We start from the raw sequence: 461,373 nt of genomic DNA on the forward strand, positions 1-461,373 counted from the left end.
GAAGTTGTTCACCCTTATTGGATTGGGTGGGCAGCCAAGCCGTCCCTGGAAATAGCTCCCGCATTAGACCGTACCCTAAACCGACACAGGTGGACAGGTAGAGTATACCAAGGCGCTTGAGAGAACTATGCTGAAGGAACTCGGCAAATTGCTCCCGTAAGTTCGCGAGAAGGGAGCCTGGCTTTGCGCAAGCAATGTCCAGGGGCACAGACCAGGGGGTGGCGACTGTTTACTAAAAACACAGGGCTCTGCGAAGTCGCAAGACGACGTATAGGGTCTGACGCCTGCCCGGTGCCGGAAGGTTAAAAGGAGGAGTGCAAGCTCCGAATTGAAGCCCCGGTAAACGGCGGCCGTAACTATAACGGTCCTAAGGTAGCGAAATTCCTTGTCGGGTAAGTTCCGACCTGCACGAATGGCGTAACGACTTCCCCGCTGTCTCCAGCATAGGCTCAGCGAAATTGAATTCTCCGTGAAGATGCGGAGTTCCCGCGGTCAGACGGAAAGACCCCGTGCACCTTTACTACAGCTTCGCAGTGGCGTTAGCGATAATTTGTGTAGGATAGGCGGGAGACTTTGAAGCCATGGCGCCAGTCGTGGTGGAGTCATCCTTGAAATACCGCCCTGATTATTGTTGACGTCTAACCGCGGTCCATGAACCTGGATCCGGGACCCTGCGTGGTGGGTAGTTTGACTGGGGCGGTCGCCTCCCAAAGAGTAACGGAGGCGCGCGATGGTGGGCTCAGAGCGGTCGGAAATCGCTCGTTGAGTGCAATGGCATAAGCCCGCCTGACTGAGAGACTGACAGGTCGATCAGAGTCGAAAGACGGCCATAGTGATCCGGTGGTCCCGCATGGAAGGGCCATCGCTCAACGGATAAAAGGTACGCCGGGGATAACAGGCTGATGATGCCCAAGAGTCCATATCGACGGCATTGTTTGGCACCTCGATGTCGGCTCATCGCATCCTGGGGCTGGAGCAGGTCCCAAGGGTTTGGCTGTTCGCCAATTAAAGCGGTACGTGAGCTGGGTTTAGAACGTCGTGAGACAGTTCGGTCCCTATCTGCCGTGGGTGTTGAATACTTGAGAGGAGCTGTCCCTAGTACGAGAGGACCGGGATGGACGTATCTCTGGTGGACCTGTTGTCGCGCCAGCGGCATAGCAGGGTAGCTATATACGGAAGGGATAACCGCTGAATGCATCTAAGCGGGAAGCCCCCCTCAAAACCAGGTATTCCTTGAGAGTCGTGGAAGACTACCACGTTGATAGGCCAGGTGTGGAAGTGTGGCGACACATGAAGCTAACTGGTACTAATAGCTCGATTGGCTTGATCTCTGAGTTCATGCACGGCGAACGCCTCGTTCGCGTGTGTAAGAGCGTCGGAAATCTGGATGTCTCAATGATTTTGGATCAAACGCGCCGACCGGGTGGTTTTTGCGAGGGGACCCCACCCGTTCCCATTCCGAACACGGCCGTTAAGACCCTCTGCGCCGATGGTACTATGTCTTAAGGCATGGGAGAGTAGGTCGCTGCCCGGTCTGCCCGTTTGATCTGACCCTGATCTGAACTCAATGAAAAGAAAGCCCCGTCGGTTCGCCGCGGGGCTTTTTTTGTTGCGCGAGTCAATTAGGGTGCCGGCCGAGTTTCATTTTAGTTTGAGGTGTCCAGGCCCATGAAGAAGTCCAGCATTGTTATTGCATTTCTGCCTCTTTTATCTTTGGCCTGTGCTACGCCTGTCAGCAGATCCATCGAATTTACAAGCGAGTCAGATCTAGCGATGGTGATTTGGCCAGAGACATTGGTCTTCACAACGATCCATTTGCGCCGCCTGGACATGGAAAACGGTCGATCAGCAGAGGCGGCATTTTCTGTATATGACAATTCGGATTTACGCGCGCGTCTTGTTTCTAACCGTCTAGGAGCCAGTTTTGTTCAGCCGGGCTTCTATGCGGTTACTCATTTCGATCGGCGCGAATTTGAATCCTTGGATACAATGATGGTGCATCAATATTGTACGGAGCGCCTAACGGTAGCATTTGAATTGCGAGCCGGTGTGGTGAACATCATTGATCCAGAGGAATTTCTGATTGCGTTAGGTGTCGTCGGATTTGGGCATGAGTTGGCTCTTGTTGAGCCTGAATCGGTGCAAATTGCCCTCGAAGGATATCCGCAGGTAACGGCACCTCTTCGCGTCGTTGATACCGTGTCGACCGTTCAGTTTGACGCGGAATCCATAAATGAAAGCATATCGATATGCGTTGAAGAAGGGGCGCCATTTGTTTTGGACGGAGAGGCGGTTAGTCTTTCGGAAATCCACGATCAAACGTTTGTTCGGAAATAAATTGCCGGTTAGTCGGCGTAGGTTGTTTTATTCCGGCGTTTGTTGATTTGACGTCACTCTGCATCCCCACAAAAATGTTCCTTGCCGGGACCCGACTTTGGTCCTTTCTACTCGAAGCGGTTTAGGAATCGCGCATTTAATACCGGGTCGAACCTGTCGAGCGTTAGCCGTCCCGGACGAGAATGACATTGCGTCCCAGGTCACTTCTGACGCGATAGCCTTTTGAAATCGCAAGTGCGACGGGATCTGTCTCCGGCGAGGCCAGGATTTGCTCGACAATCAGACAAGCCGGCCATCGGCTTTCCGTCGCGGTCTCAAAAAAGGGCGCGAGGATCTGATGTTCAAAACCTTCAACGTCGATCTTCATGGCATCGATGGATTGGATGCCCTTCATTTCGACATAGTCCGCCAGCGTCAGCGCCTCGACCTTGATGGTCTCTCCGCCACTTCCAAGCCCGCTTTCACCGCGATTGTGCCGGTTGATATGAAATTCCAACGTCCCGCGCTTGTCTGAAAGCGCAATTTCGTCGAGTGCAACAGTGGCTTTGGGAGCCGAAGCCGCCGCATTAAACCGGAACCGCCGCGCCATTTCGGGCTGGGCTTCAATCGCAAAAAAGAACGTATCGTCAGGGGCTTGGACAGCAAGGTGCAGTGTGTAAGCGCCGCAATTGGCACCAACATCCACAAACACGAAGCCGGGCTTCAAGAGGGCGGAGAGATAGGCCAGTTCCACAGGATCAAACCGCCCGGGCGAGAGAAGTAAGCGCTTTTCCGAGAGGTTATCCTTCGGGTAAAGGCGCGCTTTGAAATCAAGCGTTTCCACATCCGCAAACTGGGGCGCGAAATATCCCGCGAGCCGTGACCATGTCTTGCTGTTGTGAACCCGGGATTGATCAAGGCAGTATTTGAACACCCCCTTGGGCGCAGCTTGTCCCCAATCTGAATCGATGTGCTCAGCCATGACAGATGCTTAGGCGAGCGCGCGCCTTCGGCCAAGCTGTCATATGCGTGTTACAGGGCTTGCAAGGCGGCGGGGCATGTCCTAGATACGCCGTCCCGCCAGCAATGGCGCGGTTCTTGACGCGGGGTGGAGCAGCCCGGTAGCTCGTCAGGCTCATAACCTGAAGGTCGTAGGTTCAAATCCTACCCCCGCACCCAAAAAGCCCGTCAGCTCTCTGAGTTGGCGGGTTTTTCGTTGAGGCTACACACCGGGTGGCTGGAAAATCCAGCCCATCGTTTCACCGCCATGAAACGGCACAATTTCGATCCCATCAGCGGTCATGATTTCAGGGACAGGTTGCGGCGAGCGCCTCAGTTGAGCCTCGCCTTCATTCTTCGGCAGTTGATAGAATTTCGGACCAAACTCCGAAGCAAATCCCTCGAGCCGGTCCAGCGCGCCCATCTCGTCAAACGTCTGCGCATAGCTTTCCAGCGCGTTCGGCGCGGAGAATATCCCAGCACACCCACACGCGCTTTCTTTATCACTTCGTTGATGCGGGGCAGAATCGGTTCCGAGAAAAAACTTCGGATTGCCAGATACCGCCGCCTTGCGAAGCGCCTCGCGGTGGAGGCGTCTTTTGGCAACCGGCAAGCAATAGGCATGCGGGCGCATGCCGCCCTTGAACATATCATTCCGGTCGATCCGCAAATGATGCGCGGTGATGGTTGCGGCAATCGTCTCAGGTCCGTTTTCGACGAACCGGACGGAGTCTTCCGTCGTAATATGCTCCAACACGACCCGAAGGCGTGGGAAGGCCTTCATGACCGGGGCCAGGACCTGATCGAGGAAGACGGCCTCCCGGTCGAAAATATCAATATCGGCGGACACCACTTCGCCATGCACCAGTAAGGGCATGTCGATTTCCTGCATTCGCTCCAGAACGCGCCATATATTTTTAACATCCGAGACGCCCGAGGCGGAATTCGTGGTCGCGTTGGCCGGATAGAGCTTGCAGGCCGTGAAAACGCCAGACTTGAACCCGCTTGCTATCTCTTCCGGATCTATCGTGTCTGTCAGATAGGCCGTCATCAGAGGTTCGAATTTGCGCCCTGCGGGTAGCGCCGCGAGGATGCGGTCGCGATACGCTGCGCCCATGGCCTCTGTTGTAATGGGCGGAACCAGGTTTGGCATCACTATCGCGCGGGCAAATTGACGGGCTGTATAGTCCGCACAGAAAGCCAGCATGTCGCCATCTCGAAGATGGACGTGCCAATCGTCCGGGGCGCGGATTGTAAGGGTTTCAGAAGTCCCGCCGCTCGGGGATGTCAGCGTATCGGTCACCAGAATGCCCGCCTCGGTTCGAATCCATTGTGAGCTAAACGCACTGCATCAGATTTGCAATGCGGCACTCGGTAATGCGAGGCGATTTGGACAAGAAAAAACCGGCCTCGAAATGATCGAGGCCGGTTTTGGCATTCATATGCGGTTCTGTGTTATTCAGCGACCGCGACGTTGACTTCGGTGTTGCGCGGCGCGGCAGCCCGGACATAAGGGGCCACATGGCCCTCATACTTGCCAAAGTTCTGGATGAACATGTCACACAGCCTGGACGCTTGGGAATCATAAGCAGACGCATCCGCCCAGGTTGAGCGCGGATCAAGAATGCTTGTCTCTACTCCCGGCACTTCGGTAGGGACCATGAAGCCGAAATTCGGGTCTTCCCGGAAAGTTGCAGAGTTCAAACTGCCGTCCAGCGCAGCATTCAATAGCGCGCGCGTCGCTTTGATGGGCATACGTTCGCCTTCGCCATAGGCACCGCCCGTCCAGCCTGTATTGACAAGCCAACAGTTGACGCTGTGCTCGGCGATAAGCTCACGCAACAGAGCGCCATATTCGGCCGGATGACGCGGCATGAAGGGCCCGCCAAAGCAGGCAGAAAAAGTCGCGGTCGGTTCGGTGACACCTTTTTCCGTGCCAGCCACCTTAGCGGTGTAACCAGAGAGGAAGTGGTACATGGCCTGAGCCGGCGTCAGCTTGGCGATCGGCGGCATGATACCGAAGGCATCACAGGTCAGCATGATCAGGTTATTGGGCTGGCCGCAGCGGCCTGTGTCGGAGGCATTCGGGATCGCATCAATGGGATAAGCGCCACGGCTGTTTTCCGCCAGCGTCGCATCATCCAGATCAAGTTCGCGTGTTGCCGGGTCCATCACGACGTTTTCCAGAACGGTGCCCCAGCGCTTGGTCGTTGCATATATTTCCGGTTCTGCCTTCGGATCCAGACGGATCATCTTGGCATAGCAACCCCCTTCGAAATTGAAGAGGCCGTTTTCCGACCAGCCATGTTCATCATCGCCGACCAGCGTGCGGCTGGCATCAGCGGAAAGAGTGGTTTTGCCGGTTCCTGACAGGCCAAAGAAAATGGCGGCATTGTCGCCATCCGTATTGACCGAGCAGTGCATCGGCATGATGCCTTTGGCGGGCAGAAGATAATTCAGAATGGTGAAGACGGATTTTTTCGTTTCACCTGCATAGGACGTGCCCCCGATCAGCACGATCTTTTCGGCAAAATTCACAGCAATCACGGTTTCGCTGCGACAGCCATGGCGAGCCGGGTCGGCTTTGAAGCTGGGCAGATTGATGATGGTGAATTCCGGATCAAAGCCTTCCAACTCGCTGGCGTCAGGCCGGCGGAGCAAATGACGGATAAACAGCGAATGCCAGGCGAATTCGGTGACAACGCGGACCGGAAGGCGATGATCGAGATCGGCACCGCCGAACAGGTCCTGAACGAACAATTCCTGCGCGGCCATATGGGATTTGAAATCTTCCCAGAGCACGTCGAAGTGTTCCTGTGTCATCGCCGCATTGGTTTCCCACCAGACGGTATTCTCGGTGGTTTCATCGCGCACCGTGAACTTGTCTCTTGCGGAGCGGCCGGTGTGTTGACCGGTCTTCACAACAAGCGCTCCGCCTTTTGCGATTTCGCCTTCGCCTCGGCGGACCGATTCCTGATACAAAACAGGCTCTGACCAATTATGAAATAACGGCCCCGTCTGGGAAATGCCGAGATAGGCCAGAATATCCGAAGTGCGGTCATTTGCCTGATTCAACATGAAATCCCCCGGAATGTTGAATGCCGCCGAAAACGGCTTGTCGTGTTCAAAATAGCAGGTTGGCGGGTCGGAGTTCTCCCTAAGCGACGACGCCGTCCGCATCAAGTGGTTTCTCCTCGTGCAAGAGCAGGGCCAGATAACGATTTATGTCTCTGGCAACGGGATATGCTCATTTTCGTCCGGCGGCAGAGTAAAATATGTGTTCTCGAACGCGGCATCGGCAGCGGCTCGCCAATCAGCTTTCGCTTTTTCGAGGCGATCTTTGCTCGAGGAAACAAAATTCCAGAAAATGTGACGCTCGCCTTCCAGATGGCCACCGCCGCACATAATCAAGCGGGCATCCCGGACGGTGCGAATTGCGATCGAGGCTTCATCATCCAGGATGATCATTTCGCCTTCGCCAAACAGCCGCCCATCGATCTCGATTTCTCCGCTGACAACATAAACCGCGCGTTCTTCGTGTTCATCTGTCAGCTTGAAGATGGCGCCTTCCTTCGTTTCCGCATGAAGATAGAAAATTGGCGAGAAAACTTTCACGGGCGCGGTTTCGCCATAGGCTGTTCCCAATATCAGCCGCATCCAAACGCCTTCGCGTTCGATCACGGGCAACTCATCCACCTTGTGATGGTGGAATGACGGTTCAATGTCTTCGATTTCAGTCGGCAAGGCGACCCAGGTCTGGATGCCGTGAAGTTTGTGACCCGCAGCCCGGGTTTCGGGGCCGGTCCGTTCGGAATGAACAATCCCGCGGCCGGCGGTCATCCAGTTTACATCACCGGGCTTGATCGTCTGATGGACGCCCAGCGTATCGCGATGGTCCATTTCGCCGTCGAACAGATAGGTGACGGTGGCGAGCCCGATATGAGGGTGCGGACGCACGTCTACGCCCTTACCAGGTGCAAACTCGGCCGGGCCCATGTGGTCGAAGAAGATGAAGGGGCCAACCAGCCGCCGCTTTGCCACTGGAATCAATCGCCTCACGGTAAATCCGCCCAGATCCTTTGCGCGCCCGCTAATCGTCATTTCAATCATGGATGCCTGCTCCCTCGCGCTTGGAAACATACCGCTATTTTTCTGGAATTGGCTATCTTTCAGTGCCCCCAATGCTTGAGGGGCCTTAATGTGCGCGTTAGCGTGAGGGACACGGTTATGGGGAGTCTTTAAATGAAATTGCCAATCGCAAGCCTGCTTACCCTGGCGCTTTCCACTGCAGCTTTCGCGCAGGATACGCCGGTTATCAGCGATGAGCAGGCTGAGATTGCCCGGCAGCTGATGGAGCAAGGCCTGACAGCAGATACGGGGTTGGAGGTTGTCCGGTCATTGACCACCGAGGTCGGCCCTCGCCTTGGAGGCTCACAGCAGGAGGCCAGAGCGCGCGATTGGGCAGTTCAGATGTTTGCTGAGCTGGGCTTTGAAAATGTCCGGATCGAGACATTCGATATGCCGTTCTGGGATCGCGGTGATATTTCGCTGGAAATTTCGGCCCCCTTTCCTCAACCCATGCTCGGCACGGCCTTAGGTGGGTCGGGTGGAACGCCTGAAGGCGGGATCGAGGCCGAGCTCGTTTTCTTCGACAGTTTCGATGCTTTGCAAGACTTTGAAGGTTCGCTTGAGGGGCGGCTCGTTTATGTGAATGACCGGATGGTGCGGGCCCAGACCGGCGCGGGCTATGGCCCGGCGAACCGGAAACGCCAACTGGCCTGGCTGGAAGCACAGGCGCGCGGTGCCGAAGGTGTGCTGATCCGTTCTGTCGGAACAAGTACCCACCGGTTTCCGCATACCGGCATGATGACAACCCCCAGCGAGAACACAGTTCAGGCCAATCGGCATTCGCAAACGGTTCTGGATTATCTGAATTCCGAACATCCGGATTTTCTTGAGACGCCGGTCCGCGCCGAGATCCCGGCTATCGCGATTTCTGCTCCGGATGCGGACCAGATCGAACGCATACATGAGGCCGGAGAGACTGTTCAAATCCGGCTTGATGTCGAGGCCGGCTGGCAGGGCACGGTCCAGTCCGGAAACGTCATAGCCGAAATTCCCGGCCGTGAATTGCCGGATGAGATCGTGCTGATTGGTGCCCATCTGGATAGCTGGGATGAAGCGACAGGCGCGCTGGATGATGGGGCAGGTGTTGGAATTGTAACCGGCGCTGCGCATTTGATTGCTTCTTTGCCACGCGCGCCGCGGCGCACCATTCAGATCGTATTATTTGGTGCTGAAGAGGTTGGCCTTCTTGGTGCCTTTGCCTACGCCCGAGATAATTCGGACCATGTCGGGAATATAGTGCTGGCATCGGAGTCCGATTTCGGCGCTGGACATGTCTGGTCATTGACGTCATGGGCCAGCGATGAAGGAACAGCTTTCCTGGACGAGACACAGGAGCTGATCGCGCCGCTGGGCATCATTCGGGGCAGCCGGGTCTCTCGTAGCGGCGGGCCGGACATAATTCCGTTGGCAGCGCGGGGCGTCCCTGTTTTTCGTTTGACGCAACATGGCAGCGATTATTTCGACTATCACCACACGCCTGACGATACGGTCGATAAGATCGACCCGGATGCCTTCGCCCAGAATGTTGCAGCCTGGGCCGCTGTTACGTGGCTGGCGGCGGAAACGCCCGTCGAATTCCGAACGCAGGATGAATGAGGCGAACACCGTCCAGACACTATTGGGCTTAGCAGCCCCTTAACGGCCCCAATTGGGGCCGTTCTGCCATCTACGCCGCGAAAAGGCCTTTCGCGTGCGGTTATTGCACCGCGATTCAAGACGACTTTACCCCTGCGAGGGATTTCCGGCGGGCCCGCCCGCTAATCGCGCTGGGGGCGATCATGGAAATCGCAATTGTCGCAGGGACTCGGCCTGAAATACTCAAAATGGCGCCGATATACCGGCCGTTGGCGCTTGCCGGTTTCTCGCCTGTCTGGATCGCAACAGGCCAGCATGGCGATCTCGCAACGCAAGCGCTCAATGCCGTTGGAATAGAAGCGGATATGCATCTCGAAGGCGGTTGGGATGCCCGGTCTCTCACAAACCTTTCTGCCGGATTGCTCGATCAGCTTGGAAGACGTTTTGAATATAACCGGCCAGACGCCGTCCTCGTTCAGGGTGATACGGCGAGCGCCTATGCGGGTGCCCTTGCTGCTCATCTTCACAGAATTCCGGTAGGTCATATCGAAGCCGGGTTGCGCAGCGGTGACCCCAACAATCCCTTCCCCGAAGAGAGCTTCCGGCGGCTGATCGCCCCGATCGCTGATTTTCATTTCGCGCCCACGCGACTGGCGCAGAAGAATCTCCGCCTCGACGGGGTGAAGCCCCGGCAGATCTGGATCACGGGCAATACCATCATCGATACAGTACTCGACATGGCCGGAAAGACCCGCCGGCCCGAAGTGCTGGACGCGCGTCAACCCGGCGAAAAACTGGTTCTTCTAACCACGCATCGCCGCGAGAATTGGGGCGAGGGGATTGAAGCTGTTTGCCGGGCCGCAAAAGCGCTCGCCGAACGGCATCCGGATATCCGGATCGTCTTTCCGGCCCATTCAAATCCGCGTGTTTGCCAGACCGTCGATCAGCATCTCGGCGATGTGGAGCGGATTCACGTTATCGCACCGCTTTCCTATCCGGAATTCATTGCGGTCCTGAAGGAAAGCTATCTCGTCCTTTCGGATTCCGGTGGTGTCCAGGAAGAAGCGCCCAGCTTTGATGTTCCCGTTCTGGTGTTGCGGGAAACAACCGAGCGCAAGGAAGCGATCGATGCCGGAGTTGCCAAACTGGTCGGAACCGATCCTGACCGCATCCTGTCCGCGGCGGAACAGCTACTGCTTGATCCCAAGGCCTATGATGAAATGGCGGGTCGAAATAACCCGTTCGGTGATGGCAAGGCCAGTGAACGCATTGCCGCAATTCTGCAAGACCAACTCGTCCCCGCCCACGACGTAAAGCAGGCCGGGTAATGGAGGCGGTTGATCCCCTCTTCGCCCAGGTGATGGCAGGTGAGGCCGGGCTTCTTGCCTGGATTGAGGCTGTGCTGGCGCAACTGTTTTCAGGCGAGGCGATCCAGCTTTACTGGACCGTTCTCAGCTGGCTGACCGTTTACGCCGCGCTGGCCATCTTTGTCTCATCGGCAGACGATACCTTTCTGGACATCTATTTCTGGGTGCTGACCGCCCAACGTGTCATCACGCGGCCTTTCCGGCGCGTCCCGTCCATGCGCCAGTTGCACCAAATGCCTCAGAAAAAGCTCGCCGTTATGGTGCCCGCCTGGCACGAGGCTGACGTGATCGGGCGCATGCTCGTGAACACGCTGAAAACCATGGATTATAAGAACTATGAGATTTTCGTGGGGGTCTATCCGAATGACCAGGAAACCATTGACGAGGTCCAACGCATCGTCAGGCAAAATGACGGGATCAACATCGCCTATGTCGGCCACAATGGTCCGACCTGTAAGGCGGATAATCTCAACTGGATGATTGCCGGTATTGTGCGCCGGGAAGAAGAGATTGGCCAACGCTTCGATGGCATCTTGATGCAGGATTCAGAGGACGTCATTCATCCGATGTCCTTCAAAGTCATCAACGCCTATCTCGACAAGGCCGACATGTTGCAATTGCCGGTGCTATCAATGCCGCGCAAATGGACCGCGCTGACCGCATGTCATTACATGGATGAATTCGCCGAATGGCATGGCAAGGATTTGATTGCCCGCTCCCACATGACAGATCTGGTGCCGTCCGCAGGCGTAGCCACGGCGTTTAGCCGCGAGGCAATTGAGCTTTTGCGCCGGGAACGCAATGAACAACCCTTCAATGTCGATTCATTGACCGAAGATTACGACATAGGCCACCGCTTTTATGAGGCGGGCCTCATATCCATGTTCGTGCGGTATTGGGCGCGCATGCCCTATGGCACGCGCAAAGCCTGGTTCGCCAATCGCGATGTCACGAAATACCGGCGCGAACTGGTCTCGACCCGGGAGTTTTTCCCGGATGTCGCTAAAATCTCTGTGCGTCAGAAGTCCAGGTGGATGCTGGGCATTTCCTATCTTGGCTGGAAGCAGCTGGGTTGGATCGGCCCGGCCTCGCATCGCTACTTTCTTTACCGGGACCGCAAGGCCATCTGGACCGCGCCGACTGGCATGCTGGCTTATGCCATATTGTTGCAGTGGGCGCTTTACTGGCTGATCGCGACGCTCTTTCCGCAAGCCGGTTCGCTGCCGCCCTTGATCGACCCGGAGAGCTGGGTCTGGGCGATCGTGCTGATCAATTTCGTTTTCCTGGTGAACCGCGTTGTGCACCGGTTGATTTTTACCGGGTGTGCGCATGGCCCGAAATACATGCTGCTCGCTCCGATCCGCATGGTCTGGGCCAACTGGATTGGTTATCTCGCCTCCATGCGCGCCGCCCGCCGCTATCTCTGGCACGTCATCAGTGGCAATCGGATCACCTGGGACAAAACCATGCATGCCTACCCCTCCATGGCCGAACTTGGTCAGGGGGAGGGCGGTCGGTTGGGCGAAGCGCTGATTTATTGGGGATCAATCGATGAAAGCCAGTTGCAGAGGGCGTTGTCGATCCAGGAAGAAGAATACCGACCGCTTGGACTGCTCCTCATGGATCTCGGAGAGATCACGGACGATCAACTGGCCGACGCGGTGGCCGAGCACAAAGGACTGGAACGGGTCGAACTGGATCCGCTGGCAACCAAACCTGACGTGATGAAAAAGTTTCCGCGCAACCTTGCGGCTAAATATGGCGCCTTCCCGATCGAAAAAGCTGGCCGCAATCTCAAACTGGCGGTCGGAGAACCGCTCAGCGAACAGCAGTTGCATAATCTGCGCACAAAGCTGGGTCGGGGTATAAAACTCGTCGTCGCGCCGATCAGTGATGTCAGTTTCGGTATTCGTTTCGCGTACCAGCCAACGCAACTGGAAACCGATATCCGCACAGCGCGTATCTTGCGCCGCCTTTCCCTTCTGGATGAAACCGAGACAGAAGTTGTCTGGCGAAGCTTGCGCAAGGATTGGACCCGGCTGGGCGATCATCTTGTCCGGCGTGGTGCCTTAACGCACGCCCAGCTGTTGACCCAACAAAAAGGCATCGATGCCGAGGATGAAGACGCTTTGGGCCAATCCCTGGTCCAGAAACGCCTGATCCATAAAAACGACCTTGCCGCCGCCCGAGCGGCCCAGCCAAGCCGTCCGCTTGGCTACCTGCAACGCGCCAAGACACTTGGATATCTCTCTGACGTCGATCTCGCAGAGATCCAGGAAAATCATGCTGAATTAATGAAGGAGGATGCCTGATGTCCCGATATTATGGAAAAGGCTGGATTGCCTCCTCAGCGAGCAAACCTCGCCTGCGAATTATATTGGCTTCAACGGCGTCGTTCAGCGCGATGACTTTCGCTGTCTCCGCTGGCGCTGACCAGACCGCCATTGATCTCGATCAGATGCGAGTTGATGCGCAAAATCTTGCACGGCAGAGCGGTTGTGTGGCCGCGCTTCCGGACCTTGAAACCGCTGCAGGCTACAGCCGCCGGGCGCTCGACTGGATCGCCGTGGGCGAATGCGCCGTCGCGGCGGGTAATAGCGAAGCGGCAGCTGAGGCCTTCTGGCAAGCGGTGATTTATCGTCAGCAGCTCGATGAAGGACAAAGGGCTTATGCGTTCCGCAGCCTGGGTTATCAGGCTGAAACTGCCAATCAGTTCTCCCGTGCGGCCATCGGATGGAATGAGACAGCCAGTTTAACAGGCGAAGCGGGAGATCTGCTTATGGCGGCGCGTGCGGCGCGCCTTGACGGCCGTCCTCAAGCGTCAGCCGCAAGACTGCAACATCTTGAGGCAGAAGCGCTTAGCGGTTCGTCATTGGCGCTCTATTATGAAGAGCGCGCGCTCTCCCTGGCAGACCTCCAACCCGCCGCGGCCGCCATGTATCTGGCTCAGGCAATAAATATCGAAGACCGGGCCTATCGTCGCTATCAGCGCGGGCTCTATCTTGAACGCGCCGGAGATCAACGCGCAGCTCTGGCAGAGTTCCAGGCTGCACTTCAGGCCGAACCGCAAAATACCGATATTCTCCTCTCAACGGCTTATGCAGCCCGCCGAGCGGGTGATGACGCGTTGGCGACGCGCCTGTTCGAGCGGGTAATCCAGCTTAATCCTGATCGCCCCGAACTTCGAGAAGAGCTAGGATATGCGCAGATTGCAGCTGATCAGGAAGAGGCCGCCGCGGAAACCTTCCGTATCGCCATTACAAATGTGACGCCTCACGAAAACGAGACGGCAGACGAGCATGAGGAGCGTCTCTACCGGCTCCGCCGTCAGGTCGAACAGCTGGAGGGCCGAACATATGGAGTCGTCTTTGCGTCTTATCGCGACGGAAGTGCTCCAACGGCGATAAGCCTGCCTGAAACAGGGCCCAATGAGACCCAGCTGGGTGGAGAGTTTGGTTGGCGGCCCGATGCGCTGAACACCGCAAATACAGGCCTGACTCTCTTTGGGCGAGGGTATGCGTCTGCCGACGCGGGAACAATCCAGCTAAATGAGGAAAGTCTTCAATTTGGCGCGGGCGCACGCTGGAAACCTTTTGCCAGCCATGACTTCTATCTGTCGGGAGAAAGATTGATCGCCGGTGGCGATCTGGCGCGAGACGCATGGCTTCTGCGCGCCAGTTATGGCTGGTCAGACGGGTTGGATTGGAACCCGGTACGTTCGAACTGGAACTACACGACTGTCTTTGCTGATCTCGCCTACATTCCCGACAATCCAGAATTTCTCTCGGCCTATGCCTCTGTCCGTCAGGGACGTCGCTTCCAGACTGGCGAGCGCTGGACTGTCACGCCTTATGTGACGGCAGTGGGTCAATGGTCGGATGATACATTCCAGACGCGAGAGCGGCTGGAGGTTGGCCCCGGCGTGGTCTTCACGCACTGGTTTGATGAAGACGCCACAACAGCCCCGCGCCAGCGGGTAGATTTCGAAATGGAATATCGCTTCGGCGTTGGTGATACGGACGATGAAGCCTTCATCGCGCGCGCGGTCTGGCACTTCTAGTGAGTTAAGGAAACGTGTTCAGGCAAGCGCCGATGCCGGGATAATCTGCCAGCTCACACCGATGCCAAGCTGATTGAAGACCTGGGTCCAGTAGGCGCGAAGCGCGCCGGATTGCTCCGTTTCCCAATTGGGCCGTTCGATCAGATGAATCTCCATCGTCACGCCCGCCAGCGCCAGATCATATTGGTCACGAATGGCTTGCACAGTTTCCGCAACGGGCGGCAAGCGGTCGGGCAGGGAGCCACGAGCCCGCCCGTATACCGTGAAGATGTCCGAGTTCTGCAACATATCGGAGACCAGAACGATCCGGCGGCCAGGCACGGTCTGGGCCATGGACGGGTCTTGTACCAACTCGGCCAGAGCTTCCAGGATCGGGCTTTGCGGGGCTTCTTTTGGAACAACCAGATCTGCCAGTGCGCTTTGCAGAGGGGCGTCGAACAGCGCTTCATAGCGCGCCTGTATGCGATCGGGATTCCGGTAAAGCGGATTGACCTGATCGCCGCTGCCCGGATTGCAGAGTGAAAACTCGTTGGTATCTGCCAGACGGCCGGTTTCATCCAGTTCGAAAAGTGACAGCCGTTCGCCGACGGCAAGGTTGTCGCGCTCGTTCAATATGATCCGCTCGATCGCGGCGGCTTGTTGCGGCGAGTAGATATCGGTCTTGTCAATAATAACGACGCGGTGCGGTGGGACGATTTCCGCAATGCAAAGCGTGTCAGGGTCGAACTCAGCCGGGCGGAGGGTGAGCGCGAAATAGCTCACCCCGGCAATAACGCCCGCCACAATAATCAAGTTGAATATGCCCAGTAGGTCGCGACCACTCATGATTCACCTCCCGACGGAAGCCGGATCAGCGAGGACGAGCCGATCCGAAGTCTTCCGCCATGTCCATTAGCAGCAATTGCGCTTCGGCAATCTGCTCTTCCGGTGCATTGCGGCCCCCCGCCGCTTTCTTGACCACACGGTTCAATTCACGTGCCGAGCGCTCTGCGCGGCGTTGCACCACGCCAAAGCCCGGAATGGCATCGTCAAACGTGCGGCCTTTGTAAGCAGCGATGATGGCAAAGGTCAGACCCAAAGTCAGCAGGAGATACGCATCCAGCGTCTGGAAGGAGAACGGGTTGGCGAACACCGACTGGATTGGCGCGATCAACTCGCCTGTGATCTCTGTTCCACCTAGCGCCAGCGAGGCAGCATGGATTTCAAGAAGGTCGCGGTAATGAGCGGCAGCAAGATTGAGGATCACAATGAAGGTGACAGCAATCGGCAAGCCCACAGCAGCAGCGATAAAAGACCAACGTTTCTGAGGGTTCGTGAGGTGCCGCAGGCATAGATAACCGATTACAAAGAAAGCCGAGATGACGTTCACAAAAGAGATTGTGATGGCCTGAAGCCAACCACCCAGAAGGCCCAGGTCAGAGCTGCTGGAGAAGAAGTAGGCGTTCGCCAGCCCTTCAAAAAGGATCAGGACTGCCAGAACCGAAAAGGTCAGAATGTGGGAATCGGGATAGATCGCGGAGCGCTCGATTGGTTTTCCGGCGCTGCCTTTGGTTTCCTTGCCGATCGGATCATCAAACGCCCAACCGGACGTCCGGCGGAAAGCCCGAAGGTTCTCGAAGTCGCGTCGTGCGCGGGATAACGCGAATTGCAGGTCAAAGTCCTGAATATGCGTGCCATTTGCGAAATGATCGCTGGCCAGTGAACGCGCGCCATGATCGCGTTCATTCTCCGGTTTGTAGAATTGGCGCGTCGCCGTTTCCTCGAGTCCGTTTGCAGCCATGATCTCCCCCTTTTCAAAGTTCTCAGACAGCCCACGCCGGGGTCGGCGCAAAGATGGGTTAACCATGAAATGTGGCAGATTGCGGCGGCAATGCGGGCACAATTGGGGTCTTTTGATGTGCAATCGGAACGCGCCGTTTATGTTGCGTTCATCAAGGAGCGCAGCATGACACTCTCAAGACGGGAAATTCTGAGCGGTTTAGCGGTTGGAGGCGCGAGCTTCGCGGCGCCAGCCGCCACGCAGGAGCGAATCACAGCGGAGGCTGTTCAGTGTTTATCCCCGATCCTCGGCGTCGATTACACGGATCAGGAAGTCGAACAAATGATGGTTGGGCTCGATGATTGGGCGGAAAGCATGGCCCGCTTGAGGGCGATGGACTACCCCAACACGCTGCAGCCCGCCAGCGTGTTCGACCCCCGCCAGCCGGGCGTCGAGTATGAAGCCGCTCCCACATCTGTGAGTATTCCACCCGATCCGCCGGGGCCGCTGCCGGGATCGGCCAGCGAGATCGCATTTTCGCCCGCGTGGAAACAGGTCGCCTGGCTCCGCTCTGGCGAGCTGACAGCGCGGCACCTTGCGGACCTGTATCTGGAGCGGATTGAGCACCATGGCGGTGAACTTGAGTGTTTCGTGACCGTGACTGCGGACGTTGCAAGGCAACAGGCAGATCGAGCGGATGCGGAATTGGCGTCCGGCATAGACCGCGGGCCTTTGCACGGGCTGCCTTATGCGATGAAAGACATCATCGATATCGCCGGTATTCCCAGCACCTGGGGTGCAACGCCGTACCAGGATCGCGTCGCTGAACGCACGGCGTTCGTTGCGCAAAAACTGGAAGCTGCAGGCGCGGTTCTCCTTGGTAAATCAACGACTGGAGCGATTGCATATAATGACCTCTGGTTCGATGGATTAACACGAAACCCCTGGAACCCCGGCGAAGGAAGTTCCGGCTCCAGTGCGGGGTCGGCATCGGCGGTAGCGGCCGGTCTGGCGAGTTTCGCCATCGGGACAGAGACATTGGGCTCCATTGTCTCACCCTCGCATCGCTGTGGCACGACCGGCCTTCGTCCGACTTTCGGGAGAGTGTCACGGTCCGGTGCGATGGCCCTTTGCTGGTCGCTCGACAAGATCGGACCCATCACACGGGATGTGGCTGATACGGCACTGGTATTGAGCGCGATCAATGGTCTGGACCCCACGGATGCTTCGTCGATTGAAGCAGGTTTCGGCGTGGATTGGGCCGCAAACCCTGCCCGTCTGCGTGTCGGCTTTTTGCCGGCTGCTTTCGAGAATGCAGCGCCACCGGATCATGCGGCCTTGGCGGCTGTTCGCGATTTGGGATGCGAAACGATTGAGCTGTCATTGCCTGATTTGCCTTACGGGGCATTGGGGGCGGTCGTTGAAACCGAAGCGGCGGCTGCTTTCGAGGACCTGACGCTGTCAAATCGGGATGATGAACTGCGCTGGCAGGAGACGCGGGCCTGGCCAAACACCTGGCGTCGCGCCCGCCTACGATCCGCGGTGGATTATATGAACGTCGACCGGTTTCGCAGGGACGTTTGCGCAATGATGCAAGGGGTTTTCGAGCAATGTGACGTTATTGTGGGACCCAACTTTGCGAGTTCCATGCTGTTGATTACCAATTTTACGGGCCATCCCAGCCTGATCCTGCGATCCGGCTTTACGGAGCGCGCCTTGAATCCGCTGACAGCGAGCGGCCTACCGCCAACGGATGCCACATACCGTATGCCTTATGGCACCAGCCTTTGGGCCCCCCTCTTTCGTGAGGACCGCCTGATTGCGCTGGGACGCGCGATCGAATCGCGGCTCGGTGTGGCAGCAGAAACGCCGCGGATGTTCTCATGATGGACGATCACATTTTTTATGATTGCGCGACGGCACCAAGCCCCCGCCGTGCTCGCATATTTATCGCCGAAAAGGGTCTGGAAGTGCCGACAATCCAGATCGATCTCAGATCCGGCGAGCAACTCGGTGAGGCTTTCCGGGCAGTTAATCCGCGGTGCACGGTGCCTGCGCTCAAATTGCCAGATGGGACAGTGCTCGGGGATAACGCTTCCATTGCGCGCTACCTTGAGGAAATTCGTCCAAAACCTGCCTTGATGGGCATCACGCCGGTAGAAAAAGCACGAATTGCCGAGTGGAACGCAATTGCTGAATTCGATGGTCTGCTGGCCATGGCTGAAACCGTCAGGAACTCGCTGAAGGGGATGAAGGGCCGGGCGCTGACAGGCCCAAAAAACTACGATCAGATTCCAGCTCTGGCCGAGCGCGGTCGAGCCCGCGTAGCACACTTTTTTGAAACCGCCGACCGGCGACTGAATGAAGCCCCCTATCTTGGTGGTGATCACTACTCGATTGCAGATATAACGGCATTTGTCGTGGTCGAATTCGCAGCTTGGGTAAAGCTTTCACCGGATGAGTCGCAATCTGCTCTCATCGAATGGCATCAGGCACTTGCGGCGCGGCCAAGCGCTAAAGTCTAGGGCGACTGATTGTGACTTGACTGCAACGATGGCTCGCAAAACGCCCTGAAAACAGGCCAATAATACCTATTGGCCTATGTCCACAGTGTTCTTGTCCTTTTTCCCAGCGCGGAAATAAGTCAGAACTGTCAAATGAAACGGCGAAAAAGCCGCACAAGCGTACCTGGCTTGGCCAGGGTCGGGAGGAAACAAATGAAAACCATCACCCGCGCAGCCTTGATGGCTGCGGTATCCGCAACTGCATTCACGGTCCCTGTATTCGCTCAGGAGCGTCAGACGGTGGACGTGATCACCGTGACCGCTCAGAAGCGCGAACAGGGCATTCAGGATGTTCCCGTCGCCGTGACCGCTTACACTGCGGAATTGCTTCAGAACTCTGGTGTTCGCGACATCAAGGACCTGGCCGTGATTGCGCCGGGTTTGAATGTGACATCGACCTCGAATGAATATTCGACAACGGCGCGCATACGCGGCGTTGGTACAGTGGGCGACAATCCGGGTCTGGAATCTTCCGTGGGCGTCGTGATTGACGGTGTGCCGCGTGCCCGTAACGGCGTCAGCTTCGGTGATCTGGGTGAGATCGAGCGGATCGAAGTGCTGCGCGGACCGCAAGGGACACTTTTCGGCGCCAACACCTCGGCGGGTATCATCAATGTTGTAACGGCGGGCCCCGAGTTCGAATTCGGTGCCAACCTCGAAGCAACTTACGTGACCGATGCCGCAGACGGTTATCGCCTTTCCGGCAGCGTTACCGGACCGCTGGTTGAAGATCAGGCTGCCTTCCGTCTGTACGCAGCAACGGCAGACCGCGACGGATATCAATCCGTTCAAACGCTGGGTGGCCCACGCACTTTGAACGAAGATAACGACCAGAATTTCTTCACGGTACGTGGCCAGCTTCTGTTCAACATTGGCAGTACCGGCGAATTGACCATCGCGGCAGACTATACAAATCGCGATGAAAACTGCTGTGGCGGACCCAGCATAGTTTCCGGGCCGACAGCGGCGGCTATCAATGCACTTGTGCCCGGTGGCCGGCCATTGCCGGGCTCGGAAGATCCGTTCAGCCGGGTCATTCAGTCAAATCGTGACACAACGCAGGAAATCGAAGACCGTGGTTTCCAGTTCGAATACGTCAATGAATTCGATGGCTTTGAACTGACGGCGATCGGGTCGATTCGGGACTATGAGCTGACAACCGGTCAGGATACGGACTTTACCGGGGCGGACATTGTGTATCGGGATCCGTCACTGAATTCGTTCGAATTCGGCAATTCGACTTTCGAAGTCCGCGCTCAAGGCAATCGCGGCAATCTTGACTGGATGGTCGGTGCTTACTTCTCCGATGAGGAGTTGGTTCGCCGTGATGCCATCCAATATGGCTCGCATTTCGAGGCTTATTTAAGTCTTCTTGGAATGACCAACGATCCGACGCTTGTGGTGACCCTTGCTAACGGCTTGGGCGGTGCTTTCATCCCTGGATACACGCCTCTAGCGCCCGGGCAGGGCTTCCCGGCCGGCAGTGCCAATTCCGGCGGTGACCGCTACGAACAAGATGGCCGCGCAATCGGCCTGTTTACGCACAACACCTATGCGATCGCCGAGAATACGGACCTCACCTTTGGACTGCGCTGGACGCAAACCGAAAAAGATGCGCGAGCCAATTTCTCGCCGTCCAATGCACCGGCATGTGATGTCTGGGAGACGGTCTTTGGTGAAGCCCTAGATTTCTCGACGGCACAAAACCAGGCCATTCTGGCGGGCTTCTCACAAGCCTCCAACCTGCCTGTCGCCTCCCTGATACAGTTCGGAACCTTCACCTGTCTGCCGTCGGCGCGGGATGTCTACTCCAACATCAATTTCAATCAGTCGCTTTCGGAAGATGAATTCACGGGCCTTGTTTCGCTGTCACATCGGTTCAACGATGACTTCCTGATGTATGGTACCTATTCACGTGGGTACAAAGCGGGTGGCTTCAACCTCGACCGCTTCACTCAGGCTGGCGCGACGGCGGTTAATTTTACCAATGTTCTGGCGGGCACATCGCCCTATCCGGCTCAGTTTGATCCGGAAATCGTCAATTCATTCGAGGTCGGCTTCAAAACCGAAGGCTTCAACGATTCTCTGTTGGCCAATCTGTATCTGTTCCGTTCGGACTTTGAATCCTTCCAGCTGAACACGTTCAACGGAATCGCCTTCTTCGTGACGTCACTGAACGAAGGGGCTATTTCCCAAGGTGCAGAATTCGAGCTGCTCTGGTTCCCGGAAGAAGCACCGGGTCTGACCATTCAAGGTGGCCTGACTTATGCGGACACGACCTACAACAGCTTCGCCCCGACAGGCACGGCGGATGTAGACCGGTTGTCAGGTCAGAACTTCTCCTTGGCCCCGGAATTCTATGCTTCGGGTTCCGTGAGCTATGTTCGTCCGCTTCAGAACGGGCTCCAGTTCCTGGCGCATTTGAATGGCCGCTACATGTCTGAGCAAAATACCGGTTCAGACCTGGATCCTGAAAAAATCCAGGAAGGTTATGCTGTGTTGAACGGCCGTCTTGGAATTGGCGCTGAAGATGAGAGCTGGTCAGTTGAGCTCTTCGCGAACAATTTGTTCGATGAAGATTATGTCCAGGTCGCGTTTGACGGACCGTTCCAACCCGGTTCGTTTAACGCCTTCCTTGGCCAGCCGCGTGTTGTCGGTTTGACACTGCGGGCTCGCCGCTAGGCCGTTAGAAAGCTTGAATTTGGGTCGGAGCCGCGCTCCGGCCCTTTTTCTTTTCAGTGGAATCATCCTTTTTGATGGTGGCCAACACTCCTATACTGGCTTACCAAAGTAGACTGTGATGACGCCCGAACGACGCACCCTTTTAATCGGCTTGGCCGTATTTCTGGTTTTCGCCTTTGCGATAACCAGCTGGAGTCCCGTGGCGCCTCGGCACCTCGAAGCTCGTCTGCAGGAGGCTGCAACAGAAGCGCTTTCCAGCCGGGAATACCGCTGGGCTCAGGTTAGTGTCGAAGGGCAAGTGGCCACGCTTGAAGGGCGTTGGCCCAGCGAAACCGCTCATGATGCAGCGCTCGCGACACTATGGTCTTCGGAATGGTCGGGTGGTCGGCTTGCAGGCGGGCTAACACGGATCATCGACAATACCGAGCCTCAGGAAGGCGAGGCCGCTAGCCGGATTGTCGCGATTATTGGCGAAGATGGACTTTCCATCACAGGGGTTGTGCCGGATGATGCGGCCAGAACAGAGCTGCTGGAATTTGCGGATCTCCTTTTCCCGGGTGATTTCGAAGCGCGATTGTCTGCGCGAAGTGACGCTGAAGGACGCGAAGGTTGGCTGGCGGCGGCGAGCCAATTGCTATCGGCTTTATCACGGCTTGAAGAAGGCGTGTTCGTTCTGGAAACTGAACAGGCGCTCCTTTACGGGCTGGCTGACAGCAACGCACGCGCCGAGACTGCAATGGCAACGCTTGCCGAAATCCCGCAGTCCTACCGCAACGCGGTTTTGATTTTCACGGGCGACCAACATGCGGGAGAAATTACTGACAATGCATGGTGTCAGGAGTTTCTGGAGGCCGCTGGCTTGATGGGGCGGATGCGTTTCAATCCTGGAAGCAGCGACTTGCAATCCACATCGAACGACAATCTTGTTCATATTTCCCGCGTTGCTAGAGCTTGCCCGGAAACAGAATTTACGGTGAGCATTCGTCCGGTCGTTTCCGGGAATGCGCCGGCCGAAACACTTGCTGAACAACGCGGTCAGGCGGTACGCGCGGCACTTGGCGAGAACGGGCTGGATCTTGAATCGATCGTAGTCCGCGTGGAACCTCAACAAGATCAACTCGTCCGCATCTTTCCCGGAATTGAAGGAGAAGGCTGAATGCTGTGGCTCATCTGGCAGATGTGGTTTTTCCTCGCCATCGCTTTTCTGATTGGTCTTGGCTTGGGGTGGCGCTTGTGGTCATCCTCTGGAGTGGCGGGCAAGGCACTTCAGGATGCGCGCGACGAGATCGGACGTCTGCAGCGCGAGAATGATAGCTTGACCAAAACAGCGGCTCGGCATCAGGCCGCTTTGGATGCGCAGGCCAAGGAAGAGACCGCAAAGCCAGAAGCGTCGGCCGCAAAGAAAAGCGCCGCCGAGAAAGCGTCCAAAGATGGAGCTTCCGCTTCAGCGGACGATTTGACGGCAATCAAGGGTGTCGGACCCAAGGCGGCAGCTGCGCTGGAAGAAGCTGGTATCACGACATTCGCTCAGATTGCGGCCTGGACGAGAAAAGACGTTTCAGATTGGGATGCGAAGCTCAATAGCCGGGGGCGGATTGAACGCGATGATTGGGTTGGCCAGGCTAAGGCAAAAAGCGGCTAGCTGTACTGCGCCAGAACGCCTCTCGCATCATAAGCATCGGGCTCATTCGAGCGTTGTCCCTGACGGATGAGAATTTCCAGCGAAAACGATTTATCGCCCGCGCCAGGGCTCAGGCTGATTCCAATGCCCACGCCTGATCCAGAATAGCCACGCGAACCCCAGGACCGGCCGACGCTGCCGCCGACACGGACCGGATTCCGGTCATCACCATCTCGCGAGCGGGCAACAACTATAAACCAGTCGCCGCCCTGTTCGAGTGTCAGCTCTGCCGCGCGGCGGAGGACCATGTCTTCCAATTCGCGATAATCAACGTCGGATCCGCCATCAAAACGAACCCGAAAGCGATCACTTTCGATTTGTTGCTCAGAATAGCCGCGGTTACTCTCGTGAGCGGGGGCGTAGACCGTCGGGCCGCCGGCACAGGCCATAAGGGCGCTACAGACCAGAATTATCGACGCTTTGCGCATGTGTCGCTCCCTGTTCACTTGCCGACAGAAAGGCGCTCCAGAAGTTTCAAAGCGCTATCGGCAATTACTGTTCCCGGTGGAAACACAGCCGCCGCGCCCATTTGTCGAAGCACGGGTTCATCGTCAGGCGGGATAACCCCCCCGACAATTACCAGCATGTCCTCGCGGCCAACATCACGCAAGGCATTTCGCAATTCCGGTAATAGGGTGAGGTGGCCGGCTGCGAGCGAAGACATGGCGGCGGCATCGACATTTTCTTCATTTGCCAGTTCGGCCGCCTCTTCGGGGGTCTGAAACAGCGGACCAATCACTACGTCCCAGCCCATGTCCGCAAAAGCAGAGGCCACAACCTTCTGGCCACGGTCATGCCCATCCTGGCCAAGTTTGGCGATCAGAATTTTTGGCTTCTTGCCGGTCCGCCTTTTGAATTGTTCTGCTGACGCGATCGCGGTCGCCACTTTTGCATCGGCGCCGGCTTCCTTCGCATAAACGCCGCGGATCACACGGATTTTCGCCTCGTGACGATTAAAGGCGCGCTCCATGGCACTTGAAATTTCACCCACAGTGGCTTTCGCCCGTGCCGCGTCGACAGACAATTCCAGCAGATTGCCGCTGCCTTCAGCTGCATTCGCCAGGGCGTTCAGCTTCGCCGTTGTCTCGGCGTCATCGCGTTCCGCGCGAAGGCGTTTCAGCTTTTCTTCCTGTTCTTTTCGGACTTGGTAATTGTCGACTTTCAGGACCGGCACGTCTTCATCTTCATCCAGGATGAACTTGTTCACACCGGTGATAGTTTGTTGTCCCGAGTCGATGCGCGCTTGTGTCCGGGCCGCAGCTTCTTCGATGCGGAGCTTGGGCGTGCCTTCCGCGATCGCTTTCGCCATGCCGCCCAGCGCATCCACTTCGGCAATATGGGCAAGGGCCCGGTCTGCGAGCTGCTGGGTCAGGCTCTCGACGTAGAAAGACCCACCCCAGGGATCTATGGCATCAATCAGGCGGCTTTCTTCTGCCAGCACCAATTGTGTATTGCGTGCAATCCGTGCCGAAAAATCGGTAGGTAATGCAAGGGCTTCGTCCAATGAATTGGTATGTAGAGATTGTGTGTGACCATCGATGGCGGCAATCGCTTCAAGCGTTGTGCGCCCGACATTGTTGAACACATCCTGCGCCGTCAGCGACCATCCAGAGGTCTGGCAATGCGTTCTGAGGCAGATTGATTTGTCGGACTTCGGAGCAAACCGGTCCTTGACCAATCCCGCCCACAAAAGCCGCGCAGCCCGTAATTTGGCTATTTCCATGAATACATTCATGCCAATGCCGAAAAAGAATGAGAGACGTGGCGCAAATTTGTCGACATCGAGCCCGGCAGCGATACCGGTTTTTATATATTCAAGCCCGTCGGCAATGGTGTAGGCCAACTCCAAGTCCGCTGGCGCCCCGGCTTCCTGCATGTGGTATCCGGAGATCGAGATGGAGTTGAAACGCGGCATCTTTTCAGCGGTATACGCAAAGATATCCGAAATAATCCGCATGGAAGGTTCAGGTGGGTAGATGTAGGTGTTCCGGACCATGAACTCCTTGAGAATATCGTTTTGTATCGTTCCGGTCAGTTGATCGGGCGACACGCCCTGTTCTTCTGCCGCGACGATATACAACGCCATGATTGGCAAGACCGCGCCATTCATGGTCATGGAAACGCTCATTTCATCCAGCGGAATTCCGTCAAATAATTCGCGCGCATCGTAAATGGAATCGATTGCAACGCCGGCCATGCCGACATCTCCACTGACGCGCGGATGATCACTGTCATATCCGCGGTGCGTGGCGAGGTCGAAAGCAACGGAAAGGCCTTTTTGGCCGGCTGCCAGGTTGCGCCGGTAAAAAGCATTGGAATCTTTGGCGGTGGAGAAACCGGCATATTGCCGGATCGTCCAGGGCCGTTGCAGGAACATGGTAGGATAAGGACCGCGGATGAAGGGAGCGGCGCCGGGGATCGTCTGGCGGCCAGCCGCAAGGCTGTCATCGCCGTCATAATCGCCTTTAACAGAGATGCCCTCCGGACTGGCCCAATCTACCTGGCCTGCGGTGTTGCAAGACCGTCCAGCACGTTGCCGATGGGCGAAGTTAATCCGGTTGGTCATGACCGCCCCCCATCAAGTGCTGCATCTTCCAATCGGATAGGCCCAAAATCAGCGTCGCTGCTTGGCGGTGGAGCGCCGGGCTCATAGCGCATTTCACGCAAATCAGCCGAGGCGTGCCGGTTCACACCAAACAGGGTGGCGTCTCCGCTTTTATACTTGGCCATCAGGGCTTGGGCCGAACTCGCAACTGCCGCAGAAAAGTGGCTGCGACCGATGGATTCGAATTGACCATTGTCTTCTTGTTCTTGAAAAATCGACCATGCGGCTTCCGCGAGTGAATGGCTCAGCTGTTCGTGCAAATAGCTGCCGGCGGCCGGATCTGAGACCTGCCCGAGACGAGATTCTTCCTGCAAAAGTATATGCAGGTTTCTCGAAAATCGCCTGGCCAGGCCATCTGGCCGCCCCAGCCACTGGGTTGGCGGAAGAATTGTGATGGTATCCGCGCCACCAGCGGCCGCCGCAAACGCAGCTGAGGTAAGACGGATCATATTTGTCCACGGGTCCTGCCGTGTGAGCATTCGCGCACTGGAAACAACGCGAATTTCTGGCATCACATCCGCATCATAAGCTGCGGCGATGGAAGCTATGACCTGACGCGCGGCGCGCAGCTTGCTGATCGACAGATGGATGTCAGCATCAGCGGAGAAAACGATTTCGACCTGTTGAACGGCCTGTTCCGGATTGATGCCGGACTCCACCATGCGTCCCAGACCGCAAGCAAATCCGGACGCTGCATAAGCCAGCTCCTGGGCTTCGGTGCCGCCCGCCTCATGGACACACCGTGCATCAACGCTTGCTATGGTGAAGGCGGCATAGTCTTTGGCAAGCTCAGCAAGGTCCGCATGGCGAGCGTCGATCCCCAAACCGGCAGATTTCGCCCCCTTGTCTGAAAGCATTTTTGCAAACCCGGCTGCGTCAAAATTGTGTCCAGGCTCGAGATGAATGGGCGCGATGTCGAGGTGAATATCTGCAAGAAGCAGTGTCCAATCTTCATCGGAGTTCAATCGGATTCCATGCTCACCGGTATCGTCAATCACGAGGCCTATTTGCGAGACGCCGCCCGTGAGATCTTGCAAGATTCGGTGGTTTGCTGCCTTTGCGTCAGGGTCGCTGAATGATTGGCGAATATTCCACGGCAGGTCGCCGTCGCGTCGCGCTGTAGGGAAGGGGGAAGGAGATCCGGTGTCAAAAAAAACTGGCCCTCGCGGAAGATCGTCGGCCGTTCTGCGCGCCAGTGTCTCGTCGAAGTCGGAGCCGCGCAGGGCTTTAAGCGCCAAATCCCTCCAGCTTTCGGCTAATGGTTCGGGGAAATCCGCCAATATGTCGTGGACAGTTTTGTTCATTGTCTCCAACCGATCACGCTGAATGCCTGTGAGCAAAAGTTCTGCGATGCTTACATCGACTATTTGCGTCATGGACAGGCGTGAAACAATCCTCGGCCTGTATATCATCCCGTAGATTTTGCGACCTCAATGGAGCGCAAAATGCCGACTGAAACCACTTCCCGTCTTCAACTTGACTATGTGATGCCCGCGCAGGCGCAAAAACATGTCACGGTAAATGAAACCTTCCGAAAGCTTGATGCGCTTGTGCAGGCCGCTGCAAAAAGCCGTGTAACGGCGGACCAACCTTTGACGCCGAGTGAAGGGGACGGCTATCTCCTGCCGGCTACTCCAGCCGGCGAGGACTGGTCACTCATGACCCAAAACAGCCTCGCGGTTTTCCGGGATGGCGAGTGGGTAGAAACGGTACCAGTCATCGGTATGAGGGTCTGGGTCGAAGACGCGCTCGCGCTTTTCGTTTTTGACGGGACGAATTGGCAGAAAACCACTTCCAATATCGATGAACTGCAAAATCTCGATCTGCTGGGTGTCGGCACATCGGCAGATCAGGCCAATCCATTTTCAGCCAAGCTCAATGCGGCGCTCTGGACCGCGCTGGAAGCCGGAAATGGCGGAAGCGGTGATCTTCGTTTTACGTTGAACAAAGAAAATCCGGACGATGTTCTGAGTTTGCTTTTTCAATCGGGATACGCCGCACGGGCCGAACTGGGCTTGATCGGGACTGACGCCTTTGTCCTGAAAACATCAACAGATGGAATTGCGTGGACCGAAACGCTTCACGCAACGCCGGATGTGGTGACGGTGGGGGCGGCGCAAGGGATCGAACTTTCCGCAATTAATGGGAAATGCCCCGGCGCGGTTCGCAATCTCGTGATCAATGGGGACTTCGCCATTGCGCAGCGCGGTTCGGAAATACTGAATCCCGCCGCGGGCGATTATTTGCTCGATCGTTGGAAGCTGGTTTCGCCCAGCGGGATGGATTGCGACGTCTCGCAGGAAAGTTTTAATGCGGGCCAGGCCGATGTTCCCGGTGAACCGGGACACTTCATGCAATGGCGATTGCAGGGCACAGCCGCAGGCAATCCCTGGATCGAGCATCGCGTAGAGAGCGTTCGGAGCCTGAGCGAAGGACAGGCGACCTTAAGTCTGTTTGCGAGGGCCTCGCGGACTGTGTCCATGACGTCGCGGGTTCGACGTGTGTTTGGAACGGGGGGCTCCGCTACCGAGGAATTGGAGCGGCAAACACTGGCGCTTTCCACCGATTGGCAGCGATTTGTGATGCCGATTACGGTTCCGTCGCTAGACGGAAAAACACTCGGGTCCGGACATCATATCTCGATCGAATTATACTTGGCCTCGGGTGAGACGAGTGTCGATATCGACCTGGCAGATGTTCAGCTGGAGCACGGCTCGATTGCCACGCCTTTCGACCGGCGGCCTGTCTCCCAAACGCTCCGGGCATGTCAGCGCTATTTCGCAAAAACCTATGCACACCAAACAGCGCCGGGAACAACCACAAATGCCGGAGCGCTGTTCACCGCCAGCAACGGGCCGTCAACCACGGCAATCTTCGATTGGCACCTTCCCCAGGATATGCGGACGGACCCCACGGTATCGTTTTACTCCCCTTCAACCGGGGCGAGCGCGATGGCGCATGTTGGCATCGTAGATATCGCGGTCTCGTCCCTTTCCGCGTCCCAAACACGTGTTTCAGCGCAGACGGCGTCCCATTCGGCCAATGAATTGGCGCGTCTTCACATTACGGCAGACGCCGAGCTTTAGAGGGCAATATGATGGAATTATTCGAGATGGGCACTTCGGCCATGTCAGGCGGTTTGCTTGGCATGCTGGGAACAGCTTTGGGCCGCGTCACGGGCTATTTCGAACAACGCGCCGATGATGCACAGGAAAGACAGCGTTGGGCCCACGAATTGCAACTGGAAGAGATGCGCAATCAGTCCGCAATGCAGATGGCAGACAGCGAAAATGACGCCGCACGGATTCAATCGCAATATGAGAATTTGCGGGAAAGCTTGCGCAATGACGCCTCGCTTGAGAGCGGCTATCGGTGGGTTTCGGCCGTTAGGGCCTTGGTGCGGCCAGTTCTGACACCTCTCTTGTGGGCATTATATCTGATTGTTTTCTTCACTGTGATGTCGGGAGCCGCCGACCGCTTTCTTGCAGAGCAGGTCGAGGGCGATTTCATCGCTTACTTCATCTCGAACATCGCTTTCACCGCAAGCGCAGCCACGCTTTGGTGGTTTGGTGATCGTGCGCGCCCGATGAACCAAAACCGTTAAGCGGCGGCCTTAGCCAATCGCTCCAACGCCTCGCGAACATAAGGAAACATGCTCTCGGTCATGGCATGACCATTGTTCGGTACCAGCGTGAGACGCGCATGCGGACAGGCATCGGCCAGTTGATGTGCAGTGCGTGGCGGGCAAACGACATCATAGCGGCTATTGATGATTTCCATCGCAATACCATCAAGTTTCCGCGCATCGTCTAGGAGCTGGTTTTCTCGCAAAAAACAGCGATGCGCGAAATAGTGAGCCTCGATTAGGGAATGGGTGGCAATGAAGGCCTTTCCACGTGCGGCCAGTCCCGTGCGAACCTCATCGGCGGACATGTCCAGCCATGAGATCCGATCTTCATACTCGGTCCAGCGGTAAAGCAATGAGCGACGCAATTCGGACAATGTGGCTTTGCCGGACTCTAGCCCGTCCATGGATCGCAAGCCGTCGGCGATTTCCGACTGCATGATCGCGACAGCTTCTTCGAAAAACGAATTGATCGCGCTTTTCTGCGGGCCCGCTTTACCGGCCAGAAAGTCTTTGAACGCATCCGGGAAGAGATTTGGCGCTCCGGGGCGGGTATGCCACCAGGCAAGTTCGTCATTTGACCCGAGAAACACCCCTTCAACCAGCAAGCCCGAAACAGAGGCAGGGTGCGCCTGGCTGTAGGCCAATGCCAGTGTCGAGCCCCAGGAGGGACCCATTACAATCCATTTTTCTACACCCATTGATATTCTCAGCGCCTCGATATCGCTGATCAGATGCTGGGTCGTGTTGTTTTTCAGCGAATAGAGCGGTGCCGACCGTCCGCAGCCGCGCTGATCGAACAGGACCAGATCAAACCGTTCCGGGTCGAAAAATCGGCGATACTTAGGTGTACAGCCAGAACCGGGGCCGCCATGGAGAAATACGGCTGGAACCCCGCCCTGTTTCCCGCAACGCTCCCAATACAGCCTGTGGCCGTCGCCGGTCTCCAAGTGTCCGGTTTGAAACGGTTTTTGCTCAGGAAAAAAACTCATCGCTGAAGCCTAGCAGGGGACATGAATTATTCGCCTTGAATTCGCAGGCCACCGTATCCGTATTGCTGGCAAGGTGAAAACGAAATGCCTTGACCGCATCGCTGCTAAAGCACACACCTTTGCGCATGTCCGACAAATCCAAACCGGGCCAGGCGGCCAAGAAAACTCCAGCTTCCGACAAGGAAGCACGATTGGCGGAGGCATTGCGAAAAAATTTGCGGCGGCGCAAAGCGGCAACGAATCCCAAATCAGGTGATTAGTTTTTCCGTGAATCGCGATTGCGTCCTGGCATCACCCTGACGGCTCACAAAGGTTGGAAATTCAAAGAGCGAATGGTGCCGCAGGGGAGAGTTGAACTCCCGACCTCATCATTACCAATGATGCGCTCTACCACTGAGCTACTGCGGCTTGTTGTCTTGGACGGCGGCGTATAACCCAAGCGGCGCACGACGCCAAGTCCGCTATCACGCTTCATGACAGACAGGCTCCAAGCGGCAATACTAATGGTGGTCAGACCACCGATGCTTCTCGTTCAACACAATCTGACTCAACGATTCGCGCACCGGTATAACAGTCGAAAAAAAGCCGCCAGACCGGTTTAGACTTTGACTCTCATAGCCTTTCCCTGAAAAGTGTTAACGACCGGGGGGCGTATTGAGGTCTGTAAAAACCATTTGTGCGGGAATTTTGCTGGTTCTTGCTATGGCAGGAAACGCCAGATCTCAATCTGATGAGACTCTGGCAGAGGCGTTGGCGCAATCAGATATCGTCCCGGTAATTGTAACCTTTGATATGCCGGCGCTGGCGCTTGACAGCGGGCTAGCAAATGATCCCGCCTTCGCAGTTGAAACGCGGCTAGCACAGCAACGCGCCATAATCGCCCGCACCACGGGTCTGGAGCGCGTGGCGGCCGGCCTTGATCGGATCGACACAAGCGGGTCACACTTGCGGCGCGAATTCCGGACAATTCCTGCAGTTTCCATGTTTCTGGACGCGCAACAGATCGCTGCGCTATCGGCGGATCCTTCGGTGGCCTCCATCGTCCTTGACCGGTTGAACGCACCGTCCACGGACGGCACCATTCCTTTGATCGGGGCTTCGACCCTGCACAGTTCCGGAATGACCGGATCGGGCACGGCCATCGCCATTCTCGACACGGGCGTCGATCATGAACACCCCATGTTTTCGGGGCGAATTTCGGAATCTGCCTGCTTTTCGACGACAATCGTTGCGGACCAGGTGGCCAGCTTCTGCCCGGGCGGCGTTGCCGTCGACACATCAACTGCCGATGCAGGAGATGATTGTCCCTATACCGGTGACACGGCAACTGCTGTTGACGGGTGTGGCCATGGCACGCATGTGGCGGGCACTGCGGCGGGATCCAGCTGGGTCGATCCGGGAACCGGTGATACGCTGATTGGTGTGGCGCCAGGCTCCGGCATCATTGCGGTTCAGGTCTTTTCCCAGTTCAACAGCTCCGCGACGTGCTCCGGATTTGGCGCATCAACGCCTTGCACGCTGTCATATAACTCGGATCAGGTGGCGGCGTTGGAATGGCTGTTTACCAACCGTGTCGCACTGGGCGTCAGCTCAATCAATATGAGCCTGGGTGGCGGGCAGTTTGCCAATCATTGCACCTCGGATTCGCGCGTGACGGTCATCACCAATCTGCGTAATGCCGGGGTCGCGACTGTCATCGCGTCGGGCAATAATGGCTATAATGATGCGGTCGGCGCGCCAGCCTGTATCGAGCCGGCGATCACAGTTGGCGCGACGACGGACGCTGATGTCGTCGCCAGTTTCTCGAATTCCTCTTATGTGGTCGATTTGTTGGCACCGGGTGTCGCGATCAATTCGGCCGAGCCAACGATTGATGATACGCCGCCTGGACGTGCCCGATCCATTCAGGGAACGTCCATGGCGACGCCGCACGTGGCAGGAGCCGTTGCCCTACTGGTGGCCGCCAATCCCAATGCGAGCCTTCTGGATATCGAAACGGCGCTAGAGCAGACCGGCGTTGCGGTAACCGAGTCACCCTCCGGCCTTGTCCGGCCCCGTATCCGGGTGGATCTGGCGCATACGCTTTTGCAGAACATTCCCATTCCGGCGAATGATAATTTTGCCAATGCAACAGCGCTGGCGGGCGGCAGCACGAGCGTGGCTGGCACGAACCGCTTTGCGACTTCGGAAGTCGGCGAGCCCACACATGCCGGGGTCAGCAATGCGCAATCGGTCTGGTGGACCTGGACCGCTCCGGCCAGCGGCTCGACGACGATTGACCTGTCTGGCAGCTCATTCGACACAGTCATTCACGTATACACCGGCAGTGCGGTCAATGCGCTGGCAAGCGTCGCGAGTGATGATGACGGCGGGGTCGGCCAGACCAGCTCGGTTACTTTCACAGCTACCGTCGGCACGACCTATCGCATAGCGGTCGCCGGTCTGGGGACCGAGAACGGTACAATCTCCCTCAATTTGAATCAGCAGTCAGAGGGGCGAACGCTGATTGTTTCGCGCGCCGGAGCCGGAAGTGGGTTGATTGCCAGCGATATTGCGGGCATCGCCTGTGGCGCGGATTGCCGGGAGGTCTATGATTCCGGCACAATGGTGATGTTGACCGCAACAGCAGATGCCGGATCACATTTCACTGGTTGGGCGGGCGCAAGTGCCGGGCCGTGTACTGGCAGTACCAGCACATCTTGTACGGTAACTATCTCGTTCGCAGCGGTGAATGAAATCATCGCCACTTTCTCGCCGTCGAACATGTACACCGTCAGCGCGATGGCTTCTGGCTTGGGGCAGGGCTATTTTGCTGACGGCGGCGGAACACCCATCTGCAATGGCGGGGCCTGCACCCAAAGCGTCGCCAATAATGGCAGCGTAACGATTGTCGCTACGCCTAACGCCGGGTCGACTTTTTCCAGCTGGACCAGCGGTGGTTGCCCGACGCCGGGCTCGGCGACCTGCACCATGACGGTGACCAGCGATCAGCTCCTGACCGCGCAATTTAATATCTCGGCGCCGCCGCCCGCCGTGGCAGCAGCCATTCTGCCATCGGCGCGAAGCCTGACGGCAGGGGGCGGCCCGGTAACGGCATTTGCAACTGTTTTGACAGATGGCAATCCTGCACAGAATTGCCGTTTTAATACGCAGGGCTTGGGGGAACTCCAATTTACGGCTCGTGAGCGCCGCCATGGGGGGGAACTGGGCCCGGAAATGGAACTGTTTGATATCGCGGCAAATGGCCGGATGGACTTATTGCTCGAAGTTGCCGCACCGCCCGGCGCTGAGCCGCGTGCGCTGGATGTATTCCTGGCCCTGACCTGCCTGGAGAGCCAATTGGCCGTCATTCCTAACGTCAACACGCTGCATTTGACGATCGATGAGGTGCCTGGCACCGACTTGCTGTCGATAGCGGCGACGCCGACGGGCGATGGTGTGTTGTGGATGGATAATGATCGCATGAGCGGCGCATTCAGCGTGGCCGCGATGGATCTGGCCGCGGGGCATTCGGATGTCTTCTCCATCAGTGTGGATGATGGCGGACAGAATGTGCCGCTGGGCATGTCGCTATGCGTGACGGATGCGGGCGGCGCCTGTCTGACGCCTCGTGCGTATCATCTATTTTATCCTGCCAATGGCAAAGCACCGTTCTTTGTAGCGGTATTCGTACGTGGCGAGCCGGGAACAGCGCTACTTTTTGACCCGGCTTTGGTTCGGTCTTTTGTTCGGTTTCATGACGAGGAGGGTGTGGTGCGGTCATTGACCAGTGTCGCGCTGGGCGTTCGCAACTAGTCGAACGAGGCGTAACGCTCTGACCGCGAAGCGCTAATGGAAGTATGACATACAAGAAAGCACTGCTGGCAAGCTCGGCTGCGATGGCGGCAATCGTTCTGGCGTCACCCTCTGTGGCGCAGGACCCAGCCGGGCGGGCGCCAATGGACGGCGCGCTGGAGTGGTATGTCAATCTGGCCGAACAACTGGCGGACGCTGCGATCGTCGTTTCGCGGGCCTCATCGGTTGATGCACCGGCGGGTGCCGGCGCTGGTTGTGTGGCGGGGACAGGCGCAAACACCTTGGAATGCGGCGCCGGATCAACAACGGGCGCATCTGCGACGGAATCGACTGCTGTCGGCGGCTTGGCCGACGCGAGTGGCAGCCAATCCGCCGCGTTTGGTTATGCGTCTGATGCTACCGGGCAATTCACAACCGCCATCGGGTCGTTTGCAGAGGCAACCGACAATAGTGCGACAGGGGTGGGTTATAGCGCGGGTGCAACCGGATCATTGTCAACCGCGGTCGGGGCTCAATCTGATGCATCGGGCACGCGCGCGACTTCTCTTGGGTATGACGCGAACGCCACAAATAGCGATGCGCTTGCCGTTGGAGATTTCACAGACGCGACGGGTCAGATATCTACAGCCGTCGGGTCTTCCGCCCAGGCGGTCAATGGCGGCGCAACGGCTCTTGGCGGAAACGCGTCGGTCACAGGCTTTGTTGGAACAGCCGTCGGCTACCTCACGAGTGTGACCGGCAGCAATGGGATAGCCGTTGGAAATGCTTCGGACGCAACGGGCGCGTACGCCATCGCGATAGGTGGGGATGGCACGGATGGTGATAGTGATGGCGCACAAGCCACGGCGCAGGACAGCACAGCGATTGGCGCCGATGCAGATGCGACTCAAACCTCCGCCACCGCGCTCGGCGGCAGCGCCCAGGCCACCGGAACGCAGACGTCCGCATTCGGCGCCTCTGCCAATGCCAGTGGAGCAAACGGACAAGCGATTGGCGCATCATCAGCGGCTAGTGGAAGCAACTCCACCGCAATGGGCTTCAGCGCGGATGCGACGGGAACGTCATCTATTGCGGCTGGGGCCTCTGCTCAGGCCACTGCCACGGATGCCATTGCCATAGGCGGTGATTCCGGAGATGGCGATGCGGATGGCGCTGAAGCGACCGCCACGCGCGCGGTCGCCATTGGCAGCGATGCCGTGGCGTCGGGCACCAGCAGCATGGCCTTCGGGTTCACTTCGGTTGCCAGTGGCCAGCGGGCCACGGCCATTGGCGAGTATGCCCAGGCCGGTTCCGATTATGGCATTGCAATTGGCTCTGACGGAGCAGATGGCGATACGGTGGGGGCGCTGGCCGGTCAGGCTGCGGTCGCGCTTGGCACGGATGCTGAAGCCACCGGCAACGTCTCGGTCGCGATTGGGGATGGCGCGATTGCTTCAGGTGTTTCTGCCCTGTCTTTCGGCGACAACTCGGTGGCTTCGGCCAATCGGTCGATTGCCATTGGCGGCGATGATTCCGATGGCGATGCGTTGGGAGCGCGCGCCACATCGCCCAATGCTATCGCGCTCGGAGCGGATAGTTATGCTCAATCCGAAGGCGGAATGGCGCTTGGACGTGCTGCACAATCGAGTGCGATTGTCTCGGTCGCAATCGGCGATGAAGCGAATGCCGCCGGTGTGGCGAGCGTTGCATTAGGCGATAACAGCAATGCCACTAGCAATCGCGCGATTGCAATCGGTGGGGATGATGCAGATGGCGACAGTCTTGGGGCTCAGGCCACCAATGCGGGCGCAATCGCTTTTGGGGCCGACACCTTAGCCAATCAAACCAATGCGGTTGCGATTGGCCTCGGTGCGTCTTCGACGGGCGCCAACTCAATTGCCTTCGGTGGATCCGCTGCTGCCTCTGCTGCTGATAGCGTCGCAGTTGGATCGTTGTCCTCAGCGTCTGGCTTTTCATCGACAGCTGTTGGTCGTGGTTCGAATGCGAGCATGGCCGGGGCATCGGCCTTCGGCGAGGCCGCCCAAGCAACCGGTGTAGACAGTATTGCTGTTGGTGAGGGCGCAGCGGCTCAACAAAGCAGTTCCGTCGCATTGGGGGCGGCGGCGCTTTCGTCCGGATCGGGATCCATTGCAATTGGTGGCGATGATGCCGATGGCGATACCGCAGGCGCACAGGCTATGGCAGCAGGCGCGATTGCTCTAGGTGCCGATACGACTGCTTCCGGGAACCATACAGTCGTCCTAGGTTTTCAAGCCTCGGCGAGCCTGGCGGACGGGATTGCCATTGGTCATGCCACAACCGCTTCCGGCAATGCCGGGATTGCCATCGGTGGCGATGGAAATGATGGCGATACCGATGGCGCAACGGCGTCCGGGTTTGGAGCCATCGGCATTGGTGCAGACGCAAATGCGGCGGGTAACTACTCTGTGATTGCCGGATATCAATCTGAGGCCACATCTGTCGATGGTATTGCGATTGGCCGCGAAAGTGAATCGTCCGGAAATGCGGGCATCGCAATCGGGGGTGATGCGGGCGATTCCGGTTCGGAAGGCGCTTCTGCCAGCGGCGCGCAATCGATAGCTATAGGGGCGGACTCAAGCGCGACCGCTACCAATGCCGTTGCAATCGGCCTGGGCGTCGCTTCCACCGGCGCAAGTGCAATCGCGCTTGGTCCAGATGCCGCCTCCAGCCAGACCGGCAATATCGCCATGGGGGCGACTTCCGTGGCAAGTGGGGTGAACTCGATTGCCATCGGCCGTGAGACGGACGCGACCGGCGAAGCGTCTGTTGCGGTGGGCGCTTTCTCTCAAGCGACTGCGGATCGGGCCTTGGCGCTGGGTGTAAACACCACCGCCTCAGCGGCTTCGGCGACGGCGTTTGGTGTCTTTGCCCAAGCAACGGGTACCAATACGGCCGCTATCGGGACCTTCGCAAATGCGGGCGCCGCGTCTGCGACGGCCATCGGGGCGTCGACCGTTGCTACCGGGGCTGATTCCACGGCGATCGGAGCGGTGGCCTCTGCGAACAATACGAATGCGACCGCCATCGGCCGGACGGCGCGGGCGAATGCGGTGAATGCCACGGCCGTGGGCCGCGGCGCGGATGCGCTGGCGATCAACGCCATCGGGATTGGCGTGAATGTTGATGCGACAGCGTCTAACTCGATCTCGATCGGCGTGAACTCGGATACGACCGGAACCGGCGCGGTTGCGATCGGCGCCTTCTCGCAAGCGACTGCGGCGGATGCGTTCGCGTTCGGTACAAACGCCACTGCCGGTTTCTCTGGTTCCATGGCGATAGGGGCCAACACGTCCACGACCTTCGCCAACCAGATCCTGCTGGGTCTTTCGTCCAGCTTCTACACCCTTCCAGGCCTGGCCAATGCGGCAAACATCGTTTCGTCGGGTTCTGTGTCGCACGTGGTCGGCGTGGATGGATCCGGAAACCTGAAATCCGTCGCGATCAGCGAATTCCAGCTGGTGGCGCCGGATCAGGGTCCGGGTGTGCCGGCTGGGGCATCCCATAACACCGGTGCGTCAGCCGAGGTTGCGGCTTTAAGAGCACAAGTCGCGTCGTTGGAAGCGCGCGATGCGGCACGTGAAGCGGAGATGGATGCCATGCGGGCGGAGTTTGCCGCGCTCCGGGCGGAATTGCAGGGCGACACGTCCACAGCCGGTCAGACGACGGAAGTGGCAGCGTCTGGTTATCGCGATGAAGAGGGCCAGGAGGGCCTTCCCGGAGGCCATGGTGATAGCGGCGGCGGTCATGAAGACTTCGGGGGCTCAGGCGGCGGATCTGGTGGAGATGCCAGCCTGCCGGGCGGTAATCGCGGCGATGATGTGGACACACACGGATGGCGCGGCGGAGGCTCGGCCTTTGGCGAGATCAATCCGAACTATGCCAATGCCACACCGATTGCGGCCAATGCTGCGGCGATTGCCCAGAACACGACGGACATTGCCGCGCTGCAGCTGGACTTTGCGCAGTTCCAGACCGACTTCTCGAACCTGCAGAATGTGGTCGTCACCAATGCCGGGGACATCAAGACCAATACCGATGGTGTCGCGCTGGCGCTGGCCATGGCGGGGGTCACGTCACTTGAAGCCGGGGAGAACTATTCCCTGTCAGCGAACTGGGGCTTCTTCAATGACAGCCATGCGCTGGCCTTCTCGGGCGCCGCACGTGTGAACGAGACCTTCTCGCTCAACGCCGGCATCGGCTTCGGCGCCGATACAGGCGAAGTCGGTGGCCGCGCAGGCGTCCGCTGGGGGTGGTAAGAATGGCCTCAAGAGGCCCAATCCGGCGGACCATCGCGCGTATTGCCCCTCGACGCCTGTGAAACCGCCTTGAAATGGCCATGTCCATTGCTTGTATGACGCTGCAAGCAGAGAAAGGCCGGTTATGGATTCGATCAGGATTAAAGGCGGCAATCGTTTAAGCGGTGTTGTGCCCATATCGGGTGCAAAGAACTCGGCCTTGAAGCTGATGGTCGCCACCATTCTGACTGATGAGCCGCTGATCTTGTCCCGCATGCCGGATCTCGCTGACACGCGTTTTCTGTCCAACTTGTTGTCGCATCTGGGGACCGATGTTGAGCGGTCGGGGAGTGTTGTGTCGCTGCAAACGGCGAATATCGAACGCGCAGAGGCCCCTTATGATCTTGTCCGGAAAATGCGGGCGAGCTTTAACGTGCTTGGCCCCTTGCTTGCCAGAAATGGCAAAGCACGAGTTTCACTGCCCGGCGGGTGTGCGATAGGCGCGCGGCCCGTCGATTTACATCTTAAAGCGCTGGAATTATTGGGCGCACAGATCGAGTTGACGGACGGTTATGTCGAAGCCCGGGCGGATAAGGGGTTGATAGGCAGCAAGATCAACTTTCCGTTCGTCTCGGTCGGCGCAACTGAACATGCCCTTTTGGCCGCTGTTTTGGCCACGGGCGAAACGGTGCTGGAGAATGCGGCGCGTGAACCTGAAATCGTGGATCTTGCAAATTGTTTGATCGCAATGGGTGCCAGAATAGAAGGTGCCGGCACGTCAACCATCCATATTGAAGGGATCGACCGTCTATTAGGCGCAGACTACGCTGTAGTGCCTGACCGGATTGAGACCGGAACCTATGCTTTGGCCGTGGCAACGGCGGGGGGTGAAGTTCTACTGAAGGATGCGATCTGGGAGCACAATGAGGTATTATGGGACCGGTTGCACATGGCGGGAGCGCAGGTCACAGATCAGGCCGAAGGCGTGCTCGTTACAGCTGATCAGGAACGATTGATAGCGACCGATATTGAAACGCGTCCCTATCCGGGTTTCCCAACCGATGAACAAGCCCAATTCATGGCCGCCATGACGGTTGCAGAAGGACGATCCGTGATCCGGGAAACGATTTTCGAGAATCGGTTCATGCACGCACCGGAATTGATGCGGATGGGCGCCAGGATCGATTTGAAAGGCAATGAAGCGGTGGTGACAGGCGTGGGGCAATTACGCGGTGCCCAGGTCATGGCAACAGATTTGCGTGCTTCTGTTTCTTTGGTCATAGCGGGACTGGTTGCCGCAGGTGAAACCATGATCGGACGCGTCTATCATCTGGACCGAGGTTTCGAGAATCTTGAGGCAAAGCTGGCCGCTTGTGGAGCGGACATCGAAAGGGTGAAGAGCTAGGACGCGATCGTGGTGAGACGCCCTCCCTTACGTCTATTGGCGCAGGCACCTGACGACCTGCCCGTGCTTTCCGCAGCTTTGCAGGACGCCGTCGCACAGCTGGGCGATTTTGCCTATGATTCGAAAGCCCGCCGGTTTACCGCCGTATTCAACCGATTCAGATGGGAAGACGGAAAACGGCTTCAGGGTTGGCGTACGCGTTCGGCCCTAGACATTTCCGGCGTGCTGGAGGTGAAATCAAAGCGGCTGAAACGCGGCGTGGAGAGTGCCGTTGTTTCCTTGCTTTCGCTCGATTTCGAAATGGGCGAGGCGCCGGGCGGAGCTTTGAAACTGGTCTTTTCAGGCGGCGGCGCATTGCGGCTTGATGTAGAGTGTATTGATCTGATACTGGCCGACATATCTGAGCCTTGGCCGGCAAAGTCCCGTCCAGAACACGAGACTGGTGAATGACCGAGTCAGAATATATCGCGGCAATTGATCTCGTTGGCTTGAAATCCGGAGACACAACTGCGGATCGTGAGCGACGGGTCGCAATATCTGATCTTCTTGAATCCAATCAGTTTTCGCCTAATGGCGAGGATTTGGGACCCTATAATGTTCAGCTTTCAATTGATGACGGACGATTGACGATTGATATCCGGACGCAAAAGAACGCCCCGGTCCACGCCTTTATGTTTTCGCTCGGGCCATTCCGGGGCATCTTCAAAGACTACTTTATGATTTGCGAGACGTATCATGAAGCGGTTCGGGATTCGTCACTTTCCCAGATCGAGGCGATCGATATGGGCCGCAGAGGCGTACACAATGAAGGCGCGGAACTGCTGCGCGAACGATTTGCCGGAAAGATCGATGTGGACTTTGAAACCGCGCGCCGGTTGTTTACCTTGATTGGCGCTTTGCATCACCGCGCTGCAGCGTGAATCAACTCAGATTCGGGCTCGACTTATGGCTATCTAAGCGACTATATACCGCGCCGCGTGGCAGGTATAATAAGATCATCTGCGTACAACCGCCAATATGAGGAGCTCATGGCGAAAGAAGAACTGTTGGAATTTCCCGGAGAGGTCACGGAATTGCTTCCAAATGCGACCTTCCGCGTGAAACTCGAAAACGACCACGAGATCATTGCCCACACTGCGGGCAAGATGCGCAAGAATCGCATTCGCGTTCTTGCGGGCGACAAGGTGCTTGTCGAGATGACGCCGTATGATCTGACCAAGGGCCGGATCACCTATCGTTTCAAATAGTCTGTATTGTCTGCTGCCAGCATGACTTCGTCGCAGCGTCTTGTGCTGGCCAGTGCTTCGCCGCGGCGTCTCGAGCTCCTGCGCCGTATTGGTATTGAGCCAGATGAAGTGAGACCCGCGGACATTGACGAAACAGAAATTCCCGGGGAAACGCCGCGACAAGTCGCCGAGCGATTGGCCCGATCAAAAGCAGCGGCAATCGATGCGCCGGATGCTATTGTGCTTGGGTCTGACACGGTTGTGGCGGTCGGGCGCCGAATTTTACCCAAAACAGAATCTGAAGCCGAGGCTAGGAGCTGCCTGACCTTGTTGTCGGGGCGCGGCCATCGCGTGTGGACCGGTGTGTCAGTCCTGGCGCCCGATGGACGGCACAGTTCCCGGGTTGTTGAGACACGGGTGCGGTTCAAACGGCTGTCAGATGATGAGATTTCCGCCTATCTGAGGTCTGGCGAATGGAAGGGCAAAGCGGGTGGTTATGGCATTCAGGGCATGGCCGAGGCCTTTGTCGAGCAGATCGTCGGGTCCTATTCAGGTGTCATGGGTTTGCCCCTGTTTGAAACGGCGAACTTGCTGCGCGGCCTTGGTTACCCCGTGTTGCGGCCATGAAACAGCTCATCGCCGTTGAAGACTGGGTTGGAGAAACCCGGGCCGCCATCATCGAAGACGGCCAGATAGTTGAGCTTCATGTTGAGCGGTGGAGCGAACTCGGCCAGCGGGCGTTTGCGGGGGAACGCTATCGTGGACGGGTCCGGAAAATCGACGGTGGGTTAAACGCGGCATTTGTGGATCTTGGCCGCGGCGAACCGGGCTTTCTACCTTTTGGTAAGTCAGGGCGGCCCGAAGGCCTGCACGAAGGCGCAGCCATTGGTGTGCGCGTTGTGCGTGAAGCCTTTGCAGAGAAAGGCCCGACCTTGGCGCGTCTTTCCGAGGCAGGCGAGGGCTCGACCCCCGCATTGCTGGATGAAGGCACCAATCTGGCAGAACGATTGCTCCATCGGTATCCGGATGCCGATGTCGTATGGGCGGATGAAGCGGGACTCGATATCGCGCCAGCGATTGAAACGGCGTTGTCAGCAGACATTGCGGTGCCTGGCGGGGGCCGATTGTCGATCGAGCCTACCCGCGCATTGACGGCGATTGATATTGACAGTGCCGGACGCAAAGTGAATGCGGGCCGCAAACTCGCGCTTGACCAGAATCTGGCCGCCATGCCGGAAATTGCCCGCCAGATCCGATTGCGCGGGATTGGCGGGAATATCGTCATCGACTGCCTGCATTTGCGGTCGCAGCCCGATCGTAGGGCTGTTGAGGGCTCCTTGAAGCGGGCTTTGAAGCGCGACCCCGCGCGGATTGATGTTCTGTCGATTTCCAGATTTGGTTTGCTGGAATTGGTCCGGCAGCGGACAGGCCGGTCACTCGCCGAGCTTCTTAACGCAGGTGAACGATCCATGAGCACGGAAACATTGGCCCTGGCGGCCCTACGTCGCTTGCAAATCGAGGCAACAAACCAACGTGCGTCAAAACTCAATTTGACAACAGGGAAGGCGGTCTACGAATGGCTGGACTTGGAATCGGTTAACTGGCGCGAGGCGATGACAGATCGCATAGGGCCAAGATATCAACTGTCCTTGAACGAGGCCGCGGATCGAGATTTCGTTGAGGTATCAAAGGTATGAGCGTAAAGACCGCCTGTCCTATCTGTAAGAAGCCAACCGAGAAAAAATGGCGGCCGTTTTGCTCAAAGCGGTGTGCAGATGCAGATCTGGGGCATTGGTTGGCGGATGACTATGCCATCCCCGGCGAACCGGCGGTTCAAGACACTCGAGAGCCGTCTGCAGAAGATTAGTCCCAAGGCGCAACAGGGCGTGGACAGGTTATAATCGCGCGCTTATAACCCCGCCTCTCCAACGGTTCTGATCTGTCAGAACAAACAGGCGCCCAGGTAGCTCAGTTGGTAGAGCAGCGGATTGAAAATCCGCGTGTCGGCAGTTCAATTCTGTCCCTGGGCACCATTACCCAACCAATACACCATCAGTCGCGGCAATGCGCCAGCGACATGATTTTGTAGGCCAGCTTGGCGGCGATGAAATTGGGGCCGTGAAAGCCCTCAATCGGGGCGAGCTCGTTCACATCCGCGCCAACGAATTTGCCGACCTTTGTGGCCGCTTCCAGCACGGGGATGACATCATCCCAGAACAGGCCGCCGGGCTCTGGCGTGCCGGTGGCTGGCATCAGGCTGGCATCCAGCCCATCCACATCAAATGTGACATAGATCGGGCGATCTTTCAGTGGCGCGATAATTTCATCGAGTGACCAGTTGCGCTTGTCTTTCGCCCAATGGATGTGCACCCGGTGGCGGTTGGCCTCAAGGAAGGGAATTTCTTCCTTCGAGATATTGCGAATACCGAGCGACACGACTTCCAGATCCGGCGCATCCAGACAGCGGCGGATGGCGGCGGCATGTGAATAATGCTCGCCCTCATACCCGTCGCGCAAATCCGCATGAGCATCAAAATGCAACAGGATGAGATCAGGATAGCGTTCAAGGAAGGGCCGGATCGCGCCAGGCGTGATGGAATGCTCGCCGCCAAGCACGATCGGGAAGGCACCTTCCTTCAGCGCTTCATCCGTTAGGCTGGCCAGCATGTCCAGCGCGGGTTCGACCTTTGCGGGGATGGATGGCTCGACGAGCGTTTCAACCCGGAAGGCCTCCACCGGCTCACGCCACAGCGTTTCATCAAACAGCTCGACCTCATGCGAGGCCGCAATCATCGCCGCCGGGCCTTTTGAGGTGCCGCCGCCGAAGGTGACACTGGCTTCCAGACCAAAAGGGATCACCCGCACCAGCGGCGCATCCGCCGGTGCGAGTTGTTCCTCAAGGCCCAGAAAGCCGTCCTCTAGTGAAAGACGATCCGTCATCTTACTTCGCGCCATATTTCGCGTCGTCAAACAGCTTGGCCCAGCGCTTGGGCTTGCGGGCTTTCCACGCTTCGCGATGGTAGGCGTCCGAGGCAATAAGCGGCATCACCGTGGTCGCTTCGGCATAGACCATTTGTTCCAGCACGGTGGAGACCTTGCCCCAGGAGCACGCTTCTTTAAGCGTGGAGGATGAGCACGCTCCATCTCGCACATCGGCGACGGTGATCTGCACGGCATATTTGTGCATTTCCACATCGTCATGGCCGAGGATTTCGGCACATACCACGGTGTCTTGCGCAAAGTTTTTCGGCACGCCGCCCCCAATCATCAACAGGCCGGTTGCGCCCGCTTCAATTTTGATATCGGTCAATTCGCGGAAGTCCGCGACGCTGTCGATAGACAGATAGGGCTGCTTGGCTTTGATGCGGTCGACCTGATGGCGGACCAGGCCAAAACCAGCGGAAGAATCCGAGAAGGCCGGACAGAAAATCGGCACATCGTGCTCGTAAGCCAGCTTGACGAGGCTGTTGTCTTTCTTGCCATTTTCGGTCAACCAGCGGCCCATTTCGCGAATAAACTCACGCGACGACATTGGGCGCGCAGGCAGGCTGTCGGCGATATCGCCAATCGTGTGGTCGACGCGCTGGAGGTCATCTTCATCGATATAGGTGTCGTAAATGCGGTCGATCCGCATTTCACGCAGCTGCTCGTCAGCATCCACTTCGCGCGCCTGATAGTGCTTGAAGCCCATGCCTTCAAAGAAGTCCATGTCGACAATGGAGGCCCCGGTGGAGACGATCACATCGACCATGCCGAGGCGCACCATTTCCGCATACGCATCCATGCAGCCACCCGCCGACGTCGAGCCGGCGAGGGTGAGGATCACCGTGCAATCAGTGTCTTCCAGCATAGAGTTATAAATGTCTGCGGCGCGCGCAATATCGCGCGAGGAAAACGACATGTGATCCATCGCGGCAATGATCGGCCGGGCATCAAAAGAGGTGATGTCAATATGTTCGACCGGGCGCGACAAAAGCGCCGCTTTGCGGTTGTTTTTCTGGTCCGTCATTTCGGGACTCCGTTATTCGAGGTTAGCGGCCAAATTGTCCAAGGCAGACGCTGAGCGCGTTGTCTTCCGCATAGGCCGTCATCATGGGCGCGTCGGTCACCTGAAACTCGTCATAATGACCAAAGCCGTTAAAGCGGGTTGCCATCGCCGCGCCATAAGCGCCGAGCATGCCAATCTCCACATAATCACCAGTGGCGATAGTAGAGGGCAGCGCAAACGGGCCGGGAATGTAATCATAATCATCACAGGTCGGGCCGAAGAACTCGAACGCGGCTGAACCATTCGGGCGGGCGGATGTCATCGCGCGAACCGGATAGGGCCAGCCGAGCGTTTTGGCATCATAGAGCGCGCCGTAAGCCCCATCATTGAGATAAAGGCGATTATCGCGCCGGGCCTCCACCCGCAACACCAGCGAGGACGCTTCCGCACATAGCGACCGGCCAGGCTCGCACCACAGCTCGGCATTTTCAGCCACCAGCATGCGCTCGAAACGCGCTTCTATGGCGGCGACATAGGTGCCCAAGGGCGGGGCGATCATGCCCGGATAAGGCGCAGGGAAGCCGCCACCGACATTGACAATGTCGACAATCACACCGGCTTTGACGATCACGCGCTCGGCCACATCCAGCGCATTCAGATAAGCCGCAGGCGACATGGCCTGGCTGCCGACATGAAAGCAAACACCCAGATTTTCCGCGACCTGACGGGCACGTGCCAACAGGGCCGGCGTTTCGGCTTCCGACGCGCCAAATTTCGACGATAGCGAGATTTTCGAGAACGAGCTGGAGACCGCGAGGCGAATGCAAAGCGTCAGATCATCCGCGCCATTCGTGGCAGCGACGATTTTTTCGAGCTCGTCAGTTGTATCCAGCGAGAAGGTTCGGATGCCGAGCTTGAAATAGGCTTCGGCAATGGCTTCCGGAGATTTGACCGGATGCATGAAACCCATCATTGCCTGTGGCGCCAGAGCCCGCACGCGGCGAGCTTCGTCGAGAGAGGCGACATCAAAACCCAGACCGGCGTCGCGGACGATTTTAATCATCCACGGCGAGGGGTTCGCTTTAACAGCGAAAAGGGGTTTTCCGGGAAACCGTTGAGCAAACCAGGTCGCCGCACGCTTGGCCGCTTCGGGGCGAAGACAAAAAGCCGGCTGAACAGGCCGGGCAGACTCGGTTACGTGGACCGCGCTTTGATAATGAGCCACCTCATGGGACCTCCAGTTAAAGGCCGCTTCCACTCTGTCGGCTCGCCGCCGGGGTCATGGGAAGAGACGCGTTCAACAAAAGACGCCAGCCCCACAAGGCATTCCTCGGACTTGGCGAGCGGTCAAATAGAGGCGGTTGTAGGGAATGTAAAGCGGTTTTCGAAAAAAAATGATGCGCCGGTTTCTAGCGTTCGCTACCGCGTGCCGCGAGGAGCAAAATAACCAACATCATGAAGGTAAAAATACCAGATATAACAAGCGTTTCTGCGGAAGCGCCGACAGCCTCCATTTGGCTGCTGGCAGCACCATCCATCCCATTGTCTTCGGAAGACAGGCTGCGCGTTGTCACGACCGGATCGGGCGGTCCGAATACCGCAACGCTGATCCGGTCCACCTGAAAACCGAACCAGTTGAAAACATTCATCGCAAAATCGGGCAGGGCACGCAGCCACTGGTCCACAGGAACTCCAAAGCGCTCCAACAGATCCAGCCCACCAGTCACAAATCCGAAAAGAGATCCCAGCGTGATTAAAAAGCGAAACATGTCAGACCTCCCTTTCGGCTTACTCGAACTTTGCCGGGTGAGTGTTCAACTAGCAAGCTGAACACCGGCTGACCTGGTTCTGCGGTGATTGTTCAAGGGGCGCCTAGCCCGCGGCATCATAGGCCCGCTTCACGATTGAGAAAATATCGTCGTCCACTTCATCAACAGCATGCAGCGCCACTACGTATTGGCACATTCCGCCCGGTTTCAGGGCTTTCATTAGCTTGTGTTCGGCGTCTTCCTTCAGGTTTATTCCCAGCTCGAACCGGTCTTTCGTCTTGGGGCCGAGCATGGCAAACTGCTTCTTGCGCCTCAGAGATAGGTAACCTTTCTTGGGCGCAATTTCGAAATCACCAAATTCGTCAATTCTCTTCATCAGCACATCGTGGATCGGACGCTGATGAGCTTTAGTACCGGTATAAATGTCATCCAAAGGATCGCTGGAAGCGGGCGGTGCCGGCTGGGCAGATTGGCGGGCGATATGAACCAGTGTATTTGCGTCACCATGCCCGAGCCCAAGGGTTTCTTTGACCCATTTGACCATTTCGCCATGTTTCGCCAGGCCCTGAGCCAGCACAAGCTTGCCTAATTCGTCCCGCGTTTTTCCGGTTTTGGTTTCGATGTTTGTCAGCTGGGTTTCCAGCGCTTTGTCCACGGCACTCATGATCATCTCCCTTATCCCGGCTTGAACCCTAACGCTGAAGGCTTGGAATCCCGAAACGATTTGTTCGGTATCGGTGTCTGTTGCATTGAATTGACCCTGTCGGGGAAACGCCCTCTATTTAGCTCGCGCGGGGCGGGCTGATGCTGTTCAATTCATTCGAATTTCTGTTTCTGTTTCTGCCTGCCACGCTGGCCGTCTATTATGTCTTACGCCGTTGGGTGGCCCACAACGCAGCCTTGGTGGCGCTGACGATTGCCTCCTTCATCTTTTACGCTTGGTGGGACATCCGCTATTTGCCGCTCTTGCTGGGCTCGATCATCGTCAATCATATCCTTGGATTGGTGATCGAACGGCGCGGCGCGCAGCCTTGGCTTGCTGTCGGGATAACACTCAATTTGGCCAGTATTGGCCTCTTCAAATATGCCGATTTTTTTATCGGGAATATCAATGCAGTAGCCGGCACGGAGATGCCGTTGCCAGGTTTCGCTCTGCCACTGGCGATTTCCTTTTTTACCTTCCAGCAAATCAGCTTCCTGGTGGATGTCGCGCGCCGGGAAACAAAACCCGCAGGCTGGCTAGGCCATGGTCTGTTCGTCTCTTTCTTTCCGCAACTGATTGCCGGGCCGATCGTCCGGCACAATCAGATTGCGCCGCAATATGAGGACAAGGATCGCAAGGACGATTGGGCCGAGAATATCGGTGTTGGCCTCTCAATTTTCACGATCGGCATTTCCAAGAAAGTGCTGCTCGCCGACAATTTTGAGCCTTACTCGTCTAGCGCCTTTGAAGCGGTTGCGCGAGGCGATGAGGTGGGCTTGTTGGAAGCCTGGACCGGTGCGCTGTGTTACGCCTTCCAGATCTTCTTTGATTTTTCTGGCTATTCCGACATGGCCATTGGTTTGGCGCGAATGTTCGGTTTTCGCTTGCCGATCAACTTCAATGCGCCTTACCGGGCACGTTCCATAATCGACTTCTGGCGCCGTTGGCACATCACCTTGTCGCAATTTCTGCGGGATTATCTCTACATACCGCTGGGTGGAAGCCGGCGGGGTGCGGCGCGAACCGGCATCAATCTCGCGATTGTCATGCTGCTGGGTGGTCTCTGGCACGGCGCGGCCTGGACCTTCGTCATTTGGGGGGCTCTGCACGGCTTGGCGCTGGCCTGGTGTAATTGGTTGAACCGGGTTCGCCCCAATGGGCTCTTACCATCTGCACCCTGGGTCTCGATCGTGTGTACCTTTCTGTTTGTCGTTGTGGCCTGGGTCTTCTTCCGCGCAACGTCCTTTGATGCGGCGTTTGAAATGCTGGAAGGCATGGCGGGCTTCAATGGGATTGGTCCCGGCGTAAATGATGAGCCCTTCATCGCGATTGCCATCGGATTGGCGATTGTCTGGGGATTGCCGGATACGGCCTCAATCTTCATCAAGTGGTTTGACGATATGACCTTGAAAACAGCAGGTCTGGTACCCCAGAAAGGCTTGCGGTTCACCTTGCGTCCCTGGATATCGGGAACGCTGGCCTTCCTGCTTTTCTTTTCGATCGTAAACGCCTGGAATACTGCGGAGTTTATCTATTACAACTTCTAAGTCCAAACCGAAGCTGACCCTGAAAGGGTTTGCCATCCGCCTGTTTGCCACCCTGGCGGCGTGGTTGCTCCTGTTTGGCGGATTTACGTTCGTGGTGGATCCCTATCACGTGTCCGAATGGAGCGAGATACCCGGCGTCAACGAACGCCGCACGCGCGCCCATGCAGACGGATATCGCGTCAGAGTCGGGCACGGATTGATCGAAACGCAGGCCTCGACCGTCGTCTTTGGCTCGTCGCGTTCACATGATGGCTTCCCGCATGAAAATCCCGACTGGCCGGGTGGATATGCGAATATGGCGATGGGCGGAACGAATGCGTTCGAACTGGCCAATGCTGCGGTTCTGGCGGCCGGCAATCCCAATATCGAATGCGCTGTTATCGGACTCGATCTGCGCGAGTTTGGCGATTACCCGCGCGCCGATGCGACCTACTGGATTACGCCCCTGGCGGGGGGCTCGCCGCTGCAGGCTCATATCCAGACCTCCTTATCTCTGGATGCCTTTGTGCGTGCCCTTCAAACAGTGATCGACAACGTCACGGGCGGGGCTGACGTGGACTGGGAAACCGCATATGCGCCCGAATTCTCGCGCGAGCGCTTCGATACCGAGCTGGAGAAGCGTTATCGCAGCTATCTCGGTTTTGTTTACGATCCCGAGCGCCCGGAATTCCTGTTCCGCGGCATTGATGCGCTACTCGCGAGGGGAGTTCAGGTCCGGGTGTTTATTCACCCAATTCATTCTCGCATCGAAGAGGCGCGCTGGCGCGCCGGGATTGATGTCGAGGATCTTCAGCTGCGCCGGGATCTGGCGCGTCTGGCCGCAGATCGCGATCCGCGCCCATCCCGCGCGCCTTGCTTTCCGGGGGAGGCGCTGGAGGTCTGGGACTTTGCTGGTTTTGCGCCCGTCGCGCAAAGTGGTCCGCCGTCGCATTCCGGCGATGTCTTGAACCCGTGGTATTTCGAGCCTTCGCATTACCGGCCGGATCTGGGTCTTGCTATTCTAGCGCGCCTGAGTGGCGAGGATCTCGATGCGCCGGTCGCGGCTGATCAGTTTGGCGTGCGGATTACCCCGGAAACGCTGGACGAACACTGGGCCAACATTACCGCCCGCCGAACGGAATGGCTCGCAAATGATGAATGGGCGCAGTGGGTCACCGCAGAATACGACCGCATGGAAGCGGATCCACCGCCTATTGAAGAGCGCCCGCACATCTTCCTCAATCGCGATGATTTCATCTCGCTTGAACGCCGCGTCTCCCGTATAGAGGCGCAATCCCAAGCATCCCTGAACGAAAGAGATCCGGAATGAAGGCTGTCATCTGCAAGGACTTTGCCCCCTACCAAAATCTGAGTGTTGAAGAGGTTGAGGACCCGAAGGCCGGCCCTGGTCAGGTTATCGTGGATATAAAGGCGGCTGGCGTGAACTTCCCGGATATCCTGCTCGTTGAAGGCAAGTATCAGATGAAGCCGCCGCTACCTTTTATTCCAGGCGGCGAAGTTGCTGGCGTCGTTGAAACCGTGGGTGAAGGCGTTGCCGGATTCAAACCCGGCGACCGCGTGGTGGCCGCAACCTTGTTGGACGGTTTCGCCGAAAAAGCCGCTGTAGCGGCATCTCAAGTGGCTCCCATCCCGGATGTGATGCCATTTGAGGAAGCCGCAGCTCTGATCACCACCTATGCGACGACCATTCATGCGCTCAAACAGCGCGCTGAATTGAAAGACGGAGAAACCCTCGTTGTGCTCGGCGCGGGCGGAGGCGTCGGGACAGCCGCCTGCCAGCTCGGCAAAGCCTATGGCGCGCGCGTGATTGCGTGCGCTCGCGGTGAAGAAAAACTGGCAACTGCCAAGCAGGCCGGCGCGGATGAGCTGGTCGATTATGACGCGGAGGATCTCAAAGCCCGCTTGAAAGAGCTGACCAGCGGCAAGGGTGCAGATGTCGTTTACGATGCGGTCGGCGGAGCGTATTCCGAGCCCGCGATGCGCGCGCTGGGCTGGGGCGGCCGCTTTTTGGTCATCGGATTTGCGGCCGGTGACATTCCCAAAATGCCGTTGAATCTGGCCCTGTTGAATAGCCGCGATATCCGCGGTGTTTTCTGGGGTGCCTGGGCGGGACAATTTCCCAAGGAAAACGGGGCCAACATGGCCGAACTGTTCGAGCTGTATGTCGCCGGCAAGATAAAACCCATGGTGTCCGCCAGCTATCCGCTCGAGGACGTCACTAAGGCGTTCGATGATCTCATGGCGCGCCGCGTTAAGGGGAAGGTCGTTCTGACGGCCTAGAAGCTCTCGTTTTTCAAGCGGTTGCGATAATGGAGGATCTCTCCCTTATCGCGCCGGATCTGATCTTCCAGCCCCCGGTCGATGCCGCTGGTGTGAAAGCGGGCCCATTCACTCGCATACATTTTCCGTTCGACCAGGGACGCCGGGTCTGCACAGACGTGAAAAATGTAGAAGTAGGGGATCACCAGAAACCAGATCGCGCCCGCAGCCGCCAGTGTTGCGGCTTCAGCGATTTCGTCATCGAGCACAAACGCTGTTGTTGTAAACCCGATGAAAAACAACACCAGAATGACAAATCCGCCCCATTTATAGAGGTCGGTATTGCGCCGCACCTGAAACAGAATATTCCGGATGCCATGTTCGTTCAGGAAAGAACGCCAGATCATCCAGTGATAACAAAGCATCCAGTCAACCGCTGAATTGATAACATCCTCTTCCTTCGTCTTTTCTTTCTCAGCATTGGCAGCCTCTTTCAAGGCATCAGCACGGATAGTGTTGATCCGGTTCAACCGCGTCTCGATATAGCCGTTGAAATTCTGAGCATTCCGGATCTGCTGGTTCTTGTAGCTCACATAATAAGAGAACATTGCAAACCCGAATCCGAGCACCGGCCCCGCCAGGCTGATCAGGATGGTTTGATCCTGAAAAATGGCGAGGCCCGCAAAACCTGTTGTGTCCAGCGCCAGATTCAGGAAGGCGGCAAAGAAAGGCGCAAAACCAAGGCCGAAAGCCAACGGCAACAGCCAGAGAAAATAGGTCGCCGTATTCTGATTAGTGGTGTGCCGCATCTTCGTGAGCGTCTGCACATAATAGCGGTCTTCTTCATCGATAAGGCGAAATTTTTCATCTACGTCATTCGATACCGTATCTTCTTCTGCGCTTTCAGCCGTTGCGATGGCGATGACCGATGCCGTTTCCTGATTTCCGTAGATTGACTCGATATATCCGCCCTCTGACTCCTCGTAGAAGACAGTGTTCTGTCCGAACAAATTTACTTCATGACCGAAAAAATTGCGGGCCTTTGCAGCGTAGGCGCTGGCGGCTTCCTGATCGACATCGGCGGCTCGAAGGGCCACGATTTGCGGTCGCAGGAAGCTTTTGAAAAAGACGGATTTCTCTACATCGCGGCTGGTCTCCGCTGCCTCACCGAAGGGCCGCCTATCCGGACTGTCGCTGGCTTTCACCGCGCCGGCTTGTGTGGCGCGCTTTCCTGCCGCGGCGATACCGCCTCTTGAACGGCCGAAAAAGCGCATAATTTGCCGGAACACGATCACTCTCCCTTTCTTGCATTCACCATAATGCGCTGATCCGGCGCAGATTGTAATCGGGATTCCCGTTACAGGAGTCCTGGCCCTGCACGGGGAGGAAGGAATCGCTTGCGGCTGCCGCCGCTTTGGCCAACTCTGCTTGTGGGAGGACAGTAATATGATCATCAGGATTTCCGGCGTTTGCGCGCTATTGCTTGCAGCGGCAACTTTCGCTGATGACGAGGCCCGCTGGGCCATCGTTGTCCATGGCGGGGCGGGCGTGATTGAACGCGACTCCATGACCGAAGAACGCGAGGCGGCCTATCGCGGTGCGCTCGATCAGGCGCTGGAGACCGGCGGCATGATCCTGACTGAAGGCGGTGAAGCGATGGACGCGGTCGAGGCGGTGATCCGGGCCATGGAAGATGATCCGCTGTTTAATGCCGGGCGCGGCGCGGTCTTTACGTCCGAAGGCACAAATGAGCTGGATGCGTCTATTATGGACGGCGCCACCTTGAACGCCGGTGCGGTGGCCGGGGTCACCGGAATTCGCCATCCGATCACGGCTGCTAGAGCCGTCATGGAAGAAAGCGGTCATGTCATGTTGACGGGGGGAGGTGCCGAGGCCTTTGCGCGCGAGCAGGACCTGGAATTCGTGGATCCGGCCTTCTTTTTCACCGAGCGCCGTTGGCAATCGATGGAACGCGCCGTGGGACGGTTGGGTCTGCCCCTGCCGCCGCGCCCGGAGGGTGCCCCTGAGCCCGAGGAAATTCAGGAGGGCCATCTCGACCTGCTGGAGCGGGAACATCGCTTCGGCACGGTCGGCGTTGTCGCGCTGGATCAGAACGGCAATATCGTTGCGGGCACGTCGACCGGTGGCACCACCGCCAAGCGCTGGGGCAGGGTAGGGGACAGCCCCGTGATCGGGGCGGGAACCTATGCCACGGACAATTGCGGCGTCTCCGCGACCGGGACCGGGGAGTATTTCATCCGGCTGAACGTCGCCGCCCGGATTTGCCATGAGATGGAGGTGATGGACCGGGGCGCCGAAGAACGCCCCTTCGCAGCGCAGGACGCCGCCGACATGGTGATTCAGGGCGCTCTGACGGACCTGGGCGGCGATGGAGGTGTGATCGTCTTGTCGATCAGCGGTGAGACAGCCTGGAGTTTCAATACGCCAGGCATGTATCGCGCTTCATGGGGGTCTGATCAGGAGCGCGTAATCGGCATTTATGGCGATGAAGAGTGATGCTCGCGCGATCAGGCTGGGCTGTGTCTATGCGCTAGCCGTTTTCGGGGTGGGCTTTGTATTAGGCGCGTTGCGGACGCTGCTGATTGCGCCACGAACGGGAGACTTGGCCGCCGTCCTGATCGAACTGCCAGTCATTCTGGGCGTATCCTGGCTCGTGTTCGGGCTGTTGGCCCGGAGCGAAACGCCCCTCTCAGTGGCAGCAAGAACGCATACCGGTCTCATCGCCTTCCTCGTGCTGATGGCACTGGAAATCGGGCTTTCTGCTTTCATAGCTGACGGCGGGGTGAGGGGCTTTTTCGGCAGCTGGCGCACCTTGCCGTTTGCCATTGGCATGGCCGGCCAGGCCGCCTTCGCGCTCATTCCGCTTGTCCATCCAGCCGCGCGAAATTGACCGCTAGCATTTAGTTTCATTTGTAACTAAATTGGTTGGGAAGCTTTCGTCAGGAGACCCATCATGGGCAATCGCAAATGGATTTATGCCTCCCGCGTTGAAGGCAACGCCTCCCGCCAGGCGCATGCGGATCTGCCGGAAGGCACGTTCGAGCGTGAGATGTCCAAGGAAGGTTTTTTCGGACCCGCGGCCTTCTTCCACCATCAAAATCCGCCCACAGGCTGGGTAAAGTTTGAAGGCCCGCTGCAACCGAGGGCGTTTGATCTGGCCCGGCTGAATGCGGCTGAACACTCGCCCTGGGCGTCACGCTCTGTCCTCCATAACAAGGCAACCGACATCCGCTTCTGGAAGCTGGCCCAGCCGATGACGTCTCTGGCGAGGAATGGCGACGGCGATCAGTTGCTGTTTATCCATGAGGGTGAGGCCAACCTCTTCTGTGACTTCGGCCATCTGGAAGTCCGGCGGGGCGATTATGTCTATCTGCCGCGCGGCACGATGTGGCGCTTGTCCCCGTCCGAGCCGCTTTCAATCCTGATGATTGAAGCGACGAATACGCATTACACGCTCCCCGATCGTGGACTTGCAGGCCCGCATGCTGTGTTCGATCCGGCCATTCTGGATGCGCCGAAAGTCGACGAGGTTTTCAGGACCCAACAGGCCGACGAAAATCATGAATGGGTGGTCGAGGTTAAAAAACGCGGCGTGGTCAGCCGCATTACCTATCCCTTCAATCCTCTGGATGCCGTGGGCTGGCATGGCGAACTCGCGCCGGTCCGTTTGAATGTGAAAGATATTCGTCCGCTATTAAGTGATCGCTATCACTTGCCGCCGAGTGCCCATACCACCTTCCTGTCGGACCGCTTTGTGGTTTGCACTTTTGCGCCGCGGCCGTTTGAAACAGATCCCGGCGCGCTGAAAGTGCCTTTTTTCCACAATAATGACGATTATGACGAAGTGCTATTTTATCATGCCGGCGATTTCTTCAGCCGGGACAATATCGATGCGGGTATGATGACCTTCCACCCGGCTGGCTTCACCCATGGACCGCATCCCAAAGCGCTGAAAAACATGCTGGTGCAGACCAAGAGGGCGACCAACGAATATGCGGTGATGATCGATACACGCGATCCGCTTGAAGTCGGTGATGACGTCGCCAGCGTTGAGAACCGCGACTATGTGAATTCCTGGAAGACGACAGAGTCGGCTGAATAGCCATATTGCGATCGGGGCTTTTTCGATAGATCGTTTCCCTTTGCTGATACGGGGAGACGGTACGTGCCCAAACGCTCCATGCCAGTTGATCTGTCCGACGGTTTCCTCCGGTTCCGGCAGGACTTTTTCCAACGCGAGCATGATCTCTACGAGGAGTTGGCAGATAAGGGCCAGCATCCGCATACGCTGGTGATCGCGTGTTCAGACAGCCGCGCGGACCCCGCGCAGGTTTTTGCCAGCCACCCCGGTGAAATCTTCGTTGTCCGGAATGTTGCCAATCTGGTGCCCGAATGCGAACCGGGGGGGCACAGCCAGGGCGTTTCCGCGGCCATCGAATACGCTGTCACGGCTCTGGAAGTGCCGAACATTCTGATCCTGGGGCACAAGCAGTGCGGAGGTGTCGCCGCGCGCGTGCAAGCCGAGCCTGACCCCAAGTCGCTGTTTCTCGCCCAATGGATAGAGCCCATTGCCGAAGCCATTGAGGACGCGAAAGCCGCCTTGGGCGCAGACGCGGATATGATGGCTCTGACGGATCAGACCGAGCTTTGCTCCATACAGCGCTCCATGCAGCGGCTGTTAACCTATCCGTTCATCGCGGAACGCGTGGAGGCGGGCACGTTGAAAATACATGGCGCGCGTTTCGGCATTTCCGATGGCGAGTTGGAGTGGCTCACGATCGAAGGCGATTTTGCACCGGTCGAACATCCGGACTGATACATGCCGGGCTTGCTGCGGGGCGGGTGGCTTGCTAACGCGAGCCAAGCGGCAGGGGGATGTCTGTCTTGGGGTTTTTAGATCTCGCGCTGAATAATCTGATTTCACCACCGATCCTGTTTTTTGCATTGGGTCTGGCGGCGGCGCTTGTGCGTTCGGACCTGAATGTGCCAGAGGCTGTGGCCAAGGCGCTGTCGATCTATCTGATTATGGCAATTGGCTTTAAGGGTGGAGTGGAAATGGCTACCGCCAGTCTCACAGAAGCCGCGCTGGCGATCGGGGCGGGCATATTGCTGTCCTTTGCCATCCCCTTCATCAGCTACGGTCTCTTGCGCACAACCAGCCGCACAGGCCGTATCGATGCAGCGGCGATTGCCGCTCACTACGGTTCCATCTCGATCGTTACGTTTATTGCCGCGACAGATGCCGGGCTCGCCATGGGGCTCGCCGCCGCCGGTTTCATGGTCGCCGTCGCAGCCGCGATGGAGGCACCAGCGATATTCTCGGGCCTGATGTTGGCGGGCAAGCAGGAAGGACAATCGCGGGGCGATCTCATCCGCGAGGTTGCAACCAATGGCTCGATCCTTCTTCTGGTCGGCGCCTTTCTGATCGGATGGGCGACGGGAACTGACGGGCAGGCGGTTGTCGCGCCGTTTTTCGACGAAATATTCCGCGGCGTGTTGTGCCTTTTCCTGCTGGATATGGGACTGGTGGCAGGCCGTGGCTTGCTGCGGCAAGCCGGGGAGTTACGGATTCCGGTGATCATTCACGGCCTGTATATGCCAATCATCGGAGCCGCCCTCGGTCTGGGAACGGCGGCGCTGTTGGGGCTTGATGCTGGTACCGGCGCTCTGTTGATGACCTTGTCGGCAAGTGCGTCCTACATCGCCGTGCCGGCTGCCATGCGCCTGGCCCTGCCGCAGGCCAAGCCGGCGATTTCGCTCACGCTTTCGCTTGGCGTAACCTTCCCGTTCAATTTAATTTTCGGCATTCCGCTGTATTATGCGGCTTCAACGGCTGTACTAGGGTGATCCATGGAAACGACCGCAAAGAAACGGCTCGAAATCGTCATTGAATCTCCCATGGTGGATCGGCTTTGCCGGGAACTCGATAAGCTAAAGGTCAAAGGCTACACGGTGATGCCCGCCGTCTCAGGACGAGGCCGGAATTCAAACTGGTCCCGCCGCGGCGAAATCAGCGATACACAACGCATGTATGTTCTGTTTGCCGTGCTGGACGAGAGCGATCTTTCGCCTGTTCTGGACAAGGTCTATGATCTGGTGTCGCACCAGATCGGCATTGTCACCATTTCAGACGTCAAAGTTATTCGGGCAGAACACTTCTAGCACCTGCGGGCTGACCCTTGCGCTGTGTGACGCGCACGTTAGACAAGCGCCCAACAGGTCCACCCCGGAGGTCTCTCATGAAACTTGCTTCGCTTCGTAATGGTCATCCAGACGGTCAGCTGGTCGTCGTTTCAAGAGATCTGACCCGTTATGCCGAGGCTGGGGACATAGCGCCGAACCTGCAAACCGCACTCGACAACTGGGCCGATGCGGAACCGAAACTGCAGGCGCTGTCAGACGCGGTCAATGACGGCTCAGCGAACACCGAAGCCTTTGATCCGGCCAAAGCGCTCTCGCCTCTGCCACGCAGCTATCAATGGGCGGATGGCTCTGCCTATGTGAACCATGTGGAGCTCGTTCGCAAAGCCCGCGGGGCGGAAATGCCGGAAACCTTCTGGACGGATCCGCTCATGTATCAAGGCGGCTCGGATGCCTTTCTGGCTCCTCAGGAAGACATCCCGCTGGCCGATGACAGCTGGGGCTGTGACTTTGAGGGCGAAGTTGCCGTGATCACCGGCAACGGCCCGATCGGGATTGGCGCAGATGCGGCGGCCGAGCAGATCCGCCTCCTTATGATTGTAAATGACGTGTCCTTACGCGGTTTGATCCCGGGCGAATTGGCGAAAGGGTTTGGCTTTTTCCAGTCCAAACCGCAAACGGCATTCTCTCCCGTTGCGGTCACGCCCGATGAACTTGGAGCCGCCTGGGATGGCCGGAAGCTTAGCCTGCCATTGGTCAGCCATCTGAATGGCGACAAATTTGGCGAGCCGGACTGTGGCACGGATATGACGTTCGATTTCGGCGAGCTGGTGGCGCATCTGGCCAAGACCCGGCCGCTAACTGCGGGTACGATTGTAGGTTCGGGTACGATCTCAAACAAGCTGGACGACGGCCCCGGTAAACCGGTCTCGGAGGGCGGTAAGGGGTATTCCTGTATTGCTGAAATCCGCATGATCGAAACAATTTATGACGGCGCCCCGAAAACACCTTTCATGACACCGGGTGATACCATACGTATTGAAATGTTTGACAAAAACGGCGACAGCATTTTCGGCGCGATTGATCAGAAAGTGGTGCGACATTCCGCCTAGTTCGGCTTGATGTCAGACATTTTCAGTCGGTAGCGTTCTCCGTCAAAAAGTTCAAACATTTCCCCGGTTTGAGGGTGTTTTACAGGGCCACCTTGCGCATCCGGAAGCAAGTTCTGCTCTGAGACATAAGCCGTGTAGAAGCTGTCCTCGTTTTCGGCCAGCACGTGATAGAAGGGCTGGTCCTTGCGCGGACGAATAGCCTCGGGGATGGCCTGCCACCACTCTTCGGTGTTAGCAAACTCCGGATCGACGTCGAAAATGACGCCGCGAAACGGAAACATGCGGTGGCGCACCACGTCTCCGATTCCAAATTGGGCGTCGCGTTCAACCGTCATGATCCTTCGTCCTTTTCCGCTCTTTTCGTACCTAGCCGGTTTTGCTTGATGCTGGCCATCTTCTCCGTATGCTGGAAAACGAAGGCAAAGATCAGGCCGAAACGCGGCAACCTCCCCTTGCGGGAAGAACTGCGCGAGACGGCTGGAGGTAGGAATAAAATGGCGCAGGACAAGCCTGCAGCCGGACAATCGCGATTCCCCGGCAAGAAAACGGGGAAACGAAGACGCGCGGGGCCGGGGCCGGCCTTTGCCGCGATTGATCTGGGCACCAATAATTGCCGAATGCTGGTGGCGCGCCGTGCCGGGCGCAGCTTTCGCATTATTGATGCTTTTTCCCGAATTGTGCGCCTCGGTGGCGGGCTGACCGAGACGGGCAAGCTCAATTCCGAAGCCATGGACCGCGTCGTTGAAGCCCTTGGCGTGTGCGCCGAAAAGATGGAACGGCGAGGCGTTGTGAAATATCGCGCCGTCGCGACGCAGGCCTGCCGGCTGGCAGAAAATGGCGACGAATTGATGTCCCGCATCAAGGCCAAGACCGATCTGGACTTCGACATCATCACGCCGGAAGAAGAAGCCCGGTTGGCCGTTTTGGGTTGCCTTGACCTGATGGACGAAAAATATGAAGTCGCGCTGGTTGTCGACATTGGCGGCGGCTCGACCGAGCTGTCCTGGGTGGATCTGGCACAATGGCGTGAACGCGGCGGATTTGAAAACGGGGGACGTCCGCCGGTCCGGACGTGGGCCAGCGCGCCGGTTGGTGTCGTGACGCTGTCGGAACGCATTCCAGAGGTCGAACACGGCGAAAACTGGTATTCGGAAATGAAGAAATTCGCCCATTCCGCCATCAAGACGCCGCGCGGCGCGCGCAAGCTGCGGCATGTTTTTGAGGCCGGAAAGGCCCACATGATTGGCACGTCGGGCACGATCACTTCGGTGGCGGGTGTGCATATGCAGCTGCCGCGATATGAGCGCTCCATTGTGGATGGCAGCTGGATGACAGCCGAGGAGGCGAGGGCCGCCTGCCAGGATCTGGCGTCGAAAGATATTGAGGGCCGCGCCGCCAATCCGGTGATCGGCCGGGACCGGGCCGATCTGGTGCTGGCGGGATGTGCCATTCTGGAAGTCGTCATGGATAAATGGCCGGTCGAGAATATCCGTGTCGGGGATAGAGGGTTGCGCGAAGGTTTGCTGCTCAACCTGATGCGCCGCCCGAAACGCCGCCGCAGAGGTGGCCGCCGGCCCGGCGGAAACAATGAGAAGGCCGCCGAATGAGCGACGAAGAAAACCCGCCCGAAGAACGCAGACGCCGCCGCCGGTCCGGCCCGGTCAAGAAGGGGGGCGATGCGCGTGCGGCCAAATCTCTGCACGAAAAGGTCAAATCCGCGCGCGGCCGCAAACTGTCCTCGACCCGCTGGCTCGAGCGGCAATTGAATGATCCTTATGTGCAGATGGCCCGACAGGAAGGCTATCGCTCCCGCGCCGCGTTCAAATTGCTGGAGTTGGATGAGCGCTTCAATCTGCTGAAGAAAGGCGACCGTGTGGTCGATCTGGGCGCGGCCCCCGGCGGCTGGGTTCAGGTTGCGCTGAAACGCGGGGCCTCGCATGTGGTGGGCGTGGATCTGCTCGAGATCGACCCGATCGAGAACGCCATTTTGATGCAGCTGGATTTCACGGAAGACGATGCGCCAGACAAGGTCAAAGAGGCGCTGGGCGGTCCGGCAGATGCGGTGCTGTCGGATCTGGCACCGTGGACAACCGGGCATAAGGCGACGGATCATTTGCGCATTGTGGCGCTGGTGGAACTGGCTGCCGACTTTGCGTTGGAGACATTGAAGCCCGGCGGCGTGTTTATCGCCAAAGTGTTTCAGGGCGGCACCGAAGATGATCTGTTGGCGAAATTGAAGCCGAAATTCAAAACCATCCGCCATGCCAAACCGCCCTCCAGCCGGTCTGACAGCGCAGAAACCTTTTTGATTGCAAAGGGTTTCAAGGGTTGATTCGCGTTTTACGGAAACGTGGATAACGTCTCCTACGATTGAGCTTTCATCTCCTACGACTACGACGACTACGATGGCCGCGAGCACCGGAAAAGCGGTCAGGGCGGAGATCAAAAGGTCTGTGGCCATGCCGGTATTCTAGGGGCGATGGAATGTGTGGGGATTGACTAACCTGGAATACGTCATCCCGGATGCCGTGAAGCGGCAGTCCGTGACACATGCCGCACTGTGGAGGTTCCAGCATGGGTTCCGGGCTCGCGCTTTCGGCCCGCCCCGGAATGACGCGGATAAAGATCAACTCCCCAATCGATCAATTGAGCCAAAACCCCTCGACCACTCTGCCGCGCAATCTTAAGGTCAGGGGCCGAGCGGGAGGGGAATCGCGCCATGGGGCTGGTCGCCACCTATTTTGACGAGATTTCAGAGGTCTATGCCAGTGGCGTGGCGCGAGAGCACGCCTATCGCCCGGCGTTGGAGCGCCTCTTCAATGCCCTGCATGACGAGGTTCAGGCCATCAATGAGCCGCGCCGCACCGAAGTCGGCGCGCCTGATTTCATTTTCTACGACAGGAATGGCGTGGCGGTCGGGGTCTGCGAAGCCAAGGACATCGATAAAGGGCTGGAAACGCTTAAGGATTATTCGATTGAGCAAAAGCAGCGCTATCTGAAGGGCTTCCCCAACCTCCTCTACACCAACTCGCTGGATTTCGAGTTCTATCGTGATGGCGCACTGATCCGGAAGATCAGCATTGGCGACATTCTGATGGGGCTTCAGCCCAAGCCTGAGGCCTTCGATGAATTAGAGGCCCAGCTGCGGGATTTTGTCACCGAAACCCCGCGCACGATCACGCATTCCAAGCAATTGGCCGAGTTCATGGCGGCCAAGGCGGCCATCATCAAGGATGTGATGGGCCGGGCGCTTGTCAAGGATCTGGAAGGCGAGGGCAGCGAGCTGACGGCGCAGTATGACGCCTTCAAGGAACATCTGATCCACGATATTTCGGTCGCCGATTTCGCCGACATTTACGCCGAAACCATCGCTTACGGCATGTTTGCCGCCCGTCTGCACGACCCGACGCTGGATACGTTCAGCCGCGAAGAAGCGTTGACGCTGCTGCCAAAATCGAACCCGTTTCTGCGCAGCCTGTTTGGCTATATCGCGGGTCAGGAGCTGGATGACCGCATTGCCTGGATCATTGATGATCTGGCCAAGATATTCCTGGCCACGAATTTGCGCGAGATCATGGCCGATTTCGGCAAGCTGACCGCCCAGAACGACCCCTTCCTGCATTTCTATGAAACCTTCCTGTCGGCCTATAACCCGAAAAAACGCAAGGCGAGGGGCGTCTGGTATACGCCTGAACCTGTGGTCAATTTCATCGTCCGCGCGGTCGATGAGGTTTTGCAAACAGAATTCGGCCTGGCCGACGGGCTGGCCGATACCTCAAAAATCCAGATTGAGGTTGAAACCGGCCAGACGGCGATGACGGCCAAGGGCAAGCTGCGAAAGGATGGAAAAAGCTCGACCACAACGCAGGAGGTTCACCGCGTTCAGATTCTGGACCCGGCCACGGGCACGGGCACCTTCCTGGCAGAAGTGATCAAGCTGATTGCCGGACGGGTGAAGGGCGTCGCACCCGGCATGTGGTCCAGCTATATAGAAAAAGAGCTGATCCCGCGCCTGCACGGGTTTGAATTGCTCATGGCGTCCTATGCCATGTGCCATCTGAAGATCGACATGATCCTGTCAGAGCTGGGCTATCGCCCGTCTGACGCCCCACCGCGCCTGTCGGTCTGGCTCACCAATTCCCTGGAAGAAGGCGAACCGGCGGATCAGACGCTGCCCTTTGCCCGCTGGCTGTCGAATGAAACCAAGGGCGCCAACGAGGTCAAACGCGACAAGCCCATCATGTGCGTGATTGGCAACCCGCCTTATAGTATTCAGTCAGGAAACCTGACCAAAGAACAGATTAAGCTGGTCGACAAATACAGATTCGTTGGAGGAGAAAAAATAAAAGAAAAAGGAATGCTACAATTCGAAAAGAATATAAACAATGACTATATAAAATTCATATCACTAGCAGAAAATTTCGTTTCAAAAAACGAGATTGGTGTACTCGGCTTCATTACCAGCCACGGGTTTCTAAAAAGCGCTTCGTTTCGTGGGCTAAGAAGCCATCTGCTGAATACGTTTGATCGTATCTGGATTTTGGATCTCCACGGAAATAGCGAGGTTCGCGAAGTTCCTCCCAAAAATGTTAGTGACGCTAATGTTTTTGATATTAAACAAGGTGTTGCGATAACGATTGCCTTCAAGGGCCGAGAACGGACCAAGTCGATTGGAAAGATTTACTACTCTGAAATTTGGGGCTCCCGTCAATACAAGTATGATCGCCTTGCTACCGCTGCTTTGACCAGTTTGGACTGGGTGGACTGCAAAGCGTCTGCTCAGAACTATACATTCCATCCTTCGGGCGAGGCATTCGAAGCATACCAAAAGGAGTACCCGAGCCTAGCGGAGATTATGCCGGTCTATTCATCTGGAGTAATTACAGCTCGCGATAAATTTAGCATTTCGGAGAGACGCGAAACACTTGTAGAACGCGCCAAACTTTTCGCGGAGAGTAAGAATCTTTCAGATTCGGAGTTGTGCGATGTCCTAGGAATTTCCCAGAAAAAAGGCTGGGACGTTTCAAAAGCGAGAGAGCGGCTCGCTAGCGAAAGCGACTATGGAAAGCTGATCCGTAACATAAGTTACCGTCCGTTCGATGACCGTAAAATACTATTCCATGACAGCGTTGTTTGGACGACAGCCAAAGTCACTATGAGCCATCTGGACAGGCCAGATAACATCGCTTTGATTTCTGCTCGAAGCGAGAAGTCTGGAACTTGCAGTCATTTCTTCGTATCCAGAAAACTAGTGGAAACGAAGTGCGGTGAGCGCACAACGCAAAGCGCCATATTTCCCTTGTATTTGTTTCCAGAAAATGAGGGGATGGACTTAAAGCGAACGAATTTTGATAAGAATTTTGAAGAGCGTGTAAAGGCTACCGCACTAGACGGACACAATACCGAACCTAATGAAGTCGATATCTTCGATTACATCTATGGCGTGTTGCACAGCCCGGACTATCGCGAGACTTTCAAAGAGTTTTTGAAGATCGATTTTCCGCGCGTGCCGTATCCCGCCTCTCCGGACGTCTTCTGGCATGTGGCAGAGAAGGGCGGGGAACTGCGCCGCCTGCACTTGATGGAAGACGCCGCCATTGGCGATACGCCTTACCCGTTTGAGGGCGAGGGCGATAACATCGTCGCCAAGCCGGTCTTCACGGAAACAAAAGACGGTGCAGGCCACGTCTGGATCAATGATGATCAGTGTTTTGTGGATATCCCGGCGCTGGCCTGGGACTTTTTCATTGGCGGCTATCAACCCGCGCAGAAATGGCTGAAAGACCGCAAGGGCCGGGCGCTCGAATTTGCCGATATCAAGCATTATCAAAAGATCATCAAAATCCTGACCGAAACCGACCGGATCATGAAAGAGATCAAATTACCGATTGAGGTGGATGCCAAGTGACCCGCGAAGACGCCATTGCCATTTTTGACCGGGTGATTGCGCAGATCCCGGAGATCGAGCGCAAGGGCAAGACCATGCCCTACACCTCGGACAATGGGCATATGTTCTCGCAGGTGAACAAGGACGGCGAGCTGGGCATTCGCTTGCCCTCTGACGCCGGGAAGGCCTTTATGGCCGAACATAACGCTGGGCCGTTCCTGTCCTATGGCGCGAAGATGAAAGACTATGTCTGTATCCCCGAACCGCTGATGAGCGATGAAGCCTTGCTGATCGACCTGATGAAACAGGGGCAGGCCTATGTCATGAGCCTGCCGGGGAAGTAGCGCTTTCGCCCTTTGCCTGAAGCCGAAGCAATATGTTTCGTCAGGATGACGTCGGCAAGAAACCCGCGCCTTCGGTCCGCCCCTGGAATGACGCGTGTTATTCGGTGAGTTCGAACCACAAATCCCGCCAGTCAGGGTTGGTGGCTTAAATCAGATTAATTTTCCACTGACGCCGCCATTTTTTGATAGATTTTTCTCGCATGATGGCATCAGCAATCATGTCATAGATTTCATACCAAACCAGGCGTTTGCATCCATACTTGGCCGCGAATTTACTGCCGCGACCTTCCCGGTGCGCCAGGATTCGCGCGCCGAGATTGTCGGTCACTCCACAATAGAGCGTGCCGCGCTTTTGACTGGCAACGATATATACAGCGATGGTTCCGTACCGGCTGACCATCTGATCAATCTAAAATAAGCATTATGTTTCGTCATCCCGGATGCCGTGGAGCGTCAGTCCGGGACCCATGCCGGACCGTCGACATTTCAGCAAGGGTTCCGGGCTCGCGCTATCAGCGCGCCCCGGAATGACGAGTCTCGCATTCGCCTTTCTACCGAGGTGCGCCCCCTTGACCCTTCGGTAAACACTGTTCACTTATAACTGGGTGAGCCGGAGGTTGGGCCATGCCCGATACACAGCACATTCCTGATGCACCGCCGCAGAGCGCGAGTGAGACCGGCGGCTTTCCGCCTGCTTATCCCATTCGCCCGCTGAAAGCCTGGCGCGAATTTATGGGTCTGGTACGCAATCGCGAAGATACGCGTCATGTGTTCGGCTTTTTCGAAGCCGTGAACGGCCGCTCTTATGAGCAATTCTACACCCGCTTTGCCGCCTCCGAATACGGCCAGTCTATCATTGCGGACCCAAAACAGATCGGCCGTATTCTGCTGGATCGCGAGACGCTGGAAAGTCACGGGCCGGGCACGTTTGCAGCCGCCTATCTGCATTATCTCGATACCGAAAACCTGCAGCCGGAAGGCGTTTACGAGGCCAATTGGGATCAGGCGCCCGAGCGCATGCGCAAGCTGCGCGATGAGTGGCCGAACCTTTACGCCATGACCTATATGATGAATCTCACGCATGATCTCTATCATGTGCTGACGGGGTATGGCCGCGATCCGCTGGGCGAGGCGCTCTTGCTTTTGTTCTCGGGCATTCAAACCGGTGGGCGTGGCCCGATCTGGCTGGGCCGCATGGCGGGATTGCGCATTCGTCAGGAAATCCCGTCCTGGCCGGTCGGCCGCATGATGGCGGAAGCCAAGAAGCTGGCGAAAGAGGCCGCTCATTTCCCCACGACAGATTTAACCGCACTGCTGCCGCTGCCGCTGGACGCGGCGCGCGCGCAGTTAAGCATCGGCACCCCTACGCTTTACAAAGAGATCATTGCCACATGGGATGGCGATATGCCCGTGGCGGTGAAGGGTTAACCCAACAGCCGTCATCCCGGAAAGGCGTCAGCCTAGTCCGGGACCCATTCCGTGTCGCTTGGGTTTCAGCATGGGTTCCGGGCTCACACTTTGTGCGCCCCGGAATGACGACATAGAGGTGCCCCGCATTGACGCGGAATAAACTTCCCCCCTTGCGCCCGGACTGATTCCGCCTTATTCCGCCCCCGCAAGCAGCAAGGAGGATCTCCCATGGAGATTCGCGAAGGATTGACCTTCGATGATGTGCTCTTGCAACCCGGCGCGTCTGACGTTTTGCCGGGGAATGCGGACACGCGCACCATCATCGCCGACAATGTGAATTTGAACATTCCCATCCTGTCGGCCGCGATGGATACCGTCACCGAAGCGCCGATGGCGATTGCCATGGCGCAGGCCGGCGGTCTGGGCGTCATTCACCGTAATCTGACGATCGAACAACAGGCCGAGGAAGTGCGCCGCGTCAAGCGCTTTGAAAGCGGCATGGTCGTCAATCCGGTCACGATTGGCCCGGAAGCGACGCTGGCGGATCTGAACGCGCTGATGGCGCATCACAAGGTCTCCGGCATTCCGGTGGTGGAAAATGGCGAGGGCGGACCGGGCCGGCTGATTGGCATCATCACCAATCGCGATGTCCGCTTTGCCGATGATCCCAATGAAAAAGTCGCCAATCTGATGACGCGCAACGTCGTCACGGTGCGCGAGGGCGCAGGCGAGGATGAAGCCCGCCGCTTGCTGCACAAGCACCGCATCGAGCGCCTGCTGGTCGTTGATGGCGATCATAATTGTATCGGCCTGATCACCGTCAAAGACATGGAAAAGGCACAGACCCACCCGCTGGCCTCGAAAGACCGGCATGGGCGTTTGCGCTGTGCGGCGGCCACCACGGTGGGCGATAGCGGATATGAGCGCGCCGAAGCCCTGATGGCGGCGGGTGTGGATGTTGTCGTGATTGATACCGCGCATGGCATGTCGGCCTCGGTGATTGACCAGGTCAAACGCGTCAAACGCGCCTCCAACGCGACGCGCCTGGTAGCCGGCAACGTGGCGACTTATGACGGCGCGAAAGCCTTGATTGATGCGGGTGCTGATTGCGTGAAAGTCGGCATCGGGCCGGGTTCGATCTGCACCACTCGCATCGTTGCCGGTGTTGGCGTGCCCCAGCTGACCGCGATCATGGACTGCGCCAAGGCCGCAGAAGGGTCCGATACGCGGATTATCGCCGATGGCGGCATCAAATATTCCGGTGATTTTGCCAAGGCACTCGCTGCCGGGGCGGACGCGGTGATGATGGGCTCGGCTCTGGCCGGAACCGAAGAAAGCCCGGGCGAGGTGTTCCTTTATAAAGGCCGGTCCTACAAATCCTATCGCGGCATGGGCTCGGTTGGCGCCATGGCGCGCGGCTCGGCAGACCGGTATTTCCAGTCGGATGTGGGCGATCAGATGAAGCTGGTGCCTGAAGGCGTGGAAGGTCAGGTGCCGTATAAAGGCCCGACCGGTCCGATCCTGCACCAGATGGTCGGCGGCCTGCGCGCGGCGATGGGCTATACGGGCGCAAAGACGCTGCAGGACTTCCGCGAGAAGTCGGAATTTGTGCGCATCACCAATGCGGGCCTGAAAGAAAGCCATACGCACGATGTGACGATCACCCGCGAAGCGCCGAACTATCCAACGCCCTCATGAGGTTAGGGGGCCGCATCGCCGCGGCAATCGAGATCCTCGATGCCATCGAAACCCAGCGTCGCCCGCTGAAGCTGGCGGTGAAGGAATGGGGCGCCGCCCACCGCTTTGCGGGCTCCGGCGATCGCGCCTTCATTTCCGGCCTGGTGATGGATGCGCTGCGGCGCAAGCAGTCCCTGGCGTGGGCGATGCAGGCCGACACCTCCCGTGCGCTGGCGCTGGGCGTGGTGGGGCGCATCTGGAAAATTTCTCCGGAAGAGATCACCCGCCAGTTTGCTGAAGATCGCCACGCGCCCGATGCTTTGACAGACGCGGAAATCGCGGGTTTTGCGCGCGATCTACATGAAGCACCGACCCATGTGCGCGGCGATTATCCCGAATGGCTGGACGAAAGCATGCTGCGCGTCTTTGGCGAACAAGCCGCGGTGGAAGGCGCCGCCATGGCGGACCGCGCGCCGGTGGACCTCCGCGTCAATACGCTCAAAGCCGAGCCGGAAAAAGCACTGTCCGCCGTGCAATCGAAAATCCCGCAGGCCGTGCCGGGTGCGCTCGCGAAATCCTGCATCCGCATTCCGCTGAAAGACGCCACCGGCAAGTCGCCGCCGGCTGATGCGATTCCCGCCTATGGCAAGGGCTGGGTCGAAGTGCAGGATGAGGGCAGCCAGCTGGCCGGGCTCGCCAGCGGGGTCAAACCGGGCGATCAGGTGCTGGATTATTGCGCCGGGGCGGGTGGCAAGACGCTGGAGCTGGCCGCGCTGGCGGGTAATACCGGGCAGGTCCATGCCTGGGATGTCGACTGGCGCAGGCTGAAGGCCATCTGGCCAAGATTGCAGCGGGCGGGCGTGCGCAATGTGCAGGTCCATGACGGGCCGGAAAGCGAGCTTGCCAGCCTGGAAGGCAAGATGGATGTGGTGTTTGTCGATGCGCCCTGTACCGGGTCCGGTACCTGGCGGCGCCGGCCGGATTCGAAATGGCGGGTCAGTGAAAACGCTTTGAATCAACGTCTGAACGAACAAGACGAAGCGCTTGATAACGCAGCAAAATATGTAAAGCCGGGCGGACGGCTGGTCTATGTGACCTGTTCCATCCTGCCGGAAGAAAATATGGATCGGGTTGAGGCCTTCCTGACTCAAGACTTTAAGTTCAAACAGATCAATTCACGTGACGCTTTAACCGCATCCGGAGGCCTGACCGGCACGGCCGCTGAAACACTTTTGGGCTGCGAATTGCCATCCGGTGCGCTCCAATTATCCCCTCACCGAAGCCAGACCGATGGCTTCTTTATCGCGGTGATGGAGCGGGAATAGCCCCACCCACCTGCACCTGAACCGCACCGTCATGTTGACGCCCGGCGGGGCTGCCGGGCTAGATGCGCGCCGCAATGACGAGGGCAAGGAGCAGACAGTGGGCGAGAAATTCGACAAGCACAAACGCGCAGGCGATGACGCGTTTCAAAAGGGCGATATGGCCGGGGCTGCAGCGGCCTACAAAAAAGCCAGCGAGATCGACCCGCGCGATGATGATGTGCTGGCCGCCTATGCCCGCGCTGCGGGCGGAGCGGGCAGTGTGGTTGCCGCCGCTGAGGCCGCCGACAAAGTGCTGGGCCGTAACCCAACCCATGTCAGCGCGCTGGATACCGCCACCTCTGCCGCTTTTGCCATGCAAAAATGGCCGGAAACCGCCGGCCTGGCCGAGCGCTGGATAGAGGCCGGCGGGTTTAATTTGCGCGCCGGGCAGATGCGCGCGCAGGCCTATATTGAACTCAACAGGCCTTTCCAGGCGCGCGATGCCTTTGCCGAAGTGGTGGCCGCGCAGCCCGATAACGCTGTGTTTCAGGCCATTTTGGCGCGCCTGCATCTCGGGGCGTTTGATTTTGATGCGGCAGAAAAAGCCATTGCAGCCGCTCACAAGCTGGGCGACCCCACGCCGGATTCGCTGTTTGCACAAGGACGGTTGAACCTCTTCCTCGGCAAGATGGAGGAGGCCGCTGAAAGCTTCCGCGGCGTCATCAAGGCCGCGCCCACCTATGCCCCGGCCTATGCCGAGCTAGCGACGGTGCTGGGCAAGGATCTCGATGATCCCACCGCCTATTTCATGGACGAGTTGGCCGAACAGGCCGAACAGCCGCTGGAACACCGCGCTTCCCTGCAGTTTGCCATGGGCAATGTGCTGCATGAACGCGGCCGGTCGCGCGCGGCCTGGGATCATTTCCTCAAAGGCAATTCAAACACGCGCAAAGCCCTTAAAGCCAAGAATATTGGTTATAATCGCGAGGCGGAAAAAGCCCTGGTAGACGCGCCTTTGTTCTGGGAATTGCCAGAGCCATTGGAACCCGTGAAGGGCGCGCAACCCATTTTTATTGTCGGCATGCCGCGTTCCGGCACCACGTTGGCAGAAAGCGTGCTGGCTGCGCATGACGAGGTGACGGGCGCCGGCGAACTGACCGCCATGCCGGAAATCCTGCGCGAATTTCTGGATTGGTCGGCGGCAAATGAAGACGCGCCACTTTCCGGCGTGCCGCGCCGGAAACTGATTTCCGCGCGCAAGGCCTATCGCGACGCTTTGCCGAAAGGCGCGAAATATGTGGTCGACAAACAGCCACTGAATTTCCGTGCCATCCCGCTGATCCGCACGCTCTTTCCAGAAGCGCCGATCGTGCATATGCGCCGCAATCCGGTGGATACCGGCTTTTCTATCTTCCGGCATGATTTCAATCAGGCGTGGGCCTTCGCCACGACACTGGAAAACATTGCAGATTTCTACGGCCTGTACGCACAGACCGCGCACAAGCATTTGCCGGAAGAAACCTTGTTTCAATACGAGGTCTTTGCCGAAAACTTCGAGACCGAAGCCAAGCGTCTGATCGCCCATTGCGGGCTGGACTGGCAGGATCAATGTTTGACGATCGAAAACTCGGAGCGCCCCGTGGCGACCTTCTCGACCACACAGGTGCGCGAAGGCGTGTCCGGCACCACCGGGGATGCGCTGGCGCAATATGATACCCTGCTGTCGCCTTTTGCCGGAGCGCTGAAGGCCGCCGGTGTGGATCCAAAAACCGGGGCGTATCTGGGATAGGGCCTTCACGGACTCGCCCGCGACCCGGTTTTGAGCGATGGTCTTGGCATGACCAGAAAACTCTCATACAGCGCGCTGGAAAAGCTGGGCCGGGTGCGGTTGTCGCCAAACTATTTCTTCCGGGATTTTCTGTATTCGGAAATCTCGAATTATCACGGCATTCCCAACATCCCGCACCACCCCGATGTGGCCGTCGAGGCGGCGACGAAATTCTGTGAGCAATTGCTGGAGCCACTAACGGCGGCCTTCGGAAAAATCTCCATCCGCTCGGCCTACCGCTCTCCGGAGGTCAATCAGTTCGGCAATGAAAACGGGCTGAATTGTGCGTCAAACCAAGCCAATTATGGCGCTCACATCTTCGATTACCCCCACCCGGAGACGGGTCTGGGCGCCACTTGCACGCTTGTCGTGAATTCCTGGGTTGAGGAATTCGAGAAAACCAAGAACTGGCCGGCCATGGCCTGGTTCATCCATGATCATCTGCCGTATTCGCACATGTGGTTCTATCCCCAGCTGGGCGCGTTTAATCTGACTTGGTCCGAGACGCCTCAACGCATCATCAAAAGCTATGTGACGCCAAAGGGCACGCTCACCAAGCCGGGCATGGATAATCACGACACCGATCATTCCACCGAATACGATACGCCCTATTTCCGCGCGGCAGGGGAGCGGTTGAAAGCGTATTTGGCTGTGCGATCTTAAAACGTCATCCCGGCGGAAGCCGGGACCCAGAGCGGCGCTGAAATCTGTAAATTCATGCGCGCAATCTGCGCAGCGTTGAAGTGTGCGGCTAGTTAGCTCAGGGCGATGAAATGGTTATGGTGCAACTGGGTCCTGCCTTCCGGCAGGATGACGCAAGTGGTGAAAACGTGACCCTCCAGACTCGCCTTCCAGACTGACTCGCGCTAATCGCTCGCCATGCCAGATACCCACGACCTCTCCAAGCACCATGAACGCGTTCTGATCGTCGATTTCGGCTCTCAGGTGACGCAATTGATCGCCCGGCGCCTGCGTGAGAGCGGGGTTTATTGCGAAGTCCACCCCTATAACCGGGCGGAAAAGGCTTTCATCGCGGACTACGGCCCGCAAGCGATCATCCTGTCAGGGTCGCCGCATTCCACCCACTGGGAGGACAGCCCGCGCGCCGATGGATTTGTGTTTGAACTGGGCGTGCCAGTGCTGGGCATTTGTTATGGCGAACAGACCATGGTGTCCCAACTGGGCGGCTCGGTGGAAGAAAGCGATGAGCGCGAATTTGGCCGCGCCGATATCCAGATCGTCTCGGAAAGCCCGTTGTTTGAGGGCTTTGGCGATGTGGGCCATGAAGAGCGCGTCTGGATGAGCCATGGCGACCGCGTTGCCAGCCTGCCACAGGGCTTTCACGTCATCGCCACCTCTGGCAATGCGCCTTTTGCGGCGATTGCCGATGAGGGCCGGCAGTTTTATGGCGTGCAATTCCACCCGGAAGTCGTGCACACGCCGCGCGGCGCGAAGCTGCTACGCAATTTCACGCACAATATTGCCGGTCTGCATGGTGATTGGACGATGGCCGCCTTCCGCGAGGAAGCCATGGCCAAAATCCGCGACCAGGTCGGCTCCGGCCGGGTCATCTGCGGGCTTTCCGGCGGGGTCGATAGCGCCGTGGCCGCCAAGCTGATCCATGATGCTATTGGCGATCAGCTGACCTGCGTGTTCGTCGATACCGGCCTGATGCGCCATCGCGAAGCCGAAGAAGTCGTCGGCCTGTTCCGCGATACGTTCAACATTCCGCTGGTCCATGCCGATGAGGAAGATCTGTTCCTCGGCGAGCTGGAGGGCGTCTCCGATCCGGAAGCCAAGCGAAAGACCATCGGGCGGCTGTTCATTGATGTGTTTGAAAAACACGCGCATGAGGCCGGCGGCGCGGACTTCCTGGCGCAGGGCACGCTTTATCCGGATGTGATTGAGAGCGTCTCTTTTGATGGTGGCCCGTCGGTGACCATCAAGTCCCACCACAATGTCGGCGGCCTGCCCGAGCGCATGAATATGAAGCTGGTCGAACCCTTGCGCGAGCTTTTCAAGGATGAGGTGAGGGCGCTGGGCCGTGAGCTGGGCCTGCCGGAGGCGTTTATTGGCCGTCATCCCTTCCCAGGGCCGGGTCTGGGCATTCGCATTCCCGGCGCGGTCTCGAAAGAAAAAGCCGACATTCTGCGCAAGGCCGACGCCATCTATATCGAGGAAATCCGGAAAGCCGGACTGTACGATACGATCTGGCAGGCTTTTGCCGTCTTGCTACCGGTTCAGACCGTCGGTGTGATGGGCGATGCCCGCACCTATGACCATGTACTGGCCCTGCGCGCGGTGACCTCCGTAGACGGCATGACGGCGGATTACTTCCCCTTTGATCATGATTTCCTGGGCCGAACGGCCACCCGCATCATCAATGAAGTCCGCGGCGTCAATCGCGTGGTCTATGACGTGACGTCCAAACCCCCCGGCACGATTGAGTGGGAGTAGGGGGTTTTCAACTAAAAAACAGCGAATTAGATCGGCAAGTTCTTTGAAGGTCATCTCGAATCTCGAAGACAATTTTGTTGTCGATTGAAGAATTTGTGACCCTTTTCAAAAGAACCTCATCGATAAACAAATAGACTGAACCATAGGCATCTACCGAAGCAGGAAGCCTTGATTGCAGCTTTTCTTCGGGGAAACCCATTCCCATCCAATTCAAATTAGATGGCAATCGCCGAAGCGTAATGGCAGACTTAATCCAATCAGACAGCCGAAACGGCTTTATTTTGACGAACAGCATCATGTCGCGGATTGTGATTTTGAATACTGAGTCATTAGTGACGATCAGGTAGACACCATATTGAGAGCGGTCGCGTTCTTTTTTGAAACCGTAAACGGCCTTCAATCGGATTCGCGGTCGCGAAGCTCGAATCTGCCAAACGAATACAATTGTTGAAAGAACTGCGGCATAACCGGCAATTGCGAGAGTTGCTGTATCCATAAATACAAGGATTGCGTGATTCCATGGTTCAAACGAAGCAAAGCCAGCTCTCCCGCCTCGACGCCCTGGAAATGCTTGCTGCGGAACAACAGCGCACGATCGACGAGCTGTCTGACGTGTTGACCCATCAACAAAAGGAAATCGAGCGCCTGAAAAAGCGGCTTGAAGCCTCTGATGATCGCATTGCCGAGCTTGAGGCCGGTCTGCCCACGCCGGTCCATGAAAAGCCGCCTCATTATTGACTCTAAACCCGGGACCCTCGGGCTGGGCCCGCGGGATGGATGCTCACCGTTCATCTGGCTGCAGGAGCCTTGATGGTACCATGGCATACAAGCATGAGCAGGCGTTCGCTAGGCCGATATGAAAATCCCTAATCTCGAGTTTCCGCAGGCGTGGTGGACGGGCAAAGGAAGCGAACTTCGTAATCCAAACACTGTGCGCCATCTTGCTCGGCGTTCCGGCAGATGAAACCACGCTCTAGAGTGCAGGTAACATTCTGTCCGGTTTCTGATGCTGGTTGTGTCGAAGCCACCGCCCGGCATTCCACGTCGATTGGTGCCGCACAAGTGTTTCCATCTGCAAGATGATCATCAAGTTTATCATAATCACCTGAACCGCCGGGTCTGTCTCGATTGAGCCAAGGGGTCCAAGTTGATCTTACAGGCTCTTCTGGTTCCGTTCGAGCGAGAACAGAAGCTATTTCTGCGGACGCTCCATTTGCCAGTACAGCTGCAATCTCTGCTGCGGTGAGGGCCTCTGGATCCGCTATTGCGAGTATCGATACTCTTTCGGCAGGCGCGGCATCTTCCAAAAGATCTTCCAGCGATATTTGGCGAACCGGAATACTGGTCCAGCCGTCCTCTGTGCACCTATGACCTCCGCCAATTACAGTGCCAACGGTGCACATGCTCCGGCCGCCATCTGCGTGGTTAATGTAGCATCTGGCGTTACTTTGCCCAATGGCGCTACCTATGTAGCCACGGGTGCAAGCAGCGCCGGCCGCTGTCGTCAAGAATGTTGAGAGAATGAGAAGAGAAAATAAACCTAAAACCAATCGCATTTGATTATTCCTTTATTGTCTCGCTACTCAAATTTACCAAACTCTCGCAATAAAATACAGGTTGCCAAAGCAATTCGTCTAGCGCTGATCGTGTATATTCCTGGCTAGCGAATGAGGCGCAAGATGCTGATCAATGCGTCTAACAACCCCGGATAGTGGGTGGGCTGGCAATAGCGACCATTGTATGAACGATTGTGATCAGAGCTGCGTTACCACCTCAGTCAATCCCGATCAGTAGCCCACCAGAGCGCGGCTGGGCGCAATGCTGCCCACGCCGGGCCGTGAAAAGCCACCGCATTATTGAGCAATAATTTCGTCATCCCGCCTGTCCCCGCGAAAGCGGGGAGCCAGCGTTAGCCTTGTCCGGGACCCATTCCGTAATGGTGAAGCTCCGGCATGGGTTCCGGGCACGCACTGCGTGCACCCCGGAATGACGCGTGTGGTACACAACCCAGCATCAGGCCTGTTTCTGGTCGTCATCCGGTGGGGGCTTATTCAGGATGGAAAGCCGCGCATTCCCTGCTAACCTGAGGGCGTGAAGGGACCAACATCATGATCCTGCGCCGGTTGACGCAACATGTCCGCGAGCAGAACTGGCTCGCGGTCGCGCTCGATTTTCTGATCGTGGTAATTGGCGTGTTCGTCGGTCTTCAGGTTTCAAACTGGAATGAGGCTCGTTCTCAACGACTACAAGCCGCGCAGTTTCTCGACGATATTGCCGCAGACCTGCGCGCTGACCGCGAGGAGATAGACAATACTCTGCGCGCAGCCGGCGTGCGGTTTTCGGCCTCGGCCATTGTTCTGGAGCGTTCGATCGATTGGCAATCGCCAGCGTTGATACCGTCCGTCGAGGGTGACCTCATTCCATTGGATGTGCCGTCTCACGACATTGACTGGACAGCGCAACGCGCCGTCTACAACGCGACTCGCTTCACAACTTTCGATGTGGAACGCCACACCTATGACGGGCTGGTTAGCAGCGGCAACATCCTGTTGTTATCCGATGACGCGCTGGCGGCCCGGCTTCGGGCGCATTATGCGCGCGTGGACGGTTTCAATGATGTCGAAGACCAGCATTATCGCCAGTCAGTTAATCAGGTTCGCGTTGAATTCATGAATGCGGGAATCGGCCGGCTCGATTCCATTGAATGGGAAGCTTTGACAGCCGCTGTGGGAGAGCGGCTGGAGCTTGCTGGCGCGCTGAAATGGGTAAATAGCGATGCCCTTCATCAGATACGCGCTCTTCAGCTTCTGCGGTCCGATACAGAGGCGTTGATTGCTGCTGTTGAAGGGGCCGCGCCATGATCCTGAGCCGTCTTTCCAATGCGCTGCGCCGTCAGGACTGGCTAACCATCTTGATCGAGTCCGTGCTGATTATCGCCGGGGTTTTGATCGCGCTGCAGGTCAATAACTGGAATGAGGCCAGAGCAAATGCGCAAGGCGCGGTCAGCGCGCTGACACGCCTGCAAGAAGAGGTCGAAGCCAATATCGCGATTATAGACGACTCGCTCGCAGAGCTGGAGGGTGAAGCGGAAGCCAGAGAGGGGACAGTTGCAGTGATCGGATCCTGCGACCCGTCCGCTGAAGCCGCTGAGCAGGTGGCGCAGGCCATCATGAATACGACCGGCGATATTGTGCCGGCGTTCCAAGAGCCCGCCGCCGAGGGGCTGGCGCGCCGGGAGGAATATCTTGACCTGATGTCGAACGGGTTTCGATCAGCTTTTTATGCCTACACAGCGGCTTTTTCCGACGAACAGGAGCAGCTTCAAGTCAATTTCGGTCTCATGTGGGATCATCATGTCATTTATCATCCGGCCATTCTGCTCCAACCCAATCCGGATCGACCTGGAGTATCCTCTCTGGTGATTGTCGGAGGCTTGCCGGCCGTCTGTGAAGACACTCAATTTGTGAATCGTTTTGTTCTGACGATTGCTTGGCACAATTCTACGGCGTCGCGCTTGCGCCGGTTCCGGGAGACAGCGGTGGATTTCCTTGCCGTTGTCGAGCAGGAAAAAGAGGCGCTGCCATGATCCTGCGCCGGATTGCCGATGCGCTTCGCCGTCAGGACTGGATAACGGTGCTGATCGAGTTTGTACTAGTTATCGCCGGTGTCCTGATCGCCTTGCAGGTCAATAACTGGAATGAAACGCGGGCGGCCCAGGCGCGGCTGGATCGCTATGTGGACGAGCTGCAACTGGACTTGGCGGCAGAGCGTGAAGAGATGATGCGCGTCCAGCAGATCGCAATCGAGCGGCACGCGGCCCTGTCCTATATCTTAGGTGAGGCGATTGATTGGGCCATGCCCGATGTCATTGAACGATTCGGCGAGGATTTGCAGATCGACCCGATCCCTGAATTCGAGGTGGAATTAGGTCAGGCTATTTTCAACGAAGTCCTGACGCTGGAAACCTTCGATGGCCAGCGCCATACCTTCGATGCGCTGACCAATACCGGTGAGTTTCAGCTGTTCAACCGCCGCCCGATCGCCCGGGATTTGCGCGCGCATTACGCGGATATCTCCTCCTTCCAGGATTTTGAATCCAATTATCTTCTGCCGCGTTATCTGGGCCTGTACGAGCAGCTTCATGAACACGGGATTGCGCGTTTCGATGAGGTCGACCCGGACGCTTTGATCGGCGTAGTCTTGGAGGACCCGGTGCTGGCCTCACGGCTGCGCGAATTCGCGATCCTGACGGATGTGCAATATCGTCGGCTCATCCCGCTGATTGAAGAGACCGAAGCGCTCGAAGCCCGGCTGGCAGTTCTCCAGTAGGCGTGTCTGCGCCACAGACGATAATCATCCGTACGGTGAATAAAAAGATTCTCCACCACTTCTGGTCGCGTTCGTGCTAGCCTGCTTGCGTTCAGCGGGAAGGGTCGAACCATGTCGTTTCAAGCCGGCAAGAGCTATTTCATTGCCCAGCCTTCAGTGCATATCCGGGCCACAGCCTCTGCAAAAGCAAAATCGCTAAATCATCTGATTTTCGGCGATTGGGTGCGGTGTCTGGAAAGCGAATCCGGGGGCTGGGTGAAAATTTACTCGCGGCGGAAATCCGGATTTGTCCGCGAAGACGAGCTGACGCAGAACCGCGCCCTGGAGGTCAATTTTCTCGATATCGGTCAGGGCGACAGCGCCCATATCGTGACGCCCGATGATCAGGTGATGATCATTGATGGCGGCATGACCAATAATCTCTACCGCTTTCTCGCCTGGCGCTATAATCTTCGCCAACGCGATGAAAACACAGCACCTTTCGATATTGATTATGTCGTCATCAGCCACCCGGACAAGGATCATTATTATGGCCTGCGGCACGTTTTCGCCGAACCGAAGCTGTCGATCAAAACCGTGCTCCACAACGGCATCTTCGAGAAAAAGGATGCGCCGGGCGAAAAAGCCGCAGACAAGGCCGCGGGCTTTGCCTGGTCCTCGGACCTGGGCCGGGCCTACCGGCCAAAGCGCGGCACGACCTACCTGCTGGACCTGGTCCGCACCACCACGGATATGCGCCGCGTCGTGGCACAACAGGCTGGGCTGAACAGCGCCAAAAATTACTTTCAGACCTTCGATGCGTTGCGGGACAACCCGTCGAACGCAGGCTGTACCTATCGGATGATCGATGCCAGCGACGGGTTTCTCGACGGGTTCGAAGACGGCAAGCCGCTATCTATAGAAATCCTGGGCCCGGTCACCGAAGAGGTAGAGATCGACGGCAAGACGCACACTGTTTTGCGCACGCTGGGCAAGGAAAGCGAGACCAAGAATGGGCATTCGGTCATTTTCCGGTTCAAGATTGGTGCTATCCGTATCTTGCTGGGCGGCGATCTGAACACCGCGTCCGAAGATTATCTCCTGCGCCATTATACCGGTATTCAGGAAGACGCGTCCGATCTCGACAAGGCGATTTACAAGCTGGAACGCAAGGGCAGTTCTGCGACGCCTGACGAGATCCGCGAGCTGGATGCGTCCCGTGCGGCGAGGGATCATATTGTTGCCGTCGCCCGAAGCCGGTTCGAGGTTGATGTTGCCAAGGCCTGCCATCATGGCAGCCATCATTTCTCCGAAACCTTCCTGAAAGCACTTAATGCCATCGCCACGGTGATTTCCAGCGGGGACGAGGAGAGTTATGGCCATCCGCGGCCCGATGCGCTGGGCGCTTTTGGCAAATGTGGACGGGGCCATCGCCCGTTGATTTTCTCGACCGAAATTGCGCGATCCACGCGGGAATTCACGCCGATCAAGGCCTATTTCGACAAGCTTCGGGACTATGAAGCGAAAATCGCTGCCGCTGAGGATGCCGCAGAGAAGAAGCGGCTGACCGAATGGATGGAGGGCGCAAAGGACAGCAATGTGGCGCGCTATGGCATGGTGACGCTGCGCACAGACGGCACGACGACCATTATCGCGACCAAGCTGGAAGTGCCAAACGGCGATACCAAATGGGATATCCATCAGCTGGAAATCAATGCGGATACCGGTCAGGTCGAATATCGCGACAAAACGAAAGAGCACTAGGCTTCAAGGAGTGGTGCCACGAAAAAGCCCTGCTAGTCTTGAGGCATGATCGACAAGCGTACCGCTCTTCTTGACAAGCTCTCTGATTATGTGCTCGCGCACGGCATTGGCGCGGCCAGCTTGCGGCCCATGGCCAAGGCGGCGGGCACGAGCGACCGCATGCTGCTCTATTATTTTCCGGACAAGGATGCGCTGATTGAAGCCGTGCTGACCCATATCGCCGGGCGGTTGATGGCGGTCTTTGGTGATCCGGCAGATCTCGAGAAACTGCCTTTGGAGCCCCTGACTGAAAAAATCTATTCCCAGATGATCAGCGAACCCGTCTGGCCCTATGCGCGGCTTTGGCTGGAAATGACCGCGCTGGCCGCCAGCGGCGATGAAAAACTCAAAGCCATCGGCGGCGCGATAGGGCGGGGCTTTCTGGAATGGGGCGCTGGCCAGCTCGATTGCGCTGAGGCTGACCGTGCAGGCGAGGCGGCCCGGCTGATGATCGGCGTGGAAGGCCGGCTGGTTTTAAAAAGCCTGGGCCTGGACGATGTGAACGCCGCCGCGCGCTAGGCCTTTTTGTTCATGGCATAGGCGAGGAACAGGCCCACGCCAGCCCCCCAGAGAATGGTTCCGCCCGCGCCAGCATGAAGCTCGACCGTGGCCCCATAAAGCTGCGGATACCAGGCCAGCGCCGCGCCATCACAGATCATGGCGGCTGCCGTGCCGACCGAAAATCCCATGGCCAGCGTTTGCCGCGTCAGGCCGGTGATCTTCTGAAACAGGATCACAAAGGGCAGGGTACCGGGAACAATCGCGGCATAAAGAATGATCCGCGCCATGCCGTCATATATGCCCATTGGCCCTAAAATGCGCAGCAGCATGGCGGCCACAAACCAGAGAATGACTCCCATCAATACGGAGAGCCAGAATTGGCGGCCGGAGAGGCCGAGATTGGCAGCGAGGTTCATGACAGGCTCCTGTAGCGATTGCTACAGAGCGGTTTATCAGAATGTAGCGTACGCTACAACAACCATTTTATCGACAGGGCGAGATTTCATCTGTATATTATATACGTATGTTGTATGGGGCTGTGAATGCCATCAGCGATTTCCCTTTCGTCCGCCCAACGCCGCCGGGTGAATCTGACGATCGACAGCGATGTCATGGCGGAAGCCAGGGCTTTGTCATTAAACACGTCTCAGGCGGCTGAGGCCGGGATTCGCGATGCGATCCGTCAGGCACGGGAACAGCAATGGCGTGATGAGAACCGGCAAGCGATCAAAGCTCACAATTCAAGGGTAGAAGAAGAAGGCGTGCTGCTGCCCCCTGATTGGGCGGAAGACTGACCAGCTATGGCCCGCTTTGACGTTTATCGGCTTGGCACCAGCAAGGTCCCGCTTGTTGTGGATGTTCAGGCAAATCTGCTTGATGATCTAGCCAGCCGGGTTGTCATCCCGCTGCGGCCGTCCGGTGACGCCGCGACCGAGGCCATTTCCCGCTTGACGCCGCAGATTGAAGTGGAAGGCGAGGCCTATGTGTTGATGACCGCCGATATCGCCGCTTTGCCGGTGATACGCCTCGGCGAGAAAGTCACGAACCTGGGCGAACGATCTGGCGATGAGATTTCTGCTGCCCTCGATTTTCTCTTTTCGGGCTTCTGACCGGTGCGTCGGCTTTATTCAAACACTGACCGTTCGACAACGCCCTCAACCTGAATTGGCCGGAAAATCCGGTAGACCAGGAGGCCCAGCACGGCCATGCCAGCCGAAAAGAAAGAGTTCAGCACAATAAAGATCGGGCTCATCACCAAAAGCGGCAGAATTGAAATGGCAGCCTCTGCCCCGGTCAGAGGTTCGCCGCCGGTTTCAAGCGGGGCGCCAAGCGCCACCAGCAAGGCCATCAAGAGCAAGAAAAACAGAAAAAAGCCGGCCGTGAAGACCGCCCAGCCGACAAACATGAGCTTGAACGCGCTGCGCAGCCTCAGCCGGCCATCCCGTGTGGTAATTTTCAACGCTAACCCTCCCCAGACCTTTTCAGAATTACTGACGCGAATGGCCGTGTTATGTAATAATCTGGGATTGAAGACAGGAATGTCGAGGAAAAGCGAAGATGACGCCGATTGCACCGTGCTTGTGGTTCAACAATCAGGCGGAAGAAGCCGCCCGCTATTACACAGAGTTGTTTCCCGATAGCCGCATTGACCGGATTGTCCGCGCGCCGGTGAACAATCCCGGTGCGGAGAAGGGCGCTGTCTCCGTCGTGGAATTTACCCTGAACGGACAGCCCTATCTTGCGCTGAATGGTGGCATGGATAATCCGTTCACCGAAGCGGTCTCGTTCACCATCGCTACAGAGACCCAGGAAGAAACCGACCAGATATGGGATCGGATCATCGCCGAGGGTGGCGCGGCCATTCAGTGCGGCTGGTGCAGGGACAGGTTCGGCTTGCGCTGGCAAATCTATCCGCGGCGCATGCTGGACTTATTATCGCACGAGGATCGTGAATTGGCAGCGCGGGCCATGCAGGCCATGATGACCATGGTGAAAATAGAGATTGCAGACGTCGAAAAAGCGGCTTCAGGCGGTTGAACCGCGATCTTCAGGGGAGAACAGCCATGTCATATGTGGATGGGTTTGTAATTGCCGTGCCGACGGCCAACAAGGCTGCGTATCAAAAAGTGGCTGAGGCGATGGCCCCCATGTTCAAGGATCATGGGGCGATCAGTGTGGTGGAGTGCTGGGGCGAGGATGTTCCGGAGGGAAAAGTGACCTCATTTCCAATGGCTGTAAAAGCCAAACCGGATGAAACCGTCGTGTTTTCCTGGATCGTCTGGCCAGACAAAGCCGCGCGTGAATCGGGCATGGTGGCGTTCATGAAAGATGAGCGCTTGAAAGACATGGATCCGGAAAACATGCCCTTTGATGGCAAGCGCATGATCATGGGCAGTTTTGACATGATCCTTCAGGCTTAACCGGCCAGGGCGCTTCTGACTTTCGGCATGATCCGGCGGCTGACCGGGATGTGCGCTGACGTGGACAGAGAAAGCTCGCCCACCCCGCTCGCTTCACGTGACAAGCGCACCACGAAGGCTGTGTTTACAATATGCGAGCGGTGGACGCGCAGGAAGGTTTCCGGCAAGCGGTTTTCAATCTCGTTCAACCGGGCGGTGTAGAGCGTCTGTCCGCCATTGGCGAAATGAATCTCGACATAATCGCCAGCTGCCGCGAGATGCACAATCTCCGCGGTATTCAGTTTTTCCATCTGTCCCGCGCGATTGAGCTGCAAGGTAACCGGTTCCGATTTCAACCGGGCTTGTTCCAGCGCCATTTCCAGACGTTCGGACCGCGCCATCTCCCGCCGGGCCTGCCGCCTTGCCCGCACGAGGCCGGCCGCAGAGTCAAAAAAGGCAAGGAACATCAGAATGCTGGCGAAATAATAGATGCTGATATCAATGAAGGCGTGGAGCGCCACGAAGGCGCTGATCATCAAGGCCGCAAATATGGCGAGGTAAAGCCGCGCTTTTTTTTGGCCTTTCCAGCTCCACCAGCAAAGTCCGGCCATGGCGGTACCGATGGGCAGAACCAGCGCCTGCATGGCCTTGGGGTCATAGCTGGGCGTGATCATGATCACGCCCAGCGTTATTATGGCGACAATCGCCGTCAGACCCCATCGAGTGGTCACGCGCCAGCCCGAAAACGCCTTCAGGACATAGGCCAGCACGAAACACCCGAAAGCGAGCCCGAGGCCGACAACCGCAAACAATCGCCAGGCGTGAAGCGGATAGGCATATCCAAACAGGCCCCGGCTGGTTTCAGCGATCAATTGAAACGAGATGAAGAGCGCCATCAGGGTCAGGATCAGGGCGCTTTCCCGGTCTTCGCTGCGAAAAGCCATGAAGCCGAAAATGAAAAAGCCGATCACATAGACCCCCAGATTGATGAGGGAGGGCCAATAGGCGCGCAGGATACGTTCGGTCGGTCCTGCAAATTCACCCAGCATCAGATAGTGAATCGGGTTGGCAAAGGAGACGGGCCCGTGATGGGAAGACAACAACATCACAACCGTATTGTCGCCTGGCTGTAGCCGATCCGGTGGAACAAACAGGACGGCATCCATCTGACCTGCGCGTTCTGCGCTGCGGTTGATGCCCGGGGCGCCATTGGCCCCGATGGATTGGCCATTGATCCAGACCTGTGTGGACATCGCGCCTGACACATAAAATCCCAGCGGCTGATCCTGTGGGATATCGGCTGGCGCCAGAGTCAGCCGTGTTTGCATCCAGATGAAGCGGCCTTGCGGGTCGACCTCCAGCAACGACATGGTCTCGCAGCGCTCTGCAGCAAAGTCCGGGGGCGTAATATCGGTGGATTCGGCCGGGCATACGCGTGCATCGTGCAGATCAACGCCGATAAAGGACTGGCTGTACGCAAGCGTTTCCGTTGAAAGGAACAGCAGGATGGCAATCAAGAACCTCATGGCGAGACTCATAGCGCCGTTTACCGGACGCGTCCTGCCGCTGACCGGAAATTCACAACCGCTCGCCGATTTCTGCGTCACATAGCGGCGTGACACACCTAACAGGATGGCCTCTTTTGCTTAATTGGAGGCTCGAATGAAAAATCTTCTCCCCCGCTTGGCCGCGCAGGCGGTATTTAGTCTGACCCTCACTTCTGTTGCGCTTGCCGACCCCTTGCCCGGCGAAACGGAAATTACTTTCACCCCGAACACGGGCGAAGCCGTGATCGCTTATGAGGGGCGCGTAAGCGTGCCGGAACACCGGGCTGACCGGCAAAGCCGCACGATCGAACTGGCCTATGTCCGGTTTCCCGCCACGGGAGAGGGCGAGGGGGCACCGATTGTCTATCTGGCCGGAGGGCCCGGTGGCTCGGGTATTTCAACCGCCCGCGGTAATCGCTTTCCGCTTTTCATGGCCATGCGGGAACATGGCGATGTCATCGCCTTTGATCAGCGGGGAACCGGCGCATCGACCGCCCTTCCACCCTGCCGGTCGTCTGTTGCGCTCGATCCGCGCCAGCGGTTTAGCGAGGCAGAGCTGACCGGGGCTTACCGGCAGGCGGCTGATGAATGCCGCGCCTATTGGGAAGGCGAGGGCATTGCTTTTGCCGGCTACACAACAGCAGAAAGCGTTGCAGACCTGAGCGCTCTGCGGGCCCATCTGGGCGCGGAGCAGATGACGTTATGGGGCATTTCCTATGGCAGCCATCTGGCGCTTGCCGCAATCGACGCCATCCCGTCCGAGCTGGACCGGGTGATGCTGGCCAGCGTTGAAGGGTTGAATCAAACTGTGAAACTGCCTGCGCAAACCGATGCTTTCTTTGACAGAGTTCAAGCCGCGCTTGAAACCCAGCCGGCCGTCGCAGCGGCCTATCCGGATCTTGCCGGTTTGATGCACCGCGTCCACGCCCGGCTCGAAGCTGAGCCTCTATTGCTGGAATGGGATGCCGGGGAAGGCCGAACAGGCGGGCTTCTGCTGGACCGGCTGGCGGCGCAGCGGCTTGCCGGCGCAATGATCTCGGATCCCTCGCGGCTGCCTGTTCTGCTGGCCATTTATGCAGAGCTGGATGCGGGCGGGTCGGTCATGACGACCGGTTTGGTCCGCCGCTTTGTCTCTGGCGACCCGAATATCAGCTTTCGCGCCATGCCGCTGGCTATGGATGTCGCTTCAGGGATCAGTCCGGACCGGCTAGCAAGCGTTATGGCGCAGGCCGAAACCAGCCTGCTTGGCCTGGGGTTGAATTTCCCCATGCCACAGCTCAACGCCCTGTGGGCGGATATGGATCTGGGCCCCGAATTTCGCGATGGACCCTTTGGGGATACGCCAGTCCTGACCCTGACCGGAACGCTGGATGGCCGTACCTATCCTGAAAGCCAGCAGGAAGCCGTTTCCGGGCTGACGAATGTCTCCCGCGTGACGATCGTCAATGCCGGCCACAATCTCTTCATGTCGACGCCTGAGGTCACCGAGATCATGCATCGCTTCATGCGGGGCGAGGCGGGCTTGCCGGAAGAAATCATCATCCCGCTGCCCGACTTCACCCGGAACCCGTTCCAGTAGCGGGCCAGGCTCCGGGTATGAAAAGGCCGGCCTTCGTGCCGGCCTTTTCTGTTCTGGCCGCAAAGGCAATACTGAGATAGGACTCTGGTTTCAGCGAGTTGGAGGGGCAAGCTGATTCAATTTCTCAGGATCGTTGGCGAGGGATCGGCCTGCCTGGCGTTCACATCACGTCGGGTTTTGCTGTTTCGCTGAAAAAAGTTTTCGTCGCCCGCCTCCAATCCGGATGCCGGCGGCCACTATGGGGTAACGGTCAATATCGGCCGGGTCGATTGGAGAGTTTGAAATGGATTTCGGGACCTTGTTCGCCAGCTACTGGTGGCTCTTGTTTCCGCTGGCCTTTTTTGTGGCCGCCGGGTGGAACAGCTTCATGCGCTATCAGCGGGTGAAGGCAAAGACGGACGTATTGAAAGCTTATGCGCAGTCGGGGAAGGAACCTCCGAAAGATCTGATTGCCGCGCTCGAGCGTGACGAAAAACGCAGTGATGACTGGACCGGTGATGACGAGGATGACTCCTCCCCCGGTGAAGGATCGACGGTCTTTCTCGTGGTTCTGTTCGGCGGGCTGAGTGCCGTATTTGCCTATGTCGGATATACGGGCTGGTTCGGCGGCGAACAGACCTCCATGTACTTTGTGTCCATGATATTGGGCGTATTGGCGGTCGCCTTCCTGTTTTCGGGCCTGTTTGGCGGCCGTAAGCGCCGATAGTCATGAGCCTTGCCAGCGATTCAGAGCTGGCAGGTGCCGCAAAGCGGGGTTCGGATCGTGCATTCGAACAGCTGGCCCGGCGTCACAGCGCAGCCCTGCGGACCTTTCTCCGCGGGGTTTGCCGCAACCAGGCTCTGGCAGACGACATAGCCCAGGACGCCTTGATCCGGGCCTGGCGAAGGCTGGATCAACTGCGCGACGAAAACGCTTTCAGGAGCTGGCTGTTCGGCATTGGCTGGCGGCTGGCATCCGAAGAGCGCCGCGCCTCCGGCCGGCGGGCAAAGCGCGAAGAGGATTGGGTCGAAACCCAGGCGCAGACGCTTGCCGAAGGCCTCAGTGCAGAAGAAAGCCTGGCGCTGGAAGCTGCCATGCAGACCCTGTCACCGGATCAGCGCGCTTGCATATCGCTTTGCCTGGCACAGGGATGGTCGCATGGCGAAGCTGCGGTAGTACTGGACATGCCGGTCGGAACGATCAAATCTCATATCAAGCGGGGCCGGGCAAAACTGCTGGCTGCGCTGGGAGGTGAAGATGAACGCTGAGGACAAGCTCAAGGCCTTTCTGAAGGCAGACGAAGCGCCAGCTGCCGATCCTGTTTTCATGGCGGAAATGACCCAGCGCATGGCGCGGTTCCGGATGCGGTCGCAACTGGCAGTGTTTGCGGCCCTGGCGATTGCCATTGGTGCTGTCGTTTACGGTCTCATGATGGCAGCAGGCCCGCTTGTGGGACAAACGCTGGGGCCGCTGCTGACAGATTTTGCCGGCACGCCGGGCCTTGCGCTTGCCGCCTTTACGGTCGCGGCGGGAATATATCTGCCACGCCTGTTAAGCCGCACACGGGGCTAGGGGCAATAGTTTAACGCTTCACACCACTCGTCATGGTCCGGCTTGACCGGACCATCTCGGAAAGCTTGGCTTACACCATGTCCAAGCGGTTCCCATGCATTGCGGTTTATATGATGTCGAGCCGACAGAATGGGCCCATATACACCGGGGTGACGGCAGATCTGATCCGGCGTGTTTATGAGCATCGGGGAAGACTAAGCTCCGGTTTCGTACAGAAGTATAACTGCCGGCGTCTGGTCTGGTATGAACCTCACGAGATGATGGCAGAATCAATTTATCGAGAGAAACGATTGAAACGATGGCTGCGTGCCTGGAAAGTGGCAATGATAGAAGCTGCAAACCCCGACTGGCGGGATTTAAGCGAAACACTTTGGCCTGATTAGAGATCATCCGGTCAAGCCGGATGATGACGAGGGGAACAGGTGTTGCATCATTCGTCAGGGTCCGGCCTGCTTGGCCTCGGGGAGCCAGGGATCGGACCATCGTGCAAATTGCCTCGCCAAATAAGGCGGACTCGCTCTATTCTTCGCAGACGCGATGGTGGGGAGGACTATGACGCTACTGATTGTCGGGCTGATCCTGTTTATCGGCATGCATTCGGCCCGTTTGATACCCGGCGCGCGCGGCGCTTTTATCAACGGTTTTGGCCCGGGTGGTTTCAAGGTAATCTACGCGCTGGTTTCGCTGATCGGCTTTGTCCTGATTATCTGGGGCAAAATCGCGGCCCACCCCTCGGAGATGCTTTATCAAGCCCCTGAGTGGAGCCGTATGGCAGCGCTGATCGCGATGCCGGTCGCCTTGATCCTGATTGCGTCAGCCTACACGCCCAGCCATATCCGCCGCTTTGTCCAGCACCCGATGTTGTTTGCGGTTGCGATCTGGTCGGGGGTACATCTCGCCGCCAATGGTGAGATCGCGGCTGTCATTCTGTTCGGGGCCTTTTTTGGCTGGTCTCTGCTTTTGCTGATCGCCTCTTTCTTGCGCGGGGATCATCCACCGGATCCGCCCAAAGGCTGGGGTGGCGATGTCGTTGCGATCGTCGCTGGCGCCCTGGCCGCTGCCCTGCTGGTCCGCTTTCATGTCAATCTGTTCGGAGTGGGTGTGATCTGATCGACTGTCTTGCATCCAAATTCGCCTGAACCCGCATCATAAGTCCGAGAGCGCCGTGGGGCGCGACTTGAGACACGGAAAGGAAATAAGATGGGACCCGAAATTCTTGCTCCCTTCACAGTTTTCGGATCGATCGTTTTGATCGTCTGGATTGTTTTTCACTTTGGATCGAAAAACCGGAGAGACGTTTTGGAAACGGTTCGAACCGCCGCCCAATCGGGCACCGAGTTAACGCCTGAAATCATCCGCGCGCTGGGAATGCCGCAGCGCAAAAAAGGCGGAGATAAACGCTGGGGGATTATTCTCCTGTCGATCGCCGCAGCCTTCATTGCGCTCGGCTTTTCGATCGGCGCCGTGGAAGGCGATATGGAAGTCGTCGGTATCATGGCCGGTGTCGCGTCCTTCCCTGGCTTTGTTGGGCTTGCATTGATCCTTATGGGTGTGCTGGTCCGCGATAATTCGGACGACTAGGTCAACGCCAGTCTAAAGGGAGAGACACGTGTCTCGAGGTGCGTCGGACGAGGAATTGATTGCCCTGGTAGTGGCCGCAAAAGACGGCTCTGCCTTTGGCGAACTCGTCCGGCGGCACCAGGGGGTTGTCCGGGGGCTGATGCAGCGTATGTGCGGTAATCATGCGCTTGCCGATGACCTCGCGCAGGAAGCCTTCATCAAAGCCTACAACAAGATCGAGAGCTTCACAGGCAAAGGGTCCTTCCGCGCCTGGCTCTGCCGGATCGCCTATAACGAGTTTCTGATGTCCGCGCGAAAGCGCAAAGCGACGGAGAAAGCCATGGAACGGTTCAAACCAGAGGTCGATGACGTGGAAGCCCCGCGCGACATGGGTTCCGTGGTGGATCTGGACCGCGGACTGAAAACGCTAAAGGAAGACGAGCGGGTTTGCGTCACCTTGTGCTATGCTGCGGGCATGTCGCATGCCGAAGCAGCGGAAGCCACCGGCATGCCGCTGGGAACGGTGAAATCGCACGTTAATCGGGGACGGGAAAAGCTGAAGACCTGGTTCGAGGCTGAGGAGGTAATGGCATCATGACCATGAATGATCCCTTCGACGACCGTCTGCGCGCCGCTTTCGCTGCGGCGGAACCGCAAGATGAAATCGATGCCGACGAATTTGTAAGGCGCGTGCAAGGCCGCATGGGACGACCCAATCGCCGGCGCGCCCTGGTGATTGGCGGAGCCGGATCCACTGGGTCGGCGGTCGCCGGAACCCAGCTTGAAGGTTTTTTTTCCAACCCGGAATTCTTGCCGACCGAAGGTATGATGGGTCAGGTTTTCGCTTACACGTCTCCGGAATTGCTGGCCGCAGGCGTTCTGGCGCTCATGATCGCCGGGTTCGCAATCGTGATCCCCAAAGCAATCTAGACGGCAGCACCGGCTTTCGCTGCGCTGCAACATCGGTTAGAGACGCCGCCATGTCGGCTCAATCTCAAAAGAATCGTCTGACCGTTCCGCAGGTTCGTGCCCGAAAGGGTGGCGAGCCTTTGGTGTGCCTGACCGCTTATGATGCGGCCATGGCACGCTTGCTGGATGCGCACTGCGATATCCTTCTGGTCGGTGACAGCCTGGGCATGGTCGTCCACGGTATGGATTCCACCATCGGCGTCACGCTCGATATGATGGTTCTGCACGGTCAGGCCGTCATGCGCGCTGCAAAGCAGGCCTTGGTGGTGATCGATTTGCCCTTCGGAACGTATGAAAAGTCACCGGAACAGGCATTCCAGAGTGCGTCCTGGGTGCTGTCGGCGACCGGCGCACAAGCCGTAAAGATCGAAAGTGGTGTGTATGCCGCCGAGACGATCCGCTTTCTGACGGACCGCGGCATCCCGGTGATGGGCCATGTCGGCTTGCGCCCTCAAGCGTCGCTCAGCGAAGGCGGCTTCAAGGCCAAAGGCCGCGATGACGCCGAGCGCCAGCGCGTGCTGGACGAGGCCAAAGCTGCCGACGAGGCCGGAGCATTCGCAATTGTGATTGAAGGCGTCGAAGAAGGTCTGGCGCGCGAAATTACCCAGGCCGTCAGCGCGCCGGCCATCGGGATTGGCGCCTCTGCGGCCTGTGACGGGCAGATTCTGGTCACCCAGGACATGTTGGGGCTCTTTGATTGGGCACCGAAATTCGTGCGCCGTTATGGCCAGATGTCGGCCATGATCGAGGACGCCGTCGGGCGCTATGCTGAGGACGTGAAATCGCGCGCCTTTCCGGGAGCAAACGAAACCTATTCTTTCAAGCAGAAGAACGGCTAAGCGCGGTTGCCGCTGGGCGGCGGCGCGGCTAGTGTCCCGCTCCAATTCAAACAAGCATTCAGGACGTTTTCCGTGGCTGATATTTTCCACGAAGTCGAAGAAGAACTTCGCAAGGACAAGTACAACGAATTGCTGCGCTCCTGGGGCCCCTGGGTCCTTGGTGCGGCAATCGCCATTGTCGCCGGGGCGGCCGGTTGGCAGGGCTGGCAGTATCTCGACCGTCAGCAGGCCTTTAGCGAGTCGGATCGTTATTTTGCCGCGCTTGATCTGGTAGAGGCCCAACGTCTTCAGGAAGCCGATCTGGCCTTGCAGCAACTCGCGGATGACGCGTCGAGCGGATATACGGGCCTGGCCCTCATGCAGCGGGGCGAGATTGCGCTTTCGCAAGGCGATACGGCCTCGGCGGGTTTTCACTTCGAACAGGCAGCTGATGCCTTCAATGTTAATACGCTGGGGGATCTCGCCCGGGTCAAAGCGGCCATGGCGCTATTTGAAGATCTCTCGATCGATGATCTGCAGAACCGCCTCGGGCCGGTCATGCAATCGGATCGCCCCTACCGCCTGCTGGCCATGGAAGTCATTGCCGCAAAGGCGTTTTCCATAGGTGATCTGGAGCGGGCACGGAGAGAGTTCGAGGCGATCTCCAATGATCTGGATGCGTTGGCTTTGCCGGTCGCCCAAAGGGCGCAGGCTGCGTTGAGCGTCATCACACGGCTGGAGCAGACAGGGCAGAGTGCCGCGGGCGATGCCGGCACGGAAATGCAGTTCGACCTCGGTGCGGCACTGGAGCAGGCAGAAGCCGAAACTCTGGAAGATGCCATTTCAACGCCGCAAATCCCCGGCGCGGAATTGTTGGACGCCCTGCCGGCAGGTGAAGGCGAGACGCAATCCGGTAGCAATTCTGACGACTCAGATGGTGACGGGCAGGAATAGATGATGACAGGACTAAAACTCACCCGGCTCGCCTGTCTGGCGGCAATTCTTGGACTGGCCGGATGTTCGACCGTGTCGGATACAGCCGAACGGCTAAATCCGTTTGATGGCGATGGCGGCGTCGATGAAGATGCGCCGGCGATTGATGACCGTGTCTCAATCCTCAGCTTTGAACAATCGCTTCAGGCTGACCCTGATGCCGCCGCCGAGCCGGTTATTTTGCCTACCGCCTATGTCAATTCGATCTGGTCGCAGCCGGACGGCTATCCCACGCACGCCATGCAGCACACGCAGGCCTCTGGCAATCTGGACGTGGTCTTCCGCCGCCGTTTCGGTCAGGGGTCAGATCGCTCCAGCCGGATCAATGCCCGTCCGATTTATGCCGATGGCCGCATTTATGTGATGGATGGGGAAAGCCGCATCTACGCACTTGATCCGGATTCCGGCCGTGAAATCTGGGAAGCCCGTGTCAGATCCGGTAACCGTCAGGACCGGATCGGTTTCGGGGGCGGGCTGGCCTATGACAATGGCCGCTTGTTTGTGCATACCGGGCGTCGTTTCATGGTCGCTCTGGATGCCACCAATGGGCAGGAGATCTGGCGGACGCCGTCCCTCACGCCTTTCCATACCGCGCCGACCGCCGTCAATAACACGGTATTTGTCGCAACCGACGACAACGAGCTCCATGCCATTGATCAGAACACCGGCGAAATTCTCTGGAACCACCAGGGCATTGCTGAACCCGCCCGCCTGATCACCGCCCCGAGTGTTGCTGTCATTGGTGAAACCGTGGTCGCCCCTTATGCCTCGGGCGAAATTACCGCATTGCGGATCCAGAACGGCAATCCGATCTGGAATGATGCACTGACACGTTCCGGTGGACTGACGCCCATTTCAGCGATCAATGATGTCGCCGGCAGCCCGGTTATCGTCGATGATGTCGTCTACGCGATGAGCCATTCTGGAATTCTGGCTGCGTTTGATCTCCGGACCGGCGAGCGTCTCTGGACCCAGCCTGCCGGCGGCCTTCACGCGCCCTGGGTGGCCGGTGATTTTCTGTTTCTTGTCACATCGGATGGCGAGCTAGTCTGTGTCGAACGCAGCGACGGTACAATCCGCTGGATCACGCAATTGCCGCTTTATCAGCGTGCACGCAGCCGCCGCGACAGGATCGCCTGGGCCGGCCCCGTTCTGGCAGGTGGGCGGCTCTTCCTGGCCAGCTCAACCGGAGAGGGGCTGATCGTTGATGCCCAAACCGGAAATATCCAGCGCGAAGTCAATCTTCGGGACCCGGTCTTCGTTGCCCCCATCATCGTCAATGAAACGATCTATGTCGTGACCGATGACGCGCGCCTGATCGCGCTGCGCTAACCGTCATGGCTGTCCCCACAATCGCGGTGGTGGGCCGCCCCAATGTCGGCAAATCAACGCTGTTCAACCGTCTGGCGGGCAAGCCGCTGGCGATTGTTGATGACCGCCCGGGCGTCACCCGCGACCGCCGCGAAGCGCGCGGACGTCTGGGCGATATTCCGCTGCGGATCATTGATACCGCCGGTTTCGACAATGCTGATGCCACCAAGCTGGGCACGGATATGCGCGCCCAGACCGACCAGGCGCTGAAGGAAGCCGATGTCTGCCTGTTTGTGATCGATGCCCGCGAAGGCATTACCGCGCTCGACGAAGCTTTTGCTGATGTGGTGCGTCGCTCGGGCCGTCCGGTCATCCTCATCGCCAACAAGGCCGAAGGCAAAGCCGGGATGGATGGTATCACCGAGAGCTATGCGCTCGGCTTTGGAGAGCCGGTGGCAATCTCGGCCGCGCATGGCGAAGGCATGGGCGATCTACACGCCAGACTGTCGGACGAGCTGGGCGATTATCAATCGCTCGAAGACGTTGATGCAGACGAGCCGCCGCTTCGGATCGCCGTGATTGGCCGTCCAAATGCCGGTAAATCCACCTTGATCAATGCGCTGATCGGCGAAGACCGGTTGATCACCGGGCCGGAAGCGGGGGTCACCCGCGATGCCATTGCTGTGGATTGGCTCTGGGATGGCCGCCGGGTGCGCCTGCACGATACGGCGGGCTTGCGTAAAAAGGGCAAGGTGAATGACCGGCTCGAGCGCATGAGCGCCGCCGATACGCTGCGCGCCATCAAATTCGCCGAGATCGTTCTGCTGCTCGTCGATGCCGAACATCCGTTTGAGAAACAGGATCTGACCCTGGCTGATCTCGTCATGCGCGAGGGCAGAGGGCTGATCATGGTTTTGGCCAAGTGGGACCTCGTCCCAAATCGCGATGCAGCTTTGAAAGAGCTTCAATACGAATTTGAACGCTTATTGCCGCAAGCCAAGGGCGCGTCGCTCATCCCGGTGTCTGCACTTAAAAACAAAGGGCTGGACAAGCTGATGCCCGCGGTCACCCGCCTGCATCGCGACTGGACGGCCAAGATCAAGACGCGTGATCTGAATGACTGGCTTCAGGAAATGATTGCGCGCCACCCGCCGCCTGCCGTGCAGGGCCGCCGCATCAAGCCGCGCTATCTGTCACAAACCAAATCACGCCCGCCGACCTTTGTTTTGATGTGTTCGCGCGCGGGCGATCTGCCGGAAAGCTATAAGCGTTATCTGGTCAACGGCATCCGCGAGGCGTTCGACATGCCCGGTGTGCCAATCCGCTTGATCGTGAAATCCGGCAAGAACCCTTACGCGAAGAAATAGGGTTTTTAGGCTTCGAGGCTGACAAGTGGCAGCTCCGAAGCCTGAAAAAGGCGGATCAGATCAAAAAGCGTCGTCAGGCTTGCGGAAGGAACAGAACCGTCAGCACCCGGCCATCGCTAAGCGCTGTTTGAAACCGCGTTTCGTCAGTTGGAGAGACCGCTATTCCGCTGTCCGTCGCGCGCGTGAGTTCACCGTTCTTGGCCTCCCAAAGGCTAAAGACAATCACGGTCTGGCCTTCGGCGCAGGCAGTAGTGGAACCGGCAATGCAGGGGCTTGCGGCAAAGGAATAGCGGATGCCGTCTCCAAGCGTATCACTGATCGCCGCATCGGCACCGTCTGCTTGGCCAAACTCGGCCTGGCCTTCGGAAACAATCTGACCCACACCATCGTCAACAACGACTTGATAAATCAGTCGCACATCAGCCGCTGCACTTGGCGCCAGCATCAGGCTCATTGATAAGGCCGCCGCGCAAGCAAATGCTCCAAGCGTGGCGCTGATCGGCTTTCGTATTATATGATCAAACATGGCAAACACCCTTTGTCTAAGGTTTCGGAACGCCACGAATACTTCCATCAAATGACGCAGAACCGCGCTGGCGGGCCGATTGGCCGACCGGCAAGCTTCCCAAAAGGCATGCTTGTCTTCTTCGCTGACCCGCACTTCGATTGAGACGGTCTTTTTCGGTTCACGCTGAGGAGGTTTGTTGTGTTTCATGGCACCGACCAATTGGGGTCCGACGCTTCGAAATGTAATCAATTTCGTGCCTGGAAAAAGAAATTTCGTGTCTGGACACGCCAATGCGTGGAGCCAGGAGGGGGCTCTTTCCGTTGTTTGAGCTGAAAATTCGGCGAAGAAAATAGACTGTCGCTACGTCTCGCTCGGGAAATCGACCCACTCGCCATGACGCGTGGAGTCTGATGACACCAGCGACAACACCATCGGCACCAGGTCTTCCGGTGGTGGCAGGGTGTCCGGGTTCTCGCCGGGAAAGGCTTTCTTGCGCATCGCGGTCCGCATTGGACCCGGATTGAGAAGATTAATCCGCAGAGCCTTCTTTTCATGCTCGGCGGCCCAGCTGGTGATCAACGCATCCAGCGCAGACTTACTGGCCGCATAGGGTGCCCAATAGGCCCGGCAGGATTTGGACGCGCCGGATGTCAGGAAGACGGCCCGGCCAGCCTCGGATTTCAGCAAGAGCGGCTCAAAGGCGCGGATCAGACGTGCTGGCGCGATGACGTTAACGGCCATCACCTCATTCCAGGTTTTGGCTGTGACCTGCGCGGCAGGCGTCAGTTCACCGAGAGATCCAGCGGCCGCGACCAGAATATCCAGCCGGCCCCATCGCTCAGCGACGATTTCTGCGAGTTTTTCAATGCCTTCCGGATTGGCTTGATCGAGCGGCACCAGCGTGCATTGTCCGCCCGCTTCGCGGATTTCATCATCCAGATCTTCCAGCCCGCCTTGCGTACGGGCGGTGGCGATAATGTGGGCACCTTCCCTGGCGAGACCCAACGCAATGGCGCGGCCAATACCCCGCGAAGCGCCGGTGACCAGCGCGATTTTATCCTGAAACATCAAATCACTCATGCATCGACCAGCAGGGAAAGCTGCCGGTCCTTGTCGGAAGCGGCCCGCTCATGATCGAGCAGCCGCGTGGCGTATTCGCCGGTGAAATAGTGATCGGCCAGCTGCGGGGCGTCCGCATTGCGATTTTCGCCCAGCACAGCCTGATAGAGCCCGTTGATAGACAAAAAGCCGAGACTGTCGGCCTTCAAGGCCTTGGCCATCGCGTTGGTATCCAGCGCGGACGCCATCAGCTCTTCCTTACTGGGCATATCAATGCCGTAAAAATCTGGATTGGTGATGGGCGGGCAGGCCGAGCGGAAATGCACCTCGGTCGCTCCGGCTTCGCGCATCATTTCCACGATCTTGCGCGAGGTCGTGCCGCGGACGATGGAATCATCCACCAACAGAACCCGCTTTCCCTTGATAACGGGCGGATTGGCGGAATGCTTGCGGCGCACGCCAAGGTCCCGCTTGGCCTGCGTCGGTTGGATAAACGTCCGGCCGACATAGTGACCGCGAATAATGCCCATCTCGTAAGGTACGCCTGCGGCCTGTGCATAACCCAACGCCGCCGGCACGCCGCTATCGGGCACCGGGATGACGACATCGACATCTGCCGGAGCGTCCAGATAAAGCTGCCGGCCCATGCGCTTGCGCGCGTCATAAACGCTGATGCCAGAAATCTCGGAATCGGGCCGGGCAAAATAGATGTATTCAAAAGCGCAAGGCCGGGCTTTTCGCGGTGGCGCGAACTGGTCGGACTTCATGCCGTTTTCATTGACGATAATGGCTTCACCCGGCTCGATATCGCGCACATAGGTCGCGCCAATGACATCCAACGCGCAGGTTTCAGAGGCCACAATTGTGGCACCATCCAGTTCACCCAACACCAGAGGACGGATACCAAACGGATCCCGTGCTGCGATCAGCCTGCCATTGACCATGGCGACCAGCGCAAACGCGCCTTCAATTTGCTTGAGTGCGGACAAGAAGCGTTTGGAGGCGCTCGAACGATCCGAGCGCGCAGCAATCTGCAGGATCACTTCCGTGTCGCTGGTGGACTGGAAAATGGACCCTGAGGCGACCAGCTCATTCCTGAGAGACCTCGCATTAGTGAGGTTACCATTATGCGCCACCGCAATTCCGCCGCCGCGCACATCCGCATAAAGCGGCTGGATATTCCGCGTAACCGTGCCGCCGGACGTGGAATAGCGCACATGGCCAATACCGGACGAGCCGGGCAGGCGATGATGCGTTTCGCCATCAGCAAAGTGCTCGCCGACCAGCCCCATATGCCGTTCGGCATAAACGCGATCGCCGTCATGGGTGACGATGCCACAGCTTTCCTGACCGCGATGCTGCAAGGCGTGCAGGCCCAGCGCAATCAGAAGCGCCGCATCCTGACCGCCGAACACACCAATGACGCCGCATTCCTCACGCAGATGATCAGACGCTGCATCATAGGCGAGCGGCGGGGCAGGAAATCTCATCCGTCATCTTCCTCGCTGGCATCACCGATCAGCTCGTCCAACCGGTTGCGGTCGCGGTCATCATAGGATTCTTCATCAGGACGCGTGGGCTCTTCTGCGGGCGATATAGGCGTCGTGCGCCCGATTTGCGAGTCCCCCGGTGCGAGCGCTTGAAGCAGGCGGGCCGAGGTGTTTACCAGCGGATAGAGCCGCGCATCTGTCACCTGTGGCGGCGGTTGGCCCTGATTGGCGAGGCTGGCGATGATCAGGAGGAATCCCAGCGCGAACAGGGCGCGGGCGATGCCGAAGAAAAAACCGAGCGCGCGATCGAGAAAGCCGACATCATCACCTTTCTTGACGTTCGCCCGCATGGGCGCGGTCAGAAAGCTGACCGCCATAAAGACAAGCGCGAAGACGATGCCAAGCGTGACCAGATTGGCAACCCAGCCAGCGGGAACAAAATCATCCGCCAAAGTCACAAAGATCGGCCGGCTCCAAAGCGCGGCAATGGCCGCGACGATGGCGGCCGTCATCGACAGGGCTTCGCTCACAAAACCGCGTACCAGCGCATGATAGGCGGACGCCCCGATAAAAAGGAGGATGGCACCATCTATCGGGGTGAGACCGCCCATCCTGTCAGTCCTCCTGTCGCCAGGCGCTGATTGTGGCGGCCAGATCGGCCACGGCACCGAGGCCACGCACGGTGACCGGCGGATGGCCTTCGGTCGCACTCAAGGGCGCAAGCGCTTGTTTAAAGCCCAGCTTGGCGGCTTCCTTCAGACGCGCGTCGCTGCGGCCCACACTGCGGATATCACCCGACAGGCTCATCTCGCCGAACATCACCGCGTCGGCCGGAAGAGGCGCGTTAAGCGCAGAAGAGAGTATTGCTGCTGCCACTGCCAAGTCCGCCGCCGGTTCCCCGATCTTCAGCCCGCCTGCGACGTTCAAATAAACGTCACGGCCGCCAAAGGAAAGCCCGCATCGCGCCTCGAGCACGGCGAGCACCATTGAGAGCCGTCCGGAATCCCAGCCGACGACGGTCCGTCGAGGCGTTCCCAACGGCGAAGCGGCGACAAGCGCCTGAATTTCGGTCAGGACCGGCCGCGTGCCTTCCATACCCGCAAAAACGGCAGCGCCTGGCGTCTGATCACCTCGATCATTGAGAAATAGCGCAGACGGATTTTCAACTTCCTGCAAGCCGGCATCGCCCATTTCGAACACGCCGATTTCATCGGTCGGGCCGAAGCGGTTTTTCACTGCGCGCAGGATGCGGAATTGATGGCTGCGCTCGCCTTCAAAATAGAGCACGGCATCCACCATATGCTCGACCACGCGCGGACCAGCGATTTGGCCATCCTTGGTGACGTGACCGACAAGGATGACGGCGCATCCAGATTTCTTGGCAAAGCGCACGAGTTCTTGCGCACAGGCCCGCACCTGAGCCACCGTGCCGGGTGCGGCAGCGAGTTGATCGGTCCACAGTGTCTGCACAGAATCAATCACCGCGATGTCCGGCTTCTCGGCTTTTAGTCCATCGAGAATGTTTTCCAGCGAGGTTTCTGCCGCCAAGGCCACCGGGCTTTCCGCCAGCCCCAAGCGCCGTGCCCGGCGGCGCACCTGATCAACGGCCTCTTCGCCAGAGACATAGACCGACTTGGTGCCACTTTGCGCGAGATGCGCAACAGCTTGCAGCAACAACGTGGATTTCCCGATGCCCGGATCGCCGCCGACCAGAAGGGCAGACCCGGGCACCAGCCCGCCGCCACAGACCCGGTCAAATTCGGCAATGCCACTATCCAGGCGCGCAATATCTCCGCCTTCGCCATCGAGGGTCACGAGTTCCAGCTTGCCGCGGCGTCCGGCCTTCTTCGGTTTGGCCTGTGTGCCGAGCGGGGCTGAGGCGATTTCTTCGACCAGCGTATTCCAGGAGCCGCAATCGGAACACTGGCCGGACCATTTGGCATGGACCGCTCCGCAGGACTGACAAACAAACTGGCTATCGCCGCGCGCCATCGCGAATCACTCGAACCACTCGGGTGACAGTTTCGGCACGAGGCGGGTCGGGTTCAAGGCGCTAATGCGCGATGCCCTCATAGCGATCATCCCGGGTGAGATCCATGAACTTGGTCCGCGCCGCATCAAAGGCGAGATCGACCGTGCCGATCGGACCATGACGCTGCTTGCCGATGATCACCTCAGCGCGCCGTTCGATCTGGCGGAACTCCTCTTCCCAGGCGAGGTATTCTGGCGTGCCTTCTTTCGGCTTTTCGCGCTCTTTGTAATAGCTCTCGCGATACACAAACATCACCACATCGGCGTCCTGCTCGATCGAGCCGGATTCCCGAAGATCGGAAAGCTGGGGTTTCTTGTCGTCGCGCTGTTCGACCTGACGCGACAACTGAGAGAGGGCAATGACGGGGACGGACAACTCCTTGGCCAGCGCTTTCAGGGCCTGCGTGACTTCAGAAACTTCCTGAACCCGGCCCTGGCTGGCTTTGGATTCAGACGCTGTGACCAGTTGAAGATAGTCCACCACGATGACATCCAGCCCGTGCAGGCGTTTCAGGCGGCGCGCGCGCGCGCAAAGCGCGCCGATGGACAGACCACCCGTGTCATCGATGTAAAGCGGCAGGCTCTGGATCTCGAGCACCGCATCGCGGATTTCTTCATACTGGGCCGGGTCAATATCACCGCGCCGGATCTGATAGCCGGGAATGCCGGTGTAATCCGCGATCAGACGGGTGGCGAGCTGTTCGGCGCTCATCTCCAAAGAGAAAAAGCCAACCACGCCGCCGGACTCGGTCTTCTTCGCGCCATCGGGCAGGGTGGAATACTGGTAAGCACGCGCCACCGAAAAGGCGATATTCGTTGCCAGAGCGGTTTTACCCATCGAGGGCCGGCCTGCCAGAATGATCAGGTCCGACGGGTGTAAACCGCCGAGTTTTTCATCCATTGCCCGTAAGCCCGAGGACATGCCGGACAGGCCGCCTTCGCGCTCGTAAGCAGCGGCCGCCATCTCGACGGATTCTGTCAGGGCATCCTTGAACGAAACAAAGCCACGTTGATTGCCGCCTGTCTCAGCCAGTTCGAAGAGTTTGCGCTCGGCGCTTTCGATCAACAGGCGGGCATGGGTTTCCGGTGTGGCTTCCGTGGCTTCATGAGACAGTTCCGCAGACACCCGGATCAACGCCCGGCGTAACGCCAGATCATAGATCAGTTGGGCGTATTCAACCGCTGCAACGGAGTCTGAAGCGCTTTCCAGCAAGAGAGCGAGATAGGCCGAACCGCCAATTTCCTGCAGCCCGCCATCGCGCTCGAAATCTGTTTTTAAAACAATGGCATCGGCCAGTGCGCCGCGTTGAATCCGGTCGGCTGCGGCCTGATAGATGCGGCCATGGACCGGATCATAGAAATGTTCCGCGCGCAGCCAGTCACTCACCCGGTGCAGGACTTCATTGTCATACAGCAAAGCCCCCAGAAACGCCTGTTCGGCCTCAACATTGTGGGGCGCGCTGTCAGTTCCGTTTTCATCAGGATGGGGAAGATCGTGGATGGCCATGCGAAGGTTCTTAACGAAGTCTTAAGTGGGCTCAAGCGCGCCTTTGGCCTTGACATTGATCTTTTCAGACTCGCCCACAGGAAATTGCCGGGCTGTGGATAACTTGAGTCGGGTTCGACCCAAAATTATCCAGAAAAAAGGCGGAGCCATAGCCCCGCCTTTGATCTGTGAACGGAAGAAAAAACGCTAAGCGTTTTTTGCTTCGTCCTCGTCGTCTGCCGCTTCGGCTTCCGCTTCAGCGTCTTCGACGATTTCAGCGTTCTCTTCGGCTGCCAGAAGATCTTCCGGCTCGGCACCGGCTTCAAACAGCTCGGCGGCCTGGGCTTCAGCAATGGCGCGATCTTCATCGGCCAGCGTCTGGATGACGTCTTCACCGGCGGCCTGACGCTCGGCTTCATCTTCGGTGCGCGCTACATTGATGGTCACCGTGATGGTGACTTCGGCGTGCAGCTTGATTTCCACTTCATGCAGACCCAGCGATTTGATCGGATCATTCAGAACGACCATGGAGCGGCCGATCTTGAGATCTTTCGATGTCACCGCTTCGGCGATGTCGCGCGTATTGACCGAACCGTAAAGCTGACCGGTTTCGCCCGCCTGACGGATCATGACGAAGGTTTCGCCATCAATACCTTCAGCGGACGAAGCCGCCGCATCGCGGCGTTCGGCGTTACGTTTTTCGAGAGCTTCACGCTGCGCTTCAAAGCGCTTGCGGTTGGCTTCGGTCGCGCGCAGCGCTTTTTCCTGCGGCAAAAGGAAGTTACGGGCAAAGCCGGGCTTTACCGTCACTTCTTCGCCCATGGCGCCCAGATTGTCGACGCGTTCAAGAAGAATGACTTGCATGGTTTTGTCTCCCTCTAGTCGACTGCGTAAGGCAGGATCGCCATCTGGCGCGAGCGCTTGATGGCGCGGGCCAGTTCACGTTGCTTCTTGGCCGAAACAGCGGTGATGCGGGCCGGGACAATCTTGCCCTTTTCCGACATGTAGCGCTGCAACAGCTTGGGATCCTTGTAATCGATCTTCGGCGCATGTTCGCCAGAGAACGGGCAAACTTTCCGGCGGCGCTGGAACGGGCGGCGGGCCGGAATATTCGAAATATTCAGATCAGACATGTTCGTCTCTCCTTCGGCCTAGCGGCGCTGCTCGCGGCGGCGGCGGTCGTCCTTTTTGGACAGGATGGCGGATTGCTCTTCGGTGTGCTCTTCCACGCGCACCGTCATATGGCGGATGATGTCATCCGACAGACGCTGACGGCGGTCGAGTTCGGACAGAACATCAGCTGGTGCATCAACGTCCAGAAGACCATAATGACCTTTGCGGTGTTTTTTCACGCGGTAAGCCAGATTGCGCAGACCCCAGTATTCGGTCTTGCCAACCTTGCCGCCTTTTTCCTCGATGAGGGTTTTGATCTCGTCCGTCAGCGTCTCGACCTGAGCCGGTGAGATGTCCGGACGCGCAATAAAGACATGCTCGTATAGAGCCATGTTCGTACTCCCTTCTCTCGCAGATGCGGCGCAGCGGGCCGAAGGGTCGGGCCCAAGCCGCGGTGGCTCCTTTTCCAATGCGCCCAACGCGCACGTTACATAGAGAAAAAGGACCGCATCCGTTTGAAGCGCGCGCTCTTACAGGAAAGGGCCGGGGGAGGCAAGTGGGGCAGGGTTAATCGCTGTCATCCGAGCGAGTGTGGATGATCCTTGCGATTTCGATCATATCTTCGTCGACTTGCCGGTAGACGATCCTGTGTTCCCCCGAGAGAAAACAACGACAGTCAATGCCTCTGAATTTTACGCTTGTTCCGATGCCCGGAAACCAGGCGAGCCGGTCACAGACCTCAATAATGTTGTCTATGTAATTCGCTGTTTGCTGAGCGCCCCATGTCTGGCGCGTATATTCTGCAATCGCGCGGACATCCTCGAGGGCCAGTTCGGAGAAGCGAAAGGCCTTCAATCTTCGGCAACCCGATTCACCAATTCATTCTTCAGCTGCAGCAATGCCGTGCGTCCATCAACAGTTCTGCCTGCATCCAACTGGTCAAAGCCCTCCTGAATTGCCGCGCTGATTTTCGGATCCTGGGCCCACTGGCTGAATTCGAATGCTTCGGCGGACATAGCGATAACTGCTCCGCGCCCATGCTTCTCGATCCGCACCGGCCCGCGTTGGGCGTCATCGAGCAATTGTCCGAACTTGTTTTTCGCTTCGGTGGCCGAATAGGTCTTCATCGCTTTTGTCCAATTTAGCTATTTTGGCTAATTTAGCTAAATGGTGCGGAGCGGGCAATTCAAATCGGGAAGTCTCAGTCTTCAGAGGTCTCCGCCTCCTCACACCAGCGGCCATCCCAATGCCAGGTGCCGCCCGCTTCGACGCATCGAATGGGTGGGTTCTGATACCAGGCCAGCGCCTGCACGGTGACGATGCCGACGATCATAATCAGCGCCACATAGAGCAGCTGGCGGGAAAGCGGCGGTCGTTTGCGCATGGGTGGGCCTTGGCGATGTTTGCGGGTCATCATGGACGTAGAACGCAGACACCAACTTGCCAGCCTTGGTACTCCCGGTCTATCGAGCGATCAGGATTGCGAGGGAGAGCCGCGTCATGGCGTTGGCATTTGTATTTCCGGGACAAGGCTCACAGGCCGTTGGCATGGGCACCGAACTGGCAGGCGCGTTTCCCGCGGCCAAAGCCGTTCTGGACGAAGTCGATGAGGCGCTGGGGCAAAAACTGTCTCATTTGATGGCAGATGGTCCGCTTGAGGATCTGACGCTCACCGAGAATGCCCAGCCCGCGATCATGGCGGCGTCTCTGGCGGTGATGCGGGTTCTGAAAGATCAATTCGGTATCGACGTGACCGCTGCGAAATTCGTGGCGGGACATTCACTGGGGGAATATTCCGCGCTGGCTGCCGCCGGGGCGCTATCTATCTCCAATGCTGCAAAACTTCTGAAACTCCGGGGGCAGGCCATGCAGGCTGCGGTCCCTGTGGGCAAGGGCGCGATGGCGGCCTTGATCGGTGCCGATATTGAGACGGCTCAGGCCGCTGCGAATGCAGGTGCCGCACACGGCGTTTGCCAGTTTGCGAATGATAATGCGCCGGGCCAGATCGTGATTTCAGGTGCGAAGGCTGCTGTGGATGCGGCCATCGAATTCGCCAAAGAACAGGGCGTGAAGCGCGCCATGCCATTGCCAGTTTCCGCGCCCTTCCATTGCTCGCTGATGCAGCCGGCGGCCGATGCCATGGCCGAGGCGCTATCTAACGCAACGATTAATGCCCCATCTGTGCCGGTGGTTGTGAATGTCCGCGCCCGCCCGGAAAGCGATCCATCCGCAATCCGGGATTTGCTGGTCGAACAGGTCACGGGCCGCGTCCGCTGGCGTGAAAGCGTGGAATGGATGGCCGGTGAGGGCGGGATCACCGAATTTGCTGAAGCCGGCGGAAAAGTCCTGACCGGCATGTTGCGCCGCACAGCCCCGGATGCCAGCGGCACCGCTCTTATTACCCCAGAAAATCTGAAAGCTTTCGCGGCTTCGCTGAAAGGATAAGACCCATGTTCTCACTGGAAGGAAAAACAGCCCTGGTGACCGGCGCGACCGGCGGCATTGGCGGACCGATTGCCCGGGCGCTACATGCACAAGGCGCCACCGTCACCATTTCCGGCACACGCCAGGAAAAGCTGGATGGGCTGAAAGCCGAGCTGGGGGATCGCGTTCACGCCATGGCCTGCAATCTGGGGGATGGCGAAGCGGTCGATGCGCTGCCGAAACAGGCCGCAGAAGCCATGGGTGGCCTCGATATTCTCATCGCCAATGCCGGCATCACCAAGGATGGTTTGTTGATGCGGATGAAGGATGACGATTGGGAACAGGTTCTGAAGATCAATCTGGAAAGTTATTTCCGCCTGTCCCGTGCAGCCCTGCGTGGCATGATGAAAACGCGCCATGGCCGCATCATCGGGATCACGTCGGTTGTCGGTGTGATGGGCAATCCGGGACAGGCCAATTACTGCGCCTCGAAAGCGGGCATGATCGGCTTTACAAAATCACTGGCGCAGGAAGTCGCCGCACGGGGCGTCACCGCCAATTGCGTCGCGCCCGGCTTCATTCAGTCACCGATGACAGATGCCCTCAATGACGATCAGCGCGCTGCGATCATGTCGAAAATACCGGCGAATGATCTGGGCTCGGGCGCTGATATTGCCAGCGCTGTGGTTTATCTGGCCAGCGATGAAGCCCGCTACGTCACCGGCCAGACCTTGCACGTCAATGGCGGCATGGCCATGATCTAGAAAAGGCAGGCAGCGCCACGCACGTCTGGTCATTCAGAAAAGACCGTGCTAGGTGCCGCTTTCCAAAACGACCGGGGACGGAAGAGCCTGTATTCGGCGCTTCACGGCAAGGCCAGCCCCGCTTAGGGTTTCGCTAAAGGATTGCAGAAGGGAATCGCTAATGTCTGACACTCTTGCACGTGTGAAAAAAATCGTTGTTGAGCATCTCGACGTCGAAGAAGACAAAGTCACCGAAAAGGCGTCGTTCATCGATGATCTCGGCGCCGACTCGCTCGATAATGTCGAGCTGGTGATGGCTTTCGAAGAAGAGTTCGACATCGAAATTCCGGACGATGCCGCCGAACATATTCAAACGGTGGGCGACGCTGTGAAATTCATCAGCGAGAAAGCCGGCTAAGCACCGATTATTATGCGCCGTGTTGTCGTTACCGGATTGGGTATCGTTTCGCCGCTGGGATGCGGAGCCGAACCCGTCTGGCAGCGCCTTGTTGCAGGTGCATCGGGCATAAAGCCCATCGAACATTTTGATGCCAGCGATCTGGGAAGCCGGATTGCTGGCATTGTTCCAAGAAAAGACGGCCGGGGCGGCGGTGCGGATGACCCGCATGCTTTTGATCCTGATGCTGTTATGTCGCCGCGCGAGCAAAAGCGCATCGACGAATTTATCCTCTACGGAATTGCGGCCGCCGATGAAGCGCTCGCCGATAGTGGCTGGTCCGCGCAAACCGAAGAGCAGGCAGAGCGCGCCGGTGTTCTGATTGGATCCGGTACGGGCGGTCTCAATACGATTTATGAGACTTCCCTCCTCCTGAAAGAGAAGGGACCGCGCCGCGTCTCGCCCTTTGTGATCCCCGGCATAATCATCAATCTGATTTCCGGTCAGGTGTCCATCCGCCACGGGCTGAAGGGCCCTAACCACGCCGTGGTCACGGCCTGTTCAACGGGGGCGCACGCGATCGGCGACGCCGCCCGCATGATCAAATATGGCGATGCCGACATGATGGTGGCCGGCGGTGCCGAAGCGGCCATCTGCCGGTTGGGCGTGGCCAGTTTTGTGGCGGCACGCGCCATGTCCACCGGGTTCAACGATGCGCCGGAAAAGGCCTCCCGTCCCTACGACAAGGACCGCGACGGGTTTGTCATGGGCGAGGGGGCCGGTGTTCTTGTCCTGGAAGAATATGAGAGCGCCAAGGCCCGCGGTGCGAAGATTTATGCCGAAGTTTCCGGCTATGGCCTGTCGGGCGATGCCTACCACATCACCGCACCTGCCGAAGATGGGAATGGCGGTTTCCGGTCCATGCAGGCGGCCTTGAAGGATGCACGCCTGACGCCAGCGGACATTGATTATGTCAATGCGCACGGCACCTCGACACCGCTGGGCGACGAGATTGAGCTTGGCGCCGTTGAACGCCTGTTCGGTGACCATGCCGACAAGATTGTGATGTCATCGACCAAGTCGTCGATCGGACACTTGCTGGGGGCTGCCGGGGCGCTAGAGGCGATCTTTTCCATTCTGGCAATCCGTGACGGCGTGTGTCCGCCGACCCTTAATCTGGATAACCCGTCTGTAGAGACACCGATCAATCTGGCGCCGCACACAGCAGTCGAAAAACCGGTCAAAGCCGCCCTGTCCAATTCCTTCGGGTTTGGCGGCACCAATGCCTCCGTCATTTTTCGCGCGGTCGACTGATGGCTGAGACGGACAAGCCTGAGAAAAAGAAAGGCGGATGGCTCGGCAGGCTGCTGATCACCCTGCTCTTCCTGATCATCGCCGGAGTTCTGGTGGTTGCCGCCACACTCTGGTTCTCATGGAATTGGTTACAGGATGAAGTGGCTCGCGACGGACCACATCGGGAGGAGGTCACGCTGGCCCTACCGCGTGGCAGCGGGCTGATTGCCATTGCCAATCAGCTCGAAAGCGAAGGCGTAGTGTCCAGTGGTGATGTCTTCCGGGCCTGGGTGACGATTGATGGTGGAGATCGCGATTTGCGCGCCGGTGAATACGCCATTCCGGCTGGCGCCAGCATGCTCGAGATCTACGAGCTATTGCGCGAAGGCGACACGATCCAGTATCTGGTGACCGCGCCTGAAGGACGGACCAGCGCCCAGATCGTCCGCATCCTAAATGCGAATGAGGTGCTGACCGGAGAGATTGCGGAAATCCCGCCAGAAGGCTCCCTGCTGCCGGAAACCTATAGCTTTCATCGCGGAGACAGCCGTCAGGACATTCTGGATCGGATGCGCGCAGATCAACAAGCCTTGCTAGATGAACTCTGGCCCAATCGGGCGGATGACCTCCCTTTCGAAACGCCGCAAGAGGCCATCATACTGGCATCCATTGTCGAAAAAGAGACCGGCGAGGCAGACGAGCGCCCCCTGGTTGCCGCGGTATTCGTCAACCGATTGCGCCGGGGCATGCGTCTGGAGAGCGATCCAACGATCATCTATGGCATCACGCAAGGTGAGCCGCTGGGGCGGGGCATTCGCCGGTCCGAGCTGGATAATGACCAGAACCCTTACAACACCTATTTCATTGACGGGCTGACGCCGACCCCGATTGCCAATCCTGGACGGGAGGCGATCGAATCTGTCCTCAATCCGCCAGAGTCCGGTTATCTCTTCTTTGTAGCGGATGGCACGGGCGGTCATGCCTTTGCAGAAACCTATCGTGAGCACCAACGCAATGTTGCAAACTGGCGGCGCATTGAGCGCGATCGGGGGCGCCGCTAATGGCTGCTTTATCGGGCATGACGGGCTTTGCACGCGTCGCGGGATCCTACGGACGATGGTCTTTCGTCTGGGAACTCAAAAGCGTCAACGGCAAGGGGCTTGAAGCTCGTTTCAGAACGCCGCCAGGATATGACGCTTTGGAACATGCCGCCCGTGACCGGGCAAAAGCCCAGCTTGCCAGAGGACACGTTCAGGCAGGGCTTCAGCTTGACCGGAGCGCGGCCGAAGAAAGCGTCTCCATTGATCATGACCGGCTGCAGGCCCTGATCGAAGCGGGGCAACCCTATATCGCCCGGGGGGATGTCGCCGCACCGCACTTTGATGGGCTATTGGCTATCAAAGGGGTGCTGACGGCCGAAGAAGATGTGTCGGAAGCCGAGGCCGAAGGATTGCAAAATGCGATCCTTCAGACGTTTGACACCGCCTTGAGCGAGTTGAAGCTGGCGCGCGAAGAGGAAGGCGCGGCGCTTCATGGCATTCTTTCAACGGTGCTGGATGAAATCGGCGAGCTGCAACAGCAAGCTGTGACGATTGCCGCGTCACGTCCCGATGCCATCATGGAGAAATTCCGCACCAAGCTGTCCGAGCTTCTCAAGGGTGAGCTGCCGGAAGACCGGTTGGCGCAGGAAGCGGCGATTCTGGCGGTGAAGGCGGATATCCGCGAAGAACTGGATCGTCTGACCGCGCATATTGAGAGCGCACGGGAGTTGCTGGCGCAGGGCTCGCCGGTGGGCCGCAAGCTCGACTTCCTGTCGCAGGAGTTCAATCGCGAGGTCAACACGCTATGCTCCAAGTCCGGCGATTCGGAGCTGACCCGCATCGGGTTGGCGATGAAGGCCGCCGTCGATCAATTCCGGGAGCAAGTTCAGAATGTCGAATAGACCGCCAGCGCCGGGCCACAGAGGTGGCCGCCGTGGAATGATGCTGGTGCTCTCTAGCCCTTCCGGGGCAGGAAAAACGACACTGTCCAAACGCCTGATCATGCATCATCCTGATGTGGTCCTGTCGGTCTCTGCCACGACCCGCGCCCCGCGGCCGAAAGAGGTGGATGGCGAGGATTATTTCTTCATCGACAAGGGGCACTTTGAAGCCCAGATCAAAGAAAACGGATTTTTCGAGCACGCTCGCGTTTTTGATCATTATTACGGCACGCCCAAAGGCCCGGTTGAAGAAGCGCTCAGCGATGGCCGTGACGTGATCTTCGATATTGATTGGCAAGGGGCACAACAACTGGCCGAGCAGGCTCCGAAAGACGTGGTTCGGGTCTTTATCTTGCCGCCCTCAATGCGATTGCTGGAAGACCGATTGCGCAAGCGCGGTCAGGACAGTGACGAGATCATCCAGGGCCGCATGGCGCGCTCGGAGGCGGAAATCTCACACTGGCAGGAATACGATTATTGCATCGTCAATGAAGACTTTTCCGGTGCGCTGGAAGAGCTTGAATTGATCCTGAAAGCCGAGCGTCTAAAGCGCACGCGCCGCCCCTGGCTGCACGGCTTTGTCGATGAACTGATGAAGGAGCGGAGCTAGCTCTTCGCGGCCCGCCAAGCCTCGGTTAACCGAAAAAATCCCTCCGGATCAATTGTTTCCGCCCGGGCGCCGGGGTCGATACCTGACGTTTCAAGCAGGCTTTCCGACGAAACACCCGCTTTTGCGGCCGCTGCGCCCAAGCTCTTCCGCAGGGTTTTACGACGCTGACCAAAGGCGCTTTCAGTGACGATCTCCAAGGCTTCCAGATCGGTAAAGCCCGGACCCTCCGGCAAGGGATCAAACACCACGACCGCGCTATCGACCTTGGGGGGCGGCGTGAACGCACGCGCCGGGGCCTTCAGCGCCAGTCGGGGTGCGGTAACCGCCGCTGAAAGGATGGCGAGCCGGCCATAAGCCTTGCTGCCGACCGGCGCGACGATGCGTTCAGCGACTTCCTTCTGGAACATCAAAACCATCCGGTCCCAATAGCGGGGTGAGGCTTTGAGCCATTTAATCAACAAGGGCGTGCCGACATTATAGGGCAGGTTCGACGCAATCACGCAGCGCGAGCCGCCCAATAAGGCGTCTTCATCAGCCTTCAGCGCATCGGCGAGTTCGATCTGGAAGGGCGATTCATAATGTTCAGCGGTCGCCTCCAGCGCTGGCACAAAGCGTTCATCCATCTCAATGGCAATGAGTTTTTGCGGGCCAAGCTCCAGCAGGGGCCGGGTCAGCCCGCCCGGGCCAGGACCAACTTCTATGATGGTTTTTCCCGACACACTCCCGCATAGACTCGCGATCTTGGCGGTCAGATTGAGATCAAGCAGGAAATGCTGGCCAAAGGATTTATCCGCCCGCAAGCCGTATTCCGCGATGATATCACGAAGGGGCGGGGCCGTGCTCATGCCGCGCGCCGGTCGGCCATCTCCGCGGCGAGCCGGATGGCAGCAATCAGACTATCCGCGCGGGCTTTGCCCTGGCCGGCAATATCAAAGCCGGTGCCGTGATCCGGCGAGGTCCGGATGACCGGCAGCCCCAGCGTCACATTCACACCGCTCCAGAAATCCAGTGCCTTGAACGGGATCAGCCCCTGATCATGGTAGAGGCATATGGCGGCGTCATAAGTGGCGCGGGCCTCGTCGTGGAACATGGCATCCGGCGGCAGCGGACCACTGATATCAATGCCTTCGCGGCGTAATTCCTCAGCGGCGGGCGAGATGATGGTGATCTCCTCGCGGCCCAGAGAACCACTTTCCCCGGCATGCGGGTTCAAGCCCGCTAGAGCTAATCGCGGATTGGAGATCCCGAAATCGCATTGCAGCGCATGATGAACCACGCGCGTCGTGTGAATGATGGCGTCAGCATCAAGCGCGTCTATGGCGTCCCGCAACCCGGTGTGAATGCTGACCAGCGCCACTCTGAGCTTGGCTCCCGCCAGCATCATGACAGGGCCACGCGGGCCGACATACGGCGTCTCACGGCTCAGCTCGGCGACATATTCAGTGTGTCCAGGGTGCGAAAACCCGGCAGAATACAGCACTGATTTCGAAATCGGATTGGTGACCAGACCCGCGGCCTCGCCGGTTCCGGCAAGCGCGACAGCCTGATCGATCGATGCGATCACGGCGTGCGCATTCGCAATGTCCGGCTGACCGGCCTTGACCTCCGCGGTCAATTCCAGTGGCAGAACCGGCAAGGTTTTGGCGAAAGCCTTCGCAGCCTGTTGGGGTGTGTCGATGGACCCGGCGGCTTCCCCGTAGAGAGCCGGATCGCCAATCACAAAAAACGCGGGGCCACCGTCTTTCAAGGCCTCCCACGCGGCCTGAGTGATTTCCGGACCGATACTGGCCGGATCTCCCATCGTCACAGCGATGGGGGCAGTCATTAGCGGATTTCGATCGTGGAATCGCGGCGTAAATCCCGCAGCCACCGGCGCGACAGCATCGATAATTGCTGGTTTCGAAGCTGGCTTTCGATCTGATCGCGGCTGGGCACGCCTGGCCCGCCAATTGACCGGTCACACACGAAATAGGCTTGACGCCCCGCAGCGGTTTCCAGCAGCGGTGTATGCTGTCCCGCATTCAGGCCGGAAATCGGTTCGGCAATCTGAGGCAACAGAGCATCAAGCGAGATCTGGCCAAGGCGCGACGAAAACGCGCCCTCGATATCATCGATTTGAGCGTCGATATCTCCGCAAGACCGCATCCGGCCAAGGGCGCGCTCCATTGCAGCAACCGACTCTTCGTTAACCCGGCTGGTCGGCAAGGAGATCTGGGTCAGATCATATTGAACCGTTGTGGTGCCTTCGCGCTGATCAATAAGCGCGATGATCATCAATCCACCTGGAACCCGCACGGGCCGTGACAACTGACCCGGCTCCAGCAGGCGTGCGACCTGAACGACTTCCGGCCGCATCTGTCCTTCCAGAAGCCAGCCAATCTCGCCGCCATTGGCCGCCGATGGGGCATCCGAAAACTGCTGGGCAACCGCCTGGAAAGGCGCGCCCTGGGTCAGCTGGGTCATTACGGCGAGCGCGCGTTGTTCTGCCTCGCTTTCGTCGGCTGTCACAGGAATCTCGATGAAAATCTCGGCCAACCGGTATTGCGGCTGGGACGCACTGGCTGCCACCCGTTCCAGCGTGCTTTCGATCTGCTGATTGGAGATCCGGATCAGCGAGTTGTAGCGGCCGCCGACAATGATCTGCCAGGCAATCTCCGCTTCAAGCTGACGCCGCAGCGTCATGATATCCACGCCATTCGTGGCGAGATCCTGAACGATCTGTTCGGGGTTCACATTGTTCTGGCTGGCGATGTTGGCGATCGCCCCGTCAATTTCGGCAGGATCAACCGCGACCTCAAACGTCGCCGCTTCCTGAATTTGCAAAGTCTCATCGATCAGCGACCGCAGCGCCTCCTGCTGAATGCGCACGAGGGTTTCCTGGGTCGGCTGAATACCTGACGACACGATGATCAGGCGCATACGATCGCGCACATCAACGGTCGTGATGGGATAGTCATTGACGAGCGCGGCAATGCCCTCAACCTGCTGAGCATGCGCACCAGCACTGCCAAAGGTCGTCATCGCCAGAGCGGCCAAAGCGGTCAAACAGCGTTTCATCATTCTGTCCGGCATTTCTTTGTTCGCGGTTGAAAATACTCATAGACCGGCGCGGTGCAACGCTTGCGCGCTGTAAAGCGCTGTTAGTCGGAGCCGATCCCGCCGAGCGTAAACAGTGTGACGCGGAACTGGATCGATTCTGAGGGGCCCAGAACCCCGACATTTAGATCCTCGCGCTGATACAGAAGTTCGAGATCCGTGCAAAAATCGCGATAGCGGAAACCGATTTGTTGCCGCCGGTTCACATCATTCTCCAGATCGCGCTGGAGATTGTAGACAAGGCTCCAACGATCCGTGATCCGGGTTTGCGTGGTAAGCTGGATTTCTTCGCTGGTTCCGGCGCGCGCAAGCGAGTCGTCAAAACCGAAATAGCGGATCTGACCATTGAAGCGTGAATTGCTGTAGGACGCGACCACATCCAGCCTGTTCAGAGTGCCATCATCGGAATCAATGCGGGTCCGGGCCATCAGGCCAAAAGCGCCCAGGTCGATCTCACCGGCAACAATGATGTCCGAATTTTCTTCAAACAGGCCACTGACCGGCGAGAAGGCGGCAGCGCCATCAAGCCGCTGGCTTTGACCGACGAACCCCCGGAACAGGTAGTCATCCCCCCAAAAGGTTGTTGACCGCACGCCATACGTGACCCGCGTTCCTTCTTCCCAGAGGTCATAACCCGTTGCCCGGTTGTGATCGAACAGCAAGGTTTCATCGAGTTCGGCTGTCAGACTGTCCTGATTGACAATCCGGCCCGCCTCGCTGGCGTCCGAAGCGATCACACCCTGGATCATCGGTTCAAGAATGGTATCCGCGCTGCCCGATGTGCTGATAAGCGGAAAACTGAACTCCGCACCGGCATAGCCAAGAAACCGGCCGAAACTTTCTTCCGTTGTCGGATCGGTTGGCAAGGCTCCCGGCACGTCATTGAAGTTATAGTAATCGGCACGCGCCGCCGCGAAGGGCTCGAACACAAGCCCTGCCGGCGCAATGAACTGAGCTTGCCAATCAGCGGACGCGGACGCACGCTGATAATCGACGCCATCCTCTCGTGTCAGGACGGTCGTGGAGGCCACGCTGCGGATTCGCCCAAAGTCCTCCGAGAGGGGGGTCGTCAATCGAAATTCGGCGACCGGTGCCATGACGGGTAGGCGCTCGTCCAGCTCAAACTCCCGCAGGCTTTGCACGCCGGCAGCAACGATTTCAGCATAGTAGGTGTCCGTGCGTCCGCGTGCATAAAGTTGGTTCATCAACCGGCGGGGCGCAGGCTGTAGAATGCCTGGATAGTCCTCATAAAGCTCCGAAATATCGTAGGTGCGGAGGTGGAAGTCATCAGAGGCCAGCTGGACGCCAAATCCCCACTCCCAGTTTTCGGAGATATCGAATTCGCCGCCGCCGAACACGTGCCAACGGTGTTCCGCGTCATTCAGCAGGTTTCCGTCGCTATCGATATCGCGTTCATTTGTATAGCTGGTTTCAAACGCCAGATCGCCGGACCAGAACCGGCGCCGGTATTCCAGCTCCAAGAGCGGGTTCGCATTCTGCATAATGCGCGGCGTAATGGTCAGGTCCTGATAGGGCGACATCGCCCAATAATAGGGCTGGCCATAAAATGCCCCCAGCCGCGAGGACAAGCCAAAGGTCGGAAAAAGGAAGCCGGATCTGCGTTCAGATGAGGGATCGGCATGCGCAAATGCCGGGGCATAGGCAACAGGAATCCCGAGCACTTCCAGGCGAACATCACGATAGTAAATCATGTCCGCATCGGCATCCTGGACGGCGCGTCCTGCTCGCAGCCGCCAGGTCGGTTCTTGTCCGTCAGCGCCCAGCCGGCAGGCTGTGTAATAGGCGTTGGTCAGTTCCAGCGAGCCATTGGCGCGGCGGACGGCAAAGGCAGCTGCAGCCCGGCCATTGTTTTCCAGTAGTGTCGAAAAGCCCACGGCCAGGCCTTCGCCGAGCGCATCATCTAACTCGATTTCATCGGCATATTGTGGCGGCGCGGTATCCGAAAAGATGGCCACATTTCCGCGCGCAATCACGCGGTTGGTGCCGGGCCGGTATTCGACTTCATCGGCTTCCACCGTGCGCCCGTTCTGACGCGCTACAACATTGCCCCGCGCAATATAGCTGCCGGTTTCGCGGTTCTCGATCAGCGTATCGGCTTCGATATAGACGGGCTCATCACCGTGCGGAGCAATGAAATTACCCGTATCATCCTGCATCGCCATGCAATTCGCAGCATGGCTCAGCCCCGGAGCGAGCGCGCTCAAACAAATCGCTGATAACAGCAAAGACCGCATATGAATCATCCTCCGGCACCGACGCGCATCAGCCTAACCATCTTCCGTCGAGGCAATATACGCAAGGGCAAGGAGTGTGGTTATCAGTGGCGCGGCCCATGCGGCGGCCATTGGCGTCAGCGTGCCATTTTCGCCAAGCGTATGCAGAACTTCCTGAACGAAATAGACCAGAAAACCCGCTGCTCCGCCGGTCAGGGCAAAAGCCGCAGCGCCGCCCAACCGGTAAAGCCGCAAGGTTGCCGCCGCTGCAATCAGGCTGGCTGCAATCAGTGTCACCGGAAGCGTCAGAAGGCCCTGCCAGCGCAGCTCAAAGCGTTCGGTCGCCAAACCGGAAGATCGCGCGGAATCGATCAATCCGGGCAGATCCCAAAAGGACACGCCACGCGGAGACCGGATTCGTTCGAACAGCGATTGGCGGTCGATGGTCGTTGGCAGGGAGACCGAACCGATTGACGTCGGCTCAACGCCGGGCACCAGTTCAATGGCGTTTTCCAGTTGCCAGAATCCGGCGGTGAGTTGGGCTCTATCAGCTGAGATTCTCCGATCCAGGATCGGGCGCCCCGACGCTTCAACCAGGTAGTAATGGAAAACCGGGCGGAGCAATTCGCGGGCATTTTCCTCCAGCTGACCGGCCGAGATCACGGTGTAGCCGTCCACTGTGGTTTCCCGGAGCCAGAGCGGTTGTTCAACCGGCCGGTCGGATTCGATTTGGGTCAGCCGGTCGCGCTGGGCCTCGAACTGCGCATTCAAGGTCGAGCCAAGCGGGTTCAGAAGCGTCGCCGCAAGGATGCCGGCTGCCAATGAAACCAGAACTGCCGGCGTAATGATCCGCCAGGCCGAATAGCCAGAGGCCCGCATCACCACGAGTTCGCTTCGGCGGTTTAAACGGAAGAGCGCGAACAAGACACCAAACAGAAAGATGAAGGGCAGGGTTTCTTCCAGCAACAAGGGCGTGCGCATCAGGGTAAGCAGGAGCAAATCCATGGCCGAGACTTCCACGCGGGTCCCGATGGCTCGCGATTGCTCCACGAAATCGACCAGCACGATAATCGTCGCGATAATCCCGGCCGCGACCGCGATGCCGAACAGGACTTGCCGGGCGAGATAGCGGGAAAGACGATTGGGGACAGCTCTCATGCAGCCGCATCCTGTGTTTGACCCAACCTTAGCCTCGGAAGCCGCCGCCATCCCCAGATCACGCCAGCCGCGCCAATGATCGTCAGGATCGGAAGCGCATATTGAACAATATTCCAGCCTGTATCGTCCGCGGCCGCGGACTGAACAGCAAATCCACTCAGGCGGATCGCCAGGGCGATGGCAACGGCGGCGACGACGCGCCGCGAATTGCCCAACCGCGAGTGCGCACCGGCCATGTAGGCAGCCGCGGCAATCATGGCGAGCGCGATATTATAGAGCGGGGCTGACAAACGGTAATGCGCCTCAGCGAGCAAGCGTTCGACCCCGCGGGCACGCGCCAGCGCTTGCGCGTCCGGAAAGAAAAGCTCGTGCAGGAACAGGTCCGATTCCTTCAAGAAGAAAATGAGTTGAGGGTCCACAAAATCGCCGAGATCGAACTCATACCGGTCAAAGGTCAGAAAATTGAGCGATCCGGTTTCGTCCACTTGCTGGATATTCCCGTCAATCATCACCATTGAGGGGCGTTCAATCCCACGCACAATCACGCCTTCCCGAGCCGCATAGGTCGATACCTCATCGGGATCCCGCGCATCATGGATGAAAATATCGCTCATCCGGCCCTGGCCATCAGAGGTGCGGGCGTACAGCGTGACGCCGGTTGCCAGATTGGAAAACTCGCCCGGCCGGACCAGGCTGGCGGCGACATCTGTTCGAAGTTCGAAAACGCTGCGCCGCATTTCCTGATAGGCGAGTGGCTGAACAAACAAGTTCACCACCAGGTTCAGCAATGCGGCGAGTGCGGCCAGTCGAAGGACCGGTGACAGCACGCCCCAGCGCGACAGGCCAGAGGCCGAGGCAACCGTTGCCTCTGAATCGGAATAAAGCCGGGAAAGGCCGGCGAGCACCGCGATAAACAACGCGAAGGGCGATAGAAGCGCGATAAGTTGCGGCAGGGCCAGCAAGGTCACTTTGATGAAGGTGACTGCCGTTTCGCGATAATTGGAGATGAATTCAATGTTCGAGAGCGATTGAGTCAGCAACGCCAACGCCGCAAAAGCGGTCGCTGCGGTGACAAAGGGCACCAGCAATTGCCGGAACATGTATCGCTGAACGAGATTCATATGACCTGCAGACTCATGCGGTTTCAGCCTTCTATAACACGCCGGGATCGGATACCACGTCGGCAACACAGCAATTCGCCCCCGTTTTCGGGTTGAATGCAGACGAAGGGAAAAAGCATGGAAATCAGGATCAGTGACGCGCCGGAAAAGGGATCGGTAGCGGTTGCAGCTTTTGAAAAAGGCGAGCTATCGGACGCGGGCAAGTCGATCGACAAGGCTGCAGGCGGTGCGCTTTCCAAAGCGATCGAAGCGGGCCGCTTCAAAGGCGGAGCCGGCGAAACGCTGGTCATTGCCGCGCCGGCCGGTGTCGAGGGCGATCGGGTTGTGATTTTCGGTGTGGGCAAGAAAAGCCCGGACGGGAATGCGCTGGAGCAAGCAGGCGCGGGCCTGGTGAAAGCACTGCTGACGTCTGGCGAAAAAGCGCTTCACGCGCATCTTGAAGGTATTGCCGATGCCCAGGGTGCATCGCGTTTTGGCCTTGGCGCGTGCCTGGCCGCTTACCGCTTCGACAAATACCGCACCAAGCTTTCCGACGATAAGAAGCCTTCGCTGGAAACCGTGTCGATCTCGACAGACGACAACAAGGCAGCGGAAAAAGCCTGGTCGCATGGTCAGGCGGTGGCCGATGGCGTCTACATCGCCCGTGATCTGGTGAATGAAGCGCCCAACTATCTGCGTCCGCCGCAATATGCCGATGCCGTTCAGAACATTTCGGAATTCGGCGTGAAGGTTGAAATCCTCGGCGAAGAAGACATGCGCAATCTGGGCATGCATTCATTGCTGGGCGTTGGGCAGGGCTCGACCGCTGAAAGCAAGATTGCGATCATGAAGTGGGAAGGCGGCAAAGACGGCGAAGCGCCGCTATGCTTTGTAGGCAAGGGCGTCACATTTGATACCGGGGGTATCTCGCTCAAGCCGGGTCTCGGCATGGACGAGATGAAGGGCGATATGGGCGGGTCTGCTGCCGTGGTCGGCCTGATGGCGACGCTGGCCAAGCGTAAAGCCAAGGTCAACGCTGTGGGTCTGGTTGGTCTTGTCGAGAACATGCCCGACGGCGACGCGCAGCGTCCCGGCGATATCGTCTATTCGATGTCCGGTCAGACGATCGAAATCCTCAACACGGACGCGGAAGGCCGCCTCGTTCTGGCGGATGTGCTCTGGTACGCCCAGCAGCGGTTCGATCCGAAATTCATGATTGACCTGGCAACGCTGACCGGCGCGATCCTGATCTCTCTCGGTCACGAACATGCCGGTATTTTCTCCAACAATGACGAGCTGTCGGATAATCTGACCAAGGCGGGTCTTGCGACAGACGAAAAAGTTTGGCGTCTGCCGATCGGGCCGGAATATGACCGCCAGATCGACAGCCCCGTCGCCGATATGAAGAATATCGGGGAAGGGCGCTTTGCCGGCTCGATTACGGCCGCTCAATTCCTGCAGCGCTTTGTCAACGATAAGCCCTGGGTGCATATCGACATTGCCGGCACCGGCATGTGGTCGGGCTCGAAAGACCCGCGTTTGCCCACATTCGGCACGGGCTACGGCGTGCGTCTGCTCGATCGCTTTGTCGCCGATAATTACGAAAAGTAGGTCAGAATGCCCGGCGAGGTGTGGTTCTATCATCTCGAGCGGACCACGCTCGCCGAGGCTCTGCCAGAGCTCCTTGAAAAAACAATGGAAAAGGGGTGGCGCGCCCTTGTTCGCGCCGGCTCCGAATCCCGCCTGAAAGAACTGGACGACCAGCTCTGGACGGCCAAGGATGATAATTTCCTGGCCCATGGCCGTTCTGATGCGCCCGATCCCGACCGGCAACCCATCCTGCTTTCGCTGACTGAGGAAAACGCCAATGGCGCGCAAATCCTGTTCGCACTGGATGGGGTGGCGCCGGAAAACCCGGATGCGTTCGAGCGCTGCTGCGTAATGTTTGACGCCGGGGATGAGTCGGCGGTTACCGCGTCGCGGGAGTTATGGAAGAAAGCCAAGGCCGATGGTCATTCTATCGCGTACTGGCAACAATCGGTTGAAGGCCGCTGGGAGAAAAAAGCCTGAAACACTAGGCGCCCGGCAAAGACCCGCGTTTTTGTGATATTCAACCGGCGTTCAGCTGGTTAAGTGAATGATTGCGGTTGCAGTAAGCTGAGTAAAAAGGATCGGGACCGGAAAATGAAACAGCTTTTTATTGTGTGTTCAGTCATTGCTATCGCCGCGTGCTCGGCGACGGGCGGATCCACGGGTGCCGAATCAAGCAACCCGGAGCCGGTTCGGACACCGGATGGGGTTGATGGCGCAGATTGCAGCGAACCGTCGATCAAGGCCTTTGAAGGGCTCCACATATCGGACGTGAATCTTGATGCCCTGCCGGATCGATACCGGATAATTCGGCCCGGCATGTCCGTGACCATGGATTATGTCGAGGAGCGGGGGAATCTTGAACTCGACGTGAATGACGTGGTTGTGCGCGGCTATTGCGGCTAATCCAATTTACTTTTTGAGATTTTGATATCCTCCCTTGTTTACGGGGGAGGCGTCAGCGAAGCTGACGGAGGGGGCTGGTGCGGCGTTCGCCCCCCTCGGCCTTTCTGGCCACTCCCCCCCGCAATCAAGGGGAGACATCACTTAGAATTAATCCGCCTGCGCATATTCCAGCCGCTCAAGCGCTTCCAGCCACTTCATTTCCGCCGCATCGATCAGCTCTTCAGCCTTGGCCCGCTTGATCTGAAGATCGGTCGCGGTCTGCGGATCTTTCTCATAAAGCCCCGGCGTGGCCAGTCCCTTATCGATCGTCGCCAACACACCGCGCAGGCGTTCCGCTTCCTTTTCCCACTTTGCCGCTTCCCGCTGCAACGGTTTGATGTCTTCACGGCGCTGGGCGGCATCGCGCCGGCGTTCGGACTTCTCATCAGTTGGAGTTCGATTGCGCCCGCGCTGGTCCTTGGGCGTTTTGCCGGTCACAAAGAGGCGGTAATCCTCCATATCCCCTTCATAGGGCTCGATCCCGCCGTCTGAGCACAGCCACAGCCGGTCCGCACAGCTTTCCACCAGATGCCGGTCGTGCGCGATCAGGATGACGGCACCTTCATAGGCGTTGATTGCATCAATCAGGGCCGCCCGGCTGTCCATATCCAGGTGGTTGGTGGGTTCGTCGAGAATCAGGAGGTGAGGGCCTTCAAACACGATCAGATTGAGCAGTAAGCGCGCTTTTTCGCCGCCAGAAAGCTGTTTGGCCGGCGTTTCCTGCAAATGGATGGGTAGGCCAAAACGAGCCAGCCTCGCCCGGCGCTGGGCCTCTGTGGCCTCGTCCATGCGTTCAACCACATGATCATAAGCGGACATATTCGGCGGCAGTACATCCATCTGATGCTGCGCAAAGAAGGCCGTCTGGATTTTCTTGTGCCGCCGGAAATGTCCGCCCATCGGATCCAGCCGCCCTGCGAGCAGTTTTGCGAAAGTCGATTTGCCCGACCCATTCTTGCCCAACAGCGCAATCCGGTCATCGGGATCAATGATCAGGTTGAGATCGCGCAGAACGGTTTTCTCGCCATAGCCCAGGGCGGCGTTTTCAATCCGCATCAAGGGCGGCGCCATCGCCTTTTGCGGGGCCGGAAATTCAAAGGGTGAAACCGGATCATCAACAATGGTGGCTACCGGCTGCATCTTTTCCAGCCGCTTGACCCGGCTTTGGGCTTGTTTGGCCTTGCTGGCCTTGGCCTTGAAGCGGTCGACAAAGCTTTGCAGATGGCGGCGTTCTTCGTCCTGCTTGGCCTTCAATTTCATCTGAAGGCGTTGTTTTTCCGCCAATTGCCGCTCGAAATTATCGTATCCGCCTTCAAAGATCGCAATCTTCTTCGTCCGCAAATGCGCAATCTTGTCCATCGCATTCAAGAGATCGCGGTCGTGGCTGATGATCAGGGCCGCGCCCGGAAAGCTCTTCAGAAAGCTTTCCAGCCAGATCGCGCCTTCCAGGTCGAGATAGTTGGTCGGTTCATCCAGCAGGAGCAGGTCGGGCCGCGCAAACAGGGTTGCCGCCAGCGCCACCCGCATCCGCCAGCCCCCGGAAAATTCTGAACAAGGGCGGCGCTGTTCCTCACCGGTAAAGCCAAGGCCGGAGAGGATGGAGCCGGCCCGCGCTTCTGCCCAATGGGCTTCGATGTCGGCCAGCCGCGTCTGGATGTCGGCAATGCGGTGCGGGTCGGTCGCGGTTTCTGCTTCTTCGAGCAAGGCGGCGCGCTCGGTATCAGCCGCCAGCACGACATCCATCAGGCTTTCCGGTCCGCCGGGTACTTCCTGCTCGACTGAGCCCACCCGCGCGCCTTTTTGCACGCGGGCTTCGCCGGTCTCGGCATTGAACTCACCCTTGATGATACGAAACAGCGTCGACTTGCCGGAGCCATTGCGCCCCACCAGACCCATCCGGGTCTTTGATGGCAGATAGAAAGTCGCCTGATCGATCAGAAGACGGCCTTCCATCCGGCAGGTGAGGTCATTGACGTGCAACATGGCAGCTGCGGCTAGCACGGCTTCACAGCGGGGGAAAGCGCGTCTATAAGCCCGCGCGACTCTTTAAACCCTCCCCCTAACACCCGGAGTTTTCACATGGCTGTCCAGCGCACCTTCTCCATCATCAAACCCGATGCCACCGCCCGCAATCTGACCGGCAAGATCAACGCCATGATCGAAGGCGCAGGCCTTCGCATCATCGCGCAAAAGCGTATCCGCATGACCAAGGATCAGGCCGAAGGCTTTTACGGCGTTCACCGCGAGCGTCCCTTTTTCAATGATCTGGTCAGCTTCATGATTTCTGGCCCGGTCGTGGTTCAGGTACTCGAAGGCGAAAACGCCATCGCAAAGTACCGCGAAGTCATGGGCGCGACGAACCCGGAACAGGCCGATGCTGGCACGATCCGCAAGGAGTTTGCCGAATCCATCGAAGCCAACTCGGTTCACGGTTCTGACGCACCTGAAACCGCCGCCGAAGAAATCCCGTTCTTCTTCTCCGACGATGAGATTGTTGGGTAATTATCTGGTGTCCTCCCCAGTTAACGGGGGAGGTGGCAACGAAGCTGACGGAGGGGGCTAGCCCCCCTCGGCCTTTCAGGCCACTCCCTGCGCGAGCAGGGGGAGACATCTTGCTCCCATTTCTGTGCCGTCCCACCCCCCTCCCAAATCACCCGCCAGGGTGGCCTCGTGGGTGGCTTGGAAAGGAAAAAGTGGTTGAAACCCGCCAACGCCGCAGCCTTGAGCCGCGTTCCATGCGAGCACCGGCGCTAGCGCGGACGCTGTATCACTAGTGCCGCGCCGGAGCGGAGCGGGAACAACTCAATAAAAGCCCGGCGCTCATGCCGGGCTTTTTTCATTGTGTTCCAGAGATTTATCGATAAGACCGCGCGATGTCTGACTTGCATGATTTGATCCAGCGGCTTCCCAAGGCCGAGCTTCACCTCCATCTCGAAGGCGCGCTTGAGCCCGAGATGATCTTTCATCTCGCACAGCGCAATCAGGTCGCGATCCCTTATGAAAGTGCAGACGATATTCGCGCAGCGTATCAGTTTACGCGGTTGCAGGACTTTCTGGATCTCTATCAGGTGGGCCTGCAAGTGCTGCTCACCGAACAAGATTTTCATGACCTGACCTGGGACTATCTTCAGCGGGCGCATGCCGACAATGTCCGCCATGTCGAGATTTTTATAGATCCGCTCAGCCATGTGTCGCGCGGTGTTTCATTCGACGTGCATATGGAGGGCGTGCTGAGCGCACTTCGTAAGGGCCAGGCCGAGCTCGGCATCAGCTGGTGCCTCATCCTGTGTTATCTGCGCCACCTCAGCGAGGAGGAGGCTTTCGCTTCGCTGGAGCACGCCAGGCCCTGGCTCGATGACATTGCTGCCGTTGGTTTAGCCGCAGCAGAAATTGGCCATCCGCCGTCCAAATTCCAGCGCGTTTTTGAGGCCTCCGCGGCGCTAGGACTGAAACGCGTTGCGCATGCGGGTGAGGAGGGGCCCGCGGAGTATGTCCGCGAGGCGATGGACCTTCTGAAAGTGGACCGGATCGATCATGGCAACCGGGCCCTGGAAGACGAAGATCTGACCGCCCGGCTGGTTGAGGAACAGATCCCGCTTACGGTATGCCCGCTATCGAACCTTCGCTTGTGTGTTGTGAAAGATCTGAAAGATCATCCGATCAAGCGCATGCTGGATCTGGGCTTGAAGGCCAATCTCAATACGGATGATCCCGGATATTTCGGGGGTCATATGAATGATAATTTCATCCAGACGGCCGAAGCGGTGGGTCTGAACGCAGATCACATCGTCACGCTGGTTCGCAATAGTTTTGAGTCCAGCTTCTTATCCAAAGCCGATATCACCAAGCATCTGGCGGAGATTGAATCAATTTCTCAGGTAAGTGCCTTAACAAGCTAAAAACACAAAGTTATTCGTCGCGAGCGGGTTTCTGACGCAGAGCCTTTTTCTGACCGTTTTGTGCCTTGGCCTGTTTCATCTTGCGGATAGAAGACAGGGAGGGTCGGCTTTTTTTGCGCGGCTTGGGCTTGTGTGTCGCGCGTTCAACTAACGCCTTTAACCGTTCCCGCGCGGCGATGCGGTTGCGATCCTGAGACCGGGATTCACTCGCCTCGATAATCAGCACGCCGTCCTTCGACAATCGCCGTCCCGCAAGCTGCTTCAAACGGTGTTTCACATCTTCCGGAAGCGCTTTCGTAGCGGTCACATCAAAGCGTAACTGCACCGCCGTCTCGTTCTTGTTGACGTGCTGACCCCCGGGGCCGGAAGCGCGGATAAAGCGCTCTTCCAGCTCGCTTTCATCAATGAAGATCGTGTCGGTGACTTGCATTACAGGGCTCGTCCGGTATCGAATTTTGGCCGCAATTGCGGGTAACGCTGCTTATGACGGCAGAAGCGCTGCGGAGGAAGATATGGATTATTCCCGGCATTACAGCGGACGGAAGTTTCAGGACAAGCTGAAAAACATCAGCGGGGTTGGCGTATTAGTCGAGCAAGCGGGCATGCTCTATGGCCTGTTGCGCGATCCGGAAACACCGCGCTGGGTAAAAGCGACTTGCCTCGGGGCGCTAGGCTATCTGATCCTGCCCACCGATGCGGTTGCCGATGTGATCCCGGTGGCCGGATATCTCGATGATGCCGGGATGATTACCGCGGCCATCGCTTCCTTGGGTACCCAGTGGCAACAAAAGCAGGACCGCGAGACAACCGCTTAGGCGCTCATCAGCTTGCGCAAACATGCGGGATAAAGGGCGTGCTCCTCCGCCCGCACCCGCGCCTCCAGCGTTTCGGCTGTATCGCCCGGCAGGATCGGCAGACATGACTGGCCGATAATCTCTCCGGCATCCATTTCCGGCACGACGTAATGGACGGTGCAGCCGGCCTCGGCATCGCCGGCGTCCAATGCACGTTGATGGGTATTCAGGCCCGAATATTTCGGCAGAAGCGAGGGGTGAATATTGATCAGTCTGCCGGCCCATTTTTCGACAAAACCGGGCGTGAGGAGCCGCATGAAGCCAGCCAGGCAGATGATGTCAGGCTGAACATCGGACAAGGCCTTGTCCAGCGCGGCATCGAACGCCCCGCGACTGTCAAATTCGGTATGATCAATGACCACATTCAGCAGGCCTTCATCCCTGGCATAATCCAGACCTGCAGCGTTTGGACGGTTGGAGAGGATCAGCACCGGCCCTGCTGGGAAATCGTCCGCCTTCATGGCTTCGCACAGCGCGCGCATGTTCGAGCCACGTCCGGAAATCAGGATCGCGACGCGTTTGCTCACTTGGCGGTCAGTTCCCCGCAGATGAAAGCGTCTTCGCCTGCATCATTCAGCGCCACTGTAATGGCCTCAGCATCTTCAGCCGCCACCGCGAGCAACATACCAATGCCGCCATTAAAGGCGCGGCGCATTTCGTGTTCGTCGATGCCGCCCGTGTCGGCTAACCAGTCAAACACGGCTGGGCGCGTCCAGGCGCTATTATCCAGCTCAAACCCCAGATGATTCGGCAGCATGCGGGGCGGATTCTCGATCAGACCCCCGCCAGTGATATGGGCGAGGCCCTTGATCAGGCCTTCCTTGATCAGGGGCACACAGGATTTGATGTAGAGCTTTGTCGGCGTCAGCAGGGATTCGCCCACCGTCTGCCCCGGCGCAAAAGGCGCTTCATCCGGCCATTTCAGGCCGGAAATCCCGACAACCTTTCGGATCAGGGAATACCCGTTCGAATGCGGACCCGACGACGCCAGGCCGATCAACACATCGCCTGCCTGCATGGTATCCGTTCGGGGGAGGAGCGTGCCGCGTTCCGCCGCGCCAACAACAAATCCGGCCAGGTCAAAATCCTCGCCAGCATACATGCCCGGCATTTCTGCCGTTTCTCCGCCGATCAGCGCACAGCCGGACTGACGGCAGCCCTCGGCGATGCCGGAGATGATCGCCTCACCACGGGCCGGGTCGAGTTTTCCAGTTGCAAAATAATCCAGGAAAAACAGCGGCTCAGCGCCCTGTGCCAACACATCATTGGCGCACATTGCGACCAGGTCGATCCCGATCTTATCGAACAGGCCGGTCTCAATAGCAATGCGTAGCTTGGTGCCGACACCATCCGTGCCGGAAACAAGAATGGGATCTTTATATCCCGCCGCGTTCAGATCAAACGCGCCACCGAAGCCGCCAAGCGCGACTTCTGCACCGGGACGGGCGGTGGATTTGGCCAAGGGCTTGATCCGGTCAATCAGCGCATCGCCGGCGTCAATATCCACCCCGGCATCGGCATAGGTCAGACTATTGCTGCGATCATTGCTCATGGTGGCGGTCCGGATTCGCGAAAAGGAGCCCTCTTGTCCCCAAAACACAGTCCAAGCGCAAGCCACGGGCTTCACCGCTTGGCGCATCGGGGTATAAGAGAGACGAAGCACCGCTAAAGGGGATCGCGCCATGACGCGCCAGCTTTTTGCTATTTTCACCGCAATCTTTGTCTGGTTCGCACCGGCGCAGGCGGACACGCCTTACACGGTCGTCGGCGTTCCGATCGATGCGACGGCGTCGAACGCTCTGGAAGCCCAGTCGCTGGCCATGCAACAAGGCCAGGTGGCTGCGGTGAGGGCGCTGGTTAATCGCCTGACCCTGCCGGAAGACCGCTCACTCATTCCTGAAATCACCAATGAAGACGCCGCCCAACTGATCGGCGGCCTTCAGGTTCGCAATGAACAACGCAGCGCGACCCGTTATCTCGGCGAACTGACCGTGGCCTTTGATCCAGGTGCTGTGCGCCGTTGGTTAAACGGGCTCGGCGTGCCTTTTGTGGAAGGGCAGGCGCGCGAAATTCTGGTTCTGCCTGTGCTCCAGACGCAGAGCGGATACTGGCTCTGGAATTCAACCAATTCCGCCACGGGTGAAGCGGTCGAACAGCCCTGGCTCACCGAATGGCGGATGGGGGGCTATCAGCACGCCCTGTCACCGGTGCGGGCACCAGATGGTGATGCAGGCCGGGTCCTTATTGACGGCAACTCGGCCGCCCGGATGAATGAAGATCAGTTGCGTTCCATCGCGCAAGCTTATGGCGTGTCGCGGATCGCTGTGATGATCGCCCAGCAAGGTGCCGCAGGGGTGCGGGTCGATGGCCGTTTGTTTTCCTTTGATGGAGCCGGGCAGGCGACCAGTCAGCAAATTCCGACCATTGCCACTCAAAGCTTTCGCGGAGCCGCCCGGCGCTTTGTCGGAGATCTGGAAGCCGCCTGGAAAGCCGAGGCCATTGTCCGTGGTGGCGGGGCCCAGTCTTTGAATGTCACTGTGCTCTTTAACTCTTTGGCCGAATGGCAGCGGTTGGAACGGGCCTTGACCGGCACCTCGCTCATTGTCACGGCCCAGCTGGACGCGCTTGCCCCGACGGGTGCCATGATGACGCTGGAATACAGAGGCGATTTCAATCAGCTGCAACGCGAGCTGGATGCACGCGGCGCACGGCTGGCAGAGGATTCCCGTTTCGGACTGGTCGTCCGTTCACGATAGGAAGAGGCCTGCATGACAGAGCAGCTCGCGCTCGGCCTGCCGCCGCGGGAAGATTATAGCGCGGCAAGCTTCGTCGACGGCGAAGCCAATGCAGCTGCGCGCTGGGCGATCGGCGGTTGGCGAGCTTGGCCGGGCCGGACGCTGGTCATATTCGGGCCCGCAGGTTCAGGTAAAACCCATCTGGCAGCGATGTGGGCCCAGGAAGCCGAGGCCATCCGGCTGGCCGGGGCCGAACTGGCAGACCGGTTGGAGGCAGTTCCTGAAGATGTCCCGCTGGTTGTTGAGGATGCGGACCGGTTTGCTGACCGCGCAGCTTTGTTTCATCTCCTCAACCGGGCGCAACAGGGCAAAATGCCAGCCCTGCTTTTGACCGCTCGGGATGCGCCGGCACGCTGGAATTCAAATGTTCAGGATTTAAAGTCCCGGCTGCTGGCGCTCGCCACAGCCGAGCTTCAGGAGCCGGATGATCAGCTCCTTTCCCGGCTATTAAAGAAACTCTTTGCGGATCGGCAATCGCCCCTGGTTGAGGGTCTGATTGAGTATTTGTTGCCGCGGATGGATCGATCCGTCGAGGGTGCGCGCCGACTGGTGGAAGCGCTGGACCGGGAAGCCCTCGCGCGGAAGACACCGATTAACCGGGGCGTCGCCCGTCGTGTGCTGGACGAACAGGGCACAATTGACGAGGATTAGGGCGGAAAAGTTGTTCAACGCCGGAAATTCGAGGGAATTGGCAAACATGGATGGCCATTTGGCAGATATCGCAATGTCGCCTGAGCGGTTTTTGAACCGCGAGCTGTCCTGGTTACAATTCAACACGCGCGTCCTGGAAGAAGCGGCCAACCGCGACCACCCCGTGCTGGAACGTCTGCGTTTTCTGTCGATTTCGGCCAGCAATCTCGATGAATTCTACATGGTCCGCGTGGCCGGGTTGCGGGCGCAGGTTCGAAACGGCGTCACAACACCATCGATTGATGGTCTGACGCCATCAGAGCAGCTCCACAGGATCAATCAGTTCGCGGGCGAATTGATGGATGAACAGCAAATTCGCTGGCGTCAGCTGAACCGCGAAATGGCGCGCGGGGGTATTAAACTTCTGACCGAAGAAGATATTCCCAAGCGGGACAAGGACTGGCTGGCCGAAGATTTTCTCTTACACATTCTGCCTGTCATCACGCCGCTGGCGATTGATCCGGCCCATCCATTTCCGTTCATTCCGAATCTGGGCTTCTCGCTCGCGCTGAAACTGCGGCGTCAACGCGATGGCAAGGTGATGACCGCGCTGGTCCCAATGCCCAATGGCGTGAAGCGTTTCATTCAGTTGCCAGATCGCACGCGGACCAAGGAAGGCCGGCCCGTAAAACGCTATGTGGCCCTGGAAACAGTCCTGTACCTCTTCCTCGACAAGCTGTTTCCCGGCCATGAGCTGTTAGGAAAAGGCGCGTTCCGGATCGTGCGGGACAGCGATATCGAGATCGAAGAAGAAGCCGAGGATCTGGTGCGGGAGTTCGAGCAACTCCTCAAAGAACGCCGCCGGGGACAGCTTGTCCGGCTCAAAGTCGAAGCCGGTATGCCGGAGGACATCAAATCCTTCATCGCCCGGCAGTTGAAGGCCGAACCGGTCGATATCATCGAGGTCGACGGCATTCTGGGTATGGCCCAGCTCTCCCAACTGATCCCTGATGACCGGACCGATCAGGTGTTTGAGCCGTATGAACCGCGCTTTCCCGAACGCATTCGCGATCATGGCGGGGATTGTTTTGCGGCCATACGCGCGAAAGATATTCTGGTTCATCATCCCTATGAGAGTTTCGATGTGGTCGTGCAGTTCCTGCGTCAGGCGGCGGCTGATCCGGACGTCGTCGCGATCAAACAAACCCTTTACCGGACTTCCAAAAACTCGCCGATCGTTGCAGCATTGGTGGAAGCGGCCGAAAGCGGGAAAAACGTCACCGCTCTGGTCGAGCTCAAGGCCCGTTTTGACGAGGAAGCCAACCTCAAATGGGCGCGGGATCTTGAACGCGCAGGCGTGCAGGTCGTCTATGGGTTTATCGAGTACAAGACCCACGCCAAGGTCAGCCTCGTGGTTCGGCGTGAGACCGGCGGTCTGCAAACCTATGCCCACTTTGGCACCGGCAATTACCACCCGATCACAGCGCGAATCTACACCGATTTGTCGCTGTTCACGGCTGATCCGGCTTTTGGCCGCGATGCGGGGCGGATATTCAATTTTGTGACCGGTTATGCGCAGCCGGAGAACATGGAACGGCTGCATATTTCGCCTATTGGCCTGAAAGATTTTCTTATCCGGAAGATCGATCAGGAAATCGCGAATGCACAGGCCGGTAAACCCGCGGGTATCTGGGCCAAGCTGAATTCCCTGACCCATCCTGAAGTGATTGATGCGCTTTACCGCGCCAGCCAGGCTGGCGTGAAATGCGAGCTGGTCATTCGCGGCATTTGCTGTCTCAGGCCGGGCGTTGAAGGCCTGTCAGAAAACATTCGAGTGAAATCCATTGTTGGGCGCTTCCTCGAGCATTCCCGCATCATCTGTTTTGCCAATGGTGGGGATATGCCGAGTGCGTCCGCACAGGTCTACATTTCATCGGCTGACTGGATGCCGCGAAATCTGGACCGCCGCGTCGAAACGCTGTGTCCGATCCAAAACCCGACCGTGCATCGCCAGATCCTGAACCAGATCATGGTTGCCAATCTCAATGACGATGAACAGAGCTGGTATATGAGCCCGAGCGGAGAATATGAGCGCGTTGATGTCAGCGATCTGAAAAAACCGTTCAGCGCGCACGAGTATTTCATGACCAATCCCAGCCTGTCGGGCCGGGGGCAGGCCTTGAAACATGACCAGCCGCAAACCCTTCCTTATGGCGGGCCACGTCTTTGACGAAAGCCATCAATATTCTCGACAGTGAGAACGCGGTCGAACGCGATATTGCCGTTATAGATATCGGTTCCAACTCCGTCCGGCTGGTTCATTTCCGGCTGGAAGGCCGGGCGCTTTGGCCGGTATTTAACGAGAAGACGTCTGCAGGTCTGGGGCGGGGCGTTGGGGAAACCGGCATGCTTCACCCGGACGGGGTCGAGCAGGCGATGCGAACCCTTCGGAGGTTTGCCAGTTTGCTGGATGCAAAAGGCGTTTCCGAACGCACCGTATTCGCCACTGCAGCGGTACGCGAAGCGAAAGACGGCAAGGCCTTTCTAAAACGTCTGAAAAAGGAAACCGGCTTTAAAGGCAAGGTGCTGTCCGGCGAAGAAGAAGCACGTCTGGCGGCGCTCGGCGTGCTTGCGGGTGCCCCTAATGCCATGGGGGCCGCGGCGGATCTGGGCGGATCGAGTCTGGAGTTGATACCCGTTGCCCGTGGCGAGCCGGGTGAGGGGATCACGCTGCCGCTGGGGGCGCTGGCGGCCCCGGATGATCTGATGTCAGACCGGAAAGCCGCACGCAAATGGATTGATGAGCGCCTGGAACCGGCCAGACCTGTTCTAAAAAATTGTGGCGATACGCTGTATGCCGTCGGGGGATCCTGGCGCGCCCTGGCGCATCTGGCGATTGCTGAGGCCAATTATCCGTTGCGGGTTATTCACCAGTTTCAATTGAGCCGGCAGGCGGCCAAGCAAATCGCGGATTTTGCCGCCCGAGTGAGCGCGGCCTCACTGTCCGGCACGCCAGGAATATCATCTCGCCGGGCAGCGCAATTGCCCTATGCGGGCCTGTTGCTGAAACGGCTGATGAAATACGGAAAGTTTCACCGTGTCGCATTTTCCGCGTTCGGCGTTCGCGAAGGCGCGGTTTTCGACCACATGCCTGAAGGCGTTCGCGCGGTGGATCCGCTGCTGGCGGGAGCAGAGGCAGTCGCGCGTCCAGCGGCCCCGAATCCAGGATTTGGCCGGGCGATGACCGCCTGGCTGGAGCCGGTGTTTACCGAACGGGATTCCGCTTTTGGTCATCGCAGCGCACTTGTCCGCGCCGCCGCGGCGCGCCTGTGCGATGTGAGTGCGCGACATCACCCGGATCATCGCGCGGCGCTGGCCCAGGAGCTGGCTCTGTTTGCGCCTTTTGCCGGCGTCGCTCATGCCGAGCGTGCCTATATGGGGCTGGCGCTCTGGCATCGTTATGACGGCAAACGATTGCCTGCTGACGCGCGTGTTTTCTTCCATCTGCTGGATGAAGAAACCCGCCAGATGGCGATGGCCTACGGGCTTGGATTGCGATTTGGTGCCGCGCTGTCCGGTCGGTCCGAAGCGATTTTGAGCCGATTCAGCCTGTCGGTTTCGGGCGAGGATCTATTGTTGAGCGCACCAGAGGCCGATGTTGATCTGGTCGTTGAACGTGCGCGTTACCGGTTTGAACAAATGGCAGAGGCGCTGGACCTGAACCCGGTGCTCAAGCCGCTCTAGAGGCTTTTCGCGGTCACCCGGCCATTTTCGAGGGATAGACCCACCTTGCCCTGTTTCAAAAGCAGGGCTCGTTCGCCGAAGAGCTCACGGCGCCATCCCCGTAGCGCAGCGACATCAGCCGTGTCGCTTGTTGCGATAGCTTCCAGATCCGGAACCGTAGCAATCAGACGGGAAGCAACCCCTTCCTGCTCGGCGACGAGTTTTAGCAACACTTTCAAGAGCTCAACTGTGGCGCTCGCGCCCTCTGGCCGGCGTGGTGGCGGCGGAATATCTGGCGCATGAGCCTTTGGATCTGCAAGTGCCGGAGCCAGACGCGCGATCAGCCGTTCAGCAGGCTTTGAACGCTCAAATCCGCGCGGCAATGCGCGCATGCCTTTGAGTTCATCCACTTGTTGCGGTGCCGCATGCGCGATCTCATACAGGCCCTCGTCTTTCACAACGCGCTGGCGCGGCAGATCACGGGTTTGGGCTTCTTCTTCACGCCAGGCTGCGGCGGCTTTTAGCGCGGCCAGCCATTTTGGGCTGTTCTTGCGGATTTTCAGGCGCTGCCAGGCATTTTCGGGATGTTGTTCATAGGTCGCGGGATCGGTGAGGATATCCATCTCTTCGGCGACCCAACCCATCCGGCCAGCCGTTTCGAGGCGCTCGCGCAATGTTGGATATAGATCGCGCAAATGCGTGACATCCGCCAGCGCATATCCCGATTGAGCGGGCGTTAGCGGCCGGCGCGACCAATCGGTAAAGCGAGAGCCCTTGTCGATACTGCGGTCCAGCACGGCTTTGACCAGCTTGTCATAGGCAATTGAATCGCCCAGCCCGATGGCCATGGCCGCGACCTGGCTGTCAAAAATCGGGGCAGGGATCAGCCCGCCGGCCATGTGAAAGAAAATCTCCAGATCCTGACGGGGCGCATGAAAGACTTTCATGACCCGATCGTCGGCCATCAAATCCCAGAAGGGCTCAAGATCGAGACCATCCGCCAAAGGATCAATCAGGACTTCCGTTTCGCCGCCCGCTGCCTGAATCAGGCAGAGTTGAGGCCAGAACGTGCTTTCGCGGATAAACTCGGTATCGACCGCGATAAAATCCTGCTGACGCAGGGCATCGCACGCGGCCTCAAGGCCGGACGTTGAATTAATCCATTCCATCGACGTCCGGACTTAATGGGCTTTGCCTAGCTTGGCGAGGGGGTTTGATCAGCCCCTTCGCGTTGAATGCGGCGATGCCAGTAAAAGGTGTAGGCCGCAATAGCTGCGCTAATGATCGCCACGACCAAAAAGGCCGCAGGAATTGGCAGTGCCAGCGCCAGAACAGCCGCAAGCATGAAATTTCCAATCGTCGCGGCTCCTGCATTCAGGATGGAGCCCACAGACAACAATCGGCCACGTAATTCCTGTGGAGAACGACGCTGCGCCATGGCTTGTAAGGGCACCACGAAAAGGCCCGCCGAAACGGCTGACATCACAAGATCAACGAGAATGCGGATGTTTCCCGGTTCGGCGAGAAAAGCATTGATGCCCATCAGCTCTGTGTCCTCGGGCAGGACAGGGCGGTTCATAGTCGACAACGCCAGATCGACCGGAAAGATTACCAGGCCAATGGCGCCGATGACACTGAAAATCAGCGCATTTCCACGCCCGCTGAGCGTCCCGCATAAAATTGCGCCGAGTGCGCCACCAATTGTGAAAGAGGCGTTGAAAAGCGACAAGACCGTCTGATCACCGCCGAGCACGCTGGAGGTAAAGGTCGGCATCACTGAGAAGATAATGGCGGCACCCAACAGCCAGAACCAGGCGACGCCGAGCAATGGCCGCAGGACACGCGGATGTTCACCCGCAAAGCGCAACACGCGAAAGGTTTCCATCACCACATTCCAGCTCATCTTCATGTCGGGCTTGGCAGCCGGCAGCAGGGGAAGCTGGCGGATGGAAATCCAGCCAATGATGGCCATGATCACGAGGACACCGCCCACAATCATTCCGCCTTGGTGCGAGCCTGCCAGCAGGGTGCCAACCACAATGCCGAGCAAAATCGACATGTTGAGGGCACCCGACAGGATCGCATTACCCGGCACCAGTTCATGATCATCAAGCAGGTTTGGCAGGGCGGCGTTCTTGGTGGGTGCAAAGAAGGCCGACTGCATACCCATGAAGAAGAGCGTGACCACAAGTAAGGGCCCCGATTGCAGGAAAAAGCCAATAGCCGCGAGCGACATCAGCCAAATCTCGGCAAACTTGGTGAAGCGCAAAATTCGGGTCCGGTCGAACTTGTCCGCCGCCCGTCCCGCAATCGCGGAAAAAAGGAACATGGCTATGGTAAAGGCAGACGCCGCCACGGGGTTCATCAGCTCTTCGCCGCGGCCAAAAAGCGTCAGCGTTGAATAGGTGGCAAGAGAGATCAGCGAGAACCGGAAGAGGTTGTCGTTGAACGCTCCGAAGGATTGCGCGGCCAGCATGGGCCAAAAACGGCGCTGACCAATAAGCGATGCGGCTATCTTGGCACTCATGACAGCGCCTCCTTTTCCAGCCGGCGCGTATGCGCCTCGACAGTGGTTTCCAGCGTGGCCATGAAGCTGGCCCCGTCAAGCTTGGGCGAAATTGGATCGAGAAACTCGATCACGGCGGTGCCGGGGTTTTTCTCCCATTTCTGTTGCGGCCAGAAGCAGCCGAGATTGGTCGCAACGGGCACAACGGACCGGTCCAGCTGTGTGGCCAGGCGGTAGACGCCCTTCCGATAGGGTTTGCCGGTGCCGACCTCGGTGAGGTGACCTTCCGGATAAATCAGGATGGGTCGCGGCTCGCTTTGGGCGCGATCAATGCCTTCGCTGAGGGATTCCAGGGCTTTGCGGCCGCCCTGATTGTTCACAACGATGGCACCAACGCGCTTCAGGACCCATCCAATCAACGGGAATTTCAGCATATGATCGCCAACAACGAAATTCACATTCCCGGTCTTGGCGACCAGTACGATGCCATCCCCCCAGGATTGGTGTTTGGCAGCAATGATGACCGCCTGGTTTTTCGGCCGCTTGCCGCGCACCTCGACCTTGATGCCGCAGATGACGCGCATCATCAGGACCACAAAGCGGCAGTAAGACCGCACGCCATGCATTAGAAAGAACTTGCCGGGGATCAGGGCCAGAAGGGCGCAGATCACGCCGTAAATCCCCGAGACTGTCCAATACAAAACGTTGAAAATGGTGGCACGCATGGCCGTTATCCCTTGCATTTGAGCACGGCAAGCACGCCGGCCGTAAAGGTATCGATGAGGCCGGTGAGCGGTGTCTTGATCCGGCCGTAAAGGCGGTATTCCGCCGCTTGCAGCACAACGCCCATCGCCATGGCAGATTTCAGTTCGGCATCATCCGTTGGGACATCGCCGGCCGCCATGGCTTTGGAGAGGCGGGCAGCCAGAACATCGGAGGGATCTGCGCCGGCATCGCCCGCCCGTGCCAGAACGGTGTTCCGCGCCACGAGGTGATAAGCGAAGGCCGCCGGATCGCGCTCGGCCAGTTCACAATAGGCTGTGACGATGGCCCGGACGGTCGTCTCCAGATTTGCATCGGGAGCCACATTTGCCTTCAGCATCGCGACCAGATCGGCATGGATGGCCTGAAACAAGGTGTGGGCCAGCGACTCTTTGCTTTCGAAATGGCGGTACATCGCCCCATCGGAGATGTCGCACGCCTTGGCAATTTCCTTGATCGAGACACCATCCACGCCCTGCGCTGCGAACAGCTTCAATGCGGCCCGTTCTATCCGGGCCTTCGTCGAGCCCGGCTTGCCGGTAATGCCTTGTTCCGCAGGTCCGCGTTCCAGCAAGTCCATATCTAGAAAGGTGTCCATTCGCGCCTCCATTGGCGTAAGTGAGCGATCATTCACATGCTGTATAGCGAGGTGCCGAATGGAACGCAAGTGAATAATTACTTACATCGCAGGAATCGGGTGGCCGCATGTCCTGTTCGGAGCGAAAACAGTGGAGAAAGTTGCACTGTGTGTGGCAGAAGGGAAATGGATTACAACGATGTTTCAGATACATGCTTTGCCGGGCAAGGCTTTCTCCCATCTCTCAACGCTCTCGCCGCCCGAGCTGGAACAGCGCGGCATTCAAAAGCAGATCGTGGACGTGATGCCGGGATATCCCTGCCGGGTCAGCCTGGTCGATGCCGCCATCGGGGAAACGGTGTTTCTTCTGAATTACATCCATCAAGCGGCCGCAACGCCTTATCGCGCCAGTCATGCGATATATATTCGCGAGGGTGCCCGGCAGGCGAGCCCTAGGCCGGGCGAGGTGCCGGATGTGCTCTCCAGCCGTCTGATTTCCATTCGCGGATTTGATGAGCACCATATGATGATCGAGGCAAATGTCGCGGAAGGCATAAAGCTGGGAGGTTTGCTGGAAGCCATATTCAAGCGGCCCGAAATTGCCTATGTGCATCTTCACAATGCAAAACCGGGATGTTTCGCAGCCAGCGTGACGCGCGCCAGCTAGCGGCGAGGGAAATTTGCTTCAAAGACAGCGCCTTTGCCGGGATCACCCTTTGCGCTAATTGAGCCGCCATGAAGACGCACAATCCGTTCGCTCAGAGCAAGCCCCAAACCCGTGCCGGGAATGGCTTCCTTGGCATGGAGCCGTCCAAAAATGGCAAAAATCTTCCGGGCAAATTTCTGTTCAAATCCGAGGCCGTTATCCGCTACAACTAGCACGTCGAATTCGTCATCGCGGCGCGTCGATATGTTGACTTCGAGCGGCCGGTCCGGGTGACGGTATTTGATGCTATTACCGATCAAATTCAGCAATAGCCGGTGCAATAGGCCCGGATCCGCGCGGAGAAAGGTCTCACTTCGAACCTCCAGTAAGGCGTCGACGCCGTCCAGAGCGGTCGAGTGATCCTGCCAGACCAGCTGAGCGGCTTCGGCCACATCGACATTTTCAACCTGCACGGCTTCGGCGCCCGCAGATGTGTACTCTAGAAGGTCAGAGATCTGGCGTTGCATACGTTGCGCGGCATCTTCAAGAAAGCCCAGATAAAGCGAAGCCTTCTCCGACAAGCCCTCACCGAGCTCTTTTTCAAGAAGGACGGAAAAACTGGAAATCTTGCGGAGCGCTCTTGCAGGTCGTGTGAGGCGATAGACGCAAACTGGCTGAGCTCGCGGTTCGCTTCGGCGAGATTGGTCTGTGCGGTTTTTTGTTCGTGGATATCCTGGACGGAGCCGACCATACGCACCGCCTGTCCATCCTCGTTCCAGCCGGCCTGACCCGTCACCAGAAACCAGCGATAGCCTTTGGTTTTATGCCGCAACCGGTATTCCAGCCGATATGGGGTTTTCCTTTCCATATGCCGCAAGAGCGCATGAAAGGTTGGCTCCACATCGGCAGGGTGCAGCAAGTCCTGAAATCCGGGAATGTCAGCTTTGATTTCATTCCGTTTGTAACCAATCAGGGTGTAGAACTGGTCGGACCAGTAAAGCTCATCGCCATCAATCGACGTCCAGTCCCAGATACCGACTGACGCGCCAAGTGCAGCGAGTCTGAACCGTTCTTCACTGTTTTTAAGGGCGTCTGCATCACGCTTTTCGTCGGTGACATCGCGGAACACGCCATAAATGTCGGTCGGCTCACCGTTTGAATTTTTGCGGACTTCCCCGCGCGCGAAAACGAAACGTGTTTGACCATCCGGCTGGACGATACGCGCCCCGTAATACTCGAAGGGTTCACCGCTCTGCGCCGCGTCATTTACCGCTTTTTCCACCATGGCCCGGTCGTCCGGATGATAGAAATTTATGGCATCTTCGACCCGCGGTTTCTCGCTTTGTGGCGGCAGCCCGTGAATCTCATAAACCCTGTCTGACCAGAAAAGCTGATCCGCATTAATATCAACGCGCCAAAAGCCCAGATGACCATGCTGTTCGGCCAGGCTCATCAGTTGTTTATGGGTCAGGCCAGTTTCGGGCATGCCGTCAGTGTCGCCCGATTCGATTTCCGCGACGCGGAGTGAATTTATCAGGACTTGTGAGTCTGGCCGGGATCAGGCCGCAATACCAATTGTCATTGCCGTAACGCGGCGGACTGCAGCCATCAGACGCTCGAATGCTGCTTGATTGTCAGGTTTGACAATTGCGCAGCTGACAAAACGATAGCCCCGCGTTTCGGCCACACAATCCGGTGCGCCTGACAGAACGACCGTTGGTACTTGCTGACTTGCGTCGAGCTCCTTCATGCGATCCAGCAGCCAAAGGCCATCACCATTGGCCATATTCAGATCGAGAAGGACACAGCCGGTGCGAGGGGCGTCGCCATACGGGCCTTTGCGCTTGATAAACTGCAAGGCGTCCTGTCCTCCAGTGACCCGGACTAAATCGATGGACGACGACATCTCGCGAAAAGCGCGCTGCGTCAGGAAAGCATCGCCATCGTCATCCTCGACATGCAAAAGCGTGACTTTGCGTTCAATATCAACAAGTCTGGACATGAAAACTCTCAATTAGCTTGAATTGATTGACGAATCTAAGGAGGGTTTTGACTGGGAGGCACCATGCCTACAGCTGAGAAACTAGCATCAAAGCCTTTAACAATTCTTCACATCGAAGATGATCACGGCGATGCGTTGCTCGTCCGGAAAGCCCTCACAAACAGTTGTGTCGAAATCGGGCAATTGACCCATGTCGACCGTATAGGAGAGGCGCTGAGATTCCTTCGGGAGAACCGGGTCGATTTGATCCTTCTGGACGTAAATTTGCCGGACGCGGCAGTTCTGCGGTTTGATGTCGTAGCGATACGGCGATGCACATCCGCGCCGATCATTTTTGTGACGGGACTGGCGGCTGATGCCATCGACGACACGCTCCGGAAAAGCGGTAACTTCCGCTACATCTGCAAGAATGAGATTTCGCCCATAGCCTTTGATGACGCAATAGGTTCGGTTTTTACCCTATCGTCTGTCGGAATGCCGGACGAAATCCCGGCGGCAAATGACAGCTTTAAATTTTTATTGAATGCTATGCGGGATGCAGTCGTTGTACTGGACTCAGCCGGTGAGATATATTGGGCGAATGATGCTGGCGAAAGTCTCGTAGCAGAAAACCCGAATTTTGATTGGACGAACGTTTTCCAGCACGGGCGCTCGATGGTGTCGCGGCTCGATCTGCCGTTTCAACAAAATGGGTTGGAATTGATACACGAGGCGCGCCTCTCAGAGGTATCTCACCCGTCCTTGAACGGTGACCTCTTCGTCGTCGTCCTGCGGCACAGGCTTCAAACCGCCAGCTAGGCGGCCTTTGGGAAATTCGCGGTGAAAACCGCACCTTCGCCAGGTGTTGCCGCGGCAGTAATTTCGCCCTCATGAAGCTGCATCACGCGTTCGCATAGAGCCAATCCAAGGCCCGTCCCCGGGTACTCTTCCTTGCGATGCAGACGGCTGAAAATTTTGAATATTTCAGTGGCATGCCGGGTGTCAAAACCAATGCCGTTATCCGAAACGCTGAGACGATCCTCACCATTCTGAGAAACAACGCCAACTGTGACAATAAGCGGACGGTCAGCCGATCGGTACTTTATCGAATTCCCGATCAGATTGAAAAGCAGTCGGTGAACCAGCTGCTCGTCGGCAAAGATTTCGGCACCCTCCTGAATGACGAGTTGGGCATCCAGCCCTGAAAGCGTTTCCGAATGATCATCCCACACCCGCTGGGCAACGGCCTCGACATCAACGCCCTGTCTTGAAACGGCCGCGCGCCCGGCTCGGGAGTATTCAAGCAGATCTTTGATCTGTTGTTGCATCCGCTCGGAAGCATCCATCAGGAAACGCAAATAAATTTGACCACTTCCGTCGAGTTCGTCGGCGTATTCACTTTCCAGCAGGGCCGAGAATTGGTTGATCTTGCGCAGCGGCTCCTGGAGGTCATGTGAAGCGATATAAGCGAACCGTTCAAGTTCGCGGTTGGACTCCACCAGCTTTGCGGATGTGAGTTTCTGGTCGTGAACATCCTGGATCGAGCCGACCATTCGGAGCGGATTTCCCTCAGCATCAAATGACGCCTGTCCGGTCCCCAGAAACCAGCGATATCCGTCGGTCTTGTGTTTGAGCCGGTACTCGACCTGAAACGGCTCCCTCTTTGTTAGATGCGCATCAACCGCGGCAAACGTCGCTTTGGTATCCTCGGGGTGCAGCAGATCAGAAAATGCAGTCAGGCTTGCTGGCAGCTCGTCACGTGTATAGCCAATCAATTGATAGAAAATATCTGACCAGATTTCTTCGTCGCCGTTTGTGTCGATCCAGTCCCAAATTCCGACGGATGCGCCGCTTGCGGCCAGCTGAAACCGTCCATCGCTCTCGCGCAAGGCTTCTTCAGCGTTTTTAAGCGCCGTGATATCCGTCGAAACCACCAGAATTTGATCCAGTGTTTCGCCATTGCTGCTAAGAGGAATTTTGTCGGTATAGACCCAGCCGGCGTCTTTCCCCTCCGGCATATAGCGCTCAACAGTGCCGGTTATCGGAGATCCATTCTCGATGACTTCCAGATCATCTTCATGATATTTTTTGGCCATTTCGCCAAACAAATCATACGTATCAGCGCCTTCGAAATCCTCCACAGCGCCGCCCATTGATTCGGCGGCCCGCTTGTTAAGGCGTAAAATCCTGTTCTGATCATCCTTGAGCCAGATCATCGAGGGAACAGAATCGAAGATGGTCCGGCTTTCCGACTCCGATCTGCGAAGTTCTGTGATGTCTTCCGACCATCCTACCATCCGGATCGGTTTGCCGTCAGAATCAAATTCCGCCTGCGCGCGAGAACGAAGCCAGATCGTTCCTCGATCCCGTGCGGTTGCACGATGTTCAGCCAGATAGGGCTGGCCTTGCTGCAAATGGGTATCCAGGCGCTTACGCACGAGGCGCTGATCTTCTTCCGGCATTCCAGACATGAATTCATCCAGCGAAAGCGTAATTTCCTGTGCCGGCAAGCCCATGAGTTCGGCCAGTTTGATCGAGACGAGAACGCGATCATTCACAAGATCCCATTCCCAAATGCCGACGCCGGAATTGACCAGCAAATCCAACCGTGACTTGGCCATCTGCGCGGCCTCGGCTTTCTCGATTTCTTCGGTTACGTCCCGGAATATTCCCGCGATCCGGATAGGCTGCCCGTTACCGCCAAGTGAAACCTCGCCTCTTGAAAAAATGCGGCGGCACGAGCCATCCGGTCTCTGAATTCGAGCACCATAAAATTGAAAGGGCGTGCCGTTTTCAGCAGCCGCGTCAACGGCCTGCTGGACCATTGCCACATCGTCAGGGTGGTAAAAATTGATGGCATCGGCTAACGCTGGCGCGCCTTGTTCTGGCGGGACGCCGTGAATGTCGAACACCTCTTGCGACCAGAAGACAGACTCATTTTCCAGATCGACCTGCCAATAGCCAACTTTGCCATAGGCTTCGGTTAGGCGGAGGATTCGCGCATGTTCATCCTGGCTTTCATCCATGTGCGTGACGGTGAACATTTTTCACCGTTTTGAGCCAGAAGGATTTTATGTGATCCATCGTAGAACGAAACTCGCTTAAATTACCGGGTTTCTGGACAAACGCATTCGCCCGGTTTTCGTAGGCACGTACAATATCGCGACGGGCTGCGGATGTTGTGAAAATTACAATCGGGGTCGAATTGTGCCTGGGCATCTTCCGGATTTCTTCGAGCGCCGCGTGACCATCAATGCCCGGCATGTTCAGATCCAGAAGTATTAAATCCGGCGGCTCGGACTCATTTTTCAGGATAGCGATCGCATCACCACCATCGTAGGCACGCAGAATTTCGAGATGGTTGTCATTGCTATGCAGGCAGGTCTCCATGACCATGACATCGCCATCATCATCGTCAACTATCAGGACTTTCATCACGTGCTCCCAAGTGTGCCGGGCTATCGATCATTTTGATTCGCGAAAAGCCTACTCTGGTTTGGAAAATGCGCCTAACAGATCAGGCGTAAACCGGCGGTAAAAACACCCGTATTCTTGACAATCAGCCCTAGTCTCCGCCATGTCCCGCCGACTTGCTTCAAAGCGCTTTTCACAACGGATTTCCGCCATGCATGCCTATCGCACTCACACCTGTGGTCAGCTCCGCGCCAGCGATGTTGACTCAACAGCCCGCATCTCGGGCTGGATCCACCGCAAGCGCGATCATGGTGGTTTGCTTTTTGTGGATTTGCGTGATCACTATGGCTTGACCCAATGCGTGCTGGAGCCGGAAAGTCCGCACTTTAATGCCCTGGAGCGCGCGCGGGTTGAAAGCGTGATCACGATCACGGGCAAGGTTGTTGGCCGGTCAGAAGAAACGGTGAACCCGAACCTTCCAACCGGTGAGATCGAACTGCGTGTTGAAGACCTGATTGTTCAGTCTGCAGCAGAAGAATTGCCCATGCCGGTGTTTGGCGAGCCGGAATGGTCTGAAGAAGTGCGGTTAAAGCACCGCTTCCTCGATCTGCGCCGTGAGACGCTGCACGCCAACATCATGCGCCGCGTCGAGGTGGTCCGTGCCATGCGCGACAAAATGTCGGCAGCCGGATTCTTCGAGTTTGCCACGCCTATTCTGACGGCATCTTCGCCGGAAGGCGCGCGCGATTTTCTCGTGCCGTCGCGTTTGCATCCGGGCCAGTTTTACGCCCTGCCGCAGGCCCCCCAGCAATACAAACAGCTGATCATGGTCTCCGGCTTCGACCGCTATTTCCAGATTGCGCCTTGCTTCCGGGATGAAGATCCGCGCGCTGACCGCCTGCCGGGTGAGTTCTATCAGCTGGACGTGGAAATGAGCTTCGTGGAAGAAGAAGACGTCTTCACCACCATGGAGCCCGTCATCCGCGAGGTCTTTGCTGACTTTGCGGAAGGCAAGCGGGTCACCGATTCCTTCCCGCGTATCCCGTATGACGAGGCGTTGGCTAAATACGGCACCGACAAGCCAGATCTTCGCAATCCGATCGAAATGCAGGATGTCACCGAGCACTTTGCGGGTTCCGGCTTCAAAATTTTTGCGGGCATGATCGAAAAGAACCCGAAAGTCCGCGTCTGGGCGATCCCGGCTCCGACCGGTGGATCGCGAGCTTTTTGTGACCGGATGAACTCCTGGGCACAAAAAGAAGGTCAGCCGGGCCTCGGCTATATCTTCTTCCGCGACGGTGAGGGGGCAGGGCCGATTGCCAAGAATATTGGCGAAGACCGGACCGCTTCTGTGCGGGCTCAACTCGATCTGGCCGATGGCGACGCCGTCTTCTTTGTGGCCGGTGTGCCGGGCGAGTTCGCGGCGTTTGCGGGCAAGGCGCGTGACCGTGTCGGCTCTGAATTGAACCTGATCGATGAAGACCAGTATGCCCTGGCCTGGATTGTCGATTTTCCCATGTATGAATGGGATGAAGACAACAAGAAGATCGATTTCTCACACAACCCCTTCTCCATGCCGCAAGGCGGTATGGCCGCCCTCGAAGCCGCCGAGAAAGCCGGTGACGAGGCGCTGCTGGCCCTGAAGGCCCAGCAATATGATCTGGTCTGTAACGGCTTTGAGATTGCGTCCGGTTCGATCCGGAACCATGAACCGGAGACCATGATCAAGGCCTTCGGCATCACGGGCTTGGGACCGGACGTGGTGAAGGAACGGTTTGGTGCGCTCTATCGGGCATTCCAATATGGCGCGCCGCCGCACGGCGGTATGGCAGCCGGCGTTGACCGCATCGTCATGTTGTTGGTTGGGGCGAAAAACCTTCGCGAAGTCAGCCTCTTCCCGATGAACCAGCAAGCCGCAGATCTGTTGATGAATTCACCCGCGCCCGCCGATGCGGCACAACTTCGGGATCTCAGCCTGCGAGTGGTTGTGCCGGACGCGAAAAAGACCTGATCAGGGACCGTCGGGCGGGCCGGGCACTGCGGCCTCGTCCGGCGCTTTGGGTTCCAGCTCTTCTGCCTGCTCGGGGCTGAGCGGAATATCGACTACCCATTCATAGCGGCCATTAAGCCGGTAGCGATGACCATCTACGACAATGGATGGCATATTGGCATTGGTGCCGGGGCCATTCCGGCTGTCGCGATAAATCAAACGCTCGCCAGAATGCCGGATCAGGCGAAGGACTGTTTCGTTGTTTTCAATCGTTTCAACCAGCAGAGCTTCGCGTTCGCGGAGCTCTGCTTCCATTTGCTCCGAGCGCTCAATACCAACTGCGATTTCCGCTTCCAGCTCGCGGCGAATTTCTTCGTCCAGATTCTCTGCAACTGCCTGAGCCTCCGCAACCGCTTCGCGCGTTGCGGCCAGTGCGCCGCGCATGGCTTCATATTCGGCAACGGCACGCGCTTGTTCTGCACGAATGACATCCAGCCTCAGATCTTCGGCCCGACCGGGAACGGCGGTTATATTGCGTTCGATACCATCGGCGGTAATCGTAAATCGCCAGCCCGGCGAGGGCCGTGGCCGCGGGCGGGTTTCCTGACGGGCGCTACGTTCGCTGCAATCCATCAGGTCGAAACCTTCCGGCAATTGGCTCTCCGCCGTGCGGCAGGCCCCATACAGCATGTCGGGGGACAGGCCGATCGGATCAATCAAAATGATATTGGCCAGTTTGGCCCCTTGCAGCATGGCGCCCGTGAAATCGCCGCCTTCAATTTGTGCGCCGGTCAGGTCGGCCCCGCGAAGATCAACCTCAACGAAGCTGATATTGTGGCCGGTTACACCGCGCAGCACGGCTCTGGGCATTCGCGTGCGAGTAAAATCAGCCTGATCAAGGCGGGCCCCGTCGAACCGCGCATGGAAAAGCCGGCTGCCCGTAAAGTTGGCGCCGGTGAGATCAGCCGACATGAAATTGGCCAGCACCAGAAGCGCGCCATCGATCTCCGCTCCTGCTAACTCCGATCCATCAAACCGCAGACGCTCGCCATGGGCGTGGCTCAAAATAACATCGTGGAGCGAAGACTCCTGGAACAGCACTCCCGACAATCTGGCATGGCTGAAGTCAGTGTCGTTCAAATCGCTGCCAATAAAGCGCGACTCGACAACTGTGGACCGATTGAGGTTGGTGCTATTCAGGCTGGCATCGATAAAAACCGCGCCCATGATCTCTGCGCCATACAGGTTTTCGCGCGCCAGATCACAGCTATGGCAATGACCGGAAATGGTGATTGTCCGATGCGGATGTTGATCGCCAGCCTGGGCCGCACCAGGCCAAAGCACCAGCATGGCAACAAGAATATGGAATATCGTCGGTTTCACGGCGGCAGGATTACCCGTTTTCGCCAATCGTTTCAGCTTAAATCGCTGTAACCGGCCGGTATTCCGCGCCTAACAGACCGGGATGCGCAAGCCATAGGGCAGGCGTGTCTGGCTATCGCCACAGGCCGCATCCAGTTGCCGTTGCGTCAAGCCCCGGACGCGCTCCATCTCGGCTCCGGATAGAATGGCGCCGGACAGGTTCGCTCCACTGAAATCAGCACTGCCAAAATACGCACCTACCAGGTTGGCATTCTGAAGATTGCTTTGCACGAAGCTGGCGCCGGTGAAGCGACCGCCAAACAGGTTGGCCGTTGACAGATCTGCGCCGCCGAAATTCGCGCCATTCATCGTTGCAAGGCTCAGATTGGCCTGGCGTAGCCGCGACCCCGAGAGATTGACCCGTGGCATGTCGCGATAGGACAGATCGGCCTGGAACAGGTTGCAGCCCGAACAGGACGCGCCGGACTGAACCCTGGATATCGAGCCGGAATTCTGGGCCGCAGCGCTGGCTGTCAGGCTCGCAAGCAAGGCAAAAATCAGGGCAGGGCGTTTCATTTCGGTTCGCTCCATCAAACTTCCCCTACCGGTTGCAAGCGCGGGGCCGTTTTCTTCTGGCAAGCTTATAGCGGATTTCATTGAGTTATTTCTTAATCCGTGCCATCTGCGGGTGAGGGGGATGCATGACCAGTTTCTTTTATGAACTCCGGCGCCGGAAAGTCTTCCGCGTTGTCGCAGGCTACCTCGCCATCGCGTGGCTGGGCTTTGAAGTCGTGGCGGGCGTCGAAGAAGCCGCCGGTCTGCCCGCCTGGTCCGACAGTGTAGCCCTGATTGTGCTGGTCATGATGTTTCCGGCCGTCGTGTTCGCAGCCTGGGCGTTCGAGATTACGCCAGCGGGTATCAAAGCGACCCCAAGCGCGGACGAGGAAAACTCGGAATTCCGGCGGCCGCCGCGCCTGATTGATTATCTGGTGATCGGCGCCATCCTAGTATTCGCCAGCCTTATCGCCTGGCAGCAGATTAATCGGACAATCACGACCGGCGTGGCGCCGCTACAGGCCTCAAACGAGGTGAACATTGTTACGCCCGGTGAGGCCGAACAGGAAGCCTCCCGCCAGGCGGCACAGACGAACGCAATCGCCAACGCCCCGGAGCTTTCGGTTGCCGTTTTGCCCTTCCTGATGATGAGTGCGGAAGAAAACGATGTCTATTTTGCCGATGGGCTGACAGAGGAAATCCTGAACTCTCTTGCGATGGTGCCGGACCTTCTCGTGACGTCACGAACCTCTGCGTTTCAGTTTAGAGGACAGGACCTTCCGCCGATCCCTGAAATCGCAGCCAGCCTGGGCGTAGCGCATATCCTTGAAGGCTCCGTCCGGCGCTCCGGGGATCAGGTGCGGATCACGGCACAGCTCATTCGGGCCGAAGATGATTCCCATCTCTGGTCGCAGACCTATGACCGGTCCCTCGAGAATGTTTTTGAAATCCAGGAAGATATCGCCAGCAATGTCGCAAGAGTGCTGGAGGTCGTGCTGAGCGAGGAAAACCGTCGCCAGATGGCCAATTCGGGAACGCGGGACATTGAAGCGTTCATCGCCTTCCAGCAGGCGATGGAGTTATGGCATCGCGGCCATACCGATGAAGGCGACGCCATTCTCGAGCTGGCCGATCCGATTTTCGCACAAGCCATTGGCGAAGCGCCGGATTATTCAGAAGCCTATTTGATGCGCAGCGACTGGTATGCCCACCAATTGACCAACCCCGAAAACGCAGAAAATACCGAGCTTCTGGAGATTGCGCGCACCGCACAGGCGGACCTTCTAGCGGATGCGCTTGAGACTGCAGACACTCCGGCCCGCAGAGCCGTGGTCCAGGCCAACCAGATCATGTTCTCCGACGATTGGACGAATGCCAGGGCCGTGATGCGCGATGCGCTGACCAATGACGAGTGTGCCAATGACAACTGGCTTCAGGATTTTCTTTTGCTCTATGAAGAGCTCGACATGCGGCGCGATTATCTTGAGCGTCTCGTAGCCTGCGACCCATTGAATTCAACAATCCAATCCTACTTCGGCAGCATTCTGCTTATCCGCGGGGAATATGAGGAGGCGCTGGCATATTCAGAAGAATTGCGCCGCCGGGACATGACCTTCGAGTATGAAACGCTGCGATATAATGCCTTGCTGGGGCTTCGCCGGCTTGAAGAAGCTGAAGCAATGATCCAGCCCGAATGGGGGTTGGAGCAAATTCAGATGGCAGCCATGCGCGGCGACGAGGCGGCGGCACGGGAATTCATTGAGCCCTATATTTCCGAGGATATTGATTGGTTCAACCTGATGCTTCGGGCCTGGCTGGGTGACCGGGAGGAAGCCAACCGGCTCGCAACCGCAATCGATGCGCGGCCCTATGGCTTTATCGAGCTGATGTCGATTTTCCCCGCGTGCATGTGTGGTGCGCCGTTTGATCTGGAAGCGGTGCCCAATTTCACATCACGACTGGATCAGGCGGTTCTGCCCTGGCCGCCACCCGGAGATCTGGGCTATCCGTTGATGCAAGCTGACGTGCCTGAGGCAGTGACTGAAAACTAGCCTTGGGCTTCTTCCTGCCGCCAGCCACAGGCCTGACATTCCAGAGTGCCGTCCTGAAGGCGGGCCACCGTGAAATGGCCGCATTCGCTACAGGGATCACCGTCATAGATTTCAGGTGCCGGGCTTTCGAGCCCGTCCAATTCATCGGCTTCGCGCGCTTCTGACTTTGCCTTGCGCATATCTGCCGTCAGCATGACGACATTGTCCGGCAGTTGCCCCCGCGAGAAGCCTTTGGAAATATAGCGGGAAGCGTCTTCCTGGAGAATTTTTTCCTGCTCGACGCCGCGCCCGATCCCGCCGCTGGTGTCCGGTTCAACTTCCGCCAAATCGGTCCGCCCGAGATAGGAAACCGCCAGCTCGCGGAACAGATAATCAAGGATTGAGGTGGCATGACGGATCGAGTCATTGCCTGTCACATCGCCCGCTGGTTCAAAACGGGTGTAGACGAACGCATCAACGAATTCTTCGAGAGGCACGCCGTATTGCAGGGCAATCGAGATCGCAATCGCGAAATTATTCATCAATGAGCGGAAGGCCGCGCCTTCCTTGTGCATGTCGAGGAATATCTCGCCCAGCTCGCCATTATCAAACTCACCGGTGTGAAGATAAATCTTGTGACCACCGACCGTGGCTTTCTGGATATAGCCCTTGCGCCGATCCGGCATTTTGCGCCGGGCGATCGGTTTCTCAATAATTTTCTCGACTAATTTTTCGACGATCCGTTCCTCGCCCGGTTCGAGGTCCTCATGGATATCGTCCAGCAAAGCTGTAAGTCCGCTGCCATTCCGTTCGATACGGACATCCGACAGGGCCGCTTTGCCTGCCTGCCGCATTAAACGCGCGACCTGATCGGGACCGGCATCTGCCGGCAGCGCCAGCACGGCGGGAGCCGGACCTGACAACCGGTCCTCGAGCGTTCCGGAGAGACTGATGACAGCCTCCGGCGACGGCCCTGCAAAGGCTGTCATAGCGCCCTTGTCGGCCATGCCGAGGCCAAGTGTCTTCAGTCCCGCAATGACGCAAGGCCGCATTTCGCGCCCGTTCGCTGTTTGCACAAGCACGTCATTGATCGGCGCAATTCCAAGCGAATCCGCCTCCATCAAGCGAGCGATAATGCTTTCCGGTTCAAGCGCCGCAACGACGATCCGATCCCCTGCGGCTTCCATTGCAGTCTTGGCGATGTTCGACGCCAGTGATCGGGCTTCATCGCTGTCATAAGCGATCGCTTTGTGGGCAAAGAGCGCAGCAAAGCCGGTCAGTGAAATTGTGCCCGCAGGTTCGGATTTCCTGACCCGGCTGGTCATGGCGTCTTTCCAGCGAGAAATAACCTCGCCAAGCGCGCCTAAATCACCATCGAAAGCCGGCAGATTGATATGGACCACCGGTTCCGGGCAGGCTCGTGCGGCGGAAAACCGTAAATCGGGTGCGCCAAAGCTCCAGATCGAACGGGAAACCCCCTGCCACCAATCGCGGGCAGCGGTTTGGCTGCCGTCCTTGAACGTCCACATTGCATCTGCCGCTTCAGCATTAAGAAGCGTATCGTCGATGCTGAGCGCGGGCACCTCCGGGAGCTGTGGAGGCGAAACACCCAATTCCGGTTCGTCAAACTCTCCCTGTTGCGCCAGAGCCAGCGCATGCTCGATCGCGTCATCTGGCGCTCCATCGCGCCGCGCCGCCTGAAGCGCTTTTCTAAGCGCGGGATTGTGCTCCGGGTTCAGGCAATCTTCGACCTCGCCGGCACATTGTGCCACGGCATCGCCAATCGCCTTCAGCCGATCCTGCAGAACGCGGGCACCAACATCATTGATGGCCGCCTGAAGCCGCGTCTGATTGAGATCGGCCGCCAGCGTGCGCGCCTCAGCGCCGTCGGAGTCAATCACAGGAATTGCGTGCTTGTCGCGCGATGGCGCCGGTGTGACCCCGTAAAACAGGTCCACGCCGCCCTCCTGCCAGATCCAGGCGGCCGGGACGACCCGGCGGGCGAGCAGATCGCCTGATAACGCATCGAGCTGATCCGCATTTTTCGTTTTCCGGGAAAAATGCAAGGCGACGCGCCGGATGATTTTCTCGGCATCGCGTTCCGGCTGGCGTTCGTCTCCGGCCGCGATATGAGGACGGAACTCAGCTGGCCCCCGGCTTCCGGGCTTGGGCCGGGTTTCGACAGGCCGGGGTGTGTTGCACAAGTCTGCGAGGGCCGCCGCCGCGCTTGCTGACCAACCTTCGGGTGCTCGAATGGAATCGCCTGACCCACCGTCGGGGTCAGCGATCTCGAATGTTGCATATACCGGGGGTGAGGGTCTGGCCATGCGCGCTCCACCGAAAAAGAATCACTTCCGTGATCGCAAATCATACGCGGGTGACAACAACTGCCCAATGCGCGCCAAGCCCTCTGGACCGATGGCATGTGGAAAGGCATATTCCGCCGCGAGTCTGATCCTTTGGGAGCGCGCCCATGCTTGGCCTGATTGGGAAATTCTTCGCCTGGTGGAATGACGCCACCCCCGGCACGTATCTGACCCTCGCCATGAAGGGCGCAAAGCAGGTGGGCGAAGACGAATTCGGCAACAAATATTTTGAAGAGAAAAAGGCGACCGGCTCCGATGGCCGCGTACGCCGCTATGTGGTCTATAATGGCTATGCGGACGCCAGCCGCGTTCCGATGAGTTGGCATGGTTGGTTGCACCATACCTATGAAGACCCGCCCCAGGACAATGAAGCCTCCCATGCCTGGGAAAAAGGGCATGAGCCCAATCTCACCGGCACGCTGCACGCCTACAAGCCATCGGGCTCGCTATCGCGGGGCGGTGAGCGCCAGGCCAATAGCGGCGATTATGAAAGCTGGTCGCCTGAAGGGTGAGCGTGCTCGACGCTGCGCTTCGAACACGGCAACATGAAGTCATGAAACTGATTCAACGTCTTTGCCTGTTTTTTTGTCTGGCCGGGCTGGGTGCTCCCGCCCTGGCACAGGATGAGCTGACCAGCCTGCCTGGTAATGTTCTGGTGATGCGCGGGCTCGACAAGGTGACCGCACGGACCGAGGACTTCGAGATACGCATTGGCGAGGAACACGCCTTTGGTTCGCTCACCATACTGCCGCGCTATTGCCGCCGCCGCCCGCCGGAAGAAACCCCGGAAACTTTTGTCTTCGTGGAGATATTCGAGCGCCGGCTCGAAGATGGCAGCATGGTGGAAGAGGGCGGTGAACGCATTTTTTCCGGCTGGATGATGGCCTCAAACCCGGCGCTCAATCCGCTTGAGCACCCGGTCTATGATGTTTGGCCAATTGACTGCAGGGCATAAGCCCCGCTTGCATTTTCCGGCATTCTGAAAAAATCAGCATCGGTCTTCAAAGCCGCGTCCAAGCGCTGTCGATAGATCTCTGCGGAAATTTCTTCGGTCCCGAACTGACGCAAATGCCCGGTCATGAATTGCGCATCCAGCAGGGTGTAGCCCCCCGCTTTCAGTCGTGCCACCAGATGCACCAACGCGACTTTTGACGCATCCGTTGCGCGCGAGAACATGCTTTCGCCAAAGAACGCCCCGCCAAGCGCGACGCCATACAGGCCACCGACAAGCTGTTCGTCTTTCCAGCATTCCACACTGTGGACAAAGCCTTGATGGTGCAGGTCGGTATAGAGCCATTTGATGGGACGGTTGATCCAGGTGTTGTCGCGATCAGGGGCCGGTTCTGCGCAGATATCTAGCACTACGTCGAAATCGCGATTGATGGTGATTTGAAACTTGTCCTGACGGACGGTGCGTCTCAGGCGTTTGGGGATGTGAAAACGGCCCAGCGGGATGTTCGCGCGCTCAGGTGGATCGACGAGGAAAATCCGTGGATCATCGGCCGAGTCCGCCATCGGGAACACGCCCTGGCGATAGCAATCGAGCAGATCGGCCGGCCCAAAGCCCGGCACGGCTAATCTTTCTGGCGTTCGGCCAGCCAGCTTTCTAGCCAGCGGATATGATAATCGCCGGAGCGAAAGTCTTCTTCCTCTAGCAAGGCCAGGTGCAGCGGGATCGTCGTCTTGATACCGCCCACCACCATCTCTTCCAGGGAGCGTTTCAGGCGCAAAAGCGTCTCTTCACGCGTCTTTCCGGAAACGATCAGCTTGCCGATCAGGCTGTCGTAATAAGGCGGGATCGAATACCCGGAATAAAGCCCGCTATCCAGCCGCACGCCGAGACCGCCGGGCGCATGAAATTCCGTGACCTTGCCGGGTGAGGGCGCGAAGGTTTGCGGGTCTTCCGCATTGATGCGGCACTCAATCGCCCAGCCTTCAAACTCGATGTCTTTCTGGCTGTAGCCCAGCTTTTCACCCGCCGCGATGCGAATCTGTTCGCGTACCAGATCGAGCCCTGTGATGGCTTCGGTGACGGGGTGTTCCACCTGCAGGCGGGTATTCATCTCGATGAAGTAGAACTCGCCATTCTCGTAGAGATATTCAACCGTCCCGGCGCCGCGATAGCCAATGGCGGCGACCGCCTGACGGGTGATTTCACCAATACGTTCGCGCTCGTCAGGCGTCAGCGCGGGCGAGGGGGCTTCTTCCAGCACTTTCTGGTGCCGTCGCTGCAAAGAACAATCGCGCTCGCCCAGATGCACCACATTGCCATGCGTATCGGCCAGCACCTGGATTTCGATATGGCGTGGCTGCCCGAGATATTTTTCCAGATAGACCGCGCCATCGCCAAAAGCGGCTTCCGCTTCGCGCGAGGCGGTCTCAACCGCTTCGCGGAAGTCAGCTGCCGTTTCAGCGACCTTCATGCCGCGGCCACCCCCGCCAGAGGCTGCCTTCACCAGAACGGGATAGCCAATTTCATCGGCGATCTTCTTGGCGTCTTCGATGTCAGAAATTCCACCATCCGAGCCCGGAACCACCGGAATTCCGGCATCTTTCACGGCCTGTTTGGCGGTGATTTTATCGCCCATCAGGCGAATGTGTTCGGCCGTCGGGCCGATAAAGACCAGATCGTGCGCTTCGACGATCTCGGCAAAACGCGCATTTTCCGACAGGAAGCCGTAACCAGGGTGAACGGCCTGAGCGCCGGTGATTTCGCACGCCGCGATGATCTGCGGAATTTTCAGATAGGATTGATTGGCCGGATTGGGGCCTACGCACACGCTCTCATCGGCAAGCTTCACATGCATGGCGTCGCGGTCGGCTTCGGAATGAATGGCGACCGTTTTGATGCCCATTTCCCGGCAGGCACGGTGCACCCGAAGGGCAATTTCGCCGCGATTGGCGATGAGGATTTTTTCAAACATCGCGTTTCGCCGATCAGTCGATCACAAACAGGGGTTCGCCAAACTCGACCGGCTGGCTGTCATCCACCAGCATGGCCTTCAGCGTACCGGATTTCGGCGCTGTGATCGGGTTAAAAGTCTTCATCGCCTCGATCAAAAGCACGGTATCGCCTTCCTTCACGGCATCGCCAATGTTGAAGAAGACGTCGGCATCCGGATTGGGACGCAAATAGACCGTCCCAACCATGGGCGAGGGGACACCGTCTACCGGTGCGTCGGCGCCGGAAGCTGCGGTCGGCGCTGCGGGTGCGGCAGCAGGCGCAGGCGCGGCGGCCGGGGCTGCGGCAACCGGAGCTGCCGCCTGTTGGACAACGGTGGCCTGAACCGTGCGGGCAACGCGCAAGCGCAACTCGCCGCGTTCGACTTCGACCTCGGTAAGATCGGTATCATTCAGGATCTCGGCGAGTTCCCGCACCAGTTTCGGATCGAATGCACCGGCCTTGGTGCCGGATTTGGATGACGTGGCCATACGTGTTTTGCCCCTGTCCTCGGATTTGCGCGTGTTCTAGATCAGCTTTGCTGCAATTTCTATGGCTTCCGCATATCCGGACGCACCGCGCCCGGCGATCGTGTGTGTTGCAACCAGCCCGACATAGGACTGATGGCGGAAGGCCTCGCGCTCCTTCGGGTTGCTGATATGCACTTCTATGATGGGTATGGAAACCGTCTTTAAAGCGTCATGTAAAGCGATGGATGTATGCGTGTAAGCCGCCGGATTGATGATGAGAGCGGCAAAACCGTCGCGCGCGTCCTGGATCCAGTCTACCAGGTCGCCTTCATGATTTGATTGGCGGAAGTCGATTTCCAGCGCATGTTTTGCTGCCGTTTCCGCGCATAATTCCTCGATATCGTCCAGAGTTCCGGAACCATAAATCTCCGGCTCTCGAATGCCGAGCAGGTTCAGATTGGGTCCGTTGAGAATCATCAACCTGGCTGTCATGCCTGCGCCTTGCCTCTTGACGTGAAGGCAAGCTTCTACGACCTCCAGAAGAGGAAACGCAACCCGGTGGAGCGGCGAAACGTGAAGCTCATCATCAATGGCGAAGAACAGGTGTTTGAAGACGGGCTGACCATTTCCGGCCTGGTTGAAGCGCTGAAGCTGCATCCCAAAAAGGTCGCCGTGGAACGCAATCTGGAAGTCGTGCCCAAATCACTGCATCCAGAAACAATGCTCGCCGAGGGCGACAGGATCGAAATCGTCCAGTTCGTGGGCGGAGGATAGGGTTTATGGAAGACACACCGCTCATCGTCGCCGGCCGCGAGCTGAAATCCCGCCTCATCATCGGCACGGGCAAGTATGAGAGCTATGAGCAGAATGCCCGCGCTTTGGAAGCATCAGGCGCTGAGATGATTACGGTGGCGGTACGGAGGGTAAATCTCACCGATCCGGACCAGCCCTTGCTGGTCGATTATATCGATCCAGAGAAATTCATCTTCCTGCCCAATACCGCGGGCTGTTTTACCGGTGAGGATGCTGTCCGCACGCTGCGTCTGGCGCGCGAAGCCGGGGGTTGGGATCTGGTGAAGCTGGAAGTCCTGTCAGACCCCAAACACCTCTATCCCGATATGGAAGAAACCCTCCGGGCCGCCGACATGCTCATCAAGGATGGCTTTCAAGTCATGGTGTATTGCTCGGATGATCCGGTCTACGCCAGGAAATTGGAAGAGGTGGGCTGTTGCGCCATCATGCCGCTTGGCGCACCAATCGGCTCGGGCCTGGGTATCCAGAATCCGGTGAATATCCGCCTCATCATTGAAGAAGCCAAAGTTCCTGTCATCGTCGATGCCGGTGTCGGCACGGCGTCAGATGCGGCTGTGGCGATGGAGTTGGGCTGTGATGGTGTGTTGATGAATACCGCCATTGCTGAGGCCAAAGACCCCATCCGCATGGCCAACGCCATGAAGCACGCCGTCATCGCCGGGCGTGACGCCTATCTTGCGGGCCGGATGCCGAAAAAGCGCTATGCCGACCCGTCCAGCCCGCTAAGCGGGTTGATTTGACGTCATGGTAGCTTCATCCATTTTGAAGGCCTGCCAGGTCTTCCCGGATGCCACGAAGTTGCAAAGGTCCCTGATTGTTATGCGGGGACGGTGCTGTTTTCTATAGTTTGGGAATAGGTCGGATTCGTTCGGGAAGTGCGCTTTAAAGTCGAAGCCCTCAAAGTTTACGGGGAGCGCTTCGCTGATGTCACTAAAAAGCTCCCAAGCATCCAGACCAAAGATGCCAAGATCATGAAAAATCGCTGAATCCAGCCCGACGGGCTTGGTGCTGTACTTTTCCACGATGGCGATGATCAGGGCTGCGCTCATGGCGAAACTCTAGCCAGTTTTAGCGGGCTAGAGAATGTCTAGCTCTACTCGCCCGACCCCGCTTCGGCGCGCTGCACAGCCGACAACTCATTCGCCAGGATCTGATCCAGCGCATTCCGGTTCGCGCCGGAGACTGGCTGTCCGTTGATGATGAAGAAGGGCGTGCCATCAGCCCCGACCGCGCGGGCCAGGGCGTAGGTTTGTTCCAGGTAGACCTCGATTTCGGGATCTTCCATGTCGGCCTGCATCTGTTCGATATCGACACCGGCCAGGCGTGCAAAATTCTCGATCCGGCCCGACGGAAGCGGCCCGCTGGACTGAACCATGGCGGTGTGGAACCGCCAGTAGATTTCATCGCCCTGACGCAAGGCCGCCATGGCCGCGCGTGCCGCTTCACGCGATTCCGGACCCAGGATCGGGTATTCCTTGAAGACGATCCGGATCTGATCGCCATAGGTTTCGCGCGCCTCATTCACCCATTGCGACGCAATCCGGCAATAGCCGCACTTATAGTCCATGAATTCAACGATCACGATCGGGGCATCGTCCGGGCCGAAAGAGGGATCGCGTTCATCCGAATAGATCAAGTCGGCGTTCGCGCGGATGGCCCCCATCATTGCTTCAATCTCGCGCTGCTGGGCGCGCCGCTGGAGCTCGATCAGGGCTTCTTCGATCAATTCGGGGTTCTCGAGGATATAATCGCCAATCATGCCGCGAATTTCTTCGCGCTGCGCGTCACTGAACGTGCTGTCCTGCGCGATGGCCGAACTGGTGCCCAGCAAGAATAGCCCTGCAGCTGCAGAAAGAAACGCTTTCATTCAACTTCCCCGGTCTGTGTTGCCCGCTCCATTTAGCGGCACCACGCCCACATGCCAATGACGATGCTGTGAGTGGTTCTAGCGGCGGCGCTCGCGCGGCGCTTGATCTGCCATAATCGCTTGCGAAATCGATAGCAGCTCTCCGGCCCGGAATCGTTCCACCGAACCGGGCTCCAATTGCGGCAGGGCTCGCGCGGCAAATTGCATTGCGCGTTCGGTGTTGCCAACGGAAAAAGCCTGTTCAGCGACGGCCAGCTGGGCACGCGCTGTATCGCCATTGCGTTCATGTACGATGGATAGCTGATACCAGGCGAAAGCGTTTTCCGGTTCCATGTCCAGAGCGACGCGCAAATGCTGAGCCGCTTCTTCCTGATAGGACAGATCTTCTGTTGCGATCATCGACATGGCGAGATTGATCCGAAGCAATGGCGCCTGCGGCATCAAGGTGACGGATTGCTGATGATGCTGGATCGATTCCTGGGCCATCCCGCTTTCAAACAGCATTTGCCCGTAAAGCTCATGGAAGAACGGGTTGTCCGGTTCTTCGGCAATTAACGATTCAATCTCGCCGCGGGCTTCATCCATCTGCGCTTCACGAAAATAGGCCACCGCACGCGCATAGCGGGCAGGGAGGCTTTGATCGCTTTCCGGGTACTCATAAAACACATGTCCGGGCGGGGCCAGAAACCCGTAAATTTTTGCCTGCGCCCGGATCAGCCGGTCTGAATCTTCTTCAGAAGCGGGCTGTCCGAAATAGGGCGAGTTCAAAACAGTTTCACGCAACGCCGTGACCCGTTCGGAACTGAGCGGGTGGGTCCGGAAATAGGGAAAACGCCTCGCCGGGCTGAAGGTTTCCTGATAGCGGAAGCGTTCAAAGAAATTCAGCAGGCCTTCCGGATTGGTACCCGTTGCCTCCAGATATCGAAGCGCCGCCTGATCCGCCGCTGATTCCTGGGTCCGTGTGTGGGTAAAGAACTGAAGTGCGCCAAATTGCTGGCTTGAGGCCATCAGCGCGGCCCCGGCCTGACCTTCGCCCGCCAGTGCCGCAATAATACCCAGCCCCAGCGTGGCAAACACCGGGATCGAGGCCTGATTGATGGCTTCGCCGGTTCGGGCCAGATGAGCCCCGGAAATATGACCGACCTCGTGTGCCAAAACCCCCTGGATCTGCAAGGGCGTATCTGATTGCAGGATCGTGCCGGTATGCATGTAGATGTTCTGACCATTGGTCACGAACGCATTGATCGACGGATCAGCAATAATATGAAGGCCCACATCGCTGGGCTGGAGGCCAGCCGCGACGAGGAAGGGATCAGTATATTCGCGCAGCATAATCTCGATTTCGGTATCCCGAATCAGAGACTGGGCGTGCGCGGACAAAACACTTGTCAGCGAGACAGATAAGCCAAAAACAACAGCGAGCAGGGCACGCATACAATATTCCTTCGATCAGCCCCCGCCGAACACTTAAGATTAGCACAAGCAACGTTCGGACCAAGGTCTTTCCGTTGCACAAAAATGTCAGCCCTTAGCCGCCAAACAATTTTGAGCCTTTCTGCCACCAGCCGGTGCGCTTCGGCTTGTCACTTTCATCGGGGGCTTCGGATGCGCTTTCTGGCAAAGCAGCAGCGGAATCAGAGGAAGTGTCTGCCCCATCTTTATCGGCTGTTTTCGCCGTTTCGGCTTTCTTCCGCCGGGTTCGCTTCGGCTTTTCTTCCGCCTCTTCAGAAGCGGTTTCTGCATTGGCCTCATTGGCTTCGCTTTCCGGAGCAGAATCTGCCGGTTTCTTTCGCGTGCGTCTGCGGCGGGGTTTGTCTTCAACTGTTTCAGCCGCCGTTTCAGAGCTGTCCGCATCCGCTTTTTTGCGGCGGGTCCGGCGTTTCGGTTTGGCCTCTTGTTCTGCAGCCTCAGTGGATTCGGACGTCTCGGCCGCTTGTTCTGCGGCAGGCTCTGCCTCGGCTTTCTTGCGGCGTGACCGGCGCTTCGGTTTTTCAGCGTCGGGCTCCGCGTCAGATTTAGCTTCGGCCTCCGGATCAATCACCGCCATAGCAGCGGGTTCGGCGTCCTCGGCACTGGCTTCCGCCGTCTCGGCTGGGTTTTCAGCATTCTCGGCACTATCAGGACGATTGCGGCGGCGTCCCCGTCCCCCTCGCCGGCCGCGGCGGCGCCGTTTGCGCGGCGCGCCGTCTTCGCTTTCCTCGTCGGTTGAGGCCTCGGCATCTGTGTCTTCGCTGGCTTCGGAAACGTCTGCCTCCGTATTGGCATCTTCATCCTTTCGACGGCGGCGACGCCGGCGCCGGCGATTTCCTGAGCCCTGTTCGGCTGGCTCATCGGTCTGTTGCACCGGAGCCATTTCAACCGGTTCTGCGGCTTCTTCGCCGCCGGATTTCCCGGTCAGTATCTCCACTTTGAAGTCTGGCGGGATCAAATCCGGATCCGCAGAAATCATGATCCGCATGTCATAGCGCTGCTCGATCGACAGCACGTGTTCGCGCTTTTCGTTGAGCAGATAAAGCGCCACATCCGTTGGCACATTGATCCGGATTCGCCGGGCGCGATTACGGGCACCTTCTTCTTCCATCGCCCGCAAGGCCACGAGTGAGCTGGAAGAAGATGTCCTTACATAGCCTTTGCCGCCACAATGCGGGCAGACCTTGGTGGAACCCTCGAGGATCGAAGTGCGCCGGCGCTGACGCGACAACTCCATCAAGCCGAACTGTGAAATCCGGCCCATTTGCAAGCGCGCGCGGTCTTTCTTCAGTGCATCCTTCATCCGCTTTTCAACGGCGCGGACATTGCGATTGTCTTCCATGTCGATGAAATCAATCACGACCAGTCCGGCCAGATCGCGCAGACGCATCTGGCGCGCGGCTTCATCGGCCGCTTCCAGATTCGTTTTCAGCGCCGTGTCCTCGATATTCCGCTCCCGGGTGGAGCGCCCGGAGTTTACATCGATGGCAACCAGCGCTTCGGTCTGGTGAATCACAAGATAGCCGCCGGATTTAAGCTGCGTCTGTTCGTTATAGGCAGCTTCCAGCTGATCCTCGACATGATGCCGGACGAACAGCGGCATCGGTTCCTTGTATTGTTGAACCTTGGACGCGTGAGAGGGCATCAGGAGCTTCATAAAGCCCTTGGCCTCCTTGTATCCGGCGTCACCTTCAACAAGGACAATCTCGACATCGCGGTCATACATGTCACGGATCGCCCGGCGCACCAGATCGCCTTCCTCATAGACGAGGGAAGGGGCTATGGATTCCAGCGTTTTATCGCGAATGTCTTCCCAGACGCGGCGCAGATAATCATGGTCGCGGCGGATTTCGGCCTTGGTACGCGTGGCACCCGCGGTCCGGACGATCAAGCCCATTCCGGTCGGCAATTCCAGACCGGAAACGATTTCTTTCAGGCGCTTCCGGTCTTTGCCGTTGGATATCTTGCGCGAAATGCCGCCACCGCGCGGCGTGTTTGGCATCAGAACGCAATAACGGCCCGCCAGTGACAGATAGGTCGTCAGCGCCGCGCCCTTATTTCCGCGTTCTTCCTTGGCGACCTGTACCAGAAGGATCTGCCGGCGCTTGATAACTTCCTGAATCTTGTACTTGCGGAAAAACTGACGGCGTTTGCGGGCAACGGCCTCAACTTCGGCGTCGGTATCATCTTCGCCGTTCTCGCCGTCTTCGTCGCCTTCAGCTTCTTCGGCTTCGGCGAGGGCTTGTTCGACGGCTTTCTCTTCCTCGGCCTGGAGTTCGAGGCGATCCTCATGCGGGATCTGATAATAGTCGGGGTGGATTTCGTTGAAGGCCAGAAAGCCATGGCGATTGCCGCCATAGTCGACAAAGGCGGCCTGCAATGAGGGCTCAACCCGTGTAACTTTCGCCAGATAGATATTTCCGCGGATTGGTTTCTTTGCCGCGGATTCGAAATCAAATTCCTCGACGCGGTTGCCTTCGACCATGGCGACGCGAGTCTCTTCCGAGTGACTCGCATCGATCAACATTTTCTTTGACATTCAAATACGCTCCTGCGCGCGATCCAGATGGTCGCGCGGGCGCGGCGCAGCGGTCCGTCCCGATGTATGAGGTTGTCTGGGAGTGGAAAATCGGCGCGACGCGCATGTTAAACTTTCCTGATGCAGGTGCCCGGAAATCCAGACTCCTGCTTGCGGTTCGGGCCACAGGTTGGGTTGCCAGCCTGTGGAATGAAGTGCGTTTGGCTTGTCAGCCTCTGCGAGTTCCGGTTTCCAGCATGAGCTGGCGGCGGCGCACGCGCCTAGCCTTCCGGAACATTGCGCAACATGCCTCAGCTCGCCGGTTTTGCAAAGCGCTTGTTCAGCAAAGGATATTTCTTTCCAACGTCAACCAAACGTCAATGAGAGCCATGTATACGTACAAAAAAGCCGTGCAACGAATCACGGCGTTTGCAATGGTGTGGTTATGGGCAAAATGTTTCGGATCTGGTTCGCGGTTCTCGCGCTAACATTGGGTACAGCTGTATCAGCCAGCGCGGCAGCGTCGGATATTCAGCAGGTTCGTTTCGGCGGCACCGATGACGAAACACGCGTCGTGGTCGAGCTTTCGGCGGAAATGGAATTTCGTGCCTTCACGGTGTCCGATCCCTCCATGCGCCTGGTTCTCGATCTGCCGCGTGCATCCTGGTCCGTGGCCGGGCTGGAAACCGGTGAGGGGCTTGGTTTTGGTCTGGTTGATGATTTCCGCTTCTTTGACCGTTCCGAAGAAGCCTCGCGGCTGGTGTTCGAGCTGGATCATCCCGCCGTCATCGTGAGCCAATTTGCTATTCCCGCGAATGACGACAATCCGCATCACCGCTTGGTGATTGATTTGCGGCAGGTTGAAAACACGGAGTTCGAGGCGGAGTCGGGCTTTCCCGAACCCAATGATCTGAGCCAGCTGATCGCCGAGCGCCGCGAAGCAACCTTTGTGGCGCCGCAGCGCGAACGCCGCGTCATTGTCATTGATGCAGGTCATGGCGGGCGTGATCCAGGGGCAGTTGCCAATGGCGTTCATGAGGAAGTCGTCAATCTGGCCGCCGCTCTGGACTTGCGCGAACGCCTAATGGCGACGGGACGCTATGAGGTCGTGATGACTCGCGAGAACGATACATTTCTGACCCTCGAGCAACGTGTGGATGTCGCGCGTAATGCCGATGCCGACCTGTTTATTTCGCTGCACGCCGACAGTGGTGGATCCAACACCAGCGTACGTGGCGCGGCTGTCTATACCCTGTCGGATAGCGGGGCCGGTCGGGCTCAGCGCCGCGCGGCGAACTCGAATGACTGGTCACATGTCAGTGCAAGCTCTGAACAGCCGGTGGTCCGCAATATTCTCTTGTCGCTGTCATTGCGTGAGAAGCGGAACCGGTCGGCGGTATTTGCCGAAATGGTCCTTGATTCCATGGGCGATGTCGGGCCGGTTTTGTCCAACGGTCATCGCCAGCGCGGATTTTATGTCCTGCTCGACTCTCGGGTGCCCGCCGTGCTTGTCGAAATGGGGTTCCTGACCAATCGCCAGGACGCAGCCAATCTGGCTTCGCCGGCTTATCGGGGCCGGTTGATGCAGGCCGTCGCCAATTCGGTGGATGCTTATTTTGATCGGGATGACGTCGAAGACGCCGACATTATCCACTCGGCGGAACTCACGCCAATTCCCTGATACAACTGGCGCGATAATGCGCTTTCGAATACAGGCAGTTTTCGCCATAATACAGCCATCTGCAGAGTCATGATTCCAGCCGAAGGAAAGCGGCTGTTGGGAGCGGCATGAAACTTTTTACCTGGCGAAACTTTTTCCGGATGGTTGTCTGGGGCGGTGGTGCAGCTGTGGCGGTTGCCTTGATCGGAGGCATAGCGGCGCTGGTTTATCTGGCGCGCCTGTCCCAGGACCTGCCCAGTATTGAACAGTTGGCGGAGTATGAGCCGCCGGTTACCAGCCGCGTCCATGCGGGAGATGGCCGCTTAATCGCGGAGTTTGCGCGCGAGCGCCGTGTCTTTGTACCGATTGACCGGATCCCACCTGACCTGACAAATGCCTTTCTGGCAGCCGAAGACGCACACTTTTACGAGCATGGCGGGCTGGACTTCCTCGGGATTGTTCGCGCCACGATAAATAACGTCGGTAATGTTTTGCGCGATGACCGTTTGGAGGGGGCTTCAACGATCACACAGCAGGTCGCGAAAAACTTCTTGCTGTCTTCGGAACAACGGATTGAACGCAAACTGCGTGAGATGCTGTTAGCCAGGCGGATCGAGCGCGCTTTCGAGAAAAACGATATTCTCGAGCTTTATCTGAACGAGATATATTTTGGCCGCCGTTCATATGGCGTTGCGGCGGCCGCCATGAACTATTTTGGCAAATCCCTGGACGAGCTGTCGCTCTCCGAAAGTGCTTTTCTTGCCGCGGTTGTGAACGGTCCGGCCCGTTTTCATCCGATCCGTCACCCGGAACGCACGCTGGATCGGCGCAACTGGGTGCTCTCGCGCATGGCAGCTGAAGGGTTCATCACCCAGGAAGAAGCAGAAGCTGCAGCGCAGGACCCGCTTCGCGTGATCGAACGATTTCGGGGGGAAGAATATCTGGCGGCCGAATACTTCGTTGAAGAGGCGCGCCGCGAATTGTTTAACACCTACGGCGAAGACCAGCTTTACAATGGCGGTCTTTCTATCCGGACAACGCTGGATACAAATCTGCAGCTGGCGGCACGGCATGCCCTGCGGCAGGGCTTGGAAGCCTATGATCGGCGCCATGGTTATCGCGGTCCGCTGGGTGAAATTGAAGCAGGAGAGGGCTGGGACGAACGTCTGGCGGCGTTCGAGTCTGTGCCGGACGATATCAATCCTGATTGGACTACCGCCGTGGTTCTGGAAACCAGTTCCGCCAGTGTCCGGATTGGATACCTGATTTATCCGCCAGATGACGGCGACGAAATCATTGACGTTCAACAGCAGGATGAAGCCGAAGAAGAGGTTGGCCCCGAGATTCATGAGGGCAGCATCGCCATGTCCGAGATGGAATGGGCGCGCCAGTCTCTGGAAGACGGCCTGCTGGGCCCGACTGTTCAATCACCTTCAGATGTCCTGTCTGTAGGCGATGTGATCCTTGTAGAAGAGGTGCAGAACGAAGACGGAGAGCCGGACGGCTTCACATTGCGACAGGTGCCAGCCGTAAACGGCGCGCTGCTGGCGCTCGATCCGCACACGGGCCGCGTACTTGCAATGGCGGGCGGATATTCGTTTCAGCAGAGCCAGTTTAACCGGGCGACCCAAGCGCGCCGGCAACCTGGATCGTCCTTCAAACCCTTTGTCTACGCCGCAGCGTTGGATAATGGGTACACACCGGTTTCCATGATTCTGGACGCGCCTTTCGTGGCGTCTGGTGGACCGGATTTGCGGTTCTACCGGCCCCAGAACTATTCCGAACGCTTCTACGGCATGTCCACGCTCCGTTTGGGCCTTGAGCTGTCCCGGAACGTCATGACGGTGCGTCTGGCTCAGGAAATGGGCATGCAGCCGGTGTCCGAATATGGCGAACGCTTTGGCATCTACGATGATCTCGACCCGGTGCTGGCGATGTCGCTGGGTGCCGGGGAAACCACGCTATGGCGATTGGTGGCCGCCTATGGTGCGCTTGTGAATGGCGGGGCGAGGATCGAGCCGACCATCATCGATCGTGTCCAGGATCGGCATGGCGCAACCATATTTGTCCATGATCCCCGTGCCAGCGAGGCATTTGATGTCGACGAGTGGTCGCCTGATCTGGAAGAACCGGACGTCGGCTCGCTGGGTGAGGAGGTTGTCAGCCCTGTAACGGCCTATCAAATCACGCATATTCTCGAAGGGGCCGTCCAGCGCGGCACCGGTACCGCTCTGAGATCTTTGCAACGCCCATTGGCGGGCAAGACTGGCACAACGAATGATTTCCGGGATGCCTGGTTTGTTGGCTTCGGCCCTGACATTATTGTGGGAGCCTATGTTGGCTTCGATACGCCCCAGCAGATGGGGCAAGGGGAAGCGGGCGGCGTTGTCGCCGCGCCTATTGTACGGGACTTCCTGTCAGTGGCCTTGGAAAACTATCCTGTCGCACCCTTCCGGGTTCCGGAGGGGGTCAGCCTCGTGCCGATCGATGCCCGTACCGGAGATCCGTCCGTTCTGGGACGTCCAGGCACCATTCTCGAAGCCTTCCAGCCGGGCACCGAGCCCAGCCGGTCCGGGAATAGTGGTGAATCCGGCCTCAGCTTCACCGGTGGCTCTATAACCGATGGTGACGCGGATGACGACGGCGGCGATGAAGAAGGCCTCGGCGGTATCTACTGATCTTCATGTGAGTGCAGTGAGTGCGGCTTGATGGCGGCGCGCGCTATGCTATCCATTGAAAAGACCAAGGAAAATGACCATGCGTGCTGATGTTCAGAGTCTGGCAGACGAAATCGAGCGGTCGGTAGGACTGCTGAGGAGGCGTCTTTGACTGGGCAACCGCCGAAAAACGATTTGATGAACTGACAGCGCGGGCAGAAGATCCGGCATTCTGGGACGATCCGCAAAAAGCCCAATCATTGATGCGAGAACGTAACCGGCTGGAATCGGCCATGAAGGCCATTCGAGAGCTGGAAACAGACCTTGCCGATAACGCAGAGCTGGTCGAGCTGGCCGAGGCTGACGGTGATGAAGATCTGATGTCCGAGGCGATTGCGGCGCTGGAACGGGCCCGCGACCGGGCAAGCCGTGCCGAACTGGAAGCGCTTCTCTCTGGCGAGGCGGACGGAAATGACAGTTATCTGGAAATTCATCCGGGCGCGGGCGGCACGGAGGCGACGGATTGGGCCGCCATGCTTCAGCGCATGTATTCGCGATGGGCAAATGCGCATGGCTATAAAGTCGAACTGATCGAGGAACAGGCAGGGGATGAAGCTGGCATCAAGTCAGCGACGCTTTTGATTAAGGGCGAGAACGCCTATGGCTGGTTGAAAACCGAAGCCGGGGTGCACCGCCTTGTCCGGATATCACCATTTGACTCCAGCGCCAGGCGGCACACGAGTTTTGCCAGTGTTTGGGCCTACCCGCTCGTCGATGACACAATCGAGATCGACATTCCCGAAAAGGATGTCCGCGTCGACACCTATCGTGCCTCGGGTGCAGGCGGCCAGCATGTCAACAAGACGGATAGTGCGATCCGCCTGACCTACACGCCGGAAGGCGAGAGCGAACCCATTGTGGTTCAATGCCAGAATGACCGGTCCCAGCATAAAAACCGGGCAACGGCCTGGAATATGTTGCGGGCACGCGTTTATGAGCTGGAATTGCAGAAGCGCGAAGCTGCGGCTCAGGCCCAGGCAGAGTCAAAAACTGAGATCGGTTGGGGACGGCAGATCCGCTCTTATGTTCTGCAGCCCTATCAGATGGTCAAGGATTTACGCACCAATGTTGAGACGTCGAACACCCAGGGCGTGCTCGATGGTGATCTGGATGCGTTCATGGCTGCAGCACTCGCAGCCCAGCTCGGGGATAGCGAAAACGAAAACGCCGCCGACGATTAGCCAGCGGCGCTTCGTGTTGACATCGTCAATAAGCTAGCTTGAGCCGGACGCTTTCGGCAAATCAAGCGAAGAAGAGCTGGACGATGAGCTGGTCGCTTTCGGCGGTGCAGAGCTCGAGCTGCTGGAGGATGAGGACGTCGAAGAGGACGGCTTGGATCCGGACGTGTCATTGCTGGCTTTTTTACCGGCGTCGGCAACAGGATCGGACGAGTGGCGGCAATGGCCGTCGAAGAAAGCACCACTTTCCATCGAAAGGGCGGAATGCACAATGTCGCCTTCGATGCGCGCTGTTGAGGCCAGCTGAACCTGACGGGCTTTGATCGATCCTTTTACCCGACCACGCACGATCACATTCTCTGCGACGACCTCGCCTTCAACCGAGGCCTCTTCGCCGATTGTAAGCGAGCCGGCGCGGACATCACCATTGACGGAACCATCAAGCTGAACTTCGCCTTCTGAATTCAGAGAGCCGGAAAGCGCCATATCAGCGCTGATAATGGAGGGGGCTTTGTTGGATTTCATAGCGGACGACCTTTTAGCGGAGGGCTGGCCAGCGCTTTCGGCGCTGGAACTAGGGGAGTCTTTGGGTTTGTTGAACATATTGTCCGGCTCTCAAGAAGCGTTCGGGATCAAGGGTTTGCCGATCATTCCAGACTTCATAGTGCAGATGCATGGCTGTGCTTCGGCCTGTTGAGCCCATGCGGCCAATTTCTTGACCAACCAGCACATCATCACCGCGTCTGACGTCAATCGCGCTGAGGTGAGCATAGCGGGTCATGAACCCGTAGCCATGATCAATCTCTACAGTGCGACCATAACCCGAACGCCATCCGGCGTAAACGACGCGGCCTGGACCCGCGGCGAGGATCGGCGCCCGCCAGGTCGCTGAGACAAAATCCTGCCCCGAATGAAAAGCCGGCCGTCCGGTGAACGGATCAATTCGCGGTCCAAAATCACTGGTTTCGCGATACTCGCCATCAACCGGCACAGCCAGCGGCAAGGCCATTACTGCGGCTTCGATTTCCCGCGCTTCAATCAAGCGCGTAGCAATCCGCGCGACCCGAGAAGAAAAAGCGTCTTGCATATCCAGTTCGGTGCCGAATGCCGTGCTGGCGATAGAAAATAGCGGTCCGCCGCTTTCTTCGCTTTCGCGATTGCGGGCCAGAACATCCTCAACACTCAAACCAGTCAGCCTCAAAACGGCACGAAGGTTTTCCAGCCGGGCTTCTGCCGCATCTTCGGCTTCCGACAGAACTGCATCCTGCTGATTAATGAGCGCATTGACGCGATCTTCCGGCTCCACCACATCCAGATTTGCCAGCGAAACTTCGTCCCGGGCGCGCCGCGGCGTTGGGTCAGCGGGCGCAGCTGCCATCAACAGGCGGCCACCTTCCAGGGCTGGCGAAGGATCATATTCATCACCGTCGATATCCTCGACGAGCTGGATCAGCTGGCTCAGAGTCTGGTGGCGGGATTGGAACTCAGTCGCAGTCGAGCGGAACTCCTCGACTTGGGATTCAAACATGGCTTGCGTTGCGGCTTCATTCGCCATTGCTTCGCTCACCATGCGGGAGCTTTCAACGCGGATGCGTTCCATTTCGGCATATTGCTGAGACATACGAAAGCCGTGGAACGCTACGGAAACGGTCGTAAAGCAAAGCCAGCCGGTCAGCACAACGGCGCCTGCCAACACACCGACCTGCAGCTGCGTACCAAGCTCAAAATACCGAACCTGACCCTCGCTGCGATGGTAGATCTGCCGGCTGGGAAACCATTGCTCGGCAATATCCCAAGCCTTTTGAAAGACGCCTGAAATCATTCTGTGATCCGCACCCGCTCGTATCGCCGCCCGCGATGCCGGGCATAGGACACGAAACAACTCCACTTATCAACATTTCGTTATGCAATCCGCAGGCCAGATATCACGCGTAAATTCAGGTAGAAAGCCCTTTTGCTGCATCGAGAACTTCGGCGGCGTGGCCCTTCACCTTCACCTTTGGCCATATTTTTTGAATTACCCCAGCCGAATCAATCAGAAAGGTTGCGCGCTGGATGCCCATATATTTCCGGCCATACATGTTTTTTTCTACCCAAACGCCATAAGCCTCGGTGACATTTCCATCAAGGTCTGCGCCGAGAACGACCTTCAAATCGTTTTTGGTCTTGAAATTGTCGTGCTTCTTCACGCTATCGCGCGAGACGCCGACGACGACGGTATTGGCCGCGTCGAAGTCGTTGATCAGGCCGGAAAAGTCGATGGCCTCTGTTGTGCATCCCGGCGTGGAATCTTTTGGATAGAAATACAGGACCACATTTTTACCGGTCAGCTCGCCCAGGCTGATGGACCCATCCCCATCCGTTGGCATGTCGAATGCCGGTGCTTTCTGGCCCTCTGCAAGATTGGTCATGGCTATGCTCCCTGTTGCGATCACGTGCATTGCGTTGTGCGGTGTTTTACAAGCTTTGTATCGGCAATCAGCCCCGCCAGCTGCATGCGAGTTTTCTGAATGATCAAGCGCTCTGTCAGCGTTTTAGTGATTTACGCGCTCGAAGCGATTGCGGTTTTATTTGCTTTGCTTCTGTTTGCCGGAGTGGGGCTGCTCTGGCGTTTGTCGCAAGGACCGATGGAACTCGATTTTCTGCTCGCTGATGCCCAGGCTGAGCTTGCCGAAGCATTTGGCGGAGATTTGGTTTCTTTAGGCCGCCTAGAAGCACGATTTGATACAGAATCCGGGTTGCTTGTGATCTCGGCGCAAGACCTGACGGTCGCAGAGGCCGGCGGCGAAGTGATTACCCGCGCGCCCTTGCTGGAAGCAGGCTTTGGCCTCGATGCGCTCCTTGTGGCGGACCTTGCCCCGTCCCGCGTTGCCGTTGAGGGCGGGTCGGTCTCCATCGTCAGGCGTGAGGATGGTGCAGTCGGTGCCGGATTGGGCACGCCGGAAAGAGTCGCGCGGACGGCGCGTCAACCGGGAAGCCAGCGTGATGCGGATGCTATACTCGAACTCCTCCGCAACCCTGATGACAATGCGCTTCTTGGGCGGTTGACCAGCGTTTCGATCCGTTCGGCATCTATCCGGGTTATTGATGATGTGAATCAGCTCGAATGGTATGTCGACCGGGCAAACTTGCTATTGGAACGCAACGAAGCCCGGCTCGAGGCAGAGTTGTCCGGTAGATTCGTTACAACAGCGGGCTACTCACCTGTTGCCGTGAGGTTGGAAGCCGGCGCTGCCCTGAACGACTTTCTTCTTGAAGCGCGCACCGACAATCTCTCACCGCGCGCACTCGCCCCACGGGCCGGTCCGTTTGCTTCACTCGGTGAAATCGACGCGCCAATTTCGCTCGAATTGTTTGCCAACGCATCGCGCGCTGATGGAATCCGCGGAGCCAACCTGAATCTCGAGGTCGGTGAAGGCCGAATTGGGCGTGGAGAAACCGCTCAGTCGCTCCGCCAACTCACGGCCCGGCTCGAATATGAACCCCTGGACGGAGCGATCCGGATTCAAGACGCAAGAATTGACTCCCAAATGCTCACAACCGCTATTTCGGGACGCCTATTCAATCTGCGTGGATTTGACGACGCGTTTCCCAGAGAATGGGATTACGAACTTCAGATTGGCGCAGGCCGGCTTGATCTTGGAGGTGTCTTCGAAGCCCCGCCCGAATGGGATGCAATCGAGCTGTCCGGCGGCATGAATGCGTCTGAAATAGAGATCGGGTTCAATCGCCTCAGCGCCGAAATTGGTCCCATCACCGCAATCCTTGAAGGATCGGCGCGCTTGCGGCAGGTCGAGGGCGGTCAGTGGCTGCCCGATGTCCGTTTGACTGGGCCGGTAGAGGGCGATGTCTCGCCCCAAATGGTGTTGTTGTTCTGGCCGGTTGAGCTTGCCGATGGGGCGAGAGACTGGATCGAAGGCGCTGTCATTTCAGGGCGCTTGTTCGATGCCTACCTTGATCTCGACCTGAATGCGGAAGCGTTGGTTGCCAAACGGTTGGCAAACGAGCGCATGACGCTGACATTCTCGTTCGAGGACGCCGCTTTCAGGTACATTTCCACGATGACACCCGTCACGGGCGGACAGGGGCAGGGCACGCTGTTTGGCAATTCCTTCGAATTAACGATGGACGAGGGCTATATTGGCGACACCCCTGTCACCGATGGTTATGTCAATATTCCCCGCCTGAACCCGCGAGGCGCCCTTGCGACCTTTGGCGGATCGGCAACCGCCCAGGCCGAAGCCGTTCTCAGCCTGATTGATGAACCGCCTCTCAACCTGGTGTCTGACTATGGGCTCGATCCGGCAAGCATATCAGGCCAAGGCGACATCACTTTTGAAATCCAGCGTCCGATGCGGACCCAGGTCGCAGTAGAGGATGTCGGCTTCGACATTCGTGCCGACTTTTCTGACGTCACCATGGATACCGGCATTCAATCTCTGATGTTGACGGAAGGCAGCGTTCTTCTCACCGCGCAGCCAGACCTGCTCGAAGCGACCGGAACCGCACAACTGGCCGGCGCGCCGACCCGCATTCGCTGGATAGAGAGATTTGGATTGGGAGAGGGCGTTGCCTCGACAGAGCTGGATCTTCAAGCCCGGCTGACGCCGACAGCCTTTGATCAATTGGGCGTACCCATTCGGAGATTTGTCGACGGTCCAGTGGATATTGAGGTGTCGACGCTGGGTGAAGCTTTCGATTTTCAGGAAGTGAACCTGACGGCAGACTTGGAGGCGGCGCGCGTTGAATGGCCTGGAAGTGCCTTCGTCAAACCGGCGGACGAAGCTGCGGTGGCAACAGCAAGTCTTCGTTTCGAGCCGGAAGGTCCGATCCATTTCGACGCGTTTTCGCTCAACTCCCGCTCGGCCGCCGCGGATGCGAGCGCCGTGTTTGCGCGCGATGGACGCCTGCTATCTGCCGAGCTGTCACGCGTATTTGTTGAAAATTACGTTGAAGCCGCGCTGATTGCGGAACGCCCTTCGGGCCCTGATGGACCGCTCGCATTCGCCATAAATGGTGCATATTTCAACGCGTCCGAATTGCTGCCGGAGTTGACGGATTTTTCCGGGGCCGGCGGGGCACCGCCGCCTCTGGGTCTGACCGTCTTGTTTGAAGAGGTCGAGGTTGCCGGAGGCCGCCGGTATAGCGATCTCGCACTCGAATGGATTTCAGATGACGCGGTTGGGGAACAGCTGACGGTTCGTCTGGAAACTGCGGAGGGACCTTTCTCACTGGACCTCTCGGCCTTGCCTGGAGAGCGACGTCAGATCGAAGTTGTCGCGCCTGATTTTGGCGAATTGCTTCGCGTGCTTGATCTTTATCAAAATGTTGAAGGCGGTGTTCTTCGTATGTCCGGCTCCACGCCCGCAGCGGGAGAAACCGGCCGGTCGGACTATCGTCTTGAAGCGGATGATTTTACCCTGATCAGGATGCCGGTGCTGGCGCGTATCCTTGCAGCCGGCTCGTTGCCGGGTCTCGCAGCCCTGTTGAGCGAAGAAGGCGGCATCGCCTTTGATGTCTTGCGTTCAGACATCGTCGTTGAAGACGGGAGTATCAACATCTCCGAAGCCCGCGCCACCGGAGCGTCACTTGGCGTGACGACGGAGGGCCGCATCAACATGGATGACAGGCGCCTTGCTCTGGATGGGGTGCTCGCGCCGTCTTACGGCTTGAACTCCTTTGTTGGAAATCTGCCGCTTGTTGGAGAAGCTTTGGTGTCGCGCCCCGGCGAAGGCGTGTTCGGGATCACCTTCTCAGCAGAAGGTCCGTTCAGCGAGCCAACGGTGACGGCCAATCCGCTTTCCGTGCTTGCACCTGGCGTGCTGCGACGGATTTTCGAAGGCACAGCGGCAGATCGTGAGCGCGCGCGACAGGACAGCGAGCATTCCGAAAACGCCGCACCGTCAAACCCGGATTCAACCGATGACGAAGACGGCTAAGCGGGATTGGCCAGCGCGTGGCGCTTTTTGCCTGCTGAAATCTTGATCGCGCCGTCTTCCAGATCCGCCTCAGTAAGGGTGGCCTGCGGGTCATGGATGACTTGCCCGTTCACGCGCACGCCACCCCCCTTGATCAGACGTTTCGCTTCGCCATTTGAGTCTGCAAAGCCGGAACCCGTCAACAAGGCCAGAACCGGTAAACCGGCTGAAAGATCTGCTTTGGAAACCGCGAACGTCGGCAAAGCGCCTCCAGTGCCACCGGATTCAAACGTCGCCTTGGCCGTGGTCTCGGCTTCTTTCGCCGCCTCCTCGCCATGTAGCATGGCGGTGGCCTCATTCGCCAGGCGCACTTTAACCGCGTTCAACTCAGCGCCTTCGGCGGTCTCTAGTTGTTCGATTTCAGCTAGCGGAATATCGGTGAAAAGGCGCAGGAATTTGCCGACATCAGCATCTTCTGTATTGCGCCAGAATTGCCAGTAATCATAAGCGCTTAGCCGGTCTTCATTTAGCCAGACCGCGCCATTTGCCGTCTTGCCCATTTTTGCGCCCGAAGCGGTGGTGATCAGCGGTGTTGTAAACCCAAAGACCGGTTTTTGATCAATCCGCCGGCAAAGCTCGACACCATTGATGATGTTGCCCCACTGGTCGCTGCCCCCCAGTTGCAGTGTGCAGTCATAGCGACGCGCGAGTTCGAGGAAGTCGACCGCCTGGAGCAGCATGTAATTAAACTCGAGGAAGGTCAGCGGCTGCTCGCGTTCCAGACGCAGCTTCACAGACTCAAAGGTCATCATCCGGTTGATGGTGAAATGAGGACCATAGGTCCGCAAAAATTCCAGATAGCCGAACTCCGACAGCCATTCGTCATTATTGACGACAATGGCGTCCGTCGGACCATCGCCAATGGTGACGAGTTTCGAAAACGGCTTGAGAATGCCGTCGAGATTGGACTGGATTTTTTCATCTGTCATCATCTGGCGCGACTGATCCTTGCCGGACGGGTCACCGACCTTGGTCGTGCCACCCCCGATCAGGATGATCGGCTTGTGTCCGGCTTGTTGCAGCCGCCGCAGCATCATGATCTGCACCAGAGAGCCGACATGGAGCGAATCCGCCGTAATATCGAAGCCGATATAGCCGGTCACGGACTTTTCTGCCGCAGAGGCATCCAGACCTTCAAGGTCTGTTGCCTGGTTGAGATAGCCACGGGAGACCAGTGTGGCGATGAGATCGGACTTGTATTCAGTCATGACTTTGGCCTGATAAGGTTTGGGCCGCGTCTTTTAGCGGCGCTTTCGCCGGGCCGGAAGGGGGCAGCATGTATCGCGTGATAGGATTGATGAGCGGTACGTCACTGGATGGCGTTGATGCCGCCTTGATCGAAACGGATGGCGAGCATGAAACCCGGTTTGATGGGGGATACGAGCGGGGCTATTCATCTGAAGAACGCGCGGTCCTGCAGCGCGCGGTCGATGCGGCGCTCAACTGGCAGTTTGCGGGCCCACGTCCGGTCGAATTCGCTGTCGCCGAATCTGTTCTTACCGATGCCCACGCGCAAGCCGTCCATGACCTTCTTGCATTGGCCGGGCTGAGTGCTGTGGATGTCGATCTGATCGGGTTTCACGGACAGACTGTGCTGCATCGCGCCCCGACCACAGACCGTATTGGTGCCACCTGCCAGATTGGCGATGGCGCTACGCTGGCGAAAGCAACGGGCATCAATGTTGTTTCGGATCTGCGAGGGGCAGATGTGGCCGCAGGCGGCCATGGCGCGCCGCTGGCGACGCTCTATCACGAGGCGCTTTTTCGCCGCGATCGGCTTGGAGGACCGGTCGTGGTTCTCAATCTGGGGGGTGTTGCGAACGTATCCTGGCTGGGAGAGGGCGCACCACGCGCTTTTGATACCGGACCTGCCAGCGGGCTATTGGATGCCTGGTGCGAGCAGACAGCCGGACAGTCTTTTGACAAGGATGGTGCACTTGCTCGATCCGGCAAGGTGAATGCCGGTGTTTTGGACAAGCTGATGGGCCATCCCTTCTTTTCGTTGAAGCCGCCCAAATCTCTCGATCGCTGGGATTTTTCGCTGGACCCGGTGCAAGGGCTCTTGCCGGAAGATGGCGCAGCGACACTCACCGCCTTCACGGCACAAACGGTCGCCGAGGCGATTCAGTCAATGGGAACGCCCAAACGTATCCTGACCACCGGCGGCGGGCGGAAAAACCCGGCCATGCTGGAAGCGATCTCTGACCGCTTACGGCTTCCCGTCGAGCCGGTTGAGGCCGTCGGTTGGGACGGCGATTTGATGGAGGCGCAAGCCTTCGCCTGGCTGGCGGTACGATCCCTGAAAGGCTTGCCGCTCAGCCTGCCCACGACGACGGGTGTGCCCGAGCCAATGAGCGGCGGAACGCTCGCAGAAGCGGTCTAGCTAGCGGCGCGGCCGCTGATTCTTGCGTTCCTCGATCACAATCGGCAGGCGGCGGTCGAGATAGGTCTCGATCCGCTTTTCCAGTTCTTCAAGATGATTCGAGAACATGTGACCGGCTCCCGGCACTTCCTCGCGTTCAATCTCTATCCCCTTCTGGACACGGACCTTGCTCATCATCCGTTCCATATCGTCATACGGCACGATCTTGTCTTCGGTGCCATGCAGGATGATTCCCGACGCCGGGCAGGGGGCCAGAAAGTTGAAATCATACATGTTGGTGGGCGGCGCAACCGAGATAAAACCGGCGACTTCCGGCCGGCGCATCAAGAGCTGCATCCCGACCCAGGCCCCGAAGGAATGTCCAGCGACCCAGGAGAATGGTGCGTTATTATTGTAGGCCTGAACCCAATCCAGCGCTGTTGCGGCATCCGAGAGCTCGCCCAGACCCTGATCATAGCTGCCTTGGCTGCGGCCAACGCCGCGGAAGTTGAAGCGGAGGGTCGCAAAACCGCGCTTGCGGAAAATGTCATACATCATCAGCGATGTGTGATTTTCCATATTCCCACCGCCCAGCGGGTGGGCATGGCAGATCAATGCAATTGGCGCATTGTCGGCTTCACCCGGCGCATAGCGGCCTTCGAGGCGGCCTTCAGGACCCGGAATAATGACGTCAGGCATGGCGTTTTCGCCCCTTCAATCCTAAATCTGACCTGTCGGCTGGGTTATCCAGCTGCGACAAACCGTCCATTCTGTGTTTTCAGGCGAGAAAAACTTGACTAAAACACTCGGAAATCTAGGTCCCGCGGTGTTGCCATTAATCCGCCCTCGTAAAGGTTGGCGCGTCATAGCACAGCCTGCCTTGAAAATGCGAGTGTAAAGGGGAGTGAAGACATGAAGTTAAGCACCAAAGGCCGTTATGCCGTTATGGCCATGGCCGATCTCGCGCGCCGTTCTGTTAAAGGGCCGGTGACCCTGGCCGACATTGCGTCACGCCAATCGATTTCGCTGTCCTATCTGGAACAGCTGTTTGCGGCCCTTCGAAAGGGTGGCCTGGTTTCCTCTGTCCGCGGTCCGGGCGGTGGCTATTCCCTGGCGCGCCCGGCTGAAGATATACGCGTATACGACATCATGCTGTCAGTCGATGAAGCGCTGGACATCACCCGTTGCGAAAATGAAGCAAAAGGGTGCATGGACGACGGACGCCGGTGTATTACTCATGATCTATGGGATGAACTGAGCCGCCATATCCACCTGTTTCTTGGTTCGATCACGCTTGAAGATGTGATCGCGGGCCGGGTCATGGGCGCTGCGCGGGGAGCAAATGACCGCGCAGTGGAGGCATTGGCAGCCGAATAGGCAGGGATTTTTCAGAGGTCAATGACGGTCTATCTGGATCACAACGCAACCACTCCGGTGCGCCCGGAGGCGCGCGAGGCTCTGCTACAGGCCATGGATCGCGGCGGCAATGCGTCCGCCGTGCATGGCGTGGGACGTGGTGCACGCGCCATCCTGGAGCAGGCACGCCTCTCGATAGCCAGATCTGTTTGCGCCCAGCCAAATGACATCATTTTTACGGCGGGCGGCACCGAGGCAGACAATCTGGCGATTGAAGGGGCTGTGCGGGGCGGCGGCATAACCTGCATAATTCATTCGGTCAGCGAGCACGAAGCCGTCGCGCGTTACGCCGAAGTGACAGGATTGCCCGTCGAGCAATGGCGGATCGGGCCTTGCGGGCAAGTGGATCTTGATTGGCTGAAAACGCGTTTGGCGCAATTAGGCTCAGATGAACGGCCCTTGGTTTGTCTGCACGCTGCGAACAATGAGACGGGTGTCATTCAGCCTTTTGTTGAGGCCGGGCAACTGGTCCGTGAAGCTGGTGGCTTGTTCCATATTGATGCCGTTCAGGCGCTTGGAAAGATGCCGTTCGATTTTGCAGCCTCCGGGGCGCACTATGCGGCTGTGTCGGCTCACAAGGTCGGCGGTCCGCAAGGAATTGGCGCTCTGATCCTCGCCTGCGATGCGCCGTTTGATGTGCCCAAAAAGGGCGGCGGTCAGGAACGGGGCCGGCGGTCGGGTACGGAAAATGTACCGGGCGCTTACGCTTTTGCGAAAGCGCTGGAGGCTGCTTTGGCCGATACCGGCAAGTGGGAGCAGCTGGCGGCCTGGCGGGATGAGATTGAATCAAAACTTCTGGAAATTGATTCAAGCATCTGTTTCCTGGGGAAAAACTCACCCCGGACACCCAACACAACCGCGATCTGCACAGCCGGCTGGGAAGGCGGCATGCAGGTCATTGCGCTGGACCTGTCTGGCATTTGTGTGAGTGCCGGGTCGGCCTGTTCGTCTGGCAAAGCCGGCGTGTCCAAAACCTGGGCCTCCATGATGTGCGAGCACTCGGCCAATTGCACCATCCGGGTCAGCCTGGGATGGAGCACAACCCAAGAAGATGTCGACGCCTTCATTGCGGCGTGGGCGAAAGAGTATGCGCGGGTCAAGCCGCGCCTGAAGGAAATCGCTTAAGCGATAGATTTGTATGCCAGCTGTCAAAGAAACCATCGAAGACGTCAAACGTCTCGAAGCCGATAAGTACAAGTATGGCTTCACCACGGATATCGAGCAGGCGCTTGCGCCAAAAGGCCTGTCTGAAGATACGATCCGCTTCATCTCGGCCAAGAAGGACGAGCCGGAATGGATGCTGGAATGGCGTCTGGAGGCGTATAAGCGCTGGCTGGAAATGGAAGAGCCCGAATGGGCCAAGGTCGATTATCCCAAGATCGATTATCAGGACATTTATTATTACGCCGAGCCAGCATCGGGCGCGAAATATGAGTCCATCGACGATGTTCCGCCGGAGATCCTCGCGGATTTTGAAAAGCTGGGTATTCCCCTGCGGGAACAGGAAGTCCTGCTGGGCGTAAAGGGCGCGGCCGAAACCGCGGCCGAAGCCCGTGAAGCGCCGAAAGTCGCTGTGGATGCGGTCTTCGACAGTGTCTCGGTGGCGACGACCTTCAAGGACGAGTTGTCCAAGGCTGGCGTGATCTTCATGTCGATCTCTGAAGCCATTCGCGAGCACCCGGACCTGGTGAAGAAGTATCTCGCCTCGGTCGTACCGACGTCGGACAATTTCTTTGCCACGCTGAACTGCGCGGTCTTCTCAGACGGCACCTTCGTTTACGTGCCCAAGGGCGTGCGCTGTCCGATGGAGCTGTCGACCTATTTTCGCATGAATGCGGAAAACACTGGCCAGTTTGAACGCACGCTGATTATCGCGGATGAGGGCGCTTATGTGTCCTATCTGGAAGGCTGCACCGCGCCGATGCGCGATGAAAACCAGCTGCATGCCGCTGTTGTAGAGCTGGTCGCGCTGGATGATGCGGAAATTAAATATTCCACGGTTCAGAACTGGTGGCCGGGCGACGAAAACGGCAAGGGCGGTGTCTATAACTTCGTAACCAGCGAGCTGATTGCCGGGGTGCGAACTCCAAAGTTTCCTGGACGCAGGTTGAGACCGGCTCTGCCATCACCTGGAAATACCCGTCCTGTATCTTACGCGGTGAAAATTCGGTGGGTGAGTTCTACTCCGTTGCCGTCACCAATGGCGCGCAACAGGCCGATACCGGCACCAAAATGATCCATCTCGGCAAGAATACGCGCTCAAGGATCATTTCGAAGGGGATTTCGGCTGGCCGGTCGGACAACACCTATCGCGGCCTGGTCTCGATCCATGGCAAAGCCGAAGGCTCACGCAATTTTACTCAATGCGACTCGCTTTTGATCGGCGATCAGTGCGGCGCCCACACCGTGCCCTACATCGAATGCAAGACGCCCAAGGCCCAGCTGGAACACGAAGCAACGACGACCAAGCTCGCCGAGGATCAGCTCTTCTATGCGCGTCAGCGTGGACTGGATGAAGAGACCGCCACCGCTCTGCTGGTGAACGGTTTTGTCCGTGAAGTCCTGCAGGAACTTCCGATGGAATTTGCCGTAGAAGCCCAGCAACTCCTGAAAGTCTCACTTGAGGGGAGTGTGGGGTGATGGAGCTCGCACATCTTTTTCCTCCCCCGCGTGCGGGGGAGGTGGCAGCGGAGCTGACGGAGGGGGCTGGCGCAGCGTTCGCCCCCCTCGGCCTTTCAGGCCACTCCCCCCGCAAGCAGGGGGAGACAAAAGGGTGCGCGCCATGATCCGCAGCTTGCTTGCCATACCTGCCGGCTTCCTGCTTTCAGGCTGTCTGATTGTCGCCGATCGGGCGGAGATCGAGATGGATCGCGCGCCGCAGGGCATGGAGATCTATCGCGTAGAAGGATTGCCGGACTGGGCCCCGTTCAGCTCAGCCGTGCGCGCGGGCGAAATGCTCTATGTCTCGGGTCATCTGGGCCGCTATCCCGGCACGACAGATATTGTGCCCGGCGGAGCAGGGCCGGAAACCACGCAGACCATGGCCAATATCGAAGCCTCGCTGGCGCTGGCCGGGGCGACGCTGGACGATCTGGTGTCCTGCACGGTCTATCTCACCGACATGGCGGATTACCAGGCCATGAATGAAGCATATGCCGAAGCCTTGAATGGCCATCAACCTGCTCGCGTCACCGCCGGTATTCAGGAATTGGCATTGGGCGCACGGGTTGAAATTGCCTGCGTCGCCTATGCGCCGGAGATGAGCGAATGAACCGGCCGATCCGCAATATCGCTGATGTCGACGATTATTATCCCATCAAGCATGGAGAGAAGTTCGAGGCGCAGATGGGCCGCATGGGGCCGTTGGTTGGTCTGAAACAGCTGGGCTGTTCCTACATGATTGTACCGCCGGGCAAGTGCGCTTTCCCGCATCACAATCATCATGTCATCGAGGAAGCCATCCTGATCCTTGAAGGCGAAGGTGACTACCGGTTTGGCGACAAGACCTATCCGGTGAAATCCGGCGATCTTTTGGGCGCGCCCGCAGGTGGCCGCGATGTGGCCCATCAGCTGACCAATACCGGTGAGAGCGATTTGCGATACGTCACTTTCTCGACCATGCAGGGCGCAGATATTGTCGAGTATCCGGATTCCAACAAGGTCGGCGCCGTCACGTTTGACGAAAACGGCGCCACCTTCCGTCACCGCGCTTTTGCGCAGGAAATTGATTACTACGAAGGCGAATAAACAGCATGCTTGAAATCAAGAACCTCCACGCCACTGTGGGTGAAGACGCGCCGAAACCCATTCTGAAAGGGCTGGATCTGACGGTCCCCAAGGGAGAGGTGCACGCCATTATGGGCCCGAACGGCTCAGGAAAATCGACGTTGTCCTACGTGCTGACGGGCCGGGATGGCTATGAAGTCACCGATGGCAGCATCCATTATGAGGGCGAGGACATTGCCGAGCTGGAACCCGAAGAGCGCGCTGCCAAAGGCTTGTACCTCTCTTTCCAATACCCCGTGGAAATTCCCGGCGTGCCGACGCTGACCTTCCTGAAGGAAGCGCTGAATGCCCAGCGTATCGCGCGCGGTGAGGAGGAGCTGCCAGCACCGGAATTACTCAAGAAAGTTCGGGAAAAAGCAAAACTTTTAAATGTTTCTCCTGATATGTTAAAGCGGCCTTTGAATGTGGGGTTTTCTGGAGGTGAGAAGAAACGCCTCGAAATCCTGCAGGCCGCCGTGCTGGAACCGCGCTTTCTGATTCTCGATGAAACCGACAGCGGACTGGATATTGATGCGCTGAAAGTTGTGTCCGATGGCGTTAACGCGTTGCGCTCACCTGAGCGCGGCATGCTGGTCATCACGCACTATCAGCGCCTGCTCGACCACATCACGCCGGATACGGTTCACGTGATGAGCGATGGCAAAATCGTCGCCAGCGGGGGCCCGGAACTCGCCAAGGAGCTCGAGGCCGAAGGCTACGACAAATATGTGCGGGCGGCCTGATGGGAGCGATGTTCAAACCCAATAGCGGCGAATCTCTGCTGATCAGCCTGCTGGAAGGCAAGACCGGCTGGCGCAAGGATTTGCGCGGCCAATTGCTGGCGAATGGTTTGCCCAACAAACGCAGCGAGGCCTGGAAGTGGAGTGATTTGCGGGCCGCAGCGCGCAATGTGACGCGTGAGCACAGCGTTCAGCTGCAATCCGATGTGCGGCCGCAATGGGCTGAAATTGACTTCAAGCTCGATGATACGTTTTCGCCGGGCGCTCTGGCGCATGGTATTGCAACGCAAACCGCGATCTACCGCTTCCATCTCGGCGGCGTTCATAACCTTGATCTGGGTTCGGGCGCTGGCTTGTCAGCGGCTTCAATTATTGTCTCTGTCGCGTCCAATGTGAAATGCACGGTCCTCGAACGATATCGCAGTGCAGAGGAGGCGTTTGCGATCAGCGCCGTCGATTATCAGCTCGACCCGGGTGCCGAGGTAAACCGCATCGTATTGACGGATGATGTCACCGATACGGCCTGGTTGTTGTCGTCATCAATCAGCCTGTCTCCGGACTCAACCTTCAGCCAGACCAGTCTTACCTTCGGCAGCCGTTTTTTCCGGCAGGAAACCCGCGTGTCGCATCCAGGTCAGGGGGCATCGGCGACGCTGAATGCAGCATATCTGGCCGGGCCCGAACGCCATGCCGATTTTTCGACGATTGTGAAGATGACCGGCCCTGGTGGAAAACTGCGGCAGCTTACAAAAGGCATCGCCCATGGCGGCGGCCGGGGCGTTTTCCAGGGTAAGATCCACGTAGAGCAGGCGGCTCAGCAGACCGATGCGGAAATGACCCATAAGGGCATATTGATCGATGAACGCTCTGAAATCGATGCAAAGCCTGAATTGGAAATCTACGCGGACGATGTTGTGTGCAGCCACGGCAATGCCATTGGCACGCTTGATGAAATGGCGATGTTTTACATGCGTCAGCGCGGCCTGCCCGAGGCCGATGCACGGCGCCTGCTGCTCGAAAGTTTCCTGGACGAAACGCTCGATGCGGTCGCACATGAGAAAACGAAAGACACGCTGCAAAGCCGGATTTCCAACCGGTTGAAAGGCTTGTTATGACCGCGATGACCCCTGTGAAAACGCTGGATATCAACGCCGTCAGGACTGAATTCCCGATCCTGCAGCGCGAGATTAACGGCAATCCACTTGTTTATCTGGACAATGCCGCGTCTGCGCAAAAGCCGGAGGCGGTGATTGAGGCGGTCGCGAATGTTTACCGCTCGTCCTATGCCAATGTGCATCGCGGTCTGCATACGCTGGCCAATGAGGCCACTGAAGCCTTTGAAGGCGCGCGGGAGAAGATCGCCAGCTTCCTCGGCGCGGAACGCGCCGATCAGATCGTTTTGACGCGCGGCGCGACCGAGGCGATCAACCTCGTCGCCAACAGTTTTGGTCAATCGCTGAAACCGGGAGATGAAATTGTCATCAGCCAGATGGAGCACCATTCCAACATCGTGCCCTGGCAATTGGCTGCCCAGCGTGCCGGCGCTGTCGTGAAATGGTGCCCGGTCACAGAAACCGGCGAGCTGGACTATGACGCGCTGATGGCCCTGATGTCCGAGCGGACCAGGATGGTCGCTCTGGTTCACATGTCCAACGTATTGGGCACCGTCAATCAGGCTGAGCGTATCGTACGACTGGCGCATGATAATGGCGCTGCAGTTCTGCTGGATGGCTCGCAATCTGCGGTTCACTTGCCGGTTAATGTCACCGAGCTGGGCTGTGATTTCTTCGTCTTCACCGGTCACAAGCTTTATGGGCCTTCAGGTGCGGGCGCGCTTTACGCGGCGGGTGACTGGCTAGATCGTCTGGTGCCCTGGCAGGGTGGAGGTGAAATGATCGCCGATGTTTACGAGGATCACTCTACCTGGGCGGATGTTCCGCACAAATTTGAAGCCGGAACGCCTGCGATTGCGGATGTGATCGGTTTGGGTGCGGCGATTGACTGGGTGTCGCATTTCGATCGGGCCGAAGTGATGGCGCATGAGCGTGCGCTTCTGGATCGGGCCATGCAAGGCATGGCCGATGTCGATGGGGTGAAGCTGATCGGCACGGCTCAGGACAAGGGCGCAATCCTGTCCTTCGCGGTGGAGGGTGCACACGCCCATGACCTGGCGCAATTGCTGGATAAATATGGCGTGGCTGTTCGGGCCGGGCATCACTGCGCGCAACCGCTGATGCGACGCTTCAACGTGGATTCTACCCTGCGTGCCAGCTTTGCGATCTATAATACGGCCGAAGAAGTTGATGCCTTCCTTGAGGCATTGAACAAAGCCAAAAGCTTTCTCATTTAAGAGTGTAGAATGACCGATACCGCACGCGACATGATTGACCTCACTTCGGCTGCTCCGGCGGAAACGCCGGACGCGTCTGCGGTGGAAACGCCGTCATCGGCCTCCAATATTCCCGCTGACGAGCTGGAGCGTATCACCCAGGATGTTGTCGCGGCTATGAAAACGGTTTTCGATCCGGAGATTCCGGTCGATATTTACGAGCTTGGTTTGATCTACAAGGTCGATCTGGACGATGACCGCACACTCAAGATTCAGATGACGCTGACCGCGCCGGGCTGTCCGGTGGCGGGTGAAATGCCGATGTGGGTGCATGATGCTGCCGCACAGGTCGAGGGCGTCGAGAAGGTGAAGGTCGATTTGACGTTCGAACCGCCCTGGACGCCGGACCGGATGACAGACGAAGCGCGCTTGTCGCTCAACATGCTATAAGGGCTTTTCCATGAGCAAACAGGCACTCACCATTTCCGATTCGGCCGCTGACCGCGTGAAGGACATTATGGCGTCGCGCGGAGCTGGCTATTTGCGCGTCGGCGTTAAAAAGGGCGGCTGTGCGGGTATGGAATACGTCATGGAATACGTGGCCGAGCCCGAGCCGATGGACGAGGTTGTGGAAGACAAGGGCGTAACGATTGTGGTGGATGCCACCTCGCTCCTGTTTTTGCTGGGGTCCGAGATCGACTGGGACGTTACGCCGATCTCGTCCAAATTCGTCTTCCGTAATCCAAATGAAACGGATGCATGCGGTTGTGGCGAAAGCGTCACTCTGGTCCCTGTCCAGCCATCCTAGGTGGCTGAAACACTGCTAAAAGCAGGTCGCGAAACCGCGATATGCCGGTAGATTCCCGGGACGATATTCAAGGGACTGTCAGGTGCAATTGCTTAAAACGGATACTTCACCTTATGCCCGGAAATGCCGGGTGCTCATCCGTGAGCAGGGGCTGACGCAGCGGATCGAGGAAATCGACGCCATGCCGCTGGATAACCCGGCGGCGTTGCTGAAAATCAACCCGCTTGGCAAGGTTCCGGCCCTGATCCGGGATGATGCCGCGCCGCTTTTTAATAGCCCGCTGATCTGTGAATACATCGACAGCCTCGACTCAGAGCGCTGGATTCCCGCGTCCGGCACATCCCGTTGGCGCGTGCTTCGTTTTCAGGCAATTGCGGATGGGATGCTTGATCTGACGGTTGGACGCCGAATTGAAACCACACGTCCGGAAGACAAGCGATTTGATTTCTGGATTGAACGTCAGGAAGCGGGAATTGCACGCTCGCTCGACCTGTTGGAAAGCGAAGCCGAAAAATTCGCGGGTGCATTCGATCTCGGGGCCATGGCGATCGCTGTTGCGCTCGGCTATCTCGATTTCCGTTATCCGGAAAGTGAGTGGCGTAAGGGCCGCGATCGCCTGACAGCGTTTTATGACAAGTGGGCGGAGCGGCCATCCTTCCGCGATACTCAGCCGCCCGCCGAATCCTGAACCGTATCTGCCCGCTTTCGCGCGCGTCGCGTGAGCCACATCATCACTGGCCCAATCAGGAAGTAGGTTGCACCGCCTACCGGGGACCAGCGATCGGGCAATGAAAGCGCGATGATCGCCGCCAGACTTGAAATGATGATTGCGCTAATGCCCTGATCAACTTCCAGCCGCGTCAGAATGCGCTCGGCCTCGGTCAGTTCCAAATCGTCCGCGCGTTTCAATGCATGGGCATAAAGTAGCGCAAAAATACCAAAAACGGCGGCATAGCCGACGGAATAGATTGTGATGAAGATATCCACGCGATCCAACGGCATCACCGCCATAATCTGCGGTCCACTTTCAAAATAGCCGGTGAAGAAGTTCACCATGAAAAGCGCCAGGTATTTCAGCGGATAGGCAAAGATCATGATCAAGAAGAGTACGATCGAGTTCAAGAACACGGTCGGGCCGTCATCCAGTCCGTAGCGTCGGTGAAAGGCGTGGTGTTTGGACCAGATCAGCAGAATAAGGGCGAAACAGAAAGCAACGGCGATGGCCTCTCGCCACAGCGCGACCAGAGCATCAAAATTGGTTGGCACCGATGACGCGACGATCAATGTTAGCGACAGCGCGAAGACGATGTCCGACAAGTTTTCCAGGCGCGTGACATCACGTCCGCGCCAGGTAAAGTGTTTTTCGGAAGATATGGATTTGGTCACGAAAAAGCCCCGGTTAAACCGGGGCTTAATCTACGCATCAATTTGTAAGACTTCTAGGCAGCAGCCCTTCCGGCATTGGCGCTGTCGGTTGTGACCCGGTTACGCCCGCCTTTCTTTGATTTGTAAAGATTGGCATCGGCCCGCTCGATCAATTCCTCAACGGCTTCACCATTGCGATAGAGCGAGACGCCCAGCGAGATGGTGATGTTGCCAAGATCTTCGCTCGTTGACTTACGCAATAGTCGCTTGCTTTCAACTGTACTCCGGATTTTCTCGGCGATTGCATTGGCTTCCGGAAGCCCGGTTTTGGGCAGAACGATAGCAAATTCTTCCCCGCCATATCGCGCAACAGTGTGATGATCTTTCGCGTTGCGTGTCATACAGCCAGCCACAAAGCGAATAATCTGGTCGCCGGTTTGATGGCCCCAGGTATCATTGAATCGTTTGAAGTGATCGATGTCGCAAATGATGAGGCACATCTCGTCATCATTTGTTTCTGCCGACCTGCGGCCCTTACGCAGCATTTCGTCGAATCGTTTGCGGTTCGCAATGCCCGTCAACGCGTCAGTCATGGCTTCTTCGCGAACGCGCTCCAGGTTCGAACGAAGTTTCACGACTTCGCTGGATGTTTCCTGAAGTTTGTTTTCCAGCTCTTTTGACCGTTGCTGCATCCGGGTTGTTGCAGCGACGAGGGATTGGATAACGCCGCGCACCTCATTGGGATCTGCATCATCGCCCATCGCCGTTTCTGCGCCCGCCAGTTGTTCGCCATATTCCGCCGTATGCTGTTCGGCGGCTTTCAACGTTTCCCGGACCTGCTGCAATTCCTTGTTCATGGCGCCAGAGCTGGCCATGACAATTTCCTGGATGCGCGCGATCGCGAAGTGCTCTTCATACAGCTTGTCGCAGAACGCCTGGTCCAGGGGTTCGTTCTTCTCAAGGCGGCTTGAAACCGCTTCGCAAAGCTCAGGAACCGAATCTGCAGCGAAACTGGAGAAAACAGCGTAGTTTTCAGCCGTCGGCGCAATATCATAGCGCTCCATCGTTTCAAGCGCTTCTTTTGCAATGGTGCGGCCTTCTGGCCCTTGCATGCGTCCGTTCACAGCGAACCCCTTCAGTCTGTAAAACTGTTGCCTGCTGCATCGATCAACACAGCACCCTCGATTCGCAATGTGCGTTACAAAAACAAAGGACCGGTAAACAACGCGCCTGAGCGGTTTACCTGATGTCGAAAAACGCAGGCACTTCGTTGCCAAAGCCAAGAACCCGGTCGTTCGACGATTTCTCGTCTGGCTTCTTTTTCGCCGGCCGCTTGGATGCGGGTGATTTTTGTTTTTGAGCCGGCTTGGGCGCACTGTCGGCCTTCGGCTTTGACTGTTTTGACGCCGGCTTTGCGGCGGACTGCGATGGCTTGGCGAAGTCAGCCGGCTCTATGGCGTTGCCAATCATTTTTTCGACGGCGGCGAGATTTTTTTCGTCTCCTGGCGCCGCGATGGTAACGGCTTCGCCCGACATGCCGGCGCGCCCGGTTCGGCCGATCCGGTGGACATAATCATCGGCGTTGTGCGGGACGTCATAGTTGAAAACATGGCTGACAGCAGGAATGTCCAGGCCGCGCGCAGCCACATCGCTGGCCACCAAAAATCGCAACTCGCCAGACTTGAAGGCCTCAAGCGTCGCCATTCGCGTGGACTGATCCAGATCGCCATGGATAGGCGATGCCGAAAAACCATGCTTCTTCAGAGACCGCGCAACAATATCCACGTCGCGTTTGCGGTTGCAGAAAATTATGCCGTTCTTCACTCCATCGCGGTCGATGGCGAGGCGCAACATGTCCCGCTTTACTTTGGGTGTTTTGTCATTAGTCCGCGCCAGAAGCTGCGTAATGGTAGACGCGGTGGTCGCCGGTTTTGACACCTCGACACGTTCCGGTGCGTGCATGAACTGATCCACCAGCGACTGGATTTCCGGTGGCATGGTGGCCGAGAAAAACAGGGTTTGACGCCGCGCAGGAAGGGTTTTGAGAATCCGCTCAATATCCGGGATGAAGCCCATGTCCAGCATGCGGTCGGCCTCATCGATCACCAGAACCTGGACACCATTCAAGAGCACCTTGCCGCGCTCGAATTGGTCGAGCAGGCGCCCCGGGGTAGCGATAACGACATCGGCACCCTTGTTCAGAATGTCTTCTTGCGGTCCGAAGGCAACGCCGCCAATCAACAGGACTTTGGTAAGCTTGGTCGTGGCGGCGTAATTATCAAAATTATCGGCGATCTGGGCGGCCAGTTCACGGGTCGGCGAGAGTATGAGCGATCGCGGCATCCGTGCCTTGGCGCGGCCTTTCGACAGTTTCTCGATCAATGGCAGCGTAAAGGAAGCGGTCTTTCCGGTTCCCGTCTGAGCAATGCCGAGCACGTCTTTACCCGCGAGAGCAGGGGGAATTGCCCCAGCCTGGATGGGCGTAGGTTCTTTATATCCGACCGCATCCAGCGCATCGAGGAGTTTTTGACCGAGACCGAGCTCTGCGAAGGTTGGCATGCGTTGGCTATCTTCCGCCCTGATAGATTGACGGCCGCGTCTTCATGAAAAACGCGACCGCCCATAAAGTTGGCGGCACCATACGAACGCCGCCCAATGTGTCAATCAGGACAGGCCTCTAGCGCCGATATCCAAACCGTGTTGTGTCATCCATGTCAGCATAGCGTTCTGCGAGCCGCGTTTGCCGTGTGCTCAGCTCGGTTTGCTGCCCATCGATAATCACATGCACCGGCGCCGACATAACTTCCAGAGGGTCACCATCCCAGACGACGACGTCAGCCACATAGCCCGCGCCCAGGACGCCGAACTGATCGTCAACGCCATAGATTTGCGCGGGCACCAAGGTAATCGATCGGAAGGCCTCGTCCCACGGGACCCCATTGGTTACGGCATTGCCGGCATGTTGAGGCAATAGTCTAGCGTTGAAATAACCATCAGCCGTTTGGGTGGTGTAGGCTACGGCAACTCCGGCCGCATTCAGACGCGCCGCTGATTCCAGCGTTGAGCCCAACGCATCAAAGGAGAATGGCAGGTTGGCAATTGGATCCATCAGAACAGGGATACCGGCGTCGGCCAGTTCATCGGCGACCATCCACGCTTCAGCGCCGCCATAAATTACCAATTGCAGCGGAGAATTCTCCTCAGCGAACCGGATGGCGCGCCGAATATCAACGGCCCGGTTGACCTGCATGATCATCGGGACACGTCCTCGGACAACGTCGACGAGCGCACCGGCATCATACCGATTCAACACATCTCCATTTCCGGCGGCATAACGGCCCGGATAGGCGCGGGCATCCCCAAAAGCGGCTTCAAGATAGGCCCAGGCTGCGGATCGCGACCCTCCGGCATTCCCGGCGCCTGACTGGCTGAGATCTGCATAGACGAAGCTCTGTGTTTCAAAGAGCGAATCCATCTCACCGCTGGCATTGGCCAATGCGCCCCGGCCGCCGAAAATTGTTTCACCTGTTGCCGGGACGACAGCGAAACGCGTGATGCCTTCAAGCCGGCTGGTTTCAATATACCCGCCATTGGGGTTGAAGCTGTCTTCAACATCAAGCGCGACAGAAAACGGGCTGTCATCGGCCGACGCATCATTAGCCGAATCTTCCAGAGCGATCTCGATCAGGCCAAGTTGGGTGAAGGGGGCAAAAATCCCAGGCGTAATCCAACCGCCATCTGCGTCGATGGTCGGAAGCCCGTCCGGCACCTCGATATTCGCGCCCACAGAGACAATCAACCCGTCGCGGATGAGAACGCCCCCATTTTCGATTTGACCCTGATCAGAATTCGTAATCACGCGGCCATTGAGAATGGCCAGGTCCTGTGCAGCCGCAGCGCTTGTCAGCGCAGCCGTTGCGGCAATGAGCGAAATGAGCGTTTTCATTAGTCGTCTCCTTCGCCAATTTGGCCGATGTCAAAATCGCTTACCGGTTGCACATCATTGGCCCGATCGAACATCAACGCCCCGTCGATATAAACGTGATCCGCTTGGGCGTAGGTCGAAAACGGATGCGCTGACCAGATCACAATGTCGGCGCGCTTGCCGGCCTCGAGGGAGCCGGTTTGATCGAAAATGCCAAGTCCGCGCGCCGGGTTCGCCGTAAACCATGAAACAGCATCACCATCGCTGATTTCCAGCCCCATGCGGCGTCCATCCGCGAGCGCCTTCGCCACTTCCTGATTTAGCCGCTGGATTCCCAGGGGATCATCCGAATGGATCATCGCGCAGGCCCCGTTTGCATGGGTAAGCGCCAGATTTTCGCGGACCGTGTCGTAGGCCTCTATTTTGAAGCCACCCCAATCCGCCCAGACAGCGGCGCAAATGTCGGCCTCGGCCAGCAAATCGGGAATTTTGTAGGCCTCAACCGCGTGGTGGAATGTTGTGACCTGGTAATCAAACTCGGCCATCAGATCGATGACTTGCGCCATCTGGTCGGCCCGATAGCAGTGCATTTGAACGAGGATATCACCTTCAAGAACACCCATCATGGTATCAAGCTCGAGGTCTTGCGTGGGCGCTGCATTGTTATCCGGATCGTCCCAGTGATCATGCCAGCTATCGCGGTATTCCGATGCCCGAATCCAGTGCGCCCGGTAGCCGGCCATATTCCCCATATCCGTCGCAGGAGAGGTCCCGCGATTGCCATAGACCCGGGCCGGGTTTTCTCCACACGCCATTTTTAGCGAGTACGGCGCATCCGGAAACTTCATGCCCTGAACCGTTCGGGAGGCCACGTTCCGCAGGGTGATGCCACGGCCGCCAAACAGATTGCCAGAGCCCGGCAGGATATGAAGCGTGGTCACACCGCCTGCCAGCGCACGGGCAAAGCCGGGATCTTGCGGCCAGACCGAGTGCTCGGCCCATACCTCGGCGGTGTTGGGTTGGGTCAGTTCATTGCCATCAGAGTGAGCTTCGAGGGCCGGAGTGGGGTAGTCGCCCAGATGTGAGTGGATATCGATGACGCCAGGCGTGACATAACGTCCGGACGCATCAACGATCGTGGCACCTTCCGGCGCTTCCAGTCCCTGTCCGACCGCCGTGATGCGGCCATTCTCGACCAACACGTCACCATTTTCGATTTCGCCGCCGACGCCATCAAACACCGTGGCGCCTGTGATCAGAATGGGACCGCTAGGCTGCGGCGAATAGGTCGAGGGATACGGGTCAAGATTGATTCGAACGACGTCAGTATCGCCACTCTGCGTTTCGTCGGTGCTGCTGTCAGACTGTTCCGCAGCACAGGCCGCTAGCAAACCTGCTGTCAGTACGGCTGGCCAACTTTGCCAATGAATTTTCATTTATTCCTGCCCCCAGGTCACAAACCCGTAAAATTACTGGGTTTATTGAAACCTGACTTGCGGCCCGCGTCAAACGTCCAGCGCCGAATTCGCAAATTGCGGGGCGTGATCCTGGATATACTGAAAACGCAGCTCTGCTTTTTTGCCCATCAGGGTTTCGACCAGAGCCTCGAAAGCCGGGCGTCCGGAGGCATCGAATGTGACCCGCGCCAGCTGCCGTAAAGCGGGGTTCATGGTGGTCGACTTCAGTTGCGCCGGGGTCATTTCGCCAAGACCCTTGAAGCGCCCGACATCGACTTTGCTGCCGGCCTTGAATTCGGATTTCAGCAGCTCCTCGCGATGATCATCATCACGGGCATAGACGGTTTTCGAGCCCTGGGTGAGGCGATACAGCGGTGGTTGCGCCAGATACAGCCGTCCGGCTTCGATCAGGCGCGGCATGGCGGTGTAAAAAAAGGTGATTAGAAGTGCGGCTATGTGCGCGCCGTCTACATCGGCATCGGTCATGATAATGATCCGCTCATATCGCAGATCATCCGGATTGAATTTGGATCCGGTTTGAACGCCCAGCGCGAGCAAAAGATCACTGATTTCCTGGTTGGCGGCCATCTTGTCGGCTGTCGCCGACGCCACGTTCAGAATTTTCCCGCGAAGGGGGAGAATGGCCTGGGTTTCACGATTGCGGGCCTGTTTGGCGGAGCCACCGGCCGAATCACCCTCCACAATAAAAAGTTCGGTATCATCCGAGCCGGAGCGAGAACAATCTGCCAGCTTGCCCGGAAGGCGTAGTTTTCTGGAGGCGGTCTGGCGTTTGACCTGCTTCTCCTTGCGCCGGCGCATCCGGTCTTCGGCCCGCTCGATCACCCATTGTAAGAGGATGTCCGCTTCCTTCGGTGAGCCCGCCAGCCAGTGATCAAACCGGTCCCGGACAGACGCCTCAACGATTTTGGTCGCTTCCGGCGTGGCGAGGCGATCCTTGGTCTGACCTTGAAATTCCGGGTCGTGAATGAAAACGGAAACAAGCGCGCCGGCCCCTCCCATCACATCCTCGGGGGTGACAAGGCCGCCTTTTTTAACGCCAGCCAGTTCGGCATAAGCCCGAAGCCCTTTGGTTAGCGCATTGCGCAAACCCTGTTCGTGAGATCCGCCTTGGGGCGTTGGAACCGTGTTGCAGTAGGACTGGATAAAACCATCTGCATCCCCGAAACCAACAAGCGACCAGGAAACGGCCCATTCAACGGCACCGTGGCCTTCTTCCTTTTCAATCCGGCCAGAGAACTGAGCCTGTGTCACCTGGCTTTTGGTGCCGATGATTTCGGCAAGCCGATCCGACAGCCCGCCGGGGAAGTTCAGCACGGTTTCAGCCGGCGTATCGCCGCCTTCTACAAGCGCGGGATCGCATGACCAGCGGATCGCGACGCCGCGGCGCAAAAACGCTTTCGAGCGCGCCATCGCAAACAGGCGGGCCGGTTTTAATTGCGCCCGGCCTTGAAAGATTTCCGCATCGGGCTTGAATTTGACGCTGGTGCCGCGGCGGTTCGGCGCAGCGCCGACCTTTTCAATGGGGCCGAGCGCATGGCCTCGTTCGAAAACTTGCCGCCAGAGCGTTTTTTCCCGGGCAACTTCCACTTCTAACCGGTCGGAAAGCGCATTGACGACGGCAGCGCCGACACCGTGCAAACCACCAGCAGTCTTGTAAGATTTGTCGGAAAACTTGCCGCCTGCGTGCAGCGTCGTGAAGACCACTTCGAGGGCCGATTTATCCCTGAATTTGGGATGAGGACCGACCGGTATGCCGCGTCCATTGTCTGTCACCGTCACGGCCCCATCGACATCCATATGAACGTCGATGCGATCGGCATGGCCTGCCACGACCTCGTCCATGGAATTGTCCAGCACTTCAGCAAACAGGTGATGGAGTGCGCGCTCGTCAGTGCCGCCAATATACATACCGGGGCGGCGCCGGACGGCCTCCAGCCCTTCCAGTACCTCGATAGAATCAGCGTCATACCCCTCTGATGAAGCCTTTGGCTTCGGGGCTGGATCAGAGTCCGGCTTGGGCGCAGGCGAAGGGGCTGCAGCTTGGGAAAACAGATCGTCTTGTTCAGGTTTGGCGCTCATGGGTTCGATATTGCCCGAGTCGCTTCAGGTTGGGGAGATTTAGAACACTCCGAGGAAACGCCGGTTCAGCCGTCTGCGGCATTGTGAAATCTGACTGTTGTAGCGGGCTGCATCATCGGCAACCTGACCTGCCGCTCTGCTCAGCCAGCTGATGCCGCGATGGGTGCCATTATTATATCCCGTGTGTCCCTGGTGATAGGCAAAGTATTGGTTGCGCGCATCATTGATGGGAATGCCGGAAAGCCTTGTACTCATATGCCCGTACCAGCCCACAAAATCGACCGCATCGGCAAAGTCATCCCGGTCGGCAAAGCGGCGTCCGGTTTCCTCTCTGTACCAGTCCCAGGTGGAATCGAGCGCTTGGGCATAGCCATAGGCTGATGAGGGACGCCGGCCCGGAATGATACCGAAAAGACGTTGCCGGGCAGGGCGGGCATTCGCATCGAACGAAGATTCCCGCTTTAAAATCGCCAGCTGCAGTCCTGGCGACATGCCCCAACGATCTTCCGTGCGCTGCAAAGCCCGCCACCAGGACCGGTTATCTTCCAGTATCAGGCAGGCATCATGGGTTTGTGACGGGGGCGCGTGGCCGCAACCCGCCAAAACGGCCAGTCCCAAGCAAAGAAAAAGGGCACGCAATAAATGCATGCCCTTTTTAAGCCAGATGCCGGTTAACTGGGCGTTTCCCTAGAAAACGAGACGCAAAACCAGACGGGCTGTGTGACGCACAAATCCATCGCGCAGATCGGCATCATAATCAAACGAGAAGGTGGAGTATTCCGAGCCCGCCTGAATACCGAAACCTGCAATGAGGCCGCTGCCCGGCAAGTCTTCCGAGCGGAACGAGAATTCATTGTTATAGCCAGCAAATCGCGCATTGGTAATCGCCGCTTCGCTGGAGAAATCATTGCGATAGCCCAGACGCAGTTGTGGCGACCACCAGCTGATGCGCGAGCCGAACATACCGCCGACCGTAAAGCTGGCGGTTGACGAGAAGGTCGAGGTTTCGCGGTCATCCACGATCAGATCGATGCCGGCCCCGCCACCGGTTTCAGAATAGGCGCTTTCAAACAGGCGCAGATAGTCGACCGAAACCGCCGGGCGCATATACCAGTTGCCGACCTCAAAATCCCGGGTGAAGCGCGCAGAACCCGCATAGTGGTAGCCGGTCCAGTCAGCCGTTGCCGTCTGGTCAAAGGCACCGATCAGAACCCGGCGCTCCGTTTCAAAACTGTCGACACCGGCACCGGCATAGAATTCGCCGGAAATAGCGCCGCCGAAATCAACGCCGCCATAGACGCCAAGCTGACCGGTCAGAGCCGTCATGGGCTCATCGACACCATTCGACTCCTCGATATCGCTGGCTGCACCAACAAGATTCAAGCCCACGGCGTAGAAGGGACCAAATGGCCGGTCAATACCGGCGGCAACGCCCACACCCTGTCCCCGATATCCCGGGCCGAAGGCAGATTGCTCGCGATCCGCGAAATAGCCGAATTCCTGAATCCAGATGCCGGCAGTCTGATCGGGGCTGCGGCGCGCGGCATCCAGACGGCTCGAAAGGGCACCGATCGCGCTGTCATTGCTGGCCACAGCAAACTGGATTGCGCTTGCCGCGTATTCGGGCAGCAGCTGGTCGTAGGCTTCGAAGAAGTCTGCTGCGCTGCTGAGCGACGCAAAGGCCGCACCGAGTTCTTCGCGGTCCGTCCAGGCCGTAAAAGCCGCTTCATAGGCGGCGGCCCGGTTCTCGTGCATTCCCAGCTCATCAGAGGACTTGCGGCGCAAGGTGAGAACAAGCTGATTTGCATCATTGGGGTCGCGGTCAATGCGGGTGTTGTACAGGTAAGGCGCGCTCGTATCCTGCAATGAGTCAATTGCGGCATTGATCACCAGATTATTCGCCGCAAGGACGATGAACTCTGCCCCTTCACCAATGAGATTATCCAGCGACGCGGTGATCGTCGTACCGTCATTGATCGTGACGGTTTCGCTCGCATTGATGAACTGCGTGCCCTGGGCAGACGATCCGAGATCAAAAATCAGCCGGGAACCGTCATTGAAGATGGCCTCACGCAATTGAAGCGTTTCGGTATTCTGAAGCTCGATCTGACCCTGATTGACGGTGATCGAAAGATCGCCATCGCTATCATTCAACGATCCGATCACAGCAGCGCCATTATCCAGCGTCAGCGTGTCAGCTCCGGCGCCGAAATAGATGTCGCCATCGATAAACCCGGCCTGAAGGTCCACAGTGTCATTGCCGGATCCAAGGCGGATATCACCACGAACCGCCGGATCAGTAATGGCGGACCCTTCCGGTGAAGCCAGCTGTTGGAAAGTCACGTCAATCGTCGAGCTGGACACATCAATGGCTGTCCGGGCGGCCGAATTTGCCGGCGTACCGCCATCAAGGCTGCTGGCAGAATCAGTCGGGAACACGGTGGAGTTTCCGCCGACAGTTGCGAGGATAGCGCCTGTGTTCTGAATCAGCCCCAGCGTATTGGATTGATCAACAATCCCCGTCGCACTCGCGGCACCCTGCGAAATCACGCTCAGCGTGTTCGAGTTCCGGAGAATCGGCACATTGGCACCCTCAAGAATAACGATGCCCAGCGTGTTCGAATTCTGGCCGAAGGTTGTCGAACGGATAATGCCTGAGTTTTCGAAGACCGGCATGCTTGCGCCCCGGCCAATCTGGAAGGCAGTCGCTTCGCCTTCTTCGGAGATTGCCAAAACGGTTCCGGAATTCAACAGCCCGCCTTCCAGGGTGGTCGTGTAAAGCGTGTTTCCGACCATGCGGCCTTCAATCAGCACAGCTGTTGCCGTGAAGCCGTCAAATATTCCATTGGCTTCGATCAGGCCCTCATTGACGAAACCGTAGTTAAGCGAGAAATCCTCGCTATTCTCATCGTTGGGGTCGCCGGGGATCGAAATGAGGCCCAGGACAATATTGCTGGCATTATCTTCGGTCGGCGCGATCCAGAGCGCAGGCATAGCCGATCGTTGATTGATCCGCGAAACCGCACCGCCTGTGAAACCAGATCCAGCCAGATAAAGGCCGCGGCCTAGGCTACCGCCAATATAAAGCACAGCAGAGGAGGACAGCGTGTCGTCTTCGTCGAGAACAAATTCACCGTCTTCGTCCGGATTGGACACATACCGATATCCGGTTCCCGAGAGAGTCGCGCTGGACAGGAAGATCCCTGCGATATCACTGCGGATACGAACGGCGGACGAGTTTTCACCGGTGGCTGATATCAGGCCGCCATTCAGACGGATGTCGCCGGTCAGGCCGCCTGCGATATCAATGCCGTAGGAATTTGCACCAAAGACATTGATGGCACCCTCATTAATAATGCTGCCATCCACAAGCGAGAGCGTCCGGATGCCGGCGGAATTGTTTCCGTTGACATCAATGACGCCGATTTCACCATTGGTGATTGTTCCTGTGAACGTGCCCTGATCATCGACCAGGATGCCGACCCGGTTCTCGCCAGTAGTGCCCGCGCCATCCGGATCGCCGTCGCCATCGGTATCCGTGGCAAACGTCGTGCCTGATAAGCTGATGCGGCCATTATTGATGACATTGGAAGTCGTCCCCCCATTGATCAGGAGGGCTGTAACATTATCGCCGCCGGTTGTGTCTTCGATGGTGCCATTATTGGTGAAGTCGCTGTCGCTATCTATCGTGACAGCCGGGCCGCCACCCTCGGATTCGCTGGAGATCGTGACTCGACCGTTTGATCCGATGATCAGATTGTCCGGTTGACCGCTATTTGCGGTGGACGTCCGCAACGCCGTTGTCCGCGCTTCATCGACAGTGGTGTCGGCAAAGGTGGCAGGCGTGATGACAGCGGCGCAAAGGGCGGTCGAGATCAATAGACGTTGACGCATGACGACTCTCGGACTTGAGGACACGGGGTCAAAAAAAGCACAGTGGCGTGAAGGTTTAGCCGAGCAAATCCGGCGCGTCGACCTTGCATCGCTGCTGAGCAATGAAAACGGCCGGAGCATGGGGTTGCTCCGGCCGTCTCCAAAAGCAGAAAAGCTTGTTTAGGCTTTGTAATACATGTCGAATTCAACTGGATGCGGATGCATCTCGAAGCGCTCGACCTCTTCCAGTTTAAGATCAAGATAGGCATCGATCTGATCATCATCCATGACATTTCCTTTTTTCAGGAAGTCACGGTCAGAATCGAGTGCCTCGATGGCTTCGCGCAGCGAGCGGCAAACTGTCGGGATATCCTGCAATTCCTCTGCCGGCAGGTCATAAAGATCCTTATCCATCGCATCGCCGGGATGGATCTTGTTCTCAATGCCATCAAGTCCCGCCATCAGCAGAGCGGCGAAGGTCAGATAGGGGTTGCCAGCCGGATCCGGGAAGCGCGTTTCAATCCGCTTGCCCTTTGGCGATGGCGTGTAGGGAATACGGATCGATGCCGAACGGTTGCGTGCTGAATAGGCCAGCAGAACCGGGGCTTCATAGCCGGGCACCAAGCGCTTGTAGGAATTGGTGGTTGAGTTTGCGAACGCGTTGATCGCCCGCGCATGTTTGATGATGCCGCCAATATAATGCAGGCAGCTTTCGGATAGATCCGCATACTTGTCACCCGCAAATAGCGGGTTGCCATCTTTCCAGATCGACTGGTGCACGTGCATACCCGTACCGTTATCCTTGTGGATCGGCTTGGGCATGAAGGTTGCCGTGCGGCCATAGGCGTGCGCCACATTGTGGACGATATATTTGTAGAGCTGGAGGTTGTCTGCCATCCGCGTGAGCGTATTGAATTTCATGCCAAGCTCATGCTGTGAAGGCGCCACTTCATGGTGGTGCTTTTCAGGCTCAAGGCCCAGCTCGGTCATGACCGCCAGCATTTCCGAACGCATGTCCTGTCCGGAATCAATTGGCGGAACCGGGAAGTACCCGCCTTTTGGACCCGGGCGATGACCCATATTGCCGCCTTCGATCTGGCGGCCTGAATTATAGGGGCCTTCCTCTGAATCCACGGCATAGCCCGTGTTTTGCTGATCGGTGGACCAGCGCACATCGTCAAAAACGAAGAACTCGGCCTCGGGCCCCATATAAATGGTGTCGCCTGTACCGGACGACTTCAGATAAGCTTCAGCCTTCTTGGCCGTTGTCCGCGGGTCGCGGTTGTAGGCGTTGCCGGTTCCGGGCTCAAGGATGTCACAGAACAGCGCCAGGGTCTTGTTCTGGTAAAACGGATCAACTTCAGCAACATCGGTATCCGGCATCATCGTCATGTCGGATTCATTGATGGCTTTCCAGCCATTGATCGAAGAGCCGTCAAACATGACGCCGTCTTCAAAAAAGTCCTCATCCACCATCGAGACGTCAAAGGTGACGTGTTGCATTTTACCGCGCGGATCGGTGAAACGCAGATCAACAAACTCGATGTCTTCGTCTTTGATTTTCTTCAGAATGTCGCTGGACATTGCAATTGGGCTCCATTTTGGGGCTAGGGGTGGTGAGGTGAGTTCGGAAACTTAAAGGGCAGTCTCATCGGCTTCGCCGGTCCGGATGCGGATAGCTTGATCAATCGGGGAAACAAAGATTTTGCCATCGCCGATCCGTCCGGTTCGGGCGGCATTCTGGATAGCTTCTACAATCGCGTCGACGCGCTGTTCGGGGGCAACAATCTCGAGTTTGACCTTGGGCAGAAAGTCAATGACATATTCCGCGCCGCGATAAAGCTCGGAATGGCCTTTCTGGCGGCCGAAGCCCTTGGCCTCAGTGATCGTCATGCCTTGCACGCCGATTTCCTGCAGCGCGTCGCGCACATCATCGAGCTTGAACGGTTTGATGATGGCTTCAATCTTTTTCATGGCCCCCCACTCGTGTTTGACGAGTTATAGCAACACAGGCGAGAGTCCAGCCCGCCAACGTATTACGCACATGCAGCATAAACGGGTTTTTGAAAAAAATGCATCCCCCTTCTTCAAAAATTCTCTCCGTGGACGATCATCGCGCCGCCGACGCGTTTGCGGTGGCGCATGGCATCAGTGGGCTAACCCTTATGGAAAAGGCGGGGGCGGCGGTTGCGCAGGCCACCTCCGCGCGTTGGTCGCCTCGCAAGACGCTGGTGCTTTGTGGTCCTGGCAACAATGGCGGCGATGGTTTTGTTGCAGCGCGTCATCTTGCCGATTCGGGATGGCCGGTGGATGTCGCCAGTTTAATTCCAGATAAGGCCTATTCCGGCGATGCCGCACAGATGCTGAGCCAATGGAATGGCCTGAGGCTGTCCTTCGATGAGATAAGGGTGGATCTCTACGAGCTGGTCATCGATGCGGTGTTTGGCGCCGGGCTATCACGGCCGATTTCGCAAGACATAGCCAAAATCGCGCAGAAGCTGCGACTTGGAGGCATCCCGCTCGTATCCGTCGATCTGCCATCAGGAATACATGGAGATCGCGGTGCCATTGCCGGGACAAAGTTCAGCCAGTTGCTCGGTAACTTTGCGGCCGACCTGACGGTAACCTTTCATCAGCCGAAACCCGCGCACCTGCTCGAGCCATCGGCGAGCCTGTGCGGAGAGATTGTAGTTGCCGATATTGGCATACCGGCAGGTTGGGACGAGGAAATAGAACCGGTGGCAGAAATCAACTCGCCGGAGATCTGGCTGGCTTCACCGGTAAGTTCAGCTGCAGACACCCACAAACATCAAAAAGGCCGCCTTTGCGTGGTCTCTGGCGCTCCAAGCCAGACCGGCGCCGCGCGTCTAGCTTCGATAGCCGGACTGCGGTCAGGGGCCGGGCTTGTCACCCTGTTCAGTCCGCCTGCGGCGATGCAGGTCAATGCCCTGCACTCAACCGCGGTAATGCTTCAACGGTTTGAGGATGTAGAGAGCTTTCTGGAAGCACTCGATGCGCGCCGCGCCAGCGCGGTTGTAATTGGCCCGGCCAACGGCGTCGGCGAAGCAACAAAGACACGTGTGATCGCGGCTGCATCGCGGCCTGCATCTCTCGTGCTGGATGCTGACGCACTCACGAGTTTTGAAGACGATGCTGATCACCTGTTCAAGCATTTGCGGACGAATGATGTGCTGACGCCTCATGAGGGCGAGTTCGCGCGCCTGTTTCCGGAATTGGCCGATGGCCGTTTCAACAAGATCGATCAGGTGCGCAGTGCCGCCGAGCGGGCCGGCTGCACGGTTCTCCTGAAAGGCGCTGATACCGTCATCGCTCACCCGGAACGCGGCGTGCGCGTGAATGTGCATGCCTCGCCAGCCCTGGCAACGGCGGGCTCTGGAGATGTGTTGGCCGGAATGATCGGGGGCTTCCTGGCGCAAGGGCATATCGGCTTTGAAGCAGCCTGCATGGCGGCCTGGATACACGGAGAGGCCGGACTTCGTCTGGGCGCAGGGCTGATCGCCGAAGACTTGCCGGACGCCATTCCCGGCATTCTTCAGGGTCTTATTCGGGAACAACGCAGAAAAGCCGCACGAAAGGCTTTGATCCACGGCAGCAAACACCCATAACAGGTCGACATACCAAATCGGAGCGAACATGGCTGACGACAAGACGCGCCCGGACCTTTCGGAGTTCGACCGTGAGGCGCTCGCCTTTCACCAGCGGCCAACACCTGGAAAGCTGGCGCTGCAACCTACCAAACCGATGGCGACCCAGCGCGATCTTTCGCTGGCCTATTCGCCGGGCGTAGCGGTTCCCGTGAAGGCCATCGCGGCGAATCCGGATGCGGCTTACGATTATACGTCGAAAGGCAATATGGTCGCGGTTGTCTCCAATGGCACGGCCATTCTGGGCCTGGGCAATCTGGGAGCCGCGGCGTCAAAACCGGTGATGGAGGGCAAGGCGGTCTTGTTCAAACGCTTTGCCGATATCGATGCTTTCGATATCGAGGTAAACTATACCGATCCAGATCAGTTCGTTGACTGCGTGGCGGGCTTTGGCGACAGTTTCGGCGGTATCAATCTCGAAGATATCCGCAGTCCGGAATGCTTTGAAATAGAGCGGCGCCTGCGCGAGAAGCTCGATATTCCGGTTTTTCATGATGACCAGCACGGCACGGCCATTATTGCCGCCGCTGGTCTGATAAATGCGTGCGAAATCGCCGGCAAGAAGCTCAAGGACCTGAATGTCGTGCTGGTCGGGGCAGGGGCGGCGGGGCTCTCTGTCATTGAGCTTCTTCAGTCCATGGGTGTGAACAAGGAGAGATGTATCGTCGTCGACATTGACGGCGTGGTCTATGAAGGCCGGGAGGGCCTGCATCCGCGTCTTGCCGATCAAGCGGTGAAAACAAAACTGCGTACGTTGGAAGACGTGGTGAAGGGGGCCGATTGCCTGATTGGCCTTTCGGCTGCCGGGGCGATATCGCGGGAAATGGTCAAGTCCATGGCCAAGGATCCGATCATTTTCGCCATGGCCAATCCTGAACCGGAAATCCGCCCGGACGTCGTCCGCGAGGTCCGCTCCGATGCCATTATCGCGACCGGCCGGTCTGATTTTCCCAATCAGGTCAATAATGTCCTCGGCTTTCCTTATATTTTCCGGGGTGCGCTGGATGTGCGCGCGCGTACCATCAATGAGGAAATGAAGATCGCCTGCGCACACGCATTGGCGGCGCTGGCCCGCGAGGACGTCCCGGATGAAGTGGCAGCGGCCTACAAAAAGGCGCGCATGCAATTCGGGCCGGATCACATCATCCCAACACCATTCGATCCGCGGCTCATTACACATATTCCACCCAGCGTGGCGAAAGCCGCCGTTGAAACCGGCGTGGCAAGGATTGAGCCGAGAGCCGACGAAGCCTACCGGCATTCGCTCGCCCAGCGCGCTGATCCAACTGCGGACTTGCAGCAACGCATTACCGTGGCGATCCGCTCCGAGCCCAAGCGCATTGTTTTTGCCGAAGGGGAGGCACCGGGCGTGATCCGGGCTGCCTATGCCTTTAAAAAACAGGGTTTGGGTCACCCGATACTTGTCGCAAGGGAACCCATCGCTCAGTCGAATATGCGCGAGCTGGGTATTCCCGAAGACGCGCTTGAAATCTGCAATGCACGTCTGTCAGATTATAATTATGACTACGCGCAGTTGCTTTATAAGCGGTTGCAAAGAAAGGGTTATCTGAAACGCGATACGCAAAGGCTGGTGAACACAAATCGCAATGTGTTCTCTGCCTGTATGGTCAAGATGGGCCAGGCTGATGGCATGGTCTCAGGGGTCACCCGGCACACCAAGACTGTAATGGATGATATCCGGCTGGTGCTTGATCCGGTCGAGAACGGCCGGATTGTGGGCCTCAATGCGGCGATATCCAGAGGTCGCACACTGTTGATTGGAGATGTGCTCGAAACCGAGTTTCCGACCTCCGACGAGCTCGCCGAAATCGCGATTGAAATGGCCGCAACGGCACGCCGATTTGGTTTGACGCCGCGAGTTGCCTTTTTGTCCTATTCCTCCTTTGGCAACCCGCCCGGGGAACGGACCGAAAAAATGTCCGGCGCGGTGCGCATTCTCGATAAGATGAACGTCGATTTTGAATATGAAGGTGAGATGGCGGCCGACATCGCGCTCGACCCGGATCATCGCGAGCTCTATCCGTTCTCGCGCCTTTCCGAGCCCGCAAATGTTCTGGTGATGCCGGCCGTCCATTCGGCCTCGATCGCAACTCGCTTGTTAAAAGCGGCTGGTGCGGCAACGGTGATCGGACCCATTACCGTGGGATTGGAATCCTCGGTCCAGATCGCGCGCTTGGGAGCGAAAGTCTCCGACATCGTTAATCTGGCCGGTCTGGCCGCTTATGATCCATCCAGATCCGCGCTCTGATCAATAAGCGTCCTCATCACTTCGTGACGTGCAATCATCATCGAACGCCCCTATATCCGGCGGGGATAAAGAGGGGAAATTCATGGCAGGACGCGCCACCCGCGACATGACCGAAGGGCCGGTCTTCGGTCATATCTCACGCATGATGATCCCGATGAGTTTTGGCATTCTGGCCATGATGCTCACCGGAGTGGTCGATACCTATTGGGTCGGCACGCTCGGCACCAGCCAGCAGGCCGCCGTACAGCTTTCGTTCCCTGTCACCATGCTGGTGATGAGTATTTCCATTGGTCTGGGCGCAGGAGCGGTTTCGGTTGTGTCCCGGGCGGCTGGCGAAAAGGATGATTCCATTATTCGCCGGACAGCGACCGATGCTCTGACCCTTTCCATTCTTGCCGTTGGTTTTGTGTCCATTCTGGGCGTTCTGTTTGTCGAACCCATGTTCCGGCTGATCGGCGCTTCCGACACCATGATGCCGCACGTTGTGGACTATATGACGGTCTGGTTCGGCGGCATTGTGTTGATCGTGGGTCCGATGGTGGCCAGTAATATTTTGCGGGCCCTGGGCAATGCTGTTCTGCCTTCGATGATGATGATCGCGGCTGCCTTCATCAACATGATCCTTGACCCGTTTTTTATCCTCGAAGACGTGTTCGGCCTTCCAGGCCTTGGCTGGGGCGTATCCGGCGCGGCTCTGGCCACTGTTGTGGCAAATGCTGCAACCTTCTTGATGATAGGCAGCTATCTGGTTTTCCGCGAAAAACTGATTGATTTTTCCTGGCCGGGTTTTGAAGAACTCCTCCATAACTGGGGAGAGATAGCGCGCGTAGGGCTTCCCGCCGCCGCGTCAAACACCTTCAATCCGTTTGCCTTGACGATCGTTATGGGCGCGCTCGGCATGGCGCAATTCGGGGACGCTGCAGTCGGCGGGGTTGGCGTGGCCGCCCGGCTGGAAGCGTTTGCCATCGTGCCGCTCTTTGCCTTGTCGGCGTCTATCGGACCGGTCACAGGCCAGAATGGTGGGGCTGGAATATCATCCAGAGTTCGGGAAGCCTTTGCCAAGAGCTTTCTCTTCTGTCTGATCTGGTCGTTGGCAATGGCGGTCATCATCCTGCTGGCCGCTCCCTGGCTGGCGCCGGCCTTCCTGCCCAGCGAGATGGGACAGGAGGTCGCCCGGACCTACTGGATGTTCGTGACTCTGACGATCGCGGGTTACGGAGTCACCATGGCCGCCAGCGCCGGGTTCAACGGGCTCGGCCGGCCAAGCTACGGTGTCTTCATTACATCCAGCCGCGCCGCCATGATGGCCGTTTTCGCGGTGATTGGCGGGATTGTCGCGGACGCACCGATCGGTGTGATTATCGGCATCGCGCTGGCGAATATTCTCTCTGGTGCCGGAACAGCGGGATATGTCTTGTTCCGTGCCCCGATGGAGGCCCGCAAACGCCGCCAGCGCAAACAGGCAGCCCCCGCCCAGGAGGCGGCGCCTGCTACCGACGTGTCAGAATAACAGCGAGTTCCGGTTTTCCATTCAAAGACGGGTGCGGGTAGGGCGTCAGCTCGCCGTCTGGCCAGTCCCACCGCGCTTCTGGAAACAGTTGCCGCATTGCCGGGATGGAACAGCCATAGGGCGGACCCCCGCGATCGTCCTTTTGCATGAAGAGCGCGAACAAGCGCCCGCCGGGCTTTAGCCAGCCGAAGACAGCCCGCTCATATTCTTCGCGCAGCCGGGGAGGAATGGCGCATAGAAACGTCTGCTCATACACCCCATCGAGCGGATTTTCCGGCCGCCAGAGCAGAATATCGGCATGGATCAGTTTTGCGCTCAGGCCTTTCTGAAAGAGTTTGTTACGCTGCCAGTCAAGAGCGGTCCTGGAGAGGTCCGCGCCGATGGCGTCATCGGCGATCCTGGCAAATGCCGCCAGTTCCGGTGCCCGGCCACAACCCGGCACAATGACGGCGCCCAGACCATCAAACACGCCGCGTTCCCGCCAGTCCAGAAAAGCCGGGTGAAGGCCGTCACGTTCCCAAGGCGTGGTGTTGTCTCTGAAGCGTTGTTCCCAATCCATCGGCGAACGATCGGCCTCTGTGTTGGACATGTTGCGTTTCCCTTGCCCGATTGCCTCTCAGCTAGCCCGCGCTAGGCTGGCAGCTCAACAGAAAGCCGCAGGGGGCAGCATGGACCGGGACGTGTATCGCGAGCAATTATATCAGGCGCAGGTCAATCTCGTTGACCTTCAGCGCTTTGTGATCGCCAACGAAAAACGGGTGCTGGTCATCTTTGAAGGCCGTGATGCGTCCGGCAAGGATGGCACGATCAAGCGGATCATTGAACATCAAAGTCCACGGGAAACGCGCACGGTTGCGCTCGGCAAGCCGTCCGACCGCGATCGCGCGTCCTGGTATTTTCAACGCTGGATTCCGTACTTTCCCGCCGAGGGCGAAATCGTGCTGTTCAACCGCTCATGGTACAACCGCGCCGGCGTTGAAAAGGTGATGGGGTTCTGCACGGACACCCAGTACGAGCATTTCCTCGGCGATGTCGGCCCGTTCGAGCGAATCCTTACTGATGATGGGTTGATCCTGCTCAAATACTATCTGGATGTCTCAAAGAGCGAACAGGCGGAAAGGCTGGAAGACCGCCGGCAGAATCCACTAAAAACTTGGAAGATCAGCCCGATTGATGCGGTGGCGTTGGAAAAATGGAATGATTACTCGGCGGCTAGAAACCGAATGTTGGGCACCACCGGGCATCACGTGCCCTGGCGCGTCGTCAAGTCAGACAATAAGCGCGCCCTGCGACTCGCTGTGATCCATGATATTCTTCGGTCGATTGATTGCGGCGGTTACACGCATCCGGTTCCGGATCGGGATACAAACATCCTCCGCTATTGGCCGGGCGAGGAAGCCGACTCCGATTTCCTGGCGTCGTAGGCAAAAGACAATTGCGCTAACCGGTCGCTTGCCTTTATGAAGCGCGCCACCGGACATCGTGCGGATGTGGCGGAACTGGTAGACGCGCTGGATTTAGGTTCCAGTGCCGCAAGGCGTGGAGGTTCGAGTCCTCTCATCCGCACCATTCCAAACCAGTTTGCTTCGCAAAATTTTCGATCCGGTGGATCGAAAATCGGTTTGGAATGCCCCGGTAGGGGACTGAACGCCGCCCGCCAGAGGCCGGAAATTTGGTCCATTGTACCAAATTTGATCGGTGAATATAGCTCTTTCGTTGTTTCCGTTGCGCGCGGCCCATTTGCCAAGCAAGAACGCGACTGCTGTGGGCCGTACTCACATGAAACGCGCTCAAGGCTGGGGCGCTGGCGGATCTCATCCGCGATGGAATGAACGCAAGCTTTGGCTCGGCAAGCGATGCAATTTTTCGCGCATTGGCTATCGCGCCGCAGTCATGATGAAGGCTCGTCAGATACCGATTGCGTGCGAGAAGCGCACACTCGGCGGACGTTGCTTTCTCGATATCAACTCCAATATCAAGAAATCCAACTATTCAATATAAAATAATATAAGTAAATAATATTTACCAAATAATCGATTTACATGACGCATTAATTATTGTATAAATGTGTTATTATGAATAAACATTATGTATCCATCATGCTGTCGATTGGGTTGATTGGATGTGCATTTGGCCAGCAACCAACGAATTTTTCAGCGCACCCAGCTCGAAATGATCCGAACGCGGCAATTGTTCTCGATGGTGTGGAAGTGAATGGACGCATACGGGCGAACGGCCTGATCGGGATTGTAAGCGTTCCAGGAACGATTTCCTTCCATGAGAGGGAATTCATCTGGACGGCGCGCGACACCATTGATCGGGGTATGTACACAGCGTGGCCGGTTGGCGACACAATTCATTTTCAGGCAAATTACTTGATTGAGAATGGTGAGCAGATCCGCTGGACCGGCGTCTATCAAGAGGGTCAGCTATCCGGTGTTTCCGCGGTGTGGACGCGGATCGAGGGGGACGTCATTCATGACCTTCTGCTGCCCAGCCAAGTTACACTGACATTTACGCCGGATGAAAATTCGGAGGCACGGCAATAATTGCTCTCAGCGATCGGTCCAAAGTCTGACGGGTGTGTCAGCGCTGTTGGAAAGTTGATAATGACGTCAGTTTTTTTTGAATGTCATTTCGTCTCAGTTCAAACGCCTGGGTTGTGAGGAATTGAAAAAATCTCAGAGATTTCACGAAGGCAAGCAGCTGGCTTCCACCAGCGTGAACGGTTTTATTACTTGCTTCGCGCGAGTTGGCTGCGTCCACAGAGCGTCTCAGCCGGCCATTAGCCCATAACTCATGCTTATCCATATGACACCAGCAATCGTGGTGGCGATTTGGATTGTGACGTTCAGCAACACAGCAATTCCCGCGAGTGCGATGGCACGAATGATCCGGCTCAAAAGGGACGGCGCTAACCGGCTTCTGAAGACCGTAATTGCATCAATCAAAAACGCCAGAATTCCGATCAGCACACCAAATTGATTCACTTGACCGCTTGGCACCAACGCAAAAGCCGGAAGCAGAAAAACCATCAAGGAAGCGCCTGGAATCATCATCGCGAATCCGTAACGGACGCGAAGGCCAAAACTGGTTTCGCGCCCCCAGAACGCAAACAGCGGAAAAATCGAAAGAAAGACCAGGAATTGCACAATCGGGACGGCCGCAAACGTCCAATGAGCTGTGGCTCGACCGACCTCCTCATAGGTGACGCCTGCTGGCAAGGCCGCTCCGGAATCGCGAAACCCCTGCGCGAAAGCTTCAACAAGCGGCGTGCCCGTCCCAATCCAGAGGAATTGTAAAAGTGAGGCGATTGCGACAAGCGAAAGCCAAAGCCGAACTGACGGCGTGTAACGGCCATTCCAGTCGTCATCCGATGCCGCGCCGAAATAATCCTGCGGCGACACCCAAAGCACACAGATGGATTTGAGTCCCCGGATGTTGAGGCTGAACAAGTCCCCGGCAATATCATCAAACCCGATATTTTTTTTCATATTCGTCCCAAGTTTCATCTATGCCGATGCTGAAATAATTCAGACAATGCCATTCGGCGTAATCGTTATGCACCGCTTGAAACTGCATTGCGGGAGTTGGCTGATGGGCAGCGCTGACTGTGTTCGTTTAGGGGGGCGGGCGAGTTCAGATTAGAAACAACCCTTATTCCTGGCTCGCCGACCGCAAAATCTTCTCCATCGCCTTGCCTCTGGCGAGCTCGTCGATGAGTTTATCTAGATAGCGGATCTCCCGCATCGTCTTTTCCTTGACCTTCTCGACACGCACGCCGCACACCACGCCTTTGATCTGGGTCCGATCCGGATTCATTTTGGGCGCGGTCGCGAAGAAGGTTTCAAAATCTCGCTTGTCATCCAGCGCGACCGAAAGGGCCGTTGCGTCATATCCGGTCAGCCAGTCAATGATCTGATCGACTTCGGCCTTGGAGCGCCCCTTTTTCTCGGCCTTTTTGACATAGTGCGGATATACGCTGGCAAAACTCATGCGATAGACGCGCTCGTTAGACATTGAAATTAGCTTTCGTTGTCTTGCTCGTCATAGCGCCTGGAAAAATCGGTCTCTTCGCCCCGAGCCAGCATCTTGGCTTGATCCACCCAGAACTCGCGTTCAATCCGATCGCGGAAATTCAAACGCTCGCGGAAGTCATCGACATCGGCTTGTGTCCAGGCCGCAATCTGCTCGAACCGGGTAACACCGGCGGCGTTCAGTTTTCCTTCAATCACCGGTCCGATTCCGCTAATGCGCTTGAGGTCATCCGGCGGCAGTTCTTCCGGCGATGCTGCCACAAACCCGGCCGCCGGTGCGCTGGATTGCAACTCTTGCACCTGGGACCGAAGCTGGAGCCGGTTTGCCTTACACTCGTCGAGCTCGCCTTCCAGCACGGCTATCCGCGATTGCAGTGCATGGTCCTGCTCGCCCTCACCGGACCCTTTGCGATTAAACCACCAGCCGATCAAAAGGCCGATCAGGAAGGCGATGAGAAGAAGAATCGCAATTTCTACAATTAGATAGGTCATTGTGCGTCTCCCCCAAGACCTGAAATGGTTATCTCGACCCGCCGGTTGGCGGCTTGACCTTCAGCAGTTTCATTCGAGGCAATCGCTCGATCAAATCCATATCCACGCGCAATCATCCGCGAGCGTGAAATTCCGTCGGCAACCATGTAGTCGACGACTGATTGCGCCCGGCCAAGGCTAAGCTGCCGATTGGCTTCGGCTGTGCCGATATTATCAGTGTGACCCGCAACGGTCAGAATGGCACGCGGGCACGAATTGGCTATTTCTGCCAATCGATCGAGCAAGGCATGACTGGCCGGATCAATCTCCACAGAATCGAAGGCAAACTGGATCGATTGTTCTTGCAGCGCTGCATTGAAGGCATTCTGGCAATTGGCAAATCGATCCAGAATGGATTGATCAGTTATATCGGCGAGCGCAAATCCTTGAATACCGTCCTCAACTTCGCTCGGCAAAGTCATGCGGTCATGGGCTCGCCTGACACCCCAGACGGCATCAACGATCTCCAGCGCGCGATCCCGCAACTCTGTATTCGGCGCAAGGCCATGCACATAGGCGTCACGACCGTCCATCTCAATCGACGCAAAGCCCAACGCGTTATCGGTCAGCGCGTCCCGCGACCACTCACCAAGCTCATTTTCAATGGGCTGCGCTTTAATCAGATTACCAGCGACAACAATCAAGGCTGCGAGTATTGCCAGAAGTACATAACGCATGTCCCAGTCCCCCAACCGGCCTAGTTACGTTAACTTCCATTAACGAAAGGCGGGATGAAGCGTTGTGTCAAGCGGTTATTGGGCCAGATGCGAATAGTTCATTAGAAGTCAATCAACGCATACTGCAATCTGTCCCGCCTGTGCCCGTTGCATAGGGAGGGGGGCCGTGACATAACCCGCGCCTTCGCACGCGCGGGGTCGCATGCTCCAGCGCGAAGATCACTCATATCAGGACTGACCCAATGCAAGTCACAGAAAAAGCCAATGAAGGCTTGAGCCGCACCTTTGAAGTCGTGATCCCGTCCAGGGATCTGCAGGCTCGCCTCGACGCCAAGATCAACGAAATCCGCCCCCAGGTGCGCTTGAAGGGCTTCCGCCCCGGAAAAGTGCCGGCCGCGCACATCAAGAAGGTGTTTGGCGAAAGCATTCTTGGCGATCTTCTGAATGACGAGTTGTTGCCGCAAACCATCGACTCGACCCTGAAAGAACGGTCGATAGAGCCGGCGTCTCAGCCGCAAGTCGATGTGAAGTCCGACCCGAAAGAACTGATCGGCGGTTCGGATTTTACGTTCGAAATTTCGCTCGACATCATGCCGGACTTTGAGGCCCCCGATCCTAAAAAGCTGACCGTTCAGCGCCCCGTTGCGGAAGTCGAAGACGCCCAGATTGATGAAGCGCTGGCCGAGCTTGCAAGCGAAAGCAAGGCCTACAAGGAAAAATCCGCAAAAACGGCTAAGGCAGCAGAAGGCGATGCAGTCACAATCGACTTCGTTGGAAAACTTGATGGCGACGCGTTTGAAGGCGGTTCTGCGGAAGACGCCCGCGTGGTCATCGGCGATGGCGCGTTTATCCCTGGTTTTGAAGAGCAGCTGATCGGCGCGAAAAAAGGCGAAGAGCGCGAGCTGAAGGTGACCTTCCCGGAGGACTATCAGGCTAAACATCTCGCCGGAAAAGAAGCGGTTTTCGAAACCACGATAAAGCTGATCGAGGCGCCTGCGGAGTCCAAAATCGATGATGATCTGGCCAAACGGCTGGGTCTTGAATCGCTCGATTCACTCAAGGACGCGCTGAAGCAGCGCTTTGAACGTGAACACGCTGGCCAGTCCCGCATGCGGGCCAAACGGTCGCTGCTGGATTCCCTCGATACCAATAAAGACTTCGACTTGCCGCCCAGCATGGTCGATCAGGAATTCAACAATATCTGGGCTCAGGTCAGCCAGGCCATTGAAGCCGACCAACTCGATGATGAGGACAAGGAAAAGTCTGAAGACGAGTTGAAGGCTGAGTATAAAGACATTGCAGAGCGCCGCGTGCGCCTTGGCCTGGTACTCGCCAAGATCGGTCAGGGCTCGAATGTTGAGGTTACGCAGGAGGAAATTTCCCGCGCGATCAATCAGGAAGCGCAACGCTTCCCCGGTCAGGAACAACAAGTCGTCGAGTTCTACTCAAAGAACCCGAATGCCGTTGCTCAGGTCCGTGCCCCGATTTACGAAGAGAAGGTCGTCGACTACGTCCTCGAGCTTGCCAAGGTCGAAGATGTGACAGTGAGCCGTGACGCTCTGTTCTCGGATGAGGATGACATTCTGACGGGAAAAAAACCGGCCAAGAAAAAAGCACCGGCAAAGAAAGCCGCCGCCAAAAAGCCGGCTGCGAAAAAAGCTCCGGCGAATAAAGCCGCTGCGAAAAAGCCAGCCGCCAAGAAGGCTCCGGCGAAGAAAGCGGCCGCCAAGAAAAAATAGCTCAGCTGAGCCATTGCTGACATCAGCCAGACGCCCCGCCTTGCGCGGGGCGTTTTGCGTCGCGATATTTGAAAACAGAGAGCAAAGACGAATCGGTCCAGCGTCCTGCCGGATCGCAAATGCCTGGAGCGCGTGATGAGAGATCCTGAAGACGTAATGATGAACCTTGTCCCGATGGTGGTGGAGCAATCCAGCCGCGGAGAACGCGCTTACGATATTTTTTCCCGGCTTTTGAAGGAACGCATCATCTTCGTGACCGGTCCGGTTGAAGACGGCATGGCCAGCCTGATCGTGGCGCAGCTGCTGTTTCTGGAATCGGAAAATCCGAAAAAAGAAATTGCGATGTACATCAACTCGCCGGGCGGCGTGGTGACGTCCGGCATGGCGATCTATGACACGATGCAATACATCCGCAGCCCTGTAGCCACCGCGTGCATTGGCATGGCGGCCTCCATGGGCTCGCTATTGTTGACGGCGGGCCATCCGGACATGCGTTCAGCCACGCCAAATGCGCGGATCATGGTTCATCAGCCCTCAGGCGGTTTCCGGGGGCAGGCTTCGGATATCGAGCGTCATGCCGAAGACATCATCAAGACAAAGCGTCGCCTGAATGAGGTTTACGTCAAACACACCGGTCGGACTTATGATGAGGTCGAGGCCAAGCTGGATCGGGACACCTTCATGTCCTCTGACGAGGCCAAGGAGTGGGGTTTGATCGACCATGTATATGCCTCACGCGAAGAGCAAACCGGCGGTGATAGCTGATAAAATCAGCGTTTCGGCCTTGCTCAAACCGCTTGGCATGTGGTCGAATTGGGTGTGTGATTACGTTTCGCTAAGGTTCGGCCCCGATCTTGCGTGGGTGGAATCGTAAGCGCGACACACTGGGTAGCGTGCCGTATGAGGGCGGATTGAGAGCATGAGCAAGTCATCGAATAACGGCGGCGAGGCGAAAAATACGCTCTACTGTTCGTTTTGCGGCAAGAGCCAGCACGAAGTTCGTAAGCTGATCGCAGGGCCGACAGTGTTCATCTGCGATGAATGCGTCGAGCTTTGCATGGATATTATTCGCGAGGAGAACAAGACCTCGCTGGTGAAATCCAAAGAGGGCGTTCCGACGCCGACCGAAATCTACAAGGTTTTGAATGACTATGTGATTGGTCAGGATCAAGCCAAGCGCGTGCTCGCTGTGGCGGTCCACAATCATTACAAGCGTCTCAACCATGCAACGCAGAATCAGGACGTCGAACTCGCCAAATCCAACATCCTTCTAATCGGCCCGACCGGCTGCGGTAAAACGCTGTTGGCCCAGACGCTGGCGCGCATCATCGATGTGCCGTTTACGATGGCCGATGCCACCACTCTGACCGAAGCGGGTTATGTCGGTGAGGACGTTGAAAACATCGTCCTGAAACTTCTGCAATCGGCCGACTATAATGTGGAGCGCGCCCAGCGCGGCATCGTCTATATCGACGAGATCGACAAGATTTCCCGCAAGTCCGATAACCCGTCCATCACCCGTGACGTGTCAGGTGAGGGCGTGCAGCAGGCCTTGCTGAAAATTATGGAAGGCACCGTCGCCTCTGTGCCGCCGCAAGGTGGCCGCAAGCATCCGCAGCAGGAGTTCCTGCAAGTCGACACCACGAACATCCTGTTCATTGTCGGTGGCGCGTTTGCTGGCCTGGAGAAAGTCATTTCCCAACGCGGGAAGGGCTCGTCTATCGGCTTTGGCGCCGATGTGAAAGAGGCCGATGATCGCCGCACAGGTGATATTCTCCGCGAGGTGGAGCCGGATGATCTGCAGCGCTTTGGTCTGATCCCGGAATTTATTGGCCGCTTGCCGGTCATTGCGACCCTTGAAGACCTCGACGAAGACGCGCTGATCCAGATCCTGACACAGCCGAAAAACGCGCTGGTCAAGCAGTATCAACGCCTGTTCGAGATGGAAGGCGCCAGCCTGACCTTCACCGAGGATGCGCTCAACGAGATCGCCAAAAAAGCGATCACCCGGAAAACCGGGGCCCGTGGTCTGCGCTCCATTATGGAGGGCATCCTGCTCGAAACCATGTTCGATCTGCCGGGCATGGAGGGCGTAGATGAAGTCGTCGTCAATGGCGACGTTGTTGAAGGCGATGGTAAGCCGCTCTTCATCTATGCCGAGAAGGCTGAGGAAGAGGCCGAAGATAAACGGCCCACCGCGTCCTGACGCGGATGACACGCGGCTGGTTGAAATGCCAGCCCGCATCGACCATCTGAAGGTGGAAGCTGGGAAAGCTGTGCAAGACGCCGCATGGGTGCGCTTGCAGCGCTGCGAATCGGATCAGCATGATCGGAACGCAGCGCGCGTGTTCGAGGATAAAATATGACCGAAACCAAGATTCTTCCGCTCCTGCCCCTTCGCGACATTGTGGTCTTCCCCCACATGATCGTGCCGCTTTTTGTCGGCCGCGATAAATCCGTGGCAGCGCTGGAAGAAGTCATGCGCGCGGACAAGCAGATTTTGCTCGCCACGCAGAAAAACGCTGGAGACGACGAGCCGAGCGTAGAAAACATCCACCAGACAGGTGTGATTGCCTCTGTGCTTCAGCTTTTGAAGCTGCCCGACGGTACCGTGAAAGTCCTTGTCGAGGGCGGGACACGCATTCAGATCGACCGCTATCTTGAAAACGCCTCTTATTTTGAGGCGGAAGCTGTATTGCTCGACGATGAGGTGGGTGATCTGTCCGAAATGGAAGCGCTGATGCGCGCGGCCTCCGAAAAATTTGATGATTACGTCAAGCTCAACAAAAAGGTGCCGCCGGACGCCTTGAGTACCATCAAGGAGGTAGCGGAGCCGTCCAAGTTGGCGGACGCCATCGCCGCTCACCTGGCTGTCAAGATCAATGAAAAACAATCTCTGCTGGAACAGCTGAGCGTGGCCCGCCGGCTGGAGCAGGTGATGGGTCTGATGGAGGGCGAAATTTCCGTCCTTCAGGTGGAGAAGAAAATCCGCAGCCGCGTGAAGCGCCAGATGGAAAAGACGCAGCGCGAATATTACCTCAACGAGCAAATGAAGGCGATCCAGCGCGAGTTGGGCGAGCAAGACGATAGCCGTGAGGAACTTGCGGAAATCGAAGAGAAAATCGAAAAGGCCAAACTCTCCAAAGAGGCTCGCGAGAAAGCGGAACAGGAATTTCGCAAGCTCAAGCAGATGAGCCCGATGTCGGCGGAGGCAACAGTCGTCCGCAACTATCTCGATTGGATGACGTCTTTGCCGTGGGGCAAGCGCAAGCGGCTAAAGAAAGATCTGATCGAAGCCGAGAAGACATTGGATGCCGATCACTACGGGCTGGAGAAAGTCAAGGAACGCATCCTGGAGCATCTGGCGGTGCAAGTACGCGCCAAAAAGCTGAAAGGGCCGATCCTGTGTCTGGTCGGACCGCCCGGCGTAGGTAAGACCTCACTGGGTAAGTCCATCGCCAAAGCGACGGGGCGAGAATTTGTGCGCATGTCACTTGGCGGCGTGCGCGATGAAGCGGAAATCCGCGGTCACCGCCGGACTTATATTGGCTCAATGCCGGGGCGGATCATCCAGGCTTTGAAAAAGAAAAAATCGACCAATCCGCTTTTCCTGCTTGATGAGATCGACAAGCTGGGCGCGGACTATCGCGGCGATCCGTCAGCCGCACTCCTGGAGGTACTGGATCCGGAACAGAACTCCACCTTCGCGGATCACTATCTGGAAGTGGACTATGATCTGTCCGACATCATGTTCGTGACCACGGCCAACTCGCTGAACATGCCGCAACCCCTTCTGGATCGGATGGAGATCATCCGTATTGCCGGCTACACCGAAGATGAAAAGGTCGAGATCGCTCAGCGTCACCTGCTGCCCAAACAGGTGAAGAACCATGCGCTCAAAAAGGACGAGTTCGAGGTCAAGGAAGAAGCGATCCGCGATCTCATTCGCTATTACTCACGCGAAGCCGGTGTCCGCAATTTGGAACGCGAACTCGCCAATTTGGCCCGAAAGTCTGTGCGTCAGATCGAAAGCGGGAAGGCCAAGTCGGTGACCATCTCGTCTGACAATCTCGGCGAGTTCGCCGGGGTCAGAAAACACCGCTTTGGTGAAACGGATGCCGAGGACAAGATCGGTGTGGTTACAGGCCTGGCCTGGACGGAAGTCGGCGGTGATCTTCTGACCATCGAAGCTGTAAAGATGTCCGGCAGGGGCAAGATGACCGTCACGGGTAATCTGCGCGATGTAATGAAAGAATCGATCTCGGCGGCAAATTCCTTCGTCCAGGCGAGGGCGCCCAAGTTGGGTGTGAAGCCGACCGTTTTCCGGGCAACGGACATTCACGTCCACGTGCCGGAAGGGGCCACGCCGAAGGATGGGCCGTCTGCCGGTATCGGCATGATGACGGCTATCGTTTCGGTGCTGAACCAGATCCCGGTGCGCAAGGACATCGCCATGACAGGCGAGATCACGCTTCGCGGCCGCGTCCTTCCGATTGGCGGCTTGAAAGAAAAGCTGCTGGCGGCGCTCCGTGGTGGGGTGAAAACCGTGCTGATCCCGATCGATAATGAAAAAGACCTCGCGGAAATCCCTGACAATGTGAAGGAGGGGCTGGAAATCATCCCTGTTTCTACCGTCGAGGAAGTTCTCGAGCACGCCCTTGTCGAGCAGATCGAGCCGGCAGAGTGGACGGAAGCTGACGAGGCCGCGCTTGCCGCCTTGTCGACCACACCGCCGTCCGGTTCCGGTGGGAGCCAAGTGGCGCATTAGCGGCCGCTTCAAAACAGGTTCTACAGCTAAGGGCGGTCCTTTTAGGGCCGCCCTTTCACGTTTCATATAGGTTGATTTCGGGTGTGCCAATTCGCGCATTGCGCGATCAGTTTATACGTGTATTTGCTTTAGTATTAACTAGAAGGGGAAGGCAGACATGCGACATCGTCTAGCGATACTGATTTTGGCGGGAGTTGGGCTTTCGCTTCTATCGTTTTCGAGCGTTTCGGCGCAAACGCAAGCGGAAGCTGAAGCAGAGCCGACTGATATTCTGATCCTCTACACAGCGGGTATGGAGGCAGAATACGGTGTCGGGCTGAGAGATCGCGTCGATGATTTTGTTCGTTATGCCAATGGTTCATTTATTGCCGCAGGACGATCAGGTGGTGTCCGGCTTGTTGGGCTACGTTACATCAACTACTCGGACACCGAGGCAAATCTAAGCGATTCATCTGGCAACCCACTTTCCGATGACTTTCTCGACAACACCAACCCCTTTATTCCACCCCAAAGTCAGAACTATTCAGGTGCCGTCGAGTTCTTGAGAACGGATGCCTATGTTAGACAACTTAGGGACGGTACCAGCGCAGACCTGGTTGCTATTTTTCGACCTTATGTCTTTGAGCACGGAAGCTGTGGAATAGTGATCGATATTCCGGCGGCCCGGTCAACGCCACCGTCCACCGGTGATGGGGCAACGGAAATTCAAGCATTCAGGTCGGGTTTTGTTTTTCAAAGTGCCCGTGAAGCCTTGGCCCATATGGCCGTGAGTGTTGACGAGCCAGGAGGGGCATGTCGGGGTGATTGGACCTTGGCGCATGAAATGGGGCACTTGTTCAGCCTCCGCCATGCGGGAACAGGCGGGTTTGCCTCTGTAAGTTATGCACGCGGATACCGCTTTGAAACCACGAGCCCGCCGGGTGCCTACAACACCATTATGATCTTCGGGTCTGATATTGACGGACGTGAGGTGTTCTCTGACCCGACGCGAATGTGTGAGGCAACATCCGGCATATCGCAGCCCTGCGGTATCGCGCAGAACCTTCCGGCGGAAGCCGGCTTTGATGCCGCGCGGGCTCTGCGTGAAAACCTGACGCTGACAACTTACTATCGTGACTTTGTGCCAGGCACCCAAATTAGAGCTGCGGCTCTTCCCAATGCTCGTGCCATCACTTTGGATCAAGGGGCGGTCGTCACGTATTCCGCCAACATGATCAACCCCTCAAGCACCACCGCGATGTCTTGTGGTGTCGAATTGCCGGGTGCGGAATCCAGTTTCAGTTTTCAGAGGCTTGAGGACCCGGACGGTGACGGTATCTACTCACTCGCTGGAACTCCAAATACCGAATTCAATCTTGGTCCTGGTGCCACCCAGAACTTGCATCTGGCATATTATCCGCAAAGCAATAATCTTGACGGCCAGTTGCTTGGGTTTGAATTCTATTGTGACGATCGACGTTCAGCGCGATCCAGCGCCGGGGTGAATGCGGCCTTTTTAACAACCAGTCCGGCTTCTCAACCTATTCCAGACATCATTTCGACTGCGTCAACGCCGACGACTCCGCCAGTGCCAGATGATGGAATACTCGAAGTGCCGCAAGGAAGTTGGGCGGCCTTCGCGGGCTCTGCGCAGAATATTGGCGCTGCCAGTGGTAACCTGGTCGTGTCGCCCGTGTCGCCTGATGAGTTGCTTGGTAATGGAAACGATCTTGCCGGTGCCGAGTTAGAGATTTGCCGCACGAATCCCTCAACCGGGATATGCATGACAACGCGCGGTGCAAACTTCAGCGTCGCGGCTTCTGTCACCACGTTTACTTACACCGTCTGGGTAAGGGGGGCGAACGCCGCTGGAAATTCCATCGATTTGAAACTGGCGCCGGCCGATAATCGCGTGTTTATCGAGTTTGAAGGGCAATCAAACGGATTGCTGCTCGGTGCAACAAGTGTTGCGGTTTGTACAACGAATAACAGTAACTGTATTCCTGACTAACGCGTCCGACCTTGCCGCCGCCCCGTCGTGTTGGGGGCGGCGTTTTGCATTCTGGCTGCATGCTGGCGTTTTCATTTATGCTGCGCCTGCTAACGCTTGGGCCGAAAGCAGGAGAACAGCATGGCGCAGGATGCTCTTAACAAGCTACGCCAGGAAATCGACGGCACAGATCGCGACATATTGCGGCTTTGTGCCCAGCGCGCCTCGCTTGGTGTGCAAATTGCGCGCGCCAAGGCAGAATTGGGCGAGGCCGTCCGCGACCCCGCCCGGGAACGGGACGTGCTTCGAAAGGCGGTCGCGGATGGCGAGGTTCTTGGACTGGACCCGGCGGCAGTGGAAAAACTCTATCAAACGCTGATTGAGCTTTCACTGAGTGGCCAACGCGCGGAGCTGGATGCGCGGGCAAGCGAGATCGAAGGCGAGGCGCGGGTCGCGTATCTTGGCGGACCGGGCACATACTCGCATTTTGCGGTGCAAGCCCACTATGCCGGACGGCACGCTGCGACGGCGCCTGTTGTGCGCCGGGATTTCCCGTCAATTGTAAAAGCGGTGGAAGAGGGGGAGGCCGATTACGCCTTCCTGCCCATCGAAAACACGACGACCGGCAGCATCAACGAGGTCTATGATCTCTTGCTGGATACGCCGCTGAAGATTGCCGGCGAGCATCATTATCGCGTGCGCCACTGTGTGGTCGGAAAGGGGACGTCGCTTAGTGGTGTTTCCACGATCTACGGCCATCCCCAAGCGCTGGCCCAATGCCGCCGTTTCCTGTCGGGGCTGGAGGGGATAACTCAACGCTTTGCCAGCTCCTCGACGCGGGCCCTGGAACACGCGATGGAGGAGGGCGGCCAGTCGGCGGCCATTGCCGGTGCAGATGCGGCCCGCCTGTTTGGTCTCAACGTCATCGAAGGCCAGGCCAGCGATGCAGGCGAAAACTACACCCGTTTTGTCTCGCTCGCGAAAGACCCGAAACCACCGGCGCCCGGCTTGCCTTGCAAAACCACCATTGTTTTCCAGACCGCACACACGCCCGGTGCTCTAGTGGATGGGCTGGCCGCCTTTCGCGATGAGGGGATCAATCTTGCGCGGCTGGAAAGCCGCCCGGTTCCGGGCGTTCCCTGGGAAGAAATGTTCATTCTCGACATTGAGGCCAACCTGCAGACGCCGCAGTGTCAACGCGCGATGGCGGCGCTGGAAAAGTGCGCGTCGAGCCTTCGCATCCTGGGCTGTTACGGGGCCGATCGGCTGGCACCGTCATCGGTACTTCACGAACGGGAATAAAGCCGCTATCTAGCGCACTGGAAGGGCGGTTAGCTCAGCTGGGAGAGCATCTCGTTTACACCGAGAGGGTCGGGGGTTCGAACCCCTCACCGCCCACCATTCACCGGCGCTCGCCAAAGGCGGGAAATTTGATCCGGTGGATCAAATTTGGTCGGTGAATATAGCTTTTCATTGTTTCCGTTGCGCGCGGCCCTGGTGGCAAGCGCGAACATTGTTGCATTGGGCCGTGCTCACATGAAACGCGCTCAAGGCTGCGACCTTGTGGGGTCTTTGCGCAAAAACCTTTGTCCCTGCCAAGCATCTGCAGAACACGGAGAAACCCGCTTGACCCGCTTCGCGGGCTTGCGTAAACGTCGCGGCCTCCCGCAAGGGAAGGAATGGCCCAAGCGGGTGTAGCTCAGTTGGTTAGAGCGCCGGCCTGTCACGCCGGAGGCCGCGGGTTCGAGTCCCGTCACTCGCGCCATTTCCTTGTTCGAAACAAGCCGTCCGTCAGGGCGGCTTTTTCATTTCCGGGTCTAACAATTGGCCTTCGTGCATCCTATCTGCCCGGCAACAGAAGGATTCCCGAATGACGAACGCAAGAACCGCCCTCGTAACCGGCGCCAATCGCGGCATTGGGTTTGAAATCGCGCGCGGCTTGAAGGCCAAAGGCTTGACTGTTTTGGTTGCCGCGCGCCGTTTATCCGATGCGGAAGCAGCCGCTGCAGAGATCGGCGCAAACGCGATCCAGCTCGATGTCAGCGATACTCAGAGCATTGAATCTGCGCTGAAACAGACCGGTCCGATTGATGTGCTTGTGAACAATGCTGGTGTGCTATCGCATGATCCGGTCCTGGAAAATCCGGCCGCCTTTGATGACGCTATCGCGGTGATGCTGAAGGGCCCATATGAGCTGATCCGGCGCGTGGCTCCTGGCATGGTGACGCGCGGCTATGGCCGGATCGTCAATGTTTCCTCCCAATGGGGTTCGTTCGCTTCCGGATTGAATGGGCCGGGTCCTTACGGGTTGGCCAAGGCGGCATTAAATGGACTGACGGTATCTGTTGCCCGCGACATGCCAGATAGTGTCAAGGTCAATTCCATGTGTCCCGGCTGGGTCCGCACCCGCATGGGCGGTTCGGCGGCGTCCAAATCTCCCGAGGAAGGAGCAGACACGGCCATCTGGCTTGCAACCCTTCCGGAGAACGGGCCAACGGGCGGCTTCTTTCAGGACCGCCGCGCGATTGCGTGGTAGGGCAATAAGCGCTTTTCCTCGCGGCATATCCCTAATTCCTCTAGGCTTTCCGGGTTCGGACTGATTCCGCGCCAGGAGGCGTAAATGAAAGCGATGGGAGAAGCGCTAAAATGGCTGCTCAGCCAGTGGAAATGGGGTGTTTTCCTCATTCTGCTGGGCATTCTCATCGCGATCGTCACCGGCCGGTTTGCGGCCGTTGAGGCGATACTCGATCAGGACAGTTTCGCCTTCACGCTCGGCGGCAGCCGGATTAGCGCTTATGATGTCGCGACCGGCATCATCGCCTTGGCGACCGTGTTCTGGATTGTCGGCATCATTGCCGGGTATTTTGATCGGCGCTTGCGCAAGATGGAGAAGATCCGTTCCAGCACGCGCACGCTGATCTCGAATGTCATCCGGATCGTCCTTTACATCCTGGCCTTCCTGATCGGGTTGGAAATCGCCGGGGTCGATTTGACGGCGCTCACGATTTTCAGTGGCGCGCTTGGCATCGGGCTGGGATTTGGACTTCAAAAGATTGCCTCAAACTTTGTCAGCGGGCTGATATTGCTCGCAGAGAATTCGATCGAAGAGGGCGATTTAATCGAGCTCTCGGATGGCACGGCAGGCTTCGTCCGGAAATCGAGCGCGCGATATATTCTGCTGGAGACGTTCGATGGTCGCGAAATTCTGGTGCCCAATGAAGACATGATCACCGGGCGTGTGGTGAACTGGACGCTGTCCAACAATAAGGGGCGTATAAAAATTGACGTCGGCGTTGCCTATGGCAGCGATCTTCACAAGGCCAAAGAATTGATGCTGGAAGCTGCCAGCAATCATCCGATGGCTATTGCGGACCCGAAACCGATGTGCGTCCTCACGACATTCGGTGAGAGCTCGATTGATTTCATGTTGTTGTTCTGGGTCGACGACGTCACGGCGGGCCGGTTGGAGCCGCAGAGTGAGGTGATGTTTGCTATCGATGATGCCTTCCGGGAAAACGGTATTACCATCCCGTTCCCGCAGCGCGATGTGCACATGATCCAGGTGCCGTCCGGCGATGAGCAATAAAATGAGCCTATTGCCCATCTACGCCTTCGATATTGATACAGAAGGGAGTGCCGCGGCGGTTGAAGACATCAATGCCCCCATTCCTGACAGCGCGGCCTATCGCTGGCTGCATTTTGACTTGAATTCCACAGGTTTGCGCGACTGGATTGAACAGCGCGTTGACGCCGTAACCGCAACGTCATTGACGCGTCAGGACACAAGACCGTCGCTTAGCCCGATGGACAATGGCAGCATCATCATTCTGCGCGGCGTGAATCTGAACCCGGAAAGCGATCCGGAAGACATGGTCTCGGTTCGGCTCTGGGTTAGCGAACGTCTGATCATTTCAACGCGGCTTCGCAAATTGATGGCCATCACCGCTATCCGCGAACAGATCGAATCTGGACACCCACCCCGGTCGCCCGGAGAATTCATTACGCGTCTGGCGAACGGGCTTACCGAGCGCATGGACCCGGTCGTTGCCGAGCTCAGCGATCGCATCGATGCGCTGGAAGAAGAAAGTGTGGATCGTGCGGCAGGTCTACGAAGCGCCCTGGCGGATATCCGCCGCACAGTGATCGCTTTGCGCCGCTATGTCGCGCCGCAACGTGATGTACTCTACCGGCTCGCCAGCGACGGGTTCGGCCTGTTTGACCGCAAAATTCAGCTGCGGCTTCGGGAGACCTCCGAACAGGTGACCCGTTTGGTGGAGGAGCTCGATGCGGTCCGGGAACGCTGTGGCATCCTGAATGATCAGCTGGTCGATAAGCGCGCCGAAGAAATGAACACCAATATGATGGTGTTGTCGGTCGTTGCCGCGATCTTCCTGCCGCTTGGTTTCCTGACCGGACTTTTGGGGATCAATGTAGGCGGCATGCCGGGGGCCAACTTCGCCTGGGCCTTCTATATCGTCTGCGCGTTATGTGTTGCGATTGGCTTGGGGCTGACGTGGTATTTTCGCGCCAAGAAGTGGTTCTAGGGCAGCATCACGGTGTCGTGACGCGCAGGCCGGTTCAATCTTCACATTGAGCGCCTATATGCGCCTCAACACCGCAAAGTGCGGGGCTGAAAGATAAGGGGCTGAAGATGGCCGATAACTATACACCGCCGAAGGTCTGGAAGTGGGAAAAGGGCAATGGCGGTAAATTCGCCAACATTAATCGCCCGATCTCCGGCGCCACGCATAACAAGGAATTGCCGGTCGGTGAGAACCCGCTGCAGCTTTATTCGCTGGCGACTCCCAACGGCGTGAAAGTGACCATCATGCTCGAGGAGCTTTTGGAGAAAGGCATTTCTGATGCCGAATACGACGCCTGGCTGATTGATATCAGCGAAGGCGATCAGTTTTCTTCTGGTTTTGTTGAGATCAATCCCAATTCCAAAATCCCGGCCCTTGCGGATCACTCGGTAAAACCCGTTCGCCGCGTATTCGAATCCGGTTCCATTCTGGTTTATCTCGCTGAAAAGTTCGGCGCTTTCCTGCCCAACGATACCGACAAACGCACAGAAGTCTTCAACTGGTTGTTCTGGCAAATGGGGTCTGCGCCCATTCTCGGGGGTGGCTTTGGTCATTTCTACGCTTATGCGCCGGTAAAATTCCAATACCCGATTGATCGCTATTCCATGGAAGTGAAACGCCAGCTCGATGTTCTTGACAAAACCCTGGCCACACGCCGTTTTATCGCAGGTGAGGAGTACACGATTGCGGATATGGCGATCCAGCCCTGGTATGGCGCGCTGGCGAAGGGCCTGCTTTATGAGGCTGGCGAGTTCCTGTCAGTTGACGACTACAAAAATGTGATCCGCTGGACCGATGAGATCTCTGCACGACCCGCGGTCAAGCGCGGCCGCATGGTCAACCGGTCCTGGGGTGAATTGTCGTCCCAGCTTCGCAACCGCCACAGCGCGGCAGATTTTGAAACCCGCACCCAGGACAAGCTGGACGCCGCCAAATAAGCCCTTGCAAGGCTCGCAAACATGCTAACCTCCCGTCAGTCACTCTGGCGGGAGGTTTTTCATGTGGCGATGGATGCTGGCGTTTTTTATGGCCGTCTTGATCTCCGCTTGCTCGCAAAGTCAGGAAACCGACAGCATGCCGGCTGATCCAGAACTCATCATCCTGGCGGCTCCTCAATACGGCGATCCCTACTACGCCGAGGTTTATGACGACATCATCGCGTTCCAGAGTGAGTTTGGCCGCCGGATTATCTCCGCAGGTGATGACGTCATCATTCTCAGCGATGAAGCGGGAGCAGTCGCATTCGCCGATGCCTTGGGCTCGGCACATGTAGCGATCTATCCCGTTGAAGATATCTGGGCACGCGACTTTGGAACCTCGAATGCGGCCAACCCGGTATTTTTCAGGTACACCGCTGCAGGGCAGGGTGGCGGCGTTCGCGGACAGCTGGACGCCGATGCTGTTCAGGACGGGCTGTGGTCCCTGGTTGAAGCGGCAGGCTTGCCGCTGGCCGAAACCGATCTTCTGAACGATGGCGGTAATTTTGTGGACGATTATGCCGGCGCCGTCGTCATCAGCCGGAAATTTCTGCGAGATAATGGTCTGACCGAAACCGAGGCGCGGGAGGCCATCGGGGCGATCACAGGCGCAGCGGGTATCGCCTTCATTGAAGCTGATGAGCAAGGCGGGTTGGAGCACGCCGATGGCGTTGTGTCCTTCATTGGCCCCAATACGGTGATCATCAATTCCTATCCGGAGGATCCGGATTACGCAGCAGCGCTTCGCGCTGATCTGCAGGCGGGTTTGCCGGACGTGGTCATCCATGAAGTGCCAACGCCCTATGATCCCAGCGATATCTATGATGAGCGCTTCGGTTCTGCTTGCGGGCTCTATACGAACGCCTTGGTCACTCCGCACCGGATCTATTTGCCGCAATTCGGAATTCAGGAAGATCAAATCGTTCTTGAACAGGTAAGTAGGCTGACCGACCGGGAGGTTGTTCCCGTACAATCGTCCGGCGTTTGTTACATGGGCGGAGGTGTGCGTTGTATGTCGTGGCAAATGCGCGGCGAAAATGCCGAACGAATAGCTGGCTACCTCCGCCGGGAACATGGCTTTGCCGAGGATTAGTTGCGAACTATTCGCAACTAATGATTTTTCAAACACTTACGGGGCCATTTGACGCAGAAAATGCCGCCATTTCGCCTTGCGGGCAAAACCGGCTCATTCTAGCTTCCGCCGCAACCGTGCAGGGGTTAATCACACGGCCCGATTTCGCTACTCTGCGAGGGCTGATTCCAGCACAAGAGTTGATCGGGGCATCGCATCATGAATGAGCTTCTGCTCGAATACCTTCCCATCCTGATCTTTTTCGGCATTGCCGCAGCCATGGGTATCGGATTTATCCTCGCAGCCCACATACTGGCGCCCGCGAAGCCGGATCCGGAAAAAGTCTCGACATATGAGTGCGGCTTTGAGGCATTTGATGATGCGCGGATGAAGTTCGACATCCGCTTTTATCTGGTCGCCATCCTGTTCATCATTTTTGATCTGGAGGTGGCGTTCCTCTTTCCCTGGGCGGTGACGCTCGGCGAGACCGGTCTGTTCGCCTTCTGGTCGATGATGGTCTTCCTCGGGGTTTTGACCATCGGCTTCATTTACGAGTGGAAAAAAGGCGCCCTGGAGTGGGAGTAGATCATGGCTGACAATACGATAATTCCCGCCGGGTCTGCTGGCCGCGCCGCGACCCCGAATTACGACCCGAAAAAACACGATCCCTTCTTTGATGGCGTGTCTGACGCGCTGGCCGACAAGGGCTTTATCGTCGCTGCGTCAGACGATTTGATTACCTGGGCGCGTACCGGATCGCTGATGTGGATGACCTTTGGTCTGGCCTGCTGTGCTGTGGAAATGATGCAAGCGTCTATGCCTCGCTACGACGTTGAACGGTTTGGATTTGCGCCGCGCGCCTCGCCGCGCCAGTCGGATGTGATGATCGTCGCCGGCACGCTCACCAATAAAATGGCCCCGGCGCTCCGCAAAGTTTACGACCAGATGCCCGAGCCGCGCTATGTGATCTCGATGGGGTCGTGCGCCAATGGCGGCGGATATTACCACTATTCCTATGCGGTGGTGCGCGGCTGCGACCGCATTGTGCCGGTGGATGTCTACGTTCCCGGATGCCCGCCGACCGCCGAAGCGCTGGTTTACGGCATTCTCCAGCTGCAAAAGAAAATCCGCCGGGAAGGATCGATCGAGCGATGAGCCAGCGATTAAACGAACTCGGTGCGCATATTGAAGCGCGGCTGGAGTCTGCCGTGCGCAGCTGGGAAGTCGCGCATGGTGAGCTGGCGCTGACGGTTCATCGCGATCAGATCGAAGAAGTGATCCGCACCTTGCGCGATGACCGAACCTGCCGCTTTACGACGCTGATTGATATTTGCGGCGTTGACTATCCGGGCCGGTCAGAGCGCTTCGAGGTGGTCTATCACTTGCTGTCCATGCATTTGAACCACCGTATCCGGGTAAAGCTGTCAACCGACGAAGAGACGCCCGTCGCGTCTATTTCCGAGCTTTTCCCGGTTGCCAACTGGTTCGAGCGCGAAGCCTTCGACATGTATGGCATTGCGTTTGAAAATCATCCGGATCTGCGCCGTATTCTGACGGATTACGGTTTTTCCGGATATCCGCTGCGCAAGGACTTCCCGCTGACAGGGTATTCCGAAGTCCGTTGGGACGAGGAAGAAAAGCGTGTCGTCTACGAGCCGGTGGAGCTGGTTCAGGAATATAGAGACTTTGACTTCCTCTCTCCCTGGGAGGGCGCGAAATACGTCCTGCCGGGCGATGAAAAGTCGGAGGGCAAGTCATGAGCGCGATCAAGCCCGAAGATCTTGAACAGCTGGACGACCGCAAATTCACCATCAATTTCGGCCCACAGCACCCGGCGGCGCACGGCGTGTTGCGCCTTGTGTTGGAACTGGATGGCGAGGTGGTCGAACGCGTCGATCCACATATCGGCCTGCTGCACCGCGGCACTGAAAAGCTGCTCGAGCATAAAACCTACCTTCAAGGCATCGGGTATTTTGATCGTCTCGATTACGTCGCGCCGATGAACCAGGAGCACGCCTTCTGCCTGGCGGCCGAGCGCCTGGCGTGCATTCCGGTGCCCAAGCGCGGCTCTTACGTCCGTGTGCTCTATTGCGAGATCGGCCGCATCCTGTCGCACCTTTTGAACGTCACCACACAGGCGCTGGACGTGGGCGCGCTGACCCCGCCGCTCTGGGGCTTTGAAGAACGCGAAAAGCTGATGGTGTTCTATGAGCGGGCTTCAGGCTCGCGCATGCATGCTCATTATTTCCGTCCGGGCGGCGTGCATCAGGACCTGCCGCCAGAGCTTATCGAGGACATTGGCGAATGGTGCGAAAGCTTCCCCAAAGCGCTCGACGAAATTGACCAGCTTTTGACCGAAAATCGCATCTTCAAGCAGCGCAATGTCGATATCGGCGTGGTGTCCAGGGAAGAGGCGCTGGAATGGGGCTTTTCCGGCGTCATGGTGCGGGGCTCGGGCATGGCCTGGGATCTGCGCCGCGCGCAGCCCTATGAAGTCTATGACGAATTGGAATTTGATATTCCGATCGGCAAGAATGGCGATTGCTGGGACCGTTACCTCATCCGTATCGAGGAGATGAAAGAGTCGGTCAAAATCATGAAGCAGTGCGTGGAATGGTTATCGCGTGCTGAAAATGCAGGCGAAGTCCTCCCGACCGATACCAAGTTCGCGCCGCCGCGGCGCGGTGAGATGAAGCAATCGATGGAAGCGCTGATCCATCACTTCAAGCTTTATACCGAAGGCGTGCACGTGCCGGCAGGCGAGGTCTATGCCGCCGTTGAAGCGCCCAAGGGCGAGTTTGGTGTTTATCTGGTCGCTGATGGCACCAACAAGCCGTATCGCGTGAAAATCCGCGCGCCGGGCTTTGCCCATCTGGCGGCGATGGATCACATCAATCGCGGCCACATGCTGGCCGATGTGTCGGCCATTCTTGGTTCGCTCGATATTGTGTTTGGAGAAATCGACCGGTGATCGAGCTTCTCGCAGCCTTGACCCTGTTCGCCGCGCAAGACGGCGATGATGCCAATCCGCGGGATATGGCGGAGCGCACAGTGGCGGCTGCGATCGACGCACATAATGCGCATGATCTTGAAGGTTTTCTCGCCACCATGGCGGAAGATGTCGTCTTTCTGTCTCTGGATGGCGATGTGCTGGTTGAAGGCCGTGCGGCCGTTGCCGACATCTGGGGACGAAGGTTCGAAGAGCGCCCGAATCTGGTCGCGGAAATCCTGCATCGGACTGTCATCGGCAATCGCGTGATTGATGACGAATTGCTGTGCCTCAACGGGTTGGACCAGCCCTGCGTCCAGCTTGTCGCGATCTATACGGTCGATGACAGCCTTATCCAGACCATGCATGTGATTCAGACGGGTGGCGGAAACTGATGCGCGCGCGTTTCGTCATACCCATGGCCGCGCTTGTGCTGGCAAGTTGCTCGCAGCTCGATACCGGGCCGTTACACACCCAGATTCAGGAAACGGCGGGCGCGATCCCGTATGCTTCGGTTGGGGTAATCCGGTGTTCGGGCGATGATGCGCAGGTCCTTTGCATGGGCTGCACGGTGTCCGCCTATGAGCCGGGCGATCTCGAAAATCGCGTCTTCGCTGAGGTGCAGGAGTATAACTTCCGCGCCGAGGGTGAGGGCGGCGCGCTTGATTTAACGTCATATGGCGGCATGCATGGGCGCGAGCGGCTCCAGCACGATGGCACCCTGTCATCGGTTCGTGCGGCGATTGAAGCCGGCACGCAATGGTGCGAGGCACAGGGTGCCCGCGACTGGTATGTCGTCTCGGACAATTTGATCGAAGCGAGCTACGTCGATCCCGAAGGGGAGTCGAACTGATGTTAGCCGCCGCTGCAATCGCTGAACAGGTCAACAGCCCGGCCATGGCCGCAGAGCGTCAGCTGGCGGCGTATAATGCGCGTGATCTGGATGCGTTCGCGGCGTGCTTTGCCGAGGATGTCGAGGTTTACGACCATCCAGGTGTGCTGACGCTGCAAGGTCGGGATGCGTTCCGGGCGCGCTATGTCGAGCGTTTCAAGTCCGAAGGCCTTCATGCGATTGCGGTGCATCGTGCCGTGATCGGCGCGCGCGTCATTGATCACGAGCGTGTCTGGCTGGAAGGTCCGGGCAAAAGCGATCCGATTGATCTTGTGGTGATATATACCGTGCGCGAAGGTCTGATTTCGCGCGTTGATTTTATCAAAGAGGAGCCGAGCTCATGAGCGCTCGCAAACTCTCATTGGAACAGCCAGAAAGCTTTTCGTTTTCAAAAGAAAGTGAAAAAGAGATAAAGTTCTGGTTGAACAAGTATCCGGACGTCAAAAAGGCGTCCGCCGTGATCCCGATGCTGTGGATTGCGCAAAAGCAGGATGGCTGGGTGTCCGAACCGGCCATGCGGGCGATCGCGGATCGTCTGGGCATGCCGAAAATCCGGGTGATGGAGGTGGCCACCTTCTACACCATGTTCAATCTGGAACCCGCCGGTGAGCACCTGATTCAGGTCTGCGGCACCACGCCGTGTTGGCTGCGCGGGGCAGACGACATCAAGAAAGCCTGCCTCGACAAGATTGGTCCCAAGGGGACGGTCTCGGCGGACGGTAAATTCTCCTGGATGGAAGTGGAATGCCTGGGCGCTTGCGCGAATGCGCCCATGGTCCAGATTTCCAACGCCACGTCGGATCATTATTTCGAAGACCTAACCGGCGAAAGCATGGCCGCCATTCTCGATGACCTGGCCACTGGCAAATCGCCCAAGCCGGGCTCGCAAACGGGGCGCTCCTGTTCAGAAGCTGAAGGCGGGTCCATCGCTCTGACCGACAAGTCGCTCTATGACGGCTCGTTGGCCAAGCCAATCAAACTGCCGAATGCGGCGAATGATACGGGTAAGAAGCCAGTCCCGGCCAAAACAACCAAGCCGACGCCAGCGAAAGCCGTCAAAGCGGCGGCCCCTGCCGAGGGCAAAGCCCCGAAATTGCTCAAGAAAGCCGAAGGTAAGCCGGATGATCTTAAACAGATCAGCGGCGTAGGTCCGAAGCTGGAAGGCTTGCTGCATGAGCTGGGCGTGTTTCACTTTCATCAGATCGCCAGCTGGACCGCGGACGAGATCGCCTGGGTCGATGATCGTTTGAAGTTCAAGGGCCGGATCGAACGTGATGGCTGGATTGAACAAGCCAAGAAACTGGGAGGAGCGGCCTGATGGTAAAGCTGCTCGAAGATAAGGACCGTATCTTCCTCAATCTGTTTGGGCGCGAGGATCCGGGTCTGGGCGCGGCGAGAAAACGCGGCGCGTGGAATGCCACAAAAGACATGATCGACATGGGCCAGGACTGGGTCATTGATCAGGTTAAAGCCTCCGGCCTGCGCGGCCGGGGCGGAGCGGGTTTCCCGACCGGTCTGAAATGGTCCTTCATGCCCAAGGAAGTCGGCGCACGGCCGCATTATCTGGTTGTAAATGCCGATGAATCCGAGCCGGGCACCTGTAAGGACCGCGAGATCATGCGCAATGATCCGCACCTACTTATTGAAGGCTGCCTGGTGGCGTCTTTCGCGATGCGTGCGCATGCCTGTTACATCTATATTCGCGGCGAATATGTGGATGAACGCCTGGCGCTCGAAAAAGCCATCAAGGAGGCCTATGAGGCCAAGCTGATCGGCGAGAACAACGTGCATGGCTGGGACTTTGATTGCTACGTCCACCATGGCGCAGGCGCTTATATCTGCGGCGAGGAAACCGCGCTTCTGGAAAGCCTGGAAGGCAAGAAGGGGCAACCACGGCTAAAACCGCCATTTCCGGCCAATGCCGGGCTCTATGGCTGCCCGACCACGGTAAACAATGTGGAGTCGATCGCCGTGGCGCCGACCATTATCCGCCGTGGCGCGGAATGGTTCGCCAGCTTTGGCCGCGAGCGCAACACCGGCACGAAAGTTTTCTCGATTTCTGGCCATGTGAACAAGCCGTGCAATATCGAAGAGACCATGTCGATCCCACTGAAAACACTGATCGAAACTCACGCGGGCGGTGTTCGTGGGGGTTGGGAGAACCTGAAAGCGGTGATCCCGGGCGGCTCTTCCGTTCCGTGTATTCCCGCCTCGACATGTGACGACGTGTTGATGGATTTTGACGCGCTGGTGGCGGAAAAGTCCGGCCTCGGCACCGCGGCTGTGATCGTAATGGACAAGTCCACCGACATCATCAAGGCGATCGCCCGCATTTCCTATTTCTACAAGCATGAAAGCTGCGGCCAGTGTACCCCGTGCCGCGAGGGTACGGGCTGGATGTGGCGCGTGCTGGAGCGCATGGCGCGCGGCGAAAGCTCGACCGATGAGATCGACAAGCTGCTCGATGTCGCCGGCCAGGTGGAAGGTCATACGATCTGCGCGCTTGGTGATGCCGCCGCATGGCCGGTTCAAGGCCTGATCCGTCATTTCCGTCCGGAAATCGAAGAGCGCATCAACGCTTACCGTTCAGGCAAACCGATCGCCGTTTCGGCGATGGCCGCGGAGTAGGGGGCGGTTATGGGGTCATCATTTGAAGGCATCTTCATCGTTGTGTTGGTGCTCTACGCCGCGACCATCGTGTTTCCCTGCTGGCGGATAATTTCGCGGACCGGATTGCCGGGTGCGCTAGGTCTGCTGGCGCTTATACCGCTGGTAAACCTAATATTGCTTTGGGTCCTCGCCTTTATCGACTGGCCCGCTCTGAAGAAAACCGGTACAGCAAATGTCTGATAATCTCCGCACCATCATCATCGACGGCGAGGAAATCGACGTCCCGGCGCATTACACGCTGCTGCAGGCAGCCGAAACGGCGGGCAAGGAAATCCCGCGTTTCTGCTATCACGAGCGCCTGTCGGTCGCTGGCAATTGCCGCATGTGCCTGGTCGAACTCGTTGGCGCGCCCAAACCGGCAGCGTCTTGCGCCATGCAGGTAAGCGACATGCGCGGCGGACCGAATGGTGAACCGCCCGCGATGAACACCGCTTCACCCATGGTGAAGAAGGCGCGCGAAGGAGTAATGGAGTTTCTTCTGATAAATCACCCGCTCGATTGCCCGATCTGTGATCAGGGCGGCGAGTGTGATTTGCAGGATCAGGCCATGGCCTATGGCCGTTCCGGCACGCGCTATGAAGAAAACAAGCGCGCCGTAGAAGACAAGGAAATGGGGCCGCTGGTCAAAACCATCATGACCCGCTGCATCCAGTGTACGCGCTGTGTGCGTTTCGTCACTGAAGTCGGCGGATCACCGGAAATCGGCATGCTCAATCGCGGTGAAGATGCCGAAATCACCACCTATCTGGAAAGCAATATCCAGTCCGAATTATCCGGCAATGTCATTGACTTGTGCCCGGTTGGCGCGCTGACCTCAAAGCCCTATGCCTTCAATGCCCGCCCATGGGAGCTGAAGAAGACCGAAACCATCGATGTGATGGACGCGATGGGCGCGTGGATTCGCGTCGACAGCCGCGGTCCGGGCGTTTTGCGGATCATGCCGCGCGTCAATGACGAGCTGAACGAGGAATGGATTTCCGACAAGACGCGCTTTGTCTGGGATGGTCTCTCCCGCCAGCGTCTGGATAAGCCCTATGCCAAGAAAAACGGCAAACTGTCCGCCGTCTCCTGGGATGAAGCGCTTGGCCTTGCGGCTGAGAAGCTCTCCGGCGATGCGTCGAAGATTGGCGTTATCTCTGGCGACCTCAATTCCATTGAAGAACTGAAAGCCGCCAAGGATCTGTTTGATGCGCTTGGCGTGACGTCGCTCGATAGCCGTCAGGCCGGCGAAAAGCTGGGCGACGGCCCTCGTGAAAGCTGGCTCTTCAATTCCACGATTGCCGGCATTGATGAAGCCGATGCGATCCTTTTGATCGGGTCTGATCCACGTCTGGAATCACCCGTGTTGAATGCCCGCATCCGCCGGGCCTGGCTGGAGCGGGATGTTCAGGTTGGCTCTATCGGTCAGATCGGCGATCTGACCTATCCTGTGGAGCAGGTCGGTAGCGGACCTGCTGACCTCGCCGGACTGGCGGGCAAGCGTGGTGGTTTCGCGAAAGCTCTCAAAGACGCCGAAAATCCGATGATTATTGTCGGCATGGGCGCTTTGGCTCGCGAAGACGGCGCTCAAGTGCTGCGCGCAGCGGGCGAACTCGCGGCCAAGGTGGGCGCGGTCAAGGACGGCTGGAACGGCTTTAACGTGCTTCACACAGCGGCCTCCCGCGTCGGAGCACTCGACCTTGGCTTTGTGCCGGGTGAGGGCGGCAAGACCGCTGGCGAGATGCAAGCCGGCAGCATGGACACGGTTGTCCTGTTGGGTGCCGACGAAATCGAAGCCGATTATGGCGATGCCATTGTCATTTACGTTGGCCACCATGGGGATCGCGGCGCGCATCGCGCGGATTTGATCCTGCCGGGGGCGGCCTATACAGAAAAACGGGGCATGTGGGCCAATATGGAAGGCCGGGTGCAGATCAATAATCGCGCGATCTTCCCGAAAGGTGATGCCAAAGAAGATTGGGCGATTTTCCGCGCCTTGTCCGAGCGCCTCAGCAACACCTTGCCATATAACTCTCTTGAAGAGCTGCGCGAGAAGCTGATTGCAGATCATCCGGTGTTTGGCGGCATTGATCACGCGCCGGGTCACGCCTCTTCTGCTGAATTTGATGTGGCATCCATCGGCGAAGCGGGCGATATGGGCGCCGAACCTTTCAAGTCGGTGATCACTGACTTTTATCTGACGAACGCAATCGCACGGGCCTCGAATACCATGGCGGAGTGTTCAGCACTGAAATCAGCGCCACAGGCGCAGGCGGCGGAGTAGGGCATATGGCCAGATCGCTCCCCCTAGCAATCGGATTAGGCGTCGCGGTTGGCGCGGGCCTCGGCACAGCATTTGGCGCGATGATTGGTGCGCTAATCGGCGATGTTCCGATGGGCGTCGTCTTCGGACCATCGATCGGTGCCGGTCTGGGTGTTGTCGCCGGAATTATATGGGCGTCGAGCCGGGAATCCGAAGCGGGGGATGACATCTAATGGGTCATTTCATCGAACAATTCGGCGTTTGGGGCGGGCTAGGAATGGCTCTGCTGCAAATCCTCGCCTTCATGGTCGTGCTGCTTCTGTCGCTGGCCTTCTTGTTGTTGATGGACCGGAAGGTCTGGGCCGCGGTGCAGATGCGCAAAGGCCCCAACGTGGTGGGCGCGTTTGGCTTGCTGCAATCCTTTGCCGACTTCCTGAAATTCGTCTTGAAGGAAATTGTCGTGCCCGCGGGTGCGGATCGGACGCTCTTCATCCTCGCGCCGCTGATTACCTTCGTGCTGGCTTTCGTGGCCTGGGCCGTTGTGCCTGTGGCACCCGGCTGGGTGATCGCCGACTTGAATGTCGGCATCATGTATATCTTCGCGGTTTCTTCGCTTGGCGTTTACGGGATCATTATCGGCGGTTGGGCGTCCAACTCGAAATATCCCTTCCTGGGCGCGCTACGCTCTGCGGCTCAGATGGTGTCCTATGAAGTCTCCATCGGTTTCATCATCGTCACCGTGCTGTTGCTGGCCGGATCGATGAACCTCACCACGATCGTGGAACAACAGGCCGGCGGGTTCTGGAACTGGAATGTTCTGGCGTTCCATACACTGCCCGTGCCGCTCTTCCTGGTCATGATCCCGATGCTGGTGGTGTTCTTCATTTCCGCTCTTGCTGAAACCAACCGGCCGCCCTTTGACCTGCCGGAGGCCGAATCTGAACTCGTCGCGGGTTATCAGGTGGAGTATTCCTCCACGCCCTACCTGCTCTTCATGATCGGCGAATACCTCTCCATCGTGTTGATGTGTGCGCTCACGACCATCCTCTTCCTGGGCGGATGGCATGCGCCGTTCCCATTCCTCGATTTCCTGCCGCCCTTCTTCTGGTTTGCGGCCAAGATCGTTCTTTGCTTCTTCATGTTCGCCATGGTGAAGGCGCTGGTGCCACGTTATCGCTATGACCAGCTGATGCGGCTGGGCTGGAAAATCTTCCTGCCGACCTCGCTCGCTGCCGTTGTGCTTGTCAGCGCGTATGTCGCCTATTCGGGAGCTGCCTCATGAGCCGGATTGCCCAAACCGTTCGCGGCGCGCTGTTGATGGATTTCTGGGGCGCTTTTGTGCTCGGGATGAAGTACTTCTTCCGGCCCAAGGCGACCGTGAATTATCCGTTTGAAAAAGGCCCGCTGAGCCCGCGTTTCCGCGGCCAGCACGCACTGCGCCGTTACGCCAATGGCGAGGAGCGCTGCATTGCCTGCAAGCTGTGCGAAGCCATTTGCCCGGCGCAAGCCATCACGATTGAGGCGGAACCACGCGAAGACGGTTCACGCCGCACCACGCGCTATGACATCGACATGGTCAAATGCATCTATTGCGGCTTCTGCGAAGAAGCCTGCCCGGTGGATGCGATTGTCGAGGGACCGAATTTCGAGTTCGCAGCGGAAACCCGCGAAGAGCTCTATTATGACAAGGAAAAACTGCTCGCGAATGGCGATCGCTGGGAACGCGAAATCGCGCGCAATCTGGAACTGGATGCGCCCTACCGCTAGGGCGAAAGAGAGAATGGGACGGGGCGGCGAATGCTGCAGGTAATCACCTTCTATGTGCTGGCGACGGTCACAGTACTGTCCGGCTTTTTCGTCGTCTCGGCGAGAGATCCGGTACGGTCCGTTCTGTGGCTGATCCTCGCTTTCTTCTCATCTGCAGGGCTCTTCATTCTGCTAGGCGCGGAATTCCTCGCAATGTTGTTGGTCGTTGTTTATGTCGGCGCGGTCGCGGTTCTTTTCCTGTTCGTCGTGATGATGCTGGATGTGAACTACGCCCGTCTGCGCGAAGGCTTTCTGAACTACTGGCCGCTCGGCGCAATGGTGGCCGTCATCCTCGTTGCGGAGCTCATTTTGGTCGGTAGCGCGTGGACGGAAGCAAACGTGGTTGCACCGCAAAGCGCCAGCACGACGCCGGAAGACCTATCGAATGTCGAAGCACTCGGCATGCTGCTTTATGATGATTATGCCTACCTGTTCCAGGCGTCCGGCCTGATCCTGCTGGTTGCGATGATCGGAGCGATTGTTCTGACCTTGCAGCACAAACCACATGTGAAACGCCAGAATATTGCCGAACAGGTCGGCCGCGACCGCAAGACAGCGGTTGCAATGAAGGATGTCAAATCCGGAGAGGGGCTCGGCGACTAATGGAAATCGGACTCCCACATTATCTCACTGTCGCCGGTATACTCTTCACCACCGGCGTTTTCGGCATTTTCGTGAACCGGAAAAACGTCATCATTCTACTGATGTCGGTGGAGCTCATTCTGCTGGCTGTAAATATCAACCTGATCGCGTTTTCGTCCTATCTGGGCGACCTGGCCGGTCAGGTGTTTGCCATGTTCGTTTTGACCGTCGCCGCTGCTGAGGCCGCGATCGGTTTTGCCATTCTTACCGTCTTCTTCCGCAACCGGGGTGATATCTCGGTTGAAGGCGTCAACCTGATGAAGGGCTAGCGCCGATGGCTCCGCTAATCATCGTCTTTGGCCCGCTCGTCGGGTGCCTGATCGCCGGATTGTTCCAGCGCTTTATCGGGGACCGCGCGGCGCAGTTGATCACCACCGGACTATTGATCCTGTCGGCTGTCCTGTCTGCGTGGGTGTTTTACGACGTTATCTTCCAGGATAATGCGCGCACGATTCAGCTTGCGACATGGATGAGCATTGGCTCTTTCGAGGCCAATTGGGCAATCCGCCTGGATCCATTGTCGGCGGTGATGCTGGTCGTGGTGACCAGCGTCTCTTCGCTCGTGCACGTCTATTCCTGGGGCTATATGAGCCACGATCCGCATAAAGCGCGGTTCTTCTCCTATCTGTCGCTGTTTACCTTCGCCATGTTGATGCTGGTGACGGCAGACGACTTCCTTCAGCTCTTCTTTGGCTGGGAAGGCGTGGGGCTGGCCTCCTATCTGCTGATCGGGTTCTGGTACAAGAAAAAGTCCGCAAACAACGCCGCCATTAAAGCGTTCGTCGTCAATCGCGTTGGCGATTTCGGCTTCGCACTTGGCATCATGGCGGTGTTCGCAATCTTCGGATCGATCAGCTTTGACAGCGTCTTCAATGATGTTGAAGGCATGGCCGATACGACCTGGAACTTCCTCGGTCTGAATATCAACGCGATCGAGCTGGTGGCGTTCCTGTTGTTCATTGGTGCCATGGGCAAATCCGCGCAATTCTTCCTGCACACCTGGTTGCCGGATGCGATGGAAGGGCCAACACCCGTTTCGGCGCTTATCCATGCGGCGACCATGGTGACGGCTGGCGTGTTTCTGGTTTGCCGGGCATTCCCGATCTACGAAGCCGCCCCGATGGCGTCTGCGTTTATTACGGTGATCGGGGCTACAACTGCCTTGTTTGCCGCCACTGTCGGACTGGCGCAAAACGACATCAAACGCGTCATCGCTTATTCGACGTGCTCGCAGCTGGGCTACATGTTCTTCGCGGCGGGCCTTGGGCTCTATTCCGCAGCGATGTTCCACCTCTTCACGCACGCCTTCTTCAAGGCGTTGCTCTTCCTGGGTGCCGGCTCGGTGATCCACGGCCTCAGTGATGAGCAGGACATGCGCAAGATGGGCGGCACCTATAAAGCGCTGCCTTTCACCTGGATTTTGATGATCATCGGCACACTCGCCCTGACAGGGGTTGGAATACCGCTGCTCGGATGGGGCTTTGCCGGCTTCTTCTCGAAAGACATGATCATCGAGGAAGCCTTCATGATGGGAGAAGAGGGCGTGCCATTCGGCATGATGGCCTTCTGGATCGGCGTCTTTGCGGCCGGCCTGACCAGCTTCTATTCTTGGCGCCTCATCTTTATGACCTTCCATGGCAAATATCGCGGCGAGAAATCCGTCCTCGACCATGCGCATGATAGCCCGCGTGTCATGATGATCCCGCTGATCCTGCTTGCCGTTGGTGCGGTGTTTGCCGGAGCGGCCTTCCGCGACAATTTCGTCGCCAAGCATGCTTTCACCTTCTGGGAGGAAAGCTTGCCCGCCGGCCCCTATGCCGAAGGGAATTACCCCGAATATCGTGAGGCGTGGCTGAACGGAACAGAAGTCGGGTATGGTTATGGCGCAGACGAGTCCTCTTACACCGAAGACAGCGGCGAATCTCACAGCGAAGATGCTGATGGCATGTCAAGCGCTGCACATGGCGACGAGGAACATCATGAGGGCCATCACCCGCCCATCTGGGTCTTGTTCGCACCGATAACGGTCTCGATGATCGGGCTTTTCCTGGCTTGGGTGTTCTACATCCGCTTTGAAGGATTTGGCGCACGATTGGCGGCGCGCGATGGACCGCTACACCGCTTCTTGTTGAACAAGTGGTATTTCGACGAAATCTACCAGTTTATCTTTGTGCGCGGGGCTGCTGGCTTGGGCGATTTGTTTTGGAAGATCGGTGATCGCCGGATCATCGATGGATTTGGGCCTAACGGATTTGCGGCTTCTGCGATGGCAGCCGCCCGCAGATTGTCCAAAGCCCAGTCCGGATATCTCTACCATTATGCCTTTGTCATGCTGATCGGTGTGGTAGCCCTGACGATCTGGGCCATGACCGGGACGGGAGGCGAATAAGATGATCCTCTCCGCCGTTACGTTCGCGCCGCTGATCGGTGCCCTGGTCATTACGCTCTTCAAAATGTTCGCACGTGGCGAAGACAGCGCCTTCATCGAAAAAAATGCCCGCAATGTCGCGCTACTGACGACGCTGGTTACGTTTGCGCTTTCTGTCGTGATGCTGCTCCGGTTCGATCCCTCGAACCCGGATTTCCAGATGGTCGAACATGTGCCGTGGTTCTCCGAATTCGGCATGGGCTATCGAATGGGAGTCGATGGCCTGTCCGTCCTGTTCGTCATGTTGACGACCTTCCTGATGCCGATTGCCATTCTGGCCAGCTGGAAGATCGAAAAGCGCGTCGCCGACTACATGATCGCCTTCCTGATATTGGAAACGCTGATGATCGGCGTGTTCTGTGCGCTGGATATGGTTCTCTTCTACATCTTTTTCGAAGGTGGCCTGATCCCGATGTTCCTGATCATCGGCGTCTGGGGCGGGGCGAACCGCGTCTATGCGGCGTTCAAATTCTTCCTTTACACGCTGCTCGGCTCGGTGCTGATGCTGGTCGCGATGGTGTTCATGTTCCTGCAGGCGGGAACGACCGATATCACCGTGCTGCTGCAGCACGATTTCGCGATTGATATCCAGACCTGGCTCTGGCTCGCCTTCTTTGCCTCTTTTGCGGTAAAGATGCCGATGTGGCCGGTCCATACCTGGTTGCCCGATGCGCACGTGGAGGCGCCCACGGCAGGCTCGGTCATTCTGGCGGGCGTGCTCTTGAAGATGGGCGGCTATGGCTTCCTGCGCTTCTCGCTTCCCATGTTCCCGAATGCGAGTGATCTCTTTGCGCCGCTGGTATTTGCGCTGTCGGTGATTGCGATCATCTACACTTCGCTGGTGGCCTTCCGGCAGACGGATATCAAAAAGCTGATCGCCTATTCCTCGGTGGCGCATATGGGCCTTGTCACGATGGGGCTCTTTGCGATGACCGAGCTGGGCGTGCAGGGCGCGATCTATCAGATGATCTCGCACGGCGTAATTTCGGGTGCGCTCTTCTTGGCTGTGGGTGTGATCTATGACCGCATGCACACACGGGAAATCGCTTTTTATGGCGGGCTGGTGCATCGCATGCCGGTCTACGCGGCGATCCTGGCGCTCTTCACCATGGCGAATGTCGGCTTGCCGGGCACGTCCGGCTTTGTCGGTGAGATCATGGCGATGATTGGCACCTTCCAGGTCTCCACCTGGGCGGCTGCCGGTGCAGCCGTGGGGGTAATCCTGTCAGCGGTTTATATGCTCAACGCCTATAAGGCGCTTGTACTGGGCGATATGACCAATCCCAAGCTGGAGCAGATCAACGACATGAATGCCCGTGAATGGGTGATCTTCATGCCGCTGATCATCGCCACTCTGGTGCTGGGCATTTTCTCGACATTGATCACGGATGTGACCGCAGCCTCGGTCGATCAGTTGATCTCGAACTATCAGGCAGCAATAGCTGCCGCAGCGGAGTAGGGCGGCCCTCATGGATTTTGCAACGCTGCAGTCTGAATATCTGCTCTATACACCGGAAGTCTTGCTGGCGTTAGGCGCAATGGCTCTGTTGATGCTGGGCGTCTTTATCAAGGATCCGAACCGGGCGACCGGACTGGTAGCGCCTCTGACCGCGGGCTTGCTGATTGCTGCGGCTTTGGTGGCCGTGTTCGTCGTTCCGGAAGAAGGTGGGCAGGCTTTTGCCGGCTCCTTCATCTTTGATCCACTCGCCCTGTTCTCGAAAGTGGCGATCTTCGGTGCGGCAGCCATCGCTCTCATGTTCGCCGTGCCGTATTTGAAGTCCGAACGTATGGCGAAGTTCGAGTACTTCGTGCTGATCGCTCTGGCGGCGCTTGGCATGTCGATGATGGTCTCGGCCAATGATCTGATCGCCATGTATATGGGCATCGAGCTGCAGTCGCTGGCACTTTACGTGCTGGCTGCTTTCAATCGAGACAGCCAACGGGCATCTGAAGCAGGTCTGAAATATTTCATGCTCGGTGCCCTGTCTTCGGGGCTGCTGCTCTATGGCGCTTCGTTGGTTTATGGCTTTACCGGCTCCACGGGCTTCAACGAAATCGCTGTCGTGGCGGCTTCGGGTGAAACCAATATCGGCCTCCTCTTCGGGCTGGTCTTTGTGATCTGCGGCCTGGCTTTCAAGGTTTCCGCCGCCCCGTTCCACATGTGGACGCCTGATGTTTATGAGGGCTCGCCGACACCCGTGACGGCCTTCTTTGCCATGGCACCAAAATTTGCCGCCATCGTGTTGCTGGCCAGGGTGCTGTATGAGCCGTTCGGTGCCATGACCGAGCAATGGCAGCAGGTGATCTCCGTGATTGCCGTTCTGTCCATGGCGGTCGGCGCCTTCGGTGCTTTGACGCAAAATAATATCAAGCGCCTGATGGCCTATTCCTCGATCGGCAATATGGGCTATGCCCTCGTGGCTATCGCGGCGGGTACGCAAACCGGTCTGTGGGCGCTTCTGGCCTTTATGATCCTCTATGTGATCGGTCAGGTCGCAGCCTTTGGTGTCATCCTTTCCATGCGGACGAATGAAGGCATGGTGGAACAGGTCGATGATCTGGCGGGGCTTGCCCAATCGCGACCGGGTCTGGCCTGGACAATGACTGGGGCGATGTTCTCAATCGGCGGTCTTCCCTTCCTCGTCGGTTTCTTTGGAAAGCTTTTTATTCTCTATGCGGCCCTGGAAGCCGGATTAGTCATCCTGCCGGTCTTGCTGGTGTTGTTCTCGGTTGTCGCGGCTGCCTATTACCTTCGCATCGTCAAGGTGATGTGGTTCTCCGAACCGCTCACCGCATTTGTCGGCCCTCCGGCCACAACAGGTGTCATCACGAATGTAGCCGGTATCGCAACGGCGCTATTGGTCATCCTGGCACCCGTTCTCTTCCTGCTCGCGCGAAACGCTGGCCTTGGGCTGTTCTAGATGCTGTCAGGTGGCGTCCGCGTTGAATGGCTGGACGAGATCGATTCCACAAATGAAGAGGGTCGCCGCCGGTTCAAGGCAGGCGAGACAGGTCCGCTCTGGATCGCTGCGCGGCGGCAGACGGCAGGGCGTGGGCGACGGGGACGCAACTGGGCAGATTTAACCGGCAATCTTTATTGCTCGGGCCTTTACTCGCTGAAATGCAGCGCAGGTGAGGCGGCGCAGCTTTCCTTTGCCGCAGCACTTTCTGCAGCCGAGGTCTGCAAAACGGCACTGCCGGGGCGCTCGGTCAAGGTGAAATGGCCGAATGACGTTCATATCGAGGGTCAGAAGGCGTGCGGGCTATTGCTGGAGTCCGGTGATGCGCCTGGGAAAGTCATTCAACTGGTTGTCGGTATTGGCATCAATGTCGCCGCTGCGCCCCACATCCCGGATTATCCAGCTGTCAGCCTGAAAGAGCTCGGATCGTCGATAACCGCTGATGAGGCGCTGAACTCCCTGATTGAGCGGTTCGAGCACTGGCGAGGCGTGTGGGCGCGCGACGGGTTTCCGCCCATTCGCGAGGCGTGGCTGGCACAAGCGCGCGGTGTGGGTCAGCGCTGTATTGTGCGCCTCGATAATCAAACACTCGAAGGCGTGTTCACGGATCTTGCTGATGATGGCTCGCTGAAACTCGCCATGGCTGATGGCAGGACGCGGCCTATTTCAGCGGGTGACGTATTTTTTCCCGAGGCGATAGGCTAGACCGCTCCTCATGTTTCTAGCGATTGATTGCGGCAACACGAATACGCTTTTCGCCATCCATGATGGCGAGAAATGGTGCGCCCAATGGCGCACCGCCACGCACTCCACCCGCACGGCTGATGAACACGCCGTCTGGCTGGGTCAGATCATGAGCATGCATGGGCTGTCTTTTGCCGACATCTCCGCCTGCGTGATCTCCACTGTGGTGCCGCAAGCCTTGTTCAATCTACGCAATCTCTCCCGGCGCTATCTCAATGCGGAGCCGATGATTATTGGTGAGCCGGAGGTAAAGCTCGGCGTCGATGTTCGCCTGGCGCGTCCGCAGGACGCCGGCGCCGACCGCTTGGTCAACGCGCTCGGGGCCAAGTCGAAATATGATGGGGCCTTGCTGATCATCGATTCCGGAACGGCCACCACTTTCGATGTCGTTTCCGCCGATGGCGCCTTTGTCGGCGGAATCATCGCACCGGGTATCAATCTTTCCATGCGGGCCTTGCACGATGCGGCCGCGCGGCTGCCGCGTATCGAAATCCGTCAGCCGGAAAAAGTGGTGGGTACTGACACGGTCTCAGCCATGCAGTCGGGCGTGTTCTGGGGTTATGTAGAATTGATTGATGGCCTCGTTCGGCGCACGAAAGCTGAACACGAAGAGCCTTTGACCGTCATCGCAACAGGCGGAGTCGCCTCGCTGTTTGAAGGCGCGTCCGAGACCATCGACCATTTCGATTCTGACATCACCATTCACGGGCTTTACGAGGTCTGGCGCCTCAATGGCGGCGGAGCGGCCTGATGGTGGAAGAAAGCGGGCTTTATTTCCTGCCACTTGGCGGGTCCGGCGAGATCGGCATGAATCTCAACCTCTATGGCTATGGCCCGGAGGAAAAGCGCAAATGGATCATGGTCGATTGCGGCGTCACGTTCGGGGATCTATCGACGCCCGGCATTGACGTCATCCTGCCCGATCCGGATTATATCGAAGAACGCGCGCACGATCTGCTCGCCATCATCCTGACACATGCGCACGAAGATCATATGGGCGCGGTGGCGCATCTCTGGGAGCGTTTCCGCTGTCCGATCTATGCGACGCCCTTTACCGCCTGGCTGATGGTAGATCGATTGCGGGAGAAGGGCCTGGAGAATGAGGCTATCGTCAATGTTCTGCCAATCGACGGACAGCTGTCGCTCGGCCCGTTTGATATTTCACTGGTGACGCTGACGCACTCCATTCCTGAGCCGAATGGCCTGGCTATCCGCACACCAGAAGGGCTGATCCTCCACACCGGGGATTGGAAAATCGACCCGGAACCGCTCATTGGCCAATCCACCGACGTAAACGCTCTGACCAGCCTGGCCGATGAAGGCGTGCTGGCCATGATTTGCGACAGCACCAATGTCTTCACGGAAGGCGAGTCCGGCTCTGAGGCTGGCGTTCGCGAAAACCTGATCAAGCTGGTCGGAGAGCTGACCGGCCGCGTCGCGATTGCCTCTTTCGCCTCCAATGTTGCGCGCATGGAAAGTGCCATTGTCGCGGCAGAAGCGAATGGGCGCCGTGTCTGCCTCGTGGGCCGCTCGATGCACCGCATGGCAGGGGCGGCAAAGTCTGTCGGCCTGTTGGCCGGTACCAAACCCTTCATTGATGAAGATGATGCCGCGCACTTCCCACCGGACAAGATTTTGTATCTTTGCACAGGCAGTCAGGGAGAGCCACGCGCGGCGCTCTCGCGGATTGCCCGTGGCGATCACCGCGTCATCAATCTGACAAGCGGCGATACGGTCATTTTCTCCAGCCGAGTTATTCCCGGCAATGAGGCAGGTATTTTCGAGCTTCAGAACATGCTCACCGAGCGCGGCGTGGACATCATCACCGAGCGCGACCGGCATATTCATGTGTCCGGCCATCCGTGCCGGGACGAGTTGAAGCAGATGTATGCTTGGGTGCGTCCGCAGATCTCTATCCCGGTGCATGGCGAGCGCCGCCATCTGATCGAGCACGCAGAATTCGCGCGTTCCTTACAGGTGCCGCAGGCCCTGGCACCACGAAATGGAGATCTGATCCGCATTTCCAAGGACGGCGCAAGCGTCGTCGATGAAGTCAAATCTGGCCGGCTCTATGTCGATGGCCGCGTCGTCGCAGAGGCGGAATCCGCAGCTATGCGCGAGCGCCGTTCCATGGCCTATGCCGGACATGTCACGGTCGCCATGGTGATCGACGGGCAGGGAAGTTTGATTTCCGGTCCGGATGTTCGCGCGCTCGGCCTGCCGGAAAACGAAAAGCTGACAGAAAGCGATTGGCTGGATTCCATCGCCGAGGCCGCAGAAGAGTCCTTCGACCGGTTAAAGCGCCGCGCACGTTGCGATGAGGCCGAGGTTGAAGAATCGGCTCGCCGCGCAGTTCGCCGATTATTGAACCAGATGTGGGGCAAGAAGCCTCAGGTCGATGTTATGGTGCTCACCGCGTAAGGAGAGAAACATGTCTGTTGGACGCCTGAACCATATCGGGATTGCGACGCCGGATATTGCCGCCACGCGTGATGTTTATGCGGCGCTTTACGGGCTGGAAAACGCGACCGAGATCAAGGATTTCCCCAAGCTGGGCGTGAAGGTCTGCTTCATCCGTACGGGTAATACCGAACTCGAACTGCTTCAGCCTCTCGGCCCGGAAAGCCCGGTCAACAAATTCCTGGAGAAGAATCCGAAGGGTGGCCAGCACCATCTCTGTTTCGAGGTTCCGGACATTATCGCGGCGCGTGATGATATGCGTGAGAAAGGCGCCACTGTTCTGGGCACGGGAGAGCCCTATATCGGCGCTCACAACGTGCCGGTGATCTTCATTCACCCGAAGAATACCGATGGCGTTTTGATTGAACTGATGCAGGAGCCGGATCACTAAATGCCCAAATTTCTTGGTTTTCTGCCGCCCGTGGCGGTCGCGATCCTCTGGATTTTGCAATTCTTCATTCCCGGCGAAGGAATGAATGTGTTTTCCGGCATGGTGGTCTTCCTGATCACCTGGTGGATTACGCTGTTCACGGTGCTGCCCATCGGAATACAGGGCCAGGCCGAGAGCGGTGAAATGGTACAGGGCACCGAATCCGGCGCGCCGGTTTCGATCAATCTCAAACAGAAAGCCTGGACCACCACGATTGTCGCCTCGATCATCTGGCTGGTCTTGTTTGTCTTGCTCGAATTTCAACTGGTCACGCTCAACGATATTCCCTTCCTTCCCGGTGAAAACTCCTGGGACGCTTGAGCGGCTTGCAGGCAAAGGCGAGCAGGTTTATGCGTCAAGACATCCACAAGACCGACGCGGACCAAATTTCATGCGCCTTTCCCGCTATTTTCTTCCCGTCCTGAAGGAAACACCTTCAGACGCCCAGATCGTCTCTCATCGCCTGATGCTGCGCGCTGGTATGATCCGTCAGGAAGCGGCCGGGATTTATGCCTGGCTACCGCTTGGCCATCGCGTTTTGCGCAAGATCGAACAGATCGTCCGCGAGGAACAGGACCGGGCAGGGGCAGCAGAAATGCTGATGCCGACGCTTCAGCCAGCCGATCTGTGGCGGGAAAGCGGGCGCTATGACGATTACGGGCAAGAGATGCTGCGCATTGTCGACCGGCATGAGCGCGATCTGCTTTATGGCCCCACCAACGAGGAAATGATCACCGAGATCTTTCGGGCGTCTTGCCGGTCCTATAAAGACCTGCCCAAGCTGCTTTATCATATCCAGTGGAAGTTCCGGGATGAAATCCGCCCGCGTTTCGGCGTCATGCGGGGTCGCGAATTTCTGATGAAAGATGCGTATTCCTTTGATCTCGACGAGGCGGCCGCCCGCAAAGCCTATAACCGCATGTTCGTGGCTTATCTGAACACCTTCTCGCGTATGGGCCTGAAAGCCGTTCCGATGCGCGCCGATACCGGCCCGATTGGCGGGGACCTCAGCCATGAATTCATCATTCTGGCCGAGACGGGCGAAAGCCAGGTCTTCTGCCATGCCGATCTGGTAGAGATGGGCGCGCCGGGCCTGGACGTTGACTTCGACGGCGATCTTCAACCGCTCGTCGATCAACGCACCGCGCTTTATGCGGCCACCGATGAAATGCACGAAGAAGACCGTTTCAATTCCGAAGTGCCGGAGAACAAGCGCTTGTCGGCGCGCGGCATCGAGGTGGGCCATATCTTCTATTTCGGGACCAAGTACTCCGAGCCGATGAAAGCCGTGGTGACTCACCCGGACGGACAGGAGCGCGCGGTTCACATGGGCAGCTATGGCGTTGGCGTATCGCGCCTGATGGGTGGCATCATAGAGGCCAGTCATGACGAAAACGGCATTATCTGGCCGGAAAGCGTTGCGCCTTTTGGCGTAGGCATCATCAATATGCGCGCTGGCGATGTGGCGACGGATGCCGCCTGCCAGACCGCCTATGAGGGATTGGGGAAAGCCGGGAAAGAGCCGCTGCTGGACGACACCAACGAACGGGCGGGGGCAAAGTTTGCCACGATGGATCTTATCGGCCTGCCTTACCAATTGGTCATTGGCCCGCGGGGGCTGAAAGAAGGCAAGATCGAGCTGAAAGTCCGCCGGACTGGCGAAAAGCATGAGCTCTCGCTGGAAGATGCGGTCAACCGGCTTTCAGAAGGGGCTTTCTCTGATGCCTGAGAACATCAACACCCATGCCGCAAAGCCCTTTGCGCCCTTTGAGTTCGTTATTGCCATGCGATATCTGCGCGCCCGCCGGAAGGATGGCGGCATTGCTCTGATCGCGATTATTTCCTTCCTCGGAATTACGCTTGGCGTTGCGGCATTGATTGTTGTGCTCTCCATCATGAATGGGTTCCGGTATGAGTTGTTAAACCAGCTTCTTGGGGCCCAAAGCCATGTCTACGTGGATGTCCGTGGACTGACCGAGCCGGAAATCGAGGATATCCAGAACGATCTCATCCGCATTCCCGGTGTACTGAATGCCGGACCGCGCTACGAAGGCCAGGCGCTCTTTACCGCCAACGGTCAGACGGTCGGCGCTCAGGTCGTCGGCGTTCTGCCGCGCGATCTTGCCAATATTGAGCGGATTACCGCCCCGGTGCGCGGAGACGCCCGATACGGGTTAATTGAAGGGTCTTTTGAGAGCTTTGGCGAGGGTGAGAATGGCGGCGACAATATTCTGATCGGCCGTGCTCTGGCGCAGCGTCTCGGCGTAGACCCCGGCGATCAAATCACGGTGCTCGCGCCAACAGGGTCAACCGGTCCGTTCGGCACTGTGCCGCGACGGAAAGCCTATACGGTTGGCGGGGTCTTCACGGTCGGCGTGCATCAATTCGATCAGATCGTGACCTTCATGCCGTTGGAACAGGCGCTTCTGTTTTTCTCTCAGGACGGCCCGATGACGATCGAGGCCCGCGTGGAAAGTCCGGTCGAAATTGGCCCGGTCATCGCTCAAGCCCGTGCAGTCCTTCCTTCCGGCGTGATTCTCTTCGACTGGCGCGATCAGAGCCTTGCAATCTACCAAGCTTTGCAGGTCGAACGGTTCGCTATGCGGTTAATCCTGTCTGTGGTCATTTTGATTGCCGCGCTGAACATCATTACCGGACTCGTGATGCTGGTGAAAAACAAGGGCCGTGACATCGCTATTCTGCGAACCATGGGGGCCACGCGCGGCTCGATCATGCGGGTTTTCTTGTTGATCGGGCTTATGATTGGCGGCGTTGGCGCCATGGGAGGAGCCGCACTTGGCTTTCTATTCGTTTTGAATATTGAAGGTCTGCAGGGGCTTATTGAGGCGGTCACCGGGGTCGATCCGTTCAATGCAGAGGTTTACTTTTTGACCCGTCTTCCGGCCCGGATTGATCCGGGTGAGGTGAGTTTCGCCATTCTGTTCGGCCTGTTCTCGGCTTTCCTGGCCGCATTGCCGCCCGCCTGGCGGGCTGCGCAGCTCGATCCGGTTGAGGCGTTGCGGTATGAGTAAGCCCTGGTTGAGCCTTCGAAATGTCGTGCGGACCTATGAGTCCGGCGGCGAGGATTTGCGTGTTTTGCGGGGGGTCGATCTCGACCTGGCGCCAGGCGAGATTGTCGGCCTGATCGGCCCATCCGGATCGGGCAAATCGACCCTGCTGCATGTGGCTGGCCTGCTCGAGCCCCCCGATGACGGCACCGTTACGATTGACGGGAAGGAAGCGACCGGCATTTCGGACAACAAGCTGACTGAGCTCCGCCGGAATTACATCGGTTTCGTTTATCAATTCCATCATCTATTGCCGGAATTTGATGCGCTGGAGAATGTCGTGCTGCCCATGCTGATCCACGGAGATCTGCGTGCAAAAGCGATACCCAAAGCTCAGAAGCTTCTTTCCACGATGGGGCTTCGGGACCGGCTGTCGCATCGACCGGCCGAACTTTCAGGTGGCGAGCAGCAGAGGGTCGCGATTGCGCGGGCCTTTGCGAACAAGCCTGAAATCATTCTCGCTGACGAGCCCACAGGCAATCTTGATCCCAAGACCTCCGACGCCGTATTCGAAAGCTTCCGCAACGCGGCAAAAGAGGAGGGGACCGCCCTTCTGGTCGCGACACATAATATTGCCCTCGCCGAGCGTATGGACCGGGTCGTATCGCTTGTTGATGGCAAGCTTGTTCCTTTCCAACGTACTGAATAATCACAGCGTTCCGTCGTTAACGAAAAACTTCTTGGCAACCGGAACAAAACGTGAAAGAACATAACCAGAACGAATGTAGTGACGACGGAGCTGGTTATGAAAAGACTTCTTGCTGATGCGACTTCTGCGGCGGCTATTCTGGGCTTTGGCTGGATGATTTTGATGTGGACATCTATCCTCCTCGCCTGACCTTCTGGAACCGGCTCTGCTAGAACTGAGTCGTTTGATGGAGGGTGGCAATCATGCGCGAGGCAGAAGGGGCGAGACCAGGGTTTGTACACCTGAGGAACCGGTCACCCTATTCACTCCTCGAAGGTGCCATCCCGATCAAGAAAATGGCAGAGCTTGCCGCCGCCGACGGCATGCCGGCCATTGCCATCACAGACACCAATAATCTGTTCGGCGCACTCGAATTTTCAGAACAGCTCTCCGGGGCGGGCATTCAGCCCATTACTGGCTGCACCCTGTCGATCCGCCTGACCGACCCCCGCCCCGGAGATGCTGCCCAACCTGACGGGACGATCGCTCTGATCGCTTCCAATGAGGCGGGCTATAACAACCTCATGAAGTTGACCAGTGCCGCCTTCCTGGAGGTCGGGGCAACTGAACTACCGCATGTCACAGCCGCAAAACTGTTCGAGCATTCCGACGGTCTGATTGTGCTCACGGGCGGGCCGGACAGCGTGCTCAATCGCTGGATCATCGCTGAAAGAAAAGGCGATGCCGCCAGCTGGTTGGATCAATTGCATCATCACTTTGGTGACCGCCTCTATATCGAGCTGCAACGCCATGGCCGTCGGGAAGAGCTGATTGCCGAGACCTGGTTGGTGGATCAGGCCTACGAAAAGGGTCTGCCACTGGTCGCCACCAATGAATGCTATTTTCCCGACCGCGAGATGCATGCGGCTCATGATGCGCTGCTCTGTATTGCTGAAAGCGAATATCTGACCGTTGACGACCGGCGCCGGGTAACGCCGGATCATTTCTTCGCTTCGACGGAGGAGATGATCGCGCGGTTTTCCGATCTGCCTGAGGCGATCGAAAACACAATCGAGATTGCCCGCCGCTGTTCTCACCGTCCGAAGACACATGACCCGATACTGCCAAGCTTCCCGACGGAAGGTGGGCGCGATGAGCTGGCCGAACTGCGCGCACAGTCCGAGGACGGGTTGAATGAACGGCTCAAGGCCAATGAGGCGGCCGTTGACGAGAAAGAATACTGGGACCGGCTGGAGATTGAGCTGGAGATTATCGGCAAGATGGGGTTTCCGGGTTACTTCCTCATCGTGGCGGACTTCATCAAATGGGCAAAAGCACAGGACATACCGGTCGGGCCGGGCCGGGGATCCGGCGCGGGGTCGGTCGTTGCCTGGGCCTTGACCATCACCGATCTGGATCCGCTTCGCTTCGGGCTGCTTTTCGAACGCTTCCTGAACCCGGAACGCATCTCGATGCCGGATTTCGACGTCGACTTCTGTCAGGAGCGCCGGGGTGAGGTGATCCGCTATGTGCAAGAGCACTATGGCAAGGATCATGTTGCCCAGATCATCACATTCGGAACCCTTCAGGCCCGCGCCGTGGTGCGTGATGTGGGCCGCGTTTTGCAATTGCCCCTCGGCCTGGTGGACAAGATTGCCAAGCTGGTGCCGGCTAATCCGGCCAACCCGGTGACGCTGGCTCAGGCCATCGAGATCGAACCGCGGCTGCGTGCCTTCGGCGAAGAAGAACCAGGCGTGGATCGGCTGCTTGAAATCGCGTTGAAGCTGGAAGGCTTGTACCGCAACGCATCAACCCATGCCGCGGGCGTGGTCATTGGTGACAGGCCGCTTGATGAATTGGTGCCACTCTATCGCGACCCGCGGTCGGATATTCCGGCGACGCAATTCAATATGAAATGGGTCGAGCCGGCTGGATTGGTGAAGTTCGACTTCCTTGGCTTGAAAACCTTGACCGTTATCGCCCGTGCACTCGGCTATATCGAGGAGGCAGGCGGGGAGGTTCCGGATCTTGAGAATGCCAGTTTCGATGATCCGAAAGTCTATGAGCTTTTATCCACCGGTGCCGGGATTGGCGTGTTTCAGATGGAATCGTCTGGCATGCGCGATACGCTGGCCAAGATGAAGCCGGACAAGATCGAGGATTTGATCGCTCTGATCTCGCTGTATCGGCCCGGTCCGATGAAGAATATCGATGTGTATGTCGACCGGAAATTCGGCCGGGCGGAGGTCGATTATCTCCATCTGGATTTGAAAACCGTTCTGGATGAGACCTATGGGGTCATCATCTATCAGGAACAGGTGATGCAGATCGCCCAGATCCTCTCCGGCTATTCGCTTGGTGAGGCGGACATTTTGCGCCGCGCCATGGGTAAGAAGAAAAAAGAGGAGATGGCGCAACAAAAAGTGCGCTTTCTCGAAGGGGCAGAAAAGCGCGGCGTCACCAAGGGCAAGGCTGAATACATCTTCGAACTGGTCAATGAATTTGCCGGCTATGGTTTCAACAAGTCTCACGCCGCAGCCTATGCGGCCATCGCCTATCGGACCGGATATCTGAAAGCCAACCACCCGGTAGAATTTATGGCGGCTCTGATGAGCCTCGACCGGAATAATGTCGACAAGCTGGCCGTCTTCTTCCAAGAGGCGCGCCGCATGGAAACGCCTGTTTTGCCGCCGGACATTAATCAGTCCGAGGCTGATTTCTCGGTAAAGAATGGGGCTGTCGTTTATGCACTTGGTGCAATACGGAATGTCAGTCTCTCGGCCATGGAAGCCCTGGTTGACGAACGCAACGCCAATGGCCCGTTCAATGACCTGTTTGACTTTGCCGAGCGCGTTGACCCGCGTCTTTTGAATAGAAGGACGCTCGAAAATCTGGCGCGCGCCGGCGCTTTCGACAGTGTGGAACCGGACCGGTCGCGGGCCTTCGCGGCGGCAGAAACGCTGTGTGCAATGGCCGCGAAGGCACATGAAGAACGCGAAACCGCTCAGGTCAGCCTGTTTGGCGATGCCGCGCCCGATGCCGGGGGGCTGGCCCGGCCGCGCTTGCCGGATGTCCCCGCATGGACGGCAACGCAGAGGCTGGATGAAGAGCTGAATGCCATCGGTTTTTACCTGTCCGGACACCCGCTCGATGATCTCTCCGACATGCTGGCGCGCCGCGGGGTTGTCTTCGTCGCGGATGCGCCGGACCGTGTCGCCGATGGCGCCAGCGCGATCCGGATGGCGGGCGTGGTGCGGCGGCGACAGGAACGAGTATCCCAGCGGTCGGGCGAACGCTTTGCCTGGGTTACCCTGTCAGATCCGTCTGGAGAATTCGAGGTTCTGGTCAGCCCGGACATGCTCAAAACCTCTCGTGATGCGTTAGAGGTCGGCGCTTCGGTCATGGTGGGGGCACGAATCGACGACAAGGAAGAACAGCTTCGATATTTTGCCGACAGTATTGAAGCGTTGGATGAAGCTCCTGCAGCCGATGGCTTGCGAATTCGTCTGGTACCGGAGGCAATGGAAAGCGTGAAGACCCGCCTTGCGCGGGCCGCAGAAAGCGGCAAGGGCGAAGGGGTAGTTCACCTGATCCTCGCGGTGAATGAGGGCGGTGAGGCGGAGCTACGCCTGCCGGGCCGCATACCGACTGGACCACCGGTTCAGGCCGCCCTTCGCGGGGTAAAGGGTGTCGAGAGCGTCGAGCTGATCTAGCTGGAGCACTCTGTCCTTTCAGGCTTGCGCCCGAAGCCAATCAATCCTATATGCGCGCCCATCACGCACACGGAACTTCGGTACGCCTCGAGTTGGGGTGGCATCGCTCCGGTGTGTCGATCGGGTGGTCCGGTCGTCACTCCGTTCCGTGGAGGCCAACCGGAAAAGGATAAGACCTATGGCTCTGCCTGAATTCTCCATGCGCCAATTGCTGGAAGCTGGCGCACACTTTGGACACCAGACCCACCGCTGGAATCCCAAGATGAAACCGTTCATCTTCGGGGATCGCGCGAATATTCATATTATTGACCTGTCGCAAACGGTTCCGCTTCTGCATCAGGCGCTGGTTCAGGTCCGCGATGTTGCCGCCAAGGGTGGCCGTATTCTGTTTGTCGGCACCAAACGTCAAGCGTCCGACATTATTGCCGTGAATGCAAAGCGTTGCGCGCAATACTTCATGAACAATCGCTGGCTGGGTGGCACGCTCACCAACTGGTCCACCATTTCCAATTCGATCGCGCGTCTGCGTGAGCTGGAAGACCTTCTGGGTGACGATCAGGCCTCAGCCGGTTTTACCAAGAAAGAATTGCTCAACCTGACTCGTGAGCGCGAAAAACTGGAATTGTCGCTCGGCGGCATCAAGGAAATGGGCGGAACGCCGGACCTGATGTTTGTGATCGACACCAACAAGGAAGCGATCGCCATTCAGGAAGCCAAGAAGCTTGGCATTCCGGTGATCGGCATTGTCGACACCAATTGCGACCCCGACCCGATCGATTTCCCGATCCCGGCCAATGATGACGCTGCTCGCGCCATTTCGCTGTACTGCGAATTGATCGCTGACGCTGCGCTGGACGGTATGGCGCAAGGTCAGGCCGATCTGGGTGTGGATCTGGGAGCTGCCGTTGAACCGGCTGCCGATCCGGCTCTGGCTGCAGCAGAGGAATCTGCCGCGCCTGAAGCCGCCGAGGCGCAAGCGCCCGCAGAAGCAACTGCCGCGGAAACGTCAGACGACTCCGCTAGCAAGAAAACCGAAGAGAAAGCGGACGGCTAATTCCGCCGTCCAGATCAAAGATCAACAGGAGTAGAACCGATGGCTGGAATTACAGCGGCCCTCGTCAAAGAGCTGCGCGACATGACGGGCGCAGGCATGATGGACGCCAAAAAAGCGCTGACCGAAACCGGTGGTGACATGGACGCAGCCGTGGATTGGCTGCGGACAAAAGGCTTGTCGAAGGCGGCCAAGAAATCTGATCGGGTTGCCGCAGAAGGTCTGGTGTCGATCGCCGTGAATGGCGGCACCGGTGTGGCAGTCGAGGTCAATTCCGAAACGGACTTCGTGGCTAAGAATGGCGACTTTCAGGCTATGGTGAAAGACATCACCGGCGCGGCTTTTGGCGCAGACGATGTTGAGGCCCTGAAGTCTGCCGATGTAAATGGCAAGCCGGTGGCAGACCTGATCACCGACAAGATTGCCACGATTGGCGAAAACATGTCGGTGCGCCGTATGGCGAAAATCGAGGGCGACACCGTTGCTGCCTACACCCATAACGCCGTAACCGGCGGCATGGGCAAGATTGGCGTTCTGGTTGCCTTGAAGGGCGACAATGAAGAGTTCGGCCGCCAGGTCGCTATGCACATTGCGGCGATCAACCCGGCCTCGTTGTCGGAAGCCGATCTGGACCCGGCGATTGTCGAGAAAGAAAAGACGGTTCTCACCGAGCAGGCGCGTGAAAGCGGCAAGCCGGAAAATATCATTGAGAACATGATCAAGGGCCGGATGAAGAAATTCTTCGCCGAAGTGACGTTGCTCAACCAGTCCTTCGTGATCAATCCCGACCTGACCGTGGGTGCGGCCGCAAAAGAAGCGGGCGTGGACATCGCCGGATTTATCCGGATGGAGGTTGGCGAGGGCGTCGAGAAGAAGTCGGAAGACTTCGCCGCCGAAGTCGCGGCAACCGCCAAGGGCGGATAACACCAAATCAAGCGCCGGAGCTTATCGCTCCGGCGCTTTTATTTTAGGCTACAGCCAGAGTGATTCTGCCGGATACAACGCTATGAGCGATAAGACGATGTACAAGCGCGTCCTTTTGAAAATTTCCGGTGAAGCCCTGATGGGCGAGCAACAATACGGTATCGACCTGAATGTCGCTGAACGTGTCGCCAGCGAAGTCAAATCAGCGGTCGAGTCCGGCGTAGAGGTTTGCCTGGTCATTGGCGGTGGAAATATTTTCCGTGGGCTTTCGGTCGCCGCCAAGGGTATGGATCGCGCCGCAGCCGATTATATGGGCATGCTGGCCACGGTGATGAACGCGCTCGCCATGCAAAACTCATTGGAAAAAGTCGGTGTTCAGACCCGGGTTCAATCCGCCATCCCCATGATGTCGATTGCCGAACCGTATATTCGCCGGCGGGCGATCCGGCATATGGAAAAGGGGCGCGTTGTTATCTTCGCGGCCGGGACGGGAAACCCGTTCTTCACCACCGATACCGCCGCGGCGCTGCGGGCTGCGGAAATGGGCTGTGAAGCCTTGTTCAAGGGCACGCAGGTGGATGGGGTCTATTCCGACGATCCGCGCAAGGACCCTGACGCCAGCCGGTATGAGCAGCTGGACTATCTCGAAGTTCTATCGCGTGACCTGAAGGTAATGGACGCTGCAGCGGTAACATTGATGCGTGAGAACGCCGTGCCTATCGTGGTGTTCAATATTCACAAGCCGGGCGAGTTCGCGCGGGTTCTGGCAGGTGAGGGTACCTGCACAACCATCGGCGAACCGAAATCGGCCTGACAGAAGGGATATCCCATGAGCGCGAGAATTGATCTCAAAGACCTCAAGCGGCGGATGGATGGCGCGCTGGATGCGCTTCACAAGGATTTCGGAAGCTTGCGGACCGGGCGTGCTTCGGCCAGCCTGCTGGATGCCATTGATGTCGAGGCCTACGGCTCGCCAACTCCGATCAATCAGGTGGGAACCGTTTCTGTACCTGAGCCTCGCATGATTTCTGTTCAGGTCTGGGACAAAGCCCTCGTGACGGCAGTCGATAAAGCCATCCGCAATTCCCCGCTTGGTGTGAACCCGGTTGTGGAGGGCACACTGCTGCGGATCCCGATACCGCCGTTGAATGAAGAACGCCGCGCCGAACTTGCCAAGGCGGCCAGCAGCTATGCGGAACAGGCCCGCGTGGCCATCCGGAACATCCGCCGTGATGGGATGGACACCGTCAAACAGATGGAAAAAGACGGCGAGATCAGTGAAGACGATGAGAAGAGCCAGTCTGACCAGGTTCAGTCGCTGACCGATGAATACGTCGGAAAGGTAGACACGGCGCTGAAAACCAAGCAGGACGAGATCATGCAGGTCTAGCCATTAAGGCTAGGGAGGATTCCATGACGCCCGGCGAAAATACTGACCGACCGGTCCAGCATGTCGCCATCATCATGGATGGAAACGGTCGTTGGGCTCAACAACGCGGCCGTCCACGTGCCTTCGGGCACTCTCAAGGGGTCGAGGCGGTTCGGGAAGCTGTCCGCGCGGCTGGCGAGCTTGAAATCAAATATCTCACGCTTTTTGGTTTCTCGACCGAAAACTGGCGCCGACCCCCGCATGAGGTTGATGCCCTCTTTGATTTGATGAAACGATTTGTGGATGCAGATCTCGAAAAGCTCCATGAAGAGGGCGTCAAGATACGGATTGCCGGACGCCGTGAAGGGCTGGACCGGGACCTGGTCGGGATTATCGAGCGCGCCGAGCGCCGCACAGCCGGAAACTCCTCCCGGTGCCTGACAATCGCTTTTAACTATGGCGGCCGCGATGAGATCGTGCGAGCGGCACGTCGACTGGCGAGAGAAATCGCAGAGGGACAACTCGACCCTGAAAGCGTGGACGAGGAGACCTTTGCCGGCTTTCTCGACACGGCCGAAATTCCTGATCCCGATCTGGTGATCCGCACAAGTGGCGAGCACCGCACGAGCAATTTTCTGATCTGGCAGGCGGCTTATGCCGAGCTGGTCTTTCTGGACGTGCTCTGGCCAGATTTTTCCGCGCGTCATTTTGCATCAGCGCTTGATCAATATGCCGCCCGAAAACGCCGGTTTGGAGGCGTGAATGCCGCCTGATTCAGGTGGCGTAAGGCAGCGCGATCCGGCACTGGCGACGCGACTGCTATCTGCCGCCATCCTGATTCCAGTATCGCTATTTCTCTTGTGGAATGGGGGGCTGCCATTCACGGCCTATTGTGCCGCCTTCGCAGCGGCAATGGCGTGGGAATGGATGCGGATGGCGGATCGTGATGCGCCAACGCGAAGCTATGCAATCGCATCAGCCGCAGCCTCAGGTGCGGTCCTGTTTGCCGCGGATGGAGAGTTCTTCTGGATGTTGGCTTGGCCGTTGGCGGGGGCCGCGGGTGTTATATTTGCAGGCAATCTGGAAATTGCCCGGCGTTGGCGCGGGGCTTTTGGGATTGTTTATGTCGCCCTGGCGGTGTCTGCGCTGGCTTCAATCCGGGCTCTGAACGGGTTCAATGCCGCCGTGTTCATCTTGCTGATCGTATGGGCTGCCGACAGCGCCGCTTATTTTGCAGGCACATGGCTCCGTGGTCCGAAATTATGGCCAAGTGTCAGTCCGAACAAAACCTGGACGGGATTGATCGCTGGCCTGGCGGGCGGAAGTGCAGCCGCCTGGGGATTCTCGCAATGGCAAGACCTGCCAGTTGGCGGCACCATATTGATGGGATTGATCCTGTCACTGGCGGCGATCGGCGGGGATTTGGCGATGTCGGGCTTCAAGCGCATGTTCGGCGTGAAAGACACCGGAGAGATCATCCCGGGTCATGGCGGTGTTCTGGACCGGGTTGATGCCCTGATGGCCGCTTGCTTGATGGCGCTCGGCCTTTCAACGCTCAATGTGCTGCAGGGCCCGCTATGAGCCGCCGCGTTTCAATACTGGGGTGCACAGGGTCGGTTGGAAAATCGACGCTCGATCTGATGGAGCGTGCTGACCCGGGGACTTATGAGTTCGTGGCACTTACAGCGCATTCGAGTGTTCAAGAACTCGCCGGGATGGCCCTGCAATATCGTCCCGAAGTGGCGGTGATTGCAGATGCTGACCGGTATGAAGAGCTTGCCCGTCTATTGAAGGGAAGCGGCGTCGAGGCGGCAGCGGGCCCCTCAGCGCTCGTCGAAGCGGCCAGCCGGCCGGTCGAATGGACGATGGCCGCGATTGTTGGCGCAGCCGGGCTGGAACCTACGGCTGCCGCGCTTCAGCAAGGTTCCATCGTTGCGATCGCAAACAAGGAGTGCCTGGTTTGCGCCGGTGATTACTTCATGCGGCTGGCGAAGGAGCGGGGCGCACGGGTGCTACCTGTCGATAGTGAGCACAATGCGATTTTTCAGTCTATCTACCCGGGTCATGACGACCATATCCGCCGGATCATCCTGACCGCTTCGGGTGGACCGTTTCGTGACTGGCCGCGGGAAAAGATGGCCACTGTTTCACGCGAGGATGCTCTGGCGCACCCGGTCTGGAGCATGGGTGCCAAGATATCGATCGATTCCGCGACCCTCATGAACAAGGGGTTGGAAGTCATCGAAGCCTGCCGTCTATTCGGTCTGGCGCCGGATCGTGTTGATGTCGTCGTTCATCGCCAGTCGGTGATCCACGGGCTGGTCGAGTACATTGATGGCAGCGTGCTGGCCCAACTCGGAAGCCCGGATATGCGAATTCCGATCGCGTCCACCTTGTCGTGGCCCGAGCGCATGGAAACTCCTGCAGAGCCGCTTGATCTGGCGGCAATAGGACAACTGGATTTCGAGCCACCGGATGAAAACCGGTTTCCAGCCTTGCGGATCGCGAGGGAAGCGCTGATTGCGGGTGAGGGGGCGACGGCGGCCCTGAACGCAGCCAATGAAATAGCAGTCGCCGCTTTTCTTGATGAAAAGATAGCCTTTCTTGACATTCCCCGGCTTGTTTCTGAGTGTCTTGAGGCTCTGGACAAGCAGCAATCACTGCCAAGCCGTTTTTCTGGCATGGAAGCTGCGTTAGCAGTAGACCAAAGCGCGCGCCGTTTAACGTCGCGGCTGGTCAACGGCAGTTAAAAACACACGAGGCCTTCCTTGATTGATTTTCTGACCTCTGGCGTCGTTACAATTGCGGCCTTCATTGCGGTCATATCGCTTGTCGTGGTGATCCATGAGCTGGGCCACTATTATGCGGGGCGGATATTCGGTATTCATGCAGAAGCGTTTTCACTCGGCTTCGGTCCCACCCTGTTTGCCGTCAAAGACCGGCGCGGCACGATCTGGCGCATCGCCGCCTTCCCGCTAGGCGGCTATGTGAAGTTCATGGGCGATGCGGGAGCTGCCAGCGAGCCGGATCAGGCCAAGCTCGCTGAAATGCGCGCCAAGCTCGGTCCCGATGCTGAAAAATGTTATCATTTCAAACCGGTCTGGCAGCGCGCCATCGTGGTTATCGCAGGCCCGCTAGCGAATTTTATTTTGGCGATTGTTATTTTCGCAGGGATCGCGGCCGGTTTCGGCGAGCGGGGACTTTCGCCGATTGTTGGCGAGGTCAGGGACAATTCTCCAGCCCAAGCGGCCGGTTTTGAGCCCGGCGACCGGATCCTTGCTGTGGGCGGCAGCGAGATAACCCGTTTCACCGATATCCGGATGGAATTGATGTGGCGTCCTGGTGATACCGTGACATTTGATGTGGAGCGGGATGGGCAGGCGATTCAGCTCAGAGCCGCGCCGGAATTGCAGCGGCTGCCCGATGGCTTCGGTGGATATCGGGATGTCGCCGTTGTTGGTTTCACCAGTTCCAACGAAATCTTTGAGCGCCGGTTCGGTCCAATCGAATCACTCGGCATAGGTGTCGCGCGCACTTTCGGCATTGTTGAAACCACAGCCCAATATGTCTGGCGGATTATTACCGGACGGGCCCCGCCAAACCTGTTGAATGGTCCCGTTGGTATTGTGACCGTGTCGGGTCAAGTGGCGAATGGGACAATCGACGCTGCCCCGTCAGCTGGCGCTGCATTGGGTGGCCTCGCATTAAATCTCATTCAGCTTGCGGGTTTTTTCAGTATTGGACTGGGATTAGTGAACCTGCTGCCAATTCCCATACTCGACGGCGGTCATCTCGTGTATTACGCCTACGAAGCGGTTGCCGGGAGACCGCTCAGCGAGAAAGCGCAAGCAATTGGCTTCAGAGTCGGGCTTGCCTTGGTGCTGGGTTTGATGCTTGTAGCAACCTGGAATGATTTGGTTTACCTCGGCGGGTTGGGTTCCTGACCCGCTAGCAAGAACGGCGGCCCGTATGTCGAGTTTTCAGCGCGTCCTGACCGCGGCATTTTTTTGCGTCATCAGTTTCACGCTGGCCTTGAGTGCCGCGCCAGTGGCGCATGCTCAGGACGGCAGTGTCGCAACTGACCCACCGCCCTTTGTGCCCGTGCGTCAGATTCTGGTGGAAGGCAATCAACGGGTCGAGGCTGACACCGTTATTTCCTACTTGATCATTCAACCCGGTGCGCCAGCTGATTCCCGATCGATCAACCTGTCGATCCAGACCTTGGTCGCGACCGGTTTGTTTTCTGATGTTCGCATCGAGAACCGCGGTGATGTCGTGGTCGTCTATGTGCAGGAAAACCCGATTATCAATCGCGTACTGCTTGAAGGTAATCGCTCCGTTGATGACGATTCCATCAATGAGGAGATCCAGGCCCAGCCGCGCGCGATTTTCACGCGGGCCCGTGTTCAGGCTGACGTACAGCGGATTATCGAGGTCTACCGCCGGTCCGGGCGCTTTGCAGCGCAGGTTACACCCCGCATTGTGGAGCTGCCGCAAAACCGCGTTGACCTGATCTTCGAGATCTCCGAAGGGCCGGTAACCGGTGTCCGGCGGGTGAACTTTCAAGGCAATGAGAGCTTTTCTGACCGGCAATTGCGCCGGGAACTTGTGACAGTGGAATCGCGCTGGTGGCGCTTTTTCTCGACCAATGACAATTACGATCCGGACCGTCTTGAGTTCGACCGGGAGCTGTTGCGTCAATTCTATCAGAACCGTGGCTATGCCGATTTCCGGGTGGTCTCTGCGGTCGCAGAACTGACGCCGGATCAGGAAGATTTCTATATCACATTCACCCTTGATGAAGGGGATATCTATTCCTTCGGCGAAATCACAATTCAGACGGACTTGCCGGATGTCGAGCCGGATTCGCTTGTCTCATTCTTGTCGGTCCGGACGGGCGAACTGTTCCAGGGCGAGTTGATCGAGGATTCGGTCGATACTTTGAACTTTGCCGTGGGCGCAGCTGGTTATGCCTTTGTGAATATTACGCCGCGCATCGATCGCAATCGCGACAACCGCACGGTTGATGTCGAGTTCGAGATCGAAGAAGGCCCGCGGGTTTACATCGAGCGGATCGATATTGTCGGCAATACAAGAACACTCGACAGCGTGATCCGCCGCGAATTGGAACTGGTCGAAGGTGATGCCTTTAACCGCTCTTTGATCGAGCGCTCTCAGGCGCGGGTACGCCGGCTTGGATTCTTTGAAGAAGTCGAAATCACCGAAGTTCAGGGTTCCACACCGGACCGGGCCAGATTGCAGGTGGCCGTGACCGAGCAGCCCACTGGCGAGTTGGCCTTTGGTGCCGGCTTTTCATCCCAGGATGCCTTTCTGATTGATTTGTCGGTCTCGGAACGCAACTTGCGTGGCCGGGGACAATTCCTCCGGTTCCGCGTCGCGGCAAGTTCACGCCGGGAGCAGATCGATATCCGGTTTACAGAGCCGCGCTTCCTCGATCGCAATCTGGCAGCCGGTATTGACCTTTTCTCGGTGCGTTCGGACTTCATCACCGAAGCGAGTTTTGAAACCCAGTCCACCGGGTTCAGCTTGCGGGCCGGATTTCCGACTACGCGTTCGACCAATCTGGGGCTTCAATACACGCTCCGGAATGACGACGTTCTGACATTCGCCGGGGCCAACCAGGCGCTGCGGAATCAGGCAGGTGAGCGCCTGACATCGGTGTTGTCTTATACCCTGCGGTGGGATCGTGTTGATAACCCGATTGAACCGTCTCGCGGTTTCCGCGCAGAAGTCAGCCAGTCGTTTGCCGGCATTGGCGGTGACGTCCGCTTCGTCAGCACCGAAGTGACCGCGGCTGTCTACCGTCCCTTGTTCTGGAATTTTGTCGGCAGCCTGTCGGCTAACAGCGGCTTCATCATGGGCTGGGGCGGCGATTCAATCCGGATCAATGATCGCTTCTTCCGCGGTGGCAACTCCTTCCGTGGCTTCGAAATTGCGGGTATAGGTCCGCGTGTTGTCGTACGCGATCCTGTGACAGGCGAGTTGCGCGGCGGTGACGCTCTGGGTGGGCGTTTCTACGCCATCGGTACCGCCGAAATGACTTTCCCGCTGCCTTTGCCCGAGCAATACGGTGTTCGCGGCAGCTTCTTCACGGAATTTGGAACGCTTGGCCTGCTTGATGACGAAGATACGCTCGATGAAGTCGTAGGCGCAGCGTTCACAGCCGATGACATGTCCTTGCGTGTCTCGGCAGGTCTCAGCATTTTCTGGGACTCACCCTTCGGGCCGGTCCGGTTTGACCTGGCCGAGGCATTGGTCAATGAAACTTACGACCGTGCCGAATTCTTCCGCTTCAGTACACGAACAGGATTCTAATCATGAAACCTTCCTCCCTTAACCCGATTGCGATGATCGCAGCGGCGTTTGCGCTCGTCAGCGTCACCGCGCCTGCCTATTCGCAAGTCACAGTCGTGATCAACGAAGAGCGAATTCTTGTTGAGAGCGCAGTGGGTCAGCATATTGCCGGCCGCATTCAAACCATCTCAGAAGAAATCCAGGCTGAACTGATCGCATTGCGCGCGCCGATCGACGCAGAAGCCGAGCGTCTAAATGCCGAAACCGCCGGTCTGACGCAGGAAGCCATCCAGCAACGCCCGGACCTGATGCAGCGCATCCAAACGGTGAGTCAGCAGGCTCAGCAATTTGAAGCCACGCGTCAGCGCTATGCCAACGAGCTGGTCGCAACCGAACGCGCGGCCATGCGCCCGGTTCTGGAATCCTTGCAAACTGTTTTGCAGCAGGTTGTTGAAGCCCGTCAGGCCGACATTGTGATCGATCGCAGCGCGCTGGTCTATTCAAGCCAGGCGGTCGATGCCAGCCAGGACGTGATTGACCGTTTGAATGCCGTGCTTCCGACCGTGCCTGTCAACCGGGTCCGCTTGCCGGCGGACGGTGCAGCTGGCCAGCCTGCTCAGCAATAAGTTCAAGAAAGGAAGCGACCGTGGCAGATCCGCGCTTTTACGAGCCTGCCCGACCGCTTTCAATTTCACAGCTGGAAAAGTTATCGGGCGCCAGCTTTGAGGGGTTGGCGCCCGATGGCCTTTCGGTTTCCGGTGTGGCTCCAATTGAGGCCATGGCGGCCGGATTTCTCAGCTATGCTGAAAAAGGCGCCGAGACACCGGTAAACGGGGCTGTGGTTCTAACAGTCCAGAAACATGCCGCCAGCCTTCGGGATGCCGGTTGCATTGTCGGTATTTCGGATAATCCGCGTGCGGCGTTTGCCCGTTCCGCAGGCCATATCTTTGTTGGCAAGGAACTGGTTCAGGGCGAAGCGGAAATCCATGAAACAGCCCGGGTCTTTCCCGGGGCTTTCATTTCTGCCGGTGCCAGGATTGGCGCCGAATGCATTATCGAGCCAAATGCGGTTATTGGACCGGGCGTTGAAATCGGCGAGGGGGCCATCATCCGCGCGAATGCCGTTGTGACGTTTGCCGTGATCGGTGGAGGCTCCATTATCGGCTCGAGCAGCGTTGTCGGAAAAACCGGTTTCGCGGTTGTTCTGGGGATCGAAGACAAGCTGCGCGTCCCGCATTTCGGCAGGGCCATCATCGGGAAAGACGTTTCAATCGGCGCAAGCTGTTCCGTCGATCGGGGTTTGTTCGGTGACACCTTGATCGGCGATAACGTCCAGATCGATAATTTCTGTCAGATCGCGCATAACGTCAAAATCGGCAAGGGAACCGTTATGGCCGCCTATGCGGGCATCTCAGGCAGTACGACGATTGGCGAAAACTGCCTGTTTGCAGGCCGGTGCGCCACCACCGACAATATTACAATTGGCAATAATGTTGTGATGTTGGCGGATGCCGCAGCGATGTATGATATCCCGGATGGGGAACGTTGGGGTGGCAGCCCGGCCATGCCGGCGCGCAATTATCTGAAACAGCTGACTCAGCTGCGGAAAATGTCAGGCATCAAGGGCGCTCAAGGGAAAAAAGCGCGGAGATAGATATGAATGATCAAAGCGCCGGTATCCGAATTGAAATTGATGAAATCCTTGCCCGATTGCCGCATCGCTACCCTTTTTTGCTGATAGACCGCGCGGAAGATTATATCGCCGGTGAGTCAATCGTCGGAATCAAGAATGTAACCGTGAATGAGCCGTTTTTTCCGGGCCATTTCCCCGGAAATCCGGTCATGCCGGGGGTCTTGATTGTTGAAGCCGTCGCTCAAGCGGGCGCAGTGCTGATGTCAAAAACACTCGATGCAGACATCAACAAGACGTCGATCTATTTCATGGGCGTCGACAAAGTGCGCTTTCGTCGCCCTGTCAAACCGGGTGATACGCTGCGCATGCCGGTGAAGGTGACGCATATGCGCGGCGATCTCTTCAAATTTTCTGGCGCAGCGACCGCCAATGGACAACGCGTCACCGAGTTCGACTTTTCCGCCAAGGGCGTCACCCTGCCATGAGCCAGCGCATTCATCCCACGGCGATAGTTGAGGACAGCGTCAAGCTGGGCGCTGATGTTGAAATCGGTCCGTTCTGCATCGTCGAGGGCGATGTCGAACTGGGCGATGGCGTCCGGCTAATGTCGCATGTCACGGTCGCCGGCAAGACCACCATAGGCGAGCAGACCGTGGTGTATCCGTATGCTTCGCTTGGACATCCGCCGCAGGATTTGAAATTCAAAGGCGAAGAAACCCGCCTGATCATCGGAAAAAGAAATACGATCCGCGAATATGCCACCATGCATCCGGGCACCGGAGTGGGCCGGGCTGAAACCGTCGTTGGCGATGACGGCTTCTTTATGATCGGCACGCATGTCGCCCATGATTGTATTGTTGGAAATGGGGTTGTTTTGTCGAACCATGCGGTGCTCGGCGGGTATACGGTTGTCGAGGATCAGGTCATCCTTGGCGGATATACGGGGGTCGTTCAGTTCACACGGATTGGCCGGCAATCCTTTATCAACGCGATGTCACTCCTGACCAAGGATGTGATTCCCTATGGCGCGGCGGGTGGCAATCATGCCCACCTAGAAGGGCTGAACCTTGTGGGTTTGCGCCGGCGGGGACATTCCCGGGCCGCGATCAAGGAGCTTCGCACCGCTTACCGGTTGTTGTTTGCTGAAGAAGGTTCATTCAGTGAACGCCTTGAGGACGTAGCCGGGCTGTACGCCGAAAATCCGGCTGTTATGGAAATTGTCGGCTTTATCCGGGCCGAGCCCAGCCGATCAATTTGTATGCCGCATGACTGATGGATCACCGGACAGTTGGAGTAAACTCGCCATAATTGCCGGCGGCGGCGAGATCCCGCTTTTGATCGCCGAAGGCGAACGCTCTGCTGGCCGCCCGCCCTTCATTGTCGAGGTGGATGGGTTTGCAGATCAGAATTTTTCCCACTTCGAACGGGCGCGTTTTCCTGTCACTAAAGTTGGCGGAATGCAAAAAGCCATGATGCAGGCGGGATGCGATGCGGTTTGCTTCATTGGCCGGATAACCCGTCCTGATTTTTCAAGCTTGATCGGGTTAGACGGTGCGGCGATGGCCTTGTTGCCCAAAGTCGCGCAAGCCGCGCGCTATGGCGATGATGCGCTGATGCGGGTGATTGTCGACTCATTTGAAGCCAAGGGACTGCGCGCAATCGGTGCAGATGTTGTGATGTCCAGCCTGGTTCCGTCGCCGGGCGTGCTGGGCGTGGTGCAGCCTGGCGAGAAAGATCAGGCCGACATCCGTAAAGCGCTGAAGATTGCGCGGGCCATGGGGGAGTATGATATCGGCCAGGGAGCTGTTGTCGCGAACGGTCTTGTGCTGGCAGTTGAGGCGCAAGAAGGCACAGATGCCATGTTGGCCCGTGTCGCCGGTCTTCCCGAAGATATTCGTGGCACGCCTCAATCGCGAAGCGGCGTCCTCGCAAAGACGCCCAAGCCACAGCAGGAGCGGCGAATCGATATGCCAACGATCGGAACAATCACCATAGACGGTGCCGAGCGAGCGGGCTTGGCTGGAATCGCCGTGCGGGCAGGCAACGCACTGATCCCTCGCATGACAGAGACGATTGCCGCGGCAGATGCCGCCGGCCTCTTCGTTTATGCGGCTGAGGCTGATGAGTGAGCCTCTCAGAATTTTTATTGTCGCCGTCGAGCCCTCAGGCGATGCGCTCGGCGCTGATCTGATCGCGTCTCTTCGTGCTCTGCCCGCATACACTGTTGAAATTGCCGGGGTCGGTGGCGAACGCATGGCGGCTCTGGGTGTTCAGAGCGCAATCGACATATCGGATCTCGCAATTCTGGGACTTCTCGACGGGTTGAAGTCTTACGGCACGATTCTGAAGCGGGTGAATGAAACTGTCGACGCGGCGTTGGAATTCGGCGCGGACAGTGTGGTTCTGATCGATTCCTGGGGCTTTATGATTCGCGTCGCCCAGCGGCTTCAAAAGCGCGCGAATCCACCCGTACTGATCAAATATGTGGGGCCGCAGATATGGGCGGCTCGGCCAAGGCGGGCGGAAGTGCTCGCCCATTCGGTTGATCATCTGCTAACGATCCATGCCTTTGATCAGCCCATGTTTGAAGCGGCGGGTTTACCCACGACTTTTGTTGGCAATCCAGCTCTTGAAAGACCGGTAACCGGGGATGGAAAAGCGTTCCGGGCCCGTCATGGAATTTCAGACGAGGCGCGTGTAATTGGCGTTCTATTCGGGAGCCGGCCCAGTGAACTGCGCCGCATGGGCCCGGACCTTCGCGCCGCAATCAGACGCCTTAATCAACAAATGCCCGAAGCGGTGTTTGTTTCGCCGATGGCTCCGGTCATTGCAAAAGAGGTCAGACATCAGATCGAAATCGAGGAAGGCCTCCCGCCTGTGATCCTGATCGAGGAAGCCGAAAAGCGCGATGCAAACTCGGCGATGGATGCGGCTCTGGCGGTATCGGGGACGGCCACAACAGAATTGGCTTTGGCAGGAATTCCAACCGTTGCATGCTATCGGCTGGGCGCTTTGAGTTATTGGATTTATCGGCATTTTTTGTTCAAGGCTGACCATATCAGCCTGGTGAATATCGCGGCGAACGCGCGGCTGATACCAGAATTCGTTCAAACGGAAGCCACAGCCGAAAACCTGGCCTCCGCAGTCATGGAGCTGCTTGAAGAAGTAAATTCAGGCAATAGCCGGGGCCCGCGCCTGCGCGAAGCGGCTCTATCAATGAAAGGCGAGGGCCGTGCCAGCGACCGGGCGGCGCACGCGGTGGCCGGATTGACCGCCGCGCGCTAGAGCCAAACCCGTCAGCGTTTGCTCATTGAAATATAATCGCGCTCTGTTGTCCCGGCGAACAATTGGCGCGGACGGCCAATTTTCTGAACCGGGTCTTCCAGCATTTCGGTCCATTGAGCGATCCAGCCAACGGTCCGGGCTAGCGCAAAGAGCACCGTGAACATGGACGTCGGGAAGCCCATGGCTCTCAGTGTAATGCCGGAATAGAAATCGATGTTCGGGTAAAGCTTCTTCTCGACAAAGTATTCGTCTTCCAGTGCGATTCTCTCGAGCTCCATGGCAACCTGCAAAAGCGGCTCGTCTCTCACACCGAGGACATCCAGCACCTCATGGCAGGTCTCGCGCATCACCGTCGCGCGGGGATCGTAATTCTTGTAGACGCGATGTCCGAAACCCATAAGCCTGAATGGATCCTCGCGGTCCTTGGCGCGGGCAATGTATTCCGGAATCCGGTCTACGCTTCCTATTTCCTCCAGCATATTCAGCGCCGCCTCGTTTGCACCGCCATGGGCCGGGCCCCAGAGGCTGGCTATGCCTGAAGCAATACACGCAAACGGGTTGGCACCGGACGATCCCGCAAGGCGGACAGTCGAAGTGGAGGCGTTTTGCTCGTGGTCGGCATGAAGGATGAAAATCTTGTCCATCGCTTTTGCCAACGTCTTGTTCAGCTCGTAATCTTCAGCGGGTACCGCAAAGCACATGCGCAAGAAATTGCTGGCAAAATCGAGTTCATTACGAGGGCTGACGAAGGGTTGTCCGATGGAATATTTGTAGGCTCTTGCAGCGATCGTCGGCATTTTCGCGATCATGCGGTGGCTGGCAACGACCCTTGCATTCGGATCGGCAATGTCCGTCGAGTCGTGATAGAAAGCGGACAAAGCGCCCACAGCGCCTACCATGATGGCCATCGGGTGTGCATCGCGGCGGAAACCCCGGAAAAACTGGTCGAATTGATCATGCAACATGGTGTGGCGGCGGATCGTCATATCAAACGATTCCAATTCCTCCGCATTCGGAAGCTCTCCGCTTAACAACAGGTAGCAGACTTCAATGAAGCTGGATTTCTGGGCGAGTTGATCGATCGGATAGCCGCGATAGAGCAGGGTGCCTTTGTCGCCGTCGATATAGGTGATGTGACTTTCGCACGATCCGGTCGACGTGAAGCCCGGGTCATAGGTGAAGACGCCCGCCTGTTTGTAAAGCGTCCGGATATCAATCACATCCGGCCCCATTGTCCCTTTCAGCACGGGTAATTCATAGGTCTGACCATTCAGATTCAGCGTGGCAATACCATTGGGTTGAGCTTTCGTATCCATCATGACGGTTCCTGTTCGTACGGTCTAAGTGTTCTGTGCTTTGTTAATCTGTGTGTCGATACGCTTCATTGCTTCATCGCGGCCAAGCCACGCCAGCACCAGTGCGATGTCCGGGGCCGGAGCGCCGCCTGTTAAGGCGGCCCGCAACGGGGCGCCGATTTTGCCAAAGCCAATTTTTTCTTTCTCGACGAATGAATTCAGGGCCTCATGCAGGGAGGCATCATTCCAATCAGCAAGGGATTTCAGGGCTTGCTGGAATCGGCCGAGGATTTCGGGTGCTTCACCTTTCAGGGGTTTGGCGGCTTTGCCCTCAAGCGTAATGGGGGTCGGACGATAAAGGAAATAGGCTTGGTCTGCGAGTTCGACGAGGGTTGAAGCGCGTGTTTTCAATACGTCCATTGCTAGAGCCAGTCGCTCCGAAAGCGTCGCCTCGGAGAGATTGTCGCCCTCATACCTGGCTTCGCAAAATGGCAGGACAAGATCGATCAAACGACCATTGCCAGCCAGCTTCATATGGTGCGCATTGATGTGCGCCAGCTTGTCGAGATCCAGGCGAGCGGGTGATTTATTCAAACCCGCCAGGCTGAAGACCGCGATAGCGGCTTCATCATCAAAAAATTCCTCATCCCCATGCGACCAGCCAAGACGTAGAAGATAGTTTCGCAGGCCTTCGGGTAAATATCCCATCTCGCGATAGGCCTCAGCGCCCAGAGCGCCATGGCGTTTGGACAGTTTTTTACCGTCGGCGCCATGTATCAGCGGAATATGGGCGAACACCGGACGCTCCCATCCCAGAGCATCATAGATTTGCGCTTGCCGGCCGCCATTCACCAGATGATCGTCACCGCGCACGATATGGGTCACGCCCATATCATGATCATCCACCACAACCGCGAGATTATAGGTGGGGCTTCCGTCTGATCGCAGCAGCACCAGATCGTCAAAATCCTTGGCTTTCCAGCGGACCTCGCCCTGAACGGCGTCAGCAATAACGGAGTCGATATCGCTGGCTTTGAAGCGCACGGTAAAAGCCGCACCCTTAGGGGCATCATCGGGATCACGGTCACGCCAGGGGCTGCGCAACGCCCGGCCATCGGCAAAGGCTTTTTTACGTTCGGCCTCGGTTTCTTCGGCCGACATGTAGCAGCGGAAAGCCCCGCCGGACTGGAGCATTTGATCCACAACGGCGCGGTGCCTTGCCGCATTCGCAAACTGTGAAACAGGTTCTCCGTCCCAATCCAGTCCGAGCCAGCTCAATCCATCGAGTATGGCTTGCGTCGCCGCGTCCGTCGAACGCGCGCGATCAGTATCCTCAATCCTGAGTAAAAATTTCCCGCTGGCGTTGCGGGCCAATAACCAGTTGAATAGCGCTGTACGCGCGCCGCCAATATGCAGGAAGCCCGTTGGCGAGGGCGCGAAGCGTGTAACGATTTGACCGGGGCTGTCTTGCACTCGCGGAACCATGTTGCACTGCAATAGGAAACCGCGTGGTAACATGCCGGGCAGGGGGATGAAATAGCCGATTGCGCCTGATCAGCCAAAACTGGGACATCCCGGAGCAGTGGGCCGGAATAAAGCCACTGCTGAGGGCGCAATTGAACCTGGACATCACCAGGCCGGTCAGAGCCGCCCTATGGGCACCGGTCGCTTTTGGAGCCGGGGCGTTGGTCTATTTCAGCTTACCCCAGGAACCGGCGCCGATACTTTCCTGGCTTTGTTTCTTGCTTGGATGCGGGCTTTCGGCGATCGCCTTGCTCTGGCTCAGGCCACGCCCTGTCTTGTGGTCGGTTCTGGTTCTTATTGCCTTTGTTGCACTGGGATTTGCGCGTGGTCAGCACCACACGGTGTCGCAGTCTCCGGTGTTCGTTGACGGCACGGAACGTGCCCGGGACCTTACGGGTTGGCTTGAACGGGTGGAGTCCCGCAATGGGCGCGAGCGTCTGATCGTCCGCGTCGCCAATCTGGAAGGCTTCGATTCGCCGCCCCAGCGCGTTCGTTTTTATGGACAGCGCGGAACGCTCCGTCCCGGAGATGGCGTGACCGCCCGCGTGGTTTTAACCCCTCCGAGGCGACCCGCTGTTGCACGCGGCTATGATCCGCAATTTGCGGCCTGGTTTTCTGGCCTGGGCGGCACCGGTTTTGCAATTGCTCCGCTCAGTGCAGCGGAGATCGACGGGGATGGATTGATCCGGGCACTTGCCGGTTTCCGATGGCAGTTGGCTGAACGCATCCGAAGCCGTGCCCATCCCGAAACCGCCGGCATCGCTGCAGCATTGCTGACGGGAGATCGATCGGGGATCCCGGCCGACCATGCCGAAGCGCTAAGGGCAGCCGGCCTGGGTCATATACTGGCGATTTCGGGGTTGCATATGAGCTTGTTTGCGGGCGGATTGTTTTTTGCGGTCCGGGCTGCCGGGGCGGCAATTCCTGCTTTTTCGCGCAAACATGACCCGCGAATTCCGGCGGCCATCGCCGCCCTATGCGGGGCGGTTTTATATCTCATCCTGTCAGGCGCAGCGATCGCAACGCAACGCGCTTTTGTGATGGTCGCTGTGATCCTGATTGGCGTGTTATTGAAACGGCGCGCCTTTTCAATGCAATCCATTGCCTTGGCCGCAGGTATCATTTTGCTCCTGCAGCCCCAGAGCTTGCTCTCACCGGGTTTTCAGATGTCGTTTGCGGCTGCAGCCGCGCTCGTAGCGGCCTTCGATTTCTGGCGCACCAGACCGGTTTCAACACGAAGCTATGGCGTCGTTCAAAAACTGGCGGGGTTCTGGAGCTCACTTTCACTGTCCTCGCTGGTTGCAGGGTTTGCCACGGGCGCATTCGCGGCCTTTCATTTCAATCGGATCGCCGTTTATGGGTTTCTGGCCAATCTCGCGGCCATGCCCGTCTTCTCCTTGATCGTGATGCCAGCAGGCGCTGTCGCCCTTGTACTGGCACCCTTCGGGCTGGATGGGCCCGCGCTTTCGGTAATGAGCTGGGGACTGATCTGGGTTGTGCGGATTGCGGAATGGGTGAGCAACTGGCCGGGATCACTGGCCCCAATGGTGTCGGCGCCAGGGAGCGTCCTCGCGCTTTATGCGGCAGGATTTACGCTGGTGGTCGCAGCCAGGGAACTCTGGCGCTGGCTCGGCGTCGCCTTGATGCTGCTGGCCTATTCATTCTGGCTGACCAGCCCTCAACCCGATGTTTTTGTCTCCGAGGACGCGGTCGTTCTGGCTAGGTTTGGTGACGAACTGGAATGGACCAGCTCAGACCGCAGACGCGCGCGTTTTGCGGCCTCGGTATTTCTTGAACAATCCGGACAAAGGGGAGAGCGCCCCGGACGGGAAGGACTTTTGTGTGACCCGAGAGGCTGTGCAGGAACTGCTCAGGGTCTGGGCATAACCATCGCCTACGATGCTGAAACACTGCAAGAAGATTGCAATCGGTCAGACCTTGTTGTGCTGCGCGCTTATGCGTCCCCGGTTCAGCGCGCGGATTGCTCCGCCCATTTGATTGACCTTGGCGACCTGGTGCAAACAGGCGCCCGGAGCCTTCTTATTGAAAGAGGTCAGATCGTTCAGGTCCGGACGGTCGAAGATCAACGGGGCCGGAGAGTCTGGACGCAATCAGGGCGCTGACGCGCGATCAATGATACCGCCGGATCAGCCCAACCAGGCGGCCCTGGACGCGAACACGGTCGGGACCAAATATCCGGGTTTCATAGGCCGGATTTGCAGCTTCAAGCGCTATTGAGCCGCCTTTTTTCCGAAGACGCTTCAAGGTCGCTTCCTCTTCATCAACAAGGGCAACAACAATTTCGCCATTGTGAGCCGTATCGCAGCGCTCCACGATGACGATATCGCCATCGAGAATGCCGGCATCGACCATGGAATCCCCTTCAACCTCAAGCGCATAATGTTCGCCGCGCCCGCCCGCGATATCCGGTGGCAGGGTGATGCGATCTTGTTCATGCTGAATGGCTTCAATCGGCACACCGGCTGCAATCTTGCCAAGAACGGGCACGCTCACCGAGTCATTCGCCGGTTCCGGCGTGAAATCAGCATGAACCACATTCGGCGCGGCTGCACCGGTTTCGGGTGTAACCGTTTCGGGCATCTTCAAAACTTCCAGTGCGCGGGCGCGATGGGCGAGACGGCGAATAAATCCGCGTTCTTCCAGAGCTGTGATCAGCCGGTGCACGCCCGACTTCGACGCCAGGTCCAGCGCATCCTTCATTTCCTCAAAAGAGGGTGATACGCCATCCTCGCTCAAACGCTTGTGGATGAAGAGCAAAAGCTGATGTTGCTTGCGCGTTAGCATGGCTCACTCCCATGAGAACAAATCAGAAACTTCTCTCGATGTTCTATGAGTGTTCCGGGTTAACGTCAAGTAAACCGCAATTCAGCTGAGAAGCATCCGCGTTGCCTGGGTGACATTCTCTTGCCGCATAAGGCTTTCGCCCACGAGGATACCTTTCGCGCCGGCAGTCTTGAGCCGGGTGACATCAGCAGACGAGAAGATCCCGCTCTCGGCAATGGCGAATCGATCTTCGGGAATAATGGGCGCTAATCGTTCAAATGTTGCCAGCGACGTCTCAAAGGTCGTCAGGTCGCGATTATTGACGCCAATCAGCGGGGAGGGCAGGGCAAGCGCGCGCTCCAGCTCCGCCTCATCATGAGTTTCAATGAGCGCCGCCATACCCTGATCATGTGCCGCGGAAACAAGGTCCTGCGCCAGAGCGTCATCGACGCTCGCCATGATGACTAAAATTGCATCCGCGCCCATGGCCCGTGATTGTGTTACTTGCCAGGGATCAAGCAGAAAATCCTTTCTCAGGGCGGGCAGGGCAGAGGCCTCTCGGGCGGCCTTCAAATAATCCGGTTGTCCCTGAAAACTCGGAGCATCGGTCAGGACCGACAAACAGCTCGCTCCGCCCGCCTCATAGGCTTTGGCGAGTTCTGCCGGCTGAAAGTCCGCGCGGATCAAGCCTTTGGACGGGCTGGCTTTCTTGATCTCGGCGATGAGAGCGATGCCGGTGCTCGCAGCGGATTTTTGGAGCGCGCCGGTGAAATCGCGCGCCGGTCCGGCTTGGTCAATCATTTCGTCCAAACGCGCCGCGCTATAGGTCCGTTTTTCCTGATCGATTTCATCGCGCTTATAGGCCTCAATCTTTTCCAGCGCGTTCACGCTTCACCTCGCGAGATGGCCGCCATTTTCTCCAGAGTGTCGCGGGCTTTGCCGGTATCAATGGTCTCGACCGCGATCTTTGCACCCTCGCGGATATCATTTGCAATCCCGGCGACAATAAGAGCCGCTGCGGCATTCAGCACAACTATGTCGCGATAGGCACCGGGCGCACCGTTGAACAAGTTCCGGATGGCTTCCGCATTCTCATCCGGCGTGCCGCCAACCAGATCATCCAGGCTGGCCGTAGGGAGGCCTGCGTCACCTGGCGTGAGCGTGAACTCGGTGATGTCACCGTGATGAAGCTGGACGACACGGGTTTCGCCCGTTGTGGTGATCTCATCCAAGCCATCCGAGCCATGAACCACCCAGGCAAAATCGCAACCGAGCGTATCCAATGCCTCCGCGACTGGTTGCTGCCAGCGCGTATCGAAAACGCCAAGTAGCTGACGCTTGGCTCCAGCCGGGTTGGCCATCGGTCCCAAAAGATTGAAAATGGTGCGGGATCGCAGTGCCTTGCGAGCGCCGCCAACATGCCGGACGGCTGAGTGATGTGCGGGTGCGAACAGAAAGCCAATGCCCGCATCAGCAACAGCACGTTCGATCGCGGCTGGACCTGCCTCCAGATCAACGCCAAGCGATGCCAGCACTTCAGCGGAACCCGATTTGGAAGAAGCCGCGCGATTGCCATGTTTGGCAACCTTCGCGCCAGCCGCTGCCGCGACAATCGCTGCCGCTGTGGAGATATTGTAGGTGCCTTTTGCATCCCCGCCGGTTCCGCAGGTATCAATCGCACCTTCCGGTGCGCGAATGCCTGTCATGCGCTTGCGCAGAGCCTGGGCACCCAGGGCAAGGTCCTCCGGCGTTTCGCCGACAGCCGCCAATCCAATCAGAAACCCGCCGATCTCGGCCTCTCCGGCTTCACCTTCCATCAATTGATCAAAGGCACCGGCAATGGAGCCCGCATCGGGATGCTCTCCGCGCGATAGCATTTGCAAACAGGTGTGGATCGCGCTCATCAGGCCAATTCCCTTATTTTCAGCCCGGCCAGTTCAAGAAAGTTGGCCAGGACGGCATGTCCGTGCTGCGAGGCAATGGATTCGGGATGAAACTGAACGCCGTGCAGCGGACGTGTCCGATGCCGCAGCGCCATGATCTCCCCGTCTTCTGTCCACGCATTGACGATCATTTCGCCATCTTCTGGCAAGTTGCCGACGGCCAGCGAGTGATAGCGCGCAACGTCAAATGGGCTGGGCAGGTCGGTAAAAACGCCGGACCCATCATGAGTGACCGGGCTGGATTTGCCGTGCATGATTTCTCGGGCCTGGACGGTTTGACCGCCAAAGTTTTCGCCCATGCATTGATGGCCGAGGCAGACGCCCAGGATCGGCAGTGTTTCCGGCGCCTTGCGGATCAAATCAAGGCAAATACCGGCATCTTCCGGACGCCCGGGGCCCGGCGAAAGGCAAATCGCTTGCGGTTCAAGCGCCAATGCATCGGCTACGCTCATCACGTCATTGCGAATGACACGGGTCTTGGCCCCCAATTCCTCGAAATAGTGAACGAGGTTGAAGGTGAAGCTGTCATAATTATCGATGATCAACAGCATGTGGTGCGCCTTATTCCCAGCCTCAATCTAGAAGCCCTGATTGCATCCGCAATGCTGCGATGCGGTGCCAATTGGTAAACGTGGTATTAACCGAAGCATTGGCGATTTGGCTGCATGAAATTTCAGTCCGCCAACTCGTCAATTCCGCTTGTTTCGGGATTGCTCATGGCTTCGGTTTTTGTTGCCGGGGCCTTGGCCTATGAGGTGGGACGCACAACGCCCGGCAACGTCGAGGTGGAAGCTGTTGTCGGCGATCAAATTTCATTGCCTCGGGCAGAAAATACCGTTCCACCTGCTGCGGAAACGTGGGCGTTTGAGCCTTTGCCGTCGCGGATGCATAACCAGCCAATTATTGCACTGATTATCGATGATGCCGGTATCGATCCTTTACTCACGCGTAGGGCCACAGATCTTGGCATCCCCATGACCCTTTCATTTCTGCCCTATGCGGAGGCGTCGGCCGATCTTGCGAGGTTGGCGAGAGCGCAGGGACATGACGTGTTTCTTCATTTGCCCATGGAACCGGTTGGTTTTTCTGATCCCGGCCCGCGGGCGCTGACCCGGCATCTGACATCTCAGGAAATTGCATCACGGACCCGTCTGGCATTCAACAGCATTCCGGGCGCCATTGGCCTGAACAATCATATGGGCAGCGCCTTTACCGCAGACGAAGACGCCATGCGGTCGGCGCTGGAAGCATTGGAGAGCCGGAACTTGATCTTTGTCGATTCCCTAACCAGTGGCCGGAGCCGGGCCCGCGAAGTGGCAAACCGGTTGGGTTATACCAGTCTCAGCCGCGACGTTTTCATTGATCACGACGCGAATAGCGTCCAACAAGCCCTCGATCATATGGCCAATATGGCGCGGCAATCAGGTCCGGTCATTGCGATCGGCCATCCGCGGCCAGGCACGCTGGACGCGCTTGAAAACTGGCTGATGGATCCTGCCAATCAGGACATCCGCTTCGTGACGATTTCCGACTATGTTGGACTAGGGGCCGTATCCGAAGCGCCAATGTCAAACGAAACGGTGCGCCTGTTCAGCGGCGCGGAATAAAGCCCGGGCCTTGTTCAGGCACTCCTGATGTTCCGCTTCAGGATTGGAATCGAGGACAATCCCAGCGCCTGCCTGAACCGACATCTGCCCATCCTTGATCAAGGCGGTTCGAAGCGCGATGGCCATATCCATATTGCCATCCGCGCTGAAATAACCTGCGGCGCCGGCATAGTAACCGCGACGGTGAGGTTCGATCTCGTCGAGTATTTGCATGGCCCGGACTTTTGGTGCACCCGACACGGTGCCAGCAGGAAACCCCGCAAACAAAGCTGAAATTGCGTCCTGTTTTTCCGCCAGATCGCCTTCCACGTTCGAGACGATATGCATGACATGGCTATAGCGCTCGACGATCTCCCGTTCGGTGATCCTGATCGAACCTGGTTTTGCAACGCGGCCGACATCATTGCGACCTAAATCCAGCAGCATCATGTGCTCGGCGCGCTCTTTGGGATCCGCCAACAGGTCGGCTTCCAGCGCATTGTCGTCTGCCGGCGTTTCGCCGCGCGGCCGGGTGCCCGCAATCGGGCGGACTGTCACAACACCATCGCGCACCCGAACAAGAATTTCCGGACTGGAACCGGTAATGGCGTATCCCTGGAACTGGAAATGGAACAAGAAAGGAGACGGATTTAAACGCCGCAAGGCGCGATAAAGCGAGAAAGGCGGCAAGTGGAACGCTGTTGTGAATCGCTGGCTCAGAACGCCCTGAAAGATATCGCCGGCCCGGATATGCTCTTTCAAACGATTGACATCGTCCAGGTATGCGTCTTTCTCGAACGATGACACCGGCTTGATGTCGGCAGGTCGCGCTGCCTCTCGAGGTTCAAATGGATAATCGAGCTGGCTCAGCAGTGCCGCTAGTTCGGCATCGGCGACGGACCTGTCCCCATCATACGCCAGACGTCGATAGGCGGTGATTTCCTGTTTCAGAGCATCAAAAACGATGACCGTTCTTGGACGGATCAAACAGGCCTCGGGAATGCCTGCCGGGTCCGGGTTTTGTGTATCGGGTAGCGGCTCGATCGCCCGGATCAGATCGTAGCCCACATACCCAAACAAACCTGATGCGATAGACGGTGTTCCGGGTTCAAGCGCGATCGCCGAGCTGGCATTGAGTGATTTGAGGGAGGCAATCGGATCTGCCCCATCCGAAACCGGTTCGGCATTCGATGCCAGGTTTTGAAGGAAAGGCTTGCCGTCCCGCACAGTCCAGATCAGGTCAGGGTCCATCCCGATCGCCGAATACCGACCCCGGAAAGACCCGCCCTCCACAGATTCGAGGAGAAAGCAGTTTTCGTGATCCTTCACCAGCTTGAGATAGGCCGCGACCGGTGTGGTAACGTCATCAATCCGCGTCGCGGAAATCAGGCGGGCATCTGCAGATGCCATTTGTCTTATTGAATTTGCGTTGGATCGATCAGCCCAAGCGCTTGATCGCGATTGCGCACATTGATGTCGCTCCCATCGAAATCGAATTCCCGATAAAGCGCGGTCACCAGGCTGGAATCGATATCACTGCGATAACCCTGGTCCAGAAACTCGTTCAGCTGGGCGAGTATTTCAGGATTTTGGACCTCTCCATCGCGGGCGGCATTTACGCGCAAGACCAGGTGCGATCTTCCAACGCCGGAATGCGTGCTTTCCACGTCGCCGACATCCAGAGAGAAGGCCAGGTTCACAACGTCGCGGCTGAAAGTCCCGGAATTCTCGTCGCGTCTCAAGCTCGCCTGTTCAATCCGGAAGGCCGGGTTGGCATCACGGATCGATTCCAGGGTTTGCCCTTCGTCCAGCAGTGTCAGCACATTTTCGGCAATATCTTCGAGCTGCGCATCGATTTCCTGCAGGCGCCAGACGGTTTCCGCATCCTCGCGGGCTTCTTCAAGCGACCGCAAGCGGCTGTCCTCGATCACATCCACGCGAAGCGCGAAAAAGTTTCCGTCGCCATAATCGAGCAGATTGGTATCAACCAGGGGCGGCTGTTCAAACGCAGTGGAAAGTATATCCGGTTCGGTAAAGAAGCCGAACGCAAAGTTCCCATCTTCGCTGCGGCCCTGTTGATCAACAGTCTGGAAGACCTCGATCACCAACCCCGCGGCAAAGGCGGCTTCCTCGATCGAAAGGCCATTTGCGCGGGCTTCTTCGTACGCGCCGAGATCGGTGTACAGCGCATCCTCAGCGGCTGCACGCGCGAGCTCATCACGGATCTGCGCCCGCTGGTTTTCTAGAGTGGGAATGCTCTCTTCTTCGGCCGCTTCCACCAGAATGGCGAACCAGGTGCCGAACTCGGTCTGGACCGACAGGCTATCACCGGCAGCCGCTTCGAACAGCGTATCGCGGACGGTATCGTCAGGCACCTGGAAAGCCTGGCGCTCTTCGAACCGCGACGGGGTATTTCCGCCCAGTTCTGCTGCAACGAGATCGGCATCTTCACCGTTAGCCAGGAGCTCTGCCGCAGCGTTGGCATCGGCTTCATTCGCGACGGCAATCTGAACGTAGGTCCGTGTGGCCGGCGTGCCAATCGCGCCGCTTTCCAGATCAAACTCGTACTGTTCGACGATGTCGCTTTCATTCACGGCGACATTCATCAGATAATCCTCAATGCGAAGCCGGACGAGGGTAATTCCACGACGTTCCGGTGCCGTGAAGAATTGCGGATTGCCGTCAATCGTCGCTTGCAATTGTTCATCGGTCGGGTCTGGCAGCTCGTCTGCCGCAGATGCCGGGATGACCAGCGCTTCTAGATCGCGAACTTCTCCGACATAGCGGTTCAGCAATTCCCGATAGGCCTCGGGATAGGTGATGCCTTCAAACAGGCTGCTGGTCAGTTGTTGCAGGACCAGATTATTGCGGACATCGGTTTCAAACTGGCGTTCTCGTTGATTGGTTTGTGCCAGAAACCGGCGATAGGCTTCACGGTCAAAACCGCCGTCCAATGGATCGGTAAAGACTTCAAAATCGCGGATTTCCTGCCGGATGGCCTGATCAGACGCTGCAATCCCCAGGGAACGGGCCTGTGACCTCAACATGGCATTCAGGATCAGCTGGTTCAGCGCCTGGTCACCCAGGCCCTCCGCGCGTGCCTGCTCCTGGGTGATGCCGGGATTGTCCTCGCGGGCGCGGTTGATGGCGCCATCGAACTCACGTTGAAGGTCAAAGACGGTTACGCGCTCACCGCCAACAACGGCGACATTATCGCCGGGAGACTGAAAAACGTCATTGACCCCCCACAATGCAAAACTTGCGATGAGGAGCACAAAAAGCACCACAAAGAAGGGCGACTTGATACCGTTGCGGACTGCTGAAAGCATGAAAACTGTTTCCTGGCTTGGATGCGGCAGCGAAGGTAGCGATGCCATTTACACGCTGCAAGCGCGCCGTCATTGTCCGGACGCAGTGAATCGCAGACGGGGAGGGGTGCATGACGCGGCGAATGCTGATTGCAGGAAACTGGAAAATGAATGGCCTTTCCCGTTCTCTTGCCTTTTTTGATGCCCTTCAGCCGCCTGTTGCAACGCGACCCGATCTTGATGTCCTGGTCTGTCCTCCCGCCACACTCCTGGCTGCGGCAGCGGCCAAGGCCGGTCCGGTGCATATCGGCGCGCAGGATTGCCACTCACACGAAAGCGGTGCCCACACAGGGGACATCTCAGCAGCAATGATCAAGGACGCCGGCGCGGCCTATGTGATCGTCGGCCATTCTGAACGCCGCGCAGATCATGGTGAAACAAGCGAAACCGTGAAGGCAAAAGCCGTTGCCGCCCAGATGGCTGGTTTAGTCCCCATTATCTGTGTCGGGGAAACAAAAAACGAGCGCGACGCAGGCAAAGCCCGGTCGGTTGTAGGTGAACAACTGGACGCTTCGCTTCCTGACGAGGCTCCGTATGTGGTCGCCTACGAGCCCGTATGGGCCATTGGCACCGGTTTGACCGCATCCACAGATGATATTGCGGATATGCACGCCTTTATCCGCTTGCAGTTGAAGGCCGGTGACGGCATTCAAATCCTGTATGGCGGTTCTATGAAGCCTGCAAATGCAAGCGCGATTCTTGCGCTTGAAGATGTGGATGGCGGCCTGATCGGCGGCGCCAGCCTGAAAGCGGACGACTTTACGGCCATAATTCAAGCAGCACCCGTAAGAACTGAAATGTCCGGGTAAGCCGGTATCAATCATTTTCTGCCAGTTTCAGATTAACTGCCTGAAGCGGGTGAGGGTGCCGTAAATGTCTGAATTGGATTTCCAGCGCGCAGCGGTTCTGCTGTTCGATCCGGTTCATGTGAATCTGCGCACAACGCGCTATGCCCTGAATGAAATCGGATTCCGCTCAATAGAAACCTGCAGCACGATGGAAGAATTCCGCCGGCAATTGTCCGAGAATAATTGGGACCTGATTGTTGCCGAGTGCTCTTCGGCAAAAGTTGATGTTTTTTCCATCACGAGACAGATCCGACGCGGGGAAGCAACACCTAATCCCTATGCGGTGATCGCGCTGACCTCCTGGACACGCGATGGCGGACATGTCCGCAAGGCAATTGAGTCCGGTGCAGACGACGTCATCGTGCGCCCGTTCTCGACCCAGTTTGCCGAGGACCGTATCCGGACCATGGTGCGGGACCGCAAGGCATTCGTGGTCACCAGTGACTATGTCGGTCCTGATCGCCGGTCGGGCCCTCGCGCGGCGTCGGGCGAAGATGCCATGATCGTCCCCAATACGCTTCAGGCGAAAGCGGATGGCGATGAGGAAGCGCTTCGCGTGGCTTATAGGGGCATCCGTGAATCCAAAAAGCACATAGAGGCGGAACGTGTACGCCGCCTGGCCATGCGTATCGTCGTGACCGCCGAATTGCAGTTCGATTCGTCGGCAGGCCCCGCAAAAGCCTTCGATCCTGCAGACATAATGCGATCTGCACGTGAACTGCGTGACCAGCTCGAGAAAGCCAATCGCGTTGATGCGGTCCAAGTGTCAGAGGCACTCATCGACCACGCAAGAAATTTCCGCAACCCGGAAGAGCGGAATGTGAAGAATTTCCGGCTCATCAAGGAGTTGGCCATCGGTGTATATGCCGCTTATGCCGATGGGGAGTCGCTGGAGCGGGCCAAGGATGAAATCGCCCGTACAGTCAAAGCGCTGCGCAAGCGGCTGTCATCTGCCGCGCCGGGGAGTAGCGTTCAGGACTTGCCTGAGCTAAAAGCCGCCTCCATGTAAGACGGGTCTACCCGGAGAAGGCGGCAAATTGCCATGATGATTGTCCTGCTAATCGTTCAGTTATTGATCTCGGTCGCACTGGTCGTGGTCGTGCTCATGCAACGCTCTGATGGCGGTGCGCTGGGCATTGGCGGCGGTGGCGGCGGCGGGGGCATGATGTCTAGCCGGGGCGCAGCGACGGTTCTGACGCGGACCACAACCTTCCTGGGAGCCGCTTTTTTTGTTCTGGCTATCGTGATGGCTATCGTGGCCGGTGTGGATGCACAGGGCCAGAGCGTCTTTGACGTGGAAGAAGAGGACGCGCCTGTCACTGATCTCTTCCCGGAAGAAGACGGCCAATCTCCGACACTTCCTGACGATCGCTGATAAATCGCTGAGATTTATTGCCGAGAACCGGCGCCGCGACTTTCGCCGGGCTCGAATCTGCGGTATTCGGGCTTCCCATGCCGCGTTATATTTTCATCACTGGCGGCGTGGTCTCCTCACTTGGTAAAGGCCTCGCTTCCGCCGCATTGGGCGCCTTGCTGCAAGCGCGTGGATATAAAGTCCGCCTGCGTAAGCTCGATCCCTATTTAAATGTCGACCCCGGAACCATGTCGCCGTACCAGCACGGCGAAGTCTATGTCACCGATGACGGGGCCGAGACCGATCTCGATCTGGGCCATTATGAACGCTTTACAGGCGTTGCCGCCGCACAGAGCGATAACATCACCACAGGGCGGATTTACTCCACAATCATCGAACGTGAGCGCCGCGGGGATTATCTTGGCGCGACGGTTCAGGTCATCCCGCATGTCACGGATGCCATAAAGGAATTCGTTCTCTCAGATGCGGGCGATGTTGACTTTGTGCTCTGCGAGGTCGGTGGCACGGTCGGTGATATTGAAGGCCTGCCGTTTTTCGAATCGCTTCGCCAGCTGGGTCAGGAACTCGGACGCGATCAGGCGATCTTCCTGCATGTGACCCTGTTGCCCTACATCAAGGTGGCAGGCGAAATGAAAACCAAACCGACCCAGCACTCGGTCAAAGAGCTCCGGTCCATCGGGATTCAGCCCGATATTCTTCTTTGCCGCTGTGAACAGCCCATAGATCCGGGCGAACGGAAGAAAATCGCCTTGTTCTGTAACGTCCCCGAAAGTGCAGTGATTGAAGGCATGGATGCTGCCTCGCTCTATGACGTGCCGCTGGATTACCACGCCAAGGGGCTCGACACCGAAATATTGAAACGGTTCGGCATTTATTCAGCGCCGGAACCGGATATGACACGATGGGAGGCCATTTCCCGGAACATTCATGAGCCTGATGGTGAGGTGACCATTGGCGTTGTCGGCAAATATACCGGTCTGCTGGATGCCTATAAGTCGCTGAACGAAGCGCTGGCGCATGGCGGGATCGCCAACAATGTGAAAGTACGCCTTAAATGGCTGGATTCTTCGCAATTTGAGAGCCCCGATACATTTGGACCGCTCGAGAATGTCCATGGAATTCTTGTGCCTGGCGGATTTGGTGAGCGCGGAGCTGAAGGGAAAATTGCAGCGGTCCGGTTCGCGCGCGAACGGAAAATACCCTATTTCGGAATCTGCTTTGGGATGCAAATGGCGGTGATTGAAGCTGCGCGGAATCTCGCCGGGCTCAAAGGGGCCAATTCCACAGAGTTTGGACCGGCAGAGGAACCCCTGGTGGGTCTTTTGACCGAGTGGACCAAGGGCAATGAAGTCGAACGCCGCGGCAGCGAAGACGATCTTGGCGGTACGATGCGTCTGGGCGCGTACCCGGCGGCATTGAAAGACGGCTCCCGGGTCAAGGACATTTACGGGACTTCTTCGATAGAAGAGCGCCACCGCCATCGCTATGAAGTCAACGTGGCCTATCGGGACCAGCTGGAAGCTGCGGGTTTGACATTCTCAGGACTGTCCCCGGACGGGGTTTTGCCTGAAATTGTCGAGCTGGAAGACCACCCCTGGTTCATTGGGGTTCAGTTCCACCCGGAGCTGAAATCGCGGCCGTTCGAGCCGCATCCTCTATTTGCCAGCTTCATTGATGCGGCCGTGAAGCAAAGCCGTTTGGTGTAGATTGAGTTTTTTGCATCCAAATGAGCCCTTCGTGACATCAAGTCAGAAATGACTTGTTTGCTGGCAGGAGGATTTCATGGCCAAATCATTGATCGGCGCACTCTTTGTTGCGGGAATTTCGGCATCTGCGGTTTTTGCGCAGTCGGCTCAATCCACTGAGGAAAGACAGATTGACCGGTTCAACCATCTGGAGATGAGCGGTCGCTTTGATGTGATCTTTACGCCGTCGGACACACCGCGTCTCGTGATGCAGGGTGATCCGGAAGATATTCGCGATATCGATATCAGTTTGAGGAACGGCCGTCTGGAAATCGAACAGGATCGCGGAGTCCGTCGGTGGTTCGGTCGCGCCCGCGATCTGGACGTTGTTGTTTTTGTCGAAGGTCCGGGGGTTGAGGAATTCGATGCCTCTCGCGGCATGGATGCCCAGATCAATGATTTGACGCTGACCAATCTTGATATGGATGTCAGCACTGGCGCGAGCGTGCGCGTGTCGGGCAATTGCGAAAGTGGCAGTTTCAATGTTTCAACCGGAGCTTCGCTCAATGGCCGGGAACTGGACTGCGGATATGTTCGGGCCAATGCCTCCACAGGAGCGTCCATGCGGGTCAACGCCACAGACGAGCTGCATGCCAACGTGTCGACGGGGGCGGATGTCTACTCCATGACATCACCGGATGTTTTCCGTTCGAACACCAGCACCGGCGGCAATGTCCGGATTGGCGATCGGAACTAGATTTCGCTCACCTTCGGTGGTTGCGTTCTGATGTGACTGCTTGTATACGCGCCGATCTTCGCGAGGTTCGCTTCGTGATCCCGTGTTCATATCAGATGTGGAGAGACCAATGGCGGTCCCCAAGAGAAAAACCACCCCGTCCAAGCGTGGCATGCGCCGCAGCCATCACAAGCTGGCCAATCCGTCCTATGTCGAGGACAAGGATTCGGGCGAGCTGCGCCGCCCGCACCACATTGACCTGAAAACCGGCATGTATCGGGGCAAGCAGGTTCTGGAGCCGAAGGACGACTGATCCTTCCACCTTGTCTGGAATTCATGAACGCGCGGGGCTTGCACCCGCGCGTTTTGCTTTTAAGAAGCGCCCAAGCCGAAACACCGCTTGAAGGAGCGCTTCCATGACCGCCATCGTCGACATTATTGGCCGTGAGATACTCGACAGCCGGGGCAACCCGACCGTGGAAGTCGATGTTGTGCTGGAAGATGGCAGTCTGGGCCGAGCCGCCGTCCCCTCTGGTGCGTCAACCGGCGCGCACGAAGCCGTGGAAATGCGCGATGGCGGCGAGCGCTATAACGGCAAGGGCGTTCAAAAAGCCGTTGAAGCCGTCGAAACCGAGATTTTTGATGCCATTGGCGGGATGGATGCTGAACAACAGCGCGGGATTGATGATGCGCTGATTGCGCTCGATGGAACCGAAAACAAGGGCCGTCTCGGTGCCAATGCTCTGTTGGGTGTTTCGCTAGCCAATGCCAAGGCCGCAGCCACATCACTCGGGCTGCCGCTTTATCGCTATATCGGCGGCATCAATGCCCGCGTGCTGCCCACGCCGATGATGAATATCGTCAATGGTGGCGCGCACGCCGACAACCCGATCGATTTTCAGGAATTCATGATCATGCCGGTTGGCGCGCCGAGCTTTTCCGAAGCGCTGCGCCAGGGCGTCGAAGTCTTCCATGCGCTTAAAAGCCGCCTGAAAGCCGATGGCCACAATACCAATGTCGGGGATGAAGGTGGTTTTGCCCCGAATCTGAGAAGCGCAGAAGAAGCGCTAGACTTTGTGATGACCGCGATTGAATCCGCCGGCTTCAAGCCGGGCGAAGAAATGGCGCTGGCGCTCGATGTGGCGTCCACCGAGTTCTACATGGACGGCAAATACGTGCTGGAAGGCGCCGGCGAAACACACGACGCGGATGGCTTTGCCCAATACCTTGCCAAGCTGGTCAACCAATACCCGATTATCTCCATCGAGGACGGCATGGCTGAGGACGATTGGGGGGGCTGGGTCGCCTTGACAGAGGCGGTGTCTGGCAAATGCCAGCTGGTCGGTGATGATCTGTTCGTCACCAACCCGTTGCGCCTCGCCAAAGGCATTGAAATGGGCGCGGCCTCCGCCGTTTTGGTGAAGGTCAATCAGATTGGCACGCTGACCGAAACACTGGAAACGGTCGAAATGGCGCTACGCTCCGGGTATGGCGCAGTCATGAGCCACCGGTCCGGAGAAACCGAAGACGCCACGATTGCCGATCTGGCAGTAGCGACCGGGTGTGGACAGATCAAGACAGGCTCACTTGCCCGCTCTGATCGGACAGCAAAATACAATCAGTTACTGCGAATAGAAGCCCAGCTGGGCGCGCAAGCCATGTATGCGGGACAAGACCCCATCGCCATGTAGTCTGCGGGACTCGCGGAAACGCGTTCCCGCTTTTGTCCGTCAATATCCTTTGCGATTTCTACAGGCGAAGGAGGCCTCTATGGGCGATTTCTGGACGGATTATTGGTGGATGATCACGCTTTTCCTGATTCTTATTGGATCAGGCGGAGTCGCGGTTTCCCGAAATAAAAAAGGCGATGACGACACGCCGTAACCCTTGATTCACCCTGTTGCGCTTCAATGCGTGCATCAAGACGCGGGGAAAACCGCGCCGGTTAGGGTGATTAAGGGTGGGACGCAGTATGCGATCCGTGAAGCGACTAATACCTTCGATCTTCTTTGCAGCCATGATTGCCTATTTCGGCTATCACGCGCTCAATGGCGAGCAGGGTGTCCTGAATTGGGTTGTGGTTAAGAACCAGATCAACATCGCCGAAACCGAATTGGCCGAGGCCCGCGCAGAGCGTGAAGCGCTGGAGGTTCAGGCTGCGCGCCTGCGGTCAGACAGCCTGGATCTTGATTATGTCGAAGAGCGGGCGACAGCCCTATTGAATATTGCGCACCCGCGCGATTTCATTGTTGATATCGAGCGCCCCGAGCAGCGCTAGAAACGCAATCTATTTTCCACATTGCAGCTTGCCGTAAGCGGTAACTTCCTGTTATGGCCCTCCCATGTTTCAGGGAGCGCGAACGTTAGTTCGTATACGAAAGAATGGCCGCAAGAAAAGTCGCAGACCGCACCACTGATACCGCCGCCAAAAAGAAGAAGGGACCGGCCGCCAAGGTCATCAAGTCCGACCTTCTGATGTATTACCGTGACATGCTGTTGATCCGCCGCTTCGAGGAGAAGGCAGGACAGCTTTACGGCATGGGTTTGATCGCCGGATTCTGCCACCTCTATATCGGTCAGGAAGCGGTGGTCGTAGGCGTTCAGGCGGCACTCGAAGAAGGCGATCAGGTGATCACCGGCTATCGCGATCACGGCCATATGTTAGCGACGGGTATGGACCCCAACGGCGTGATGGCCGAACTGACGGGCCGTGAAGGCGGCTATTCCAAGGGCAAGGGCGGCTCCATGCACATGTTCAGCCGCGAGAAGCAATTCTTCGGCGGCCATGGCATTGTGGGCGCGCAGGTTTCAATCGGAACCGGCCTCGCTTTTGCCGATCTTTACAAGGACAATGGTAAGGTCTGCGCCACCTATTTCGGTGATGGCGCAGCCAACCAGGGCCAGGTTTATGAGAGCTTCAACATGGCCAAGCTCTGGAACTTGCCGGTCATCTACATAATCGAGAACAATCAATATGCCATGGGCACGAGCGTTCAGCGGGCATCCTCTGAAACCCATCTGTATAAACGCGGTGCCTCTTTCGGCATTCCGGGAGAAGAAGTCGACGGGATGGACGTTATCGCCGTTCGCGAAGCCGCCGCCAAAGCGCGCAAGCACTGCGCGGACGGGAAGGGGCCTTTCATTCTGGAAATGAAGACCTACCGCTATCGCGGTCACTCCATGTCTGACCCGGCCAAGTACCGGACGCGCGAGGAAGTGGATGATATCCGCTCGCACCATGATCCGATTGAAGGCGCGAAAGAACGTATTCTGAAGGAAAAGTGGGCGACCGAAGACGAGCTCAAGGCGATGGATAAAGAGGTCAAAGCCATCGTCAATGAAAGTGCCGAATTCTCCAAAACCTCGCCTGAGCCGGATCCGTCCGAACTCTGGACCGATGTGTTGGTTGAGAGCTAAGGTTTGAGCACCGTCCTCCGCTTCTTCGCGATTTTTGTCGCACTGAACCTGATCGCAGAGCCCTTTGTGATCTGGTCAGGATTCTCTCGGGAGTCCGTGACCTTTATCATGTGGACCGTCGGCATTGCCGCCATTGTGGCCCTGAAATGGGAAGGTAAATCTCTTGGCGAACTTGGCTGGAAATGGGGCGCGGGCCGATATCACTGGATCGCCTTGGGACTGCCTATCGTCTATGGCACGCTGGCTTATGGTCTGGCAGGGGCAATGGGCTGGGCAAGCTTCGCAACGCCGGATCTTCAAGCAGCGTTCCGGGAAGGCGGTCCACTATCCAACTGGGACAGTGCACTGGCGCTTCTACCAACCGTAATCATCGTGTTCGCCGCTGGCGTGGTGAATGCCTATGCGCGGGCACTTGGCGAGGAAATCGGCTGGCGGGGTTTCCTGACACCGCGTTTGACCGAGGCATGGGGATTTGCACTGGCGACATTGGTAACAGGCGTTATCTGGGCCGTCTGGCATTTCCCCGGTCTCCTGTTCAGCGATTACAATTCTGGTGGCAACCAGCTCTGGGAGTTGCTTTCCTTCCTAATTATGGTCACGGCCTTGTCCGGGCCCATGGCCTGGCTGCGCCTTAAATCCGGATCGCTCTGGCCTGCAGCGACTTTTCATGCCGCACATAATGTGTTCATTCAGCGTGTCCTCGACGAGATGAGTGAGCGCGGTGATGGCAATATCACCATGGTCAGCGAGTTCGGAGTCGTCTTCGCGCTAGTGGTGGTCCTGGTTAGCGCCCCCTTCTGGTGGGCCGGGATCAAGAGCTTCAAGAAGGGAGCCATCACATGACCCCCGCCGATTTCCTTACCAAATGGCATGACGCCGTTCTTCAACGCGATGCGTCCTTGATGGACGAGATCATCGCAGAAGGATGTGAGCTGCATTCTCCGGTCGTCTGGAAGCCAACGACTGACAAGGCCTATCTCATCCATATCCTTCAAGGCGTGATCGATACGATTGATGGCTTCGCTTATCGTGAGGAATGGATAAAAGACAACGGGATCATCCTGGAATTCACCGGCACAGTAGACGGCAAGGGCCTGGTCGGAATCGACAAGATCACCCTGGGCAATGATGGCCGCATGACACGGCTGGAAGTTCTGATCCGCCCGATGAACACCTATATCGAATTTGCGACGCGCATGCGCGAACACGTCGCCAGATTTAGCCCTGAGAAGGAGGCTGTATAATGCCGTTGGAACTTTCCTACCTCGTTGCCTCGATCTTCGTTTACTTCCTGATGATCGTGGTTCAGGCCATCCTCTCCAACCTCGAAAACAATCCGGCCACAATGGCGGGCGCACGTGATGACGTTACCGATAAAGGCGTGATGCTGTGCCGGGCCCGCCGTGCAAATGCCAACATGGTCGAATCTCTGGTGATGTTCGTGCCCTTGGTGCTGGTAGCTTATGTCACTGACAATCTGAATGACACGACCCAATTGGGTGCGGGCTTGTTCCTGGCGGCCCGGATCGTCTACGCCCCGACCTACTGGTTTGGCATTCCCTGGCTGAGGACCCTTGTCTGGTTTGCCGGCTTTGTCGGGATCGCCATGATCGCCCTTCAAATCCTGCCCTTTTCCGGAGCCTGATTCATGCCGATTGAAGTTTTGATGCCGGCGCTCTCGCCGACCATGGAAGAGGGCAATCTCGCCAAATGGCTGGTAAAGGAAGGCGATACCGTCTCCTCCGGTGATGTCATTGCCGAGATTGAAACCGACAAGGCCACGATGGAAGTCGAAGCCGTCGAAGAAGGAGTGGTTGGCAAGCTGTTGGTGGAAGAAGGCAGTGAAGGCGTGAAGGTCAATCAGCCCATCGCCATCCTGCTGGAAGAGGGTGAGGATGCCAGCGCGGCTGAGGCCTCTCCAGCACCTTCATCTGAACCGGAGCCTGCGCCCGAGCCTGAAGAATCGCCGGCGCCTGCGTCAGAATCGGCCTCGGCAGCGCCCGCCAAGATCAGTGCCGCCCATGACCCGGAAGTCCCGTCCAACACCGACATGGTCCCCACCACGGTCCGCGATGCCCTGCGCGATGCCATGGCGGAAGAGATGCGCCGTGACGAGACCGTCTTCGTGATGGGTGAGGAAGTGGCTGAGTATCAGGGCGCTTATAAAGTTACGCGCAACCTCCTGCAGGAATTCGGTTCCAAACGCGTCGTGGATACACCGATTACCGAGCATGGCTTTGCCGGTCTAGGTGTGGGGGCGGCCTTTGGCGGTCTACGCCCGATCATTGAGTTCATGACCTTCAACTTCGCCATGCAGGCGATTGACCACATCATCAACTCGGCGGCCAAAACGCTGTACATGTCGGGCGGTCAGATGGGCTGCCCGATTGTGTTCCGCGGTCCCAATGGCGCGGCCAGCCGCGTGGGCGCCCAGCACAGCCAGGATTATTCCGCCTGGTATGCGAACGTGCCGGGCTTGAAAGTCATCGCGCCTTACGATTCAGCTGATGCGAAAGGCCTGCTGAAAGCCGCCATTCGCGATCCGAACCCGGTCGTGTTTCTGGAACATGAGCTGATCTATGGCGAAACCTTCGATGTCCCTGATGTCGAGGACTGGATCTTGCCCATTGGCAAGGCAAAAATCCGGCGTGAGGGCTCAGACGTTACCATTGTCGCGCATTCGCGCATGGTCGGCTTTGCGCTGGAAGCCGCTGAAGAACTAGCGGGTGAGGGGATTGATGCCGAGGTAATTGATCTCCGCACCCTGCGCCCGCTTGATACGGCGACCGTCATCGAAAGCGTGAAGAAAACCAATCGCATCGTCTGTGCGGAAGAAGGCTGGGGCCAGCATGGCGTGGGCGCGGAAATCGCCGCCGTGGTTATGGCCGAAGCCTTCGATTATCTCGACGCTCCGCCGACGCGCGTGCATCAGAAAGACGTGCCTCTGCCCTATGCCGGCAATCTGGAAGCCCTCTCCCTGCCGAATAAGGACGATGTCGTCCGTGCGGCGAAACAGGTGTGTTACGCGGAGTGATGACTTCACTCACCAAACCCCGCAGCGGTGGCTGCCATTGTGGCGCGGTGCGCTGGGAGGCGGATCTGCCCGATGAAGTCGTGGCGCTGTCGTGCAATTGTTCGATCTGCACCAAGACGGGTTTCATCCATGTGATCGTCGAGAAAGAAGACTTCCGGATCACCGCGGGCGAGGATCAGCTGACGGAATACACCTTCAACACCGGCGCGGCGAAGCATCTGTTTTGCAAGCAATGCGGCGTGAAAAGCTACTATCATCCGCGCTCTCATCCAGACGGGATTTCCCTTAATCTGCGTTGCTTCGATGCGGATCAGGGCATAGCCGGCCGCATTGAGGAATTTGACGGCGCGAACTGGGAAGCCAATGTTGCCGCTATCAACCCTGATCATCAGGACCAGCCCGCATGATGCTGTCACTCGCTCTTTCGCTCCTGGCCGGGCCTCAGCTGGAAGAGGTCGCGCTCGCCGATATCTGCGGCGATGATGCGGTCTGCTATGAAGCGGAATCCTATGCCCGCGGCCGTTTGCGCCAGACCTGGGAGAGCTTTTCACCATCGACCCGTGAATCGTGCTTGAGCCAACAGGAAGACATCGTCTCTTATCGGGCGCTGGAAGTCTGCCTGATTATCGAAGGTGTTCTAACGGCTCCACCCAAACGCCAACAGAACGCACTCCAACAGACCGAAGCGCGCATTGATCTGCGCCGTGTTTCTATCCAAGGATCGATCCATGCCGATTGAAGTCTTGATGCCCGCCCTGTCTCCCACAATGGAAGAAGGCACGCTCGCCAAATGGAACATCAAGGAGGGAGACACTGTCTCTTCCGGGGATGTGATCGCCGAGATCGAGACCGATAAGGCGACGATGGAAGTCGAGGCCGTCGATGAAGGCGTCGTTGGCAAAATCCTCGTTGAGGAAGGCGCCGAAGGCGTGAAGGTCAATGAGCTGATCGCGCTCTTGCTTGAGGAGGATGAAGACGCCTCCGCGCTGGACGGTTATTCTCCGGGGGCAAGTGAGTCCGCGCCAGCCGCACCGGCAGAGAAACCCGCTGAATCTGCGCCCGCACCGTCTCCTGAATCTCCGAAAGCCGCCCCGGCTTCGACGTCCGCCTCCGGCGATCGCATCAAAGCCTCGCCCCTGGCCAAGCGTCTGGCAGAACAGGCAGGCATTGACCTGTCCGGCGTCACGGGCACCGGCCCGAATGGCCGCATCGTTAAACGCGACATTGAGGGCTTTGATGGTGCGACGTCGGCATCGACGGCCTCAGCGATGGCGTCCGTTATGGCGGCGCCGGACACAGCATCTGCACCTGCGCCGGTTTCAACCGACGATCCGCTCCTGGCTTATGGCATTGCCTCAGATCGCTATGAGATCGAAAAAGCCGACAATATTACAAAGATTTCGGCCAAGCGCTTGTCAGACAGCTTCCGCGATGTGCCGCACTTCCCGCTGAATGTGGATTGCGAGCTGGATAAGCTGCTGGCCTTCCGCAAGGAGTTGAATGAGCGCGCGCCCGACGGCGTGAAAATCTCGGTCAATGATATTCTGATCAAGGCGTCCGGCCTGGCGCTGAAGCGCGTGCCTGAAGCGAATTCCAGCTGGATTGAAGATGGCCGCATTGCCCGTCATCTGCACGCTGATGTGTCGGTCGCGGTTGCGATTGAAGGCGGGCTGATCACGCCCATCATCAAGGATGCGGACGCCAAGGGTCTGGCTCAAATCTCCGCGGAGATGAAAGACCTCGCCACCCGCGCCCGCGATCGCAAGTTAAAGCCGGAAGAGTTTCAGGGCGGCACGTTCAGCCTGTCCAATCTGGGCATGTTCGGGATTAAGTCCTTTGCCTCTATCCTGAACCCGCCGCAGGGCATGATCCTGTCGGTTGGCGCTGGCGAAGAACGCCCGGTCGTGAAAGACGGCGCGCTGGCAAAGGCGACTGTAATGACGGTCACGCTGACCTGCGATCATCGCGTCGTTGATGGCGCAACGGGCGCACGTTGGATTGCAGCCTTCAAAGGCTTTGTCGAAGATCCGATGACGATGCTGATGTGATGACCAAAACGATCAACATCGCTGAGAAACACGCACAGTTTGATGCGCCCTGGTCGCCCAAACGGATCGCCAAGGTCGATGATTACGACATCAAGCTGGCGAAGGGCGAAGGCGAGTTTGATTGGCACAAGCATGATGAGGAAGACGAAATGTTCCTCGTCACAAAAGGCATTCTACGCATCGAGATTGAAGGCCAGGATGATGTTGTCCTGAAGGCCGGGGAGTTTTGCGTCATTCCCAAGGGCGTGCGTCATCACCCGGTCTGCGTTGAAGAACCGGTCCACATCATGCTGTTTGAAAAGGCCGGCGTCACCAATACGGGCGACAATCCGGACAGCGATTTGACGCAGGAACTGGTCGACCTCTAGAGCCCGAACTTCTCCAAGGCCGCCTTGGCAATCGGCTCGCCCCATTCCTGAACGAAATGGCCGCCATCCTCGATTTCCATCGGGTCCGGGCAGTTTTTGATCAGCTTTTGCATCGCTTTCATCGCGCCGGGCCCCAGAACCGGGTCCTGCATCCCAACGGCCATAAAGCTGTCACCCGACCATTTTTGGCTCCAGAACGCAGCGGCCTTCAAACTGGTTTGAACGCCTTCCATATCCGGCTTGATCGGTACCAGCGCCGGAAAGCGCCGTGCGCCGCCCATATAGGACGGGTCAGGGAAGGGGGCCTGATAGGCCGCCACCTCAGCCTCGTTTAAAATCGGCGTGGCGCGTTTCATGAGATCGCCCACATGAAATTCCGGATTGGTCGCGACATAATCTCGCCAGGCGATGAAGCCAGGGCCCGGATCGCGGCCCACACCTAGCCCGGTATTCATGATAATCAGCCGCGTGAACCGGTCGGCGTAATCCATGGGGATGGTGAGGCCTAGTAACCCGCCCCAATCCTGGCAGACCAGGCAAACATCTGTGAGGTCCATACGCTCGAAAAAGGCTTGCAGCGCGTTGCGATGGAAGTGGAAGGTATAGGTCTCGTCTTTCGCTGGCTTGTCTGATCGCCCAAAGCCAAAGAAATCCGGTGCTACAACGCGATAACCAGCGTCGAGAAAGACCGGCATCATCTTGCGATAGAGATAGGCCCAGCTGGGTTCACCATGCAGGCACAGGAAGACAGGCGCACCTTTCGGGCCTTCATCCACATAGTGCATGCGCAGGCCGTCATAGCCCGGCAGATCGTCGATATAGCGCGGCTCATAGGGCCAATCCGGCAAATTGGCGAAGCGGTCTTCCGGCGTTCTCAGGGCCTCAATCGTCATGGCAATCTCCCTCCATTCGGGCGCAGCATGGACCGGTCCATCCGGGATGCAAACCCGCCTTGCGCCAGAGCCATTGATTTTTGCGCAGCCAGCCGCCAAACCGGGTTCGGAATTGCGAGGAGCTCCCCATGGCGGACCAGTTTGATCTCATCATTATCGGCAGTGGCCCGGGCGGATATGTGACGGCGATCCGTGCCTCCCAGCTGGGCCTGAAAACCGCCATTGTCGAACGTGACAAGCTGGGCGGAATTTGCCTGAACTGGGGCTGTATTCCGACTAAGGCATTGCTGCGCACGTCTGAGATCTACCATCTGATGCACCGCGCTGATGAGTTCGGTTTGGCCGCAAAAGACATTTCTTTCGACATCAAGAAAGTTGTTGAGCGTTCCCGCAAAGTCTCAGGCCGTTTGTCTGGCGGCGTCGGCATGTTGATGAAGAAACACAAGATTACTGTGATTGAGGGCGAAGCCCGTCTGGAGAAGGGTACGGCCGCCCCCAAAGTCGTGGTGAAAGGCAAGGATAAAAAGGACACGGCCTTCACCGCCAAGCATGTCATTCTTGCTACCGGCGCCCGCGCCCGCACCATCCCGCAGGCGGGTCTGGAACCCGATGGCAAGCAGATCTGGTCCTATAGAGAAGCCATGGTGCCCGAAACCATGCCGAAATCCCTTCTGGTGATCGGTTCTGGCGCCATCGGGATCGAATTCGCCAGCTTCTATAAAACCATGGGCGCAGATGTGACGGTCGTGGAGATGATGGATCGCGTCCTACCGGTCGAGGACGAAGAAATCTCTGCCTTCGCGGCCAAGCAGTTCAAGAAACAGGGCATGAATCTGATCACCGGGGCGCAGGTCGAAAAACTCGAAAAGTCCGCCAAATCGGTCAAAGCCACCATCAAAACCAAAGATGGCAAAAGTCAGGTCATTGAAGTCGAGAAGGTTATTCTCGCCATCGGCATAACCGGGAATATCGAAAATATCGGCCTGGAAGCGCTCGGCGTGAGAACCGATCGGGGCCATGTTGTGATTGATGGATATGGCAAGACAAACGTCAAAGGCCTCTATGCGATTGGCGACGTTGCGGGTCCGCCCTGGCTGGCGCACAAGGCCAGCCATGAAGGCATTATCTGTGTTGAGAAGATCGCCGGGCAAAATCCGCACACCATGGATACGCGCAATATTCCGGGCTGCACCTATTGCCACCCGCAAGTGGCGTCTGTCGGTCTGACGGAAGCCAAGGCCAAAGAAGCCGGGCATCAAGTCAAGGTCGGACGTTTTCCCTTTGTGGGTAATGGCAAGGCCATCGCGCTTGGCGAAGATCAGGGCCTGATCAAGACCATCTTCGATGCCAAGACCGGTGAGTTGTTGGGCGCCCATATGGTGGGAGCTGAAGTCACCGAGCTGATCCAGGGTTTCATGGTCGGCAAAGTGCTTGAGACAACCGAGCAGGAACTCATGCACGCCATCTTCCCACACCCGACCTTGTCAGAAATGATGCATGAAAGCGTGCTCGATGCGTATGACCGCGTGCTGCACATCTAGACTGCATCCAAACCGGTATTGGCCTGCATCTCTCTAGTGAATGCCCGAATTGCGGGCCACTACAGGGAGCCAATCCATGAAAGCCATTCTTGCCTTGTCCGCAGCCGCTATCGCTTTGGCTGGCTGCAGCTATTCCAGCCACGGACCCGCCAGCAATCGTTCCATTGAGCGGGCCGGACTGGTCGCCAGCGGCGATGTCGATGCCACAGGCAGTGCCGAGTATGCCGGCATGTTTGTAGATGCCGGGGGCGATATCGAGCGCGACCTGTCCTTGTCGGGCGCCAATGTCGTGTCGGATGCCCGGGTTGGCGGCAATCTGAACATTGAAGGGGCCCGGATCCGCTTTACGGGTTCGGTTGAGGGCGACACCGAAGTTGCCGGCGCGACCATGATGCTCGATGGCCGGTTCGGTGGCCGTTTGGAAGTCCTGGGCGCGCGCGCCACGATCAAAGGTGATGTTCTGGGTCCATTGGACGCCATGGGTGCGCGGTTTAACCTTGAAGGACGGTTTGCCCAGCCGGTTGAAGTGTATGGAACGAATGGTGATAACCGCAGCGGCCGCGTTGTTATATCTGGCCGCTTAGAGCAGGGCGGGGTGATTTGCGCCTCACGCGTTGATTTCCGCCGCGGCGCCAGTGTCGACGGTGCATTGACCGTTATTGCCGAAGAACGCCCGGATTGGGAAGGTAACTTCGAATTTGAAGCGCTGGGTTATCGCAATTGCGAGGATATTTCCGATCGCCGTATCTAAGGCGGGTTGATCTTCTCACGAAAATCGCAACAGTGAGCGCCGGAAGGGGCTCTCTTGAACCTTGAAAGGGAGCTTGAAATGAAAACGATCTATCTCGTTGGTGCGTCTGTGGCGGTTCTCGCAACTGCGCCTGGTCTTGCCCAGAATCAGAACGTCTCCATGTCCGGAATCACCGTCGAGTATTCCGGCGAAGTTAGCGGTGACGGGTCTTTCTCCGGCGCGACCGTCGAGGTCAGCGGAAGCTTCACCGGCGATCTTGAAGTCTCAGGCGCTGCTGTTGAAGCCAGTGTCGAGGTCGGCGAAGACCTGCAGGCCAGCGGCGGTGCCGTAGAGCTTTCCGGAAGTGTGGCCCGCAATGCTGAAATCAGTGGCGGCGCTGTCGACATGAATCTGCAGATTGGTGGCCGCGCAGAGATTTCTGGCGGTGCCGTGGATGTTAGTTCGGACTCTGTCTTTGCAGGCGATGTCGAAATCAGTGCCGGTGCGCTTGATTTTAATGGTCATGCACAGTCCAGGCTCGAGATTGCGTTCGGCGCAATGGATTTCGATGGGCGTGCCGATCAAGCCGTCGACTTTCGCGGCAATTCAAACGAAGGTTGGTTCCGCCGCCGCGATCGCAGCGAGCTGGATATTTCCGGCGTTCTTGAAGCCGGTGGCGACGTGTGTGCCCACGAAGTGCGGTTCCTGAGTGGTGCCGAAGTCAACGGGCCGCTGACGGTGCATGCCGATGATGAACCCACCTATTATGACGGGTTCGATGCGTCGAACATTACCTTCGTAAATCGCGACGGCGAGCGCTGCCGGGACTAGTCCTCGCCCTTGGCGAGCTTATTCACAGCGACATAGTTGATCTTGCCAGTACCCAGAACGGGGATCTCGGAAACCGGGATTACCCGTTTCGGGATCGCAAGTTCGGCGATGCCGTGGCTGCGGGCAAAAGCGACCATGTCGCTGCGTTCCGCATTCGGATACTCGGTTACGATTGCGACCTGCTCGCCTTTCCGGGCGTCGGGCAAAGTGACGGCTGCATGAAGACAGTCCGGCCAGAGTGATGTGGCGATGTTTTCAACAACAGCCAGAGAGACCATTTCACCGCCAATCTTGGCAAACCGCTTTTCGCGGCCCTTGATCTGCACGCAGTCGTCTTCGTCAAAGGCGACGATATCGCCGGTATCGTGCCAACCGTCCGGTGGCGCATTAATGACCCCCGGATTGTCCGCATAGATATAGCCCTTCATGACATTCGGCCCCTTCACATGAAGGCGGCCGCCATCCTCAATGCCCTCGACAGGTTCAAGCCGCGCCTGCATGCCCGGGATAAGCCGGCCAACTGTGCCGGGCTTGTTGCGTTCAGGCTGATTCACAGCAATGACCGGCGCAGCCTCTGTGGCACCATAGCCTTCCAGCACCAACAGGTCGAACTCCCGCCGGACCATGGTCCGCGTTTCATCTTTTACGCGTTCAGCGCCGCAAACCACAAAACGCAGGGAGTCGAAGTCACCCTTGTCGGCGACACGGGCATATTGATTCAGGAAGGTGTCGGTTGCGAACAGAACTGTCGCCTTGGTCTTACGCACCCGCTCCATAATCGTCTTGCCCTGCAAGGGGCTGGGGTGAAGCACGGCAGGGATGCCTGCCAATAGCGGTAATAACAGCCCGCCCGTCAGGCCAAAGCTGTGGAAAGTTGGCAGTGAATTGAAGACGATGTCGCTGGGCAAAATATCAACATGCGAGCGGGCCTGTTCGACATTCGCGACCAGATTCATGTGGCTGAGTGCCACGCCCTTTGGATCTCCTTCAGTCCCTGAGGTGAACAGGATGACCGCGGTGTCTTCCGGTTTCGGCTGTGGCGCGACCAGCCAGGGCAAGAGGGGGCCAACAATGGCCCTGATCTTGTCGGTAAGGGAAATCTCCTCGCGGACGTCCTCAAGATAAATCATCTCATGGTCGTCTTTCAGCTGGGATTCCAGCTCTTCCAGGCCACCCAATTCAATAAACTTGTGTGCGGTCACGATCTTCGTCGCTTTAGACCCGCGGCAAGCCGCCTTGATGGCTTTCGGCCCGGCGGTGAAATTCAGCATCGCCGGTATGCGGCCATAGGTGTTGAGCGCAAAATAGGCGATGCCCGATCCTGCCCCGGTCGGCAGAAGCACAGCCACAGTTTCGCCGCGCTCTGTGCAGCGGCAAAGCGCGGAGCCCAGCGCGAATGAAGCCCGCAGGATTTCGGTGTAATCCAGCTTTCGTCCATCAGCATCGATGATAACGACCTGATCGCCGCCCGCCTGGGCTTTGGCGCGCATGAGCGCCTGCAAGACGGTCTTGCGAGCCCGGGAGAGCCGGAAGGGCTCACCCTCGATATGGGGCCAGGACGAGGGATCAACTGCGGGCGGATTATCTCCATCAGTCGTCAGATCCGGATCGTCGTCTGACGGCGAATCAGCCGCTAGATCGCTGGTTTCTTCCACGGTATCGGATTGGGACTCAGGCCTTATTGAGGCCGTATCGGCATCGGTTTCGACGGTTTCCGGTGCGGCTTCAGTTTCCAATACAGAGCCATCGTCCGCGTGTTTGCGGTCGGTCATGTGTCTCTCCCGTGGAGTGCGTCTACGCGCTTTTCCTTTAATTGACGCGGACGTTAGGCGTTTGCAAGCGGGCTGGAAAGTCCAAAATTCCGTTTACAACTGTCGGGTTATTCCATTCGGACTGCAAAAATTTATCGAAAAACGAAAAATCGCTTTCATATCGAATTTCGATATGATATGACTCTGTCATCGCTGGGGAGCGAACAAGACAGGCTTATGCCGGTCTCTCGAGTCTGGAGATTGCAGACATGAAAAGCTTGTTAGCCGTCGGCACCGCTGCGGGTGCGCTGGCCTTGGCCGCTTGCAGCAATAGCGCGAACGCGACCGTGAGTTACACATCCCATTCCGGTTCCGATGGCCGTCATGTGTTCGATCAGGACGGCGATGTCAGCCTGATGGGCAGCGACATGGATATTTCCGGGCGGATTGGCGGTGATTTATCGCTGATCGGATCGGATCTCACGATCTCGGCAGATGTTGATGGGGATATGTCCCTCGTCGGGTCTGACGTCGAATTTGACGGAAGCGTCGGCGGAGAGGCCAGCATTGCCGGTAGCGATGTGGATTGGCGGGGCGCAGCGGAACGCGACGTGGATATTGCCGGAAGTGATGTGAACTGGTCAGGTTCAACGGGCGGTTCGCTTTCGATTGCAGGCAGTGACGTGACAATTGCGGGCACTGTCGCCAGCGACCTGGATGTGGCCGGCAGTGATATCGTTATTGAATCTTCTAGCCGCATTGATGGCGACACCTCGCTCGCGGGCAGCGATCTTGAACTGTTTGGAACGCTTAATGGCGATGCCAGCCTCGCTGGAAGCAGCTTGCATCTGACAGGCGCGGTGAATGGCCGGCTGATCGCCAGCCTCTATCCTGGCAGCCGATGGGGCCGCCGCTGGGGCGGGGATAATAATGGCCTGGCGCGGATCGACGGTGCTGTCGGAGAGAGCAGTGCGATTTGTGCGCTCCGGGTGGAAATCGGTGAGAATGCCAATATCTCAGGCACCATGGCCGTTTTTGCTGACGAAGCGCCGGTTTACGATAATCGCCGGACTGAAGCCAACATCAGTTATGAAGCCCTCAACGGGCGCGAATGTAACGACGTTCTGGAACCATATGACCGCTAGATATCTTCCCCATTCAACCTTCTCGCCGGGGGGCGAACGGAGGACATAATGATCAATAAAACCCTCTTACTGGCCGCAGGTTTGACTTTGTCGCTGTCCGGCCTTGGTCACGCGCAAACGATCGGCGGCCATATCAATTTGCAAGGCATTGACCGCGATGGCGACCTGAAAGCCATCGCTGGATCCATTGAGGTGTCTGGCCGTGTGGGCGGAGATGTTGCCCTCGCCGGCGGCAATGTCCAGGCCGATCTCATCATTGGCGGGGATGCCCAGATTGCCGGCGGTAATGTCGAGGCCAGCGGTGATATCGGAGGTGATGCCGCCATGGCTGGCGGCTCGGTTCAGATCCGCATGGATATTGGTGACGACGCCGATTTTGCCGGTGGCTATGTCTCATACTCCGGCACGATAGGTGGCGATCTGGATGTCGCTGTCGGTGATTTTGAACTGACACCGGGGTCCGTAGTGACTGGCCGGGCCGCGATGACGGGACGTGAAATTGAGCTGGAGGGGCGCTTCCTTGAGACGCTCGATATCACGGCAGAGGAAGTAACGCTCGCGGGTCAATATGACGGCGATATCCGTATCGAAGCGCGCCGTTTGACCATCACGGATACGGCCGTAGTGAACGGTGCCATCGACTATACCGGGCCTAACCAGGCAGACATCTCAGGCGCAGCGCAGCTTGCGACCCCGATAAATTACACCTTCGGCGAGTTTGAGTTTGAATGGCAAGAGGATGCTGAGGAGCTGGAACGGATAGCCTCGCTGATCGAAGACGTCATTCCACCGGCCGAATTCTTTCTTGTCCTGATTGGTGGTTTTTCCTTCTTGCTTGGCTTGCTTGCCATGGCATTCATGCCCAATGGCGTCGGGCGTTTGTCCCGCAAGTTCCGCGAAAATGCGTTCGTGGCCCCGCTCATTGGATTGTTCATGCTGCCAATGGGGTGGTTGATCCTGATGGTAACCGGAACGATTTTGCTCGCCATAACAGTTGTCGGCGTGGCGCTTGTGCCGTTCTGGTGGCTGTTTGGGTTATTTGTCCTCTTGTTGGCTTTTCCGCTGGGTGCCATCGCAGTCGGTGATTTGATCTTCAATCGCACAAACCGGCCAAACCCCGGTTTTGGCCTTCGCTTATTGAGCCTGTTTGTAATCGTCATGCTGGCGAGCGCCTTGTGGGCCGTCGCTCCGCCACTGGGTCTGATTGCAGGACTTCTCCTTTCGTGGATTGGCCTTGGCGCCTGGGCTTTTGCCGCCTTCGGCAGCAAAGAACAGCCAGCACCGCCTGCCGCGCCGGAGACGGAAGCGGTCTAGGCCTGCGGCTAAATTGCGGGCAGCGCTTGAAGCTGCCCGCAACTAACGCCATGTTGCGCCGCAATGGCAAACCTGATCGATACCCTGTCAGAGGCACCCAAGCCTCGTCATCCGGAAAAGCAACACCGCCCGGATAATCCCGTCCAGCGGAAGCCGGACTGGATTCGGGTGCGGGCTCCGATCGGCAAGGACTATTCCGAGACGCGCAAGATCGTAAAAGACAATGATCTGGTCACGGTCTGTGAAGAGGCCGGTTGCCCCAATATTGGTGAATGCTGGGCCCAGAAACACGCCACATTCATGATCCTCGGCGACACCTGCACGCGGGCCTGTGCGTTTTGCAATGTGAAAACCGGCCTGCCGGGCGCCGTCGACCATGATGAAGCCAACCGGATTGCTGATGCCGTGGTCAAGATGGGCCTCGAGCATGTTGTGATCACATCGGTGGATCGCGATGATCTGAATGATGGCGGGGCGCAGCATTTTGTGGACGTCATCAACGCCATCCGCAACGCCTCACCAAAAACGACCATTGAAATTCTGACGCCGGATTTCCTGCGCAAGGACGGTGCAATCAACACCGTCATCGATGCCAGACCGGATGTGTTCAATCACAATCTGGAAACCGTACCGCGGCTCTATCTGAAAATCCGTCCGGGCGCGCGCTATTTCCATTCCCTGCGTCTGTTAGAGCAGGTCAAGGAACGGGATCCCTCCCAGTTCACGAAATCCGGGTTGATGGTCGGACTTGGCGAAACCAAGGAAGAGGTCATGCAGGTGATGGACGATATGCGGTCCGCCGGCATCGATTTTCTGACGATCGGACAATACCTGCAGCCGACCCGCAAACATGCGGCTGTCGACCGCTTCGTGGAGCCGAAAGAATTCAAAGCGTATGAGACCATCGCGCGGGCCAAAGGGTTTCTGATGGTGTCAGCAACGCCGCTGACCCGGTCCAGCTATCATGCGGGTGATGATTTCCGGCAGCTGCGGGCTGCGCGTGATCAGGCTCTGGCCGGGCGATGATCACCACACATTCTGAAACGCTTCGGGTGCGTCACGCCCCGGCTGATGTGTTCGAGCTGGTTGCAGGCGTTGAGCAATACCCGGATTTCATTCCTTACCTGACATCGCTTCGCGTATTGGAACGGGTTGGGGAGGGTGACCCCGGCATTTTTACGGCCGAAGCGATTGTCCGATACAAAGTTGCCAAGGAACGGTTCGTGACCCGCGTGGATGCCAATCGCGACGCACAGTCAATCCGGGTAGATTTGGTCGAAGGCCCGTTCAAGGTTCTGGAAAATGACTGGCGCCTTACCGCCCTTGACGATGGTTCAACGCGGATCGACTTCCAGCTTCGGTTCCAGTTTTCAAATATGGTTCTGGGGATGCTTTTGCGCGCGAATAAAGAGCGCGCGGTCCGCGTTCTCGTAAACCGCTTTGCGGCAGAAGCCGGCCGCCGTTACGAAAAAACCGGTGAGTGGGATTTCGGTGATCTAAGAACGATCCACACCGAGTAATAAAAGCTCCAACGCCTCACGCACCGCCGATTGCCGCACAGTATCGCGGCCGATATCGCCATAATTCTGTTCACGCGTGACAAGCGCCCCTGAGCGGGTTGCAAGCCCGAACCAGACCAGGCCGGCGGGTTTGTGTTCGCTGCCTCCAGGTCCGGCAATACCGGTCACCGACACGGCAACATCTCCGTGTGCGCGGGAGAGGGCACCCTGGGCCATCTCTCTCGCTACGGCTTCTGAAACGGCGCCATGATCGGCAAGACTGGCACCGGAAACGCTCAACTCATCCATCTTCGCAGCATTGGAATAAGTGATATAGCCTCGATCAAAGGTTTCTGATGATCCGGGTACACGGGTGATCGCCCCGCCAATCAGCCCGCCGGTGCAGCTTTCGGCCACGACCAGCCGGAGTGATTTCTCTGTTCCTTGCTTCACAAGTTGAATTGCAAGCGCTGAAATTTCTGCCTCGAGATCATTCATCGATCTGCACCGTTACGATGGCCTGAGCGGCCAATCCTTCGCCTCGCCCAGTATAGCCCAGGCCTTCAGTGGTTGTCGCTTTTACATTTACCCGAGCAGTCGGAAGTCCCATCAGTTCGGCGATTATCTGTTTCATGGCATCGCGATGCGGCCCGATTTTCGGGCGCTCGCATATGAGTGTGACATCGGCATGGAGCGGGCGGGCGCCACGTCGCCTGGCCAGTTCAACGGCGTGAGCCAGAAATCTGGACGACGGAGCATCTTTCCATTGCGGGTCAGAGGGCGGGAAGTGTTGGCCGATATCGCCAGCGCAAATCGCTCCCAGCAAGGCATCCGTGAGGGCATGCAATCCGGCATCGGCGTCGGAGTGGCCGATCAGCCGCAACGGGCAGGCAATAAAGACCCCACACAGCCAGACACCTTCACCTTCGGCCAGCCGGTGGACATCAAATCCCTGGCCTGAGACCGTGAGCGCGGCCGTGCTGTTGTCCGGCATTTGAAAGTCCTCAGCAAAGGTCAGCTTAGAATTTCCCGGATCGCCCGGAATGACCGCCACATCGACCCCATGGGCCAGTGCCAGGCTGGCTTCATCCGGCGCGGGTGCATCCTCTGATGCATGTTTGAAGGCCTCCCTGATCACGCCAAAACGGAAGGCCTGAGGCGTCTGTGCCCGCACCAGCTGCTCACGATTGACGGGCGCAACCAGACAGTCTTCTGCTACTTCAAACGTGGCATCGGTTTGAGGTAATCCTGGAATAACAGCGGAATGCGTATCCAGCGATAAGAGCAATTGGTCGATCAGGTCCGTTGAAAGATAGGGCCGTGCGCCATCATGGATCAAAATCCGCTCAATCGGACGGGAGGCCAGTGCCTCTATCCCGTTCCTCACTGACTTCGATCGTGTGTTTCCACCAAAACAATAGCTCAGACCGTCCTGATCGAAATGATCCTTGAAATAGGCTTCATCGTCTTCGTGAATGACGACGAGAATATCGTCGACGAGCGGATGTGAGCGAAAAACATAAAGCGTATGCGCCAGTACCGGCTTGCCGTTCAAATCCCGGAATTGTTTTGGCAATCCGCCACCTGCCCGCATTCCGCGTCCGGCAGCAACAATCAGGGCAGCGGTTCTCGGCGAGGACACGGGGGGAATCGGCTCCAGCTTGCGGACTATCTACCTTCTCTATAGGTTCCGCCCGCTTCAGAGACCAGTCAGAGTGCTGTCAGTGATACAAATTGGTCCACACCAGATTGATGCCCGTGCCATGCTGGCTCCCATGTCCGGCGTGACGGATTTGCCTTTTCGCCAACAGGCGCGCGCTTTCGGGGCCCGATTGGTGGTCAGCGAGATGGTTGCGAGTGAAGAACTGGTCACCGGTGGCAAGCAAGCATGGGAAAAAGCCGCCCTGGATGATGGCGCGGGGTTAAAAATTCTTCAGCTGGCGGGTCGTGAGGCCCGCTGGATGTTCGAAGCCGCAGGGATCGCCGAAGGCGAGGGCGCGGATATCATTGATATCAATATGGGCTGCCCCGCAAAGAAGGTGACCAACGGCCTGTCAGGTTCCGCATTGATGCGCGACCTGGATCATGCGCAGGCATTGATCGAGGCGACTTTGTCAGCGGTCAAAGTTCCGGTGACGCTGAAAATGCGGCTGGGTTGGGATCATGACAGCCTGAATGCAGCGGAACTAGCCCAACGCGCCGAAAGAGCGGGCATTGCGATGGTCACGGTGCATGGCAGGACGCGGCAACAATTCTACAAGGGACAGGCGGATTGGACGATGGTCGGCGAGGTCAAGTCGGCTGTTTCCATTCCGGTCGCCGTCAATGGCGATATCCTGGACGAGGTGACCGCGCGCCACGCCTTAGCGCAATCCGAGGCGGATCTCGTCATGATTGGCCGCGCTGCCGAAGGGCGGCCCTGGCTCATAGCAAACGTCCACAATGCCCTGACGGGAAAGCGGCAGGTGATTTCATTCCAGGAAAAGTTGACGGGGTTGAAACAGCAGTTTGAGGCGTCTCTCGGGTTTTACGGCGATCATGTCGGTGTCCGGATGATGCGAAAGCATTTTGCCGCTTTCGTAAGCTCCGAATTACCCGGACAGCCCGACATGCGCCTGGTGTTGTGTCGTGAAACAGACCCGCGCACAATCGGCACCCTGCTGGACACAATGTCTTTCGGTTCCCGCGCCGCCGCCTGAACTCTGTGGCGATTACGACACAAGCATGTTGATTTAACGCAACATCTCGGGGAAACTGCTGGGAATGTCGGCAGAAGCCCTCGAACACGACACGGTCATCAAGCCGCAAAAGCGGGCCGTTCCCAACGGCCTCATCCTGCTTTTATGGGCAGGCGTAACTGTCGCAACGGCCATCATCGCGTTTGCCGCAATCGTATTGATCTTCGGTGATGATCAGACCTTTCCCGGTCGCCGCAATCTGATTGCACTTTTATCCGCCAATCTCGTCATACTCCTGGGCTTGGGGGGGATCGTTGGCTATCGTGTGGCAATCAGGTTTTCCGGCCGCCGCTTCGGCGAGCCTGCTCCGCGGCTTCATTTGCGCTTTATTGCGATGTTCTCGCTTGCCGCTGCAGCGCCTGCCATCCTGATGGCGCTTTTTCTGGGCGGGGTGCTGACGCGCGGCGTCGAATACTGGTTTGGTGAAAGGGTCAACACGGTTGTCGAATCTGCAGCCGATACGGCGCGAGCGATTGTAGAGCAGCAGGCCGATGCGGCGCTGGAAGAGATTCAGCTGATGGCGTTTGACCTGAGTCAGGCAGATCCTGTCGCAGCATTCACAGATAACACAGAGACTTACACAAGTTACTTCAGGCGTCAGGTGATTATCCGCGGATTCCGTTCAGCCTATCTGGTTGACGGCAATGGGGTCCAGCTGGCGAGCGCAGAGAACACGAATGCGCCCGCCTTTATTGTTCCATCCGACGCCCTGTACGCTCTGGCGCGGGGCGGCGATCTGGGGGTTTCTGATCCGGACCAGTTGACGGGAGACGAACCGGCGCTTCGCGCGCTCCTGCTTTTGCCCGCCTACGAAGATGCGTTTCTTTATGTCACGCTGGATATCGATCTCAGCCTGTTGCAGCGGGCTCAAGCGGCACTTGATGATTATCGCTCTGCCACAGAAAGCGAGGCCGAATCCCGCCTGGTCTTTATTCTTCTGTATATCCAGACAGCGTTGTTGATCCTGCTTGGGGCAATCTGGCTGGCGCTGTCTGCGGCGACACGTGTCGTAAGGCCGGTTTCCAGCCTTGTGACAGCCGCTGAAGAAGTGCGCAGCGGCAATCTCGATGTTCGGGTTGAAGTCAAGCGCGAGGATGACGAGATCGCTACGTTGGGCCGCGCATTCAATCGTATGACGCGCCAGTTGCGCGGGCAGAGGCGGGAATTGCTATTGGCAAATTCTCAATCTGAAAAGCGCCGGGCCTTCACAGAGGCAGTCTTGTCCGGTGTCAGCGCGGGCGTAATCGGTCTTGATGATCAGGACCGGATTACCCTTGTAAATCGACCTGCCTGCGATCTTCTGGGTCGAGAGCAGGATCAGTTGGTCGGCCAGGAGCTGGCGGCTGCATCGCCGGAACTGGAAAGCGTCGCCATTCAAGCCCGCCAGCGTCCGGGAGAAATCGCGGAATCACAGGTCGAGCTTTCAGAAGATGAGGAACGGCCCATCAGTTTGAACGTCCGCGCGGGCCTTGATCCGGATGCAGGTCTGATCATCACCTTTGACGATGTCAGCCGCTTGGTTGCTGCGCAAAGGAGCGCGGCCTGGCGCGATGTCGCGCGCCGCATTGCGCATGAAATCAAGAATCCGCTGACACCGATCCAGCTGTCAGCCGAACGCTTGCAGCGGCGGTACCGCAAGACCATCAACGCGGATGATCTGCCAACTTTTGACCGCTGTGTTGAAACGATTGTCCGGCAGGTTGGCGATATCGGACGAATGGTTGATGAGTTCTCGTCCTTCGCCCGGATGCCGCAGCCCAAGATCGAATCCGTCGGCCTGTCTGAGATGATCCGCAATGTGGTTTTCGCCCAACGCGTTGCCAGCCCGTCGATCGAAATCGACTTCAAACCACCTTCCGAAGACGTTCTGGCTCAATGCGATGAGCGGCTCGCATCGCAGGCTTTGACGAATATCGTCAAGAATGCCTCAGAAAGCGTCATCGCCCGGATGGATGCGGATGCCGGGAAAGGGCCGTCCGGCCGTATCGAATTGGCACTCGTAAACCGGGATGATTTTGCCACCATCACTATAGCGGACAACGGGCTGGGCTGGCCTCAGGTCAATCGCGAACGTCTGACAGAGCCCTATATGACGACACGGGAAAAAGGGACCGGCCTGGGTCTGGCAATTGTGAAACGCGTCATGGAAGACCATGGCGGACGGCTGGAACTGGATCAGCCCGATGAGGGTCCGGGTGCCATTGTCCGGCTCCGCTTTCCGATTGCGGGCGAAACTGGCCCCGAATTCGCTTCTAACCCCGAAACTGCGCAGGCGTGAGACATGGCCAACGACATTCTCATTGTTGATGATGAAGAAGACATCCGGGACCTCATTGCAGGTCTGCTCGAAGATGAGGGCTATCAAGCTCGGGAGGCAGGCAATGCTGATGATGCCTTAGCCGCCTTGCGAACCCGAAAGCCATCGCTTGTGATTCTCGATGTCTGGCTGCAGGGCAGCCGGCTGGATGGCATCGAGTTGCTGGGCGAAATGAAGAAAGTCGATCCCGAGCTTCCGGTGATTGTGATATCCGGGCACGGCACCATTGAAACAGCGGTCGCCGCGATCCGTAAGGGCGCCTATGACTTCATCGAGAAGCCCTTTAAGAGCGACAAGCTGATCTTGACGATAGAACGGGCGATGGAAGCCAGCCAGCTCCGGCGCGAAAACGCAGAACTGAAGGCGCGGGGCGCGGGAGAAACCGAGCTGATTGGCAAATCCGGTGCTGTCTCTCAGCTGCGCCAACTTATTGAGCGGGTCGGTCCGACAAATAGCCGCGTCTTGATTTCGGGCCCCGCGGGCTGCGGCAAAGAAGTGGTGGCTCGCCTGATTCATGCCCGCTCACCACGCGCCAAAGCCCCGTTTGTTGCTGTCAACGCGGCAGGAATGGAGCCTGACCGCGTCGAAGAGGAACTGTTTGGAGCGGAAAACGACCAGGGGCTGGTCACACAAGTCGGGCTGCTCGAACGCGCGCATGGCGGCACGCTTTTCTTTGATGAGATCGGCGACATGCCCGTCGCTACACAAAACAAGCTTCTTCGCATGCTGGTCGATTCAAGCTTCCGCCGGATTGGCGGCGGTGAAGATGTCCGCATCAATGTGCGGGTCGTATCATCGTCCTCACGAAATCTGCGGGAACACATTTCCTCGGGGCTATTCCGGGAAGACCTATATCATCGCCTGGCTGTCGTGCCGGTTGAGGTTCCCGGCCTTTCGGAACGCCGCGAGGACATACCCCTGCTGGTCGAACACTTCCTCAACCGCATTACCAGCGCGTCCGGTTTGTCCCGCAGGCAGATCGGTGAAGATGCCATGGCGGCACTGCAGGCGCATGACTGGCCCGGTAATGTCCGGCAGCTGCGTAATAATGTTGAGCGATTGCTTATTCTTGCATCGGGCAGTGAAGACGGTCCGATCACTCTGGATTCGCTACCCTCCGAAGTGGCCGGCCGCGAGACCGACGAAAGCGGCTTTGACGCAGAGCGCATGATTGCCTTACCGCTTCGCGAGGCACGTGAAAAATTTGAACGCGAGTACCTGAAATCCCAGATAAATCGATTTGGCGGGAATATTTCCCGCACGGCGGCTTTCATCGGGATGGAACGCTCTGCCTTGCATCGCAAGCTCAAATCATTAGGGGTAAATACCTCTGAAGCCCGTTCGGACGGCGAGCTGGCCGAGGAATAAGGAAGACGCCATGAAGGCAGTCGTCTGCGGGGCAGGGCGCGTCGGTTACGGCATCGCCAAGGCGCTATCGCGCGAAGGTAATGCGGTGACCGTTGTAGATTGGTCTCCAGAACTCATTTCCCAGATCACGACAGATCTCGATGTCCGGGGCGTGGTGGGCCACGGTGCTCATCCTGAATCGCTAGAGCGTGCAGGCGTGGCAGATGCGGAATTGCTGGTTGCGGTAACGCATTCCGATGAAACGAACATGATCGCTTGCCAGGTCGCGCACTCTCTCTTCAAGACGCCAATGCGGATCGCCCGGGTGCGCGCTCAGGCCTATCTGGATCCCGCATGGCGAGGGCTGTTTTCGACCGGCAACCTGCCGGTAGACGTCGTCATCTCACCTGAACAGGAAGTCGGGCGGGCGATCTTGCAGCGGGTTGAAACGCCCGGTGCTTTTTCAACCGCCTTGTTTGCCGGCGGACGCGTTCAACTTCTGGGCATCCGGATGCATGAAGACAGCCCTGTGGCAGGTTCTTCCATCGAACAGATACGCGAGATTTTTCCGGATCTGCGGCTTTCGCTTTGCGGAGTAAATCGCGACGGCAAGCTGTTTGTCCCAACGGTCAGTGACCCGCTACTGGCGGACGATGAAATCTACATCGCAATTGAGCCAAAAATGCTGGATCGCGCGTTACAGATTCTCGGAGAGAAAACCGAGAAAGTCCGCCGCGTCATCGTAATTGGTGCTGGAAATATCGGCGTCTATGTTGCGCGCGCTCTGGAACGTCTGGGGCGCGTGAAAGTCCGCCTGATCGAAGCCAATAAAAGCCGCGCTGAAGCGGCGGCCAATCAGCTGAAACGCACCGTTGTCCTTCACGGCGACGGCTTGACGCCGGAATTGTTGCGCGAGGCCGGAGTGGATCGAGCCGAACTTGCCGTCTGTGTGACGAATGATGACAAGGTCAACCTCCTCAGCGCCGTCATGGCCAAGCGTGAAGGGGCGGGGAGAGCCATTTGTCTGGTGAATGAGGAGGCCTTCAAGCCTTTAAGGGATGCGCTCGAAGTTGATGCCTTCATTGATCCGCGCACAACAACGGTTTCGACCATTCTCCAGCACATCCGTCGCGGCCGGATTACCGGACTTCAATCTATTGCCGGGGGGTTGGCCGAAGCGCTTGAAGGTGTTGTCCTGGCGACCTCACCCTTGATGGGAAAATCGATCGATGATCTTGAATTGCCGGACAATGTCACGATCGGCGCATTGGTTCAGGACGGCGAGATTTTCATGCCGGGCGAGCAAGCCGTGGTGAAAGAAGGCGATCGCATGCTGCTATTCGCAGAATCTGATGCAGTCCCAAAAGTCGAGCGCCTGTTCCGCGTTAGCCTGGATTATTTCTAGCCGGTAATGCGATCGCTCGGATTTCTGCGTCCTTTGGGACAGACCTGGACAGGGCTCTCTCTTGTCATCGGTATTGTCGCAGCTTTTTCCGCACTGGGGCAAGCGTGGCTGGCCGCACAGGCATTTGCGATCACAGCAGGGTTGCTGGGTTTTGCCGGTGGACTGATCTGGTCGGCAACCGGAGGCGTGAAAATTATCGCACGCGCGGCAGAGGCTTCGGCCTATGTGATGGCGATGTGGGTTACAACGCCTCTTTTTCTTGTTGTGCCATTTTTGTTTTTCATTCCGGACGCCAGCTATCTTGACGGTGCGTTTGAGGCGTATTCGGCCCTGACCACGACCGGAGCTATTCTCTCGCCCCCCGAAGCGGTCCCTGACGCCATCATATTCTGGCGCTGCTTCATCAGCTTTGTCGGTGGATATCTTACTTTGCTAACGGCTGCGGGCGTCTTAGCCGCATTCGACCGCGGCGGGCTGGAGCTCAGAAAATCCATCCTTTTGACAGTCGATCAAGAGAATATTTTTTCCAACTTGCAAGTTGCCGCACGCCGCATCCTTGTCGTTTATTGCGGCATCCTCGCGGTGGGTATGCTGGCGCTTATCGCCACCGGCGTTCCGATATTTGAAGCACTTTGCCTGGCGATGAGCGCGCTCTCAACGGGAGGCTATACCGTCTCTTCCGGGCCTCTCCTGTCGCAAGTGCCAGCCTTGGCAATCGCGTTGTTGGCTGTGCTGGCATTCGCAGGGGCAATCAATATCGCGGTGGTGCGCGATGCGGTTAGCCGTTATCGAATTCCCCTGAATGGTGATCTGTTGGCCATGCTCGGTGTGATCGCCGGGCTCTACCTGATTTTCCTGATATCGACTGACGCGCCTGCCGCACCGCTGAGCTCCCTGGCTGATGCCATCTTCGTCATCACGACCGCTGGCTTTTCGGCCACGGAATCGGCAGGCTATGTGCCGTTGGCAGCCGTATTGGCGGCCATGATAGGCGGAGCCGCAGCGTCCACAGCAGGCGGGTTGAAAATCTCGCGGCTCGTCATTCTTTCCCAATCTGCTTTTGTAGAGCTGGCGCGGATGGCAAATCCGTCAGGCGTTGTCGGAATTCGCTATCGCGGGCGCAGTGCGGATAACCCGGCTATGCTCGCATTGTGGGCAACAGTGCTGAGCTATATCGGACTGGTCGCGATTTCGATCGTCATCCTGTCGCTGCTCGGCGCCCCTTTTGATGCCGCCTGGAGTGTCGCGACCACCGCGCTCGCCAATGCCGGGCCTCTGCACAACCAGCTGTCACCTGAATTTTCCTGGAGTGACTTACCCGCAATGGCGAAAATATATTCGATCCTGCTTATGGTGCTTGGCCGGTTGGAAGTGCTGGCCGGTCTGGCGGCGATCGTTGCTTTGTTCAGGAGATTCTAGAGCCCCATGTCGCGTTTTGCCTACGTCAATGGCCGCTTTATTGCGCATCCTCATGCCCGCATACACATCGAAGATCGCGGCAATCAGTTTGCGGATGCGGTCTATGAAGTGTGGGGGGTGACAAAGGGCCAGTTGATGGATTTCGATGGGCATTTGATGCGGTTGGCCAGATCGCTTGGTGAGCTTCGCATCAAATCTCCCATGAGCAATCAGGCGCTCTCCGCAGTCCTGTTCCGCATGATCGAGCTCAACAGGCTGCATAGTGGGTTGATCTATCTGCAGATTTCGCGCGGGCAGGCGCGACGGGACCATGTTTTCCCCGGCCCTCAAACCCGTGCCAGCGTCATTATGACCGCGAAAGCCACAAACGCTGAACGTATCGAGCGCAAAGCCCGTGAAGGCATCAAGGTGATTACGCAGCCCGATATCCGTTGGGGGCGGCGCGACATCAAGACAGTTTCCCTCTTGCCCAACGTGCTGGTCCGTCAGGCGGCCGCAGAGGCAGGCGCGCAGGAAGGTTGGATGATTGATGACGCAGGCCTGGTTACTGAGGGCTCGGCCTCAAATGCCTGGATTGTCAATGCGGAAGGGGTTCTCATAACGCGTCCGGCCGACCACGACATCCTGAATGGGATTACGCGGCGTACCATTATCGCCCTCGCTGCTAAAGAAGGCATCCGGACCGAAGAACGCGCCTTTTCTCTGGAAGAGGCCCGATTGGCCCAGGAAGCCTTTGTAACGTCGGCGTCGACTTTTGCCACGCCGGTCATCGAGATTGACGGCCAGCCCGTCGGAAACGGGCATCCGGGAACGTTTTCCTTGCAGTTACGAGAGAGTTATGTTGCAACTGCGAAAGAGCGGGCGAGGGGCGCAAATGTACGGCGGTCTCCGCCCTTGCTTGCACGACGCCGCAAACACCCGGTAATCTGACGGGACATTGGGGACGCCAAGAACAAAAATAACAGGAGCGCACACATGTCTGGTGAAAGAAAAAGCAATAACCTCCAGGACGTATTCCTCAACTCAGTCCGCAAAACGAAAACACCCCTGACGATTTTTCTGGTGAACGGGGTGAAACTGCAGGGCGTGGTGACCTGGTTTGATAATTTCTGCCTCCTGCTCCGGCGCGATGGCCAGTCCCAACTGGTCTACAAACATGCGATCTCGACAATTATGCCTTCAGCTCCGGTTTCCCTGTTTGAGGAGGAAGAGGGCGGCGAGGACAGCGAAGCTTGATTGAAACCGAACGGCCTGCCGACAAAGCGGTAGTTATCCGCGCCAGGCTGGGCCCTGAAGATGTGGAAGAACACGCCCGTCTGGACGAAGCGACGGGCCTTGCCGAAGCCCTCGGACTTGATGTTCAGTCCTCCATATTTGCCCCGGTCCGGAAAATAGATCCGGGCCGCTATCTGGGACGTGGCAAGTTGGAGGAGATGAAGTTCTTCATCGAAGAGCAAGAGGCCTCGGTCGTCATCGTGGATGCGGCGCTCTCTCCCGTGCAGCAACGCAATCTCGAGAAGACCTGGAAGGTGAAGGTCATCGACCGCACCGGTTTGATTCTTGAAATTTTTGGTCTTCGAGCCCGAACCAAGGAAGGCCGCTTGCAGGTTGAGCTGGCCAGGTTGGCTTATGAACGCTCGCGGCTGGTTCGCACATGGACACACCTGGAACGCCAGCGCGGCGGAATGGGTACAGTGGGCGGGCCCGGCGAAACCCAGATTGAGGCTGACCGCCGGATCCTTGCGGACAAGATGGCACGTCTTCGCCGGGAGCTTGAAGAGGTACGAAGGACACGCGCGCTGCACCGCAAGACCCGTAAGGCCACGCCTTTTCCAGTCGTGGCCATTGTTGGTTATACCAATGCTGGAAAGTCGACACTTTTCAACAAGATGACCGGGGCAGGGGTGTTCGCAAAAGACATGCCTTTTGCAACGCTGGACACCACCGTAAGAGGGCTGCGGACGCCGGCAGGGTCGCAAATCATGTTATCGGACACAGTCGGCTTTATCACCGATCTTCCCACCGAACTGGTGGCCGCCTTTCGTGCAACGCTGGAAGAAGTCCGCGAGGCCGACATTATCCTTCACGTGCTGGACGTATCCGCGGTGGATTTCGAAACCCGGCGCCGGGAAGTTGAAGCCATACTGGATGCGCTCGACGCCGGTAGCGAGCATGGGCAACCGGTCATCGAAGTCTTCAACAAAATCGATCTGTGGTCTGACAGTGAGCCATTGGATGTTGATGCCGTTAGCGCGCTTCCGCGCAAAAGCGATGAAGCCCGCTGCGCCATTTCTGTGTCGGCGCAGACAGGCGAGGGGATAGATCGCTTACTCGCCGCTATCGATGACACTCTCGCCGAGCAGACGGTGCTGCTCGAAGCCGTCACATCGCCCGGTGAGCATCGCCCGGTGGCCTGGTTACACGAGCACGGTGCTGTTCTGAGCGAAATTGTTGATGAACAGGGCCGCACGACGGTGAGGGCAAGATTGTCTCCGGAAGCAGCCGGACGCTTTGCTGCGCAATTTCCGGCTTTAACGCCAAAACTGGAAGACGCGGTCTAGGTTTTTTTTTGCGTGTTTTCGAGCTTCTTGGCGTCTACCCACAAGGCTTCCATATCATCAAGGCTGACAGCCTTAATGTCCCGATTATCAGCTTTCAATGTTTGTTCTATGTATCTGAAACGACGTTCGAATTTTGTATTCGCGCGGCGCAAGGCCGCTTCGCTGTCGATTCGGGTTTTACGCGCCAGGTTTGCGCAGACAAACAGAAGATCTCCAATCTCGTCTTCAATCCGGTCTAGATCACCCGTTTCTATCGCTTCACCGACTTCTTCACGTTCTTCATCCAGCTTTTGGAGCACACGTTTGGCATCCGGCCAGTCAAAACCTACCGTCGCCGCTCGTTTCTGAAGCTTCTGAGCCCGCTTTAAAGCGGGCAGGGCCAGCGGAACGTCATCCAGCAATCCTTCAGAGCCTTTGCTTTTCTTGCGCTCATCAGCCTTGATGGCTTCCCAGTCCTGTGTCTGTGCCTCATTGTCGGCATATTGCTTGTCGCCAAACACGTGCGGATGCCGGCGGATCATCTTGTCATTGATGGCATCTGCGACATCATCAAAATCAAAGAAACCAGCTTCTTCCGCCATGCGGGAGTGAAACACGACCTGCAGCAAAAGATCGCCAAGCTCACTCTTGAGATCGTCCATATCATTCCGGCGGATCGCGTCATCCACCTCATAGGCTTCCTCGATCGTATAAGGGGCGATGGTCTCGAATGTCTGGCCAACATCCCACGGGCAACCCGTTTCAGGATCACGGAGCCGCTCCATTATAGTGCGGAGTTTTCCGAGGGGAGTTGGCTGTTTCAAGTCGCGCTACTCCTGAGATCAATGTATGATATGCGCATAATATATATTATGAGACATATGATATCTATTTCTAATCATTTCAAAATCGAAGCTGAAAGCCGTCATACGCCGGCACAATATTTTCAGGCAATCGCGCTGCCAGTGCCTCATAGTCGAGATCAACATGAAGATTTGTCAGCACGCCCCTCCCGGCTTGTGCGTGATCCAGCCACCCCAGTGCATCACTCACGCTGGCATGAGTCGGGTGTGGTGTCTCGCGCAGTGCATCAACGATCCAGACCGGGACTTGCCTCAGAATGTCGAATGCTGTCTCGGGCACAGCGCTGACATCCGGAGAATATGCGAAGGGTCCAAACCGGAAACCGGCCGCGATTATTCCGCCATGTTCAAGGCGCAGCATCATCATAGGAAGAGCGCCACCTGGCCCATCAAGATGAAACTCGACGCCCTGAGCGGGAATATCGCGTGCTTCGAGAATGGATGGATACGGAGATCCGGCCTTGCTCTCAAACACATATTTGAAGCGATTTGTCAGGCTGTTGCGGGTTTCCGGGATCATCCAGACTGGCATCCGCTTTCGCGCCCGCAACACATAGGGCCTCAGATCGTCAATGCCGTGGGTCTGATCCGCATGATCATGCGTGAAAACTACGCCATCAAGACGGTTTACGCCCGCAGACAGCATTTGTTCGCGGAAGTCCGGCGAAGTGTCGATGACAATGGTTGTGACCGAACCATTTTCAAAAAGCGTGCTTGTTTCCGCATATTCGACCAACAAGCTACAGCGCCGTCGCCGGTTTTTGGGATTGTCTGGATTGCACGCGCCCCAATCACCATCAGGACGCGGAACGCCGCCGGACGAGCCACAGCCCAATATCGTCACTTGCCAAACCGATTGATCGGTCATTCGGGCCGCCGGGCTTTAGAGAATAGATCAAAGAAGGCCTTTGTGGTTTTTTCTGCGCCCTCCTCCGGTGTCCAGCCATAAAGCGGACACAGGCCCGCCAGCACGTCGGGCAGATAGGCTGGTTCATTCCGGCGGCCACGATGCGGCACCGGTGCCAGATACGGGCAATCCGTCTCGATGATTACCCGGTCTTGCGGGATCGTATCGCGGAAGACCTGGCGGACGTCCTCGGCTTTCTTGAAGGTCACAATGCCAGACGCGGCAAAATAAGCGCCCAGGGCCGCAGCCCGGCGCGCCAGATCTTCACCGCCCGTGTAACAATGCATCAGCGCCTTGAAAGGGCCGCGCGCCATTTCTGCTTCCAGAAAGTCCGCCATTTCGGCATCGGCATCGCGCGTGTGAAGGATCAATGGCAATCCGGTTTGTCTTGCCGCCTCGACATGGGTTTTCAGACTTTGAAACTGATCTCCGCGCGGGCTGTACCCATAGTGAAAATCCAGCCCGGTTTCACCGATTCCGATGACTTTCGGATGGGCCGCCTTTTCCAGCAATTCTTCAAGCGGCACGTCCGGCCGGTCTTTGGCGTGATGTGGGTGTGCGCCGATCGTGCACCAGATATTCTCATTCGCCTCGGCGATTGCCAGTACGTCGTCGAAATCGGACAAACGGCAACAGATCGCAATCATACCGCCGACACCGGCGCCTTTCGCCCGCGACAAAACCTCAGGCAAATCCTGTGCATAAGTATCGCCATGAAGATTGGTGTGACTGTCAATCAGCATTCCAGCTAGCGGGCCTCGCGTGCGGCTTTTTCCATGTGGGCAAGCGCCGAGAGCGCCGCCTGCTTGGTATCGAGATAGAGCCCTTGAGTTTCACCGGCCAGTTTTTCAATTTCCAGTCTGGCGGTAAGCCACGCATCCGGAGGCAGGCCTTCAATCGCCCGTTCTTTGGCAAGGCGGGCCGCATTGCGCGAAAGCGACGCAAAGAATTGAGGACGCAAACCCTCTGCGCCCCGCGCCGAAACGCGCGCAGCCAATCGGCGGGAGGATTTTTGATCCCAGTTTGGCAAACGATCCAGAAGGTTCCGGACATCCTGCTCCAGATCAAGGGCACCGGAATGAAGAAAGGCCAGCGCCCTGCCCGGCGCACCCTTCGCCAGCATTGAAACAGAATTTGCTTTTCCAGAGTCTATACCCTGCCTTCTGACCAACCAGTCTGCCGTTTCTTCAACCTCCGGAGCGCGCAGCTCAAGATGCCGGCAGCGCGAGCGGATGGTCGGCAGCAATCGTCCGGGTGAGTGTGTGACCAGAAACAGAAGACCGCGCTCCGGCGGCTCTTCCAGAGTTTTGAGCAAACCGTTCGCGGCATTTCGGTTGAACTCGTCCATGGAATCAATGATCGCAATCCGCCATCCCGGTTCACCGGCGCTTCGCGAAAAGAAATCCGGAACCCGGCGGACTTCGTCTATCGTGATTTCCGCACGCCATCGCTTGCGTTTTTCATCCCAGGGCCGATTGATCGTCAGAAGGTTCGGGTGTGATTTTGCGCGCACTTTCCGGGCCGCTGCCTCAAGGCCGCGCGTTTCCCCCAGCAAGGAAACTGCCGCCTTATAGGCCAGGCTGGCCTTTCCCACCCCCTTGGGCCCCGTAATCATCCAGGCGTGATGCATTCGCTGGCTTTGTCGAGCCTGCTCGAATGCGTCCCAAGCCGCATCATGACCGAACAGATCTTCAATCTCGCGGGGCGGTGCACAACCTTCCTCGGTGTCCGGATCCAGATCGGCCGCGCTGCTCATTCCGGCAACCGCCTTCGCACAGCCATGATGGCAGCCATCGCCACATCATCAGGTGACGCGGTGCCATCCAGTGTTTCAATGCGTTCCGGAGCCAATTCAGCAAGTTGGTGATAGCAAGCCCGCAAGCGGCGATGAAACTCCATCTCCTTTGATTCAAAACGGATTTCGAGCCCTAACCGCGCCTGAGTCCGGTCGATACCAAGCTCGGGTGGAATATCGATCAACAAGGTAAGGTCTGGCTGGAACTCGCCCAGGACTAGCGTGTGCAATTGGCGAAGGCGATCCATGGATATTCCACCAGCCGCGCCCTGGTAGGCAAGCGTGGAATCGGCAAAACGATCGGAGATAACAATTGCTCCCCGATCCAGCGCGGGCCGGATCGCCTTTTCGACATGATCATTCCGGGCCGCGTAAAACAACAAGGCTTCTGTCATCGCCGACCAACGGTCGGTCTTGCCCTCCACCAGCAGTTGCCGGATCTCTTCAGCCCCGGGCGTACCACCCGGTTCACGCGTCACGATCACTTCGTATCCGGCTGCCTTGAGGTCAGCCTGCAGCGACCGCGCAAGCGTGGACTTGCCCGCGCCTTCCCCGCCTTCAAGGGTGACAAACAACCCCTTGACCATCAATTCACGCCAAACAATCCGCCCAAACCGGACAGAGCCAGCCCGACAAGGCCTTTTCGGGCAACATCCTCAGCTGCAACCAGTTCAAAGGAGCGCGGTTCCAGGCCCGGCGCCGAGACTTCCAGCCGGGCAATGGCATCGCCTTCAGCGATCGGCGCTGCAATGGGGCCGTCATATACAATTTCCGCCCGCAGATCATTGGCAGCCCGAATATGAAGACCCAGCTGGGCATTTTCAGTCAGACGCAAGCCAACCGTTTCACTCACGCCCTGAAACACATCGGCAGAGCCAATTTCCTCGCCCGCCTGTGCCAGCCGTACTAACTCAAATTCGGCGAGCGCGGCACGCATCAAACGCTCGCCTTCGCTGGCGCGCGAGCGTTCGCTATCCATGCCGTTATAGACCACAATCCGGCGCGTCCCGTCGCGTTCGCCCGACGCGACAAGCCCGTAACCTGCCTCCTGGGTATGTCCAGTTTTAAGCCCGTCCACACCGGGCATATTCAACAGGGGATTCCGGTTGAATTGGCGGATCCCGTTATAGGTCATCTCGCGTTCGGCGAAGATCGGGTAATATTGCGGGTACTCCCGGATCAGCAACACCGTCAGACGCGCCAGGTCAATTGCGCTGATCCGATGATCAGGATGTGGCCACCCGGTCGAATTCGCAAAACTGGCGCTGGAAAGACCGAGCTCCTGCGCGCGCTGCGTCATATCCGCTGCAAAGGCCGTTTCGGACCCGGAAATCGCCTCGGCCAGGACAATACACGCATCATTACCGGACTGGATGATAATGCTGCGGATTAGATCTTCAACGCGGACCCGCGAATTCACCTCAAGGAACATGGTCGAGGATCCGGACGCGGCTCCTCCGGTTCGCCACGCGTATTCAGAGACCGGCAATTCGGTGTCCAGCGACAAAGTCCCCTGCTCAATTGCTTCAAAAGTCATCAGCAATGTCATCAGCTTGGACATTGACGAGGGCGGCATGGGCGTATCGCCATTGTGATTGTACAGGACCTCACCGCTCTCATAATCGAGAATGACGGCGTGACTGGCAGACGTCTGAAACGTCTGCGCCTGCACCGACGGCATGAGCGTGAGCAGGCAAAAAATCAGAAAAGCGCGCACGAAGCGTTCCTCCATCGCGGAATCAGACAGCCGGGTCAGAGGTCAGATTGAAACGCGTGGCTGGCCGCCCCGCAAGTGCGCTGTCAGTTTAATGCCACTACGCGTGCGTCATAGACCCCAAAACGGCCCAGTGACCGGCTCAAACGATCGGCCTCGGAACGGGGCAGGTCATCGCCGACGAAGACCCGGTATATGTTGCGGCCCCGGGATCGGACCCGTTCGATGGACGCGTCTCCCTGTGAGGAAAGCCTCCGTCTAAGCGCTTCTGCATTGGCACGTTGGGAAAACGCACCGGCCTGCACGCGGAAGCGCCCGGTCGCCGTGTTGGCGGCAATAATCCGTGACGGAGCCACCGAACCGGCAGCGGCAACGCCGTCAGGCGGCCCCAGATATCGCACCCGGACACGCGCCGTGCCTTGTTGCAAAAACCCGAGCTCGATAGCGGCGGCCCGGCTGACATCAAGAATTCGATCCCGGGCAAACGGACCCCGATCATTCAATCTCAAAACCTGCGTGCGGCCATTCTCCAGGTTTGTCACCTCGATCAGAGCCGGAATGGGCAAGGTCGGATGCGCGGCGCTCAGCTCATTCTGGTCGAATATTTCGCCATTGGCTGTGGGGCGTCCATGAAAATTCGGGCCATACCAGGAGGAAACCCCGATCTCGTCATAATCGTCATCCCTCGCGGGCACATAGGTCCGGCCATTGATGGTGTAGGGCCGGCCGATCTTTTGTTCCCCTGCCCCGGTACGGTTAAGCCGCGCCGAGCTCGATGACCCTGACCCGATGACCGGCGCACTGACGCTCAGACCCCGAACGACGTGCGCAGACGACGAGCAGGCCGCCAGCATCGCAGCGCAAGCCAAAACCATCATAACCGATATATTCCGGGCTGAGACGCGCATGTCCAGACTCCACCCTAATTCCATCCACTCTGCAGTTTAGATGAAAGTGGTGAAGCAAGCGTAAGCATTCGCCCATTGCTTTTTTGGGCCCAAGCCCGCTATGAGAGCGCACGACCCGCGGAGGAGTGGCAGAGTGGTCGAATGCGGCGGTCTTGAAAACCGTTGAACCGCGAGGTTCCGGGGGTTCGAATCCCTCCTCCTCCGCCAGCTTGTTCAGGCGGCGATAGACCGAAATCCGCTTAGTCCACCGTCAATCGCCACCCTCTGGCTTCATTCGCAATCAGGATCGCGGCAGCGTCATTCTCATTTGCTGGCAGGTCAATGACCGCATGGTAACTTCCCGCTTCGGAACAGCCCGACAAGGTCATTTCGGTAATCGCTCCCGCCAGACCCGACGGGGACGCATAAACAGCACAGCCCGCAACCAGGCCCCTCACCTCGCCATTCTCGCCGATATGAAGGGTGCTGCCATATAGGCCGGCGGCCTGGGGCCAACTGACCAAGGATTCAGAGCGCTGATCGCGCACGCCCCAGAAAGCGCCGGTCTCATCCGCCCATTCCTGACCTGCGCGGATAGTCCCGTCAGGCCGCCACGTTCCCGCAAGAGTTCCTGAGCTGAACTCGCCGGTCCGCGTACGCCAGTCAACGAGCGCATTTCCGAGAGTTATCCTGCGAATTTGATTGTCGTTGGCCACCAGCGCAACACCGCCAGAACCCACGAACAAATCCGTCCGCGCAAGTCCGGGCCAGATGCCATCAGGCTGACGCATCAACACACTCCAGCGGCCTTGCAAGGCACTCGCCTCGGGAGCAGCAACATCCGTGGACGGTGCCGGTGACGTTACGGCGGCGCTGGTAGAGGACCGCAACGCTCCGTTGGCATCACGGAAGCGAAGGAAAACGCGTGCATTGGCAGGGTCGAACGCAATGCCGCCCGTACTCTGATCGCGGACAAACACCGCAAAGAAATAACCCACATTGGGATCAAAAATCACAGTCGCGCTCGCCCCACGCGGGGTCAGGCATTGCGCAGTGACCTGATCAATCTGACAAACCTCGAGCTGAAGCGGCAGGCTGGCCGCGCCTGTATCTGCGGTCACGGTGATAGTGGCCTGCCCGGCTGCCGCAGATCCATCCCCGGCCCCGATATTGATCGATGAGGCTGACATCGCGCCGACGCCCCCGGGATTGGCAATCCGGATAACACCATCCCCAGACGCCGTCGCACTGGCCGAAACGATATCCGGTTGTGGTTGGGCAGAGATGTTCAAAAGCAGGGAGCTCACGCCGACAATCGGGTCGAGGCTGGCATTCTGACAATCAATGACCGGCAGGAACTCATAGCCACTGGTTGGGGTCACGGCGGTAGGCGTCAATGACAGCACGAAGCTGAGCGCGCCTCCTTCGGGAAGATCGAACAGCGGATCAATCGGTCCGGTCGGCATGTTGGCACCATCGAGCGCTTGGTAGCTGATGGTTGCCGGAGCGCCATCCGGTGCCGCCAGTGCACAACTTTGCGCTGGAGACGTCGATTGGCTGATCACCGTAAGGAAAGCCGTCAGTGGGCTCCCGCCAACCACACCAGAGCGGGCACCGGGTAGAATGGACGCCACAATCCGACCATCGGGTGGGCTATCCAGCGTGAATCGGGCCGTCACAGATTGATTGGTCGTCATCGTCACGACACAAACCGGATCGGTCGAACCAGTGCAAGGTCCCGCCGTCCAACTCGCAAAACTGGAGTCGTTTTCCGGATCCGCGGTCAACGTCACTGAAGCCCCTAATGCATAGGTTTCGGAACAATCCCCACCACAATCAATGCCAACCGGATTGCTCGAAACCTCTCCCCGGCCCACGCCGGTCAGGCTCACCGTCAAGGTACGGCTTTCATCATTGGTGATCGTGAACTCGCTCGCCGCGGAACTTGGATTGCCAACGAAATCAGTGACTGCATCAGCTGCCATGTTGACCGTCACAGGCCCGTTTGTTGACGGCGTGATGGTGACGCCAAATTGATATTCGAGCGTCACCGATGCCGGGGAGTCTATGCCCTCCATCGCCAGAGGCGCAGGATTAGGCCGAACGACCAAATTCGAGGCCACCCCATTTGTGACCGCAAGGTCATCCAATGTGAACGTGCTGGCATCGATATACTCGTCAAAATCAATTTCCAGCACGAATGCACCGGACGCCGGTGACGCCTGATCTGACGAGAATGACGGTACCGGACCGGTGTGATCCAGATAGAAATAATTTGCATTGGTTCCGGTGGGCGTTGTGTCGGTCAAGGCATTGCCCGCTTTATCGGTGACGTTCTGATTTCCACTGAAGGTCAGGGATACAAGACCGGTAAGATCTTCAAGATCACCTCCTCCGATTGTCACGGTGAACTCATTGTTCGAAACCGCCATCGCCGCATAGGGGTTACGCTCCTGCACGCTCACGGGAGCACTCAGCGCCTGCATGAGCGGACTGACACTTGTGACCGTGGCGGTCGAACCCGTGACCGCAAAATCACCAGCATCAACATTTACAACGTCCTCGCTGAAACGCACCGACCAGTTAAGGCTATCTTCGCGGGTTGGAGACAACAGCGTCGGAGCCGCCCGGACGATGCGGGAAACCCGCGGTGCGGTCGTTTCACGCGCTACCGTAAAGCTGGCCTCAGCCGAGTTGGCGTTAAGCGCCACATCCCGGAAACTTCCAGCCGCCAGCGCAACGATAACATCTCCATCGCTTTCAGGCGTAATTTCAACCGTATAGCGGCGCTCATAGGTCACCGATGACGGGGAGTCCAAATCTGCCAACGGCGCATCGGTGGCAACGGCAAGATTGGCCGCTGTGCCATTCGTCACCGTTATATCATCGAGGTCGATGGATTCCACGAATTCCGAGAATTCGATATTTACCGTAAACGCCGCATTGATCGGCCCGTCAGGGCCCGTAATCGAGGCTGTGGGCGAAATGTGATCCAGGAAGAAGGACCGGTTATTTGTTCCGGTCGAACTTGTATCGGTCAAAGCATTACCTGCCAGGTCAGCGATATCCTGACCCACGGCAAAGTCGAGCGTCACCGTTCCGTTCAAATTATCCAGATCACCACCGGAAACAGTTACGGTGTAGTTCCGGGCGTCCGAAGCGGTCACATTTGTGACGGTTGCAGTTGTGCCATCTACCGCAAAATCTGCGGCATCCACGTTTTGAACCGGTTCACCGAACTGGATGGTCCAGTTCAACGTGTCCGAAGCGGTGGGTGAAAGAAAGGGCTCACCTCGCGCAAAGCGGGTCACGCGTGGCGCTGTCCCATCGGCAGTGATCGAGAAGTTGGCCGCTGCGGTATTGGGATTCAGAGCCACATCCCGGAAGCTGCCGCTCGCCAGTGAAATTGCGACTTCACCATCCCCATCGGGCGTCACATCCGCAGTGAAACGCCGCTCATAGGTCACGGACATCGGCGCATCTATTCCTGGCGGAAGGGCCGTATCGGCGGCCACAAAATTGGCGATCGACCCATTCGTAACCGTCAGATCCCCCGCTGTAATGGCCTCCACAAACTCAGAGAATTCGATTGAAATAGCGAAAACACCGCTCACCGGGCCGTCGGGTCCGGATATCGTGGCCGTCGGGGCAATGTGATCGAGGAAGAAGGAGCGGTTGTTCGTCCCCGTCGAGCTCGTATCGGTCAGCGCGTTGCCAGCAAGATCTTGAATATCCTGACCAGCAGCGAAATCCAGCGTGACCGTTCCGTTGAGATTATCCAGATCTCCTCCGGATATCGTCACGGTGAAGTTCCGAGCATCGCTGGCCACTAATCCGGTAACGGTTGCGGTTGTGCCGCTGATCGCGAAATCGCCCGCATCGACATTCTGGACATCTTCGTTGAAGCGGATTTCCCAGCTAAGTGCATCTGCCGCAGTGGGCGACAGGAAAGGCGACCCCCTTGTGAAACGGGCCACGCGGGGCGCTTCGGCATCATTCAGGACATCAAAGGTTTCATCCGTCACCGGCTCTCCGGCCGCCAGCGGATTCCCGGCCGCATCCGTGATGTTCTGACCCGCCGCCAGGTTCAGACCCACAACGCCATTGAGGTTCGCCAGATCGCCGCCTGATAGTGTGAGTGTATAGGCCGCCCCTGCCCCGGCAAGTACGCCGGTCGCCGTTGTGCCGGTGATCTCGAAATCCTCAGCGGACACATTCGCCACGGATTCAGAGAAGGTAATCGCAAACACCAGCGTATCGGCATCGGTTTGTTCTGTTGCCGGTGTGCTTCGTGCAAATGCAGTGAGCGTCGGAGAAACGGTGTCCTTGATGACGACATCCACGACCGGATCGCCGGCATTCCCCAGGGCGTCGGTCAGCGTCACGGTGGCCGTGATTGTGCCATCCGCCAAACCGGAGGCATCGGCGCTAGGCAAAGTGCCCCCCTCGGTTGCAGCAACACCATTACCCGCCAGGGGCGTTCCGCCACCGCTGGACGACAGCGTGTATTCATAGGCTGAACCGATTTCGAAGCCACCAAAGGTGATCGAGACGGCACCGACATTGGCTATATTGATCGGATCCTGATCAATCTCGAATGTGTAGCCGGTGGGACCGGTTTGATCATTTGTCACCTGGAATTGCGCGGCCGCAGAGCTGGCATTCCCCACGACATCGTTCACGGCGCCAGCGGCAACATTGACCGTGACATCGCCATCGCCGGCAGGCGTGATCGTTGCTGTAAAACTGTTTCCGTCGAGCTGCGGCGCATCAATGCCAGGCGGAAGCGTGCTGACATCCTGGATATTGGATGCGGCTCCATTGCCGACAACAATATCGCCGAGCTCGAACCCGGTGATATCTTCGGAGAAGTTGAAAGTCGCGGTAAACGCGCCCGCGATCGGTCCGGCAGGCCCGGCAATCGTGACAACCGGCCCGGCATTGTCCAGGACGACGGTTCTCTGATCCGTGCCTGAATTCATAAGGTTCGTCAGCGGATTTCCGACGAGATCAGAGAGATCAGAACCTGCCGCCAGGCTCAGCGTCACGGCACCATTGAATGTCGACAGATCGCCGCCCGAGGCCGTAACAGTCACGCTGGAGGCCGACGGAATTGTAAGATTTGTTATCGTTGCTGTTGTGCCGGAGAGGGCAAAGTCATCTGCCGAGGCGTTCGCCATGTCCTCGTTGAAAGAGACCGTCCACGTCAACGTATCGGAGGCTGTCGGCGATCCTCCGGCGGTATCAAGCACCACATTGGTAGTAATAGGCGCAGAAGTATCGCGCTGATAAGTGTCGGTTGTCCCCGTCGCGTCTTCATTGACCAGCGCGTTTCCAGCAGTGTCTTCTATCGACACGTTTCCGGATTGCGTGATCCCCATCTCAATCGTGCCGGCGGCATTTTGAAGCGTGTAGGTGATGTCATAGACGTTTGAACTGACCTGCGACACGTTTGTGATCGTTCCGCCGCCGCCCTGCCGGATCTCCCAGTCATTGACGTCGACATTGGTCACGCCTTCACTGAAAGTCGCGCGGAAGACGACCTGTGCCGTTGCCGAACCAATCGACTCGTTGGCTGGCGACTGCCTGACGATAGAGGTGAGCGTCGGCGCTTCGCGGTCGAAGGCGACGACCAGCTGATTACTGGCCGTGTTTTCCAGCTCCGCAGCATCTTCTACACCACCAGCCGGTAAATCAATCGTGACATTCCCCGCCGCACCAGAAGTCGGGCGAATTTCCATCGTGAAATTCTGTGGGCCGCCGGCAAGATTGTTGGTACTGCCATTGACCACAACAAAATCGCCTTCACTGAGGCCGGTTACGTCCTCGGCGAAATCAATATTGATGTCGAAACTATTGCCAGTTACCGGTTCGGTGGCACTGGTCGATAGTACGACCACAGGAGGCGTGGTGTCGAAGCTACCCTGGTATTGCGTCGCCGCCTGGTTTGGATTGCCGCCCGCATCTGTGGCCACGCCCGCCGGAATGTCGACTGTGAAATTGCCATCCGCTACCCGGTTTACCGTCACGAAGTAGAAGCGCGCATTATTCGCCCGGAAACCAGACAGAGTCGCGCCGGAAACAACGATGTCGTCCAGCGTAAAGCCGGTCACGTCCTCCGAGAAAGCAATCGTCAATTCAGGATCAGTGGTAAAGGGGCTACCTGCGCCTGCTTTAAACAGATTGATCGACGGTGCCGTATTATCGAGCGTGTAGGTCAACTCGGCACCCGCCGGGATCGTGCGATCCATGACATTTCCATAGTCATCGCTGAAGTCAGTATTCGCCAGGCCGAGCGTGACATCACCATTCAGATCCGCAATGCCATTTCCCGGGCTGCCACCCGAGACGGTCACATCCAGCCCGATAGAAAAGCGGGAGACATTCGTCACAGAGGCATCCGTGCCTGTGACGGTGAAGGCATTCGCTGGGAGAGTGAAGGTCCCGTCGATCTGTGCGAAGGTCAGTCGCCAGGTCAGGCTGTCGGCATTGGTAGTGCTATCCGTCGGCGTCAATCGCGTGATGGACGCCAGAGCTGGCGCCTGGTTACGGACATCATAGGTCTGATCCGTACCCGGCTCGCCTGCGGGCAGAGCGTTGCCAGCTGCATCCGTGATGGTCGGCGCCGCAGCCAGGTCGAGACCGACAACGCCTGTAAAGCTGGCGAGGTCGCCACCAGAAATCGTAACCTCATACGCAAACGAGGTCGGGCTGCTGGCAATACCGACGGGTCCGCCATCGTCAGGCGCGCCGGCACTCTCGGAGACGTCAGTGATGGTTGCGGTCGTGGTTCCATTCACGGTGAAATCAGCCGCATCAACATTGGTGACCGCCTCGTTGAAATTCACAATGAAAGTCAGACTATCGGCATTGGTCTGCTCGCCGAACGGCGTCAGACGTTCGAAGGCCAAGAGCTGCGGAGCCGTGTTGTCGATTGTTACAGTGCGATTATCGGCTCCACCGCCCACTGGCGCGAGAGAGGCGAGCGGATTGCCCACTCCGTCGACGATAACCGATGCGCCTGTAAGACCGAGTGAGACATCGCCATTCAGCCCTGCGAGGTCGCCGCCGGAAACCGTAATGTCCACAATGTTGTCGATCGTATTCACCAGAACCGGGCCAGCTGTTGTTCCGTTGACTGTAAAGCTTCCGGCACTGGCGCCAGATACATTTTCGGAGAACGTAATTCGCCAGTTTAAAATATCCTGACTGGTGACAGAATCAGCCACAACCGACACGACAGTGGGCGCCGTCAGATCCACATTGAACCGGTTGTTATTGTTCACCCCCGTAAACGCCGGTGCAAAACCGTTCAAACCATTGCCATTGCCCAGCGTGTCGATGACATCAGTATTAGCCCGTAGGTTCAGCGCAGCGGTCCCTGGGAGGCCATCTGTCGACACCAGATCAACAAGCACGCGCGCACTTGCACTGGGCGCCGTATAATTCTCGATCCGTGCATTGGATGCCGTGATATTGGCCGAAGTCACGATTTCAAAGTCATCGACGCTCAAATTGCTGACGCTGTCAAAGAAAGACAGTGACCAGGTCGCGGTCGGTGTCGCGATGGACGGAGCCGTCAGCGGAAAGAAAATGTCGACACCCGGCGGCGTATTGTCCATGGCGTAGACAAAATTGTTCGTGCCGCTTTGAACCGTCAAATCTGTCAGCGCGTTGCCCGCAAGATCTGCAATATTCTGACCGGCTGCAAAGCCGAGCGACAAAAAGCTGTTGAACGTTGGAACATCGCCGCCGGACACGGTCACATCAACAGTGGTGCCCGTTATATTTCCAACCGACACGGTTCCGGTTGTATTCGGAACAGTGAAGTCATCCGCTGTGACATTTGCCACCGCCTCGTTGAACGTCACGCGCCAGGTCAAACTGTCCGCATTGGTTGGCGAGCTGGCCGGATTCTGGAAATCGATGGATGTGATCTGAGGCGCGGTATTATCAATTGTGTAGGTCGGCTCGTTCGGGGCGAATACCGAAACCAGATTGGTCAAGGCGTTGCCCGCCGGATCGGTCAGATCATGCGCTGGATTGATACTAAGCGTGATGTCACCATTCAGATTCGCCAGATTGCCGCCGCTTGCTGTTACATTGAATTCTGATGGATTTCCGGGCGTGCGGGGCTCAACTGTCAACCCTGCCGTCGTGCCGGTGATCTGGAAGTCCGCTTCCGACAAATTTTGCATGGCGGAGTCGAAAACGATCAGCCAGCTGACGGAATCAAGCGCGGTGCGTTCCGGATCATTGCGCTGCAGACCCGTGATCAATGGGGCAGAATTATCTACCTCGAACGTGTTGTCATTCGTGCCGGTTGGCGCCGTGTTCGTCAGGGCGTTGCCTGCGAGATCCTGTATGTCCTGTCCGCCGGCAATCGACAGGGTGACAGTGCCATTTAAATCGGCGAAATCACCTCCGGAAACCGTCAAATCGAACACCGTTGCCGAAACCGGATTAAGCACGCCGCTGCCGGTAGTCCCGGTGATAGAAAAATCCGCTGACCCGACATTTGTGACATCTTCGTCAAACGTGACGCGCCACGTCACGCTGTCGGCATTCGTGGGGGTGGCTGTCGGCGATTGCCGCTGGATAGATACTATGCGCGGCGCGACGGCATCATTCGACACGCTGTAGGTCTCATCAGTCCCGGGCTCCCCCGCCCCAAGGGCATTTCCGACCGTATCGGTGATGTCCTGACCGGCAGCGAGATCAAGCCCGACCGTACCATTCAGATTAGCGAGGTCACCACCAGTTAAAGTCAGCGTATAGGCCGCATTTGAGCCCTCCAGGACGCCAGTTGCGGTCGTCCCCGTAACATCGAAATCATTGGCTGATACGTTCGCAACATTTTCACTGAAGGTAATGTTGAACACCAGCCTATCTGCATCGGTGTTTTCGGTCGCTGGATTATTCCGCGCAAACGCGGTCAGGGTTGGGTTAACCGTATCTACCGTCACCGTGTCATTGCCGCTGGCGCCCGCATTGCCTGCCAAGTCTGTATAGCTGGCCGCGTTTACCGTCACCGAGCCCTGCGTGGTCGAGCTGTCGTCAGCAGTAAAGGTCGCCGTCCAGCTGTCGGCATCGACATTGGTGAAGGCCGAAATCGAACCGCCAGCAACCGTCAAATCGCCGGCCACAAAACCGCTCACCGGTTCGGAGAACTCAAAAGTCACATTCGAGGCATTGTCAGCGTCGCTCAAGGACGCATCGACGATATTAACCGTGACGGTTGGGTTTACGGTATCTACCGTCACCGTGTCATTGCCGCTGGCGCCCGCATTGCCTGCCAAGTCTGTATAACTGGCCGCGTTTACGGTCACCGAGCCCTGTACGGTCGAGTTGTCGTCAGCAGTAAAAGTCGCCGTCCAGCTGTCGGCATCGACATTGGTGAAGGCCGAAATCGAACCGCCAGCAACCGTCAAATCGCCGGCCACAAAACCGCTCACCGGTTCGGAGAACTCAAAAGTCACGTTCGAGGCATTGTCAGCGTCGCTCAAGGACGCATCGACGATATTAACCGTGACGGTTGGGTTTACGGTATCTACCGTCACCGTGTCATTGCCGCTGGCGCCCGCATTGCCTGCCAAGTCTGTATAGCTGGCCGCGTTTACGGTCACCGAGCCCTGTACGGTCGAGTTATCGTCAGCGGTAAAGGTCGCCGTCCAGCTATCGGCATCGACATTGGTGAAGGCCGAAATCGAACCGCCAGCAACCGTCAAATCGCCGGCCACAAAACCGCTCACCGGTTCGGAGAACTCAAAAGTCACATTCGAGGCATTGTCAGCGTCGCTCAAGGACGCATCGACGATATTAACCGCGACGGTTGGCGCAACGCCATCAACAGAAAACACACTGACGCCGTCATCACGCCATGCGCCGGTAAACAGATAGGTTGTACCATTAGCGGTGCCTGAGGTGAGCGCATGCGCGTTATCGAGTAGCCTAGTCGTGTCGTCAGCGATGTTGGCGAAATGGGTGAGCGTTCCGTTCGCGGCGACACTGAACAGCGTAATGCCGTCTTCGCTTTCTCCCGTCACCGCCAGATAGGTCGTCCCGCCACTGGAAAAAGCATGCACCGCGCTGCTTCCACTCATCAGGCGGGACGCATTATCGCTTTCATTATCAACATTACTCAGGCTGCCATTGGCCGCCACAGAAAAAACAGAGACGCCATGATCATCGCTCCCTGCAGCAAAAAGGTATGTCGTTCCGCCTATTTCAGCGATGGCTGTGCTGATGTCGCCCTCTAGCTCGAGTGAGCCGCCATCGGTCGTGTTCGCCACATTGGTAAGCGTGCCATTTGCGGCAACCGAAAAGACGCTGATCCCGCCGCCGGAACCAAAGCCATCCGTTCCACCGCCGACGAAGAGATAGGTTGTGCCGTCGACGACTGCCGTAGAAACAGATGTTGGCTGGTCAAAACTCGTCGTGTTGTCGTCAGCAAAGTTGAAGACATTCGTCAGCGTGCCGTTGGCTGCAATCGAAAACACGCTGACACCCTCATCCCGGTGTCCGGCCACAAACAGTAGATCCGTTCCACCGATATTGGCGATCGCAAGGCTTCGCGCCTCTTGGAGATTCATTGTGCCGTCATCAGCAACATTAAAGACGTTTGTCAGCGCACCATTTACTGCGACTGAAAAAACGCTGACCCCATCATCTAGGTAACCGGCCGCAAACAGGAAATCCGCACCTCCGACATTGGCTGTCGCAACCGACCGGACGCCGTTAATTTCAAGCGTCGCGTCATCAACGGCATTGGCAACCTGGGCCAGACTGCCGTCTGCTGCAATCGAAAGAACAGAAACGGCATCGTCATTGTTGGCGGCTGTGAAAAGGTAGTCATTTCCGCCAACTTCAGCCACGGCCAGATCGTAAACCTGATCGAGTGTAATATTGGAGTTGTCTTTCAGAGTTTGAATGTTCGTCAGTATGCCATTTGCCGCTGCTGAAAAGCCCGAAATGCCGTTATCCGAATTTCCCGTGACGTACACGAAGGGCGAGCCATCTATCAGTCCAGCTGCCACACCGGCGGCACCATTAAGGGCAATGGAGTCGGTATCGGGCACATTGGACACATTCGTCAGCGTCCCGTTGGCCGCCATAGAAAAAATACTGACGCCGTCATCAATCGCGCCGGTTGCATAGAGGAAGGTCGTGCCACCGATTTCGACAAACGAAACCTCTCGGGCGCCATTCAATTCCAAAAACCCGTTATCATTGATATTCTGGACGTTGGTCAGGGTCCCATTCGCCGCCACCGAAAAAACACTCAACCCGTCGTCATTATTACCCGCGACGACAACGAAGGTCGTTCCACCAACCTCGACTGTATTGAGTTCCCAGGGAGCATCGAGTTCCAAACTACCGCTATCTGCGACGTTGTCGGTGTTGGTCAGGGTCCCGTTAGCACCAATGGAGAACACGCTCACGCCATCGTCAAACACGCCGCTTACGAAGGCATAATCAACGCCGCCTACTTCCGCAGTTGCGACACCCCAGGCTCCATCTAGCTCAAGCGAACCGGCATCATTGACATTCTCTACATTCGTCAGCGTCCCGTTGGCCGCCACGGAAAAGACGCTGACGCCGTCATCGAGCGCACTGACACCCAGCAGATATGTTGTCCCACCAACGTCGGCGACTGCAAGGTCGGTTAGAAGGTTGATATTTGTGATTCCGTTATCGGAAACCGACGTGACGAAACTCAACGTTCCATCGTTGGCGATGGAAAAAACATTGATGGCAGCAGACACGCGGGCCGCAACGAAGAGGTATGTTGTTCCACCAACATTCGCCGATTCCAGTGCATAGGGCTGTTCCAAAACTGCGGAATCGGCCCCGGTTATCTCATCAACAGGAGTCAGCATCCCATTGGCCGCGATCGAAAAGGCCATGACGCCATGATCGACCGACGAAACCGCATATAAAAAGTCATTACCCCCAACAGTAACGAGAATCGGATCATCGCTGCCGCCAAACAAATCGTCGCGAAGGTTGTCGGCGTTATTGATGCCCGTTTGAGCATCAGAATGCGGGGCCAAGGCAAATGCAGCAATGACAATGAGTGCGACTGCAGAACGATACAAGAATGACATGCTTGGCCCCCTTACGCCCTGACACGTGATCAGAAGGCCAGGAACAGCCAAGCACTCCTGCACGCATCTGGCTGGCAAGTTCATGCCAACCCAAACTCCCGGTCCCCTGCGCTGCGTTCACAGCTCAGCTTTTTCGGGTAGAGGCATAAAGTCACGGTTCGATATAGCCGCGCAATCGCACAAAAGGGTGAGTACTGGAGGTTCGGCGAGTGCTGCGCTAACGAAATTTAACGGCCAAGGCTTTGACGTGTAACGGGGTTACGGATCTAGATTTGTCCAGATCTGGGTCTGGCAAATCGGGCCAACGCATCCTTTCACTTCCAGCTCTCCAGTCTCGAGACGCCGGATGCGCGCGCCATAGGACTGGTCTGCCGAAGGGCTATAGATTGTACCCCCACGCCAGTCGCGGCGCGCTTCCCGCAAACCCTGCAAAATCACCATGCCGAGCACGGGCTCGCCGGTCGACGGTGCCGTCACTTCTTCGGGCGGCAGGCCGCTTTCGATGGAGGTCGGGTCAATCCAGACGACCGCCCCGCAAGGCGTTCCATCCCCGCAATCGGAAATCTCGACATGCGAGTTACCATCCTCAACCGCAAAAAGGCCGAAGACATTATGCGGGTCCGCCAAGGCCGTAGCGGGCAGAAAAAGCATGGCGGCCATTGCAGGTAATTCCAGACGCATCACACACTCCCGGTGTCCCAATAATTACGGGTATCTCCTTGTCACCCGCCAATCAAGCAGATCATCGCCGATGCCGTTGCTGTAGAACGAAAGAAAAAGCCCGGCACAGGACCGGGCTTTTAAGTCAGACGTTGACAGTACGTTCTATTGCGTGCGGACCGCCACGCTCGTCGCGCCGACCGGCGCTCCGCCCGAGGCAAATCGGACGAAGACCCGGTTGCGGGCCGGGTCATTAGCGATCGCTGCGCCCGTTCCCCGCACGAATATCCCGAACGTTGCCGTGCCATTTGCTGGCACGGTCAGCGTTTTGGTATTCTCGCGGGCATTGGTGCAGGCACCGGTTCCCGGATCGGTCTGGCAAATCTCGATCTCGTTGACCGCCAGTGTCTGCGTGCCGGTATCGGCTGTAACCGTGACCGAGCCTGCAACGCCAACATTGGAAATTGCGACAGAAAACACGCCGACGAAATTACCCGTTGTCGGAACATTGACCCGTCCCGGATCTCCCGATGCTGCCAGCGCAACAATGTCCACGGGTGCTGCATCGCTCGCGCGGAAGGTCAGCGAATTCAAACCGAGATTATATTCCCCCGACCGGCGATTGTCGCAAAATGCCTCGATAAACAGGTTGGTTTCATCATTCACGGAAGGAAAGAAACCGGGCGTGCGGACATTATCGCTGAATGCATCTGCACTGGTGACCGAGAACACAAAGTTCTGCACACCGCCCGCAGGGATACTGACCGTGGTATTTGGCGTTCCGGTTAGAGCATTCGCCGCTGTTGTGGTTTGATAGGAGAACTGCGCTGCCGTGGCACCCGAAAGCCGCAATCCACAACCCGTCGCCGTAGAACCAGTGGCCCCGGGATTGATCATGGATGCAAAGGCTGTCGCAGTATTACCGGTCTGAACCGTTCGGGTTGTTGGCAACACCGATGACACGACACGCGGTGCAACCGCACGGAAGCCCGTGACATTGCGTCCTTCTTCCCGTGCGGCGCGCGCCACATCGGCCGGGTCGTTGGTCTGAGGCGCGTCAAACCCGTCCACGGGCGCCGACGCGGCAATTCCGCAGGCCGCCCCGCCCGGGCATAGCGTGATGCTCGGGTTCGAGAAGTAATTGACGGCTGTTTCGCTGGCTCCGGAGTCATAAGCCATGATGGTCCGGAACGAACCGTCAACGCGGTGCCCGTGGGCATAGGCACGAACACCGGATCCGACGCCTGAGGAATTCTCCACATTGTGCGCCATGCCCATATTGTGCCCGATCTCGTGAGCAAAAGTCCGGTCTGCACAAAGTGAGAAAGAACCGCTGGGCGTGTCTGTATCCCGGATCCAGTCGGCATTGACAGAATAGCCAGCCACGGCGCTTGAATTACCAATCACATCCGAGCTGCCGCCATTTAGCCAGGCCAGACCACAGCTGCTCTGCCCCGTTTGGGAACGCTGAACTATCGCAGCCAGATCGGCGCCAAATGTATCACGGGCGGTCCGCAAGGCGCTGAGGTCCTGCGTGACGGCTTGGCCCCCGCCGGTCAGATCAGATCCGGTGAGATTTACCAGCGTTTGGGATTGATCAGATGTTTCGGTCGTAATGCTGACCTGGCTGGAATGCACCAGTCGCGCGCGCATCCCGGTCTGGGAGTCGATCAAAGCCTGATCAAGGAACGCGACGAGATACTGCACCCGCCCACTGGTTGCGAGCCCCCAACGCGTCACAAAACTATCGGTGTAGAATAGCGCGATATCGATGATGTCATTCACATCGGCCGGGATCGTCTGAACGCCATCAAGCCCCTCTACGGGCGCATTTGAAGCGGCCAGTTCCCGAAGGATATTTACATCCGGGACCAGATAATCACCCGGCGTTTCGATAAAGTGATCATCCTCGGTGATTTGCAGGATTTCGTGCCGTCCATGCGATCCGGGATAGATATAGAACAATCCGTCAGGCGCGCGAATCTGCCCAAAGGTATAACCATTCGTCTGGGTAATCAGAATGCGATTGTGGATCGTGTGATCGGCAATCCGCCCGACCCAAATATTCGCGCCCATCGCCTGAACGTCCAGACGGTCAAGTTCAGCCTCGTATCCCGAGCCGAAATTAAGCGAAACACGCTCGCCCACATCCATGCGCATGATGTCTGGATTCAGGTTGTCAAAAATAACAAGGCCGCGGCCATTATCGGCTGCGACCTCATTAACACCTTCGAACATGTCGTCGGCGAATGCCGAAGCGGCTGTTATTGCGGCGAGCCCCACCGAAAACAGAAAATTTCTCATAATACTCCCCTGCGTAGAGAACTCCCTCGCCCGATCCTAGACCGCGATTCCCTGCGAGGCGAGTAAAAACTGGGTTCCAATGGGGATTAACAGGTATTCACTGCCCAAAATTAAGGATTGGGGCATGTTATGTTATAACAATATTGTACGCCTGACGATTGTTCGTCTTGATTACTGCGCCGTTGTGACGGCAACCGAGGTAACAGACACCAGATTATTATCTGGCGCTGGCGTTGTGGCTTGTAATGCAATCCGGTTAGTTGCCGGCGAAAACGCAATGTCCTGCCCCTGGCCCCGGATGAAGACATTGAACGTCGCCACCTCATTCTGGGACAAGGACCGTGTCACGCTAGCGTCCCGAGGCGTGACGCATTGAGCCGTGTTGGGGTTGGTGTAGCAAATTTCAACGGTCAGATTCTGATCACCGCGCACTTCCGGCGTAAACACGAGATCTCCGGCCACGCCTATATTGATCGCCGCAACCGCCATAACCGTCACGCCGGAATTCGAAGGCAAGCGGGCGACACCACCGCCAGCAGGCGTGGCGTTTGACATCACAATATCCGGGCCCGGTGTGGAGGATGCCGAGAGGCGGAACGTATTTACATCCAGGAATTGCGGCGCAGACCCGGAATTGTCGCACTCAAAACTGAAAGAGATGGCGTTAGAAGGGATTTCGCCGACCGGTTGGAAAATACCGAGGAAGCTCGCCGAGCCGCGCGCTGGAATATCCACCGGCTGGAAGTAATTTCCGATCCGCTCATTGGTCGCCGGATTGGTCTGGGCGAACGTCCAGTAGGCAAAGGGCCAACCATCCGGCTCGATCCGGCAATTCGTGCCATCGACATCAGAATTATTGATGATGGTTGCAAAGAAGGTCGCGGGTTCACCGACAGCCACCGCCCGCGCTTCCGGTAGCACCGCAGCGCGCAAGCTGACATCCTCGACCCGATCCGGATTTTCGTAATCTACTCGGAACAGGCTTGGACGTGTGACCTGATAACGCCAGGTATTCGTGCCAGGTGCAGCCCCGTCGGGATTAACTGTTCCAGCAAATGTCAGCGGCAAATCGCCAGATCCCTGCGCGGGAAATCCAGTCAAAAGCGTAATGGTTCCGCTGGAGCTGTTACCGTTTAGTATGAAGCTGTACTCGCCATCCAGTTCCGGGCCGGCAAGAACAATGTTGTTCGACGATCTGTCGTTTGAATTGATGCCAATCCAGGAGCCACCCGGCGGGATCGGATAATTCAGCCGCTCGGCATCATAATCGATCATCTCATCGGGGGCATAAACCGTGTAATCAAACATTACGCATTCCGTACACGTCGGACCCCAGCAATCCTCATTATTGACGTGTATGGCCGGTTGGAAGAAACCGTCCGGGCGCGCAGAGGCGGTTTGCTCCACGCTTTCAACGCTCAAGCGCGAGACACATTGAGGCGGATTGGTCTCGATCCGCAAGCCCGCAATCGTATTGGGCTCATAGCCGTTTTCGAGTAGAAAAGAGACACCATGATCGCCCGGCGTGATCGTGCCGGAAAAACTGTTGGCGCCGGGCTGGAAGGTCTCGGAAATATAGTGGCGTGAGGGATCTGTATCCTGCGTTTCCAGCCGCAGACGGTAATTGATTGGCATTTCGGATTGATTGGAAACCGCTCCATTGATGAAAAAATAGACGATCCCGTCCTCGGTCGTCAGATCGGGCCGGACAAAGGCTTTTTGGGTTGGCGCGACTTCATTGCTGAATCCGGGTGGCAATTGCCCGAGCAGCCGCCCTTCTCCATCGCGTACGATAAAACCCAACTCCCCATTCACATTGCCAGGCTGGAGGTTTTCCAGGATCAAAAGGAGCGACGTTCCGGCAGGTACGTTCGCCCGGTAAATATCCTGCTCACCCACAAACTGGATCGCACCAAAAGCATTGCTGCCATAGGCAATCTCTACCGACGTCGCGAATGTGTCGCCAGCATCGTCCTCGGTGATGTCGACGACCAGCGTATAGTCCCCGGTATTGTTCAGGAATTGGGCACCAACGACGATATAGAAATCACCCGTTGCCGGGGCCCGATCAAAAAATTCGACACCGTCGCCAGCCGTATTCGCCGTATCGGCCTGCCTTACCGTCGTACCATCCGGTGCCCGGAATTCGAGCTGCAAAAACTCAATGGGGGTCCCGTCCGTGGTATCGGGTTGAACCGAAACGGAGATCCAGTCGCCCTGTTCCATCGGCACGCGGAACCAGTCTTCATCGCCGCCCGAATCGATCTCGCTATTGATCGTGACATCGCCGTTGATCAGGCCATTGGTGCCAGTTCCATCACCGATGTCATCAGCATGGGCAAGGCCCGCAGCCAACAAGAATAGACCGGCAATCAAAAACCGCATGATCATCCTCGGTTCTGGCGATTTGGCACAACCCTAACGCAAAGGCGATGGACTGACCACATCAATCAGAGGTATCTGTTCAAAGATCAAAGGAAAGTTGGTTTGACTCCTGATTTTGAGCGCGTGATCGCTGGCCCCGCATGCGGATCCCGCTTTTGCGGCTGCCATGCTTGGTCTGAATGCTATTCGCATCCGCCTTGAAGGCCTCTGACCGGCGGATGCCATACACCTGATCCTTCGCTGCTTGAGCGGCCGTTTTCAGATCCACAATCGGGTGCGGATAGGTCTTGCCAAGCAGGCTTCCGGCTGCCTCCCAGATCCAGGGCGTCTGCAAATAAGCCATCGGAACCGCTTCCAGTTCTGGCACCCATTTGCGGGTGAAGCGGCCCAAGGGATCATGATCCTGCCCTTGCTTGACCGGATTGTATATCCGCACCGCATTGATACCTGTGGTACCCGATTGCATCTGTACTTGTGGCCAGTGAATGCCCGGCTCGTAATCGGTAAAACGGCGCGCCATTACGAGACCAGATTTCTGCCACGGCAGCCAGAGATGATAGCTGGCGAACGATTGCAGCATGGCGCGCATCCGGAAATTCATCCAACCCGTCGCCGTCAGACAGCGCATACACGCGTCAATAAAAGGAATGCCCGTTTCGCCAGCCTCATAGGCGTGTAACATTTCTTGATCGGGCGCGGCTGGTCGCAGCCCGTCATACCCTCGGTGCAGGTTTGCAAACTCGAAGCGGGGCTCGTCTTCCAGCTTCTGCATGAAGTGATCGCGCCAGTGCAGACGGCCAATGAAGGAATTCATCGCGCCTTTCCAACGGCCGGGATTGTTGGACTGCCGCACCTCGGCCTGTCGCTTCCAGCCGGCCTGAGCCGCTTCGCGCATCGAAAGCGTGCCCCAGGCGAGATGCGGCGAAAGCCGCGAACAATGATACGCGCCGGCTTCGGGGGCCGACATGGCCTTTTGATACGGCTCGCCGCGTTCGCTCAAAAACGAGGCCAGGGTTTGAAGCCCGGCCTTTCGCCCGCCTGTCTGCCTTGCCGGACAGGGATCGTCAGCCAACCCCAAAGACGCCGCATCCGGGATGGGGGCAGACTCCATATTGGATAATGCTGTCAGGTTTGGCACTGGAAGTTTCGGCTGCGCCATTTGCCGGTCCCATTTCGCCGCCCAGCCATTGCGGCTTTTCAGACGCCGGATCACCCCTGATTGACGCATCTCCCGCCATTCTACGCCTTGCACCGAGGCCCAGGCCGCGACGCGTTTATCGCGCTGATAGGTCCAGTCATTCCCGGTTTCCTCATGCGACCAAACCCGTCTGATTCCATACCCCTCACGCAAGCCGTCTAGTACATCGATTGCATCGCCCGTTCGGATGATCAGGCCCTGCCCGGCGGCTTGAAGCGCTTCATCTAGCTCCAGCAGCGACTCACGCACAAAATCCCATTGCCGTTTGGAACTATCCGGCAAGGACCAATACTCCGGTTCAACAATGTAAAGCGGCAGAACAGAGCCCGTTTCTGCGGCAGCAAAAAGCGCTGCGTGATCCTGTGCGCGCAGATCGCGCTTGAACCAGACGATTTCCGTGGGACGAGTCATAAAAAGCCATCTAGCGCCGCCTTTCTGCAAATCGAGCCCGCTTGCGCTTCCGGTTTGCGTTAACACTGGTTAGGTTCCGGCCACACCAATGAGGGAGCCCTCATGACGGATACAATCAGCACCTCTGTCGATCTGTCAGGCGAGGATGTGCACTGGTCGCCGGAAGGCGGCTTGTCTTATGGACGTTATTTGCGGCTGGAAGAAGTTCTGACTGCCCAGACGCCCCTGACGGATGAACATGACGAGATGATGTTCATCATCATTCATCAGGCTTCCGAGCTATGGATGAAGCTCTGCCTGCATGAACTGGACGCAGCGATCGATTGTTTGAAGCGCGGCGAATTCGGTCCCTCTTTCAAAATGCTGGCGCGGATGGCACGCATCCAGGAGCAGCTGACTCAATCCTGGTCGATCCTCGCCACCATGACCCCAGCTGACTATCTCCGCTTCCGCGACAAGCTGGGCCAAAGCTCCGGTTTCCAGAGCTATCAATACCGCATGCTGGAATATCGTCTGGGTAATAAAAACCCGGCGATGGCGCGCGTCCACGGCAAGACAAAAGCTGCCGATCAGGTCCGGAAGTATCTCGCGCTTCCAAGTATTTACGATGAAACCCTGATCCAGCTTTCAAAGGCCGGGTTTGACATTCCTTCAGACAAGGTCGAACGGGATTGGTCCGAGCCCTATGCGCAAAGTGAGGCCGTTGAAGCAGCGTGGCGGGCTGTTTATGCCGACCCGGAAAAGCACTGGGCGTTGTATGAACTTGCCGAGAAACTCGTCGATGTGGAACATCGCTTCCAGCAATGGCGGTTCAATCACATGAAGACGGTGGAGCGCATCATCGGTTACCGCCGCGGCACGGGCGGTACCGGCGGCGTCTCCTATCTCGTGAAAGCGCTGGAACTTCGCTTTTATCCCGAACTATGGACCGTCCGGACCAGCCTATAGCCTATGACCAAGCGTCTCATCGATATATCGCAAATCTTGCGGCCCGAGCTTCCGGTCTGGCCGGGAGATACCAACTTCTCACTCGAGCGGACCTGGCAGATTGATCCGGAATGCCCGGTGAATGTCTCCCGGCTCACCCTGTCGACGCACTCAGGCGCGCATGCCGATGCGCCCTTGCATTATGACCCAACAGGTGCGGACATCGCGGACGTCGACCCTGCCATTTATCTGGGACGCTGTTTTGTTTTCGATGTGACATCTGCAACAGAGCGCGTTGAGCCGACCCACTTTGATCTCTCAAAAGCCGATGGTGCCGAACGCGTGCTGTTCCGCACCTTCGACCGTTTTCCAACCGGGAATTGGGTTTCGGATTATGCCGCGATTGCTTGGGAAACAATCGAGTTACTCGCGTCATCGGGCGTTAAATTGGTCGGAATGGACGGCCCATCGCTGGATCCTGAAACCTCCAAGACTCTAGACGCCCACCATGCGGTCCGTCGCGCCGGCATGGCCATTTTGGAAGGCCTCGTGCTCGATAATGTGGAAGAAGGTGCATATGACCTGATCGCCCTGCCCCTGAAAATCGAAGGGGCCGATGCCTCGCCCGTGCGCGCTGTCCTGAGGGAGCTCTGACATGTCAGCCACCACATTAGAGCAGATCCGCAAACTGGACCGGGAAGACCGGCTTGCGAGATTCCGCGATCGTTTCGACATTCCCAAGGGGCTGATCTATCTGGACGGCAATTCGCTGGGCTGTCTGCCAAAGGCGGCAAAAACGCGCTTGGCAGACGTCGTCCAACGTGAGTGGGGACAGGATCTGATCCGGTCCTGGAACAGCAATGACTGGATCAACGCGCCGCGACGGATAGGTGGCAAGATTGCGGCCCTGGTCGGCGCCAGCGAAAAAGAATTGATCGTTGGGGATACGACATCTATCAATGTGTTCAAGTGCTTGAGCGCAAGTCTTCAACTAAATGAAGAGCGATCGGTATTATTGTCGGAAACCGGTAACTTCCCCACTGATGCTTACATGATGGAAGGGCTGGCCGCCATCGCGCCTGATCGCGTTGAGGCGAGGCTTGTTGATCCGGGTGACATCCTGTCAAACCTCGATGCGAGCGTCGCTGCCCTTCTCCTCACGCACACACATTACAAAACCGGTCGCGTTCAAGACATGAAGGGCGTTACCCAAGCAGCGCACAAGAAAGGTATTCCTGTCATTTGGGATCTCTCGCATTCCTGCGGGGCCATGCCGGTTGATCTGAATGGCTGTGATGCGGATTTTGCCGTGGGGTGCGGGTATAAATACCTGAATGGTGGCCCCGGCGCGCCGGCCTTTACTTTCGCCGCTGAACGCCATCAGGAAAAAGTCTTTCCGGCTCTTTCCGGTTGGTTAGGCCATAAGGCCCCCTTTGCGTTTGATGATTTCTATGAGCCCGCCCCCGGCATTGACCGCTTTCAATGCGGCACGCCGGGCATTCTGGGATGTGCGGCACTCGAAGTCGGCGTGGACTTGATGCTCGAAGCGGATATGGCCGACATTCGCGCCAAATCGTCAGCTCTCGGGAACTTGTTCTTAGAACTCGTTGAAGAGAAATGCGGCGCGTATGGCTTCCAACCCGCCTGCCCTGTTGAGGCAGACCAGCGCGGCAGCCAGGTCAGTTTTCATCACCCGGAAGGCTACGCCATCATGCAGGCATTGATCGCCCGCAATGTGATCGGCGACTTCCGCGCGCCCGATATTCTCCGCTTCGGATTTGCACCGCTCTACAACTCATATGAAAACGTCTGGAATGCGGTCAGCATTCTCGCTGACATCATGGAAAGCCGGGCCTGGGACGACGCCCAATTCAAGCAAAAGGCCGCCGTCACATGAGCGAAATCGTCACTACTGAACGCCGCGGTGATTGCCTGATTATCAAGGTCAACAACCCGCCGGTAAATGCGCTGGGCTTTGCCGTGCGGGAGGGCGTTGTGAAAGCCCTGGCTGATGTCGGCGACGCCAAGTCGGTTATCTTGCATTGCGAAGGCCGGACCTTCTTTGCAGGCGCTGACATCACCGAGTTCGGCAAGCCCATGCAATCACCCAACCTGCTCGACATGATTGAGGCATTGGAGGCCTGCCCGGCTCCGGTGATTGCGGCCATGCAAGGCACCTCGCTGGGCGGCGGGCTGGAAACCGCACTGGGCTGTGACTATCGCATCATCGATCGCAAAGGCCGGGTCGGCTATCCTGAGATCGAGCTGGGCATTTTCCCGGGCGCAGGCGGAACGCAGCGCTCCCCTCGTCTGATCGGCATTTCGGAAACGCTGAAAATGACACTGGATGGCAAACCCATCGGGGCTGCCAAAGCGGTTGAGATCGGCCTGTGCGACGAAGTCGCCGATGGCGACATTCTTGAAAACGCCTTCGCCTTTGCAGCGGCCGTCACGGATAAGCGCCGCGTGAAGGACTTGCCGGTTCCCGCTTGTGACAAATCAGAGCTGGATGGGGTTCTGGCCAGGGCCAACAAGACCCGCCGCGGACAGCTCGCCGTTGAAAAAGCGACAGAAGCGGTCCTGGCGGCCGCAGAACTTTCCTTCGAAGACGCGCTGAAGAAAGAGCGCGATCTGTTCATGGAATTGGTCGGCGGTTCCCAGGCCGCGGCCATGCGCCACCTCTTCTTTTCCGAGCGCTTGTCCGCAAAAGTCGATGGGCTTGCTGCGGCGCCGAAATCCCTCGGACTAATTGGCGTTGTGGGCGCCGGCACGATGGGGGGTGGTATCGCCATGGCGTTCGCAAATGCCGGATTCGCCGTTCGTCTGTTTGACGCCAATGCCGATGCCCTCAAGGCGGGCCGGGAGCGCATTGAGAACCTGTACAAGGCTTCTGCCGCTAAGGGCCGGATGAGCGAAGCCGAAGCTTTGGATCGTCTTGATCGCATTCAACCGGCTGATGACTGGTCCGCTTTCGCTGCTTGCGATCTCATCATCGAAGCCGTGTTTGAACGCATAGACGTGAAACGATCCGTGTTTACGGAACTGGATTCGGTCGCTCGGCCAGACGCCATCATCGCCACCAATACCTCTTATCTCGACATTGATGAAATTGCCGCTGGCACCAAGGACCCGACGCGTATTCTGGGCATGCACTTCTTCTCGCCTGCGAATGTCATGCGCCTGCTGGAAATTGTACGCGGCAAGGAAACATCTGACGAAGCGCTGGCAACCGCGCTGGATGCCGCCAAGCGGATTCGCAAGGTCCCGGTCGTATCCGGCGTATGTCATGGTTTCATCGGAAACCGCATGCTGAAAGGCTATGGCCGCGAGGCTGGCCTGTGCGTGATTGAGGGCGCTACCCCACAAGAAGTCGATAAAGCGCTTTATGAGTTCGGTATGCCGATGGGGCCCATGGCGATGGCCGATCTGGCGGGGCTGGATATCGGATATGACAACCGGCGGTCCCTGAAAGCGGGCGTAGATTACGAGCCGCTCGCCTCGGCCTTACACGACCGGCTGGTGGAAATGGACCGGAAGGGTCAGAAGAATGGTGCGGGAATTTATCGCTACGATAAAGGCAATCGCACGCCCCAGCCCGACCCGCTGGTCGATGATCTGATCGAAGACATCGCCAAGGAACACGGAATAGAGCGTCGGGCCATTTCATCAGACGAAATCGTCGAGCGCTGCATGCTCGGCCTGATCAATGAGGGCGCGGCCATTCTCGCCGAGGGCATAGCACAGCGCTCCAGCGATATCGATGTGGTTTACGCCAATGGCTATGGCTTCCCGCGCTATCGCGGCGGGCCGATGTTTTATGCTGACGAACTCGGCCTTGATCACGCGCTTGCGCGCATTGAGCATTATCAGAGCAAATACGGCTCCAAATGGTGGACGCCCGCACCTTTAATCGTCGAACTAGCGACATCGGGCGGCAAATTTTCGACCTGGAAAAGGGACAGCTGAATGACGCATCTGGATGGAAAAACCGCGGTCATTACGGGTGGCGGAACGGGTATTGGCCTCGCCATTGCCAAACGCCTTGCAGCCGATGGCGCAAATTGTGTGCTGATGGGACGTAATCTGGAACGTCTGGAAAAAGAGGCGGCCAAGATCGAGCGTGCAACGGCCATTCAGTGTGATGTCAGCGACCCGGCTTCGGTGGAAACCGCCTTCGCATCCGCCAAGGAAAACGGTCCAGTGATGGTTCTCGTCAATAATGCCGGCATTGCCTCGTCGGCGCCCTTCCATCGCCTGAGCGAAGAGGAATTCCTGCGCATTCAGAATGTAAATGTGACCGGTGTTTTCCGCTGCACCAAAGCCGTTACAAACGATATGCGCGAGGCTGATCATGGCCGGGTGATCAATATTTCCTCGATCGCGGGCCTGGGCGGAGGCCCCTACATCTCGCACTATTGCGCCTCAAAGCATGCCGTTATCGGGATGACCCGTGCCCTGGCAGCCGAATGGGCCAGGACTCAGACCACCGTGAATGCGATATGTCCAGGCTATGTCCGCACCGAAATGGCCGAGAGCGCCATCCGGACGATCATCGAGAAAACCGGCGCAACGCGGGAACAAGCCATCGCGGAACTTGCCAAAAGCAATCCGCAAGGGCGTCTGTTAGAGGTCGAGGAAGTCGCAGAAATCGCCGGCTGGCTCTGCCATCCCGACAGTCGCAGCATAAACGGCCAGGCCATCGCGCTGAATGGCGGTCAATCCATGTAGGCAGACGCCGGAAACCCGGCTAGAACATTCGGGTCCAGGAGGCTTCAGGCATGCGCCAGTTTTACGTTTTCATCAAATGCGAGCTCGGCAAAACCTATGATGTAGCCAGCGATATCGTCGACAAGATCGACGAGGCCCGCCACGTCCATTCCGTCTCCGGCGTTTATGACTTGCTGGCGCATTTCTCGGTTGATGCTGATGAAGATATCGGCCGTTTCGTAAACCAGCGTGTTCAGATCCTGCCGGGCATCAAAGATACGCAGACTATCCTTTGCTTTAACGCATTCACCCCGGATCGCGGCCTCGGCGACAGCTAAACCCCATGCATCTCGGCGTCTTTGATCTTTTCAAGATTGGCGTGGGCCCGTCCAGCTCTCACACCGTTGGCCCGATGAAGGCAGCCAAGATTTTTGTGGAGCGCGTGGCCGAAGACCATGACCTGTCCTCGCTCAACCGGTTGTCGTGTGAGCTCTACGGCTCGCTTGCCTTCACCGGTGTCGGGCATGGCACGGATTCGGCTGTTCTTTTGGGCCTCGAAGGTCAGGACCCGGCGGAGATCGACCCGGATACAATGGCACCCACCATCGACCGCATTAAATCGACCAAACGGCTGAAAGCCGGTGGACAAAAAGAGATCAATTTCGAATACGGTCGGGACCTGCTCTTCAAGGGCGAAACGCGCCTGCCCTTTCACTCCAATGCCATGAAATTCATCGCCGAAACAGCTACCGGAGACGTGCTGCGCGAGGAAATCTGGTACTCGATCGGCGGCGGCTTTGTAATCGATGAAACCGAAGCCGGACGCAACTCCGCAGTGGGCGAACAGGAGGGTGAGCCCTATCCATTCAATACCGGTGATGACCTTCTGCGGATTGGCAAGGAAACCGGGCTGACCATTCCCCAAATCATGCTGGAAAATGAGAAGGCTTTCCGGTCCGAAGACGAGATACGAAAGGGTGTCCGTGAAATCTGGAAGGCCATGGAAGGTTGCATAAATCGCGGCCTTCGCGAGGAAGGCATTCTGCCAGGCGGGCTGAACGTAAAGCGCCGGGCTCCTTCCATACACCGAGCGCTCTTGAACAATCCCGACAAAGCCGAGGCAGATCCCCTCACCTTCATGGACTGGATCAATCTTTGGGCCATGGCCGTGAATGAAGAAAACGCCGCTGGCGGGCGGGTCGTCACAGCGCCCACCAATGGCGCAGCCGGGATCATTCCAGCTGTTGTACGTTATTATGACCGCCACCATTGGAAGTCCGACGACAAGGATGCGATTCTTCGTTTTTATCTGACGGCTGCCGCCATCGGTGCCTTGTATAAGAAAAACGCCTCGATTTCCGGCGCGGAAGCGGGTTGCCAGGGCGAAGTGGGCGTCGCCTGTTCCATGGCCGCGGGCGGACTGGCGGCGGCGCTGGGCGGCAATAATCTGCAGATCGAGAATGCAGCAGAGATCGGCATGGAACACAATCTGGGCCTGACCTGTGATCCCGTGGCCGGGCTGGTTCAAATTCCTTGCATCGAACGCAATGCCATTGGCGCCGTAAAAGCGATTGATGCAGCCCGCCTCGCCTTATCGGGTGATGGCGAGCACAAAGTGTCGCTCGATCAGGTCATCAAGACGATGAATGACGTCGCCAAGGACATGTCGGACAAATACAAGGAAACATCGCAAGGCGGGCTCGCAATCAACGTACCCGTTTGCTAGCCGGTTTAGTTCGCGACATTCCCGCCTGTACCCGACGTGCCGCCCGCAATTTGTGTTTCATTGAGTATGTTAACCGCCTGACCGGGACGGAGATTTTCTGCCCCGCGAACCACCACACGATCTCCCGCGGCAATCTCGCCGGTTACCGCAATCAATTCGCCATTTCGATCGCCGGTCACCACCTGAACCTGCTCTGCAGTGTTGTCCTCTCCAATGAACCAGACATGACTGCCTCTCGTCCGCAGGACAATCGCATCCTGAGGAACAGCAACCACATGCACCGATTCACCGCGCGGCAAGTAGGCACGAACGCCCGATCCCGCGATCCAGGGTGAATTGTCCAGCTCGATACGAAGCTCGAAGGTGCGGGACACGGCATCGCCAACAGGAATAATCGCGCGGATTGGCGCCAGAATCCGGCGATCGCCGTCGCCAACTTCAACCTCGTCACCGACGGCGATAAACGCTGCAACACTCAAAGGGGCCTGGCTGCGGGCCTCAAGTGAGTTCGTATCCACCAGCCGCACAATTTCCCGCCCGGGCGAAGAATACTCTCCCACCTGGATAAGGCGTTCTACCACGCGTCCTGTAAAAGGCGCCAGGATCTCGGTCCGCGCGAGATCCAACCGTGCACGTTGTACGGCGCTTTGCGCTTCGTTGAGCTCTTGAACGGCCAGATTCCGCGCCAGTTCAACCTCCCGCAATCGCGTTTGCGGCGCGGTCCCGGCTTCAGCCAATCGAGACCATCTTTCAAATTCGGAACTCTGATAATCTGCATTTGCCCGCAAACGCGCGAGCCGTGCTTGCGCTTCGCCCAATTGCAGCCGCGCTTGCATATCGTCCAGCCGCGCCACCGGTTCACCAGCCTCGATGAGGTCACCGGGTTCGGCGACCATGACAACCCTGCCATTGGCTTCCGCGGCGATCCGTGAATCATTCCGGCTCAATACGGTTGCGGGACTCTGGATCGTCGGTGCCATATCCGTTTCGACCGCCTCTGCCACCCGGACATTTGCCGGAGGCGGCCCTTGCTGGGCCAGAGCGGTAGCCGCCGTGAAGAAGGCCAGAGCGAATGACGTCACGAGTTTCATCATCTGTTTATTCCGCCGGTTGGGCGCGCGCAGCTGCAACGCGTTGCGCTTGCCGTGTCTCGCCCAGCCGCAGCAGGCTGGGAATTAAAAGAAGGGTAAAGATCAGGCTGACGCTCATGCCGCCAACAATCGCCGCGGCTAGACCCCGATAAATCTCGCTGCCCACACCCGGGAATAGTAAGAGGGGCAACATGCCGAGAAGACTGGTCATCGTGCTCATGAAGATCGGCCTCAAGCGCATCCGCAGTGCTTGATCCACGGCATCCCGTCTGAGCAAGCCGTCACGTTCGCCCTGCCGCGTCTGATCAACCAGCAGGATGGCATTATTGATGACCAGACCCAACAGGATGAAAAAGCCCATCATGGTCAGCAGGTCGAGCGGCTGGTTGGTGAACAGGTTGAGGATCAACAACATGATGACCCCGCCAATCCCCGCCAGCGGGATCGACACGAGAACCAGGAGCGCGTCCCGGATCGAGCGGAACATGCCGGCAAGGATCAGGAACAGGATCACCAAAGCCAGGCCGATATTGGACAGCATGGTTCGCTGGGCTCGCGCCAGACTGTCCGCGCTTCCGCCATAGCTAACCACGCCATCGGGCGGCAGCGCATCCATGATGGCCGGCTCGACCTCGTCCTGCACAATGGTGAGTATTTCTTCCAGCGACTGCCCTTCGGGCTGGTTGATGAAAATTGTGATGGTCCGGCGGCGGTCGACCCGCTGGATATTCCCGACCCCGACCTCTTCGCGGATCGACACAAGATCATCCAGCGGCACAACCGCTCCGGAGGGGGTGACGATCGGCAGTCCCGCGAGCTCGTCGGGCGTACTCCAGCCTTCAGATCGCAGGATGATGTTCATCCGTGATTCGCCGTCAAAATATTCACCAATGAACTGGCCATCGCCCAGCATGGAAATCATGCCGGCAACATTGCGCCGGGCCCAACCCGCCTCTTGAATCCGGCGGTCATTGGGCACCATGGTCAAGCGCGGCTGTGTCGCCTGAGGTGGCGGATTGGCATTGATGTTTATGCCCGGAAAGCGCTCGCGCAGCATCTGCAAACCCAGCTGGGCTGCATTTGCTCGGGCATCCGGGTCCGCGCTTTGAATGTTGAGCTGAATATTGCCGCCTTGGGCAAATCCGCCAAACAAATCGCCTTGCTGCGCAAAGGCAAAGACGTCCGGGATTCCAACGATGATTTCTTCGCGGACAATCCGTTCCAGCTCGCGAACCTGATTTTGATCTTGAACCCGGATACCGGCTGTTGCGCCCTGGCCACCGGGAAAAGTCCCAAAATAGTAGTTCCGCAGTGCGGGCTCCTGTTCACCCGACATGTAAGGCTCTAACCGCTCGATCAGCGTTTGCGCCACTTCGCTGTCGATCCAGTCCATATTCGAGCCGGGCGGAAAGCCAAAAAAGACATCAACGGCATCGCGCTTTACCGGCGGCAAATAATCCATTGGCGGACGCAGGACGAAGGTAAGGGCCAGCGGAATGGCAATGAGGCCGGCAATGAGCCCGAACTTTATCGCCCGGCGATCCGTCAACCGCAGCACGCCATCGGCAATTGCATTCATGATGGGCTGTTTTGTTCCGGTTTTCCGGTCGCGCACCAGATGTTTCACGGCCACCGGCAAGATGGTCACCGCCACGACCATGGAAATACCCACGCCAACGGCGATGGTAATCGCAAGGTCAGCAAAGAGTTGTCCTTCAACGTCCGAGACAAAGATCAGTGGCAAAAAGATTGCGACGGTCGTCACCGTTGAGGCCAGTAACGCTCCCCAGACCTGCGCCGCCCCTTTTTCTGAAGCTGTATCCGGATCCTCTCCCAGTTCGCGTCGCCTGATGATGTTTTCCAACACCACAATGGCGGCATCCATGACCATGCCTGTGGCAAATGCCAGGCCTGCCAGCGAGATGACATTGATCGTGCGGCCAAAGAGGTAAAGCACAATCAGTGTCGCAAGCAGGCTGATCGGGATGGTCATCGAGATGATGAGCGTTGCACGGGTCCGCCTGAGAAACAGCCACAAACCGGCAACCGCCATCAAGATCCCGATCAACAGATTCGTCCGTAAGAGATTGATTGCCCGCATGATAAACACGCTGGCATCAAAGGATGGTGCCATGACGAGGTTGCGCTCTGCCAGCAGCGTCTCGTTGATGATAGCGACTTCGGCTTTCACGGCGTCCAGTGCGGCCAGCACGTTCGCGCCTGCCTGGCGGCGGACCTCGATACCCATGGCCGGATTGCCATTCTGATAGGTAAAGTTATTGCGCTCGCCATAGCTGACCGTCACTTCGGCGACATCACGCAAATAGACAGGACTGCCTTCGCGCCAGACGATTACAAGCTCGTCGAGCTCCTGCGGTTCAAACTCACCCTCAAAGCGCATTTGATACGATCGGCGGCCGATATCAGCATTTCCGCCCGAAACATCCTGGTTGTTGATGATCGCGGCCGAAATTTGCGGCAAGGTGACCCCGAGTTCGGCAGCGCGAAACGGATCGACGGTTATTTGCAATTCTTCGGGCCGCAATCCCCACCCGATATTGACGCTTGCGACGCCGGGAATGGACTCCAGCCGCGGTACAATCACATCATCAACAAAGGTCGAGTAGGTGTGAATATCATTGGGGTTTTCCGGCAAGGCCTGCAGAAAAAACCAGATCAGGCTCTGCTGGGCGTCCCCGCCGAAGCCGCCAATATTCGGCCCGATGGCATCGCGCGGCAAGGGCGGCACCTGGGAGAGGCGATTGGATATCTCGATCGCCGTCTGTGTCATATCTGTATCGACCGAGAAGGTCAGATTGATAAAGGCCGTGCCTTCCGAGACAAAGACACGCATCTCTTCCATGCCCGGCAATCCCGCAAGCGCTTGCTCCTGCGGTTCGACAATTTCCGATTCCATCTCCAGAGGAGAGGCAGACCGCCAGAAGGTTGCGATATTCACAGTGGGCTGATCGGTATCGGGAAACAGCTGAACCGGTAGCCGCATAAGGGAGGCCGCACCCAGCAAAACAATCAGCGCAATGCCGACAAAAACGGCGGCCGGATTATTCAAAGATAATCGGGTAAGCGGCATCGCATCCTCCCTCTGCGGGACAGAAAATGCGCCGATGCCCCTAAATCACCTAGTTAAACTATGGTCATGCGGCTCACGCGGAAGTGAGGAAAAGCCCGGAAAGGTCGAGCTCTCCCCACACTAAATCTGGATGCTTTACGATTGTTTTTTATCGGACTTTCTTGCGTCTGACGATGAAAAGTGCCGGACAGAAAACACGGTCAATGCAACAATCACGGCCAGCACACCCACGGCCAGGCCGGCACGGATAATCCAGTCGATATCCTCGGAACTTCCGGTGCCGGTCTCAAACCATTGGCTCAATGCAGCCGTGGTCTGGTTTGTTACCATCACGAGCAGCACAAAGTTGAACGCCGCAGAGACCAGTTGCGGTAGCAATATCCAGATTTGTGCCAGGCGTGCCGCACTCAGAAGATAAGCGCTCGCGGTTAGCAAAACCGCCGTAATGAAACCAAAAAATGGCAGGATGACCGCAATGATCAGGTGCGTCCGGGCGACATCATTCGGGGCCGCCGGAAAGACGGCGCCCAGAAACGTCACGAATGTCAGCGTGGTCAGCCCGCTCGCGACAATAGTGCCAATGCCGATCCCGAAACGGTTGGTCATCGCCGCAGCTAGGAAGGCTGCGTCAGCGCCTCGCTGACGGTGAATTCAGCTTCGGTACTGGCCTTGATGTCATCCACGCTGACCTCCGGTGCCAGCTCGATCAGAACCAGACCTTTGTCGGTCACATCGAACACGCCAAGCGTCGTGATGATGCGATCCACAACGCCGGTGCCGGTGAGCGGCAGCGTGCATTTCTTCAACAGCTTGGGATCACCGGCTTTGGAAGTGTGATCCATGATCACCACAATCCGCTTCACACCGGCGACCAGGTCCATTGCGCCGCCCATGCCTTTGACCATCTTGCCGGGGATCATCCAGTTGGCGATATCGCCATCCTGAGAGACTTCCATGGCCCCCAGGATAGACAAATCAATATGTCCACCGCGGATCATTCCAAAGCTGTCAGCGGACGAGAAATAGCTCGTACGCCGTAGCTCGGTGATGGTTTGCTTGCCGGCATTAATGAGGTCAGGATCAACATCCTGATCATAGGGAAACGGGCCCATGCCCAGCATGCCGTTTTCAGACTGCAGGGTGACGTCAATCTCTTCACCAATGAAGTTCGGCACCAGGGTCGGAATACCAATACCCAGATTGACGTAGAAGCCGTCTTCGAGTTCCTGCGCGGCACGGCGCGCCATGTCTTCGCGTGTCCAGGGCATCAGGCGTTCTCCTTGGTGCGCGTCGTGCGTTGTTCGATACGTTTTTCAAACTCGCCCTTGATCAGGCGCTGCACGAAAATGCCCGCCGTGTGGATATTGTCGGCATCCAGTTCGCCAACTTCAACAATCTCTTCAACTTCAGCCAGCGTGACCTTGCCGGCTGTTGCCATCATCGGATTGAAATTGCGAGCTGTTTTCCGGTAGATCATATTGCCCTGGGTGTCGGCCTTCCAGCCTTTCACGATCGACAAATCTGCGACCAGCCCGGTTTCCATAATGTATGTTTCGCCGTTGAAATCGCGATGGTCCTTACCTTCCGCGATCACGGTGCCGACGCCGGTTTTCACGTAGAAACCGGGAATGCCGGCCCCACCGGCACGAATGCGTTCGGCGAGCGTGCCTTGCGGATTAAATTCCAGTTCCAGCTCACCGGACAGGAATTGGCGCTCAAATTCCTTGTTCTCTCCCACATAGGACGAGACCATTTTCTTGATGCGTTTAGCGTCTAGCAACTTGCCCAGACCAAAACCGTCCACACCGCAATTATTCGAAATAATGGTGAGGTCTTTCACGCCCGATTCCAGAATGGCGTCGATCGCATTTTCCGGAATGCCGCAAAGGCCAAAGCCGCCCGCCATGATGGTCATGCCATCAAACAAAAGGCCGTCCAGCGCTGCGCTCGCATCAGGGTAGATCTTGTTCATCCCGCATCCTTTTTCCGGTGAGAGAGATTGTGCCGCTGCTTATATCGGTTGCAGCGGATTTGGCCAGTCATGCCGTCTTGGCAAGTTCACCTTTGCGGCGTTTATCGACTTCAACCGCCAAAGCCCCGCCGAAAAACACGGCGTAAGCGCCCCAATAGATCCATAACAGGAAAACGATCAACGCGCCGACGGAACCATAGGCCGTCGGGCGGATCCAGCCGGACACATAGTAAGAAAAACCGGCCGATACGAGCATCCAGATCAAGGTGGCGACCATGGCCGCCGTGACCGATGCCACCCAGCCGATGCCCCCTGCCCGGCGCATCAGGAAGCGATAAAGCAAGGTCAAGGCGGCGATCATTGTTACCAGCACAGCTGTCCACTCGTTGAAGAAAGAATCGATGCCGGAAAACTCCAGCCCCATTGCGTCGAAAATCGGCCGGACAATCGTGGGAATGGAAAACACCACGATATTGACAAGCACCAGCAAGGCGCCGCCGGCTACCACCGTCATCATAGCGACGGCATTGAACTTGATCACATTCCGCAGATCACCCACACCGCCGATCTGATTGAGCCCGGCAATCACGGCTTTGGCGCCCCGGGACGCCGCAAAAAACGAAATTCCAAGTGCCACAAGGCCTTGCAAAGATAGCGACACGCGCGGTGCCTCGGCGATCGGCGCGATCTGTCGTTCGGCAAAGGCCCGGCCCGATTCCGGGATAACACTGGCAAAACGGTCAATCTGTGCCGCAGCATCGCTCACATCGAACACCAGGCCATAGATGGCCACCGCGACGGCGACGAGCGGAAAAATGGCCAGCAGGGTGAAGAAGGATACGCCCCCGGCAAACAACATCACCTCGCGGGCCATGGTCCGGCTGACAGAGGCAATGAGCACAGCCAAGGGCGGCCAGCTGATCACCAGCTGAAACCCCTGCGTTACGACCCCTGCAATGCGTCGGACTTGTTCCATGACGATGGCCATACAGGCAAAATCGGGTTTTGAACACCAAAACGCCAGCCTGTGGGTGCAGGCTGGCGCGTCTGGGATTGGTGGGCCGGACAAGCCGGCCGAGACAACGAACGTGCGAGGGACAAGAAGGGTGTCCGTTGATCTCGTGAACAGAAGTACCGAACCCTGCTTGAATGGCTTATGAACGGCGCTTCAGGCTGGCGTTCAGCGGTTTTCACCTTGCCAATTTTATGACACTTTATGTCACAGAGCGCCTGGGGGGCGAATGACACGCCGACTGAACATCGCTGTTGTAGACGAAGGCGGAGATCTTTCGGTCGGGCCGTCTGATCTCGATATCTACCGGATATCAACCCATTCCGTTTCGCCACACCAACCTGTCAGTCATCGAAAATTTGACGCAATCCTGATTTGTGCTGCGGATACGGAGCGCGCAAGGGAGCTGGCAGCCCTTCACGCTGGCCGCACGAAGGACCGCCCACCCGTCATCCTGATCTCTGAGGCGGATCACCCGCCTGAAGGATTTGACGGATGGTTGAGGCGTCCGGTTTCGCCGGTTCAGCTGGCCAACCGAATTCAATCCCTGCGCAGGCTTTGGGTGATGGAGGACGTCGCACGGCGGCGCATGGCGGCTGCCGCAGTGTTCGGTCACACCCCACCCGCGGACCCGCTGAAAGCCAAGAAGCCGACTGTTTTGTTCGTCGGTGAAGCAACATCTCGTTTCATGGCCATCCGGCACGCACTGGAACATGCCGGGACCGCGATGATCGCCGCGTTTTCTTCTTTCTCTGCCTTTGATTACCTGCATGAACGCCCCTTCGATGCCGTAATACTGAACGCTCTTGGAAAAAAAGAACTCGCTTTCACCATCTCTTCCGCCATGCGGCGCAATGCACGGCTCTATCACACGCCGGTATTACTGCTGACGCCGTCTGGACGTTTTGATGCAGCAGACGAGGCTTTTGCTCGTGGCGTATCAGACATTCTTCCAGCCAACGCCTCACCGACAGAGATCAGCGGCCGGGTTCTCAGACTGGCGGATGAACGGCGCAGGCGGCGCGACGCCAAGGCCATTCTTGAGAACTGCCGGGCAACCCAGACCGTCGACCCGGCGCTAGGCCTGTATCAAAAACGATTCGCGTTGGCCCATCTGCAGGACCTGCTGGAAAACGCCTCGCAAAGTAGGAAGCCGACGGGGCTGGTGATGATGTCCATTGATCCTCCCGAAGTCGAAGTGAGCGCTGAAAAAGTTGCGGCCGCCCATCAGCAGTTTGCGTCCATGTTGCGTCATTTATTGCGGGCAGAAGATGCACCGGCCTTACTGGCACCCGATCTTTTCGCGGCCATTTTGCCCTACACAGATCGCGAAGGCGCTGGCTGTGTCGCCGAGCGTGTAAGCGCGGTCGCGGAATGTACGGCCTTTGACGGGGACGATCCGCTACACCCCTTCAGATTAAATGTGCACTGCGGAGCGCTTGAAGCGGCAGGCGAAGAAACGGCCGAAGCCTTGATCGAACGGGGTCAGCGTCTGCTGGACTCGACCCGTCTCGAGGCCGTCTAGGCCGGGTCTTTCCGTGCGAGATCCGCAAGCCGCGCCAATGCGCGTTGCAAACCCTTCAAGCGTTGTTTTGGATCAGGCCAGTTTCCGGGGACGAATATTTTCTGATCGGGACGCAGTTTGAATTCCTGCGAATGCTCGGTAATCAGCTTCACCAGCCCGGCCGGGTTTGAAAATTGATCATTCCGGAATTGCAGGGTGGCTCCTTTAGGACCGGCATCCGCTTTTTGAACGCCTGCAACTTTGCAAAGCGTCTTGATCGCCATGATCTGCAGCAATTGCTCGACCTCCTCAGGCAAGGGCCCGAACCGGTCGATCAACTCTGCTGCGAAGGCTTCACGTTCAGCCTTGCCTTCGAGATTAGAGACGCGGCGATAGAGTTGGAGCCGCAAATCCAGATCGGCCACATAACCTTCCGGGATCAGAACAGCCGCGCCGGCATTGATCGCAGGTGACCAGTCATGGTCTTCAGCCTCGCGGTCATCTTTCAATGACGCCACCGCTTCTTCCAGCATGGATTGATAAAGCTCCACGCCCACATCGCGGATGTGTCCGGATTGCTCCTCGCCGAGCAGATTCCCGCCGCCCCGGATGTCCAGATCATGGCTGGCCAGTGTGAAACCGGCCCCGAGCGTATCGAGGCTGTGCAAGACCTGGAGGCGCTGCTCTGCCTGTACTGTCATCGGCTTGTTCGGATCGGTCGTTAGATACGCATAGGCCCGGGTTTTCGACCGACCCACGCGCCCGCGGAGCTGATACAGTTGTGCAAGACCGAACCGGTCAGCGCGATAGATCACCATCGTATTCGCGGTAGGAACATCCAGCCCGGATTCCACGATCGAGGTCGAGACCAGCACATCATACCGGCCTTCATAAAAAGCCGTCATGATATCTTCGAGCCGGGTCGGCGCCATTTGCCCGTGCGCGACGACATAGGACACTTCGGGCACCTGCTCTCGCAGGAATTCTGCCATGGACTCGAGATCAGAAATCCGCGGGGCCACGAAATAACACAACCCGCCGCGATACTTCTCGCGGAGCAAAGCTTCCCGAACCGTCACAGGATCAAAAGGTGACACATAAGTGCGCACGGCCAGACGGTCGATCGGCGGCGTTGCAATGATGGACAGATCGCGAATACCCGTCAGCGCCAGTTGCAATGTCCGGGGGATCGGTGTGGCCGTCAGCGTCAGCACGTGAACATCAGCGCGCAATTCTTTCAGCCGTTCTTTGTGTTTGACGCCGAAATGCTGTTCTTCATCGACGATCAAAAGGCCCAGATCGGAAAACTTCACACTGTCAGACAAAAGCGCATGCGTCCCCACGACAATTTCGGCCTTGCCGTCGCGTAATTCCTCGCGTGTTGCGGTTGCTTCTTTTGCAGGCACCAGCCGAGACAGATGCCGCACCTTGACCGGCCAGTTCCGGAACCGCTCGGAAAACGTCCTGAAGTGTTGACGGGCCAGCAGCGTAGTGGGCGCGACCACCGCCACCTGCCGGCCTTCCAGCGCGGTGATAAACGCCGCCCGAAGCGCAACTTCGGTTTTCCCAAACCCGACATCGCCGCAAATGAGCCGGTCCATGGGGCGGCCACTGGCCAGATCCCCGAACACATCTTCAATCGCTGAAAGCTGATCATCGGTTTCGGCATAGGGAAAAGCCGCAGAGAATTCGTCATAGGAGCCGCTGGGCGGAACGATCACATCAGCTTTCTTGGCATTGCGTTGGGCAGCAATCCGGATGAGCTGCTCAGCCATATCCCGCAAGCGTTTCTTGGCCTTGGCCTTGCGCGCCTGCCAGGCAACCCCACCCAGCTTGTCCAGCTGAACGCCCTCGCCCTCATTTCCATAGCGCGACAGCAGTTCGATATTCTCAACCGGCAAAAACAGTTTCGCGGCGCCGGAATACTCAATCTCCAGGCAATCATGCGGGGCGTCATGCACATCCAGCGTCTTCAAGCCAAGATAGCGCCCCAGACCATGCTCGGCATGAACGACCAGATCATTGGCGGACAAAGAGCCCGCCTCCATGATGACGTCCGCCCCTTTCTTCCGGCGGGGCCGGGCCAGCCGGTCGCCCAGAATATCCTGCTCTGACAGAACCAGCAGGTCATCGGTTTCAAAGCCGTGCTCCAATGGCAGGATAATGCCGAGCGCTATATTCTTCGGAAACTTCGCAAGCTCGTGCCATCGCTGAAGGCGCTGCGGTGTCTGCAGACCGTGATCGCCAAGAACCGTCGACATCCGGTCTGCAGCACCTTCAGTCCAGGACGCAATAATGACCCGTTTTCCGGACTTTAGGCCTGATTGAATATGGCTGGCCGCGGCGTCAAAAACATTGACGCCTTCTGCCGCACGTTCAGCCGCAAAGCTCTTGGATTGCCGGCCGCCTGCATCCAGCGCGTCCGGCTCGCGGAACGGCGTGAACTGACGTGTATCCGAGTGATCCAGGCTCGCTGAAAAGGCCTGGGGAGATTGATACAGGCTTTCGGATGGCAAGGCGCGATAGACAGGCGCCTTGAGTCCACCTTTTACATTCGCCGCTGCGTGCTTGCGCGCATCGTAATAGTCATCGATCAGTTCCTGGCGCTGTTTCAGCGCATCCTGAGCCAGATGATCCAGCCCGATCAGCGGCGATCCCCCGAGATAGGCGAGTGGTGTTTCAAGCGCCTCATGAAAAAGCGGCAGCCAGTGCTCAACCCCTTGCGGGCGCAAGCCAGCACTCACGCCTTCATAGATCGGGTCTCCGTCTGTGATCGCGCCGAAAGCGGAAACATAACCACTCCGGAAACGGGAAATGCTGTCTTCGTCCAGAAAAAGCTCACTGACTGGAGAAAAGCGGATCGCTTTCAGCTGGCGTGTGGAACGCTGGGTTTCCGGATCAAACGCCCGGATCGATTCCAGCGTATCACCGAATAGATCGAGCCGGACCGGCTCGCCTTCTGTGGGTGGAAACGCATCAATGACTCCACCGCGGATCGCAAAATCACCCGGCTCGCGAACCGATGTGGTCCGGGCATAACCATTTGCCGACAAATAGGATTTCAGCGCGTCCAGATCGATGATCTCACCGGGTTTGGCAGCAAAGCCGCGTGCCGACATGGCCTCCCGTGGCGCACATTTCTGGGTGACCGAATTGACCGTTCCGATGACCAGCAGCGGCGTTTGATCCTCTGGTTTGCGCCCGGCCAACCAGGACAACGTGGCCGCTCGCCTTGCCGCCACGCGCGGGCTGGGAGACACCCGGTCATAGGGCTGGCAATCCCAGGCGGGTAGTCGCAAGGCCGGAATCTTCGGCGCAAAGAACCGCCAGGCGGTTTCAAAAGCAGCTGCGCGGGAATCATCCCGCGCCACAAACAGGCCGACCCCGCCCCTCGAATGAAGAGCCTCGCCGAGCAGAAAAGCATCATAGCCTTCAGGTGCACCGCCAATTGTCGTCCGGCCGGACGCATGCGCGAGAGGCTCAACCCAGTTCATTTATCCGGTCTTGGTGACCGCGTGCGCGGAGGCCGCGAGGGCTTGAAATACGGGGCCATCCACGTCTTGCGGCACGGGTTCGCGGCCCACGATCCAAGCATAAAGTTCCTGATCCGGAATCTCGAGCAAAGCCTCGAACTCATCCAGCTCGTTTTCGCTCATGTCGGCAAGACGCGCACGGGCAAAGCCGCCAATCACCAGATCGGCTTCTTTGAAGCCGCGATGATCCGCGCGGTAAAGCAAACGGCGGCGGCGAATTTCAATTTCATCTGACATGCTGCGGGCATATAGTCTGACCCGGCGCTGGCGTGAAGCCGCGCCGTGCCACAAGCTGCAGATCATGCGACCCGAGATTCTCTTCCCGCTCTTTAAAGAGATCACCACACTGCCCGGTCTTGGCACGCGGCTGGCTGTGCTGATTGAAAAAGTCGCCGGACGCCGGGTCAAGGATTTGCTTTTCTTGCGCCCAACCTCTGTGATCGACCGCAGCCTGAGACCAAAGATCGCAGACGCGCCGGAAGGCCAGATTGTTACTATCAAGGCCGAGATCGAGCACCATATCGAACCGCCCCGTAACAAATTCACGCCGTATAAGGTGAGGATGAGCGATGAGACAGGTTTCCTCCACCTGGTCTATTTCCGCCCGCGTATACCCTATCTGACCAAGCTGCTGCCCGAGGGCGAGACCCGGATTGTATCAGGCAAAATCGAGACCTTTGGCAGCGAAAAACAGATCACGCACCCGGATCTGGTGCTGACGGAAGCCGAGGCGGCGGAATTGGGCGGTCTGGAAACCGTTTACCCCCTGACCCAGGGCCTTAGCCAAAAAGTGCTCCGCAAAGCCCTTAAAGCCGCTATGAAGGATATTCCCGAGCTGCACGAATGGCATGATGGAGCCGTTCTGCAAGACCGGAATTGGCCGCGCTGGCATGAAGCGCTTCAAGTCTTACACACGCCTGAAACCCAGGCCGAAACAGACGCGATACATCCGGCCCATCAAAGGCTGGCCTTTGATGAATTGTTCGCCCGTCAGCTGGCCTTACAGATCGTCGGACAGCGCCGCCGCAGGCGAACCGGGCACGCCCTGATTGGTGACGGTTCTCGTGTCGAGAAAGTCCTGACCAACGCCCCGTTCGAGCCCACAGGCGCGCAGACGCGATCGTTCGCAGAGATCACCCGTGATATGGCATCGGATCAACGCATGATGCGTCTTCTCCATGGCGATGTCGGGTCAGGCAAGACCTTTGTGGCCGCCCTTGCTGCAGCTCGGGCCGCAGAAGCCGGGTACCAGACCGCTGTCATGGCACCGACCGAGATACTCGCGCGTCAGCTGGCCCGCAATCTGGAACTCTTTCTCGCTCCTGCCGGTTTGTCGGTTGCCGCTCTGACCGGTCGCGACAAAGGCAAGAAACGCGGGGCGATCACAGCCGACCTTTCCAATGGCAATACTCATGTGGTTTGCGGAACACATGCGCTGTTTCAGGAAGGCGTTGAGTTTGAAAAGCTCGGCCTTGTCATCATTGATGAACAACACCGCTTTGGGGTTTCGGATCGACTGAAACTGTCGGCGAAAGGCCAGCGTCCGGACCTTCTGGTGATGACCGCAACTCCGATCCCGCGCACGCTCGCACTTTCGGTTTATGGCCATATGGACATGTCCCGGCTGGACGAAAAACCGGCGGGCCGGAAACCGCCGGACACACGCACCATCTCAATGGATCGGATCAACAGCGTTATCGACGGCATTGGCCGCGCCATTGAACAAAACCAGCGCGTCTATTGGGTTTGCCCGCTGGTTGAGGAATCCGATCAGATCGATCTATCCGCTGCGGAGGACCGGTTCGCCCAACTGGCCGCTATCTATGGAGAGGATCGCGTCGGTCTTGTTCATGGACGGATGAAGGCGAAAGAAAAAGATGACGCCGCGATCCGCTTCCGCGAAGGCAAGATCGATATTCTTGTCGCGACAACCGTGATTGAAGTCGGGATCGATGCGCCCGATGCCACCATCATGGTGATCGAGCACGCCGAGCGCTTTGGTCTGGCCCAACTGCATCAGTTGCGTGGGCGCGTCGGCCGGTCTGACAAGGCGTCGACCTGTCTTCTACTTTATCAAGAGCCGCTGGGCGAGATTGCCCGCAAACGATTGGAAGTCATGAAATCAACCGACGATGGCTTTCAGATCGCCGAGAAAGACTGGAAGCTGCGCGGCGCCGGTGATCCACTCGGCGTACGCCAAAGCGGTTTACCGGATTACAAGCTGGTCGACATCGAGGCCCATCTCGAATTGATTCCGCTGGCCAATGAAGCTGCGCGAAAGGCGGTCTATGAGGACCCGGAATTTACCGGACCACTGGCCGAAGCCCGCCGGACCTTACTTTATCTCTTTGAACAGGATGCCGGAATCCGCCTGATTGAATCTGGCTAACGCCCCTCTGACGGTGATTCGGGCGGCGTAGCGTTGGGAGTCGTGCCATCCGCTGGAGCCAGACCTTCCGGCGTAACCAGGCCAAAGGAGATGATCATTTTCGCGGCCTCCTCAACGGACATGTCCAGCTGGGTCACCCGCGAACGGGGCGTATAAAGAAGAAAGCCAGAGGTTGGGTTCGGCGTGGTGGGCACAAACACCCCGATCGCATCATCCCCGACATCTTCCTGGATTTCTCCACGGGCATCTGCAGTGACGAAACCGACCGCATACGAGCCCTGGGTCGGAAACTCCACAAGAACCACTTCCCGGAAGGAATGCTGCCGGTTGGAAAACACCGTCTCGGCGATCTGCTTGACCGCGCCATAGATATTCCGGACCAGCGGCACGTTGTTCAGAAGCCGCTCGCCGACGCCGATCAATGACCGGCCAAAGAAATTCGCAGCCAATCCCCCCAGAACCGTCAGTCCGATGACGGCCACGACGACGCCGAGGCCCGGCAGAGCAAACGGCAAATAGGTTTCTGGATTATAGCGGTCCGGAATCAGGGGTTTGATGACCCGATCTACAAAGCTGACAAAGGTATAAATCAGCCAGATCGTGACGGTAACAGGAAGCGCGACCACGATTCCCGTCAGCAAGCTGTTTCTGAGCCAGCGGAACAAACGCCGCCTCCTTTCCTGTTTTACAGACAGCCCGTCCGGTTGATTCTGCGGTCAACTCGGCGACACTACGCCTCGTAACGTCATCCGCCAACATGCATGAGGTCATAACCGGATGTCACCAAGCACAAATCCCGCCCGTTTTCGTGTGGCCCTAAGAGTGGTGATCGTCCTCGGGGCCGGCTTCTTTATGCTCCTCGCGCTCGCATCCTGGGTTTTACGTGACCAGATTTATCAGTCATTCCTTGATCCGGGCGAGCCTTATCAAACCTACATTCCGCCCGAAGCGCCAGACTATCGCCAAAGCAGCGCCTGGTATGTTTTGCCGGAATCGCCGGACGCACGCCCGGCGCTCTTCTTTATCCATGGCACAACTTATTCCGGTGGCAGTCACTGGAATACGCCCCTGGATGCGGAGCAGCCATCACTCGATGCCATAGAGATTCAGATCCCGAATTTTGCTGCGCCATTCGGGGACGCCGCCCAGATTTTCGCACCACGCTACCGGCAAGCCGCCCTCTATGTGTTCAGCAATCTCCGCGAAGACGGTGTGGCTGCGCGGCAAACCGCTTCAGAAGACGTTCAGCTAGCCTTTCAGGACTTTCTGGAACGGATCGGAGAAGATCGTCCCTTCATCATCTCCGGCGTCGGTCAAGGCGGTTTACATGCGTCCATCCTGATAGCCGAGGTCATCGCCCGCGATGAGGCGCTGCGCCGCCGCATGGTCACGGCTTACGTGCAGGAGAGCCCGCTTCCACTCGACCTCTTCGAAGGCCCGTTATCGGAGATTCCACCTTGTGAGACGCCGGAAGACTTTCGTTGCGTGCATAGTTTTGTTTCGGCGCTGAGTGACAATGATGACCGCATCCGAATTCTGACGGAGCGAAGCCTGGTTTGGTCGCCTGATGGCGGATTCAGCCTGATCGATGGACGCCGCGTGCTTTGTGTAAATCCGATCCTCGGCGCGCGGACAACCGATTATGCCCCTGCCCGGTTGCATCTTGGAGGGGCTCAGGCATCGGGCTTTCGAGAAGGGGCAGCTCCTGCGGCCTTGCCAGCGCAAACCGGTGCGCAATGCACAGATGGTGTCCTGATGATTGAGGAACCCCGTTCCAGATCACTACATCGGCCCGGCCGTCTGATGGAGAATTACCAGTTGCCGCCCTTCAATCTATTTTACGAGGACTTGCGGGCAGACATCGCGCGGCGGACGCAAGCCTTCATGCCGGTCTTTGAAGCCGAGAACCAGATGGCGCCACCCCTCCAGGCCCCGGAGGATGTGGAGGATGCTCCGATTACGCCCATACCGGATCGCGCAGGTGGTGGTTAGATCAGCTGGATAAGCGGTTAATGATTGTGGTGGTTGATTGGCCCTCGACCAGGGGGATCAAACAAATCTCGCCGCCATAGGATTCCACAACATCTCCGCCTAGCGGCCCTAAATCCTCAAGCGAATAATCTGCGCCTTTGAAATAGATCTCTGGCCGTAAGGCCTCGATCAGGTCAGCCGGCGTATCTTGATCGAATACCACCACCTGATCGACCGCACCGAGGGCTGAAAGCACTTCCGCTCGCACACCGGAATCATTCACGGGCCGCCCCTCACCTTTCAGGCGTTTGACGGATGCATCGGAGTTCAGTCCGACAATCAAGCGGTCGCATCCTGCCCGGGCGTTTTGCAGATATCGGACATGGCCCGCATGCAGGATATCAAAACAACCGTTCGTCAGGCCGATCTTCAGGCCATGCGCCCGCCAACGCGCAACTGTCTCAATCAGATCTGACAACCCGACCGCTCCTTCGGCGCGATCGCCGCCACTGGCAGCAATCAGATCATGCGGCGTAACCGTAGCGGTTCCCACCTTGGTTACGACTTCTCCGGAAGCGTGCACTGCGGCCTCCATCGCATCGCGCAAGTCAGACCCGGCCCCCAAGGCAATCGCCAGCATTGAAATCGCCGTATCGCCTGCGCCAGAGACATCATAGACCTGTCTGGGGCGTGTGCGGACATGGGTCACGGCGTGCCCATCTGTCACACTCATGCCGCGCGACCCACGCGTGACGATGAGGTGTTCAACATCGTCGAGCTGCCCATAAACCCGACCAAGGGCGTTTTCACACGCGGCGTCATCAACCGGGTCTATTTCGCACTCCTCGAAAAGCTCCAGCGCGTTCGGTTTGATCAAAAAAGCCCCATTATACCGAGAGAAATCCTTCCCCCGCGGATCAACGCACACCCGGATCCCGGCCTTGGCTGCCAGCTTCATCAGACCCTGACTGACAGCTGACGAGACAACACCGCGGCCATAGTCGGAAAGAATCACGATGTCAGATTTGCCAATTTCGGCCTCAATGGCGGAAAGCAACTGGCGCTCGACATCCGGCGTCAATGCGCTTTTTGGATTCCGGTCCACGCAAAGCATCTGGTGACCGTTGGCCACAAACCGGGTTTTGACTGGCGTGGCCCGCATTCCATCCGCAATGAGCGTATGATCAGCGCCCGCAGCGTTTAGCTCATGCCGAAGCGCATCAGCTTCACTGTCATCCCCGACGACACTGATCAGACGCGCCTGGGCTCCGATCGCCCGCACGTTTCGGATCACATTGCCCGCGCCTCCGAGCATTTGCTCGATCGAGCTTTCATCCAATACAGGCACAGGCGCTTCGCGCGAGACACGATGTGTTGCACCGTACACGAATCGGTCGAGCATCACGTCCCCGACGCATAGCACACGGATGCCGGACGCTTTTTCGAGAATACCGGAAAGAGTGCGGATATCCATGAATCTTCGCCCTTACCAGCCCTTGGTGACCTGGTCATATTCCAGCAAGCGCGAAACAAGCCCTTCAAACTGATCCAGGGGCACCATGTTCGGCCCATCCGATGGCGCATTGTCAGGGTCAGGGTGCGTTTCCATAAACACGGCAGCCACACCAACGGAGACAGCCGCCCGCGCGAGCACCGGAACGAATTCCCGCTGTCCGCCACTGGTGCCGCCCTGTCCGCCGGGTTGTTGCACGGAATGCGTGGCATCGAATACTACCGGACACCCAATATCGGCCAGCACGGGTAAGGCGCGCATATCCGAGACAAGCGTATTGTAGCCAAAGCTGGCGCCGCGTTCGCAGGCCATCACATTGGAATTACCGGCGCCAGTGACTTTCGCGATGACGTTTTTCATATCCCATGGGGCCAGGAATTGCCCCTTTTTGACATTGATAACCTTGCCGGTTTGCGCGGCGGCGATCAGCAGATCCGTCTGCCGGCACAGGAACGCCGGGATTTGCAGCACATCCACCGCCTGGGCGGCGATCGCGCATTGTTCCGCTGTGTGAACATCCGTCAGCACCGGCAGGCCCGTCGTTTCACGGATTTCCTGAAAGATCGGCAGCGCGGATTCGAGCCCGATCCCCCGCGCACTGGACAGGCTGGTCCGGTTGGCCTTGTCGAAAGACGTTTTGTAAACCAACCCGATATCGAGGCGATCGGCGATCTCTTTTAGACGGCCAGACACGTCCAGCGCATGCTCCCGGCTTTCCAGCGCGCACGGGCCTGCCAGCAAGACCAGCTTGCGGTCATTGCCAATCTGGACCGGTGCACCGCCAGGGCGTGGAATTTCGATAACGGAATTGGGGTGGCGATCGGCCATGTGCTGACTTTCTTTGCTGAAAAGTGTGAAGCGGTCTGATCCGCTTTTCCCTGCCCAACGTAGGTATATTCAAGAAGAATAGAAGGCCGCTGCCGTTTTGTCCTCCCCCCGAACTGCGCCCGTTATTGTCTGGTTCCGCCAGGATTTGCGACTAGCTGACAACCCGGCGCTTCATGCGGCCGTTGAAAGCGGCCGGCCCGTTCTTCCTGTCTTTATTCTCGATGCTGAAACACCAGGGGACTGGAAGCTGGGCGGCGCGGCGCGATGGTGGCTGCATCACAGCCTGTCCGCACTGAATACCCGTCTAGATCAAACCGGCAACCATCTGGTTCTGCGCGCGGGGAACAGCCATAATGTGCTCAAGGAGTTGATCAAGGAAACAGGCGCTGCGGCGGTCTATTGGAATCGCCGCTATGAGTCTTCCGCCCGGCAACGAGATTCCGATATCAAATCACACCTGAAAGAACAGGGCCTGGACGTTCAGTCTTTCAACGCCACTCTGCTAGTTGAGCCCTGGACGGTGAAAAACAAATCCGGTGACCCATTCCGCGTTTTCACCCCTTTCTGGCGTTCCGTTCGGAGCGAGGTTGATCCAGGTACGCCCTTAAAGGCACCTTCCCAGATACAGTCGCTAGACAAATGGCCAACGTCCGAGGAATTGGACGATTGGAATCTATTGCCGCGCAATCCGGACTGGGCGAAGGATTTCCCGGACGTTTGGACACCGGGCGAAGACGGGGCGCGCCAGCGCCTGACGGATTTTCTGGAGGACGATGCGGCCCATTATGCTGGTGGACGTGACCGCCCGGACAAACCCTGGACATCCCGCCTCTCACCGCACCTTGCCTTTGGTGAAATAAGCCCGCGCCAGATTGTTGCCGTGGCAGAAAGCCATCGCGAAACAGTCGGGGACAAAAACACCGAGAAATTCCTGAGCGAGATCGGTTGGAGAGAATTTTCTTATAATCTTCTCTATCACTTCCCGAATTTTCCTGAACAGAACTATCAGGACAAATTCGACCGCTTTCCCTGGCTGAACAACTCCGACACGCTCCTCGCCTGGCAGCGCGGTCAGACCGGTTATCCAATTGTCGATGCGGGGATGCGCCAGCTCTGGCAGACCGGCTGGATGCACAACCGTGTGCGCATGATAACGGCGTCGTTCTTGATCAAACATCTGATGACCGATTGGCGCGAAGGTGAACGCTGGTTCTGGGATACGCTGGTCGATGCCGATCTCGCGAATAATTCAGCCAGCTGGCAATGGGTCGCCGGATCCGGAGCGGACGCCGCGCCCTATTTCCGCATTTTCAACCCGATAACGCAGGGCGAAAAGTTCGATCCGAATGGCGAGTACATCCGCAAATGGGTGCCGGAAATCGCACAGCTGCCGAATAAATTTCTCAACAAGCCTTGGGAAGCCGGACCGATTGTCCTGAAAGACGCCGGCATTGAACTGGGCCAGACCTATCCCGAACCGATTGTAGATCACTCCGCCGCCCGAGAACGGGCGCTGGACGCCTTTAAAAGCCTGAAAGAAGCTGCATGAGCCCGATCATTACGCCTGACTTCGTGAACCGCAAACGCATCGCCATCATTGGTGCCGGGATTTCAGGCCTCGGTGCCGCCTGGGCGCTGCGGAATGTCCATGATGTGACACTGTTTGAAAAGCGTGATCGGCTGGGTGGTCACGCCAATACGGTGGATATCGTCTATGATGGCACGCCGATTTCGGTCGATACCGGCTTTATTGTCTACAATCCGTTGAACTATCCCAACATGATCGCCCTGTTCGAGGCCTTGGGCGTTGAGTCGCATCAATCGGATATGAGCTTCAGCTTTGCTCTGGACGGCGATATTGAATGGTCATCCAATGGCTTGGGCGGGCTGTTTGCACAGAAACGCAATGCCGTGCGCCCCTCCTATTTGACCATGCTGCGCGATGTGCTGCGTTTTAACCAGCGAGCACAAAAGGACCTGGAAGCCGGAAATCTCGCCGGTATCGCGTTGGGCGATTACCTCACCACACAGGGATTTGGCACGCGTTTTTCGCGCAACTACCTTTTGCCCATGGGGGCAGCTATCTGGTCGGCCAGCGAAGAAGATATGCGGGCCTATCCAGCCGATGCCTTTGTGAAATTTTTCCAGAACCATCGCCTGATGCACATGAAGCGCCCGCAATGGCGTACGGTGAAAGGCGGCAGCCGCGAATATGTGAAGAAAATTGCCGCCGAATTGACGGGCAAGGTCAATCTGGCTGAGCCCGCCACAGGTGTCTGGCGAAATGAATATGGCGTAACCATTGAAACCGGGGATGGCCGCGTGGAAGAGTTCGACGAGGTCATTCTCGCCTGTCACTCGGATCAATCGCGCAAGCTGATCCGCGATCTTGATCACAATGAAGCCGAGCTCCTTGGCGCCATTCCCTATTCCGGCAATCGTGCCGTGCTGCACCGCGATGAAAGCCTGTGCCCGAAACGGATTGGCGCACGGGCCGCCTGGAATTACTGCCGCGACGTCGAGAACGGTCCAGCCTCGGTGACCTATGACATGAACCGCCTGCAGGGCATTGATGCGACCAAACCACTGTTTGTAACACTGAACCCGCATCGTGAACCGGATCCGGATCTGGTCTTTGGCGAGTTCCAGTATGATCACCCGCAATTCAGCCGGGCTGGCCATGCGGCTCAGCGCATCTTCAACAGCGTTCAAGGCGTGAAGCGGACCTGGTTTGCCGGCGCCTGGCTGGGCTATGGATTTCACGAAGACGGGCTTCGATCCGGCTTACGCGTCGCCTTGCGCCTGGGCGGACAAATTCCCTGGAGTTTCGCTGAAGGCGATGTCGATGGTGGTCGCTGGGGTAAACGCCCGCCGGTACTGCAGCCTGCATTGACGGCTGCAGAGTGAGCGCACCACTTGCCATCTGGCGGGGCACCACTGTGCACAAGCGCCTGCAACCCTTTGAACACGCGTTCAAATACCCCGTTGCAATGATAGGTGTCGATCTCAACCGCCTAGACGAGGCCGGTCAGGTCACCAAGTGGCTCGCCATCAATAAATCCGGTCCGTTTTCTTTCTGCGAGAAAGATTTCGGCGCACGTGATGGATCATCTTTAAGGGACTGGTCCCTCGCCCGCTTCCATGAGAACGGCATAAAGGGTGTCGATCGCGTCTATTTTATCTGCCAGCCGCGTATTCTGGGCTATCAGTTCAATCCCATTTCCCTGCATTTCGGATACGCCGAGGATGGCGCATTGCTGGGCATTATTTATGAAGTGCACAACACGTTCGGCGATGCCCATGCCTATGTCGCCCCGGTCAGTGGCGAGGCCGTGGAACGCCACAATGCCGAGAAGAATCTGCATGTTTCGCCCTTCTTTGACGTCTCAGGCGAATATGCTTTTGCCCTGCAGCCACCCGACGAGGCGTTGTCTCTCGCCATTCGCAAAGCCGAAGACGGCGAGGCTGACTTTCGCGCATCCATGACACTGGAGAAACGCCCCGCGACAGGGATGCAATTCTTCCGCTGGTTTACCGGATTTCCGCTTTCCACCTTGTTCACCATCGGCGCAATCCATTTCGAGGCGGCCCGTCTCTGGATCAAAGGCGCACGCTATCACAATCGTCCCGAACCTCCCCGGCATCCGGCAACACCGGTTCTGGAATCCCAACCGCAAAAACAGTAAGGTTCCTTTTGATGCCTGCGATACTCACACCGGATCAGCTGGCAAGCCGCCAGACGATTGATGCCTTGCAAGACCTTCCCCTGGGTCTACGCAGCGGTTTGAAATTGCTTTTGAATTTGCCTGTCGGAAAACTGACAGTGCAGTTCGTCAATGGCGAACGGCTCGTCTTTGAAGGTCAGACAGAGGGCCCCGTCGCTGAATTGCACGTCCATGACTACCGCTTCATCCGCCGGGCGGTCGCGGGCGGAGATGTCGGTTTTGGCGAGGGCTATATGGCGGGCGAATGGTCTTCACCGGATCTAGCCGCTCTTCTCAGCTTTTTTTCGGTCAATCTGGATTCAAAACCGGATCTGGTAACCGGCGGACCTGTGACGCGTTTCTTCCACTGGATTTATCACAGCCTGCGCCCCAATACGCGAGCCGGCGCCAAGAAGAATATCCAGGCCCACTATGATCTGGGCAATGATTTCTATGAAAAATGGCTCGACCCTTCGATGACCTATTCCTCCGCGCGCTATGAGACGCCTGAGCAATCGCTCGAAGACGCCCAACGCAACAAATATCGTGCGTTGGCCGACTCGATTGGCCTCCAAGAAGGCGAGCACGTGCTTGAAATCGGCTGCGGCTGGGGCGGATTTGCGGAGTATGCAGCGCGCGAGCGGGGCGCTCGGGTGACCTGCCTGACACTTTCCGAAGAACAGCGCGCCTATGCCATCGACCGGATGGAAAAACTCCAGCTCGGCGATCAAGTCGAGATCAAGCTTCAGGATTATCGCGACGAAACCGGTCAGTATGACAAGATCGCCTCCATAGAAATGTTCGAGGCGGTCGGGCAGGAATACTGGCCGTCCTTCTTTTCCAAAGTGCATGACTGCCTGAAACCCGGCGGCCTGGCGGGCCTCCAGATCATCTCGATCCGCGACGATCTGTTTGAAAAATATGCCAATCGCGCCGACTTCATTCAGCGATACATCTTTCCGGGCGGTGTCTTGCCGAGCCTTGAACGCCTGAAGGAAGAGTTCAATCGCGCCAATCTCGGGTTTGAGAAGGTCGAGGCCTTTGCGACCGATTATGCCGATACGCTGGCAGAATGGATGAAACGCTTCACCGCCGCTTGGGATGGCATCAAGCCGATGGGTTTTGATGACCGTTTCCGGCGCATGTGGGAGTTTTATCTGGCCTATTGCGAGGCGGGCTTCCGCACCGGCCGCATCGACGTGGCCCAATACACGCTCAGCCGCTAGGCGATCCCGATCTCTTTGAAAAATCGCGCGCTATCATCCTTGATGGCCGCAACTTTTTCTTCGCTCATTTTGGAAAGATTTCGATACGGCATGGAAAGGCGTTGATTGCCTTTCAGGCGATCCTGATTTTCTATCATAAAATTCCAGTACAAGTAATTGAACGGGCACGCCTTATCGCCATTCTTTTGCGAGACGGAATAGGAACAATTGGCGCAATAATCGGACATCCGGTTGATGTAGGCCCCGCTTGCCGCATAAGGCTTTGTGGCCATCACACCGCCATCGGCAAACAGCGCCATCCCGTGCGTATTGGGCAATTCCACCCACTCATACGCATCGGCATATACCAGCAAATACCATTCCTCGACGGCTTTCGGCACAACCCCGGCGAGTAGCGAGAAATTTCCAGTGATCATCAGGCGCTGGATATGATGAGCATAAGCATGCTTGCGTGTGGTCTCGACGGCATCACGGACGCAAGCCATTTTGGTATCCGCCGTCCAGTAAAAATCAGGCAGATCCCGCTTGGCTTCCAGGAAGTTGGTTTCAGCATAGTCCGGCATTTTCAGCCAGTAGAGCCCGCGCACATATTCCCGCCAGCCGAGGATCTGCCGGATAAATCCCTCAACCGCATTGATCGGCGCGCGCTTCGCTTCCCACTCGGCCTCGGCGGCTTCACACACCGCCCGCGGATCCAGCAGGCCGCAATTGATGTACATCGAGATGACCGAATGGAAGAGAAAGGCCTCATCTTTGACCATTGCATCCTGATAATCCCCGAAACAAGGCAGGCATTCGGTCAGGAAGAATTTGAGATCATTTTTAGCGGTTTGCCGTGTGACCGCATAGTTGAAGGGTTCAATGTCACCGAAATGATCTCCGAAGCGGTCCTCGACTAGTGAGATGACTTCCCGGGTGATGTCATCCGGCTGTCGCGAGGTCCGAGTGGGAAGTTTGATTCCCTCAGGCAGTTTCTTGCGATTGTCCTGATCAAAATTCCATTGCCCGCCGACCGGCTTGTCTCCGTCCATCAGGAGCCCGGTTTCGCGCCGCATCTCGCGGTAGAAATATTCCATCATCAGACGTTTGCGGCCTTCTGCCCAGTCATTGAACCGATCGAGCGGGCAGATAAAGCGATCATCCTCACGGATAGAGACCGGCACATCGAACCGATCGTTCCAGCCTTGCATTTCCTCCAGCAGACGATACTCGCCGGGCGCCGTGACAACGATTTGTTCAAAGGAGCCGTCTTCTTTAAGCGCGCGTTCGACCTCACCCGCCAGAGAACCAGAATTACCTTCATCGGTCAGTTTCACGTAGCGAACGTCGTGTCCTGCGCCGGTTAGTTCCCCGGCAAAATGGCGCATCGCCGAAAACAGAAAAGCGATCTTTTTCTTGTGATGCCGGACATAGGTGGCTTCGTCCATGACCTCGGCCAAGAGCACGAGGTCGCCATCGCAGCAATCCTGCAGGGAGGACATATCCGGAGAAAGTTGATCACCCAGAACAAGTCTGAGCGTTCTGCCAGCTGACATCAGATGTTTCGGCGAATGTAGGTGATATCCTGCCCGCGCGCGGAAAACTGACAACGCAGCCATTCGCCCTCGGCACTGTACCAGAGATCAAGGGTCAGAGAGCCTTCAAGGCGCACGCGGCGCGCTTCGACAGACTGCCTATTAATTTCAAGGGTCTCCGTACCAAGCTCGGTAACAGTCACCGGCATTTCCTCGCCGGTTTCTGTATTCAGGACCGAGCTGAGGCCGGTCGAATATCCCTGCCAGTGGCTGGACGGCATCAGCGAAAGCGGGTGGGAAATGTCTACGGGCTCGCCTTCGGCATTTGTGCCGCGGCCGACCAGTTGCGTTCCGTTGCGGTCGATATCAACGATCAAACGCTCGCCATCTTTCAGGGTCGACGCCTCGATACTGACCAGTTCACCATCCTGATAGATCTCGACGGAGTCGTGCTCATATCGGAAGGCCGTAATCGGCCCGATCCGGACCCGCAGATCCACATCGCTGACAACGCGCAGCTGATCGCCCTGCTCTTCAAATCTCAGGATATGTGATCCAAAGCGGCTGTTCCCGCGATAGACATCGAACTCGATGCTGTTTGAGGCAGGTATTGCCGCGCGATCGATCGCGGGTGCAGCGCCCGGAAGCGCAACAAACGCGACAGCGAGGGAGGCAAGAAGCGACTTTCGGATCATTTCAAGAAGCTCGCAGCAATCGAGATCAATGGATTTCGGAATTTATAGCCGCCTATTGCCACTGAAAAACAGATACACGGCTCACCGTCCAGCCCAACGGGATTGTGGGCTTCGTTAGCTTCGCCAACGCAAACGTCACCGCGGTGATAAATTCCATTCGAGTCTCTAAACCCGCCTTGCAAGACAAGGGTCAGTTCCTGATCACCATGATCGTGGTCGGGAATGGATGCACCCGGTTGAATTTCAAACAGGCGGGCGTCAATCCCGGATTCGCAAAGGCGGTTCACCTTGCGGCTCCGTACCCCGCCCAATCGGCTGCGCCAGGGCGAGAGGTTCTGCCGGAATCCCAGACCCGAGAGAGCAGCTGGATATAGCGGATCACCCGGATTTTGATCCGTTTCCACTATGATAGCGTCTTCGACCTCCGGAGCCGCGGGCGTGGTCGACCAGAGATCAGCCATCGCCAGGCTGGCACCAATGCGTTCGGCGACATCCAATTGAGCGCGGATTTCCGGATTAATCTCCGCAGCACTGTCTACAAGCACGCGAACGGCCCGGGGCGCGGCACCGCTGGCATGATCAAGGACCCATTCATCTTTCAGGCGCGTATTCAAACCTGCATTCTCCACTTCTTGGAATTCATTACGCAGTTGCCGCAAATCCGGATCACAAACGCTCCCCAATTCTTGAAGGCATGCGAACGCCTCCCTAGCTTGCTCAAACAATGAGGAGTCCAATTCAATGCCCATCGCCGGAAACGTCATCGATCTCATCGGCAATACACCGCTCCTCCGGCTAAACCGGGCGTCTGACGAAACCGGATGTGAAATTCTTGGAAAAGCGGAGTTTTTAAACCCGGGCGGATCGGTCAAGGATCGCGCCGCGCTTGGAATCATCCGTGCCGCAGAAGCGTCCGGTACCTTGAAGCAAGGCGGCACAATTGTCGAAGGCACCGCGGGCAACACAGGCATCGGCCTGGCCATGGTAGGGGCAGCTCTCGGGTACAGGGTTGTCATTGTATTTCCGCGCACCCAGTCAAAAGAAAAGAAAGACGCCATCCAGCTGATGGGCGCAGAACTTATCGAGGTGGACGCTGTTCCGTATGCTAATCCAAATCATTATGCCCGTTATTCCGGCAAGCTGGCAGAAAAACTGAACGCAACCGAGCCAAACGGCGCGATCTGGGCCAATCAGTTCGACAATACCGCCAATCGGGATGCGCACTATCAAACCACAGGACCGGAAATCTGGAATGAGCTGAACGGCAAGGTCGATGGCTTTATTTGCGCCGTTGGCTCGGGCGGAACGCTTGGTGGCGTGTCGAAGGCGTTAAAGGAACGCAATCCGGACATACAGATTGGCCTGGCTGACCCCGGTGGAGCAGCTCTCTACGGTTTTTATGCCGAAGGCGAGCTTTGCGCGTCCGGCACATCGATCACTGAGGGCATTGGCCAGAGCCGCATTACGGCAAATCTGGAGGGCGTTCAGGTCGACCGGGCTTATCGAATCCCTGACGAAGAAGCCCTGCCCCTTCTTTTCGATCTGGTCACCGAAGAAGGCTTGTGTCTTGGCGGATCAGCCGGTGTGAACATTGCCGGGGCGATCCGGATGGCCAAGGAAATGGGCCCCGGCCACACAATCGTCACCATATTATGTGACTATGGCTCCCGCTACCAAAGCAAGCTCTATAATCCTGAATTTCTGAAAGAAAAAAACCTGCCGGTCCCGCCCTGGCTGGCCTAGCGGAAAGGCGGCGAATAGAGCAACCCGCCTTCGGTCCATTGCGCATTCAAACCGCGCCGTAAACCCAGTTCGGACTCCTGCCCCAGATTCCGGCTGAAAATTTCACCATAATTGCCCGTGGCCGACAGCATCGAAACGGCAAAATCATTTTCCAGACCCAGTTGCTCGCCGAAGTTTTCTTCTATCCCCAGCATCCGGCGGATTTCGGAATTTCGCGCATTTTCGCTTTGCTCGATCACATTAACCTGGCTGACGCCGAATTCTTCGGCCGCAATCAAGGTAAACAACACCCACCGGGAGACGTCGAGAAACCGGGATTCACCCGCCCGGATTACGGGCCCAAGCGGTTCTTTTGAGATGACATCTGGCAGCAAGATGTGATCACCCGGCTGGCTAAGCTGTGTCCGCAAGCCGGCTAATGACGAAAGGTCATTTGTGTAGACATCGCACTCGCCTGCAACATAGCCATCCAGCCCGTCTTGCGCCGTCGAATATTCTATTACGTCAACATTGAGCGCGTTGGCGTCGATGAAATCAGCCAGATTCAGCGCGGTGGTCGTACTGCCCTGCACGCATATCCGGGCTCCATTGATGTCGCGCGCGCTGGATATTCCCAGGTCCGCCGGCACCATAAAGCCTTGACCGTCATAATAGGCGATCCCTGCAAAATCGAAGTTCTGGCCGACATCGCGCGCGAAGGTCCAGCTCGTATTGCGGATCAGAATATCTATCTCGCCATCGGCTAGCGCCTCGAACCGCTCCGCGGTTGTCAGCGGCACAAAGCGGACGTCATTCGCATCGCCCAGAATAGCCGCGGCATAGGCCCGGCACAGATCGGTATCAAATCCGCTCCAATTGCCGTCTTCATCCTGTTCCGCAAATCCGGTCAAACCGCCATCGACACCGCAAAGCAATTCTCCGCGTGCCTCGATCGCCCGCAGCGTATTACCGGCCTGCGCCAACTCGCCCGTATCAATCCCGATACCAGCCAATCCGCCGAGCATCACCACGGCGGCTTCCCGCAAACGGCGTCTCGAAAGGAAGGACATCGGGTTCACGGCTGGAAAACTCCACGCGATTGGTTGAAACTCGCTTTGTTTGTAACGGGGAATCGAATGAAGCGCGACACCCAATTGACGCGTGCGGGCCGGACACATCATGGCACACGCGCCGTAAATCCACCGGTGAACCGGGCGTCAACAATTCTCGCCGGGACCGCGCATGAGCTTTATAACAGGCCCGACGGCACTCCGCTCTACGGTCGTTTTGGAACCGAATGCCAGAACGGGCTTCGCGCGGCCCTTTGCGAGATGCAAGCCGCTGATTATTGCGCCCTTGCTCCGTCAGGCCTTTCGGCCATGTCCTTGCCTGTTATCGCGGAGGTAAGTGCAGGCGGGCATTTGTTGGCGGCCGATTGCCTTTACGGGCCAACCCGTATGTTTCTGGAAGAAACCGTCACCCGATGGGGTGTGGACGTGGAGTTTTTCGATCCCCGGATAGGCGAAGGGATCAAAAAGCTAGTGAAGGAAAACACCCAGCTTGTTTTCTGTGAGTCGCCCGGCTCTCTGACCTTTGAGGTTCAGGACATTCCTGCAATCTGTGACGTTGCCCACAACGCCGGTGCAAAAGTGATGGTCGATGATACCTGGTCGGCTGGACTCAACGCCAACATGCTGGATCTTGGCGCGGATTATGCTGCCCAATCCCTGACCAAATATGTCGGCGGTCATTCTGATTTCGTGATGGGTGCCGTCACTGCCCGCGGTAATGCCGCCGCACGCCTGAAAAAGGCCGAATGGCGGATAGGTATGAATGTGTCTTCCGATGACGCCTTCCTTGCACTTCGCGGCCTTAGAACACTGGCGCTCCGAATGGAGAAAAGCGCGGCGGGTTCAATCTTGATTGCCAAACGGCTGGCACAACGACCGGATGTCAGTGAAGTTCTCCACCCCGCTTTACCAGAACATCCGGACCATGCGCTCTATGAACGAGACTTTACGGCTCCTGCCGGCGTTTTTGCCGTTCAGTTTCCAGAATGGGATCTGGGCCGAAGCGAACAATTCCTGGACGCACTGAACGTGTTCGGCCTCGGGTTTTCCTGGGGTGGATATGAAAGCCTGGCCGTGCATTGCGACCCGCAGCTCAAGCGCAATCACCGTAAGGCACGCAACGGCGCCCTTATCCGCTTCTCAATCGGGCTCGAAGATGTTGAAGACCTGTGGGCGGATATCGAACAGGCAATCAAGGCCAGCGCCTGAAGGCAGCATGGCGACCCCGGTAGGACTCGAACCTACAACCGTCGGATTAGAAGTCCGGTGCTCTATCCAGTTGAGCTACGGGGCCAACAGCCCGGCCTAGTGCGACCAGGGCTCTTTTCTGTCAGCAGAGAAATTGGCCGCATAGGATTTTGACTTGCGAACCTGCTCCGGCTTTTCGGTCACGCGAAAGGGAATGCCATATCGATTGGCATAGGCCACCGCCTGTTCCTTGCTTCCGAATTTCAGCTTTACCTGCTGGTTCGTATCGCCTGAGGAATTCCAGCCCATCAACGGGTCCGGACGCTTGGCCATGGCCGGTTCGAACTCAAGCACCCAGTCACGGGTTTTAGCCGTTCCTGATTGCATTGCCGTGCGCGAGGGGCGGTAGATTTTCGCAAACATTTGACTGTCCGGCCTCCTGAGGACTGGTCGGGGCGGCAAGATTCGAACTTGCGACCCTCTGCTCCCAAAGCAGATGCGCTACCAGGCTGCGCTACGCCCCGACAATTCCATCAATACTCTGCGGGTGTTTAGTCACGCTTTAACGGGCTGACAAGCGCCTCACTCGCCGCCATCTGTTTCAACGGGTTCCGAGTCGATCGCCGCATCTTCGATTGGCATATCGTCGCTGTCAGGTTCAGGCAAATCCAAATTGCCAAAAGTGGCATGACGCACGATGTGTCCGGGCCGGATTTCGGCTTCGCGCGACAGGCCACCGCGGATCTCGAGCACACCCAACACCGGGAAATCCGATGCCATGGAGCGCAGCGAGTGCGGTTGGGCATTCATCACGATTTTCCGGATGGTGCCGTCATCGGCAATGTACAGAATATCCAGCGGAATCTCGGTGTTGCGCATCCAGATCGAAACCGGTTGGACTTCTTCATAATTGAACAGCATGGCTTCATCATCCGCCAGGCTTTCCCGGAACATCAAACCCCGCGAGCGTTCTGGATCAGTATCCGCAATCAAGGCCGAAAAGGCGATCTCCCGATCATCTGTCACGATGATAACGGTTTCCGGATCCCCGAATTCGATCACCGTATCCGGATGTGCCGGATCACCCGGAGGGGCTGGAGGAATCTGTGCGCAGGCAGCCGAAGCCATCAACGCCGATAAAGCAAGAATGAGCACGTGTTTCATGCCGCTCAAGCTAGACGGCAGACATGGCATTCGCAATTCCTGAAAGCTGCAAATTCAGAGCGCGTTTCAGCCGCTGTGTGAGATCAGGCGTATTGTGTGGGATAGACTTCTTCCGCCAATACCCCTTTGGGACCATCGCAACATTTCGCCTGCATGGTTTCTCCCGGGTGGACTTCATCAATACCGGCCCGGCGCAGGGTGGCCGCATGAAGAAACACATCTCCGTCGATACCATCACAATCAAGAAAACCGTATCCGCGATCCGCGTCGAACCATTTCACAACGGCCGCGCAAACACTGTCGTCAGGCTCCCGTTTGGGATGGAAGCGCCGCGGGCGGGCATCATTTTCCACACCGCCCGTAATTGAAAGGATCTCGACGGCCTGCCGCCCTCGATCTCCCCTGATGGTCAGGCATTTGACCGCAGCGCCTTCAGGTGCCGCCGATTTGCCCGCCATACGAAGCCGGCTGGCGTGCAAAAGAACATCTCCGCCGCCATCCTCTGTTTCAATGAATCCATAACCCCGCGTTGGATCAAACCACTTGACGCGGCCTTCTACTATACTTGCCAGTGTTTCGGTATTTGTCTCGGCCGCCCCCGCCATGACCATCCCCTCGATACTCAACTCACAGGGGAATTATGGTAACACTTTCTTCATAAAAGGGAATATCGTCTGTATAAAAATAATGAGGGCATCCCCGGACAGAAAATAGCGTCTGCTATTCAACTAGTTGGCAATCCGCATAGAATCAGCGGATTCAATTTTTTCTGCTGGAAATGCGAATACAAAACGCGACGAACGCCCTACTGACGATATTTTGGCGCCTAATGTCGTGGAAAACCGATGGCAGGCCCTAGGGGAATCGAACCCCTCTTTCCAGGTTGAAAACCTGGCGTCCTAACCGATAGACGAAGGGCCCGCGAGATCGGAGGGCGTGATATATCCACTTCGTCTCGGACACGCAAGCGTCATCCTGCAGAGTTTTCACTTCGAAAGAACCAGATCTTCCAGATGAAACTGAACGCGCCGCTGACCGCGCCATTCATCCAGTTTCAAACGGCCTGCAGCATCCCAGATTTGCTCTGACCCGCCCAACAGGGCCTCACCAATCGGCTGATCGGCCTGACGGAAGATGATCCCGTTTACGCGCTGTCCGGCTTCATCACTCAGACTGAAGCGCACGTGATCGGCACCGACCCGCTCGGCATAGGCCACACGCACATTCCGCATCAGGAAGCGAGGCTCGGCAAAGCCCTGACCATAGGGGGCGGCCCTCATGATTCGTTCCGCGAGATCGAGCGTGGCACCCGCAGGCGTCAATTCAACATCGAGCGTCATGGCCCGTTGATCATGTGAGGCATCCCATTCGGGCTGCAGCCGGTCTTCCAGATAAGCTTGCAAGGCACCGACCTTGCCTTCCTCAATGGTCAGACCCGCAGCCATGGGGTGCCCGCCCCCCGCAATCAAAATCCCGTCCTCTTTGGCAGCGGCAATCGCACTTCCAAGATCCACGCCTCCAACCGAGCGGCCCGAGCCCTTTCCCAGGCCATTTTCGATGCCGATGACGATGGACGGCCGCCCAAACCGTTCCTTGATCCGTCCCGCGACAATACCGATCACACCGGGATGCCACCCTTCGCCCGTGGCAATCAGGATCGGCGCATCGGTGTCGCCACGCGCCAGCAGCTGTGCTTGCGCGGCATCCAGCACATCCAGCTCGATCTGCTTTCGCTCGGCATTGAAGGCATCAAGATCGGCTGCGATCTGCGCGCACTCGGCTGGATCATCAGACGATAAGAGACGTGCGCCAAGATCGGCCTGTCCCACGCGTCCGCCTGCATTAATACGCGGGCCCAGCACGAACCCCAGATGATAGGCTGACGGATCACCGGTCAGCCCGCCCACATCCGCCAGGGCTTTCAAACCCGGATGGGACCATCGGCGCATGATTTTGAGACCCTGGGAGACAATCGCCCGGTTCACATCCCGCAAGGCGACGACATCACACAGCGTTCCAAGCGCGGACAGGTCTGCCAGCGCCAGAATGTCGGGCTCCTTGCCGCTTTCGAAAAGCCCGCGCCGCCGTCCTTCCCGGTTCAACGCGGCAAGAAGCACAAAAGTCACGCCGGCGGCGGCCATATGCCCACAACCAGATTGATCATCAGGACGATTTGGATTCACAATCGCCAGAGCCGGCGGCAGATCCGCGCTCATCAAATGATGATCGACCACCACCACATCCAACGCCATGTCGTGGGCGGCTTTCAAGGGCGCGTGTGCCGCCGCGCCGCAATCGACCGTGATGACGAATTCTGCGCCCTGCTCTTTTAAACGCGAAAAGGCTTCTTCGGACGGACCGTAGCCTTCTTCAATCCGGTCAGGCACATAGAGCAGTAGCGAGTGCCCGACCGCTCTGAAATACCGGATCAGCTGGGCCGCTGAAGTCGCTCCATCGACATCATAGTCCGCGAAAACGGCGAGTGTCTTGCCGGCCTCTACGGCTTCCCAAATGGCCGAAGCGGCCACATCCATATCCTGAAAGCTGGACGGATCGGGGAAGTAATGACGCAGGGTCGGCGACAGGAATTCGCCGGCTTCTTCAGCTGTCACACCGCGCGCCGCCAGAACGCGCGCCAGTATTTCATCAATTCCGGCTTTGCGTCTGATCTCCCCGATCAGGCCGCCATCAATCTCGCACAGCCGCCATTGCCGTCCACCAATCGATTGTTCGACGGAATACGGCTCAGACATTTTCTAGAGGGGCCGGACCGTCTGTACGCGGCGCACGATGGAACCGGAGGACTGCATCAGCAGGGTTTCCGTCGCAACTTCGCCCGCAGCGACGTCTACGCCTTCCACCAGCGCTCCCGAGGTCACACCCGTTGCAACGAACAGACAATCGGACGATGCCAGCTCGCTGAGATCATATTTTCGGTCCAGATCGGTAATCCCGGCCTTGGCCGCACGGCCGCGCTCATCATCATTTCGGAAGAACAGGCGCGCCTGCATCTGCCCGCCCACACAGCGCAGCGCAGTGGCTGCGAGCACGCCTTCCGGCGCCCCGCCCTGCCCCACATACATATCGATTCCGGTTGACGGATCAGTGGTGGCGATTACGCCGGCCACATCCCCATCCGGGATCATCATAATGCGCGCCCCGACCGAGCGGATATCCGCTACGATGCCTTCGTGACGCTCGCGTTCCAGCACGCATACGGTGACATCTTCCGTTGCAACACCTCTTGCCGCCGCAATAGCCCGGACATTCTCCGACGGGCTCTTGTCAAGATCGATCACTCCGTCAGGCAAACCCGGCCCGACCGCAATCTTGTCCATATAGGTGTCCGGCGCATAGAGCAGCCCGCCTCGCGCGGCGAATGAAACAACTGCGAGCGCATTGGACATGCCTTTAGCCGTCAGAGACGTACCTTCCAGCGGATCCAGCGCGATATCAATCTCAGGCCCCTCGCCTGTGCCGACTTCTTCGCCGATATAAAGCATGGGTGCTTCATCACGTTCACCCTCACCGATTACGATCCGACCCCTCATGGCCATCGCGTTCAAACCCGTCCGCAGCGCATCGACCGCGGCCTGATCGGCCGCTTCCTTGTCGCCGCGCCCCACAAGGCGATAGGCGGCAATCGCGGCAGCTTCGGCCGCAGCAACGGCGTCCAGCGCCAGGCGTTCAAGATCTCGGGCAGTCGTCATATCAGTACTCCGGGGGAGGAAATTCAGTCGATTGGGTCGGGTGGCTCGGCCCGCTCACGGGCCTGATTGGCAAAATTCTCTGTATCGGATACGGGCGGCTGGCTGGCCCGTTCTTCCTGAAGAAGGGCATCCCGCACGCGCAACACGGCTTGCGACGCCTGCTCTATTTCCGAGGCGCTCAACGCCGGTGATTTGTCCGGAATGACCGGAGGCGCATTCTGATCGGTTGCTCCCGATGCCACGCGCTCGTCAAACCAGCTTTGCTCGTCCTCGAAACCGCCCGGAAGGGTCGGGGTCATACACGCCGCAAGAGGCAGACATCCGATGACAAGAAAAATACGTTTCAAAGTCCTGCTCCGGTGCTGGACGCCGCTCGCGCTATCTATACGCTGTGGAGCTGATCTGTCACCGCCTGTGCACATCGGAAGGGGCGCAAACATGACCGAGAAAAAACCTGCGGCCAAAGCCCGCAAACCGCGCGCGAAAGCGACAACAAAAAAAACCGCGGCCGCACGGACAACGCCCGCCAGCAAAGACAAGACAGAGCCCAAGCCCGCAACGCCACCCAAGACCGAAGCGGCAGCGATCCCGGGCCTTTCCGATTTGCGCCCGCTAAATCCGGCGGACGTCGAAAAGCTGGATGAGATGTCGCGCAACGTCATGCAGGCCGCGCTCAAAAGTCAGAAGCTGATGTCTGATTCCATGCGCAAAGCACTGGAGGGCGACATTCAGCTGCCGGACACAGGCGCTATCAATGCCACACCGGAATTTGGCGAAGTCTGGAGTAAAATCGTCAGCGATCCGGAAAAGCTGATGACTGCACAAGCCAGCCTCATGCGCGGTTATCTGGATTTGTGGAGCCACACGACAAAACGGCTCCTGTCGGGCGAAGCCAAAGCCGTGATCGAACCGGAAGCAGGCGATAAGCGCTGGCGCAGCGAGGACTGGTCGCAAAACCCGGTCTTCGATGCCATGAAGCAGTCCTACCTCCTCAACCAGAATTTCCTGATGGGGCTGGTGCATGGTGTTGAAGGCGTTGATCCAGCCGTTCAGCGCAAGGTCGAGTTTCTGACCAAGCAAATGACGGACGCGCTTGCGCCCACCAATTTTGCTCTGACCAATCCGGATGTGATCCGAGAGACCATGCAGTCACGCGGCCAGAATCTGACACGCGGCCTGGCAAACCTGGCGCGAGATCTGGAGGCCGGTGGTGGACGTCTGGCCCTGACCCAGACGGATATGGAAGGGTTCAAGGTCGGAGAAGATCTGGCGGCAACCAAGGGCAAGGTCGTCCTGCGCAGCGAGCTCTTTGAGCTGATCCAGTATGACGCCACGACCGAAACGGTGAAGGAACGCCCGCTTCTGATCGCTCCGCCCTGGATCAACAAATATTACATCATGGATATGCGCGAGAAAAATTCCATGGTGCGCTGGCTGACTCAGCAAGGCTTTACCGTCTTCCTGATATCCTGGGTCAATCCAGGCCCGGAAATGCGGGAGAAAACCTTCCAGAACTATATCGAGGACGGTCTGTTCAAGGCAATTGATGCCGTCAAGGACGCGACAGGCGAAGACAGCGTCCATACCGCTGGCTATTGCATAGGCGGCACCATGCTGGCGACCGCGCTGGCGTTGCTGGAAGCGCGGGGGGAAGCCGACAAGGTCACCTCCGCCACCTTCTTTGCCGCGCAGACCGATTTTGAGCTGGCCGGCGACCTCTTGCTGTTTGTGGATGATGCCTGGTTCAAGGAAATCAGCCGTCTGATGAAGGCTCAAGGCGGTGTGCTGGATGGCCGGTCTATGTCGGACACATTCAACCTGTTGCGGTCCAATGATCTGGTCTGGTCCTTTGTCGTCTCGAACTATCTGCTCGGACGCCAGCCACAGGCGTTTGACCTTTTGTTCTGGAATGCCGATCAGACCCGCATGCCGGAAACCCTGCATCTCTGGTATCTCGACAACATGTACCGCAATAACCGTCTCTCAAAAGGAAAGATCGAAATGGACGGCCACACCCTGCATCTCGACCAGGTAAAAACCCCGATCTTCATGCAGGCCAGCCGCGATGATCACATCGCACCCTACCCGTCCGTCTATCGCGGCGCGCAACGCTTTGGCGGTCCGGTGCGATTCATGCTGGCAGGCTCTGGTCACATAGCCGGCGTCATCAACCACCCCGGCGCGAACAAGTATCAGCACTGGGTCAATAAGGACCTTCCGGACAGTGTCGAAGACTGGTTGGGCGCGGCAGAAGAGGTTCCGGGTTCCTGGTGGCTGGAATGGCGCGACTGGCTCTATGAGCGTTCGGGCAAGCATGTTCCCGCCCGCAAACCCGGCGATGGCAAGTTAAAGCCCATCTGCGATGCACCCGGGGAATACGTGTTGGTGAGGAGCTGAACCAAATGTGGTCATGGATGCGTCGAACATTCAATCCACAGCCCGCATCACATCCGTCACGGGAGTGGTATTCTGGCGAAGAGTTCGTCGAGCTTTTAAGGTCGGGCGAAATCAAGCTTGAGCTGCCTGATTACCCTAAGCCGATGGAACCGCCTTGGAAGGCATGCCCTGACATTCCGCGACACTCGATCGGCTGGCGAATGGGAGGCGGAGACGGCTATGCCATTGCTTTTGGTGAATGGATCAGTTCACTCTCGGATGAAGAGTTTGCCGAGTATGTGTCTGAAAACCCTGAACCCGGAGAATGGTCTGGTTATTATGAAATGTTGAAAGAGCAAGTGCGTGCGAAAAAATCGTAATCCCAGACGCGCTTTGGACGCTCCAGCTGTCGATTACTTCGCCGCGTCCACCGACCCGAACTGTAGCTCGATATAGCGCTTGTAAACGCCCTCGCGGCTGAGAAGTTCGTCGTGCGTGCCGATATCGGCAATTCTACCGTCTTCCATGACTATAATGCGGTCAGCGTGCCGGATGGTGGCGAGCCGGTGCGCAATCACCAATGTCGTCCGGTCTTTTGACGCGGTTTCAAACGCGGCCTGAATAACCTGTTCGCTTTCCGGATCCAGTGCGCTGGTCGCTTCATCCAGCAACAGGACGGGTGCGTCGCGCAAAACAGCGCGGGCAATCGCGAGACGCTGGCGTTGACCACCGGATATCGTCGCCCCGCCCTCGCCCAGCTCGGTCAGATAGCCGTCCGGCAAGGCGGTGATGAAGTCATGAGCGTTAGCGGCCTTGGCGGCGGCGATGATTTCTTCGTCCGTCGCCTCCGGGCGGCCAAATCGGATATTGTCAATCACGCTGCCGGAAAAAAGCGGCGCATTTTGCTGCACCACCGCCAAACATCGGCGCAGTTCGATCGGATCGACGCGGGCGATATCAACCCCGTCCAGCCGGATCAGACCTGATTTCGGATCATAGAGCCGCAAGAGCAGCTGGAAGATGGTTGATTTGCCTGCTCCCGATGCCCCGACCAGAGCTACCGTCTCTCCTGCGGCGACATTCAGGCTGACATCGTTCAGAACGGTCGTGTCGGGCCGTGCCGGATAGGCAAAAGACACATCCTCAAACTGGATGCGGCCGCTAATTTCCTTGGGCAACGCCGACGGATTGGCCGGCGCGGCAATATCCGTTTCAGCCGCGAGCAATTCCATCAGACGTTCGGTGGCGCCCGCTGCCCGCATCACCTCGGCGTAAGTTTCGGTCAGCACGCCCGCGCCGCTGACGGCGATGAAGGCGTACATAACAAACTGCGTCATCTCGCCGGGCGTAATCGCTCCGGATTGCACCTGTGTCGCGCCAAACCACAGAACGGCGATCAAACCGCTGAAGATCAACGAGAACAGCACAACCGTCATAACGGCGCGCACGCCAATACGACGCAGAGAAACGTCAAACGTCGCCTCAACCACATGGCCAAAGCGGACCCGTTCATCCGGTTCGCGCGTAAAAGCCTGAACCGTCTCAATGGATTGCAAGCTTTCACCAGCCCGAGCCGACGCATTCGCCAGCGCATCCTGCGATTCACGCGAGAGGCGCTGCACGCGGCGACCAAAGAAGAGGATGGGCAAGAGGATGACCGGTCCAAGCGCCAGCACCATCAGCGCCAGCTGCCAGTTCACCACCACCATCAGCGCCAACGCTCCGAATGTGGTCGCGATCGTGCGGACCGCAAAGGAGATCGACGACCCAACGACTGTCTGGATCAAAGTCGTATCCGTTGTCAGACGCGACAACACCTCGCCGGTACGCGTATGCACGTAAAAAGACGGGCTGAGCGACAACAGATGGTCGAACACGGCCCGGCGCAAATCCGCGACAACCCGCTCACCAAGACGGCTGATGAAGTAGAACCGCAGCGCACTGAAGATGGCCAGGGCAATCGCAAGCCCGATGCCCAGGATAAAATATCGCGACAGGTTGGTGCCCATCGTCACCAGTTCGCAGGCCGCTGCATCCGGCGCACCCCCAAAGCCGCAATCCACGACCAGGCGAAAAGCGGCCGGCAAGACCAGCGTCAATCCCGCCGCCAGCACCAGAAAAACAAAGAACGCGGCGAGCAGTGCCGGGTACCGAAGAATGTAAGGCACCAGCCGGCTCAGCGGCTTGACCGAGCGTGCCTTTGCGCGGTGCGCCTTGTCCCGCTCAAGTTCAGCGGCAAAGCCGGAGCCGCGATCCTTGTTGGCCTGGCTCTGGGTGGTGCCGGAGTTTTCAATGCTCGCCATGATTGTCTTTCGTGTTGGCCGCGCCCTCACGGCCCCTACTTTCAGGAAACAGGTTTCTTTGCGATGATGAAAACGGCGAGACCGCCCTCGGGTTGCCAGACAGTATCTATGGCGAATCCGGCCGCCTTCATATCCTCCACTAACACCTTGCTAGAAAAGAACTTCACCATTGGCGCTTTGCCAAATAGCCGCATGGCAAAAATCATGACGGCGAGAGCCCGTTTGATTCCGGAGATGCAAACCGTGCTCGTCACGTAATAACCGCCTGGTGCGGTCATTTCGTAAGCCTTACGAATTGCAGCCCGGCGATCCTTCAACAAGTGAAGCAGGGAATGCATCATGACCACGCCAAACCGGTTCTTCTGCGGTTTGTGGCTGTCGATATCGTCCACCTCGAACATCACATTTTCGATACCCTGGGCCTGTGCTTTGGACCAGGCGATCTCGATCATTCGCTCTGAAATATCGCTGGCCAAGACCTGATTGACATGAGGTGCGTGATAGAGCGCCGTCGTTCCGGTGCCGCATCCAAACTCCACAATATCCATTTCCGGGTTGAAGAGCGCTCGGGTCATCTCCAGCTTTCGCTGATAGGCTTCTTCATTATCGACGGGCCGGGCCGCATATTTGTCCGCAATCCGGTCCCAAAATCCTGCGCTGTTACTCATTTTCGTTTGTCCTGTTTGCTGCGCCCTCAAGCGCGATATGTCTGTTGTGCTTTCAATACCCATGCGTATTTCAAAGATAAATTGCCCAATATGGCCTATCTGATATACGTTTATGTATGAATTGGCAGGCCATCAATTTCGACTGGAACCAGATCCGCGCCTTTCTCGCGACGGTCGACGAAGGCTCGTTCTCTGCAGCCGCAAGAGCGCTGGGGTCTACCCAGCCCACGCTGAGCCGGCAGATTGCGGCCTTGGAAGAAGAGCTGGGCGTTACCCTGTTCCAACGCGGCCGCCGGTCAATGATGGTAACGGCAGCCGGACGAGAATTGGTCGAGCATGTTCGCACCATGGCCGAAGCCGCCACCAGAATATCACTTGCCGCTTCCGGCCAATCCCTCGCCGCTGAAGGACTGGTGACGATCACGGCAACCAGCTTCACCGCGGCCCGCTTCCTGCCAATCGTGATTGCAGAGCTTTCGACCTATGCTCCGGGCATTGATATCGAGATTGTCGCGTCAAACGAGTTACGGGATCTGAACAAGCGCGAAGCGGATATCGCACTGCGTCATGCCCGCCCCGAACAACCGGACTTAATCGCCAAGCTGATTGATGAATCTGACGCCTGCCTTTTCGCCTCACAGGCATGGGTCGCAAAGTATGGAACACCTAAAACGCTGGATGCGCTCGCAGGGCACAGCTTTATCGGCTTTGAAACACCGGAACGCGTGTCCGCGGGATTGGCTGAACGCGGTCTCAATATTCGGAAGGAAGACGTTCATCACCGCAGCGACAGCGGAGAGGTCATCCTGGGTCTTGTCCGCGCAGGACTTGGCATCAGTGTTCTGCCGCACTTTATTGCGCGTGATTATGCGGATCTGTTGCCCATACTGCGGGATCAATTCTCCGTAACTGTGCCCACCTGGTTGGTCACCCATAGCGAGCTGAACACGTCACAGCGCGTTCGCATCGTTTTTGATCAGATCGCAAAGACATTTGCCGAAATAAAAAACGGGCGGCCTGATGGACCGCCCGCTTGATAAGGATACGTAAGAAAGCCTAGCGCTTGGAGAACTGGAAGCTCCGGCGGGCTTTTTTCTTGCCGTATTTCTTACGCTCGACGACGCGGCTATCGCGGGTCAGGAAGCCTTCAGCCTTGAGCGGACGGCGCAGCGCCGGCTCATAAAGCGTCAGCGCTTTGGAAATCCCGTGGCGCACGGCACCGGCCTGGCCCGACAGGCCTCCGCCTTTGACCGTGCAGATCACGTCAAACTCGTCCTTGCGCTCGGCGACTTCGAACGGTTGTTGCAGCATCATGCGCAGCACCGGACGGGCAAAATAGATCTCCTGATCGCGGCCATTGACCGTGATCTTGCCATTGCCCCGCTTGATCCAGACGCGGGCAACCGCATCTTTCCGCTTACCGGTGGCATAGGCACGGCCATGCTCATCGATTTTCGGCTCGGGCAGTGCTTCAGTTTCTGTCACGGCAACCGGAGCATCGGACTCGTTGATCGCGTCCTTGAGGTCTTCGAGGGAACGTGTGGTCTCAGCCATGATTAGCTCCGGGCGTTTTTGGTGTTCATCGACTTGAAGTCGATCGTTTCAGGCTGCTGGGCTTCATGCGGGTGCTCGGCACCGGCATAAACGCGCAGCTTGGAAAATTGCGAACGCGCCAGCGGACTGTCTTTGGGCAGCATGCGCTTGACGGCCATTTCGACAACGCGTTCCGGATGCTGACCGCGCAGGATTTTTTCCGGGGAGGTTTCCTTGATGCCGCCCGGATGACCGGTGTGGCGGTAATAGCGCTTGTCACCCATCTTGTTGCCGGTGAAGCGGACTTTACCCGCATTGATCACGACGACATGGTCGCCGGTGTCGACATGCGGCGTGAAATCGGGGCGGTGCTTGCCGCGCAGGCGGGACGCGACAAAAGCAGCAAGACGGCCCACAACGGCGTCTTCTGCGTCAACGACGATCCACTTGTGCTCGACCTCCGCAGGTTTGGCGGAAATGGTTTTCATTGTGTCTCTCTCATCAGTCAGCCGGTGTCCGGCGAAATCGAGCGCGCGACTTAGAGCTTAGACGACGGACCGTCAACTTGTATTTCAGAATTCAAACATTTCAATTATTTAGATATACGGTATGATAATACCTCACTCTGCATTGAAGCCGGATAACGTCCTTCTACATTCGCGGCGTGACGGCTCTTGGCCATCTATATACATTGCCCGTCACACCGATATCCAGAAACCCGATATAGCGAGTTGCCATTCATGTTCCTCACCAGACGGATCAACAGCCTTTGCGAAACAGGTGGCCGCTTGCCACACAAATTTGCGAAACTCGGAGCCATTGCGACAAGCGCACTCCTGCTGGCCGCCTGCGAACCCGCGAGCGAGCCGGACACATCAGAAGTCGAAACTCCGACTCCATCCGCCTCCGAGGACAATATCGAGCTCGTCTCGACCGGCGTGGTCGAACGCGTCGAAAGCGAGGGAGTGGAAGCCGTCGCTTTTCTGCCGGATTCATCGACCGCCTGGGCCGGATTGATTGTGTCGGCACCGCGCGAAGGCGGCCTGGATCTATACAATGCGGATGGGCAGTCCGTTCATCGCATGGCTGGGCCTCGCCTTTGGGGCCTGGCGTCTGCGCCCGGATTTCAGTTACGTGGCGAAGCCTTGCCTCTGCTGTTTGCCGCTGACCGGGATGCCAATCTGGTTCGTGCATTTGCGCTCTTTCGGGATGGACCGGCCTTGATCGAAGCGCCGCTGGAACCGATCTCGATGGACAGCGAGATCGCCAGCCTTTGTGCTCTTGGTGAAGGCATTGGCTATGTCGACCTGCTTGTTCTATCACGCTCGACGACTGCCGAGATTTGGCGGATATCCGATACTGGCGGAGAATTGATTGGCGCAGAACGTATCCGGTCATTCGACCTGCCCTTTCCCGCCAGAAGCTGTGCGGCAGGCAATGGATTCCTTTATGCATCTGGTCCGGCCGGCGGCATTATCCGGTTCGATGAAAGCGGAGCAGTTGATCGCGAGATCGAGGGTTTCGCGACGAGCTTGACGGCAGGGCCGTTTCTCGGCCGCCCGGTCTTGCTGGCAACAGATGGCACGGCCACGACCATCGAAGCACTGGATGGCATGACGCTGGAACGGATCGGCGATGTGGTTGTACGCGCCGGTTTCTCGATCCCGGGCATCAGCCAACCCGGTGCGATTTCCTCAAGCGAGGCGTCCTTTGGCGGGGCAGCCTACCAATCCGGCCTTGTGGCTATCGCCGACGAGGAGGATGGACGAATCCGACTGATCGCCCGTGAAACATTTGCCAGAGCACTGACCTTGACGGACTAGACGCGCCGGATTTTCCACGCCGTCAATCCAGCCGCTGCAAACAAAGCAATCGCCCCACCCTGATGGATCAGTGACAGGCTGAGCGGCGCTGCGTGCACCAGCGTGGTGATACCCAGTATGATCTGCGCAGCGGTAATTACCGCCAGAGCCCCTGCAGCGGCTTTAAGCCCCTTGCGCCATAAGGCAAAACTTAAAACGGCGGCGCAAATCGCCAACAGATATCCTGTCCAGCGGTGATGCAATTGGACCGCCGGCCGGCTTTCAAAGGCGGCTTGCAGCCAACTCATGCCCGCCAGATACCCATCCGGGATCAGACGACCTTCCATCAGCGGCCAGGTGGTGAAGATGCGGCCCGCATCCAGCCCGGCCACAAAGGCCCCGAGCACGATCTGCAAGAAGACAAGGGCCCAGAACGCCTTCGTCCAGACCATCAGGCGGCCGCCGCCAGCGGGCTGCCTCCCATATCGTGCATCCATGGCCAGCCAGAGCGTCAGCCCCAGGATTACGAATGCCATGCCAAGATGGGTCGCCAACCGGTATTGGCTGACATCCAGCCGGTCTACGAGACCGCTGGCTACCATCCACCAGCCAATCGCACCCTGAAGACCACCCAGGAAGAACAGGCCGGTCAGTGGCAGGGTCATCCCGGCAGGTATCATCCGGCGGAACAGAAAGAAAAAGAACGGCACGGCAAAGATCAGCCCGATCACGCGGCCCAGGAAGCGATGCCCCCATTCCCACCAGTAGATGAACTGGAACTCTTCCATGCTCATCCCGCGATTCTGCACCTGATACTCGGTTGTTGAGCGATAAAGCTCCAGCTCCCGATCCCAGCCTTCCGAAGACAAAGGCGGGATCGCCCCGGTAACAGGCCGCCATTCGGTGATCGACAAGCCTGAATCCGTTAGCCGCGTAGCCCCACCCACGAGGATCATGGCGGTTACGAAAAGCGCAACTATCATCAACCAGATAAAAACCGGCTGGCTGGTTTGAGGATGGGTCGTCGTCATTCAAATCTCCGTGCGCGGTGACTTACCTTCACGTCACGTGTTGGCAAGTCCCGGAGATCAAATGCCGCAGCTGGAAAACACACTCGCCTCACCTGTTTCATGCGCTAATCTCACCGCCAGCAAAACTCATGGGGAGCAAAGATGAGCGATCTTGAAACCTTCCGCAGCGATACACGGGCCTGGCTGGAAGCCAATTGCCCGGAGTCGATGCGCAGCCCGATCAAATCCGAAAAAGATATTTGCTGGGGCGGCAAGCGCTTCGAATTCGCCAGCGAGGACCAGAAGCTCTGGCTGGAGCGCATGGCGGAGAAGGGCTGGACCTGCCCGACCTGGCCAACAGAATATGGCGGCGGTGGCCTCTCCAAAGATGAAGCCGAAGTCCTGAAAGAGGAATTGGCGGCCATCAAAGCCCGGCCGGCGCTGATTTCCTTTGGCATCTGGATGCTCGGGCCGGCGCTTTTAAAGTACGGCACAGAGGAACAGAAAAAACACTATTTGCCGCAAATCACGCGCGGTGAAATTCGTTGGGCCCAAGGTTATTCCGAACCGGGCGCAGGCTCAGACCTCGCAGCCCTGCGCACCAAGGGCGACGATCAGGGCGACCATTGGGTCGTAAATGGCCAGAAGGTCTGGACCAGCTATGCTGATGAATGCGACTGGATCTTCGTTCTGGTGCGTACCGAACCGGACGCGCCCAAGCACAACGGCATTTCCTTCCTTCTGGTCGACATGACCTGGGAAGGTGTTTCCACCAAGCCGATCAAGCTGATCTCCGGAAAATCACCCTTCTGCGAGACTTTCTTTGACGATGTGAAAGTGCCGAAAACCAACATCGTTCATGAAGCCGGCAAGGGCTGGGATGTTGCGAAATATCTGCTTTCACATGAGCGCGCGAATATCGCCGGAGGTGGCTCGGGCGCGCAGATGAACCCGGTGACGGCAGCCCACAAATCGGGTGAAGTCGATGCAGATGGCCGCGTTGCTGATCCCATCCTGCGCGGAGATATCGCCCGCCTGACGATTGATGCCTTGGCGTTTGAAACCACGCTGCAGCGGATCAAGGATCAGGCCGATAGCGGTCAGGGCGTCGGCGCCAAGGCATCCATGCTGAAATACTATGGCACCGAGCTGAACAAGCGCCGGCATGAGCTGAACATGTCAGCTCTGGGCACCGATGGTTTGCTCTGGGAGGGCGATGATCCCACCGATGGCGACCCGGCCCGCGCCTGGTTGCGCTCTCGCGCCAACTCGATTGAAGGCGGCACGTCTGAAATTCAGCTCAACATTCTGGCCAAGCGCGTGCTTGAGCTTCCCAGCAGCTAAGGAGCCAGATCAATGAGCTATCTCTATTCTGAAGAAGAGCAGATGTTGCGCGACAGCGCCAAAGCCTTTCTTGAAGAAAAATCTCCCGTCTCTGAACTTCGCCGCCTGCGCGATGAAGGCTGTAAGGACGGCTTCCGCCATGCCGTCTGGAAAGAAATGGGCGATATGGGCTGGAATGGCATCGTCATTCCCGAAGAATATGGCGGCGTGGATATGGGTTATACCGCTGCCGGCCTCATCCTGTGGGAAATGGGCCGGACATTGGCTGCCACGCCTTTCCTGTCGTCCTCCATTCTTTGCGCGACCGCGTTGCGCCTCGGTGGAACGGATGATCAGAAAGCGGCTCACCTGCCGCAGATTGCCTCGGGCGATAAGGTCTATGCCCTAGCGCTGGACGAAAAAGCCCGGCATGACGCCAGCGCCATCGAAACCACGGCCACCAAGGACGGGAATGGTTTCAAACTGAATGGTAAGAAACGCTTTGTCGTCTGCGGCAATGGCGCGGACATGCTGATCGTGGCCGCGAAGATGGATGACGGAAAGCTGGGCCTTTTCCTCGTCGATCCAAAAACGGACGGCGTGGAGCGCCAGCTGCGCCGGTCAGTCGACAGTCACGCACCTGCCGACATCAATTTTGATGATGTCAAGCTAGATGGCGATGCCCTTCTGTCCGAAACCGAGGACGGCGACGCGCTACTGGAGACCGTGCTGGATGCAGGCCGCGCCTGCCTGGCGGCAGAACAGCTGGGCGTGGCGGAAGAAGCCTTCACCCGGACGCTGGATTACATCAAGGAACGCGAGCAATTTGGTCAAAAGATCGGCTCTTTCCAGGGGCTCCAGCACCGTGCTGCGCATCTGTTGACGGAAGTCGAGATGGCACAATCGCTCGTCGTGAAAGCCTTGCGGCAACTGGATGAGTCGCCCAGCCAGGCCGGACTCTGGATTGCCGCGGCCAAGGCCAAAGCCACCAAGGTCGCGCGTCTGTCAGCGTCTGAAGCCATTCAGATGCATGGCGGTGTCGGTATGACGGATGAATATGACATCGGCTTTTTCTACAAGCGGGCACAAGCCGCTGGAGAATTCCTGGGTGATGATGCCTGGGGGGCCGCGCGCGTCGCCCAACTCAGTGGCTATTGATTTCACTGTGACACCAAACGAAAGGGCTGCGCGTTCGGCGCGGCCCTTTTTCATTGCCAGCCGCCCTGCCCTCGTGTCGCCGCATTTTCTTCGCCTGATGGGCGAATACGGGAGGCGAAAAGATGGCTGACACATCCATATCCAGAACCCATGGACGCGGCGGCGTTGCCGCACGCCTGTTGATCCTGGTGTCGGCTGTATGTCTGGCCGCTGGTCTTTTAAGCCCGATGTTGGAAACGCGCCGGCTGATCTTCTTTACCGATGCCCACTCGCTGATCGATGTAACACGCGCCCTGCTGGAAACCGGGCAATACTTGCTAGGCCTTGTGATCCTCGTTTTCTCTATCCTGTTTCCGATCGGAAAAGCCATTTACCTCTCCGCGGTGAATGCCGGCTGGGCCCGCGGTCGAAGCGCGCTTGTCTGGGTCGACCGGCTCGGGAAATGGTCGATGATCGACGTCTTTATCGCCGCTATCATCGTTTTCACCCTGTCAGGCGACCGGGCCATTCAAATCTTTGAGCAGCCCGGCCTCTACTTCTTTACAGCCGCAATCACTGGTCTGATGATTTCCTCAGGCCTTATCGCGAATGATCGTGCCTAACACGTTGTTAGCCGGCCCGTTTGAGCATCCTCGCACATATCGAAAATGTAATCCCAACCATTGGGATTTCGGTTGAACGACGTGCTCAGATAAAAACGGTATCGCGTGGCATTCGACACCAGTTGGATAGCGAATCTCAATCCGAGGGCATCGTTTTCCATCCGCACCAAACCTCCAAATGCAGTACTGTTCTCGGTAACGGTCATACACAGCGGCGCAGCCAACAACGCGGCCTCATCCCGAGTTGCGCTTCCGTCCGCAGTGAAACCCGCGACCGCTCCGGCCCGGCGGGAAATACGTCCCGGCGTGGAATCGCGCGGCGCGCATGAATCATAAGCGACGACATTGAATGTACCGCTCATAGACGCACTTTGGCCGGACCGGTTTTCCGCCGCAAAAGAGAAACCATAATTCCCTACGCTTGAGGGTAGCGGGCCTGAAATAACGCCGGTGAGCGGATCGAATGTATGTGTTCCCGACGGTGGCGTTGTTAGCACAAACCGGTCGATCTCGATGTTCGCGTCTGCATGATCGTCGAGATCGACGGTAAACGTCCCGTCCGTATCTTCCTCGAGCGTGAAAGCAGTCACACTCGGAACAGGCAAAGCCGTAATCGTGACCGTCGCTGTCTGGGTTGGAGACCATCCAGCCGAATTGCCCGCACGATAGGTGAAAGTGTCACCGCCGGCAGTCGCGCCCGCCGTATACGTGTAAACACCCGTGCTTCCATTCAGAGCGAGCGTCCCGCCACCGGGCTGACTGACAATTTCGAAGCGGTCAAAATAGCCCGTGGCATGGTTGGCCAGCTGACCTGTTGCCTCGTCAAAAGCCCTGACGGTGAACGCGTGATCGGCATTCCCAGGCGCCACAATGGCCCCACCGTCGCGAACCGCAACCGAGGTTGAGCCCCGGGTTTGACCGCCTACTTCCATCTGGAACTGGAAGCGCTCGCGAGCGCTGAACGGTGTAGCGAAATTGGTCCGCACAAACACGCCGAATGTCGGCGTGTCATTCGCGCCGATATTCAGTGTCAGAGAATCTGCCGGAGCGGCCAGACAGGCCCCTTGCGGGTTGGTCTGACAGACTTGTCCGGTTGCAGGAAGCCCTGGCGCCAATGATTGGGCGCGTACCGTCACATCGCCGGCTCCGCCAATATTGATGGTCGCCACCGAAAAGACACCGCGACGTCCATCCGGAACCTCGACAATTCCTGTATTTCCAATGGTTGCCGACAAGGCGATCAAATCTGGACCGCCCGCCGCATCCGCACCCAGATCCAACGTGTTCAAACCGGGATCTACGGCCGCCATCGGCACATTGTCACAGGAGGCGTAAGGCGCGAACCGCACTCCTGCCAGATCTGCGCCCGGCGTGAGCGAGACGACAAAGGTCTGAATGCCGCCCGCCGGAATCGTCACCGCTTCATTTGGATTTCCAACGGTTGCATTCGTGCCGGGATCTGTCCGCTGAAAGGTAAAACTGTTCCTGTAGGGACCATGATGCTCGATGATACAGTTTGTCCCGGCAACATTATTCGGGTTGATCACCGTCATGAAGGCAGTTGCAGCAGTGTTGGTCGCAACAAACCGGCTGGTCGGCAATACCGAGCTCCGCAAACGCCGATTCGGCACTTGCTGCGACGGAATACCTGTCGCCCATCTCCGCAATGCTTCACCGGCATAGGATCCCAGGCTGGTATTGCCGGGGTCAAGCGGAATGCCGCACACGCTGCCCCGTTCGGGACAGCGAATCGTCGGATCCGAAAATTGCGGCGTCCGGTTGGACCCGTAAGCCATGACTGAGGTGAAAACCCCGCCAGAAGACGACGAACTATCGATCCTGAATCCACGCGCCCACGCTTCAGGACGGCCTGACGAATTGTCCGTCTCCAAGCCATGCGCCAAACCCATATTGTGCCCGGTTTCATGCGCGAGCGTCAGACCATTGTGACAAACATTGATGTGAGAACGGCCAGTAAAATTTGAAAGGGGATTATGAACAAATCCCAGTCCGCAGAAATTATCGTTGTCTCCACTCTGGTTTGTACGGGTGTTGTCAGACACGCGGTTTAGCGAAATCACATCAATTCCAAGCGCATCGACGCGCGCCTGCAAGCCCGTCATGTAACCCGCGCGCGGACCGGTATCGACAACAAGCAGGTCATGGCTGGAATAGGCCTGCGGAATGTCCATGAAAGCCAGCTGCGTAAGGTCCGCAAATATCGGAACCCGCGATTGGGTCAGTGCTGTTTGCAGATTCCCGATATCAGTGGCCGCAAGATCTGGAAGTCCCCAGCCATGCACATCAATCATCTGGAAGTCATAGAAATAGAGGAAATCAAAGGTATCGGCGCCCGCATTTGGCCGATCCAGATTTTGTGCCTGCTGAGCCTGGCTCACAGGTCGAAAGAGCTGACTTCCATCAAGGGGTTCGTGAACAAAGGGCTCATCCGGCGCAACCCGCATGATAACGCTGCCATTTTCACCAGGCTGAATCACAAACTCGCCGTCTTCGGTCCAGACCCGGCCATAGGTCGCGTTCAAACCAACATGGATCAGCGCCCCCTGCCCGGGCTCACCAAAGTCGATATGCATGTGCCGGCCACCGGATGCCGTGGCCCGGTTCTCCCCGACATGCCCTTCATGCAAGGCGCCGTAAGGCATTGGAACGGAAACGCTTTGCCCCTGCGAAAGAACGGTCAAAGTGTCTGAAAGGTTCAACACCCATTCATGGTTGCTGGCATCGCCCACGGCCAGCTCATCGTTCAACTGGGCAGGCTGTTCGATGGCAGGAACATCAAACTCCCACGCCAGGCGATCTTGCGCCAGGGCAACAGGCGCGACCGACATCAACAGTCCAGACAATAAAACACGCATTTCCGATCTCCCATTATCCGGGGAGCTTGCCATATTCGCGACGGCTGACAACCGTAAATTTTCAAAGGGTAAATGGTCGGAGCGGCGAGATTTGAACTCGCGACCCCCGGTCCCCCAGACCGGTGCGCTAACCGGGCTGCGCCACGCTCCGAACCGAATAGAAGCCGGGCGAATAAACCCGGCTAGGGGAGCCGTCTTATAGGGGGGGCATTTCCGCGCTGCAACCGCAGAAGTTAGTTGGTCCGCCGGGACGCTAACGCTCCATCAAGCGTTGCCTTTGCTGTTTCCAGCCGTTTGATTACCGGTGACAGGTTTTGGCCATTTGTTACCGGGGCTTCGGGCACGTACCGCTTGGACACTGGCACCGTTTCCGGCGCGCTGTCGTTTTCCGGACCAGCCAATCCCGAGACAACGCTGACGCCATGTTCCTTGAGGTATTTCTGCGCGCCCTTGATCGTATAACCCTGATCGTACAACAGGGTTCGGATGCCCATAAGCAAACGAAGATCGCTCGGCCGGTAGAGGCGGCGTCCCCCGGCCCGTTTGACCGGCTTGATTTGCTTGAAACGGCTTTCCCAGAAGCGAAGCACATGCGCCGGAAGATCAAGCTCGGCAGCTGCTTCGCTGATGGTCCTGTAAGCGTCGGGCGCTTTTTCCGTCACGTTTCTAGCCTCGCGGATGGCCCTTATCGACCTTTTCCTTGAGCACCTGGGACGGTTTGAAGGTCAACACGCGGCGCGGCTCGATCGGCACCTCTTCGCCTGTCTTGGGATTACGGCCAATACGACCATTCTTGTCACGAAGAACAAAAGACCCAAAGGATGACAATTTTACGGAATTCCCTTCAGCAAGGGAGTCCGACACCATTCCCAGGACGGACTGAACAAGGTCCGCAGACTCTTGCCGTGAAAGACCGATCTTCTGATGAACAGCGTCCGCAAGATCAGCTCGCGTTATGGTTTTACCTGCCATGCTATTCCCCCAACAGACGATTATAGGCTAATCCTTATGGGCTAGTCGCGTCAATGCTTTAGCCCGCCTCTATCATTAATAACGCATCAAGACTGACCCCCAGGTCAGACCTCCGCCTAAAGCCTCCAGCAAACACAAATTCCCGCGCTTGATCCGGCCATCTGAGACCGCTTGACCAAAGGCCAGCGGAACGGATGCAGCAGACGTGTTTCCATGTACAGCGACAGTAGAAACTACGCGATTACGGTCAATCTTCAGCTTATCAGCAACGCCTTCGAGAATTCGCTGATTGGCCTGGTGCGGCACAAACCAATCAACATCGTTCACATCCACATTTTCCCGTTCCAGCAAGCGCTGCATCGAGTTTGAAATTTTCGTGACTGCGTGCTTGAAAACAGCCGGACCTTCCATTTCAAGAAAGCCCGACGATTGCGTCGCTGACACACCGCCGCTGGTTTTCAAAATGTCTGCATAGTGACCCTCTGACCGCAGATCATATCCCAACAGCCCGCTATCGCTTTCTGTGCGGTCCAGAATCCAGGCTCCCGCCCCATCTCCAAACAGCACACAGGTCGTGCGATCTTCCCAGTTGAGGATTCGCGACATGGTCTCGGAACCGATGACAAGCGCGCGCTGAAACACGCCGCCCTTTAACAGCCCGTCCGCGACGGCAAGCGCATAAATAAATCCCGAACAAACCGCCTGAATGTCAAAGGCCGCGCCATGCCGGATTCCCAGCTTTTTCTGAATCAAGGCCGCGGTGGCGGGAAAAACCAGATCCGGCGTCGTCGTGGCAACGATGATCAGATCGATGTCATCCGCCGATAGCCGGGCGTCTGACAGGGCCTGCTTTGCGGCCTCAAAACCCAGATCAGACGTTGTCTCGCCCTCTGCAGCAATTCGCCTTTCGCGAATGCCAGTACGCGCGCGAATCCACTCGTCACTCGTCTCGACCCGCGTTGAAAGCTCCTCGTTTGTGACGACGCGCTCGGGCAGGTAATAGCCCTGCCCGGCCAGCCTGGCACGAAAATCACTCACTGCGCGGCTTGAGACTGGGCTTCGCCAGCGGCGATCAGGCGCGCCAGATTGGCTTCGATTTCAGTCAGGAAGCCACTGCCCGCCATATCAATGCCAAGGCCCAAAGCCGTCGCGAAGCCTTCGCTGTCAGTCCCACCATGGCTCTTGACCACCATACCGTTGAGACCGAGCAGAACGCCGCCATTGATTGAACGCGGATCAAGCTTTGACCGAAGATGATCCAGCCCCCCCATGCTGAGAAAAGCCGCACCAATTTTTGCGCTTAGAGAACTGGTGAAGGATTCGCGCATCCAGTGACCGACAAGCTTTACCGCGCCCTCGGCGGTCTTCAGCGCAATATTGCCACTAAAGCCGTCGGTGACGACCACATCCGTAATGCCGAGAGAGATATCATCGCCTTCGACAAAACCATGATATTTGAAATCTATTCCGGCATCGCGGATCAGCCGGTCGGCCGCCCGCACCGTGTCGTTTCCCTTCAACTCTTCCTGGCCGACATTCAACAAACCCACCGTGGGTTCGCTGGAACCATGGACGGCTCGATGAAACGCCTCGCCCATGATGGCAAACTCAACCAGCTGCGAGGGTCCGCATTCCACATTGGCCCCGACATCCAGAACAACGGTGTGTCCGCGAGGCGTCGGCCAGCTCGCGGATATGGCCGGGCGATGAACGCCCTTCTTCATCCGCAAGACCACTTTTGAAATCGCCATAAGGGCACCGGTATTGCCCGCCGAGACCACCACGTCAGCCTCGCCATTCTTCACAGAAACCAACGAATTCCACATGGACGACCCACGCGAGCGGCGCACGGCCTCGCTCGGCTTGTCCGTCATCCGGACTTCGGAATCGGTATGAAGAAGCGTAGTGCGTTCGCGGGTCAATGCGTCGGCTTGCTCCAGCATCGGTCCTATCTGAGCCTCGTCCCCATGAAGCAGAAACTTCGCCTGGGACTCAGGCCGCCGGCGCAGAATATGGCCAATGCCTTCGACAGCGATAGACGGGCCGTGATCGGCCCCCATGGCATCGACAGAAATGATCGGAGCGCTACGGGTCATACCTTGGCTGGAGCGGCTTTAACCCCACCCCTCGCTTTGTTGAAACCGGCGCGACCTTAGTCATTGTCAGGTGGGATGCAAGCCAGCTTGCAGCAGGTCCACGAGCTAGAAATTGGCGTATCTCAATTGCTGCGCCGCACCATTATCGAGCAGTTTCTGCCCGGATAATGTCTCCATGCTGTTCAAATAGTAAGTCGCAAAACGCGAGGCTGACGGTGCCGTCTCCGTTTCAAAGACATTTCTTGAAATCGCTTCTGCCAGCTGATCGGCATCACCAGCATCGCTGGCCTTTGCATATGCCTTGAACCGGCCATAGAAAACCTCGGCCATTGCGCGGACTTTCTTGCCGATACTGGTGTCGCCAATTCCCATCTCGCGAAGTGCTGAATCCATGTCCTTGAAGAAGTGCTCGAATAGAGCCTGACCGGCATCTTTTCCGGCTTCACCTTCGGAATTCAGCTGCCGGATCGCCAGAATCACATGGAGCGCTATCACCTCGAAACGGCCTTCAGCAGTGTCCGGAACCTCTCCTTCGGTGTAGAAAAACGGTTGACGGGCCTTCTCCACGATCGCGTCGTAAAGGCTTTCAATATGCGCCGCGCCCTGCTTAGCAGACTTGAAGATCGACAACATGCGATGAACACTCCTTGCGAACCGGACTTGAAGCTATGTCCGGCCTCCGCTAGTTCAACGCGGCACCGTAACACAGGTCAGTCGTCAGGGTTTTATTTCATGAAGCGGGCATTGCTACTTGCCATCACAGCAGGGTCGATTGCGGCCGCGGGCTGCACGCCGGTTCTGCGCAATCACGGTTACATCTACGCGGATGTGGAAGTTCCGGAAATTGTCCCCGGTGAGGATAATCAGGCCAGCGTTTTCGAAGCGCTTGGCAGCCCGTCTACACAAGGCGTGTTTGAATCGACGACATGGTATTACATGTCGGACACCCGCCAGTCCCTGGCCTATCAGCGTCCGCAAACCAGCTACCGGCGCGTGGTGGAGGTCCGGTTTGACGAGGACGGTGTTGTCTCCGAGGTCAATGAATACGGCATCGAAGATGGCCGCCGCGTCGCCCTGATCGATCGCGAGACACCCACTCCGGGCCGCGGAATGAGCATCTGGGAACAATTGTTCGGAAATATCGGCAATTTGCCGAGCGAACAGTTTGGCGGCGAACAGAACCTGCCAGGTGGCGCAGGCGGACCGCGCCGGGACGAGTAACCCCGCAAAATTTGAAGTCGCACAGTAAAAAGCCCCGGCCATATGACCGGGGCTTTCTTGTCAGATCCGCACTTGCACTAGTGCGCGATCACCGCCAGCAGCAACAGCGCTACGATATTGGTGATCTTGATCATCGGGTTGACCGCCGGGCCGGCTGTATCCTTATAAGGATCGCCAACCGTATCGCCGGTCACCGCAGCCTTGTGAGCTTCGGAACCCTTCTCATGCACATTGCCATCAGAGTCGGTGAAACCGTCTTCAATGGCTTTTTTGGCATTGTCCCAGGCACCGCCGCCCGAGGTCATAGAAATGGCCACGAACAGGCCCGTCACGATCACACCCAGCAGCATGGCCCCGACAGAAGACAGCGCCGGTCCCGGGCCTGCGATGAACATGATCACGAAGAACAGGATGATCGGCGATAAGACCGGCAGAAGCGATGGCACGATCATTTCGCGGATCGCCGCTTTGGTCAGAAGGTCAACGGCGCGGCCATAATCCGGCTTTTCTGTGCCCTGCATGATGCCCGGCTTTTCCCGGAACTGGCGGCGCACTTCAACGACGACCGATTGGGCCGCACGGCCCACGGCCATCATCGACATACCACCGAACAGGAAGGGCAGAAGACCTCCAAACAGCAGGCCGACCACGACATACGGGTTGGACAGCGAGAAGTTCACAACATTCGCCGCGACTTCCGTTCCACCGTAAACCAGATTGGCAAAGAAGCTGCCTTCTTCCGCGTTCTCGATGAAGAACTGGATATCTGCCGTATAGGCCGCAAACAGCACCAGAGCGCCAAGACCCGCAGAACCAATGGCATAACCCTTGGTCACGGCTTTGGTGGTGTTACCCACAGCATCCAGAGCATCCGTGGTGTTGCGGACTTCATCCGGCAAGCCAGCCATTTCCGCAATACCACCGGCATTGTCGGTCACCGGGCCAAACGCATCCAGCGCGACAACCATACCTGCCAGTGCCAGCATGGTGGTCACGGCAATCGCGATACCGAACAGGCCCGCAAGGAGATAGGTGCCGATGATACCGGCAATGATGACCAGTGCGGGCAGCGCCGTTGCTTCCAGAGAAACAGCAAGCCCCTGAATGACGTTTGTGCCATGACCGGAAACCGACGCCTGCGCGACAGAGCGGACAGGCCGTGCTGACACTCCCGTATAGTATTCCGTGATCCAGATGATCAGGCCGGTGACGACCAGGCCGACGAGGCCACACAGAAAGAGCGCCATGCCCGTTGTGTTGCCAATGTCGCCAAAGCCATTCGGCAATACGAAATAGACGGCTGCAGCAACGGCCGGAACAGACAGAACGGCAGATGCGATAAAGCCTTTATAGAGCGCGCCCATAATGTTGTTGGACTTGCCCAGGCGTACAAAGAAGGTGCCAATGATCGAGGTGACGATACACACAGCGCCGATTGCGAGCGGCAACAGCATCATCGGACCGGCTTCGCCAACAAAGAAGATGGAGGCCAGAACCATGGTGGCAACAACCGTCACAGCATAGGTTTCAAACAGGTCTGCGGCCATGCCCGCGCAATCACCGACATTATCTCCGACATTGTCCGCGATGGTTGCGGCGTTACGGGGATCATCTTCAGGAATGCCCGCTTCGACCTTGCCGACCATGTCGCCGCCGACATCAGCCCCCTTGGTGAAAATACCGCCGCCAAGACGCGCGAAGATCGAGATCAGTGAGGCCCCGAAACCGAGCGCAACAAGTGCGTCGATGACGGTCCGGCTTGTCGCCTCAAAGCCCATCATCAGCAGGATGTAGAAGTAAACAGCCACGCCCAGCAGGGCGAGACCGGCCACCAACATGCCGGTAACGGCGCCCGAGCGGAAGGCCATCGAAAGACCGCCGGCAAGGCTCTGTGTTGCCGCCTGAGTTGTCCGGACATTGGCACGAACCGAGATCAACATGCCGATGAAACCGGCAACACCCGACAGAACGGCACCAATGACGAAGCCGATGGCCACAAGCGGGCCAAGCAGAATGCCAACGATAATGGCAACAACAACCCCCACGATTCCAATCGTGATGTATTGCCGGTTCAGATAGGCGTTCGCGCCTTCCTGGATCGCCGAGGCGATCTCTTTCATACGGTCATTTCCGGCGTCGGCCGCCAGAATCGACCGGCTTTGCACAGCACCGTAAATCACGGCGAGCAGGCCGGCCAGGATAACCAGTCCCAATTCCATATTCATGGCGTGAAGCCTTTCGTTTCAAAAACGTTTGTTGTTTGGGGAAGGAAAGAGGCCGCTCCCGGTGTCCCGTGAACGGCCAGCCCCCGCTGAAAAGTGGCGGAAATATGCCCAAAGCATAACGCGGGCGCAACACGCCCGTCTGCAATGCGTCAAGATATTGATTTGTCAGCGAATAAGGCGGGTATCCGGCGGCATGATAGCCAGTCGCTCGATGACATCTTCCCCGAAATACTCCGCCAGAGCCTGAAGCCAGACATCGCGAGTCAATTCGATATCAATCGTATCGCCACTCTCTGCCGTCAGATTATGACGATGACTGGCGCGAATAAGACGATCCAGCGCGAAATGCGTTTGCTCGATGATATCGCTGGCATTCTCGCCTTCCGACACCAGTAAGCGCGAATGGATATAGGCATAGCCACGCAAACGGTTCTCGACGACCAGCGGCACAACAATGGCGGGCATGACGACAATGCGCGGGTGACCGTCGTCAACTCCGAGATCAGCCATCGCATTCGCATGTGCTTCATCGGCGCTGGTGTCTTCGTGATTCCAGTCAATATTTATGTCACTGGACACACTGGATTCCCCCTCTGCAGGCGGTGCCCCGGCCATTGCCGACGCCACACCGAATAGCAAAAGAGCGATCACGGATGAAATGAACCTGGTCATTCTTTTGACCTATCAGAAGGGTCTCAAAAATGAGTGAATCCGCTCCGGATGATTTGAACCGGCTCGCCCTTCGTATCGAGGACCCGTACACCCGCCCCCTCCACCGCCCGGCCGATACGGGTCAACGCGATGCCTGCCGCGTCCGCTGCGCCTTGCAGGCCAGCGGTGTTTTCAACCGGAACAGACAGCAGAAGTTCGTAATCATCCCCAGCCGTGGCGAGCTGCACCAATGCTTCATCGCGCTCAGACTGTCGTTCCAGCCAGGACATGGCAGCTCCCGAAAGCGGCAACTGCGATAGATAAATTTCAATCCCGACGCCGCTAACGGCTGCAATGTGGCCCGCATCAGCAATCAGGCCGTCAGAAATGTCCATACCGGCGCTCGCAAAACGGCCAGCGGCCTCTGCCATCGTCAATCGCGGTTCCGGCTGTAAATAACGGCGATTCAAGACATCCGCTGGGCCTGCTTCAAGCCCAAGGTCAAATGCCGTCAGTCCGAGACCCGCATCGCCGATCGTACCGGTCACAAACAGATGATCACCCGGCTTGGCCTTGCTCCGCAGGAGCGGTTTCTGCGTTTCGCCAAATGCGGTGACCGTCACAACCAGCCGGTCTCCGCCCCTTGTTGAATCCCCGCCAATCAGGGGAATCTGAAATTGCTTAAGGGTTTCGCCAAACCCGAGTGCAAAAATTTCTTGCTGATCGCGGGTCACGGCCTCGGGCCATGTGATGGATAACATCACGGCATGTGGTCTCGCCGCCATTCCCGCCAGATCAGACAGATTTACGCGAACCGCCTTGCCGGCAACGCTCTGCCAGTCGTCTGAATGACGGAAGTGCACGCCTTGAACCAGCGTATCCGTGGTCACGATGAGGCCGTCGAGCGCAGACATGCGGGCGGCATCATCTGCCAGGCCGAAGGCGCCTTCATATCCGGCAGCAAGGGGCGCAAGAAATTGCGCGATAAACTCGAATTCGTCCGTTCGGCTCACGCGTTCAACTGGCCGGGCCGGATATCCCGCGCCAACCGATCCAGGACGGCATTTGCAAACGCGGTTTCCTTATCCGGAAAGAACGATCCGGCCAGATCGACATAGTGATCCAGCAATAGCCGCGCCGGCTCATGGGTCCGATGCGAAAGCTCGAATAACCCACATCGCAGGATCGCCCGCAAGGTCGGGTCGAGGCGTTGCACCGTCCATCCGCTTTTCAGCGCTTCGCCGATTTGTTGATCCAGAACGGGCATGGCCGCTGCAGTGCCCTTCACAAGGCTTTCAAACAGATCCGCATCCGCATTTTCGGGAAGGCGGTGGGCGATGAATTGCATGGCGATTTTCCCGACATCATCTCCGCTTTGTTCAATCTGGAACAGGGCCTGCACAGCCGCCAGTCTCACGGCCGCCGCCGGTTTCAATTCCGGTTGAATGTCATCCGCAACTTCCATCAAGCGGCTCCGAATCGCTCGCGCAAGGCAATCATGGCCAAAGCAGCCTTCGCGGCATCACCGCCCTTGTCCTTGTCGCGCGCGCGGACCATTGCCTGATCGCGATTTTCGACGGTGAGAATTCCATTACCAACCGCTATGCCCTCTAGCGTCAGGTCCATCAAGGCACGCGCGGATTCACCCGCCACATAGTCATAATGGCTGGTTTCACCGCGGATCACACAGCCCAAAGCGACAAAGCCGTCAAAACGCGCACGGCTTTTTACGGCTGTGGCAATCGCGCCGGGAATTTCCAATGCGCCCGGTACCTCCACGATCTCCACCTCAGCCTCACCAAGCGCCGCCTTGGCGCCCGCCAACAAGGCATCGCTGATCTCATTGTAATAAGGCGCAACGACGATCAGTATACGCGGCTGTCCCTGCATCAGGTATAATCTCCAAGTGAAAGCGTTTCATGGATGGATAGCCCGTACCCTTCCAGTCCGACAATTTGTTGTGGCGCGGTTGTCAGCAAATCCATCTGGCCCACACCCAGATCGGTAAGAATTTGCGCACCGATGCCATATTCGCGCAACCGCCGTTCCTCGCGCTTTTCATCCGGTTCGCTCGGCTTGGCCCCAAAGCGTTCGCGGATCGCGTTGAGATTGGTTTCGCGAATAAATACCATCACGGCAGGACCATCATGCTGGGCGAGCGTTTGCATCGCGACTTCCACCAGGCCAGCGCGCGATCCGGTAGCCGCCAGCACATCATCCACAAAACTGACCTTGTGCATGCGCACCAACGTCGGGTGATCCGGTTCCGGAGAGCCCTTCACAAGAGCGACATGTTCGAACCCGTCGACCAGGCTGCGGTAGACGACCAGTTTGAAAATTCCGCCCCAATGGCTTTCAAACGGCACATCGCCCCGCCGCTCGATAAAGCGATCGTTCCGGCGGCGATAGGCGATCAGATCTGCAATGGTCGCGATCTTCAGACCGTGCAGCTGCGCAAAGGCGACCAGGTCCGGCATCCGGGCCATCGTGCCGTCTTCATTCATGATTTCGCAGATCACGCCGGACGGATTCACCCCCGCCAGACGAGAAATATCGACGGCTGCTTCGGTATGCCCAGCCCGGACAAGCACGCCGCCATCACGCGCAATCAGCGGGAAGACGTGTCCGGGCGTGACGATATCAGCCTTGTCTTTGACGGGATCGATCGCCGTTGAAATGGTCAAAGCCCGGTCATGGGCGGAAATGCCGGTCGAGACCCCTTCGCGCGCCTCGATAGAGACCGTAAAGGCGGTTTGATGCCGGGTCCGATTGTCCGAGGACATCATCTTCAGGCCGAGCGTTTCCGAGCGCTCCTGGGTCAGGGACAGACAGATCAACCCCCGCCCATGCCGTGCCATAAAGTTGACGGCATCCGGCGTCGCAAATTGCGCCGGTATCACCAGATCGCCTTCATTCTCCCGGTCGTCCGCATCCACGAGAATGAACATCCGCCCATTGCGGGCGTCCTCGATAATGTCCTCAATCGGGGAAAGCGGGGTATCGCTGGCCATCGCCTAGCTTTCTGCTTGCATCAAGCGCGCGGCGTAGCGTGCCATCAAATCAACTTCAAGATTGACCCGCGCGCCAATTTGCAGCCCGCCCAGAGTCGTAACCTTGGCGGTGTGTGGAATGATCATGAGATCAAACACGTCATTGTTCACACCATTTACGGTCAAGGACACCCCCTCCACCGCTATGGAACCTTTTTCGGCAATGAATTTGGAAAACTCGGACGGTGCGCGAATACCAAGCTTCAGCCAATCACCCTGATCCTCGCGTAGAACAACTTCGCCAAGCCCATCCACATGGCCGGTGACCAGATGACCACCGAGTTCGTCACCCATCTTCAAGGAGCGCTCAAGATTTATCCGACTGCCCACAACCCAATCGCCAAGCGTTGTCCGGTCTAACGTCTCGGGCGACACCTCGACCACAAAAGACGCGCCCGTAGTGGTGGACGACACCTCCACGACCGTCAAACACGCCCCCGCATGCGCGATCGACGCACCAAGCGCGATGTTATCCGGGTCATAATCGCTTTCGATCACAAAGCGGCGGTCCTTGGAGCCGCTCACCTCACGCACCACGCCCATCGAATCTACAATTCCGGTAAACATCAGCGCGCCTTTTGATAGCTTTCATGCAGATCAGCGCCGCATTCGGTCACGCCGACACGCTGGAAGATGGGCGCTTCGTCCAGCCGCTCAAGGCCAAGGGCTGCAAAGACCGGCAGTCCATCTCCACCTAGCACCATCGGCGCACGAAACCATTCGATCCGATCCACCAGGTCATGCTTGAGAGCGCTGGCCGCAATTTTTGCGCCCGCTTCTATCATGATGTTGTCCCCACCCAGCTCCCGGATCCGCGCAATGGCAGCCTTCAGGCTGATGCTGGGGCCGTCAAAACGGTTCATCGGTTCTACCACCGCGCCTTTCGCCTCTATCGCAGCTTGATGGCCGGCTGGCACATCACCGCCGCAGAAAACCAGCACCATCCCTCCCTCGCCGTTCAACAGCTTTGCTGTTTCGGGAAGGCGCAATCTGGTGTCCAGAACCACACGGCCAGGCTGGTCGCCGTCATAACCGGGTAAGCGCACGGTCATCTGAGGGTCATCTGCCAGCACTGTGCCGATCCCCGTCAGGATCACATCATGTTCACTGCGAAGCTGGTGAACTTTTTCGCGGGCAGCTTCACCCGTAATCCATTGCGACGCGCCATTAAAAAGCGCGATACGCCCATCCAGCGATGTTGCGAGTTTCAGGGTGACCGAACCGCCGCCGGGCGTGCTCATGATTTACCTTTTGGGTCCTCGATATTGGGCTGGGCCAGCTGCTCACCCTTGATGAAGTCGCGGAAATCATCGACTTCCCGGAAGTCTTTGTAAACGCTCGCATAACGGACATAGGCGACCGGATCGAGGCTTTTCAGGGCGTCCATGACCAATTCCCCGATCATGTCGGACGTCACATCCGCATCCCCTGAACTTTCCAGGCGCCGCACAATACCTGACACCATTTGATCTACACGATCCGGCTCGATATTGCGTTTTTGGACCGCCAATGCGACCGAGCGCTCCAGCTTGTCGCGGTCGAACGGCGCGCGGCGGCCATTTCGCTTCACCACGGTCAACTCGCGAAGCTGCACGCGCTCGAATGTCGTGAAGCGGGCCGAACAGCTGGGGCAAAAGCGGCGGCGGCGAATAGCCGCCCCATCTTCGGCAGGCCTTGAATCTTTGACCTGAGTGTCAGGATGGCTGCAAAAGGGACAACGCATCCGGCAAGTCTAGGCCAGTTCGGGATAAATCGGAAAGCGCTCCGTCAGTGCAATGACGCGATCGCGCACATTCTCTTCTACAGCCTTGTTGCCCGACCGGTTTTCCGCCAGCGCATCAAGGACCTCGACCATCATTCCGCCAACCTGTTTGAACTCTTTCTCGCCGAAACCACGCGTCGTTGCCGCGGGTGATCCGATCCGCAGGCCGGATGTCACCATCGGTTTTTCCGGATCGAAGGGCACGCCATTCTTGTTACAGGTCATGAAGGCGCGCTCCAATGCCTGCTCGGAAATGTCGCCTGTGAGCGATTTTGGCCGCAGATCCACCAGAGCCAGATGCGAGTCCGTGCCGCCGGATACAATCTCATAGCCGCCGTCTTTCAAGACCCCGGCCATGGCCTGACAATTGGCGATGACCGCTTTCACATAATCCTTGAACTCCGGACGCAGGGCTTCACCAAATGCGACGGCTTTGGCTGCAATTACATGCATCAGAGGCCCGCCTTGTAGCCCCGGGAAGATGGCGGAGTTGAACTTCTTGCCCAATTCCGTGTCACGCGACAGGATCATGCCACCGCGTGGTCCGCGTAGCGTTTTATGGGTCGTCGTTGTGACCACATCAGCATGCGGCACCGGGTTGGGATAGACGCCACCGGCCACCAGCCCCGCGAAATGCGCCATATCCACCAGAAGATAAGCCCCGACCTCATCGGCGATCTTACGGAAGCGCTCAAAGTCGATTTTTCGAGGATAAGCCGACCCACCCGCAATGATCAGCTTGGGCCGCACTGCAGCCGCCTGGGCTTCAAGCGCTTCGTAATCGATCAGCGCATCTTCTTCCCGCACGCCATAATAATGCGGTTCGAACCACTTGCCGGACATGTTAGGCTTGGCCCCATGTGTCAGATGCCCGCCCGCATCGAGGCTCATCCCAAGAATTTTGTCGCCCGGCTTTAAAAGCGCGAGGAACACACCCTGGTTTGCCTGACTGCCAGAGCTGGGCTGAACATTCGCATAAGCAGCGCCAAAAAGTTGCTTGGCCCGGTCGCGCGCCAGATCCTCAGCGATGTCGACAAACTCGCAACCTCCATAATAACGGCGGCCCGGATAGCCCTCGGCATATTTGTTTGTCAGCGGCGAACCCTGTGCCTCCAGTACAGCACGAGACACGATGTTTTCTGACGCGATCAACTCGATCTGCTGTTGTTGCCGCCGGATTTCCTTTCCGATGGCATTTGCCAGATCAGGATCAGATTCCAAAAGGGGCTGGCTGAAAAACGGATTGGACACGTTTTGCACTCCTGCGAAGACTCGTTTTCCTGTTGATAGGCAGCTGATTTGTACCTGACAATGATCCTCTTGCCGCAGGCGAATCCTGACGCCAACGGCAATCCCGTTATTTTTGCACATCGATCAATGCGGAAGTTATTGAAAATTATTCTCTGCCTTCCTACACATGCGGATGACAACCGCTCGTCAATAAAGAAGCCAGCAACGGAGTAATCATGGCTGACATACCCCTCAATAACGTTGATGAGGAAGAACTGCTGAGAATGACCACAGATATTGTGGCGTCTTTCCTGACCCACAATTCTGTTCCGGCTGAAAGTATTCCAGAACTGATCCGCTCTGTTCACTCCACAATGGGTGATATCAGCGGCGCCGTCGCAAAACCCGAGCCGAAAGCAAAACCCGCCGTCGCAATTTCAAAGTCCGTGACCGACGATTACATCGTTTGTCTTGAAGACGGCAAGAAACTTAAAATGTTGAAGCGGTATTTGCGTTCCCAATACGATATGTCGCCGGACGATTATCGCCGCAAATGGGGCTTGCCGGCTGACTATCCAATGGTCGCGCCAGCCTATTCACGCAAGCGCTCGGCCTTCGCCAAAGACATTGGCCTGGGACGCGGCAGTCGCAAAGCAAAGTAATCGAGGGCTCAGACCTTGATTCCCCGGCCGGATGATCCGTCATCCGGCCGTTTCTTTTGCGGGGTCAGGCCAAGTTTTCTGGCAAGTTTGGCGGCAGCAACCCGCTCCATATCCAGCCGGGTCGCGGTCTTCGGCGATTGAATCACGACTTCTTCGCCGGTTGCGACATCAATCGCCGCCACGCGGATGGCATTTGCCATTTCGATAAACTCAAAAATGACCTCGCGGTCCGCGAGGCCCTCTACGCCGAGCCGGCTCCGGCTCAGGCCGTCCTCCGGGCCTCAAAGCGCACCCAGACGTCCTGCAAGGCATCGATGAGTTGATCAAACATGGCATCATCATGCGCCGGGGTCGGCGTAAAGCGCAAGCGCTCGGTACCCCGTGGCACGGTCGGGTAGTTAATCGGCTGCACATAAATACCGTGATCCGTCAGCAAGGCATCCGAGATCCGCTTGCACATCACCGGATTCCCGACCCAAAGCGGCACGATGTGGGTTTCGCTGTCCATAACCGGTAGATCAGCTTCACGCAGGCGCTGTTTCAGGGTCGCGGCGCGTTCCTGGTGCTGTTCGCGCAGATGATGAGCGGATTTCAGATATTCCACGCTCGCGCGCGCTCCTGCGGCCAGTGCTGGAGCAAGTGACGTCGTGAAAATAAAGCCTGGTGCCCAGGACCGGATGGCATCCACAATGTGGCCATCGGCAGCGATATATCCACCCATCACGCCATAGGCTTTGCCAAGCGTGCCTTCGATGATCGTGATGCGGTCCATCAGACCATCGCGCTCGGCAATACCGCCCCCGCGCGAACCATACAGCCCAACCGCATGGACCTCGTCCACATAGGTCATGGCATTGTACTTGTCCGCGAGATCACAAACCTCTTTGATGGGACCGATATCCCCATCCATTGAATACACGGATTCAAACGCGATCAGCTTGGGTTGTTCCAGCGGAGCGGCCCTTAGCAACGCCTCCAGATGTTCGACGTCATTGTGCCGCCAGACATGTTTTCCGCAACGCGCGCCGCGCACACCCTCGATCATTGAAGCGTGATTGAGCGCATCGGAATAAATGATGAGATCCGGAAAAATCTTTCCCAGCGTCGCGATCGTCGCTTCGTTTGAGATATAACCCGAAGTAAAGAGCAGCGCGGCGTCTTTATTGTGCAGATCGGCCAGAGATCGTTCCAGATCGACATGATAGTTTGTGGTGCCGGAGATGTTGCGGGTGCCTCCCGCCCCGGCGCCAACGTCATCGATCGCCTGTTTCATGGACTCGGTCACGCAAGCCTGCTGGCCCATGCCGAGATAATCATTTGAACACCACACCACGACATCACGGACTTCGCCATCTTCCGTCCGCCAGCGCGCTCTCGGGAACTCGCCTTTGTAGCGGCGAAGATTGGCGAACACGCGATAACGGCCTTCCGCACGCACACGGGTAAGGGCAGATTTAAAGGCGGTCTGATAGTCCATGTGCCGGAATTCCATTGCCGTTCTGAATTTGGTCTAGGCCTTATCTAAACAATTCAGATCGTTTGGCGAGCCGGGCAGATGGACGCACCTGTAAAAATCCTTAGAGGCGGAAGCGGATATGATCCGCCCAGAAGCGCTCCAGACGTTCCAGCGCAACATTGGTGGCTTCCACTGTCTCCGTATTCAGCCCACCCGAGGGCTCCAGCGCTACTGACTGACGTACGAACAAAGCTTGAAGGTGCTCGGAGACATCCAGACCCGCTTTCGTCAAGCTGATGCGAACCGTGCGCCGGTCACTTTCGGAACGCTCCTGGCTCACAAATCCCAGGTCAACGAGCTTCTTCAAATTGTAGGAAACATTCGAGCCGAGATAATGGCCGCGCGTCTTCAATTCACCAGCAGTGAGAACCTGATCGCCAATATTATAAATCAACAGCGCCTGAACACTGGTCAGGTCGCGCAAGCGCCCCCGATCCAGTTCATCCTTCACAACGTCGAGCAGCTGCCGGTGAAGGCGCTCAACACGTTGCAGCAATTCCAGATAGTCCGCGCGGGTCTCCGCAGCCGACACCAACGACTCGGCTAAGGCCATGTCGGTCTCTCCATTCCACCCAACATCATTTTGTTGTTTTGGAGAACGGTAACCGAAACAGCCTAAAAACCGATTAATCGCCTTTCCAACTTCCATCCAGAAGCTTGTAAATGCCTGAGAAATCCGCAGTTCCGCCGCCGAGATTATCAAACATGGCATAGAGCGCTTCTGATTGCGCACCGAGTGGCGTGGTGGCCCCGGACGCAGCCGCAGCATCCATGGCGAGCTTCAAATCCTTGAGCATCATAGCTGTGGCAAAGCCCGGCTGATAACCGCGATTGGCGGGCGAGGTTTCGACCGGGCCCGGAACCGGACAATAGCTGGTCATCGACCAGGATTGGCCGGAGGCTTTCGAGGAAATATCATAGAATTTCTGCTGATCGAGCCCGAGTTTCTCTGCGAGAGCAAAGGCCTCTGACGTGCCAATCATGGTGATCGCCAGCAGCATGTTATTGCAGATCTTGGCCGCCTGCCCGGTCCCCGCATCACCGGCATGAATGACCGCCTTGCCCATGATGGACAGGAATTCCTCGGCGCGCTGGAAGGCCTCTTCCGGACCGCCGACCATGAAGGTTAGCGTGCCCGCATCCGCCGCTGCCACCCCGCCGGACACGGGCGAATCCACAAAAAGAAAACCCTTGGCCGCCGCCAGCTTTCCGACCGCCTTGGCAGTGTCCACATCAATGGTGGAACAATCCATCATCAGCGTGCCGGGTGCGGCCGTTTCAAACACGTCCGTTTCATAGACCGCACGGACATGCTTGCCCGCGGGCAGCATGGTCACAACGGCATCGGCATCAGTCACGGCAGCAGCGGCACTATCAACACCATCCGCGCCCGCAGACTCTGCGCGCGCGACGGCATCCGGGTTGAGGTCGAAGGCGCGGACATTATGCCCCGCCTTCACCAGGTTGGCGCACATTCCCGAGCCCATATTGCCCAGCCCGATAAATCCGATGGTGGCCATGACTTACTCTCCCAGGAAGGTCAGTTCTTTATCCGCCGCAAGCGGCTCGAAATATTTGGCAATATCGGCGTCATCGACCTCGGCCAGCGCGGAGGGCGACCAGTTCGGCGCATTATCTTTATCGATGATCACCGCGCGGACGCCTTCATAGAAATCAACGCCATCCAGGCAATGGGTCGAGACCCGCAATTCCTGACGCATCACGTCTTCGAATGATTTATCCGCGCCACTGCGGATGGCCGCACAGGTCAGCTTCAGCGCCGTCGGCGATTTCGTCGCGATAATCTTCGCCTGTTTAACCGACCAGGGATCGCCGGCCGCTTCAATGCGCGACACCATCTCAGACACATCATCCCCGGCAAAGGCGGCATCGATCAGGCCCCGCGTCAGCGCCAGGTCGGACGAGCCGGGATCCCCGGAATGTTCTTCCAGCAAGACTTCCAGAGCGTCGTCATCGGACAAGTCCGCGCTTTCCAGCGCAGAGATCAGCGCGGGCAGATCATCCGATGGCGTGTAATGCGTGGCGATGCCCGCCGCGACCGCATCGGCCGCTTTCAAGCGTGCACCGGTCAAACCCATCCACATGCCGATTTCACCCGCCAGGCGCGGCAGGAAGTAAGTCCCACCTACATCCGGGAAAAAGCCAATGCCGGTTTCCGGCATGGCCAGCATGGTTCGGTCTCCGGCAACGCGATGTGAACCGTGCACCGAAATGCCCACGCCGCCGCCCATGGTGATGCCATCAATCAGCGCCACATAAGGCTTGGGATAGCGCTTGATCAGCGTATTGAGTTGATACTCGTCATGCCAGAAACGCCAGGCCTCCTCGCCGCCCGCCTTGCCGCTGTCATGCAGCATGCGGATATCACCCCCGGCGCAAAAGCCTTTTTCGCCCTCGCCATCCACGACCACGGCCTTGACCGAGTCGTCATTCTGCCAAGCCTGCAGCGCCTCGATCATGCCGGTGACCATCGCCATCGACAGCGCATTCAGCGCCTTCGGGCGGTTCAGCGTGATACGGCCAACATGGCCAGATTTACGAGCAATGATTTCGTCGGTCATTTACAATCCCTTGTTGGCGGATTTGGTCGCTAGATCTTCAGCGAAACGTGACGGCAAACTGCGTCCAAACAAGCATCCAGATGGCGACGATCAGGAACGCTCCAGCCGCCGTCAGTAGCCGCAATACCAAGCCACGAGTCGGAAACAACAAAAGGCTTATCATCACCAACGCAGCGACCGGCACTACTTTGTAGACTGAAATGAGAAAGGCAGAGTTGTTGCTGTCGACATAAGGCAATTGGAGAAGCAGACCTATTGCCAGCGCCACGAGGCTCGCGAAAGCCCGTGCCCACATTCCAATTCCTGCCTTCCGCTCACCACCTGACATTCAACATCCCGCTATTTCATCACATCCTTGGCGATAATCACGCGCATGATTTCGTTCGTGCCTTCCAGTATCTGATGCACGCGTAGATCACGCAAAATTCGCTCGATCGGATAATCCTTCAGATAGCCATAACCGCCATGCAGTTGCAGGGCCTGATTGACGATATCAAAGCACGCATCCGTCGCGAACCGTTTGGCCATGGCGCAGTGTTTCGGCGTGGACGGGTCTTTTGCATCAATCGCGGCAGCGGCGCGATAGAGCATGAGGCGCGAGGCCTCCAGATCCGTCGCCATATCGGCCAGCTTGAACTGCGTCACCTGGAACCCGGCAATAGGTTTTCCGAACTGCTGGCGCGATTGAACATAGTCGCTGGCCACATCCAGCGCTTCTGCTGCGCCGCCGAGCGAGCAGGCCCCGATATTCACGCGCCCGCCATTCAGTCCATTCATGGCAATCTTGAAACCAATGCCTTCATCGCCCAACCGGTTGGCAGCGGGCACGCGGCAATCTTCAAAGTTTACAACAGCGGTGGGTTGGGAATTCCAGCCCAGCTTCTTCTCGTTGGCCCCGAAAGACAGCCCCGGCGTGCCTTTTTCGACCACAAAAGTCGAGATACCGCCCGGCCCCTCTCCGCCGGTGCGCGCCATAACGACATAGATGTCAGACCGGCCACCGCCGGAGATAAAGGCCTTCGAGCCGTTGAGGATGTAGTCTTCGCCATCGCGGACAGCCTTGGTGCGCAGAGCGCCCGCATCAGACCCGGCCCCTGGCTCGGTCAGGCAATAGGACGCGAAATGCTCCATCGTCATCAGCGATGGCAGGAAGCGCGCGCGTTGTTCGTCCGAACCCCAGGTGTCGATCATCCAGGCGCACATATTGTGGATGGAAATATACGCCGCCGTGGACACACACCCGCGAGACAATTGTTCGAAGATCAGGCACGCATCCAGGCGGCTCATGCCGGAACCGCCATGCGCCTCGCCAGTGTAGATGCCGGCAAAGCCCATCTCGGCGGCTTCGCGCAAAACATCTTCCGGGAAATGCTTGGTCTCGTCCCATTCCGCCGCAAACGGCTTCATGCGGTCCTCCGCAAACTTGCGGGCGGCATCCTGAATCAGGCTCTGATCTTCATTGAGGTCGAAGTGCAAGGGGCGCTCCCTTTAAACAGGTCAAAGGCTTTTGAATTTCGCGGCGAAGCCCTAACGTGGACGACGCGTTTCGGCAATAGCGAGGGTAGGACGCAATGGGTGCTTTTCCAGCGACACGGATGCGGCGTTTGCGTCAGGCCGACTGGTCCCGTCGGCTGGTTCAGGAAAACGTGCTGACGCCGAATGATCTCGTTTGGGCGGTTGTGGTGTCTGATAGCGCAGACCCCACTGAGCCCGTCGCAGCGATGCCGGGCGTGGAACGTCTCGGCCTGAAAGCTCTGGCAGACGCCGCAAAGCGCGCCGAAGCTCTGGGCATTCCGGCGATGGCGATTTTCCCGCATATCGACCCCGCCAGAAAAGATGATGCCGGCACCGAAGCCCTGAATGCAGACGGCCTCATCCCGCAAGCGATCAAGACCATCAAGGACGCCGCGCCGAATGTCGGCGTAATCTGCGATGTGGCGCTCGACCCTTTCACCACGCATGGCCATGACGGCGTCCTGAAAGATAATGTCATCCTGAATGATGAGACCGTCACCCGGCTGATCCGGCAGGCGCTGGTTCAGGCCGAAGCGGGATGCGATGTTGTTGCCCCATCCGACATGATGGATGGCCGGATCGGTGCCATCCGCGATGCGCTGGAAAATGCCAGCTTCACCGACACGATGATCCTGTCCTATGCCGCGAAATACGCCTCGGGTTTCTATGGCCCCTATCGCGAAGCGATTGGCTCCGGCGCTGTGCTGCAGGGGGACAAAAAAACCTATCAGATGGACCCGGCCAATACCGAGGAAGCCTTGCGCGAAGTCGCCCTCGATATTGATGAAGGCGCGGATATGGTGATGGTCAAACCCGGCGTGCCCTATCTGGATATTGTGCGCCGCATTTCCGAGACCTTTGGCGTCCCCACTCTCGCCTTTCAGGTATCCGGCGAATACGCCATGATCGAAGCGGCCGCCGCCAATGGCTGGATCGATGGCGACCGCGTCATGCTGGAAAGCCTGATGGCGTTCAAACGCGCCGGCGCAGCGGGCATCATCACCTATTTCGCCCCGCGCGCGGCTGAAGCCCTGAATGGCTAAGATCTGAATGGCTAAGCCCTCCAAGGAAACTCTAGCGGTCCAGGCGCTGCACAAGATTGATGCGGAAACCGGCGCGGTCATCCCGTCGGTGCATCTTTCCAGTACCTACGCGCGCGATGATCAGAATGCGCTGATCGGCCATACCGATTATCGCCGCCCGGATGGCCCGACCGAAGCGCATATTGCTGCGGTAATTGCTGCACTCGAAGGTGCAGCAGACACGCGGCTGTTCGCGTCTGGCATGGCGGCCATTGCGACCGTTCTGGAGACCGTCCCAACCGGCGGGCACGTCGTGGCGCAGACTGAGATGTATTATGGCGCAAAGGCGCTATTGAACCGGCTGTCTGACAAGCAACGCATAAGTGTCAGCTTTGTCGAACCGGGCGATCTGGATGCGCTGCGAGCGGCAATCCGCAAAGGCGAAACCGATCTGATCTGGATCGAAACGCCCGCCAATCCGGGCTGGAAAATCGTTGATATCGCGGCCAGTGCGGTCATCGCGCATGAGGCGGGCGCGACGCTGGCGATCGATTCTACCTGCGCCCCACCGTGCACCACACGGCCGCTGGAGCTGGGCGCAGATATCGTCATGCACTCGGCCACGAAATATCTGAATGGTCATTCCGATGTGCTGGCAGGGGTCCTCTCAACACGGAAGAAGAATGCCCGTTGGGATGAGATCTATGACGCGCACAATAAGGGCGGCGCCATTCCCGGCGGGTTCGAAAGCTGGCTGTTGATGCGTGGCCTGCGCACGCTCTTCCTGCGTTTTGAACGCCACAGCGCCAATGCATTGGCGGTCGCAGAAGCCATGTCCAATTATTCTGCTGTGGACCAAGTGCTCTATCCCGGCTTGTCAACCCATCCCGGCCATAAAATTGCTGCGCAGCAAATGACCGGCGGTTTTGGCGGCATGCTGTCGCTGCGCCTGAAAGGCGGATACGACGCCGCGCGAAAACTGGCCGCAACAACCAACGTCTTCATACAGGCGACGTCGCTGGGCGGGGTGGAAAGCCTGATCGAGCACCGCAAACCCATCGAAGGCCCCGACAGCCCGACACCCGATGATCTGGTGCGCCTCTCCTGCGGCATCGAACCGGCGGCTGACCTGATCGCGGATCTGGAAGGCGCACTAAGCGGCCTCTAACCTGGAAAGTTCCAGCCTTTTGCAGGAGTAATAAATCGGTCTTCCCTTGCCCAAAACAGGCCCACGACCTTATGTTGATTAACGCCGATCAGGAGGTCTAGCATGGAACGTCTAATACGCGTTGCGATTACCCTCATCGTTTTTCTGATCGTATTGACGACAATCGCCAATATTTTCATTGCGATTAATATGGCAAGCGACCCTTGGCGAATACTAAACTGGGGCGTTCTTTTCTTAATTTTATTGGCTCTTGGATATCTGGGCTGGAATTTGGTTCAGGAACTCAGTTCACCGGTCCGTCATAAACCCAAACCACCGAATATTAACTTCTGGACCGCTGACGAAGTTCCCCTGACCAGTTCCAACAGAGCCCGTGGCGTCTCCTTTGGTAATGTCTCGAAGGGGAGCATTCTTTGCGTTTCAGGCGGCGGATATAAATCCGGGCTCTTTAATCTCGGCAGCATCGCAGCTCTCAATGAACGCGGCATGCTCAGGACACTCGATACAATTTCATCTGTGTCAGGAGGCAGCTTTACCATTGCGTGGTTGGCTATTCACTGGGATCAACTGAAATTTGACGAAGATGATGTTGCAATCAATTTCGATGAGGTCATCGTCGAACCCCTCATTAGAAAATACACATCCGTCACGATTGACACACCATCCATTCTAAGAGGCGTTCGCAGCTATGCGCTCGGCGGCCCTTCGGCGGGGGAATACCTTTCGAAAGCCCTGCGAAAACACTTCTACGGCGACACGAGTCTGAGCGACATTCCCGACCCGGAGAAAGGTAAAGTCCCGAATTTCTGTTTTAATTCCTCGGACTTACGCACAAGCACACGTTGGACGTTTTCGAAAGAAGACGGCCAGCCACAAGCGCAAAACTACAAGATCGGTACGGCCAAGCAGAATTTCGCGATTGCCGACGTTGTAACCGGGTCGGCGGCGTTTCCACCCTTTTTCTCGCCCTTCTGTTTGAAGCTTGATGACGCCCCGGTGCACGACGACAGCAGAAAAGCAGGGAAAACACCCTGGATCGACAAGATTCCCGATCATGAAAGGCCACATTTCCTTAATCGCATGGAGCTGGGCGATGGCGGCATTTACGGAAATATGGGCGTGGAAGAAGCCAAAGGGCACCGCCTGATTTTTATCAGCAATGCAGGCGATCCTTATGGCGAGACAAATACATATGATACCAGCTGGCTCGGCCAGATGCGTCAACTGATCCGCCACTATCACCGCCAGATCGAGCAGCGCCGGAAGATCCATGCGGTTGATCTGGAACTGCTATACACTGCCACTCCTGACCGGGAAAATATTGAAGTCGCCATCTGGCAAATTGAGGATTTTTTGAGCGAGGATATGGCCGCACTCTATGGGGCGCCTATCCGAGCTGACCTCGCACACAAAGTTGCGACTTTCCCCGTCAGATTGAAGCGGGCAGACAAGAATCAGGCCGACCTTATTTATCGATTTGGTAGAGCCCATGGCCTGCGAGAGATTGATATTCGTATTCACGACGGCAAGACACGTTCGAATTAGGCTCTAGCCAACCTTGCCCAAGGGCGGCAGCGTCCAGTTGAACGCAATCGCGCAACCGCGAATGACGAAGGCAATCAGCGCCGCTCCGATCGCGGCAATGCCTTCGCCAATTCCAAGTGCCACGGCGGCAACATAAGCCCCCGCGCCGGCTAGCGCAGCGAGCGCATAGATTTCCGCCTTCAAAACCAGCGGCACATCATTGACGATGATATCGCGCAGCAAACCGCCGAAGGCCGCGCTCATCACACCGGTCAGCATGGCAATCGACCAGTGCGCACCCACGGCCAGCCCGGCCTGTGCGCCGAGCACGCAGAAGACTGACATGCCAACAGCATCCGCCCAGGTCAGCGCTGCCCTGCGTGTTGCCACCGATTGCGCCCAGGGCGAGGTGTAATAGCCCAAAAGGGCACCGGCGAGCGCGATCCCGAGATATTCTGGTGCCTCGACCCAATAGACCGGCGCTTCACCCAACAACAGGTCGCGGAGTGTGCCACCCCCCATGCCGGTAACGGCCCCCAATATGGCGGCTCCAAAAGGATCCAACTCCTTTCGGGCGGCCAGCATCCCGCCTGAATAAGCAAACAGAGCAATGCCTCCAAAATCCAGCACAATAAAAAGAATTTCGACTGTCATGAAGATCAATTACCACCAAATTTTTTCTGTTGAATACTCATACAACCAGACTTGAATTGCCTTCCCTATACGAATTAAGTTCCCGCCGCCACGTATGACGATTGCGTCATGCGAGAAGCAAACCAAATGGGGGAGACACATGTCACTCGACAAGATCGTATGGGCCGTTGCGTTATTGGCGGCTATAGTGTTCGCGTTCGTCAGCTTTGACTATGCCGGATTGATCCTGGCAGTTCTTGGCTTGGCAAGCGGGTGGTTTGTCAAAGGCGATCACCGCAAATCACTGATCATCGCGGCGATTTTCCTTTATGCGGGCGGCGCGGCCGCTCTTGGCGGCGTTCCAGCCGTCGGCGAATACCTCACCGGCATATTCACAAATTACGGTGCGGTTCTCGGCGCGGCTTCATTGCTGGTCATTGTGATGGCCACCGTGGAACGGTTGATGCCGGGCAGCGACTAACGCCAATTAAGCCTGAAGTCGGGAAACCCCGTCGCGCTTGCGGCGGGGTTTTTCATATGCCGCGCAAAGCATCAATCGCCGCCACTCGCCAGGCAATGACTGTAAGCGCGACGATCAATATCGCCCAGACCGCATAATTCACGAACACAGAGCGTTTGGCCGATTTCCGCTCCAGCCAGGTGCGCGGGCGGATGCCTTTCGCGCGATAGGTAAAGAGGGCCGCCAGATTGACGCTAACCACATTGATGGCCAGCAACAGCCCGGCACGAGCGGCCATGCCCCATTCCCCGGCCCCGGCATATAGCCCAAGTGCAGCTGCCGGAGGCAATAAAGCGACCGCGACCATCACACCGACCAGAGCACTGGCCACGCCTGTGGAAAGCGACAGTGCGGCCGCTGCACCGGAGGCAAGCGCGAGTGCTGTTGTATCCACACCGACAATCGTGCGCGCGACGAGCTCCGGGCTTTCGGTGTTGATTGAAATCACCATGCCAAGCGCAAAACTGATGCCGAGGCCAAAACCAAGACCGGCCAGCGCCGTCCGAGCGGCTTTGCCCATCAAATCAAGATCGCCAAGCGCCGAAGCAAAGGAAAACGCCAGAATTGGCCCCAGCAAAGGCGCAATCACCATCGCACCGATCACGGCGGCTACACTGTTCGAACTCATACCAAGCGCCGCCACAATGGCCGACAGACCGGTGAGGATCAAAAAATCATTGTTGAGCTTGGCACCGGAAGCGATGTCTTCGTAAAGCTCCTCGCGAAGCGCCAGCGTTTTGCGTTTATTGCGCGCTTCGGCCTCTTCCTCGGCTTCTTCCTTGGGAAGTGTGGCTTCCACCGGGATAACGACCAGCCGCCAGCCATCGGTCTCGCCAAGCTGACCCTGAATGGCGTCGATCGCCTCCTGGCCCTGTCCGGATTTGAAATACATCCGCAGAACACGCCGTCCGCGCTCATCGGCGGGTTCCAGCCGATGATCCACCGGCTCGGCCCGCAGGCAGGATTTCAAAAGGGGTTGGGTGTCAACCGTGTTTGGAAAAGTCAGTTCGATAAGGCGCATCTAGCCCTTATCGGCGTTTTTCAGCCGCGCAATCAAGCTGGAAGTGTCCCAACGCCCGCCACCCATCGCCTGAATTTCGGCGTAAAACTGATCAACCAGCGCCGCGACCGGCAAACGCGAATTATTTCGGCGGGCTTCTTCAAGCGCAATCCGGAGATCCTTGCGCATCCAGTCGGTCGCAAAGCCATGCTCGAATTCATCGGCCATCATGGTCTGCCAGCGATTTTCCATCTGCCAGGACTGCGCTGCGCCCTTGGAAATCGCCCCGATGACCTTCTCAGCATCCAGCCCGGCCTGCTCTGCAAAATGCAAGCCTTCCGACAAGCCCTGAACGACACCGGCAATGCAGATCTGATTGACCATTTTGGTCAATTGACCCGAACCCGGCCCGCCAATCAGCGTCACCGCCTTGGCATAGGCCTGCATGACCGGTGCTGCATAAGTAAAAACATCGTCCTCACCGCCACACATTACCGCCAGCTGGCCATTTTCCGCGCCGGCCTGTCCGCCAGAAACCGGCGCATCGATAAAGCCGATATCGCGCTCTTTGCAGGCCGCACTCAGTTCCCGTGCCAGCTCGGCAGACGCCGTTGTATGATCGATCAGAACCGCGCCGCGCTTCATCTTCGGGATGATTTTTTCCGCGATCTCGCGCACATCCGGATCATCACCTAAACACATCAGAACAAAATCAACGCCGGAAACGGCCTGTTCTGGCGTTGCAGCGGCCATACCGCGATGCCCGGCGGCCCATTTGGACGCCTTGCCCGTGGTGCGGTTCCAAACGCTGACACTATGCCCGGCCGCTTCCAGATGGCCGGCCATCGGATAGCCCATCACGCCCAGACCAAGAAAAGCGCAGCTCGCCATCACCTACTCCAACCGCCCATAGTCGCGCTTGTAAAAACCAAGCGCGCCTTTGCCGTCCGCAACGGCTATATCCGTTACTTCACCCACAATGATGTCATGGTCGCCGCCTGGATAGACCGCATATTGCCGGCACGTCAGCACAACTCCGGCCTCATCGATAACAGGCAGGCCGGCCGCATTCGTTGACCATTTGCCCTCCGGCAAATCATCATGCTCGGCACAATGGCTCGCAATATCGGCTTGATCTTGCGTGAGAAAACAGATCGCAAATGCCTCGGCCCCGGCGAAGACCGCGCCGCGATCGCCGTGTTTTCCGACAGACCACAAGACCAGTGGTGGGTCGAGAGAAACCGAGGCAAAGGAATTGGCAGTGATACCATAAACCCGGCCATCCCTTTTTGCGGTCACAACCGTAACACCGGTGGGATAGCGCGACATGGCTTCGCGAAACTGGTCGCTAGAAATCAATTGCCAATCTCCGAATCGGTTCGAAACCGGACCTTAACCACGTTGGGACATACTCCGCCCCAATCAAAGAACAAACCGGCCAAACACAGGCGGGTATAAAACAGGGTGGTAAATAAGATGGCGACTGATCAGCCCATCATCATCAAGAAAGTCAAGAAAGGCGGCGATCATGGCCACCATGGCGGCGCTTGGAAAGTTGCCTATGCCGACTTCGTGACAGCCATGATGGCCTTCTTCCTCCTGATGTGGCTCATCAATACCACCACGCCGGAACAGCGCCGCGGCATTGCCGACTACTTTGCCCCGGCGAGCGTCAGCCCATCACAATCAGGAAATGGCGGTATTCTTGCGGGTACCGCTCTGGGTGAAGAAGGCGCGCGTGCAGCGGGCACCTCTTCCGTTATCGAACGCCTGTCGCCCGACGCCATTCGCGATGAGACGGAAACACCGCAGGAAAGCCCGGAATCGGCCTCTGCTGCCGTGAGTGCGGACGCCATGGCACAAGCACGAGAGCGCCGCGAGCAGGCCGAATTTGCGTCTGCAGAGATGTCTTTGCGCCAATCCTTGCAGGATATGCCGGAACTGGCCGAACTGACCCGTCAGTTGATTATTGAGCAAACGCCGGAAGGCTTGCGCATCCAGCTGGTCGATGAAGAAGGCCGCCCGATGTTCAATCCGGGCTCCGTTCAACCTAATGAGCGTGCGGTGGTCCTGCTGCGCGCCGTGGCGGAGATCGCTGCGGAATTGCCGAACCGGATTGCCGTTTCAGGCCATACTGATGCCGGCCCCTCGCCAAGCGATACATACTCCAACTGGGAATTGTCCGCCGATCGCGCCAACGCAGCGCGGGCCATCCTTCAGGAAGGCGGGCTTAGCGATGATCGGATAGCCGAGGTGACGGGCCGGGCCGGCAGTGAACCGCTCTTCCCGGACGATCCTTATCTCGCGGGCAATCGCCGGATTTCAATTCTGCTTCTACGCGAAGCTCCGGTGATCGCTCCTAATCACGGGTTGAACCGCTGATCCCGGCCTGAGCCGAAAAAAACACTCGATTCCTGAGAGGTTACCGGGAATAGTCTCCCCTGTTCGCGAATGCGCGGCGGGGGAGGATCGTGACCGGAATGCCCGAAGCAGGCATGGAATACTGGCAGATGTGGGCGACAATGGTGTTTGTCGCCATCGCCATCGTCTTTTTCATCTGGGAAAAATTCTCGATTGAGGTCGTATCGGCATCGATCGTCGCCATCATTCTGGTTTTTTTCCAGTTTTTTCCGTTACCTGCAAACAATCCCGATGCGGGACTGATTCTGGCGGGGTTTGCCAACCCGGCCCTGCTCACCATTATGGCCTTGCTTGTCGTCGGTCAGGGCATTTTCCAGACCGGTGCCATGGAGGGTCCAACCCAACGCTTGTTGGCGTCCTATGACAAACGGCCCGTTTCGACGCTTCTGGCCATCTTCTTTTTCGTCTTTGTGGTCAGCGCTTTCATCAACAATACGCCTGTCGTGGTGATGTTTATCCCCATTCTGGTGGCCATAGCCGGGCGGATGGGCGCTTCGCCCTCGAAGATCATGATCCCGCTTAGCTATATCTGCATCCTTGCCGGCATGACCACGCTGATTGGCTCGTCCACGAACTTGCTGGTGTCGGACAGCTATCAGGCCTTTTCGGGTGAACCGCTGGCCTTCTTCGCACCCTCGCAATACGGGTTGATCCTGGCTGCAGTCGGTATTCTTTATGTCACCTTCGTGTTGCCACGCCTCCTGCCGGAACGCGCCACGATGGAAAGCGAGATTGCCGGTGGCGATGGCAAGCAATTCATCGCGCAGCTGGAAATTACCCGCGATCATCCCCTGCGCGGGCAGACACCGATCGCGGGCATGTTCCCTGACCTGCCGGATGTCACCGTGCGCATGATCCAGCGTGGCGAACATGCCATCCTGCCCCCGTTTGAAGAGGTGAAGCTGCGCACGGGAGACTTGCTGATCGTCGCGGCAACACGCAAGACGCTGGCTGACCTCCTCACCTCACGTGCGGAATATCTGCGTGGCTTGCTTCAAAGCGGTGCCGGCGGAGATGAACCCGCCCCCGGCGAACGATTGGGATTATCCGAGTCGGTTATCCCGCCCGGCTCTCGCCTGATAGGCCGTACGGTTGAACAGATTGGCTTCCGGCATCTGACAGGCTGTGTGGTCTTAGGCGTGCAGCGCCGGTCAAGGATGATCCGGAAGCGAATGGGCGAGATCCGCATTGAATCGGGCGATGTGCTCTTGTTGTTCGGCAAGGCCGACTCGCTGCGTCAGCTTCGTAATGAGCGTGACCTGCTCTTGATGGCCTGGGCGACTACCGATCTGCCCGACCCGAGGCGCGCCAACTATGCGCTGATTATTTTTGGTGGGGTCGTGATCGCCGCGGCCACCAATCTCATGCCCATTGTGCATGCCTCTATATTGGGCGCTGTCGCCATGATCGCCGCAGGCTGTTTGAATTCCCGGCAAGCCGCGCGGGCCGTTGATATGCGCGTTTACCTGCTTGTGGGCTCAGCCTTTGCATTGGGCACTGCCCTGCAATCGACTGGAGCAGCAGATTATCTGGCAGGCGTGGTCGTCTCGACCTTCTCACCCTACGGCCCGGTCGTTCTGGTCTCGGTCTTGTTTATTCTTGTCGCGGCATTGACCAATGTCCTGTCCAACAATGCCACCGCCATCCTGTTTACGCCCATCGCCATCGGAACAGCCACCCAAATGGGCGAAGATCCGATCCTGTTCGCATTGACCGTTCTATTTGCCGCGAACACCTCTTTCGCCACGCCGATTGGCTATCAAACCAATTTGCTGGTTATGGGGCCGGGCCATTACAAGTTTGCGGACTATATCAAGGCCGGTGCGCCGCTGGTGATCATTCTCTGGATGGTCTTCACGGCCATCGCCGCCTTTCATTTCGGAATTTAGACAGGCAGATTACGACAGGCATCAGCAAAGGAATCGGTTCGTCAGGTGACACATCCCTTCACAACCCGGCAAATCCCTTTCTACCTGACGGCGGCAGGCCCTTGCCCCTATTTGCCAGGACGCATGGAACGCAAGCTTTTCACACGGCTTGAACCCGGGGACGGGCCGGCGCTCAATGACGCGCTGACCCATGCCGGTTTCCGCCGCTCGCAAGCCGTGCTTTACCGGCCCGCCTGTGAAGCCTGTGATGCTTGCCGGTCGGCCCGCATACCGGTCAATGACTTCTCCTTCTCGCGATCAAACCGCCGTGTGTTGAGAGCCAATGCCGATCTCAGCCGCGATGAATGTCCAGCCCATGCGACGATGGAGCAGTTTCAACTTCTTACCCGCTATCTTGATACGCGCCATGGCGACGGCGACATGGCCGGCATGTCCTTTGCCGATTACGCCATGATGGTCGAAGATGGCGCGCAACGCACCGATATCGTGGAGTATCGCGACGAAGCAGGCGTTCTACGGGCAGCGGCCCTGATCGATCGTCTCCGCGATGGTCCGTCCTTGCTTTACAGTTTTTTTGACCCGGACCAGCCGGCTCGCAGTTTTGGAAAATTTGCCATCCTCGACGCCATCCGATGGTCGAAGAGCGAGGGCCTGCCCTATGTTTATCTGGGGTATTGGGTGCCCGGCAGCGAAAAAATGGCCTACAAGTCGCGATACAGGCCGCTGGAGATTCTAACGGCATCAGGGTGGCGGCGTTTTGACGACACCGAATTCGGACGCCAGACCGAAATGGACTTTGGGGAAGAATAATATGGATCGCCGGACTTTTTTGAGCGGAGCCAGTGTGGCCGCCGCTTCTGTTGCGACAGCCTGCAGCCAGGGGCAGGAAAGCAATGTCGCGGCCCCGAATATACAGACAAGGCGCACACGCCGTTTGCGCATGGTCACTACCTGGCCGGCGAACTTTCCCGGGCTAGGCACGGCGGCAGATCGCGTTGCGGAGTTTTGCAACAGCATGTCGAACGGATCGCTGGAAGTGCAGGTCTATGCCGCCGGTGAGATTGTCGGCGCATTTGAAGCCTTCGATGCTGTCGCGACCGGCACGGCCGACATGTATCATGCGGCTGAATATTACTGGCAGGGCAAATCACCCGCTTTCAACTTCTTCACAGCCGTGCCCCTTGGTATGACAGCCAGCGAAATCATGGCCTGGGTCGAATTCGGTGGCGGTCAGGAGCTTTGGCACGAGCTCGGCCGGGAGTTTGGCGTGGTCGCCTTTCAGGCGGCCAATTCCGGCCATCAGATGGGCGGCTGGTTCAAACGCGAAATCAACTCGCTGGAAGACTTCCGCGGACTTCGCATGCGTATTCCCGGACTGGGCGGCAATGTGTTGCGCGAGTTGGGCGGTGCGGCCGTCGCCCTGTCCGGCAGTGAGATCTATCCAGCGCTGCAAAACGGGACGATTGATGCGACAGAATGGGTCGGCCCATGGAATGATCTCGCATTCGGCTTTTACCGCGAAGCCCCGTATTATTATGGCCCCGGTTTCCATGAGCCGGGGTCAGCTTTGAGCCTTGGTATCAATGCCGGTGTCTGGGACGGTCTGGATTCTGATCATCAGGCCATTATCCAGGCCGCCTGCCGCGCGGTGAACAATGTCTCGCTCGGCGAATATCCGCACCAGAACGCCCTGGCGCTCGACGTGCTCGTCAATGAACACAATGTCCAGCTCCGCTCCTTTACCGATGATGCCTGGCTGCGCATTGGTGAAATCGCCGAACAAGTCGTCGCCGATGTTGCTGATGCTGACCCAATGACGCGACGCGTTTATGACAGCTATCTCGCCGCCCGCCAGCGTGGCCGCGAATGGGCGCGGATTTCCGAAACGCCCTACTTTATGCAGCGCGAACGCGTTCTGGGCGGCTGATGAAGGCCGGCGACTGGCTTCTCGTAATTATAGTTACCGTCAGCCTTGCGCTGATCTTTGCTGACGGCGCAATGAGCGGCGCTATCTCCGGCTGGATTGATATCAACCTTTATCCATTGGCACGGACGATTGGCGGCGTGCTGGGCACGATCGGGCCCTGGTTGCTACCCCTTTTGGTCCTGCCGCTGATCGCCGGATTGGTAGGCCGGTTTACCGGTTTGCCCGATCCGATTGATGGGCTGCTCCGGCAGCTGATTGGCACCGCCGACTCCATCAGCACAACCATTGGCGATGCCGCACGCTGGCTCGCGCTGGGCCTGGTGATCGTGACCGCTACGGTCGTCATCCAGCGCTATGTGTTCGGCTTTGCCTCCACCAAGCTGCAGGAGAGCATCATCTACATGCATGCGCTCCTGTTCCTGCTGTCAGTCGGTTCGACCTTACTTGCAGACGGTCATGTCCGGGTGGATATTCTCTACGCCAAGCTATCGGAACGTGGCAAAGCCTGGACCGATATGATCGGTACCTATCTGGCGCTGATGCCAATGGCACTGTTGATCCTTTTTGTTTCAACGCCTTACATCAATGCCAGCTGGCGCATTCTGGAACGCTCACGCGAAAGCGACGGCCTTCCGATCGTATTCCTGTTGAAAACCGCTATTCCGGTTTTTGCCCTGATTGTGTTGATTCAGGGCTTGGCCTGGGCCATGCGGGCGGCCTTGACGCTCGCCGGTCGTCAGGCACCCGGCCATATCGACCCGATTGATAGCGAGCTCTGACATGCAGATCCTGATCGAGCTCCTGCCGTTTTTGATGTTCGCCGCGGCGTTCATTGCGCTTCTACGCGGATTTCCTGTGGCCTTCACACTCGCCGGGGTCGCGCTGGCTTTCGCGCTGATCGGCTATGGATTGAACCTGTTTGATCCCATCCATTTGCGCGCTTTCCCACAGCGCATCTATGGCAACATGATGGAGATGGACCGGTCGATCCTGGTCGCCGTCCCGCTCTTTGTGTTCATGGGCGTGATGCTCGAAAAATCGAAGGTCGCCGAGGAATTGCTCGAAGCCATGGGCGCTCTCTTTGGCTCACTGCGGGGCGGTTTGGGCATCTCGGTTGTGGTTGTGGGGGCACTGCTGGCGGCATCGACCGGCATTGTCGGTGCCACGGTCGTCACCATGGGGCTTCTCTCTTTGCCAACCATGCTGAAGCGCGGATACGATCCAGGACTGGCGTCTGGTTCCATCGCCGCGGCGGGCACGCTGGGTCAGATTATTCCGCCATCCATCGTGCTCGTGCTGCTCGGGGATCAGATCTCAAACGCCTATCAGGAAGCCCAACGCAATCAGGGCATTTTCTCCCCCGACATCGTCACCGTGGGGGATCTCTTTGCAGGCGCGCTGATTCCCGGCCTTTTCCTGGTCGCCGCCTATGTCGGCTATCAGATTTTTGTCGCCATTACCCAACCCGCCAAAGCGCCCGCAGCGCCTGCCGCTGCAGGGGTCTCGCTATTCAGGATTATGCACGCCCTGGTGCCGCCGCTAGCTCTTATTATCGCCGTTCTGGGCTCCATTCTGGGAGGACTCGCCACACCAACTGAAGCCGCCGCAATTGGCGCGGTCGGCGCGACCTTCCTCGCTGGCTTCCGCAATGCCGGGGCCGAGACCAATCCGGGCACAGGCCGGTGGCTGGCCGGGTTAGGGGCGTTCGGCCTGCTTGCGCTTATCGGACTGACGCTGGTCTTTGATTTGCGTATCGGCCGCGACGACATTTCCGCCGCCGATCAAACCGGCATGTTCCTCGCCTACGGGCTGGTTTTGCTCGTTATACTCGGCACTCTGACCGCGCTCTGGCGCTTGAAAAAGACCGGCGTGCTCGACGATGTGATGCGCGCCACGGCGCAAATCTCGTCCATGGTGTTTGTCATTCTGATCGGCGCGGCGCTCTTCTCCCTGATTTTCAAGGAGCTGGGCGGCGATGCCACGGTTCAAGCGGCGCTGGAGGCCGTGCCGGGCGGCAAGTGGGGGGCGCTGGCCATCGTTATGCTGGTCATGTTCCTGTTGGGCTTCTTCCTCGATTTCATCGAGATCACCTTCGTCGTCGTACCGATAGTCGCGCCCATTCTGTTGATGATGGGCATTGATCCGGTCTGGCTGGGCGTGTTGATGGCGCTGAACCTGCAGACCAGCTTCCTCACGCCGCCCTTCGGATTTGCGCTTTTCTATTTGCGCGGTGTGGCCCCGCCACAAGTGACGACAGGCGCCATCTATCGCGGCGCCCTGCCCTTTGTGGGAATACAAGTCGCTGTGATTATCCTGGTCGCCCTCTTGCCCTGGCTGGCCACCGGATTGCCCGAATTGATCTATGACTAGATTCGCCATCGCCCCACGCATCGAAACCGAGCGCCTGGTGCTACGCGAAATCACTGCGGCAGATTTTGAACCCGTCCATCGCATCTGGTCCGATCCGGAGAATGTTCGGTTTATCGGCGGCGAACCGGGCACGCCCATGCAGTCCTGGCGGCGGATCACCAACAGTGCGGGTCAATGGCCAATCCTGAATTATGGCTATTGGTCCCTCGATGAGAAAGCATCCGGTGAGTTCGTCGGCCTGGTGGGCTTTGCCGATTTCCGCCGCGATTCACCGAAAGGGTTCTCGACCGATCCGGAGATTGGCTATGCGCTCGACAAACGCTTTCATGGCCAGGGCTATGGCACCGAAGCGATGCGCGCTTGCGTCGACTGGATGGATGAATACCACCCTGGCAAACGGACGATCTGCATGATCGAACCTGCCAATATTCCGTCGCTGAAAATCGCTGAACGTCTCGGCTATGAGGTCTACGAAAAAGCCGACTTCGAGGGCGTGGAGATCCTGTTGTTGGAACGCGTCTAGATCACCGGCACACTCGTTGCGCCGCGATTTCGCTCGCCACCCGCATACTGGATCAGCGCCTCAATACGCTTTTCAATCGGCGGGTGAGTCGCGAAAAGGCCTGCTAGACCCGCCGTCGGATTTTCGATCATCATTTCACGCACCCCGTCGGGTGCTTCAAGTTCCGCATTTCCGGAAATCTTCTCCAATGCCGAAATCATCGCATCGGGATTCCGTGTGAGGTCCACCGCTCCGGCATCGGCCATGTATTCGCGCTTTCTTGAGAGCGCAAAGCGGATCGCAATCGCCAGCGCGTAGGCCACCGCCACAATCGCGATGGCGATCAGCATCAACAACATGGCATTGCCACGCCGCCCGGTTGAGCGCCCGCCAATGCCGCCCCAGAAGAGCGAGCGGAACAGGATTTGCGCCACAAATGAGAAGATGCCGACAAAGATCACCGAGATCACCAACAGGCGCACATCGCGATGGATGATGTGGGATAGTTCGTGCGCCAATACGGCTTCCAGCTCGGAACGGTTGAGGCGCTGCATCAGTCCGCGTGTGACCGTGACGGTGTACTGTTTTTCAGTCAGCCCGCTGGCATAGGCATTCAGCACAGGCGACTCGATTACCTTCAGCTTCGGCATGGACAAGCCACGCGAAATGCAGAGATTTTCCAGAAGGTTGTAAAGCTCTGGCTCTTCCTGCCGGGTCACCGAATGCGCGCCGGTCGACATGTCGATCATCGCTTGATGCCCAAACCAGGCGATCACAAACCAGATGCCCGCAGCGATCAGAGAGAACAGCGCCATTTGCGGCCAGTTATCAAGCGCCCGCTCAAATTCCCCGCCCAGCCCCGGGCCATAGCTGATCCCGTCGCCAAAATCGGAAAAAACAAGCGCGGCAGCAAACGCCAGCAACAGGATCAGGAACGGAAATCCAGCCAATAACAGGATGGATTTCAGATTATTGTTCCAGATATGTGTGCGGAGACCCGCCGCGCCCATTGTAATTACGCCTCTTAGAACTTCACCTCAGGGGCGTTTTCCACCGCAGCGCGGTCAGCGACTTCGAAGAACTCACGCGGCAGGAAGCCAAACATGTTGGCAAACAAGACCGCCGGGAATTGTTCCCGGGCCGTATTGTACTCGTTCACCGCGTTGTTGAAGAAACGGCGGGCGGCCGCGATCTTGTTTTCCAGATCGGCCAACTCGTTCTGCAGCGCGAGGAAGTTCTCGTTCGCCTTCAATTCCGGATAGGCTTCCGACAGCGCGAAAATCTGGCGAAGCGCGCCAGTGAGCAGATTTTCCGCCTGCGCCTGATCTTTCACATTGCTGGCATCAACAGACGCCTGACGCGCCTTGACGACATTCTCCAACGTCTCCTTTTCATGAGACGCATAGCCCTTCACCGTATTTACGAGGTTGGGAATAAGGTCGACACGCTGTTTCAGCTGCACATCGATATCACCCCACGCCTGATTGGTTGTCTGACGCAGCGCCACCAATCGGTTGTAAATTCCAATGACAAAAAAGCCAATGACAACCAATATGATAAGCAGAATAATCCATTCCATTTGGGAGGTCCCTCCTGACCGTTTGGTTCGGTTCTAAAACCTGATTACGCCGAATCCATGGCGCGCGCTACAGCCACCGGGTCCGATGGCAAAAATTTTCCTGTTTTTGGAAAGCCGCGAGGCCGCACCGAGCCCGCCTGAGCGCGCTTTCCTTCCCAATCGCGCCAATCCTCGCTGACATGGCGGCGGCCTGCCCCGTCAATCCAGGCAAGGCCCTCTTTGGGGTCGAAAGTCGTCACATCGATCAGTTCTGCACCCTTGCCGCCCATCAGGCGTACGCCCTTGCCCCGGCTCATTTGCGGTAGATCCTCGAGATCGAAGATCAACAGGCGCTTCTTGTTATTCGACACGGCTATTTTACTGCCAGAGACCGGTACGCAAGCCAGCGCCTCGCCTTCACCGACATTCAGCGCCTGCTTGCCGCCTTTCTTGAAGGCAAACACATCGCCTTCTTTTACGCGGAACCCATTGCCTTCTCGCGACGCGATCAGCAATTCGCGCTCCGGATCGTGCTTAAACAAGGCCAGAGGCGCGGCATCTTCCGGCAGCCCGGCATGCAAGCGCAACGGATCACCATGCCCTCGTCCGCCAGGCAGTTTGGAGGCATCAATGGCGTAGAATTTTCCATCCGTCGCAAACAGGATCAGCTTGTCGATCGTCTCACATTTCACGGTGAAAAGCGCGCTATCGCCGTCCTTGAAGGCAATCGCACCGATATCATGTCCGTGACCTTTCAAAGCACGGATCCAACCCTTCTGTGAGACCACAACCAGGATCGGTTCGCGCACGATAAGCGCTTCAGCCACAACATCGCCAATGTCTTCACCGGCTTCTTCAAAGTCCGTGCGGCGTCGGCCGAGTTCGGTCCTGGGGCCATAGCGGGTTTCAAGTTCGGCGACCTCGCCATCGACCGTCGCCCATTGCTTGTCTTCTGAGGCCAACAGCGCCTTAAGCTCACCCCGCTCAGCCTTGAGATTGGTCTCTTCCTTGCGGATCTCGAGTTCTTCCAGCTTCCGCAAGGCGCGAAGCCGCATATTGAGGATCGCTTCCGCCTGCCGATCGGTTAGTGAGAAGGCCCGCATCAATTCCTGCTTGGGCTCATCCTCAAACCGGATGATGCGGATCACCTCGTCCAGATCGGCATAGACGATGATATAGCCCGCCAAAACTTCCAGCCGGTCTTCGACCTTGGCGAGGCGTGTATTTGCCCGCCGAACGATCACCTCGCGGCGATGATCCAGCCAGATGCGCAGCGCGTCTTTCAGGCTCATGACGCGCGGCGTGCCCGCCGGGTCAAGCACGTTGAGGTTCAAGGAAACGCGCGTTTCCAGATCACTCAGCTTGTTGAGCGCGGCCATAAGAACGGCCGGATCAACATTCTTGCTCTTGGGCACGAGCACCAGGCGTATGTCTTCGGCGCTTTCATCGCGCACATCCTCAAGAAGCGGCAGCTTTTTCTGGTCCAGCAATTGCGCGATGCGCTCAACCAGCTTGGATTTTTGAACCTGATACGGAATTTCCGTGACCACGATTTGCCAGGTGCCACGACCCAGATCTTCGGTGTCCCACCGCGCACGCAAGCGAAACCCGCCCCGCCCGGTTTCATAGGCCTCACGGACAGCTTCTGGCGGTTCGACACAAATTCCGCCGGTCGGGAAATCGGGTCCTTTCACCGAGCGCAGCAATTGCGCGACGGAGGCCTCCGGATTGGAAATCAGCGTGCGCGACGCCCGGCATAGCTCATAGACATTATGCGGCGGAATGGACGTCGCCATGCCAACCGCAATACCAGTTGCACCATTGGCCAACAGGTTTGGAAAAGCGGCAGGTAGAACGATGGGTTCTTCTTCAGACCCATCATAGGTTTCGCGGAAATCGACTGTACCTTGATCAATGTCCTGAAGCAGCAACTCCGCTGCTTCGGTCAGGCGCGCTTCGGTGTAACGCATGGCCGCGGCGCCATCGCCATCGACATTGCCAAAATTGCCCTGCCCTTCGACCAGCGGATAACGCGAGGCAAAATCCTGCGCCAGCCGCACCAGCGCGTCATAAACCGCCTGATCGCCATGCGGGTGGAACTTACCGATCACATCGCCCACAACGCGCGCCGATTTCTTGAAGGCATCGCGCGGATTCAGCTTCAAAACCCGCATCGCATGCAGGATACGCCGGTGAACCGGCTTCAGCCCGTCCCGCGCATCCGGCAGGGCCCGCTGGGTGATGGTCGACAAGGCATAAGCGAGATAGCGCTTGGACAACGCTTCATCGAAAGGTTCCTCGAAAATCTCACCATCTTCAGGCGTGAACACATCGCCCATGGGCCGCTCCTGATTCGTAGGTGATCAGTATGCCGCTAAATCCGCCCGGCGTCCGTGAGCGCGCGGATCAATCGCACCCGCGCTTCGGGTAATTCCTTATCAATTGGCCAGAGCACCCGGCGCTCCAGGAAAAAGCCAGTCATGGCCAGCCCGGCAGCGATTTCGCCCAGTCTATAGCCCGCAGACGGATCGCGCAGATAAGCGGGCAAAGGCAACAGCTTGTCGATATAGGGTTCGGCTGCTTCCCGGCTGACGGCGCGGCCCGAGCGCGGGCTGATATGGGTCAGATCATCGACCGCGCCGGTTGCGGCGCATTTCTCAAAATCCAGCCCATAGCCCAGGTCTTTCAAGAGCCCCGCCTCCCAGCGGACATAAAGCACCGGCCAGATCTCCGGGTCTTCAAGTTGATCCAGCAGAATTTCCAGCCCGGAATAGACTCGGGTGTGCTGTTCGCGTTCTGGCAATGCCAGAGACGCCAGCGCACTTGCCGCATTCAACCCGGCCAAGGCCAGCGGATCGTCCATCACAATACCGGCGCGAGACTTGTCCGCTTCAATCGCGTAATTGCCCAGATGATCCGCCAGCCGCGCCCGCCAGGTCGCCATGACGGTATTTCCCGGTTGCAGAACCGGTCGCATCGTGCGCGATCGCCCGCCGCGGACCAGACCGGCATGACGGCCATGGTCTTCGGTTAGAAGTTCAACAATGGCGCTGGTTTCACCATGTGGCCGGACGGCCAGAACAATACCCTTGCCGGTCCATTCCATCAGCTATCGAATTCCAGCCCCATGGCGCGATAGCGCGCCCGGTTTTCATCCCATCCTGATTGAACCTGTACCTGCAGGAAAAGATGCACCTTATGGCCGAAAACGGCCTCCATCTCTTCGCGCGCAGTTGCGCCAATTGCCTTGATGGTTTGGCCGCCCTTGCCCAGCACAATCGGCTTTTGGCTGGTCCGATCGACATAGATACGCTGTTCAATCCGCACCGAGCCATCATGCAGGCGCCGCCAGCTTTCCGTCTCGACCGCACTGGCATAGGGCAATTCCTGATGCAGTCGGTCATAGACCTTTTCGCGTGTAATCTCCGCCGCCAGCAACTGCTGGGGAATATCCGCAGCCTGATCGGCGGGATAAAGATGCGGCCCCTGCGGCATCATCTCGGCCAGCCGCGCTTTCAAATCCGGAATGCCATAACCGCGCGTTGCGCTAATCATATAAGTCTCTGAATAGACGCCACTTTCATTCAAGCGTTCGGTCAGCGGTAACAACCGATCCCGCTCCAGCGTATCAATCTTGTTGAGCGCCAGAATGGCGGTCTTGCTAGCCGCCTTCAGACCGTCAATGACGCGGTCATCATCCTTGACCGACAGCTTGTCCGCGCCATCGCCCTGTCCATTGGCCACACGATCTTGCGCTTCCGCATCGATCACATGAACAATACCATCGGCATCATCGGCCCCGGTCCAGGCGGATTTTACCATCGCCCGATCCAGACGCCGGCGCGGCTCGAACACGCCGGGCGTATCCACTAGGATGATCTGCGCTTCTCCTTCCATGGCGATGCCGCGCACCGGAAAGCGTGTGGTTTGCACCTTCCGGGTAACAATGGAGACTTTTTCGCCCACCAGCGCATTGACCAGTGAGGACTTTCCCGCATTTGGGGCGCCGATGACGGCCACAAATCCGGCCCGTGTGTCACTCATTCCCTGAAATCCTTTGTAGCATCGCCGTTGCGGCCGCCCGTTCAGCAGACTGTTTCGATCCGCCTTGCCCTTCGCACGGATCCAGTCGCCCCAGCTCAACTTTTACAACAAAAACCGGCTTGTGATCGGGTCCCGCCTGTTCCAGCACTTCATAGTGCGGATGCCCGAGATTACGCTTGGCGGCCAGCTCTTGCAGGTCGGATTTCGGATTGCGCGGCTTGGCGGTCAGATTGGCAATCGCCTCGCCCCATCCGCGTTCAAACACACCGCGCACCGCCTCCAGCCCGCCATCCAGATAAACCGCGGCCATCACGGCTTCTGTTGCATCGGCAAGGATCGACGCCTTGTTCCGGCCACCCACACGGTCTTCTGCGGGAGACAGGCGCAAACCCGGCCCCAGATCAAAAGCACGCGCCACTTTTTCACACGCTTTTTTGTCGACAAGTGAATTATAGAGCGGCGCCAGCCGGCCTTCCTTAGCAGCTTTGAATTTTAAAAACATCGTTTCAGATGCCAGAAGCCCCAGCACCCGGTCGCCTAAGAATTCCAGCCGCTCATTATTGGCAACCGACTTGTCGCCATCGCCAAAACTGGCATGGGTCATTGCCCGCTGAAGCAGCGCCATATCCTTGAAATGATACCCGATCCGCTCCTGAAGGGCGTCCAGTTCCGGATTCATGCCTCATCCTCTGGCAAGGCCTCAATGATCACATTCGCCAAGGCGTAAGGCGGCTCGTCGGTGATGGAGATATGCACAAAAGCCGTCATCCCTTCCGGCGTCAGTCGGGCAAGCCAGTCCAGCGCCCGGCCTTGCAGATCCAGCGTCGGCTTGCCGCCCGGCAGATTCACCACGCCAATCTCTTTCCAGGATACCCCGCGGGCAATGCCGGTCCCGAGCGCTTTTGCTCCCGCCTCTTTTGCAGCATAGCGCTTGGCATAACTGGCCGCGCGTTCCTTGCGGCGATCGGATTTGGTGCGCTCGATCTCAGTAAAGCAGCGATTGGTAAAGCGCTCACCAAACCGGTCGAGCGTTTTTTCAATCCGCCGGATATCAATCAGGTCGGTGCCGGTCCCGATGATCAAGCCGCCGCCTCGCGACGGGCATCAGCGATCAAGCCGCGCATCGTCGTCACCGCTTCACGCAGGCCTCTGAAGATCGCTTCGCCAATCAGGAAATGACCGATGTTCAGCTCTTTGACTTCCGCAATCGCAGCCACCGGCTTCACCGTGTCGTAGGTCAGGCCATGTCCGGCATGGACTTCCAGACCGCGTTGATGCGCCAGCGCGCAGGCCTCAGTAATGCGTTTCAAATGATCCGCGGTTCTGGCCTGATCCCCTTCAAGGAAGGCGTCGCAATACGCTCCGGTGTGAAACTCAACGACGGATGCGCCAATGGCTTCAGCCACCGCGATTTGGACCGGGTCCGGCTCAATGAACAGCGAGACCCGGATACCCGCCGCATTCAACTTGGTCACGAAGGGCGCAATCAGCGAATGCTGACCGGCGACATCCAACCCGCCCTCGGTGGTGCGCTCCTCACGTTTTTCCGGAACAAGGCAGGCGGCATGGGGGTTATGCGCCAGTGCGATCGCCAGCATTTCTTCAGTTGCTGCCATTTCAAAATTCAATGGCAGATCAATCTCGGTGGAAAGGCGCTCGATATCCTTGTCGCCGATATGCCGGCGGTCTTCGCGCAAGTGAGCAGTGATGCCGTCCGCTCCGGCTTCAGCCGCCTGACGCGCTGCGCGCACGGGATCGGGGTGCACGCCGCCGCGCGCATTCCGGATGGTCGCGACATGATCGATATTCACGCCAAGGCGGACATGACTGCTCATGCTTGCAATCCCCGGCTGCCCGGCTTGGTCGCCGGAATGGCGGCCAGCTCCGGCGGCAGATCATCCGCCGGATAGGCCGGAAACTCGACCGTCGCCAGTGCAATCAACGGCACGCCAACGTCCGCCTTGCCGCCCGAGCGATCAATCAAACAAGCCTCGGCAATCACATCAGCGCCTGTCTCTTTCAGTGAGTCGATGCACTCGCGCGATGACAGCCCGGTGGTCACAATATCTTCCACCACCAGCACCTTTTGACCCTCATGGAGCTCAAACCCGCGCCGCAAACGAAATGCTCCGTCCTCACGCTCGACATAAATGGCGGGCAAGTCCATCTGCCGCCCCATCTCATAGCCGGGAACGATCCCGCCAACCGCCGGTGACACGATGATGTCCGGCTTCTGATCCAGATGATCGCGCACCATGTCGGCCAGGGCTGCGCACAGCGTCGCGGTTCGCTTCGCATCAGCAAACACTTTGGCCTTTTGCAGAAAGACCGGGCTGCGCAATCCGGAGGACAAGACAAAATGCCCCTCCAGCAGCGCGCCGGCCGCCCGGAATTCGTTCAGCACCGCCTGGGTATCCATCAGTTGTCATCTCCGCTTCCACCACGAACGCGCTCTGCAGACACAACGCCCGAGCACATCTTCAAGGCCGATATAATGTTTGAAAGGTGCCGATTGTCGAACACCTCGATATCAAATTGCATTTCAAAGAAGTCTTTGGACCGTTTCAGCGTGGATAGGTTGCCGATATTGCCGCGGTTTTCACCGACCGCGCGGGCAATATCGGCCAGCGTACCCGGCGTGTTGTGCATCACCGCATGAACGCGAGCGGTGGAAACGGCATTTTCTTCCGCTTCGGCCGTCCAGCCAAGGTCGATCCAGCGGTCGAGATCACTCTCATCATGATCGGTCAGCACGCCACAATCGATGGTGTGAATGGTCACGCCCTTGTCCGGCACCATCACACCGACTATCCGGTCACCCGGCAGCGGTGAGCAGCATTCCGCAAAATGGATCGAAACACCCGGCGTCAAACCCCGCCCGCGGACATACAACCGCGCTTTCTCGTCCCGGATAAGCTCTTTTTCACCCGCCGCATACTGACGGCTATCGCGGCGTCCTGGGAAGACCGCATCGAGAAACTCGCCCGACGTAATCCGCCCGCGCCCGAGTGCCTGATAAAGCGCGTCAACATCCGCCAGCTCGAGGCGCGCGAGGGCGTCCTCAAGGCCTTTTTCCTTGAATATCTTGCCTTCGCGCTCGAAGGCATGTTCGGCGAGCATCTTGCCAATGCCCTCGAATTCAGCTTTCTCCGTCGTCCGGATCAATCGGCGAATCGCGGCCCGCGCCTTGCCTGTGATCGCTAGCTCTTCCCAGCCCGCGGGCGGCTGACGCAGCCCGCCTTTGAGGATGTGAACCACATCGCCATTGCGCAGCCGCGTTCGGAGCGGGCGGTCGCGGCCATTGATCTTGGCCCCGATCGTCGTGTGACCCAGCTCGGTATGAACCGCATAGGCAAAATCCAGTGGCGTTGCGCCATTCGGCAAAGCGATCAGTTCGCCTTTCGGCGTGAAACAGTAAACCTGATCTGCGAACATTTCGAGCTTGGCGTGTTCCAGGAATTCATCCGGATCACCGCCCTGCTCCAAAATCTCCACAAAAGGACGCAAGCGTTCCAACGGGTCTCCGCCCGCTGATTTCGCCGCATCGGCGTCATAGCCATAATCCTGACCTTTATAGCGCCAGTGTGCCGCAACCCCGCTTTCCGCGACCGCATCCATATCTTCGGTGCGGATCTGGATTTCCAAGCGCACACTGTCGGGCCCTACAATGGTGGTGTGCAAAGAGCGGTAATTATTAGGTTTAGGGGTCGAGATGAAATCCCGAAATCGTTCTGGCACACAGCGCCAGTTCTGGTGGATCACGCCAAGGGCGCGATAGCACTCATCGACATTATTGTCGTCAATAATCAAGCGGAAGGCATAGATATCCGCGATTTCATCGAAGGTGATGTTTTTGCGGTCAAGCTTGCGCCAGATCGAATAAGGCCGCTTTTCTCGCCCGAAAACCCGGCCTTCAATCCCGGCCTTATCCAGTTTTTCTGTCAAAACATGGGAGACCTCGGCGACTTCTCCGGCGTTGGCATCCCGCATCTCGCCTAGCCGTTTGGCGACCGACTCAAAGGCGGCCGGATTGACGTATTGGAAGGATAAGTCCTCCAGCTCCACACAGATCCGGTTAATCCCGATCCGCCGCGCCAGCGGGGCATAGATTTCCAGCGTCTCCGTGGCGACCCGCTCACGTTTGTCTGGCTTGGGCACATGATGCAACGTGCGCATATTGTGCAGTCGGTCAGCCAGTTTCACGATCAGCACCCGCACGTCGGACGAAATCGCGACGATCAGTTTCTGAAAGTTTTCCGCTTGACGGGTCCGCGTCGAACTCAGCTCCATCTGACCCAGCTTGGTCACCCCATCGACGAGACTTGAAATCTCGGGTGAGAAATGCGTTGCCAGATCATCCAGCGTTGCGGGCGTATCCTCGACCGTATCGTGGAGAAGTCCTGTACAGATGGTCGCGGAATCCATCTTCAGGTCCGCGAGGATCATGGCGACCGACGCGACATGCGCAAAATAGGGCTCGCCCGAATGCCGCTTTTGCGGCGCATGGGCGTCCTCCGCAAACGCATAAGCGCTGCGGATCAGCTCTTCATTCACCCGGGGGTGGTATTTCGAGATACGCCCGATGAGGTCATCGGCGGTTGGAAAAGGATCACTCGCCGGCGTTCTGAGGTCGGGCGCGGCCAGGCTCACCGCGGTTTAGAACCGGTTGTCCGGCGCTCCGTCACGATCGCTTTGAAGCGCTTTAAGCATATCGGCTTCATCCGGATCGGCCGGGGTCGGCTTGGACGCGATTTGCGGAAGATCATCCTGCGGCGAAGCGCGTTCTTCTTCTTCCTCATCGCTGGGGATCACGCGTTGCAGCCCATTTACCAGGCTGTCCTGAAGTGCATTCAGATCCAGCTTGTCTTCTGCAATTTCGCGCAGCGCGACAACGGGGTTTTTGTCATTGTCACGGTCCAGGGTCAGTTCGGAACCGGCCGAGATATTGCGGGCGCGGTGCGCCGCCATGAGAACCAGATCAAACCGGTTCGTGACTTTTTCGATGCAGTCTTCAACGGTAACGCGGGCCATGCGCGTTCGCCTCCTGGATAATTGCGTGCAAACGGATCGGAGTAGGTAACGCTCCTTGCCCTCTCCCGCAAGGGCTTTGCCGCATTGCAGCACAGCTTTTTCTAGAGCCGGACAGTCGCCTTACGGGCGGATGGCTCAAGATCGGCAATCAACTGGTCTATCGCCGCGCCGCTTACCGGATGAGTCCAGTTCGCCGCCAATTCCTGTAGCGGCAACAAAACAAAGGCGCGTTCATGTGCCCGCTGGTGCGGCAAGGTCAAGGTTTTCGTGTCTAGCACCTGGCCGCGATAATCAATCAGGTCCAGATCCAGTGTTCGAGAACTATTCGGTCCCACACGGACACGCCCTAGCGCACTTTCAACCATGTGCAGCGTTTCCAGCAGCACCAGCGGATCAAGCGCCGTTTCAACTTCCGCAACCGCGTTGGTATAAGCGGGTTTGGATGGGTCCGGCCAGGCGGGCGAAATCCAGAAGGACGACACATGTACAGGCCGCACACCATGCGATTTGAGAAGCTGAAGGGCACGTGTCAGCGTCTCTTGCGGTTCCAGAGCTTGAAACGGCAGATTACCACCCAGCCCGACAAATATTTCGCTATGGGCGCTCATTCGTTCAAACCTTTGCATCACGGAATTTGATTATGACCTTTTATCCTAATGAACGCATCGGCCTCTTTATTGACGGGGCCAATCTTTATTCGACATCCAAATCGCTCGATTTTGATATTGATTACCGCAAACTGTTGGAAGAATTCAAGAAACGTGGCCGATTGACACGGGCGAACTATTACACGGCCCTCCTCGAGAATGAGGACTTCACACCGCTGAAGCCGCTGGTCGACTGGCTGGATTATAATGGCTTCAACGTGGTCACGAAGCCGACCAAGGAATTTACCGACGATAGCGGTCGCCGCCGGATCAAGGGTGATATGGATGTTGAACTCGCCGTCGATATCGTTCTTGCTGCTAGCTATCTCGATCATATCATTCTGTTTTCTGGAGATGGTGATTTTCGCTATGCCGTCGATCAATGCCAGCGCAAGGGCGCACGCGTGACGGTCGTGTCCTCCATGAAGGCCAGGCCGCCCATGATTTCTGATGATCTGCGCCGCCAGGCGGACGGATTTATTGATCTCGCGGATCTTGAGAAAATGATCGGCCGGGAGGGCGGACGTCCGCAACGCAATGACGACTAACGTCCCGCCCGAAGCGCCTCTGGATTGTCCGCTTTGTCCGCGACTGGTTCAGTTTCGCAAGGACAATGCGGTGAAGTATCCAGAGTTCCACAACGCCCCTGTTGAGTCTTTTGGGGATGAAAACGCCCGGCTTTTGATCGTAGGTTTGGCGCCGGGGCTTAAAGGAGCCAACCAGACAGGGCGGCCCTTCACCGGCGATTTTGCCGGCGATCTGCTTTATGCCACGCTGGAAAAGGCCGGTTTTACCCGCGGAACGTATGCCGGCCATGCAGGAGACGGGCTGGATCTCGAAGATGTCATGATCACCAATGCGGTACGTTGCGTGCCGCCGGAAAACAAGCCGGTCGGCGCAGAGGCCAATGCCTGCCGACCCTTTCTGACCAGCCGGATTGCCGCCTTGTCCCGGCTGAAAGCGCTGCTTTGTCTCGGTAAAATTTCACACGACAACACGCTGCGCGCGCTTGGACAAAGGGTCGCCGCCATGAAGTTTGCCCACCAGGCCGCTCAGGACTTCGGGATCGAAGGGCGCAATTTGCGAATTTTCGATAGCTATCACTGCTCGCGATACAATACGAATACGGGCCGCCTCACCGAAGAGATGTTCGAGGCTGTGTTCGCGGATATCAGAAAGTATCTGGACGGCTAACCGTAATTCTTGATCAAGCGGGATTTCTGACGATCCCAATCTCGCCGCTTGACGGTTTCGCGCTTGTCGATGGTTTTCTTACCCTTCGCCAGCCCGATTAGAAGCTTGGCCAGCCCGCGATCATTGAAATAAAGCCGCAAGGGGATGATCGTCCGGCCTTCGCGGGCGACGGCGCCCAAAAGCTTGGCGATCTCTTTCTTTTTCAACAGTAATTTCCGGCGGCGGCGCGGTTCATGATTGAACTGGTTGGCACCCGCATAGGGCGGGATATCCGCATTGATGAGAAAAATTTCTTCGCCCTCCGGGCCGACATAGGCCTCGGCGATGTTCGCACGCCCATTGCGCAGGGATTTGACCTCGCTGCCCTGCAGCGCAATCCCCGCTTCAAACGTCTCCTCAATCTCATAGTCGAAACGCGCACGCCGGTTAATAGCGATCGCGCCGTCTTTTTTCTGGGGCATCAGATCAATCCGGCGTATTCCATGGCCGCTTTCACCTCTGCTTTCACCTCCTCGGGAGGTTCGGTCAGCGGCAAGCGCACCTCAGGTAAGCACAAACCCAGCAAACTCAAGGCGTATTTCGCGGGGCCGGGGCTGGGTGACAGGAAAAGTGCCCGATGAAGTGGCTGAAGTTGATCGCCGATTTCCAGCGCTTCCTGATAATCGCCCGACAGCGTCGCATTCTGCATTTGCGCACACAAAGCTGGCGCGACATTCGACGAAACCGAGATGCAGCCAGTTCCGCCTTCTGCATTGTATCCAATGGCCGTCGGGTCCTCACCGGACAGCTGGATGAAGTCCGCACCGATCAGGCGTCGATGAGCGCCCAGCCGGGTGAGATCACCCGTGGCGTCCTTGACGCCAACCACGCCGGGCAGTTCCGCAATCCGTGCCATGGTTTCAGGCGTTATATCCACGATGGAGCGGCCGGGAATGTTATAGACGATGATGGGTAAGTCAGCACTTTGTGCGATCGCTTCAAAATGCCGGAGCAGGCCGTCTTGTGAGGGTTTGTTGTAGTAAGGTGCGACCACCAGAGAGCCATCCACACCGGCGGCTTTCGCCCATTTGTGCATCTCGATGGTCGCGGCCGTATTGTTTGACCCGGTTCCAGCAATCACTGGCACCGCGCCATTGGCGACCTCGACTGTCAGTTCGATAACCCGCTTCTTCTCATCCAGAGTCAGGCAGGGGCTTTCGCCGGTTGTGCCCACCGGCACGAGGCCATGCGTGCCCTCATCAATCTGGCGCTGCACCAGCGCCTGAAAAGCGGCGTCATCAACGGCACCATTCTTGAATGGAGTCACCAGCGCTGTAAGGGATCCGGAAAACATGGGTAATCAACCTGACAAAGTTTTTACTGGTCATCAGCCTATCGAACGCCAGATTAGCGGCCAAGGCCGCATAACGGCTCTGGACAGTAACAAGGCGCGCGCCATGATGGCGCCTCCTTTGCGGACATGATGAGTGCAATGCGATTTTTCTCTCAACTGGTCCTGATTACCGGCCTGCTGGCAATCCTTCTGCCGGCGGATGCCCAGTCACCTGATCCGCGCCTGCGCCCTGACCGTCCTAACCCTTCCAGATATCTGGATCAGCATGATTTTTTCATGCTTGAGCGTGGACTTGAAGCCTCCGAAGACGGGGAATGGGGATTGGTTCGCGACACAAGGCGGCGGATATCCGATTCCGTCGCCAGCAACATTCTGCTCTGGCGAATCGCGACCTCTGATGAAGACGCGACCTTTATGGAGCTCGATCTCGCTCTTGAGGAGCTGGAAGGCTGGCCGCAGTACACCACCATCCGCACCGAAGCCGAATTCAAGATTTCAACGTCGGGCCTGTCGCCGGAATTCATCGTCAACTGGTTTGAAGGCAATGAACCGGTCTCTGGTGAAGGCAAGATTGCATTGGGCGAGGCGTTGCGCGCATCCGGCCGCCTTGCGGAAGCTGTCCCCTATATTCGCGACGCCTGGCGCAATCACACATTCCGGCTTTACCGCCAGGATGAGATTTTCGACGCCCATGAAGATATCCTGACCCTTTCCGATCATGACGCGCGCGTTGATTTTCTGCTTTGGCGGGGACAACGCTCCGCAGCCCGCCGTCTTCGCAGCGAGCTCGACAATCCCAATCGCGCCCTGCTGGATGCGCGAATTGCGCTTGCTGCCCGGCAGAGCGGCGTGAATGCAGCCGTAGCCCGTGTTCCCGCAGGGCTCGCCAACCATCCCGGCCTGATTTATGAGCGCGCGCGCTGGCGCCGCCGGGCCAATCTGGATGAAGGCGCGCTGGAAATGTTGTTGCAGCTTCCTGATACACATGACGATCCGGCCGCGCTGGATGATATGTGGCTGGAACGCCGCTTGATGATCCTCAATCTGATCCGGGATCGTGAATATGCCACAGCGTATCGGCTCGCTTCGGCCCATGGCATGGAACATGGCGTAGACTTTGCCGACGCGGAATTCGTCTCCGGTTGGCTGGCCTTGCGTTATCTTGACCGTCCGGAAGACGCGCTGAACCATTTCACTCGTCTCGAAACCGGCGTGACTTTCCCGGTCTCGGTTGCCCGCGCCCGTTATTGGCAAGGCCGGGCTGCGGAAGATTTGGGTCGGACAGAAGACGCACTCGAATTTTACCGGCTTTCTGCCGTTCACCTCACCACATTCTACGGCCAGATGGCACACGTGCGCCTGGCAGAGAATGGCCGCCCGCTTATGGAATTGGCCCCGCCGCCGCTGATCACCGAGGGCACACGGATCCGTTTCGAATCCCGGCCGGTCACACGCGCCTTGCGACTGCTGGCCGAACAGAATGAAGATTATTTTTTCCGCGTCTTCAGCTATCATTTTGATGACGAGCTGGAGGACGCCGCTGAAAGCCGCCTCCTCGCTCAATTGACGCAGGAATATGGCTATTTGCGCCAGGGCGTTCGTGCGGCCAAAGCGGCCAGCTATCGTTGGAATATCCTGCCGGAAGAAAGCTATCCGGTCGTCGATCTGCCGCCTTCTGGCTATGGGGATCCGGAGCCCGCGCTCTCACATGCCATCATTCGGCAGGAAACAGAGTTTGATCCGCGCGCTGTATCCGGTGCCGGGGCCCGCGGCATGATGCAGATGATGCCGGCCACAGCCCGCCAAACGGCCCGGCGCATGGGCCTGCCCTATCGGTATGAGTCGCTCACCTATGACGCTGAATACAATATGCGCCTGGGCCAGTATCACTTGCAGGAAGTGATCGATGAGTTCGATGGCAGCTACATCCTCGCCATGGCGGCCTATAATGCCGGCGGACACCGGGCGCGGCGCTGGATCCAGGACTATGGCGACCCGCGAACCGACGAGATCGACCCGATCGACTGGATTGAATCTATCCCATTCTCTGAAACGCGGAACTATGTCCAACGCGTGATGGAGAATGTGCAGGTCTATCGGTGGCGTCTGGGCGATGGGCAGCCCGTGCCGCTGGAACTTGAATATGATCTTCGCCGCGGCGCAGGGTATTTCTAGACGAATTCCAGCGCCTGCCGGAAAATCGCGGGATCGACATTGCCGCCGGTCACGACCACCACGGTTGTCTTGTCTTTCGTGTCGATCTGACCGTTGAAAAGGCTGGCAAAAGCGGTGGAGCCGCCGGGCTCCGCGACCAGTTTCAATTGCTTCCACTGGAAGGCGATGGCGCGCAGCGTATCGTCATCACTGGCGGTCACGGCTCCGGTGAGCTGTTTCCGGTTGAGTTGAAAGGTTAGCCGACCCGGCTCCGGTGTAATAATCGCATCCTGGATGGAACCGGATTTCCGGGCATTCGCAACCCAATCGCCTGCTTCCAAGGACCGTTTGTGATCATCGAAGCCTTCTGGCTCTGCCGCCCAGAGCTCGCAACGGGGAAAATGCTGCCTTATTGCTAAACCCGATCCGCCAATCAGCCCGCCGCCCCCTGTGCAGCACACAAATTGATCGGGGTTCAGCCCCCGCGCCGTTAAATCTTCCGCCACTTCGAGACCGACCGTGCCCTGCCCGGCCATGATATAAATATCATCATAGGAGGGCACCAAGGTCGCGCCCTGTTCTTCGACCAACCGGGCTGAAATCTCTTCCCGGCTTTCGGTCTCGCGGTCATAGGGCACGATTGTGCCACCGAACCGTTTCACCCCTTCGGCTTTAATCGCCGGGGCATCCGACGGCATGACAATGGTGGCGGGTATGCCCAGCAGCCTGGCCGCCAACGCGACGCCCTGGGCATGATTACCGGACGAGAACGCCACAACGCCCTTGGCTCGCTCAGCCTCGTTCAAGCGCGACAGGCGATTATACGCCCCGCGGAATTTGAACGAGCCGGTGCGTTGTAGACATTCCGGCTTGATTAGCACTCGCCCGCCCAGCTGGGCATTCAATACATCATTTTCCAGCAAGGGTGTTCGCACCGCCTCGCCCTTGATCTGGCGTGCGGCCTCCAGAACGTCCTCATAGGTTGGCAGACCGGTCATTGCTGAAACTCCCTACTGGCAATGCCTGTATTCGCTTTTAAAAAGACACGCAAAGGCGTTGCGCTGTGGCCGCAAGACAGGCTTGAATACGTTCAGGTCCGCAAGTCGGACAAAACCGGGGAGAATGACATGATGCTGAAGGGCGAGATGATGGATGCCCCCCTGATGATTTCAGGGATTTTGAAACATGCCGACAATTGCCATGGCGACCGGGAGATCGTCAGCCGCCTGCCGGAAGATCTTTCGACACATCGCTATGGCTATTCCGAGGCTCATACCCGCACGCGTCAGCTGGCAAATGCGTTGACGAAAAAGCTCAAGATCAAACAGTCCGACCGGGTCTCCACGATTGCCTGGAATACGCACCGGCATTTCGAGCTTTATTACGGCGTGTCGGGCATCGGTGCCGTGGTCCATACGGTCAATCCCCGTCTCGACCCTGCGCAGATCATCTGGATCCTCAATCATGCCCAATCCAAAGCCGTCTTCTTTGACAAGACCTTTGCGCCGCTGATTGATGGCATCGCCAAGCATTGCAAAACGGTGAAGCACTGGGTGTTGATGACGGACTCCAATCACACCAAGGATGTCCAGACCAAATGCCTCGCCTATGAAGACCTGATCGACGCGCAAAAGCCCGACTATGACTGGCCGGAGTTTGATGAGCGCGCCGCCGCTGGCCTTTGTTATACGTCCGGCACCACGGGTGATCCCAAAGGCGTCTTGTATTCCCACCGCTCCACTCTCTTACATGCCATGACGACCTGCGCTGCAGACGTCATCGGTGTGGGCGCGCAAGGCGTGCTCTGCCCCGTGGTTCCCATGTTCCACGTCAATGCCTGGGGCATCCCTTATGCAGCGCCGATGGCGGGGGCGAAGCTGGTTATGCCCGGGCCACGCCTTGATGGGGCGGGCCTGCATGAAATGATCGAGGAAGAGGGCGTCAATTATGTCGCCGGTGTTCCAACCGTCTGGCTCGGCCTGCTGCAATATCTGCGCGAGAACAACAAGCGCATCGATGGCATCGAACGAGTCCTGATCGGCGGGTCGGCTCTGCCAGAGGCCCTGCTCCGCGTCTTTGAGGACGAATATGGCGTGACCATGCAGCAAGGCTGGGGCATGACCGAGATGAGCCCGCTGGGCACGGTTAACACCCCGTTGGCCAAACATATCGGCATAGACCGCGAAGACGAGGTCAAGCTGAAGCTGAAACAGGGCCGTCTCGTTTATGGTGTGGAAATGCGCATCGTTGACGATGAAGGCAATGAAATGCCTTGGGATGGTAAATCCTCTGGTCACGTCCAGGTACGCGGCCCGTGGATTGCTTCGGGCTATTACCGGGGCGCTGGCGTGGAAGCCTTCACCGATGATGGTTGGATGCGCACCGGCGACGTCGCCCACCTTGATTCCGATGGTTTCATGACCATCACCGACCGGTCCAAGGATGTCATCAAGACCGGTGGCGAATGGGTCTCCTCTATTGATCTCGAAAATGCCGCCATGGGCCATCCCAGCGTTGCCATGGCCGCTGCCATCGGCATGCCGCACCCGAAATGGGACGAACGCCCGCTGCTGATCGTGCAGCTCGCCCCCGGCGCAGAGCCGGATGGCGACAGCATCAAGGAATACCTCGCCGGCGTCGTGCCCAAGCTGTGGATCCCCGATGATGTCCAGTTCATCGAGGAAATGCCGATCGGCGCGACGGGTAAAATCCTGAAAACCAAGCTGCGGGAAATGTTCAAGGACTACCAATTCCCGGGCACGGAAGGCATGGGGGCTTAAAACCCATGTCGTCATCCCGGACGGGCGCAAGCCTGATCCGGGACCCATGCCGGACTGGCGACGTTTTAGCATGGGTTCCGGGCTCGCACATCGTGCGCCCCGGAATGACGGGATTTTCTAACCATCAATCCCCCTGCCCGGCTCTTGCGCACCTGGTCGGACTCACTTATGTTTTTATCGAAATTCGATAAGGAGTGAGTTTGATGGAACTCATCGTGCTAATCGCGATGTTCTTTTTGCCCAGCTTGATCGCACTGGTGCGCAGCCACCATAATGCGTTCGCAATCTTTCTGACCAACTTCCTGTTGGGCTGGACGCTGATTGGCTGGATTATCGCCCTGATCTGGTCGACGACGTCGACCCGGCAACGCGTCGCGGCTTAAACCTCGCCTCTCAAACGGGTGCGCAGATCATGGCGCTGTTCATACATGCGCCGAGCCGTCTTCGCATACCAGCCCGTCCGCCAGCCGGCATCGACGGTAATTTCGTCGCGATGCCGGCAACCACCACCGTCCAACGGTTCTATGGTCAAAACATGATCATGCCGCTTGGCCATCGTGCCATGTTCGCGGCTCACCAGCCGCCGGGCGGCATCATCACGGTCCATCACGTCGATATGCCAGCGCCCGATCGGCAACCAGCCATATAGGCGCAGTTTCAGATCTATCGATTGCCCCGCAAAGGCCTCGCCAGTCGGCAAGCCCTCATAGGTCACTTGCGAGGACATGGCCTCGGCCAGCTCGTCGAATTTCACGATCTCTGCAAAATGTGCGTCTGCCTCCATCGCATAATCGCGTTCAACGACGAAAGTGACGGCCATGAGATTTACTCGATGAATTCAGCGATGTCCGACAGGGGCTTTTTGATCAGCGCATGTTCCGGCACGGTTGCGCCATCTGCCGGATAGCCCGCCACGATCAGCATGTAGGGCTTTTCATCCTTGGGCCGGTTACAGATCTCCGACACGAAGGTCATCGGATTGGGCGTGTGGGTCAGCGTCACCAGACCGGCGCGATGCAAAGCGGTTAAGAGCATGCCGCAGGCAATGCCGACGCTCTCACTTACATAGTAATTCTTCTTGTTTTCCCCGGCCGTCACGCCTCCGCGCCGCTGTGCGAACACAGCGATGATCCAGGGCGCGATTTCCAGATAGGGCTTGTGATCATCCGTGCCGAGCGGTTCCAGCGCATCCAGCCACTCCTGACTGGCTTTCTCCTGATAAAAAGCGCGTTCTTCGGCCTCGGCGGCCTCGCGCAGCTTGGTACGCAATGGCCCCTTCCCCAGCACGGAGAAAAACCAGGGCTGGTGATTGGCGCCCGAGGGCGCGGTTCCCGCCGCCAGAATCGCATTTTCGATAATCTCGCGCGGCACATCCCGGCCGGAAAACTCCCGCACCGTGCGGCGCTTCTTGATATCGGCATAGAAAGCTTCCGCCTCCGCCGTCATGTCGTCGAGCGGCTTTTCGGTGAATTCTAGCGGGAGGCGGGTGTCGGTCATGGATAACTCACTAATACGAATAGATTAATCGCTATGAATCCGACCGGAACTGCGACCATTAGAACCTTGGCGGCAATGCGACGTCTTGTTGTCACAGTATGCGGCGATTTACCATTCTCCCATAACCAGACGATACCGCCAGCAATTTGCGAGATACCGGCTCCGAACAACATCACTGAAGCGATCATCATGACCGTGGATATTTCGGACGAGTTTGCCGACAAGCCGTTCGAGAAAGCGCCTACGGCGGCAAATGGTAATGCCAATCCGAATACGATTACGCTACAGACCACGAGCTTCAATGTCGCGAGTGAAATCGCCGCCCAGCCTTGAGGTGGAGGATATTTGAGACCTGTCATTCGCTTGTTTGCTTAAAGTATTCTACCCCCAATCCAACACCACCTTGCCCGACTTGCCCGAGCGCATGGCATCGAACCCGGCCTGAAAATCATCCACCGGCAGGCGGTGGGTAATCACTTTGGACACATCCAGACCTGATTGCAGCATGGACAGCATTTTATACCAGGTCTCAAACATTTCGCGGCCATAAACGCCCTTCACGGTCAGCGCCTTAAAAATGATGTCGGCGAAATTGATGTCATAGGCCCGCGCGGGCGTGCCCAGCATGGCAACCTTGCCGCCCATCACCATGGAATCGAGCATTTGCTGGAAGGCAGGTTGCGCGCCCGACATTTCAAGACCGACATCAAAGCCTTCGCGCATTTTTAATTCGGCCATCACCACGCTGAGCTCTTCCTTGCCGACATTCACCGGCCGCAGATTTGGCACCACATCTTCGGCCAGTTTCAACCGGTCCGGATTAATATCCGTCAGCACCACATGACGGGCCCCGGCATGACGCGCGACAGCGGCCGCCATAATGCCGATAGGCCCGGCCCCGGTGACCAGAACATCCTCGCCGACCAGATCAAACTGCAGCGCGGTGTGTACCGCATTGCCCAGCGGATCGAGGATGGCACCAATCTCATCGGGCACTTCGTCGGGCAGTTCGACCACGTTAAACGCTGGCAGGCTGAGATATTCGGCAAACGCGCCGGGAATATTGACGCCAATGCCCTTGGTATCGGGATCAAGGTGAAACTTGCCGGCCCGCGCGGCACGAGACGCGCCACCGATGATATGCCCCTCACCCGACACGCGCTGGCCCGGCTTGATGCGTTTCACGTCTTCACCAACAGCCTCGACCACGCCGGCATATTCATGGCCCACCACCATGGGCGCGGGCACGTTTTTCTGCGCCCATTCATCCCAGTTATAGATGTGGATGTCTGTGCCGCAGATGGCCGTTTTCTTGATCTTGATGAGCACATCATCCGGGCCGATTTCCGGCATCGGCGCGTCCTCGATCATCCAGATTCCAGGTTCAGCTTTCGACTTGGCGAGGGCTTTCATTTGTAGGCTCCGTCCGGCGGAATGACTGGACGAGGAAATAAACCGCCATCAGCGGAATGGCGAGAAAGAAAACAGCAATCGTCTGCGCCATGAACTCGATGGTCGGTCCGGTGGGATCGATAAAGCGGGCGTAGCTGGTTACCAGTGCGGGGATCAATAACAGACCTCCCATAATCAGATATCCATTCATGGCGAACAGAATACCGATCATTAAAACCGAAACGCCGATCATCCCCCACTTTCGCCAAGCCGCAGAGGTCACTGATTCTGCCACGCGGCTTTCCGCACGAGGCAGCGCGCTGTCCTCGTCCATCACCATAATAATTGCGCGGTCGATCATTTCATTTTCATAGAAGTCCCTGCTCGTAATCCCGTGCGGTAGAAGAATTAACACCGGCAACATGGGACCAATTACAGCCCACCTATTCGAGGCTCGACCCGAAAATTTCAGAGTTAGAAATGCTATGAAAACTGTAACCAACCCCGCATACGCCCAGGGAAAGAACTGATCGATATACTGCACGACATAGATATGCCGGCGCATATCCTCATTTTCGAGGCCCCGAACAAAGGCGAGGTCCGCCGCATCTCTGGGAAATTCCATTGCCAAAATGGGCGTTGAAAATCCGTTCGGCAGCTCGAACTGGTCCGGCAACGGAACTTCCTGGATTTTCATCGCTAGAAAGATCGTGGCCGCCGCAAAGACCAGCGTCAGAACCAAAAATCCGCGTTGCAGCCAGATCATTAAACGCCTCCCCAAGCGGCAACTTTAAGCGGACTATTCAATCAGGAAAAGGCTCAACTCTCTCGTCATCCCGGGGCGGGCCGGAGGCGCGAGCCCGGGACCCATTCCGGAACGTCATCATTCACGGCATGGGTCCCGGAACAGGCCAGAGCCTGCCCGGGATGACGTTGTGACTAACCTTCGACGTGGCTGACCGGCGGGAAGACCCGCGCCAGCGGACCCTCAGAGGGTACAGGCGCCAGCAAGATGCTGCGCACAGGGTTCCAGGCCGCGCCCAGAAGGACCACCACCGCGCCCAGCGACAACAAGGTAATCGCGACGACGGTCGGCGTTTCCAACCCGGCCTGATTAACGATCACGGCAATCGAGATACCCGCTGTCAGCAAACCCGAGACGATCAGGGCCCGTCGATTGATCAACAGGGAGACGAGCGCAAAGATCGCAATCACGACCAGCGCGGTGACGGCCAGCTGGGTGGCATTGCCGCCATCCGAGCCCATAGCCGCCAACAGGTTGATGGCTTCCGGATTGGCAAAGTCGGCCTCATCAAAAGTCCAGCCGATTTGCACCACATTCAACACCGCCGATAACAGGATCGGCGCAGCAAAGAAGTGAAGCCAGAACGCTGTACCCGAAAGCCGCGTTGTGCGTTGCGGATCACGGGCATCAAATACGATCCCCGCCAGCAAGAGCGCGGCCCCGATGGCGACATTCAGGGCCGGTGCGTACATGCCCGCCGTGTAGGGATCGATCGTAAACAGGGTCAGCGCCGCCAGGGTCGCTAGCCCAACACCCATCAATCCACCGGCAAACGGCAGGCGGAAGCTGAAATAAAACATGGCGACCGGCACCAGAGCGGCCAGTCCGGCGACAATCGGAAGGATCCGCAGCGCGATCGGAACCTCCGCCAGCACCAGATTGACCGTGTCGCGATTGAATTCCATGTCATCGGCAAAGCCGAACCGGCCCTCAAACGTGCCCTCGCCGATATTCAGCCCGTGCTGCAGGAATTGTGCATAGGCCCATACCAAAACGATGGTGACCGAAACCGTAAACGCCCCGCACAGAAAGATACCCGGCAAAATACGCCTTTGCCGGCCCACCAGCACGGCGGACAAAAGCCAGGTGACAATAGCGATGCCGCCAATCAGGCCCATCAGCGCCATTTGCCAGCGCAAGCTGCCCTCTTCGATCTCCAACCCGCTCATAACGGTGCCCGCGCCGACGCCCAGGCCGCCGAGCAGAATCAGCACACCGATTGTGGTGAAGATGTCGTGGAAATTATTCAGGAAGGGCAGCATCTCGTCAGACGGACGCGCGCTGCTGGCGGGCGGGGATGATGGCGCAGAGTCTGCTGCGCTGTCGGTTGACGGTTCAGACATCAAAACCTCCTCGGCAAGTCACTTGCCGCTTTGATGCCCCCCAGCAGTCAAACAGATGCAGATTCGCTTCCCACGGCGAAGATGTAAGCGAATTGGTACAGGATTATGACCGGAATGTCATGGGGGTTTAGACCACCCCCAATTCCTTCCCGACCTTCGTAAACGCCTCAACCGCCCGGTGGATCTGATCCGGTGAATGCGCCGCGCTCATCTGGGTGCGGATGCGCGCCTTGCCCTTGGGCACGACGGGATAGAAGAAGCCGATCACATAAACGCCCTCCTCCATCAGCCGGTCCGCCATTTTCTGGCTCAACGCGGCATCGCCCAGCATGACCGGAATGATCGGATGTTCACCCGGCAACAGTTCGAACCCGGCCTTGGTCATACCCGTGCGGAATTGCTTGGCATTGGCAAACAGCTGCGCGCGCAGATCATCGCCGTTTTCCACCAGTTCCAGCGCTTTCAGCGAGGCCCCGGCAATCGACGGTGCGAGGGAATTGGAGAACAGGTAAGGCCGTGAGCGCTGACGTAAGAGATCAATGATCTCCTTGCGCGCCGCGGTAAAGCCGCCCATCGCCCCGCCCAGCGCCTTGCCCAGCGTGCCGGTAATGATGTCGACCCGGCCCATCACGCCGCAATGCTCCGGCGTGCCCCGGCCTTTGGCGCCCATAAAGCCATGCGCATGGCAGTCATCCACCATCACCAGCGCGCCATACTTGTCCGCCAGATCGCAAATGGATTTCAGATCCGCGATATAGCCATCCATGGAAAACACGCCGTCCGTTACGATCAGCTTATGACGCGCGCCGGCGGCCTCAGCGGCTTTCAGCTGGGTCTCCAGATCCTCCATGTCCGAATTGGCATAGCGGAAGCGCTTGGCCTTACACAGGCGCACGCCATCAATGATGGAGGCATGGTTCAACGCATCGGAAATGATGGCATCTTCGGCTTCCAGCAGCGGCTCGAACACACCGCCATTCGCGTCAAACGCCGCCGCATAAAGGATGGCGTCTTCCTGACCGGTGAAGTTGGCAATCGCCTTTTCCAGTTCTCTGTGAACCGTCTGCGTGCCGCAGATGAAGCGGACAGAGGCAACGCCAAAGCCATAATCATCAAGGGCATCCTTGGCGGCGTGGATCAGTTCCTGATTATCCGCGAGACCCAGATAATTATTGGCGCAGAAATTTATGACATGATCGGTCTTGCCATTGCGCTCGACATTGATCTCGGAAAACTGCGGCGTAGTGATCACCCGCTCGCGTTTATAAAGCCCATCGGCCTCGATCTGTTGCAGCGTATCGGCGAGATGCGAATAAAAGGCGTCAGTCATATCAAAGGGCTCCCTGGGGTGTGGCGCGAGACATAAACGCGCCCGGCACTGCTTTCAATCCACGCAAGATGCGACAAAAACCATATTGCAGGTGCGAAATAGTGCCGGTTTTCCTTGGCATGCGGATCAAATCCGGGTTTAGCTTGCGATTAGCGTAAGTTGGAAGGGAACGGAGCCGTCTGACCGGCTCTGGATATTCGATGGGCATGAAGCCGACCGATACCCTCGATCCGGATTATTTTCACAAGGTTGTGGATTGCCAGTGGGCCTGCCCCGCACACACGCCTGTGCCTGACTATATCCGCTTGATCGCACAGGGCCGTTACACCGAAGCCTATATGGTCAATCGCCGTTCAAACGTGTTTCCGGGCATTCTCGGACGCGTTTGCGACCGCCCATGCGAACCGGCCTGCCGCCGCACGCGGGTGGAAGACGAACCGGTCGCAATCTGCCGGTTAAAGCGCGTGGCCGCCGATCACCGCAGTGAGGTTTCCCACCTCATCCCCAGACCGGAAGCCGCAAATGGCAAGAAAGTCGCGCTGATCGGTGCAGGTCCCGCCTCTCTAACGGTGGCGAATGATCTCGCGCCTCTGGGCTATGACTGCACCATCTTTGAAGCCCACAAAAAGCCGGGCGGTTTGATGATCGCCAACATCCCGTCCTTCCGCCTGCCGCAAAAAGTGCTGGATGACGAGATCGGCTACATTCTCGACATGGGCGTCACGTTGAAGACCGGTCATCGCATCGAGTCCATGAAGGATCTGATGGAGGAAGGCTATCATGCCGTCTTCGTCGGTTCCGGCGCACCCAAGGGCAAGGATCTGAACATTCCTGGACGCGAAGAAGCGTCAGACAACATCCATATCGGCATCCAGTGGCTGGAAGAGGTCGCTTTCGACCATACGGACACCATCGGCAAGCGCGTCCTGATCATCGGCGTTGGCAATACCGCCATGGATTGCTGCCGCACCTCGCTTCGCCTTGGATCCAAAGATGTGAAGGTCATTGCGCGCAAGCCACGTCAGTTCTTCAAGGCCTCGCCCTGGGAGTTGAAAGACGCCGAGCATGAGCGCGTCGAAATCGTGGTGAACCATTCGCCCAAAGCCTTCGTTATCGAAAACGGCAAGCTGACGGGCATGACGTTCGAGGTCATGGAATATGATCTCGACGAGAGCGGGAAGATCACCGGTCAGCGCGTCACGGGTGAGACCACTCTCCCTTGCGATGATGTCATCCTTGCCATCGGACAGGACAATGCTTTTCCCTGGATAGAGCGCGATATCGGCATTGAATTCGACAAGTGGGAAACGCCGATTGTCGACAAGACGACCCACGAATCCACACGTAAGGGCGTATTCTTTGGCGGGGATGCCGCCTTTGGCCCGCTGAACATCATCTGGGCCGTGGAACATGGCCATCAAGCCGCCATCTCCATTCACAAGCATTGCCAGGACGAGGACATTACCGAGCGGTTGCCACGCGGGCTCAATCTGGAAACTGTGAAAATGGGACCGAATGAATGGTCCTATTCCAATGATTATGATCCTCTCCACCGGCGCGAAATGCCGGAAGTTGATCTGGAAGAGCGCTTTAAATCCCTCGATATTGAGGTCGAGCTCGGCTTTACGCCCGAAGAGATCAAGACCGAGGTGGAACGCTGCCTGAATTGCGATATCCAGACGGTGTTCACGGCGCCCGCTTGTACCGAGTGTGACGCCTGCATCGACATCTGCCCGGTTAATTGCCTGACCATCGCGCCTAATGGGGAAGAAGCCGATCTGCGGACACGCTTGTCAGCACCGGCTGAAAACCTTGATCAGGCGCTATGGGTCTCCGAAGACCTGCCGAACACCAGCCGCGTGATGCTGAAAGACGAAGACCTTTGCCTGCATTGCGGCCTGTGCGCCGAGCGCTGCCCCACAGGGGCCTGGGATATGCAGAAATCCACCATCTTCCTGCCGCATGCCGACGACGAGCTTGCCGCAGCCGCCAGCCGGAGAGCCGCGGAATGAATGTGCAAGCCAAAGCCGACGCCTCGAATTCAACCGAGGTAAAGGTCAATGACTTCGTCATCAAGATCGGCAATGTGAACGGCACAGGCTCGGCCTCGGCCAATGGCTTGTTGATGAAGTCCATCTTCCGGATGGGCATCCCCGTTACCGGGAAGAACCTGTTTCCGTCTAACATTCAGGGATTGCCGACCTGGTATGAAATCCGGGTATCCAGGGATGGCTGGACCGCCCGCCGCAGCGACGTCGATCTGATGGTCGCCATGAATCTGGAAAGCTATGAGCAGGACCTGAAATCGGTCTCGCCAGGCGGCACACTGCTTTACGATTCCACCTGGCCGCGCCCGAAATTTTATGGCCGCGAAGACATTACCGTGATCGGTGTTCCGCTTGCCCGGATGACCAATAGCGAGTTTTCGAATGCGCGTACCCGCGTCCTGATGAAAAACATGGCCTATGTCGGCGCGATCGCCGCACTGACAGGCCTGGATATGGCCGCCATTCGCGGCCTGGTGGAAGAAACCTTCAAGGCCAAACCCAAGCTGATCGCGCCGAACATGAAGGCATTGATGCTGGGCTTCGACTATATCCGCGAGCATTATGATCCCCTGCCGCTCCGCTTTGAGCCGATGGATGAGACCAAGGACTGCATCCTGATCGAAGGCAATGACGCGGCAGCGCTGGGCTGTGTCTATGCCGGAGCCACATTCGGGGCCTGGTATCCCATTACACCGTCCACCTCTCTGATGGACGGCTTCAAGGCGCATTGCCAGAAGCTGCGCGTGGACGAGGAAACCGGCAAGAACAATTACTGCATCATCCAGGCTGAAGATGAGTTGTCGGCCGCCGGCATGGTCATCGGCGCCAGCTGGAATGGCGCGCGCGCCTTCACGCCGACTTCCGGGCCTGGCATCTCGCTGATGAGCGAGTTTATCGGTTTTGCCTATTACGCCGAAGTCCCGTCGGTCTTCTTCGATATTCAGCGTGTTGGCCCTTCGACCGGCATGCCCACGCGGACCCAGCAGGGCGATATTCTGCTGGCGGCCTATGCCAGCCATGGCGACACCAAGCACATCGTTCTGTTCCCCGCGGATCCAAAAGAGTGTTTCGAATTATCAGCCGATGCCTTTGATATCGCCGAACGCTTTCAGACGCCTGTTTTTGTTCTGTCCGATCTTGATATCGGCATGAATGAGTGGATGGTGCCACGCTTTGAATGGGAGGATCGCCGCCAACCTGATCGCGGCAAAATTCTGAACGCAGAAGACCTGGAAAAAGTCGAGAAATTCCACCGCTATCTGGATGTGGATGGGGATGGTATTCCCTATCGCACCATTCCGGGCGAACACCCGAAGGGGGCGTATTTCACGCGCGGGTCGGGTCACAACAAATTTGGCGGATACACTGAAGATTCAGGAGCTTATCAGGAGGTTCTCGACCGGATTCTTCAAAAATGGAAGAATGCCGCTGATCACCTTCCTCCGCCGGTCATCAATAAATGCGGCAAGGAAACAAGCCGCGCTATTCTGACGGTTGGCGGGTGTGCAGCAGCCATTGCTGAAGCCGTTCACCAGATGGCCGAAAACGGGCTCGATTTTGACTATCTGCGTGTGAAAGCCTTTCCCTTCCATTCACAGGTCGAAGCCTTCATGGAGGCGTATGATCAGGTCTTTGTGGTGGAACAGAACCGCGATGGCCAGCTGCGCCAGCTTCTGATCAACGAAACTGACGCCCCCAAGGAAAAGCTGATCCCGATCCTCGATTATTCCGGCATGCCCACCGATGTCGATCGCGTCGTGAACATGATCACCGAACACTGCCAGGCTGAGAGCTAGAGATATGGCGTCCATCACAAAACCGCTCGTCGACAAACACCTGCCAAAGAATAAGCAGGGCCTGACCCAACGAGACTACGAAGGTGTCGCGTCCACGCTGTGCGCTGGTTGCGGTCATGATTCCATCACAGCCGCATTTGTAAGAGCGTTCCATGAGCTGGATCTGGAGCCACACCGCGCCGCCAAGATTTCCGGCATTGGCTGTTCATCAAAGACAACCGCTTACTTCCTGGGCCAGTCAAGCGGCATCAATACCGTGCACGGACGTATGCCATCGGTCGCGACGGGGGCCGCCGCCGTAAACCCGGACCTGCATTATATCGGCGTGTCAGGCGATGGAGACTCGCTCTCCATCGGAATGGGACAGTTCGCTCATGCCATCCGACGCAATCTGAACATGCTTTACGTCATCGAGAATAATGGCGTTTATGGCCTCACAAAGGGTCAGTTTTCGGCCTCTGCCGATGTCGGATCACGTGCCAAATATGGCGAAGTGAACGAACAGACCCCGATTGATCCGGTTCGCACCGCCCTCACCCTGGGCGCAACTTTCGTCGCGCGCAGCTTTTCAGGCGATAAGACCCAGCTGGTTCCGCTCATCAAGGCGGGCCTGATGCACAAGGGCTTTGCCCTTATTGATGTGGTCAGTCCTTGCGTCACCTTCAACGACCATGCCGGCTCGACCAAATCCTACGCTCATACCTACAAATATTATCACCCGGTTATCCATGCCGATTTTGTTCCTGAAGAACAGGAAATCACGGCGGAGTATGGCGATGGCGAAGCCATCACCATTCCCATGCACAATGGCGGTGATGTTGTCCTCCGCAAAACAGATAAAAACCATGATCCGCGCGATCGCGATGCGGCCTTTGATCTTTTGAAGAATCTGGAGGGATCAGAGATCCCGACCGGCCTCATCTACATCGATGAAAACCGGCCTGAAATGGGCGAGATGAACCATCTGCCTGATGTGCCGCTCAACGCGATTGACCATTCAAAGCTCTGCCCGGGTTCTGGAAAACTCAAAGAACTGATGGATGGGTATGCTTAGGTCCTGCGTTTTTTGAGGCTATTCTTCGCAGTCACCTCGGCATGAGGTAAGTATTTACTCGTCACCCTCCGACTTGATCGGAGGGTCTCTATGACGAGATCGTTCGGTCAAGCCGGACGATGACGTGGATAAGCCAAACTTATCCCCGCCCTCCAAACCTCCGCCATAATGCCCTCACCTCACGCCTTATGGAGCAGCGGGCTGCAGGCCGTCTGTAGATCTGGGTGAGAGGGGGATGCCTCGAGTGGGGGCGGTGTAACGAACCGTGTCCATGAAAGAGCGCCTGGGCGCGCGTCGTCTCCGGATGAACGGAGGCGTACGGGACACCCTTGCAGGACATGAGGATGGAACAGGTCTTCAGACGAGCCCGGCTAGAAAACCACGGGCAGTGACTCTGGAGAAACCGTCCATCAGTTGGGCACAAAGCATCGTGACCCATGCGGTTCGGCGGGCTGGTTGAAGCCATACCCTAAGCCGTCCCGGACAGGCGATAAGACATCCCGCGCGGGAGGCCTCATAAGCCACCCCACTACAACTTAGATATACGGCTTGCGAGATCCCTCTCGCGCGCTGCTTCTTCTATCTCAAACCTCGCGGTGAACACCGGCGGGGGTGTTGGTGCAGAACCCCTTACAGACTCGGCAAATCCAACCCCTGCTCGCGGGCACAGTCTTTTGCGATGTCATAGCCCGCATCGGCATGACGCATCACGCCGGTGCCGGGATCATTCCAGAGCACGCGCTCGATGCGTTTGGCGGCTTCCGGCGTACCATCACAACAGATGACCTGACCGGAATGCAGGGAATAGCCCATGCCCACGCCGCCACCATGATGCAGCGACACCCAGGTCGCCCCGGACGCCGTGTTCAAAAGCGCATTGAGGAGCGGCCAGTCGGCGACCGCATCCGATCCATCGCTCATCGCTTCGGTTTCACGGTTGGGCGACGCCACAGA

427 protein-coding genes, 11 tRNA genes, 2 rRNA genes and 2 pseudogenes (2 of these 442 cut by a window edge) are annotated in these 461,373 nt (G+C 57.6%); 252 read left to right on the forward strand and 190 right to left on the reverse strand.

Going from position 1 to position 461,373, the window contains the following annotated elements:
* The 3 genes from ACO079_RS01300 to ACO079_RS01310 all read left to right on the forward strand — a co-directional run.
* A 23S ribosomal RNA gene (locus ACO079_RS01300) occupies positions 1–1,331 on the forward strand; it begins 1,399 nt to the left of the window's first position.
* An 88-nt stretch (positions 1,332–1,419) separates the two neighbouring features.
* Positions 1,420–1,534, forward strand: a 5S ribosomal RNA gene (gene rrf, locus ACO079_RS01305).
* Between the two features lie 134 nt (positions 1,535–1,668).
* Positions 1,669–2,337 carry a hypothetical protein gene (locus ACO079_RS01310; protein ID WP_421791225.1) on the forward strand — a complete coding sequence of 223 codons (669 nt, stop codon included), beginning with the start codon at positions 1,669–1,671 and terminating at the stop codon, positions 2,335–2,337.
* Positions 2,338–2,500: 163 nt separating this feature from the next.
* Here the strand turns inward: ACO079_RS01310 and ACO079_RS01315 are convergent, their stop codons facing one another.
* Positions 2,501–3,298 (reverse strand): FkbM family methyltransferase, encoded by a 798-nt coding sequence (locus tag ACO079_RS01315; protein WP_421791226.1) that lies wholly within the window; start codon positions 3,296–3,298, stop codon positions 2,501–2,503.
* Positions 3,299–3,418: 120 nt separating this feature from the next.
* On the opposite strand from ACO079_RS01315, the gene ACO079_RS01320 reads away from it, so the two are divergent.
* A tRNA-Met gene (locus tag ACO079_RS01320) sits at positions 3,419–3,495 on the forward strand.
* 43 nt (positions 3,496–3,538) lie between these two features.
* Here ACO079_RS01320 and pyrC read toward each other — a convergent pair.
* From pyrC to ACO079_RS01335, 3 genes are all read right to left on the reverse strand, one after another.
* The gene (gene pyrC, locus ACO079_RS01325; protein WP_421791227.1) at positions 3,539–4,618 is read right to left on the reverse strand and encodes a dihydroorotase; all 1,080 of its coding nucleotides are present in this window, start codon (positions 4,616–4,618) and stop codon (positions 3,539–3,541) included.
* Between the two features lie 152 nt (positions 4,619–4,770).
* Positions 4,771–6,393 carry a phosphoenolpyruvate carboxykinase gene (locus ACO079_RS01330; RefSeq protein ID WP_421792904.1) on the reverse strand — a complete coding sequence of 541 codons (1,623 nt, stop codon included), beginning with the start codon at positions 6,391–6,393 and terminating at the stop codon, positions 4,771–4,773.
* 144 nt (positions 6,394–6,537) lie between these two features.
* Positions 6,538–7,425, reverse strand: coding sequence for a pirin family protein (locus ACO079_RS01335; protein ID WP_421791229.1), 888 nt, complete (start codon positions 7,423–7,425; stop codon positions 6,538–6,540).
* 756 nt (positions 7,426–8,181) lie between these two features.
* Here ACO079_RS01335 and ACO079_RS01340 point away from each other — a divergent pair.
* The 4 genes from ACO079_RS01340 (at position 8,182) to ACO079_RS01355 (ending at position 14,445) form a co-directional block, all read left to right on the forward strand.
* Positions 8,182–9,039, forward strand: coding sequence for a M28 family peptidase (locus ACO079_RS01340; protein ID WP_421792905.1), 858 nt, complete (start codon positions 8,182–8,184; stop codon positions 9,037–9,039).
* Positions 9,040–9,221: 182 nt separating this feature from the next.
* Entirely contained in the window at positions 9,222–10,346 is a 1,125-nt protein-coding gene (wecB, locus tag ACO079_RS01345; RefSeq protein ID WP_421791230.1) for a non-hydrolyzing UDP-N-acetylglucosamine 2-epimerase, read from the forward strand.
* Complete coding sequence (locus tag ACO079_RS01350; RefSeq protein WP_421791232.1) at positions 10,346–12,697, forward strand: glycosyl transferase family protein; 2,352 nt, start codon at positions 10,346–10,348, stop codon at positions 12,695–12,697. The genes wecB and ACO079_RS01350 overlap by 1 nt, the downstream gene beginning before the upstream one ends.
* A complete protein-coding gene (locus ACO079_RS01355) occupies positions 12,697–14,445 on the forward strand; it encodes an NfrA family protein (protein WP_421791234.1) in 1,749 nt (582 codons plus the stop codon). Before ACO079_RS01350 ends, ACO079_RS01355 begins: the two co-directional genes overlap by 1 nt.
* 18 nt (positions 14,446–14,463) lie before the next feature.
* Here the strand turns inward: ACO079_RS01355 and ACO079_RS01360 are convergent, their stop codons facing one another.
* Complete coding sequence (locus tag ACO079_RS01360; RefSeq protein ID WP_421791235.1) at positions 14,464–15,270, reverse strand: hypothetical protein; 807 nt, start codon at positions 15,268–15,270, stop codon at positions 14,464–14,466.
* Positions 15,271–15,295: 25 nt separating this feature from the next.
* Entirely contained in the window at positions 15,296–16,225 is a 930-nt protein-coding gene (locus ACO079_RS01365) for a hypothetical protein (protein ID WP_421791237.1), read from the reverse strand.
* 165 nt (positions 16,226–16,390) lie between these two features.
* On the opposite strand from ACO079_RS01365, the gene ACO079_RS01370 reads away from it, so the two are divergent.
* The 5 genes from ACO079_RS01370 (at position 16,391) to ACO079_RS01390 (ending at position 23,092) form a co-directional block, all read left to right on the forward strand.
* Complete coding sequence (locus ACO079_RS01370) at positions 16,391–18,091, forward strand: amidase (RefSeq protein WP_421791238.1); 1,701 nt, start codon at positions 16,391–16,393, stop codon at positions 18,089–18,091.
* Positions 18,088–18,729 (forward strand): glutathione S-transferase family protein, encoded by a 642-nt coding sequence (locus ACO079_RS01375; RefSeq protein ID WP_421791239.1) that lies wholly within the window; start codon positions 18,088–18,090, stop codon positions 18,727–18,729. The genes ACO079_RS01370 and ACO079_RS01375 overlap by 4 nt, the downstream gene beginning before the upstream one ends.
* Positions 18,730–18,921: 192 nt before the next feature.
* Positions 18,922–21,450, forward strand: a complete 2,529-nt coding sequence (locus ACO079_RS01380; protein WP_421791240.1) for a TonB-dependent receptor — start codon at positions 18,922–18,924, stop codon at positions 21,448–21,450.
* A gap of 118 nt (positions 21,451–21,568) precedes the next feature.
* Positions 21,569–22,606 carry a hypothetical protein gene (locus tag ACO079_RS01385; RefSeq protein ID WP_421791242.1) on the forward strand — a complete coding sequence of 346 codons (1,038 nt, stop codon included), beginning with the start codon at positions 21,569–21,571 and terminating at the stop codon, positions 22,604–22,606.
* Positions 22,607–23,092, forward strand: coding sequence for a helix-hairpin-helix domain-containing protein (locus ACO079_RS01390; RefSeq protein WP_421791243.1), 486 nt, complete (start codon positions 22,607–22,609; stop codon positions 23,090–23,092). It begins immediately after the preceding gene.
* Here the strand turns inward: ACO079_RS01390 and ACO079_RS01395 are convergent.
* The 3 genes from ACO079_RS01395 to ACO079_RS01405 are packed head-to-tail and all read right to left on the reverse strand — an operon-like array spanning position 23,089 to position 26,773.
* On the reverse strand, positions 23,089–23,559 hold the full coding sequence (locus ACO079_RS01395) for a CC0125/CC1285 family lipoprotein (RefSeq protein WP_421791245.1): 471 nt from the start codon (positions 23,557–23,559) through the stop codon (positions 23,089–23,091). The two genes, ACO079_RS01390 and ACO079_RS01395, sit on opposite strands and share 4 nt — an antisense overlap.
* Before the next feature lie 14 nt (positions 23,560–23,573).
* Positions 23,574–25,697: a methylmalonyl-CoA mutase gene (gene scpA, locus ACO079_RS01400; RefSeq protein WP_421791247.1), complete on the reverse strand. Its 2,124-nt coding sequence runs from the start codon at positions 25,695–25,697 to the stop codon at positions 23,574–23,576.
* On the reverse strand, positions 25,694–26,773 hold the full coding sequence (locus ACO079_RS01405) for a methylmalonyl-CoA mutase family protein (protein ID WP_421791248.1): 1,080 nt from the start codon (positions 26,771–26,773) through the stop codon (positions 25,694–25,696). The genes scpA and ACO079_RS01405 overlap by 4 nt, the downstream gene beginning before the upstream one ends.
* Before the next feature lie 408 nt (positions 26,774–27,181).
* Between ACO079_RS01405 and ACO079_RS01410 the strand changes: the two genes are divergently transcribed.
* Both ACO079_RS01410 and ACO079_RS01415 read left to right on the forward strand, forming a co-directional pair.
* The gene (locus ACO079_RS01410) at positions 27,182–28,822 is read left to right on the forward strand and encodes a DUF2793 domain-containing protein (protein WP_421791249.1); all 1,641 of its coding nucleotides are present in this window, start codon (positions 27,182–27,184) and stop codon (positions 28,820–28,822) included.
* An 8-nt stretch (positions 28,823–28,830) separates the two neighbouring features.
* Positions 28,831–29,340, forward strand: coding sequence for a hypothetical protein (locus tag ACO079_RS01415; RefSeq protein ID WP_421791251.1), 510 nt, complete (start codon positions 28,831–28,833; stop codon positions 29,338–29,340).
* Here the strand turns inward: ACO079_RS01415 and pip are convergent.
* The 3 genes from pip to ACO079_RS01430 all read right to left on the reverse strand — a co-directional run bounded on the left by pip (position 29,337) and on the right by ACO079_RS01430 (position 30,761).
* A complete protein-coding gene (gene pip / locus ACO079_RS01420) occupies positions 29,337–30,353 on the reverse strand; it encodes a prolyl aminopeptidase (RefSeq protein WP_421791253.1) in 1,017 nt (338 codons plus the stop codon). The two genes, ACO079_RS01415 and pip, sit on opposite strands and share 4 nt — an antisense overlap.
* The gene (locus ACO079_RS01425; RefSeq protein WP_421791254.1) at positions 30,337–30,582 is read right to left on the reverse strand and encodes a hypothetical protein; all 246 of its coding nucleotides are present in this window, start codon (positions 30,580–30,582) and stop codon (positions 30,337–30,339) included. Before ACO079_RS01425 ends, pip begins: the two co-directional genes overlap by 17 nt.
* A gap of 104 nt (positions 30,583–30,686) precedes the next feature.
* A tRNA-Thr gene (locus ACO079_RS01430) sits at positions 30,687–30,761 on the reverse strand.
* 294 nt (positions 30,762–31,055) lie between these two features.
* Here ACO079_RS01430 and ACO079_RS01435 point away from each other — a divergent pair.
* The 10 genes from ACO079_RS01435 to ACO079_RS01480 all read left to right on the forward strand — a co-directional run bounded on the left by ACO079_RS01435 (position 31,056) and on the right by ACO079_RS01480 (position 43,068).
* Positions 31,056–34,148: a S8 family serine peptidase gene (locus ACO079_RS01435; RefSeq protein WP_421791255.1), complete on the forward strand. Its 3,093-nt coding sequence runs from the start codon at positions 31,056–31,058 to the stop codon at positions 34,146–34,148.
* A gap of 44 nt (positions 34,149–34,192) precedes the next feature.
* Positions 34,193–38,425 carry a beta strand repeat-containing protein gene (locus tag ACO079_RS01440; protein ID WP_421791257.1) on the forward strand — a complete coding sequence of 1,411 codons (4,233 nt, stop codon included), beginning with the start codon at positions 34,193–34,195 and terminating at the stop codon, positions 38,423–38,425.
* A 124-nt stretch (positions 38,426–38,549) separates the two neighbouring features.
* Positions 38,550–39,809 (forward strand): UDP-N-acetylglucosamine 1-carboxyvinyltransferase, encoded by a 1,260-nt coding sequence (gene murA / locus ACO079_RS01445; RefSeq protein WP_421791259.1) that lies wholly within the window; start codon positions 38,550–38,552, stop codon positions 39,807–39,809.
* A gap of 9 nt (positions 39,810–39,818) precedes the next feature.
* Positions 39,819–40,259, forward strand: a complete 441-nt coding sequence (locus ACO079_RS01450) for a DUF2948 family protein (RefSeq protein WP_421791261.1) — start codon at positions 39,819–39,821, stop codon at positions 40,257–40,259.
* Positions 40,256–40,729 carry a UPF0262 family protein gene (locus ACO079_RS01455; RefSeq protein ID WP_421791262.1) on the forward strand — a complete coding sequence of 158 codons (474 nt, stop codon included), beginning with the start codon at positions 40,256–40,258 and terminating at the stop codon, positions 40,727–40,729. Before ACO079_RS01450 ends, ACO079_RS01455 begins: the two co-directional genes overlap by 4 nt.
* A 108-nt stretch (positions 40,730–40,837) precedes the next feature.
* On the forward strand, positions 40,838–41,056 hold the full coding sequence (gene infA, locus ACO079_RS01460) for a translation initiation factor IF-1 (protein ID WP_019961978.1): 219 nt from the start codon (positions 40,838–40,840) through the stop codon (positions 41,054–41,056).
* A gap of 21 nt (positions 41,057–41,077) precedes the next feature.
* A complete protein-coding gene (locus ACO079_RS01465) occupies positions 41,078–41,662 on the forward strand; it encodes a Maf family protein (RefSeq protein ID WP_421791263.1) in 585 nt (194 codons plus the stop codon).
* Positions 41,659–42,732, forward strand: a complete 1,074-nt coding sequence (locus ACO079_RS01470) for a ribonuclease E/G (RefSeq protein WP_421791265.1) — start codon at positions 41,659–41,661, stop codon at positions 42,730–42,732. The genes ACO079_RS01465 and ACO079_RS01470 overlap by 4 nt, the downstream gene beginning before the upstream one ends.
* Entirely contained in the window at positions 42,729–42,902 is a 174-nt protein-coding gene (locus ACO079_RS01475) for a DNA gyrase inhibitor YacG (RefSeq protein WP_421791267.1), read from the forward strand. The genes ACO079_RS01470 and ACO079_RS01475 overlap by 4 nt, the downstream gene beginning before the upstream one ends.
* Positions 42,903–42,992: 90 nt before the next feature.
* A tRNA-Phe gene (locus ACO079_RS01480) sits at positions 42,993–43,068 on the forward strand.
* Between the two features lie 19 nt (positions 43,069–43,087).
* On the opposite strand, the gene speB is transcribed toward ACO079_RS01480, so the two are convergent.
* From speB to ACO079_RS01505, 5 genes are all read right to left on the reverse strand, one after another.
* Positions 43,088–43,975 (reverse strand): agmatinase, encoded by an 888-nt coding sequence (speB, locus tag ACO079_RS01485; RefSeq protein ID WP_421791268.1) that lies wholly within the window; start codon positions 43,973–43,975, stop codon positions 43,088–43,090.
* A 1-nt stretch (position 43,976) separates the two neighbouring features.
* Complete coding sequence (locus tag ACO079_RS01490; RefSeq protein WP_421791270.1) at positions 43,977–45,044, reverse strand: 1,9-bis(guanidino)-5-aza-nonane synthase; 1,068 nt, start codon at positions 45,042–45,044, stop codon at positions 43,977–43,979.
* A gap of 22 nt (positions 45,045–45,066) precedes the next feature.
* On the reverse strand, positions 45,067–46,281 hold the full coding sequence (locus tag ACO079_RS01495; RefSeq protein ID WP_421791271.1) for a type III PLP-dependent enzyme: 1,215 nt from the start codon (positions 46,279–46,281) through the stop codon (positions 45,067–45,069).
* 151 nt (positions 46,282–46,432) lie between these two features.
* Entirely contained in the window at positions 46,433–46,792 is a 360-nt protein-coding gene (locus ACO079_RS01500) for a hypothetical protein (protein ID WP_421791273.1), read from the reverse strand.
* Positions 46,793–46,895: 103 nt separating this feature from the next.
* Entirely contained in the window at positions 46,896–47,456 is a 561-nt protein-coding gene (locus ACO079_RS01505) for a DUF5655 domain-containing protein (protein WP_421791274.1), read from the reverse strand.
* Positions 47,457–47,596: 140 nt separating this feature from the next.
* Here ACO079_RS01505 and ACO079_RS01510 point away from each other — a divergent pair, with 140 nt between their 5' ends.
* From ACO079_RS01510 to ACO079_RS01520, 3 genes are all read left to right on the forward strand, one after another.
* Positions 47,597–49,042, forward strand: coding sequence for an MBOAT family O-acyltransferase (locus tag ACO079_RS01510; protein ID WP_421791275.1), 1,446 nt, complete (start codon positions 47,597–47,599; stop codon positions 49,040–49,042).
* Between the two features lie 64 nt (positions 49,043–49,106).
* Positions 49,107–50,351 (forward strand): hypothetical protein, encoded by a 1,245-nt coding sequence (locus tag ACO079_RS01515; RefSeq protein WP_421791276.1) that lies wholly within the window; start codon positions 49,107–49,109, stop codon positions 50,349–50,351.
* Positions 50,348–51,322, forward strand: coding sequence for an NADPH:quinone oxidoreductase family protein (locus tag ACO079_RS01520; RefSeq protein ID WP_421791277.1), 975 nt, complete (start codon positions 50,348–50,350; stop codon positions 51,320–51,322). Before ACO079_RS01515 ends, ACO079_RS01520 begins: the two co-directional genes overlap by 4 nt.
* Here the strand turns inward: ACO079_RS01520 and ACO079_RS01525 are convergent.
* Positions 51,319–52,590 (reverse strand): hypothetical protein, encoded by a 1,272-nt coding sequence (locus ACO079_RS01525; RefSeq protein ID WP_421791278.1) that lies wholly within the window; start codon positions 52,588–52,590, stop codon positions 51,319–51,321. The genes ACO079_RS01520 and ACO079_RS01525 overlap by 4 nt on opposite strands.
* 157 nt (positions 52,591–52,747) lie before the next feature.
* On the opposite strand from ACO079_RS01525, the gene ACO079_RS01530 reads away from it, so the two are divergent.
* The 7 genes from ACO079_RS01530 (at position 52,748) to ACO079_RS01560 (ending at position 58,575) form a co-directional block, all read left to right on the forward strand.
* On the forward strand, positions 52,748–53,818 hold the full coding sequence (locus ACO079_RS01530; RefSeq protein ID WP_421791279.1) for an isoaspartyl peptidase/L-asparaginase family protein: 1,071 nt from the start codon (positions 52,748–52,750) through the stop codon (positions 53,816–53,818).
* Complete coding sequence (locus ACO079_RS01535) at positions 53,808–54,212, forward strand: hypothetical protein (protein ID WP_421791280.1); 405 nt, start codon at positions 53,808–53,810, stop codon at positions 54,210–54,212. The genes ACO079_RS01530 and ACO079_RS01535 overlap by 11 nt, the downstream gene beginning before the upstream one ends.
* Positions 54,213–54,275: 63 nt before the next feature.
* The gene (locus ACO079_RS01540; RefSeq protein ID WP_421791282.1) at positions 54,276–55,424 is read left to right on the forward strand and encodes a homogentisate 1,2-dioxygenase; all 1,149 of its coding nucleotides are present in this window, start codon (positions 54,276–54,278) and stop codon (positions 55,422–55,424) included.
* Between the two features lie 63 nt (positions 55,425–55,487).
* Positions 55,488–56,138: a carbonic anhydrase gene (locus ACO079_RS01545; RefSeq protein ID WP_421791284.1), complete on the forward strand. Its 651-nt coding sequence runs from the start codon at positions 55,488–55,490 to the stop codon at positions 56,136–56,138.
* Positions 56,139–56,197: 59 nt separating this feature from the next.
* Positions 56,198–57,169 (forward strand): sodium-dependent bicarbonate transport family permease, encoded by a 972-nt coding sequence (locus ACO079_RS01550; protein ID WP_421791286.1) that lies wholly within the window; start codon positions 56,198–56,200, stop codon positions 57,167–57,169.
* A gap of 3 nt (positions 57,170–57,172) precedes the next feature.
* Complete coding sequence (locus tag ACO079_RS01555; protein WP_421791287.1) at positions 57,173–57,484, forward strand: DUF190 domain-containing protein; 312 nt, start codon at positions 57,173–57,175, stop codon at positions 57,482–57,484.
* A 77-nt stretch (positions 57,485–57,561) separates the two neighbouring features.
* Complete coding sequence (locus tag ACO079_RS01560; protein WP_421791289.1) at positions 57,562–58,575, forward strand: fumarylacetoacetate hydrolase family protein; 1,014 nt, start codon at positions 57,562–57,564, stop codon at positions 58,573–58,575.
* On the opposite strand, the gene hspQ is transcribed toward ACO079_RS01560, so the two are convergent.
* Positions 58,572–58,910: a heat shock protein HspQ gene (hspQ, locus tag ACO079_RS01565; RefSeq protein WP_421791291.1), complete on the reverse strand. Its 339-nt coding sequence runs from the start codon at positions 58,908–58,910 to the stop codon at positions 58,572–58,574. The two genes, ACO079_RS01560 and hspQ, sit on opposite strands and share 4 nt — an antisense overlap.
* Positions 58,911–59,069: 159 nt before the next feature.
* Between hspQ and ACO079_RS01570 the strand changes: the two genes are divergently transcribed.
* From ACO079_RS01570 to ACO079_RS01585, 4 genes are all read left to right on the forward strand, one after another.
* A complete protein-coding gene (locus ACO079_RS01570) occupies positions 59,070–60,182 on the forward strand; it encodes a Ppx/GppA phosphatase family protein (protein ID WP_421791293.1) in 1,113 nt (370 codons plus the stop codon).
* Positions 60,179–60,907, forward strand: coding sequence for an RlmE family RNA methyltransferase (locus ACO079_RS01575; protein ID WP_421791294.1), 729 nt, complete (start codon positions 60,179–60,181; stop codon positions 60,905–60,907). The genes ACO079_RS01570 and ACO079_RS01575 overlap by 4 nt, the downstream gene beginning before the upstream one ends.
* 387 nt (positions 60,908–61,294) lie before the next feature.
* Positions 61,295–64,483, forward strand: coding sequence for a type ISP restriction/modification enzyme (locus ACO079_RS01580; RefSeq protein ID WP_421791295.1), 3,189 nt, complete (start codon positions 61,295–61,297; stop codon positions 64,481–64,483).
* The gene (locus ACO079_RS01585; RefSeq protein WP_421791296.1) at positions 64,480–64,806 is read left to right on the forward strand and encodes a hypothetical protein; all 327 of its coding nucleotides are present in this window, start codon (positions 64,480–64,482) and stop codon (positions 64,804–64,806) included. Before ACO079_RS01580 ends, ACO079_RS01585 begins: the two co-directional genes overlap by 4 nt.
* 145 nt (positions 64,807–64,951) lie before the next feature.
* Here ACO079_RS01585 and ACO079_RS01590 read toward each other — a convergent pair whose 3' ends face one another.
* Positions 64,952–65,206, reverse strand: a complete 255-nt coding sequence (locus tag ACO079_RS01590) for a GIY-YIG nuclease family protein (protein ID WP_421791298.1) — start codon at positions 65,204–65,206, stop codon at positions 64,952–64,954.
* Positions 65,207–65,430: 224 nt separating this feature from the next.
* Between ACO079_RS01590 and ACO079_RS01595 the strand changes: the two genes are divergently transcribed.
* From ACO079_RS01595 to guaA, 6 genes are all read left to right on the forward strand, one after another.
* Positions 65,431–66,234 carry a Coq4 family protein gene (locus ACO079_RS01595; protein WP_421791300.1) on the forward strand — a complete coding sequence of 268 codons (804 nt, stop codon included), beginning with the start codon at positions 65,431–65,433 and terminating at the stop codon, positions 66,232–66,234.
* Positions 66,235–66,444: 210 nt separating this feature from the next.
* Positions 66,445–67,914: an IMP dehydrogenase gene (gene guaB, locus ACO079_RS01600; RefSeq protein ID WP_421791302.1), complete on the forward strand. Its 1,470-nt coding sequence runs from the start codon at positions 66,445–66,447 to the stop codon at positions 67,912–67,914.
* Positions 67,911–69,218 carry an RsmB/NOP family class I SAM-dependent RNA methyltransferase gene (locus ACO079_RS01605; protein WP_421791304.1) on the forward strand — a complete coding sequence of 436 codons (1,308 nt, stop codon included), beginning with the start codon at positions 67,911–67,913 and terminating at the stop codon, positions 69,216–69,218. The genes guaB and ACO079_RS01605 overlap by 4 nt, the downstream gene beginning before the upstream one ends.
* A gap of 31 nt (positions 69,219–69,249) precedes the next feature.
* Positions 69,250–70,986 carry a tetratricopeptide repeat-containing sulfotransferase family protein gene (locus ACO079_RS01610; protein WP_421791306.1) on the forward strand — a complete coding sequence of 579 codons (1,737 nt, stop codon included), beginning with the start codon at positions 69,250–69,252 and terminating at the stop codon, positions 70,984–70,986.
* A 48-nt stretch (positions 70,987–71,034) separates the two neighbouring features.
* On the forward strand, positions 71,035–71,688 hold the full coding sequence (locus tag ACO079_RS01615) for a peptidase M15 (protein WP_421791308.1): 654 nt from the start codon (positions 71,035–71,037) through the stop codon (positions 71,686–71,688).
* Positions 71,689–71,904: 216 nt separating this feature from the next.
* A complete protein-coding gene (gene guaA / locus ACO079_RS01620) occupies positions 71,905–73,482 on the forward strand; it encodes a glutamine-hydrolyzing GMP synthase (protein WP_421791310.1) in 1,578 nt (525 codons plus the stop codon).
* A gap of 7 nt (positions 73,483–73,489) precedes the next feature.
* Here the strand turns inward: guaA and ACO079_RS01625 are convergent, their stop codons facing one another.
* Positions 73,490–73,978 (reverse strand): hypothetical protein, encoded by a 489-nt coding sequence (locus tag ACO079_RS01625; protein WP_421791311.1) that lies wholly within the window; start codon positions 73,976–73,978, stop codon positions 73,490–73,492.
* Positions 73,979–74,001: 23 nt separating this feature from the next.
* Here ACO079_RS01625 and ACO079_RS01630 point away from each other — a divergent pair, with 23 nt between their 5' ends.
* The gene (locus ACO079_RS01630) at positions 74,002–74,220 is read left to right on the forward strand and encodes a SlyX family protein (protein WP_421791313.1); all 219 of its coding nucleotides are present in this window, start codon (positions 74,002–74,004) and stop codon (positions 74,218–74,220) included.
* A gap of 128 nt (positions 74,221–74,348) precedes the next feature.
* Here ACO079_RS01630 and ACO079_RS01635 read toward each other — a convergent pair whose 3' ends face one another.
* Complete coding sequence (locus ACO079_RS01635) at positions 74,349–75,038, reverse strand: hypothetical protein (protein ID WP_421791314.1); 690 nt, start codon at positions 75,036–75,038, stop codon at positions 74,349–74,351.
* A gap of 552 nt (positions 75,039–75,590) precedes the next feature.
* Here ACO079_RS01635 and ACO079_RS01640 point away from each other — a divergent pair.
* The 5 genes from ACO079_RS01640 (at position 75,591) to ACO079_RS01660 (ending at position 80,112) form a co-directional block, all read left to right on the forward strand.
* Positions 75,591–76,343: a hypothetical protein gene (locus ACO079_RS01640; protein WP_421791316.1), complete on the forward strand. Its 753-nt coding sequence runs from the start codon at positions 75,591–75,593 to the stop codon at positions 76,341–76,343.
* Entirely contained in the window at positions 76,340–77,068 is a 729-nt protein-coding gene (locus tag ACO079_RS01645; RefSeq protein ID WP_421791318.1) for a hypothetical protein, read from the forward strand. Before ACO079_RS01640 ends, ACO079_RS01645 begins: the two co-directional genes overlap by 4 nt.
* Positions 77,065–77,811, forward strand: a complete 747-nt coding sequence (locus tag ACO079_RS01650) for a hypothetical protein (RefSeq protein ID WP_421791319.1) — start codon at positions 77,065–77,067, stop codon at positions 77,809–77,811. The genes ACO079_RS01645 and ACO079_RS01650 overlap by 4 nt, the downstream gene beginning before the upstream one ends.
* Before the next feature lie 111 nt (positions 77,812–77,922).
* Positions 77,923–79,554 carry an MBL fold metallo-hydrolase gene (locus tag ACO079_RS01655; RefSeq protein WP_421791320.1) on the forward strand — a complete coding sequence of 544 codons (1,632 nt, stop codon included), beginning with the start codon at positions 77,923–77,925 and terminating at the stop codon, positions 79,552–79,554.
* 45 nt (positions 79,555–79,599) lie between these two features.
* Positions 79,600–80,112 (forward strand): TetR family transcriptional regulator, encoded by a 513-nt coding sequence (locus ACO079_RS01660; RefSeq protein ID WP_421791321.1) that lies wholly within the window; start codon positions 79,600–79,602, stop codon positions 80,110–80,112.
* Here ACO079_RS01660 and ACO079_RS01665 read toward each other — a convergent pair.
* Positions 80,109–80,510, reverse strand: a complete 402-nt coding sequence (locus ACO079_RS01665) for a hypothetical protein (RefSeq protein ID WP_421791323.1) — start codon at positions 80,508–80,510, stop codon at positions 80,109–80,111. The two genes, ACO079_RS01660 and ACO079_RS01665, sit on opposite strands and share 4 nt — an antisense overlap.
* Before the next feature lie 126 nt (positions 80,511–80,636).
* Between ACO079_RS01665 and ACO079_RS01670 the strand changes: the two genes are divergently transcribed.
* Together ACO079_RS01670 and ACO079_RS01675 are read left to right on the forward strand one after the other, a co-directional pair.
* Positions 80,637–80,888: a type II toxin-antitoxin system CcdA family antitoxin gene (locus ACO079_RS01670; protein ID WP_421791324.1), complete on the forward strand. Its 252-nt coding sequence runs from the start codon at positions 80,637–80,639 to the stop codon at positions 80,886–80,888.
* 6 nt (positions 80,889–80,894) lie between these two features.
* Positions 80,895–81,203: a CcdB family protein gene (locus ACO079_RS01675; RefSeq protein ID WP_421791326.1), complete on the forward strand. Its 309-nt coding sequence runs from the start codon at positions 80,895–80,897 to the stop codon at positions 81,201–81,203.
* Positions 81,204–81,217: 14 nt separating this feature from the next.
* On the opposite strand, the gene ACO079_RS01680 is transcribed toward ACO079_RS01675, so the two are convergent.
* Positions 81,218–81,553, reverse strand: coding sequence for a hypothetical protein (locus tag ACO079_RS01680; RefSeq protein WP_421791327.1), 336 nt, complete (start codon positions 81,551–81,553; stop codon positions 81,218–81,220).
* Between the two features lie 98 nt (positions 81,554–81,651).
* Between ACO079_RS01680 and ACO079_RS01685 the strand changes: the two genes are divergently transcribed.
* Positions 81,652–82,131: a VOC family protein gene (locus ACO079_RS01685; RefSeq protein WP_421791328.1), complete on the forward strand. Its 480-nt coding sequence runs from the start codon at positions 81,652–81,654 to the stop codon at positions 82,129–82,131.
* Positions 82,132–82,157: 26 nt separating this feature from the next.
* Positions 82,158–82,514: a DUF1428 domain-containing protein gene (locus ACO079_RS01690; protein ID WP_421791330.1), complete on the forward strand. Its 357-nt coding sequence runs from the start codon at positions 82,158–82,160 to the stop codon at positions 82,512–82,514.
* Here ACO079_RS01690 and ACO079_RS01695 read toward each other — a convergent pair.
* Positions 82,511–84,019: a LytTR family transcriptional regulator DNA-binding domain-containing protein gene (locus tag ACO079_RS01695; RefSeq protein WP_421791331.1), complete on the reverse strand. Its 1,509-nt coding sequence runs from the start codon at positions 84,017–84,019 to the stop codon at positions 82,511–82,513. The genes ACO079_RS01690 and ACO079_RS01695 overlap by 4 nt on opposite strands.
* Before the next feature lie 136 nt (positions 84,020–84,155).
* On the opposite strand from ACO079_RS01695, the gene ACO079_RS01700 reads away from it, so the two are divergent.
* The 13 genes from ACO079_RS01700 to der all read left to right on the forward strand — a co-directional run bounded on the left by ACO079_RS01700 (position 84,156) and on the right by der (position 94,189).
* A complete protein-coding gene (locus ACO079_RS01700; protein ID WP_421791332.1) occupies positions 84,156–85,619 on the forward strand; it encodes an alpha/beta fold hydrolase in 1,464 nt (487 codons plus the stop codon).
* A gap of 283 nt (positions 85,620–85,902) precedes the next feature.
* Positions 85,903–86,325 carry a hypothetical protein gene (locus tag ACO079_RS01705; RefSeq protein WP_421791334.1) on the forward strand — a complete coding sequence of 141 codons (423 nt, stop codon included), beginning with the start codon at positions 85,903–85,905 and terminating at the stop codon, positions 86,323–86,325.
* Between the two features lie 2 nt (positions 86,326–86,327).
* Complete coding sequence (locus ACO079_RS01710; protein WP_421791335.1) at positions 86,328–86,867, forward strand: RNA polymerase sigma factor; 540 nt, start codon at positions 86,328–86,330, stop codon at positions 86,865–86,867.
* Complete coding sequence (locus tag ACO079_RS01715) at positions 86,857–87,171, forward strand: hypothetical protein (RefSeq protein WP_421791336.1); 315 nt, start codon at positions 86,857–86,859, stop codon at positions 87,169–87,171. Before ACO079_RS01710 ends, ACO079_RS01715 begins: the two co-directional genes overlap by 11 nt.
* A 113-nt stretch (positions 87,172–87,284) precedes the next feature.
* Complete coding sequence (locus tag ACO079_RS01720) at positions 87,285–87,554, forward strand: GIY-YIG nuclease family protein (RefSeq protein WP_421792906.1); 270 nt, start codon at positions 87,285–87,287, stop codon at positions 87,552–87,554.
* Between the two features lie 169 nt (positions 87,555–87,723).
* Positions 87,724–88,281: an NnrU family protein gene (locus ACO079_RS01725; protein ID WP_421791337.1), complete on the forward strand. Its 558-nt coding sequence runs from the start codon at positions 87,724–87,726 to the stop codon at positions 88,279–88,281.
* 90 nt (positions 88,282–88,371) lie between these two features.
* Positions 88,372–88,752: a DUF6249 domain-containing protein gene (locus tag ACO079_RS01730; RefSeq protein ID WP_421791338.1), complete on the forward strand. Its 381-nt coding sequence runs from the start codon at positions 88,372–88,374 to the stop codon at positions 88,750–88,752.
* Positions 88,753–88,780: 28 nt separating this feature from the next.
* Positions 88,781–89,329: an RNA polymerase sigma factor gene (locus ACO079_RS01735; protein ID WP_421791339.1), complete on the forward strand. Its 549-nt coding sequence runs from the start codon at positions 88,781–88,783 to the stop codon at positions 89,327–89,329.
* Positions 89,326–89,661, forward strand: a complete 336-nt coding sequence (locus tag ACO079_RS01740; protein WP_421791341.1) for a hypothetical protein — start codon at positions 89,326–89,328, stop codon at positions 89,659–89,661. The genes ACO079_RS01735 and ACO079_RS01740 overlap by 4 nt, the downstream gene beginning before the upstream one ends.
* Before the next feature lie 50 nt (positions 89,662–89,711).
* Entirely contained in the window at positions 89,712–90,539 is an 828-nt protein-coding gene (gene panB / locus ACO079_RS01745; protein ID WP_421791343.1) for a 3-methyl-2-oxobutanoate hydroxymethyltransferase, read from the forward strand.
* A gap of 72 nt (positions 90,540–90,611) precedes the next feature.
* Entirely contained in the window at positions 90,612–91,472 is an 861-nt protein-coding gene (locus tag ACO079_RS01750; RefSeq protein WP_421791344.1) for a tetratricopeptide repeat protein, read from the forward strand.
* 3 nt (positions 91,473–91,475) lie between these two features.
* Positions 91,476–92,843, forward strand: a complete 1,368-nt coding sequence (locus tag ACO079_RS01755) for a PQQ-binding-like beta-propeller repeat protein (RefSeq protein ID WP_421791345.1) — start codon at positions 91,476–91,478, stop codon at positions 92,841–92,843.
* A 5-nt stretch (positions 92,844–92,848) separates the two neighbouring features.
* Positions 92,849–94,189: a ribosome biogenesis GTPase Der gene (gene der, locus ACO079_RS01760; RefSeq protein ID WP_421791346.1), complete on the forward strand. Its 1,341-nt coding sequence runs from the start codon at positions 92,849–92,851 to the stop codon at positions 94,187–94,189.
* A 73-nt stretch (positions 94,190–94,262) separates the two neighbouring features.
* On the opposite strand, the gene ACO079_RS01765 is transcribed toward der, so the two are convergent.
* From ACO079_RS01765 to ACO079_RS01820, 12 genes are all read right to left on the reverse strand, one after another.
* Entirely contained in the window at positions 94,263–94,904 is a 642-nt protein-coding gene (locus ACO079_RS01765; RefSeq protein ID WP_421791348.1) for a hypothetical protein, read from the reverse strand.
* 153 nt (positions 94,905–95,057) lie between these two features.
* On the reverse strand, positions 95,058–95,765 hold the full coding sequence (locus ACO079_RS01770; RefSeq protein ID WP_421791350.1) for an SDR family NAD(P)-dependent oxidoreductase: 708 nt from the start codon (positions 95,763–95,765) through the stop codon (positions 95,058–95,060).
* Positions 95,766–95,773: 8 nt separating this feature from the next.
* The gene (gene purF / locus ACO079_RS01775; RefSeq protein WP_421791352.1) at positions 95,774–97,246 is read right to left on the reverse strand and encodes an amidophosphoribosyltransferase; all 1,473 of its coding nucleotides are present in this window, start codon (positions 97,244–97,246) and stop codon (positions 95,774–95,776) included.
* Positions 97,243–97,857 carry a CvpA family protein gene (locus ACO079_RS01780; protein WP_421791354.1) on the reverse strand — a complete coding sequence of 205 codons (615 nt, stop codon included), beginning with the start codon at positions 97,855–97,857 and terminating at the stop codon, positions 97,243–97,245. The genes purF and ACO079_RS01780 overlap by 4 nt, the downstream gene beginning before the upstream one ends.
* Before the next feature lie 4 nt (positions 97,858–97,861).
* Positions 97,862–99,238: a DNA repair protein RadA gene (gene radA, locus ACO079_RS01785; RefSeq protein WP_421791356.1), complete on the reverse strand. Its 1,377-nt coding sequence runs from the start codon at positions 99,236–99,238 to the stop codon at positions 97,862–97,864.
* Positions 99,239–99,299: 61 nt separating this feature from the next.
* On the reverse strand, positions 99,300–100,784 hold the full coding sequence (locus ACO079_RS01790; RefSeq protein ID WP_421791358.1) for a replicative DNA helicase: 1,485 nt from the start codon (positions 100,782–100,784) through the stop codon (positions 99,300–99,302).
* A 186-nt stretch (positions 100,785–100,970) separates the two neighbouring features.
* Positions 100,971–101,627 carry a 50S ribosomal protein L9 gene (rplI, locus tag ACO079_RS01795; protein ID WP_421791360.1) on the reverse strand — a complete coding sequence of 219 codons (657 nt, stop codon included), beginning with the start codon at positions 101,625–101,627 and terminating at the stop codon, positions 100,971–100,973.
* 14 nt (positions 101,628–101,641) lie between these two features.
* Complete coding sequence (rpsR, locus tag ACO079_RS01800; RefSeq protein ID WP_421791362.1) at positions 101,642–101,896, reverse strand: 30S ribosomal protein S18; 255 nt, start codon at positions 101,894–101,896, stop codon at positions 101,642–101,644.
* An 18-nt stretch (positions 101,897–101,914) separates the two neighbouring features.
* Positions 101,915–102,268, reverse strand: coding sequence for a 30S ribosomal protein S6 (gene rpsF, locus ACO079_RS01805; RefSeq protein ID WP_421791363.1), 354 nt, complete (start codon positions 102,266–102,268; stop codon positions 101,915–101,917).
* 175 nt (positions 102,269–102,443) lie between these two features.
* A complete protein-coding gene (locus ACO079_RS01810; RefSeq protein WP_421791365.1) occupies positions 102,444–102,731 on the reverse strand; it encodes a type II toxin-antitoxin system RelE/ParE family toxin in 288 nt (95 codons plus the stop codon).
* Positions 102,728–103,003 carry a type II toxin-antitoxin system Phd/YefM family antitoxin gene (locus ACO079_RS01815; protein ID WP_421791367.1) on the reverse strand — a complete coding sequence of 92 codons (276 nt, stop codon included), beginning with the start codon at positions 103,001–103,003 and terminating at the stop codon, positions 102,728–102,730. The genes ACO079_RS01810 and ACO079_RS01815 overlap by 4 nt, the downstream gene beginning before the upstream one ends.
* Positions 103,004–103,077: 74 nt before the next feature.
* A complete protein-coding gene (locus ACO079_RS01820) occupies positions 103,078–103,260 on the reverse strand; it encodes a hypothetical protein (protein ID WP_421791369.1) in 183 nt (60 codons plus the stop codon).
* 116 nt (positions 103,261–103,376) lie between these two features.
* Between ACO079_RS01820 and fabD the strand changes: the two genes are divergently transcribed.
* From fabD to gmk, 7 genes are all read left to right on the forward strand, one after another.
* Positions 103,377–104,321 (forward strand): ACP S-malonyltransferase, encoded by a 945-nt coding sequence (gene fabD, locus ACO079_RS01825; protein ID WP_421791371.1) that lies wholly within the window; start codon positions 103,377–103,379, stop codon positions 104,319–104,321.
* A gap of 5 nt (positions 104,322–104,326) precedes the next feature.
* Complete coding sequence (gene fabG, locus ACO079_RS01830; protein WP_421791372.1) at positions 104,327–105,064, forward strand: 3-oxoacyl-[acyl-carrier-protein] reductase; 738 nt, start codon at positions 104,327–104,329, stop codon at positions 105,062–105,064.
* A gap of 160 nt (positions 105,065–105,224) precedes the next feature.
* On the forward strand, positions 105,225–105,461 hold the full coding sequence (locus ACO079_RS01835) for an acyl carrier protein (RefSeq protein WP_421791374.1): 237 nt from the start codon (positions 105,225–105,227) through the stop codon (positions 105,459–105,461).
* Between the two features lie 12 nt (positions 105,462–105,473).
* Positions 105,474–106,754 (forward strand): beta-ketoacyl-ACP synthase II, encoded by a 1,281-nt coding sequence (gene fabF / locus ACO079_RS01840; protein WP_421791376.1) that lies wholly within the window; start codon positions 105,474–105,476, stop codon positions 106,752–106,754.
* Positions 106,754–107,794 carry an endolytic transglycosylase MltG gene (gene mltG, locus ACO079_RS01845; RefSeq protein WP_421791378.1) on the forward strand — a complete coding sequence of 347 codons (1,041 nt, stop codon included), beginning with the start codon at positions 106,754–106,756 and terminating at the stop codon, positions 107,792–107,794. The genes fabF and mltG overlap by 1 nt, the downstream gene beginning before the upstream one ends.
* On the forward strand, positions 107,794–108,675 hold the full coding sequence (locus ACO079_RS01850) for a YicC/YloC family endoribonuclease (RefSeq protein ID WP_421791380.1): 882 nt from the start codon (positions 107,794–107,796) through the stop codon (positions 108,673–108,675). Before mltG ends, ACO079_RS01850 begins: the two co-directional genes overlap by 1 nt.
* The gene (gene gmk / locus ACO079_RS01855) at positions 108,665–109,324 is read left to right on the forward strand and encodes a guanylate kinase (protein WP_421791382.1); all 660 of its coding nucleotides are present in this window, start codon (positions 108,665–108,667) and stop codon (positions 109,322–109,324) included. Before ACO079_RS01850 ends, gmk begins: the two co-directional genes overlap by 11 nt.
* Here gmk and rsmA read toward each other — a convergent pair.
* From rsmA to ACO079_RS01885, 6 genes are all read right to left on the reverse strand, one after another.
* On the reverse strand, positions 109,321–110,169 hold the full coding sequence (rsmA, locus tag ACO079_RS01860; protein ID WP_421791383.1) for a 16S rRNA (adenine(1518)-N(6)/adenine(1519)-N(6))-dimethyltransferase RsmA: 849 nt from the start codon (positions 110,167–110,169) through the stop codon (positions 109,321–109,323). The genes gmk and rsmA overlap by 4 nt on opposite strands.
* Positions 110,166–111,149: a 4-hydroxythreonine-4-phosphate dehydrogenase PdxA gene (gene pdxA, locus ACO079_RS01865; protein ID WP_421791384.1), complete on the reverse strand. Its 984-nt coding sequence runs from the start codon at positions 111,147–111,149 to the stop codon at positions 110,166–110,168. Before pdxA ends, rsmA begins: the two co-directional genes overlap by 4 nt.
* On the reverse strand, positions 111,149–112,381 hold the full coding sequence (locus ACO079_RS01870) for a peptidylprolyl isomerase (protein ID WP_421791386.1): 1,233 nt from the start codon (positions 112,379–112,381) through the stop codon (positions 111,149–111,151). The genes pdxA and ACO079_RS01870 overlap by 1 nt, the downstream gene beginning before the upstream one ends.
* 83 nt (positions 112,382–112,464) lie before the next feature.
* Positions 112,465–114,675 (reverse strand): LPS-assembly protein LptD, encoded by a 2,211-nt coding sequence (locus ACO079_RS01875; protein ID WP_421791388.1) that lies wholly within the window; start codon positions 114,673–114,675, stop codon positions 112,465–112,467.
* A 33-nt stretch (positions 114,676–114,708) separates the two neighbouring features.
* Positions 114,709–115,812: an LptF/LptG family permease gene (locus ACO079_RS01880; protein ID WP_421791390.1), complete on the reverse strand. Its 1,104-nt coding sequence runs from the start codon at positions 115,810–115,812 to the stop codon at positions 114,709–114,711.
* Positions 115,809–116,933: an LptF/LptG family permease gene (locus ACO079_RS01885; RefSeq protein ID WP_421791392.1), complete on the reverse strand. Its 1,125-nt coding sequence runs from the start codon at positions 116,931–116,933 to the stop codon at positions 115,809–115,811. The genes ACO079_RS01880 and ACO079_RS01885 overlap by 4 nt, the downstream gene beginning before the upstream one ends.
* Positions 116,934–117,050: 117 nt before the next feature.
* On the opposite strand from ACO079_RS01885, the gene ACO079_RS01890 reads away from it, so the two are divergent.
* From ACO079_RS01890 to ACO079_RS01900, 3 genes are all read left to right on the forward strand, one after another.
* Positions 117,051–118,523 carry a leucyl aminopeptidase gene (locus tag ACO079_RS01890; RefSeq protein ID WP_421791393.1) on the forward strand — a complete coding sequence of 491 codons (1,473 nt, stop codon included), beginning with the start codon at positions 117,051–117,053 and terminating at the stop codon, positions 118,521–118,523.
* Between the two features lie 6 nt (positions 118,524–118,529).
* Positions 118,530–118,982: a DNA polymerase III subunit chi gene (locus ACO079_RS01895; protein ID WP_421791394.1), complete on the forward strand. Its 453-nt coding sequence runs from the start codon at positions 118,530–118,532 to the stop codon at positions 118,980–118,982.
* 114 nt (positions 118,983–119,096) lie between these two features.
* Positions 119,097–119,408, forward strand: a complete 312-nt coding sequence (locus tag ACO079_RS01900; RefSeq protein ID WP_421791395.1) for a hypothetical protein — start codon at positions 119,097–119,099, stop codon at positions 119,406–119,408.
* Positions 119,409–119,555: 147 nt separating this feature from the next.
* Here the strand turns inward: ACO079_RS01900 and ACO079_RS01905 are convergent, their stop codons facing one another.
* Positions 119,556–121,430 carry an ABC-F family ATP-binding cassette domain-containing protein gene (locus tag ACO079_RS01905; protein ID WP_421792907.1) on the reverse strand — a complete coding sequence of 625 codons (1,875 nt, stop codon included), beginning with the start codon at positions 121,428–121,430 and terminating at the stop codon, positions 119,556–119,558.
* A 96-nt stretch (positions 121,431–121,526) separates the two neighbouring features.
* On the opposite strand from ACO079_RS01905, the gene ndk reads away from it, so the two are divergent.
* Together ndk and ACO079_RS01915 are read left to right on the forward strand one after the other, a co-directional pair.
* Positions 121,527–121,949 (forward strand): nucleoside-diphosphate kinase, encoded by a 423-nt coding sequence (gene ndk, locus ACO079_RS01910; protein WP_421791397.1) that lies wholly within the window; start codon positions 121,527–121,529, stop codon positions 121,947–121,949.
* A 371-nt stretch (positions 121,950–122,320) separates the two neighbouring features.
* Positions 122,321–123,346: an adenosine deaminase gene (locus ACO079_RS01915; protein ID WP_421791398.1), complete on the forward strand. Its 1,026-nt coding sequence runs from the start codon at positions 122,321–122,323 to the stop codon at positions 123,344–123,346.
* Positions 123,347–123,356: 10 nt separating this feature from the next.
* Here ACO079_RS01915 and arfB read toward each other — a convergent pair whose 3' ends face one another.
* Positions 123,357–123,776 (reverse strand): alternative ribosome rescue aminoacyl-tRNA hydrolase ArfB, encoded by a 420-nt coding sequence (arfB, locus tag ACO079_RS01920; RefSeq protein ID WP_421791400.1) that lies wholly within the window; start codon positions 123,774–123,776, stop codon positions 123,357–123,359.
* A gap of 82 nt (positions 123,777–123,858) precedes the next feature.
* Between arfB and ACO079_RS01925 the strand changes: the two genes are divergently transcribed.
* Positions 123,859–124,161 carry a YkvA family protein gene (locus ACO079_RS01925; RefSeq protein WP_421791402.1) on the forward strand — a complete coding sequence of 101 codons (303 nt, stop codon included), beginning with the start codon at positions 123,859–123,861 and terminating at the stop codon, positions 124,159–124,161.
* On the opposite strand, the gene purN is transcribed toward ACO079_RS01925, so the two are convergent.
* Both purN and purM read right to left on the reverse strand, forming a co-directional pair.
* Positions 124,158–124,682, reverse strand: a complete 525-nt coding sequence (gene purN, locus ACO079_RS01930) for a phosphoribosylglycinamide formyltransferase (RefSeq protein ID WP_421792908.1) — start codon at positions 124,680–124,682, stop codon at positions 124,158–124,160. The two genes, ACO079_RS01925 and purN, sit on opposite strands and share 4 nt — an antisense overlap.
* Positions 124,683–124,723: 41 nt before the next feature.
* Positions 124,724–125,752, reverse strand: coding sequence for a phosphoribosylformylglycinamidine cyclo-ligase (gene purM, locus ACO079_RS01935; RefSeq protein WP_421791403.1), 1,029 nt, complete (start codon positions 125,750–125,752; stop codon positions 124,724–124,726).
* Positions 125,753–125,882: 130 nt separating this feature from the next.
* Between purM and ACO079_RS01940 the strand changes: the two genes are divergently transcribed.
* The 4 genes from ACO079_RS01940 to ACO079_RS01955 are packed head-to-tail and all read left to right on the forward strand — an operon-like array spanning position 125,883 to position 131,369.
* Positions 125,883–126,956 (forward strand): DUF2066 domain-containing protein, encoded by a 1,074-nt coding sequence (locus ACO079_RS01940; RefSeq protein WP_421791405.1) that lies wholly within the window; start codon positions 125,883–125,885, stop codon positions 126,954–126,956.
* A 12-nt stretch (positions 126,957–126,968) separates the two neighbouring features.
* Positions 126,969–127,646 (forward strand): hypothetical protein, encoded by a 678-nt coding sequence (locus tag ACO079_RS01945; RefSeq protein ID WP_421791406.1) that lies wholly within the window; start codon positions 126,969–126,971, stop codon positions 127,644–127,646.
* Between the two features lie 46 nt (positions 127,647–127,692).
* Positions 127,693–129,855, forward strand: a complete 2,163-nt coding sequence (locus ACO079_RS01950; protein ID WP_421791408.1) for an RNA degradosome polyphosphate kinase — start codon at positions 127,693–127,695, stop codon at positions 129,853–129,855.
* On the forward strand, positions 129,852–131,369 hold the full coding sequence (locus ACO079_RS01955; RefSeq protein WP_421791410.1) for a Ppx/GppA family phosphatase: 1,518 nt from the start codon (positions 129,852–129,854) through the stop codon (positions 131,367–131,369). Before ACO079_RS01950 ends, ACO079_RS01955 begins: the two co-directional genes overlap by 4 nt.
* On the opposite strand, the gene rnd is transcribed toward ACO079_RS01955, so the two are convergent.
* From rnd to ACO079_RS01975, 4 genes are read right to left on the reverse strand one after another with little or no spacing between them, the layout of a single operon-like run.
* Positions 131,366–132,517, reverse strand: a complete 1,152-nt coding sequence (rnd, locus tag ACO079_RS01960; protein ID WP_421791412.1) for a ribonuclease D — start codon at positions 132,515–132,517, stop codon at positions 131,366–131,368. The two genes, ACO079_RS01955 and rnd, sit on opposite strands and share 4 nt — an antisense overlap.
* A 26-nt stretch (positions 132,518–132,543) precedes the next feature.
* Positions 132,544–133,875, reverse strand: coding sequence for an MFS transporter (locus ACO079_RS01965; RefSeq protein WP_421791413.1), 1,332 nt, complete (start codon positions 133,873–133,875; stop codon positions 132,544–132,546).
* A complete protein-coding gene (locus ACO079_RS01970) occupies positions 133,872–134,579 on the reverse strand; it encodes a lysophospholipid acyltransferase family protein (protein ID WP_421791415.1) in 708 nt (235 codons plus the stop codon). The genes ACO079_RS01965 and ACO079_RS01970 overlap by 4 nt, the downstream gene beginning before the upstream one ends.
* A gap of 5 nt (positions 134,580–134,584) precedes the next feature.
* Positions 134,585–135,214 (reverse strand): TetR/AcrR family transcriptional regulator, encoded by a 630-nt coding sequence (locus tag ACO079_RS01975; RefSeq protein ID WP_421791417.1) that lies wholly within the window; start codon positions 135,212–135,214, stop codon positions 134,585–134,587.
* Positions 135,215–135,392: 178 nt separating this feature from the next.
* Between ACO079_RS01975 and ACO079_RS01980 the strand changes: the two genes are divergently transcribed.
* Entirely contained in the window at positions 135,393–135,860 is a 468-nt protein-coding gene (locus ACO079_RS01980) for a DUF1203 domain-containing protein (RefSeq protein WP_421791418.1), read from the forward strand.
* Here the strand turns inward: ACO079_RS01980 and ACO079_RS01985 are convergent.
* From ACO079_RS01985 to ACO079_RS01995, 3 genes are all read right to left on the reverse strand, one after another.
* The gene (locus ACO079_RS01985) at positions 135,857–136,366 is read right to left on the reverse strand and encodes a sensor histidine kinase (RefSeq protein WP_421791420.1); all 510 of its coding nucleotides are present in this window, start codon (positions 136,364–136,366) and stop codon (positions 135,857–135,859) included. The two genes, ACO079_RS01980 and ACO079_RS01985, sit on opposite strands and share 4 nt — an antisense overlap.
* On the reverse strand, positions 136,339–137,325 hold the full coding sequence (locus ACO079_RS01990) for a PAS domain-containing protein (protein ID WP_421791422.1): 987 nt from the start codon (positions 137,323–137,325) through the stop codon (positions 136,339–136,341). Before ACO079_RS01990 ends, ACO079_RS01985 begins: the two co-directional genes overlap by 28 nt.
* A gap of 72 nt (positions 137,326–137,397) precedes the next feature.
* A complete protein-coding gene (locus tag ACO079_RS01995) occupies positions 137,398–137,841 on the reverse strand; it encodes a response regulator (RefSeq protein WP_421791424.1) in 444 nt (147 codons plus the stop codon).
* Positions 137,842–137,904: 63 nt separating this feature from the next.
* On the opposite strand from ACO079_RS01995, the gene ACO079_RS02000 reads away from it, so the two are divergent.
* Positions 137,905–138,639, forward strand: coding sequence for a response regulator (locus ACO079_RS02000; protein WP_421791426.1), 735 nt, complete (start codon positions 137,905–137,907; stop codon positions 138,637–138,639).
* On the opposite strand, the gene ACO079_RS02005 is transcribed toward ACO079_RS02000, so the two are convergent.
* Positions 138,636–140,864: a PAS domain-containing sensor histidine kinase gene (locus ACO079_RS02005; RefSeq protein WP_421791427.1), complete on the reverse strand. Its 2,229-nt coding sequence runs from the start codon at positions 140,862–140,864 to the stop codon at positions 138,636–138,638. The two genes, ACO079_RS02000 and ACO079_RS02005, sit on opposite strands and share 4 nt — an antisense overlap.
* Positions 140,839–141,255: a response regulator gene (locus ACO079_RS02010; RefSeq protein WP_421791428.1), complete on the reverse strand. Its 417-nt coding sequence runs from the start codon at positions 141,253–141,255 to the stop codon at positions 140,839–140,841. The genes ACO079_RS02005 and ACO079_RS02010 overlap by 26 nt, the downstream gene beginning before the upstream one ends.
* Before the next feature lie 190 nt (positions 141,256–141,445).
* Between ACO079_RS02010 and aspS the strand changes: the two genes are divergently transcribed.
* A complete protein-coding gene (gene aspS / locus ACO079_RS02015) occupies positions 141,446–143,245 on the forward strand; it encodes an aspartate--tRNA ligase (RefSeq protein ID WP_421791429.1) in 1,800 nt (599 codons plus the stop codon).
* On the opposite strand, the gene ACO079_RS02020 is transcribed toward aspS, so the two are convergent.
* A complete protein-coding gene (locus tag ACO079_RS02020; protein WP_421791430.1) occupies positions 143,246–144,607 on the reverse strand; it encodes a pentapeptide repeat-containing protein in 1,362 nt (453 codons plus the stop codon).
* Positions 144,608–144,676: 69 nt separating this feature from the next.
* Complete coding sequence (locus ACO079_RS02025) at positions 144,677–145,162, reverse strand: pentapeptide repeat-containing protein (RefSeq protein WP_421791431.1); 486 nt, start codon at positions 145,160–145,162, stop codon at positions 144,677–144,679.
* Between the two features lie 125 nt (positions 145,163–145,287).
* Here ACO079_RS02025 and ACO079_RS02030 point away from each other — a divergent pair, with 125 nt between their 5' ends.
* On the forward strand, positions 145,288–147,192 hold the full coding sequence (locus ACO079_RS02030; RefSeq protein ID WP_421791432.1) for a hypothetical protein: 1,905 nt from the start codon (positions 145,288–145,290) through the stop codon (positions 147,190–147,192).
* On the opposite strand, the pseudogene ACO079_RS02035 reads toward ACO079_RS02030, so the two are convergent.
* Positions 147,189–147,905 (reverse strand): annotated as a pseudogene (locus ACO079_RS02035) (TSCPD domain-containing protein); the annotation flags it as partial. The gene ACO079_RS02030 and the pseudogene ACO079_RS02035 sit on opposite strands and share 4 nt — an antisense overlap.
* Before the next feature lie 1,739 nt (positions 147,906–149,644).
* Between ACO079_RS02035 and ACO079_RS02040 the strand changes: the two are divergent.
* Both ACO079_RS02040 and ACO079_RS02045 read left to right on the forward strand, forming a co-directional pair.
* Positions 149,645–150,049 (forward strand): NADH:ubiquinone oxidoreductase subunit NDUFA12, encoded by a 405-nt coding sequence (locus ACO079_RS02040; protein WP_421791433.1) that lies wholly within the window; start codon positions 149,645–149,647, stop codon positions 150,047–150,049.
* Between the two features lie 41 nt (positions 150,050–150,090).
* A complete protein-coding gene (locus ACO079_RS02045; protein WP_421791434.1) occupies positions 150,091–150,492 on the forward strand; it encodes a DUF2155 domain-containing protein in 402 nt (133 codons plus the stop codon).
* Here ACO079_RS02045 and aat read toward each other — a convergent pair.
* From aat to aroQ, 4 genes are read right to left on the reverse strand one after another with little or no spacing between them, the layout of a single operon-like run.
* Complete coding sequence (gene aat / locus ACO079_RS02050) at positions 150,459–151,109, reverse strand: leucyl/phenylalanyl-tRNA--protein transferase (RefSeq protein ID WP_421791435.1); 651 nt, start codon at positions 151,107–151,109, stop codon at positions 150,459–150,461. The two genes, ACO079_RS02045 and aat, sit on opposite strands and share 34 nt — an antisense overlap.
* A gap of 2 nt (positions 151,110–151,111) precedes the next feature.
* Positions 151,112–152,461 (reverse strand): acetyl-CoA carboxylase biotin carboxylase subunit, encoded by a 1,350-nt coding sequence (gene accC, locus ACO079_RS02055; protein ID WP_421791436.1) that lies wholly within the window; start codon positions 152,459–152,461, stop codon positions 151,112–151,114.
* Positions 152,462–152,474: 13 nt separating this feature from the next.
* Positions 152,475–152,969 carry an acetyl-CoA carboxylase biotin carboxyl carrier protein gene (gene accB / locus ACO079_RS02060; protein WP_421791437.1) on the reverse strand — a complete coding sequence of 165 codons (495 nt, stop codon included), beginning with the start codon at positions 152,967–152,969 and terminating at the stop codon, positions 152,475–152,477.
* 36 nt (positions 152,970–153,005) lie between these two features.
* Complete coding sequence (gene aroQ / locus ACO079_RS02065) at positions 153,006–153,440, reverse strand: type II 3-dehydroquinate dehydratase (RefSeq protein ID WP_421791438.1); 435 nt, start codon at positions 153,438–153,440, stop codon at positions 153,006–153,008.
* 81 nt (positions 153,441–153,521) lie between these two features.
* Here aroQ and thiS point away from each other — a divergent pair, with 81 nt between their 5' ends.
* A complete protein-coding gene (gene thiS / locus ACO079_RS02070) occupies positions 153,522–153,722 on the forward strand; it encodes a sulfur carrier protein ThiS (protein ID WP_421791439.1) in 201 nt (66 codons plus the stop codon).
* A 5-nt stretch (positions 153,723–153,727) separates the two neighbouring features.
* Positions 153,728–154,501 carry a thiazole synthase gene (locus ACO079_RS02075; protein WP_421791440.1) on the forward strand — a complete coding sequence of 258 codons (774 nt, stop codon included), beginning with the start codon at positions 153,728–153,730 and terminating at the stop codon, positions 154,499–154,501.
* Here ACO079_RS02075 and ACO079_RS02080 read toward each other — a convergent pair.
* From ACO079_RS02080 to ACO079_RS02095, 4 genes are all read right to left on the reverse strand, one after another.
* Positions 154,484–154,810, reverse strand: a complete 327-nt coding sequence (locus ACO079_RS02080) for a DUF1493 family protein (protein WP_421791441.1) — start codon at positions 154,808–154,810, stop codon at positions 154,484–154,486. The genes ACO079_RS02075 and ACO079_RS02080 overlap by 18 nt on opposite strands.
* Before the next feature lie 44 nt (positions 154,811–154,854).
* A complete protein-coding gene (locus ACO079_RS02085) occupies positions 154,855–155,628 on the reverse strand; it encodes a DsbA family protein (protein WP_421791442.1) in 774 nt (257 codons plus the stop codon).
* Positions 155,629–155,706: 78 nt separating this feature from the next.
* On the reverse strand, positions 155,707–157,062 hold the full coding sequence (locus ACO079_RS02090; protein ID WP_421791443.1) for a M48 family metalloprotease: 1,356 nt from the start codon (positions 157,060–157,062) through the stop codon (positions 155,707–155,709).
* Between the two features lie 94 nt (positions 157,063–157,156).
* Positions 157,157–159,637 carry an Rne/Rng family ribonuclease gene (locus ACO079_RS02095; RefSeq protein WP_421791444.1) on the reverse strand — a complete coding sequence of 827 codons (2,481 nt, stop codon included), beginning with the start codon at positions 159,635–159,637 and terminating at the stop codon, positions 157,157–157,159.
* 433 nt (positions 159,638–160,070) lie between these two features.
* On the opposite strand from ACO079_RS02095, the gene ACO079_RS02100 reads away from it, so the two are divergent.
* From ACO079_RS02100 to prfB, 3 genes are all read left to right on the forward strand, one after another.
* Positions 160,071–161,297 carry an N-acetylmuramoyl-L-alanine amidase gene (locus ACO079_RS02100; protein WP_421791445.1) on the forward strand — a complete coding sequence of 409 codons (1,227 nt, stop codon included), beginning with the start codon at positions 160,071–160,073 and terminating at the stop codon, positions 161,295–161,297.
* Positions 161,298–161,404: 107 nt separating this feature from the next.
* On the forward strand, positions 161,405–163,954 hold the full coding sequence (locus ACO079_RS02105; RefSeq protein WP_421791446.1) for a penicillin-binding protein 1A: 2,550 nt from the start codon (positions 161,405–161,407) through the stop codon (positions 163,952–163,954).
* 79 nt (positions 163,955–164,033) lie between these two features.
* A protein-coding gene (gene prfB / locus ACO079_RS02110; RefSeq protein WP_421791447.1) for a peptide chain release factor 2 occupies positions 164,034–165,174 on the forward strand; the annotation gives its coding sequence in 2 pieces (ribosomal slippage) (positions 164,034–164,102 and positions 164,104–165,174; 1,140 coding nt in all).
* 33 nt (positions 165,175–165,207) lie between these two features.
* On the opposite strand, the gene ACO079_RS02115 is transcribed toward prfB, so the two are convergent.
* The 3 genes from ACO079_RS02115 to ACO079_RS02125 all read right to left on the reverse strand — a co-directional run bounded on the left by ACO079_RS02115 (position 165,208) and on the right by ACO079_RS02125 (position 167,582).
* Positions 165,208–165,696, reverse strand: coding sequence for a bactofilin family protein (locus ACO079_RS02115; RefSeq protein ID WP_421791448.1), 489 nt, complete (start codon positions 165,694–165,696; stop codon positions 165,208–165,210).
* Positions 165,697–165,745: 49 nt separating this feature from the next.
* Positions 165,746–166,993 carry a M23 family metallopeptidase gene (locus ACO079_RS02120; protein ID WP_421791449.1) on the reverse strand — a complete coding sequence of 416 codons (1,248 nt, stop codon included), beginning with the start codon at positions 166,991–166,993 and terminating at the stop codon, positions 165,746–165,748.
* Between the two features lie 115 nt (positions 166,994–167,108).
* Positions 167,109–167,582 (reverse strand): peroxiredoxin, encoded by a 474-nt coding sequence (locus ACO079_RS02125; protein ID WP_421792909.1) that lies wholly within the window; start codon positions 167,580–167,582, stop codon positions 167,109–167,111.
* Between the two features lie 99 nt (positions 167,583–167,681).
* Between ACO079_RS02125 and ACO079_RS02130 the strand changes: the two genes are divergently transcribed.
* Positions 167,682–171,110 carry a DUF3971 domain-containing protein gene (locus ACO079_RS02130; protein ID WP_421791450.1) on the forward strand — a complete coding sequence of 1,143 codons (3,429 nt, stop codon included), beginning with the start codon at positions 167,682–167,684 and terminating at the stop codon, positions 171,108–171,110.
* On the opposite strand, the gene tyrS is transcribed toward ACO079_RS02130, so the two are convergent.
* Positions 171,107–172,357: a tyrosine--tRNA ligase gene (tyrS, locus tag ACO079_RS02135; RefSeq protein ID WP_421791451.1), complete on the reverse strand. Its 1,251-nt coding sequence runs from the start codon at positions 172,355–172,357 to the stop codon at positions 171,107–171,109. The genes ACO079_RS02130 and tyrS overlap by 4 nt on opposite strands.
* Positions 172,358–172,446: 89 nt before the next feature.
* Between tyrS and ACO079_RS02140 the strand changes: the two genes are divergently transcribed.
* Entirely contained in the window at positions 172,447–173,532 is a 1,086-nt protein-coding gene (locus ACO079_RS02140; protein WP_421791452.1) for an anhydro-N-acetylmuramic acid kinase, read from the forward strand.
* Here the strand turns inward: ACO079_RS02140 and ACO079_RS02145 are convergent, their stop codons facing one another.
* On the reverse strand, positions 173,533–174,210 hold the full coding sequence (locus ACO079_RS02145; RefSeq protein WP_421791453.1) for an alpha/beta hydrolase: 678 nt from the start codon (positions 174,208–174,210) through the stop codon (positions 173,533–173,535). It abuts the gene before it with no gap.
* Between the two features lie 213 nt (positions 174,211–174,423).
* On the opposite strand from ACO079_RS02145, the gene ACO079_RS02150 reads away from it, so the two are divergent.
* The 11 genes and pseudogenes from ACO079_RS02150 (at position 174,424) to ACO079_RS02200 (ending at position 183,257) form a co-directional block, all read left to right on the forward strand.
* Positions 174,424–174,888 (forward strand): Rrf2 family transcriptional regulator, encoded by a 465-nt coding sequence (locus ACO079_RS02150; RefSeq protein ID WP_421791454.1) that lies wholly within the window; start codon positions 174,424–174,426, stop codon positions 174,886–174,888.
* A gap of 21 nt (positions 174,889–174,909) precedes the next feature.
* Entirely contained in the window at positions 174,910–176,052 is a 1,143-nt protein-coding gene (locus ACO079_RS02155) for a cysteine desulfurase family protein (RefSeq protein ID WP_421791455.1), read from the forward strand.
* A gap of 13 nt (positions 176,053–176,065) precedes the next feature.
* A pseudogene (gene sufB / locus ACO079_RS02160) lies at positions 176,066–177,567 on the forward strand (Fe-S cluster assembly protein SufB).
* 142 nt (positions 177,568–177,709) lie between these two features.
* Positions 177,710–178,198, forward strand: coding sequence for a RidA family protein (locus ACO079_RS02165; RefSeq protein ID WP_421791456.1), 489 nt, complete (start codon positions 177,710–177,712; stop codon positions 178,196–178,198).
* On the forward strand, positions 178,195–178,674 hold the full coding sequence (locus ACO079_RS02170; RefSeq protein WP_421791457.1) for a cupin domain-containing protein: 480 nt from the start codon (positions 178,195–178,197) through the stop codon (positions 178,672–178,674). The genes ACO079_RS02165 and ACO079_RS02170 overlap by 4 nt, the downstream gene beginning before the upstream one ends.
* Before the next feature lie 5 nt (positions 178,675–178,679).
* The gene (gene sufC, locus ACO079_RS02175) at positions 178,680–179,435 is read left to right on the forward strand and encodes a Fe-S cluster assembly ATPase SufC (RefSeq protein WP_421791458.1); all 756 of its coding nucleotides are present in this window, start codon (positions 178,680–178,682) and stop codon (positions 179,433–179,435) included.
* A gap of 8 nt (positions 179,436–179,443) precedes the next feature.
* A complete protein-coding gene (locus ACO079_RS02180; RefSeq protein ID WP_421791459.1) occupies positions 179,444–180,547 on the forward strand; it encodes a SufB/SufD family protein in 1,104 nt (367 codons plus the stop codon).
* Positions 180,544–181,782, forward strand: coding sequence for a cysteine desulfurase (locus ACO079_RS02185; protein WP_421791460.1), 1,239 nt, complete (start codon positions 180,544–180,546; stop codon positions 181,780–181,782). The genes ACO079_RS02180 and ACO079_RS02185 overlap by 4 nt, the downstream gene beginning before the upstream one ends.
* 9 nt (positions 181,783–181,791) lie before the next feature.
* Positions 181,792–182,211 (forward strand): SUF system Fe-S cluster assembly protein, encoded by a 420-nt coding sequence (locus ACO079_RS02190; protein ID WP_421791461.1) that lies wholly within the window; start codon positions 181,792–181,794, stop codon positions 182,209–182,211.
* 10 nt (positions 182,212–182,221) lie between these two features.
* Positions 182,222–182,569, forward strand: coding sequence for a HesB/IscA family protein (locus ACO079_RS02195; RefSeq protein ID WP_421791462.1), 348 nt, complete (start codon positions 182,222–182,224; stop codon positions 182,567–182,569).
* Positions 182,570–182,651: 82 nt separating this feature from the next.
* The gene (locus tag ACO079_RS02200; protein WP_421791463.1) at positions 182,652–183,257 is read left to right on the forward strand and encodes a glutathione S-transferase N-terminal domain-containing protein; all 606 of its coding nucleotides are present in this window, start codon (positions 182,652–182,654) and stop codon (positions 183,255–183,257) included.
* Here the strand turns inward: ACO079_RS02200 and ACO079_RS02205 are convergent.
* The 10 genes from ACO079_RS02205 to ACO079_RS02250 form a co-directional block, all read right to left on the reverse strand.
* Entirely contained in the window at positions 183,236–183,955 is a 720-nt protein-coding gene (locus ACO079_RS02205) for a TMEM175 family protein (protein WP_421791464.1), read from the reverse strand. The genes ACO079_RS02200 and ACO079_RS02205 overlap by 22 nt on opposite strands.
* A 53-nt stretch (positions 183,956–184,008) precedes the next feature.
* Positions 184,009–185,058 carry a GGDEF domain-containing protein gene (locus tag ACO079_RS02210; protein ID WP_421791465.1) on the reverse strand — a complete coding sequence of 350 codons (1,050 nt, stop codon included), beginning with the start codon at positions 185,056–185,058 and terminating at the stop codon, positions 184,009–184,011.
* A 115-nt stretch (positions 185,059–185,173) separates the two neighbouring features.
* Positions 185,174–186,493 carry a DEAD/DEAH box helicase gene (locus ACO079_RS02215; protein WP_421791466.1) on the reverse strand — a complete coding sequence of 440 codons (1,320 nt, stop codon included), beginning with the start codon at positions 186,491–186,493 and terminating at the stop codon, positions 185,174–185,176.
* Between the two features lie 118 nt (positions 186,494–186,611).
* A complete protein-coding gene (locus tag ACO079_RS02220; RefSeq protein ID WP_421791467.1) occupies positions 186,612–187,880 on the reverse strand; it encodes an amidohydrolase family protein in 1,269 nt (422 codons plus the stop codon).
* Positions 187,880–189,295, reverse strand: coding sequence for an amidohydrolase (locus ACO079_RS02225; RefSeq protein ID WP_421791468.1), 1,416 nt, complete (start codon positions 189,293–189,295; stop codon positions 187,880–187,882). The genes ACO079_RS02220 and ACO079_RS02225 overlap by 1 nt, the downstream gene beginning before the upstream one ends.
* A 69-nt stretch (positions 189,296–189,364) precedes the next feature.
* Positions 189,365–191,416: a DNA topoisomerase IV subunit B gene (gene parE, locus ACO079_RS02230; RefSeq protein ID WP_421791469.1), complete on the reverse strand. Its 2,052-nt coding sequence runs from the start codon at positions 191,414–191,416 to the stop codon at positions 189,365–189,367.
* A 39-nt stretch (positions 191,417–191,455) separates the two neighbouring features.
* Complete coding sequence (locus ACO079_RS02235; RefSeq protein ID WP_421791470.1) at positions 191,456–192,055, reverse strand: hypothetical protein; 600 nt, start codon at positions 192,053–192,055, stop codon at positions 191,456–191,458.
* A gap of 48 nt (positions 192,056–192,103) precedes the next feature.
* Positions 192,104–195,310, reverse strand: a complete 3,207-nt coding sequence (locus tag ACO079_RS02240) for an autotransporter domain-containing protein (protein WP_421791471.1) — start codon at positions 195,308–195,310, stop codon at positions 192,104–192,106.
* Positions 195,311–195,469: 159 nt separating this feature from the next.
* Positions 195,470–196,873, reverse strand: coding sequence for a type I glutamate--ammonia ligase (glnA, locus tag ACO079_RS02245; RefSeq protein ID WP_421791472.1), 1,404 nt, complete (start codon positions 196,871–196,873; stop codon positions 195,470–195,472).
* A gap of 51 nt (positions 196,874–196,924) precedes the next feature.
* The gene (locus tag ACO079_RS02250) at positions 196,925–197,263 is read right to left on the reverse strand and encodes a P-II family nitrogen regulator (protein WP_421791473.1); all 339 of its coding nucleotides are present in this window, start codon (positions 197,261–197,263) and stop codon (positions 196,925–196,927) included.
* Between the two features lie 128 nt (positions 197,264–197,391).
* On the opposite strand from ACO079_RS02250, the gene ACO079_RS02255 reads away from it, so the two are divergent.
* The 3 genes from ACO079_RS02255 (at position 197,392) to ACO079_RS02265 (ending at position 202,733) form a co-directional block, all read left to right on the forward strand.
* Positions 197,392–198,915 (forward strand): NAD(P)H-hydrate dehydratase, encoded by a 1,524-nt coding sequence (locus tag ACO079_RS02255; protein ID WP_421791474.1) that lies wholly within the window; start codon positions 197,392–197,394, stop codon positions 198,913–198,915.
* A 28-nt stretch (positions 198,916–198,943) separates the two neighbouring features.
* Complete coding sequence (locus ACO079_RS02260; protein WP_421791475.1) at positions 198,944–201,223, forward strand: NADP-dependent malic enzyme; 2,280 nt, start codon at positions 198,944–198,946, stop codon at positions 201,221–201,223.
* 82 nt (positions 201,224–201,305) lie between these two features.
* Positions 201,306–202,733: an MATE family efflux transporter gene (locus tag ACO079_RS02265; RefSeq protein ID WP_421791476.1), complete on the forward strand. Its 1,428-nt coding sequence runs from the start codon at positions 201,306–201,308 to the stop codon at positions 202,731–202,733.
* Here the strand turns inward: ACO079_RS02265 and ACO079_RS02270 are convergent.
* Positions 202,714–203,322 carry a methyltransferase domain-containing protein gene (locus tag ACO079_RS02270; protein ID WP_421791477.1) on the reverse strand — a complete coding sequence of 203 codons (609 nt, stop codon included), beginning with the start codon at positions 203,320–203,322 and terminating at the stop codon, positions 202,714–202,716. The two genes, ACO079_RS02265 and ACO079_RS02270, sit on opposite strands and share 20 nt — an antisense overlap.
* Positions 203,323–203,401: 79 nt before the next feature.
* On the opposite strand from ACO079_RS02270, the gene ppk2 reads away from it, so the two are divergent.
* The 4 genes from ppk2 (at position 203,402) to ACO079_RS02290 (ending at position 205,282) form a co-directional block, all read left to right on the forward strand.
* Positions 203,402–204,157 carry a polyphosphate kinase 2 gene (gene ppk2, locus ACO079_RS02275; protein WP_421791478.1) on the forward strand — a complete coding sequence of 252 codons (756 nt, stop codon included), beginning with the start codon at positions 203,402–203,404 and terminating at the stop codon, positions 204,155–204,157.
* Positions 204,158–204,217: 60 nt separating this feature from the next.
* Positions 204,218–204,302: transfer RNA gene (locus tag ACO079_RS02280), tRNA-Leu, on the forward strand.
* Positions 204,303–204,512: 210 nt separating this feature from the next.
* A complete protein-coding gene (locus tag ACO079_RS02285; RefSeq protein WP_421791479.1) occupies positions 204,513–204,734 on the forward strand; it encodes a hypothetical protein in 222 nt (73 codons plus the stop codon).
* Between the two features lie 74 nt (positions 204,735–204,808).
* On the forward strand, positions 204,809–205,282 hold the full coding sequence (locus tag ACO079_RS02290; protein ID WP_421791480.1) for a hypothetical protein: 474 nt from the start codon (positions 204,809–204,811) through the stop codon (positions 205,280–205,282).
* A gap of 225 nt (positions 205,283–205,507) precedes the next feature.
* Here the strand turns inward: ACO079_RS02290 and ACO079_RS02295 are convergent, their stop codons facing one another.
* The 4 genes from ACO079_RS02295 to ACO079_RS02310 form a co-directional block, all read right to left on the reverse strand.
* Positions 205,508–206,227, reverse strand: coding sequence for a hypothetical protein (locus tag ACO079_RS02295; protein ID WP_421791481.1), 720 nt, complete (start codon positions 206,225–206,227; stop codon positions 205,508–205,510).
* 163 nt (positions 206,228–206,390) lie between these two features.
* Positions 206,391–206,753, reverse strand: coding sequence for a DUF2200 domain-containing protein (locus ACO079_RS02300; protein ID WP_421791482.1), 363 nt, complete (start codon positions 206,751–206,753; stop codon positions 206,391–206,393).
* 5 nt (positions 206,754–206,758) lie between these two features.
* On the reverse strand, positions 206,759–207,262 hold the full coding sequence (locus ACO079_RS02305) for a hypothetical protein (RefSeq protein WP_421791483.1): 504 nt from the start codon (positions 207,260–207,262) through the stop codon (positions 206,759–206,761).
* Positions 207,259–207,978, reverse strand: coding sequence for an OmpA family protein (locus tag ACO079_RS02310; protein ID WP_421791484.1), 720 nt, complete (start codon positions 207,976–207,978; stop codon positions 207,259–207,261). The genes ACO079_RS02305 and ACO079_RS02310 overlap by 4 nt, the downstream gene beginning before the upstream one ends.
* A gap of 242 nt (positions 207,979–208,220) precedes the next feature.
* On the opposite strand from ACO079_RS02310, the gene tig reads away from it, so the two are divergent.
* From tig to lpxB, 56 genes are all read left to right on the forward strand, one after another.
* A complete protein-coding gene (gene tig, locus ACO079_RS02315) occupies positions 208,221–209,717 on the forward strand; it encodes a trigger factor (protein WP_421791485.1) in 1,497 nt (498 codons plus the stop codon).
* A 135-nt stretch (positions 209,718–209,852) separates the two neighbouring features.
* A complete protein-coding gene (locus ACO079_RS02320; RefSeq protein WP_421791486.1) occupies positions 209,853–210,482 on the forward strand; it encodes an ATP-dependent Clp protease proteolytic subunit in 630 nt (209 codons plus the stop codon).
* A 154-nt stretch (positions 210,483–210,636) separates the two neighbouring features.
* Positions 210,637–211,923: an ATP-dependent Clp protease ATP-binding subunit ClpX gene (clpX, locus tag ACO079_RS02325; RefSeq protein WP_421791487.1), complete on the forward strand. Its 1,287-nt coding sequence runs from the start codon at positions 210,637–210,639 to the stop codon at positions 211,921–211,923.
* A gap of 156 nt (positions 211,924–212,079) precedes the next feature.
* Entirely contained in the window at positions 212,080–214,485 is a 2,406-nt protein-coding gene (gene lon / locus ACO079_RS02330) for an endopeptidase La (protein ID WP_421791488.1), read from the forward strand.
* 157 nt (positions 214,486–214,642) lie between these two features.
* On the forward strand, positions 214,643–216,475 hold the full coding sequence (locus ACO079_RS02335) for a zinc-dependent metalloprotease family protein (protein WP_421791489.1): 1,833 nt from the start codon (positions 214,643–214,645) through the stop codon (positions 216,473–216,475).
* A gap of 120 nt (positions 216,476–216,595) precedes the next feature.
* Positions 216,596–217,756, forward strand: a complete 1,161-nt coding sequence (locus ACO079_RS02340) for a bifunctional chorismate mutase/prephenate dehydratase (protein ID WP_421791490.1) — start codon at positions 216,596–216,598, stop codon at positions 217,754–217,756.
* A 23-nt stretch (positions 217,757–217,779) separates the two neighbouring features.
* Positions 217,780–217,855: transfer RNA gene (locus ACO079_RS02345), tRNA-Val, on the forward strand.
* A 287-nt stretch (positions 217,856–218,142) separates the two neighbouring features.
* Positions 218,143–218,219 (forward strand) — tRNA-Asp (locus tag ACO079_RS02350).
* A gap of 105 nt (positions 218,220–218,324) precedes the next feature.
* A complete protein-coding gene (locus tag ACO079_RS02355) occupies positions 218,325–218,990 on the forward strand; it encodes an SDR family NAD(P)-dependent oxidoreductase (RefSeq protein ID WP_421791491.1) in 666 nt (221 codons plus the stop codon).
* 84 nt (positions 218,991–219,074) lie between these two features.
* Positions 219,075–220,040 carry a mechanosensitive ion channel family protein gene (locus tag ACO079_RS02360; RefSeq protein ID WP_421791492.1) on the forward strand — a complete coding sequence of 322 codons (966 nt, stop codon included), beginning with the start codon at positions 219,075–219,077 and terminating at the stop codon, positions 220,038–220,040.
* 1 nt (position 220,041) lies between these two features.
* On the forward strand, positions 220,042–220,998 hold the full coding sequence (locus ACO079_RS02365; RefSeq protein WP_421791493.1) for a zinc transporter ZntB: 957 nt from the start codon (positions 220,042–220,044) through the stop codon (positions 220,996–220,998).
* 107 nt (positions 220,999–221,105) lie between these two features.
* Positions 221,106–221,975 carry a glutathione-dependent disulfide-bond oxidoreductase gene (gene yghU, locus ACO079_RS02370; protein WP_421791494.1) on the forward strand — a complete coding sequence of 290 codons (870 nt, stop codon included), beginning with the start codon at positions 221,106–221,108 and terminating at the stop codon, positions 221,973–221,975.
* A gap of 61 nt (positions 221,976–222,036) precedes the next feature.
* On the forward strand, positions 222,037–223,107 hold the full coding sequence (locus ACO079_RS02375; protein ID WP_421791495.1) for an agmatine deiminase family protein: 1,071 nt from the start codon (positions 222,037–222,039) through the stop codon (positions 223,105–223,107).
* 198 nt (positions 223,108–223,305) lie between these two features.
* A complete protein-coding gene (locus tag ACO079_RS02380; protein WP_421791496.1) occupies positions 223,306–223,671 on the forward strand; it encodes an NADH-quinone oxidoreductase subunit A in 366 nt (121 codons plus the stop codon).
* Between the two features lie 3 nt (positions 223,672–223,674).
* Positions 223,675–224,241, forward strand: a complete 567-nt coding sequence (locus ACO079_RS02385) for a NuoB/complex I 20 kDa subunit family protein (protein ID WP_421791497.1) — start codon at positions 223,675–223,677, stop codon at positions 224,239–224,241.
* Positions 224,238–224,846 carry an NADH-quinone oxidoreductase subunit C gene (locus tag ACO079_RS02390; RefSeq protein ID WP_421791498.1) on the forward strand — a complete coding sequence of 203 codons (609 nt, stop codon included), beginning with the start codon at positions 224,238–224,240 and terminating at the stop codon, positions 224,844–224,846. Before ACO079_RS02385 ends, ACO079_RS02390 begins: the two co-directional genes overlap by 4 nt.
* Positions 224,843–226,057: an NADH-quinone oxidoreductase subunit D gene (locus ACO079_RS02395; protein ID WP_421791499.1), complete on the forward strand. Its 1,215-nt coding sequence runs from the start codon at positions 224,843–224,845 to the stop codon at positions 226,055–226,057. The genes ACO079_RS02390 and ACO079_RS02395 overlap by 4 nt, the downstream gene beginning before the upstream one ends.
* Complete coding sequence (locus tag ACO079_RS02400; protein ID WP_421791500.1) at positions 226,054–226,470, forward strand: nuclear transport factor 2 family protein; 417 nt, start codon at positions 226,054–226,056, stop codon at positions 226,468–226,470. Before ACO079_RS02395 ends, ACO079_RS02400 begins: the two co-directional genes overlap by 4 nt.
* Complete coding sequence (locus ACO079_RS02405; RefSeq protein WP_421791501.1) at positions 226,470–226,928, forward strand: hypothetical protein; 459 nt, start codon at positions 226,470–226,472, stop codon at positions 226,926–226,928. Before ACO079_RS02400 ends, ACO079_RS02405 begins: the two co-directional genes overlap by 1 nt.
* Positions 226,928–227,311 (forward strand): nuclear transport factor 2 family protein, encoded by a 384-nt coding sequence (locus ACO079_RS02410; protein WP_421791502.1) that lies wholly within the window; start codon positions 226,928–226,930, stop codon positions 227,309–227,311. Before ACO079_RS02405 ends, ACO079_RS02410 begins: the two co-directional genes overlap by 1 nt.
* Entirely contained in the window at positions 227,308–228,285 is a 978-nt protein-coding gene (nuoE, locus tag ACO079_RS02415) for an NADH-quinone oxidoreductase subunit NuoE (RefSeq protein ID WP_421791503.1), read from the forward strand. The genes ACO079_RS02410 and nuoE overlap by 4 nt, the downstream gene beginning before the upstream one ends.
* On the forward strand, positions 228,285–229,595 hold the full coding sequence (gene nuoF / locus ACO079_RS02420; RefSeq protein WP_421791504.1) for an NADH-quinone oxidoreductase subunit NuoF: 1,311 nt from the start codon (positions 228,285–228,287) through the stop codon (positions 229,593–229,595). The genes nuoE and nuoF overlap by 1 nt, the downstream gene beginning before the upstream one ends.
* Positions 229,596–229,604: 9 nt before the next feature.
* Entirely contained in the window at positions 229,605–229,817 is a 213-nt protein-coding gene (locus tag ACO079_RS02425) for a hypothetical protein (protein WP_421791505.1), read from the forward strand.
* Positions 229,810–231,900: an NADH-quinone oxidoreductase subunit NuoG gene (nuoG, locus tag ACO079_RS02430; RefSeq protein WP_421791506.1), complete on the forward strand. Its 2,091-nt coding sequence runs from the start codon at positions 229,810–229,812 to the stop codon at positions 231,898–231,900. The genes ACO079_RS02425 and nuoG overlap by 8 nt, the downstream gene beginning before the upstream one ends.
* 5 nt (positions 231,901–231,905) lie before the next feature.
* Positions 231,906–232,112, forward strand: a complete 207-nt coding sequence (locus ACO079_RS02435) for a hypothetical protein (protein WP_421791507.1) — start codon at positions 231,906–231,908, stop codon at positions 232,110–232,112.
* The gene (nuoH, locus tag ACO079_RS02440) at positions 232,112–233,161 is read left to right on the forward strand and encodes an NADH-quinone oxidoreductase subunit NuoH (RefSeq protein WP_421791508.1); all 1,050 of its coding nucleotides are present in this window, start codon (positions 232,112–232,114) and stop codon (positions 233,159–233,161) included. Before ACO079_RS02435 ends, nuoH begins: the two co-directional genes overlap by 1 nt.
* On the forward strand, positions 233,158–233,646 hold the full coding sequence (gene nuoI / locus ACO079_RS02445; protein WP_421791509.1) for an NADH-quinone oxidoreductase subunit NuoI: 489 nt from the start codon (positions 233,158–233,160) through the stop codon (positions 233,644–233,646). Before nuoH ends, nuoI begins: the two co-directional genes overlap by 4 nt.
* A gap of 30 nt (positions 233,647–233,676) precedes the next feature.
* Entirely contained in the window at positions 233,677–234,288 is a 612-nt protein-coding gene (locus ACO079_RS02450; protein ID WP_421791510.1) for an NADH-quinone oxidoreductase subunit J, read from the forward strand.
* A complete protein-coding gene (nuoK, locus tag ACO079_RS02455) occupies positions 234,288–234,596 on the forward strand; it encodes an NADH-quinone oxidoreductase subunit NuoK (protein ID WP_421791511.1) in 309 nt (102 codons plus the stop codon). Before ACO079_RS02450 ends, nuoK begins: the two co-directional genes overlap by 1 nt.
* Positions 234,597–234,601: 5 nt before the next feature.
* Positions 234,602–236,716: an NADH-quinone oxidoreductase subunit L gene (gene nuoL, locus ACO079_RS02460; protein ID WP_421791512.1), complete on the forward strand. Its 2,115-nt coding sequence runs from the start codon at positions 234,602–234,604 to the stop codon at positions 236,714–236,716.
* Between the two features lies 1 nt (position 236,717).
* A complete protein-coding gene (locus tag ACO079_RS02465) occupies positions 236,718–238,214 on the forward strand; it encodes an NADH-quinone oxidoreductase subunit M (protein ID WP_421791513.1) in 1,497 nt (498 codons plus the stop codon).
* Between the two features lie 25 nt (positions 238,215–238,239).
* Complete coding sequence (gene nuoN, locus ACO079_RS02470; RefSeq protein ID WP_421792910.1) at positions 238,240–239,676, forward strand: NADH-quinone oxidoreductase subunit NuoN; 1,437 nt, start codon at positions 238,240–238,242, stop codon at positions 239,674–239,676.
* The gene (locus ACO079_RS02475; RefSeq protein ID WP_421791514.1) at positions 239,677–240,420 is read left to right on the forward strand and encodes a biotin--[acetyl-CoA-carboxylase] ligase; all 744 of its coding nucleotides are present in this window, start codon (positions 239,677–239,679) and stop codon (positions 240,418–240,420) included.
* 10 nt (positions 240,421–240,430) lie between these two features.
* Positions 240,431–241,210, forward strand: coding sequence for a type III pantothenate kinase (locus ACO079_RS02480; RefSeq protein ID WP_421791515.1), 780 nt, complete (start codon positions 240,431–240,433; stop codon positions 241,208–241,210).
* Entirely contained in the window at positions 241,210–242,880 is a 1,671-nt protein-coding gene (locus ACO079_RS02485; protein WP_421791516.1) for a ribonuclease J, read from the forward strand. The genes ACO079_RS02480 and ACO079_RS02485 overlap by 1 nt, the downstream gene beginning before the upstream one ends.
* A gap of 10 nt (positions 242,881–242,890) precedes the next feature.
* Positions 242,891–243,310, forward strand: a complete 420-nt coding sequence (mce, locus tag ACO079_RS02490; RefSeq protein ID WP_421791517.1) for a methylmalonyl-CoA epimerase — start codon at positions 242,891–242,893, stop codon at positions 243,308–243,310.
* Positions 243,311–243,670 (forward strand): DUF1467 family protein, encoded by a 360-nt coding sequence (locus ACO079_RS02495; RefSeq protein ID WP_421791518.1) that lies wholly within the window; start codon positions 243,311–243,313, stop codon positions 243,668–243,670. It begins immediately after the preceding gene.
* A 70-nt stretch (positions 243,671–243,740) separates the two neighbouring features.
* Positions 243,741–245,078, forward strand: coding sequence for a proline--tRNA ligase (gene proS / locus ACO079_RS02500; RefSeq protein WP_421791519.1), 1,338 nt, complete (start codon positions 243,741–243,743; stop codon positions 245,076–245,078).
* Complete coding sequence (locus tag ACO079_RS02505) at positions 245,071–246,381, forward strand: lipoprotein-releasing ABC transporter permease subunit (RefSeq protein ID WP_421791520.1); 1,311 nt, start codon at positions 245,071–245,073, stop codon at positions 246,379–246,381. Before proS ends, ACO079_RS02505 begins: the two co-directional genes overlap by 8 nt.
* The gene (locus tag ACO079_RS02510; RefSeq protein ID WP_421791521.1) at positions 246,374–247,066 is read left to right on the forward strand and encodes an ABC transporter ATP-binding protein; all 693 of its coding nucleotides are present in this window, start codon (positions 246,374–246,376) and stop codon (positions 247,064–247,066) included. Before ACO079_RS02505 ends, ACO079_RS02510 begins: the two co-directional genes overlap by 8 nt.
* A 242-nt stretch (positions 247,067–247,308) precedes the next feature.
* Complete coding sequence (gene dnaE / locus ACO079_RS02515; RefSeq protein WP_421791522.1) at positions 247,309–250,758, forward strand: DNA polymerase III subunit alpha; 3,450 nt, start codon at positions 247,309–247,311, stop codon at positions 250,756–250,758.
* A 178-nt stretch (positions 250,759–250,936) separates the two neighbouring features.
* Positions 250,937–251,812, forward strand: coding sequence for a 30S ribosomal protein S2 (gene rpsB / locus ACO079_RS02520; RefSeq protein WP_421791523.1), 876 nt, complete (start codon positions 250,937–250,939; stop codon positions 251,810–251,812).
* 39 nt (positions 251,813–251,851) lie between these two features.
* Positions 251,852–252,733 carry a translation elongation factor Ts gene (tsf, locus tag ACO079_RS02525; RefSeq protein WP_421791524.1) on the forward strand — a complete coding sequence of 294 codons (882 nt, stop codon included), beginning with the start codon at positions 251,852–251,854 and terminating at the stop codon, positions 252,731–252,733.
* An 82-nt stretch (positions 252,734–252,815) separates the two neighbouring features.
* Positions 252,816–253,547, forward strand: a complete 732-nt coding sequence (gene pyrH, locus ACO079_RS02530) for a UMP kinase (RefSeq protein WP_421791525.1) — start codon at positions 252,816–252,818, stop codon at positions 253,545–253,547.
* A gap of 15 nt (positions 253,548–253,562) precedes the next feature.
* Positions 253,563–254,123, forward strand: coding sequence for a ribosome recycling factor (gene frr, locus ACO079_RS02535; RefSeq protein ID WP_421791526.1), 561 nt, complete (start codon positions 253,563–253,565; stop codon positions 254,121–254,123).
* Between the two features lie 23 nt (positions 254,124–254,146).
* Positions 254,147–254,875: an isoprenyl transferase gene (locus ACO079_RS02540; RefSeq protein WP_421791527.1), complete on the forward strand. Its 729-nt coding sequence runs from the start codon at positions 254,147–254,149 to the stop codon at positions 254,873–254,875.
* The gene (locus ACO079_RS02545) at positions 254,865–255,683 is read left to right on the forward strand and encodes a phosphatidate cytidylyltransferase (protein WP_421791528.1); all 819 of its coding nucleotides are present in this window, start codon (positions 254,865–254,867) and stop codon (positions 255,681–255,683) included. The genes ACO079_RS02540 and ACO079_RS02545 overlap by 11 nt, the downstream gene beginning before the upstream one ends.
* Entirely contained in the window at positions 255,680–256,852 is a 1,173-nt protein-coding gene (dxr, locus tag ACO079_RS02550; RefSeq protein ID WP_421791529.1) for a 1-deoxy-D-xylulose-5-phosphate reductoisomerase, read from the forward strand. The genes ACO079_RS02545 and dxr overlap by 4 nt, the downstream gene beginning before the upstream one ends.
* 18 nt (positions 256,853–256,870) lie before the next feature.
* On the forward strand, positions 256,871–258,046 hold the full coding sequence (locus ACO079_RS02555; RefSeq protein ID WP_421791530.1) for a M50 family metallopeptidase: 1,176 nt from the start codon (positions 256,871–256,873) through the stop codon (positions 258,044–258,046).
* Positions 258,047–258,071: 25 nt separating this feature from the next.
* Entirely contained in the window at positions 258,072–260,438 is a 2,367-nt protein-coding gene (gene bamA, locus ACO079_RS02560; protein ID WP_421791531.1) for an outer membrane protein assembly factor BamA, read from the forward strand.
* Positions 260,439–260,440: 2 nt separating this feature from the next.
* Positions 260,441–261,043: an OmpH family outer membrane protein gene (locus ACO079_RS02565; protein ID WP_421791532.1), complete on the forward strand. Its 603-nt coding sequence runs from the start codon at positions 260,441–260,443 to the stop codon at positions 261,041–261,043.
* Positions 261,044–261,063: 20 nt separating this feature from the next.
* On the forward strand, positions 261,064–262,071 hold the full coding sequence (locus tag ACO079_RS02570) for a UDP-3-O-(3-hydroxymyristoyl)glucosamine N-acyltransferase (protein ID WP_421791533.1): 1,008 nt from the start codon (positions 261,064–261,066) through the stop codon (positions 262,069–262,071).
* 2 nt (positions 262,072–262,073) lie between these two features.
* On the forward strand, positions 262,074–262,535 hold the full coding sequence (gene fabZ / locus ACO079_RS02575; RefSeq protein WP_421791534.1) for a 3-hydroxyacyl-ACP dehydratase FabZ: 462 nt from the start codon (positions 262,074–262,076) through the stop codon (positions 262,533–262,535).
* Positions 262,532–263,323 carry an acyl-ACP--UDP-N-acetylglucosamine O-acyltransferase gene (lpxA, locus tag ACO079_RS02580; protein WP_421791535.1) on the forward strand — a complete coding sequence of 264 codons (792 nt, stop codon included), beginning with the start codon at positions 262,532–262,534 and terminating at the stop codon, positions 263,321–263,323. The genes fabZ and lpxA overlap by 4 nt, the downstream gene beginning before the upstream one ends.
* The gene (locus ACO079_RS02585; protein WP_421791536.1) at positions 263,316–264,179 is read left to right on the forward strand and encodes an LpxI family protein; all 864 of its coding nucleotides are present in this window, start codon (positions 263,316–263,318) and stop codon (positions 264,177–264,179) included. Before lpxA ends, ACO079_RS02585 begins: the two co-directional genes overlap by 8 nt.
* Positions 264,172–265,335, forward strand: a complete 1,164-nt coding sequence (lpxB, locus tag ACO079_RS02590) for a lipid-A-disaccharide synthase (protein ID WP_421791537.1) — start codon at positions 264,172–264,174, stop codon at positions 265,333–265,335. The genes ACO079_RS02585 and lpxB overlap by 8 nt, the downstream gene beginning before the upstream one ends.
* An 11-nt stretch (positions 265,336–265,346) precedes the next feature.
* Here the strand turns inward: lpxB and gltA are convergent, their stop codons facing one another.
* Together gltA and gltX are read right to left on the reverse strand one after the other, a co-directional pair.
* Positions 265,347–266,651 carry a citrate synthase gene (gene gltA / locus ACO079_RS02595; protein ID WP_421792911.1) on the reverse strand — a complete coding sequence of 435 codons (1,305 nt, stop codon included), beginning with the start codon at positions 266,649–266,651 and terminating at the stop codon, positions 265,347–265,349.
* A gap of 24 nt (positions 266,652–266,675) precedes the next feature.
* Positions 266,676–268,115 carry a glutamate--tRNA ligase gene (gltX, locus tag ACO079_RS02600; protein WP_421791538.1) on the reverse strand — a complete coding sequence of 480 codons (1,440 nt, stop codon included), beginning with the start codon at positions 268,113–268,115 and terminating at the stop codon, positions 266,676–266,678.
* 59 nt (positions 268,116–268,174) lie between these two features.
* On the opposite strand from gltX, the gene ACO079_RS02605 reads away from it, so the two are divergent.
* A complete protein-coding gene (locus ACO079_RS02605) occupies positions 268,175–270,277 on the forward strand; it encodes a ComEC/Rec2 family competence protein (RefSeq protein ID WP_421791539.1) in 2,103 nt (700 codons plus the stop codon).
* 7 nt (positions 270,278–270,284) lie between these two features.
* Here ACO079_RS02605 and lexA read toward each other — a convergent pair whose 3' ends face one another.
* The 4 genes from lexA to ACO079_RS02625 form a co-directional block, all read right to left on the reverse strand.
* A complete protein-coding gene (lexA, locus tag ACO079_RS02610; RefSeq protein WP_421791540.1) occupies positions 270,285–270,959 on the reverse strand; it encodes a transcriptional repressor LexA in 675 nt (224 codons plus the stop codon).
* Positions 270,960–271,040: 81 nt separating this feature from the next.
* A complete protein-coding gene (trpC, locus tag ACO079_RS02615; protein WP_421791541.1) occupies positions 271,041–271,826 on the reverse strand; it encodes an indole-3-glycerol phosphate synthase TrpC in 786 nt (261 codons plus the stop codon).
* Positions 271,823–272,842 carry an anthranilate phosphoribosyltransferase gene (gene trpD, locus ACO079_RS02620; protein WP_421791542.1) on the reverse strand — a complete coding sequence of 340 codons (1,020 nt, stop codon included), beginning with the start codon at positions 272,840–272,842 and terminating at the stop codon, positions 271,823–271,825. The genes trpC and trpD overlap by 4 nt, the downstream gene beginning before the upstream one ends.
* Positions 272,842–273,432, reverse strand: coding sequence for an anthranilate synthase component II (locus tag ACO079_RS02625; protein WP_421791543.1), 591 nt, complete (start codon positions 273,430–273,432; stop codon positions 272,842–272,844). Before ACO079_RS02625 ends, trpD begins: the two co-directional genes overlap by 1 nt.
* Positions 273,433–273,597: 165 nt before the next feature.
* On the opposite strand from ACO079_RS02625, the gene ACO079_RS02630 reads away from it, so the two are divergent.
* Positions 273,598–274,488, forward strand: coding sequence for a divergent polysaccharide deacetylase family protein (locus tag ACO079_RS02630; RefSeq protein WP_421791544.1), 891 nt, complete (start codon positions 273,598–273,600; stop codon positions 274,486–274,488).
* Here the strand turns inward: ACO079_RS02630 and trpE are convergent.
* Entirely contained in the window at positions 274,450–275,877 is a 1,428-nt protein-coding gene (trpE, locus tag ACO079_RS02635; protein ID WP_421791545.1) for an anthranilate synthase component I, read from the reverse strand. The two genes, ACO079_RS02630 and trpE, sit on opposite strands and share 39 nt — an antisense overlap.
* A 5-nt stretch (positions 275,878–275,882) precedes the next feature.
* Positions 275,883–277,796, reverse strand: a complete 1,914-nt coding sequence (locus ACO079_RS02640; protein ID WP_421791546.1) for a SurA N-terminal domain-containing protein — start codon at positions 277,794–277,796, stop codon at positions 275,883–275,885.
* 110 nt (positions 277,797–277,906) lie between these two features.
* Between ACO079_RS02640 and tpiA the strand changes: the two genes are divergently transcribed.
* The 17 genes from tpiA to ACO079_RS02725 all read left to right on the forward strand — a co-directional run bounded on the left by tpiA (position 277,907) and on the right by ACO079_RS02725 (position 291,346).
* Positions 277,907–278,644 (forward strand): triose-phosphate isomerase, encoded by a 738-nt coding sequence (gene tpiA, locus ACO079_RS02645; RefSeq protein ID WP_421791547.1) that lies wholly within the window; start codon positions 277,907–277,909, stop codon positions 278,642–278,644.
* Positions 278,645–278,708: 64 nt separating this feature from the next.
* On the forward strand, positions 278,709–279,692 hold the full coding sequence (locus ACO079_RS02650; protein WP_421791548.1) for a response regulator: 984 nt from the start codon (positions 278,709–278,711) through the stop codon (positions 279,690–279,692).
* 33 nt (positions 279,693–279,725) lie between these two features.
* The gene (gene secG / locus ACO079_RS02655) at positions 279,726–280,058 is read left to right on the forward strand and encodes a preprotein translocase subunit SecG (protein WP_421791549.1); all 333 of its coding nucleotides are present in this window, start codon (positions 279,726–279,728) and stop codon (positions 280,056–280,058) included.
* A gap of 77 nt (positions 280,059–280,135) precedes the next feature.
* A complete protein-coding gene (locus ACO079_RS02660) occupies positions 280,136–281,764 on the forward strand; it encodes a CTP synthase (protein WP_421791550.1) in 1,629 nt (542 codons plus the stop codon).
* 76 nt (positions 281,765–281,840) lie between these two features.
* Positions 281,841–282,500: a GIN domain-containing protein gene (locus tag ACO079_RS02665; protein WP_421791551.1), complete on the forward strand. Its 660-nt coding sequence runs from the start codon at positions 281,841–281,843 to the stop codon at positions 282,498–282,500.
* A 109-nt stretch (positions 282,501–282,609) separates the two neighbouring features.
* The gene (rpmF, locus tag ACO079_RS02670; protein WP_421791552.1) at positions 282,610–282,792 is read left to right on the forward strand and encodes a 50S ribosomal protein L32; all 183 of its coding nucleotides are present in this window, start codon (positions 282,610–282,612) and stop codon (positions 282,790–282,792) included.
* Positions 282,793–282,895: 103 nt separating this feature from the next.
* Positions 282,896–284,170, forward strand: coding sequence for a phosphopyruvate hydratase (gene eno, locus ACO079_RS02675; protein ID WP_421791553.1), 1,275 nt, complete (start codon positions 282,896–282,898; stop codon positions 284,168–284,170).
* Positions 284,171–284,451: 281 nt separating this feature from the next.
* Positions 284,452–284,757: an FtsB family cell division protein gene (locus ACO079_RS02680; RefSeq protein ID WP_421791554.1), complete on the forward strand. Its 306-nt coding sequence runs from the start codon at positions 284,452–284,454 to the stop codon at positions 284,755–284,757.
* Positions 284,758–284,861: 104 nt separating this feature from the next.
* The gene (pdhA, locus tag ACO079_RS02685) at positions 284,862–285,896 is read left to right on the forward strand and encodes a pyruvate dehydrogenase (acetyl-transferring) E1 component subunit alpha (protein WP_421791555.1); all 1,035 of its coding nucleotides are present in this window, start codon (positions 284,862–284,864) and stop codon (positions 285,894–285,896) included.
* Positions 285,897–285,899: 3 nt separating this feature from the next.
* Positions 285,900–286,739 (forward strand): CPBP family intramembrane glutamic endopeptidase, encoded by an 840-nt coding sequence (locus tag ACO079_RS02690; protein ID WP_421791556.1) that lies wholly within the window; start codon positions 285,900–285,902, stop codon positions 286,737–286,739.
* Positions 286,736–287,140 (forward strand): nuclear transport factor 2 family protein, encoded by a 405-nt coding sequence (locus tag ACO079_RS02695; protein ID WP_421791557.1) that lies wholly within the window; start codon positions 286,736–286,738, stop codon positions 287,138–287,140. The genes ACO079_RS02690 and ACO079_RS02695 overlap by 4 nt, the downstream gene beginning before the upstream one ends.
* On the forward strand, positions 287,140–287,541 hold the full coding sequence (locus ACO079_RS02700) for an MAPEG family protein (protein WP_421791558.1): 402 nt from the start codon (positions 287,140–287,142) through the stop codon (positions 287,539–287,541). Before ACO079_RS02695 ends, ACO079_RS02700 begins: the two co-directional genes overlap by 1 nt.
* 3 nt (positions 287,542–287,544) lie before the next feature.
* Positions 287,545–288,930, forward strand: coding sequence for a pyruvate dehydrogenase complex E1 component subunit beta (locus ACO079_RS02705; protein ID WP_421791559.1), 1,386 nt, complete (start codon positions 287,545–287,547; stop codon positions 288,928–288,930).
* Positions 288,930–289,337: a GFA family protein gene (locus tag ACO079_RS02710; RefSeq protein WP_421791560.1), complete on the forward strand. Its 408-nt coding sequence runs from the start codon at positions 288,930–288,932 to the stop codon at positions 289,335–289,337. Before ACO079_RS02705 ends, ACO079_RS02710 begins: the two co-directional genes overlap by 1 nt.
* The gene (locus tag ACO079_RS02715) at positions 289,334–289,669 is read left to right on the forward strand and encodes a hypothetical protein (RefSeq protein ID WP_421791561.1); all 336 of its coding nucleotides are present in this window, start codon (positions 289,334–289,336) and stop codon (positions 289,667–289,669) included. The genes ACO079_RS02710 and ACO079_RS02715 overlap by 4 nt, the downstream gene beginning before the upstream one ends.
* The gene (locus ACO079_RS02720; protein WP_421791562.1) at positions 289,659–290,978 is read left to right on the forward strand and encodes a pyruvate dehydrogenase complex dihydrolipoamide acetyltransferase; all 1,320 of its coding nucleotides are present in this window, start codon (positions 289,659–289,661) and stop codon (positions 290,976–290,978) included. Before ACO079_RS02715 ends, ACO079_RS02720 begins: the two co-directional genes overlap by 11 nt.
* Positions 290,978–291,346, forward strand: a complete 369-nt coding sequence (locus tag ACO079_RS02725) for a cupin domain-containing protein (RefSeq protein WP_421791563.1) — start codon at positions 290,978–290,980, stop codon at positions 291,344–291,346. Before ACO079_RS02720 ends, ACO079_RS02725 begins: the two co-directional genes overlap by 1 nt.
* Here ACO079_RS02725 and ACO079_RS02730 read toward each other — a convergent pair.
* The gene (locus ACO079_RS02730; protein WP_421791564.1) at positions 291,343–292,239 is read right to left on the reverse strand and encodes a haloalkane dehalogenase; all 897 of its coding nucleotides are present in this window, start codon (positions 292,237–292,239) and stop codon (positions 291,343–291,345) included. The two genes, ACO079_RS02725 and ACO079_RS02730, sit on opposite strands and share 4 nt — an antisense overlap.
* A gap of 128 nt (positions 292,240–292,367) precedes the next feature.
* On the opposite strand from ACO079_RS02730, the gene lpdA reads away from it, so the two are divergent.
* The 3 genes from lpdA to ACO079_RS02745 all read left to right on the forward strand — a co-directional run bounded on the left by lpdA (position 292,368) and on the right by ACO079_RS02745 (position 295,341).
* Positions 292,368–293,780 carry a dihydrolipoyl dehydrogenase gene (gene lpdA / locus ACO079_RS02735; RefSeq protein ID WP_421791565.1) on the forward strand — a complete coding sequence of 471 codons (1,413 nt, stop codon included), beginning with the start codon at positions 292,368–292,370 and terminating at the stop codon, positions 293,778–293,780.
* Between the two features lie 76 nt (positions 293,781–293,856).
* Entirely contained in the window at positions 293,857–294,531 is a 675-nt protein-coding gene (locus ACO079_RS02740) for a hypothetical protein (RefSeq protein ID WP_421791566.1), read from the forward strand.
* Between the two features lie 78 nt (positions 294,532–294,609).
* Positions 294,610–295,341 (forward strand): hypothetical protein, encoded by a 732-nt coding sequence (locus ACO079_RS02745; RefSeq protein ID WP_421791567.1) that lies wholly within the window; start codon positions 294,610–294,612, stop codon positions 295,339–295,341.
* Here the strand turns inward: ACO079_RS02745 and ACO079_RS02750 are convergent.
* The gene (locus ACO079_RS02750) at positions 295,338–297,113 is read right to left on the reverse strand and encodes an AMP-binding protein (protein WP_421791568.1); all 1,776 of its coding nucleotides are present in this window, start codon (positions 297,111–297,113) and stop codon (positions 295,338–295,340) included. The genes ACO079_RS02745 and ACO079_RS02750 overlap by 4 nt on opposite strands.
* 248 nt (positions 297,114–297,361) lie before the next feature.
* On the opposite strand from ACO079_RS02750, the gene ACO079_RS02755 reads away from it, so the two are divergent.
* From ACO079_RS02755 to ACO079_RS02770, 4 genes are all read left to right on the forward strand, one after another.
* Complete coding sequence (locus ACO079_RS02755) at positions 297,362–298,237, forward strand: hypothetical protein (protein WP_421791569.1); 876 nt, start codon at positions 297,362–297,364, stop codon at positions 298,235–298,237.
* A gap of 48 nt (positions 298,238–298,285) precedes the next feature.
* Complete coding sequence (locus ACO079_RS02760) at positions 298,286–299,551, forward strand: hypothetical protein (RefSeq protein ID WP_421791570.1); 1,266 nt, start codon at positions 298,286–298,288, stop codon at positions 299,549–299,551.
* Positions 299,552–299,614: 63 nt separating this feature from the next.
* Positions 299,615–300,577: a lipoyl synthase gene (gene lipA, locus ACO079_RS02765; protein WP_421791571.1), complete on the forward strand. Its 963-nt coding sequence runs from the start codon at positions 299,615–299,617 to the stop codon at positions 300,575–300,577.
* The gene (locus ACO079_RS02770; RefSeq protein WP_421791573.1) at positions 300,574–301,071 is read left to right on the forward strand and encodes a type II toxin-antitoxin system RatA family toxin; all 498 of its coding nucleotides are present in this window, start codon (positions 300,574–300,576) and stop codon (positions 301,069–301,071) included. The genes lipA and ACO079_RS02770 overlap by 4 nt, the downstream gene beginning before the upstream one ends.
* Here the strand turns inward: ACO079_RS02770 and ACO079_RS02775 are convergent.
* Positions 301,048–301,548, reverse strand: coding sequence for a CinA family protein (locus ACO079_RS02775; protein ID WP_421791574.1), 501 nt, complete (start codon positions 301,546–301,548; stop codon positions 301,048–301,050). The two genes, ACO079_RS02770 and ACO079_RS02775, sit on opposite strands and share 24 nt — an antisense overlap.
* Positions 301,541–302,692 carry a bifunctional 2-C-methyl-D-erythritol 4-phosphate cytidylyltransferase/2-C-methyl-D-erythritol 2,4-cyclodiphosphate synthase gene (locus ACO079_RS02780; protein ID WP_421791576.1) on the reverse strand — a complete coding sequence of 384 codons (1,152 nt, stop codon included), beginning with the start codon at positions 302,690–302,692 and terminating at the stop codon, positions 301,541–301,543. The genes ACO079_RS02775 and ACO079_RS02780 overlap by 8 nt, the downstream gene beginning before the upstream one ends.
* A 73-nt stretch (positions 302,693–302,765) precedes the next feature.
* Here ACO079_RS02780 and dusB point away from each other — a divergent pair, with 73 nt between their 5' ends.
* The 8 genes from dusB (at position 302,766) to hflX (ending at position 312,837) form a co-directional block, all read left to right on the forward strand.
* Positions 302,766–303,749 (forward strand): tRNA dihydrouridine synthase DusB, encoded by a 984-nt coding sequence (gene dusB / locus ACO079_RS02785; RefSeq protein WP_421791578.1) that lies wholly within the window; start codon positions 302,766–302,768, stop codon positions 303,747–303,749.
* A gap of 64 nt (positions 303,750–303,813) precedes the next feature.
* The gene (locus tag ACO079_RS02790) at positions 303,814–306,066 is read left to right on the forward strand and encodes an ATP-binding protein (protein ID WP_421791580.1); all 2,253 of its coding nucleotides are present in this window, start codon (positions 303,814–303,816) and stop codon (positions 306,064–306,066) included.
* Between the two features lie 3 nt (positions 306,067–306,069).
* Complete coding sequence (locus ACO079_RS02795; protein ID WP_421791581.1) at positions 306,070–307,473, forward strand: sigma-54-dependent transcriptional regulator; 1,404 nt, start codon at positions 306,070–306,072, stop codon at positions 307,471–307,473.
* A 10-nt stretch (positions 307,474–307,483) separates the two neighbouring features.
* Complete coding sequence (gene trkA, locus ACO079_RS02800; protein WP_421791583.1) at positions 307,484–308,857, forward strand: Trk system potassium transporter TrkA; 1,374 nt, start codon at positions 307,484–307,486, stop codon at positions 308,855–308,857.
* 6 nt (positions 308,858–308,863) lie between these two features.
* Entirely contained in the window at positions 308,864–310,276 is a 1,413-nt protein-coding gene (locus ACO079_RS02805; RefSeq protein WP_421791584.1) for a potassium transporter TrkG, read from the forward strand.
* Between the two features lie 6 nt (positions 310,277–310,282).
* The gene (locus tag ACO079_RS02810) at positions 310,283–311,206 is read left to right on the forward strand and encodes a D-amino-acid transaminase (RefSeq protein ID WP_421791586.1); all 924 of its coding nucleotides are present in this window, start codon (positions 310,283–310,285) and stop codon (positions 311,204–311,206) included.
* A 45-nt stretch (positions 311,207–311,251) separates the two neighbouring features.
* On the forward strand, positions 311,252–311,512 hold the full coding sequence (gene hfq / locus ACO079_RS02815; protein WP_421791588.1) for an RNA chaperone Hfq: 261 nt from the start codon (positions 311,252–311,254) through the stop codon (positions 311,510–311,512).
* Complete coding sequence (gene hflX / locus ACO079_RS02820; protein WP_421791590.1) at positions 311,509–312,837, forward strand: GTPase HflX; 1,329 nt, start codon at positions 311,509–311,511, stop codon at positions 312,835–312,837. The genes hfq and hflX overlap by 4 nt, the downstream gene beginning before the upstream one ends.
* Here hflX and mazG read toward each other — a convergent pair.
* From mazG to ACO079_RS02855, 7 genes are all read right to left on the reverse strand, one after another.
* On the reverse strand, positions 312,834–313,601 hold the full coding sequence (gene mazG / locus ACO079_RS02825) for a nucleoside triphosphate pyrophosphohydrolase (RefSeq protein WP_421791592.1): 768 nt from the start codon (positions 313,599–313,601) through the stop codon (positions 312,834–312,836). The genes hflX and mazG overlap by 4 nt on opposite strands.
* A 118-nt stretch (positions 313,602–313,719) precedes the next feature.
* Entirely contained in the window at positions 313,720–314,547 is an 828-nt protein-coding gene (locus ACO079_RS02830; RefSeq protein WP_421791593.1) for an MBL fold metallo-hydrolase, read from the reverse strand.
* Positions 314,544–315,329 (reverse strand): TatD family hydrolase, encoded by a 786-nt coding sequence (locus tag ACO079_RS02835; protein ID WP_421791595.1) that lies wholly within the window; start codon positions 315,327–315,329, stop codon positions 314,544–314,546. The genes ACO079_RS02830 and ACO079_RS02835 overlap by 4 nt, the downstream gene beginning before the upstream one ends.
* A 5-nt stretch (positions 315,330–315,334) precedes the next feature.
* Positions 315,335–316,342 carry a DNA polymerase III subunit delta' gene (locus tag ACO079_RS02840; protein ID WP_421791597.1) on the reverse strand — a complete coding sequence of 336 codons (1,008 nt, stop codon included), beginning with the start codon at positions 316,340–316,342 and terminating at the stop codon, positions 315,335–315,337.
* Positions 316,339–316,968 carry a dTMP kinase gene (gene tmk, locus ACO079_RS02845; protein WP_421791599.1) on the reverse strand — a complete coding sequence of 210 codons (630 nt, stop codon included), beginning with the start codon at positions 316,966–316,968 and terminating at the stop codon, positions 316,339–316,341. Before tmk ends, ACO079_RS02840 begins: the two co-directional genes overlap by 4 nt.
* A complete protein-coding gene (locus ACO079_RS02850) occupies positions 316,968–318,098 on the reverse strand; it encodes a D-alanyl-D-alanine carboxypeptidase family protein (RefSeq protein WP_421791600.1) in 1,131 nt (376 codons plus the stop codon). The genes tmk and ACO079_RS02850 overlap by 1 nt, the downstream gene beginning before the upstream one ends.
* Positions 318,099–318,181: 83 nt before the next feature.
* Complete coding sequence (locus ACO079_RS02855) at positions 318,182–319,003, reverse strand: septal ring lytic transglycosylase RlpA family protein (RefSeq protein WP_421791602.1); 822 nt, start codon at positions 319,001–319,003, stop codon at positions 318,182–318,184.
* Between the two features lie 119 nt (positions 319,004–319,122).
* Here ACO079_RS02855 and ACO079_RS02860 point away from each other — a divergent pair.
* A tRNA-Ser gene (locus ACO079_RS02860) sits at positions 319,123–319,210 on the forward strand.
* A gap of 32 nt (positions 319,211–319,242) precedes the next feature.
* Here ACO079_RS02860 and ACO079_RS02865 read toward each other — a convergent pair.
* The 5 genes from ACO079_RS02865 to ACO079_RS02885 all read right to left on the reverse strand — a co-directional run bounded on the left by ACO079_RS02865 (position 319,243) and on the right by ACO079_RS02885 (position 338,047).
* Positions 319,243–331,089 (reverse strand): Ig-like domain-containing protein, encoded by an 11,847-nt coding sequence (locus tag ACO079_RS02865; RefSeq protein WP_421791604.1) that lies wholly within the window; start codon positions 331,087–331,089, stop codon positions 319,243–319,245.
* Between the two features lie 258 nt (positions 331,090–331,347).
* Entirely contained in the window at positions 331,348–331,770 is a 423-nt protein-coding gene (locus tag ACO079_RS02870; RefSeq protein WP_421791606.1) for a DUF2147 domain-containing protein, read from the reverse strand.
* A gap of 144 nt (positions 331,771–331,914) precedes the next feature.
* Entirely contained in the window at positions 331,915–334,053 is a 2,139-nt protein-coding gene (locus ACO079_RS02875; RefSeq protein ID WP_421791607.1) for a reprolysin-like metallopeptidase, read from the reverse strand.
* Between the two features lie 171 nt (positions 334,054–334,224).
* Positions 334,225–336,438 (reverse strand): hypothetical protein, encoded by a 2,214-nt coding sequence (locus tag ACO079_RS02880; RefSeq protein ID WP_421791609.1) that lies wholly within the window; start codon positions 336,436–336,438, stop codon positions 334,225–334,227.
* 79 nt (positions 336,439–336,517) lie between these two features.
* Positions 336,518–338,047 carry an FAD-binding domain-containing protein gene (locus ACO079_RS02885; protein WP_421791610.1) on the reverse strand — a complete coding sequence of 510 codons (1,530 nt, stop codon included), beginning with the start codon at positions 338,045–338,047 and terminating at the stop codon, positions 336,518–336,520.
* Between the two features lie 102 nt (positions 338,048–338,149).
* Here ACO079_RS02885 and ACO079_RS02890 point away from each other — a divergent pair, with 102 nt between their 5' ends.
* Genes ACO079_RS02890 through ACO079_RS02920 form a run of 7 tightly spaced genes read left to right on the forward strand, consistent with a single transcriptional unit; the run spans position 338,150 to position 345,407 of the window.
* Positions 338,150–338,995, forward strand: coding sequence for a tryptophan 2,3-dioxygenase (locus ACO079_RS02890; RefSeq protein WP_421791612.1), 846 nt, complete (start codon positions 338,150–338,152; stop codon positions 338,993–338,995).
* Between the two features lie 3 nt (positions 338,996–338,998).
* Complete coding sequence (kynB, locus tag ACO079_RS02895) at positions 338,999–339,628, forward strand: arylformamidase (protein WP_421791614.1); 630 nt, start codon at positions 338,999–339,001, stop codon at positions 339,626–339,628.
* A 1-nt stretch (position 339,629) separates the two neighbouring features.
* The gene (gene kynU / locus ACO079_RS02900; protein WP_421791615.1) at positions 339,630–340,871 is read left to right on the forward strand and encodes a kynureninase; all 1,242 of its coding nucleotides are present in this window, start codon (positions 339,630–339,632) and stop codon (positions 340,869–340,871) included.
* The gene (locus tag ACO079_RS02905; RefSeq protein WP_421791617.1) at positions 340,868–342,940 is read left to right on the forward strand and encodes a 3-hydroxyacyl-CoA dehydrogenase NAD-binding domain-containing protein; all 2,073 of its coding nucleotides are present in this window, start codon (positions 340,868–340,870) and stop codon (positions 342,938–342,940) included. Before kynU ends, ACO079_RS02905 begins: the two co-directional genes overlap by 4 nt.
* Positions 342,941–343,702: an SDR family NAD(P)-dependent oxidoreductase gene (locus ACO079_RS02910; protein WP_421791619.1), complete on the forward strand. Its 762-nt coding sequence runs from the start codon at positions 342,941–342,943 to the stop codon at positions 343,700–343,702.
* A gap of 50 nt (positions 343,703–343,752) precedes the next feature.
* Positions 343,753–344,019: an Lrp/AsnC ligand binding domain-containing protein gene (locus ACO079_RS02915; protein ID WP_421791621.1), complete on the forward strand. Its 267-nt coding sequence runs from the start codon at positions 343,753–343,755 to the stop codon at positions 344,017–344,019.
* A 5-nt stretch (positions 344,020–344,024) separates the two neighbouring features.
* Entirely contained in the window at positions 344,025–345,407 is a 1,383-nt protein-coding gene (locus ACO079_RS02920; RefSeq protein ID WP_421791622.1) for an L-serine ammonia-lyase, read from the forward strand.
* Between the two features lie 5 nt (positions 345,408–345,412).
* Here the strand turns inward: ACO079_RS02920 and ACO079_RS02925 are convergent, their stop codons facing one another.
* The 6 genes from ACO079_RS02925 to ACO079_RS02950 form a co-directional block, all read right to left on the reverse strand.
* Positions 345,413–346,501: an efflux RND transporter periplasmic adaptor subunit gene (locus ACO079_RS02925; protein WP_421791624.1), complete on the reverse strand. Its 1,089-nt coding sequence runs from the start codon at positions 346,499–346,501 to the stop codon at positions 345,413–345,415.
* A 4-nt stretch (positions 346,502–346,505) separates the two neighbouring features.
* Positions 346,506–349,589, reverse strand: a complete 3,084-nt coding sequence (locus tag ACO079_RS02930; protein ID WP_421791626.1) for an efflux RND transporter permease subunit — start codon at positions 349,587–349,589, stop codon at positions 346,506–346,508.
* Positions 349,590–349,724: 135 nt separating this feature from the next.
* Positions 349,725–350,195 (reverse strand): hypothetical protein, encoded by a 471-nt coding sequence (locus tag ACO079_RS02935; RefSeq protein WP_421791628.1) that lies wholly within the window; start codon positions 350,193–350,195, stop codon positions 349,725–349,727.
* A gap of 8 nt (positions 350,196–350,203) precedes the next feature.
* Positions 350,204–350,857 carry a CoA transferase subunit B gene (locus ACO079_RS02940; protein WP_421791629.1) on the reverse strand — a complete coding sequence of 218 codons (654 nt, stop codon included), beginning with the start codon at positions 350,855–350,857 and terminating at the stop codon, positions 350,204–350,206.
* A complete protein-coding gene (locus ACO079_RS02945) occupies positions 350,857–351,561 on the reverse strand; it encodes a CoA transferase subunit A (RefSeq protein WP_421791631.1) in 705 nt (234 codons plus the stop codon). Before ACO079_RS02945 ends, ACO079_RS02940 begins: the two co-directional genes overlap by 1 nt.
* Positions 351,562–351,628: 67 nt before the next feature.
* Positions 351,629–352,537 (reverse strand): YihY/virulence factor BrkB family protein, encoded by a 909-nt coding sequence (locus ACO079_RS02950; RefSeq protein ID WP_421791633.1) that lies wholly within the window; start codon positions 352,535–352,537, stop codon positions 351,629–351,631.
* Between the two features lie 265 nt (positions 352,538–352,802).
* On the opposite strand from ACO079_RS02950, the gene ACO079_RS02955 reads away from it, so the two are divergent.
* Positions 352,803–354,098 carry a hypothetical protein gene (locus tag ACO079_RS02955; protein ID WP_421791635.1) on the forward strand — a complete coding sequence of 432 codons (1,296 nt, stop codon included), beginning with the start codon at positions 352,803–352,805 and terminating at the stop codon, positions 354,096–354,098.
* Here the strand turns inward: ACO079_RS02955 and mfd are convergent.
* Complete coding sequence (gene mfd, locus ACO079_RS02960) at positions 354,095–357,571, reverse strand: transcription-repair coupling factor (RefSeq protein ID WP_421791637.1); 3,477 nt, start codon at positions 357,569–357,571, stop codon at positions 354,095–354,097. The two genes, ACO079_RS02955 and mfd, sit on opposite strands and share 4 nt — an antisense overlap.
* Positions 357,572–357,847, reverse strand: coding sequence for a succinate dehydrogenase assembly factor 2 (locus ACO079_RS02965; protein ID WP_421791639.1), 276 nt, complete (start codon positions 357,845–357,847; stop codon positions 357,572–357,574).
* On the opposite strand from ACO079_RS02965, the gene recG reads away from it, so the two are divergent.
* Positions 357,846–359,999, forward strand: a complete 2,154-nt coding sequence (gene recG, locus ACO079_RS02970; protein ID WP_421791641.1) for an ATP-dependent DNA helicase RecG — start codon at positions 357,846–357,848, stop codon at positions 359,997–359,999. The two genes, ACO079_RS02965 and recG, sit on opposite strands and share 2 nt — an antisense overlap.
* On the opposite strand, the gene ACO079_RS02975 is transcribed toward recG, so the two are convergent.
* The gene (locus tag ACO079_RS02975; RefSeq protein WP_421791643.1) at positions 359,996–360,664 is read right to left on the reverse strand and encodes a DUF502 domain-containing protein; all 669 of its coding nucleotides are present in this window, start codon (positions 360,662–360,664) and stop codon (positions 359,996–359,998) included. The two genes, recG and ACO079_RS02975, sit on opposite strands and share 4 nt — an antisense overlap.
* A 187-nt stretch (positions 360,665–360,851) precedes the next feature.
* Between ACO079_RS02975 and ACO079_RS02980 the strand changes: the two genes are divergently transcribed.
* On the forward strand, positions 360,852–361,991 hold the full coding sequence (locus tag ACO079_RS02980; protein ID WP_421791645.1) for a DUF3089 domain-containing protein: 1,140 nt from the start codon (positions 360,852–360,854) through the stop codon (positions 361,989–361,991).
* A 1-nt stretch (position 361,992) separates the two neighbouring features.
* Here ACO079_RS02980 and rfaE2 read toward each other — a convergent pair whose 3' ends face one another.
* Positions 361,993–363,444: a D-glycero-beta-D-manno-heptose 1-phosphate adenylyltransferase gene (gene rfaE2, locus ACO079_RS02985; protein ID WP_421791647.1), complete on the reverse strand. Its 1,452-nt coding sequence runs from the start codon at positions 363,442–363,444 to the stop codon at positions 361,993–361,995.
* A gap of 12 nt (positions 363,445–363,456) precedes the next feature.
* Complete coding sequence (gene kdsA, locus ACO079_RS02990; RefSeq protein WP_421791649.1) at positions 363,457–364,311, reverse strand: 3-deoxy-8-phosphooctulonate synthase; 855 nt, start codon at positions 364,309–364,311, stop codon at positions 363,457–363,459.
* Positions 364,312–364,408: 97 nt separating this feature from the next.
* Here kdsA and ACO079_RS02995 point away from each other — a divergent pair, with 97 nt between their 5' ends.
* The 4 genes from ACO079_RS02995 to ACO079_RS03010 are packed head-to-tail and all read left to right on the forward strand — an operon-like array spanning position 364,409 to position 369,241.
* Entirely contained in the window at positions 364,409–365,860 is a 1,452-nt protein-coding gene (locus tag ACO079_RS02995; RefSeq protein ID WP_421791651.1) for a cryptochrome/photolyase family protein, read from the forward strand.
* Entirely contained in the window at positions 365,857–367,218 is a 1,362-nt protein-coding gene (locus ACO079_RS03000; protein WP_421791653.1) for an NAD(P)/FAD-dependent oxidoreductase, read from the forward strand. Before ACO079_RS02995 ends, ACO079_RS03000 begins: the two co-directional genes overlap by 4 nt.
* A complete protein-coding gene (locus ACO079_RS03005) occupies positions 367,215–367,997 on the forward strand; it encodes a DUF1365 domain-containing protein (protein WP_421791655.1) in 783 nt (260 codons plus the stop codon). The genes ACO079_RS03000 and ACO079_RS03005 overlap by 4 nt, the downstream gene beginning before the upstream one ends.
* A gap of 11 nt (positions 367,998–368,008) precedes the next feature.
* Positions 368,009–369,241 (forward strand): class I SAM-dependent methyltransferase, encoded by a 1,233-nt coding sequence (locus ACO079_RS03010; protein ID WP_421791657.1) that lies wholly within the window; start codon positions 368,009–368,011, stop codon positions 369,239–369,241.
* On the opposite strand, the gene ACO079_RS03015 is transcribed toward ACO079_RS03010, so the two are convergent.
* From ACO079_RS03015 to ACO079_RS03025, 3 genes are read right to left on the reverse strand one after another with little or no spacing between them, the layout of a single operon-like run.
* Positions 369,238–370,776: a cryptochrome/photolyase family protein gene (locus ACO079_RS03015; RefSeq protein WP_421791658.1), complete on the reverse strand. Its 1,539-nt coding sequence runs from the start codon at positions 370,774–370,776 to the stop codon at positions 369,238–369,240. The two genes, ACO079_RS03010 and ACO079_RS03015, sit on opposite strands and share 4 nt — an antisense overlap.
* On the reverse strand, positions 370,776–371,450 hold the full coding sequence (locus ACO079_RS03020; protein ID WP_421791660.1) for a DUF6134 family protein: 675 nt from the start codon (positions 371,448–371,450) through the stop codon (positions 370,776–370,778). The genes ACO079_RS03015 and ACO079_RS03020 overlap by 1 nt, the downstream gene beginning before the upstream one ends.
* A complete protein-coding gene (locus tag ACO079_RS03025) occupies positions 371,447–372,064 on the reverse strand; it encodes a cupin domain-containing protein (protein ID WP_421791662.1) in 618 nt (205 codons plus the stop codon). The genes ACO079_RS03020 and ACO079_RS03025 overlap by 4 nt, the downstream gene beginning before the upstream one ends.
* 127 nt (positions 372,065–372,191) lie before the next feature.
* Here ACO079_RS03025 and ACO079_RS03030 point away from each other — a divergent pair, with 127 nt between their 5' ends.
* Positions 372,192–373,193 (forward strand): cysteine synthase A, encoded by a 1,002-nt coding sequence (locus tag ACO079_RS03030; protein WP_421791664.1) that lies wholly within the window; start codon positions 372,192–372,194, stop codon positions 373,191–373,193.
* Here the strand turns inward: ACO079_RS03030 and ACO079_RS03035 are convergent.
* Positions 373,190–374,242, reverse strand: a complete 1,053-nt coding sequence (locus tag ACO079_RS03035; RefSeq protein WP_421792912.1) for an amino acid ABC transporter substrate-binding protein — start codon at positions 374,240–374,242, stop codon at positions 373,190–373,192. The two genes, ACO079_RS03030 and ACO079_RS03035, sit on opposite strands and share 4 nt — an antisense overlap.
* Positions 374,243–374,308: 66 nt before the next feature.
* Between ACO079_RS03035 and metC the strand changes: the two genes are divergently transcribed.
* On the forward strand, positions 374,309–375,451 hold the full coding sequence (metC, locus tag ACO079_RS03040; RefSeq protein WP_421791666.1) for a cystathionine beta-lyase: 1,143 nt from the start codon (positions 374,309–374,311) through the stop codon (positions 375,449–375,451).
* A gap of 8 nt (positions 375,452–375,459) precedes the next feature.
* On the opposite strand, the gene ACO079_RS03045 is transcribed toward metC, so the two are convergent.
* From ACO079_RS03045 to ACO079_RS03085, 9 genes are all read right to left on the reverse strand, one after another.
* Positions 375,460–375,536: transfer RNA gene (locus tag ACO079_RS03045), tRNA-Arg, on the reverse strand.
* A gap of 11 nt (positions 375,537–375,547) precedes the next feature.
* Positions 375,548–375,853: an ETC complex I subunit gene (locus ACO079_RS03050; protein ID WP_421791668.1), complete on the reverse strand. Its 306-nt coding sequence runs from the start codon at positions 375,851–375,853 to the stop codon at positions 375,548–375,550.
* 24 nt (positions 375,854–375,877) lie between these two features.
* Positions 375,878–375,954, reverse strand: a tRNA-Pro gene (locus ACO079_RS03055).
* A 58-nt stretch (positions 375,955–376,012) separates the two neighbouring features.
* Positions 376,013–376,594, reverse strand: a complete 582-nt coding sequence (locus ACO079_RS03060) for a DUF192 domain-containing protein (protein WP_421791670.1) — start codon at positions 376,592–376,594, stop codon at positions 376,013–376,015.
* An 83-nt stretch (positions 376,595–376,677) separates the two neighbouring features.
* Positions 376,678–377,199 (reverse strand): cold shock domain-containing protein, encoded by a 522-nt coding sequence (locus ACO079_RS03065; protein WP_421791672.1) that lies wholly within the window; start codon positions 377,197–377,199, stop codon positions 376,678–376,680.
* 241 nt (positions 377,200–377,440) lie between these two features.
* Positions 377,441–377,515, reverse strand: a tRNA-Glu gene (locus ACO079_RS03070).
* Positions 377,516–377,580: 65 nt separating this feature from the next.
* Entirely contained in the window at positions 377,581–379,347 is a 1,767-nt protein-coding gene (gene recJ, locus ACO079_RS03075; RefSeq protein WP_421791674.1) for a single-stranded-DNA-specific exonuclease RecJ, read from the reverse strand.
* A gap of 3 nt (positions 379,348–379,350) precedes the next feature.
* Positions 379,351–380,304 carry a class II fructose-bisphosphatase gene (gene glpX, locus ACO079_RS03080; RefSeq protein ID WP_421791675.1) on the reverse strand — a complete coding sequence of 318 codons (954 nt, stop codon included), beginning with the start codon at positions 380,302–380,304 and terminating at the stop codon, positions 379,351–379,353.
* A 23-nt stretch (positions 380,305–380,327) separates the two neighbouring features.
* Positions 380,328–380,603 (reverse strand): hypothetical protein, encoded by a 276-nt coding sequence (locus ACO079_RS03085; RefSeq protein ID WP_421791677.1) that lies wholly within the window; start codon positions 380,601–380,603, stop codon positions 380,328–380,330.
* Positions 380,604–380,742: 139 nt separating this feature from the next.
* Between ACO079_RS03085 and phaC the strand changes: the two genes are divergently transcribed.
* Both phaC and ACO079_RS03095 read left to right on the forward strand, forming a co-directional pair.
* On the forward strand, positions 380,743–382,701 hold the full coding sequence (gene phaC / locus ACO079_RS03090; RefSeq protein ID WP_421791678.1) for a class I poly(R)-hydroxyalkanoic acid synthase: 1,959 nt from the start codon (positions 380,743–380,745) through the stop codon (positions 382,699–382,701).
* Positions 382,702–382,706: 5 nt separating this feature from the next.
* Positions 382,707–383,060: a hypothetical protein gene (locus ACO079_RS03095; RefSeq protein WP_421791680.1), complete on the forward strand. Its 354-nt coding sequence runs from the start codon at positions 382,707–382,709 to the stop codon at positions 383,058–383,060.
* Between the two features lie 33 nt (positions 383,061–383,093).
* On the opposite strand, the gene ACO079_RS03100 is transcribed toward ACO079_RS03095, so the two are convergent.
* A complete protein-coding gene (locus ACO079_RS03100; protein WP_421791682.1) occupies positions 383,094–384,983 on the reverse strand; it encodes an ABC transporter transmembrane domain-containing protein in 1,890 nt (629 codons plus the stop codon).
* Between the two features lie 41 nt (positions 384,984–385,024).
* Entirely contained in the window at positions 385,025–385,651 is a 627-nt protein-coding gene (locus ACO079_RS03105; RefSeq protein WP_421791683.1) for a class I SAM-dependent methyltransferase, read from the reverse strand.
* Positions 385,652–385,767: 116 nt separating this feature from the next.
* Here ACO079_RS03105 and ACO079_RS03110 point away from each other — a divergent pair, with 116 nt between their 5' ends.
* The gene (locus ACO079_RS03110) at positions 385,768–386,688 is read left to right on the forward strand and encodes a LysR family transcriptional regulator (RefSeq protein ID WP_421791685.1); all 921 of its coding nucleotides are present in this window, start codon (positions 385,768–385,770) and stop codon (positions 386,686–386,688) included.
* Between the two features lie 19 nt (positions 386,689–386,707).
* On the opposite strand, the gene rpsI is transcribed toward ACO079_RS03110, so the two are convergent.
* Together rpsI and rplM are read right to left on the reverse strand one after the other, a co-directional pair.
* Positions 386,708–387,205, reverse strand: a complete 498-nt coding sequence (rpsI, locus tag ACO079_RS03115) for a 30S ribosomal protein S9 (protein ID WP_421791687.1) — start codon at positions 387,203–387,205, stop codon at positions 386,708–386,710.
* Positions 387,206–387,207: 2 nt separating this feature from the next.
* The gene (gene rplM / locus ACO079_RS03120; RefSeq protein ID WP_421791689.1) at positions 387,208–387,672 is read right to left on the reverse strand and encodes a 50S ribosomal protein L13; all 465 of its coding nucleotides are present in this window, start codon (positions 387,670–387,672) and stop codon (positions 387,208–387,210) included.
* 252 nt (positions 387,673–387,924) lie between these two features.
* On the opposite strand from rplM, the gene ACO079_RS03125 reads away from it, so the two are divergent.
* The gene (locus tag ACO079_RS03125) at positions 387,925–389,007 is read left to right on the forward strand and encodes a hypothetical protein (protein ID WP_421791690.1); all 1,083 of its coding nucleotides are present in this window, start codon (positions 387,925–387,927) and stop codon (positions 389,005–389,007) included.
* Here the strand turns inward: ACO079_RS03125 and ACO079_RS03130 are convergent.
* Positions 389,004–390,017 carry a COX15/CtaA family protein gene (locus ACO079_RS03130; protein WP_421791692.1) on the reverse strand — a complete coding sequence of 338 codons (1,014 nt, stop codon included), beginning with the start codon at positions 390,015–390,017 and terminating at the stop codon, positions 389,004–389,006. The genes ACO079_RS03125 and ACO079_RS03130 overlap by 4 nt on opposite strands.
* Positions 390,018–390,158: 141 nt before the next feature.
* Between ACO079_RS03130 and ACO079_RS03135 the strand changes: the two genes are divergently transcribed.
* The 3 genes from ACO079_RS03135 (at position 390,159) to ACO079_RS03145 (ending at position 393,079) form a co-directional block, all read left to right on the forward strand.
* Entirely contained in the window at positions 390,159–391,340 is a 1,182-nt protein-coding gene (locus ACO079_RS03135; RefSeq protein WP_421791694.1) for an acyl-CoA dehydrogenase family protein, read from the forward strand.
* A 12-nt stretch (positions 391,341–391,352) separates the two neighbouring features.
* Positions 391,353–392,477, forward strand: a complete 1,125-nt coding sequence (locus ACO079_RS03140) for an acyl-CoA dehydrogenase family protein (RefSeq protein WP_421791696.1) — start codon at positions 391,353–391,355, stop codon at positions 392,475–392,477.
* Positions 392,478–392,599: 122 nt separating this feature from the next.
* On the forward strand, positions 392,600–393,079 hold the full coding sequence (locus ACO079_RS03145) for a paraquat-inducible protein A (RefSeq protein WP_421791698.1): 480 nt from the start codon (positions 392,600–392,602) through the stop codon (positions 393,077–393,079).
* Here ACO079_RS03145 and ACO079_RS03150 read toward each other — a convergent pair.
* From ACO079_RS03150 to ACO079_RS03180, 7 genes are all read right to left on the reverse strand, one after another.
* Complete coding sequence (locus ACO079_RS03150) at positions 393,076–395,955, reverse strand: Ig-like domain-containing protein (RefSeq protein WP_421791700.1); 2,880 nt, start codon at positions 395,953–395,955, stop codon at positions 393,076–393,078. The genes ACO079_RS03145 and ACO079_RS03150 overlap by 4 nt on opposite strands.
* 73 nt (positions 395,956–396,028) lie before the next feature.
* Positions 396,029–396,106: transfer RNA gene (locus ACO079_RS03155), tRNA-Pro, on the reverse strand.
* Between the two features lie 82 nt (positions 396,107–396,188).
* Positions 396,189–396,617: a MerR family transcriptional regulator gene (locus tag ACO079_RS03160; RefSeq protein WP_421791702.1), complete on the reverse strand. Its 429-nt coding sequence runs from the start codon at positions 396,615–396,617 to the stop codon at positions 396,189–396,191.
* A 4-nt stretch (positions 396,618–396,621) separates the two neighbouring features.
* On the reverse strand, positions 396,622–396,927 hold the full coding sequence (locus tag ACO079_RS03165; RefSeq protein WP_421791704.1) for an integration host factor subunit alpha: 306 nt from the start codon (positions 396,925–396,927) through the stop codon (positions 396,622–396,624).
* 75 nt (positions 396,928–397,002) lie between these two features.
* Positions 397,003–397,965, reverse strand: coding sequence for a beta-ketoacyl-ACP synthase III (locus tag ACO079_RS03170; protein WP_421791705.1), 963 nt, complete (start codon positions 397,963–397,965; stop codon positions 397,003–397,005).
* Positions 397,962–399,023, reverse strand: coding sequence for a phosphate acyltransferase PlsX (gene plsX / locus ACO079_RS03175; RefSeq protein ID WP_421791707.1), 1,062 nt, complete (start codon positions 399,021–399,023; stop codon positions 397,962–397,964). The genes ACO079_RS03170 and plsX overlap by 4 nt, the downstream gene beginning before the upstream one ends.
* A 105-nt stretch (positions 399,024–399,128) precedes the next feature.
* Entirely contained in the window at positions 399,129–399,656 is a 528-nt protein-coding gene (locus ACO079_RS03180; RefSeq protein WP_421791709.1) for a ubiquinol-cytochrome C chaperone family protein, read from the reverse strand.
* Between the two features lie 99 nt (positions 399,657–399,755).
* On the opposite strand from ACO079_RS03180, the gene ACO079_RS03185 reads away from it, so the two are divergent.
* Positions 399,756–400,244, forward strand: coding sequence for an outer membrane protein assembly factor BamE (locus tag ACO079_RS03185; RefSeq protein ID WP_421791711.1), 489 nt, complete (start codon positions 399,756–399,758; stop codon positions 400,242–400,244).
* Between the two features lie 77 nt (positions 400,245–400,321).
* Here the strand turns inward: ACO079_RS03185 and ACO079_RS03190 are convergent, their stop codons facing one another.
* The 10 genes from ACO079_RS03190 to glyA all read right to left on the reverse strand — a co-directional run bounded on the left by ACO079_RS03190 (position 400,322) and on the right by glyA (position 409,183).
* The gene (locus ACO079_RS03190; RefSeq protein ID WP_421791713.1) at positions 400,322–402,469 is read right to left on the reverse strand and encodes a sodium-translocating pyrophosphatase; all 2,148 of its coding nucleotides are present in this window, start codon (positions 402,467–402,469) and stop codon (positions 400,322–400,324) included.
* Between the two features lie 165 nt (positions 402,470–402,634).
* Positions 402,635–403,141, reverse strand: coding sequence for a hypothetical protein (locus ACO079_RS03195; RefSeq protein WP_421791714.1), 507 nt, complete (start codon positions 403,139–403,141; stop codon positions 402,635–402,637).
* A gap of 23 nt (positions 403,142–403,164) precedes the next feature.
* On the reverse strand, positions 403,165–404,133 hold the full coding sequence (gene thiL, locus ACO079_RS03200; protein WP_421791716.1) for a thiamine-phosphate kinase: 969 nt from the start codon (positions 404,131–404,133) through the stop codon (positions 403,165–403,167).
* Complete coding sequence (gene nusB, locus ACO079_RS03205) at positions 404,130–404,585, reverse strand: transcription antitermination factor NusB (RefSeq protein WP_421791718.1); 456 nt, start codon at positions 404,583–404,585, stop codon at positions 404,130–404,132. Before nusB ends, thiL begins: the two co-directional genes overlap by 4 nt.
* Positions 404,585–405,010 (reverse strand): 6,7-dimethyl-8-ribityllumazine synthase, encoded by a 426-nt coding sequence (locus ACO079_RS03210; protein ID WP_421791720.1) that lies wholly within the window; start codon positions 405,008–405,010, stop codon positions 404,585–404,587. Before ACO079_RS03210 ends, nusB begins: the two co-directional genes overlap by 1 nt.
* Positions 405,010–406,131, reverse strand: a complete 1,122-nt coding sequence (gene ribB / locus ACO079_RS03215) for a 3,4-dihydroxy-2-butanone-4-phosphate synthase (RefSeq protein WP_421791722.1) — start codon at positions 406,129–406,131, stop codon at positions 405,010–405,012. The genes ACO079_RS03210 and ribB overlap by 1 nt, the downstream gene beginning before the upstream one ends.
* A gap of 3 nt (positions 406,132–406,134) precedes the next feature.
* A complete protein-coding gene (locus tag ACO079_RS03220) occupies positions 406,135–406,737 on the reverse strand; it encodes a riboflavin synthase (RefSeq protein ID WP_421791724.1) in 603 nt (200 codons plus the stop codon).
* Complete coding sequence (locus ACO079_RS03225; protein WP_421791726.1) at positions 406,737–407,411, reverse strand: RibD family protein; 675 nt, start codon at positions 407,409–407,411, stop codon at positions 406,737–406,739. The genes ACO079_RS03220 and ACO079_RS03225 overlap by 1 nt, the downstream gene beginning before the upstream one ends.
* Positions 407,408–407,893, reverse strand: coding sequence for a transcriptional regulator NrdR (nrdR, locus tag ACO079_RS03230; protein ID WP_421791728.1), 486 nt, complete (start codon positions 407,891–407,893; stop codon positions 407,408–407,410). Before nrdR ends, ACO079_RS03225 begins: the two co-directional genes overlap by 4 nt.
* Before the next feature lie 9 nt (positions 407,894–407,902).
* Positions 407,903–409,183 (reverse strand): serine hydroxymethyltransferase, encoded by a 1,281-nt coding sequence (gene glyA, locus ACO079_RS03235; protein ID WP_421791730.1) that lies wholly within the window; start codon positions 409,181–409,183, stop codon positions 407,903–407,905.
* A 215-nt stretch (positions 409,184–409,398) separates the two neighbouring features.
* Between glyA and ACO079_RS03240 the strand changes: the two genes are divergently transcribed.
* The gene (locus ACO079_RS03240) at positions 409,399–409,824 is read left to right on the forward strand and encodes a MucR family transcriptional regulator (protein ID WP_421791732.1); all 426 of its coding nucleotides are present in this window, start codon (positions 409,399–409,401) and stop codon (positions 409,822–409,824) included.
* Between the two features lie 8 nt (positions 409,825–409,832).
* Here the strand turns inward: ACO079_RS03240 and ACO079_RS03245 are convergent, their stop codons facing one another.
* From ACO079_RS03245 to ACO079_RS03275, 7 genes are all read right to left on the reverse strand, one after another.
* Entirely contained in the window at positions 409,833–410,024 is a 192-nt protein-coding gene (locus ACO079_RS03245) for a DUF6898 family protein (RefSeq protein ID WP_421791734.1), read from the reverse strand.
* 62 nt (positions 410,025–410,086) lie between these two features.
* Positions 410,087–411,301, reverse strand: coding sequence for a 5-aminolevulinate synthase (gene hemA, locus ACO079_RS03250; RefSeq protein WP_421791735.1), 1,215 nt, complete (start codon positions 411,299–411,301; stop codon positions 410,087–410,089).
* 100 nt (positions 411,302–411,401) lie between these two features.
* On the reverse strand, positions 411,402–411,893 hold the full coding sequence (locus tag ACO079_RS03255) for a MarR family winged helix-turn-helix transcriptional regulator (protein WP_421791736.1): 492 nt from the start codon (positions 411,891–411,893) through the stop codon (positions 411,402–411,404).
* Positions 411,894–411,966: 73 nt separating this feature from the next.
* Positions 411,967–412,860: a 3-hydroxyisobutyrate dehydrogenase gene (mmsB, locus tag ACO079_RS03260; protein WP_421791737.1), complete on the reverse strand. Its 894-nt coding sequence runs from the start codon at positions 412,858–412,860 to the stop codon at positions 411,967–411,969.
* 3 nt (positions 412,861–412,863) lie between these two features.
* Positions 412,864–413,922 (reverse strand): enoyl-CoA hydratase/isomerase family protein, encoded by a 1,059-nt coding sequence (locus ACO079_RS03265; protein ID WP_421791739.1) that lies wholly within the window; start codon positions 413,920–413,922, stop codon positions 412,864–412,866.
* 37 nt (positions 413,923–413,959) lie between these two features.
* The gene (locus tag ACO079_RS03270) at positions 413,960–414,250 is read right to left on the reverse strand and encodes a hypothetical protein (RefSeq protein ID WP_421791741.1); all 291 of its coding nucleotides are present in this window, start codon (positions 414,248–414,250) and stop codon (positions 413,960–413,962) included.
* An 11-nt stretch (positions 414,251–414,261) separates the two neighbouring features.
* Entirely contained in the window at positions 414,262–415,398 is a 1,137-nt protein-coding gene (locus ACO079_RS03275) for an isobutyryl-CoA dehydrogenase (protein ID WP_421791743.1), read from the reverse strand.
* Positions 415,399–415,493: 95 nt separating this feature from the next.
* On the opposite strand from ACO079_RS03275, the gene hemB reads away from it, so the two are divergent.
* The 3 genes from hemB (at position 415,494) to ACO079_RS03290 (ending at position 419,172) form a co-directional block, all read left to right on the forward strand.
* Positions 415,494–416,480: a porphobilinogen synthase gene (gene hemB, locus ACO079_RS03280; protein ID WP_421791745.1), complete on the forward strand. Its 987-nt coding sequence runs from the start codon at positions 415,494–415,496 to the stop codon at positions 416,478–416,480.
* Positions 416,481–416,487: 7 nt separating this feature from the next.
* The gene (locus ACO079_RS03285) at positions 416,488–417,627 is read left to right on the forward strand and encodes a trans-sulfuration enzyme family protein (protein ID WP_421791746.1); all 1,140 of its coding nucleotides are present in this window, start codon (positions 416,488–416,490) and stop codon (positions 417,625–417,627) included.
* A 102-nt stretch (positions 417,628–417,729) separates the two neighbouring features.
* Positions 417,730–419,172, forward strand: a complete 1,443-nt coding sequence (locus tag ACO079_RS03290; protein ID WP_421791748.1) for a patatin-like phospholipase family protein — start codon at positions 417,730–417,732, stop codon at positions 419,170–419,172.
* 3 nt (positions 419,173–419,175) lie between these two features.
* Here the strand turns inward: ACO079_RS03290 and ACO079_RS03295 are convergent, their stop codons facing one another.
* Positions 419,176–419,805 (reverse strand): trimeric intracellular cation channel family protein, encoded by a 630-nt coding sequence (locus ACO079_RS03295; RefSeq protein ID WP_421791749.1) that lies wholly within the window; start codon positions 419,803–419,805, stop codon positions 419,176–419,178.
* 139 nt (positions 419,806–419,944) lie between these two features.
* On the opposite strand from ACO079_RS03295, the gene ACO079_RS03300 reads away from it, so the two are divergent.
* Positions 419,945–420,265: a hypothetical protein gene (locus tag ACO079_RS03300; RefSeq protein ID WP_421791751.1), complete on the forward strand. Its 321-nt coding sequence runs from the start codon at positions 419,945–419,947 to the stop codon at positions 420,263–420,265.
* A gap of 52 nt (positions 420,266–420,317) precedes the next feature.
* Here the strand turns inward: ACO079_RS03300 and ACO079_RS03305 are convergent, their stop codons facing one another.
* The 3 genes from ACO079_RS03305 to ACO079_RS03315 are packed head-to-tail and all read right to left on the reverse strand — an operon-like array spanning position 420,318 to position 422,663.
* Positions 420,318–421,325, reverse strand: coding sequence for a TIGR00341 family protein (locus ACO079_RS03305; protein WP_421791752.1), 1,008 nt, complete (start codon positions 421,323–421,325; stop codon positions 420,318–420,320).
* Positions 421,326–422,195, reverse strand: a complete 870-nt coding sequence (locus ACO079_RS03310; protein WP_421791753.1) for an NAD(P)-dependent oxidoreductase — start codon at positions 422,193–422,195, stop codon at positions 421,326–421,328.
* A gap of 3 nt (positions 422,196–422,198) precedes the next feature.
* Entirely contained in the window at positions 422,199–422,663 is a 465-nt protein-coding gene (locus ACO079_RS03315; protein ID WP_421791754.1) for a flavin reductase family protein, read from the reverse strand.
* 117 nt (positions 422,664–422,780) lie between these two features.
* Here ACO079_RS03315 and ACO079_RS03320 point away from each other — a divergent pair, with 117 nt between their 5' ends.
* From ACO079_RS03320 to ACO079_RS03350, 7 genes are all read left to right on the forward strand, one after another.
* The gene (locus ACO079_RS03320; RefSeq protein WP_421791755.1) at positions 422,781–423,686 is read left to right on the forward strand and encodes a flagellar motor protein MotB; all 906 of its coding nucleotides are present in this window, start codon (positions 422,781–422,783) and stop codon (positions 423,684–423,686) included.
* Positions 423,687–423,784: 98 nt separating this feature from the next.
* The gene (locus ACO079_RS03325; RefSeq protein ID WP_421792913.1) at positions 423,785–425,614 is read left to right on the forward strand and encodes an SLC13 family permease; all 1,830 of its coding nucleotides are present in this window, start codon (positions 423,785–423,787) and stop codon (positions 425,612–425,614) included.
* A gap of 45 nt (positions 425,615–425,659) precedes the next feature.
* Complete coding sequence (locus ACO079_RS03330; protein ID WP_421791757.1) at positions 425,660–426,424, forward strand: arginyltransferase; 765 nt, start codon at positions 425,660–425,662, stop codon at positions 426,422–426,424.
* 1 nt (position 426,425) lies between these two features.
* Complete coding sequence (locus ACO079_RS03335; protein ID WP_421791758.1) at positions 426,426–427,541, forward strand: TRAP transporter substrate-binding protein; 1,116 nt, start codon at positions 426,426–426,428, stop codon at positions 427,539–427,541.
* The gene (locus ACO079_RS03340; RefSeq protein WP_421791760.1) at positions 427,541–428,320 is read left to right on the forward strand and encodes a TRAP transporter small permease subunit; all 780 of its coding nucleotides are present in this window, start codon (positions 427,541–427,543) and stop codon (positions 428,318–428,320) included. Before ACO079_RS03335 ends, ACO079_RS03340 begins: the two co-directional genes overlap by 1 nt.
* Position 428,321: 1 nt before the next feature.
* Complete coding sequence (locus ACO079_RS03345) at positions 428,322–429,911, forward strand: TRAP transporter large permease (protein ID WP_421791762.1); 1,590 nt, start codon at positions 428,322–428,324, stop codon at positions 429,909–429,911.
* On the forward strand, positions 429,904–430,434 hold the full coding sequence (locus ACO079_RS03350; RefSeq protein ID WP_421791764.1) for a GNAT family N-acetyltransferase: 531 nt from the start codon (positions 429,904–429,906) through the stop codon (positions 430,432–430,434). The genes ACO079_RS03345 and ACO079_RS03350 overlap by 8 nt, the downstream gene beginning before the upstream one ends.
* Here ACO079_RS03350 and ACO079_RS03355 read toward each other — a convergent pair.
* From ACO079_RS03355 to folK, 12 genes are all read right to left on the reverse strand, one after another.
* Complete coding sequence (locus tag ACO079_RS03355; protein ID WP_421791766.1) at positions 430,431–431,423, reverse strand: M48 family metallopeptidase; 993 nt, start codon at positions 431,421–431,423, stop codon at positions 430,431–430,433. The two genes, ACO079_RS03350 and ACO079_RS03355, sit on opposite strands and share 4 nt — an antisense overlap.
* A gap of 14 nt (positions 431,424–431,437) precedes the next feature.
* Entirely contained in the window at positions 431,438–431,992 is a 555-nt protein-coding gene (locus tag ACO079_RS03360) for a LemA family protein (protein ID WP_421791768.1), read from the reverse strand.
* 44 nt (positions 431,993–432,036) lie between these two features.
* Positions 432,037–434,310, reverse strand: coding sequence for a DNA topoisomerase IV subunit A (gene parC, locus ACO079_RS03365; RefSeq protein ID WP_421791770.1), 2,274 nt, complete (start codon positions 434,308–434,310; stop codon positions 432,037–432,039).
* A 35-nt stretch (positions 434,311–434,345) separates the two neighbouring features.
* Complete coding sequence (gene recO / locus ACO079_RS03370) at positions 434,346–435,077, reverse strand: DNA repair protein RecO (protein ID WP_421791772.1); 732 nt, start codon at positions 435,075–435,077, stop codon at positions 434,346–434,348.
* Positions 435,077–436,015: a GTPase Era gene (gene era, locus ACO079_RS03375; RefSeq protein WP_421791774.1), complete on the reverse strand. Its 939-nt coding sequence runs from the start codon at positions 436,013–436,015 to the stop codon at positions 435,077–435,079. Before era ends, recO begins: the two co-directional genes overlap by 1 nt.
* Positions 436,008–436,694 (reverse strand): ribonuclease III, encoded by a 687-nt coding sequence (gene rnc, locus ACO079_RS03380; RefSeq protein WP_421791776.1) that lies wholly within the window; start codon positions 436,692–436,694, stop codon positions 436,008–436,010. Before rnc ends, era begins: the two co-directional genes overlap by 8 nt.
* The gene (gene acpS, locus ACO079_RS03385; RefSeq protein WP_421791778.1) at positions 436,691–437,098 is read right to left on the reverse strand and encodes a holo-ACP synthase; all 408 of its coding nucleotides are present in this window, start codon (positions 437,096–437,098) and stop codon (positions 436,691–436,693) included. Before acpS ends, rnc begins: the two co-directional genes overlap by 4 nt.
* The gene (locus ACO079_RS03390) at positions 437,095–437,850 is read right to left on the reverse strand and encodes a pyridoxine 5'-phosphate synthase (protein ID WP_421791779.1); all 756 of its coding nucleotides are present in this window, start codon (positions 437,848–437,850) and stop codon (positions 437,095–437,097) included. Before ACO079_RS03390 ends, acpS begins: the two co-directional genes overlap by 4 nt.
* A complete protein-coding gene (pyrE, locus tag ACO079_RS03395; RefSeq protein WP_421791781.1) occupies positions 437,847–438,434 on the reverse strand; it encodes an orotate phosphoribosyltransferase in 588 nt (195 codons plus the stop codon). Before pyrE ends, ACO079_RS03390 begins: the two co-directional genes overlap by 4 nt.
* Positions 438,434–440,665, reverse strand: a complete 2,232-nt coding sequence (locus ACO079_RS03400; protein WP_421791783.1) for a RelA/SpoT family protein — start codon at positions 440,663–440,665, stop codon at positions 438,434–438,436. Before ACO079_RS03400 ends, pyrE begins: the two co-directional genes overlap by 1 nt.
* 6 nt (positions 440,666–440,671) lie before the next feature.
* A complete protein-coding gene (gene rpoZ, locus ACO079_RS03405) occupies positions 440,672–441,046 on the reverse strand; it encodes a DNA-directed RNA polymerase subunit omega (protein ID WP_421791785.1) in 375 nt (124 codons plus the stop codon).
* 101 nt (positions 441,047–441,147) lie between these two features.
* The gene (gene folK, locus ACO079_RS03410; protein ID WP_421791787.1) at positions 441,148–441,654 is read right to left on the reverse strand and encodes a 2-amino-4-hydroxy-6-hydroxymethyldihydropteridine diphosphokinase; all 507 of its coding nucleotides are present in this window, start codon (positions 441,652–441,654) and stop codon (positions 441,148–441,150) included.
* A 32-nt stretch (positions 441,655–441,686) separates the two neighbouring features.
* Between folK and ACO079_RS03415 the strand changes: the two genes are divergently transcribed.
* Positions 441,687–442,241, forward strand: a complete 555-nt coding sequence (locus ACO079_RS03415) for an NYN domain-containing protein (protein WP_421791788.1) — start codon at positions 441,687–441,689, stop codon at positions 442,239–442,241.
* A complete protein-coding gene (locus ACO079_RS03420; RefSeq protein WP_421791790.1) occupies positions 442,231–442,887 on the forward strand; it encodes a uracil-DNA glycosylase in 657 nt (218 codons plus the stop codon). The genes ACO079_RS03415 and ACO079_RS03420 overlap by 11 nt, the downstream gene beginning before the upstream one ends.
* Here the strand turns inward: ACO079_RS03420 and smpB are convergent.
* Together smpB and dapA are read right to left on the reverse strand one after the other, a co-directional pair.
* A complete protein-coding gene (gene smpB / locus ACO079_RS03425) occupies positions 442,884–443,348 on the reverse strand; it encodes an SsrA-binding protein SmpB (RefSeq protein ID WP_421791791.1) in 465 nt (154 codons plus the stop codon). The two genes, ACO079_RS03420 and smpB, sit on opposite strands and share 4 nt — an antisense overlap.
* Positions 443,348–444,220, reverse strand: coding sequence for a 4-hydroxy-tetrahydrodipicolinate synthase (gene dapA, locus ACO079_RS03430; RefSeq protein ID WP_421791793.1), 873 nt, complete (start codon positions 444,218–444,220; stop codon positions 443,348–443,350). The genes smpB and dapA overlap by 1 nt, the downstream gene beginning before the upstream one ends.
* Before the next feature lie 138 nt (positions 444,221–444,358).
* Here dapA and ACO079_RS03435 point away from each other — a divergent pair, with 138 nt between their 5' ends.
* Complete coding sequence (locus ACO079_RS03435; RefSeq protein ID WP_421791795.1) at positions 444,359–446,395, forward strand: transglycosylase SLT domain-containing protein; 2,037 nt, start codon at positions 444,359–444,361, stop codon at positions 446,393–446,395.
* On the opposite strand, the gene ACO079_RS03440 is transcribed toward ACO079_RS03435, so the two are convergent.
* A complete protein-coding gene (locus ACO079_RS03440; RefSeq protein WP_421791796.1) occupies positions 446,392–447,372 on the reverse strand; it encodes a threonine ammonia-lyase in 981 nt (326 codons plus the stop codon). The genes ACO079_RS03435 and ACO079_RS03440 overlap by 4 nt on opposite strands.
* Positions 447,373–447,501: 129 nt before the next feature.
* Between ACO079_RS03440 and ACO079_RS03445 the strand changes: the two genes are divergently transcribed.
* Positions 447,502–449,154 carry a long-chain-fatty-acid--CoA ligase gene (locus ACO079_RS03445; protein ID WP_421791798.1) on the forward strand — a complete coding sequence of 551 codons (1,653 nt, stop codon included), beginning with the start codon at positions 447,502–447,504 and terminating at the stop codon, positions 449,152–449,154.
* A gap of 203 nt (positions 449,155–449,357) precedes the next feature.
* Entirely contained in the window at positions 449,358–449,537 is a 180-nt protein-coding gene (locus tag ACO079_RS03450) for a superinfection immunity protein (RefSeq protein WP_421791799.1), read from the forward strand.
* Here the strand turns inward: ACO079_RS03450 and ACO079_RS03455 are convergent.
* Complete coding sequence (locus tag ACO079_RS03455) at positions 449,534–449,974, reverse strand: hypothetical protein (protein WP_421791801.1); 441 nt, start codon at positions 449,972–449,974, stop codon at positions 449,534–449,536. The two genes, ACO079_RS03450 and ACO079_RS03455, sit on opposite strands and share 4 nt — an antisense overlap.
* Positions 449,975–449,979: 5 nt before the next feature.
* Complete coding sequence (locus tag ACO079_RS03460) at positions 449,980–450,651, reverse strand: nitroreductase family protein (RefSeq protein ID WP_421791803.1); 672 nt, start codon at positions 450,649–450,651, stop codon at positions 449,980–449,982.
* A 189-nt stretch (positions 450,652–450,840) separates the two neighbouring features.
* On the opposite strand from ACO079_RS03460, the gene ACO079_RS03465 reads away from it, so the two are divergent.
* Positions 450,841–450,984 (forward strand): hypothetical protein, encoded by a 144-nt coding sequence (locus ACO079_RS03465; RefSeq protein WP_421791805.1) that lies wholly within the window; start codon positions 450,841–450,843, stop codon positions 450,982–450,984.
* A 48-nt stretch (positions 450,985–451,032) separates the two neighbouring features.
* Here ACO079_RS03465 and tdh read toward each other — a convergent pair whose 3' ends face one another.
* The 4 genes from tdh to ACO079_RS03485 form a co-directional block, all read right to left on the reverse strand.
* A complete protein-coding gene (gene tdh, locus ACO079_RS03470) occupies positions 451,033–452,064 on the reverse strand; it encodes an L-threonine 3-dehydrogenase (protein ID WP_421791807.1) in 1,032 nt (343 codons plus the stop codon).
* On the reverse strand, positions 452,036–452,809 hold the full coding sequence (locus ACO079_RS03475) for a hypothetical protein (protein ID WP_421791809.1): 774 nt from the start codon (positions 452,807–452,809) through the stop codon (positions 452,036–452,038). Before ACO079_RS03475 ends, tdh begins: the two co-directional genes overlap by 29 nt.
* Positions 452,810–452,982: 173 nt before the next feature.
* Positions 452,983–454,191 (reverse strand): hypothetical protein, encoded by a 1,209-nt coding sequence (locus tag ACO079_RS03480; protein WP_421791811.1) that lies wholly within the window; start codon positions 454,189–454,191, stop codon positions 452,983–452,985.
* Between the two features lie 127 nt (positions 454,192–454,318).
* A complete protein-coding gene (locus ACO079_RS03485) occupies positions 454,319–455,521 on the reverse strand; it encodes a glycine C-acetyltransferase (protein ID WP_421791812.1) in 1,203 nt (400 codons plus the stop codon).
* A 206-nt stretch (positions 455,522–455,727) separates the two neighbouring features.
* On the opposite strand from ACO079_RS03485, the gene ACO079_RS03490 reads away from it, so the two are divergent.
* The 3 genes from ACO079_RS03490 to ACO079_RS03500 are packed head-to-tail and all read left to right on the forward strand — an operon-like array spanning position 455,728 to position 460,419.
* A complete protein-coding gene (locus ACO079_RS03490) occupies positions 455,728–457,533 on the forward strand; it encodes an FAD-dependent oxidoreductase (protein WP_421791814.1) in 1,806 nt (601 codons plus the stop codon).
* Complete coding sequence (locus ACO079_RS03495) at positions 457,530–459,365, forward strand: 2-oxoacid:acceptor oxidoreductase subunit alpha (RefSeq protein WP_421791816.1); 1,836 nt, start codon at positions 457,530–457,532, stop codon at positions 459,363–459,365. The genes ACO079_RS03490 and ACO079_RS03495 overlap by 4 nt, the downstream gene beginning before the upstream one ends.
* Before the next feature lie 4 nt (positions 459,366–459,369).
* Positions 459,370–460,419, forward strand: a complete 1,050-nt coding sequence (locus ACO079_RS03500) for a 2-oxoacid:ferredoxin oxidoreductase subunit beta (protein WP_421791818.1) — start codon at positions 459,370–459,372, stop codon at positions 460,417–460,419.
* Between the two features lie 630 nt (positions 460,420–461,049).
* On the opposite strand, the gene hutU is transcribed toward ACO079_RS03500, so the two are convergent.
* Positions 461,050–461,373: the 3' end of a urocanate hydratase gene (gene hutU, locus ACO079_RS03505; protein ID WP_421791819.1), read on the reverse strand. The gene runs 1,344 nt beyond the window's last position; only the last 324 of its 1,668 coding nucleotides appear in the window; its start codon lies beyond the right edge, outside the window — the gene reads right to left on this strand; its stop codon occupies positions 461,050–461,052.

The sequence above is a fragment of the Hyphobacterium sp. genome (assembly GCF_965228115.1).
GTDB lineage: Bacteria > Pseudomonadota > Alphaproteobacteria > Caulobacterales > Maricaulaceae > Hyphobacterium.

Coding starts and splice junctions, on each gene's coding strand:
- ACO079_RS01310 (WP_421791225.1), top strand. CDS start 1,669: ATGAAGAAGTCCAGCATTGTTATTGCATTTCTGCCTCTTTTATCTTTG.
- ACO079_RS01315 (WP_421791226.1), bottom strand. CDS start 3,298: ATGGCTGAGCACATCGATTCAGATTGGGGACAAGCTGCGCCCAAGGGG.
- ACO079_RS01330 (WP_421792904.1), bottom strand. CDS start 6,393: ATGTTGAATCAGGCAAATGACCGCACTTCGGATATTCTGGCCTATCTC.
- ACO079_RS01335 (WP_421791229.1), bottom strand. CDS start 7,425: ATGATTGAAATGACGATTAGCGGGCGCGCAAAGGATCTGGGCGGATTT.
- ACO079_RS01340 (WP_421792905.1), top strand. CDS start 8,182: ATGACAACCCCCAGCGAGAACACAGTTCAGGCCAATCGGCATTCGCAA.
- wecB (WP_421791230.1), top strand. CDS start 9,222: ATGGAAATCGCAATTGTCGCAGGGACTCGGCCTGAAATACTCAAAATG.
- ACO079_RS01350 (WP_421791232.1), top strand. CDS start 10,346: ATGGAGGCGGTTGATCCCCTCTTCGCCCAGGTGATGGCAGGTGAGGCC.
- ACO079_RS01355 (WP_421791234.1), top strand. CDS start 12,697: ATGTCCCGATATTATGGAAAAGGCTGGATTGCCTCCTCAGCGAGCAAA.
- ACO079_RS01360 (WP_421791235.1), bottom strand. CDS start 15,270: ATGAGTGGTCGCGACCTACTGGGCATATTCAACTTGATTATTGTGGCG.
- ACO079_RS01365 (WP_421791237.1), bottom strand. CDS start 16,225: ATGGCTGCAAACGGACTCGAGGAAACGGCGACGCGCCAATTCTACAAA.
- ACO079_RS01370 (WP_421791238.1), top strand. CDS start 16,391: ATGACACTCTCAAGACGGGAAATTCTGAGCGGTTTAGCGGTTGGAGGC.
- ACO079_RS01375 (WP_421791239.1), top strand. CDS start 18,088: ATGATGGACGATCACATTTTTTATGATTGCGCGACGGCACCAAGCCCC.
- ACO079_RS01380 (WP_421791240.1), top strand. CDS start 18,922: ATGAAAACCATCACCCGCGCAGCCTTGATGGCTGCGGTATCCGCAACT.
- ACO079_RS01385 (WP_421791242.1), top strand. CDS start 21,569: ATGACGCCCGAACGACGCACCCTTTTAATCGGCTTGGCCGTATTTCTG.
- ACO079_RS01390 (WP_421791243.1), top strand. CDS start 22,607: ATGCTGTGGCTCATCTGGCAGATGTGGTTTTTCCTCGCCATCGCTTTT.
- ACO079_RS01395 (WP_421791245.1), bottom strand. CDS start 23,559: ATGCGCAAAGCGTCGATAATTCTGGTCTGTAGCGCCCTTATGGCCTGT.
- scpA (WP_421791247.1), bottom strand. CDS start 25,697: ATGACCAACCGGATTAACTTCGCCCATCGGCAACGTGCTGGACGGTCT.
- ACO079_RS01410 (WP_421791249.1), top strand. CDS start 27,182: ATGCCGACTGAAACCACTTCCCGTCTTCAACTTGACTATGTGATGCCC.
- ACO079_RS01415 (WP_421791251.1), top strand. CDS start 28,831: ATGATGGAATTATTCGAGATGGGCACTTCGGCCATGTCAGGCGGTTTG.
- pip (WP_421791253.1), bottom strand. CDS start 30,353: ATGAGTTTTTTTCCTGAGCAAAAACCGTTTCAAACCGGACACTTGGAG.
- ACO079_RS01435 (WP_421791255.1), top strand. CDS start 31,056: ATGGCAGGAAACGCCAGATCTCAATCTGATGAGACTCTGGCAGAGGCG.
- ACO079_RS01440 (WP_421791257.1), top strand. CDS start 34,193: ATGACATACAAGAAAGCACTGCTGGCAAGCTCGGCTGCGATGGCGGCA.
- murA (WP_421791259.1), top strand. CDS start 38,550: ATGGATTCGATCAGGATTAAAGGCGGCAATCGTTTAAGCGGTGTTGTG.
- ACO079_RS01455 (WP_421791262.1), top strand. CDS start 40,256: ATGACCGAGTCAGAATATATCGCGGCAATTGATCTCGTTGGCTTGAAA.
- infA (WP_019961978.1), top strand. CDS start 40,838: ATGGCGAAAGAAGAACTGTTGGAATTTCCCGGAGAGGTCACGGAATTG.
- ACO079_RS01465 (WP_421791263.1), top strand. CDS start 41,078: ATGACTTCGTCGCAGCGTCTTGTGCTGGCCAGTGCTTCGCCGCGGCGT.
- ACO079_RS01470 (WP_421791265.1), top strand. CDS start 41,659: ATGAAACAGCTCATCGCCGTTGAAGACTGGGTTGGAGAAACCCGGGCC.
- ACO079_RS01475 (WP_421791267.1), top strand. CDS start 42,729: ATGAGCGTAAAGACCGCCTGTCCTATCTGTAAGAAGCCAACCGAGAAA.
- speB (WP_421791268.1), bottom strand. CDS start 43,975: ATGACGGATCGTCTTTCACTAGAGGACGGCTTTCTGGGCCTTGAGGAA.
- ACO079_RS01490 (WP_421791270.1), bottom strand. CDS start 45,044: ATGACGGACCAGAAAAACAACCGCAAAGCGGCGCTTTTGTCGCGCCCG.
- ACO079_RS01500 (WP_421791273.1), bottom strand. CDS start 46,792: ATGTTTCGCTTTTTAATCACGCTGGGATCTCTTTTCGGATTTGTGACT.
- ACO079_RS01505 (WP_421791274.1), bottom strand. CDS start 47,456: ATGAGTGCCGTGGACAAAGCGCTGGAAACCCAGCTGACAAACATCGAA.
- ACO079_RS01510 (WP_421791275.1), top strand. CDS start 47,597: ATGCTGTTCAATTCATTCGAATTTCTGTTTCTGTTTCTGCCTGCCACG.
- ACO079_RS01520 (WP_421791277.1), top strand. CDS start 50,348: ATGAAGGCTGTCATCTGCAAGGACTTTGCCCCCTACCAAAATCTGAGT.
- ACO079_RS01530 (WP_421791279.1), top strand. CDS start 52,748: ATGATCATCAGGATTTCCGGCGTTTGCGCGCTATTGCTTGCAGCGGCA.
- ACO079_RS01535 (WP_421791280.1), top strand. CDS start 53,808: ATGAAGAGTGATGCTCGCGCGATCAGGCTGGGCTGTGTCTATGCGCTA.
- ACO079_RS01540 (WP_421791282.1), top strand. CDS start 54,276: ATGGGCAATCGCAAATGGATTTATGCCTCCCGCGTTGAAGGCAACGCC.
- ACO079_RS01550 (WP_421791286.1), top strand. CDS start 56,198: ATGTCTGTCTTGGGGTTTTTAGATCTCGCGCTGAATAATCTGATTTCA.
- ACO079_RS01555 (WP_421791287.1), top strand. CDS start 57,173: ATGGAAACGACCGCAAAGAAACGGCTCGAAATCGTCATTGAATCTCCC.
- ACO079_RS01560 (WP_421791289.1), top strand. CDS start 57,562: ATGAAACTTGCTTCGCTTCGTAATGGTCATCCAGACGGTCAGCTGGTC.
- hspQ (WP_421791291.1), bottom strand. CDS start 58,910: ATGACGGTTGAACGCGACGCCCAATTTGGAATCGGAGACGTGGTGCGC.
- ACO079_RS01570 (WP_421791293.1), top strand. CDS start 59,070: ATGGCGCAGGACAAGCCTGCAGCCGGACAATCGCGATTCCCCGGCAAG.
- ACO079_RS01575 (WP_421791294.1), top strand. CDS start 60,179: ATGAGCGACGAAGAAAACCCGCCCGAAGAACGCAGACGCCGCCGCCGG.
- ACO079_RS01580 (WP_421791295.1), top strand. CDS start 61,295: ATGGGGCTGGTCGCCACCTATTTTGACGAGATTTCAGAGGTCTATGCC.
- ACO079_RS01590 (WP_421791298.1), bottom strand. CDS start 65,206: ATGGTCAGCCGGTACGGAACCATCGCTGTATATATCGTTGCCAGTCAA.
- ACO079_RS01595 (WP_421791300.1), top strand. CDS start 65,431: ATGCCCGATACACAGCACATTCCTGATGCACCGCCGCAGAGCGCGAGT.
- guaB (WP_421791302.1), top strand. CDS start 66,445: ATGGAGATTCGCGAAGGATTGACCTTCGATGATGTGCTCTTGCAACCC.
- ACO079_RS01605 (WP_421791304.1), top strand. CDS start 67,911: ATGAGGTTAGGGGGCCGCATCGCCGCGGCAATCGAGATCCTCGATGCC.
- ACO079_RS01610 (WP_421791306.1), top strand. CDS start 69,250: ATGTTGACGCCCGGCGGGGCTGCCGGGCTAGATGCGCGCCGCAATGAC.
- ACO079_RS01615 (WP_421791308.1), top strand. CDS start 71,035: ATGACCAGAAAACTCTCATACAGCGCGCTGGAAAAGCTGGGCCGGGTG.
- guaA (WP_421791310.1), top strand. CDS start 71,905: ATGCCAGATACCCACGACCTCTCCAAGCACCATGAACGCGTTCTGATC.
- ACO079_RS01625 (WP_421791311.1), bottom strand. CDS start 73,978: ATGGATACAGCAACTCTCGCAATTGCCGGTTATGCCGCAGTTCTTTCA.
- ACO079_RS01630 (WP_421791313.1), top strand. CDS start 74,002: ATGGTTCAAACGAAGCAAAGCCAGCTCTCCCGCCTCGACGCCCTGGAA.
- ACO079_RS01635 (WP_421791314.1), bottom strand. CDS start 75,038: ATGCGATTGGTTTTAGGTTTATTTTCTCTTCTCATTCTCTCAACATTC.
- ACO079_RS01640 (WP_421791316.1), top strand. CDS start 75,591: ATGATCCTGCGCCGGTTGACGCAACATGTCCGCGAGCAGAACTGGCTC.
- ACO079_RS01645 (WP_421791318.1), top strand. CDS start 76,340: ATGATCCTGAGCCGTCTTTCCAATGCGCTGCGCCGTCAGGACTGGCTA.
- ACO079_RS01650 (WP_421791319.1), top strand. CDS start 77,065: ATGATCCTGCGCCGGATTGCCGATGCGCTTCGCCGTCAGGACTGGATA.
- ACO079_RS01655 (WP_421791320.1), top strand. CDS start 77,923: ATGTCGTTTCAAGCCGGCAAGAGCTATTTCATTGCCCAGCCTTCAGTG.
- ACO079_RS01660 (WP_421791321.1), top strand. CDS start 79,600: ATGATCGACAAGCGTACCGCTCTTCTTGACAAGCTCTCTGATTATGTG.
- ACO079_RS01665 (WP_421791323.1), bottom strand. CDS start 80,510: ATGAACCTCGCTGCCAATCTCGGCCTCTCCGGCCGCCAATTCTGGCTC.
- ACO079_RS01670 (WP_421791324.1), top strand. CDS start 80,637: ATGCCATCAGCGATTTCCCTTTCGTCCGCCCAACGCCGCCGGGTGAAT.
- ACO079_RS01675 (WP_421791326.1), top strand. CDS start 80,895: ATGGCCCGCTTTGACGTTTATCGGCTTGGCACCAGCAAGGTCCCGCTT.
- ACO079_RS01685 (WP_421791328.1), top strand. CDS start 81,652: ATGACGCCGATTGCACCGTGCTTGTGGTTCAACAATCAGGCGGAAGAA.
- ACO079_RS01690 (WP_421791330.1), top strand. CDS start 82,158: ATGTCATATGTGGATGGGTTTGTAATTGCCGTGCCGACGGCCAACAAG.
- ACO079_RS01695 (WP_421791331.1), bottom strand. CDS start 84,019: ATGAGGTTCTTGATTGCCATCCTGCTGTTCCTTTCAACGGAAACGCTT.
- ACO079_RS01700 (WP_421791332.1), top strand. CDS start 84,156: ATGAAAAATCTTCTCCCCCGCTTGGCCGCGCAGGCGGTATTTAGTCTG.
- ACO079_RS01705 (WP_421791334.1), top strand. CDS start 85,903: ATGGATTTCGGGACCTTGTTCGCCAGCTACTGGTGGCTCTTGTTTCCG.
- ACO079_RS01710 (WP_421791335.1), top strand. CDS start 86,328: ATGAGCCTTGCCAGCGATTCAGAGCTGGCAGGTGCCGCAAAGCGGGGT.
- ACO079_RS01715 (WP_421791336.1), top strand. CDS start 86,857: ATGAACGCTGAGGACAAGCTCAAGGCCTTTCTGAAGGCAGACGAAGCG.
- ACO079_RS01720 (WP_421792906.1), top strand. CDS start 87,285: ATGTCGAGCCGACAGAATGGGCCCATATACACCGGGGTGACGGCAGAT.
- ACO079_RS01725 (WP_421791337.1), top strand. CDS start 87,724: ATGACGCTACTGATTGTCGGGCTGATCCTGTTTATCGGCATGCATTCG.
- ACO079_RS01730 (WP_421791338.1), top strand. CDS start 88,372: ATGGGACCCGAAATTCTTGCTCCCTTCACAGTTTTCGGATCGATCGTT.
- ACO079_RS01740 (WP_421791341.1), top strand. CDS start 89,326: ATGACCATGAATGATCCCTTCGACGACCGTCTGCGCGCCGCTTTCGCT.
- panB (WP_421791343.1), top strand. CDS start 89,712: ATGTCGGCTCAATCTCAAAAGAATCGTCTGACCGTTCCGCAGGTTCGT.
- ACO079_RS01755 (WP_421791345.1), top strand. CDS start 91,476: ATGACAGGACTAAAACTCACCCGGCTCGCCTGTCTGGCGGCAATTCTT.
- der (WP_421791346.1), top strand. CDS start 92,849: ATGGCTGTCCCCACAATCGCGGTGGTGGGCCGCCCCAATGTCGGCAAA.
- ACO079_RS01765 (WP_421791348.1), bottom strand. CDS start 94,904: ATGAAACACAACAAACCTCCTCAGCGTGAACCGAAAAAGACCGTCTCA.
- ACO079_RS01770 (WP_421791350.1), bottom strand. CDS start 95,765: ATGTTTCAGGATAAAATCGCGCTGGTCACCGGCGCTTCGCGGGGTATT.
- purF (WP_421791352.1), bottom strand. CDS start 97,246: ATGAGATTTCCTGCCCCGCCGCTCGCCTATGATGCAGCGTCTGATCAT.
- ACO079_RS01780 (WP_421791354.1), bottom strand. CDS start 97,857: ATGGGCGGTCTCACCCCGATAGATGGTGCCATCCTCCTTTTTATCGGG.
- radA (WP_421791356.1), bottom strand. CDS start 99,238: ATGGCGCGCGGCGATAGCCAGTTTGTTTGTCAGTCCTGCGGAGCGGTC.
- ACO079_RS01790 (WP_421791358.1), bottom strand. CDS start 100,784: ATGGCCATCCACGATCTTCCCCATCCTGATGAAAACGGAACTGACAGC.
- rplI (WP_421791360.1), bottom strand. CDS start 101,627: ATGCAAGTCATTCTTCTTGAACGCGTCGACAATCTGGGCGCCATGGGC.
- rpsR (WP_421791362.1), bottom strand. CDS start 101,896: ATGTCTGATCTGAATATTTCGAATATTCCGGCCCGCCGCCCGTTCCAG.
- rpsF (WP_421791363.1), bottom strand. CDS start 102,268: ATGGCTCTATACGAGCATGTCTTTATTGCGCGTCCGGACATCTCACCG.
- ACO079_RS01815 (WP_421791367.1), bottom strand. CDS start 103,003: ATGAAGACCTATTCGGCCACCGAAGCGAAAAACAAGTTCGGACAATTG.
- ACO079_RS01820 (WP_421791369.1), bottom strand. CDS start 103,260: ATGCGCAAACGACCGCCGCTTTCCCGCCAGCTGCTCTATGTGGCGCTG.
- fabD (WP_421791371.1), top strand. CDS start 103,377: ATGGCGTTGGCATTTGTATTTCCGGGACAAGGCTCACAGGCCGTTGGC.
- fabG (WP_421791372.1), top strand. CDS start 104,327: ATGTTCTCACTGGAAGGAAAAACAGCCCTGGTGACCGGCGCGACCGGC.
- ACO079_RS01835 (WP_421791374.1), top strand. CDS start 105,225: ATGTCTGACACTCTTGCACGTGTGAAAAAAATCGTTGTTGAGCATCTC.
- fabF (WP_421791376.1), top strand. CDS start 105,474: ATGCGCCGTGTTGTCGTTACCGGATTGGGTATCGTTTCGCCGCTGGGA.
- mltG (WP_421791378.1), top strand. CDS start 106,754: ATGGCTGAGACGGACAAGCCTGAGAAAAAGAAAGGCGGATGGCTCGGC.
- ACO079_RS01850 (WP_421791380.1), top strand. CDS start 107,794: ATGGCTGCTTTATCGGGCATGACGGGCTTTGCACGCGTCGCGGGATCC.
- gmk (WP_421791382.1), top strand. CDS start 108,665: ATGTCGAATAGACCGCCAGCGCCGGGCCACAGAGGTGGCCGCCGTGGA.
- rsmA (WP_421791383.1), bottom strand. CDS start 110,169: ATGAGCACGGCCCCGCCCCTTCGTGATATCATCGCGGAATACGGCTTG.
- pdxA (WP_421791384.1), bottom strand. CDS start 111,149: ATGACTGCCCCCATCGCTGTGACGATGGGAGATCCGGCCAGTATCGGT.
- ACO079_RS01870 (WP_421791386.1), bottom strand. CDS start 112,381: ATGAAACGCTGTTTGACCGCTTTGGCCGCTCTGGCGATGACGACCTTT.
- ACO079_RS01875 (WP_421791388.1), bottom strand. CDS start 114,675: ATGCGGTCTTTGCTGTTATCAGCGATTTGTTTGAGCGCGCTCGCTCCG.
- ACO079_RS01880 (WP_421791390.1), bottom strand. CDS start 115,812: ATGAGAGCTGTCCCCAATCGTCTTTCCCGCTATCTCGCCCGGCAAGTC.
- ACO079_RS01885 (WP_421791392.1), bottom strand. CDS start 116,933: ATGAATCTCGTTCAGCGATACATGTTCCGGCAATTGCTGGTGCCCTTT.
- ACO079_RS01890 (WP_421791393.1), top strand. CDS start 117,051: ATGGAAATCAGGATCAGTGACGCGCCGGAAAAGGGATCGGTAGCGGTT.
- ACO079_RS01895 (WP_421791394.1), top strand. CDS start 118,530: ATGCCCGGCGAGGTGTGGTTCTATCATCTCGAGCGGACCACGCTCGCC.
- ACO079_RS01900 (WP_421791395.1), top strand. CDS start 119,097: ATGAAACAGCTTTTTATTGTGTGTTCAGTCATTGCTATCGCCGCGTGC.
- ACO079_RS01905 (WP_421792907.1), bottom strand. CDS start 121,430: ATGTTGCACGTCAATGACCTCACCTGCCGGATGGAAGGCCGTCTTCTG.
- ndk (WP_421791397.1), top strand. CDS start 121,527: ATGGCTGTCCAGCGCACCTTCTCCATCATCAAACCCGATGCCACCGCC.
- ACO079_RS01915 (WP_421791398.1), top strand. CDS start 122,321: ATGTCTGACTTGCATGATTTGATCCAGCGGCTTCCCAAGGCCGAGCTT.
- arfB (WP_421791400.1), bottom strand. CDS start 123,776: ATGCAAGTCACCGACACGATCTTCATTGATGAAAGCGAGCTGGAAGAG.
- ACO079_RS01925 (WP_421791402.1), top strand. CDS start 123,859: ATGGATTATTCCCGGCATTACAGCGGACGGAAGTTTCAGGACAAGCTG.
- purN (WP_421792908.1), bottom strand. CDS start 124,682: ATGCGCGCGCTGTGCGAAGCCATGAAGGCGGACGATTTCCCAGCAGGG.
- purM (WP_421791403.1), bottom strand. CDS start 125,752: ATGAGCAATGATCGCAGCAATAGTCTGACCTATGCCGATGCCGGGGTG.
- ACO079_RS01940 (WP_421791405.1), top strand. CDS start 125,883: ATGACGCGCCAGCTTTTTGCTATTTTCACCGCAATCTTTGTCTGGTTC.
- ACO079_RS01945 (WP_421791406.1), top strand. CDS start 126,969: ATGACAGAGCAGCTCGCGCTCGGCCTGCCGCCGCGGGAAGATTATAGC.
- ACO079_RS01950 (WP_421791408.1), top strand. CDS start 127,693: ATGGATGGCCATTTGGCAGATATCGCAATGTCGCCTGAGCGGTTTTTG.
- rnd (WP_421791412.1), bottom strand. CDS start 132,517: ATGGAATGGATTAATTCAACGTCCGGCCTTGAGGCCGCGTGCGATGCC.
- ACO079_RS01965 (WP_421791413.1), bottom strand. CDS start 133,875: ATGAGTGCCAAGATAGCCGCATCGCTTATTGGTCAGCGCCGTTTTTGG.
- ACO079_RS01970 (WP_421791415.1), bottom strand. CDS start 134,579: ATGCGTGCCACCATTTTCAACGTTTTGTATTGGACAGTCTCGGGGATT.
- ACO079_RS01975 (WP_421791417.1), bottom strand. CDS start 135,214: ATGGACACCTTTCTAGATATGGACTTGCTGGAACGCGGACCTGCGGAA.
- ACO079_RS01980 (WP_421791418.1), top strand. CDS start 135,393: ATGTTTCAGATACATGCTTTGCCGGGCAAGGCTTTCTCCCATCTCTCA.
- ACO079_RS01985 (WP_421791420.1), bottom strand. CDS start 136,366: ATGCAACGCCAGATCTCTGACCTTCTAGAGTACACATCTGCGGGCGCC.
- ACO079_RS01990 (WP_421791422.1), bottom strand. CDS start 137,325: ATGCCCGAAACTGGCCTGACCCATAAACAACTGATGAGCCTGGCCGAA.
- ACO079_RS01995 (WP_421791424.1), bottom strand. CDS start 137,841: ATGTCCAGACTTGTTGATATTGAACGCAAAGTCACGCTTTTGCATGTC.
- ACO079_RS02000 (WP_421791426.1), top strand. CDS start 137,905: ATGCCTACAGCTGAGAAACTAGCATCAAAGCCTTTAACAATTCTTCAC.
- ACO079_RS02005 (WP_421791427.1), bottom strand. CDS start 140,864: ATGTTCACCGTCACGCACATGGATGAAAGCCAGGATGAACATGCGCGA.
- ACO079_RS02010 (WP_421791428.1), bottom strand. CDS start 141,255: ATGAAAGTCCTGATAGTTGACGATGATGATGGCGATGTCATGGTCATG.
- aspS (WP_421791429.1), top strand. CDS start 141,446: ATGCATGCCTATCGCACTCACACCTGTGGTCAGCTCCGCGCCAGCGAT.
- ACO079_RS02025 (WP_421791431.1), bottom strand. CDS start 145,162: ATGAAACGCCCTGCCCTGATTTTTGCCTTGCTTGCGAGCCTGACAGCC.
- ACO079_RS02030 (WP_421791432.1), top strand. CDS start 145,288: ATGACCAGTTTCTTTTATGAACTCCGGCGCCGGAAAGTCTTCCGCGTT.
- ACO079_RS02040 (WP_421791433.1), top strand. CDS start 149,645: ATGCTTGGCCTGATTGGGAAATTCTTCGCCTGGTGGAATGACGCCACC.
- ACO079_RS02045 (WP_421791434.1), top strand. CDS start 150,091: ATGAAACTGATTCAACGTCTTTGCCTGTTTTTTTGTCTGGCCGGGCTG.
- accC (WP_421791436.1), bottom strand. CDS start 152,461: ATGTTTGAAAAAATCCTCATCGCCAATCGCGGCGAAATTGCCCTTCGG.
- accB (WP_421791437.1), bottom strand. CDS start 152,969: ATGGCCACGTCATCCAAATCCGGCACCAAGGCCGGTGCATTCGATCCG.
- aroQ (WP_421791438.1), bottom strand. CDS start 153,440: ATGACAGCCAGGTTGATGATTCTCAACGGACCCAATCTGAACCTGCTC.
- ACO079_RS02075 (WP_421791440.1), top strand. CDS start 153,728: ATGGAAGACACACCGCTCATCGTCGCCGGCCGCGAGCTGAAATCCCGC.
- ACO079_RS02080 (WP_421791441.1), bottom strand. CDS start 154,810: ATGAGCGCAGCCCTGATCATCGCCATCGTGGAAAAGTACAGCACCAAG.
- ACO079_RS02085 (WP_421791442.1), bottom strand. CDS start 155,628: ATGAAAGCGTTTCTTTCTGCAGCTGCAGGGCTATTCTTGCTGGGCACC.
- ACO079_RS02090 (WP_421791443.1), bottom strand. CDS start 157,062: ATGCGTGCCCTGCTCGCTGTTGTTTTTGGCTTATCTGTCTCGCTGACA.
- ACO079_RS02095 (WP_421791444.1), bottom strand. CDS start 159,637: ATGTCAAAGAAAATGTTGATCGATGCGAGTCACTCGGAAGAGACTCGC.
- ACO079_RS02100 (WP_421791445.1), top strand. CDS start 160,071: ATGTTTCGGATCTGGTTCGCGGTTCTCGCGCTAACATTGGGTACAGCT.
- ACO079_RS02105 (WP_421791446.1), top strand. CDS start 161,405: ATGAAACTTTTTACCTGGCGAAACTTTTTCCGGATGGTTGTCTGGGGC.
- ACO079_RS02115 (WP_421791448.1), bottom strand. CDS start 165,696: ATGAAATCCAACAAAGCCCCCTCCATTATCAGCGCTGATATGGCGCTT.
- ACO079_RS02120 (WP_421791449.1), bottom strand. CDS start 166,993: ATGATTTCAGGCGTCTTTCAAAAGGCTTGGGATATTGCCGAGCAATGG.
- ACO079_RS02125 (WP_421792909.1), bottom strand. CDS start 167,582: ATGACCAATCTTGCAGAGGGCCAGAAAGCACCGGCATTCGACATGCCA.
- ACO079_RS02130 (WP_421791450.1), top strand. CDS start 167,682: ATGATCAAGCGCTCTGTCAGCGTTTTAGTGATTTACGCGCTCGAAGCG.
- tyrS (WP_421791451.1), bottom strand. CDS start 172,357: ATGACTGAATACAAGTCCGATCTCATCGCCACACTGGTCTCCCGTGGC.
- ACO079_RS02140 (WP_421791452.1), top strand. CDS start 172,447: ATGAGCGGTACGTCACTGGATGGCGTTGATGCCGCCTTGATCGAAACG.
- ACO079_RS02145 (WP_421791453.1), bottom strand. CDS start 174,210: ATGCCTGACGTCATTATTCCGGGTCCTGAAGGCCGCCTCGAAGGCCGC.
- ACO079_RS02150 (WP_421791454.1), top strand. CDS start 174,424: ATGAAGTTAAGCACCAAAGGCCGTTATGCCGTTATGGCCATGGCCGAT.
- ACO079_RS02155 (WP_421791455.1), top strand. CDS start 174,910: ATGACGGTCTATCTGGATCACAACGCAACCACTCCGGTGCGCCCGGAG.
- ACO079_RS02165 (WP_421791456.1), top strand. CDS start 177,710: ATGATCCGCAGCTTGCTTGCCATACCTGCCGGCTTCCTGCTTTCAGGC.
- ACO079_RS02170 (WP_421791457.1), top strand. CDS start 178,195: ATGAACCGGCCGATCCGCAATATCGCTGATGTCGACGATTATTATCCC.
- sufC (WP_421791458.1), top strand. CDS start 178,680: ATGCTTGAAATCAAGAACCTCCACGCCACTGTGGGTGAAGACGCGCCG.
- ACO079_RS02180 (WP_421791459.1), top strand. CDS start 179,444: ATGTTCAAACCCAATAGCGGCGAATCTCTGCTGATCAGCCTGCTGGAA.
- ACO079_RS02185 (WP_421791460.1), top strand. CDS start 180,544: ATGACCGCGATGACCCCTGTGAAAACGCTGGATATCAACGCCGTCAGG.
- ACO079_RS02190 (WP_421791461.1), top strand. CDS start 181,792: ATGACCGATACCGCACGCGACATGATTGACCTCACTTCGGCTGCTCCG.
- ACO079_RS02195 (WP_421791462.1), top strand. CDS start 182,222: ATGAGCAAACAGGCACTCACCATTTCCGATTCGGCCGCTGACCGCGTG.
- ACO079_RS02215 (WP_421791466.1), bottom strand. CDS start 186,493: ATGCCAACCTTCGCAGAGCTCGGTCTCGGTCAAAAACTCCTCGATGCG.
- ACO079_RS02220 (WP_421791467.1), bottom strand. CDS start 187,880: ATGAAAACGCTCATTTCGCTCATTGCCGCAACGGCTGCGCTGACAAGC.
- ACO079_RS02225 (WP_421791468.1), bottom strand. CDS start 189,295: ATGAAAATTCATTGGCAAAGTTGGCCAGCCGTACTGACAGCAGGTTTG.
- parE (WP_421791469.1), bottom strand. CDS start 191,416: ATGAGCGCCAAACCTGAACAAGACGATCTGTTTTCCCAAGCTGCAGCC.
- ACO079_RS02240 (WP_421791471.1), bottom strand. CDS start 195,310: ATGCGTCAACGTCTATTGATCTCGACCGCCCTTTGCGCCGCTGTCATC.
- glnA (WP_421791472.1), bottom strand. CDS start 196,873: ATGTCCAGCGACATTCTGAAGAAAATCAAAGACGAAGACATCGAGTTT.
- ACO079_RS02250 (WP_421791473.1), bottom strand. CDS start 197,263: ATGAAAAAGATTGAAGCCATCATCAAACCGTTCAAGCTCGATGATGTG.
- ACO079_RS02260 (WP_421791475.1), top strand. CDS start 198,944: ATGGCTGACGACAAGACGCGCCCGGACCTTTCGGAGTTCGACCGTGAG.
- ACO079_RS02265 (WP_421791476.1), top strand. CDS start 201,306: ATGGCAGGACGCGCCACCCGCGACATGACCGAAGGGCCGGTCTTCGGT.
- ACO079_RS02270 (WP_421791477.1), bottom strand. CDS start 203,322: ATGTCCAACACAGAGGCCGATCGTTCGCCGATGGATTGGGAACAACGC.
- ppk2 (WP_421791478.1), top strand. CDS start 203,402: ATGGACCGGGACGTGTATCGCGAGCAATTATATCAGGCGCAGGTCAAT.
- ACO079_RS02285 (WP_421791479.1), top strand. CDS start 204,513: ATGAAACGCGCTCAAGGCTGGGGCGCTGGCGGATCTCATCCGCGATGG.
- ACO079_RS02290 (WP_421791480.1), top strand. CDS start 204,809: ATGAATAAACATTATGTATCCATCATGCTGTCGATTGGGTTGATTGGA.
- ACO079_RS02295 (WP_421791481.1), bottom strand. CDS start 206,227: ATGAAAAAAAATATCGGGTTTGATGATATTGCCGGGGACTTGTTCAGC.
- ACO079_RS02300 (WP_421791482.1), bottom strand. CDS start 206,753: ATGTCTAACGAGCGCGTCTATCGCATGAGTTTTGCCAGCGTATATCCG.
- ACO079_RS02305 (WP_421791483.1), bottom strand. CDS start 207,262: ATGACCTATCTAATTGTAGAAATTGCGATTCTTCTTCTCATCGCCTTC.
- ACO079_RS02310 (WP_421791484.1), bottom strand. CDS start 207,978: ATGCGTTATGTACTTCTGGCAATACTCGCAGCCTTGATTGTTGTCGCT.
- tig (WP_421791485.1), top strand. CDS start 208,221: ATGCAAGTCACAGAAAAAGCCAATGAAGGCTTGAGCCGCACCTTTGAA.
- ACO079_RS02320 (WP_421791486.1), top strand. CDS start 209,853: ATGAGAGATCCTGAAGACGTAATGATGAACCTTGTCCCGATGGTGGTG.
- clpX (WP_421791487.1), top strand. CDS start 210,637: ATGAGCAAGTCATCGAATAACGGCGGCGAGGCGAAAAATACGCTCTAC.
- lon (WP_421791488.1), top strand. CDS start 212,080: ATGACCGAAACCAAGATTCTTCCGCTCCTGCCCCTTCGCGACATTGTG.
- ACO079_RS02335 (WP_421791489.1), top strand. CDS start 214,643: ATGCGACATCGTCTAGCGATACTGATTTTGGCGGGAGTTGGGCTTTCG.
- ACO079_RS02340 (WP_421791490.1), top strand. CDS start 216,596: ATGGCGCAGGATGCTCTTAACAAGCTACGCCAGGAAATCGACGGCACA.
- ACO079_RS02355 (WP_421791491.1), top strand. CDS start 218,325: ATGACGAACGCAAGAACCGCCCTCGTAACCGGCGCCAATCGCGGCATT.
- ACO079_RS02360 (WP_421791492.1), top strand. CDS start 219,075: ATGAAAGCGATGGGAGAAGCGCTAAAATGGCTGCTCAGCCAGTGGAAA.
- ACO079_RS02365 (WP_421791493.1), top strand. CDS start 220,042: ATGAGCCTATTGCCCATCTACGCCTTCGATATTGATACAGAAGGGAGT.
- yghU (WP_421791494.1), top strand. CDS start 221,106: ATGGCCGATAACTATACACCGCCGAAGGTCTGGAAGTGGGAAAAGGGC.
- ACO079_RS02375 (WP_421791495.1), top strand. CDS start 222,037: ATGTGGCGATGGATGCTGGCGTTTTTTATGGCCGTCTTGATCTCCGCT.
- ACO079_RS02380 (WP_421791496.1), top strand. CDS start 223,306: ATGAATGAGCTTCTGCTCGAATACCTTCCCATCCTGATCTTTTTCGGC.
- ACO079_RS02385 (WP_421791497.1), top strand. CDS start 223,675: ATGGCTGACAATACGATAATTCCCGCCGGGTCTGCTGGCCGCGCCGCG.
- ACO079_RS02390 (WP_421791498.1), top strand. CDS start 224,238: ATGAGCCAGCGATTAAACGAACTCGGTGCGCATATTGAAGCGCGGCTG.
- ACO079_RS02395 (WP_421791499.1), top strand. CDS start 224,843: ATGAGCGCGATCAAGCCCGAAGATCTTGAACAGCTGGACGACCGCAAA.
- ACO079_RS02405 (WP_421791501.1), top strand. CDS start 226,470: ATGCGCGCGCGTTTCGTCATACCCATGGCCGCGCTTGTGCTGGCAAGT.
- ACO079_RS02410 (WP_421791502.1), top strand. CDS start 226,928: ATGTTAGCCGCCGCTGCAATCGCTGAACAGGTCAACAGCCCGGCCATG.
- nuoE (WP_421791503.1), top strand. CDS start 227,308: ATGAGCGCTCGCAAACTCTCATTGGAACAGCCAGAAAGCTTTTCGTTT.
- nuoF (WP_421791504.1), top strand. CDS start 228,285: ATGGTAAAGCTGCTCGAAGATAAGGACCGTATCTTCCTCAATCTGTTT.
- ACO079_RS02425 (WP_421791505.1), top strand. CDS start 229,605: ATGGGGTCATCATTTGAAGGCATCTTCATCGTTGTGTTGGTGCTCTAC.
- nuoG (WP_421791506.1), top strand. CDS start 229,810: ATGTCTGATAATCTCCGCACCATCATCATCGACGGCGAGGAAATCGAC.
- ACO079_RS02435 (WP_421791507.1), top strand. CDS start 231,906: ATGGCCAGATCGCTCCCCCTAGCAATCGGATTAGGCGTCGCGGTTGGC.
- nuoH (WP_421791508.1), top strand. CDS start 232,112: ATGGGTCATTTCATCGAACAATTCGGCGTTTGGGGCGGGCTAGGAATG.
- nuoI (WP_421791509.1), top strand. CDS start 233,158: ATGAGCCGGATTGCCCAAACCGTTCGCGGCGCGCTGTTGATGGATTTC.
- ACO079_RS02450 (WP_421791510.1), top strand. CDS start 233,677: ATGCTGCAGGTAATCACCTTCTATGTGCTGGCGACGGTCACAGTACTG.
- nuoK (WP_421791511.1), top strand. CDS start 234,288: ATGGAAATCGGACTCCCACATTATCTCACTGTCGCCGGTATACTCTTC.
- nuoL (WP_421791512.1), top strand. CDS start 234,602: ATGGCTCCGCTAATCATCGTCTTTGGCCCGCTCGTCGGGTGCCTGATC.
- ACO079_RS02465 (WP_421791513.1), top strand. CDS start 236,718: ATGATCCTCTCCGCCGTTACGTTCGCGCCGCTGATCGGTGCCCTGGTC.
- ACO079_RS02475 (WP_421791514.1), top strand. CDS start 239,677: ATGCTGTCAGGTGGCGTCCGCGTTGAATGGCTGGACGAGATCGATTCC.
- ACO079_RS02480 (WP_421791515.1), top strand. CDS start 240,431: ATGTTTCTAGCGATTGATTGCGGCAACACGAATACGCTTTTCGCCATC.
- ACO079_RS02485 (WP_421791516.1), top strand. CDS start 241,210: ATGGTGGAAGAAAGCGGGCTTTATTTCCTGCCACTTGGCGGGTCCGGC.
- mce (WP_421791517.1), top strand. CDS start 242,891: ATGTCTGTTGGACGCCTGAACCATATCGGGATTGCGACGCCGGATATT.
- ACO079_RS02495 (WP_421791518.1), top strand. CDS start 243,311: ATGCCCAAATTTCTTGGTTTTCTGCCGCCCGTGGCGGTCGCGATCCTC.
- proS (WP_421791519.1), top strand. CDS start 243,741: ATGCGCCTTTCCCGCTATTTTCTTCCCGTCCTGAAGGAAACACCTTCA.
- ACO079_RS02505 (WP_421791520.1), top strand. CDS start 245,071: ATGCCTGAGAACATCAACACCCATGCCGCAAAGCCCTTTGCGCCCTTT.
- ACO079_RS02510 (WP_421791521.1), top strand. CDS start 246,374: ATGAGTAAGCCCTGGTTGAGCCTTCGAAATGTCGTGCGGACCTATGAG.
- dnaE (WP_421791522.1), top strand. CDS start 247,309: ATGCGCGAGGCAGAAGGGGCGAGACCAGGGTTTGTACACCTGAGGAAC.
- rpsB (WP_421791523.1), top strand. CDS start 250,937: ATGGCTCTGCCTGAATTCTCCATGCGCCAATTGCTGGAAGCTGGCGCA.
- tsf (WP_421791524.1), top strand. CDS start 251,852: ATGGCTGGAATTACAGCGGCCCTCGTCAAAGAGCTGCGCGACATGACG.
- pyrH (WP_421791525.1), top strand. CDS start 252,816: ATGAGCGATAAGACGATGTACAAGCGCGTCCTTTTGAAAATTTCCGGT.
- frr (WP_421791526.1), top strand. CDS start 253,563: ATGAGCGCGAGAATTGATCTCAAAGACCTCAAGCGGCGGATGGATGGC.
- ACO079_RS02540 (WP_421791527.1), top strand. CDS start 254,147: ATGACGCCCGGCGAAAATACTGACCGACCGGTCCAGCATGTCGCCATC.
- ACO079_RS02545 (WP_421791528.1), top strand. CDS start 254,865: ATGCCGCCTGATTCAGGTGGCGTAAGGCAGCGCGATCCGGCACTGGCG.
- dxr (WP_421791529.1), top strand. CDS start 255,680: ATGAGCCGCCGCGTTTCAATACTGGGGTGCACAGGGTCGGTTGGAAAA.
- bamA (WP_421791531.1), top strand. CDS start 258,072: ATGTCGAGTTTTCAGCGCGTCCTGACCGCGGCATTTTTTTGCGTCATC.
- ACO079_RS02565 (WP_421791532.1), top strand. CDS start 260,441: ATGAAACCTTCCTCCCTTAACCCGATTGCGATGATCGCAGCGGCGTTT.
- fabZ (WP_421791534.1), top strand. CDS start 262,074: ATGAATGATCAAAGCGCCGGTATCCGAATTGAAATTGATGAAATCCTT.
- lpxA (WP_421791535.1), top strand. CDS start 262,532: ATGAGCCAGCGCATTCATCCCACGGCGATAGTTGAGGACAGCGTCAAG.
- ACO079_RS02585 (WP_421791536.1), top strand. CDS start 263,316: ATGACTGATGGATCACCGGACAGTTGGAGTAAACTCGCCATAATTGCC.
- lpxB (WP_421791537.1), top strand. CDS start 264,172: ATGAGTGAGCCTCTCAGAATTTTTATTGTCGCCGTCGAGCCCTCAGGC.
- gltA (WP_421792911.1), bottom strand. CDS start 266,651: ATGGATACGAAAGCTCAACCCAATGGTATTGCCACGCTGAATCTGAAT.
- gltX (WP_421791538.1), bottom strand. CDS start 268,115: ATGGTTCCGCGAGTGCAAGACAGCCCCGGTCAAATCGTTACACGCTTC.
- lexA (WP_421791540.1), bottom strand. CDS start 270,959: ATGCTAACGCGCAAGCAACATCAGCTTTTGCTCTTCATCCACAAGCGT.
- trpD (WP_421791542.1), bottom strand. CDS start 272,842: ATGAGCGCGATCCACACCTGTTTGCAAATGCTATCGCGCGGAGAGCAT.
- ACO079_RS02625 (WP_421791543.1), bottom strand. CDS start 273,432: ATGCTGTTGATCATCGATAATTATGACAGCTTCACCTTCAACCTCGTT.
- ACO079_RS02630 (WP_421791544.1), top strand. CDS start 273,598: ATGGCTTCGGTTTTTGTTGCCGGGGCCTTGGCCTATGAGGTGGGACGC.
- trpE (WP_421791545.1), bottom strand. CDS start 275,877: ATGGCATCTGCAGATGCCCGCCTGATTTCCGCGACGCGGATTGATGAC.
- ACO079_RS02640 (WP_421791546.1), bottom strand. CDS start 277,796: ATGCTTTCAGCAGTCCGCAACGGTATCAAGTCGCCCTTCTTTGTGGTG.
- tpiA (WP_421791547.1), top strand. CDS start 277,907: ATGACGCGGCGAATGCTGATTGCAGGAAACTGGAAAATGAATGGCCTT.
- ACO079_RS02650 (WP_421791548.1), top strand. CDS start 278,709: ATGTCTGAATTGGATTTCCAGCGCGCAGCGGTTCTGCTGTTCGATCCG.
- secG (WP_421791549.1), top strand. CDS start 279,726: ATGATGATTGTCCTGCTAATCGTTCAGTTATTGATCTCGGTCGCACTG.
- ACO079_RS02660 (WP_421791550.1), top strand. CDS start 280,136: ATGCCGCGTTATATTTTCATCACTGGCGGCGTGGTCTCCTCACTTGGT.
- ACO079_RS02665 (WP_421791551.1), top strand. CDS start 281,841: ATGGCCAAATCATTGATCGGCGCACTCTTTGTTGCGGGAATTTCGGCA.
- rpmF (WP_421791552.1), top strand. CDS start 282,610: ATGGCGGTCCCCAAGAGAAAAACCACCCCGTCCAAGCGTGGCATGCGC.
- eno (WP_421791553.1), top strand. CDS start 282,896: ATGACCGCCATCGTCGACATTATTGGCCGTGAGATACTCGACAGCCGG.
- ACO079_RS02680 (WP_421791554.1), top strand. CDS start 284,452: ATGCGATCCGTGAAGCGACTAATACCTTCGATCTTCTTTGCAGCCATG.
- pdhA (WP_421791555.1), top strand. CDS start 284,862: ATGGCCGCAAGAAAAGTCGCAGACCGCACCACTGATACCGCCGCCAAA.
- ACO079_RS02695 (WP_421791557.1), top strand. CDS start 286,736: ATGACCCCCGCCGATTTCCTTACCAAATGGCATGACGCCGTTCTTCAA.
- ACO079_RS02700 (WP_421791558.1), top strand. CDS start 287,140: ATGCCGTTGGAACTTTCCTACCTCGTTGCCTCGATCTTCGTTTACTTC.
- ACO079_RS02705 (WP_421791559.1), top strand. CDS start 287,545: ATGCCGATTGAAGTTTTGATGCCGGCGCTCTCGCCGACCATGGAAGAG.
- ACO079_RS02710 (WP_421791560.1), top strand. CDS start 288,930: ATGACTTCACTCACCAAACCCCGCAGCGGTGGCTGCCATTGTGGCGCG.
- ACO079_RS02715 (WP_421791561.1), top strand. CDS start 289,334: ATGATGCTGTCACTCGCTCTTTCGCTCCTGGCCGGGCCTCAGCTGGAA.
- ACO079_RS02720 (WP_421791562.1), top strand. CDS start 289,659: ATGCCGATTGAAGTCTTGATGCCCGCCCTGTCTCCCACAATGGAAGAA.
- ACO079_RS02725 (WP_421791563.1), top strand. CDS start 290,978: ATGACCAAAACGATCAACATCGCTGAGAAACACGCACAGTTTGATGCG.
- ACO079_RS02730 (WP_421791564.1), bottom strand. CDS start 292,239: ATGACGATTGAGGCCCTGAGAACGCCGGAAGACCGCTTCGCCAATTTG.
- lpdA (WP_421791565.1), top strand. CDS start 292,368: ATGGCGGACCAGTTTGATCTCATCATTATCGGCAGTGGCCCGGGCGGA.
- ACO079_RS02740 (WP_421791566.1), top strand. CDS start 293,857: ATGAAAGCCATTCTTGCCTTGTCCGCAGCCGCTATCGCTTTGGCTGGC.
- ACO079_RS02745 (WP_421791567.1), top strand. CDS start 294,610: ATGAAAACGATCTATCTCGTTGGTGCGTCTGTGGCGGTTCTCGCAACT.
- ACO079_RS02750 (WP_421791568.1), bottom strand. CDS start 297,113: ATGACCGACCGCAAACACGCGGACGATGGCTCTGTATTGGAAACTGAA.
- ACO079_RS02755 (WP_421791569.1), top strand. CDS start 297,362: ATGAAAAGCTTGTTAGCCGTCGGCACCGCTGCGGGTGCGCTGGCCTTG.
- ACO079_RS02760 (WP_421791570.1), top strand. CDS start 298,286: ATGATCAATAAAACCCTCTTACTGGCCGCAGGTTTGACTTTGTCGCTG.
- lipA (WP_421791571.1), top strand. CDS start 299,615: ATGGCAAACCTGATCGATACCCTGTCAGAGGCACCCAAGCCTCGTCAT.
- ACO079_RS02770 (WP_421791573.1), top strand. CDS start 300,574: ATGATCACCACACATTCTGAAACGCTTCGGGTGCGTCACGCCCCGGCT.
- ACO079_RS02775 (WP_421791574.1), bottom strand. CDS start 301,548: ATGAATGATCTCGAGGCAGAAATTTCAGCGCTTGCAATTCAACTTGTG.
- ACO079_RS02790 (WP_421791580.1), top strand. CDS start 303,814: ATGTCGGCAGAAGCCCTCGAACACGACACGGTCATCAAGCCGCAAAAG.
- ACO079_RS02795 (WP_421791581.1), top strand. CDS start 306,070: ATGGCCAACGACATTCTCATTGTTGATGATGAAGAAGACATCCGGGAC.
- trkA (WP_421791583.1), top strand. CDS start 307,484: ATGAAGGCAGTCGTCTGCGGGGCAGGGCGCGTCGGTTACGGCATCGCC.
- ACO079_RS02805 (WP_421791584.1), top strand. CDS start 308,864: ATGCGATCGCTCGGATTTCTGCGTCCTTTGGGACAGACCTGGACAGGG.
- ACO079_RS02810 (WP_421791586.1), top strand. CDS start 310,283: ATGTCGCGTTTTGCCTACGTCAATGGCCGCTTTATTGCGCATCCTCAT.
- hfq (WP_421791588.1), top strand. CDS start 311,252: ATGTCTGGTGAAAGAAAAAGCAATAACCTCCAGGACGTATTCCTCAAC.
- mazG (WP_421791592.1), bottom strand. CDS start 313,601: ATGGAGCGGCTCCGTGATCCTGAAACGGGTTGCCCGTGGGATGTTGGC.
- ACO079_RS02830 (WP_421791593.1), bottom strand. CDS start 314,547: ATGACCGATCAATCGGTTTGGCAAGTGACGATATTGGGCTGTGGCTCG.
- ACO079_RS02835 (WP_421791595.1), bottom strand. CDS start 315,329: ATGCTGATTGACAGTCACACCAATCTTCATGGCGATACTTATGCACAG.
- ACO079_RS02840 (WP_421791597.1), bottom strand. CDS start 316,342: ATGAGCAGCGCGGCCGATCTGGATCCGGACACCGAGGAAGGTTGTGCA.
- tmk (WP_421791599.1), bottom strand. CDS start 316,968: ATGGTCAAGGGGTTGTTTGTCACCCTTGAAGGCGGGGAAGGCGCGGGC.
- ACO079_RS02855 (WP_421791602.1), bottom strand. CDS start 319,003: ATGCGCGTCTCAGCCCGGAATATATCGGTTATGATGGTTTTGGCTTGC.
- ACO079_RS02865 (WP_421791604.1), bottom strand. CDS start 331,089: ATGTCATTCTTGTATCGTTCTGCAGTCGCACTCATTGTCATTGCTGCA.
- ACO079_RS02870 (WP_421791606.1), bottom strand. CDS start 331,770: ATGCGTCTGGAATTACCTGCAATGGCCGCCATGCTTTTTCTGCCCGCT.
- ACO079_RS02875 (WP_421791607.1), bottom strand. CDS start 334,053: ATGAGAAATTTTCTGTTTTCGGTGGGGCTCGCCGCAATAACAGCCGCT.
- ACO079_RS02880 (WP_421791609.1), bottom strand. CDS start 336,438: ATGCGGTTTTTGATTGCCGGTCTATTCTTGTTGGCTGCGGGCCTTGCC.
- ACO079_RS02885 (WP_421791610.1), bottom strand. CDS start 338,047: ATGACTCGTCCCACGGAAATCGTCTGGTTCAAGCGCGATCTGCGCGCA.
- ACO079_RS02890 (WP_421791612.1), top strand. CDS start 338,150: ATGACGGATACAATCAGCACCTCTGTCGATCTGTCAGGCGAGGATGTG.
- kynB (WP_421791614.1), top strand. CDS start 338,999: ATGACCAAGCGTCTCATCGATATATCGCAAATCTTGCGGCCCGAGCTT.
- kynU (WP_421791615.1), top strand. CDS start 339,630: ATGTCAGCCACCACATTAGAGCAGATCCGCAAACTGGACCGGGAAGAC.
- ACO079_RS02905 (WP_421791617.1), top strand. CDS start 340,868: ATGAGCGAAATCGTCACTACTGAACGCCGCGGTGATTGCCTGATTATC.
- ACO079_RS02910 (WP_421791619.1), top strand. CDS start 342,941: ATGACGCATCTGGATGGAAAAACCGCGGTCATTACGGGTGGCGGAACG.
- ACO079_RS02915 (WP_421791621.1), top strand. CDS start 343,753: ATGCGCCAGTTTTACGTTTTCATCAAATGCGAGCTCGGCAAAACCTAT.
- ACO079_RS02920 (WP_421791622.1), top strand. CDS start 344,025: ATGCATCTCGGCGTCTTTGATCTTTTCAAGATTGGCGTGGGCCCGTCC.
- ACO079_RS02925 (WP_421791624.1), bottom strand. CDS start 346,501: ATGATGAAACTCGTGACGTCATTCGCTCTGGCCTTCTTCACGGCGGCT.
- ACO079_RS02930 (WP_421791626.1), bottom strand. CDS start 349,589: ATGCCGCTTACCCGATTATCTTTGAATAATCCGGCCGCCGTTTTTGTC.
- ACO079_RS02935 (WP_421791628.1), bottom strand. CDS start 350,195: ATGACCAACCGTTTCGGGATCGGCATTGGCACTATTGTCGCGAGCGGG.
- ACO079_RS02940 (WP_421791629.1), bottom strand. CDS start 350,857: ATGCCCTGGACACGCGAAGACATGGCGCGCCGTGCCGCGCAGGAACTC.
- ACO079_RS02945 (WP_421791631.1), bottom strand. CDS start 351,561: ATGAACAAGATCTACCCTGATGCGAGCGCAGCGCTGGACGGCCTTTTG.
- ACO079_RS02950 (WP_421791633.1), bottom strand. CDS start 352,537: ATGGAACAAGTCCGACGCATTGCAGGGGTCGTAACGCAGGGGTTTCAG.
- ACO079_RS02955 (WP_421791635.1), top strand. CDS start 352,803: ATGACACGCCGACTGAACATCGCTGTTGTAGACGAAGGCGGAGATCTT.
- mfd (WP_421791637.1), bottom strand. CDS start 357,571: ATGAACTGGGTTGAGCCTCTCGCGCATGCGTCCGGCCGGACGACAATT.
- recG (WP_421791641.1), top strand. CDS start 357,846: ATGCTGCGGGCATATAGTCTGACCCGGCGCTGGCGTGAAGCCGCGCCG.
- ACO079_RS02965 (WP_421791639.1), bottom strand. CDS start 357,847: ATGTCAGATGAAATTGAAATTCGCCGCCGCCGTTTGCTTTACCGCGCG.
- ACO079_RS02980 (WP_421791645.1), top strand. CDS start 360,852: ATGCTCCTCGCGCTCGCATCCTGGGTTTTACGTGACCAGATTTATCAG.
- rfaE2 (WP_421791647.1), bottom strand. CDS start 363,444: ATGGATATCCGCACTCTTTCCGGTATTCTCGAAAAAGCGTCCGGCATC.
- kdsA (WP_421791649.1), bottom strand. CDS start 364,311: ATGGCCGATCGCCACCCCAATTCCGTTATCGAAATTCCACGCCCTGGC.
- ACO079_RS03000 (WP_421791653.1), top strand. CDS start 365,857: ATGAGCCCGATCATTACGCCTGACTTCGTGAACCGCAAACGCATCGCC.
- ACO079_RS03010 (WP_421791657.1), top strand. CDS start 368,009: ATGCCTGCGATACTCACACCGGATCAGCTGGCAAGCCGCCAGACGATT.
- ACO079_RS03015 (WP_421791658.1), bottom strand. CDS start 370,776: ATGTCAGCTGGCAGAACGCTCAGACTTGTTCTGGGTGATCAACTTTCT.
- ACO079_RS03020 (WP_421791660.1), bottom strand. CDS start 371,450: ATGATCCGAAAGTCGCTTCTTGCCTCCCTCGCTGTCGCGTTTGTTGCG.
- ACO079_RS03030 (WP_421791664.1), top strand. CDS start 372,192: ATGCCCATCGCCGGAAACGTCATCGATCTCATCGGCAATACACCGCTC.
- ACO079_RS03035 (WP_421792912.1), bottom strand. CDS start 374,242: ATGTCCTTCCTTTCGAGACGCCGTTTGCGGGAAGCCGCCGTGGTGATG.
- metC (WP_421791666.1), top strand. CDS start 374,309: ATGAAGCGCGACACCCAATTGACGCGTGCGGGCCGGACACATCATGGC.
- ACO079_RS03050 (WP_421791668.1), bottom strand. CDS start 375,853: ATGTTTGCGAAAATCTACCGCCCCTCGCGCACGGCAATGCAATCAGGA.
- ACO079_RS03060 (WP_421791670.1), bottom strand. CDS start 376,594: ATGAAACACGTGCTCATTCTTGCTTTATCGGCGTTGATGGCTTCGGCT.
- ACO079_RS03065 (WP_421791672.1), bottom strand. CDS start 377,199: ATGGCGGGGGCGGCCGAGACAAATACCGAAACACTGGCAAGTATAGTA.
- recJ (WP_421791674.1), bottom strand. CDS start 379,347: ATGTCTGAGCCGTATTCCGTCGAACAATCGATTGGTGGACGGCAATGG.
- glpX (WP_421791675.1), bottom strand. CDS start 380,304: ATGACGACTGCCCGAGATCTTGAACGCCTGGCGCTGGACGCCGTTGCT.
- ACO079_RS03085 (WP_421791677.1), bottom strand. CDS start 380,603: ATGACCCCGACCCTTCCGGGCGGTTTCGAGGACGAGCAAAGCTGGTTT.
- phaC (WP_421791678.1), top strand. CDS start 380,743: ATGACCGAGAAAAAACCTGCGGCCAAAGCCCGCAAACCGCGCGCGAAA.
- ACO079_RS03095 (WP_421791680.1), top strand. CDS start 382,707: ATGTGGTCATGGATGCGTCGAACATTCAATCCACAGCCCGCATCACAT.
- ACO079_RS03100 (WP_421791682.1), bottom strand. CDS start 384,983: ATGGCGAGCATTGAAAACTCCGGCACCACCCAGAGCCAGGCCAACAAG.
- ACO079_RS03105 (WP_421791683.1), bottom strand. CDS start 385,651: ATGAGTAACAGCGCAGGATTTTGGGACCGGATTGCGGACAAATATGCG.
- ACO079_RS03110 (WP_421791685.1), top strand. CDS start 385,768: ATGAATTGGCAGGCCATCAATTTCGACTGGAACCAGATCCGCGCCTTT.
- rpsI (WP_421791687.1), bottom strand. CDS start 387,205: ATGGCTGAGACCACACGTTCCCTCGAAGACCTCAAGGACGCGATCAAC.
- rplM (WP_421791689.1), bottom strand. CDS start 387,672: ATGAAAACCATTTCCGCCAAACCTGCGGAGGTCGAGCACAAGTGGATC.
- ACO079_RS03125 (WP_421791690.1), top strand. CDS start 387,925: ATGTTCCTCACCAGACGGATCAACAGCCTTTGCGAAACAGGTGGCCGC.
- ACO079_RS03130 (WP_421791692.1), bottom strand. CDS start 390,017: ATGACGACGACCCATCCTCAAACCAGCCAGCCGGTTTTTATCTGGTTG.
- ACO079_RS03135 (WP_421791694.1), top strand. CDS start 390,159: ATGAGCGATCTTGAAACCTTCCGCAGCGATACACGGGCCTGGCTGGAA.
- ACO079_RS03140 (WP_421791696.1), top strand. CDS start 391,353: ATGAGCTATCTCTATTCTGAAGAAGAGCAGATGTTGCGCGACAGCGCC.
- ACO079_RS03145 (WP_421791698.1), top strand. CDS start 392,600: ATGGCTGACACATCCATATCCAGAACCCATGGACGCGGCGGCGTTGCC.
- ACO079_RS03150 (WP_421791700.1), bottom strand. CDS start 395,955: ATGCGTGTTTTATTGTCTGGACTGTTGATGTCGGTCGCGCCTGTTGCC.
- ACO079_RS03165 (WP_421791704.1), bottom strand. CDS start 396,927: ATGGCAGGTAAAACCATAACGCGAGCTGATCTTGCGGACGCTGTTCAT.
- plsX (WP_421791707.1), bottom strand. CDS start 399,023: ATGACCCGTAGCGCTCCGATCATTTCTGTCGATGCCATGGGGGCCGAT.
- ACO079_RS03180 (WP_421791709.1), bottom strand. CDS start 399,656: ATGTTGTCGATCTTCAAGTCTGCTAAGCAGGGCGCGGCGCATATTGAA.
- ACO079_RS03185 (WP_421791711.1), top strand. CDS start 399,756: ATGAAGCGGGCATTGCTACTTGCCATCACAGCAGGGTCGATTGCGGCC.
- ACO079_RS03190 (WP_421791713.1), bottom strand. CDS start 402,469: ATGAATATGGAATTGGGACTGGTTATCCTGGCCGGCCTGCTCGCCGTG.
- ACO079_RS03195 (WP_421791714.1), bottom strand. CDS start 403,141: ATGACCAGGTTCATTTCATCCGTGATCGCTCTTTTGCTATTCGGTGTG.
- nusB (WP_421791718.1), bottom strand. CDS start 404,585: ATGGAAGTTGCGGATGACATTCAACCGGAATTGAAACCGGCGGCGGCC.
- ACO079_RS03210 (WP_421791720.1), bottom strand. CDS start 405,010: ATGCAGGGACAGCCGCGTATACTGATCGTCGTTGCGCCTTATTACAAT.
- ribB (WP_421791722.1), bottom strand. CDS start 406,131: ATGGCCAGCGATACCCCGCTTTCCCCGATTGAGGACATTATCGAGGAC.
- ACO079_RS03220 (WP_421791724.1), bottom strand. CDS start 406,737: ATGTTTACCGGAATTGTAGATTCGATGGGCGTGGTGCGTGAGGTGAGC.
- ACO079_RS03225 (WP_421791726.1), bottom strand. CDS start 407,411: ATGAGCACGCCCGGCGGCGGTTCGGTCACCCTGAAACTCGCAACATCG.
- nrdR (WP_421791728.1), bottom strand. CDS start 407,893: ATGCGTTGTCCCTTTTGCAGCCATCCTGACACTCAGGTCAAAGATTCA.
- ACO079_RS03240 (WP_421791732.1), top strand. CDS start 409,399: ATGGCTGACATACCCCTCAATAACGTTGATGAGGAAGAACTGCTGAGA.
- ACO079_RS03245 (WP_421791734.1), bottom strand. CDS start 410,024: ATGGCAAATGCCATCCGCGTGGCGGCGATTGATGTCGCAACCGGCGAA.
- hemA (WP_421791735.1), bottom strand. CDS start 411,301: ATGGACTATCAGACCGCCTTTAAATCTGCCCTTACCCGTGTGCGTGCG.
- ACO079_RS03255 (WP_421791736.1), bottom strand. CDS start 411,893: ATGGCCTTAGCCGAGTCGTTGGTGTCGGCTGCGGAGACCCGCGCGGAC.
- mmsB (WP_421791737.1), bottom strand. CDS start 412,860: ATGGCCACCATCGGATTTATCGGGCTGGGCAATATGGGCTCGGGAATG.
- ACO079_RS03265 (WP_421791739.1), bottom strand. CDS start 413,922: ATGACCGACGAAATCATTGCTCGTAAATCTGGCCATGTTGGCCGTATC.
- ACO079_RS03270 (WP_421791741.1), bottom strand. CDS start 414,250: ATGTCAGGTGGTGAGCGGAAGGCAGGAATTGGAATGTGGGCACGGGCT.
- hemB (WP_421791745.1), top strand. CDS start 415,494: ATGGGTGCTTTTCCAGCGACACGGATGCGGCGTTTGCGTCAGGCCGAC.
- ACO079_RS03285 (WP_421791746.1), top strand. CDS start 416,488: ATGGCTAAGCCCTCCAAGGAAACTCTAGCGGTCCAGGCGCTGCACAAG.
- ACO079_RS03290 (WP_421791748.1), top strand. CDS start 417,730: ATGGAACGTCTAATACGCGTTGCGATTACCCTCATCGTTTTTCTGATC.
- ACO079_RS03295 (WP_421791749.1), bottom strand. CDS start 419,805: ATGACAGTCGAAATTCTTTTTATTGTGCTGGATTTTGGAGGCATTGCT.
- ACO079_RS03300 (WP_421791751.1), top strand. CDS start 419,945: ATGTCACTCGACAAGATCGTATGGGCCGTTGCGTTATTGGCGGCTATA.
- ACO079_RS03305 (WP_421791752.1), bottom strand. CDS start 421,325: ATGCGCCTTATCGAACTGACTTTTCCAAACACGGTTGACACCCAACCC.
- ACO079_RS03310 (WP_421791753.1), bottom strand. CDS start 422,195: ATGGCGAGCTGCGCTTTTCTTGGTCTGGGCGTGATGGGCTATCCGATG.
- ACO079_RS03320 (WP_421791755.1), top strand. CDS start 422,781: ATGGCGACTGATCAGCCCATCATCATCAAGAAAGTCAAGAAAGGCGGC.
- ACO079_RS03325 (WP_421792913.1), top strand. CDS start 423,785: ATGCCCGAAGCAGGCATGGAATACTGGCAGATGTGGGCGACAATGGTG.
- ACO079_RS03335 (WP_421791758.1), top strand. CDS start 426,426: ATGGATCGCCGGACTTTTTTGAGCGGAGCCAGTGTGGCCGCCGCTTCT.
- ACO079_RS03340 (WP_421791760.1), top strand. CDS start 427,541: ATGAAGGCCGGCGACTGGCTTCTCGTAATTATAGTTACCGTCAGCCTT.
- ACO079_RS03345 (WP_421791762.1), top strand. CDS start 428,322: ATGCAGATCCTGATCGAGCTCCTGCCGTTTTTGATGTTCGCCGCGGCG.
- ACO079_RS03350 (WP_421791764.1), top strand. CDS start 429,904: ATGACTAGATTCGCCATCGCCCCACGCATCGAAACCGAGCGCCTGGTG.
- ACO079_RS03355 (WP_421791766.1), bottom strand. CDS start 431,423: ATGGGCGCGGCGGGTCTCCGCACACATATCTGGAACAATAATCTGAAA.
- ACO079_RS03360 (WP_421791768.1), bottom strand. CDS start 431,992: ATGGAATGGATTATTCTGCTTATCATATTGGTTGTCATTGGCTTTTTT.
- parC (WP_421791770.1), bottom strand. CDS start 434,310: ATGGGCGATGTGTTCACGCCTGAAGATGGTGAGATTTTCGAGGAACCT.
- recO (WP_421791772.1), bottom strand. CDS start 435,077: ATGGAATGGACCGGCAAGGGTATTGTTCTGGCCGTCCGGCCACATGGT.
- era (WP_421791774.1), bottom strand. CDS start 436,015: ATGAGTGACACACGGGCCGGATTTGTGGCCGTCATCGGCGCCCCAAAT.
- rnc (WP_421791776.1), bottom strand. CDS start 436,694: ATGAATCCGGAACTGGACGCCCTTCAGGAGCGGATCGGGTATCATTTC.
- ACO079_RS03390 (WP_421791779.1), bottom strand. CDS start 437,850: ATGAGCAGTCATGTCCGCCTTGGCGTGAATATCGATCATGTCGCGACC.
- pyrE (WP_421791781.1), bottom strand. CDS start 438,434: ATGGATACCCAGGCGGTGCTGAACGAATTCCGGGCGGCCGGCGCGCTG.
- rpoZ (WP_421791785.1), bottom strand. CDS start 441,046: ATGGCCCGCGTTACCGTTGAAGACTGCATCGAAAAAGTCACGAACCGG.
- folK (WP_421791787.1), bottom strand. CDS start 441,654: ATGAGCGCCCATAGCGAAATATTTGTCGGGCTGGGTGGTAATCTGCCG.
- ACO079_RS03415 (WP_421791788.1), top strand. CDS start 441,687: ATGACCTTTTATCCTAATGAACGCATCGGCCTCTTTATTGACGGGGCC.
- ACO079_RS03420 (WP_421791790.1), top strand. CDS start 442,231: ATGACGACTAACGTCCCGCCCGAAGCGCCTCTGGATTGTCCGCTTTGT.
- smpB (WP_421791791.1), bottom strand. CDS start 443,348: ATGCCCCAGAAAAAAGACGGCGCGATCGCTATTAACCGGCGTGCGCGT.
- dapA (WP_421791793.1), bottom strand. CDS start 444,220: ATGTTTTCCGGATCCCTTACAGCGCTGGTGACTCCATTCAAGAATGGT.
- ACO079_RS03435 (WP_421791795.1), top strand. CDS start 444,359: ATGCGATTTTTCTCTCAACTGGTCCTGATTACCGGCCTGCTGGCAATC.
- ACO079_RS03440 (WP_421791796.1), bottom strand. CDS start 447,372: ATGACCGGTCTGCCAACCTATGAGGACGTTCTGGAGGCCGCACGCCAG.
- ACO079_RS03445 (WP_421791798.1), top strand. CDS start 447,502: ATGATGCTGAAGGGCGAGATGATGGATGCCCCCCTGATGATTTCAGGG.
- ACO079_RS03450 (WP_421791799.1), top strand. CDS start 449,358: ATGGAACTCATCGTGCTAATCGCGATGTTCTTTTTGCCCAGCTTGATC.
- ACO079_RS03455 (WP_421791801.1), bottom strand. CDS start 449,974: ATGGCCGTCACTTTCGTCGTTGAACGCGATTATGCGATGGAGGCAGAC.
- ACO079_RS03460 (WP_421791803.1), bottom strand. CDS start 450,651: ATGACCGACACCCGCCTCCCGCTAGAATTCACCGAAAAGCCGCTCGAC.
- ACO079_RS03465 (WP_421791805.1), top strand. CDS start 450,841: ATGACCGTGGATATTTCGGACGAGTTTGCCGACAAGCCGTTCGAGAAA.
- tdh (WP_421791807.1), bottom strand. CDS start 452,064: ATGAAAGCCCTCGCCAAGTCGAAAGCTGAACCTGGAATCTGGATGATC.
- ACO079_RS03475 (WP_421791809.1), bottom strand. CDS start 452,809: ATGATCTGGCTGCAACGCGGATTTTTGGTTCTGACGCTGGTCTTTGCG.
- ACO079_RS03480 (WP_421791811.1), bottom strand. CDS start 454,191: ATGTCTGAACCGTCAACCGACAGCGCAGCAGACTCTGCGCCATCATCC.
- ACO079_RS03485 (WP_421791812.1), bottom strand. CDS start 455,521: ATGACTGACGCCTTTTATTCGCATCTCGCCGATACGCTGCAACAGATC.
- ACO079_RS03490 (WP_421791814.1), top strand. CDS start 455,728: ATGAAGCCGACCGATACCCTCGATCCGGATTATTTTCACAAGGTTGTG.
- ACO079_RS03495 (WP_421791816.1), top strand. CDS start 457,530: ATGAATGTGCAAGCCAAAGCCGACGCCTCGAATTCAACCGAGGTAAAG.
- ACO079_RS03500 (WP_421791818.1), top strand. CDS start 459,370: ATGGCGTCCATCACAAAACCGCTCGTCGACAAACACCTGCCAAAGAAT.